Origin of the sequence: Pseudomonas sp. LW8, assembly GCF_041956865.1 — a bacterium.
GTDB classification, from domain to species: Bacteria; Pseudomonadota; Gammaproteobacteria; order Pseudomonadales; family Pseudomonadaceae; genus Aquipseudomonas; species Aquipseudomonas siliginis.
Map to the genome: position 1 here is coordinate 2,219,564 of NZ_CP168138.1, position 453,090 is coordinate 2,672,653.

The 453,090-nt window shown below is 59.4% G+C and carries 437 protein-coding genes, 4 tRNA genes, 4 pseudogenes and 2 riboswitches (2 of these 447 only partly in view); of the genes and pseudogenes, 228 read left to right on the plus strand and 217 right to left on the minus strand.

Annotation, left to right across the window (positions count from 1 at the left end; translation table 11 throughout):
* The 3 genes from AB9L16_RS10000 to AB9L16_RS10010 form a co-directional block, all read left to right on the plus strand.
* Positions 1-309: the 3' end of a phospholipase effector Tle1 domain-containing protein gene (locus tag AB9L16_RS10000; protein ID WP_375123469.1), read on the plus strand. Its footprint begins 1,233 nt before the window's first position; only the last 309 of its 1,542 coding nucleotides appear in the window; the start codon falls outside the window, past its left edge; it ends in the stop codon at positions 307-309.
* Complete coding sequence (locus tag AB9L16_RS10005) at positions 309-965, plus strand: DUF2931 family protein (protein WP_150635657.1); 657 nt, start codon at positions 309-311, stop codon at positions 963-965. Before AB9L16_RS10000 ends, AB9L16_RS10005 begins: the two co-directional genes overlap by 1 nt.
* Positions 966-1,045: 80 nt before the next feature.
* Positions 1,046-1,336 (plus strand): hypothetical protein, encoded by a 291-nt coding sequence (locus AB9L16_RS10010; RefSeq protein ID WP_236169171.1) that lies wholly within the window; start codon positions 1,046-1,048, stop codon positions 1,334-1,336.
* 64 nt (positions 1,337-1,400) lie between these two features.
* On the opposite strand, the gene AB9L16_RS10015 is transcribed toward AB9L16_RS10010, so the two are convergent.
* Together AB9L16_RS10015 and AB9L16_RS10020 are read right to left on the minus strand one after the other, a co-directional pair.
* A complete protein-coding gene (locus AB9L16_RS10015; protein WP_375123470.1) occupies positions 1,401-2,360 on the minus strand; it encodes a DMT family transporter in 960 nt (319 codons plus the stop codon).
* Between the two features lie 168 nt (positions 2,361-2,528).
* Positions 2,529-3,455, minus strand: a complete 927-nt coding sequence (locus AB9L16_RS10020) for a LysR family transcriptional regulator (protein ID WP_258707971.1) — start codon at positions 3,453-3,455, stop codon at positions 2,529-2,531.
* 112 nt (positions 3,456-3,567) lie between these two features.
* Between AB9L16_RS10020 and AB9L16_RS10025 the strand changes: the two genes are divergently transcribed.
* The 9 genes from AB9L16_RS10025 to AB9L16_RS10065 all read left to right on the plus strand — a co-directional run bounded on the left by AB9L16_RS10025 (position 3,568) and on the right by AB9L16_RS10065 (position 9,848).
* Positions 3,568-4,320, plus strand: coding sequence for a 3-oxoacyl-ACP reductase family protein (locus tag AB9L16_RS10025; protein WP_375123471.1), 753 nt, complete (start codon positions 3,568-3,570; stop codon positions 4,318-4,320).
* Between the two features lie 7 nt (positions 4,321-4,327).
* Positions 4,328-4,924, plus strand: coding sequence for an NADPH-dependent F420 reductase (locus AB9L16_RS10030; protein WP_206663340.1), 597 nt, complete (start codon positions 4,328-4,330; stop codon positions 4,922-4,924).
* A 49-nt stretch (positions 4,925-4,973) separates the two neighbouring features.
* Entirely contained in the window at positions 4,974-5,372 is a 399-nt protein-coding gene (locus AB9L16_RS10035; protein WP_252883597.1) for a nuclear transport factor 2 family protein, read from the plus strand.
* 107 nt (positions 5,373-5,479) lie between these two features.
* Positions 5,480-5,782 (plus strand): helix-turn-helix transcriptional regulator, encoded by a 303-nt coding sequence (locus AB9L16_RS10040; RefSeq protein ID WP_024012559.1) that lies wholly within the window; start codon positions 5,480-5,482, stop codon positions 5,780-5,782.
* A gap of 63 nt (positions 5,783-5,845) precedes the next feature.
* The gene (locus AB9L16_RS10045; RefSeq protein WP_095179625.1) at positions 5,846-6,820 is read left to right on the plus strand and encodes a zinc-dependent alcohol dehydrogenase family protein; all 975 of its coding nucleotides are present in this window, start codon (positions 5,846-5,848) and stop codon (positions 6,818-6,820) included.
* A gap of 28 nt (positions 6,821-6,848) precedes the next feature.
* Positions 6,849-7,190 (plus strand): antibiotic biosynthesis monooxygenase family protein, encoded by a 342-nt coding sequence (locus tag AB9L16_RS10050; protein WP_375123472.1) that lies wholly within the window; start codon positions 6,849-6,851, stop codon positions 7,188-7,190.
* A 164-nt stretch (positions 7,191-7,354) separates the two neighbouring features.
* Positions 7,355-8,056 (plus strand): DUF695 domain-containing protein, encoded by a 702-nt coding sequence (locus tag AB9L16_RS10055; RefSeq protein ID WP_056784847.1) that lies wholly within the window; start codon positions 7,355-7,357, stop codon positions 8,054-8,056.
* 42 nt (positions 8,057-8,098) lie between these two features.
* The gene (locus AB9L16_RS10060) at positions 8,099-8,533 is read left to right on the plus strand and encodes a VOC family protein (protein WP_041480563.1); all 435 of its coding nucleotides are present in this window, start codon (positions 8,099-8,101) and stop codon (positions 8,531-8,533) included.
* A gap of 169 nt (positions 8,534-8,702) precedes the next feature.
* Positions 8,703-9,848 carry a sensor histidine kinase gene (locus AB9L16_RS10065; protein ID WP_252869247.1) on the plus strand — a complete coding sequence of 382 codons (1,146 nt, stop codon included), beginning with the start codon at positions 8,703-8,705 and terminating at the stop codon, positions 9,846-9,848.
* A 39-nt stretch (positions 9,849-9,887) separates the two neighbouring features.
* Here the strand turns inward: AB9L16_RS10065 and AB9L16_RS10070 are convergent, their stop codons facing one another.
* Complete coding sequence (locus AB9L16_RS10070; RefSeq protein WP_256808792.1) at positions 9,888-11,744, minus strand: ABC transporter ATP-binding protein; 1,857 nt, start codon at positions 11,742-11,744, stop codon at positions 9,888-9,890.
* A 298-nt stretch (positions 11,745-12,042) separates the two neighbouring features.
* Between AB9L16_RS10070 and AB9L16_RS10075 the strand changes: the two genes are divergently transcribed.
* The 3 genes from AB9L16_RS10075 to AB9L16_RS10085 are packed head-to-tail and all read left to right on the plus strand — an operon-like array spanning position 12,043 to position 13,930.
* Positions 12,043-12,693 carry a hypothetical protein gene (locus AB9L16_RS10075; RefSeq protein WP_236169183.1) on the plus strand — a complete coding sequence of 217 codons (651 nt, stop codon included), beginning with the start codon at positions 12,043-12,045 and terminating at the stop codon, positions 12,691-12,693.
* Complete coding sequence (locus tag AB9L16_RS10080; protein ID WP_052392217.1) at positions 12,693-13,121, plus strand: phage holin family protein; 429 nt, start codon at positions 12,693-12,695, stop codon at positions 13,119-13,121. Before AB9L16_RS10075 ends, AB9L16_RS10080 begins: the two co-directional genes overlap by 1 nt.
* Positions 13,118-13,930: a DUF3618 domain-containing protein gene (locus AB9L16_RS10085; protein WP_150635647.1), complete on the plus strand. Its 813-nt coding sequence runs from the start codon at positions 13,118-13,120 to the stop codon at positions 13,928-13,930. The genes AB9L16_RS10080 and AB9L16_RS10085 overlap by 4 nt, the downstream gene beginning before the upstream one ends.
* A gap of 330 nt (positions 13,931-14,260) precedes the next feature.
* Here the strand turns inward: AB9L16_RS10085 and AB9L16_RS10090 are convergent, their stop codons facing one another.
* Positions 14,261-15,163 (minus strand): LysR family transcriptional regulator, encoded by a 903-nt coding sequence (locus AB9L16_RS10090; protein WP_375123473.1) that lies wholly within the window; start codon positions 15,161-15,163, stop codon positions 14,261-14,263.
* Positions 15,164-15,294: 131 nt separating this feature from the next.
* Here AB9L16_RS10090 and AB9L16_RS10095 point away from each other — a divergent pair, with 131 nt between their 5' ends.
* The gene (locus tag AB9L16_RS10095) at positions 15,295-16,506 is read left to right on the plus strand and encodes an MFS transporter (RefSeq protein WP_375123474.1); all 1,212 of its coding nucleotides are present in this window, start codon (positions 15,295-15,297) and stop codon (positions 16,504-16,506) included.
* A 1-nt stretch (position 16,507) separates the two neighbouring features.
* Here the strand turns inward: AB9L16_RS10095 and AB9L16_RS10100 are convergent, their stop codons facing one another.
* Complete coding sequence (locus AB9L16_RS10100; protein ID WP_081932631.1) at positions 16,508-16,666, minus strand: DUF2986 domain-containing protein; 159 nt, start codon at positions 16,664-16,666, stop codon at positions 16,508-16,510.
* Between the two features lie 127 nt (positions 16,667-16,793).
* On the opposite strand from AB9L16_RS10100, the gene AB9L16_RS10105 reads away from it, so the two are divergent.
* From AB9L16_RS10105 to AB9L16_RS10115, 3 genes are all read left to right on the plus strand, one after another.
* Positions 16,794-17,285 carry an anti-virulence regulator CigR family protein gene (locus tag AB9L16_RS10105; RefSeq protein ID WP_375123475.1) on the plus strand — a complete coding sequence of 164 codons (492 nt, stop codon included), beginning with the start codon at positions 16,794-16,796 and terminating at the stop codon, positions 17,283-17,285.
* A 152-nt stretch (positions 17,286-17,437) separates the two neighbouring features.
* Positions 17,438-18,412: a quinone oxidoreductase gene (locus tag AB9L16_RS10110; protein WP_375123476.1), complete on the plus strand. Its 975-nt coding sequence runs from the start codon at positions 17,438-17,440 to the stop codon at positions 18,410-18,412.
* Positions 18,409-19,335, plus strand: a complete 927-nt coding sequence (locus tag AB9L16_RS10115; protein ID WP_375123477.1) for a LysR family transcriptional regulator — start codon at positions 18,409-18,411, stop codon at positions 19,333-19,335. The genes AB9L16_RS10110 and AB9L16_RS10115 overlap by 4 nt, the downstream gene beginning before the upstream one ends.
* Positions 19,336-19,842: 507 nt before the next feature.
* Here AB9L16_RS10115 and AB9L16_RS10120 read toward each other — a convergent pair.
* Positions 19,843-20,319, minus strand: coding sequence for a hemerythrin domain-containing protein (locus AB9L16_RS10120; RefSeq protein WP_016774305.1), 477 nt, complete (start codon positions 20,317-20,319; stop codon positions 19,843-19,845).
* 254 nt (positions 20,320-20,573) lie between these two features.
* Positions 20,574-20,789 carry a PLD nuclease N-terminal domain-containing protein gene (locus AB9L16_RS10125; RefSeq protein WP_041480553.1) on the minus strand — a complete coding sequence of 72 codons (216 nt, stop codon included), beginning with the start codon at positions 20,787-20,789 and terminating at the stop codon, positions 20,574-20,576.
* A gap of 169 nt (positions 20,790-20,958) precedes the next feature.
* Here AB9L16_RS10125 and AB9L16_RS10130 point away from each other — a divergent pair, with 169 nt between their 5' ends.
* Positions 20,959-22,086, plus strand: a complete 1,128-nt coding sequence (locus tag AB9L16_RS10130; protein WP_310220454.1) for a saccharopine dehydrogenase — start codon at positions 20,959-20,961, stop codon at positions 22,084-22,086.
* A gap of 1 nt (position 22,087) precedes the next feature.
* Entirely contained in the window at positions 22,088-22,585 is a 498-nt protein-coding gene (locus AB9L16_RS10135; protein ID WP_252877912.1) for a DUF2269 domain-containing protein, read from the plus strand.
* Here the strand turns inward: AB9L16_RS10135 and AB9L16_RS10140 are convergent.
* Both AB9L16_RS10140 and AB9L16_RS10145 read right to left on the minus strand, forming a co-directional pair.
* The gene (locus AB9L16_RS10140) at positions 22,568-23,020 is read right to left on the minus strand and encodes a thiol-disulfide oxidoreductase DCC family protein (RefSeq protein WP_310220457.1); all 453 of its coding nucleotides are present in this window, start codon (positions 23,018-23,020) and stop codon (positions 22,568-22,570) included. The two genes, AB9L16_RS10135 and AB9L16_RS10140, sit on opposite strands and share 18 nt — an antisense overlap.
* A gap of 51 nt (positions 23,021-23,071) precedes the next feature.
* Entirely contained in the window at positions 23,072-23,992 is a 921-nt protein-coding gene (locus AB9L16_RS10145; protein ID WP_375123478.1) for an AraC family transcriptional regulator, read from the minus strand.
* An 88-nt stretch (positions 23,993-24,080) separates the two neighbouring features.
* On the opposite strand from AB9L16_RS10145, the gene AB9L16_RS10150 reads away from it, so the two are divergent.
* Positions 24,081-25,049, plus strand: a complete 969-nt coding sequence (locus AB9L16_RS10150; protein ID WP_375123479.1) for an oxidoreductase — start codon at positions 24,081-24,083, stop codon at positions 25,047-25,049.
* 182 nt (positions 25,050-25,231) lie between these two features.
* On the opposite strand, the gene AB9L16_RS10155 is transcribed toward AB9L16_RS10150, so the two are convergent.
* The gene (locus tag AB9L16_RS10155) at positions 25,232-26,107 is read right to left on the minus strand and encodes a LysR family transcriptional regulator (protein WP_323621023.1); all 876 of its coding nucleotides are present in this window, start codon (positions 26,105-26,107) and stop codon (positions 25,232-25,234) included.
* 98 nt (positions 26,108-26,205) lie between these two features.
* Between AB9L16_RS10155 and AB9L16_RS10160 the strand changes: the two genes are divergently transcribed.
* Together AB9L16_RS10160 and dctA are read left to right on the plus strand one after the other, a co-directional pair.
* Entirely contained in the window at positions 26,206-27,375 is a 1,170-nt protein-coding gene (locus AB9L16_RS10160; RefSeq protein WP_256808774.1) for a mandelate racemase/muconate lactonizing enzyme family protein, read from the plus strand.
* A gap of 102 nt (positions 27,376-27,477) precedes the next feature.
* Complete coding sequence (dctA, locus tag AB9L16_RS10165; RefSeq protein ID WP_375123480.1) at positions 27,478-28,785, plus strand: C4-dicarboxylate transporter DctA; 1,308 nt, start codon at positions 27,478-27,480, stop codon at positions 28,783-28,785.
* Positions 28,786-29,123: 338 nt separating this feature from the next.
* Here dctA and AB9L16_RS10170 read toward each other — a convergent pair whose 3' ends face one another.
* Positions 29,124-30,068, minus strand: coding sequence for a LysR family transcriptional regulator (locus AB9L16_RS10170; RefSeq protein WP_375123481.1), 945 nt, complete (start codon positions 30,066-30,068; stop codon positions 29,124-29,126).
* Between the two features lie 119 nt (positions 30,069-30,187).
* Between AB9L16_RS10170 and AB9L16_RS10175 the strand changes: the two genes are divergently transcribed.
* Together AB9L16_RS10175 and AB9L16_RS10180 are read left to right on the plus strand one after the other, a co-directional pair.
* Complete coding sequence (locus tag AB9L16_RS10175) at positions 30,188-30,928, plus strand: SDR family oxidoreductase (RefSeq protein WP_056784894.1); 741 nt, start codon at positions 30,188-30,190, stop codon at positions 30,926-30,928.
* A gap of 28 nt (positions 30,929-30,956) precedes the next feature.
* On the plus strand, positions 30,957-32,039 hold the full coding sequence (locus AB9L16_RS10180) for an alkene reductase (RefSeq protein WP_150635635.1): 1,083 nt from the start codon (positions 30,957-30,959) through the stop codon (positions 32,037-32,039).
* A gap of 168 nt (positions 32,040-32,207) precedes the next feature.
* Here AB9L16_RS10180 and AB9L16_RS10185 read toward each other — a convergent pair whose 3' ends face one another.
* The 4 genes from AB9L16_RS10185 to xylA all read right to left on the minus strand — a co-directional run bounded on the left by AB9L16_RS10185 (position 32,208) and on the right by xylA (position 37,525).
* A complete protein-coding gene (locus AB9L16_RS10185; RefSeq protein ID WP_076563313.1) occupies positions 32,208-33,344 on the minus strand; it encodes a sugar ABC transporter permease in 1,137 nt (378 codons plus the stop codon).
* Entirely contained in the window at positions 33,345-34,901 is a 1,557-nt protein-coding gene (xylG, locus tag AB9L16_RS10190; protein WP_110599153.1) for a D-xylose ABC transporter ATP-binding protein, read from the minus strand. It lies immediately after the preceding gene.
* 157 nt (positions 34,902-35,058) lie between these two features.
* Positions 35,059-36,060 (minus strand): D-xylose ABC transporter substrate-binding protein, encoded by a 1,002-nt coding sequence (gene xylF / locus AB9L16_RS10195; RefSeq protein ID WP_016774327.1) that lies wholly within the window; start codon positions 36,058-36,060, stop codon positions 35,059-35,061.
* A gap of 148 nt (positions 36,061-36,208) precedes the next feature.
* Positions 36,209-37,525, minus strand: a complete 1,317-nt coding sequence (gene xylA / locus AB9L16_RS10200; RefSeq protein WP_110599155.1) for a xylose isomerase — start codon at positions 37,523-37,525, stop codon at positions 36,209-36,211.
* A gap of 283 nt (positions 37,526-37,808) precedes the next feature.
* Here xylA and AB9L16_RS10205 point away from each other — a divergent pair, with 283 nt between their 5' ends.
* Entirely contained in the window at positions 37,809-38,984 is a 1,176-nt protein-coding gene (locus AB9L16_RS10205; protein WP_016774329.1) for a DNA-binding transcriptional regulator, read from the plus strand.
* Between the two features lie 12 nt (positions 38,985-38,996).
* On the opposite strand, the gene AB9L16_RS10210 is transcribed toward AB9L16_RS10205, so the two are convergent.
* Positions 38,997-40,163 carry an MFS transporter gene (locus AB9L16_RS10210; protein WP_041480537.1) on the minus strand — a complete coding sequence of 389 codons (1,167 nt, stop codon included), beginning with the start codon at positions 40,161-40,163 and terminating at the stop codon, positions 38,997-38,999.
* Positions 40,164-40,258: 95 nt separating this feature from the next.
* Here AB9L16_RS10210 and AB9L16_RS10215 point away from each other — a divergent pair, with 95 nt between their 5' ends.
* Positions 40,259-41,152 carry a LysR family transcriptional regulator gene (locus AB9L16_RS10215; protein WP_375123482.1) on the plus strand — a complete coding sequence of 298 codons (894 nt, stop codon included), beginning with the start codon at positions 40,259-40,261 and terminating at the stop codon, positions 41,150-41,152.
* A gap of 48 nt (positions 41,153-41,200) precedes the next feature.
* Here the strand turns inward: AB9L16_RS10215 and AB9L16_RS10220 are convergent, their stop codons facing one another.
* Complete coding sequence (locus tag AB9L16_RS10220; RefSeq protein WP_375123483.1) at positions 41,201-41,977, minus strand: SDR family oxidoreductase; 777 nt, start codon at positions 41,975-41,977, stop codon at positions 41,201-41,203.
* A 208-nt stretch (positions 41,978-42,185) separates the two neighbouring features.
* Here AB9L16_RS10220 and AB9L16_RS10225 point away from each other — a divergent pair, with 208 nt between their 5' ends.
* Entirely contained in the window at positions 42,186-43,085 is a 900-nt protein-coding gene (locus AB9L16_RS10225; protein WP_076563309.1) for a LysR family transcriptional regulator, read from the plus strand.
* A gap of 14 nt (positions 43,086-43,099) precedes the next feature.
* On the opposite strand, the gene AB9L16_RS10230 is transcribed toward AB9L16_RS10225, so the two are convergent.
* Positions 43,100-44,539: an HD domain-containing phosphohydrolase gene (locus AB9L16_RS10230; protein WP_375123484.1), complete on the minus strand. Its 1,440-nt coding sequence runs from the start codon at positions 44,537-44,539 to the stop codon at positions 43,100-43,102.
* Positions 44,540-44,627: 88 nt separating this feature from the next.
* On the opposite strand from AB9L16_RS10230, the gene AB9L16_RS10235 reads away from it, so the two are divergent.
* On the plus strand, positions 44,628-45,401 hold the full coding sequence (locus AB9L16_RS10235; protein WP_076563308.1) for an alpha/beta fold hydrolase: 774 nt from the start codon (positions 44,628-44,630) through the stop codon (positions 45,399-45,401).
* Positions 45,402-45,427: 26 nt separating this feature from the next.
* Positions 45,428-46,999, plus strand: coding sequence for a GMC family oxidoreductase (locus AB9L16_RS10240; RefSeq protein ID WP_252887736.1), 1,572 nt, complete (start codon positions 45,428-45,430; stop codon positions 46,997-46,999).
* A gap of 76 nt (positions 47,000-47,075) precedes the next feature.
* Here AB9L16_RS10240 and AB9L16_RS10245 read toward each other — a convergent pair whose 3' ends face one another.
* The 8 genes from AB9L16_RS10245 to AB9L16_RS10280 all read right to left on the minus strand — a co-directional run bounded on the left by AB9L16_RS10245 (position 47,076) and on the right by AB9L16_RS10280 (position 53,133).
* Positions 47,076-47,489, minus strand: a complete 414-nt coding sequence (locus AB9L16_RS10245; protein WP_056784917.1) for a PaaI family thioesterase — start codon at positions 47,487-47,489, stop codon at positions 47,076-47,078.
* 119 nt (positions 47,490-47,608) lie between these two features.
* Positions 47,609-48,550 carry an AraC family transcriptional regulator N-terminal domain-containing protein gene (locus AB9L16_RS10250; RefSeq protein ID WP_375123485.1) on the minus strand — a complete coding sequence of 314 codons (942 nt, stop codon included), beginning with the start codon at positions 48,548-48,550 and terminating at the stop codon, positions 47,609-47,611.
* 230 nt (positions 48,551-48,780) lie between these two features.
* On the minus strand, positions 48,781-49,605 hold the full coding sequence (locus tag AB9L16_RS10255) for an oxidoreductase (RefSeq protein WP_150635626.1): 825 nt from the start codon (positions 49,603-49,605) through the stop codon (positions 48,781-48,783).
* Positions 49,606-49,794: 189 nt separating this feature from the next.
* Positions 49,795-50,127 (minus strand): hypothetical protein, encoded by a 333-nt coding sequence (locus AB9L16_RS10260; RefSeq protein WP_150742660.1) that lies wholly within the window; start codon positions 50,125-50,127, stop codon positions 49,795-49,797.
* A gap of 211 nt (positions 50,128-50,338) precedes the next feature.
* Positions 50,339-51,412, minus strand: coding sequence for an ArsO family NAD(P)H-dependent flavin-containing monooxygenase (locus AB9L16_RS10265; RefSeq protein ID WP_375123486.1), 1,074 nt, complete (start codon positions 51,410-51,412; stop codon positions 50,339-50,341).
* 68 nt (positions 51,413-51,480) lie between these two features.
* Positions 51,481-52,194: an arsenical resistance protein ArsH gene (arsH, locus tag AB9L16_RS10270; RefSeq protein ID WP_375123487.1), complete on the minus strand. Its 714-nt coding sequence runs from the start codon at positions 52,192-52,194 to the stop codon at positions 51,481-51,483.
* A 47-nt stretch (positions 52,195-52,241) separates the two neighbouring features.
* Complete coding sequence (locus AB9L16_RS10275; protein ID WP_095179654.1) at positions 52,242-52,712, minus strand: arsenate reductase ArsC; 471 nt, start codon at positions 52,710-52,712, stop codon at positions 52,242-52,244.
* 64 nt (positions 52,713-52,776) lie between these two features.
* Positions 52,777-53,133 (minus strand): metalloregulator ArsR/SmtB family transcription factor, encoded by a 357-nt coding sequence (locus tag AB9L16_RS10280; RefSeq protein ID WP_056784934.1) that lies wholly within the window; start codon positions 53,131-53,133, stop codon positions 52,777-52,779.
* 281 nt (positions 53,134-53,414) lie between these two features.
* Between AB9L16_RS10280 and AB9L16_RS10285 the strand changes: the two genes are divergently transcribed.
* Entirely contained in the window at positions 53,415-53,801 is a 387-nt protein-coding gene (locus tag AB9L16_RS10285; RefSeq protein WP_056784936.1) for a MerR family transcriptional regulator, read from the plus strand.
* Between the two features lie 70 nt (positions 53,802-53,871).
* On the plus strand, positions 53,872-54,264 hold the full coding sequence (locus tag AB9L16_RS10290; protein WP_370593534.1) for a carboxymuconolactone decarboxylase family protein: 393 nt from the start codon (positions 53,872-53,874) through the stop codon (positions 54,262-54,264).
* Positions 54,265-54,301: 37 nt separating this feature from the next.
* Here the strand turns inward: AB9L16_RS10290 and AB9L16_RS10295 are convergent, their stop codons facing one another.
* Positions 54,302-55,216: a LysR family transcriptional regulator gene (locus AB9L16_RS10295; RefSeq protein WP_056784938.1), complete on the minus strand. Its 915-nt coding sequence runs from the start codon at positions 55,214-55,216 to the stop codon at positions 54,302-54,304.
* Positions 55,217-55,373: 157 nt separating this feature from the next.
* On the opposite strand from AB9L16_RS10295, the gene AB9L16_RS10300 reads away from it, so the two are divergent.
* Positions 55,374-56,384: an NAD(P)-dependent alcohol dehydrogenase gene (locus tag AB9L16_RS10300; RefSeq protein ID WP_056784940.1), complete on the plus strand. Its 1,011-nt coding sequence runs from the start codon at positions 55,374-55,376 to the stop codon at positions 56,382-56,384.
* A 48-nt stretch (positions 56,385-56,432) separates the two neighbouring features.
* On the opposite strand, the gene AB9L16_RS10305 is transcribed toward AB9L16_RS10300, so the two are convergent.
* The gene (locus AB9L16_RS10305) at positions 56,433-57,128 is read right to left on the minus strand and encodes a glutathione S-transferase (RefSeq protein WP_252887741.1); all 696 of its coding nucleotides are present in this window, start codon (positions 57,126-57,128) and stop codon (positions 56,433-56,435) included.
* A 141-nt stretch (positions 57,129-57,269) separates the two neighbouring features.
* Here AB9L16_RS10305 and AB9L16_RS10310 point away from each other — a divergent pair, with 141 nt between their 5' ends.
* Positions 57,270-57,845: a TetR/AcrR family transcriptional regulator gene (locus tag AB9L16_RS10310; protein ID WP_375123488.1), complete on the plus strand. Its 576-nt coding sequence runs from the start codon at positions 57,270-57,272 to the stop codon at positions 57,843-57,845.
* On the opposite strand, the gene AB9L16_RS10315 is transcribed toward AB9L16_RS10310, so the two are convergent.
* Both AB9L16_RS10315 and AB9L16_RS10320 read right to left on the minus strand, forming a co-directional pair.
* Entirely contained in the window at positions 57,803-58,786 is a 984-nt protein-coding gene (locus tag AB9L16_RS10315; RefSeq protein WP_375123489.1) for an alpha/beta hydrolase, read from the minus strand. The genes AB9L16_RS10310 and AB9L16_RS10315 overlap by 43 nt on opposite strands.
* Positions 58,783-59,226: a TspO/MBR family protein gene (locus tag AB9L16_RS10320; protein ID WP_041480509.1), complete on the minus strand. Its 444-nt coding sequence runs from the start codon at positions 59,224-59,226 to the stop codon at positions 58,783-58,785. The genes AB9L16_RS10315 and AB9L16_RS10320 overlap by 4 nt, the downstream gene beginning before the upstream one ends.
* A gap of 133 nt (positions 59,227-59,359) precedes the next feature.
* Between AB9L16_RS10320 and AB9L16_RS10325 the strand changes: the two genes are divergently transcribed.
* A complete protein-coding gene (locus AB9L16_RS10325) occupies positions 59,360-59,626 on the plus strand; it encodes a hypothetical protein (RefSeq protein WP_041480507.1) in 267 nt (88 codons plus the stop codon).
* A 42-nt stretch (positions 59,627-59,668) separates the two neighbouring features.
* On the opposite strand, the gene AB9L16_RS10330 is transcribed toward AB9L16_RS10325, so the two are convergent.
* Both AB9L16_RS10330 and AB9L16_RS10335 read right to left on the minus strand, forming a co-directional pair.
* The gene (locus tag AB9L16_RS10330) at positions 59,669-60,580 is read right to left on the minus strand and encodes a magnesium transporter CorA family protein (protein WP_150742655.1); all 912 of its coding nucleotides are present in this window, start codon (positions 60,578-60,580) and stop codon (positions 59,669-59,671) included.
* A 3-nt stretch (positions 60,581-60,583) separates the two neighbouring features.
* A complete protein-coding gene (locus AB9L16_RS10335) occupies positions 60,584-62,164 on the minus strand; it encodes a RimK family protein (protein ID WP_323621000.1) in 1,581 nt (526 codons plus the stop codon).
* A 94-nt stretch (positions 62,165-62,258) separates the two neighbouring features.
* Between AB9L16_RS10335 and AB9L16_RS10340 the strand changes: the two genes are divergently transcribed.
* Positions 62,259-63,353: a GNAT family N-acetyltransferase/peptidase C39 family protein gene (locus tag AB9L16_RS10340; RefSeq protein WP_375123490.1), complete on the plus strand. Its 1,095-nt coding sequence runs from the start codon at positions 62,259-62,261 to the stop codon at positions 63,351-63,353.
* A 10-nt stretch (positions 63,354-63,363) separates the two neighbouring features.
* Here the strand turns inward: AB9L16_RS10340 and AB9L16_RS10345 are convergent, their stop codons facing one another.
* Positions 63,364-64,935 (minus strand): diguanylate cyclase, encoded by a 1,572-nt coding sequence (locus AB9L16_RS10345; protein ID WP_375123491.1) that lies wholly within the window; start codon positions 64,933-64,935, stop codon positions 63,364-63,366.
* A gap of 160 nt (positions 64,936-65,095) precedes the next feature.
* Here AB9L16_RS10345 and AB9L16_RS10350 point away from each other — a divergent pair, with 160 nt between their 5' ends.
* Complete coding sequence (locus AB9L16_RS10350) at positions 65,096-65,527, plus strand: DNA methylase (RefSeq protein ID WP_375123492.1); 432 nt, start codon at positions 65,096-65,098, stop codon at positions 65,525-65,527.
* A gap of 73 nt (positions 65,528-65,600) precedes the next feature.
* On the opposite strand, the gene AB9L16_RS10355 is transcribed toward AB9L16_RS10350, so the two are convergent.
* The 3 genes from AB9L16_RS10355 to AB9L16_RS10365 all read right to left on the minus strand — a co-directional run bounded on the left by AB9L16_RS10355 (position 65,601) and on the right by AB9L16_RS10365 (position 68,564).
* Positions 65,601-65,813 (minus strand): hypothetical protein, encoded by a 213-nt coding sequence (locus tag AB9L16_RS10355; RefSeq protein ID WP_095179668.1) that lies wholly within the window; start codon positions 65,811-65,813, stop codon positions 65,601-65,603.
* Between the two features lie 50 nt (positions 65,814-65,863).
* Positions 65,864-66,745, minus strand: a complete 882-nt coding sequence (locus AB9L16_RS10360) for a manganese catalase family protein (protein WP_041480494.1) — start codon at positions 66,743-66,745, stop codon at positions 65,864-65,866.
* Between the two features lie 280 nt (positions 66,746-67,025).
* Positions 67,026-68,564 (minus strand): methyltransferase regulatory domain-containing protein, encoded by a 1,539-nt coding sequence (locus AB9L16_RS10365; RefSeq protein WP_375123493.1) that lies wholly within the window; start codon positions 68,562-68,564, stop codon positions 67,026-67,028.
* Between the two features lie 338 nt (positions 68,565-68,902).
* Between AB9L16_RS10365 and AB9L16_RS10370 the strand changes: the two genes are divergently transcribed.
* On the plus strand, positions 68,903-70,822 hold the full coding sequence (locus tag AB9L16_RS10370; RefSeq protein WP_375123494.1) for a tyrosine-protein phosphatase: 1,920 nt from the start codon (positions 68,903-68,905) through the stop codon (positions 70,820-70,822).
* Positions 70,823-70,858: 36 nt separating this feature from the next.
* On the opposite strand, the gene AB9L16_RS10375 is transcribed toward AB9L16_RS10370, so the two are convergent.
* From AB9L16_RS10375 to AB9L16_RS10385, 3 genes and pseudogenes are all read right to left on the minus strand, one after another.
* A complete protein-coding gene (locus tag AB9L16_RS10375; protein WP_051600421.1) occupies positions 70,859-71,986 on the minus strand; it encodes a mechanosensitive ion channel family protein in 1,128 nt (375 codons plus the stop codon).
* A 166-nt stretch (positions 71,987-72,152) separates the two neighbouring features.
* Positions 72,153-73,136, minus strand: a complete 984-nt coding sequence (locus AB9L16_RS10380) for a helix-turn-helix transcriptional regulator (protein ID WP_375123495.1) — start codon at positions 73,134-73,136, stop codon at positions 72,153-72,155.
* A 148-nt stretch (positions 73,137-73,284) separates the two neighbouring features.
* A pseudogene (locus AB9L16_RS10385) lies at positions 73,285-73,701 on the minus strand (GNAT family acetyltransferase); the annotation flags it as partial.
* 182 nt (positions 73,702-73,883) lie between these two features.
* Between AB9L16_RS10385 and AB9L16_RS10390 the strand changes: the two are divergent.
* From AB9L16_RS10390 to AB9L16_RS10410, 5 genes are all read left to right on the plus strand, one after another.
* Positions 73,884-74,627, plus strand: a complete 744-nt coding sequence (locus AB9L16_RS10390) for a methyltransferase domain-containing protein (RefSeq protein ID WP_122601571.1) — start codon at positions 73,884-73,886, stop codon at positions 74,625-74,627.
* 327 nt (positions 74,628-74,954) lie between these two features.
* Positions 74,955-78,473 carry an AAA domain-containing protein gene (locus tag AB9L16_RS10395; protein WP_375123496.1) on the plus strand — a complete coding sequence of 1,173 codons (3,519 nt, stop codon included), beginning with the start codon at positions 74,955-74,957 and terminating at the stop codon, positions 78,471-78,473.
* Positions 78,474-78,663: 190 nt separating this feature from the next.
* Positions 78,664-78,957, plus strand: coding sequence for a hypothetical protein (locus AB9L16_RS10400; protein ID WP_122601573.1), 294 nt, complete (start codon positions 78,664-78,666; stop codon positions 78,955-78,957).
* 160 nt (positions 78,958-79,117) lie between these two features.
* Complete coding sequence (locus AB9L16_RS10405; RefSeq protein WP_122601574.1) at positions 79,118-80,221, plus strand: tetratricopeptide repeat protein; 1,104 nt, start codon at positions 79,118-79,120, stop codon at positions 80,219-80,221.
* Positions 80,222-80,334: 113 nt separating this feature from the next.
* On the plus strand, positions 80,335-80,790 hold the full coding sequence (locus tag AB9L16_RS10410) for a hypothetical protein (RefSeq protein ID WP_375123497.1): 456 nt from the start codon (positions 80,335-80,337) through the stop codon (positions 80,788-80,790).
* Positions 80,791-80,908: 118 nt separating this feature from the next.
* Here the strand turns inward: AB9L16_RS10410 and AB9L16_RS10415 are convergent, their stop codons facing one another.
* Entirely contained in the window at positions 80,909-81,520 is a 612-nt protein-coding gene (locus AB9L16_RS10415) for a transferase (protein WP_252887751.1), read from the minus strand.
* Positions 81,521-81,630: 110 nt separating this feature from the next.
* On the opposite strand from AB9L16_RS10415, the gene AB9L16_RS10420 reads away from it, so the two are divergent.
* On the plus strand, positions 81,631-81,930 hold the full coding sequence (locus AB9L16_RS10420; RefSeq protein WP_016774369.1) for a hypothetical protein: 300 nt from the start codon (positions 81,631-81,633) through the stop codon (positions 81,928-81,930).
* A 43-nt stretch (positions 81,931-81,973) separates the two neighbouring features.
* Here the strand turns inward: AB9L16_RS10420 and AB9L16_RS10425 are convergent, their stop codons facing one another.
* The 4 genes and pseudogenes from AB9L16_RS10425 to AB9L16_RS10440 form a co-directional block, all read right to left on the minus strand.
* Entirely contained in the window at positions 81,974-82,876 is a 903-nt protein-coding gene (locus AB9L16_RS10425; RefSeq protein WP_024012629.1) for a bestrophin family protein, read from the minus strand.
* A gap of 88 nt (positions 82,877-82,964) precedes the next feature.
* Positions 82,965-83,507: an AAA family ATPase gene (locus tag AB9L16_RS10430; protein WP_375123498.1), complete on the minus strand. Its 543-nt coding sequence runs from the start codon at positions 83,505-83,507 to the stop codon at positions 82,965-82,967.
* Positions 83,508-83,591: 84 nt separating this feature from the next.
* Positions 83,592-84,900, minus strand: a pseudogene (locus AB9L16_RS10435) (NTP/NDP exchange transporter).
* Between the two features lie 58 nt (positions 84,901-84,958).
* Positions 84,959-86,005 (minus strand): SDR family oxidoreductase, encoded by a 1,047-nt coding sequence (locus AB9L16_RS10440; protein WP_252877939.1) that lies wholly within the window; start codon positions 86,003-86,005, stop codon positions 84,959-84,961.
* Positions 86,006-86,150: 145 nt separating this feature from the next.
* Here AB9L16_RS10440 and AB9L16_RS10445 point away from each other — a divergent pair, with 145 nt between their 5' ends.
* Positions 86,151-87,083: a LysR family transcriptional regulator gene (locus tag AB9L16_RS10445; RefSeq protein ID WP_375123499.1), complete on the plus strand. Its 933-nt coding sequence runs from the start codon at positions 86,151-86,153 to the stop codon at positions 87,081-87,083.
* A gap of 257 nt (positions 87,084-87,340) precedes the next feature.
* Positions 87,341-91,114, plus strand: a complete 3,774-nt coding sequence (locus AB9L16_RS10450) for a hypothetical protein (protein WP_375123500.1) — start codon at positions 87,341-87,343, stop codon at positions 91,112-91,114.
* A 355-nt stretch (positions 91,115-91,469) separates the two neighbouring features.
* On the opposite strand, the gene AB9L16_RS10455 is transcribed toward AB9L16_RS10450, so the two are convergent.
* Positions 91,470-91,982 carry a nuclear transport factor 2 family protein gene (locus tag AB9L16_RS10455; RefSeq protein ID WP_375123501.1) on the minus strand — a complete coding sequence of 171 codons (513 nt, stop codon included), beginning with the start codon at positions 91,980-91,982 and terminating at the stop codon, positions 91,470-91,472.
* A gap of 272 nt (positions 91,983-92,254) precedes the next feature.
* Between AB9L16_RS10455 and AB9L16_RS10460 the strand changes: the two genes are divergently transcribed.
* Positions 92,255-93,148: an AraC family transcriptional regulator N-terminal domain-containing protein gene (locus tag AB9L16_RS10460; RefSeq protein WP_375123502.1), complete on the plus strand. Its 894-nt coding sequence runs from the start codon at positions 92,255-92,257 to the stop codon at positions 93,146-93,148.
* Between the two features lie 70 nt (positions 93,149-93,218).
* Here AB9L16_RS10460 and AB9L16_RS10465 read toward each other — a convergent pair whose 3' ends face one another.
* Positions 93,219-93,884, minus strand: coding sequence for a transmembrane anchor protein (locus AB9L16_RS10465; RefSeq protein WP_375123503.1), 666 nt, complete (start codon positions 93,882-93,884; stop codon positions 93,219-93,221).
* Between the two features lie 12 nt (positions 93,885-93,896).
* Positions 93,897-94,634, minus strand: a complete 738-nt coding sequence (locus AB9L16_RS10470; protein ID WP_056785030.1) for a HupE/UreJ family protein — start codon at positions 94,632-94,634, stop codon at positions 93,897-93,899.
* A 511-nt stretch (positions 94,635-95,145) separates the two neighbouring features.
* Here AB9L16_RS10470 and AB9L16_RS10475 point away from each other — a divergent pair.
* The 3 genes from AB9L16_RS10475 to AB9L16_RS10485 are packed head-to-tail and all read left to right on the plus strand — an operon-like array spanning position 95,146 to position 96,669.
* Complete coding sequence (locus AB9L16_RS10475; protein WP_016774379.1) at positions 95,146-95,445, plus strand: metal-sensing transcriptional repressor; 300 nt, start codon at positions 95,146-95,148, stop codon at positions 95,443-95,445.
* 7 nt (positions 95,446-95,452) lie between these two features.
* Positions 95,453-96,589: a nickel/cobalt efflux protein RcnA gene (locus tag AB9L16_RS10480; protein ID WP_375123504.1), complete on the plus strand. Its 1,137-nt coding sequence runs from the start codon at positions 95,453-95,455 to the stop codon at positions 96,587-96,589.
* On the plus strand, positions 96,586-96,669 hold the full coding sequence (locus AB9L16_RS10485) for a YHYH domain-containing protein (protein ID WP_375123762.1): 84 nt from the start codon (positions 96,586-96,588) through the stop codon (positions 96,667-96,669). Before AB9L16_RS10480 ends, AB9L16_RS10485 begins: the two co-directional genes overlap by 4 nt.
* 85 nt (positions 96,670-96,754) lie before the next feature.
* Here the strand turns inward: AB9L16_RS10485 and AB9L16_RS10490 are convergent, their stop codons facing one another.
* Entirely contained in the window at positions 96,755-97,117 is a 363-nt protein-coding gene (locus AB9L16_RS10490) for a DUF6124 family protein (protein WP_375123505.1), read from the minus strand.
* A gap of 549 nt (positions 97,118-97,666) precedes the next feature.
* Here AB9L16_RS10490 and AB9L16_RS10495 point away from each other — a divergent pair.
* The 5 genes from AB9L16_RS10495 (at position 97,667) to AB9L16_RS10515 (ending at position 105,472) form a co-directional block, all read left to right on the plus strand.
* Positions 97,667-98,989, plus strand: a complete 1,323-nt coding sequence (locus tag AB9L16_RS10495) for an APC family permease (RefSeq protein WP_375123506.1) — start codon at positions 97,667-97,669, stop codon at positions 98,987-98,989.
* A gap of 150 nt (positions 98,990-99,139) precedes the next feature.
* Entirely contained in the window at positions 99,140-99,766 is a 627-nt protein-coding gene (locus AB9L16_RS10500) for a TetR/AcrR family transcriptional regulator (protein WP_375123507.1), read from the plus strand.
* A gap of 168 nt (positions 99,767-99,934) precedes the next feature.
* A complete protein-coding gene (locus AB9L16_RS10505; protein WP_375123508.1) occupies positions 99,935-101,206 on the plus strand; it encodes an OmpP1/FadL family transporter in 1,272 nt (423 codons plus the stop codon).
* A 100-nt stretch (positions 101,207-101,306) separates the two neighbouring features.
* Positions 101,307-102,416, plus strand: coding sequence for an efflux RND transporter periplasmic adaptor subunit (locus AB9L16_RS10510; RefSeq protein ID WP_375123509.1), 1,110 nt, complete (start codon positions 101,307-101,309; stop codon positions 102,414-102,416).
* Positions 102,413-105,472, plus strand: coding sequence for an efflux RND transporter permease subunit (locus AB9L16_RS10515; protein WP_375123510.1), 3,060 nt, complete (start codon positions 102,413-102,415; stop codon positions 105,470-105,472). Before AB9L16_RS10510 ends, AB9L16_RS10515 begins: the two co-directional genes overlap by 4 nt.
* On the opposite strand, the gene AB9L16_RS10520 is transcribed toward AB9L16_RS10515, so the two are convergent.
* Positions 105,450-106,385, minus strand: coding sequence for an NADP-dependent oxidoreductase (locus AB9L16_RS10520; protein ID WP_056785049.1), 936 nt, complete (start codon positions 106,383-106,385; stop codon positions 105,450-105,452). The genes AB9L16_RS10515 and AB9L16_RS10520 overlap by 23 nt on opposite strands.
* A gap of 60 nt (positions 106,386-106,445) precedes the next feature.
* A complete protein-coding gene (locus tag AB9L16_RS10525) occupies positions 106,446-106,877 on the minus strand; it encodes a DoxX family protein (protein WP_082228565.1) in 432 nt (143 codons plus the stop codon).
* A 295-nt stretch (positions 106,878-107,172) separates the two neighbouring features.
* Between AB9L16_RS10525 and AB9L16_RS10530 the strand changes: the two genes are divergently transcribed.
* Positions 107,173-108,006: an oxidoreductase gene (locus AB9L16_RS10530; RefSeq protein WP_375123511.1), complete on the plus strand. Its 834-nt coding sequence runs from the start codon at positions 107,173-107,175 to the stop codon at positions 108,004-108,006.
* Between the two features lie 180 nt (positions 108,007-108,186).
* Positions 108,187-109,347 carry an MFS transporter gene (locus AB9L16_RS10535; protein WP_375123763.1) on the plus strand — a complete coding sequence of 387 codons (1,161 nt, stop codon included), beginning with the start codon at positions 108,187-108,189 and terminating at the stop codon, positions 109,345-109,347.
* Here AB9L16_RS10535 and AB9L16_RS10540 read toward each other — a convergent pair.
* Entirely contained in the window at positions 109,341-110,249 is a 909-nt protein-coding gene (locus AB9L16_RS10540; protein WP_056785056.1) for a LysR family transcriptional regulator, read from the minus strand. The two genes, AB9L16_RS10535 and AB9L16_RS10540, sit on opposite strands and share 7 nt — an antisense overlap.
* 204 nt (positions 110,250-110,453) lie before the next feature.
* Here AB9L16_RS10540 and AB9L16_RS10545 point away from each other — a divergent pair, with 204 nt between their 5' ends.
* Together AB9L16_RS10545 and AB9L16_RS10550 are read left to right on the plus strand one after the other, a co-directional pair.
* Positions 110,454-111,023: an NAD(P)H-dependent oxidoreductase gene (locus AB9L16_RS10545; RefSeq protein WP_016774391.1), complete on the plus strand. Its 570-nt coding sequence runs from the start codon at positions 110,454-110,456 to the stop codon at positions 111,021-111,023.
* A 235-nt stretch (positions 111,024-111,258) separates the two neighbouring features.
* A complete protein-coding gene (locus AB9L16_RS10550) occupies positions 111,259-111,474 on the plus strand; it encodes an Atu4866 domain-containing protein (protein WP_056786820.1) in 216 nt (71 codons plus the stop codon).
* A gap of 45 nt (positions 111,475-111,519) precedes the next feature.
* On the opposite strand, the gene AB9L16_RS10555 is transcribed toward AB9L16_RS10550, so the two are convergent.
* The 5 genes from AB9L16_RS10555 to AB9L16_RS10575 form a co-directional block, all read right to left on the minus strand.
* Positions 111,520-112,077: a flavin reductase family protein gene (locus tag AB9L16_RS10555; RefSeq protein WP_056785061.1), complete on the minus strand. Its 558-nt coding sequence runs from the start codon at positions 112,075-112,077 to the stop codon at positions 111,520-111,522.
* A gap of 137 nt (positions 112,078-112,214) precedes the next feature.
* Positions 112,215-113,120: a LysR family transcriptional regulator gene (locus tag AB9L16_RS10560; RefSeq protein WP_024012654.1), complete on the minus strand. Its 906-nt coding sequence runs from the start codon at positions 113,118-113,120 to the stop codon at positions 112,215-112,217.
* A gap of 84 nt (positions 113,121-113,204) precedes the next feature.
* Positions 113,205-113,771 carry a GNAT family N-acetyltransferase gene (locus AB9L16_RS10565; RefSeq protein WP_252877954.1) on the minus strand — a complete coding sequence of 189 codons (567 nt, stop codon included), beginning with the start codon at positions 113,769-113,771 and terminating at the stop codon, positions 113,205-113,207.
* Positions 113,772-113,857: 86 nt separating this feature from the next.
* Positions 113,858-114,862 carry an NAD(P)-dependent oxidoreductase gene (locus tag AB9L16_RS10570; protein WP_375123512.1) on the minus strand — a complete coding sequence of 335 codons (1,005 nt, stop codon included), beginning with the start codon at positions 114,860-114,862 and terminating at the stop codon, positions 113,858-113,860.
* A 115-nt stretch (positions 114,863-114,977) separates the two neighbouring features.
* Positions 114,978-116,801, minus strand: coding sequence for an NAD(P)-binding domain-containing protein (locus AB9L16_RS10575; protein ID WP_375123513.1), 1,824 nt, complete (start codon positions 116,799-116,801; stop codon positions 114,978-114,980).
* 246 nt (positions 116,802-117,047) lie between these two features.
* Between AB9L16_RS10575 and AB9L16_RS10580 the strand changes: the two genes are divergently transcribed.
* Together AB9L16_RS10580 and AB9L16_RS10585 are read left to right on the plus strand one after the other, a co-directional pair.
* Positions 117,048-118,937: a sigma-54-dependent Fis family transcriptional regulator gene (locus AB9L16_RS10580; RefSeq protein ID WP_056785066.1), complete on the plus strand. Its 1,890-nt coding sequence runs from the start codon at positions 117,048-117,050 to the stop codon at positions 118,935-118,937.
* A 238-nt stretch (positions 118,938-119,175) separates the two neighbouring features.
* On the plus strand, positions 119,176-119,772 hold the full coding sequence (locus AB9L16_RS10585; protein WP_375123514.1) for a trypsin-like peptidase domain-containing protein: 597 nt from the start codon (positions 119,176-119,178) through the stop codon (positions 119,770-119,772).
* Here AB9L16_RS10585 and AB9L16_RS10590 read toward each other — a convergent pair whose 3' ends face one another.
* From AB9L16_RS10590 to AB9L16_RS10630, 9 genes are all read right to left on the minus strand, one after another.
* Positions 119,773-120,960 (minus strand): HlyD family type I secretion periplasmic adaptor subunit, encoded by a 1,188-nt coding sequence (locus tag AB9L16_RS10590; protein ID WP_370593533.1) that lies wholly within the window; start codon positions 120,958-120,960, stop codon positions 119,773-119,775.
* 5 nt (positions 120,961-120,965) lie between these two features.
* Positions 120,966-123,128 (minus strand): type I secretion system permease/ATPase, encoded by a 2,163-nt coding sequence (locus tag AB9L16_RS10595; protein ID WP_039758810.1) that lies wholly within the window; start codon positions 123,126-123,128, stop codon positions 120,966-120,968.
* A complete protein-coding gene (locus AB9L16_RS10600) occupies positions 123,125-124,561 on the minus strand; it encodes a TolC family outer membrane protein (protein ID WP_110645707.1) in 1,437 nt (478 codons plus the stop codon). Before AB9L16_RS10600 ends, AB9L16_RS10595 begins: the two co-directional genes overlap by 4 nt.
* A 43-nt stretch (positions 124,562-124,604) precedes the next feature.
* On the minus strand, positions 124,605-136,325 hold the full coding sequence (locus tag AB9L16_RS10605; RefSeq protein WP_375123515.1) for a BapA/Bap/LapF family large adhesin: 11,721 nt from the start codon (positions 136,323-136,325) through the stop codon (positions 124,605-124,607).
* Positions 136,326-136,732: 407 nt separating this feature from the next.
* Positions 136,733-137,692 (minus strand): alpha/beta hydrolase, encoded by a 960-nt coding sequence (locus tag AB9L16_RS10610; RefSeq protein ID WP_375123516.1) that lies wholly within the window; start codon positions 137,690-137,692, stop codon positions 136,733-136,735.
* Positions 137,693-137,753: 61 nt separating this feature from the next.
* A complete protein-coding gene (locus AB9L16_RS10615) occupies positions 137,754-138,782 on the minus strand; it encodes a transketolase family protein (RefSeq protein WP_150742626.1) in 1,029 nt (342 codons plus the stop codon).
* Positions 138,779-139,627 (minus strand): transketolase, encoded by an 849-nt coding sequence (locus tag AB9L16_RS10620; RefSeq protein WP_150635577.1) that lies wholly within the window; start codon positions 139,625-139,627, stop codon positions 138,779-138,781. Before AB9L16_RS10620 ends, AB9L16_RS10615 begins: the two co-directional genes overlap by 4 nt.
* 17 nt (positions 139,628-139,644) lie before the next feature.
* Complete coding sequence (locus AB9L16_RS10625) at positions 139,645-140,943, minus strand: MFS transporter (protein WP_041480451.1); 1,299 nt, start codon at positions 140,941-140,943, stop codon at positions 139,645-139,647.
* A 100-nt stretch (positions 140,944-141,043) separates the two neighbouring features.
* A complete protein-coding gene (locus tag AB9L16_RS10630; RefSeq protein WP_024012667.1) occupies positions 141,044-141,793 on the minus strand; it encodes an SDR family NAD(P)-dependent oxidoreductase in 750 nt (249 codons plus the stop codon).
* A 194-nt stretch (positions 141,794-141,987) separates the two neighbouring features.
* Between AB9L16_RS10630 and AB9L16_RS10635 the strand changes: the two genes are divergently transcribed.
* Both AB9L16_RS10635 and AB9L16_RS10640 read left to right on the plus strand, forming a co-directional pair.
* Positions 141,988-142,905, plus strand: a complete 918-nt coding sequence (locus tag AB9L16_RS10635) for a LysR substrate-binding domain-containing protein (protein ID WP_252869308.1) — start codon at positions 141,988-141,990, stop codon at positions 142,903-142,905.
* Positions 142,906-143,128: 223 nt separating this feature from the next.
* Positions 143,129-143,371, plus strand: coding sequence for a hypothetical protein (locus AB9L16_RS10640; RefSeq protein ID WP_110645864.1), 243 nt, complete (start codon positions 143,129-143,131; stop codon positions 143,369-143,371).
* A gap of 201 nt (positions 143,372-143,572) precedes the next feature.
* On the opposite strand, the gene AB9L16_RS10645 is transcribed toward AB9L16_RS10640, so the two are convergent.
* Positions 143,573-144,481 (minus strand): LysR family transcriptional regulator, encoded by a 909-nt coding sequence (locus tag AB9L16_RS10645; RefSeq protein ID WP_252869309.1) that lies wholly within the window; start codon positions 144,479-144,481, stop codon positions 143,573-143,575.
* 134 nt (positions 144,482-144,615) lie between these two features.
* Between AB9L16_RS10645 and AB9L16_RS10650 the strand changes: the two genes are divergently transcribed.
* The 3 genes from AB9L16_RS10650 to AB9L16_RS10660 are packed head-to-tail and all read left to right on the plus strand — an operon-like array spanning position 144,616 to position 146,877.
* A complete protein-coding gene (locus AB9L16_RS10650) occupies positions 144,616-145,644 on the plus strand; it encodes an alpha/beta hydrolase (RefSeq protein WP_252883661.1) in 1,029 nt (342 codons plus the stop codon).
* 24 nt (positions 145,645-145,668) lie between these two features.
* On the plus strand, positions 145,669-146,103 hold the full coding sequence (locus AB9L16_RS10655; protein ID WP_375123517.1) for a cyclophilin-like fold protein: 435 nt from the start codon (positions 145,669-145,671) through the stop codon (positions 146,101-146,103).
* A gap of 9 nt (positions 146,104-146,112) precedes the next feature.
* On the plus strand, positions 146,113-146,877 hold the full coding sequence (locus AB9L16_RS10660) for a carboxymuconolactone decarboxylase family protein (RefSeq protein WP_375123518.1): 765 nt from the start codon (positions 146,113-146,115) through the stop codon (positions 146,875-146,877).
* Positions 146,878-146,916: 39 nt separating this feature from the next.
* Here the strand turns inward: AB9L16_RS10660 and AB9L16_RS10665 are convergent, their stop codons facing one another.
* On the minus strand, positions 146,917-147,918 hold the full coding sequence (locus AB9L16_RS10665; RefSeq protein ID WP_375123519.1) for a cupin domain-containing protein: 1,002 nt from the start codon (positions 147,916-147,918) through the stop codon (positions 146,917-146,919).
* Positions 147,919-147,977: 59 nt separating this feature from the next.
* On the opposite strand from AB9L16_RS10665, the gene AB9L16_RS10670 reads away from it, so the two are divergent.
* Positions 147,978-149,204, plus strand: a complete 1,227-nt coding sequence (locus tag AB9L16_RS10670) for an MFS transporter (RefSeq protein WP_375123520.1) — start codon at positions 147,978-147,980, stop codon at positions 149,202-149,204.
* A gap of 5 nt (positions 149,205-149,209) precedes the next feature.
* On the opposite strand, the gene AB9L16_RS10675 is transcribed toward AB9L16_RS10670, so the two are convergent.
* Complete coding sequence (locus AB9L16_RS10675) at positions 149,210-149,833, minus strand: TetR/AcrR family transcriptional regulator (RefSeq protein WP_056785092.1); 624 nt, start codon at positions 149,831-149,833, stop codon at positions 149,210-149,212.
* A gap of 130 nt (positions 149,834-149,963) precedes the next feature.
* Between AB9L16_RS10675 and AB9L16_RS10680 the strand changes: the two genes are divergently transcribed.
* A complete protein-coding gene (locus AB9L16_RS10680) occupies positions 149,964-151,181 on the plus strand; it encodes an MFS transporter (protein ID WP_076563247.1) in 1,218 nt (405 codons plus the stop codon).
* A gap of 18 nt (positions 151,182-151,199) precedes the next feature.
* On the opposite strand, the gene msrA is transcribed toward AB9L16_RS10680, so the two are convergent.
* The 3 genes from msrA to AB9L16_RS10695 form a co-directional block, all read right to left on the minus strand.
* Positions 151,200-151,706, minus strand: coding sequence for a peptide-methionine (S)-S-oxide reductase MsrA (msrA, locus tag AB9L16_RS10685; RefSeq protein WP_375123521.1), 507 nt, complete (start codon positions 151,704-151,706; stop codon positions 151,200-151,202).
* A 146-nt stretch (positions 151,707-151,852) separates the two neighbouring features.
* Positions 151,853-152,638, minus strand: coding sequence for an enhanced serine sensitivity protein SseB (gene sseB, locus AB9L16_RS10690; protein WP_375123522.1), 786 nt, complete (start codon positions 152,636-152,638; stop codon positions 151,853-151,855).
* A 238-nt stretch (positions 152,639-152,876) separates the two neighbouring features.
* Positions 152,877-155,003 carry a TonB-dependent receptor family protein gene (locus tag AB9L16_RS10695; protein ID WP_375123523.1) on the minus strand — a complete coding sequence of 709 codons (2,127 nt, stop codon included), beginning with the start codon at positions 155,001-155,003 and terminating at the stop codon, positions 152,877-152,879.
* 190 nt (positions 155,004-155,193) lie between these two features.
* Here AB9L16_RS10695 and ppk2 point away from each other — a divergent pair, with 190 nt between their 5' ends.
* From ppk2 to cydB, 5 genes are all read left to right on the plus strand, one after another.
* The gene (ppk2, locus tag AB9L16_RS10700; protein ID WP_056785103.1) at positions 155,194-156,009 is read left to right on the plus strand and encodes a polyphosphate kinase 2; all 816 of its coding nucleotides are present in this window, start codon (positions 155,194-155,196) and stop codon (positions 156,007-156,009) included.
* Between the two features lie 821 nt (positions 156,010-156,830).
* On the plus strand, positions 156,831-157,046 hold the full coding sequence (locus AB9L16_RS10705) for a hypothetical protein (protein ID WP_041480440.1): 216 nt from the start codon (positions 156,831-156,833) through the stop codon (positions 157,044-157,046).
* 23 nt (positions 157,047-157,069) lie between these two features.
* Positions 157,070-157,459, plus strand: a complete 390-nt coding sequence (locus AB9L16_RS10710; protein ID WP_150635567.1) for a VOC family protein — start codon at positions 157,070-157,072, stop codon at positions 157,457-157,459.
* Positions 157,460-157,462: 3 nt separating this feature from the next.
* Positions 157,463-158,836 carry a cytochrome ubiquinol oxidase subunit I gene (locus tag AB9L16_RS10715; protein ID WP_375123524.1) on the plus strand — a complete coding sequence of 458 codons (1,374 nt, stop codon included), beginning with the start codon at positions 157,463-157,465 and terminating at the stop codon, positions 158,834-158,836.
* 12 nt (positions 158,837-158,848) lie between these two features.
* Positions 158,849-159,850, plus strand: a complete 1,002-nt coding sequence (gene cydB, locus AB9L16_RS10720) for a cytochrome d ubiquinol oxidase subunit II (protein WP_375123525.1) — start codon at positions 158,849-158,851, stop codon at positions 159,848-159,850.
* A gap of 3 nt (positions 159,851-159,853) precedes the next feature.
* On the opposite strand, the gene AB9L16_RS10725 is transcribed toward cydB, so the two are convergent.
* Entirely contained in the window at positions 159,854-162,463 is a 2,610-nt protein-coding gene (locus tag AB9L16_RS10725) for an EAL domain-containing protein (RefSeq protein ID WP_375123526.1), read from the minus strand.
* A 220-nt stretch (positions 162,464-162,683) separates the two neighbouring features.
* On the opposite strand from AB9L16_RS10725, the gene AB9L16_RS10730 reads away from it, so the two are divergent.
* Positions 162,684-164,888, plus strand: coding sequence for an OsmC domain/YcaO domain-containing protein (locus AB9L16_RS10730; RefSeq protein WP_110599287.1), 2,205 nt, complete (start codon positions 162,684-162,686; stop codon positions 164,886-164,888).
* Here the strand turns inward: AB9L16_RS10730 and AB9L16_RS10735 are convergent.
* The 4 genes from AB9L16_RS10735 to AB9L16_RS10750 form a co-directional block, all read right to left on the minus strand.
* Entirely contained in the window at positions 164,837-165,358 is a 522-nt protein-coding gene (locus tag AB9L16_RS10735) for a hypothetical protein (protein WP_375123527.1), read from the minus strand. The genes AB9L16_RS10730 and AB9L16_RS10735 overlap by 52 nt on opposite strands.
* A 32-nt stretch (positions 165,359-165,390) precedes the next feature.
* Positions 165,391-165,906, minus strand: a complete 516-nt coding sequence (locus tag AB9L16_RS10740; protein WP_375123528.1) for a PaaI family thioesterase — start codon at positions 165,904-165,906, stop codon at positions 165,391-165,393.
* An 8-nt stretch (positions 165,907-165,914) separates the two neighbouring features.
* A complete protein-coding gene (locus AB9L16_RS10745) occupies positions 165,915-167,072 on the minus strand; it encodes a GGDEF domain-containing protein (protein ID WP_375123529.1) in 1,158 nt (385 codons plus the stop codon).
* A 105-nt stretch (positions 167,073-167,177) separates the two neighbouring features.
* The gene (locus tag AB9L16_RS10750; RefSeq protein ID WP_041480432.1) at positions 167,178-167,426 is read right to left on the minus strand and encodes a hypothetical protein; all 249 of its coding nucleotides are present in this window, start codon (positions 167,424-167,426) and stop codon (positions 167,178-167,180) included.
* 167 nt (positions 167,427-167,593) lie between these two features.
* Between AB9L16_RS10750 and AB9L16_RS10755 the strand changes: the two genes are divergently transcribed.
* Together AB9L16_RS10755 and AB9L16_RS10760 are read left to right on the plus strand one after the other, a co-directional pair.
* Positions 167,594-168,235 carry a class II glutamine amidotransferase gene (locus AB9L16_RS10755; protein WP_310219609.1) on the plus strand — a complete coding sequence of 214 codons (642 nt, stop codon included), beginning with the start codon at positions 167,594-167,596 and terminating at the stop codon, positions 168,233-168,235.
* 85 nt (positions 168,236-168,320) lie between these two features.
* Entirely contained in the window at positions 168,321-168,662 is a 342-nt protein-coding gene (locus AB9L16_RS10760; protein ID WP_122601616.1) for a hypothetical protein, read from the plus strand.
* Positions 168,663-169,552: 890 nt separating this feature from the next.
* Here the strand turns inward: AB9L16_RS10760 and AB9L16_RS10765 are convergent.
* The 4 genes from AB9L16_RS10765 to AB9L16_RS10780 form a co-directional block, all read right to left on the minus strand.
* Positions 169,553-170,509, minus strand: coding sequence for a 2-hydroxyacid dehydrogenase (locus AB9L16_RS10765; protein WP_375123530.1), 957 nt, complete (start codon positions 170,507-170,509; stop codon positions 169,553-169,555).
* Between the two features lie 31 nt (positions 170,510-170,540).
* Entirely contained in the window at positions 170,541-171,299 is a 759-nt protein-coding gene (locus AB9L16_RS10770; RefSeq protein WP_375123531.1) for an SDR family oxidoreductase, read from the minus strand.
* Positions 171,300-171,331: 32 nt separating this feature from the next.
* Positions 171,332-172,024 carry a fumarylacetoacetate hydrolase family protein gene (locus AB9L16_RS10775; RefSeq protein ID WP_095179706.1) on the minus strand — a complete coding sequence of 231 codons (693 nt, stop codon included), beginning with the start codon at positions 172,022-172,024 and terminating at the stop codon, positions 171,332-171,334.
* Between the two features lie 99 nt (positions 172,025-172,123).
* A complete protein-coding gene (locus AB9L16_RS10780; RefSeq protein WP_056785134.1) occupies positions 172,124-173,473 on the minus strand; it encodes an MFS transporter in 1,350 nt (449 codons plus the stop codon).
* 541 nt (positions 173,474-174,014) lie between these two features.
* On the opposite strand from AB9L16_RS10780, the gene AB9L16_RS10785 reads away from it, so the two are divergent.
* Positions 174,015-174,947 (plus strand): AraC family transcriptional regulator, encoded by a 933-nt coding sequence (locus AB9L16_RS10785; RefSeq protein ID WP_041478660.1) that lies wholly within the window; start codon positions 174,015-174,017, stop codon positions 174,945-174,947.
* 8 nt (positions 174,948-174,955) lie between these two features.
* On the opposite strand, the gene AB9L16_RS10790 is transcribed toward AB9L16_RS10785, so the two are convergent.
* From AB9L16_RS10790 to AB9L16_RS10805, 4 genes are all read right to left on the minus strand, one after another.
* On the minus strand, positions 174,956-176,149 hold the full coding sequence (locus AB9L16_RS10790) for a GAF domain-containing sensor histidine kinase (protein WP_150742601.1): 1,194 nt from the start codon (positions 176,147-176,149) through the stop codon (positions 174,956-174,958).
* A gap of 127 nt (positions 176,150-176,276) precedes the next feature.
* A complete protein-coding gene (locus tag AB9L16_RS10795) occupies positions 176,277-178,445 on the minus strand; it encodes a TonB-dependent siderophore receptor (RefSeq protein ID WP_375123532.1) in 2,169 nt (722 codons plus the stop codon).
* Positions 178,446-178,713: 268 nt separating this feature from the next.
* A complete protein-coding gene (gene yghU / locus AB9L16_RS10800) occupies positions 178,714-179,553 on the minus strand; it encodes a glutathione-dependent disulfide-bond oxidoreductase (protein WP_236169021.1) in 840 nt (279 codons plus the stop codon).
* A gap of 229 nt (positions 179,554-179,782) precedes the next feature.
* Entirely contained in the window at positions 179,783-180,286 is a 504-nt protein-coding gene (locus AB9L16_RS10805) for a cupin (protein WP_252877977.1), read from the minus strand.
* A gap of 180 nt (positions 180,287-180,466) precedes the next feature.
* Here AB9L16_RS10805 and AB9L16_RS10810 point away from each other — a divergent pair, with 180 nt between their 5' ends.
* The 16 genes from AB9L16_RS10810 to AB9L16_RS10885 all read left to right on the plus strand — a co-directional run bounded on the left by AB9L16_RS10810 (position 180,467) and on the right by AB9L16_RS10885 (position 198,773).
* A complete protein-coding gene (locus tag AB9L16_RS10810; protein ID WP_041478664.1) occupies positions 180,467-182,254 on the plus strand; it encodes a thiamine pyrophosphate-requiring protein in 1,788 nt (595 codons plus the stop codon).
* Between the two features lie 10 nt (positions 182,255-182,264).
* Positions 182,265-183,002, plus strand: coding sequence for a DUF72 domain-containing protein (locus AB9L16_RS10815; RefSeq protein WP_375123533.1), 738 nt, complete (start codon positions 182,265-182,267; stop codon positions 183,000-183,002).
* A 74-nt stretch (positions 183,003-183,076) separates the two neighbouring features.
* Positions 183,077-183,964 (plus strand): Dyp-type peroxidase, encoded by an 888-nt coding sequence (locus AB9L16_RS10820; protein WP_310219625.1) that lies wholly within the window; start codon positions 183,077-183,079, stop codon positions 183,962-183,964.
* Positions 183,965-183,973: 9 nt separating this feature from the next.
* Positions 183,974-184,939: a Gfo/Idh/MocA family oxidoreductase gene (locus AB9L16_RS10825; protein WP_310219626.1), complete on the plus strand. Its 966-nt coding sequence runs from the start codon at positions 183,974-183,976 to the stop codon at positions 184,937-184,939.
* Positions 184,940-185,155: 216 nt separating this feature from the next.
* Positions 185,156-185,908 (plus strand): GntR family transcriptional regulator, encoded by a 753-nt coding sequence (locus tag AB9L16_RS10830; RefSeq protein ID WP_252885886.1) that lies wholly within the window; start codon positions 185,156-185,158, stop codon positions 185,906-185,908.
* A complete protein-coding gene (locus AB9L16_RS10835) occupies positions 185,905-187,635 on the plus strand; it encodes a fumarate reductase/succinate dehydrogenase flavoprotein subunit (RefSeq protein WP_310219628.1) in 1,731 nt (576 codons plus the stop codon). The genes AB9L16_RS10830 and AB9L16_RS10835 overlap by 4 nt, the downstream gene beginning before the upstream one ends.
* 27 nt (positions 187,636-187,662) lie before the next feature.
* Positions 187,663-187,908, plus strand: coding sequence for a ferredoxin family protein (locus AB9L16_RS10840; protein ID WP_003225615.1), 246 nt, complete (start codon positions 187,663-187,665; stop codon positions 187,906-187,908).
* A gap of 211 nt (positions 187,909-188,119) precedes the next feature.
* Positions 188,120-189,544 carry an ABC transporter substrate-binding protein gene (locus tag AB9L16_RS10845; RefSeq protein WP_375123534.1) on the plus strand — a complete coding sequence of 475 codons (1,425 nt, stop codon included), beginning with the start codon at positions 188,120-188,122 and terminating at the stop codon, positions 189,542-189,544.
* A gap of 444 nt (positions 189,545-189,988) precedes the next feature.
* Positions 189,989-190,768, plus strand: coding sequence for an ABC transporter permease (locus AB9L16_RS10850; RefSeq protein WP_375123535.1), 780 nt, complete (start codon positions 189,989-189,991; stop codon positions 190,766-190,768).
* Positions 190,768-191,616, plus strand: a complete 849-nt coding sequence (locus AB9L16_RS10855; RefSeq protein ID WP_375123536.1) for an ABC transporter ATP-binding protein — start codon at positions 190,768-190,770, stop codon at positions 191,614-191,616. The genes AB9L16_RS10850 and AB9L16_RS10855 overlap by 1 nt, the downstream gene beginning before the upstream one ends.
* Complete coding sequence (locus tag AB9L16_RS10860) at positions 191,613-192,575, plus strand: HEAT repeat domain-containing protein (RefSeq protein WP_323620700.1); 963 nt, start codon at positions 191,613-191,615, stop codon at positions 192,573-192,575. The genes AB9L16_RS10855 and AB9L16_RS10860 overlap by 4 nt, the downstream gene beginning before the upstream one ends.
* Positions 192,572-192,850, plus strand: coding sequence for a DUF971 domain-containing protein (locus AB9L16_RS10865; RefSeq protein ID WP_095179719.1), 279 nt, complete (start codon positions 192,572-192,574; stop codon positions 192,848-192,850). The genes AB9L16_RS10860 and AB9L16_RS10865 overlap by 4 nt, the downstream gene beginning before the upstream one ends.
* 193 nt (positions 192,851-193,043) lie before the next feature.
* Positions 193,044-193,661 (plus strand): transcriptional repressor LexA, encoded by a 618-nt coding sequence (lexA, locus tag AB9L16_RS10870; protein ID WP_041478675.1) that lies wholly within the window; start codon positions 193,044-193,046, stop codon positions 193,659-193,661.
* Positions 193,661-194,278, plus strand: coding sequence for a translesion DNA synthesis-associated protein ImuA (imuA, locus tag AB9L16_RS10875; RefSeq protein WP_041478676.1), 618 nt, complete (start codon positions 193,661-193,663; stop codon positions 194,276-194,278). Before lexA ends, imuA begins: the two co-directional genes overlap by 1 nt.
* 5 nt (positions 194,279-194,283) lie before the next feature.
* Complete coding sequence (locus tag AB9L16_RS10880; protein WP_095179720.1) at positions 194,284-195,699, plus strand: DNA polymerase Y family protein; 1,416 nt, start codon at positions 194,284-194,286, stop codon at positions 195,697-195,699.
* Positions 195,696-198,773, plus strand: a complete 3,078-nt coding sequence (locus tag AB9L16_RS10885; RefSeq protein ID WP_375123537.1) for an error-prone DNA polymerase — start codon at positions 195,696-195,698, stop codon at positions 198,771-198,773. The genes AB9L16_RS10880 and AB9L16_RS10885 overlap by 4 nt, the downstream gene beginning before the upstream one ends.
* Before the next feature lie 138 nt (positions 198,774-198,911).
* Here AB9L16_RS10885 and AB9L16_RS10890 read toward each other — a convergent pair whose 3' ends face one another.
* A complete protein-coding gene (locus tag AB9L16_RS10890; protein ID WP_041478679.1) occupies positions 198,912-199,391 on the minus strand; it encodes a hypothetical protein in 480 nt (159 codons plus the stop codon).
* Between the two features lie 707 nt (positions 199,392-200,098).
* On the opposite strand from AB9L16_RS10890, the gene AB9L16_RS10895 reads away from it, so the two are divergent.
* The 3 genes from AB9L16_RS10895 to AB9L16_RS10905 all read left to right on the plus strand — a co-directional run bounded on the left by AB9L16_RS10895 (position 200,099) and on the right by AB9L16_RS10905 (position 205,707).
* Positions 200,099-200,788 carry a GntR family transcriptional regulator gene (locus tag AB9L16_RS10895; protein WP_076563214.1) on the plus strand — a complete coding sequence of 230 codons (690 nt, stop codon included), beginning with the start codon at positions 200,099-200,101 and terminating at the stop codon, positions 200,786-200,788.
* A gap of 135 nt (positions 200,789-200,923) precedes the next feature.
* Positions 200,924-203,035, plus strand: coding sequence for an ATP-binding protein (locus AB9L16_RS10900; protein WP_375123538.1), 2,112 nt, complete (start codon positions 200,924-200,926; stop codon positions 203,033-203,035).
* A gap of 38 nt (positions 203,036-203,073) precedes the next feature.
* The gene (locus AB9L16_RS10905) at positions 203,074-205,707 is read left to right on the plus strand and encodes an excinuclease ABC subunit A (RefSeq protein ID WP_375123539.1); all 2,634 of its coding nucleotides are present in this window, start codon (positions 203,074-203,076) and stop codon (positions 205,705-205,707) included.
* Positions 205,708-205,830: 123 nt separating this feature from the next.
* Here AB9L16_RS10905 and AB9L16_RS10910 read toward each other — a convergent pair whose 3' ends face one another.
* From AB9L16_RS10910 to AB9L16_RS10935, 6 genes are read right to left on the minus strand one after another with little or no spacing between them, the layout of a single operon-like run.
* Positions 205,831-207,774 (minus strand): response regulator, encoded by a 1,944-nt coding sequence (locus tag AB9L16_RS10910; protein ID WP_236169005.1) that lies wholly within the window; start codon positions 207,772-207,774, stop codon positions 205,831-205,833.
* Positions 207,764-208,639, minus strand: a complete 876-nt coding sequence (locus AB9L16_RS10915; protein WP_375123540.1) for a sensor histidine kinase — start codon at positions 208,637-208,639, stop codon at positions 207,764-207,766. The genes AB9L16_RS10910 and AB9L16_RS10915 overlap by 11 nt, the downstream gene beginning before the upstream one ends.
* Positions 208,632-209,645: an ATP-binding protein gene (locus AB9L16_RS10920; RefSeq protein WP_375123541.1), complete on the minus strand. Its 1,014-nt coding sequence runs from the start codon at positions 209,643-209,645 to the stop codon at positions 208,632-208,634. The genes AB9L16_RS10915 and AB9L16_RS10920 overlap by 8 nt, the downstream gene beginning before the upstream one ends.
* Positions 209,642-210,046: an anti-sigma regulatory factor gene (locus AB9L16_RS10925; RefSeq protein WP_016774465.1), complete on the minus strand. Its 405-nt coding sequence runs from the start codon at positions 210,044-210,046 to the stop codon at positions 209,642-209,644. Before AB9L16_RS10925 ends, AB9L16_RS10920 begins: the two co-directional genes overlap by 4 nt.
* On the minus strand, positions 210,043-210,405 hold the full coding sequence (locus AB9L16_RS10930) for an STAS domain-containing protein (protein WP_056785183.1): 363 nt from the start codon (positions 210,403-210,405) through the stop codon (positions 210,043-210,045). Before AB9L16_RS10930 ends, AB9L16_RS10925 begins: the two co-directional genes overlap by 4 nt.
* A gap of 2 nt (positions 210,406-210,407) precedes the next feature.
* On the minus strand, positions 210,408-211,259 hold the full coding sequence (locus AB9L16_RS10935) for an STAS domain-containing protein (protein WP_150741992.1): 852 nt from the start codon (positions 211,257-211,259) through the stop codon (positions 210,408-210,410).
* Positions 211,260-211,519: 260 nt separating this feature from the next.
* On the opposite strand from AB9L16_RS10935, the gene AB9L16_RS10940 reads away from it, so the two are divergent.
* The gene (locus AB9L16_RS10940) at positions 211,520-211,783 is read left to right on the plus strand and encodes a hypothetical protein (RefSeq protein ID WP_110647015.1); all 264 of its coding nucleotides are present in this window, start codon (positions 211,520-211,522) and stop codon (positions 211,781-211,783) included.
* A gap of 56 nt (positions 211,784-211,839) precedes the next feature.
* Here AB9L16_RS10940 and AB9L16_RS10945 read toward each other — a convergent pair whose 3' ends face one another.
* Positions 211,840-212,361, minus strand: coding sequence for a DUF4142 domain-containing protein (locus AB9L16_RS10945; protein ID WP_056785185.1), 522 nt, complete (start codon positions 212,359-212,361; stop codon positions 211,840-211,842).
* 204 nt (positions 212,362-212,565) lie between these two features.
* On the opposite strand from AB9L16_RS10945, the gene AB9L16_RS10950 reads away from it, so the two are divergent.
* Positions 212,566-212,820, plus strand: coding sequence for a DUF465 domain-containing protein (locus AB9L16_RS10950; protein ID WP_041478686.1), 255 nt, complete (start codon positions 212,566-212,568; stop codon positions 212,818-212,820).
* Between the two features lie 99 nt (positions 212,821-212,919).
* Positions 212,920-213,084: a hypothetical protein gene (locus AB9L16_RS10955; protein ID WP_167351301.1), complete on the plus strand. Its 165-nt coding sequence runs from the start codon at positions 212,920-212,922 to the stop codon at positions 213,082-213,084.
* 131 nt (positions 213,085-213,215) lie between these two features.
* Here the strand turns inward: AB9L16_RS10955 and AB9L16_RS10960 are convergent, their stop codons facing one another.
* The 3 genes from AB9L16_RS10960 to AB9L16_RS10970 all read right to left on the minus strand — a co-directional run bounded on the left by AB9L16_RS10960 (position 213,216) and on the right by AB9L16_RS10970 (position 216,409).
* A complete protein-coding gene (locus AB9L16_RS10960; RefSeq protein WP_150635537.1) occupies positions 213,216-214,292 on the minus strand; it encodes an SMP-30/gluconolactonase/LRE family protein in 1,077 nt (358 codons plus the stop codon).
* The gene (locus AB9L16_RS10965; protein WP_375123542.1) at positions 214,289-215,434 is read right to left on the minus strand and encodes an SRPBCC family protein; all 1,146 of its coding nucleotides are present in this window, start codon (positions 215,432-215,434) and stop codon (positions 214,289-214,291) included. Before AB9L16_RS10965 ends, AB9L16_RS10960 begins: the two co-directional genes overlap by 4 nt.
* Before the next feature lie 111 nt (positions 215,435-215,545).
* Positions 215,546-216,409 (minus strand): LysR family transcriptional regulator, encoded by an 864-nt coding sequence (locus tag AB9L16_RS10970; protein WP_375123543.1) that lies wholly within the window; start codon positions 216,407-216,409, stop codon positions 215,546-215,548.
* Between the two features lie 350 nt (positions 216,410-216,759).
* Between AB9L16_RS10970 and AB9L16_RS10975 the strand changes: the two genes are divergently transcribed.
* From AB9L16_RS10975 to AB9L16_RS10995, 5 genes are all read left to right on the plus strand, one after another.
* Entirely contained in the window at positions 216,760-217,236 is a 477-nt protein-coding gene (locus tag AB9L16_RS10975; protein WP_252869548.1) for an MbcA/ParS/Xre antitoxin family protein, read from the plus strand.
* Positions 217,233-217,727: an RES family NAD+ phosphorylase gene (locus tag AB9L16_RS10980; RefSeq protein ID WP_016774476.1), complete on the plus strand. Its 495-nt coding sequence runs from the start codon at positions 217,233-217,235 to the stop codon at positions 217,725-217,727. Before AB9L16_RS10975 ends, AB9L16_RS10980 begins: the two co-directional genes overlap by 4 nt.
* Positions 217,728-217,910: 183 nt before the next feature.
* The gene (locus AB9L16_RS10985; RefSeq protein WP_041478692.1) at positions 217,911-218,438 is read left to right on the plus strand and encodes a PAAR domain-containing protein; all 528 of its coding nucleotides are present in this window, start codon (positions 217,911-217,913) and stop codon (positions 218,436-218,438) included.
* 12 nt (positions 218,439-218,450) lie between these two features.
* Positions 218,451-219,488 carry a hypothetical protein gene (locus AB9L16_RS10990; protein ID WP_375123544.1) on the plus strand — a complete coding sequence of 346 codons (1,038 nt, stop codon included), beginning with the start codon at positions 218,451-218,453 and terminating at the stop codon, positions 219,486-219,488.
* A 95-nt stretch (positions 219,489-219,583) separates the two neighbouring features.
* Positions 219,584-220,090 carry a hypothetical protein gene (locus AB9L16_RS10995; RefSeq protein WP_130929838.1) on the plus strand — a complete coding sequence of 169 codons (507 nt, stop codon included), beginning with the start codon at positions 219,584-219,586 and terminating at the stop codon, positions 220,088-220,090.
* Between the two features lie 78 nt (positions 220,091-220,168).
* Here the strand turns inward: AB9L16_RS10995 and AB9L16_RS11000 are convergent, their stop codons facing one another.
* Together AB9L16_RS11000 and AB9L16_RS11005 are read right to left on the minus strand one after the other, a co-directional pair.
* Positions 220,169-220,486, minus strand: coding sequence for an SCP2 sterol-binding domain-containing protein (locus AB9L16_RS11000; protein WP_095179730.1), 318 nt, complete (start codon positions 220,484-220,486; stop codon positions 220,169-220,171).
* Positions 220,487-220,549: 63 nt separating this feature from the next.
* Positions 220,550-221,260, minus strand: coding sequence for a histidine phosphatase family protein (locus tag AB9L16_RS11005; protein WP_252869341.1), 711 nt, complete (start codon positions 221,258-221,260; stop codon positions 220,550-220,552).
* A 204-nt stretch (positions 221,261-221,464) separates the two neighbouring features.
* Here AB9L16_RS11005 and sohB point away from each other — a divergent pair, with 204 nt between their 5' ends.
* Complete coding sequence (sohB, locus tag AB9L16_RS11010; protein WP_016774479.1) at positions 221,465-222,496, plus strand: protease SohB; 1,032 nt, start codon at positions 221,465-221,467, stop codon at positions 222,494-222,496.
* A 65-nt stretch (positions 222,497-222,561) separates the two neighbouring features.
* On the opposite strand, the gene AB9L16_RS11015 is transcribed toward sohB, so the two are convergent.
* The 3 genes from AB9L16_RS11015 to AB9L16_RS11025 all read right to left on the minus strand — a co-directional run bounded on the left by AB9L16_RS11015 (position 222,562) and on the right by AB9L16_RS11025 (position 225,389).
* Complete coding sequence (locus AB9L16_RS11015) at positions 222,562-223,056, minus strand: DUF934 domain-containing protein (RefSeq protein ID WP_041478697.1); 495 nt, start codon at positions 223,054-223,056, stop codon at positions 222,562-222,564.
* Positions 223,040-224,698, minus strand: a complete 1,659-nt coding sequence (locus tag AB9L16_RS11020; RefSeq protein WP_236168998.1) for a nitrite/sulfite reductase — start codon at positions 224,696-224,698, stop codon at positions 223,040-223,042. The genes AB9L16_RS11015 and AB9L16_RS11020 overlap by 17 nt, the downstream gene beginning before the upstream one ends.
* A 472-nt stretch (positions 224,699-225,170) precedes the next feature.
* Complete coding sequence (locus AB9L16_RS11025) at positions 225,171-225,389, minus strand: DUF2970 domain-containing protein (protein WP_041478699.1); 219 nt, start codon at positions 225,387-225,389, stop codon at positions 225,171-225,173.
* A gap of 181 nt (positions 225,390-225,570) precedes the next feature.
* On the opposite strand from AB9L16_RS11025, the gene AB9L16_RS11030 reads away from it, so the two are divergent.
* Positions 225,571-232,944: an NEL-type E3 ubiquitin ligase domain-containing protein gene (locus tag AB9L16_RS11030; protein ID WP_375123545.1), complete on the plus strand. Its 7,374-nt coding sequence runs from the start codon at positions 225,571-225,573 to the stop codon at positions 232,942-232,944.
* A 48-nt stretch (positions 232,945-232,992) separates the two neighbouring features.
* On the opposite strand, the gene metH is transcribed toward AB9L16_RS11030, so the two are convergent.
* Positions 232,993-236,703 carry a methionine synthase gene (gene metH, locus AB9L16_RS11035; protein ID WP_041478700.1) on the minus strand — a complete coding sequence of 1,237 codons (3,711 nt, stop codon included), beginning with the start codon at positions 236,701-236,703 and terminating at the stop codon, positions 232,993-232,995.
* 155 nt (positions 236,704-236,858) lie between these two features.
* Here metH and AB9L16_RS11040 point away from each other — a divergent pair, with 155 nt between their 5' ends.
* Positions 236,859-239,153 (plus strand): fatty acid cis/trans isomerase, encoded by a 2,295-nt coding sequence (locus AB9L16_RS11040; RefSeq protein ID WP_056786837.1) that lies wholly within the window; start codon positions 236,859-236,861, stop codon positions 239,151-239,153.
* Between the two features lie 103 nt (positions 239,154-239,256).
* Entirely contained in the window at positions 239,257-239,841 is a 585-nt protein-coding gene (gene nfuA, locus AB9L16_RS11045; RefSeq protein ID WP_003225494.1) for a Fe-S biogenesis protein NfuA, read from the plus strand.
* A 144-nt stretch (positions 239,842-239,985) separates the two neighbouring features.
* Here nfuA and cobM read toward each other — a convergent pair whose 3' ends face one another.
* From cobM to AB9L16_RS11065, 4 genes are all read right to left on the minus strand, one after another.
* On the minus strand, positions 239,986-240,732 hold the full coding sequence (gene cobM, locus AB9L16_RS11050; protein ID WP_375123546.1) for a precorrin-4 C(11)-methyltransferase: 747 nt from the start codon (positions 240,730-240,732) through the stop codon (positions 239,986-239,988).
* Positions 240,733-240,810: 78 nt separating this feature from the next.
* Entirely contained in the window at positions 240,811-241,224 is a 414-nt protein-coding gene (locus AB9L16_RS11055; protein ID WP_122507089.1) for a cobalamin biosynthesis protein, read from the minus strand.
* Entirely contained in the window at positions 241,221-241,922 is a 702-nt protein-coding gene (locus tag AB9L16_RS11060) for a CbtA family protein (RefSeq protein ID WP_056785224.1), read from the minus strand. Before AB9L16_RS11060 ends, AB9L16_RS11055 begins: the two co-directional genes overlap by 4 nt.
* A gap of 11 nt (positions 241,923-241,933) precedes the next feature.
* Entirely contained in the window at positions 241,934-242,131 is a 198-nt protein-coding gene (locus AB9L16_RS11065) for a CbtB domain-containing protein (protein WP_016774486.1), read from the minus strand.
* A gap of 122 nt (positions 242,132-242,253) precedes the next feature.
* Positions 242,254-242,473: riboswitch (cobalamin riboswitch) on the minus strand.
* Between the two features lie 897 nt (positions 242,474-243,370).
* Positions 243,371-243,583, plus strand: a riboswitch (cobalamin riboswitch).
* Between the two features lie 98 nt (positions 243,584-243,681).
* On the opposite strand from AB9L16_RS11065, the gene cobW reads away from it, so the two are divergent.
* The 5 genes from cobW (at position 243,682) to AB9L16_RS11090 (ending at position 252,407) form a co-directional block, all read left to right on the plus strand.
* Entirely contained in the window at positions 243,682-244,746 is a 1,065-nt protein-coding gene (gene cobW / locus AB9L16_RS11070; protein ID WP_150635527.1) for a cobalamin biosynthesis protein CobW, read from the plus strand.
* A gap of 3 nt (positions 244,747-244,749) precedes the next feature.
* A complete protein-coding gene (gene cobN, locus AB9L16_RS11075) occupies positions 244,750-248,598 on the plus strand; it encodes a cobaltochelatase subunit CobN (RefSeq protein WP_375123547.1) in 3,849 nt (1,282 codons plus the stop codon).
* A gap of 216 nt (positions 248,599-248,814) precedes the next feature.
* On the plus strand, positions 248,815-249,825 hold the full coding sequence (locus AB9L16_RS11080; protein WP_252883707.1) for an ATP-binding protein: 1,011 nt from the start codon (positions 248,815-248,817) through the stop codon (positions 249,823-249,825).
* Positions 249,798-250,490 (plus strand): VWA domain-containing protein, encoded by a 693-nt coding sequence (locus AB9L16_RS11085; protein WP_375123764.1) that lies wholly within the window; start codon positions 249,798-249,800, stop codon positions 250,488-250,490. The genes AB9L16_RS11080 and AB9L16_RS11085 overlap by 28 nt, the downstream gene beginning before the upstream one ends.
* 357 nt (positions 250,491-250,847) lie before the next feature.
* Positions 250,848-252,407 carry a TerC family protein gene (locus AB9L16_RS11090; protein ID WP_375123548.1) on the plus strand — a complete coding sequence of 520 codons (1,560 nt, stop codon included), beginning with the start codon at positions 250,848-250,850 and terminating at the stop codon, positions 252,405-252,407.
* 136 nt (positions 252,408-252,543) lie between these two features.
* Here the strand turns inward: AB9L16_RS11090 and AB9L16_RS11095 are convergent, their stop codons facing one another.
* A complete protein-coding gene (locus tag AB9L16_RS11095) occupies positions 252,544-252,975 on the minus strand; it encodes a co-chaperone YbbN (RefSeq protein ID WP_095179748.1) in 432 nt (143 codons plus the stop codon).
* 458 nt (positions 252,976-253,433) lie between these two features.
* Here AB9L16_RS11095 and AB9L16_RS11100 point away from each other — a divergent pair, with 458 nt between their 5' ends.
* The 8 genes from AB9L16_RS11100 (at position 253,434) to AB9L16_RS11135 (ending at position 260,096) form a co-directional block, all read left to right on the plus strand.
* A complete protein-coding gene (locus AB9L16_RS11100) occupies positions 253,434-254,282 on the plus strand; it encodes a transporter substrate-binding domain-containing protein (RefSeq protein ID WP_252878001.1) in 849 nt (282 codons plus the stop codon).
* Positions 254,283-254,333: 51 nt separating this feature from the next.
* Positions 254,334-254,996 (plus strand): amino acid ABC transporter permease, encoded by a 663-nt coding sequence (locus tag AB9L16_RS11105; RefSeq protein WP_024012746.1) that lies wholly within the window; start codon positions 254,334-254,336, stop codon positions 254,994-254,996.
* Positions 254,997-255,005: 9 nt separating this feature from the next.
* Positions 255,006-255,668: an amino acid ABC transporter permease gene (locus tag AB9L16_RS11110; RefSeq protein WP_041478712.1), complete on the plus strand. Its 663-nt coding sequence runs from the start codon at positions 255,006-255,008 to the stop codon at positions 255,666-255,668.
* Positions 255,665-256,456 (plus strand): amino acid ABC transporter ATP-binding protein, encoded by a 792-nt coding sequence (locus AB9L16_RS11115; RefSeq protein WP_375123549.1) that lies wholly within the window; start codon positions 255,665-255,667, stop codon positions 256,454-256,456. Before AB9L16_RS11110 ends, AB9L16_RS11115 begins: the two co-directional genes overlap by 4 nt.
* Before the next feature lie 31 nt (positions 256,457-256,487).
* On the plus strand, positions 256,488-256,877 hold the full coding sequence (locus tag AB9L16_RS11120) for a RidA family protein (protein ID WP_016774497.1): 390 nt from the start codon (positions 256,488-256,490) through the stop codon (positions 256,875-256,877).
* A 147-nt stretch (positions 256,878-257,024) separates the two neighbouring features.
* Complete coding sequence (locus AB9L16_RS11125) at positions 257,025-257,789, plus strand: IclR family transcriptional regulator (RefSeq protein WP_150635937.1); 765 nt, start codon at positions 257,025-257,027, stop codon at positions 257,787-257,789.
* Positions 257,790-257,827: 38 nt separating this feature from the next.
* Positions 257,828-259,042 (plus strand): amino acid deaminase, encoded by a 1,215-nt coding sequence (locus AB9L16_RS11130; RefSeq protein ID WP_375123550.1) that lies wholly within the window; start codon positions 257,828-257,830, stop codon positions 259,040-259,042.
* Positions 259,043-259,175: 133 nt separating this feature from the next.
* Positions 259,176-260,096, plus strand: a complete 921-nt coding sequence (locus tag AB9L16_RS11135) for a sugar kinase (RefSeq protein WP_310219691.1) — start codon at positions 259,176-259,178, stop codon at positions 260,094-260,096.
* Between the two features lie 116 nt (positions 260,097-260,212).
* Here the strand turns inward: AB9L16_RS11135 and AB9L16_RS11140 are convergent, their stop codons facing one another.
* Both AB9L16_RS11140 and AB9L16_RS11145 read right to left on the minus strand, forming a co-directional pair.
* Positions 260,213-260,488, minus strand: a complete 276-nt coding sequence (locus tag AB9L16_RS11140; RefSeq protein WP_007912322.1) for a peptidylprolyl isomerase — start codon at positions 260,486-260,488, stop codon at positions 260,213-260,215.
* Positions 260,489-260,540: 52 nt separating this feature from the next.
* Positions 260,541-263,078, minus strand: a complete 2,538-nt coding sequence (locus AB9L16_RS11145) for a PAS domain-containing sensor histidine kinase (RefSeq protein WP_041478717.1) — start codon at positions 263,076-263,078, stop codon at positions 260,541-260,543.
* Positions 263,079-263,187: 109 nt separating this feature from the next.
* Here AB9L16_RS11145 and AB9L16_RS11150 point away from each other — a divergent pair, with 109 nt between their 5' ends.
* On the plus strand, positions 263,188-264,297 hold the full coding sequence (locus AB9L16_RS11150) for a PilT/PilU family type 4a pilus ATPase (protein WP_095179759.1): 1,110 nt from the start codon (positions 263,188-263,190) through the stop codon (positions 264,295-264,297).
* 142 nt (positions 264,298-264,439) lie between these two features.
* Entirely contained in the window at positions 264,440-268,129 is a 3,690-nt protein-coding gene (locus tag AB9L16_RS11155) for a hypothetical protein (RefSeq protein WP_375123551.1), read from the plus strand.
* Positions 268,130-268,147: 18 nt separating this feature from the next.
* Here the strand turns inward: AB9L16_RS11155 and AB9L16_RS11160 are convergent, their stop codons facing one another.
* The 10 genes from AB9L16_RS11160 to AB9L16_RS11205 all read right to left on the minus strand — a co-directional run bounded on the left by AB9L16_RS11160 (position 268,148) and on the right by AB9L16_RS11205 (position 281,181).
* Entirely contained in the window at positions 268,148-270,121 is a 1,974-nt protein-coding gene (locus AB9L16_RS11160) for an acetoacetate--CoA ligase (protein WP_375123552.1), read from the minus strand.
* A gap of 150 nt (positions 270,122-270,271) precedes the next feature.
* Positions 270,272-271,045, minus strand: coding sequence for a 3-hydroxybutyrate dehydrogenase (gene hbdH / locus AB9L16_RS11165; RefSeq protein WP_375123553.1), 774 nt, complete (start codon positions 271,043-271,045; stop codon positions 270,272-270,274).
* A gap of 7 nt (positions 271,046-271,052) precedes the next feature.
* Positions 271,053-272,444 (minus strand): GntP family permease, encoded by a 1,392-nt coding sequence (locus tag AB9L16_RS11170; RefSeq protein ID WP_016774505.1) that lies wholly within the window; start codon positions 272,442-272,444, stop codon positions 271,053-271,055.
* Positions 272,445-272,718: 274 nt separating this feature from the next.
* The gene (locus AB9L16_RS11175; RefSeq protein ID WP_375123554.1) at positions 272,719-274,134 is read right to left on the minus strand and encodes a sigma-54 interaction domain-containing protein; all 1,416 of its coding nucleotides are present in this window, start codon (positions 274,132-274,134) and stop codon (positions 272,719-272,721) included.
* 133 nt (positions 274,135-274,267) lie between these two features.
* Positions 274,268-275,842 (minus strand): ABC transporter ATP-binding protein, encoded by a 1,575-nt coding sequence (locus AB9L16_RS11180; protein ID WP_073474724.1) that lies wholly within the window; start codon positions 275,840-275,842, stop codon positions 274,268-274,270.
* Positions 275,843-275,851: 9 nt separating this feature from the next.
* Positions 275,852-276,874 (minus strand): ABC transporter permease, encoded by a 1,023-nt coding sequence (locus AB9L16_RS11185; protein WP_041478730.1) that lies wholly within the window; start codon positions 276,872-276,874, stop codon positions 275,852-275,854.
* Positions 276,874-277,935, minus strand: coding sequence for a microcin C ABC transporter permease YejB (locus tag AB9L16_RS11190; protein WP_056785267.1), 1,062 nt, complete (start codon positions 277,933-277,935; stop codon positions 276,874-276,876). Before AB9L16_RS11190 ends, AB9L16_RS11185 begins: the two co-directional genes overlap by 1 nt.
* On the minus strand, positions 277,935-279,803 hold the full coding sequence (locus AB9L16_RS11195) for an extracellular solute-binding protein (protein WP_150635512.1): 1,869 nt from the start codon (positions 279,801-279,803) through the stop codon (positions 277,935-277,937). The genes AB9L16_RS11190 and AB9L16_RS11195 overlap by 1 nt, the downstream gene beginning before the upstream one ends.
* A gap of 131 nt (positions 279,804-279,934) precedes the next feature.
* Positions 279,935-280,216: a peptidylprolyl isomerase gene (locus AB9L16_RS11200; protein WP_041478733.1), complete on the minus strand. Its 282-nt coding sequence runs from the start codon at positions 280,214-280,216 to the stop codon at positions 279,935-279,937.
* A gap of 95 nt (positions 280,217-280,311) precedes the next feature.
* Complete coding sequence (locus AB9L16_RS11205; RefSeq protein ID WP_056786840.1) at positions 280,312-281,181, minus strand: triacylglycerol lipase; 870 nt, start codon at positions 281,179-281,181, stop codon at positions 280,312-280,314.
* A 334-nt stretch (positions 281,182-281,515) separates the two neighbouring features.
* Here AB9L16_RS11205 and AB9L16_RS11210 point away from each other — a divergent pair, with 334 nt between their 5' ends.
* Positions 281,516-282,595 (plus strand): hypothetical protein, encoded by a 1,080-nt coding sequence (locus AB9L16_RS11210; RefSeq protein ID WP_353187433.1) that lies wholly within the window; start codon positions 281,516-281,518, stop codon positions 282,593-282,595.
* Positions 282,596-282,649: 54 nt separating this feature from the next.
* On the opposite strand, the gene AB9L16_RS11215 is transcribed toward AB9L16_RS11210, so the two are convergent.
* Positions 282,650-283,723 (minus strand): 3-deoxy-7-phosphoheptulonate synthase, encoded by a 1,074-nt coding sequence (locus AB9L16_RS11215; protein ID WP_375123555.1) that lies wholly within the window; start codon positions 283,721-283,723, stop codon positions 282,650-282,652.
* A 605-nt stretch (positions 283,724-284,328) separates the two neighbouring features.
* Here AB9L16_RS11215 and AB9L16_RS11220 point away from each other — a divergent pair.
* The 6 genes from AB9L16_RS11220 to AB9L16_RS11245 all read left to right on the plus strand — a co-directional run bounded on the left by AB9L16_RS11220 (position 284,329) and on the right by AB9L16_RS11245 (position 288,216).
* Positions 284,329-284,772, plus strand: coding sequence for an N-acetyltransferase (locus tag AB9L16_RS11220; RefSeq protein ID WP_056785278.1), 444 nt, complete (start codon positions 284,329-284,331; stop codon positions 284,770-284,772).
* 127 nt (positions 284,773-284,899) lie between these two features.
* Positions 284,900-285,541: a UvrY/SirA/GacA family response regulator transcription factor gene (gene uvrY, locus AB9L16_RS11225; RefSeq protein ID WP_024012761.1), complete on the plus strand. Its 642-nt coding sequence runs from the start codon at positions 284,900-284,902 to the stop codon at positions 285,539-285,541.
* 2 nt (positions 285,542-285,543) lie between these two features.
* Positions 285,544-287,367 carry an excinuclease ABC subunit UvrC gene (gene uvrC, locus AB9L16_RS11230; protein WP_150635509.1) on the plus strand — a complete coding sequence of 608 codons (1,824 nt, stop codon included), beginning with the start codon at positions 285,544-285,546 and terminating at the stop codon, positions 287,365-287,367.
* A 32-nt stretch (positions 287,368-287,399) separates the two neighbouring features.
* Positions 287,400-287,960 carry a CDP-diacylglycerol--glycerol-3-phosphate 3-phosphatidyltransferase gene (gene pgsA, locus AB9L16_RS11235; RefSeq protein WP_041478738.1) on the plus strand — a complete coding sequence of 187 codons (561 nt, stop codon included), beginning with the start codon at positions 287,400-287,402 and terminating at the stop codon, positions 287,958-287,960.
* A 60-nt stretch (positions 287,961-288,020) separates the two neighbouring features.
* Positions 288,021-288,096, plus strand: a tRNA-Gly gene (locus AB9L16_RS11240).
* Positions 288,097-288,142: 46 nt separating this feature from the next.
* Positions 288,143-288,216: transfer RNA gene (locus tag AB9L16_RS11245), tRNA-Cys, on the plus strand.
* 86 nt (positions 288,217-288,302) lie between these two features.
* Here the strand turns inward: AB9L16_RS11245 and AB9L16_RS11250 are convergent.
* On the minus strand, positions 288,303-288,836 hold the full coding sequence (locus tag AB9L16_RS11250) for a GAF domain-containing protein (RefSeq protein WP_164488345.1): 534 nt from the start codon (positions 288,834-288,836) through the stop codon (positions 288,303-288,305).
* A gap of 490 nt (positions 288,837-289,326) precedes the next feature.
* Between AB9L16_RS11250 and AB9L16_RS11255 the strand changes: the two genes are divergently transcribed.
* Positions 289,327-289,413: transfer RNA gene (locus tag AB9L16_RS11255), tRNA-Leu, on the plus strand.
* A gap of 82 nt (positions 289,414-289,495) precedes the next feature.
* Here the strand turns inward: AB9L16_RS11255 and xerC (AB9L16_RS11260) are convergent.
* From xerC (AB9L16_RS11260) to AB9L16_RS11290, 7 genes are all read right to left on the minus strand, one after another.
* Positions 289,496-290,527: a tyrosine recombinase XerC gene (gene xerC / locus AB9L16_RS11260; protein WP_158958858.1), complete on the minus strand. Its 1,032-nt coding sequence runs from the start codon at positions 290,525-290,527 to the stop codon at positions 289,496-289,498.
* Position 290,528: 1 nt separating this feature from the next.
* Positions 290,529-290,735 carry a DUF4224 domain-containing protein gene (locus tag AB9L16_RS11265; RefSeq protein ID WP_056785291.1) on the minus strand — a complete coding sequence of 69 codons (207 nt, stop codon included), beginning with the start codon at positions 290,733-290,735 and terminating at the stop codon, positions 290,529-290,531.
* A 140-nt stretch (positions 290,736-290,875) separates the two neighbouring features.
* A complete protein-coding gene (locus AB9L16_RS11270) occupies positions 290,876-291,028 on the minus strand; it encodes a hypothetical protein (protein ID WP_375123556.1) in 153 nt (50 codons plus the stop codon).
* A gap of 48 nt (positions 291,029-291,076) precedes the next feature.
* The gene (locus tag AB9L16_RS11275; RefSeq protein ID WP_375123557.1) at positions 291,077-291,385 is read right to left on the minus strand and encodes a hypothetical protein; all 309 of its coding nucleotides are present in this window, start codon (positions 291,383-291,385) and stop codon (positions 291,077-291,079) included.
* A 5-nt stretch (positions 291,386-291,390) separates the two neighbouring features.
* Entirely contained in the window at positions 291,391-291,753 is a 363-nt protein-coding gene (locus AB9L16_RS11280; protein ID WP_375123558.1) for a hypothetical protein, read from the minus strand.
* Positions 291,754-291,802: 49 nt separating this feature from the next.
* Positions 291,803-291,994 (minus strand): Lar family restriction alleviation protein, encoded by a 192-nt coding sequence (locus tag AB9L16_RS11285; protein WP_375123559.1) that lies wholly within the window; start codon positions 291,992-291,994, stop codon positions 291,803-291,805.
* Positions 291,995-292,067: 73 nt separating this feature from the next.
* On the minus strand, positions 292,068-292,805 hold the full coding sequence (locus AB9L16_RS11290; protein ID WP_375123560.1) for a hypothetical protein: 738 nt from the start codon (positions 292,803-292,805) through the stop codon (positions 292,068-292,070).
* A gap of 169 nt (positions 292,806-292,974) precedes the next feature.
* On the opposite strand from AB9L16_RS11290, the gene AB9L16_RS11295 reads away from it, so the two are divergent.
* Positions 292,975-293,271 carry a hypothetical protein gene (locus AB9L16_RS11295; RefSeq protein ID WP_083386928.1) on the plus strand — a complete coding sequence of 99 codons (297 nt, stop codon included), beginning with the start codon at positions 292,975-292,977 and terminating at the stop codon, positions 293,269-293,271.
* 28 nt (positions 293,272-293,299) lie between these two features.
* Here the strand turns inward: AB9L16_RS11295 and AB9L16_RS11300 are convergent, their stop codons facing one another.
* From AB9L16_RS11300 to AB9L16_RS11320, 5 genes are all read right to left on the minus strand, one after another.
* On the minus strand, positions 293,300-293,860 hold the full coding sequence (locus tag AB9L16_RS11300; RefSeq protein ID WP_252877531.1) for a hypothetical protein: 561 nt from the start codon (positions 293,858-293,860) through the stop codon (positions 293,300-293,302).
* Positions 293,857-294,114, minus strand: coding sequence for a hypothetical protein (locus AB9L16_RS11305; RefSeq protein WP_236169742.1), 258 nt, complete (start codon positions 294,112-294,114; stop codon positions 293,857-293,859). The genes AB9L16_RS11300 and AB9L16_RS11305 overlap by 4 nt, the downstream gene beginning before the upstream one ends.
* Complete coding sequence (locus AB9L16_RS11310) at positions 294,114-294,425, minus strand: DUF4406 domain-containing protein (protein ID WP_375123561.1); 312 nt, start codon at positions 294,423-294,425, stop codon at positions 294,114-294,116. Before AB9L16_RS11310 ends, AB9L16_RS11305 begins: the two co-directional genes overlap by 1 nt.
* Complete coding sequence (locus AB9L16_RS11315; protein WP_375123562.1) at positions 294,422-295,066, minus strand: hypothetical protein; 645 nt, start codon at positions 295,064-295,066, stop codon at positions 294,422-294,424. The genes AB9L16_RS11310 and AB9L16_RS11315 overlap by 4 nt, the downstream gene beginning before the upstream one ends.
* Before the next feature lie 208 nt (positions 295,067-295,274).
* Positions 295,275-296,957: a DNA cytosine methyltransferase gene (locus AB9L16_RS11320; protein ID WP_375123563.1), complete on the minus strand. Its 1,683-nt coding sequence runs from the start codon at positions 296,955-296,957 to the stop codon at positions 295,275-295,277.
* 154 nt (positions 296,958-297,111) lie between these two features.
* Here AB9L16_RS11320 and AB9L16_RS11325 point away from each other — a divergent pair, with 154 nt between their 5' ends.
* Together AB9L16_RS11325 and AB9L16_RS11330 are read left to right on the plus strand one after the other, a co-directional pair.
* Positions 297,112-297,456, plus strand: a complete 345-nt coding sequence (locus AB9L16_RS11325; protein WP_375123564.1) for a DUF6864 domain-containing function — start codon at positions 297,112-297,114, stop codon at positions 297,454-297,456.
* Entirely contained in the window at positions 297,453-297,761 is a 309-nt protein-coding gene (locus AB9L16_RS11330) for a hypothetical protein (protein WP_375123565.1), read from the plus strand. Before AB9L16_RS11325 ends, AB9L16_RS11330 begins: the two co-directional genes overlap by 4 nt.
* Before the next feature lie 22 nt (positions 297,762-297,783).
* Here AB9L16_RS11330 and AB9L16_RS11335 read toward each other — a convergent pair whose 3' ends face one another.
* The 13 genes from AB9L16_RS11335 to AB9L16_RS11395 all read right to left on the minus strand — a co-directional run bounded on the left by AB9L16_RS11335 (position 297,784) and on the right by AB9L16_RS11395 (position 304,092).
* Complete coding sequence (locus tag AB9L16_RS11335; RefSeq protein WP_375123566.1) at positions 297,784-298,098, minus strand: hypothetical protein; 315 nt, start codon at positions 298,096-298,098, stop codon at positions 297,784-297,786.
* A 69-nt stretch (positions 298,099-298,167) separates the two neighbouring features.
* Positions 298,168-298,761, minus strand: a complete 594-nt coding sequence (locus AB9L16_RS11340) for a hypothetical protein (protein ID WP_375123567.1) — start codon at positions 298,759-298,761, stop codon at positions 298,168-298,170.
* The gene (locus tag AB9L16_RS11345; protein WP_375123568.1) at positions 298,758-299,525 is read right to left on the minus strand and encodes a lambda exonuclease family protein; all 768 of its coding nucleotides are present in this window, start codon (positions 299,523-299,525) and stop codon (positions 298,758-298,760) included. The genes AB9L16_RS11340 and AB9L16_RS11345 overlap by 4 nt, the downstream gene beginning before the upstream one ends.
* A complete protein-coding gene (locus AB9L16_RS11350; RefSeq protein WP_375123569.1) occupies positions 299,522-300,280 on the minus strand; it encodes an ERF family protein in 759 nt (252 codons plus the stop codon). The genes AB9L16_RS11345 and AB9L16_RS11350 overlap by 4 nt, the downstream gene beginning before the upstream one ends.
* 7 nt (positions 300,281-300,287) lie before the next feature.
* The gene (locus tag AB9L16_RS11355; RefSeq protein ID WP_375123570.1) at positions 300,288-301,427 is read right to left on the minus strand and encodes a hypothetical protein; all 1,140 of its coding nucleotides are present in this window, start codon (positions 301,425-301,427) and stop codon (positions 300,288-300,290) included.
* A 157-nt stretch (positions 301,428-301,584) separates the two neighbouring features.
* Positions 301,585-301,710: a hypothetical protein gene (locus AB9L16_RS11360; RefSeq protein ID WP_256674831.1), complete on the minus strand. Its 126-nt coding sequence runs from the start codon at positions 301,708-301,710 to the stop codon at positions 301,585-301,587.
* On the minus strand, positions 301,707-301,901 hold the full coding sequence (locus AB9L16_RS11365; RefSeq protein WP_252869377.1) for a hypothetical protein: 195 nt from the start codon (positions 301,899-301,901) through the stop codon (positions 301,707-301,709). The genes AB9L16_RS11360 and AB9L16_RS11365 overlap by 4 nt, the downstream gene beginning before the upstream one ends.
* Complete coding sequence (locus AB9L16_RS11370) at positions 301,898-302,113, minus strand: hypothetical protein (protein ID WP_024013561.1); 216 nt, start codon at positions 302,111-302,113, stop codon at positions 301,898-301,900. The genes AB9L16_RS11365 and AB9L16_RS11370 overlap by 4 nt, the downstream gene beginning before the upstream one ends.
* Positions 302,110-302,538 (minus strand): hypothetical protein, encoded by a 429-nt coding sequence (locus AB9L16_RS11375; RefSeq protein WP_375123571.1) that lies wholly within the window; start codon positions 302,536-302,538, stop codon positions 302,110-302,112. Before AB9L16_RS11375 ends, AB9L16_RS11370 begins: the two co-directional genes overlap by 4 nt.
* Complete coding sequence (locus AB9L16_RS11380; protein WP_375123572.1) at positions 302,535-302,813, minus strand: hypothetical protein; 279 nt, start codon at positions 302,811-302,813, stop codon at positions 302,535-302,537. The genes AB9L16_RS11375 and AB9L16_RS11380 overlap by 4 nt, the downstream gene beginning before the upstream one ends.
* 21 nt (positions 302,814-302,834) lie before the next feature.
* On the minus strand, positions 302,835-303,149 hold the full coding sequence (locus AB9L16_RS11385) for a hypothetical protein (RefSeq protein WP_375123573.1): 315 nt from the start codon (positions 303,147-303,149) through the stop codon (positions 302,835-302,837).
* Between the two features lie 508 nt (positions 303,150-303,657).
* The gene (locus tag AB9L16_RS11390) at positions 303,658-303,855 is read right to left on the minus strand and encodes a hypothetical protein (RefSeq protein ID WP_375123574.1); all 198 of its coding nucleotides are present in this window, start codon (positions 303,853-303,855) and stop codon (positions 303,658-303,660) included.
* Between the two features lie 57 nt (positions 303,856-303,912).
* Positions 303,913-304,092, minus strand: coding sequence for a hypothetical protein (locus tag AB9L16_RS11395; protein WP_375123575.1), 180 nt, complete (start codon positions 304,090-304,092; stop codon positions 303,913-303,915).
* 482 nt (positions 304,093-304,574) lie between these two features.
* On the opposite strand from AB9L16_RS11395, the gene AB9L16_RS11400 reads away from it, so the two are divergent.
* Entirely contained in the window at positions 304,575-305,165 is a 591-nt protein-coding gene (locus AB9L16_RS11400; protein WP_375123576.1) for an SPOR domain-containing protein, read from the plus strand.
* A 58-nt stretch (positions 305,166-305,223) separates the two neighbouring features.
* Here AB9L16_RS11400 and AB9L16_RS11405 read toward each other — a convergent pair whose 3' ends face one another.
* Entirely contained in the window at positions 305,224-306,168 is a 945-nt protein-coding gene (locus AB9L16_RS11405; protein ID WP_264365099.1) for a hypothetical protein, read from the minus strand.
* Positions 306,169-306,731: 563 nt separating this feature from the next.
* Positions 306,732-307,463: a helix-turn-helix transcriptional regulator gene (locus AB9L16_RS11410; RefSeq protein WP_264365100.1), complete on the minus strand. Its 732-nt coding sequence runs from the start codon at positions 307,461-307,463 to the stop codon at positions 306,732-306,734.
* 87 nt (positions 307,464-307,550) lie between these two features.
* Between AB9L16_RS11410 and AB9L16_RS11415 the strand changes: the two genes are divergently transcribed.
* The 10 genes from AB9L16_RS11415 to AB9L16_RS11460 all read left to right on the plus strand — a co-directional run bounded on the left by AB9L16_RS11415 (position 307,551) and on the right by AB9L16_RS11460 (position 313,402).
* On the plus strand, positions 307,551-307,766 hold the full coding sequence (locus AB9L16_RS11415; RefSeq protein WP_016773984.1) for a YdaS family helix-turn-helix protein: 216 nt from the start codon (positions 307,551-307,553) through the stop codon (positions 307,764-307,766).
* Between the two features lie 54 nt (positions 307,767-307,820).
* Complete coding sequence (locus AB9L16_RS11420; RefSeq protein ID WP_280074941.1) at positions 307,821-308,438, plus strand: hypothetical protein; 618 nt, start codon at positions 307,821-307,823, stop codon at positions 308,436-308,438.
* A gap of 65 nt (positions 308,439-308,503) precedes the next feature.
* Positions 308,504-309,355, plus strand: coding sequence for a Bro-N domain-containing protein (locus tag AB9L16_RS11425; RefSeq protein WP_375123577.1), 852 nt, complete (start codon positions 308,504-308,506; stop codon positions 309,353-309,355).
* A 1-nt stretch (position 309,356) separates the two neighbouring features.
* On the plus strand, positions 309,357-310,328 hold the full coding sequence (locus AB9L16_RS11430) for a phage replication protein (protein ID WP_336341226.1): 972 nt from the start codon (positions 309,357-309,359) through the stop codon (positions 310,326-310,328).
* Complete coding sequence (locus AB9L16_RS11435) at positions 310,315-311,112, plus strand: hypothetical protein (RefSeq protein ID WP_336341227.1); 798 nt, start codon at positions 310,315-310,317, stop codon at positions 311,110-311,112. The genes AB9L16_RS11430 and AB9L16_RS11435 overlap by 14 nt, the downstream gene beginning before the upstream one ends.
* Positions 311,109-311,516, plus strand: a complete 408-nt coding sequence (locus tag AB9L16_RS11440) for a hypothetical protein (protein WP_336341228.1) — start codon at positions 311,109-311,111, stop codon at positions 311,514-311,516. The genes AB9L16_RS11435 and AB9L16_RS11440 overlap by 4 nt, the downstream gene beginning before the upstream one ends.
* A complete protein-coding gene (locus AB9L16_RS11445) occupies positions 311,513-311,911 on the plus strand; it encodes a recombination protein NinB (RefSeq protein WP_375123578.1) in 399 nt (132 codons plus the stop codon). Before AB9L16_RS11440 ends, AB9L16_RS11445 begins: the two co-directional genes overlap by 4 nt.
* Positions 311,911-312,141 (plus strand): hypothetical protein, encoded by a 231-nt coding sequence (locus AB9L16_RS11450; RefSeq protein ID WP_339100230.1) that lies wholly within the window; start codon positions 311,911-311,913, stop codon positions 312,139-312,141. The genes AB9L16_RS11445 and AB9L16_RS11450 overlap by 1 nt, the downstream gene beginning before the upstream one ends.
* Entirely contained in the window at positions 312,132-312,725 is a 594-nt protein-coding gene (locus tag AB9L16_RS11455; protein WP_375123579.1) for a recombination protein NinG, read from the plus strand. Before AB9L16_RS11450 ends, AB9L16_RS11455 begins: the two co-directional genes overlap by 10 nt.
* Positions 312,722-313,402: a hypothetical protein gene (locus AB9L16_RS11460; protein ID WP_375123580.1), complete on the plus strand. Its 681-nt coding sequence runs from the start codon at positions 312,722-312,724 to the stop codon at positions 313,400-313,402. The genes AB9L16_RS11455 and AB9L16_RS11460 overlap by 4 nt, the downstream gene beginning before the upstream one ends.
* Positions 313,403-313,577: 175 nt before the next feature.
* Here the strand turns inward: AB9L16_RS11460 and AB9L16_RS11465 are convergent, their stop codons facing one another.
* Both AB9L16_RS11465 and AB9L16_RS11470 read right to left on the minus strand, forming a co-directional pair.
* Positions 313,578-313,820, minus strand: a complete 243-nt coding sequence (locus AB9L16_RS11465) for a DUF6555 family protein (RefSeq protein WP_310219756.1) — start codon at positions 313,818-313,820, stop codon at positions 313,578-313,580.
* A gap of 150 nt (positions 313,821-313,970) precedes the next feature.
* On the minus strand, positions 313,971-314,207 hold the full coding sequence (locus AB9L16_RS11470; RefSeq protein WP_375123581.1) for a hypothetical protein: 237 nt from the start codon (positions 314,205-314,207) through the stop codon (positions 313,971-313,973).
* Between the two features lie 407 nt (positions 314,208-314,614).
* On the opposite strand from AB9L16_RS11470, the gene AB9L16_RS11475 reads away from it, so the two are divergent.
* From AB9L16_RS11475 to AB9L16_RS11485, 3 genes are read left to right on the plus strand one after another with little or no spacing between them, the layout of a single operon-like run.
* Complete coding sequence (locus AB9L16_RS11475; protein WP_056785377.1) at positions 314,615-314,986, plus strand: hypothetical protein; 372 nt, start codon at positions 314,615-314,617, stop codon at positions 314,984-314,986.
* Positions 314,986-315,324, plus strand: a complete 339-nt coding sequence (locus AB9L16_RS11480) for a hypothetical protein (RefSeq protein WP_310219762.1) — start codon at positions 314,986-314,988, stop codon at positions 315,322-315,324. The genes AB9L16_RS11475 and AB9L16_RS11480 overlap by 1 nt, the downstream gene beginning before the upstream one ends.
* Positions 315,321-315,821, plus strand: coding sequence for a DUF2514 family protein (locus AB9L16_RS11485; RefSeq protein WP_375123582.1), 501 nt, complete (start codon positions 315,321-315,323; stop codon positions 315,819-315,821). Before AB9L16_RS11480 ends, AB9L16_RS11485 begins: the two co-directional genes overlap by 4 nt.
* A gap of 51 nt (positions 315,822-315,872) precedes the next feature.
* Here AB9L16_RS11485 and AB9L16_RS11490 read toward each other — a convergent pair whose 3' ends face one another.
* Positions 315,873-316,208, minus strand: a complete 336-nt coding sequence (locus tag AB9L16_RS11490; protein ID WP_375123583.1) for a hypothetical protein — start codon at positions 316,206-316,208, stop codon at positions 315,873-315,875.
* Between the two features lie 73 nt (positions 316,209-316,281).
* On the opposite strand from AB9L16_RS11490, the gene AB9L16_RS11495 reads away from it, so the two are divergent.
* The 31 genes from AB9L16_RS11495 (at position 316,282) to AB9L16_RS11645 (ending at position 341,545) form a co-directional block, all read left to right on the plus strand.
* The gene (locus AB9L16_RS11495; protein WP_375123584.1) at positions 316,282-316,905 is read left to right on the plus strand and encodes a putative metallopeptidase; all 624 of its coding nucleotides are present in this window, start codon (positions 316,282-316,284) and stop codon (positions 316,903-316,905) included.
* A gap of 32 nt (positions 316,906-316,937) precedes the next feature.
* Positions 316,938-317,414 carry a DUF2280 domain-containing protein gene (locus AB9L16_RS11500; protein ID WP_339100224.1) on the plus strand — a complete coding sequence of 159 codons (477 nt, stop codon included), beginning with the start codon at positions 316,938-316,940 and terminating at the stop codon, positions 317,412-317,414.
* Complete coding sequence (locus AB9L16_RS11505) at positions 317,389-318,708, plus strand: terminase (protein ID WP_095118671.1); 1,320 nt, start codon at positions 317,389-317,391, stop codon at positions 318,706-318,708. The genes AB9L16_RS11500 and AB9L16_RS11505 overlap by 26 nt, the downstream gene beginning before the upstream one ends.
* Entirely contained in the window at positions 318,708-320,168 is a 1,461-nt protein-coding gene (locus tag AB9L16_RS11510; RefSeq protein WP_375123585.1) for a DUF4055 domain-containing protein, read from the plus strand. Before AB9L16_RS11505 ends, AB9L16_RS11510 begins: the two co-directional genes overlap by 1 nt.
* Positions 320,086-321,198, plus strand: a complete 1,113-nt coding sequence (locus AB9L16_RS11515; protein WP_375123586.1) for a minor capsid protein — start codon at positions 320,086-320,088, stop codon at positions 321,196-321,198. The genes AB9L16_RS11510 and AB9L16_RS11515 overlap by 83 nt, the downstream gene beginning before the upstream one ends.
* Positions 321,199-321,206: 8 nt before the next feature.
* Complete coding sequence (locus tag AB9L16_RS11520) at positions 321,207-321,692, plus strand: DnaT-like ssDNA-binding protein (RefSeq protein WP_375123587.1); 486 nt, start codon at positions 321,207-321,209, stop codon at positions 321,690-321,692.
* A gap of 80 nt (positions 321,693-321,772) precedes the next feature.
* Positions 321,773-321,913 carry a hypothetical protein gene (locus AB9L16_RS11525; RefSeq protein ID WP_375123588.1) on the plus strand — a complete coding sequence of 47 codons (141 nt, stop codon included), beginning with the start codon at positions 321,773-321,775 and terminating at the stop codon, positions 321,911-321,913.
* Positions 321,914-322,052: 139 nt separating this feature from the next.
* Complete coding sequence (locus AB9L16_RS11530) at positions 322,053-322,790, plus strand: hypothetical protein (RefSeq protein WP_038861998.1); 738 nt, start codon at positions 322,053-322,055, stop codon at positions 322,788-322,790.
* 3 nt (positions 322,791-322,793) lie between these two features.
* Complete coding sequence (locus AB9L16_RS11535) at positions 322,794-323,771, plus strand: major capsid protein (RefSeq protein WP_056785404.1); 978 nt, start codon at positions 322,794-322,796, stop codon at positions 323,769-323,771.
* Between the two features lie 58 nt (positions 323,772-323,829).
* Positions 323,830-324,135, plus strand: a complete 306-nt coding sequence (locus AB9L16_RS11540) for a HeH/LEM domain-containing protein (protein WP_375123589.1) — start codon at positions 323,830-323,832, stop codon at positions 324,133-324,135.
* A gap of 10 nt (positions 324,136-324,145) precedes the next feature.
* The gene (locus tag AB9L16_RS11545) at positions 324,146-324,523 is read left to right on the plus strand and encodes a hypothetical protein (protein WP_375123590.1); all 378 of its coding nucleotides are present in this window, start codon (positions 324,146-324,148) and stop codon (positions 324,521-324,523) included.
* A gap of 2 nt (positions 324,524-324,525) precedes the next feature.
* A complete protein-coding gene (locus AB9L16_RS11550) occupies positions 324,526-324,918 on the plus strand; it encodes a hypothetical protein (protein WP_375123765.1) in 393 nt (130 codons plus the stop codon).
* A gap of 1 nt (position 324,919) precedes the next feature.
* Positions 324,920-325,504, plus strand: a complete 585-nt coding sequence (locus tag AB9L16_RS11555; protein ID WP_375123591.1) for a hypothetical protein — start codon at positions 324,920-324,922, stop codon at positions 325,502-325,504.
* Positions 325,501-325,920: a phage tail terminator-like protein gene (locus tag AB9L16_RS11560; protein WP_375123592.1), complete on the plus strand. Its 420-nt coding sequence runs from the start codon at positions 325,501-325,503 to the stop codon at positions 325,918-325,920. Before AB9L16_RS11555 ends, AB9L16_RS11560 begins: the two co-directional genes overlap by 4 nt.
* 69 nt (positions 325,921-325,989) lie before the next feature.
* Complete coding sequence (locus AB9L16_RS11565; RefSeq protein ID WP_375123593.1) at positions 325,990-326,637, plus strand: phage tail protein; 648 nt, start codon at positions 325,990-325,992, stop codon at positions 326,635-326,637.
* 9 nt (positions 326,638-326,646) lie between these two features.
* Complete coding sequence (locus AB9L16_RS11570) at positions 326,647-327,030, plus strand: phage tail assembly chaperone (protein ID WP_280074966.1); 384 nt, start codon at positions 326,647-326,649, stop codon at positions 327,028-327,030.
* A 47-nt stretch (positions 327,031-327,077) separates the two neighbouring features.
* Positions 327,078-327,350: a DUF1799 domain-containing protein gene (locus AB9L16_RS11575; protein ID WP_375123594.1), complete on the plus strand. Its 273-nt coding sequence runs from the start codon at positions 327,078-327,080 to the stop codon at positions 327,348-327,350.
* Positions 327,351-327,377: 27 nt separating this feature from the next.
* Complete coding sequence (locus AB9L16_RS11580; protein WP_375123595.1) at positions 327,378-330,437, plus strand: phage tail tape measure protein; 3,060 nt, start codon at positions 327,378-327,380, stop codon at positions 330,435-330,437.
* Positions 330,437-330,775: a phage tail protein gene (locus AB9L16_RS11585; protein ID WP_375123596.1), complete on the plus strand. Its 339-nt coding sequence runs from the start codon at positions 330,437-330,439 to the stop codon at positions 330,773-330,775. Before AB9L16_RS11580 ends, AB9L16_RS11585 begins: the two co-directional genes overlap by 1 nt.
* 9 nt (positions 330,776-330,784) lie before the next feature.
* Positions 330,785-331,534 carry a phage minor tail protein L gene (locus tag AB9L16_RS11590; protein WP_375123597.1) on the plus strand — a complete coding sequence of 250 codons (750 nt, stop codon included), beginning with the start codon at positions 330,785-330,787 and terminating at the stop codon, positions 331,532-331,534.
* A 1-nt stretch (position 331,535) separates the two neighbouring features.
* A complete protein-coding gene (locus AB9L16_RS11595; RefSeq protein ID WP_375123598.1) occupies positions 331,536-332,324 on the plus strand; it encodes a C40 family peptidase in 789 nt (262 codons plus the stop codon).
* A 69-nt stretch (positions 332,325-332,393) separates the two neighbouring features.
* A complete protein-coding gene (locus tag AB9L16_RS11600) occupies positions 332,394-332,726 on the plus strand; it encodes a superinfection immunity protein (RefSeq protein WP_375123599.1) in 333 nt (110 codons plus the stop codon).
* Positions 332,727-332,777: 51 nt separating this feature from the next.
* A complete protein-coding gene (locus AB9L16_RS11605; protein WP_375123600.1) occupies positions 332,778-333,122 on the plus strand; it encodes a hypothetical protein in 345 nt (114 codons plus the stop codon).
* 78 nt (positions 333,123-333,200) lie between these two features.
* Positions 333,201-333,764: a tail assembly protein gene (locus AB9L16_RS11610; protein ID WP_375123601.1), complete on the plus strand. Its 564-nt coding sequence runs from the start codon at positions 333,201-333,203 to the stop codon at positions 333,762-333,764.
* Positions 333,765-333,822: 58 nt separating this feature from the next.
* Entirely contained in the window at positions 333,823-337,389 is a 3,567-nt protein-coding gene (locus AB9L16_RS11615; protein WP_375123602.1) for a phage tail protein, read from the plus strand.
* Positions 337,390-337,397: 8 nt separating this feature from the next.
* Positions 337,398-337,709: a hypothetical protein gene (locus AB9L16_RS11620; protein ID WP_056786843.1), complete on the plus strand. Its 312-nt coding sequence runs from the start codon at positions 337,398-337,400 to the stop codon at positions 337,707-337,709.
* Positions 337,709-338,389, plus strand: a complete 681-nt coding sequence (locus tag AB9L16_RS11625) for a hypothetical protein (RefSeq protein WP_375123603.1) — start codon at positions 337,709-337,711, stop codon at positions 338,387-338,389. The genes AB9L16_RS11620 and AB9L16_RS11625 overlap by 1 nt, the downstream gene beginning before the upstream one ends.
* Positions 338,390-338,409: 20 nt before the next feature.
* Positions 338,410-339,603, plus strand: a complete 1,194-nt coding sequence (locus AB9L16_RS11630; protein WP_375123604.1) for a hypothetical protein — start codon at positions 338,410-338,412, stop codon at positions 339,601-339,603.
* Entirely contained in the window at positions 339,593-339,940 is a 348-nt protein-coding gene (locus AB9L16_RS11635; protein ID WP_375123605.1) for a hypothetical protein, read from the plus strand. Before AB9L16_RS11630 ends, AB9L16_RS11635 begins: the two co-directional genes overlap by 11 nt.
* A 60-nt stretch (positions 339,941-340,000) precedes the next feature.
* Positions 340,001-341,056: an acyltransferase family protein gene (locus tag AB9L16_RS11640; RefSeq protein WP_375123606.1), complete on the plus strand. Its 1,056-nt coding sequence runs from the start codon at positions 340,001-340,003 to the stop codon at positions 341,054-341,056.
* 66 nt (positions 341,057-341,122) lie between these two features.
* Positions 341,123-341,545, plus strand: a complete 423-nt coding sequence (locus AB9L16_RS11645; protein ID WP_375123607.1) for a cell wall hydrolase — start codon at positions 341,123-341,125, stop codon at positions 341,543-341,545.
* A gap of 136 nt (positions 341,546-341,681) precedes the next feature.
* On the opposite strand, the gene AB9L16_RS11650 is transcribed toward AB9L16_RS11645, so the two are convergent.
* A complete protein-coding gene (locus AB9L16_RS11650) occupies positions 341,682-342,818 on the minus strand; it encodes an acyltransferase family protein (RefSeq protein ID WP_375123608.1) in 1,137 nt (378 codons plus the stop codon).
* A gap of 111 nt (positions 342,819-342,929) precedes the next feature.
* Between AB9L16_RS11650 and AB9L16_RS11655 the strand changes: the two genes are divergently transcribed.
* Together AB9L16_RS11655 and AB9L16_RS11660 are read left to right on the plus strand one after the other, a co-directional pair.
* The gene (locus AB9L16_RS11655) at positions 342,930-343,463 is read left to right on the plus strand and encodes a glycoside hydrolase family 19 protein (RefSeq protein WP_375123609.1); all 534 of its coding nucleotides are present in this window, start codon (positions 342,930-342,932) and stop codon (positions 343,461-343,463) included.
* A 215-nt stretch (positions 343,464-343,678) separates the two neighbouring features.
* Complete coding sequence (locus AB9L16_RS11660) at positions 343,679-343,894, plus strand: hypothetical protein (RefSeq protein ID WP_189691314.1); 216 nt, start codon at positions 343,679-343,681, stop codon at positions 343,892-343,894.
* 1 nt (position 343,895) lies between these two features.
* On the opposite strand, the gene AB9L16_RS11665 is transcribed toward AB9L16_RS11660, so the two are convergent.
* The 3 genes from AB9L16_RS11665 to AB9L16_RS11675 form a co-directional block, all read right to left on the minus strand.
* Positions 343,896-344,576, minus strand: coding sequence for an SOS response-associated peptidase family protein (locus AB9L16_RS11665; protein ID WP_375123610.1), 681 nt, complete (start codon positions 344,574-344,576; stop codon positions 343,896-343,898).
* Between the two features lie 25 nt (positions 344,577-344,601).
* On the minus strand, positions 344,602-345,327 hold the full coding sequence (locus tag AB9L16_RS11670; RefSeq protein ID WP_375123611.1) for a hypothetical protein: 726 nt from the start codon (positions 345,325-345,327) through the stop codon (positions 344,602-344,604).
* Positions 345,328-345,409: 82 nt separating this feature from the next.
* Positions 345,410-345,619, minus strand: a complete 210-nt coding sequence (locus AB9L16_RS11675) for a hypothetical protein (RefSeq protein ID WP_375123612.1) — start codon at positions 345,617-345,619, stop codon at positions 345,410-345,412.
* Positions 345,620-345,813: 194 nt separating this feature from the next.
* Between AB9L16_RS11675 and AB9L16_RS11680 the strand changes: the two genes are divergently transcribed.
* Positions 345,814-345,949, plus strand: a tRNA-Leu gene (locus tag AB9L16_RS11680).
* A gap of 93 nt (positions 345,950-346,042) precedes the next feature.
* Here the strand turns inward: AB9L16_RS11680 and xerC (AB9L16_RS11685) are convergent.
* The 7 genes from xerC (AB9L16_RS11685) to AB9L16_RS11715 form a co-directional block, all read right to left on the minus strand.
* Positions 346,043-347,074 carry a tyrosine recombinase XerC gene (gene xerC / locus AB9L16_RS11685; protein WP_056785472.1) on the minus strand — a complete coding sequence of 344 codons (1,032 nt, stop codon included), beginning with the start codon at positions 347,072-347,074 and terminating at the stop codon, positions 346,043-346,045.
* Positions 347,075-347,281 (minus strand): DUF4224 domain-containing protein, encoded by a 207-nt coding sequence (locus tag AB9L16_RS11690; protein WP_093101817.1) that lies wholly within the window; start codon positions 347,279-347,281, stop codon positions 347,075-347,077.
* Positions 347,278-347,751: a hypothetical protein gene (locus tag AB9L16_RS11695; RefSeq protein WP_375123613.1), complete on the minus strand. Its 474-nt coding sequence runs from the start codon at positions 347,749-347,751 to the stop codon at positions 347,278-347,280. Before AB9L16_RS11695 ends, AB9L16_RS11690 begins: the two co-directional genes overlap by 4 nt.
* An 11-nt stretch (positions 347,752-347,762) precedes the next feature.
* Complete coding sequence (locus tag AB9L16_RS11700; RefSeq protein WP_093101815.1) at positions 347,763-348,128, minus strand: pyocin activator PrtN family protein; 366 nt, start codon at positions 348,126-348,128, stop codon at positions 347,763-347,765.
* 158 nt (positions 348,129-348,286) lie between these two features.
* A complete protein-coding gene (locus AB9L16_RS11705; protein WP_375123614.1) occupies positions 348,287-348,568 on the minus strand; it encodes a phage antirepressor KilAC domain-containing protein in 282 nt (93 codons plus the stop codon).
* 10 nt (positions 348,569-348,578) lie between these two features.
* Positions 348,579-349,169: a hypothetical protein gene (locus tag AB9L16_RS11710; RefSeq protein WP_375123615.1), complete on the minus strand. Its 591-nt coding sequence runs from the start codon at positions 349,167-349,169 to the stop codon at positions 348,579-348,581.
* 253 nt (positions 349,170-349,422) lie between these two features.
* The gene (locus tag AB9L16_RS11715) at positions 349,423-350,184 is read right to left on the minus strand and encodes a S24 family peptidase (RefSeq protein ID WP_116255016.1); all 762 of its coding nucleotides are present in this window, start codon (positions 350,182-350,184) and stop codon (positions 349,423-349,425) included.
* Between the two features lie 101 nt (positions 350,185-350,285).
* Between AB9L16_RS11715 and AB9L16_RS11720 the strand changes: the two genes are divergently transcribed.
* The 7 genes and pseudogenes from AB9L16_RS11720 to AB9L16_RS11750 all read left to right on the plus strand — a co-directional run bounded on the left by AB9L16_RS11720 (position 350,286) and on the right by AB9L16_RS11750 (position 355,934).
* Positions 350,286-350,537 carry a YdaS family helix-turn-helix protein gene (locus tag AB9L16_RS11720; protein WP_081500541.1) on the plus strand — a complete coding sequence of 84 codons (252 nt, stop codon included), beginning with the start codon at positions 350,286-350,288 and terminating at the stop codon, positions 350,535-350,537.
* 319 nt (positions 350,538-350,856) lie between these two features.
* On the plus strand, positions 350,857-351,375 hold the full coding sequence (locus tag AB9L16_RS11725; RefSeq protein WP_375123616.1) for a phage regulatory CII family protein: 519 nt from the start codon (positions 350,857-350,859) through the stop codon (positions 351,373-351,375).
* Positions 351,368-351,592: a TraR/DksA family transcriptional regulator gene (locus tag AB9L16_RS11730; protein ID WP_116254822.1), complete on the plus strand. Its 225-nt coding sequence runs from the start codon at positions 351,368-351,370 to the stop codon at positions 351,590-351,592. Before AB9L16_RS11725 ends, AB9L16_RS11730 begins: the two co-directional genes overlap by 8 nt.
* Entirely contained in the window at positions 351,582-353,801 is a 2,220-nt protein-coding gene (locus AB9L16_RS11735) for a VapE domain-containing protein (protein ID WP_375123617.1), read from the plus strand. Before AB9L16_RS11730 ends, AB9L16_RS11735 begins: the two co-directional genes overlap by 11 nt.
* Positions 353,794-354,153: a hypothetical protein gene (locus AB9L16_RS11740; RefSeq protein WP_047301475.1), complete on the plus strand. Its 360-nt coding sequence runs from the start codon at positions 353,794-353,796 to the stop codon at positions 354,151-354,153. Before AB9L16_RS11735 ends, AB9L16_RS11740 begins: the two co-directional genes overlap by 8 nt.
* A 529-nt stretch (positions 354,154-354,682) precedes the next feature.
* Complete coding sequence (locus tag AB9L16_RS11745) at positions 354,683-355,015, plus strand: phage holin family protein (RefSeq protein ID WP_110599393.1); 333 nt, start codon at positions 354,683-354,685, stop codon at positions 355,013-355,015.
* Between the two features lie 317 nt (positions 355,016-355,332).
* Positions 355,333-355,934: pseudogene (locus tag AB9L16_RS11750) on the plus strand (terminase small subunit).
* Positions 355,935-356,125: 191 nt separating this feature from the next.
* Here AB9L16_RS11750 and AB9L16_RS11755 read toward each other — a convergent pair.
* The 4 genes from AB9L16_RS11755 to AB9L16_RS11770 form a co-directional block, all read right to left on the minus strand.
* A complete protein-coding gene (locus tag AB9L16_RS11755; RefSeq protein ID WP_009049394.1) occupies positions 356,126-356,518 on the minus strand; it encodes a RidA family protein in 393 nt (130 codons plus the stop codon).
* 232 nt (positions 356,519-356,750) lie between these two features.
* Positions 356,751-357,404 (minus strand): hypothetical protein, encoded by a 654-nt coding sequence (locus tag AB9L16_RS11760; protein ID WP_110599395.1) that lies wholly within the window; start codon positions 357,402-357,404, stop codon positions 356,751-356,753.
* 46 nt (positions 357,405-357,450) lie between these two features.
* The gene (locus AB9L16_RS11765) at positions 357,451-357,783 is read right to left on the minus strand and encodes a chorismate mutase (protein WP_042609810.1); all 333 of its coding nucleotides are present in this window, start codon (positions 357,781-357,783) and stop codon (positions 357,451-357,453) included.
* Between the two features lie 34 nt (positions 357,784-357,817).
* A complete protein-coding gene (locus AB9L16_RS11770; RefSeq protein WP_042609811.1) occupies positions 357,818-358,669 on the minus strand; it encodes an NAD(P)-dependent oxidoreductase in 852 nt (283 codons plus the stop codon).
* A 118-nt stretch (positions 358,670-358,787) separates the two neighbouring features.
* Between AB9L16_RS11770 and AB9L16_RS11775 the strand changes: the two genes are divergently transcribed.
* Entirely contained in the window at positions 358,788-359,648 is an 861-nt protein-coding gene (locus tag AB9L16_RS11775; protein ID WP_122704478.1) for a LysR family transcriptional regulator, read from the plus strand.
* Between the two features lies 1 nt (position 359,649).
* On the opposite strand, the gene AB9L16_RS11780 is transcribed toward AB9L16_RS11775, so the two are convergent.
* A complete protein-coding gene (locus AB9L16_RS11780; RefSeq protein ID WP_223631549.1) occupies positions 359,650-361,161 on the minus strand; it encodes an MFS transporter in 1,512 nt (503 codons plus the stop codon).
* Between the two features lie 168 nt (positions 361,162-361,329).
* On the opposite strand from AB9L16_RS11780, the gene AB9L16_RS11785 reads away from it, so the two are divergent.
* Together AB9L16_RS11785 and AB9L16_RS11790 are read left to right on the plus strand one after the other, a co-directional pair.
* Positions 361,330-362,088, plus strand: coding sequence for an SDR family oxidoreductase (locus AB9L16_RS11785; RefSeq protein WP_039760604.1), 759 nt, complete (start codon positions 361,330-361,332; stop codon positions 362,086-362,088).
* Positions 362,089-362,167: 79 nt separating this feature from the next.
* Positions 362,168-362,674: a nuclear transport factor 2 family protein gene (locus AB9L16_RS11790; protein ID WP_042609814.1), complete on the plus strand. Its 507-nt coding sequence runs from the start codon at positions 362,168-362,170 to the stop codon at positions 362,672-362,674.
* Here AB9L16_RS11790 and AB9L16_RS11795 read toward each other — a convergent pair.
* Together AB9L16_RS11795 and AB9L16_RS11800 are read right to left on the minus strand one after the other, a co-directional pair.
* Complete coding sequence (locus tag AB9L16_RS11795) at positions 362,646-364,034, minus strand: heavy metal sensor histidine kinase (protein ID WP_375123618.1); 1,389 nt, start codon at positions 364,032-364,034, stop codon at positions 362,646-362,648. The two genes, AB9L16_RS11790 and AB9L16_RS11795, sit on opposite strands and share 29 nt — an antisense overlap.
* Positions 364,007-364,702, minus strand: coding sequence for a heavy metal response regulator transcription factor (locus AB9L16_RS11800; protein ID WP_039760267.1), 696 nt, complete (start codon positions 364,700-364,702; stop codon positions 364,007-364,009). The genes AB9L16_RS11795 and AB9L16_RS11800 overlap by 28 nt, the downstream gene beginning before the upstream one ends.
* Positions 364,703-364,917: 215 nt before the next feature.
* Here AB9L16_RS11800 and AB9L16_RS11805 point away from each other — a divergent pair, with 215 nt between their 5' ends.
* Genes AB9L16_RS11805 through AB9L16_RS11815 form a run of 3 tightly spaced genes read left to right on the plus strand, consistent with a single transcriptional unit; the run spans position 364,918 to position 366,989 of the window.
* Complete coding sequence (locus AB9L16_RS11805) at positions 364,918-365,529, plus strand: hypothetical protein (RefSeq protein ID WP_160769021.1); 612 nt, start codon at positions 364,918-364,920, stop codon at positions 365,527-365,529.
* 51 nt (positions 365,530-365,580) lie between these two features.
* A complete protein-coding gene (locus AB9L16_RS11810) occupies positions 365,581-366,222 on the plus strand; it encodes a cytochrome b/b6 domain-containing protein (protein WP_375123619.1) in 642 nt (213 codons plus the stop codon).
* Positions 366,219-366,989: a molybdopterin-dependent oxidoreductase gene (locus tag AB9L16_RS11815; RefSeq protein ID WP_281895107.1), complete on the plus strand. Its 771-nt coding sequence runs from the start codon at positions 366,219-366,221 to the stop codon at positions 366,987-366,989. The genes AB9L16_RS11810 and AB9L16_RS11815 overlap by 4 nt, the downstream gene beginning before the upstream one ends.
* 1,173 nt (positions 366,990-368,162) lie before the next feature.
* Here AB9L16_RS11815 and AB9L16_RS11820 read toward each other — a convergent pair.
* The 3 genes from AB9L16_RS11820 to AB9L16_RS11830 form a co-directional block, all read right to left on the minus strand.
* Positions 368,163-368,612: a carboxymuconolactone decarboxylase family protein gene (locus tag AB9L16_RS11820; protein ID WP_122506013.1), complete on the minus strand. Its 450-nt coding sequence runs from the start codon at positions 368,610-368,612 to the stop codon at positions 368,163-368,165.
* Between the two features lie 153 nt (positions 368,613-368,765).
* Positions 368,766-369,440 carry an FMN-dependent NADH-azoreductase gene (locus AB9L16_RS11825; protein WP_123442617.1) on the minus strand — a complete coding sequence of 225 codons (675 nt, stop codon included), beginning with the start codon at positions 369,438-369,440 and terminating at the stop codon, positions 368,766-368,768.
* 28 nt (positions 369,441-369,468) lie between these two features.
* Positions 369,469-369,951: a GNAT family N-acetyltransferase gene (locus AB9L16_RS11830; protein ID WP_122506015.1), complete on the minus strand. Its 483-nt coding sequence runs from the start codon at positions 369,949-369,951 to the stop codon at positions 369,469-369,471.
* Between the two features lie 89 nt (positions 369,952-370,040).
* Here AB9L16_RS11830 and AB9L16_RS11835 point away from each other — a divergent pair, with 89 nt between their 5' ends.
* On the plus strand, positions 370,041-371,477 hold the full coding sequence (locus AB9L16_RS11835) for a PLP-dependent aminotransferase family protein (RefSeq protein ID WP_375123620.1): 1,437 nt from the start codon (positions 370,041-370,043) through the stop codon (positions 371,475-371,477).
* Here AB9L16_RS11835 and AB9L16_RS11840 read toward each other — a convergent pair.
* Positions 371,470-371,949: a carboxymuconolactone decarboxylase family protein gene (locus AB9L16_RS11840; RefSeq protein ID WP_122506017.1), complete on the minus strand. Its 480-nt coding sequence runs from the start codon at positions 371,947-371,949 to the stop codon at positions 371,470-371,472. The genes AB9L16_RS11835 and AB9L16_RS11840 overlap by 8 nt on opposite strands.
* A 612-nt stretch (positions 371,950-372,561) precedes the next feature.
* Here AB9L16_RS11840 and AB9L16_RS11845 point away from each other — a divergent pair.
* Positions 372,562-373,305, plus strand: coding sequence for an SDR family NAD(P)-dependent oxidoreductase (locus AB9L16_RS11845; RefSeq protein ID WP_123442615.1), 744 nt, complete (start codon positions 372,562-372,564; stop codon positions 373,303-373,305).
* A 444-nt stretch (positions 373,306-373,749) separates the two neighbouring features.
* Here the strand turns inward: AB9L16_RS11845 and AB9L16_RS11850 are convergent, their stop codons facing one another.
* From AB9L16_RS11850 to AB9L16_RS11860, 3 genes are read right to left on the minus strand one after another with little or no spacing between them, the layout of a single operon-like run.
* Positions 373,750-374,751 (minus strand): NAD(P)H-quinone oxidoreductase, encoded by a 1,002-nt coding sequence (locus AB9L16_RS11850; RefSeq protein ID WP_375123621.1) that lies wholly within the window; start codon positions 374,749-374,751, stop codon positions 373,750-373,752.
* Positions 374,752-375,084, minus strand: coding sequence for a carboxymuconolactone decarboxylase family protein (locus tag AB9L16_RS11855; RefSeq protein WP_375123622.1), 333 nt, complete (start codon positions 375,082-375,084; stop codon positions 374,752-374,754). It abuts the gene before it with no gap.
* A gap of 11 nt (positions 375,085-375,095) precedes the next feature.
* Positions 375,096-376,532 (minus strand): NAD-dependent succinate-semialdehyde dehydrogenase, encoded by a 1,437-nt coding sequence (locus tag AB9L16_RS11860; RefSeq protein ID WP_375123623.1) that lies wholly within the window; start codon positions 376,530-376,532, stop codon positions 375,096-375,098.
* Positions 376,533-376,752: 220 nt separating this feature from the next.
* Between AB9L16_RS11860 and AB9L16_RS11865 the strand changes: the two genes are divergently transcribed.
* Entirely contained in the window at positions 376,753-377,679 is a 927-nt protein-coding gene (locus AB9L16_RS11865; RefSeq protein ID WP_375123624.1) for a LysR family transcriptional regulator, read from the plus strand.
* A gap of 76 nt (positions 377,680-377,755) precedes the next feature.
* On the opposite strand, the gene AB9L16_RS11870 is transcribed toward AB9L16_RS11865, so the two are convergent.
* The 6 genes from AB9L16_RS11870 to AB9L16_RS11895 form a co-directional block, all read right to left on the minus strand.
* Positions 377,756-378,007, minus strand: coding sequence for a DUF2790 domain-containing protein (locus AB9L16_RS11870; protein WP_375123625.1), 252 nt, complete (start codon positions 378,005-378,007; stop codon positions 377,756-377,758).
* 730 nt (positions 378,008-378,737) lie between these two features.
* Entirely contained in the window at positions 378,738-381,845 is a 3,108-nt protein-coding gene (locus tag AB9L16_RS11875) for a metallophosphoesterase (RefSeq protein ID WP_375123626.1), read from the minus strand.
* An 869-nt stretch (positions 381,846-382,714) separates the two neighbouring features.
* A complete protein-coding gene (locus AB9L16_RS11880) occupies positions 382,715-383,608 on the minus strand; it encodes a hypothetical protein (RefSeq protein WP_375123627.1) in 894 nt (297 codons plus the stop codon).
* 221 nt (positions 383,609-383,829) lie between these two features.
* Positions 383,830-384,033 carry a hypothetical protein gene (locus AB9L16_RS11885; RefSeq protein WP_375123628.1) on the minus strand — a complete coding sequence of 68 codons (204 nt, stop codon included), beginning with the start codon at positions 384,031-384,033 and terminating at the stop codon, positions 383,830-383,832.
* A 15-nt stretch (positions 384,034-384,048) separates the two neighbouring features.
* Entirely contained in the window at positions 384,049-384,873 is an 825-nt protein-coding gene (locus AB9L16_RS11890; protein ID WP_375123629.1) for an HNH endonuclease, read from the minus strand.
* Positions 384,866-385,255, minus strand: a complete 390-nt coding sequence (locus AB9L16_RS11895; protein ID WP_375123630.1) for a (deoxy)nucleoside triphosphate pyrophosphohydrolase — start codon at positions 385,253-385,255, stop codon at positions 384,866-384,868. The genes AB9L16_RS11890 and AB9L16_RS11895 overlap by 8 nt, the downstream gene beginning before the upstream one ends.
* 436 nt (positions 385,256-385,691) lie before the next feature.
* Between AB9L16_RS11895 and AB9L16_RS11900 the strand changes: the two genes are divergently transcribed.
* The 5 genes from AB9L16_RS11900 (at position 385,692) to AB9L16_RS11920 (ending at position 387,776) form a co-directional block, all read left to right on the plus strand.
* Positions 385,692-385,910 (plus strand): hypothetical protein, encoded by a 219-nt coding sequence (locus AB9L16_RS11900; protein ID WP_150638705.1) that lies wholly within the window; start codon positions 385,692-385,694, stop codon positions 385,908-385,910.
* A gap of 129 nt (positions 385,911-386,039) precedes the next feature.
* Complete coding sequence (locus AB9L16_RS11905) at positions 386,040-386,351, plus strand: hypothetical protein (protein ID WP_125916036.1); 312 nt, start codon at positions 386,040-386,042, stop codon at positions 386,349-386,351.
* A gap of 611 nt (positions 386,352-386,962) precedes the next feature.
* Positions 386,963-387,289 (plus strand): hypothetical protein, encoded by a 327-nt coding sequence (locus AB9L16_RS11910; RefSeq protein WP_375123631.1) that lies wholly within the window; start codon positions 386,963-386,965, stop codon positions 387,287-387,289.
* The gene (locus tag AB9L16_RS11915; RefSeq protein WP_375123632.1) at positions 387,286-387,459 is read left to right on the plus strand and encodes a hypothetical protein; all 174 of its coding nucleotides are present in this window, start codon (positions 387,286-387,288) and stop codon (positions 387,457-387,459) included. The genes AB9L16_RS11910 and AB9L16_RS11915 overlap by 4 nt, the downstream gene beginning before the upstream one ends.
* 68 nt (positions 387,460-387,527) lie before the next feature.
* Complete coding sequence (locus AB9L16_RS11920; RefSeq protein WP_375123633.1) at positions 387,528-387,776, plus strand: hypothetical protein; 249 nt, start codon at positions 387,528-387,530, stop codon at positions 387,774-387,776.
* A 398-nt stretch (positions 387,777-388,174) separates the two neighbouring features.
* Here the strand turns inward: AB9L16_RS11920 and AB9L16_RS11925 are convergent, their stop codons facing one another.
* Complete coding sequence (locus tag AB9L16_RS11925) at positions 388,175-389,101, minus strand: universal stress protein (protein WP_252878069.1); 927 nt, start codon at positions 389,099-389,101, stop codon at positions 388,175-388,177.
* A 255-nt stretch (positions 389,102-389,356) separates the two neighbouring features.
* Here AB9L16_RS11925 and AB9L16_RS11930 point away from each other — a divergent pair, with 255 nt between their 5' ends.
* From AB9L16_RS11930 to AB9L16_RS11945, 4 genes are all read left to right on the plus strand, one after another.
* Positions 389,357-390,430 (plus strand): NAD(P)-dependent alcohol dehydrogenase, encoded by a 1,074-nt coding sequence (locus AB9L16_RS11930; protein WP_375123634.1) that lies wholly within the window; start codon positions 389,357-389,359, stop codon positions 390,428-390,430.
* A gap of 35 nt (positions 390,431-390,465) precedes the next feature.
* Entirely contained in the window at positions 390,466-390,690 is a 225-nt protein-coding gene (locus tag AB9L16_RS11935) for a hypothetical protein (protein ID WP_095179810.1), read from the plus strand.
* 47 nt (positions 390,691-390,737) lie between these two features.
* A complete protein-coding gene (locus tag AB9L16_RS11940; protein WP_375123635.1) occupies positions 390,738-391,979 on the plus strand; it encodes an MgtC/SapB family protein in 1,242 nt (413 codons plus the stop codon).
* Between the two features lie 100 nt (positions 391,980-392,079).
* A complete protein-coding gene (locus tag AB9L16_RS11945) occupies positions 392,080-393,003 on the plus strand; it encodes a universal stress protein (protein WP_095179814.1) in 924 nt (307 codons plus the stop codon).
* A 53-nt stretch (positions 393,004-393,056) separates the two neighbouring features.
* Here the strand turns inward: AB9L16_RS11945 and AB9L16_RS11950 are convergent, their stop codons facing one another.
* On the minus strand, positions 393,057-393,620 hold the full coding sequence (locus AB9L16_RS11950) for a GNAT family N-acetyltransferase (RefSeq protein ID WP_315434987.1): 564 nt from the start codon (positions 393,618-393,620) through the stop codon (positions 393,057-393,059).
* Positions 393,621-393,844: 224 nt separating this feature from the next.
* On the opposite strand from AB9L16_RS11950, the gene AB9L16_RS11955 reads away from it, so the two are divergent.
* Entirely contained in the window at positions 393,845-394,756 is a 912-nt protein-coding gene (locus AB9L16_RS11955; protein ID WP_236168974.1) for a universal stress protein, read from the plus strand.
* Positions 394,757-394,797: 41 nt separating this feature from the next.
* Here AB9L16_RS11955 and AB9L16_RS11960 read toward each other — a convergent pair whose 3' ends face one another.
* The 3 genes from AB9L16_RS11960 to fnr all read right to left on the minus strand — a co-directional run bounded on the left by AB9L16_RS11960 (position 394,798) and on the right by fnr (position 398,036).
* Positions 394,798-395,703: an amino acid ABC transporter substrate-binding protein gene (locus tag AB9L16_RS11960; protein WP_375123636.1), complete on the minus strand. Its 906-nt coding sequence runs from the start codon at positions 395,701-395,703 to the stop codon at positions 394,798-394,800.
* A 49-nt stretch (positions 395,704-395,752) separates the two neighbouring features.
* Positions 395,753-397,093: a putrescine-ornithine antiporter gene (gene potE, locus AB9L16_RS11965; protein ID WP_375123637.1), complete on the minus strand. Its 1,341-nt coding sequence runs from the start codon at positions 397,091-397,093 to the stop codon at positions 395,753-395,755.
* A gap of 202 nt (positions 397,094-397,295) precedes the next feature.
* Positions 397,296-398,036, minus strand: coding sequence for a fumarate/nitrate reduction transcriptional regulator Fnr (fnr, locus tag AB9L16_RS11970; protein WP_095179822.1), 741 nt, complete (start codon positions 398,034-398,036; stop codon positions 397,296-397,298).
* A 233-nt stretch (positions 398,037-398,269) separates the two neighbouring features.
* Between fnr and AB9L16_RS11975 the strand changes: the two genes are divergently transcribed.
* The gene (locus tag AB9L16_RS11975; RefSeq protein WP_375123638.1) at positions 398,270-399,190 is read left to right on the plus strand and encodes a universal stress protein; all 921 of its coding nucleotides are present in this window, start codon (positions 398,270-398,272) and stop codon (positions 399,188-399,190) included.
* Between the two features lie 44 nt (positions 399,191-399,234).
* Here the strand turns inward: AB9L16_RS11975 and AB9L16_RS11980 are convergent, their stop codons facing one another.
* The 9 genes from AB9L16_RS11980 to AB9L16_RS12020 all read right to left on the minus strand — a co-directional run bounded on the left by AB9L16_RS11980 (position 399,235) and on the right by AB9L16_RS12020 (position 406,299).
* Positions 399,235-399,447 (minus strand): hypothetical protein, encoded by a 213-nt coding sequence (locus AB9L16_RS11980; RefSeq protein ID WP_252869429.1) that lies wholly within the window; start codon positions 399,445-399,447, stop codon positions 399,235-399,237.
* A 342-nt stretch (positions 399,448-399,789) separates the two neighbouring features.
* Positions 399,790-399,993 carry a hypothetical protein gene (locus AB9L16_RS11985; protein WP_056785583.1) on the minus strand — a complete coding sequence of 68 codons (204 nt, stop codon included), beginning with the start codon at positions 399,991-399,993 and terminating at the stop codon, positions 399,790-399,792.
* Between the two features lie 8 nt (positions 399,994-400,001).
* A complete protein-coding gene (locus AB9L16_RS11990) occupies positions 400,002-401,372 on the minus strand; it encodes an ATP-binding protein (protein ID WP_375123639.1) in 1,371 nt (456 codons plus the stop codon).
* Positions 401,369-402,031: a response regulator gene (locus AB9L16_RS11995; protein WP_016774538.1), complete on the minus strand. Its 663-nt coding sequence runs from the start codon at positions 402,029-402,031 to the stop codon at positions 401,369-401,371. Before AB9L16_RS11995 ends, AB9L16_RS11990 begins: the two co-directional genes overlap by 4 nt.
* Before the next feature lie 11 nt (positions 402,032-402,042).
* Entirely contained in the window at positions 402,043-402,687 is a 645-nt protein-coding gene (locus AB9L16_RS12000) for a tetratricopeptide repeat protein (RefSeq protein WP_041478760.1), read from the minus strand.
* The gene (locus AB9L16_RS12005) at positions 402,684-403,493 is read right to left on the minus strand and encodes an SDR family oxidoreductase (protein ID WP_095179828.1); all 810 of its coding nucleotides are present in this window, start codon (positions 403,491-403,493) and stop codon (positions 402,684-402,686) included. The genes AB9L16_RS12000 and AB9L16_RS12005 overlap by 4 nt, the downstream gene beginning before the upstream one ends.
* Positions 403,480-404,154, minus strand: a complete 675-nt coding sequence (locus AB9L16_RS12010; RefSeq protein ID WP_041478762.1) for a TenA family transcriptional regulator — start codon at positions 404,152-404,154, stop codon at positions 403,480-403,482. Before AB9L16_RS12010 ends, AB9L16_RS12005 begins: the two co-directional genes overlap by 14 nt.
* Positions 404,154-405,632 (minus strand): AMP-binding protein, encoded by a 1,479-nt coding sequence (locus AB9L16_RS12015; RefSeq protein ID WP_375123640.1) that lies wholly within the window; start codon positions 405,630-405,632, stop codon positions 404,154-404,156. Before AB9L16_RS12015 ends, AB9L16_RS12010 begins: the two co-directional genes overlap by 1 nt.
* Positions 405,622-406,299: a thermostable hemolysin gene (locus AB9L16_RS12020; protein WP_056785596.1), complete on the minus strand. Its 678-nt coding sequence runs from the start codon at positions 406,297-406,299 to the stop codon at positions 405,622-405,624. Before AB9L16_RS12020 ends, AB9L16_RS12015 begins: the two co-directional genes overlap by 11 nt.
* 206 nt (positions 406,300-406,505) lie before the next feature.
* Between AB9L16_RS12020 and AB9L16_RS12025 the strand changes: the two genes are divergently transcribed.
* Both AB9L16_RS12025 and AB9L16_RS12030 read left to right on the plus strand, forming a co-directional pair.
* Positions 406,506-407,057: a cytochrome b gene (locus tag AB9L16_RS12025; RefSeq protein ID WP_252869434.1), complete on the plus strand. Its 552-nt coding sequence runs from the start codon at positions 406,506-406,508 to the stop codon at positions 407,055-407,057.
* A gap of 132 nt (positions 407,058-407,189) precedes the next feature.
* Complete coding sequence (locus tag AB9L16_RS12030) at positions 407,190-407,318, plus strand: hypothetical protein (protein WP_095179833.1); 129 nt, start codon at positions 407,190-407,192, stop codon at positions 407,316-407,318.
* A gap of 7 nt (positions 407,319-407,325) precedes the next feature.
* Here AB9L16_RS12030 and AB9L16_RS12035 read toward each other — a convergent pair whose 3' ends face one another.
* The 17 genes from AB9L16_RS12035 to rfaH form a co-directional block, all read right to left on the minus strand.
* Positions 407,326-408,642: an MFS transporter gene (locus AB9L16_RS12035; RefSeq protein WP_323620709.1), complete on the minus strand. Its 1,317-nt coding sequence runs from the start codon at positions 408,640-408,642 to the stop codon at positions 407,326-407,328.
* Between the two features lie 309 nt (positions 408,643-408,951).
* Positions 408,952-409,626 carry a polysaccharide lyase family 7 protein gene (locus tag AB9L16_RS12040; RefSeq protein ID WP_056785602.1) on the minus strand — a complete coding sequence of 225 codons (675 nt, stop codon included), beginning with the start codon at positions 409,624-409,626 and terminating at the stop codon, positions 408,952-408,954.
* Positions 409,627-409,653: 27 nt separating this feature from the next.
* Positions 409,654-410,838, minus strand: a complete 1,185-nt coding sequence (locus tag AB9L16_RS12045) for an MFS transporter (RefSeq protein ID WP_375123641.1) — start codon at positions 410,836-410,838, stop codon at positions 409,654-409,656.
* 408 nt (positions 410,839-411,246) lie between these two features.
* Positions 411,247-412,725: a family 16 glycosylhydrolase gene (locus AB9L16_RS12050; protein WP_375123642.1), complete on the minus strand. Its 1,479-nt coding sequence runs from the start codon at positions 412,723-412,725 to the stop codon at positions 411,247-411,249.
* 30 nt (positions 412,726-412,755) lie between these two features.
* The gene (gene galE / locus AB9L16_RS12055; protein ID WP_375123643.1) at positions 412,756-413,811 is read right to left on the minus strand and encodes a UDP-glucose 4-epimerase GalE; all 1,056 of its coding nucleotides are present in this window, start codon (positions 413,809-413,811) and stop codon (positions 412,756-412,758) included.
* Positions 413,812-413,842: 31 nt separating this feature from the next.
* On the minus strand, positions 413,843-415,261 hold the full coding sequence (locus tag AB9L16_RS12060; RefSeq protein WP_375123644.1) for an oligosaccharide flippase family protein: 1,419 nt from the start codon (positions 415,259-415,261) through the stop codon (positions 413,843-413,845).
* Between the two features lie 17 nt (positions 415,262-415,278).
* Positions 415,279-416,208 carry a glycosyltransferase family 2 protein gene (locus AB9L16_RS12065; RefSeq protein WP_252869440.1) on the minus strand — a complete coding sequence of 310 codons (930 nt, stop codon included), beginning with the start codon at positions 416,206-416,208 and terminating at the stop codon, positions 415,279-415,281.
* A complete protein-coding gene (locus AB9L16_RS12070) occupies positions 416,202-417,509 on the minus strand; it encodes an O-antigen ligase (protein WP_056785621.1) in 1,308 nt (435 codons plus the stop codon). The genes AB9L16_RS12065 and AB9L16_RS12070 overlap by 7 nt, the downstream gene beginning before the upstream one ends.
* A gap of 1 nt (position 417,510) precedes the next feature.
* On the minus strand, positions 417,511-418,617 hold the full coding sequence (locus AB9L16_RS12075; protein WP_375123645.1) for a glycosyltransferase: 1,107 nt from the start codon (positions 418,615-418,617) through the stop codon (positions 417,511-417,513).
* Positions 418,614-419,693, minus strand: coding sequence for a glycosyltransferase (locus AB9L16_RS12080; protein ID WP_095179850.1), 1,080 nt, complete (start codon positions 419,691-419,693; stop codon positions 418,614-418,616). Before AB9L16_RS12080 ends, AB9L16_RS12075 begins: the two co-directional genes overlap by 4 nt.
* Positions 419,694-419,704: 11 nt before the next feature.
* On the minus strand, positions 419,705-420,412 hold the full coding sequence (locus AB9L16_RS12085; protein WP_375123646.1) for a WecB/TagA/CpsF family glycosyltransferase: 708 nt from the start codon (positions 420,410-420,412) through the stop codon (positions 419,705-419,707).
* Entirely contained in the window at positions 420,409-421,767 is a 1,359-nt protein-coding gene (locus AB9L16_RS12090; RefSeq protein ID WP_375123647.1) for a UDP-glucose dehydrogenase family protein, read from the minus strand. The genes AB9L16_RS12085 and AB9L16_RS12090 overlap by 4 nt, the downstream gene beginning before the upstream one ends.
* A 46-nt stretch (positions 421,768-421,813) precedes the next feature.
* On the minus strand, positions 421,814-423,205 hold the full coding sequence (locus AB9L16_RS12095; protein ID WP_375123648.1) for an undecaprenyl-phosphate glucose phosphotransferase: 1,392 nt from the start codon (positions 423,203-423,205) through the stop codon (positions 421,814-421,816).
* A 66-nt stretch (positions 423,206-423,271) separates the two neighbouring features.
* Positions 423,272-425,581 (minus strand): GumC family protein, encoded by a 2,310-nt coding sequence (locus AB9L16_RS12100; RefSeq protein ID WP_375123649.1) that lies wholly within the window; start codon positions 425,579-425,581, stop codon positions 423,272-423,274.
* A gap of 2 nt (positions 425,582-425,583) precedes the next feature.
* Positions 425,584-426,117 (minus strand): polysaccharide biosynthesis/export family protein, encoded by a 534-nt coding sequence (locus AB9L16_RS12105; protein WP_375123650.1) that lies wholly within the window; start codon positions 426,115-426,117, stop codon positions 425,584-425,586.
* Between the two features lie 12 nt (positions 426,118-426,129).
* Positions 426,130-427,290, minus strand: a complete 1,161-nt coding sequence (locus tag AB9L16_RS12110; RefSeq protein ID WP_375123651.1) for an outer membrane beta-barrel protein — start codon at positions 427,288-427,290, stop codon at positions 426,130-426,132.
* A 51-nt stretch (positions 427,291-427,341) separates the two neighbouring features.
* Positions 427,342-427,860 (minus strand): transcription/translation regulatory transformer protein RfaH, encoded by a 519-nt coding sequence (gene rfaH / locus AB9L16_RS12115; protein ID WP_150742041.1) that lies wholly within the window; start codon positions 427,858-427,860, stop codon positions 427,342-427,344.
* Between the two features lie 685 nt (positions 427,861-428,545).
* Between rfaH and AB9L16_RS12120 the strand changes: the two genes are divergently transcribed.
* Positions 428,546-429,520, plus strand: coding sequence for an NAD-dependent epimerase (locus tag AB9L16_RS12120; RefSeq protein ID WP_056785646.1), 975 nt, complete (start codon positions 428,546-428,548; stop codon positions 429,518-429,520).
* 1 nt (position 429,521) lies between these two features.
* On the opposite strand, the gene AB9L16_RS12125 is transcribed toward AB9L16_RS12120, so the two are convergent.
* Positions 429,522-429,731: a hypothetical protein gene (locus AB9L16_RS12125; RefSeq protein WP_056785649.1), complete on the minus strand. Its 210-nt coding sequence runs from the start codon at positions 429,729-429,731 to the stop codon at positions 429,522-429,524.
* 94 nt (positions 429,732-429,825) lie between these two features.
* A complete protein-coding gene (locus AB9L16_RS12130; RefSeq protein WP_375123652.1) occupies positions 429,826-430,752 on the minus strand; it encodes an alpha/beta hydrolase in 927 nt (308 codons plus the stop codon).
* Between the two features lie 118 nt (positions 430,753-430,870).
* Here AB9L16_RS12130 and AB9L16_RS12135 point away from each other — a divergent pair, with 118 nt between their 5' ends.
* The 9 genes and pseudogenes from AB9L16_RS12135 to AB9L16_RS12175 all read left to right on the plus strand — a co-directional run bounded on the left by AB9L16_RS12135 (position 430,871) and on the right by AB9L16_RS12175 (position 440,279).
* On the plus strand, positions 430,871-431,776 hold the full coding sequence (locus tag AB9L16_RS12135; RefSeq protein ID WP_256809917.1) for a LysR family transcriptional regulator: 906 nt from the start codon (positions 430,871-430,873) through the stop codon (positions 431,774-431,776).
* 202 nt (positions 431,777-431,978) lie between these two features.
* Positions 431,979-433,226, plus strand: coding sequence for an ABC transporter substrate-binding protein (locus AB9L16_RS12140; protein ID WP_056785656.1), 1,248 nt, complete (start codon positions 431,979-431,981; stop codon positions 433,224-433,226).
* A 76-nt stretch (positions 433,227-433,302) separates the two neighbouring features.
* Positions 433,303-434,178, plus strand: a complete 876-nt coding sequence (locus AB9L16_RS12145; protein WP_024012825.1) for a branched-chain amino acid ABC transporter permease — start codon at positions 433,303-433,305, stop codon at positions 434,176-434,178.
* Between the two features lie 11 nt (positions 434,179-434,189).
* Positions 434,190-435,971, plus strand: a complete 1,782-nt coding sequence (locus AB9L16_RS12150; RefSeq protein ID WP_236168954.1) for an ATP-binding cassette domain-containing protein — start codon at positions 434,190-434,192, stop codon at positions 435,969-435,971.
* Positions 435,964-436,667: pseudogene (locus AB9L16_RS12155) on the plus strand (ABC transporter ATP-binding protein). Before AB9L16_RS12150 ends, AB9L16_RS12155 begins: the two are co-directional and overlap by 8 nt.
* Before the next feature lie 33 nt (positions 436,668-436,700).
* Complete coding sequence (locus tag AB9L16_RS12160) at positions 436,701-437,471, plus strand: SDR family oxidoreductase (RefSeq protein ID WP_375123653.1); 771 nt, start codon at positions 436,701-436,703, stop codon at positions 437,469-437,471.
* 24 nt (positions 437,472-437,495) lie between these two features.
* Entirely contained in the window at positions 437,496-438,641 is a 1,146-nt protein-coding gene (locus AB9L16_RS12165; RefSeq protein WP_375123654.1) for a glycerol dehydrogenase, read from the plus strand.
* A 108-nt stretch (positions 438,642-438,749) separates the two neighbouring features.
* Positions 438,750-439,286, plus strand: a complete 537-nt coding sequence (locus tag AB9L16_RS12170) for a 2,4'-dihydroxyacetophenone dioxygenase family protein (RefSeq protein ID WP_024012829.1) — start codon at positions 438,750-438,752, stop codon at positions 439,284-439,286.
* Between the two features lie 87 nt (positions 439,287-439,373).
* Entirely contained in the window at positions 439,374-440,279 is a 906-nt protein-coding gene (locus AB9L16_RS12175) for a LysR family transcriptional regulator (protein ID WP_016774575.1), read from the plus strand.
* A gap of 121 nt (positions 440,280-440,400) precedes the next feature.
* Here the strand turns inward: AB9L16_RS12175 and AB9L16_RS12180 are convergent, their stop codons facing one another.
* The 3 genes from AB9L16_RS12180 to AB9L16_RS12190 form a co-directional block, all read right to left on the minus strand.
* Positions 440,401-442,860, minus strand: coding sequence for a fimbria/pilus outer membrane usher protein (locus AB9L16_RS12180; RefSeq protein WP_375123655.1), 2,460 nt, complete (start codon positions 442,858-442,860; stop codon positions 440,401-440,403).
* Positions 442,861-443,057: 197 nt separating this feature from the next.
* Complete coding sequence (locus AB9L16_RS12185) at positions 443,058-443,807, minus strand: molecular chaperone (RefSeq protein WP_041478776.1); 750 nt, start codon at positions 443,805-443,807, stop codon at positions 443,058-443,060.
* A 68-nt stretch (positions 443,808-443,875) separates the two neighbouring features.
* Positions 443,876-444,481, minus strand: coding sequence for a fimbrial protein (locus tag AB9L16_RS12190; protein ID WP_016774577.1), 606 nt, complete (start codon positions 444,479-444,481; stop codon positions 443,876-443,878).
* A 320-nt stretch (positions 444,482-444,801) separates the two neighbouring features.
* Here AB9L16_RS12190 and AB9L16_RS12195 point away from each other — a divergent pair, with 320 nt between their 5' ends.
* From AB9L16_RS12195 to AB9L16_RS12220, 6 genes are all read left to right on the plus strand, one after another.
* Positions 444,802-446,022: an EAL domain-containing protein gene (locus tag AB9L16_RS12195; RefSeq protein ID WP_024012832.1), complete on the plus strand. Its 1,221-nt coding sequence runs from the start codon at positions 444,802-444,804 to the stop codon at positions 446,020-446,022.
* Positions 446,023-446,195: 173 nt separating this feature from the next.
* Positions 446,196-446,903 (plus strand): response regulator transcription factor, encoded by a 708-nt coding sequence (locus tag AB9L16_RS12200; protein WP_041478777.1) that lies wholly within the window; start codon positions 446,196-446,198, stop codon positions 446,901-446,903.
* 52 nt (positions 446,904-446,955) lie between these two features.
* Positions 446,956-450,543 (plus strand): transporter substrate-binding domain-containing protein, encoded by a 3,588-nt coding sequence (locus AB9L16_RS12205; RefSeq protein ID WP_315435014.1) that lies wholly within the window; start codon positions 446,956-446,958, stop codon positions 450,541-450,543.
* A gap of 102 nt (positions 450,544-450,645) precedes the next feature.
* Complete coding sequence (locus tag AB9L16_RS12210) at positions 450,646-451,023, plus strand: type 1 fimbrial protein (protein ID WP_016774580.1); 378 nt, start codon at positions 450,646-450,648, stop codon at positions 451,021-451,023.
* A 308-nt stretch (positions 451,024-451,331) separates the two neighbouring features.
* A complete protein-coding gene (locus tag AB9L16_RS12215; RefSeq protein WP_056785680.1) occupies positions 451,332-451,793 on the plus strand; it encodes a hypothetical protein in 462 nt (153 codons plus the stop codon).
* Between the two features lie 115 nt (positions 451,794-451,908).
* Positions 451,909-453,090, plus strand: the 5' portion of a protein-coding gene (locus AB9L16_RS12220; RefSeq protein ID WP_056785681.1) for a methyl-accepting chemotaxis protein. It continues 447 nt past the right edge of the window; 1,182 of the gene's 1,629 nt are visible here — the first part of the coding sequence; it begins with the start codon at positions 451,909-451,911; the stop codon falls past the right edge of the window.

Consider the following 453,090-nt stretch of genomic DNA (forward strand, 5'->3'; position numbering starts at 1 on the left):
TATTTGAGAGTCATGTATCAATTGGCCAAAGAAAAAGGTGTTCCTCTCCACGATATTCCCGAACGACCCGAGTACGCCGTTCCCCAGGAGCTGCAACCGCTTTGTGAAAGATTCATCGCCGGTGACTTCAGCACCACAGCTGAAGAGGAGAAATTGCTGCAATTGAAATACATCCACACATCTGCCAACTGGAATCACCCGCAAGGAAGGCGGGACGGCAGCGGCCTGAAAGCTGTTTATATCAATTCACCAACGGAAAATGGCATTCGCATGCAGCATCCTCATGTAGCTGACTGGAAGCTTTGGTAATGAGAATATTCTTGGCTCTACTGGGCGTTTTGGCCTTTACCGGCTGTCACGCGACAGGCTCCAATTCAGGTGAAAACGATCCCAAATATCCTTGGTGGGAACTGGCGTTTATCAAGCCCAATTTCATGAACGTTTGGGTCGAAGACAGCTCAGTGGAAGACATCAACGGTCGAACGTTTCTGCGAGCCGGGGGAGGAAACGCCAGCGGCGCTGAACCAAATGACGACAAAGAATCCGCGCGCGGTTGGGTAGGTGTGGGAGGTACGGGGAAACCGGTTATTGGCGCAGATCTGCCCAAGCGAATTTTCGTCCGTTGGCAGTCTATACCCGAGCAAAAAACCTACCGGGCTTGGGTGGATTTTCCTGAGGAAGCCAGACGAGTAATGGTGACATCTACCCATCAGCGCTGCGCCGAAACTCCCGACAGGACAGCGCGCTTCATGGCTTCTGTGTATTTGGGACTCGCACCAGGTGGCATAGTCCAGGTCTGGGTCAGAGATCAGTGTCGACGCCCGATCAAAGTCGCCCGCACCCAAGCAGAGTTGGAACCGCTGGGGCCGGAGTTGGGCAAGAACGGTGGTCAGTATGCCTATCCCGTGAGTGAAAAGGCCAAGCGATACATTGATAAGTTCGGCATCCCGTACGGTAGCTGGTAAACGACGTGGATGGAGCGCCATCTACTTTTCAGGCGCCAGACCGTTTCAATTTCGCTGAGTCGAATTAGCGGGGCGGCGTCTTGAGAATAGAAAAGGTCGACCGTTTCGATGATGTCGACTACGGCGCAGGCTATGAGTATCGAGGTTTCAATTACCTGATTCTGGATGGTGTCGATCAGTTTTTCGTCAGAACTTACGATGACCAACCCGGTGGCGCGACGGTTGTACGCCCTGCCATGACCACAAGCACCAGACTCAGAACGCTGGCGGAATTCTTACGAACGGAGCTGGAGGTAACTGCGATTTATCTCTACAAGGGTGAAATAGGAAGCTATGCCAAGGTAGACCTCGAGAGCCTGCAATTTTGCTGATCCGGTATCGAGCCGGGGGCGATAAGCAGGACTCGCCAACCAAGAGTCCCGCCACCACACCCCCTCAAACCTCAGCCTTCACCCCAACCTTCACCGCCGCTTTGCGATACGTCAGCAAAACAATCCCGCTCACTACAATTACTCCACCCACGATCTGCCCTCTGCTGAGCATTTGATCCAGCACAATCCAGCCCATCAACAACGTCGCCAATGGCTCAATGTTCATAACCGGTGCGTTGCGTGGCATGTCCAGCCTGGGCACGGAAATGAACAACACAATGAAGCCGGTCCCATAGAGCACGACAAGCGTGGCAAGGGCCAGCCAGCCGGTTGAGGTGGCGGGGAGGTTGAGTCCGCCGGGGAGGGCGCCGGTCAGGCCGGCCAGGTTGACGCTACTGAAGACGATGAAGATGGTCAGCAGGCTGCGCACCGAGCCGCGCACTTGCGACAGTTTGTGATCGGTGATCCACAGCGCGCAGGCGAATACGCTGGCGGCGCAGAAGGCGAGTGCGACGCCCAGCAGCCATTCCGGACCGACGCTGGCGCTGTCTGACAGACGTCCGGGGACGTCCAGTACGAACACCAATCCCACGAGAATCAAGCCCATCAACATCGCGGTGCGCGCGCTTGGTCGTGGGCCGCCCATCGCCCAGGTCAGCAAGGCGAGCAGGATCGGAAACACGTTGGCCACCAGCAGCGCCAAAGCAACCGGCACCCGTGCTACGGCGGAATACAGACATAGGCTCTGCGCGGTGATCAACAGCCCCAACAGTAACTGCCAACGCCACGCGCCCGCCGGCAGACGCAGACTTTGCCGCTGCCACAGAACGAGAATGGCAAGCACCAGCAAGGTCCCGCCCGAGCGCATCAGAATCGCCAGCAACACGCCCGCGCCATCATCAAAAGCGACCCGTGCCGCGACGTGGTTGCCGGCGAACGCACAACCCATGCACAACAGAATGATCACGGCGAGATAACGGGGGAAGGGCGGCGGTACGGTTGGCGCAAACTCAGGACGGGACATGGCAGATCTCAAAAATGATAGCCACTCGGGGTGGCTCAGGTTTTTATTATGTTGTCGTACAACTGCCAGATTTGTACCGTAATTGAGCAGGGGCGGCAAGCTTGAAAGTCTTGATAAACCGCTTGGGCGTGATGCTGTTTGAGTTTCAGAGATCGTATAACTTGCTTGCTAGGCACGAGCATCGAGTCGAGTCGCCCACCCATCCTCTCGAGCCAGACCGACCAGGAAATCCACAAAAGCCCGGGTTTTTGCTGGCAATAGTTTCTGGCTGGAAAAGTACAAGTAGATCTGCCCTGCATCGACATACCAATCGGGCAAAACCCTTTCCAGCGTACCGTCCTGCAGATAAGGCAAAACATCCGGAACTGCCAACAGCGCAACCCCCAACCCCAGTCGGGCGCACTGACACAGCGCTTGCGGATCGTTGACCAACAGGCGCGGCGTCAACTCGAGGGGCGCTCGTTGCCCGTCGGGCCCTTGCAACATCCAGCTGCGCACCTTGCCGGTCTGCACCGAACGCATGGCCAGGTGATTCAGCGTCGACAGCTCTTCGATGTGCCGGATGCGCTTGTGTGCCGAGAGGTATTCCTTCGATGCCACCAGAATCAGATGCGCCGGGGCGATGGCTCTGGCGACCACACCTTGCGCGAGTTCAATGCCGCCACCGATGGCCGCATCAAATCCATCCGCGATGAGATCGACCTGGCGATTGTCGACATGCCATTCGGGGATCACGGCGGGATATCGATTGAGAAATTCCGGCATCAGCGGCAGCAGGAAATCCCTTGCAAAACCCGGTGCCGCACTTAGACGCAGGGTGCCGGAAGGCTCTCCGGCATTGCCGGCCACATCGGCGATCGCCGCCTGAACACTTTCCAATCCCGAACCGACGTTGGCCAGAAAACGTTCTCCCGCTTCGGTCAGCGTGAGTTTGCGCGTGCTGCGCTGAAACAAGCGTACGCCGAGGTTGGCCTCCAGTTGCGCGACATTGCGACTGACCGCCGCGGGTGTCAGGCCCAGGCGCCGCGCCGCTGCAGAGAAGCTTCCCGCCTCGGCGCTGCGCACGAATGAGAGCAAATTGCCTAACGTTTCCATCCGTGCACCTTCAACTAATGATTGAAAGTGATTCTAGGTGTCTTCCACTACTGGTGGAAGATCGAAAAGCGTCTCATAGCCTCATCAACTTCAACCACCCAGAGGCTCGACCATGAACACTTCCACGCTTCCACTGACCGGCAAAATCGCCATCGTTACCGGTGGCTCACGCAGCATCGGCGCAGCAATCGCCAAACGGCTCGCGGCAGATGGCGCAACCGTCGCTATCACCTACAACGCATCGCCAGATCGCGCCGCAGCGGTCGTGCAGGAAATCGTTGCGGCGGGCGGCCAGGCTGTGGCGCTGGCGGCCGATGCGGGCAATCCCGAGGCTGTTCGTGCAGCGATTGCCGATGTTGCACAGCGTTTTGGCAAGATCGACATTCTGGTCAACAACGCTGGTATCAGCCTGCTTGGCGCCCCGGAGGACATCGCCTTCGAGGACTTTGAACGCATCCTTGCGGTGAACGTGACCGGCGTCTTCGTCGCCACTCAGCAAGCGCTCAAACACATGGGGCAGGGCGGCCGCATCATTCACATCGGCAGCTCGATGGTGCAATACGCGGCGTTCGCTACCGCCTCCGTCTACACCCTGAGCAAAGGTGCGCTGACCGGTTTCAGTCGTGGACTGGTGCGCGATCTGGGGCCGCGCGGCATCACTGTGAACACCGTCCATCCCGGCCCGACCGACAGCGACATGAACCCGGCCGACGGGCCTATTGCGGACTTCCTACGCCCGAACATCGCCATGGGGCGGTACGGAGAGGGCAAGGATGTCGCCAGTGCGGTGGCGTACCTGGCCAGTGCGGACGCCGGGTTTGTCACCGGTGCAGAATTAATCGTCGACGGCGGCTTCACAGCGTAAGGAGAGCATCATGACTATCAGCATCATTGGTACAGGCTCCATCGGCACCGCCATCGCTCGGTTGCTCGTCAACGCAGGCCTGCCGGTCAGTCTGGCCAACAGCCGTGGGCCGCAGAGCCTTGCCGGTTTGGTCGACGAATTGGGTCCACTCGCACAAGCGGTGACGGCTCAGCAAGCCAGTCAGGCGGACATTGTTTTTCTGGCGGTGAACTGGTCGAAGATCCCCGACGCGGTACGCGATCTCGGGCCTTGGGATGGACGTATCGTGATCGATGCCAACAACCCCATTGAAGCGCCGCTGTTCAAGCCTTTCGATCTGGGCGGCCAGCCGTCTTCGCAAGTGGTGGCGCAGATGCTGCCCGGTGCGCACGTGGTCAAGGCCTTCAACCATTTGCTCGCGGCTCTGCTGAGCGATCCCTCCGCCGAGGGCGGCAAGCGGGTGCTGTTTTATTCCGGTGAAGATGCCACGAGCAAAACCAAGGTTGCAGAGCTGATTACTCAACTGGGTTTTTACGGCATCGATCTGGGCGGTGTGCAGCAAGGAATGCTTGCGCAGTTTCCGGGCGGACCGCTGCCAGCCTTGAACCTGGTCAAACATGGTTAACCGCTGAGCCCGGGCAACCGGGCTTCACACACAAATCGAGGAATCAAAAATGGCTGGCTCAGATTCGCGAAATACTGATGAAGTTGAAAACTACGACGCCTTGCTACGGGCCAATCTGCAGCGGGTGTTCAACCAACGCGATGCACAAAGGCGCTTGGCGGCGGTGCAGGAGCTTTTTGCAGACGCACCGACGATGTATGAACCGGCTGGCATCGTCACCGGGCAAGCGGCGATTTCGGCAGTGGCCGGTGCGTTGCTGGATCAGTTCGGGCCGGACTTCGCTTTTGTTGCGGAGGGCACTGCAGTTGGGCATCACGGCTTGGGTTATCTGCGCTGGCACGCAGGCCCGGGCGATGGGCCGGTCATCGTCAGCGGCGTCGATGTGGCAGAAATCAGCGAAGGGAAAATCGTGCGACTGTGGGTGTTGCTGGATGCGCCCCAAGGCTGAGCCGCACGGCAGGGTGGCAAATCGGATCCCGTTGCCGCCTGTCGCCGACTGCCGATCAGATTAATATCGCGCATTGACATATCGAAAAATCTCGATATCCTCGGCGCATGGAACTGATCGAAATCTTCAAAGCCCTCTCGAACCCGACGCGCCTCAAGATCCTTGAAGGCCTGAAGGATCCCGTGAAGAACTTCCCCCCGCAGGATGAGGGTGACGTTCTTGTTGAGGGTGTCTGCGTCAGCAGTATCCAGGAAGGTATCGGCCTGTCGCAGTCGACGGTGTCGAGTTATCTGGCCACGTTGCAGCGGGTGGGGCTGGTGGAAGTGCGGCGCATCGGTCAATGGACCTACTACAAACGCAATGAGGCAGCAATCAGCGCGCTTGCAGAGATCATAGGGAAAGAGCTGTAAATTTTTTTACTACAGGATATCGAGAATTCTCGATATCCCTCTTTATCGATACGAGGTTTTGCCATGAAAGCGATGATTCTGAAATCCTTCGGCGGTCCTGATTCGTTCGAACTCAGCGACGTGTCCAAACCGGTTCCGCAAGCGGGCCAAGTGCTGGTCCGAGTGCACGCCACTTCCATCAATCCGCTGGATTACCAGGTTCGGCGCGGTGACTATCCCGACCTGGTGCCGCTGCCAGCCATTACCGGTCACGACGTGTCGGGCGTGGTTGAATCCATCGGGCCGGGCGTCAGCGCTTTCGCGCCGGGCGACGAGGTCTGGTACACCCCGCAGATATTCGACGGGCAGGGCAGTTATGCCGAGTACCACGTCGCAGCCGAAAGCATCATCGCCAGGAAGCCTGCTTCTCTGAGCCACCTCGAGGCGGCCAGTCTGAGTCTGGTCGGCGGTACGGTTTGGGAAGCGCTGACCGTGCGCGCCGTGCTCCGCGTTGGCGAAAGCATTCTGATCCACGGCGGCGCCGGCGGGGTCGGCCATGTGGCGATTCAGGTGGCCAAAGCCATGGGCGCCAGGGTCTTTACGACCGTGCGCGAGGCCAACGCCGAGTTCGTCCGCAGCCTGGGTGCCGACGTGGTGATCGATTACACCCAAGAGGACTACGTCGAAGCGATCATGCGCGAAACCGCCGGGCATGGCGTTGATGTGGTGTTCGACACCATCGGCGGCGATACCCTGTCCCGCAGCGCCGACGTGCTCGCTCAGCTTGGCCGCGTGGTCTCGATCGTCGACATCGCGCAGCCACAAAACCTCGTCCAGGCCTGGGGCAAGAACGCCAGTTACCACTTCGTCTTCACCCGGCAGAATCGCGGCAAGCTCGATGAATTGAGCGCGTTGGTCGAGCGCGGCCAGTTGCGGCCACATGTGGGCGCCGTCTATTCGCTCGCCGACATCCCGCTCGCCCACGCTCGACTGGAGAGCGCCAACAACGGTCTGCTGGGAAAAATCGCCATCGCCGTCGAGCCTACGCTCATCGTCTGAATCCGCTCACTGATTTTGGAGAAGCATCATGGTTTATGAAATCGCAGTCCTGCCCGTTCACCCGCAACAGACTGAAGCCTTTCGACGGGCATTTGCCGAAGTCGAACCGTTGCTGACCCGCGCCAAGGGATACGGCGGCCACTTGCTGGCGCAAGGTATTGAAACCCCCGAGCAGTTCAATCTGATCGTGCGCTGGCAGTCACTTGAGGACCACTCGCCGGGGTTTGAGCAGAGTGAAGACCACCAGCGGTTCATGCTGGGGTTGGAGGATTATTTTTCGGCGGAACCGATGGTGTACCACATTGAGGGTGGTGCTTTTCCGGGTGGCGACTTTGGCGTATCGGACAGCGGAGCCAGCGTAGGCCTCTGAGTGAGTATGTGGCTGTTCGTCAGAAGCGGCTGTGGCTGGTCGAGCACTGCTTGTGATGAATTGCCACATTAATTCCGCCTCGGCCTGTTCATGGAGCAGGGGTGGCAGGCAAAATGCGCCGTTTTCCATATGTCTCGTACTGCAACTCATCCAAGGAAGGCCACTTGAAAGTCATTCCCCACGCTTCCCTGCGCCCTGAAATCTGGCCAGCCGTTGTTTTATTGGTGCTGGCAAGCCTGATCACGTCCGGCTGCACGCGCTCCCATTCTCCAAAATTGGTGGAGCGCGATCCGTGTCTGGATTCCGGTCCAGCGCATACAACGGCCTACAACAAATGCGTGAGCGAGCGGGAAGAGCGCCGCGCTGAAGCGCTCAGAATACTGCTCAGTGATGATCCTGCTGACAATCCGCAACGGCAAGTGGCCGTGACAGGCGACAGCGATTTCCAACCGTCTGATTTTCCTGACGACCCAATGCCAGCGAGTTTTCGCATGCCTTCCGACCTGAATCTCAAGGATACCCGGGCATTTCCTTACAAGGCTCGCATCAGCTGGAAATACGTGTCGGATCGCTTCCTGCCGAGTTCAAAGGAATCCGCGCGGATGATGCGGGTAGACCGCCTGATTAAGGCGGCCGTAACGGCGGATGGGTTCGCAAAGTGGGGGTGCACGGTCACCGGCGGAAAGCGTCAGGTGTGGGTTTTCTACACCCTGGACGACGCGGCCTTTGTCAGCCGTGTGCAGGCAGCTCTGGCGCAGACCGGGCCTTATCCGATCGAGTTCAGCAGCCGTAAACAGACGGATGTGAATGCTGAGGTGCCGAACACCGAGCAAACTCGACTTACGCCCAAGCGATGCCTGGAGTGAAACAACCCTCGCTGCATAAGCTTCTGAAACGGATTTATCGCCATGCTTGAACGAAACAAACTGGTTCCTGAACTGATGGTCACCGAGCTGTCGAAGAGCTTGGCGTTCTGGGTGAACTGTCTGGGCTTCAAAGTCGCCTATCAACGCCTTGAAGACGGTTTCGCCTACCTCGATCTGAACGGCGCGCAAGTGATGCTGGAGCAATTCGATCCGCAGGCCGGCCAGTGGCTCACCGCGCCTCTGAGCAAGCCTTTTGGGCGCGGCATCAACCTGCAAATAGATGTAGTCGCGGTCGCACCTGTCCTCGAACGACTCGAACAAGCTGGTTTTCCACTCTTTCGAAACTGCCAGGACACCTGGTATCGCGCAGAAAGTGTTGAAACAGGGCAGCGGGAATTCATTGTGCAGGATCCGGACGGTTATCTCGTCAGGCTGGTTGAGCGATTAGGTGAGCGGCCGGTCTGGGCCGCGGAGTAGGTGAGGTCCGCGACACTTCAGCCCTGGATTTTCCTTCCGCGTTAGCCCAGCGCTTTGATGGTAGGCTGCATAACGTCAGCCGTACCTTCTGTACTCCTGAGTTTGCTTTTTTAGCTGTCTGCGCCGGTTCGCCTCATAGCGTTGATGGATTGCCTTTAGGACCACAGCCATGCGCCTGCCAGATTTCATTCTCGAAAACCTAGAGCCAATCCTGCAGGCCTGGGAAGATTTCGCCCGCACCATCGAGACACCAGGTGCGGAACTCGATAACGTCGCACTGCGCGATCACGCCGAGCAGATGTTGCGCGCCATCGTTATCGATCTGCGTAGCAAGCAGACCATCAGCGAGCAAATCGCCAAGGCCCAGGGTCATGCGCCGCGCGACGATGAAGAAACGGCTGCGGAAACCCACGCGGTGACGCGGCTGATGGCCGGTTTCACCATCGATCAGATGGTTTCCGAATACCGCGCGCTGCGCACCAGTGTGCTGAGCCAGTGGCTGCGTCAGGTCAAGGATGGCAAATCGGTGAATGTCGACGACATGACGCGCTTCCACGAAGCCATCGATCAGGCGCTCGCCGAGTCGATTGCCAGCTACTCGCGCGCCGTCGAGGCGTCGCGCAACGTGTTTCTGGGGATTCTCGGCCATGACTTGCGCACGCCACTGGGGGCGATTCTGCTTGGTGCGGATATGTTGCGTCGTACCGAAGCCACCGACCCGCGCACCAGCAAAGTGGCCAGGCAGATCTACGCCAGCGTGCAGCGCGCCAGCCAGATCGTTGGCGACCTGCTGGATCTGACGCGCTGCCAGATGGGGCCGGGTATTCCGGTGAAAAAATCCCTGATCGATCTCAGCCCTGTGTGCGAACGGGTGATCGAGGAAATCCGCGCCTTTCATCCGCAGGCCAACGTGCGGTTCGATGCAAAGGAAGCGGTGATGGGAGCCTTCGATGGCGCGAGGATGGAACAGGTCTTTTCCAACATCATCAGCAATGCGGTGACCCACGGCGACAATAAGTTTCCGGTCTCGGTCGAGTTGCAGGTCCGCGAGGATTGCGCGGTGTTCACCGTACATAACGGCGGTGAACCGATCCCGGAGGATGTATTGCCGTTCATCTTCAACCCGATGGGGCGGTTCTCGCAGCGCTCCGTGGTTGATCACGGGCCGGTTGCCGGGCTCGGTCTGGGCCTGTTCATCGCCTCGGAAATCGTCGCCTCGCATGCCGGCTCGATCGAGGTCAGCTCTGACCTGGAAGGCGGAACCGTGTTTCGCGTAAAGCTTCCGGTTAATGCAGAAAGCCCCGTCACCATCTAGGCCAATCGATGGAGGGCCGGCCCCGGCCCTCCAGCCTGATCACTCCTCCATCACCTCAACCAAACCGCGATCCTCACCGAGGAACCCGCCGCTCTGGTGTTGCCACAGCCGCGCATAGGTGCCGTTCTTCTCGAGCAATTGCGCGTGGGTGCCTTGCTCGATGATGCGGCCTTCGTCCATGACGATCAGCCGGTCCATCGCCGCAATGGTCGACAAGCGGTGGGCGATGGCGATCACGGTTTTGCCCTGCATCATTTCATCGAGGCTTTCCTGGATCGCGACTTCGACTTCCGAGTCCAGTGCGCTGGTGGCTTCGTCGAGCAGCAGGATCGGCGCGTTCTTCAGCATTACCCGGGCGATGGCGATGCGCTGGCGCTGGCCGCCGGAGAGCTTGATGCCGCGTTCGCCGACCAGCGTGTCGTAACCGCTGTGGCCCTGCTTGTCGCTCAACTGGCTGATGAAATCATCGGCTTGGGCGTTCACCGCAGCGCGGTGGATGTCTTCGTCGGTGGCGTCCGGGCGTCCGTAGGCGATGTTGTCGCGGATCGAGCGGTGCAGCAGTGACGTGTCCTGGGTGACCATGCCGATCACGCTGCGCAAGCTGTCCTGGGTGACCTCGGCGATGTTCTGCCCATCGATGCGGATCTCGCCGCGATCAACGTCGTAGAAGCGCAGCAGCAGGTTGATCAGCGTCGATTTACCTGCACCGGAGCGGCCGACCAGGCCGATTTTCTCGCCGGGGCGAATGTGCAGGGTCAAGCCGTCGAGCACCTGGCGTTCGCCGTTGTAGTTGAAGCTGACATTGTCGAAGACCACTTCGCCGCCGGCAGGCTCCAGCACCTTGGCATCCGGTGCGTCCTGGACTTTCGGGCCGCTGGTCAGGGTGGCCATGCCGTCCTGCACGGTGCCGATGTTTTCGAACAGCGAAGTCATCTGCCACATGATCCAGTGCGACATGCCGTTGATGCGCAACGCCATGGCGGTGATCGCCGCGACGGCGCCGGTGCCGACTTCGCCTTGATGCCACAGCCACAACGCATAACCGCCGGCACCGAGAATCAGCGCGACCACCAGCGCCTGATTGACGATTTCGAACTGGCTGACCAGCCGCATCTGGCGGAACCCGGTGAGCTTGAAATCTTCCATCGCCGCACGGGCAAAATGCGCTTCACGCTTGGAGTGCGAGAACAGTTTGACCGTGGTGATGTTGGTGTAGGCATCGGCAATCCGCCCGGTCATCGACGAGCGCGCATCGGCCTGTTCCTGGCCGACCTTGCCCAGACGCGGCACGAAATACACCATCGCCAGCCCGAACAAAACGATCCACGCCAGGAACGGCAGCATCAACTTCAACGCAAAGCCACCAGCCAGCGCAATGATCGCGATGAAGTACACGCCAATGCCGGGGAGAATTTCGATCAGGGTGAACAACACCTCGCGCACCGACAACGCAGTCTGCATGACCTTGGTCGTGACCCGGCCGGAGAACTCGTCGGAGAAGAACGACAGACTTTGCCGCAGCATCAACCGGTGAAAGTCCCAGCGCAGGCGCAGCGGCAGATTGATCGCGAGGATCTGGTGCTGGACCATCGTGCGTAGCGCCACCAGCCCGATGCTGACTACCAGCACAATGCCGATGCCCCACAACACGCGGCTTTCCTCGTCACCAGCAGCGCCGCCAGATTGCCAGGTCGAGAGCAGATCCACCACTTGCCCGAGGAACGAAAACAGCCATGCCTCGTAGATCGACACGCTGGCGCTGAGCAGGGCGAAGGCCAGGATGTAACCGCGCGCGCCCCGGGTGCAGGCCCACAGAAATCGCATCAGGCCGACTGGCGGTGGCGGCGCCTCGTCGGGCGGGAAGGGGTCGAGCCTTTCTTCAAACAGGCGAAGCATTGCGGTCTCCGAAGTGATCAGGGTGTGGGGATTCTGCCATCTATCGGCGGCGTTGAGGGTTTCACTGCCATCATCTGGATGAACCCCCGTGCCTTGTCTTGACCGCAGACCGGCGCAGAAGCTCAACACAATCCTGCCAAGCGCAACCTTTCGTCGCTGATCCAGACCTGATGCTGAACGCTCATCAACCTGTTTGAACTCTCGCGCAAGCTGCTCCGTCATCTCCTATGTGGGGGCTCGAGGCAATGTTGCCGTGTAGCTCCGTTTTTACGTTTTCAGTGAGAAGGCGAGGGGCGACATGAATACTTCAGACAGCAGGTCAGGGTATGAATCAGGTGATCCCAACGGCAAGCCTGAGCAAAGTTTTGATCATTTGAAGGACAACGTCAGCGAAGCACTGGGCGGTGCGCGGCAGCAGGCCGATGCGCAATTCGGCCAGTATCGCGACACGGCGGCCGAGCAGATCGAAGCCTTGGCGCAAGGGGCGAAAAGCTTTGTCTCGGAACTGCAGGACAAGGACACGCTGGGTATGTCCGACTACCTGACCGACATGGCGGACTCCATGACCGGGCTGGCAGGCAATCTGCGTGGCAAGAGTGCCGAACAGTTGCTGCACGATGCAGCGGATCTGGCGCGCAGCAATCCGGGATTGTTCATCGCCGGCAGCATTGCCATCGGTTTCGGCCTGTCGCGGTTTCTCAAGGCAGGCACCTCTGCAGCAGCGACGGTCAGTGCCGAACACGATCCAGCGGCGGGCTCCACCTCTACGCCACCGCCAGCCGATTACGGCGCGCAGCGACCCTATGAATCGTCGATGCCGTCGTCGACCCACGCCAATCCGGGACTGGCCACCGGCATCACCCCGACCTCGCCCAGTGACAGCGATCACCCCGCTGATTTTGCCGCGGCTTCCGTACCGCACGCACCCGACGCCAAAGGAGAACTGTGATGAACAGAGATGAATCTGATCTGAGCGGGGCAAGGCCCCTCGGCCAAACAGATGACGCTTCGGTGGTCGGCCTGTTGCGACAACTGTCCCGCGAGGTACCGGCCTTGTTCACCAAGGAACTGGCACTGGCAAAAGCCGAACTGCACAACAGCCTCAGCACGCTGAAGGCGGGCATCGCTGCGGTGGCCGGCGGCGCGATCGTGTTCCTCGCCGGCTTCATCATTCTGCTGATGTCGGCTGTGTACGGCCTGAGCATGTTCATGGCGCCATGGCTGGCCGCGCTGATCGTCGGCGTGGTGGTAATGATCATCGGCTTCGCCATGCTGCAATCCGGGAAAAAGCAATTCGAGCCATCTCACTTCAAACCTGATCGCACCCTCGACGCCTTGAACAAGGATCAGGAAGCGCTGCGGAGGAAAGTCTCATGAAAAGCGAACTGGATATCGAAGCGGAAAAAAGCCCGGAGCAGATCGAGCGCGAAATCGATGCGCAGCGCGCGAGCATCGGCAACATCGTCGATCAACTGGAGAGCAAGTTCACCCCCGGGCAGATGATCGATCAGGCCTGGGGGATGATGCAGAGCAACGGCTCGACATTCTTCACCAATCTCGGCACCAGCGTGCGCAATAATCCGGTGCCAGCGGTGCTGACTTCCGTGGGCCTGCTCTGGCTGATGATCAGCCAGAATCGCCCACCGGTGCCGCAGCCGACCTATCGCAGCGGGCCGGACCAAGACAAGGCCGGCGAATGGGCCGATGGTTTGGCCGACGGCATCGACAGTGCGCGCGCGCATTTGCATTCGACCACTGACTCGCTGAAGGACGGCTACCAGTCGCTGAAAGGCAAGGCCAGCCACCTCGGGGAAAACGTCGGTGCGGCGAAGGAAAATCTGAGCCATGCGATGCATGACGCCAGTGATCGACTGTCGCGTAATTCGCAAGTGCTTGGCCAGCAGTTCAGTCACCTGCTCAAGGAGCAACCGCTGATGGTGGCTGCCGCTGGGGTCGCTTTGGGTGCCTTGCTCGGCGCGGCGTTGCCGACCACCTCCACTGAACAGCGCTACATGGGCCGCACCAGCGCTGGCATGGTCGACAAAGCCAAGCAAAAAGCTCAGGAAGGTTATGAAGCCGTGCGTGACACGGTGACCCGAACCACTGAACAAACCGAAGTCGAGACCAAACCGGATCCGGCGCGGCCGTCTTCTTCGGATCTGTCGCAGGGTCTGGGTACATCCTGACGGGGAGAAACGAGGGAGGCCTGCAATGGGCCTCCCTTCGTCGTTGTACGGCGGTGATTCGGTGCGCCGCTGTGGTGAGCCAGCCTGTGAAAACGTAGCCTTGACCCGGATCATTGTGGGAGCGAGCCTGCTCGCGAAAGCGGTGTGTCATTCAATGTGGATGTATCTGATCTGGCGCCTTCGCGAGCAGGCTCGCTCCCACAGGGATTTTGGTTGCGCTGAAGATTTTGGTCTTGACCCGGACCATTGTGGGAGCGAGCCTGCTCGCGAAGCGGTGTGTCATTCAACGTGGATGTATCTGATCTGGCGCCTTCGCGAGCAGGCTCACTCTTACAGGGGCGCGGTGTTCAGCTTCAGTGCTTCGACAAACGCTGCAAACGCTGCCGAGCCTTGGCGCCGGTTCGGGTAGTACAGGTGATAGCCCTGAAACGTCGGGCACCACTCTTCCAGCACTTCTACCAGTCGCCCGTCGGCCAGATACGGCGCGACCAATTGCTCGGGCACGTACGCCACGCCGATGCCATCCACGGCGGCATTGAGCACGTGCATGATGCTGTTGAACACCAACTGCCCGTCGACCTTCACGCTGAAATCCTGACCCTTGTGCGCAAACTCCCAGGCGTATATCGCGCCGGCCGGTTGGTGGCGAATGTTGATGCAGGCGTGCTCCGTCAACTGATGTGGCGTGGCGGGTTTCGGGTGGCGAGCGAAGTAATCCGGCGAGGCCACCACGGCCAGGCGCCAGTCCGGGCCGATGCGCACGGCGATCATGTCTTTGCTGATCGACTCACCGAGACGGATACCAGCGTCGAAGCGCTCCTTGACCACATTGGTGAAACCATAATCGACGTAAAACTCCAAGGTGATGTCCGGATAGTCCTGCAAAAACTTTGTAAGCATCGGCCGAATGCACAACTCAATCTGATCGTCCGTGCAGGAAATCCGGATCGTACCGCTGGGCTTGTCGCGCAATTCGCCAAGGGCTTCGAGCTCGGCGCTGATCTGCTCGAACAGCGGCGCAATCGAACGCATCAAGCGTTCGCCAGCCTCGGTCGGCGAGACATTGCGCGTTGTGCGAGCCAGCAAGCGGATACCCAGACGCTGCTCCAGCGCGCGGACCGTATGACTCAACGCAGAAGGCGTGACGCCGAGGCGAGCAGCGGCTTTGGTGAAGCTTTGATCCTGGGCCACCGCCAGAAAGGCCTGCAGGTCATTGACTTTGGCGTTGCTCATTGCTGAATTTTTCTCAAAAGCACATGAAGATTACCGCTACTAATCAAGTTAAGCCCGATCCGTCAAGCTTTGCAGCCTGAGTAACGGGGCAGAAGTGCCTCGACCATTGGTTCCTCCAAACAGGTTTTTGCATGACGGCCCAAGCAATCGACAACCCGACAAACCAGCCCATGGGCGTGTCCACTGCCGGCGAGCAACCGGCGTACTGGAGCGGCGTGTTCGCCATGACCCTGTGTGTCTTCGCGCTGATCGCCTCCGAGTTCATGCCGGTCAGTCTGCTCACGCCCATGGCCACGGACTTGCACATCAGCGAAGGCCTGGCCGGCTACGGCATCGCCATCTCCGGCGCGTTCGCGGTGCTGACCAGCCTGACGATCACCAGGCTTGCCGGTTCGATGGATCGCAAGCGCCTGTTGCTGCTGTTGACGGCGCTGATGTGCGCGTCCGGGCTGGTGGTGGGCCTGGCGCCCAACTACACGGTTTACATGATCGGTCGCGCATTGATCGGCGTGGTGATTGGCGGCTTCTGGTCGATGTCGGCAGCGTTGGCCATGCGTCTGGTGCCCTCCGCCAGCGTGCCCAAGGCATTGGCAATTTTTAACGGCGGCAATGCTTTGGCTACGGTGGTCGCGGCGCCGCTGGGCAGTTATCTCGGCAGTGTGATTGGCTGGCGCGGGGCGTTTTTCTGCCTGATACCGGTGGCGTTGATTGCGCTGCTGTGGCAATGGATCAGCTTGCCCGCGCTCCCCGCCGCGCCACGCAAAGCCAGCGCAGCCAACGGCTTTGCGTTGTTCAAAAGCCGCCGGGTGGCATTCGGCATGCTCGGCGCCGGCCTGTTCTTCATGGGCCAGTTTGTGCTGTTCACTTACCTGCGACCGTTTCTGGAAACCGTGACCCGGGTCGATGTTTCGGTGCTGTCGATGATTTTACTGGTCATTGGTGTGGCGGGGTTTATCGGCACCGTGGTCATCGGTTCCGTGTTGAAGAAGGGGCTGTATCGCGTGGTGATCGCCATCCCGCTGTTGATGGCGATGATCGCAGTGGCGCTCATTGGGATGGGCAGTTCAGTGGTCGCGACGTTCGTGTTGCTCGGCTTGTGGGGATTGATCGCCACGGCGGCGCCGGTAGGCTGGTGGTCGTGGCTGGCGCGCACGCTGCCTGACGATGCCGAAGCGGGCGGTGGGCTGATGGTGGCGGTGGTGCAGTTGTCGATTGCCTCGGGTTCTACCATCGGTGGTCTGCTGTTCGACGGCAGCGGTTATCGGCTGACGTTTTTCGCCAGCGCGGCATTGCTGGTGCTGGCGGCGCTGATGACCTGGCTGACGTCGCGGCAGACGGCCTGACTCAGCTCTCGGTATTTTCCACTGAAGCCTGCGCGGCTTCGGCTTCCAGCTTCAGGCGGTCGGCCTTGCAGATGTACTTGGGCTTTTTCGGCGCCAGTTTGGCGTTGGCCTTTTTGGCTTTTTCCTTGAACAACTGCTGCAGCTTCTTTTGACGATTCATGTTTTTTCGATCGCGGGTGGAGAGGGTGGGAATCCTGACGCAAGGCCGAGTGGTCAGCAAGGAGAAATCCACTAAGCTGAGCACATTCCCCCCAACTCAAGCCCCCCCCAAACCGAAGGAATCGCACATGAGAAAAGCTCGCAGATTGATTGTCGCGTTGTCTTGCCTCGCGCTTGTAGTCGGCAGCACGACGGCACTGGCCGACCCCGGCAATGGCAAGGGCCAGGGCGGCCAGGGCAACGGCAAGGGCAAACCGCAGAACATGCAGGATCATGGTAAACCGGGTGGGGGCGGTCAGGGCAATGGCAACAAAGGCCAGCAACACTCTGGCAATGGCGGCGGTGCTCCGAGCATTGATCGCAGCAATATTCTCGGCATCGTCGACGGCTATCGCGGCGAATACTGGAATCCGGGGCCAGCGCTGCCGCCTGGCGCTCAGAAGAATCTGGCGCGGGGCAAACCGCTGCCACCAGGCATCGCCAAGAAGCTGGACGGACGTCTGCTCGGCCATTTGCCTCATTACGACGGCTACGAATGGCGGCAGGTAGGTACTGACCTTATCCTCGTCGTGCTGGCTACCGGGCTGGTTTACGAAATTCTCAATGGCGCGTTCGATTGATTCTGCAAAGAGGAGTGGCAGCACCTGCCGCTCCTTTTTATTCATGCATAGCTGCATCAGATGCAGCAATGAACTGCATTCAGGCTGGGTTGTTCGTTGAATGTTGAGCTTTCAGACTGAGCTCAACGGCTAACGAATGAATGGAGATGACCATGGCCAATGCAATCCGCTTCACCGCAACCGGCGCACCGGACGTCCTGCAACTGCACACTGTCAGCGAGCAAACGCCTGGGCCTGGCGAGGTCTGGCTGGAGCAAGCGGCGGTGGGCGTCAATTACCTCGATGTCAGCCAGCGCAAAGGTGCGGTGCCGGTGGCGTTGCCCTCGGGGCTGGGGCTGGAAGGCGCGGGTCGGGTGGCGGCGGTCGGTGCCGGTGTGAGCAATGTGCGCGTCGGTGATCGGGTCGCTTACGCCACTGGCCCCTTGGGCGGTTACGCCTCGGCGCGACTGTTTCCGGCAGAGCGCCTGGTGAAGATCCCCGATGAGTTGTCGTTCGAAGATGCGGCGGCGGTGTTGTTCAAAGGCATCACCGCGCAGTATCTGCTGAAGGCGACTTATCCGGTCGGGCCGGGCACGACGATGCTGCTTTACGGTGTCGCGGGAGGTCTGGGGGAAATCATGGTGCCATGGGCCAAACACCTTGGCGCAACGGTGATCGGTGTGGTGTCGAAGCAGGCCAGTGTCGACAAGGCTCGCGCGTCCGGTTGTGACGAAGTACTGGTGTTCGATGCCGAAACCCTCGCAGCCGACGTGTTGCGTATCACCGAGGGGCGCAAGGTCGATGTGGTGTATGACCCGATTGGTCGGGTGTCTTTTCAGGCCTCGCTGGACAGCTTGCGCCCACGCGGGCTGATGGTCTCGTTCGGCGCGCAGACCGGCGCGCCGGCAGCGGTGGAAATAGCCACGCTGAACGCCAAGGGCTCGCTGTTCCTGACCCGTCCGTCGCTGGCCGCGCACACCGCCACGACAGCCGAATATCAGGAGCGCGCACAAGATGTACTGGCCGCTGTTACCGCCGGTATCATCACCCCGCAAATTCGCGCGCGGTATTCATTGGCCGACGCGGCACAAGCGCATGCCGATCTTGAATCGGGGCGATCATCAGGGGCGATCATTCTAAAACCATGAATCTGGATGTTCTGAGCAACCCGCACAGCGATGAAATCGCTGCTTTCCTGGCCGTCGCCGCGCAAGGCTCGTTTGTCGCGGCGGGGCGTTTGTTGCAGCGCCATCCGACCATTGTTTCCAAGCGCCTGGCGGCGATGGAGAAGCGACTGGGCGTGCGGTTGGTGGAACGCTCGACGCGACACGTGCGTATCACCGAGGCCGGCCTGCAACTTGAACAACGCTTGCGCGCGGCCGTCGAGTTGATGAACGAAGCGCAGCAACAAGCGGTGCAGGGCGCCAGCGAAGTACGCGGCACCTTGCGCCTGGCGTTGCCGGCGGCGATGGGGCGCTTGTGGCTGGGGCCGCTGCTGCCGGAATTTCTCAAGGCCCATCCGCAGGTTTCGCTGGTGGCCGATTACAGCGAAGGCCTGGTCGACATCATCGAGCAGGGCTTCGACGCGGCTATCCGCATCGGCGAGCTTGAGGACAATCGGCTGATTGCAAAAAAGCTCAGTGACCATCGGCGGATTCTTTGCGCATCACCGACGTACATCGAGGCCCATGGCATGCCGCAGACACCACAGGATCTGCTGCAGCACAATTGCCTGCGCTTCAGTGGGCTGGCCTCGTTCCCGCTGTGGCGCCTGCATCGCCGCAACGAAGTGCAGACCATCACGCCCCACGGCAACCTGACTGCCAGCGACAGCGAATCCCTGCTCGCCGCCGCGCGCGCCGACGCCGGCATACTCGGTGCTGGCGACTGGCTGATGAGCCGCGATCTGGCGGCAGGTCGGTTGATTCACGTGCTGCCCGACTGGCATCTGGATTCGGCGGGCGGCGTTTATCTGGTCAGGCCGTCATCGCGGTTTCCAGCGGCGGCGGTGGTGGCGTTCAAGGAGTGGATTGAATCCAAATTCGATCCGGCGCCACCTTGGGCGGTTTGATCACAACCTGCATCAAGACCGACACTGACCCTGTGGGAGCGAGCCTGCTCGCGAAAGCGCAGTGTCAGTCATAGATGATGTGGCTGACCTGACGCCTTCGCGAGCAGGCTCGCTCCCACAGGTTTCGTGGCTTGTTCAGGAATTGCCGGACATACGTATATCCATTGTGGGAGCGAGCCTGCTCGCGAAAGCGGAGTGTCAGTCATGGATGATCTGGCTGACCTGACGCCTTCGCGAGCAGGCTCGCTCCCACAGGTTTCGTGGCTTGTTCAGGAATTGCCGAACATACGTATATCCAATGTGGGAGCGAGCCTGCTCGCGAAAGCGCAGTGTCAGTCATGGATGATCTGGCTGACCTGACGCCTTCGCGAGCAGGCTCGCTCCCACAGCTTTCGTGGCTTGCTCAGGAATTGCCGAACATACGTATATCCAATGTGGGAGCGTGGGCCAGTTTGGGAGCACAAAAAAAGCCCGGCATTGCCGCCGGGCTTCGGTGTCTTCAACACTTCAAGCGGCGATCTTGTTGGCCGCCATTTCCTTTTTGTGGCTCGCCTTCATGGCTTCCATTTGCGCGCCCAGCTCCTCGAGCTTCGCCTTACCCAGCAGCTTCTGCGCTTTCGGGAACATTTCCTCTTCTTCCTCTTCGATGTGGTGCTCCAGCAGCTCCTTGACCACTTTGACCCGGCCGGCAAATTCCGGGCTGCCCGGATCGGTTTCTTTCAGATCAGGCAGTACCAGTGAGTCCACGGTGCGGTGCTCTTCCTTGGCTTCGTAGTACATGATGTCTTCTTCCTTGCTGCCGGCTTCCTTGAACGCAGGGTAGAGAATCTCTTCTTCGAGGCGGGTGTGGATGGTGATTTCCATTTCCAGTTTGCCCAGTAACTCGACGCGTTTTTTCAGCGCGCGGTCGGTGGATTCACTCAGTTGGCTGAGGATGGCTTTTACTTTTTCATGGTCGGCTTTGAGAAGGTCGATGGCATTCATTTTTTGAGGCCTCTGCTTTTCACGGATTGAACACAGCGTTCTTTTTCGCGCTGCTGTGTATTCAGGAAGAGGCTATCGCAGGACTCATGCCAACTCGCCGATCAAGCGCAACCCTTCTAAATCAAGGGCTGGCATCGAAGCAGGCACAATGCTTTCGTGCAGCCTGCAAGAAATCCGCGTGGCGGGCATTGCATATAACAAGCCCGGCAAAAGCCGGGCTGTGGTGATACTTGAGACGGGCCTGCGCCCGTGGGTCACCGGTTAGCCTGGGAAGGCGAAATGCGACCGACATGCTTGGGTCCCGCCAGTGCCCAGGCGATCAGGCCGAACAGCGGCACGAACACGATCAGCACGATCCACACGCCTTTACTACTGGATTTCCCTTCGCTTTTACGCACCCGATTGATGGCCCAAAGCTCGATCAGCACAAGAATGACCGCCAATACGATCCACACGGTTTCGATTTGCATAGGCTTAGCTCCTGATGGTCTGTGCGTTAGGCGACGATAGGGGCGTTGGGTTCATTCTTTTTGCCTTGGACAAGCGGGCGGGGTGATACCCGGTTGCAAAATAAATGTCTGATCGCCGCTGCGGCCTATATCCTCTGCGCCACGTTTGGGCTGAAACAGGGACAGGGCAATGGCATTCAGGGTGATGGTTGTCGGTGGTTACGGCAATTTCGGCAGTATCGTGTGTCGGCATCTGGCGCTCATGCCAGAGATTGAACTGCTGTTGTCGGGCCGCGATGCACGCAAGTTGCAAATCAAGGTCGCTGAGCTGCAAGCGCAATCAGGCCGTCCGTGCGGAGGGTGGTGCGGCGATGCAATGGGCGCAGGTTTTCAAGCGGCGTTGCGAGAGTTGAATGTTCAGTTGGTGGTGCACACCGGCGGGCCGTTTCAGGGGCAATCCTACGCAGTTGCTGAAAGCTGCATCGGCGCCGGTGTGAATTATTGCGATCTGGCTGACTGCCGCACCTTCGTCAACGGCATTGATGTGCTCGACGCCCGCGCCAGGGAGGCTGGTGTGGCCGTGCTCAGCGGTTGCAGTTCGGTGCCGACCTTGTCTTCGGCGATCATCGATCAGCAGCGCTCACGTTTTGCGCGAATCGACTCGATCGAGCATGGCATTTCTTCCTCGGCAAAAATGCCGGGGCTGTCCACGGTCGAAGGCGTGCTCGCTTATGCCGGCAAACCGATCAGGCAGTTGAAAAACGGCCAGGATCACGAAGTATTGGGTTGGCTCGATCTGACCCTGCGCAGCATGCCGCAACTGGGCACGCGGGTGCTGGCCAATGTCGATGTGCCTGACATGGATATTTTCGCACGCCGCTATGGCGCACAGACGCTGCGCTTCAAGGCTGGCGCCGGCCTGAAGCTCGGCGGCGTCGCCAATGCCTTGCTGGCGAAAGCCTTGCGCTTCGGGCTGGTGCGCGATCATGTGCGCTGGGCGGCGCGTCTGCATCGACTGGGCACGTGGTTCGAACGCTTCGGTGATGGCAAAAGCGCGATGTACATCGATGTTCAAGGCATCGGGGTTGACGATCAGCCGCTGAGCCTGACCGCGCAACTCACCGCGCTGAATGACAAAGGCCCGGAAATCCCCAGCTGCGCCGCCGTCGCCCTGGCAATCAAAATGGCGCGGGGTTATGCACCGCAACCTGGCGCGAGGCCGTGTGTTGGCGAAATCAGCGTCGATGAATATCTGGCGGCGATCAACGATCCGGCCAACTTGAGCCTGTCGGTTCAATTCTCCGATGGACAGCGTTGAGATGCTCTATCTCTGCCTGAAGTACCTGCATGTAATCGCGGCGATTTTCCTCTTCGGTTTCGGCATGGGCTCCTACCTCTACCTGATCGCCGCCAGCCGCAGCGGCAACCCGCAAGTGATCGCCCATGTCGCAAGGATGGTGGTGCGTTTCGATACGTGGATCACCACGCCGGCAGGGATTGTGCAGGTCATCACCGGCTATCTGCTGATGCGGCTTTCCGGGCTTTCGATGAGCAGTGAGTGGCTGCTGACGTCGCTGATCATTTTCTTCTGCGTAGGCGCACTGTGGCTGCCTGTACTGGTATTGCAAAAGCGTCTGCAGAAGATGGCGCTGAGCGCGGGCGAGGGCGGCCTGCCTCTGGATGATCGCTTTGCAAGCACTTACCGCTGGTGGTTCTGGATGGGCATCGCCGGGTTCGCCGGGATGTTTGTCATCGTGCTGATGATGGTGACGAAGATGACACCGGTGCAACTGGTCGGGTTAACCGTGGGCTTTTAGAAAGCGGCTTTCATGATCCGCTGTTGGCAGCAGGCAAGTGTCGTACTTGCCGAACAGCCGATAGCGGTTCAGCGCGATTCGATCGTAAGCCCAGTCACGCAGGCGGCGCGGGAAAATCCGCAGCAGTTTCAGCGGCTGCCAGCGCATCGGCAGTTGCCCGACCACTGCAAGGAATGCATCTGATCGCTCCCAATAATTGCGGTCGCGGATCACCGCCATGGTGTCGAACTCATCCAGGGGCAAGCCGGCCCACGCCAGCAAGGCCTGGCCTTCGGGCGATTGCACGGTCGCCAGACGCACATGGCGCTGATGGTCATGGCGAATCAGGAAGCGCGCCCAGCCGTTGCACAGTTTGCACACGCCGTCGAACAGCACCACGGTTTCGCCTGGCTTGAGCAATGGCGCGGGGGTGGGGCGGGTTTTCATGGCAGGCATCGGCGGATGTCCTTGGCGGCGGTTGTCGCGATCATAACCTCGATCATTGGCCTACAGGAGTGGATCGCGGCGGTATTGGCCCGGCGATATGCCGTGCACGCGGCGGAAGGCAGCGCCAAACGCCGCGTCGGACAGGTAGCCCAGTGACGCGGCGACAGTGGCCACATTGTCCCGACCATTGCGCAAGCGAAACGCGGCCACGCGCATCCGCCAGCGCGTGGCATATTCGACCGGCGCTACACCCATGCAAGTTTTGAATAACGCGGCGAAACCGGAGCGCGACATGCAGGCAATCTCGGCCATTTGCGTCAGTCGCCAAGGTTTTTCCGGGGCAGCGTGAACGGCGCGCAAGACGCCGGCAATCGCCGGTTCCCGCAGTCCGCCCAGCCAAGACAATTGTTCGGCATCCGCGCTGTTGATGTGATGGCGCAGCGCATGGATGAAGATCAGTCGCAGCAAGTCGTTGCACATCGCCTGCGAGCCGGCCTGGTGTGATGGCCACTCGCGCTCCAGTTCATCCAGCAGCCAACCAAACGACGAGGCACCTGTGGCCTCGGCGCGAATGATCAGCGAGGTCGGCAGCACGTCGAGCAGTTCGGTTGCGCCGGGTCCCGATAGCGACACGCTGCCGCCCAGCAGCTCGACTTCCTCGCCGACGCCAAAGGTCGCCGAGGCGCCGTCATGGGCAAAAACATCCGCGGCATTCACCGCCTCGACGTCGGCGCCGCTGGCCAGAATGAACGGCGTGCGCGACACCACAAAACAGTCGCCGGCCCGCAGCAACTGCGCCGGCAAGCCCTGCATGCGCAACCAGCATTCGCCTCGTCGCACCACGTTGAATTTCAGTTCGATGGGGTGAAATCGCAGCGCCCAGACGCCTCCCGCTTGCAAGCGAACCGAGCAGGCTGCTTGCAACTCGGAGAGTGCCAATACGGCAGAAAGCGGATCGCCAGCAGGATTTTGGATGATCACGACAGAAACCTGGATTTATCAGACTGGTTCGTCCCGAGAGCTTAGCCAAGAATGAAGGCCTTCGATAGCTCACTCAGGATTAAGGCTCATGGCTACGTTCCAACAACCTGTGCAATCACCGTTCAACGCCGCCAGCACAGCGGCTGAAGTCATGGCCGGCATCGATCTGCGCGGGCAGCTCGCAGTGGTCACCGGCGGCTATTCCGGCCTGGGTCTGCTGACGGTGAAAAGCCTCGCGGCGGCGGGCGCGCAAGTCCTCGTGCCGGCCAGAGATACGGCGCGGGCAGAGGTGGCATTGGCCGGTGTTGAAGGTGTCCGCGTGACGCCCATGGACCTGATGCAGGCTGAATCGGTGGCGGCGTTCAGCCACAGCGTGGTCAGCGCGGGTCAGCCGGTGTCTTTGCTGATCAACTGCGCCGGAGTCATGGCCGCGCCGTTGCTGCGCGATGCCGATGGCCATGAAAGCCAGTTCGCGACCAATCACTTGGGCCACTATCGCCTGACCTGCGGCCTTTGGCCGGCGCTGGTCAAAGCTGGACAGGCGCGGGTGCTGTCAGTGTCATCGCGCGGGCACCAGATTGCCGGGATCGACTTTGACGACATTGATTTCCTGCAACGGCCGTATGACAAATGGGTCGCGTATGGTCAGTCGAAAACGGCCAATGCCTTGTTCGCCATGGCGCTCGATCGTCGCGGGCGCAGTCATGGCGTTCGTGCGTTCTCATTGCATCCGGGGCAGATTCTGACGGATCTGGCACGGCACCTCAGCACAGCGGAACTTGCCGCATTCGATGCGCTGGATGAGCAGGGCCGGCCACGGCTGGATGCCCACAACGGTCTGAAAACGCTGGAGCAGGGCGCCGCGACGGGATTGTGGTGTGCGACCAGTGCATTGCTTGCGGATTTGGGTGGCGTGTATTGCGAAGACTGCAATGTTGCGCCGATCAATCAACCTGAAGCGGGCCGCAAGGGCGTTGCGCAATGGGCGGCGGATGCTGAGCTGGCTGAGCGACTTTGGGCGGTTTCGGAGCAATGGACGGGGCTCACGGTGGCATAAATCGAGTCAAAGGACAAAAGCCCCTCACCCTAACCCTCTCCCGAAGGGAGAGGGGACTGACCGAGGTGTTTAGTAGAAATTCGCCGACCTGAAATACCGGGTCGAACTCAGTTCTTGAACAGCACCCAAATCGGCTCCCTCTCCCTCGGGAGAGGGCTGGGGTGAGGGGCTGCTCGATAGAGTTACTCTCCCAGCTTCGCCCAGAATTCCTCCGCCGAAGGGCTGATCGGCGCGGTCGGGCGAGTCAGGTGTATTTCCAGCGGAATATCCCAACTTTCATCCAGTGCCCTGACCAGACGCCCGTCGGCCATTTCCTGTTCGGTCAGGCTTTTCGGCAGCCAGGCGACGCCTTTGCTTTCCAGCGCCATCGACATCAGCACTGCCGCCAGATGGCTGCTGAACAGCGGTTTCAAATGCAGATAATCGGCCTTGCCGTGTAGCCTGTGGGCGACGATTCGGCCCAGGCCGGATTCGTGGGTGTAGGCCAGATAGGGCAGGGTTTCAGGCGATGTGTCGAACTGGGCTGAAGCACTCGCCAGCGGCACAAGTACGTCCTCGCCGACCTTCTTGCCAATGAACTGATCAGGCGCCAGTAATGGCGGAACGTCGGGGTGGCGATGGCATAGCAGGAACTGCACCTGGCCATGAATCAGCATCTGTTCGCACACGGCCATGCTGTCGGAATGCAGGCGAACCGCATCGATCGGCGCGCCACTTTCGGCACTGCGCAACCAGCGCGGGAAGAAGGTGAATGACAGCGAGTGAGTGGCAGCGAACTGCAAGGTTTTCGCCGCCATGCCGGCCACTTCCTGAGCCTCGGAGCGCATGCGGTACAGGCGTCTGGCCGCTTCCTGAGCGCTGGGCAAAATCTGCCTGCCGGCCTCGGTCAGCGTCGCGCCCTGCGGAGTGCGCACGAACAATTCCACGCCCATCCAGTTCTCCAGCGAGCGCACTCGGCGACTGAACGCCGGCTGCGTCACATGGCGCGCTTCGGCGGCCCGGACAAAGCTGCCGTATTCGGCCAGCGCTGAAAAATCCTCAAGCCAAACCAGTTCCAAGGGCAATGCCTCCTGTGCATAGGGCGCGGCATTAATAGCATTGGGCGGGTGTCGTCGCAACGCATAACGTTGGCCCACCACAACAAGAGGAACCCGTCATGCGTATCGTCGATATCCGTGAAAAAACCGTCTCCATCGCTTCCCCGATCGCCAATGCCTACATCGACTTTTCGAAGATGACCTGCTCGGTCGTCGCGGTCATTACCGACGTGATTCGCGATGGTAAGCCGGTCATCGGTTACGGTTTCAACTCTAACGGTCGCTACGGTCAGGGCGCGTTGATGCGCGATCGTTTTCTGGCGCGGATCACCGAGGCCGACCCGCAAACCCTGATCGATCACGAGAACAATAACCTCGATCCGTTCGCCATCTGGAAAACCCTGATGACCAACGAAAAACCGGGCGGGCATGGCGAGCGTTCGGTAGCGGTCGGCACCATCGATATGGCGGTGTGGGACGCGGTGGCGAAGATCGAAGGCAAGCCGCTGTATCGCCTGCTTGCCGATCGTTATCGCAACGGTGTGGCCGATGACAAAGTCTGGGTGTACGCGGCGGGTGGCTATTACTACCCGGGCAAGGACCAGAGCAAGCTCAAGGCCGAAATGCAGAGCTATCTGGATCGTGGCTATGACGTGGTCAAGATGAAGATTGGCGCGGTGCCGCTGGACGAAGATATCCGCCGCATTGAGGCGGTGCTCGAAGTGGTGGGCGACGGCCAGCGCCTGGCGGTCGATGCCAACGGCCGCTTCGATCTGCAGACCGGTATCGCGTACGCCGAAGCGATCAAGAAGTACAACCTGTTCTGGTACGAAGAAGTCGGCGACCCGCTGGATTATGCGCTCCAGGCCGAGCTGGCCAATCACTACGAACTGCCGATGGCCACCGGCGAAAACCTGTTCTCTCACCAGGACGCCCGCAACCTGTTGCGCCACGGCGGCATGCGTCCTGACCGCGATTACCTGCAATTCGACTGTGCGCTGTCCTACGGTCTCGTCGAGTACATGCGCACCCTGAAAGTGATGGAAGAGCTGGGTTGGTCTTCGCGCCGCGTGGTGCCACATGGCGGTCACCAGATGTCGCTGAACATCGCCGCTGGTCTGCACCTGGGCGGCAACGAATCGTACCCGGACGTGTTCCAGCCATTCGGCGGTTTTGCCGATGGCATCCGCGTGGAAAACGGCTACGTCGGGCTGCCGGATATCCCGGGCGTCGGCTTCGAAGCCAAATCTGCGCTGTATGCCGTCATGCGCGAACTGGGCGAGGGCTGATTCGGTTTTATCTGCGGCCTCGATTTCCGAGGCCGCACCTTCAGGCGTCATCCTCGACGCCAAAGCCACATGCCCACCACAACAATAAAATGAGGTGCTTCCGTGGAAACTTCAAAATCACGCTGGTACAGCCAGCTCTATGTGCAAGTGCTGATCGGCATCGTCATTGGCGCTGCCATCGGGTACGTCGTGCCGGACATCGGCGCCAAGCTGCAGCCGTTTGCCGACGGTTTCATCAAGCTGATCAAGATGCTTCTGGCGCCGATCATTTTCGGCACGGTGGTGGTCGGTATCGCCAAGATGGGCAGTATCAAGGAGGTCGGTCGCATCGGTGTGAAAGCGCTGATCTACTTCGAGATTCTTTCCACCATCGCTCTGGTGGTCGGCCTGATCGTAGTCAACGTGGTCAAGCCCGGTGCCGGCATGAACATCAACGCCGGTACCCTCGATGGCAGCGCTGTCAACAAATACAGCCAGGCGGCGAGCGAGCAGGGCGGTCTGGTCGAATTCTTCCTCAATATCATCCCGCACACCTTCCTCGGCGCTTTTTCCAATGGCGTCATGCTGCAAGTGATTCTGTTATCGGTGCTGATGGGCGTCGCCTTGGTGCAAATGGGCGAAACCAGCAAACCGCTGATCAACACCATCGACCTGTTCCTGCAAGGTCTGTTCAAAATCGTCGCGATGGTCATGCGTCTGGCGCCGCTGGGCGCGGGGGCTGGCATGGCATTCACCATCGGCAAATACGGCATCGGCACTCTGCTTTCGCTGGGGCAGTTGCTGGTCGCGCTGTACATCACCACGCTGATTTTCATCGTCGTTGTATTGGGCGCGGTGGCGCGATGGTCGGGCATGCCGCTGATGCAGTTTCTGCGGTATTTCAAAGATGAAATCCTGATCACCCTGGGCACCTGTTCGACCGAAGCGGTGCTGCCGCGAATGATGGTCAAACTGGAAAAGCTCGGCTGCAAGAAGTCCGTGGTCGGCATGGTCCTGCCGACGGGCTACACCTTCAACGCGGACGGCACCTGCATCTACCTGACCATGGCAGCGATCTTCATCGCCCAGGCGACCAACACGCCGCTGACCTTCATGGATCAGATGATTCTGCTCGGCGTGTTCCTGCTGACCTCCAAGGGCTCGGCCGGCGTGGCGGGAGCAGGGTTCGTGACCCTGGCGGCCACGCTCACCACCATTCACTCCATACCTCTGGTGGGCCTGGTGTTGCTGTTGGGCATCGACCGCTTCCTCAACGAGGCGCGAGCCGTGACCAACCTGATCGGTAACGGCATCGGCACCATCGCCATCGCCAAATGGGACAAGTCGTTCGATGTCGAAGCGTGCGAGCGGGAAATCGCCGCCATGAAGCAGGACAAGGCAGCGCGCAAGTCGCTGCTTGTGCATAAGTGATTCGGGCAACGTGAGCGCTTGATTGGCCTGCCGACGCGTACAGGTTTCAAGTCAGTTCAAAGGTTATGGACTGGGGGCGGGACGATGAGAATTGGCGCACTGACGAAAACCAGTCGGTGCTGGCACGCCACCAATCCCCAGCCATGCCAAAAAACCTGTGGGAGCGAGCTTGCTCGCGAAGGGGCCAGAACGGTCAACACGGATGGCGACCGGCAGAGCGCTTTCGCGAGCAAGCCCGTTTCCACAGTAGGTTGCGCGATTGCTGTCACAACAGTTGGCGATGTTCTTTCGCACCGGACAGTACAAGCAGTGGATTGCAAAACGTTCGCTATGAACCGTCAGGCCGGACCTGAACCCTCTACGTACGTCTGGATGACCTCATCCCAAGGCGGCGTTGCAGGGAACAACTCAAGCAAAAACGCCGTGAACGCTTTGACATTCGGGCTACCGCGACGGCTCTCCGGCCACAACGCGGTAATGGCGAAGCGTTCGACGGTGAACTGTGGCAGCACCGGGACCAGTTCGCCCCGACGAACATACGCCGCCGCTACGTAGTGCGGCGAAATACCGATGCCGCCGCCGGCAGCCAGCACCGCCGCGACCGCATCGCTGGCATCAACGGTGAAGGCCGCGTCGGGTGCCAGTTCCAACTGTCTGTCACCGGCTAGATACGGCCAGCGCAAACTCTGCCCGGTGCTTTGATAGCGGAAATTCACGCACTCATGCTCGGCGAGATCCTCGGCCGTAAGCGGAGTACCCTTGCGCTGCAGATAGTCCGGTGATGCGAACGCACCGATTCGATGCGGGCCCAGCGGGCGAGAAATCAGTCGCGAATCCGCAAGATTGCCAACCCGAACCGCGACGTCGATGCCTTGTTCGATGAGGTCGGCATACTGATCGCCGAGTCGTAGATCGATCGTCACCTTTGGATATTGCTCGCGAAATCTCGGCAGGTCCGGCGCGAGGATATTCAGTCCAATCGGCAACGGCGCGGTGACCTTCAATACGCCCGATGGCTCAGCGCGTGAAGCAACGGCGGCCTGATCGATGTCTTCGACTTCGCGCAGAATCCGCAGCGCCCGTTCGTATAGATCACGGCCCTCCGGGGTGAGTACCAGCGAGCGCGTGGTGCGAGTAAACAGCATCAGGCCGAAATGCTCTTCGAGCCGTTGCACGCTTTTGCTGATGGCCGACGGCGACACCGACAGTGCCCGAGCGGCAGCCGTGTAGCTGCCCAGCGAAGCCGCTCGTGCAAAGGCGATGAGCCCGGTTAAACGATCCAATCCAATTTGTGCCTTCATGGCACTAGTAAAGCGACTTATGGCCCAATTATCAATGTGGCTTCCAAAACGTAGTCTTTGCCCATCGAACGCCATTCAGGTGTTCCAGACGGAGACTCAGCATGAACATCAGCCAAACCCTGCCTTCCACACTCACCGACAAAACCGTGGTCATTTTCGGCGGCACCTCCGGCATCGGCCTGGCCGCTGCGGTGCAAGCGAAAGCCGCTGGCGCCAAGGTCATCGTCATCGGCTCGAACGCTGCACGTGCCGAGCAGGCCGCCAGCGAGCACGGGCTCGATGGCTGGCGCGCGGCCGACGTGACCGATAGCCAGGCTCTCGATACTGCACTGGCCGATATCCTTCAGGTCGATCACCTCGTTCTGCTCGCCGGCACGTTTGTCGCTGGCACCGTGCGCGCGGCTGATCTCGATTATCTGCACCGCGCGTTCGACGAACGCATCTGGGCATCGATCAATGCGATTCGGGTCCTTGGCGACAGGCTGGCAAAAGACGGCTCGATCACGTTTATCTCCGGTTCTCTCGCTGATCGCCCGAATGCCTACGGCACCGCCGTACTCGCCGCCGCCTCGGCAGCCATGGAAGCACTGGCTCGCGGTCTGGCCCTTGAGTTGGCACCGGTGCGAGTCAACACGCTTTCGCCCGGCCCGATCAACACCCCGATTCTGGGCAAGGCACTGGGCGAGGGGCGGGATGCATTTGTCGCTTCTCTTGAGCAGGTGCTGCCCCTGCATCGCCTCGGCACAGCTGCAGAAGCGGGCGCGGCAGTGGTTTTCCTGATGAGCAACACCTTCATGAACGGCGCCGTGCTCAACATCGACGGCGGCGCACGCCTGGTTTGATCCTGCCCACCTTTTTGAGAGCCTGAACATGACATCGTTATTTGATTCCGTGCGCCTCGGCGCGCTCGATTTGCCCAACCGCATCCTGATGGCACCGATGACCCGCGCGCGCGGCACTCGCGAGCACGTCCCGACCGAGATGATGGTCGAGTATTACCGCCAGCGCGCCAGTGCCGGCCTGATCATTTCCGAAGCGATCGGCATCAGCCAGCAAGGTCTGGGCTGGCCGTATGCGACAGGCATTTGGTCGGCCGAACAGGTCGCCGGCTGGCGCAAGGTCACCGATGCCGTGCATGGCGCTGGCGGCCGGATCATCGCGCAGCTCTGGCACATGGGCCGGGTCGTGCACCCGAGTTTCCTTGGCGGCGGCCAGCCGGTTTCCGCATCGGTCACCACCGCGCCGGGACAGGCGCATACGTACGCCGGCAAGCAGCCGTATACACCGGCGCGTGCGTTGCCGCTGGAAGAAATTCCCGCACTGCTGGAAGACTTTCGTCAGGCCACTCGCAACGCAATCGAGGCGGGTTTCGATGGCGTGCAGATCCACGCCGCCAACGGCTATCTGCTCGACCAGTTCCTGCGCGACAGCGACAATTTTCGCACCGATGCGTACGGCGGCTCGATCAACAACCGTATCCGCTTGCTCAAGGAAGTGACCGAGGCGGTGGCCGAAGTCATCGGCGCCGACCGCACTGGCGTGCGCTTGACTCCAAGCAGCTACGAGCAGGGCATCCGCGACAGCGATCCCGAAGCGCTGTTCATCCGCGCCGCCGAAGTGCTGTCAGCGATTGGCATCGCTCATCTGGAAGTCCGCGAACCACCGCTGGACGGCACCTTCGGCAAGTCCGAACGCCCGCCACTGGCCGGGATGATTCGCGACGTGTTCAAAGGCGTGCTGATCCTCAATTCGGACTACGGTTTCGCCAGGGCACAAGCGCAACTGGATGCCGGGCTCGCCGATGCGATTGCGTTTGGACGGCCGTTTATAGCCAATCCGGATCTGCCGCTGAGATTCGCTCGGCAGTTGCCATTGGCGGAAAGCGAAATGAGCACTTGGTTCAGCCAGGGTTGGGAAGGGTATGGGGATTATCCGGCGGTGGATGGCGTTTGAATGTAGCGTCGGTGCCAGCCGCCGTGGCAGTGGATGCCCTGACGGGCTGGCCAGAACCCGGAAAAGCACGCTTAAGCCAGTCGCAAGAGACGGTTCACGCCGTTGATAGGAAAAAGTGAGGCCTGTGATCAGGCCTCATTTGCGTTTTACCAACTCACCTGCAACGTTTCAACGCCGCGCCGTGCGCGTGCTCACATCCACCCAGACCGCCAGCACCAGAATGCTGCCCTTGACGATCATCTGCCAGTAACTGTCGACGTCGAGCATGGACATGCCGTTATCCAGGCTGGTGATCACCAGTGCGCCGAGGAGGGCGCCGTAGACGGTGCCGGAGCCGCCGCGCATGGAGGTGCCGCCGATGAAGCAGGCGGCGATGGCGTCGAGTTCGCCCATGCTGCCGGCGGACGGTGAGCCGGCGGCGAGGCGTGCGGTGTTGACCACGCCGGCGAGGGCGCACATCACGCCCATGATGCCGAAGATCCACAGCTTGACCGCTTGCACATTGATGCCCGACAGGCGCGTCGCTTCCATGTTGCTGCCGACCGAATAGACCCGGCGGCCGAACACAGTCTGGCTGGTGACGTAACTGAACACGCCGAGCAGAATCAGCAACAGCAGCACCGGCACGGGAATGCCGTCATAGCTGTTGAGGGTCTGGACGAAACCGGCCAGCACCGCGCCGATCACCAGCACGCGCACAACATCACGCACCAGCGAATGCGCCGCCAGGCCATGCAGGGCGCGGTTGCGTCGTTGTTTCCAGGTCAGAAAAACCGTCAGCACAAACAGCAGCACACCCAGGCCGGTGCCGATCGCGTGAGGCAGATATCCTTGGCCGACGTAGACCAGCTCCGGCGAAACCGGGGCGATGGTGGTGCCGCCGGTGATCCCCAGCAAAATCCCGCGAAACGCCAACATGCCGCCCAGGCCGACAATGAATGAGGGGATGCGCAAGTACGCCGCCATGTAGCCGTTGGCAAGCCCGATGACCAGACCGCACAGGGCAACCAGACTGAGATTCGCCAGCAGCGGAATGTGATAGACCACGTCGAGTATCGCCGCGAGGCCGCCGAGCAGACCGAGTAATGAACCCACCGACAAATCGATCTCGCCGCTGATGATCACCAGCACCATGCCGCAGGCGAGGATTCCGGTAATCGACATCTGCCGCAGCAGGTTGGACAGGTTGCGCGGGGTGAGGAAGCCGCCCTCGGTCTGCCAGCTGAAGAACAGCCAGATCAGCACCACGGCAAATACCAGCGCGAGCATCTTGTAGCGGGTGAACAGTTGTTTGACCTGATTCATTTACGCGGTTTTCCGATCATTATTGTTATGGCTGCCCGGCTGACTGAGGGCGGCGGCGAGTACCTGTTCCTGGGTCAGCTCATGGTTGACGAAATCGCCGCGCAACTGGCCTTCGCCGATCACCAGCACGCGGTCGGAGACGCCGAGCACTTCGGCCAGTTCCGATGAAACCATGATGATCGACACGCCTTCGGCGGCCAGCGCGCCCATCAATTTGTAGATCTCGTACTTGGCGCCGACGTCCACGCCTCGGGTCGGCTCGTCGAGAATCAGTACGCGCGGTTTGGCCAGCAGCATTTTCGCCAGCACGGCTTTCTGCTGGTTACCGCCCGACAGGCTGGTGATCGGCAGGGATGGACTTGCGGTCTTCAGATGCAGACGGGAGATTTCCCGGTCGATGCAGCCCAGTTCGGCTTCGGCATCGATGCGGGTCATTTTCGAATAGCTCTCGAGCACGGCGAGGGTGATGTTCTGACCGACACCGAGATCCGGAATGATGCCCTGGCGCTTGCGATCTTCGGGCACCAGGCACAGGCCGGCGCGGATCGCTTTCAGCGGCGTGCGCGTGTCGATCGGTCGGCCGTCCAGCCAGACTTCGCCCTCGTGGCGTCCGGGGTAGGCGCCGAACAGTGCGGTGACCAGTTCGGTGCGGCCGGCCCCGACCAGCCCGGCAATGCCGAGAATCTCGCCGCGCTTGAGGCTGAAGGAAATGTCGTCGACCCGTTTGCGCTTGGGGTTGTCGACGTCGTAGCAAGTGATGTGGCGCGCTTCGAAAATCACCTCGCCAATCTCGTGCGGCTCGCTGGGATAAAGGTTGCTCATTTCGCGCCCGACCATCTGCGTGATGATCTGTGGAATGTCCATGTCGGCCATGGCGGTGGTGGCGATGTGTTTGCCGTCGCGGATCACCGAAATGGTGTCGCACACGGCGGCGACTTCATCGAGTTTGTGCGAGATGTAGACGCAGGCGACGCCCTTGGCTTTGAGGTCGCGGATGATGTCCAGCAGCACTTCGATTTCCGAACGGCTCAGGGCCGAGGAGGGTTCGTCGAGAATCAGCAGACGCGCCTGTTTGTTCAAGGCCTTGGCGATTTCCACCAGTTGCTGATAGCCGCCGCCATACTGCGAAACCGGCAGCGACACGTTCATGTCCGGCACTTTCAATTCACGCATCAACGCTTCGGCACGGTGGATCATCGCCGGGTAGTTCATGCGCCCGCCGGGCAGCGTCAGCTCATGGCCCATGAAGATGTTTTCCGCCACCGACAGGTCGGGAACCAGGGTCAGTTCCTGATGGATGATGACGATGCCGGCGGCTTCGGTTTCGCTGATCGATTGCGCCCTGAGCGGTTGCCCGTCCCAGAGGATTTCACCGTCCCAGGTGCCATGGGGATAGACCGCCGAGAGGATCTTCATCAGCGTCGACTTGCCGGCACCATTCTCGCCGCACAGGCCCACGCATTCACCGGGCCGGACCTTGATGTCGATGCCGTTGAGCGCTTTGACACCGCCGAAGGTTTTGACGATGCCGTTCATTTGCAGCAGATAGTCGGACATGGAAAAGGCTCGTATACCAGGGACTCAAACACCACTGAACCTGTGTGGGAGCGAGCCTGCTCGCGAAGGGGCCTTTTCAGCCAGAGCTTGACTGACTGACACTCCGCTTTCGCGAGCAGGCTCGCTCCCACAGGTCTGATCAAGATTTACGACCGGATCACTGCCCGGCAATCTGCGCCTTGGTGTAGAAGCCGTCCTGTTCGAGCAAGTCGATGTTGTCCTTGGTCAACGGCGTTGGCGTGAGCAGGATGGTGTCGACCTTTTTGCTGCCGTTGTCGTACTGCGAGGTGTAGGCCGGTTTTTCGTTGCGTGCCAGTTGCACCGAGAGCTTCGCCGCTTCGGACGCAATGAGTTTCAGCGGTTTGTACACGGTCATGGTTTGCGTGCCGGCGATTACGCGTTTGACCGCTGCGAGGTCAGCGTCCTGGCCGGAAATCGGCACCTTGCCGGCCAGCTGCTGCGCGGCCAGTGCCTGGATGGCGCCGCCAGCGGTGGCGTCGTTGGAGGCGACGATGCCGTCGATTTTGTTGTTGTTACGGGTCAGGGCATTTTCGACGATGCTCAGCGCTTCGGTCGGGTTCCATTCCTTGACCCACTGCTGGCCGACGATCTTGATATCGCCCTTGTCGATGGCGGGTTGCAGCACCTTCATCTGGCCTTCACGGAGGATCTTGGCGTTGTTGTCGGTGGGCGCGCCACCCAGCAAGAAGTAATTGCCCTTGGGCGCCGCTTTCAGCACGCCGCCGGCCTGCATCTCGCCGACCTTTTCGTTATCGAAGGAGATATAGGCGTCGACATCGGCGTTGAGAATCAGCCGGTCGTAAGACACCACTTTGATCCCGGCTTTCTTCGCCTCGGCCACGGCGTTGGTCAGCACTGTCGCGTTGAACGGCACGATGACAATCACATCGACGCCGCGAGAGATAAGGTTTTCGATCTGCGAAATCTGCTTCTGCTCGTTGGCGTCCGCCGATTGCACGAAGACTTTGGCGTCCATTTTTTCCGCCGCCGCGACGAAATAATCGCGATCGCGCGACCAGCGTTCCAGACGCAGGTCATCAATGGAAAAGCCGATTTTCGGGTGGGTAGCGTCAGCCATTACCGGCAGGGCCAACAACGCCAGGGCACTGGCCAACAGCGTACGTTTCAAGTTCTTCATGGTGGTGCGTCCTTTTATTTTTGTTGGAAAGACACGGCCTGACGATGAATCGGGCTGGGTAGAACTGTAGAGAATCTGCCGACGCAGCAGGTACAGAATTGTCGTGCAATTGTCACAGCGTCGTTGCGTCGGCAGAGGGTCTCGGCGATCAGCGATAGAGATAGCGGTTGACGATGTTTTCGAGCATTTCCTGACGGCCGCTGACGGCTTGCGGGTTCAGCTCGTTGGTGAACGCGTGCTCGGCCAGCGACTCGAGATTGAAGTCGCCCGCCATCACCGCTTGCCCGAACGGCTGACGCCAGCCGGCGTAGCGTTGATCCTTGAGCACTTGCAGTTGATCGTTCTCGACCATCGCGGCGGCACGTTCCAGCGACAAGGCCAGAACGTCCATGGCGCCAACGTGACCGTGGAAAAGGTCGATCTCGTCGAGGCTCTGCCGGCGCACCTTGGAGTCGAAATTGAAGCCGCCATTCTTGAAGCCGCCGGCCTTGAGGATTTCATAGGTCGCCAGGGTCATTTCTTCGACGCTGTTGGGGAACTGGTCGGTGTCCCAGCCGTTCTGCGGATCGCCACGGTTGGCGTCGATGCTGCCGAAAATCCCCAGCGAGGCGGCGGTGGCGATTTCGTGATGAAAGCTGTGGCCGGCCAAGGTCGCGTGGTTAGCCTCGATGTTGACCTTGATTTCCTTCTCCAGGCCGTACTGCTGGAGAAAGCCGAATACCGTAGCGCTGTCGTAATCGTACTGGTGCTTGGTCGGCTCCTGCGGCTTGGGTTCGATCAGCAGGTCGCCGGTGAAACCGATCTTGTGCTTGTGCTCGACCACCATGCGCATGAAGCGCCCGAGTTGTTCGCGCTCACGTTTCAGGTCGGTATTGAGCAGGGTTTCGTAGCCTTCGCGACCGCCCCACAGCACGTAGTTGGAGCCCTTGAGGCGATGGGTTGCGTTCATCGCGCTGAACACTTGCGCGGCGGCGCAGGCGAACACTTCCGGATCGGGATTGCTCGCAGCGCCGGCGGCAAAACGAGGATTGCTGAAGCAGTTGGCGGTGCCCCAGAGCAACTTGATGCCGCTTTGTTCCTGATGCTGTTCGAGGCGGTCGACCATTTGCGCGAAGTGTTCGCGGTACTCCTTCAGCGAGTTGCCTTCGGGGGCGACGTCCGTGTCGTGAAAGCAGTAGTAATCGATGCCCAGTTTGCTGAAGAACTCGAATGCGGCTTGAGCCTTGCCGATGGCCAGTTCCATCGGTTCGCCACTGCGTTGCCAGGGGCGTTTGAAGGTGCCGGCACCGAACACATCGGAGCCCGGCCAGACAAAGGTGTGCCAGTAGCAGGCGGCCATGCGCAGGTGTTCGCGCATGGGTTTGCCGAGGATCAGTTTGTCGGCGTCGTAGTGGCGGAAAGCGAGGGGCGAATCACTGTTCGGGCCTTCGTAGCGAACCGGCTCGATATTGGGGAAATACTGCATGGACCTTGTCCTTGTTGTTCTTGGCGGTGTCTCGATACTAGCAACGCCCCCGTGCCCGCTGATTATGAAAAGCCTCAACCGTGAGTGCGATTTTGCGTATTGAGCTTCAGCGCTCGCAGGCCTAGTCTGTGTCCATCGTCGCCGTGACATGGCGCCCGGAACAAAAACAATTTGAGGCCGCTTTCGCGAGCAGGCTCGCTCCCACATTTGATTCGTGTCGTTCACAAAACCGTGTGGGAGCGAGCTTGCTCGCGAATGGCTTTACGCAAAATCCGGATACTGAATGAAAAGCCTACCGCCCGTGCACCGCATCGCCCTGTTGTTCAACGGCAGCAAGATCTACGACCGTGGAATCATCAGCGGCATCGGCAACTACCTGAGCAGCACCCGCGCTTCCTGGGACCTGTTTCTGGAAGAGGACTTTCTTTGCCGCTTGAAGGGCATCGAGCGTTGGCAGGGTGACGGCATCATTGCCGACTTCGACGATCCGCTGATTGGCGAGGCGCTGGCCGACATTCATTTGCCGGTGGTGGCGGTCGGCGGTTCCTACGAGGATGCACGCGCTTATCCAAAAGCGATTCCCTACGTAGCCACTGACAACAACGCACTGATCACTCTGGCTTATTCGCATCTGGTCGAGGCGGGGTTGCAGCGCTTTGCCTGTTTCAGCCTGCCGGAAGCGCAGGCCAATCGCTGGGCGCAGGAGCGGGAGAAAGCCTTTCGCAAACTGATGCAGCGCGACGGCCTGCACGCCGAGATCTATCGCGGCATGGGCACCAGCGCGCCGCTGTGGGACAGTGCCGTCGAGCAACTGATCGCCTGGCTGCACAGCCTGCCGAAACCGATCGGCATCATCGCCGTCAGCGACGCGCGCGCCCGGCAGTTGCTGCAAGCCTGCCTGACCGCCGGCATTGCCGTGCCCGAGCAGGTCGCGCTGATCGGCATCGACAACGACCCGCTGACCCGCAGCCTGACCCGCGTGCCCCTGAGTTCGGTGATCCAAGGCACCGAAACCATGGGCCGCACCGCTGCGCAATTGCTGCACCAGATGCTCCACGGCATGCCGTCCACCGGCACGCAGATTCTGATTCCGCCGGACGCGGTCAATGTGCAGGTGTCGAGCCTGCACCAACCACTGGGCAATCCCTACGTCATGCAAGCGCTGCTGTTCATCCGCCAATATGCCTGTCAGGGCATCAAGACCGCGCAAGTGGCGGCGTATGTCGGCGTGTCGCGCTCATCGCTGGAAGCGCATTTCCGCGCCGAGCGCGGTTGCAGCGTGCATGACGAGATTCTGCGTTTCAAACTGGCGGCGGCTACCAGCGGTTTGAAGAACACCGATGCTGCGATTGCCGACATTGCCCAGGCCTGCGGCTTCAAATCGGCGCAGTACCTGCACACGGTGTTCCGTCGCGAGTTCGGCTGCACGCCGCGTGAGTATCAGCAGGGCGGGGCGTAGCGCTGCGAAGACTTACGCCAGCGCAGCGGCACTGGCTCTGGAGCGCCAGGCGAATGTCAGCACCATCAGCAGGCCCAGACCAGCCATCGCCGCGCCGGCCAGGGAAATCGCCGGATAACCCAGCCCGGCATTGATCACCGCGCCACCCAGCGCCGCGCCGATCGCGTTGCCGAAATTGAAGGCACCGATGTTCACCGCCGAAGCCAGGTTGGGCGCATCCTTGGCCGCTTCCATCACGCGCATTTGCAGCGGTGGCACCAGGGCGAAACTGGCGATACCCCAGATCAGAATGGCGACGGCGGCCGGCAGCGGCCAGCGCATCAGCACAGTGAACGCCAGCAACACCACAATCAATGCGCTCAGCGACACGATCAGGGTGCGGTCAATCGAACGGTCGGCAGCCTTGCCACCCCACATGTTGCCCAGCGTCAAACCGATTCCGAACAATACCAGCATGGCGGTGATGAACGCGGCGGAGGCATGGGTCTCGCTGCTGAGGATCGGCGCGATGTAGGTGAATACGGTGAACATCGCACTTGAGCCGACCACGGTCAGGGCCAGCGCGGCCAACACCGGACCGCGGCCCAATACACGTATTTCCGCCAGCGCCCCCGCGCCTTGCTCTGCTTTCAGGTTGGGCAGGGCGAACCACAAGGCGATCATGGTCAGCACACCGAGGCCGGTAATGCCCCAGAACGCCGTGCGCCAGCCAAACAGCTCACCAAACCACGCTGCCAGCGGCACACCGCCAATGGTCGCCAGGGTCAGGCCCATGAACATCGCTGCGACAGCGCCGGCGCGTTTTTCCGGCGCGACCACGCTGGCGGCGACCACAGAGCCCACTCCGAAGAATGCGCCGTGATTGAGCGAGGTGATCACTCGGGCGACCATCAGGCTGGAGTAATCGGTGGCCAGCGCCGACATCAGGTTACCCAGGGTGAAAATCGCCATCAGCCCGATCAGCAGATAGCGCCGGGGGATCTTGCCAGTGGTCAGGGTCATCAGCGGCGCGCCGAGCAGCACGCCCAAAGCGTAGGCACTGACCAGCAACCCCGCAGCGGGAATGGAAACGCCGAGATCGGCGGCAATGCCGGGCAACATGCCCATCGGCGCGAACTCGGTGACGCCGATGCCAAAGGCGCCGACAGCGAGTGCAACAAGTGGTGGATTGATACGCATGGAAAGTCTCCTCATCTATGCCGCCAATGCTACGATCCATGGTTTTCCGGCGGTAGATGGCGATTTTGGCAATCACCTTTGCGTAAGAGGCACGAATGGACTTCAACGGCAGGTCAGGGGAAATGAGCGTGTTCGTCACCGTGGCGCAGGAGGGCAGCCTCTCAGCAGCTGCGCGCGCGTTGGGGCTGACGCCTTCGGCGGTCAGTCGGATCATCGCCCGCGCCGAACAGCGACTCGGCACTCGTCTGTTGCTGCGCACCACCCGCGCGCTGACGTTTACCACCGAGGGCGAGGCCTTCCTGCGCGGTGCCCGGCGGATTCTGTCCGACATGGACGAAGTGGAAGGGGCCATCACCGATCAGGGCGTACCCAAGGGCCGCTTGCGTGTCAGTGCCGCCCTTGGCCATGGACGGCTGACCATTGTGCCGCTGGTCGCAGCCTTCACCGCCCGTTACCCGAACATCGTCGTCGACCTCAGCCTCGGCGACGAAGTCGTTGACATCCTCGCCGGCCAGGCGGACGTCGCCATACGCTTCGGCCATCTGCCCGACAGCCCGTTGACCGCACGCCGGCTCGGCCACACCGGCCAGGTCGTGGTCGCATCGTCCGATTACCTGAAACGCCACGGCACACCTCTCGAACCCGAAGACCTGCTCAAGCACAACTGCCTGCGCTTCAACTTCCGCCGCGCCGAAGCCAACTGGCCGTTCATCCGCGACGGCAAGGAGTTCTCGCTGAAAGTCAGCGGCAACATCGAATGCAGCAGCGGCGAAGCACTGGCTCAGTTCGCCAGACTCGGCGCCGGAATTGCGCGGATTGGCGAGTTCACCGTCAGGGAAGACTTGCAGCGCGGCGCGCTGATCCCGCTGCTGCAAGCGTTCAACCCGGGCGATGAGGAACCGATTCATGCGGTGTTCGTCGGCGGCGCGGCGATGCCGGTGCGGGTGCGCTTGTTTGTGGATTTTTTGCTGGAGCAGCATCGGATGTAGACGTGCTGTGCGGATTCTGCGGGTCGTCCATGACCCGCAGACTGGCGGCTAAATGGTCGGGATGGTGCCGCCGTCGATCACAAATTCACTCCCGGTGATCGACGCTGCTCGCGGCGATGCCAGGAACCCGATCAGCTCAGCCACTTCAACTGGCGTCGACGGGCGGCCGAGCGGGATACCGCCCAGGGCCTGCATGATGATGTCCTTGCCACCTTGATAGTCAGTGCCTGCCTCCTGCGCGAGTCGCTCGGCGAATGCCACCGACGCTTCGGTTTCAACCCAGCCCGGCGATACCCGCACGACGCGAACCCCCTTGGGTGACACTTCTTTCGACAGGCTTTTGCTGTAGGTCGACAGCGCAGCCTTGGCCGCCGCGTACGCCGTCGTTGATTCCGGCAGTGGCAGCCTACTCTGGATGGATGTGACATGGATCACCACGCCATTACGACGCTCGAGCATGCCCGGCAGCACGGCACGATCTAGGCGCACCGCTGGCAGCAAATTCAGATTGAGTTCGCGTTGCCACTGCTCCTCGTCCAGCGCTGCAAAACCACCACCGGGGGCCGACGAGCCACCCAGAACATGGATCACTATGTCGACGCCGCCCAGTTGCTGTTCGACCGCAGCGATGAGTGCGTCACAACCTTCCCGTGTCGAAAGATCAGCCGCAACCAGCAGTGCGCCCGGCATTTCGACCTCCACTTGCCGAGCCGAGGTGATGACCTTTGCGTCCTCGGCCAGGAACCACTCGACCACTGCTTTGCCGATTCCCTTGGTGCCGCCGGTGACGAGCACCCGCTTGCCAGTCAATCCTGAATTCAGCATGGCGAGATCTCCAGCGCGAGGAATTGATGGATTGCGTCGGAGATTTTTTTCTCGTCGGTGACCGTGAGATACGTTTGCACGACGTTGGAAAGTTGAAGGTTCATTGCCTGACTCCTGATTGATGGTCTGGAGTCATCTTGCTGCGCCACAGATAGTTTGTTCAACTGGGACAAACCTTAATGACCCATCCCGAAAATGAGGACAATCCATGGCCCAGGATCGCTTAGCCCTTAATGAACTGGATGCCGTTATAGCGGTGGCACGCAGGGGGTCGTTCCGCCAGGCTGCCATTGATCTCGACGTTTCGACCACCGCGCTGAGCAACACCATTGCGCAACTCGAAGCGCGCCTCGAATCGCGCCTGTTCAACCGCACCACCCGCAGCGTCGCCATCACCGAAGCGGGCAGGGTGTTTCTCGAGCAAGTGGGGCCAGCCTTGCACGACTTGCGCGCGGCACTGGATGCAGTGCGATCGCAGAATGCCGGACCCTCGGGAACGCTGCGCATCAATGCCTTCGCCAGCGCTGCGCGTTCGGCGCTGCTGCCACTGGTGATCGAGTTTTTGCAGCAGCATCCGAAAGTCCACATTGACCTTGTGACCGAAGGGCGCCTGGTGGATATCGTGGCTGACGGCTTCGATTTCGGCGTGCGCTCGGCAGGCCTTGTGCCCAACGATGTGATTGTGGTGCCTGTCGGCCCGCCGCAACGTTACGCGGTGGTCGGTTCGCCGGGGTATTTTGCACAACACGGCAAACCGCGCTCGCCGTCCGATCTGCCCGGGCATCGATGCATCCGCGTACGACTGCCGAACGGGGCGATTTTCCCTTGGTATTTCGAGCGCGACGGCGAAGTCATTCGTCTGGATGTGAACGGGCCGCTGACCCTGGATGAATCGAGCGTGGTCAAGGTGGCGGTGCAGGCGGATATGGGGCTGGGCTTTTTCATGGAGCAGGACGTTCGTGACGAAATCCGCAGCGGCGAGTTCGTGCAGGTACTCAAGGACTGGACCCCGCCCCGAGACAGGTTGTGCCTGTACTACCCGAACCGCCGCAATCCCTCTGCGGCCGCCAGGGCATTCATTGAGTTGGCGCGCGCCAGTCAGGCTTGACCCCGGCACGGTATTCAGGCGATCAAGCCCATCGTCAGCCCCTTCAAGGTGGCGGCTGCCCGGGTCGAGCATTGCAATTTGCGAAAGATGCTTTCCATGTGCGTGCGTACCGTGCTCGGACTGATATCCAACAGTTGCGCGACTTGTTTGTTGCTGGCGCCACGGCTGATCTCCAGAAGAATGCGGCACTCACGGGCTGTCAGCAGCGAAGGTTTGGGTTGCCGCAGGCGGCGCTCGCCACTGGCGGCGGCAATGACCGCTTCGCAGACATCGTTGTCGAACAGACCACGGCCAGCATCCTGTTTGAGTAGCGTGGCTGCTGCGGCTTCGTCGTGGGTTGTTCGCCATGGCCGGGCTTGCCTCAACGCTACCCAGGCGACCGAGGTGGCGAACAGCCGATGTTCGGCATTCAGTGCATCACCGGCCACGCCGCGAAAATAGCCGCTGCCATCGAGCCGTTCATACGCGTGGGTGGCTATCTCGGCGGGCGCGGCCAGTTCAGGAACCGGTCGGAGCGCCTGTTGTGTCCAGTAAGGCACCAGGCGAATTCGCTCCGCCGCCCCATAGGGCAGCGGCCCTGGGCTATTCCATAGGTGATTGGAAACGGCTGCGCGGCCGAGACCGTAAATGAGTGCAGACTTGCCAATGTTTGCCAAAGCCGGCTCACCCAGCCCCCACAGGCGTGCCGCTTCCACGGCAACATGCGCGACCTGACGCGAATGCCCGGCCAGCCATGGCAGCTTCAAGTCAATGACGTCTCCGACCAAAGTCAGCGAGACACGACGCTGCTCAGGCGCGGGTTCAACTTTGGTGGAAAGCGTTTCGAGATCCGCCAGCCAGGCCTTGGCATTAGCCACCAGCAACGACACCAGCGACGCTGGATAGCGCCGATCCGACTGCTCGTTGATCCAGCGCAACGCCGCGTCCAGGCCGTGAGCGCGAGTGAGAATATCCAGATCACCGGCCATGACCACCTGATAGGCCACCTCCGGGATATGTTCATGCGCCACGCCGAGCGGTCGGCCAGTGCCGTCGTAGGTTTCGAACACCCGACACAGGCCCGCTTCGACGGCGGTTCCGAGCTGGAGGGTTTTGGCGATTGCACCGGACACTTCACAGTGCACCACGGCCAGCGGGGTTGCCTGATGCACCGCGTTCATCTGCTCATTGCCCAAGGTCAGATCAAGCATTGCGCGGCGACCATCGACGTCGTCGCCCAGCAGATCGGCAAAGCCTTCGGCGTTGGCCGTGCACCCAGACCAGCGCAGCAAGGCAATCTGCTCTGCAACCTGCAGATGCTCACCGGCGCCGTGGCATGCCTGCGCGAGCATCCGCGCCAAAGCGGCAACGCGCCGGGAGTGACCGAGCGGTTGCCCCATGCTGAGGTCGCCGACCTGGGCGATGGTTGCCAGTGCGCCGTCCAGTGAGATGTCCAGTTGCAAGCCACTATCCATGAAAAATGCCCCGGGGTCGGATAATTGACCGATGCCCACATCGCAGGCCGGCCAGCACACTCTGAACTCCCGAACAGGAGCTCATCCAATGAAAACAATCAAATCGAAATTCGCCACCGTCGCCTTTGCCCTGGCCAGTACGTTCATGGCTGGCGCCAGCCACGCGCAGGATACAACGCCTTCGGTGGTGATCGTACACGGCGCCTTCGCCGACGGTTCCGACTGGGCCAAAGTGGTGCCACTGCTGCAAGCCAAAGGCGTGGCCGTTACCGTTGTGCAAAATCCGCTCACCTCGCTGGCCGATGACGTTGCCGCCACGCGCCGCGCGCTGAACAACCAGCAGGGCAAGGTGGTGCTGGTCGGTCACTCCTGGGGCGGCACGGTGATCACCGAAGCCGGTAACGACCAGAAAGTCAGCGCGCTGGTGTATGTCGCCGCCTTCGCGCCAGACGCCGGGCAAACCAGCGGCGAGCAGGGTAAAGGCGCGCCGACGCCGCCGGGCATCAGTCAGATCAAGGCCGACGGTAACGGCTTCCTCTATCTCACCGCTGAAGGCATGGCCAAGGATTTCGCTCAGGATCTGCCGGCCGCGCAGACCGCCGTCATGACCGCCACACAGGGGCCGATCAAGGCCTCGGCTTTCGAAGATAAAACCACCGCTTCGGCCTGGAAAACCAAGCCGTCCTGGTACCTGCTCGCTACCGAAGACCGGATGATTCATCCCGACGTCCAGCGGTCTGCCGCCAAGCGCATCAGTGCGACCCTCGCCGAGGTGAAGTCCAGCCATGTCCCGCAGCAGTCGCAGCCGGCGCAAGTCGCGGCGGTGATTCTCAAGGCCGTGCACGGCGTTGCTGAGCAGTGATCGCGGCATCGAAGGAGAGTGGGCGTATGAACCCTCGAAGCGCTCACGACTACGATTTCATTGTCTGTGGTGCCGGCACGTCGGGCTGCGTGGTCGCTGCGCGGCTTGCCGATCAGTCAGGCGCACGGGTTCTGCTGATTGAAGCCGGCGAAGGTTACTCAGGCCCCGAGGTGACCGAACCGGCGCAATGGCCGCTGAACCTCGGCTCCGCGCGCGACTGGGCATTCGAGGGGCAATCCGATCCACGCCTCAACGGTCGACGGCTCCCGCTGAGCATGGGCAAGGGGCTCGGTGGAGGTTCGAGCATCAACGTGATGGTCTGGTCGCGCGGCCATCGCGCCGATTGGGAGCATTTTGCTGCCGAGTCTGGCGACCCGGCCTGGGGCTACGCATCGGTTCTCGATTACTACCGCAGGATCGAAAACTGGCAAGGCAGCCCGGACGCCACTCGGCGTGGTTCAGGTGGGCCGGTACATGTCGAACAGCCGGCCACGCCTCAACCCCTTGCGTGGGCAACGCTGGAGGCGGCCAGCGATCTGGGCATCCCCCGATTCGACAGTCCCAATGGCGAGATGATGGAAGGCGCAGGTGGGATCGCTGTCACCGACCTGCGCATCAAACAGGGCAAGCGCGAATCGGTTTACGACGCTTACATCCAGCCACGCTTGCAATGTCCAAATCTGACGGTGCTGACCGGAGCCTTAGTGACCCGCGTGTTGCTGGTCGGCACCCGGGCCGTCGGTGTCGAAGTGTTGATCGCCGGCGAGCGGCGCTGCTTTCATGCCGCAGCTGAAGTCATCCTGTCCATGGGCGCGGTGCAATCACCGAAAGTGCTCATGCAGTCGGGCATCGGCCCGGCGGATGAACTGCGAAAACACGGCATCGCACCGGTCGTTCATCTACCCGGTGTGGGCGAGAATTTGCAGGATCATCTGGCGTTCGCTTGCACGTGGGAGTATCGACAACCCCAGGCCGTCGCTGGCAGCGGATGCGAAACCACCTTGTACTGGAAAAGCGACAGCCGCCTGGAAGCCCCGGACCTGTTGCAGTGCCAGTTGGCATTCGCGGTACCGTCTCCGCCTGAGGTCGCCATCGAGCCGCCGGAGCATGGCTGGACCATGTTCGCCGGGCTTGCCAGACCTGCCAGTCGCGGACGCTTGCGGTTGTCGGGTGCTGGGCCGCTGGATGCACCGATCATTGAGCCGAACTCCCTGAGCGAGCCCGAGGACATGGCCGCAGCCCATGCGTCGATCGAACTGTGCCGCGCACTCGGCAACAGCCAGGCCTTCAATGCGCTGATCAAGCGCGAAGTCGTGCCCGGTCCCAGAGAGCGTCGCGCTATGGAACAGTTCATCCGCAATTCGGCCGTGACCTACTGGCACCTGTCGTGCACGGCAAAAATGGGCCGCGATGCGCTGTCGGTGGTTGACCACCAATTACGCGTGTACGGGATCGACGGGCTGCGCGTTGCAGATGCCTCGATCATGCCGCGCATTACCGTTGGCAACACGATGGCGCCGTGTGTCGTTATTGGTGAGCGGGCGGCGGATATGCTTCTGGCTGCGTATGGGGTGACGATGGCGAACACCATGCCTTGAAGGTAATGGCCGTGCGGGCGGGGCGGCAAATCCCGGCCTGCCGTCCAGGGTGGGACGATGAGTCGAGTCAGTCGATTCAATTCATCGGCACGGCGAACACGGCACTGGCGCGCGCAACCGTTCGCTCACCGACGTGCAGACTGACGCCAGCAAACGCCAATTGGCGGCCCTTTCTGGAGTGCTCAAGACGCACTTCGAGCCACTCGTTGATTTGCACCGCGCCGAGATAATCCAGGGTCATGCTCGCGGTGATCAACGGCTGCGGCGGATCGCTGGAAAAGGCCATGGCGTAACCCATGCCCACGTCCGCCAGTGTCGCCAATACACCGCCATGCAAAGTGCCACGGCCATTGGCGTGGCGGGAGTCGGTCAGTAAACCCAGTTCCAAGTGCAGCCCCTGACCCCTGGCGTAGATCGGGCCGAGCAGATCCAGCAACGGACTGCTGCGGGTGAACGGAGTAAAACCTTCGGGAATGGCTGTGGTGTTCATGATCCCATCCTGATGCAGGTGGCTGACCTGCATGATTGGGCGAGGAAACGCAGGAGGGGGCAAGCACTATGCGAACGGGGAATTTGCTGCAATAAGTGCGCGGAGCGTGGCACTGAAAATCAGTGCGACGACACAAACGGCGAAGCACTCGTCGGTGCCGGCAGCGCATAGGCCGTTTTCATCCACGCCACTTCCGCTAGCGGTGTGCGGCCGAAGAGGCGTTTGAAGTCGCGGCTGAATTGCGAGGCGCTTTCGTAACCGACCAGAAACGCAGATTTTGCCGCGGTCAGGTCGTTACGCAGCATCAGCAATCGCGCCTGGTGCAAACGCGTCGACTTCAGATACTGCATCGGCGAGGAATCGGTAACCTTGCGAAAGTGCAGATGAAAATTGGGCACACTCATCTGCGCTTCTTCGGCCAGGGTTTCTACGTCGAGATGTTGGTGATAGCAACTGTGGATCTTGTGGATGGCGCGGGTCACTTTGCCGAACTGGCCCTGTTGGGCGATGGCGGCGCGCAGGGTGCCACCTTGTTCGCCGGTGAGGATACGGTAGTAGAGCTCGCGCAGCATCGCCGGGCCGAGGATTTGCGCGTCGGCATCGTCGCTCATCACTTCAAGAAAACGCAGGGTTGACCGGCGCAGCGGTTCGTCGAGAGGCGAGGCGTACATGCCCATCGGTTGCGCTGTGGGGAAATCCCACCGCTCATCCACTTGCTGAATCAGTTCGCCAGCCAGGGCGAAATCCAGACGCACGTACACCGCGAGCATTGGCTCGGCTTCGCTGGCGTCGGTTTCCATGGTGAAGGGTACCGGCACCGACACCACCAGATAGTGCTGAGCGTCGTAGACGTAGATTTCATTGCCGAGGTAACCGCGTTTACGCCCCTGACAGAGGATGACGATGCCCGGTTCATACAGCACCGGCGTGCGGGTCAGCGGTCGGTTGGAACGCAGGAAACGTACATCGTCCAGCGGGCTCAGGTTGTAGCCCTCCAGCGGGGCGAGCTGGCTCATTAACTGGACCATGCGCGCTGTGATTGGGTCTTTCGGTTTCGGCATGGGCTGTGGGTTTCCTTGTGAAAAGGCGCGTTTGAACCTGTCTGGCTGATTGGCGGGGTGTCAGACAGAGCCCTCACCCTAGCCCTCTCCCAGAGGGAGAGGGGACTGACCGTGGTGCTTTCTGGTACTACGCCGACCTGTAATATTGTGCCGAACGCGGGGGTTGAATCCACCCGGATCGGCTCCCTCTCCCTCCGGGAGAGGGCTGGGGTGAGGGTGCTTTTGATCTTTCAGCCATCCGTCGAACGACTAAGCGCTGCCCATTGCTCAATACTCTCCGCCGTCTGCTGCAACTTGTCACGCACCAGCGCCAGCGCATCACTGCCCAATAGCAGGTGAGCCGGCGGATCTGGACTGTCGATGATGGTCAGCATGGCCCGTGCAGCTTTCAGCGGATCGCCCAGCTGCTGGCCGCTTTTCTCCTCCCGGGCCTTGCGCACCGGATCGAAGCTTGCGTCGTAGTCACTGATGCTACGCGGCGTGCGTTGCATCGAGCGGCCTGCCCAGTCGGTGCGAAATGACCCCGGCGCCACAGCGGTGACAAAAATATTGAAGGGTGCAAGCTCCTTGCTCAAGGTGTCGGAGATGCCCTCAAGCGCAAACTTGCTGCCGCAGTAATACGCGATCCCGGGCATGGTGATATGGCCCCCCATCGACGTGATATTAAGAACATGCCCCGCGCGGCGCTGGCGAAAATACGGGACGAACGCCTTGGCCACCGCCACCGCGCCGAACACGTTGACGTCGAACTGGCGGCGCATTTCCTGCAGCGACGACTCTTCAAAAATCCCCTCGTGGCCATAACCTGCGTTGTTGACCAGCACGTCCACCGGGCCGTGGCGATCCTCCACTGCCGCAACCACCCCATCGATGGCATCGAAATCGGTAACGTCCAGCACCACCCCATGAGCGCGTTCGGGCGACAGCGCTTCGAAGGCTGCCAGCGCTGATTCGCTGCGCACTGTGCCGATGATCTTATGGCCCTGGGCAAGTGCTTCCTTGGCCAGCGCTTGGCCAAAGCCGCTGCTGACACCGGTGATGAAAAGGGTCTTCATGGATCTGTACTCCAGCAGGCAATTGGAGAGGCCATGCTAGGGCGGATAACGCTGGCGGACGATGCCGAATCGGATCGGAGTATTGCCTGTTCCTATCAATAGGGTTTTCGATCAGGTCTTGCCTCAAAAAACGGAAAAGTCCTGCAGGTTTCAAACCTGCAGGACTTTTCTTGTTTCAGCGACACGCGCTTATGCTGCGCGACGACCTAGGGTCCGGTCTGATCCATCAGCGGCGAGGGCCTGGCCCATTGAGGTGCGGTCTGAGCCGTCGGCAGCGATGGCCTGGCCTTGTGGGGTCTTGTCATAACCGTCTTCAACCAGGCCTTGTTCCTCGAGGCGGTTGCGGCCGTTTTCAGCCAGAGCCTGACCCTGCGGCGTACGTTCCGAGCCATCGGCAGCAACAGTCTGCTGTGGTTCGTTGACCTGGGTGAAGAAACGATCTTCCTGATTGCTCGGTACGGCGAATGCGCTGGCGCTGAGGGCGAAAGTGGCGACGGCGATCAGTTGGCTTACAGTTTTCATGGCGGTGACTCCGGTCAAGTTGAGATTGAGGTCCGGGTCGTTCAGATCCGTATCTGGTTAACCCGTTGCAGTGGTGTGTTCTGCATGGGTTCAGATTAGGGGGCAGGGCGGTGTCGGCGTTAGGCGGATACTGTTGGCGACTTGCCTGATTCTGCTCGCTGAAGATGATTTACAGGCTAGCGACCTTATGGCTTCACGGCGCCGCGAGCAATCAGGTTCCGCCAGTGAGATAGCTTTGCACTTGCCTGACTACATCGCGAGCGCTGCGGGTTACGCCGATCAATGTTGCAGAAGCGAGCCCCGTCCAGTCGCCATAACCCACCAGCCACAGTTCGGGCATCGCAACGCTTCGGCTTTCGTCCACAATCACTTTGCCATCCCGGCCGACAACGCCCAGGTTGTTCAGGTGGTCGAGCGCTGGAGAAAAGCCCGTGCACCAGATGACAACGTCCACCTTTGTCTCGATCCCCGATGACCACACAACCCCTGTCGAAGTAAAACGCGTGAACGGCCGTACTGCGTTCAGTACACCGCGTTCGCGAGCTTCCTTCACCGGTGGCACCATGACGATGTCTCCCAGCCCTCCAACGGGCTGTTGAGGCTCGACGCCATCCTGCTGCGCCTTCAGTCGAGCAGTAGCGCGTTCGAACAGGACGCGTCCATCCACCTCATCAGGTAGAAACGTTGGGGCCTGTTGCGTGACCCAGGTTGCCTGCGCCACTTTGGAGACCTCGGCGTAAATCTGGGCGCCGGAGTTGCCGCCACCGACGACAAGGACGGTTTTACCCGCAAACCCGTTCGGCCCGACGTAATGAGCGGAATGAAGCTGCCTGCCTGCAAACAACGCCTGGCCGGGATAGTCCGGCACGAACGGGCAGCTCCAGGTGCCTGTTGCACTGATAACCGCTTTGGCGTCCCAGTGTTTGTCCTTTGAGATAACGCGCAACCCGCCTTCGATCTTCTCGACACCGGTCACCCGCGTGGAGCGGATGATGGGGAAGTCATACCGTCGCTCGTATTGGGCCAGGTATTCGACAACATCGTCCCGCCCGGGCGTCCCCTCGGATATGGCCGGCATCGGCCAGCCTGCAATCGAGCTCCATGCCGACGGCGAGAAGAGCCGCAGCGAATCCCAGCCATGCCGCCATGCGCCTCCCGGTCCCGGCTCGGCATCGAGCAGCACGTAAGACAAGCCTGTGCGCTTCAAAAAATAGGCGACTGTCAGCGCGGATTGGCCACCACCAATGATCACGACATCAAGTTTCGAATTCTGACTCACCAGCATCCTCCCGGCGCAAAGGCCTCAACGTGTGAAAGATCGTGGTGAGCTCATACCGTTTCCGCACACAGGTATCAAATTGAACGCTGGTTGACTCGTCTGGACAGCTCTTCGGCGGATTCCTTGCGCTCGGAATAACGGTCGACCAGGTAATCCTGACGATCGCGCAAGAGCAGCGTGAACTTCATCAATTCTTCCATCACGTCCACCAAGCGGTCGTAGTACGAAGAAGGCTTCATGCGACCCGCTTCATCGAACTCGGTGAACGCCTTGGCCACGGAAGACTGGTTCGGGATGGTGAACATCCGCATCCAGCGGCCAAGTACCCGCAACTGATTGACCACGTTGAAGGACTGCGAGCCGCCGCAGACCTGCATCACAGCGAGGGTTTTGCCTTGCGTAGGTCGTACAGCGCCCAGCGCCAGCGGAACCCAGTCGATCTGCGCTTTGAACACGGCACTCATGGAACCGTGACGCTCAGGAGAGCACCACACCTGACCCTCTGACCATTGCATCAGCTCGCGCAGTTCCACGACTTTGGGATGCGTGTCGGGTGCGTCATCAGGCAGCGGCAGACCCGCAGGGTCAAAAATCCTGGTTTCGGCGCCAAACTCATTCAGCAGGCGTGCCGCTTCTTGCGTGACCAGACGACTGAATGAGCGCTCTCGCGTCGATCCGTATAGCAGCAAAATGCGAGGTTTGTGGGGCGAAGGATTACGAGGAGACAGCTGCTCCAGCGTAGGAATGTCGATCAGGTCGGCGTGTACGTTTGGCAATGTCTCTTGCATATGAACTCCTGCGGCGGCACCTGGAGGGGGGGCGCCTCGGTTGATCTTCAAAGCGAACCGATGCGGTTCAGTTCAGCTTGCAGTTGGTCAGGGCTCATGGTCTTGAGCGGCAGTGCGAGAAACGCACTCACGCGTTCCTGGATTTTGGCCAGTGTGGTTGCAAACGCTGCGGTGATCTCGGCTTCCGACCCGCTAGCCTCAGACGGGTCGGCCAGCCCCCAATGCGCCTTCAAGGCTGGGCCGAAAAAGATCGGGCATGCTTCTCCCGCAGCCCGATCACAGACGGTGATCACGATGTCCGGAGGCGAGCCCTCAAAAGCATCCGAAGCCTTGCTGCTCAAGCCCACTGTGGAAATACCCGCCGCCTCCAGCGTTTGCAGTGCCCGTTGATTCACCCGGCCACTGGGAAAGCTGCCTGAGCTGACAGCGTCTACGCCCTCGGGCGCCAAATGGTTGAAAAGCGCCTCGGACAGAATGCTGCGGCAGCTGTTGTGGGTGCACATGAACAAGATTTTCATCAGACGATTCCTTGATTCAGAAACTGAGGCGCAGTGCCAGGGTGGTTGATCCGGTGGGCATGAATCAGCTGCACATGGCCTGATTGATCGGTCGGTCGCTCATGCAGCACAGGCGCTTGGCCTCGGTTTCCAGCCATGGCTGATTGGCGTCTGCCACTTCCTTCAGAACTGCTGCCACCCACGCGGGCACATCAGGATTCAGCCGGTAGTACACCCATTGACCCTGGCGACGATCCAGCAGCAAACCGGCGGAGCGCAGCAGCGCCAAGTGGCGAGAAATCTTCGGCTGACTGAGGTCGAGTGCTGCCGTCAGCTCGCATACACACAACTCGCCTTCGCGCACGACAAGCAGGGAAATTTTGGCCCGGGTGTCATCGGCCAGACACTTGAACAAAGTGGTGGGGGTCATGGGTTCTGTCATACATCCTCCAGAAGCTTGTGTCTTGACCAAAACGAAGAGCCTGATGCGCTTGCGGATGTCGTGACGCGTAGGGTGAAAGGCGGCGGGATGATTGCCGAGCAATGGATACGGATAACCGAATATACGCATAGTCATATATCTGGTAAAGCGAATATAACAGGGGTTGAACCGTCGAGACTGATAGCGACGGACCGCGCGGATAGTGCCCGCGATTTGTCTGATTCCAACTGATTGAAAATAGCCATTGACTTAGAGCACGCTCAAACCTTTACGGTGATGACATGAATCCAGAACTGACAATTTCACAGTTGGCCAAGCGCCTTGATTTGAGCGCTCACACGATCCGCTATTACGAGCGCATCGGGCTGTTCGACCCGGTTGGGCGCGGTGGCAATGGCCACCGGGTGTACGCCGAGAAGGATGTGCTGTGGGCCGAGTTTCTGCTCCGGTTGAAGGCGACCGGAATGCCGATCCAGCAAATGCTGCGGTATGCCGAACTGCGCCGATCAGGCGACTCGACCCTGGCAGAACGCCGCGAGCTTCTCGAGCAGCATCGCCGGGACGTGCAAGCGCAGATCAGCCAGTTGAGCCAGTCCCTGGAGGTTCTGGATAACAAGATTCAGATCTATCACCAACTCGAGCAAAAGGAGCATCACCATGATCCGTAAACTTCCCGGTTTCAACCGCTTGCTGTCCGCCACATTGATTGGCGCAAGCGTGACCAGTGTGGCAGCGCCCGTGGACATGACTGATCGTCGAGCGCGCGGAGAAGCCGCTCTGACGCAGATTACTGGCGGACCTGGTCAGGCAGTGGTTGATTCATTGAAGGATACTGCTCCAGAGCTTGCGGACTGGATTCTGAGTTTTGCCTACGGCGATGTCTTCGCCCGCCCCGGGCTCGATCACTGCACTCGTGAGCTGGCAACCGTTGCGGCACTGACCGCACTGGGCAATGCACAGCCACAACTGAAAGTGCATATCGGCGGCGCCCTGAACGTCGGGTGCACACCGGAGGCGGTGGTCGATGTGATCTTGCAAATGACCGTATACGCAGGATTTCCCAGCGCCTTGAACGGTATAACGGCTGCGCGTGAAGTCTTTGCTGCTCGCGGGATCAGTGTTAAATCCTAGGTGCGCACGCTGCAGAAACTGCGGGATAAAGCCAGATTCAACCTACCACCCACCCCCCATGCAACTGCACAAACCGCACCTGCAGCCATTCGATAAACACCTGCACCTGCGCCGGCAAATGCGTGCGGCTCGGGTACAAAAGCGTCACTGGCCGAGGCAGCGGGCGCAGCGGTTGCAGAATTTCCACCAGAGCACCGTTAGCCAGATGCTCTGCCACCGCGATACCCGGTGCCTGAATAATGCCGAAGCCCGACACGCCACACTGCACGTAGGCGTTCGACTCGGTGACGGTAATACCTTGGCGGCTGACGTAGGATTTCTGTTTGCCCTCAACTGAAAACTGCCAGGGCAAGGTGCGGTTGTTCTGGCCCGAGAGAAAGTTCACGCCTTGATGGTTCGCCAGATCTCCAAGCGTTTCCGGTGTGCCGTGCTCGCGCAGGTATTCGGGCGCGGCGCAGGTGACCATGGTCGCCAAGGCGATAGGGCGGGCGATCAGGGTTGAGTCGGGCAGCTCGCCGATGCGCAGCGCGCAGTCGATGCCTTCGCCGACCAGATCAACCGCACGATCGGTGACGCCCAGCACCATATCGATGCCGGGGTAGGTGTCGGTGAATTCGCGCAGGCTTTTGATGAATTCCAGCTGCGCGAACGCCGTGGGAATGTCGATGCGCAGGCGGCCGGACAGCGTGGCTCCGGTGCGATCGAACATTGTGGTGGCGGCGGTGATCTCGGCCAGAATTTCCTGGACCCGCTGATAGAAAAGTTCACCCTCGGCGGTGAGTGCGACTTTCCTCGTAGTGCGCTGGAACAGGCGCACGCCCAGCGATGTTTCCAGTTCCTGAATATAGCGAGTGACCTGCGGCCGGCCGATGTCCAGCGACTCAGCGGCTTTGGTGAAACTGCCCAGCTCCGCCAGTCGGGCGAACAGGCGCATTGATTGCAGTAATTCCATGACTTTTCCGGTGAGCTTCAGTATCTGGATTTGTTGCCTGAGAATAGAACAATCATGTCTGTTTCCAGGCATTTATTGCGCTGATGTAAAAGCCAATCATGGCCCCAAGGCAAGCCCGCTGAGGGATTGCGGCCAATAATGCATTTGGAGACACATCATGAAAGCGTGGTTACTGAAAGATTTCGGGCTCGACAATCTGCAACTGGGCGAGACGCAAACCCCGCAGCCCAAGGCTGGCGAGCTGCTGGTCAAGGTCGGCGCGGTCTCGCTGAATTTTCGCGACAAGGCCATCGTTGACGGTATCTACGAGCCGCACCTGGTGCCGAAACCGCTGATTCCGGTGAGCGATGCCGCCGGTACCGTAGTTGCAATCGGCGCCGGTGTTACTCGTTTCAAGGTTGGCGACCGCGTCAATTCACATCTGTACTCGCGCTGGTTGGATGGCGAGCCGGGGCCGAGCGAGCCGGATTATTGCTTCGGTTCGCCGCTGCCCGGTGGCCTCGCCGAGTACATGATCATTCATCAGGACAGCGCCGTCGGCGCGCCGGCCAACATGAGCGATGAAGAGGCGGCGACACTGCCGATCGCCGCACTGACTGCGTGGTATGCGCTGGTGGATTTCGGCGCTATTCAACCGGGCCAGACTGTGTTGGTGCAGGGTACCGGCGGCGTATCGATTTTCGCCGTGCAGATCGCCACCGCGCTGGGCGCCAAAGTCATCGCTACCTCAAGCAGCGATGAAAACCTGCACGCGGTAAAACGTCTGGGCGCGGTCGCCGGTATCAACTACCGCAGCACGCCGAACTGGGCGGACGAGGTGCTGAAACTCACCGAGGGCAAGGGTGTGGACCTGCTGCTCGATGTGGCGGGAGGCAATGGCATCAATCAGTCGGTAGCAGCGACCAAGGCCTCGGGGCGGATAGCGCAGATTGGCTTTCTGACAGGGCAGACCGTCGAGCTGAACCTGATGCCGCTGATCTTCCGCCAGACCACCATTCGCGGCATCGCGGTGGCACCGCGTTCATCGTTCGACCGGATGAACGTGTTCCTCGCCGAGCACGATATTCGGCCGGTGATCGACCATGTGTATCCATTCGAAAAGGCGCGCGATGCCTATGAGCATCTGGCGAAGGGGGCGTTTGGCAAGGTTGTGATCAAGGTAGGCTGACAACGAAAAAGGCGCCGATCAAGGCGCCTTTTTTGCTGGTCTGGTTTTTTACGGCTCGCCTCGCTCAACCATCGCGCGCCATTGCTGCACACTCGGACGTTGCTGCATGCGCGCGTGCCATTCGCGCAGTGCCGTGCAGTCTTCCGGGACTTCCAGCTCAACCAGCGCCGAGAAGATCATCCCGCCCAACACGGCGATGTCCGCCATGGAAAAACTGGTGCCGGCCACGAACGGCTGCTGACGCAGCAAGTTGTCGAAATAGCGCATGCCGCGCACAGCCTTGTCCCGCATGCGCATGCCCCATTCAGCGTTCTGGTACAGCTCCACTTTCGGGCCGAGTCCCGGGGTTGCATGGTGGAAATACACGCTGACGGCATCGAGAAATTCGATCTCGGCACGTTTGGTCAGCATGTGTATTCGTCCTTGCTCAATCGGTGTGCGGCCGGTGAGGACAGGGTTGCCATCGAGAACGTCCAGGTATTGCGTGATGGCCGTGCATTCGGCGAGCAGCGTGCCGTCTTCCAGCTCCAGCACTGGCAGCGTTCCGGAGTAGTTCAAGCGCAAGAACTCGGGGTTCTTGTGTTCGCCTTTCCACAGATTTACCGAGACGAATTCGGTGCGGGCCAATAGCGATTTTTCCGCCAGGGCGATGCGCACGCGCGCCGGGTAGGGGCCGTTGTACCAGTCGTAGATTTTCAATGCGGAAATGGAGTGAGCGTCGTTTTGAGTCGAGTTAGCGGTCATTTCAGTTGCCCTGCCTGTCAGTTGGTAGGCAAAGACTGCGACCAGAATTTATTCCTGTCAATCCCCTACCTGCCAATTGGCAGGTAAATCTTTCGCGGGTACACTCCGCCCCATTGACCGATAGTCAGCGAGGACACAGACATGAGCGTGAACGCACGCGAAGCTATTCTGGACGCCGCCAAAACAGCGGCGCAGACCCACGGCTACAACGGCATCAACTTCCGTAGCATCGGTGAAGTGGTGGGTATCAAGAACGCCAGCATCTACTATCACTTTCCCAGCAAGGCCGACCTCGGCGCGGCAGTTGCCGAGCGTTACTGGCAAGACGCGGCCAAGGCGCTGGACGGTATTCGTGAGGCCAATCCCGAGCCGCATCAATCCCTGAAGCTGTACCCGTCGATATTCCGCACTTCGCTGGAGAACGGTAATCGGCTGTGCCTGGTCAGCTTCATGGCTGCCGAATACCAGGATCTGCCAGACCCGGTGAAGGACCAGGTGAAGAAGTTCGCAGAGGTCAACATCGAGTGGCTGACCCAGGTGTTGATCGCTGCAGGAGCTGCCGACGAAGACAGCTGCGAGGCGCGGGCGCGGGCGATTTACGCGGCGGTGGCCGGTGCGCAGTTGATTGCACGCAGCCGAGGGGATATTGCGTTGTTTGATGAGTTGATCGGCAGCTACGAAAACGCCGGGCTGATTTCGGCGGATTTCGCTGAGTAGCTTGCCACTTGTGCCGAAATCCACTGCCTGCTGTAAGCCAGCACATGGTCAGCAGTGGCGGTCGGGAAGTGAATGAAGCCATGCGGACACTCTGGCAGCACGTACATCTCCACCGGCGCCGCTTGCTGCCAGCGCTCAGCGATGAGTCGCGAGTCATCCAGCAGCGGATCGATGTCGCCGGCAAACAGCAGTGCTGGTGGCAGTCCGCTGAAATCGCCGTACAGCGGCGACAGCGGTGGCTGGCGTCGTTGTTCGTCGCTGATATCCGGCGTGAGCAGGCGCAACGCTTCGACCATGCCGGGGCCGTCGAGCACCAAGGTATCGGCTGGCGCGGCGCGCACGCTGGGCGTGCCGGTCAGGTCGTAGACGCCGTAATACAGCAGCGCGCCGCAGATCCGTTGCAGCAGTTGCGGCGAATATTTGAGGGCGAGCAGGGTGGCCGCCGCCAGATGCCCACCGGCCGATTCACCGACGACGACCACGGGCAGTCCGGCAAATTCGCCATCGTTCAAGATGCCTCGAGTGGCCCGCAGACAGTCTTCCAGCAAGCCCTCGATTGGCGCCGACACCGCCAGCCGATAATCCACCGACAGCACCGCCACGTCGCAAGTGTTGACGATGGCGATGTTGAAGTTGTCGTTCATCTGCGCATTGCCGATCACCCAGCCGCCGCCATGGAAATCCAGCACTACGCCTCTGGCTTTGCCCTTGGGACGGATGATGCGTACCGGCACCGTGTCGATGATCTTGCATTCGGCGCTCAGCCCATGCTGGCGCAGCTTGCCAGCGCCGCCGATCTGACCCGCCCGCAGCAACGCCTGAATCAGCCGTGGGGTGAGGCGATTGCGGATCTTGAAACGCGGCAGCCAGGCGAGCTTTTTGTTAAACGCGCGAACCTGTGCCAGCTCACGCTCGCCTTGCGGCCATGGAAAATCGCTCACAGGCGATTCTTCATCAGGATCGAGCAGTTCAGCGCCGCCGCGACGCACAGCCACGCCAGATAAGGGAACAGAATCAGCCCGGTGACCACGTCCAGTTGCAGGGCGAGCACGACCATCACCGCAACCACCACCCACAGCACCGCCAGAATCACCAGCGCCGCCAGCACCTGATGCGCGCCGAAGAACACCGGCGTCCACAGCGTGTTCAGGGCGATTTGCGCGGCCCACAAGGCCAGCACCGTTTGGCTGCCGGGGATCAGGCTCAGGCGATAACCGGCCCAGGCCAGCAGCAGGTAGATGATCGTCCACGCTACCGGAAAGGCCCAGTTGGGCGGGGTGAAGGAGGGTTTGGTCAGCGATTCGTACCACGGGCCGGGTTTGAACATCACGCCAGTGGTTGCCGCCGCCGCGCAGGCCAAGAGGAAGATGAAAAAGGTCATTGCCAGTCCTTAGCTGTGATCAGCTGTTGTGGAGAGTTAAGAAGAGGACGCTTCGCTGCGCAAAAAGTTTGTTCGCAAATGCAATTTGGCAGTCAGGTTGAACTAAAAGCTGACCGCTGCGTCAGGATAAACAGTGCCTTTTCCCACCGACGCGGACGACAACATGTACACCTATCACATCGAATACCGTTTCAACGGCGAGCCTCGTACTTATCTGCTCGAACTCAAGGAAGCGCAACTGGCCGAGCACGACGCGGCGATGCATCTGCTGGAACTGCATCTGGGCGATGCCGAAAACAGCCTGGTCATGCCCACGGCGGATTCGACGCCAGAGCAGATTCTCGAGCAGGCTGAGCGGGTAGGGATTACGCATATCCGGGTGGTCAGCCGCACCAATTGACGCCCGCATGCGGCGCAGGCGTTAGCAGAATGTGCTCTGAATTCAGGCCATGCGCCGCAATACCAGCACCATCCCCGCGCCCACGAGGCCCATGCAGGCGATCAGCACGGGAAAGGACATCCACCATGGGACGCCGGACGTCATCATGCTGAACTCCGACATGCCACCGATGCCGGCGATCAGGTTCAAAGGAAGGAATACGACGTTGATCAGTGTCAGCTTGCGCAGGGCCCGGTTCATGCTGTTGTTGGCAAGGTTGCCATGGGATTCGATGAGGTTGGCGAACACCTTGGCGTGAATTCTGGCCTGCTGAAAGCTTTGTTCGTTTTCCACGATCAGATCGTTCAGCGCAGCCAGTTGACTGTCGCTGAAGCCCTGACGCTGGCCGTGGTTGCGCAGCAGCGTCAGCACCGCACCGTTACTTTGAATCGCATTGACGTAGTACACGAGGCTTTCGCTCAGGTTGTACATCTGCGCCAATTGCTGATTGTCCATTGCCCGCGTGAATTGCTGTTGAATCTCCCGGGCGATCTGTTTGACCACGCGCAAATGCCCGAGATAGTGATGAACGCTTTCAGCGAGTAACGCCATCAGCACGTCCAGCGGCCCGGTCATTTGCGCATCGTGCTCAAGACCCGAAAGCAGCGAGTTGCTCGCGCAAATGACCACCAGGCGTTTTTCGCTCAGCACCACTCCGAAGGACGAAACGTTGAATGCGCGCCCGTCGAAGCTTTCCGGACGCTTCCAGATCAGGAACAGGTGATCTGGCTTGACCTCGATGCGGGCCACTTCATCTGGGTCCAGCGACGACTCTATCGCTTGTGCGCCAATGCCCAGGCGTCTGTGCAAATCCAGTTGCTCGGCTGCGTCCGGGGCGACACACAGCCAGACAGTCGCCTGGTCCTCCGATGTCCTGTGCAGGGCGCCGCAATCAATGCAATAGCCTTCAATCATTGCTCACCACGCTTGGCCACGGTGTTTGAGCTCAAGCCTTTGGGTAAAAGCCTGTAATACGCGCCGGTACAATTCGTCGCCCAGCACCGCATCTTCGATGCCGGCGTCGAGGTTGGGGTTGTCGTTCACTTCGATCACCAGTACCCGATCGCCCGCCTGCTTGAGGTCGACGCCGTAGAGGCCGTCGCCGATCAGCCGCGCCGTCTGTACGGCGAGCTGCACGACTGCGGGCGGGGCTTGCTCGACCGGCACCGCCTCGCACATTCCGTTGATCTCGCCGGGCAGCGCCTTGTGGTTGTAAATCTGCCAATGCCCCTTGGACATGAAATACCTGCAGGCATACAGCGCTTCGCCATTGAGCACCCCGACGCGCCAATCGTATTCGGTGTAGCAATACTCCTGCGCCAGCAGCAGCACCGAGTGTTCGAATAACTCCTGCGCGGCCGTGGCCAGCGCTTGTGCATCGGCGACCTTGATCACACCCCGTGAAAAACAGCCATCGGGGATTTTCAATACCAAGGGAAAACCGAGGCGACGCCCTGCGTTTTCGAGTTCCTGCGGACGATCCTTGTAGAGTATTTCCGTTGCCGGCATGCCCAGCCCGCGACGCTTCAGCAAATCGGCCAGATAAACCTTGTTGGTGCAGCGCAGGATGGACGACGGATCGTCAATCACCACAAGGCCTTCGCTTTCAGCCTTTTTCGCGAACCGATAGGTGTGATCATCCACTCGCGTTGTTTCGCGGATGAACAGCGCGTCGAATTCGGCGAGACGTGCGTAGTCCTTTTTCTCGATCAGCTCGACATCGATACCCAGCTGTTCGCCCGCAGCGATGAAACGCTGCAATGCCTCGGGGTTAGACGGCGGCAGGGCTTCGTCAGGATCATGCAGGATGGCCAGGTCGTAGCGGGCCACACGTTTGGAGGCGGGCTGACGCCACGTTCTGCGATTGAACGCGTCCAGTGCGTCGGCGAAAACATGCTGCTGTTCATCGCGAAGTTTGTGCAGTGCACCGGCTTTGATGCCTGCGATCTGCCAGGTCTCACCACGGCGGAATTCCACCAGCAGGATAGGGCAGGGGAACGCCTCGAACAGCTGACGGCCGATCTCTTGCAGCGGCTCGATCGAGGCCTTGCCGAAGTACAGCGACAGCGTGAAGGCTTCGGTTTCGCCGTATGGATGGTTGGCCAGCGCCCGCTCCAGGGTGCGCTCCAGATCATTCAGCCCGACCCCGTAAAGCGCTTTGCGCGCCAGCTCGCTGACGGTGCGTACCGAGGGGAAAACCTTGTGTCCGCGCGCTTCGGCCAGCAATGAGCAGTAATAGCCCTGACCGAGGTATTTGTAATTGCGGCAGAGGTTTATGACCTGGGTGCGATGAGGAAAATCATCGCTGTGTTCAAGGTAATCCTGAGCCAGCATCAGGCTCTCGCTGGGCAGGTAATCAGCCCAGTCATCCTTGCGTTCGACCAGTATGAGCAATCGACTTCCCGAGGGCTTGATACTGGGAGGTTCCTCGCTGAGGGAGATTGTCGAATGCTCGGTTTTGTCTAATACTTCGTTCACGTTGGCTTGCACCGCTGACATGAGTAATGAATCCCTGTTGAAGAAGACGCCGCTTCAATAAATCACGGGCCTTTCGGTCTGTCCCGGTTCGTTACTCAAACTTTACGGTGCGGTCATGTCTTTTGATTTTCGCTTTGCATCCACTGACGATATCGACGATCTGGTCGAATTGGAGCGGATGTGTTTTACCCTCGACCGGTTGAACCAGCGCAACTTCAGCTGGATGCTCAGTAGAGCCAATGCCGCGTTGATTGTCGTTACCTCAGGCGCAATCCTTTGCGGTTACGCACTGGTGCTTTTTCACCGTGGCACCTCACTTGGACGCCTGTATTCGATTGCGGTCAGCCCTGCGTGGCGCGGACATCAACTTGGCCAGCGTTTGCTGGAACAGGCCCAGGCCTGCGCATTGGCGCGCAACTGCGCATGGCTGCGGTTGGAGGTGCGCGCTGACAATACCGCTGCCATCCGCCTCTACGAAGCCAATGGCTATCAGCGCTTTGCCAGCGTCGAGGACTACTACGAAGACCACTGCGAGGCGTTGCGCTACGAGAAACGCATCCTGCGCGAAACACCTGCCCCCGCCCGGCAAGTGCCGTATTACCAGCAGACCACCGAGTTCACCTGCGGCGCCGCGTGCCTGCTGATGGCCATGTCTGCCATCGACGCGAGCCGTGCCATGACCCGAGCGGAGGAAATCCAGCTGTGGCGCGAGGCAACCACCATTTTCATGACGGCGGGGCACGGTGGCTGCAGTCCTCAGGGCCTCGCACTGGCGGCCTGGCGGCGCGGTTTCGATGTGCGCCTTGAGGTCAGTCACGCGGGCTCGCTTTTTCTTCACGGCGTACGCAGCACGGAGAAGAAGTCGATCATGAAACTGGTCGAGGATGGGTTTGCCCAGGAACTGGCTGCCACGCAAGTCGAGCAGGTGCTGGGTGATTATCTGCAGATCGGCGCTGCGTTGGCGGCCGGATACAAACCGCTGGTGCTGATCAGCAGCTACCGATTCACCCGCTTGAAAGCGCCGCATTGGGTCATCATCACCGGGTGTGACGAGGACTTCGTCTACTTGCATGATCCTGATGTTGACCACAGCAAACTCAAGCGCGGCCTGGACTGCCAGCACTTGCCGGTCAGTCACCAGGAATTCCTGCGCATGACGGTGTTTGGCGTACAGCGGGTTCGCGCAGCCGTGATGCTGCGCTCCCGTTGAAGAGCGGTGGCTAGGCGCCGAGCACTTCCTCGCCGATACAGTAGCGGTCCCTGCCTTTCTGCTTCGCGGCATACAGCATTTTGTCAGCCGACTCGATAAGAGTGGCGGGGCTCACTTCATGTTCGGCGGGTTTGCCAACCGCAATACCTGCACTGGCGGTGACGTGACCCAGCGGATGGGCTCTGTGCTCCAACTGCAAGGATCGAATGGCCTCAAGAATTTCCTCAGCCACAAGCGCCGCCCCGCGAATATCGGTGTTGGGCAGCAACACGGAAAACTCCTCGCCGCCATAGCGCACGGCGAGATCACCCGGCCGTTTTACCGCCTGCGCAATGGCCTGGCCGACGGCGCTCAGGCAATCATCACCTGCCGCGTGCCCATAGCTGTCGTTGTAGAGTTTGAAGTGATCGACGTCGATCATGATCAGTGAGATCGACGAACCCTGGCGTCTGGCCAGACGAATTTCGTCAATCAAGGCAGTGTCCAGTCGCCGACGGTTGGCCAGCCCGGTCAGGCTGTCGGTCAAGGCCATGTCCTTCATGGCCTGGTGTGCCTTGCGCAAATCCTTTTCCATCACCATCCGTTGGCGCAGTTGCCTCAAGACGATCAGTCCGAAGACCGTGAACGCGGTGATCACCGACATCAACACAAAGCCGGTTTTGATCAGGTCCCAGCGCCACGGCGCAATGATCGATTCGCGGGACAGGCCGGTTTCGACCACCAGCGGATAGGTGCTCAAAGCTCTGTAACCGTACAGACGCTGGGTGCCGTCGACGACGGCTCGGACCTCGGCGATCCCTTGATTGGAAAAGGGCAGGTAGTTCTTGAACACCTCACTGTCGGCGAGGCTCTGACCGATTACCGAAGCGATGAAAGGACGACGCACGAGAATGGTTCCGTTGCGCAATGCCAGCACCAGCGCACCCTTGTCGTCGATCTTGAAATCACCGTAATAGTCGACGAAGTAACTGACCTTGATCGTCCCCAGCAGCACGCCGGCGAAGGAGCCGTCCGGGTTATTCAAGCGGCGGGAAATCGGGATGATCAGGTCGTCTGTGGATTTGCTTTTGACGACATCACCGATACGCACGTTTCGATCAGTGTTGGCGCGGTGATACTGGAAGTAGTCGCGGTCGGCGTTGTTCGCCGGGTCCGGGATCATTTCCTTGTCGGTGACGATCCATTTGCCGTCCGGGCCGTAGATAAACAGTCCATGCAACTGCGGCATCAACTTGGCTTGCTGGACCAGCAGGTTGTGGATGCGCGGTACGTCGATGTTCTGCAGACCGTCGCCTTCGACGCGCTCGCCCAGGGCGGCGGTCAGCACATCGACCTGGCGGATGGCGTCTTCGGCATGTTGCGCGGTTGCCCGCGCGAGGTTGGTGACCGAATCACGCGCCGACGAGAAGGCTGCATGATAGTCACGCCAGGTTCGCCATCCCTCCACGCCGAGAAACGCCAGAATGACCGTCAGCATGAAGATGACTGTCAGGCGGAAAGCGGCTATCTCGCTGGCAGCTTTGATGGGAGCGGTTTCTGCGGCGTCATGCCCCTTGGTTTTGGGCATCTTACGACCGAGCATCTGAGGGTCCTTATGCTTGTCATCTCTCATCTCTTGAAAGATGACCATCCTTTTCCACCTGGAATTCAATTTACTGCCTTGGCCAGGCGGTCGCGATTGGATCGTTCAAAGCCGTGCCGGGTCAACATCTGTAATTGAAGCGCGCCTTGAGGTGAGACTTGTGAGCGATATCATCACGGCCGGTGAATTGAACATCGACCTGCGCAATGCCAACGAAACCGGCCTGTTCAAATGGCTGCTGGCGAGTTTTCTGATGGGCAAGAGGATTCAGGGCGCCATCGCCGCCAAGGCGTATCAGGTCATAGTAGAGCAGCATCACAACGACACCCCGCAAAAGCTCGCGCAGTGTACGCACCGTCAACTGGTGTCGATGCTGGGGCAGGCGCGTTACGTTCGTTACGATGAAAGCACGGCGTCGCGACTGCTCGCGCTGGCCAACAAGCTCAACAGCGAGTACGCCGGTAAGGTGAGTAACATCGTGGCGGCGAGCGCGGATCGTAAGGCGCTGGAGAAGCGCCTGTCCGAGTTCGAGGGGATAGGGCCGAAGACCGTCGAGATCTTCATGAGGGAAGCTGCGTCGGTACTTTTCTGAACGCCCGGTTCTGCATTGAAGACGGTGGCAACACTCGGCTCACAGAGCAGCAAGTCTTCCCGCCAGTTCGCGGTCAATGGATGGCTGCCACCTCCGATTGCTGGACTGTGGCTTGATCGGCAAAATTATTCGGCAGCAGGGTGCCCAAGCCGAATACATTCACCGCCATGCTGACTTTCAATCCTCGACAGGCCTGTTTGCAGTCCAGCTCAAAACCGGCGTATGCGTGCTCCATCAAACGTTGAAAATGTTCAGAGGTCAGTGCCAGGACTTTGCTGCTTTTCATGTGTTTTCCTTGAGCAAGTGGCGACCCCGGTCCGGGGCCGCCGGACGGGTTCAGACATCTTTGCCTTGTACATAACCGGAGCCCAGATCAGCACCGGTCACCGGCTCGCTGAGTGGGTCAGAGGCTGTACGAGTCTTCATCGCTTCCAGCACCTGTTCGTCTTCGGCCGGAAGGCTGACGGTCGCCAGACCATCGCCGCCGTCGACCGCAGGCTCTGGGTTTTCCACGTACTCCCACGCACCGCCCTCGTTCCAGGGGCCGCGCACATTAGGCTCGCCAGACATGTTGAAGTACTTGTTGGTGAACTCCGGCATGCCAGGCAATTTGCCCTGCGGGAAGTTCGGCTGGATCGAATGCAGGGCTTTTTCGAAGGACTGCTGATGGGCGATTTCCCGCGTCATCAAGAAGCCAAGCGCCTCTTTCACGCCCGGATCATCGGTGATGTTGATCAAGCGTTCGTAGAGGATTTTCGCCCGCGCTTCGGCTGCGATGTTCGAACGGAAGTCGGCAGTAGGTTCGGTGATCGAATCTACATACGCCGCTGTCCACGGTACGCCAGCGGAATTGACCAGAGGCGCGCCTGCGCCGTACAGCAGGCTGGTGATGTGCGAGTCATTACCGGCGCCATTCAGCGCACGGTACAGCTCACCTTCCTCTTGCACGCCCTCGGCGAGTTGACCCTTGGCACCTCTGTTGAGCATGACGATGATCGAGCCGACCACCTCCAGATGGCTCAATTCTTCGGTGGCAATGTCCAGCAGAAGGTCTTTGCGTCCCGGATCTTCCTCGGCCAAGGCTTGGGTGAAATAGCGCGCTGCTGCGGCCAGTTCGCCATTGGCGCCCCCGAATTGTTCCAACAGCAGATTGGCCAGACCAGGGTTGGGCTCGGCCACGCGAACGGTGTACTGAAGTCGCTTGTTATGTATGAACATTCAAATTTTCCTCAGACCAGGCTATCGCGCTTTTGCCCTGGTGGGCGTTAGCGCATGCATAGTTGTGAGGAGTGGGTGGAGCGGAAATTTCGTTTATTGCAGGCCGGCTGGACGGACGGCAGAGGGCGGAAAGTTCCGGAAACAGGACGGTTGGCTTGACCCTGTTCCACGACCAATGTGGGAGCGAGCCTGCTCGCGAATGCGGTACGTCAGTCACCGATTTGGCGGCTGATCCAGCGCTTTCGCGAGCAGGCTCGCTCCCACAATGGTTCGTTGGCAATCAAGCGATCTTCAACGCCCTCAGCACCACCAGCGTCTGCTCGGCGAAGACCTGCGCCTGTGCGGTCAGGGCCGCAATGTTGGCTTCGGCAGTGAGCAGCGGCTGGCCGTTCTCTACCAGCACTTCACCTTGTTCGCTGATCACACTCCACGCCAGTTGCGCCCACTCGGCTGGCTGCTGTTTGCCTTGCTTGATCGAAATCAGGAACAACTGCTGGAAGCGGCTGACCGTCACGCCACCGCCAGTGACCGGGCTGGCCAGGGTCTGGATGTTGGCGCCGTACAGCGAGCGTTTGCACAGTTGCAGATTGAGCGCGGCGCAGCGACCGCTGACCTGCGACTCGGCGGCCTCGCTCTGGCACGGAGCGACAGCGCCCATACCGATCAGCACGGCCAGGGCTTGTTCGAGGTCGTCGTAAGCCAGCGCAGCCTCGGACAGCAATTGGCGCATCGATTTGGCCGCATAGTTCTGTGCCGCCAGTGCATCGAGCACCGGGCCGTAAATCTCCGGTTGCAGCGTCGCTTCGCCGGCGGGACCACTGACCGAGCCCGCCACGGTTTCCCAGGGTTGCAGCAGCACGAAACGGCTGTGCAGCATCCTCGCGCGGCGTTCGGCAGCGGACAGGCGCGTCGCGCCACGCACGTACAGGTCGCGGCGGAAGTGCTGGTTGACGAAGTAGTCCCGCGCTTGCTCGCGCATGATCGGGTGTTCGATGGTTTCCAGAAAGTCCATGCCTTCGGCGCTCAGGTTGAGCGGGTCGACCGAGTCCAGCGGCACTGCCGTGGTGGCGTAGTCGAGTTTGGCCGGGGCCAGCGCGTCGACCATGTCGGCGAAGTACATGCAATTCCAGTCACGGTTGAAATACTCGTGGGCGACGTAGTGACGATCCTGGCCCTTGATGCTCTGCAGCCGCGCGCCGAGACTCGGCGCCGCAGCGGCATACTTCGGATTGGCCGCGAGCAACGCTTCGGAAAACTCCAGTGCGGCGTCAATACGCTCATCGGAGCGCGCCGAGGCATTGGCGAAACGGTCATGCAGGCTGAACAGATTGCGCAGCGGCGCCGACGGCGACCAGCCGGGGAAGCAGTTGTAGCTGACGTAGAGCATGCCGCCCGGTTTCAGGTGACGGCGGGCGAATTCGACGATCAGCTTCTGGTTGTCGCGGCTGACCCAGGTCCAGATACCGTGCAGGCTGATGCTGTCGAACTGCGGCAGGTCATTGCGCGCCATCAACTGTTCGAAACTGTCGTCGTACAGGCGGGCGCCATTGTTGGCGGCAGTCGCGAGGTCGATGGCATGGGCTGCCATACCCGGGTGAAAGTCCGTACCGACAAACGAACCCGGGTTGGCGGTGGCGTGGATGTTGATCGACACGCCCTGACCGAAGCCCAGTTCGCAGTGCACGCCGTCGTTGCTTTCCAGTGTGGCGAACCCACGCAACAACAGGCAGTAACGCAGGAACACCGGATTGATCTCCCGGCTATAGCTGTAGGTGTAGCCTTCGTCGGTGAAATAACCTTCGTTCCAGGCGTTGCTCATGGGTACAGCCTCTTGTTCTTGAAAGTGATGGCAGTCTTATAAGGGGTTGGCATTGCGCGCGACAAATTGAAAAAACGGATACTTCCCCAAACCCTGTGGGAGCGAGCCTGCTCGCGAAAGCTTTTTTTCAGTTTGAATATAATCGGCTGACACGCCGCTTTCATGAGCAGGCTCGCTGCCACAGGGATCTTCAACACATTCAAGCAGGATTGATGGACCGATCACGCACCCCACGGCCCATTCGCGCAGGCATTTTGTCGCCTGCCGAAACTGTCATATTCCTTCCCTCTCGCCTGCCCATAGTGACCAGCCCAACGCTGATTTCATGAGGCTGCACTGTGTTCCAACGTCTTCTGTGTTCGCTGTCCGTTCTGAGTCTGTCCATTGCCGCTGCCCACGCGGCCGAGCCTGTCACCCTCGACACGCCGCGCTTGTCCGGCATCGACAACTTTCGCGACATCGCCGGCATCACCACTGCGTACTCCACCGCCCACGACGGCGTTATGCGCAGCGGCGTGTTCTACCGCTCCAACGCATTGACGCCGTCGGCGGCGGATCTGGCGACGCTCAATGGGCTCGGCATCAAAGCCATTTACGACTTGCGCACGCCCAGCGAAATTGCCGCCACGCCTGACACGATGATCACGGGCGCGGCATACCGCAATATCGACATCATCGGCAGCACCACCTCGGGTGCGGACATCACCAATATCTCCTTCCACAGCGCCGCCGAGGCCGTTGCGATGATGGAGGAAACCAACCGCGCCTTCGTCAGCGATGCCGGCATGCGCGGGCAGTTCGGCCAGTTGTTCAATGAGTTGGCCAGTGTCGACGCTGCGCAGTTGTTTCACTGCACCGCCGGCAAGGACCGCACCGGCTGGACCGCCGCCGTGTTGCAGAGCATCGCTGGCGTCGATGAGGCGACGATCATGGCCAACTACCTGGCGACCAACGACTACACCGCCGCCCGAGTTGCCGCGACCTTGAAAGCCTTGCCGCCGAGCATGGCCGCTGTCTACGAGCCGCTGCTCGGCGTGCAGGCCAGTTATTTGCAGGCCGGTCTCGACCAGGTCGCCGCCGAGTACGGCAGCATGGACAACTACCTCAAGCAGGGCCTCGGTCTGTCCCAGGAAACCATTTACGTATTGCGCGGCAAACTGGTCGAGTACAGCAGCTTGCCGGGGCAGGCCGGGCTGATCGGCAATGCCGCCGCTGGTGCCGAATTGCTGCGGCAGTTGCAGAACTCCGAGCTGTCCGGCACCTACAGCGCCTACAACTACTACCTGCAATCGGCGATCGACGCCGGCAGTCTGGGCGGTGTCGAATCTCAAGTCGGCGGACAGGTCCACGCTGATGCAGCCAGCTATCTCTTGCGGCAGAACGCGATGATCGAACAAGCCGCCGCGCCGTTCGCCAGTGGCAGCGATTTGAAGGTCGGCCAATACCGCCTCTGGAGTACCGCGCTTGCCGGCTACCTCGGCACTGACGGCTCGACCCATGCCGAGAGCAGCAACGAACACAGCCAGGGCCTGATGCTCGGCATTACCCAGCGCTTCAGCGAACAACTCAGCGCACGCGGCGGCTTTGGCTACAGCAAGGGCAGCGTGGGCGGCGCGGGTGGCGAGGCCGATACTGACTTCACCTTCCTCAACCTCGGTGCGCGTTACGGCCTCACCAGCCTTGAGCGCGGCATGTTTGTCGATGCCAACGCCAGCGCCGGTTACGTCGACTACGACAGCAAACGCGAGCTCGGCGGTGGTCTCGGCACTGCCAAGGGCGACACTCACGGCAATCTCACCGGCGCGACCGTGGCGTTGGGTTATCGCCTGCCGTTGAGCAGCGTGATTGTCGAACCGAGCCTGGGCTTTCGCCTCAGTCATCTCGACTTGCAGGGTTTCAAAGAGAAGGGCAGTGAGCTGGCGCTCGACGTCGATGGCATCAAGCAGACCCGCCGCAGCGCGGTGGCTAATCTCGACGTGTCATTTGCCCCAGTGACCATGGGTGCGTGGCAGTTGGTCCCGGGTGTTCGCGTGGGCTATGAACGTGCGCTCGGCGATCAGCAAGTCGACAGCGAAGGTCACCTGCTGGGGTTGGATATCGAGCAGCGCGCGGCGTTCGACAATCGCGACCAGTTCAGCGGCGGCGTTAATCTGATGGCCAACCTCGGCGCCCTGAGTGTGGGCGCTGAGGTCGGGGCCAACGGTGGCGGTGACAGTCATGGTTTCAATGGCGGACTCAAGGCCAGTTACGCATTTTGAACACAGCGAGCCCGGCAAATTGCCGGGCTCTTGCGCTCAAGCATGCTGCGCACGCGAAGGTTGCGGTGTGCGTGCCGGCTGCGCGCTGGGTTCGGGCAGCGAGGCGACATGCACGGTGCGCGCCGGGAAGGCGAACGTCGCGTCCAGCTCGGCCACCGCTTCCATGATTGCTAGGTTGATGCGTTGCTGCACGTCCATGTAGACGTTGTAGCTGGCGTCCAGAACGATGTACACCGTCTCGAATTCCAGCGCGCTCTCACCAAAACTGCGGAAATGGCAGCGGTCGAAGCGTGCCTGTTTTTCGTTCTTGATGATGCTTTCAACGCGTTGGGTGATCTGGCGGATCTGTTCGCTGGTGCACTCGTATGTCAGACGAAACTCGAACACCACTCGACGCTCCTGCAAGCGTTTGTAGTTCTGAATGGTGCTGCCGATCATGTCGGCGTTGGCCATGACAATCTGCTCACCGCCGAGACTGCGGATGCGCGTGGTCTTCAGGCCGACGTGCTCGACCGTACCGGCCAGCGTGCCGACGACGATGAAATCGCCCACCTCAAACGGCTTGTCGACGGCAATCGACAGCGAGGCGAACACGTCGCCGAGAATGTTCTGCACCGCCAGCGCCACCGCGATACCGCCGACACCGAGGCTGGCGACGAATGCAGTGATGTTCACGCCCAGGTTCGACAGCATCGCCAGCAGAATCACCGCCCACAGCAATACCTTGACGCCCCACAGGCTCAGGGTCGCCAATGCGCTCGCCTGAAAAGTGCCGGTCGCGTTATGCCGCGAGAAATAACGATGCAACCCCAGCGCCAGCGCGCGGTTGGTCCACAGGCCGACCTGCAACGCCGCCACCACGAACCATAAACTGCTGACCCGCCCGAGCCAGCGCTCCGGCAAATCCAGCAAGCCGATGCCGACCAGAATCGATGCCAACAGCAGCAACGTGGTGCTGGTCGCCGCCAGCACTTCGCTGGCCATGTAGGTCAGATGCCCGTTGCCGGCGCTGGCCCGCGCCTGCACCTTGCGGAAAACGAAACGGATCGCCGTGGTGGTCAGCAGATAACTGAGTGTCGCGGCGAGGAACGCCAGCACCCAGTTCGCCAGTGAAATGCCTAAAATCGTGTGAGCCGTGAAAAAGCCGATGAAATCCTCGGTCATGGAAACCCCCTTGCGAAGCCTGCACCGACGCGCGCAGAAAGGCACCGTCGGTCGCAGCCAGGTAAACGCCGCTTGAATCGGTGGTGCCGTCAAACGACCTGTCTGGGGTTAGTCGCCCTGAGATTCCTGCTGTTCAATCAAATGCAGGTTTCGCCGGACCGAATGGTCAACACCTGGCCTTCAACTCCGCTGGGCTTACGCCGTAAGCGCTTTGAAAATACTGACAAAAGCGCCCGACATTGCTGAAGCCAAAACGCAACGCCACCTCCGTCACAGAGCTTGCATGCCCGCGCGCCAACGCCTCATACGCCCGCTGCAAACGCACTTGCCGCTGATACGCCACGATCGACATCCCGACAAAACGCCGAAAGCCTTCCTGCAACGCGCGCTGGCTGACATGGCTCAACCGCGCCAGATCCACGCCACTGACCAACTGCTGCGGATGCGCCTGAATAAACTCCATCGCCACCTTCACATGTCGCGGCGCCACGCACGGCGCCGGCCCCCGTAATGCGTCGGTGAAATTGTGCGGCCACGCCTCCAGCACCGCATCGATCAACATCTCGCGCAACCGTGACGGCATCAGCGTGCCGCTGTTGATCAAGGCATCGAACTCAGTGCCTGTGGCCAGATCGATCAACGCCTTGAGGCCCTGAAATGCCGGGGTATTCAGATCCACGCTTGGCTCAAACACGATCTTCTGCACGACCGGTTTCTCCAGCAGCGCCGACAACCGCTCGGTGAGCTGCTGACGATTGATCGAAATCCCGTGGTGCGCGTGATCATCAACAAAGCGCATCGAACGGATATCCGCCTTGTCGATTGCCAGACCGACATGCTCCATGCCGATGGACTCGGTGGCGTGGTTGAAAACTATCTTGCCGGCGGTGGGGATGACGAAGGTGATTTCGTTCTGCGGGTCGGGGAGGGCGACGCTGAAATCGCCGTGGTAATGCATACGCCGAAAACTCACCCCGTCGTGCCGCCCGTAGACCCCGCCGATGATGATGTTGGAAGGTGGCGGCGGAGTATCGGCGTAGCGGTTGCCGAAGAGCCTGGAGAACAGGGCGCCGAAGTCGGAAGAGGTGAGGTTGTCGGAGCGCAGGATGATTTTTTGGCGGGGTGGGGAGGTGGCGGTGATGGGCGGCATTTTGGAATGCGGGCTCTTGGGGCGACGGGAGGGATGAAGATTAGGAAATTGGCATGACTTTCTGGTGACAGGGCTTTGGAGCATCTTCCGCTTTCGGCCAAAAGCACACCTTCATCAATGGTCGCTTCCTACCCGAAACGGACGTTGATCAAACCTGCTCTCCCGGAATCTCGATATTTGACTCGATCTTTTTGCCCATACTGATTCGCGGCTCGATCAAGTAGCCCAGAGACTCGTAGAAGGTTTTGACATTTTCATTTGAGCTGAAGATTTGCAGGTTGATTTTCATACAGCCGCGCGCGGTCAGCGCGCCCTCTGCATGACGGACCAGATTCATCCCTATGCCTTTTCTGCGGTGCGAAGGGTGCACCGTCACCGAGTACAACCATCCGCGATGGCCGTCATATCCGGCGAGAACGGTGCCAACGACTTCTTGTCCTGACAGGGCCACATAGAAAAGGCCATCGGCTGCGGCCAGTTTTTTATCGATAGCCAGGCTGGGGGTGTTATGCGGGGTTTCGTAACCGAACACTGTTTCCCAGAGCTCCACGACGTAGCGGCGATGGTTTTCATTTTAGTAGTCGGCGATAGCATTCATGGTGTCGTCCTCGAATTGAAAGGGTCTGACGCTAGCTTCTTGGCGTAGATAATGTCCACTGTCTCTTTTTGGCCAAAAGCGGTCATCCTATGCGGCAAGAGACAGCAGTCCATAAATGATTTTTTTTGGAAAACTCAGGGAATTTGATAATGCCGCTCAACCGACTCGACTTCACCACACGCTTGCTGATCGATGCGGGCATTGGAGAAGGGATGCGAATCCTGGACGTAGGTTGCGGTTCGGGTGATGTTTCGTTTTTGCTGTGTGATCTCGTGGGAAGAGACGGGGAGATCATCGGCGTTGATCACGATGCCGCTGCCATTGCCTTTGCACGCCAGCGCACCGCAGGACATGCGCTGACCTTTCTCGAGGGAGACCTGCAGGAGTTGCCAGACTCTATCGGCACTTTTGACGCCATCGTCGGCAGGCGCGTCCTGATGTATCAACCGGATGCGGTGGCGACAATCCGAGCGCTGTCGCAGTGTCTGCGTCCCGGTGGGATCATGATCTTCCAGGAACACGATACGACGATGGCGCCCGCCAGCGTCGAGCCTTTCCCTTTGCATGAAAAAGCGCAACGTTGGTTACAGCAAATGCTTGCTCACGAAGGAGCGGATTTGCACATCGGGTTCAACCTGCACGGCATTTTCACTCAGGCCGGCTTGACCGTTGAAAGCGTGCGCGCTGAGTGCCTGATACAAACGCCTGATGCGCCGTACAGCCTTGGCGCCATCGTTCGAGCATGCTTGCCACGAATCATTGCATTAGGAGTAGCCAATGCAGAAGAGGTGGACATTGAAACGTTGCAGGCGCGTCTGGATCAGGAGCGTTCAGCTTCTTCGGGTATCTACGTCGGTGATGTGATGTTTGGGAGTTGGGCTCGGAAAAATTGACGTTTTGAGAGGCGGATACGAAGGGGAGGCGCCATTCATCGATACTAACCTGACGTCTAATGTCGCGGTCATTACGGGCCGGTCTACCGCACTTGGGTCTAATTCATGAACTAACAGGCAGTCTCAAGATGCGATCCTCGATGGAATTGGACTTGTGTGGCGTGAGTATTCTGGTTGGTCCTCCACATTTACGCCGATGTCAGTTCTGGAGCATCGCGGTGCGCAGCATGTCCTGGTTGGCCATTCCTCACCCAACACGCTACCCTCGCCCTAATTACCCATCCATCGACCGTCACAGTGAGTCACGGTCCGCATTGAATCAGGACGATGAACGACAACTCCTTCAAACTCGCGAACTACTGGCGAAATTGCCTGGCCGACGCCGAAAATGGCAACGGCGCCTTGTCCACCAGCCAAGCCCGAAAGCTCACCGCTTTACCCATCGAGGCCTTATTCTCAGGGTGTGTGCCGGCAGAGCAGGTGAGTCTCTTATTCGCCAACGAAACCGCTGAATCAGCCTGTGTAGAGATCACCCTGCGGCCCTTGGTTTACAAGTCTCGCCTGGAGCACCGCAAAGCCCGAAACGGACTTCCGGCGTTCATCACTCCAGTTGTATGTCGAGTGTTGGTCGCCCGCGATGGTCGTCTTTATCCGACATCGCAAACCCTGATGCCCCGCGATATTCTCGAACCGCTGGACCGCGATAATTTCGTCATCGGTGCCCAAGTCGACGTGGATGCGTTTTTGTCCACCGAAGATGTGCCGCTGTTCGCTCCATCCGCCGAGGGTGAAGAGCTGACCGCAGACCAGCACCGGGACAAGTGGAATGCCTATGTCCATTTCTGCATGGAAATGTTCCGCAAGGTCACCAGCGGTTGGGAGGGGGCAGAGGATGGCTTCGACCTGGTGAACTTCTGCTATTTGTTCAAGGAAGAGAAAGCTGACGGCTTCAGTCGCAATATCGTCGGCCTCTACGACCACTTGCGCGACAGCAAGCCCGACGCACCATTATTCGACCGCTTCGCTCAGCGCGATTCCAGCCCTGACGAAGTTTGCTTGCCCGCCAACAGCCAGTTTGCCGTGCGATTGGGCCATGCTGGAGACGAATATGCCCTGACGCCCGCCCAACGTGATGGCTTGGCTCATGTTCTCGTCGCGGATGTGGGGGATGTGCTGGCCGTCAACGGGCCGCCGGGTACCGGTAAAACCACCTTGCTGCTTTCGGTCGTCGCCTCGCTCTGGGCCAAGGCCGCATTGGCCGGTGGCGAGCCTCCGGTGATTGTGGCAAGTTCCACCAACAACCAAGCCGTGACCAACATCATCAAAGCGTTCGGCAAGGACTTCTCAGAGGGGAGCGGTCCTTTTGCGGGGCGCTGGCTGCCCGATATCAACAGCTTCGGCGCTTACTTTCCCAAGTCTTCGACCGAGGCGGAAATGGCCCGCACCTACCAGACCAAAAGCTTTTTTACCGAGCTTGAGTCGCAGTCCTATCTGTACAAGGCGCAACAGGCCTACCTGGCCCGCGCCACCATCGCCTTCCCCCATGATCGGAGCCTGAGCGTCCAGGGCGCGGTCAAGCAGCTCCAGGTCGCGATCCGTTCGCGCCAGCAGCAACTCACCGATATCGAGTACGCCTGGGCCGAACTGGTCGGCGCCCGCGAAGCCATCCGGACACTGCTGGGCGATGATCCACATGCAGGCATTGCGCGTCTTGAGGCACAACGCCTCAACCACGCCGAAGAGCTTGCGAACGCGCAAGCACGTCTGAAGGTTTTCAAACACTACCTGGCCCATGAGCCGTGGATCTACACACTGTTCGGCTGGTTTGGCCCGGTCGCTGGCAAACGTCTGCGTTTGGCGAAATTACATTTCGATGAGGCTAGCACCGAGCTGCAAAACGCCGCCAGTATCAGCGAAATCGAGACCCGGTTGACGGCCTCCGTGGCTCAAGCCAGCAAGGCCCAGGAAGTCGTCGTGGCCCGATTGCAGCAGGCCCGGCAATTGCTGCAAGCGGAGCAACGTCACGTATTGAATTGGCAGGCCGTGATTGCTGTTCTGCCTACCCTTACCGACAGGCCTGCTGCCCAAGTGACTCTCAACGACTGCGACAGGTGGGCGGACACTTCCCTGCGTTTCGAAATCTTCCTGCTGACTACCCATTATTGGGAAGGTCGTTGGCTTATGGAAGTCGCCGAAAGCCTGCCAGAGATCCTCAAGAGCCGCGGCAAAAACGGCCGCAAGACCCTGGAGAAAAACTGGCGGCGGTGGATGAAGCTCACGCCCTGCGTTGTGGCCACCTTTTTCAGGCTGCCCAAGGAGCTGCACTGCAAGCGGCACGATGGTAACGGCTTCGTCGACGACTACGCGCTGAACTTCATTGATCTACTGATCGTCGACGAAGCTGGCCAAGTCCTTCCCGAAGTCGCCGCGCCGTCGTTCGCGCTCGCCAAGCAAGCGTTGGTAATCGGCGATACTCAGCAGATCGAACCGATCTGGTCGATTCCGGCCGCGGTCGATATCGGCAACCTGATGGGCGCCGGTCTGCTATCGCGCGACAAGGTCGATGATGACTATGCCGCCTTTTGCGATAGCGGCCGTAGCGCGGCCAACGGCAGCGTCATGGCTATCGCCCAGGCGACCAGTCGGTACCACTACGATCACGACCTCGCCCGAGGCATGTATCTGTATGAGCACCGTCGCTGCTACGACTCGATAATCGAATACTGCAATGCCCTTTGCTACAAGGGCAAGCTACAGCCGCGGCGCGGGCGAAAACTGGAAGATGGTTTGCCGGGGCTGGGCTACCTGCATATTGATGGAGTGTGCCAGAAGAGCAATGGCGGTAGCCGTCATAACCTCTTGGAAGCGCAGACGATCGCTGCGTGGATTCAAGCGAATGGAGCCGAGCTGACAAAGCGCTACAAGAAGGAACTGTGGGAAATTCTCGGCGTGATCACGCCGTTCGGCGCGCAGACGCAGGCGATCGTCAAGGCCTGCACAGCACTGGGCATCAAGACCGGTAAAGGCGATGGCGAGATGACTGTCGGTACGGTTCATTCCTTTCAGGGCGCGGAGCGGCCGGTGGTGATTTTCTCTGCGGTCTATTCCAAACATGCCGATGGCGAATTTATCGATCGCAAGGACAGCATGCTGAACGTTGCCGTTTCTCGGGCCAAGGACAGTTTCCTGGTGTTTGGCGACATGGACCTGTTCAGCCAGGTGCCGATAAGCAAGCCGCGCGGACTTTTAACCAAGTTTCTGTTTACAGATTCGACGAACGAGCTGATTTTCGAGTATCAACCCAGAGATGACTTACAAACAGCGCGTACAGGATTGAGCCACCTGCATGAAGTTGAAGAGCATGATCGGTTTCTGATGCAGACGCTTGAAGCGGCTCGCCAGCAGGTTCAGATCGTAACGCCTTGGGTCAGACTGCGATGGATGCTGGAAAGCGGCGCGATGGAAATCATGGGTAACGCCGTTCAGCGCGGCGTCCAAGTGGTGGTGTATACCGACCTTGGGTTCAACACTGGCATCAAGCGCGCCAAGCCGGAGGGCGATCCTGAGAAAGTCGTCGAATTCGAAGGCGCGATTGCAGCGCTGAGAATGCGGGATGTTCAGGTGTGCGTGGTTAACAAGGTGCACAGCAAGATAGTTATGGCCGATGAGGAGTTACTGTGTATCGGCTCGTTCAATTGGCTGAGTGCGCAGCGCTATGGCGACTATGTGCACCATGAAACTTCCATGGTCTATCGCGGCCCTGATGTAAGCGGCGAACTTGCAATCAACCGCGCTAGTTTAGCGCAACGGGTGACCTCCATTCCGAAGAGAGCAACGTCAGCTTAGCGCTCGACATAGGCGTCCGCTACTGGCCGAAATCTGCCATCCGTGAAGGGCAGCTTTCGGCCGGAAGCTGTCGCTCGCAAACCACTTCAGCCCCGACGTGCCCCGTTATAGAAGTTGACTCTTTTTCCTTTCGCGGAACAAAATCGCGGCGAATCTCTCATTCGATTATGCCGCAGCGGAATGTCTTTATATGTCGATTGATCTCGATGAGCTACTGGAGCGTGTGAACGACGAGCAATCGTTCATCGCATTCATCGATGCTCTGGGTTCGGATTTTGCCAGTCAACCCTTGCTAGATAATGTGACGCTATTAAAGCGCGATGAGTTGGGCGTTTCGCAGTGGGAAAATGGTTCTGTTGATACTTTTCTCGAAGCAGCAGCTGCTTGGGCAACCGACAGTGCTCGGAATTCTCCGAGCATTTCAGAAACAAATATATGGCAGCGGTGTGCATCCATTCTGTTAGCTGGCAAATTCTATGAGTGAGCCTTGGCAGGCGAATCTGCGAATCTGCGAACCTGCGGTAACCCACTGTGTGCACGAGCTCTTTTGTAGATTTGCCCTTCAGCGAGCATGAAACCTGGCGATAACCTGTCGGGCGACTCGGCCCCAAGCGTTGTCCTCCCATTCATGAACGGATTCAAAATTGCGCAAGTTCTCGATTCCTCTATGCCTCAGCCTCTTGGCCTTTCTTCTTGTTACCTTCGTGATCGCACTATGGCGGAGCCCTTATAGCCTTCCTGTCTTGATCGCCTCAGCTTATGAGGAGGGGCTGATAGTCAGCCGCAACCCTGGCAAAGCCGCAGACTGGTACTTGAGCGCTGCAGAAAAAGGCGACCCTGTCGCGCAATACAAGATTGGCATCATTCAATACTACGGTCGAGGCGTCGAAGTTGATCGACCCAAAGGTATGCATTGGATAACTGAGTCGGCCGATCAGGGATACGCCGACGCACAATATTACATGGGGGTTGCAAGCGTCGCGGGTGGAGAGGTGGCCAGTGATTTTGTCCAAGGCACGCAATGGTTCAGCAAGGCAGCAGAACAAGGTCATACCAAAGCTCAACGACAACTCGCTATCTTTTATGACAAAGGTTACGGCGTTGAGGCAAACGACCAACAGGCGTTCAAATGGGCTAGCAAGGCAGCCGATCATGGAGATGCCGAGGCTCTGACTCTATTAGGCACACTCTATTTTTCCGGTAAAGGAATTCCAGCCGACCCTCAACACGCCGTGACATTGTTCACCCAAGCGGCCAATGCTGGCGATAGCCTTGCATTTGAATTATTGGGAGCGGTCACTTTAGAAGGCACCGGTATCCCGAAAGACGTACCCACCGCATTGCGTTGGTATACCCGTGCCGCCGATCAGGGCCGGGTCAACGCCCAGTATGTCCTCGGCTATCTCTACAGCAGTGGCGGTGATGTACCCGTGAACTATCCACTTGCCAATCACTGGCTGTTGCAGGCGGCCATTCAAGGAAACGCTATGGCGCAGATTGCCCTCGCCGTTCATCTGGATAATGGGCAGGGCGTCCAGCGTAACAAGCTCAAGGCTTGCGGATTGTTGCGTGTGGCGCTTAAACAGTCGCTGCCGAGCGATATTGCAGACCCCATGCGCGAGCAGCTTGAGAAAGAAGAGAAAACACTTTCGCCGCAGCAACTGGCTGAGATATCGGCTCTGGAGAACCTCTATTCAAGCCCGCCGGGTCTCATGGGACTCAAAGGTGATCTGACAAGCGAACAGTAAGCTGCAGGGGTGGGCCTAGTATCGCGTTTTTCATTTATCATGCACGCCGCCCGGCCCGGCGGTTTCAGCCAGACGGCTGCATTGCGAATTTCAAATGGAAGGATTCCCGCGTCATGTCCAATACGTTGTTCCGCACACTGGCTTTGTCCAGCCTGTTCGTGCTCGCCAGCTGCACCACCGCAACGCCATCCGCACCGACACCTGTCACCTCCAAAGCCATTGAAGCTTTTATCGACATTTGTCTGAAAACCGCCCCGTCGTTCGCCGGCTCGGCTGAAGCGGCCAAGAGGAACGGCATTACCGAGCTTGTGGACATGGGCTTCACGCGCATCGGCTTCACCGCAGACAAAAATCTTTCCGTGCAACTCTCCGAAAAGGAATGCGTCGTCGCCACTGCCAGTCAGTCGGATGACAGCCTGACCCGTCAATTGCTGAGTGCCGCGCAGATTTACTCGCAAACGCCGGTCGCTGATCGTGTGCCGTCGAAGGTGCGTATTCAGGACAACAACTTCATTCTTCAGCATGACCGCAAGGGCGGTGAGACTTATGTGTTGTCGAGGAACAAGTAAGCGGCATGCTTGGTCGATGCCTGAAGAAGCCCGCTTTGCGGGCTTTTTCGTATGGGAGATTTGCTGAGTTGGGCAGCCCTGCGCGACGGCGATTCGATTCCGGAGTACACATTTCGTTTTAATCGTAAGCAAACTGATCAATCAATCCCAAGCGAGGAACACGCGTATCGGGCCGCAACAAAGCGCCAGGAGCAATCACAGCGTTTGCGCCAATCTTGCAGCCATCACCCACTAGCGCTCCGAATTTGCTGACGCCTGTTTCGATCACCCGATTTTCGTGGCGGATCTTGATATCGGCTCCGTCCAGTTCGTTACGGTAGTTGGCGATGATCGCGCCGGCTTCAATATTGACCGCTTCGCCAATCAATGAGTCGCCGACGAAGTTGAAGTGGGCAAGCTTGCTGCCATCGAGCATGAAGGTGCTTTTCAGCTCACAGCTGGGGCCAACGATGCAGTTTCTGCCCAGGTAAACGCCTCCACGGAGGTAAGCGCCCGCTGCTACGAAACAGCCCGCGCCGATGATGATTGCGCCTTTGAGAACGGCGCCTTGCTCAACGATGGCGGTTTCATGAATCGCACAATAGTCGTGGCGCCGGTATCCCGGGCCGAGCGTTTCAAGCAATTTCAGAATCCGGCTCTCGCAACCCTGAACCACTGACCAAGGGGCAGCGGAGTCCACGCCCAGTAATGGCCATTGAGCGATGTAATCTTCGATTTTTGGCGATTTCATAAGAATCTTCCGCACAAGTGAGAGTGGGGCGTGGGTGGACTGTCGACGACTTGAACGACTCGCTATGCCTGCCAGTCGTACCTGTACAAGCATTTTCAAGGTACGGCGCAATGGATAAGACAATCACCGTGGATCAACTGGCAACCACTGATCTTGGCTCAATCAACGAGATATGGCTCGGCGGGACCCATACCCAGTTATGCCTATGGCGTGCTGAACAAGTCTTCACCCACGAAATGCTCAGCGAGGGAACCCATGATCAGAATGTCCGACGCCTGTGCTTGCAGTTGGTTGACCCTGACGATCGAGACGCAGTGGCACGTGTTGAGGCGGTAGCGCGCGAACGACTCGAAGAAATGGGCAAGCAGGGCGAGTTTTACCCGGCCGAGGCGGCGGACACGCGTCAATAGTCACTGCGCATCTGATGAAAAGCGCTGCTGCTTAAGCAGCGCCTCAAGCGGGCTCCTCAACCCTGCGTACATCCCCCAAGGAATCACGCTGCATCGATTGCAAATTCTTTTCGATGGTTTCGCACAGCGCTTCCATTTGAATCTGGTGTTCGCTGTGGCGGAACGGACTCTGCAGATCGGTGCCGATGCGTTCGATGGCCAGCAGCATGAACCCGACCACGGTCGACGCCAGCGGCGTGAACCAACCGAGGGATTCCACCAGACCTATCGGGACGATCAGGCAGAACAGCGAAATGAACAACCGTGGGAAATACACATAAGGGTAGGGCAGCGGGGTATTGGCGATCCGCTCCATGCCGCCTTGGCTGTTGGACAGATCCACCAGCGTCGACTCGAGCCGCGCCAGGCGAATACTGTCCAGGTGCCCGGCCTTGTATTCGCGAGCGAGCAAAGTCGCCGAGCCGGTGAGAATATCGTTCGCAAAGTTATTGGTTGTGCCACTGCGGGCGAATTCTTCGGCGGGAATAAACGCCCGCACCTCGTCGGGACATGGCTGGCCCTGTAGGTGCGCCGCGAGGCAATTCACGTAAGCGACGTGGCGGCGCAACAGCGTGGATTTGACCGGATTCACCTCGCCACCAGCGTCGTCCAGCAGCGTCAGCACCTGCCTGGCAAAGCTGCGGGAATTGTTGATCATCGATCCCCACAGCGTCCGCGCTTCCCACCAGCGGTTGTAAGCGCTGCTGTTGCGAAAACTGATCAACACGATCAACGCCGAACCGAGCAACGTCAGCGGCATCAGCGGCAGGTTCAGCTTGGCGTTGAGAAACAGCATGAAGTCGACGGTGACGGCGATGTCCCAGAGCAGCAACCAGAACAAAGACCAGCCCACGTAACCCAAGGTCTTGATGATCAGACGGTATTTTTTGACGATGGCAGCTTTCAAACGGAAACCTCGTGGCGAGCAGTTTGCTTAAACGCTTAAGCTCGGACGATACCTGGCACCGGCAGTTCCCTGGTGGAGCGGTCAGCCGTCAGTCAGTCTGTAAAGTCTGGCCCTGTGCATGGCGAATGCTTTCGAGAAAAATCCTCGTCTCTCGATTCGACCGCAGATGAACCACCCGGCAAACCGATGGCGCCGTTGACACGAATTGGCGCATTTTGGCTCGCGAGGTTTTTCTCGTCCGCCACATGAACTTCAGAAACTCCGGCAGATTCGCCAGCTGTTCGGGGCAGTTTTCCGGCAAGTCGGGCCGAGACTGACCGTGGTTGAGCAGCGTTCTACGCAGGACGCGCAAGAATCGAAGCGGTGGCGAACGATCGATCCAGATCAGCAGATCTGCTCGTGCAGCGCGGTTTTCCCAAGTGGTTGAATGGCCACCTTCGAATATCCAGCGATCACGCGCCTCGACCTCCAGGCAAAGTCGGGTCTTCTCATCCGGGCTTCGCTCGATCCAGCCTGGCTGCCAATGGATCGTGTCGATATGCACGACCGGCAACCCCGTGCGCTCACCAAGCCTGCGCGCCAACGTACTTTTGCCAGACCCAGGCTGACCAACAATCATCACCCGTTGCATCGAAGCTCCTTCTCGCTCTGCAAGCTGATTTTTTGGGCGGGCGATTCTACGGCAATGCCTGTCTCAGTCAATGACCGTTGAACGCTAGGCGGGGTTTTGCCGCGCTCCCGCCACACTGGCTCGGCGGTCCGCCCGTTCGCCGAGCCGCCACCCCAGCAGCCCCCACAGCAGTGCACACAACGCGCCGACCAGCGCTGCCATGCCTGCACCCTGGCCGAGGGCGTCCAGCGCGCTTTTTGCCCAGGCACTGATGGCGTCGCCGGCGCGGTAGACCACGGTGTCGATGAAGTTCTTTGCCTTGTACTTGCTTTCGGCATCGAGCGGGGCGAACAGCATCTCGGCCTGGGCGCACGAAGGCGTACTCACCGATGCGGCGCACGATCATCAGCGCGGCGATCAGGCCAAAACTGGGCGCGAAGATCAGTCCGATAAACCCCGCGCACATGACCAGCGGCACCATGGCCAACAGCACGCCGACGCCGAGCCTTTGCGCGAGGCGTCCAGTGATGAACAGCTGACAGAGCAGGGCGCCTGCCTGCACGACAAAGTCGATGATGCCGAACACGCGCACCTGCGCCTCGCGGTCCGGGAAGTGTTCGGCGACGACGCGTGCCTGCTCGAAGTAAAGGAAGGTGGAGACTGTCGCCAGCAGCACCACAAAGCCGCAGATGCCGAGCAGATAAGGTGATTTCACAACGGCCGTCATACCGCTGAACGGATTGCCGGGCAACGGTCTGCGGGGGCTTTCGGTCGGCGCGGCATCGGGGCGTCCTGCGCCACCCCGTTCACGCCAGCGCATCAGCTGGCGCTTGAACCACATCGCAGCGCCGAGCAGAACAGCGGCCAGCAGCATCAGGCCGGACTCGCCCAGCGGACCGATCAGCAAGGCGCTCAGCGCAGGGCCGCTCAGGCCGCCGACGCTGGCGCCCGCCGCGATGAACGCGAACAGGCGTTTGGCCTGGGCACTGTCGAATACATCGGCCATCAGGCTCCAGGCGACCGATACGACAAACAGGTTGTAGACCGATATCCACACGTAAAACACGCGCGCCAGCCACGGGCTTTCCTCGCCCAGGAACAAGGCGGCGAACAACAGCAGATTGGAGCAGAAGAATCCGTACACCCAGTCCACGAAATGCAGGCGCGGCACGCGTGCGCTGAGCCAGGCGAACAGCGGAACGGCCGCCAGCATGACCAGGAAGGTCGCGGTGAACAGCCACTGCAAGTTCTCGACGCCGGCAGTGATGCCCATCGATTCGCGGATCGGACGGAGCATGAAATAGCCGGCGAACAGGCAAACGAACAGCAGAAAGCCATTGAGCGCAGGGCGCAGCTCGTGAGCCTCGGCATTGATGATGGCGCCGGCGCGGTGGGCGAGAAGAGACGTATCCATGTTGCGCTCCTGTGGGAGTGGCGGGGCAATGGCACGGAGCCTGCCCGTGCCAGCGGGCTCAGCGGTAGGTGACGCCGGTCAGTCGCTCGGAGAGTTGCCACAGTGTGGCCGAATTCGAGCGATCGGCAGCGGCCGGCGGCATCTTGGCGAAGCCCAGCGGCCCGCGCTTCTCGTTATCACCGGTAGGCCCGTAGTAGGCACCGCCCACCGCCTCCAGCGCCGTCGCCGCATACAGCGTGGGCAGCGCGCCCTGCGCTGCGGAATGATACAGGTCCCGCTCTACTGCCCATTGTTTGCCGAATTCACTGTCCAGGCCAGGCCCACGGGCGATCAGTTCGGTCACGGCAACGCCGGGGTGAGCGGCGATGCTGCGTATTCCCCAACCGGCGGCATCGCTGCGCTGCTGCAGCTCAATGCTCCACTTCAGAACCGCCAGTTTCGATTGGCTGTAGCTGGCAAAAGGGTCGTAACTGCGCTCAGCCTGCAGGTCATCAAAATTAACGGTTGCGCGCCCTGCGGCGATGCTCGACAGGCTGACCACCCGACCATCGTCGCTTTTGCGTAGCAGGGGCATCAGCAGGCCGGTCAAGGCGAAATGCCCCAGGTAATTGGTCGCCAATTGCATCTCGTAGCCATCAGCGGAAACGCCTCGAACAGGCGGCGACATGATCGCGGCATTGTTGATCAGCACGTCGAGCCTCGGCAGGCGCCCTTGCAGACGGTTGGCGAGGTCGCGCACCGATTGCAGATTGGCAAGGTCCAGCGTTTCGAATTGCACGCGCGCCTCGGGCACGGCTTGCTTGATCTTCGTGATCGCTTCGCGGCCGCGCTCGGCGTTGCGTGCGGCGATGATCACCTCGGCACCGGCTCGGGTCAGGGCCAGCGCGTCTTCATAGCCCATGCCGCTGGTGCCCCCGGTCACCAGCACGATGCGGCCTTTCTGGCTGGGCATATCGTGGGTTGACCAGTCCGGCTTCGGCTCCGTTCGGGGAGTCGCCTGCGCAGCCAGTGTGCCGGCCATCGCGGAAATGGCGAACAGCGTTCGGGCGGCCTTGAGGAGGCGTTGGGTCGCAGTATTGCTCGGCGTAGCGGGTGAATGGCTCATTGGGGAAATCTCATTCGCGGTACAGGTTCCCGGTTGGCGGGGCGAGTGAGCAGTATCGGTGTACGAATGCCCGAGGATAAGTCGGTCATTTGTGGATGGCCCGTACGGTATGGCGTACAGTCAGCCGCTTGCGGAGGAAGCGTCCATGCGTAAACCAAACCTTACCGATGTGTCGATATTTGCTGCGGTGGTCGAGGCCGGAGGATTTCGTGCTGCCGCGCAAAAGCGCGGGCTGTCCGCCTCGTCGTTGAGCGACTGCATGCGTCGGCTGGAAAGCGACCTGGGCGTGCGCCTGCTCAATCGAACCACGCGCAGCGTCACGCCGACGGCCGCCGGCGAGCGACTGCTCGAGCGCCTGCGCCCGGCCTTGCAAGAAATCGACGCCGCTTTCAACGATCTGGACGACGACGCTCAGCGCCCGGTCGGCACGCTCAAACTCAATGTGCCAGTGCCGGTGGCACGCTTTCTGTTGCCCGACCTGCTGGCGCGTTTTCTGCGCCTTTATCCAGGGGTCAGTGTCGAAGTCGTCATGGACAACACCTTTGTCGACGTCAACGCTGGCGGGTATGACGCCGGCGTGCGCTATGAAGAGAGCCTGGCCAAGGACATGATCGCCGTGCCCATCGGCCCGCGTCGCCAACGCTTCGTTGCAGCCGCCGCCCCGGGCTATCTGGCTGAACGTGGGACACCCACTCACCCCGAAGAACTGCCGAGCCATGACCTGCTTGGCCATCGGTTCGAGAGTGGGAAAGTCGGCGTATTCGAGTTCCATCGAGACGGCCGTATCGTACGTATCCCGCCTCAGGGGCAACTGCTGACGTCGTCGCACGATCTGAAAATTCGCTCTGCCATCAACGGGCTGGGCATCGTCTATACCTTCGAGGACTTCCTGCGCGAGCCACTCTCCGATGGTCGACTGGTGCCGATTCTCGAGGACTGGTGGCAAGCCTTCGACGGCCCGTTTCTTTACTACCACGGCCGCCGTCACATGCCTTCGCCGCTGAGGGCGTTTGTGGATTTTTTGCGGGCTGAGGGGGAGATTGCGGAGAGTTCAGGTGTATTCGGCGCTGTTTCGTGAGGCTAATGCATGGTCTGCCAGCAGGGCGCGCATGGCGACGGGCAGCAATCGGCCAATAGCGGCCGTTCACCGTAGACACTTCGATTCAAAGCGGTCAGGGTCGGTGAAAGCTAAGGAGACTGAGGCTTTCAGCCATGGAGCACCAACGAAAAAATACAGGAACACTGAACCGCAAGAACACCAATGGTGTTCCAAGATGAGCTGGCGGAGGGGTAAGCTTGGGGTTGCACTGACGCCCCTTTTATCTGGAATGGATTATGCGAATCACAGCCTCCCACATCGTCAATTGGGCCAATACGCATGCCAAGGAAGCGCAAACCGATTTGCCGCGCTGGGTCAGGCGCCTTTGCTTTGAACCCGGAGCAACGCGCCAGCTTTCATTTCCAGCGGGTGATTCAACCTATGTTCCAGGTTGGGACGGCGTTCTGTTCAGTGACCTTGGTAATGCCTGGGTTCCAGCTGGTGCGTCTTGCTGGGAAGTTGGCTGTGATCAAGATGTGCCCGGCAAAGCTAACCGCGATTATCGGAAGCGCACAGAAACGACAAGCAAGGAAGAGCGATCGAACTGCACGTATGTATTTGTTACCCCTCGCCGCTGGACAAAAAAGTCTGAATGGATTGAGGAGCAGACCCGCCAGGGGGAATGGGCTGATGTGCGGGTCTACGATGCGGACGATCTGGAGCAATGGTTGGAGCAAAGCCCGGCAGTCGCTTTGCAGTTCGCCGAAGCGTTGGGTTTGAGTGGCGGGGGTGTAGTCAGCCTTTCCCGCTACTGGGATACGTGGGCGCGACAATGTAGCCCGGCCATCACTCCCGAAGCACTATTCCAGGATCGGGCATCGATGTTCGACGCTTTGGATGAAAAGCTTCAGGCGAGCACTACTCCTATACAGCCTCTTGTGATACGTGCCGACAGTGTGGAAGAAGCCGTAGCATTCACAGTTGCGGTGGTGATGGCATCGGGCGACCTTCAACATCATGCCCTTGTGGTGACAGAACCTCATGGTTGGCGGTATGTGGAAGCAAACCCTCAATTGCGGGTTGCAATCGCGGCTCGCACTGAAACAGCAAGCAATCTAGTTTTACGTGAAGACTTGCGAGTGATCATCCCTCACGCCACAGGCGATTTGGCCGGCAGGCCAAATGGTAATGAGCTGATCTTGGAGCGGCCGAACATATACGAGTTCGAGAAAGCTCTGATTGCTACAGGAATGGAAGAGTCTGATGCCAAGCGCTATGCATTATCCACTGGCCGCTCATGGACTGTATTTCGCCGACAAAGAGCGACTAACCCGGCAATTCAATGCCCTGCCTGGCTAGAAGCACCGCAAGCAGCAAGTCTCCCTCTGCTTTGCCTACTTGGAGCTTGGCATTCAGACAAAGCAGCGGATCGACAAGCAGTTGAAGAACTGTCGGGCCGCTCCTATGAAACGATTGAGCAAGATTTGCGGAAACTTGTACGACTTGACGATGCTCCACTGCTGAAGATAGGCGCAGTCTGGAAAGCCAAATCGCCTTTGGAGCTGCTCAGTCAATGTGCAGACCGAATTACTAGTAGCCAACTGGACCGTTTCTTTGCCCTTGCTCAGAAAATGTTATCGGCACCTGACCCCCAGTTGGAACTGCCGGATAACGAGCGCTGGATGGCCCAGCTTCATGGAAAAGTGCATCCGTATTCAGACTTACTATTTGAATCGATTTGCGATTCGCTCATAAAGCTGGCAGTGCGTGCCCCAGATCAAGTTGGCCTACAGGCACTGGACATCGAAGAGAGAGTGGCGGGGTTAGTTGGCGAGCTGCTTGACGGTGCTGATGGAGGGCGCTGGCTGTCTTTATCCTCCTATCTACCAAACTTGGCAGAAGCAGCGCCGGATAGATTTCTTCGTGCTGTTCAGAACGGCTTACGCATGGCGGATGCTCCAATAACGAGGCTTTTTACCGAAACTAGTGACTCTATACTTGGAGGCCGCTGCTGGCACGCAGGTTTGCTTTGGGCATTGGAAACTCTTGCCTGGGCTCCGCGTCGCTTGGCCCCAGTGACGCTAATTCTCGCCGAGTTAAGCCATGTACCTATGAAGGGAAATTGGGGCAACAAACCGAGTCGGAGCCTTCTAAACTTTTTCCGCTCGTGGTTTCCGCAAACTGCTGCCAGCTTACCGGAGCGGATCAAAGTACTCAGTCTGTTAATCGAAAGGGATCCCGAGGCTGCCTTTCGTCTTTTGGTGGGTATCGCGGAGCGTGGTCACCAAACTGCCGACCATATTCACAGGCCCAAATGGCGTGAAGACGACGCAGGTGCAGGCCGTGGTGTTACCCATGCTGAAATGTATGAAATGCTTGATTTCGTCCATGAAAAGCTACTTCAACTCAGCGATGGGAATGCACCTAGAATTGTCTCGCTATTGCAAAAGACCGGCTTCAGGGATCGAGAGGATTTGCCCAGATTATTGGAAGTGATTGAACCCTTCATCCAAGCGACAGATAGGGATGCGGATCGGGAAATTATACGTTCAGCTCTGAGGGCAATTATTAATTGGCACCGTAATTACGATGAGGCATCCGTCACGGAGCTTAACGAGTGGCTCCAGTCGGTGGAGACATGCTATGAACGATTGGCCCCCCTCAACTTGGTCATGCGAGACCATTGGTTGTTCGATAGCCATTGGCTGGAGCTTCCTACGGAGGATGAAAAAAAAGATCTCAATGACAAAGCCAAAATTGTTTCCGAGCTCAGAGCCTCCTCGTTATCGGCGATATATCAGGCTGAAAGAATCACAGGAATAGAATGCCTTATTGAAGTATGCACCGAACCCAGCATCGTCGGAGCCACATTGGCAGGGGTTCCCTGGGGTGAGAGCTACTGGATGGAATGGATTCAGGAAAAGCTTGAGAGCTTTGATAACGGCACGCACATGAGTGCGTGTATAGCAGGCTTTCTACGTACGGCTGCGTCACCAGCACCTGATGCGCTACTTAAAAAAGTAGTTGAGTTAGGCAAACAACGTGGATGGCCATCTGTGAGGCTCGCCAGTTTCTTAACTCTGGCTATCCCAAACCGAGAAACCTGGCAGTTGGTTGAGTCCTGTGATCATGAGGTCAATGCCGAGTATTGGCACAGGGTTCAACCATACCATCAAACAAATGATGAGGATTTAGACTTTGTGTTAGAGCAGCTCTTGAAGGCTAAGCGCCCAATGAGTGCTCTTTATTGCTGCCAATTCAAACTTCAAGAAACTGCTCCTGGTAAGATTTATTTAGCTCTTCAACAGTTACTCAGCTGTCGAGAGATAGATGGGCCGAAAATTCAGTCTTGGCATCTAGAGAAAATGCTGGAGCGGCTAGAGAGCTCTGGTGAATTTGAGCGGTTAGCTCTGGCTCAACTTGAATTTGGGCTATTTCCATTTCTTCAGCATGGGCTAGGAGACAATGCTAGTGCGCTGTATGAAGCTATCACATCAGAGCCAGAACTCTTCAAGGAGTTAATTTGTGCGATCTACAAGCCGGAACATGGGGAAAGGCAGGAGGTGACTGAGGCCAGTCGGGCAACTGCCGGGAGGGCTTGGGATGTCTTACATCACTGCAAGCGACTACCTGGCACTCAATCAGATGGGGGTATTGATGCAGATAAATTTATTCACTTTATTCAGGAAACACGTGAGTTATGTAGTGATGCAGATCGGCCAACAATGTGTGATCAGACTTTAGGACAAATTCTCTCCCATTCCCCAGCAGATGAGGATGGTACATGGCCATTCACGCCGGCTAGGGAGATTTTAGAGTCTCCTGAATTAGAACATATGCGTACCGGCTTCATCACTGGAACCATTAATAAGCGTGGGGTCACTAGCCGGTCTCCTTGGGATGGCGGCGACCAAGAGCGTGATCTGGCAGCACATTACAGAAACCAGGCAGAGCGGGTGCAGCACTCCCATCCAAATGTTGCAGCCATGCTGGATCAACTTGCTCAAGGCTACGAGCGCCATGGAAAACGCGAAGACGTTGAGGCCAATCTAAGAAAAGAAGGCTTCTAATACAATAATAATTTAAGAATGCATAAAGTGGCGCCCGCATAGATGAGGCAAGCTGGTGACACTGTGAAATTCATGCAGCAGCGGCAAAAATTTTGGGTTTATCCTCAATTAATGCTCGCCCGCTAACGACTGTGCGTTCTGGCCGGCCGCTGGCGTTTGCAAGAAACACACGGCTAGCTGACCGTAATCGGTCTGCAACTTAATAGAGCTATTTTGCTACTAGGCTGGCCGGCAAATGTGGGCACTGACGAATGACTGCTTCTGGCCGAAAGCAGACATTCGCTGACATGTCCACCTGCGTAATATCTCGCAGCTTCCTACAAGCAGAACCTTCAGCCGATTGTGGCGGGCTTATCTATTCAACATCGCCAGCTTCAAGCGGAATTCGCCTGATAACGTCGTCATAAGGCACCAGATCGAGAAAGGCAGTGACCTCAACTGCCTGCAGATTTTGCATGCGCATGATCCATACGTAGCTGTTGCGATAAGGCGCGCCGTCGGCTGCGGTGGCGGTGCCGTCCCAGTGCACAACGACGTCATCGCCTTCAGCCCAGATATCCGTCACCGTCGGGCGAACGGGCGAGGCGAGCCGTTTTGCGAAGGGTTGGACTGCGCGTTTCAGGAAGTCATCTCGGCCGCGATAAGTACCCGCCGACGGGCTCGTCCCCTTGATTGTCCAGATCACATCGGGAGCCAGGACATCTGTGAAGAACGTCCGGCCGCCTTGAGCCCACTGGTTGAACGCTTGCGCAATGAATTGGCGGTTGCGTTCCGTAGTCGGTTCGCTGGCCACGGCGGGCGCCGGCCCTGCAATGAGTGTGGTGAAGACCAGTGCTAGCGCTGTAGAGAGGCGTTGAACAAGCGTCATTTCCTGTGCTCCTTAATCTGTCGGATGAGCCCCGTCGAGTTGGCTGGGCCGTTGTTGTTATATGTAAGCCGCTAGTTGCGTTCCCCGACGCCGTTGTTCTATATGGGGCATTGGCAAAGAATCGGCGCGGGTGTGGACGGCAGTATCTCTGGGCCTCATCTGAAGTGTGACTTACGAGCGGAGGAGGGCTGTTGCAGGATCGTCCTGATTTCTTACTTGATCATCCGATACCAGATGTTTAACCGCCGCATCCCCACGTGATGGAGTTGTGTTTGAATTCCCTTTCCAAGCTTGTCGATATCGTTGGTCGTCACGCCCAGAATGACGGCATTCACAGCACCGCGATTCCGGGTGTCAGCCTGATTCGTTCGGCTACGCCCACGATGCCTATGCCGGTGGTGTACGAGCCGACACTCTGCCTTGTCGCTCAGGGACGTAAACAAGCGATGCTGGGTACTACCGTCTATGTTTACGATCCGGCCAAGTACCTGATTGCATCGGTAGACCTTCCGGTGATGGGCTCGGTCATCGAGGCGAGTGAGGCTGTTCCCTATCTGTGCCTGGCGCTGGATCTCGATACCGCTGTGTTGAGTGAACTTGCGCTGCGCCATCCGCTTAGAGAAGAGAGCGTCAGTGCACCGCCAGCAGGCATTACGCTCAACGATACGACTCCAGAACTGCTGGATGCAGCGGTTCGGTTAGCCGGGCTGCTCGACAGGCCACGGGATATCGAAGCGCTCGCTCCGCTGGTGATTCGCGAAATGCTTTATCGCCTTCTCACCGAAAACGGCAACAGCATCATCAGGCAGATGGCACAAGCAGACAGCCGCTTGAACCAGATCGCCAAGGCTATTGCCTGGCTGCGCAGCCACTACAACGAAGCGTGTCGAATAGATGAACTCGTCGAAATCGCCGGCATGAGCCGTTCTTCGTTTCACACGCATTTCAAGGCGATCACCTCGATGAGCCCGCTGGAGTTTCGCAACCAGTTGCGTCTACAGAAAGCACGCCGGCTGATGGTCACCGAAGCGGTCGACGCCGCAGAGGCGGGATATGCAGTCGGTTATGAAAGTCCCTCGCAGTTCAGTCGGGACTACGCCCGACTGTTCGGCATGCCACCAGCGAAAGACGCCTGGCGGCTGCGCACGGACATTTGCGGGATTTGAATCCAGCGCTTTTCGTCGCGCAGAAAAAAACGAGGCCGCATTTGCGGCCTCGTTTTCAATGTGTTCCGGACTACTGTTTGACGCTCAGGTAATCGCCGGTCGTATTCAGCGAGATGGTCACGTCCTTGTTGCTGCGGTTACGCCAGAACCAGCCATGGGTGCCGTCGAATAACGCGGTGAATTCGCCTTTATTGCTTTTGACCTGCTTGCCCTTGTTGTAGCTGTGGAAGTAACCCTTTTCGCCGTTGTAGGGCTCGCCGTGCGTGTCGTAGTTCACGAGCCCGCCCGTGGCCGTCCATTCGTAACTGACAGTCTTGCCCTTCAGCATTTCCAGTTTGATTTCCGTAGCTTCGCCAGGTTTGAGCGTTACGCTCATCTGATTGGTTTTCAGCGCCGGGGCGGGTGCGGTTACTGGCTTGGTAACAGGCTTCTCAATGGCTTGGACTTGTGCAACTTGCTGCGCAGGAACTGGAGCAGAAGTTGGAGTCGTAGCTGGAGCGGCTGCTTGAGGCGGCGCGGCTTCCGCCAATGCTTCTTGAGCAAGGATGATTTTCAGCTCGCCCATCTGGGTAAGCCCCAGTGTTCGGCCCACGCCTGTCGGATCGATCGCGTATTCGGAAGGCATGACAACGGTCACCAAAAGGCCGGTAGCGACCAGTATCGCGATGACGGTCGAGCGCAGCAGTTTGCGGGTGCTGGGCAGTTCATTAACAGTTGGAAGCGGAGTATTGAACATCGTCGGAATTCCTTAGGCGGAGACAAACAGGCCGGTGATCTGGTAACCCATCAAGAGGAAACCGGCACTCATCATGGCGACGTTGGCGGTATACGCGTGGCGCCAGAAACTGCCGGTGCGCCGCCAATACCCCATCAAAATGAGAATCGCGCTGAGGGCCAGCAATTGGCCGATCTCGACACCAACGTTGAAGGCGATCAGGTTCGGAATCAGGCCGTCTGGTGAGATCTCGTATTCCTGAATCTTGGTCGCCAAACCAAAACCGTGGAGCAAGCCGAAGATCAGCGTGGCCACTTTGGTATTGGGTTGGTAACCGAACCAGCGCTGGAATGCGCCGAGGTTATCGAGGGCTTTGTACACCACCGAAAAGCCGATAATGGCGTCGATGATGTAGGAGCTGATGCTGATCTCGGCCAGCACGCCAAGCAGCAGCGTGACCGAGTGGCCTACGGCGAACAGCGTGACGTAAAGGCCAACATCCTTCAGGCGGTAGAGGAAGAAGATCACCCCGAACAGAAACAGCAGGTGGTCGTAGCCGGTCATCATGTGCTTGGCGCCCATATAGATGAAGGGCAGCAACATGACGCCTGAGCTTTCCTGGATGAAACCTTTGTCGCCTTCCGCAACAGCGTGAGCCATCGCCTCGGGTGTTCCGAGGAAAAGTGCAGCGACAAGTAAAAACAACAGCAGTAGCGGGCGGTGCGAAGGCGCAGTAAATACGCCTGTGCCGCTCATCGAGTGCGAATGCATGGGGCAATCCTACGTTGCAATGATCGTGGGCCGCATTGCGGCCGTGGTCAGGATGCGAACGAAGGGCGAGGTGGACGCTCGATCAAAAATATCGGCGGCAGAGGAACCGAGTGTCGAAGTGCATCGACCCGGATCGATGGCATCGGCGATGTCGCCAACATCAACGCGGCTGTGAGTTGCGGCGTTTCGTGCTGATGATCAGGGGTCAATGGCGAGTGATAGTGTTCTGAAAAGCTTGAGTGGCTGGATGACGACTCTTCGCCGTGAGAATGATGGACGTCCTGAGCGATCTCCCAGGCTGGCTGCCCCGAGGTGACTGACAACGAATAGGTATGCCCGACCCAGGCCATGAACATGGCGAGAGCAAGCGCGATTACTACCGTCGTTGTCAGTGTTTTGCTGAACATGGCGTTAAAGGTTTCAACTCGTTGACAGGGCGTTCAAGCGATTTGCCTAATCCCCCCTGGGGGGATAGGATGCCAGCGATTCATCGAGCCCTGAGACTCAACTCATGAGTGAACACGAACACGACCACAGCCATCCCCACACCCACCAAAGCCATGAGGCGATCATCAAACGCCTCAAGCGGGCGGACGGGCATTTGCGCGGCATCATCACCATGATCGAAGAAGGGCGTCAGTGCGTGGATATCGCCCAGCAGCTTCATGCGGTAGAGAAAGCGATCTGCCAGGCCAAACGCACGCTCATCCAGGATCACATCGACCACTGCCTCGAAGATACCGTTTCGGCGCTAGGCAATGGCGAGCGCGCACCGCTGGAAGCCTTCAAACAAATCACCAAGTACCTTTAGGTCTGACATGCCCGATTTCGCTGAACTGTTGCAGCAAGGCGGGGCTCACGCCTGGCTGTATTTCCCGAGCGCGATTCTGCTCGGTGCCTTGCATGGCCTGGAGCCAGGTCATTCGAAAACCATGATGGCGGCCTTCATCGTGGCCATCCGTGGCTCGGTCAAACAGGCTGTTTTGTTGGGGTTGGCCGCAACGCTTTCGCACACCGCCGTGGTGTGGCTGGTCGCCATCGGCGGCATGTACCTGGGCAAAGGCCTGGATGCTCAAACCACTGAGCCGTACTTCCAGCTTGCGTCTGCTGCACTGATCATCATGATTGCCCTGTGGATGCTGTGGCGTACCTGGCGCGGTGAGCAGATGTTCAAGTTCGAGCAAAGCGATGATCACCATCACGGCGAACACGACCATGGTCATCATGATGAAACGCACCGAATAGATACCGGCCATGGCCGTGTTGAACTGTCGATCTTCGAGGAAGGCATGCCACCGCACTGGCGCCTGAAGATCTTGAGCGGACACGCCTGGACAGCCTCGGATGTTCGCCTGACCACGACGCGTCCCGACGGCAGCAGCCAATCGTTCGCGTTCGTCGAGCGCGAAGGCTTTCTGCAGTCGACGGTGGATATTCCGGAACCGCACGAGTTCAGCGCCCGCTTGAGCCTTGGACACGCGGGGCATTCGCATGATTACGACCTGACGTTCCAGGAGCATGATCACGGGCATGCGCATTCCGAACTCGAAGGTCTGGAGCTGTCGATTGATGGCTATCAGGATGCGCACGAACGTGCTCATGCCAACGACATCCGTAAGCGCTTCACCAACCGCGAAGTGACCACGGGTCAGATCGTCATGTTCGGGCTGACTGGCGGCCTGATTCCCTGTCCGGCTGCCATCACTGTCCTGTTGCTGTGCCTGCAAGTCAAAGAGGTCGCGCTCGGCGGCATGCTCGTTCTGTGTTTCAGCATCGGCCTGGCGCTGACTTTGGTCACCGTCGGTGCCGCAGCAGCCATTGGCGCCAGACAGGCTTCCAATCGCTGGCCGTGGCTGGGAACCGTGGCGCGCCGCGCTCCTTATCTGTCCAGCGTGCTGATCATTGGCGTTGGCCTGTATGTCGGCTTCCATGGCTGGATTGGCCTGAGCGCATAAGACCCTTTGCGCACAGCGGTGGCATTGATGCAAAGGGTTGCCATCGCAACCATAAAACCAACTACTACCACTGCCACTGACGAGCAAAAAGCCCAGCGCAAGGCTGGGCTATCGAGGAGCGCGCGATGAGGGCGAGGCAATTAGCGAACGCCTGCATCCGCAGAATTACTCCACCGGCACGACGTTATCCAACGCCTGATTAACCGCGAGCTCGCCGAGCATGACGACCTGCGCGATACCTTGCAGTGTCTTGCGCGCAGATCCTTCAACCATCCCGATCACATCACTCAGCATTACCGAGGCAGAGCCTAGCGATTCGCTTGCGTTGACCAGCAATTCTTCGGTGGCGATTTTCGGGTTGGCGAGGAACATGCTGCTGGTCTGGTAGGGCGTGGTTTTGAGGGTGTCGGTGGGTTTGAGGTGGTGGTCGAGGGCGCGGTCGGCGGCTTTGTGGAGTTTTTTTGAGTCGAGGGATTCGTAGGGAGAGGTTGCGTCTGACTGTGGCGGGTTTGGCGTGACTTTGAACATGATCTTTCTCCTCGTGCCGCTTTAAAAGGAGCCATCACCCGTTCGCTACCAAACGAAGGGTGGCGGCCATGCACAGGTTGGTAGACCGGGACACGAGGCAAAACCGGCGCGCTCGAAAGCGCCCTGCGCATAGCCACCATAGAAGCCAGGCGACGACTTCGCCAAACGGTGTCATTGCGCACCTCGTATACCCGGGCTACCAAACCCGATCACTGTTTTCAGTGACCGGCCAACGATAGAACCACGGCCCGAGGCGCACAAGCCGGCGGATTCTGGCGTAGTCGTAGGCAATGGCGCAAGGCGTTGTAGCTTGCTGGAACAGTCTGGATGTCGGTTTTAAACGGGGTGTTTAGGGAATTGGTCTTGGCTGAGGTTTCGTGTTGATCGGGCTGGGGTCTTCGCGAGCAGGCTCGCTCCCACAGGTGTCGAGTTGGCAACGTTTACAGCGTCGTGCCAGTCGGGCGGTCACACATTTTGAACTTTGCTTTCGGCGCCATTTCCATTGTTTGAGGTGACAACCCTCCAGCTCCTACCCACCTGAATCAAGGAATGACCGTGAGGGCTCCCACTGATAAAACTTCTCTGCGCCGGGCTATCACTTTCCCGATGCTGTTTCTGTTTATTCTCGGCGATGTTCTGGGGGCGGGCGTTTACGCACTCGCCGGAACGATCGCGGGGGAGGTGGGCGGCGCGATTTGGGTGCCGCTGCTGATCGCATTGTTCTTCGCCATGTTGACGGCGGGTTCCTACGCAGAACTGGTGACCAAATATCCCCACGCCGGCGCGGCTTCGGTATTCGCGGAAAAGGCCTTCAAGTCACCGCTCATTTCCTTCCTGGTCGGTTTTTGCATGCTGGCGGCTGCGGTCACCAGTGCAGCGGGTTTGTCGCTGGCGTTTGCCGGTGATTACTTGAACGCCTTCGTCGACGTATCGCCGCAGATTGCAGCCCTGGTGTTTCTTCTGGCTATCGGCCTGCTCAATGCGCGGGGGATCAAGGAGTCGCTTGGGGCGAATCTGGTGATGACCGTGATTGAACTGTCCGGGCTGATTCTGGTGATCGTGGCTGCGGTCTGGTATTTCCGCACAGGCGAGGCGGATCTGGGGCGGACGCTCACGTTCAAACCGGGCGTCAGTCCCATGCTGGCGGTGTTGGGGGCGGCGTTGCTCGCGTTCTATTCTTTCGTCGGTTTCGAAACTTCGGCCAATCTGGCCGAGGAAATCAAGGACGTGCGCAAGGTCTATCCGCGCGCCTTGTTCGCGGCTTTGATTACGGCTGGCGTGGTTTACATGGCGGTGGGTGTGGCGGCTTCTTCGGTGTTGCCTACCGAGAAACTGGTCGCCACGTCGGCGCCTTTGCTCGAAGTTGTCCGCGCATCGACCCTCGCAATCCCGCCGGCGCTGTTCTCTTTTATTGCGCTGATCGCTGTGGCCAACGGTGCGCTGTTAACCATGATCATGGCCAGTCGATTGACTTATGGCATGGCCAACCTGGGGCTGTTGCCGGGTGTTTTGGGTGCGGTGCTGCCTGAACGAAAAACTCCGTGGGCTGCCATTGTCGCAACTACCGTGGTCGCTATTGCCCTGACACTCACAGGCACGCTGGCAACGCTGGCAGAGACGGTGGTCTTGCTGTTGCTGTTCGTTTTTCTGAGTACCAATGTGGCGGTGCTGGTTCTTCGGCGGGACAGGGTAGAGGAGGATCACTTTCGCGTGCCGACCTTCGTTCCGGTGCTTGCGATCGTTTCGTGTCTGTTGCTGCTCAGTCAGCAGGGGTGGGAAACGTGGTTGCGCGCGGGGGCGTTGATCATTGTCGGGATGTTGCTGCACGGCTGTTCTCGTATCAAGTTGTCTGCGATCAGTAAGGCTGGTTAGCGTCACGTTTCCTGGCAGGTGATGGGCGGGAGATTTGTGTTGTTTGGGCGGGCGTATTTGCGAGCAGGCTCGCTCCCACAGTGGATGGGTGGTGTTTTTCAGGATGAGTCACACGTTGTCAGTCGGCGGGCGGGTGAGTAAGCTGCCGACATGAATCAGTCCTCAGTTTCCCCATCCTTCCCCGGCCCGCGTGGGCCAGTCGATCACGACATTCGTGATCAGATTGTCGCGGCTGCCAACGAGCATTTCAGCCAGTACGGCTACGCCAAGACCACGGTGTCCGATCTGGCCAAGGCCATCGGTTTCTCCAAGGCGTACATCTACAAATTCTTTGATTCCAAGCAGGCGATTGGCGAAGCCATCTGCGCTAACTGTCTGGGACAAATCGTTGCGGCGGTCGAGCAGGCAATCAACGAGGAAGACCTGACGCCTACCGAGCGTTTCCGCCGTTTGGTGAAAACCGTGATCGCCACGGGCGTGAACCTGTTTTTCAACGACCGCAAGCTCTACGACATTGCTGCGTTTGCAGCGGGTGAGAACTGGCCGAGTGCGCAGCGTTACGATGCGCAGATCAAGCGTTTCATCACCGACATTGTCCGTGAAGGGCGCGAGGCCGGTGAGTTCGAGCGCAGGACGCCGCTGGACGAGACGGTCGAATCGATCCACCTGGCGTTGCGGCCCTTCGTCAATCCACTGATGCTGCAACACAATCTGGATTTCATCGAAGTGGCGCCCTTGCTGACTTCGAACCTCATCTTGCGCAGCTTGATGCCTTGACCCTCTGCTGATCCGAATACTCGGATCAGTCGCCCCCTGATCTCGCCTCGCCTGTACAGGGCGGACGATGAATAATTGCCCAAAGCGTGACTGTTGACTGATATGGTCACTCGGATAACATGGCCGCCGCAGTTCATCCAATTCCGAGTCACCCATAGAGTCCACACAATGAAAAAAACAATGCTCAAGCGCCCGGTGGGGCTGGCTGTCGTTCTTGCCTCGTCGAATGTTCTTGCGGGTGGTTTTGCGCTCAATGAGCAAAGCGTCAGCGGCATGGGATCGGGCTTTGCCGGTCGCTCTTCCTCGGCGGAAGACGCCAGCACCGTTTTTGGCAACCCGGCGGGCATGGCGCGGCTCAAGCGCGAGCAGGCCAGCGTCGGGCAGGCGACGCTGTTTGCGAAGTCCGATATCAGCCAGACCCGCAGCACGTTCGGCGGCAAGGAAGACGGCGACATGGTGCCGACCACCACGGTACCGATGGGTTATTACGTCAAACCGATCGACGAGCAGTGGGCGTTCGGCGTGGGGTTCTACGTGCCGTTTGGCCTGATCACCGACTACGGCAGTGGTTTCGCTGGCCGCTATTACGCCAACAAAAGCGAAGTCACCACGCTGACGTTCCAGCCGACCATCAGTTATGCCTTCAATGACAAGGTGTCGATCGGCTTCGGCCCGACCATCAACCGCATCAGCGGCGAGCTGTCGGGGATGGTCGCCAATCCGCTGAGCCCCGGGCGCAATGACGGCAAAGTCAAAAGCACGGGCGACGATACCGCGCTGGGCTTCAACGCCGGGGTCATGGTGCAGGCGACCGAGCAGATCCGCCTGGGCCTGACCTATCACTCAAAAGTCAGTTACCACCTCGACGCGAAAAGTAAACTCAGCGATGGCATCTTCAACGTGCTCGGCGTCAGCGGCCGCAGCTTTGACGCGTCGCTGGACGTCGACACCCCGGAATCGGTGGACTTCTCGGTCACCCATCAACTGAACAACAACTGGACGCTGTATGCCGGCAGCACCTGGACGCGCTGGAGCCGTTTTAAAGAGCTGACCATCGAAAACAGCGGATTGCCGCCACTGCTCGCCGGTCAGTTGGGCACGATCAGCGAAGAACAGAACTGGCATGACACCTGGGCTCACGCCATCGGCGCGGCGTACCGGTTGAACAACCAATGGGTGCTGCGCACCGGGTTCTCGGTTGATCAATCGCCGGCGAACAACACCAATCGCGGGCCGCGTATTCCAACGGGCGATCGCAAGGTGTTCAGCGTCGGCGCCGGTTGGACGCCTGCGGAAAATGTCACCATCGACGTCGCCTATTCCTATCTCTGGGAAGAGAGCGTGGAGATCAACGACACCTCGGCTGGCAAGGGTTCGTACAGCGCGAAATACAAGAACAGCGCCAGCGGCCTCGGCACTTCCGTCAGTTACCGCTTCTGATTCAGCGCGGAAAATCGGGTCGGCGATCTAGTGACTGTTGACGATATTGGTCACAAGGCTGAGAATATGATGGTCATCCTATTTTCAGTGAAGGAATTCCATGCGCCGGCTCCGACCTTTTCCCCTCGCGGTATGTTTATTGCCCCTGGCCCTGACGGCGTGCGGTGATTCTTCCACCGCGCAGGATCCGCGTACCTTGGCGCCCTTTGTCAGGTCGGCGGCGGTGCAGCCTGCAGAAGACGGCTCCCGATCGTTCACCGGTGTCGTGGCGGCGCGAGTGCAGGGCGACCTGGGTTTTCGCGTCTCGGGCAAGGTGCTTGAGCGTCTGGTTGATACCGGCCAGACGGTCAAGCGCGGCCAGCCGCTGATGCGCCTGGACCCGATCGACCTCGGCCTGCAGGCGCGAGCCCAGCAAGAAGCGGTGAGCGCCGCTCGCGCCCGAGCCATACAGACTGCCGGTGACGAAGCGCGCAATCGCAAACTCGTCGCCGCCGGCGCTATTTCGGCATCGGCCTACGATCAGTTCAAAGCCGCAGCCGACACCGCCAGGGCGCAACTCAATGCCGCTGTCGCGCAAGCGGACGTTGCGCGCAACGCTTCCGGTTATGCGGTGCTGGTGGCGGACGCTGACGGCGTGGTGGTGGAAACCCTCGCCGAACCGGGGCAAGTCGTCAGCCCGGGACAACCGGTGGTGCGGCTGGCGCGGGCCGGTCAGCGGGAGGCCATCGTCCATCTGCCCGAGACCTTGCGGCCCGCACCGGGCTCGACCGCTCAGGCAAAACTGTATGGCGATACGTCAGCTGCCGTGAGCGCAAAACTGCGTCTGCTGTCCGATTCGGCCGACAGCACAACTCGTACCTTCGAGGCGCGCTATGTGCTCGAAGGCAGTTTGGCCAATGCGCCAATCGGCTCGACGGTCACCGTCGAAATTGCCCAGGGTTCTTCGCCAGATCAGGCGCTCAAGGTGCCCGTCGCCGCGATCTACGACCCGGGCAAAGGCCCCGGCGTGTGGGTCATCGCCGGCACACCGGCGACAGTGAGCTGGCGCCCGGTGGAGGTCCTGGGCTTGAGCGATGACTCGGCCCGTGTCGCTGGCGAGCTCAACGTCGGTGAACCGATTGTCGCGCTGGGCGCGCATCTGCTGCGCGATGGCGAAGAAGTACGCTTGCTTGCCCGCGACGATGGCCAGATTGCCGGGAGTCGTCCATGAGCGAGGGCCGGTTCAACCTTTCTGCTATCGCCGTGCGCCAGCGCGCAATCACGGTGTTTCTGATTTTTCTCATCGCCGTTGCCGGCGTCCTGTCGTTCTTCAAATTGGGCCGGGCGGAAGACCCACCGTTCACGGTCAAGCAGCTAACGGTGATTACTGCGTGGCCGGGGGCGACCGCGCAGGAGATGCAGGATCAGGTTGCCGAACCCCTGGAGAAACGTTTGCAGGAACTGAAGTGGTACGACCGCTCGGAAACCTACACGCGTCCGGGACTGGCATTCACCATGGTCTCGTTGCTCGACAGCACACCGCCATCGCAAGTGCAGGAAGAGTTCTACCAGGCACGCAAGAAGCTCGATGATGAAGCGATCAGGCTGCCGGCGGGTGTCATCGGGCCGATGGTCAACGACGAGTTCTCCGACGTGACCTTCGCGCTGTTCGCCTTGAAAGCCAAGGGCGAGCCGCAGCGCTTGCTGGTACGCGATGCGGAGACGTTACGCCAGCGCCTGTTGCACGTGCCGGGGGTGAAAAAGGTCAACATCATCGGTGAGCAGGCCGAGCGGATATTCGTCTCGTTTTCCCATGATCGGCTGGCGACGCTGGGCTTGGCGCCACAGGACATCTTCGCCGCGCTGAACAATCAGAACGTGCTGACCCCCGCCGGATCGGTCGAAACCAAAGGGCCGGAGGTATTTTTGCGCGTCGATGGCGCGTTCGACACGCTGCAGAAAATCCGTGACACGCCTGTGGTGGCGCAGGGACGAACACTCAAACTGTCTGACGTGGCCACGGTCGAACGCGGCTACGAAGACCCGGCGACCTTCCTCGTGCGCAACAACGGCGAAGAAGCCTTATTGCTCGGCGTGATCATGCGCGAGGGCTGGAACGGTCTCGATCTGGGCAAGGCGCTGGATGCCGAGACAGTCAGGATCAACGAAGAAATGCCCTTGGGCATGACGCTCTCGAAAGTTACCGATCAGGCAGTGAATATCGACTCGGCCGTTGGCGAGTTCATGGTCAAGTTCTTTGTCGCGCTGCTGGTGGTCATGCTGGTGTGCTTTCTCAGCATGGGCTGGCGCGTCGGCGTGGTGGTCGCAGCGGCGGTGCCCTTGACCTTGGCGATCGTGTTTGTGGTGATGGCGGCCACCGGCAAGAACTTTGACCGGATCACCTTGGGTTCGCTGATTCTGGCGCTCGGCTTGCTGGTCGATGACGCGATCATCGCCATTGAAATGATGGTGGTGAAAATGGAGGAGGGCTACGACCGCATCAAGGCCTCGGCCTATGCCTGGAGTCATACGGCAGCGCCGATGCTGGCCGGCACACTGGTCACGGCGATTGGCTTTCTGCCCAACGGATTCGCGCAATCAACGGCGGGCGAATACACCAGCAACATGTTCTGGATTGTCGGCATCGCGCTCATTGCTTCGTGGGTCGTCGCCGTGGCTTTCACGCCGTACCTGGGCGTAAAGCTGTTGCCGGACATCAAGAAAGTCGAAGGCGGGCACGCGGCAATCTACGACACGCCGCGCTACAACCGCTTCCGGCGGATCCTGACGTGGGTGATCACGCGCAAATGGCTGGTGGCCGGTGCGGTGGTCGCGCTGTTTGCTGTTGCGATCCCAGGCATGGGGCTGGTGAAGAAGCAGTTCTTTCCAACCTCGGACCGCCCCGAAGTGATGATCGAAGTGCAGATGCCCTACGGCACTTCCATCGAGCAGACCAGCGCCGCTGCGGCCAAAGTCGAAGCCTGGCTGCACAAGCAGGAAGAGGCCAAAATCGTCACCGCCTATATCGGTCAGGGTGCGCCTCGGTTTTTCCTGGCAATGGCGCCGGAGTTGCCGGATCCATCGTTCGCCAAAATCGTTGTGCTGACCGACAACCAGGACGCTCGCGAAACCCTCAAGTTGCGTTTGCGCGAAGCGGTCGCCGAAGGGCTTGCTACAGAGGCGCGGGTTCGGGCGACGCAGATCGTGTTCGGTCCGTATTCGCCATTCCCGGTGGCCTATCGGGTGATGGGGCCTGATCCGGCGAAGCTGCGCGACATCGCCGAGCAGGTCAGGGGGGTGATGCAGGACAGCCCGATGATGAGAACCGTCAACACTGACTGGGGGCCGCTGACGCCGACGCTGCACTTCAACCTGAATCAGGATCGCTTGCAGGCAGTGGGGCTGACGTCCAGCGCAGTCGCCCAGCAGTTGCAATTTCTGCTCAGCGGCGTGCCAATCACGGCGGTGCGCGAAGACATCCGTTCCGTGCAGGTCGTCGGCCGTGCGGCGGGCAATATCCGCCTGGACCCGGCGCAGATCGAAGGCTTCACCCTGGTCGGTGCGGCGGGGCAGCGCATCCCGTTGTCGCAGATCGGCGAGGTGGAAGTGCGCATGGAGGACCCGATCCTGCGCCGCCGCGATCGCACGCCGACCATCATCGTCCGTGGCGACATCTCCGAAGGTTTGCAGCCACCGGACGTTTCCGGCGCGATCATCCAGCAGTTGCAGCCGATCATCGAAAACCTGCCTTCCGGCTACCGGATTGAACAGGCGGGCGCCATCGAAGAATCCGGCAAGGCCGGCAAAGCGATTCTGCCGTTGCTGCCGATCATGATCGCCATGACGCTGCTCATCATCATCGTCCAGGTACGCTCGATCTCAGCGATGATCATGGTCTTCCTTACCTCGCCGTTAGGCTTGATCGGTGTGGTGCCGACGCTGCTGATCTTCAACCAGCCGTTCGGCATCAATGCGCTGGTCGGGCTGATTGCGCTGTCCGGGATTCTGATGCGCAACACGCTGATCCTGATCGGGCAAATTCATCACAACGAGCAAGAAGGGCTGGCGCCGTTCCATGCCGTGGTCGAAGCGACAGTGCAACGAGCGCGACCAGTGTTGTTGACCGCGCTGGCGGCAATTCTCGCATTCATTCCGCTGACCCACTCGGTGTTCTGGGGCACGCTGGCGTACACGCTGATCGGCGGCACGTTTGTTGGCACCATCATCACGCTGGTGTTTCTGCCGGCGATGTATGCGATCTGGTTCAGGATTCGGCCTGAGCGCTGACATCGAGCACGATTTTTCCCCGGGTGTGTCCGGCCCAGCTTTGTTTAACCGCGTCGACAACTTCTGTCAGCGGTACCACTTGAGCCTCAAGGCTGAGCTTGCCGGATGTGAACAGCGCGGCAATCTCGGCCAATTGGCTGCCATCGGAGCGGGTGGCGAAATTTTTGCCACTCACACCGTGCTCGCTTGCCTTCTGTGCAGAGGGTGCGCTTACGGGGGAAACCAGAACGCCCCCGCGCTTGATCACACTCCATGAACGGTTCTGAGTTTCGCCGCCGACCAGATCAATGACCGCATCGAGGTCAGCAACGCTGTCTTCGAATTTAGCCGTGGTGTAGTCAATCACCTCATCGGCGCCAAGTGAACGCAGATAGTCGTGGTTCTTCGCAGAGCTGGTCGCGATCACATAAGCACCGGCAAGGCGGGCGAGCTGGATTGCGAAGCTGCCCACGCCACCTGAGCCGCCGTGAATGAGGACTTTTTGACCTGCCTGAATTCCGGCGTGTTCATGCAGAGCTTGCCAAGCGGTCAGCGCTGCCGCCGGCACGCCGCCGGCTTCTTGCAACGATAGTGTTGTCGGCGTGTGGGCCAGACGATCTGGCGTTGAGAGGGCCTGGGTCGCATATCCGCCGGTAATCCCGATAAACCCGAACACCTTGTCGCCAACGACAAAGTCTCTGACATTCCTGCCCACCGCGGCGACTGTGCCTGAGACTTCCACGCCAGGCGTGTAGGGCAGTGGCAGAGGAATGAATTGCTGCATGGCACCGGAGAGGATTTTCCAATCGATTGGATTGATCCCACTACCGGCAACATTGATTAACACCTGATCGTCATTGGGTTTCAGATCCGCAAGTTCTTTGAGCTCCAGCGCTTCTGCCTGGCCGTACTGCGCGACTTGGATCGCTTTCATGATTCTCTCCGTTGTGATGGTCAAGGCTCGTCGGAAGGAATGGACGTGCCGGCGATTCGATTAGTGGCGACGTGCGTCGAGGCTGAAACGCCCTGCGCCGAAAGAAACGATCTGCAAGAGCCCACCGGCCATGGCGATATTCTTGAAGAAGTGAATGAACTGATTCTGGTCCGCCAGGGCGTTATGGAAAATCAGTGCGGTCAGTACGCTGAAAATCGCCAACAGCGCTGCGGTGGTACGTGTGCGATAACCGGCGATCAACGCTACGCCGCCGAGAACCTCGACAGCAATCGCCACGCCCAACGCCAGTTCGGGAAAAGGCAACCCGACAGAGCCGATGTAGCCAATCATCATGGCCGGTGCCGCGATTTTCGACAGGCCCGAAAGAATGAAGATCGCGCTCAGAAGAATCCGCCCGATCAAGGAAACGGTGCTGTTGAGGTTGGAAGACGTTGAAGCAGTGACGCTGGAAATTGTGGCTGCGTGGGACATGACGTGGATTCCGCTGATTTCAGCGCTTCACCATGAAGCGCCGTTGTGGAGCAGATGATGTCATCGCGAGGCTTTGCGCAATAGCCGACAAGTTTCGATGATCAGGTTCGAAAAACTAGAAATGCAGCAGAAATCGAAGTGGACCTTCCACTGTGGTCAGCGACGTGTGTTGGGGAGCAGGATCAGGCAAATGTCGCGGATTGATCGGATAACAGTGGCGGGGCGGATTCGGTACGTTGGTCTCGAACGCGGTTCAGCCGAATCCTGAACCGCCGCTATCTAGAGGAGTACTGCAATGAACGAGACTAAGGTTTGGTTGGTTACAGGCTGTTCCACCGGGTTCGGTCGCCACATCGCCACGGCGCTGCTGAATGAGGGTGAGCGTGTGGTGGTCACGGCGCGCAACACACGGCAGATCGAGGATCTGGCCGCCCTCGGCGACGCTTTGATTCTGCCTCTGGACGTGACCGATCCGGCGCAGGCGATGCAGGTCGTACAGGCGGCCGAGCATCGCTTCGGGCGAGTGGACGTGCTGATCAATAACGCCGGCGTCGGCTATTTCTCATCGATAGAAGACAGCGACGATGGGGCTGTTCGGCGGATGTTCGAGGTCAACTACTTCGGCACGGCCCATATGATTCGCGCGGTACTGCCTGGCATGCGCAAGCGGCGCACCGGCATGATCGTCAACCTCACATCGGTAGGCGGTCTGGTCGGGTTCGAAGCGGTCGGCCACTACTGCGCGACGAAGTTCGCCGTTGAGGGCCTGTCGGAAAGTCTGCGCGCCGAAGTTGCGCCACTGGGTATCGGCGTGATGACCGTTCAGCCCAGCGCCTTCAGAACCCAATGGGCGGGGTCTTCGGGCGCTGCGCAAACGGTGGCCGAGGATTATCAGGCAACCGCCGGCGCTGCGATGCGCGCGTACCGGCAATCTGTTGGCAATCAAGCTGGCGACCCAGACAGGGCGGCAGCGGCGATCTACGCCGCGGTTACCTGCGCAGCGCCGCCGGCGCGCCTGCTGTTGGGCAATGAAGCCTATGAGGCAGCGCAGGCGAAGCTTGCCGCCATGGGCCGCGAGTTCAGCGCATGGGAGTCTACCGCCCGTGGCGCGGACTTCCCGACGGCCTGACAGGCGAAGCCCGCACTGATGGCATGGACGCTACAGAATCAGGCAAACACCTGAGAGGAGTGAGTTAACGGGGACGACGCGGTGCGGGAAAAACTGGGCGAGTGAGTTGACTCGCCCAATTTTGAACGGCATTTACCGAGGAGTATTTGTATGAATTCGTCGTCCCCGTCCCGACCTTTCATGTGGCTCTGCGCATTCGCAGCGGGGGCCATGATCGCTAATCTCTATTATCTGCAGCCGATCCTGTCGTTGGTAACGGGGGCATTTGGTATTCCGCTTGCCACGTCCGGCCTGCTGGTGAGTTGCGCTCAACTTGGCTACACGCTGGGCATTGTGCTGGTCGTCCCGCTCGGTGACGTCCTCGAAAGAAGAGCGCTTCTGAGCCGGATGTTTACCATCAACGCATTAGCGCTGCTTGTGGCTGCGGCCAGCCCGAATTTCTTGCTGTTCCGCGCCGCAGTGTTGATCAGTGGAGTCACGGCATCCGCTGCCATGTTGATTGTGCCGTATGTAGCGTCCATCGCAGCCGAGCATCGGCGCGGTCAAGTGATCGGCGTGGTGATGACCGGGGCCTTGCTCGCGATACCGCTGTCGTGGCTGGTCTCCGGCGGTATCGGCAACGCGGCAGGTTGGCGCTTGGTGTACGCCAGCGCCGGGTGCGCGGCGCTGATCCTGCTCATGCTGCTTAGAATCACCTTGCCAACCGAGCCCGAGCGCCGAGGCCAGCCCGTGCGTTATGAGCAGTTGATGCGCTCGTTGTGGCAACTCATCCTCGAGTACCCAGCGCTTGCTCGCCGGGCGCTTTACGGTGCGCTGGGAATGGCCAGCTTCAGCATGTTGTGGACTGGATTACCAATACTGTTGTCGCAACCGCCGTTCAATTTTTCGACTTCGAGCATCGGACTGATCGGGCTCACGGGAGTGACTGGCGCGTTGATTCCCGGTGTGGTTGGCCGGCTCTGTGATCATGGCTACCGGCACGCGCTGGCATTCGGGTTGGCCTCGTTGATGATACTGGCCTGGGCAGTGCTGAGCTTTGCGGCGACAGGGCTCTGGATAATTATCGCTGCCGCAATGGCCTTGAACGTTGGCGTAATGGGCTTGCAGATCACCCATCAATCGGTCATCTACAAACTGGCCCCCGCAGCCAACTCACGGATTACCGCGGTGTTTATCAGTATCAACTTTGTTGGCGGCGCTATTGGCTCCGCAGTTGCAAGTTTCGGTATTCGGTATGTCGGCTGGGAAGGGCTGTGCCTACTGGGCGCTGCTTTGCCCGCGGCTCTTGTGCTGGCCTATGCATTGAAGGAACGGCCCTTTGCCCGCGTTGCGGTTCAATGAACATGCAAATGGGCGGCGAGGAAATCCATCAGGGCTCTTACGCGTGCGGGCAGATGTCCGCCTTGGCCGACGTAAATCGCATGAATCTCCGTGACGCTTGCAGGCACGAATGGTTGCAGGACGCAAACCAACCTTCCGGCAGCCAGGTCATCTGCAACCTGGCAGAACCCCAGCCTGGCTAGCCCTGCGCCCAGCACCGTCAATTCACGCAAGGCGTCGCCATCGCTGACGCGCAGATTGCCTTTTACCGGGTACATACGTTGCTCGCCGCTCTCGTCGAGCAAGGCCCACTCCATGGCGGGAGGCGAAAAGGTGAAACCCAGACAGTTGTGATCGGCAAGGTCTTGAGGCACCAGCGGAGTGCCCTTGGCCGCCAGGTAGTCAGGAGATCCTACGATCAGCCCTCTGGATTGCCCGAGTCGTTTCGCCACAAGGTTGGAGTTCTTGAGCGCTCCGGTGCGTATGGCGATATCCGCACGTGCTTCGATGAGATCGACCACCTCATCGGTGAGGAAAAGTTCGACGCTGACCCCAGGATGTTGATTCATGAACAAGTTGATGATGGGAAGAAAAAGCTGGCGGCCGATACCCACATTAGAGCTGATTCTGACCACTCCCTGCGGTGCAGAACTGGCAGATGCTTCGCGTTCCGCTTCGTCAAGATCGGCCAGTATGGCAACGCTGCGTTCGTAAAAAGCCATTCCTTCTGGCGTCAGCAGTTGCTTGCGCGTGGACCTGTTCAGCAAACGTGCGCCAAGACGGCTTTCCAGGCGCGTCATGAGCTTGCTCACGGCAGAGGGGGTTATCGCGCAAGCCCTTGCGGCCGCTGAATAACCTCCGCGTTCCACCACTTTAACGAACACGCTCATCTCGGCGAAGCAATTGATATCCAGTCGTCGCATGTGAACTCACGTCATAAATCGTGTGCCTGGGCACGGGCTGTTTATCTACCATTTCGCGCGCCTAATATTTTGCCAACGCGATATGGAACGGTTGCCGACTTTGCAAGCAAAGAAGTGGCCACTTCCAACCATCGCGCTCTTGCTGTCACGTTGTTTTCTCTAACCGTAGAACATTGCCAAGTTGATAGCTGCTCGGAGGCTGAAATGACTCACACACTGCAATTAGTACTGATCCATAACAGCAACCAGTCCAACGGCGTAGACACGGCGTTGGTGCAATGGATTACCGCCGTGGTGCAAGACCGCAGCGAATTTGCGTTGAGCGTGGTAGAGCCGTTTGACCTGAGATTTATAGACGATTTTTCGGAACAACCCGGTCGTCGAGTGTGCTTGAGAGCGCTAGCGGCAGCAGATGCCTATATCGTCTTGGTGCCCGCACGTCACCTTGGTTACCAGCATGGATTGAAAGTCTTGATGGCGCGCTGGCCTGAACACCTCCAGGGACGACCTTGTTCATTTGTTGGTTATGGCACCACGACCGGCGGGGAGGATGAGGTCGACGAGCTTGGATGCGAGTTGTTGAAGCTGCAGGCCATGCCTGTTGGTGGCTATGTGAAGTTCGCTGAGATTGCCGAGCGTCTCGAACAAGGCCTCGGACTGGAGCACTTTGCGCAAGCACGGGTTTCGATGGCGCAGTTGTTGATCCAGCTGGCCTGGTGGGCACGGGCGCTGAAAGATGCGCGGGCCTTCTCTCCTTTGCAGAAGTTCGCGTAGTCCTTCGCTTAGACGTTCTGCGAGCGCCTGGAGCATTGGGCAAAACCTGCGCAGGAATTGCATAACGGCACCGCGCCGCGACTTTTTACTCTTGCTTCAAATCCTGCTGAACGGCAGGAAACTATGATCTGAAAACAGGAGTTCTAAAATGTCCGATGTCGAAATTCGCGTAACCCCTGATGCGCAAGAAAACGCCACGGCAAATCCAGCCGGCGATCAGGGCAAGTACGTTGGCATGTGGGTGACAGCCGACGGTCATATTCGCCATGAGTTGCTGCCAGGAGGGCGATATGACGAGGCTCGCGGTCGGCAAAAAAGCGCTTATCAAGGGCGCTACTGGCTGGAAGGCGACCACATCGAGTATGTGGACGATACTGGCTTTACCGCAGACGGAGAGTTTCGAGATAACGTGCTGTACCACGCGGGCATGGTGTTATATCCCGAGCGCTGACGCATAAGCCGGAATGAACATTCCGGCTTTTTTATTAGTGTCGTATTACAGATTCTGTGGGCGGAATTGATCGCGCAAATCCAGGGTTTCGCCCGCCACCATAAATTTCCCCTGCCCGCGGTAATGCAGGGTTTTGGGGTTTTTCACCGACGTAGCCACATGCGCCTTGACCACTTCCCACACGAACAGACCGTACTCGCCGATAAGATTGGAGTCGAACAGCTTGCACTCGAAATTGGCGTAGCACTCTTTGATCAACGGGGCCTTTACCCGTTCTGCGGGGGCGGCTGTGAGGTCAAATTGGGCAAACTTGTCGATGGCGCCACCGCTGCTGTTGCCGACGGCAACAACCTGGTCCACCAATTCGACGGTGGGCACGTTGATGACGCACTGCTGGCTGTTGTGGATCAGCTCGTAGCTGTGGTTTGCACTCCAGATGTAGCAGCCAAACAGGGCGGGGGAGAACTGCATCATCATGTGCCAACCCATGGTCATTATGTTGGTTTCACCTTGCCAGGCGGAGGTCACCAGGACGATGGGGCCGGTTTCCAGATGCTGGCGAACCTCGCTCAAAGGGAAGTCGGATTTTCGAAATGCGGTCATGGCGCCTCCGGGGATCAAAAGAGGATAAACAGTTGTTGTCAGTCGCTTTCGACAATTCAACTTTCCTGCTTTTTGACATGCATCTCTCCGGCAGCCTTGCTCAGGCTGTCGGATTTTTGCTCTTTTCCCTGAATTGCTTACGTCGGCAAGAGCTGTTCGCCGAACCGCTTGATCAGCCACTGCCCAGCCGGACCGGGCGGCGAGTCGGTTCGATAAATCGCATCGAAGGCATAGGTGCCGCCTTTACAGTCGGGCATATCAAGCTCGACCAGGCGTCCTTCGTCCAGGTCAGACTGAACCATGGGCACCGGCATATTCCCCCATCCGATGCCCTCTTTGAGAAGCATGTGTTTGGCGCCCAGATCCGCCAGTCGCCAAGTGCGAGTGCTCACGACGGCAAAGTCCTTGTCACCCGTAAGCGTTGAACGATCCGATAGCACCAATTGAACAAACTCTCTGGCAGCGCCAGGGGATTTGGAACACTCGGTTGCAAGCGGGTGTGCAGGCGCGGCGACCGGTATCAATTGAACACTGCCCACGCCGATGCGCTCGATGCCGTCCAGGCCAATGTCCAGCGGACCGCTGATGCCGACTCCAGCTTTCTTCTCCATCACCAGTTGGGTCACTGCCCCCAAGGCTTCCATGTGCAAGTGCAGAGTGACTGTGGGAAATTCTTCCCTGAAGGTCCTCAACGCATCGACTACTCGCTCGGCAGGGAGCATTACATCGAGCGCGAGGTGAACTTCTGCTTCAAGCCCATGCAGCAAACCGGAGACTTTTGCGCGCAGCCCATTTACGCCGTTGGTAATAGTGCGTGCTTCAGCCAGGACGGTTCGACCTGCCTCCGTCAGTTGCGGTTTGCGCGTGGTTTTGCGGTCAAACAGTGAAACCCCGAGCTGCATCTCCAGATTGGAAATGGAGTAACTCACCACCGATGTCGCGCGATGCAGTTTTCTGGCCGCAGCGGCAAAACTGCCCACTTCTACAACCGTCAGAAATACTTTCAGTTGATCAAGCGTTGGTGTTCCTGGATCGGAGATCATTTCTACTGTCTCGAACGTTTGGGGAGTACTTGTCCTGATTTTGCAGACAGCAGCATATACGCAAGATTGAGCACTTGATCGGCTCTAACAATCAATTGACCGGTTTGTTTCTTCGGCAAGCCATTCGCTGCGCGTGATCTCCCACACCTCCACCGGCATCGGCCCCGACACAAACTGGCCGTCCCGTGTTTCAGCCATCCGCATGCCTTCATCTTCGGAAATCTTGCGCGAAGCGCGGTTGGCGGCGGCCTTGGGCACCTGCATCAATGGGCGCATCAACGTATCGAACCAGTAGGCATTGATCACCTTGCAGGCCTCGCGCATGTAGCCGTTGCCCTGAAACTGTGGGGCGAGCCAGAAGCCTCGATGGTTACCCGGTTGATCAAACAGGCTGATACTGCCGATGCAGCTCTCGGGCTGAACGCGGGTGCGGATCATCCAGTGCCATTCCTTTGCGGCAGCCATCGCGGGCAGCGCGACATCGCGGACGTAAACAAGCGCGCCGTCGTCCGGATACGGCCACGGAACGCGGCTGTCGAGATAGCGCACGACCTCCCATTGCGGAAACAATTGTTGCACCGCCGCTGCATCACTCAGTTGCAGCGGCGTGAGGATCAAGCGGCGGGTGTAAAGCGTGGGGATGCAATCCATGGCAATCAATCCTTGCGAGCAGTGGCGGGCAGCACCGGTACTCTCTCAAACGAGCAGTTCAAGTGTCGAGTGACCTGTGCGCCGTCTCACTCAAGTAGTTCGATCAACTCCCCACCGTCCTCTCTCAACCGCTGCAAAAACACCTGTGCCTCCAGCAACTGATACGGGAAATACAGCCCCGGCCTTACCGGCGCTTGCCCATCCAGCCCAACCAGTCGCTCCAGCAGCATGGCCACGCTGAGCCCGGTCAACGCCGCTGCACCTGATCGGTGAACCACGGCGTGGCGGGTGCGCAACGGCTGGCCATCGTGATCCGTGCCTTCAAGTTCGATGAGTATTTCCGTCGACATCGGCTGGCCCTGACGCCGGGTCGAGCTGATGCCGCTGGCGAGGTTGAACTCGACGTTCGGGGCGTCGGTGGCGGCGGCCAGGCCGGTGACGTCGATCGAGGAGAAGCCGGTGCCCTGCAGGGTCGTGCCGTCGACGGCGCGGAAGCTGACCTTGGCATCGTCGCCTTCACGCCAGATGAATTCGCCGTCACGGCGGGTCAGCGCGGCGGGCAGCATTTTGTTCAGGTGCTCGAAATCGACGGCCACGGTCGGGCCGCCGCCGTCCTGTTCGTCGACCAGTGCATGGATGTGGATGTCGTGCACGCGGGCGAATGCCTTGGCGAGGTGCAGCGTTGCCACGGTGGTGGCACCGACCATCCATTCGTAGCCGAGGACAATGGGCGACGCGTCAGGCGTGTGCATGAAACTGGCGATCTGCGGGGCGATTTCGAACACGCCGGAAGAGATGCTCAAGTGCGGCACCTTGCGCTTTTGCGCAAAGCGCAGCCCGGCGAGGGCGTGGTCCATGTAGAACAAGGCGATGGCGCTGACCGGGCGATCACCCAGTCCCAGATCTTCTGCGCCAGCATCGATGACCACACCCTGGGCATTGCCGATTTGCTCGGCGGTTTGCTCAGCCCTGGCGAGGTCGCGTCCGCCGATCAGCAACGGAACGTCGGGATGCGCCGCGCGCAATGCGCGGGCTGTCTGGTGGCCAATGGCGCCGGAACCGCCCATGAACAGAATGGGATGAAGTGGCATGAATCCTCCTCATTTTTCCTGGATTGAAACGTGCTTGGGCTAGACACCCTAGCACGCACTTTGCCAGTTCGCCGGTGCGCTTGGTCTGCGCACCGACGAACGACCACTTGAGGAATCAGCCCAGATGATGGCGCTCTGCAAGGCGATAAACATCGGTGTCGAGGCCTTCGAAACGGGCTTTCAACTGCAACGCCAGATACAGTGAATAGTGCCGTGACTGATGCAGGTTGCCGCCGTGGAACCAGAGGTTTTGCTGCTGGGTCGGCTTCCACATGTTGCGCAGTTCACCTTCATACGGGCCGGGGTCGTTGGTGGTGCCGGAACCCAGGCCCCAGCAGCGCCCGACCTTGTCGGCGACTTGCTGGGAAATCAGCTTCGCGGCCCAGCCGTTCATCGAGCCATAACCTGTCGCATAAACGATGAGATCGGCCGGCAAGCGGCTGCCATCGGTGAGCACCACCGCATCCGCTTCGATGCGTTCGACACCGAGGCCCGGCGCGCTCTTGAGCTTGATCGTGCCGTTGGCGATCAGTTCCGAGGCGCCGACGTCGATGTAGTAACCCGAGCCACGGCGTACGTATTTCATGAACAAACCCGATTCGTCATCGCCGAAATCGAGCATGAAACCCGCCCGGCTCAGGCGTTCATAGAAGTCCTTGTCGCGCTCCTTGATCGCGTCGAAGATCGGCCGATGAAACTGTGGCATGACCTTGTACGGAATCGAGGCGAACAGCAGGTCGGCCTTGTCCGTGGTCAGCCCCGACTCGAGCGCCTCTTCGGAATAAAGCCCGCCGAAAACCAGTTCCATCAGGCTGTCCGAACGCACGATGTGCGTGCTCGAACGTTGCACCATGGTCACCTCGGTGCCGTTTTCCACCAGATCGGCGCAGATGTCGTGGGCTGAATTGTTCGCGCCGATGACCACTGCGCGCTTGCCTTTCCACGCATCGCCGCCGGGGTGACGGCTGGAGTGATGTTGCTGGCCCTGGAAGTTTTCGGCGCCTGGATACACCGGCACATTCGGTACGCCAGACATGCCGGTGGCGAGGATCAGTTGCGTCGGTTGCAGGGTGACGGGCTCGCCGTTGCGCAGGACCTCCACGGTCCAGCAGCCAGTCTCTTCGTCAAACGTAGCCCCGAGGCACTCAGTGCGGGGCCAGTAGTTGAGTTCCATGACCTTGGTGTACATCTCCAGCCAGTCGCCGATCTGGTCTTTCGGGGTGAACACCGGCCAGTGGTCGGGGAAGGGCAGGTAGGGCATGTGGTCGTACCAGACCGGGTCGTGCAGGCACAGCGACTTGTAGCGGCCGCGCCATTGATCGCCGGGGCGTTCGGCTTTGTCGATGATCAGCGTCGGTACGCCCATGCGTTTGAGCCTTGCGCCGAGGCCGAGCCCGCCCTGACCGCCGCCGACGATCAGGCAGTACGGTTGCGTGGTGATGCCCAGCGCCGCTTCTTCATCGCGGCGGCGCTCCAGCCAGTTGCGCTTGTCAGCGTGGGCATGGCCGTGGCTCGCGCCCATCGGCCGGCGGCGGCCGCTGGGTTCTTCGAAGCCTTTGAGTTCGCGCATGGTGGTCAGCAGCGTCCAGCACAAACCTTCTTTCAGGCGCACATAGCCTTTGCCGCGCGCCGAGTCGGTTTCCAGGCTCATCCAGCCTTCAAGCACGCCATCGCTAAGCGTGGCTTCACCTTCGAGTTGCCAGCGTTCGGGCCGGGTCTGCTCAAGGCGTGTTTCGAGCATGTCGCGAATCGCCGGTTTGCCTTCCAGGGTGACGAGGTTCCAACTGAACAGCAGCAAGTCACGCCAGTGGCATTCTTCGGCAAACAGCTCCAGCGTGCCGTCCACATCTCGTTGCGCCAGACGTCCGCCGAGGCGTTCGACCCAAGCGGCGAGTTGCGCTGTTGGCGATTGCAAAGGGGTTTCAATAGCGATGTTCATGGGGCCACTCCCGATCTTGTTGTTTTGGTAAGCCATGGCATCAGAGCAAGGCTTGGGCCATCTCCTTGAAAGGCGCGGGCCAGAGCGTTTGATGCAAAGGCCGACAAGGCTTGGCACAGGCGACATGTCACAAATTCGAGAATCGCGGATGACACTGTGTCACTCGGCGCGAAATTCCCCCGCAACGAGCTTTTCATCTAAGCTGCGGACACACCCGTGTCTTCACCGAAGCGGAGAACAACAACAATGAAACCGGCCTCGATCAACGCCCACGCGCGCCAGGTACTGCAAGCCGTGCAGGGCTCTGTTGCCAGCCACAGCGCGGCGGCAGACCTGGCGATCACCCGTTCGTGGCGGCGTTGCCTGGATCAATACCAGCTCGATCCGGCCAGCCGCCGCGCGCCGGATGTGCTCGAACAGGCGCGTTTGCGCGAACACCGTGCGCCGCTGGAACACATCATTTCCGTTGCGCACTGGCAGATGAACAGCCTGCACCAGCAACTGGGACGTGACGGCCATGTCGTGCTGCTCACCGATGCGCGCGGCGTGGCGATCGACAGCGTGTTCAACGAAGCCGAACGCGGCGAGTTCCAGCGCTCCGGGCTGTGGCTCGGCTCGGTCTGGAGCGAGGAGCACGAGGGCACCAACGGCGTCGGCACCTGCCTGGTCGAGCGCCAGCACGTGACCATTCGCCGCGACGAGCATTTCCGTGGCCAGCACGTCGGCCTGACCTGTTCGGCCAGCCCGATATTCGACGCCAGCGGTGAGTTGCTCGCGGTGCTCAACCTGTCCTCCGTGCGCGAGGAAAGCAGCCTTGAGCAACGCTTCAAGGCCATGGCCCTGACCAATCTGTCGGCCAGGTTGATCGAGAGCTGTTTTTTCCTTGGCCACGATCCGCAGCGCTATTTGCTGCGGTTTCATCCCGACGCCGGGTTTGTCGGGCTGCTGGGTGAAGGCCTGCTCAGCTTCGATGAGAGTGCGCGGATCTGTTCGGTGAATGCGGCGGCGCTCGATCTGTTGGGCCTGAGCCGCGAGCAGATGGTCGGGCAGTCGTTGACGATGCTGCTGGAAACGCCGATGGAGCAGTTGCTCGAGCAGGCCAGTGCTCAGGCGCACGTCTGCTGGCCGATGCGCCTGGCCGACGGGCGCTTGTTCTACGGCCAGTTGCGCGAACCGATCCGCTCCGCGCCGTTGACCCTTGCGCCTGTCCCGCCAATCAAGGATGAGCGCGTGTGCCTGGAAGACCCGCGCCTGCAACGCGGATTCGCTCGCGCGTTGCGTGTACTGGAGCGTGACGTGCCGGTGTTTCTGCAGGGTGAAACCGGCACCGGCAAGGAGGCCTTTGCGGCAGCGCTGCATCGCGCCAGCTCGCGCGCCGGCCAGCCGTTTGTTGCGATCAACTGCGCGGCGATCCCCGAGACGCTGATTGAAAGCGAGCTGTTCGGCTATCGCGGCGGCAGCTTCACCGGCGCGCGCAAGGACGGCATGGTCGGCAAGCTTGAGCAGGCCCATGGCGGCATTCTGTTTCTCGACGAAATCGGCGACATGCCCCTCGCGCTACAGACCCGTCTGCTGCGCGTGCTCGAAGAGCGCCAGGTTGTGCCGCTGGGCAGCGCAACGCCGCGACCGCTTGATGTACGCCTGATCAGCGCCAGTCACCAGAATCTGCCAGCCTGCGTGGCCGACGGACGCCTGCGCGAGGACCTGTTCTATCGCATTGGCGGTTTCGCCGTGGAACTGCCGCCGCTGCGCGAGCGTTCCGACAAGGGCCGTCTGCTCGACCTCCTGCTGCGCGAAGAAGCGGCGGGCGCCACTGTGCGGCTGCAATCGGGAGTTCGAGAGCGCTTGCTGGCGCAGCCCTGGCCGGGCAACGTCCGGCAACTGCGCACCTGTTTGCGTACGTTGGTGGCGTTGGCAGTGGAAGGCCGGGTCACGCTGGAGGACGTGCATGAGTTACTGCCCGCAAGTGACGACCAACCTGTTGACGATCCACTGGGCGTATCCGAACGGCAAACTCTGCTGAGCTTGATTGAAGCTGAACACTGGCATATCGCGCGAGTTGCCCGTCGTCTGGGGATTAGCCGCAATACCCTGTACCGCAAGCTTCGTCAGCATGGGATCACTCGACCTGGTTGAAGACAATCGCGATCATTTGCGTTCATTCGCTGTTGATTGCGTGCATTGCCGGGAAATTGCTTGGATCCAATCATTGACTCACTATATCGCTCGCCGACAAGCGGTAGGCTCAGGCTATTGCTAGAAGTGATGGCGCAATGACATATTGCAGCACCTTTCCTCACTTCAAGATGTACCGAAAATGCGCCCCCTCAAGTCACTTGTTGCAGCGTCGTTGCTGCTCAGCGGGTGCAATGGAATGCCAGTCGCTTTTGTTCAGGATCCTGTTTTAGACCAAGCCTTTATCGTTCACTCCGGCGCACCTTTGCCTTACCTGCTGATGGGGTCGGCTGTGCAATGGAACGAAGACTTCGCCGTGACGGTGAAGCACATTCCTTACTTGTCGGGCACGGTTTTCCAAGGGCAGGCAGACGTACAGTTCTTCCGCCACAAGGCCAATAGCGTGCCGGCGTGGCGCGGCTACAAGCCGGGCGAGGAGCTGACTTCGGTGGGCTTCAATTCGCTGTACATGTCGGTCAAGGGTACCGGCCAGGCGTTGCCGGCCATGGTTCGCCTCGACATCAAAGAGGGCAACGTGCTTTACGGCACCCACAATGGCGCACTGGCCAAAGGCATGTCCGGCGGGCCGGTGTTTTCTGCCGATGGCAAAGTGGTTGGCATCAACGTGGCGTTCCTCACCCGTGATGACGTCAGCCGCCTCAAGCGCAAGGACCTGCTCGATCAACCGCGCGTAAGCATCTTTTTGCCGTACGCGGAGATCAATCGCGAGTGGTCGCGCTATCAGGCCAGCATCACCCCGACAGCGCCACCGGCGACCAAACTGGCCAGTCGCTGATCAGCGTTCGCGCAACGCTTCGCGGGCGCGGTTGAGTGGTTTGATCAGGTAGTCGAGCACGGTTTTCTCGCCGGTACGAATGTCCACCGTGGCGATCATCCCGGGGACGATGGCGAAGCGTTTGCCGGCCTTGTTGCGCAGTTCATCCGAAGCGGTACGGATGAACACGCGGTAGTAGAAGATCTCCGGCTTGGCTTCGTCCTGGATGGTGTCCGGCGAGATCGTCACCACCTCGCCGTCGAGGCTGCCGTAGATCGAATAGTCATAGGCGGTGATTTTCACTTTCGCCGCCTGGCCTGGGTGAATGAAGGCGATGTCGCGCGGCGAGATACGCGTCTCGATCAGCAGTTGTTCATCGAGCGGCACGATCTGCATGACCTGGCCGTTGGGCGCAATGACGCCGCCAATCGTGCTGACCTCGATGTCCTTGACGATGCCGCGCACCGGCGAGCGCAGGGTCAGGCGCGACAGTGAGTCGGTGCGCCCACGGATCACCGCTTCGAGCATCTGCGCCTCGGCGTTGGCTTTGGCCAGGTCTTCGCGGGCGCGGACCATGTAATCGGAGCGGGCTTCGGTGGCTTTCAATTCCAGCTCCGAACGCTGACGGGTCAGGCGCAGCACTTCAACCCTACTCGAGGCGCCGATCTTCGCCAGATTTTCAGTAATCGCCAGTTCGCTGCGCACCAGTTTCAGCGAGCTCTGAATGCCGTCGAGGGTTTCCGCCAGACCTTTGCGCCGGGTCTGGTAGAGCTCGGTTTCGGCGCGGATCAGATCAGGAAACTCTTGTAGCGAGGCGTCAAAGGTCAGCGGCTTTTCGCTGACCTCTGCCTGCAAGCGGTTGACGCTGGCCAGCGCCGCGCGGTACTTGGCCGCGCTTTCGCCGACGTTGGACTGGTTCTTCACTGGGTCCAGTTGCGCGAGGATCTGCCCGCGCTCGACCAAAGCGCCTTCGCTGACATTGAGCTGCTCGAGAATGCCGCCCTCCATCGACTGAATGACTTGCTCGCGCGAGCTGGGCACCACTTTGCCGGTGCCGGTCGAGACCTCGACGATTTCAAACCACGCCGCCCAGGCAATGAAGCAGGCGAGCATCAGCGCGCAACCCCAGATCACCTTTGCGCCACCGGCAAGTGCGCGCTCATCGCGGCCGTCGAGGTAGGACATCGGGTCCGGCACGTCGGTCATCATCGGCTTCATACCGCCACTCCTTTGCCCGGTGCGCGCAACCGCGCAAGTGCCGCGTCGCGGTGGTCGTCAATGACGATGCGTCCATTGTCGAGAACGATGATCCGCTCGACCAGTTGCAACACACTGACCCGATGCGTGGCAACCACCAGCGTTCGGCCCTGGGTCCAGGTCGCGAGTTTTTCCAGCAGCAGCCGCTCGGTGACGTCATCCAGCGCGGCTGTCGGTTCGTCGAGCAGCAGCACTTGTGGCTGGCGGATCAACAAGCGCGACAGCAACAGGCTTTGACGCTGACCGCCCGACAGGCCCAAGCCACCTTCAAGTACCAGATGATCCATGCCTTTGGGCAGCTGCCGAACGAAGTCCAGCGCACCGGTGACAGTCAACGCGGCGATGATTTCCTGATCGCTGGCCTGACCGGCGCCGAGGGTGATGTTGTCGCGCAAGGTGCCGTGAAACAGTCGCGCCTGTTGCGAGAGCAGGCCGACATCGCGGCGCAGATCGGCCGGATCCAGATGCGCAAGGGCAATGCCGTCCAGGGTGGTCTCACCGCTGCTCAGATCCATCGCGCCGCCCAGTGCTTGCAGCAACGTCGACTTGCCGGCGCCGTTGCGGCCGAGCAGGGCGATGCGCTCGCCGGGGCGGATGCTCAGGTCGATGTTGTTGAGCGCCGGGGTCGATTCCTCGCTGTAGCGAAAACTGGCCTGACGCAGGCGGTAGTCGCCACGAATCGCCGGCAGGTGCACGCGCTGACTGCCCTCGGGGTGATCCACCGGCATCTGCATGATCCGGTTCAAGCCTTCGAGCGCGACCTTGGCCTGCTGCCATCGGGTGAGCACGTGGGTCAGTTGCGCCATCGGCCCCATCATCCGCGACGACAGAATCGACGCCGCGACCAGACTGCCGGTGGTCAGGTCGCCGGCAATCACCATCGGCGCGCCGAACACGATGACCACCGCGAACACTCCGCCTTGCACGTTTTGCGTCCACGCCACCAGGCTGTTGGTCAAGGTGCGCAGGCGCAGGCTGCTGTCCGCCGAGGCGGCGTTGTACTGGTTCCACTGTTGCTGGAAACGCTGCTCGGCCTGCAATGCCTTGATGTCGTCGAGGCCCTGAATACTCTCCACCAGCATGGCGTTGCGCAACGCCGCCTCACGCATTGATGCATTGGCCAGTCGCGCCAGACGCGGTTGCGCGATGATCCCGGGCAGCAACATGAACACCAGCGCTACTAACGGGATCAGCACCAGTGGCCCGCCGATCAAATAGAACACCAGCAGGAACAGCAGGAAAAACGGCATGTCCGCCAGTGCCGTGGCAGTGCTGGAGGTGATCAGGTCGCGGATCTGCTCCAGCTCGCGCAACTGCGAAATGAACGAACCGGTGGATTTCGGCCGCGCGGAATTGCGCAGACGCAAGGCGTGGCCAAAGACCAGATCGGAGACGCGCAAGTCGGCGCGTTTGCCCAGCACATCGGTGATGCGCAGACGCAGAATGCGCATGACGAAATCGAACAGCAGCGCCAGCATCACCCCGCCGAACAACACGTACAGGGTCGGCAGCGACTCGGCCGGAATCACCCGGTCGTACACCTGCATGGAAAACAGTACCCCGGCCATGCCCAGCAGGTTCGCGACCAGTGAGGCGATCATCACTTGGCTGTAGGGCCGCAGATCGGTGAGGACGATGCGCCGGAACCAGTGCTCGTCGTAGGGCTTGATGTAATCGTTGGTGCGCACGTCCGCCACTGGTTGCGTCGGACGCAGAATCACCGTGCGCAGGGCCTGCTCGGCGAGCGCGCCAGCCTCCATGCGACTCTGCAAACCTTGATCGCCACTGAAGCAGATGCCCAGCTCGCCGGTTTCGCCGATGCTTTCGAGCACGCCGACCTGACCATCACGCAGTTGCACCACCAGCGGCGTGCGCCAGCGGCTCAGGCTCTTGTTGTCGAATACCGCGAATTTCACGCTCAAACCGGCCTGACGCGCCATGTGTCGAACCACTTCTTCGACGCGGCCTTCGCTGTGCACCGAGGCCAGACGCACGCTTTCCGGCGAGACGTCGAGTCGGTAGTGGCGGGCGACCTTCAACACCGCTTCCAGCCATGGCGAATAATCTTCGCGAGCTTCGGCAGCAGCGGGTTCGGGAACAGTGATGCTGGCATCGGTCATGGCAGGATCTCGACATTCTGGATGGCGCTGTGGTCGATGCCGAAGACCCGGCGAATCGCACCGCTGTTGTAGAAGCAATCGATCTGCAGGCGTTGCAGATCAGCCTGGGTGTTGACCAGATCGAAGCGCGACTGATGGATTTCCTGCTCGGCGTTGAGCAGGTCGAGCAGCGGTCGCGTGCCAAGTTCCAGGTACTGACGGCCATACAACATGCGTGCCTCGGTGATGCTGGTCTGGCGAAATTCCAGCGAGCGCAGCCGCCGGTTCAGGCCCGAAGTTTGCGCCTGGGCTTCGGCCAGACCCTGGCGCGCTTGCAGACGGGCGAAGTCTTCGGCCGAATCCGCTGCGGTCAGCGCATGCCCGGCGGCGCGGCTGCGCGCACTGATCGCGCCGCCCTGGTAGATCGGCACTTCGAGGTTGAGGAAGATCCCCACCTGGGTGCGATCAGCGCGCGAGTTCTGATCGTCGTAGTGGTCGTCCAGGTATTGGTTGACCGACGGTTGCAGCGACAGGGTCGGGTAGGCCTCGGCTTTGGCCTGGGCCAGCTCGGCCTGGGCCTGAGTGCGTTGCGCGGCGGCCTGGAGGACGGCGGGCAGGGTGTCGGAGATCTGCGAGGCGTCGCAGGCCTGGGTTAGCGTAGGCGCGGCGGCGTCGCTGACCGCCGGCGGCGTGCGCCGTCCGAGCAGACTGGTCAGGGTCGCTTGCCAGCGTGCGTATTGCGCCTTGAATTCCTGCAACGTCGCCGTCGCGCCTTCTGCGCGGGACTGCGCCTGGACCATATCGGAACGGGTGCTGGCGCCCATGTCGCTGCGCTGTCTGGCCAGGTCAACGATGCCGCCGATGCCCTGAATCTGTTCACGGGCAACCTCGAGCAGACGCTGATAACGCTGCACTTCGATGTAGGCTCTGGCGGTGTCGCGGGCGATGTCGTCGATCGCCAGCAGAATCCCGGCCTGACTGCGCGCCACCCGGGCGCGGGCGGCGTCGACCGAGCTGGAAACCTTGCCGAAGTCATACAGCATCTGTTTGAGGGAAATGTTCACCGACTGGCTGCCGGCATCGCTGCCGTAACCGCTGGTGTAGCCACCCTTGATGCCGCCGGTGACCTGCGGGTAATAACCGGACTCGGCGACGTTGACCCCTTCGCCTTGCTGGAACAGGGTGCCGATGGCCTCACCGATGCGTGGGTGCCAGTCCACGGCGAGCCTGACCGCTTGTTCCAGCCCCAAAGTATCCGCGTTGGCGGCCGTTTTTGAAGCAGGGGCAGGGCGCTGACGATTGTCATTGCCTGCCGGTTGTTGCAGTTGCGACGGGCTGATGCTGCGCAAGCTACTGTCGAGGTTGTCGTCGGCGCGAACGCCGACGGTGAAAGCGGGGTAGAGGCCGATGGTCAACAGGACCACCGGCCATTTCTGGCGAAAAACTGACTCCACAGACTTCCCTTACTGTTGAGAGACCGACGTTTGATGTCTTGTTTCAAACCACTTGAATGCCGTTCTGCACCCACAAGTGGTGGCTCGGATCCTCCTGTGCCGTGTATTGAACATAGTCGATGCCGTCGGCCTGTTGCGTGCCATCGGCGACCCAGCCATCGGTCATGTGCACGCTGTCCCTGTCGTCACCCTTGATCAGCAAAGTGTTGTTGTCCGAAGAGGTAATCGCCAGCAGATCGCCGAGATTCAATGTCAGCGCAACCGCACTGGAATGGTTGAGGTCGAGGATTTCGACGTTGTGGATCTTGCTCTGCAGATCGCCGAGGTTGATCGACACATCGCCACCGGCCCAGAGCAGGGTGTCGGTGCCGCTGCCGCCGTCCACCGAGGTGAACTGCTGATCGGCGATGATCAGCGTGTCGTCGCCACCGCCACCTTGCAGCGTGACGGCGCCACCGTGCGAGCCGTCGAGGGTGTCGTTGCCTTCGGTGCCCTGGATCAGTTCGCTGCCAGCGACATGGGCCAGACCGAGGTCATCGCTGGCCAGTGCCGAGAACGCGGTGCTGGCGAATGCGCCGGCATTGTTCAGGTCGATGGTCAGCGTCGCGGTATCCACGGTGCCGTTGGGGTGGGTGAGTTGGTAGGTGAAGGTGTCTTCCTGGCCGATCACCGCATCGGTCAGCCCGGCCTTGAGCGTGTAGGTGTAGTTGCCGTTGGCCTGGACCACCAGGGTGCCGTAGTTACCGACCAGCGAGACGCCGTTGTAACCCGGCGCGACGTAACTGCCGGCGACCAGCACGCTGAGCAAGGTGTAGACCGAGCCCAACACATCGGCGCCGCCGCCCGCGGTGTCAGTGAGCAGGTTGCCCGATACCGGTGTGTAGCTGCCGACCACGAACTGATTGTTGTAGGTCGCGACGTTGATCAGGCTGGTGTTGACGCTGGTCAGCAGGCCGAGGCCGCCCACTGCCACCCGCACCTGATAACTGCCGGCGGTCTGGTCGTCGAACTTGATCCCGTAGTTGCCGCCGCCGAGATTGACCAGCGCGTTGCCGCCGTAACTCTTGACCAGCACGTACTGGTTGGTCGCCGTGTTGAGCTTGTACAGGCCCACCGTCATCGAACCGAGCAGCGCCAGCAGGTTGCTCGAATTGACCACCACGGTCAGGTCACTGACGGTATCGGCCGCGACCACGGTGTTGTAGTTACCACTGCCGCCGCCCAGCAGCACATTGAACGTGCCGAGGGCAGAGTTGGTGGTGACTTCGCGGTTGACCAGGGTGACGTCAGTCGAGGCGACGTCTGGCGTGGCATCCACCACCAGCGCCGGGCTGCCAAGGTTGGCGTCGTTCCACACTTCGCTGGCTTGCGGGCTGTCGATGCGCACGTACAGATTGGCGGTATCGCTCAAGCCGTTCGGGTGCACCAGTTGGTAGTTGAATACGTCGACCTTGCCGACGCTGCCAACACTGCCGTTCGGTTTGTAGCTGTAGTTGCCGTTGGCGTCGATGGTCAGCGTGCCGTACAACCCTTGCACCGTGGTGCCGGCCCCGGCGCTGACCCAGGCGCCGTTCTTGAAGATCTGCAACTGCGCGCCGTTGTCCGGGCCGGTCTGATCGGCCGTGCCATCGACGCCGACGTTGGTGATGACGTTGCCGGTCACCGCTGGCCCGGCAATGCCGTTGAACTGGGTCAGGCTGCTGACGTCCAGTTGCAGCTGGGTATTGACCGTGGTCAGCACGCCGATACCGGTGCTCGAAACTGTCAGTCGATAATCGCCTGACAGCAGGTTACCGATGTCGACCCGCACGCCTTGGCCGGCGAGCGCGATCAGGTCGAGCAGGCCGCCGCTGCCGTTGACATCCAGAGTGACCCAGTTGCCGCTGGCATCCTTCACTTGCAGGGTGTAGACCACGCCATCGATCAGCGAAATCAGGCTACTGGTGGTCAGCGTCAGGGTCGGATCAAGACGCGTGCCGCCGGCGACGGTGAAAGTGAAGGTTTTCGAGAATCCGGCCAGCAGCGTGGTGAACGAGTCGTTGAAGGTCTGCGAGGCGGTGACCGGGGCCAGCGTGACGGTGCCGACGGCGAGGTTATCGCTGGCGATCACTGGCGCGTTGACGTCGACGTCCGGCGCAATGACGTTGGCGGCCACCGAAACGTTGCCGCGTGCGTCGCTGAGGTTGACGGTGAGGTTTTCACCGTTGATCTGCGCACTGCTCAGGGTGACGGTAAACACGCCGAGGTTGTTGACCGTAGCGGTGCCCAGGACGGTGCCGCTGGCCGACTTGATGGTCACGGTTGCGCCGGCTTCGCCGGTACCGGTGACGGTCAGGCCGTCGGCGCCGACCAGCAGCGCGGTGGCCGCCGCTGGAGGCGTCAGGTCTGGCGCCGTCGCGTTCGCCGCAGCCGATACGTTGCCGCTCGGATCGGCCTGGGTGACGCTGAGCACCTGGCTGTTGATCTGCGCCGATGCCAGTACTACCGAAAAGCTGCCGTTGGCGGCAACGGTCGCGGTGCCGAGCACCACACCGCCGACGCCGCGTACGCTGATGGTCGAACCGGGCACACCGACGCCAGTGAGCACGGTGCCGCTGCCATTGACGCTGACGCCGGTCGGCGCGCCGGGCGCGGTAATGTCCGGCGCTGTCAGGCTGGCGTTGGGCGACAGATTGCCGGCCGGGTCGACCAGACGCACGGTCAACAGCTGCCCGTCGAGTTGTGCGGTGTTCAGGTTGAAGCTGAACGTGCCGCCACTGCCCACGGTGGTAGTGCCAATCAGCGCGCCGCCCGGGCCGTAGACGTTGACCGTCGCACCGGCTTCGCCCGTACCGCTCAAAGTCAGACCGTTGGCAGCGAGCGTCAGACCGCTGGCTGCAATCGGCGCCTGCACGTCAGGGGCCGTCAGGTTGAAGACCTGCGACAGATTGCCCGTCGGGTCGGCCTGTTGGACGTTGAGCTGTTGGCCGTTAAGTTGCGCGCTGGACAGTTGCACGGTGAAGGTGCCGCCAGCATTGACCACGGCGGTGCCGAGGACGGTACCGGCTGCGTTGGTCACGCTGACGGTCGCGCCGGCCTCACCCGTGCCGCTGACCGCCAGGCCGGTGCCGTTCAAGCTGACATTGCTCAGCGGCGCTGGCGCGGTGGTATCGGCGACGCTGAGGTTGGTAACCGGCGAAACGTTGCCCGCCGCATCACTCTGCGTGACGCTCAGTTGCTGGCCGTTGAGTTGCGCCGATGACAAGGTCACCGAGAACGAGCCATTGCCCGCCACCGTCGCCGTGCCCAGCACCGCGCCTCCCGCACCGCGAACAGTGACGGTCGCGCCGGCTTCACCGAGCCCGCCGAGCACCAGACCGGCACCGCTGAGGACCAGTGCTGTCGGAGCGGCCGGGGGAGTGATATCGGGCGCAGTTACGTTAAGACCGGATGAGGTGTTGTTGGCCGCATCGGTCTGTGTCGCATTGAGCACCTGACCGTTGACCTGCTGCGTATTGAGCTGTGCGCTGAAAGTGCCATTGGCGCCAACCGTCGCATTGCCCAGCACCACGCCGCCAGCGCCGGTGATGGTCACCGACGCGCCGACTTCGCCGCGACCGGTAACCAAAGTGCCGTTGGCGTTGACCGCCAGATCGCTGAGTGGCGCCGGCGCCGAGGTGTCACCAGCGGTGATTTCAGTCGGCAGCGAGGCGCCACCCAACGCAGTGTTGGCGGTGACTTCGAGGCTTTGGCCGTTGGTTTGCGCAGGCGTCAGCACCACGCTGAACGTGCCATCCGCGCCGGTGACGCCGGTGCCGATCAGACTGTTGTCAGGCCCATAAACATTAATGGTGGTGCCGAGCGCCGCCGTGCCGGTCAGCGTCAGACCATCGGCCGTAAGCGCCAGATTGGCTGGAGCGTCCGGTGCCGGAACCGCCGGGACAGTCAGGTTAGCGTCTGCCGAAACGTTGGTTGCGACGTCGATCTGATTCACCGTCAGCACCTGGCCGGCAGTGATGCCCGGCGCCAGATCGATCAGGAACGTACCGTTGGCGGCCACTGTGCCGGTGCCGACGATATTGCCCAGCGCATCGGTCACTTCGACACTCGCGCCGGCTTCGCCACGACCGGCGAGCTGGCTCAGATCGCCGCTGATGGTCAGACCGGTGACGGCATCTGGAGCGGTAGTATCAGCCGCCGGGTAGAGCAGCACTGGCGATGCGTTTTGCGCCTCATCCGTCGCGATCACTGACAACAACTGACCATTGGCCTGGGCCGGATTCAGCGTAACGGTATAGGTGCCGTCGCCCAATGCCACCGCCGTGCCGAGCACGGTGCCGGTGGCGGACAGCACAGTCACGGTGCTGCCGGCTTCGGCGGTTCCGGCGAGCAAGGTGCCGGCGCCGGTCAGCGATGTCACCGTTGGTGCGATCGGTGCAGTGCTGTCCGGCGCGTCGACCAGTACGGGCTCGGACTGGTTGTTTTGCGCGTCGGCTTGCACGACCGACAGTGCGCGGCCATCGATTTGCGCAGCCGACAACGTGACGCTGAAATTGCCATCTGCGGCCACGGTCGCCGTGCCGAGCACCACCGTGCCGTCGCGCACGGTGACGGTCGCTCCGGGCTCGCCGGTGCCGGTCACGGTCAAGCCGTCCTGGCTGACATTGAGGTCGGCCACCTCCAGTGGATCGGTGATATCGCCCGCTTGCACGGGCGCTGTCGGCGATGTGTTGGATGCCAGATCGGTCTGATTGACGCTCAACAGCTCGCCGTTCACTTGCGGCGGGTTGAGGGTCACGCTGAACGAGCCATTGCCGGCCACGGTTGCCGAGCCCAACACAGTGCCAGTCGCGCTGAGTACACGCACCGTGGCGCCGGCTTCACCGCTGCCGGTCAGTGTCACGCCATTGGGCGTGAGAACGAGGTCGGTGGGCGCAGCGGGCAGGGTGATGTCCGGCGCAGTGACGGGCACGATCGGCGAAGGGTTGCCCGCCGCATCACGCTGGATCACCGACAAGGCTTCACCATTGAGCAGCGGCTGGTCGAGGGTGACGCTGAAACTGCCATCGGCCGCGACGGTGCCGGTGCCGACGATGGTGCCCACCGCGTTGGTGACGACTACCTGCGAGCCAGCCGCACCGGAGCCGGTGATGAGGCTGCCGCTGGCGTCGATCTCGACATCCGTCAGTGCGGCAGGAGGCGTGCTGTCAGGCGCCGTCAGGGTGCCGGCAGGCGAGGCATTGCCGGCTGCATCCGCCAACACCACGAACAGCGCTTGGCCATTGGTCTGTGTTGGGGTCACCGTGACCTCGAAACGGCCATCGCTGCCCACGGTGCCGGTGCCCAATTCGGTACCATCGGCCGACGTCACGCGGACAATGGCGCCGACTTCGCCGGTACCGGTGAGCAGACCGCCATCGGCATTCAGTTGCAGATCGGCCGGCGTCGCTGGCGGGGTCAGATCCGGGGCGGTGACCGTGACCGGGGCGCTGACGTTGCCGGGTGGATCGGCCTGCTGCACGCTGAGAATCTGTTCGTTGATCTGCGGCGGATTGAGGGTGACGCTGAAGGTGCCGTCGCCGAGTACCACGCTGGTGCCGAGCAAAGTGCCGTTGGCATCGCGCACGGTCACGGTCGCGCCGGGTTCGCCAGTACCAATGACCAGCGCGCCGGACGAGTTGATATCGACGTTGTCCAGTGGATCAGGCGGAGTGAAGTCCGGCGTGGTCAGGTTCACCGCAGGCGAGTCGTTGCCCGCTGCGTCGGCCTGAACCACGGTGATCACTTCGGCATTGGTCAACGCCGGGTTCAGTGGCAGGGTGAAGGTACCGGTCGCGCTGACCACGGCGGTGCCAAGCACGTTGCCGTCACTGTCGATGACCCGCACCTGCGCGCCGGGTTCGCCGCGCCCGGTCAGGCTTGCGCCGTCGCCGCCGATGCTCAGTTGCGAAACGGCCGCTGGCGGTGTGCTGTCGACCGAAGTGAACGGCGTGGCTGCCGAGGTGTTGCCCGCTGCATCCGTCAGTGACACGGTCAGCGCCTGACCGTTGGCTTGTGGCGTAGTCAGGGTTATCGCAAACGTGCCGTCGATGCTCACGGTGCCGGTCCCGACCAGCGCTCCGGCAGCGTTGTACACGTTGACCGTGGTGCCGGCCTCACCGGTACCCGAGAGCAAGGTGCCGTCAGTGCTTGCCACCAGCGCAGCCGGCGCATTGGGCGCGAGCAGATCCGGGGCGATCAGGTTGACGCTGTTCGATTCGTTGCCGGCGGTGTCGGCCTGGCTCAGGCTCAAAGTCTGACCAGAGGTCTGTGCCGGGCTGAGGGTGACGCTGAACGTGCCATTGGCCGCCACCACGGCGCTGCCGAGAACCACTCCGCCGGTGCCGAGCACGGTCACCGTGGCGCCGGCTTCACCGCGCCCGGTCAGGGCCGTGCCGTTCGGTGCCAGGCTCAGTTCGCTGAGCGGCGTTGGCGCGGCGATATCGGCAGCGGTGTAGTCGGTCGGGGATGAATTGATACCGGTGCTCGACGTCGCCACGGCAGACAGCTGTTCGCCGTTGAGTTGCGCGGCGTTGAGGGTGACGCTGAAAGTGCCATTGGCCGCCACCAGCGCGCTGCCGAGCAACACGCCCGAGGCATTGCGAATGCTCACGGTGCTGCCGGCGGTGGCCGAGCCGGTCAGGGTCAGGCCGTCAGCGCTGAGGGCCAGATTGGTCGGTGCACTTTCCGCCAGATTGCCCGGTGCAGTCACCGGCGCCGCCGGTCCGGTGTTGCCGGCAGCATCGATCTGCACCACGGAAAGATTCGATCCAGCCACCGCCGCCGGGGACAACGTGACGCTGAAATTGCCATTGCTGGCAACGGTCGCAGTACCCAGCAAAACACCGCCGGCATCGCGAACTTCCACGCTGGCGCCGACCTCACCAATGCCGGTCAGGGTGGCACCATTGGCGCTCACCGCCAGATCGCTCGCTACCAACGGCGCCGTGCTATCGACCGCATTGACGATTGCCGGGGCCGACGGATTGCCTGCCGCGTCGGTGGCCGTCACGTTCAGTGCCTGGCCATTGGTTTGCGGGCTGTTGAGGGTAATCTGGAAAGTGCCGTTTGCGGCCGCCGTGGTGGTGCCGAGAAGATTGCCCTGACTGTCGCGCACGGTCACCGTGCTGCCGGCCTCGGCGTTGCCCGACAGTTGCACGCCGGCAGCATTGAGCGTCAATGCGCTCGGAATCGCCGGGGCGGTCAGATCCGCGGCGATGACTTCAACCGCCGTCGAAACGTTGCCCGGCGGATCTTCCTGAGTGACGGTCAGCACTTCGGCATTCAGTTGTGCTGCGTTGAGGGTGACAGTGAACGCGCCGCCGCTGCCGACCTGTGCGGTGCCGAGCAAGGTGCCGTCGGCGCTGCGCACAGACACGGTGGCGCCGGGCTCGCCGTGGCCGGTGACGGTGACACCGTCAGCATTCACCGCAACCTGGGTCAGTGCCGCCGGCGGGCTGATGTCGGGGGCGTTGACACTGGCCGACGGTGAAACATTGCCGGCAGGGTCGGTCTGGCTGATCGCGAGCGCTTCACCATTGGTCGGCGCTGGCGCCAAGGTCACGCTGAACGAGCCGTCCGCGCCAACTACGGCGCTACCCAGCAGGGTGCCGTTGGCGGTGGTGACATTGACGGTTGCGCCAGCCTCACCCGTGCCGCTGAGGGTGCTGCCATCGGCGCTGATCAGTGGATTCTGCACGGCGGCCGGCGGGGTGCCGTCGACGGTGACCACGCCAGTGGAAATCGAGGCGTTGCCGTTGGCGTCGGTCAGGGTGACCTGCAGGGTTTCGCCGGTGTTCTGCGCGTTGGGCAAGGTGACCTGGAAGTTGCCGCTCTGATCGACTACGCCGGTGGCCAGAACATTGCCGGCGGCATCGCGCACGGTCACGGTGCTGCCGGCTTCGCCCTGGCCTTTGACCACGGTGCCGACGTCATTGATCGTAACGCCAGTCGCTGCGGCTGGCGGTTGCAGATCGGTGGCGATGATGCCGGCGGGTTGCGACAGGTTGCCGGCGGCATCGCTCTGGATCGCGGTAAGTGCCTGGCCATTAAGTTGTGCCGGCGTCAGCGTCAGGCTGAACGTGCCATTGCTGGCGACCAGTGCAGTACCGAGCACGGTACCTGTGGCGTCGGTGACAGTGACCGTCGCCCCGGCCTCTCCGCGTCCTGTGAGTGTCGTGCCGTTGGCATTAAGCGCCAGATTGGTCACCGCGTCCGGCGCCGTGCCATCGATCGCCGTCACCGTGCCCGGAATCGACACGTCACCGTCGGGACTGGTGGCCGTCACTTGGAGAACTTGTGCGTTGATCTGTTTGCTGCTGAGCAACAGGGTGAAGCGGCCGAAGCTGTTGATCAGCCCGGAGCCGAGCACAGCGCCGCTGCTGCTGGTCACCGTCACGGTGCAACCGGGCGTACCGGCGCCGGTCAGGGTGAAACCGTCGGCACTCAAGGCCAGATCGGTCGGGGTCGCGACCTGGCTACCGTCCAGTCCTGCCAGCGGCACGACGGGCGAATCATTGCCGCCACTGTCAGTGCTGATGACTTCCAGATTGCCGCCAGGCTCGGCCGGTGGACTGAGGGTCACGACGAAGCGGCCGTCCGCATCGGCCGTCGCGGTGCCCAGCACAGCGCCACCGCCGGCAATGCTGACGGTGACCGTGGTGCCCGGTTCGGCAAGTCCCGACACTTGCGTACCGGCGGGATTGAGCGCGAGATCGCTGACTGGCGCCGGCGGGGTGCTGTCCGGCGCAGTGACGCTGCCGGGAAGCGAACTGTTGGCGCCGTCCGACGCCACGACTTGCAAGGCTTCGCCATTGGTTTGTGCAGTATCGAGGTTGACCGTGAAGGCGCCCGTGCCGTCAGCGGTTGCGGTGCCGATGACGTTGCCGTCGGCATCCAGCACCTGCACCGTGTTATTGGGCTGAGTGGTGCCGGTGACCGTGGCACCCGCCGGATCGATGAGCAGACCGCTCGGTGCAGGTGGGGCGGTGATGTCCGGTGCCGTAACCGGCGTGGCCGGCGAGGGCAGGGCGCTCGCATCGGTCTGGATCACACTCAACACCTGACCGTCGAGCTGAGCCGGGCTCAGATTGACGCTGAAACTGCCGTCGCTGGCGACCACCGTCGTACCGATTACCGTGCCGTCCGCTGCGCTGACCGTTACGGTGCTGCCGGCTTGTCCTGTGCCGGTCAACGTCACGCCATTGTTGGCCAGAACGACGTTGTCTGGTGCCAGAGGCGCGGTGGTGTCCGCTGCCGTCAGCGGCGTGTTGGGGGAGACGTTCACGCCATCCGATTGGCTCACTTGCAGTTGTTGGCCATCGATCTGCGGGCTGTTCAGCGGCACTGTAAAGGCGCCGCTGCCGTCGACGATCGCAGTGCCCAAGGTATTGCCGGCCGAATCCTTGACCGTCACCGTGGCGCCGGGTTCGCCGGTGCCGCTCAGTTCAGTGCCGCCTGCGTTCAGCGTCAGATCCGAAGGGGCAGTGGGAGCCTGGATATCCGGCGCTTCAACTGGAACTGCCGGGGAGCCAGTGGGCGAGCCATCGCTCTGCACCACGCTGAGGTTCTGGCCATTGGTTTGTGGCGAGGACAGGGTGACTTCGAACCGGCCGTTGCTGCCGACCAAAGCTGTTCCCAGCACGGTCCCGTTGGTGTCAGTGACAGTAACGGTGGCGCCGATCTGACCCGCGCCTGAGACCACGGCGCCATTAGCGGAAATGCTTACATCGGTCACGGCTACCGGTGTGGTCAGATCGGGTGCGGTGACGTTGACCGGCGCCGATGGATTGCCTTCCGCGTCGGTCTGGATCACTTGCAGTTGTTGCGCATCGGTCTGTGGTGTGGAAAGTGGAACGGTAAAATTGCCATCGGCATCCACCGTGCCCGTGCCGATGATGTTGCCGGCCGGATCGCGCACAGTGACCGACGCACCCAACTCACCCTTACCGGTGAGCGTCTGCCCCTGAGCGTCGAGCGCAAGATCGGAGACGGCCGTCGGCCCTTGGGTGTCAGGCGTCACGTAGTTCAGTGGTGCGGAAGTGTTGCCAGCGGCGTCGCTGGCACTGATCTGCAGTGTTTCGCCGTTGTTCTGCGGACTGCTCAGTTGCAGGCTGAACGTGCCGTCCGCCGCCACCACGGCCGTGCCGAGCACATTGCCGTTGGCGTCGCGCACCGTTACGGTCCAACCGACCTGGCCGCGTCCACTCAATTGCGTGCCATCGATGCTCACTGCGATGTCACTTGGTTGGGTCAGCCCGTCGAGGTCAACCGCGATGATAGTCACTGCTGGCGAAGGGTTGCCGGCGGCGTCGGTGACCAGCACGCTCAGCGCTTCACCATCGATTTGCGCGGCATTGAGTTGCACAGTGAACGAGCCATCGGAGGCGACCAGAGCCGTGCCGAGCAGCGTGCCTTGTGCATTGGTGACGCTGACTGTGCTGCCGGGTTCGCCACGGCCGGTCACCGAAAGGCCATCGCTGCTCACGGCCAGATCCGTTGCAGCAGCGGGGCCGGTGATGTCTGGTGCATTGAAGGTCACGGCCGGCGATTGCGCACCGGCGCTGTTGACTGCCACGACACTGAAGGTTTCACCGTTGGCCTGCGCACGAACCAGCGTCAGCAGGAAAGTGCCATCAGCGGCCACCGCCGCGCGCCCGAGCAATTCGCCGTTGGCGGCACGGACTTCAATCGTGGTGCCGGCTCGGGCGGTGCCGGTGAGTTGACTGCCGTCGCTGCTCAAATCGAGATTGCCTGGCGTCGTCGGTTCGACGATCTCCGGCGCGCTGACCGTTGCGCCGGTCGAGATATTGCCTGCCGCATCGGTGGCATTCACGGTCAGCGACTGGCCGCCGGTTTGCGCGGGGCTGAGGGCGACGCTGAAAGTGCCATCCGCCGCCACCACAGCGCTACCGAGCAGAGTGCCATCGGCGGCGCGCACCTGGATGGTCGAGCCGGCTTCACCGGTGCCGCCGAGTTGCGTGCCATCAGGGCTCACGCTGAGATTGCCTGGTGCGGTCGGCGCGGTGGTATCCGGCGCAGTGACCGTACCCGGTGTCGAAACGTTGCCCGCAGGGTCGGTGAGCGTGACGTCGAGCGGCTGGCCATTGTTCTGTGGCGTACCCAGGTCGACCTGGAAACTGCCATCGGCGCCAACGGTTCCGGAACCCAAAAGGTTGCCGGCTGCATCGCGTACCTGAACGACACTGCCAGCTTCGCCAAAACCACTCAGCACCCGGCCATCGGCCGACAAGGTTAATCCGGTCGCGGGCGCAGGAGGCGTTGCGTCTCCACCGCCACCACCGCCGCCGCCACCACCACTTCCGCCCGCAGCGGCCGCCGCACCACCCGCGCCCAACAGGCCCAGCCCGGCAATCGCCCAGGCCGGCGTCGCGCCATCCACCACACCGACGCCAGCGATCAGCTCATCCAGCGAATTTATTTCGTCAAAGGTAAAGCCGTTGAACGGCTCGGCGCTGTAGCGCGCCTGCCACAGCGTCGCGTCGTCACCCTGAAAGACAATGTCATTAGGCACGCCGTCAGGGCTGGTGACGAAGAAATTGGAGATTTTGATTTGCTCGCCGGACTTCAAATTGACAATCAAATCCTGACCGCTGCGACTGGTTGACGCCAGTTGGTCGGGACGGACCGGCATTTGTACAACTGAAGGCTGATTGAGCTGAACATTGCCCCAGTTCTGGGCAGTGAGCTGAGAATTGGCTTTGTCGGCAATGACGATGTTGTCCATTACTACTCCCTGTAAATGGGTGGGGCGGACGTCCACGGATGGTTTTAAAACCATAGATAGGGAGTGTCAGATGGGGCTGCCTGATTTTTGACGAGCGTATGGATGGGCCATTTGCCCACGTTTATCTCTTTGAAAATCTGTTCTATTTGAGTCGTTACCGTTTGTCGGGACGTTGGATCCAAGCGGCTTTTGGGTGCAACAAAATGTGTCGGTTTCGACATTATCCAAAGAGAGGCTGGAAAATATCCGGGCGGAATCGAGGAGAGCGATGGCTAAGCGATATTGAATTTCTCAAAGCGCAGGCCAACCTCCTTAGCTGCCGGTCTGCGAAGGTATTAATCAATAAGCGTGGGAGGGGGGGAAGGCTTTGTATAAGAAATCCAGTCGTACCGTTTCAGCTGTTCTTTCTATCCCTCAGCAGTTAATGCGCTAGCTATCGATCGCCGAAGTGATAGGACGATATCCAGCGCAGACTGATCGCTAACACTGCCGGGGCACTGATCAAACATATGTGGCGCCCCAGGGTAGACATGCAGTTCGACGGCAACCCCGGCGCGCGACAGACGCATGGCAAATGCAACGTCTTCTTCCAGGAACAGATCCAGCGCCCCGACGGCCAGAAACGTCGGTGGCAAGTCACGCAGATCGTCTTGCAGGGCCGGCGAAAACCAGCCGATTGGCAGATCATCCAGCGCTTGGTCAGCGCGCAGGCAATCCCAACAGAACTGGTTGGCTTGCGCCGGCCAGCCAATCACTCCGGTCGTGCTGTTCTGGTGAGGCGAGGCCGGGCTGCCCGAACGGTAATCGAGCATCGGATAAACCAGCACCTGGCTGGCGATGGAATATTCGCCGCGATCCCGCGCCACGATGGCCAGCGCTGCTGCCAGACCTGCACCGGCACTGTGACCCATGACGATCACGTTGTCGGCGTCCATGTTGAGCGTTTGCCGGTGTGCGAAAACCCAGCCGAGGGCGGTGTAGCAATCTTCCAGGGGAATAGGGAAGGGGTGCTCTGGCGCGAGACGGTAATCGACAGCGACGATGATCGCCTGAAGTTCTTCGGCGAGGTTAGCCAGATAGTCATCGGCCATTTCGGGGCAACCAAGGACGAAACCTCCACCGTGGATGTACAGGATCACCGCAAAATTACCGCCCGGTGCCCCGGCGGCGGGCCGGTAAAGACACAGGCGCAAATCCTCACCGTCGTGGGCCTTGGTCCATAGGCTTTCACCGCGCGCTTGTTCTCGGGATTTGAATGTCGCATGGACACGCTCCCTGATCGCGGGCAGCGTCTCCAACGTCCAGGCTTGTGCGCCGGGGGTTAAAAAGCTTTTGAAGTCGGGATCCAGCAGTTCATGTGCTTTCACGTTCTGCCTCCTGTTCTCGAATGAGCGAGCGCCTCTGATCGAAGCGCCGCCCACGGTGGAGTTACAGCCAGGCTTTGATCTGCGCGCAGACAGCCGGCGTCGAAATGCCGTAGCGATCATGCAGCGTCGGCAGGGCACCGGCGTCGAGGAAGGCGTCGGGCAACGCGATCTGTCTGAAGGTGGGCGTCACGCCATTGCGCAACAACAACCCAGCAACCGCCTCGCCCAAACCGCCGATGATCGAGCTGTTCTCGGCTGTGACCACCAGACGCCCGGATTTACGCGCTTCGGCGAGAATGGTGTGTTCATCCAGCGGCTTGATGGTCGGCACGTGCAGCACGGCCACATCAATGCCGTCGGCCTGCAATTGCTTGGCCGCTTCCAGCGAGCGCATGGTCATCAGCCCGGTGGAGATGATCAGCACATCATTGCCCGTGCGCAGAGTCTTGGCCTTGCCGATCTCGAATTTATAACCGTACTCGTCCAGCACCAACGGCACATTGCCGCGCAGCAAACGCATGTAGACCGGGCCTTGGTGAGCGGCGATGGCCGGCACGGCCTGTTCGATTTCCAGTGCATCGCACGGGTCGACAATCATCAGATTGGGCATGGCGCGAAAAATAGCCAGATCATCGGTGGCCTGGTGGCTCGGCCCGTAACCCGTGGTGAGGCCGGGCAAACCGCAGACGATTTTGACGTTAAGGTTTTCCTCGGCGATGGCCATGCAGATGAAATCGTAAGCACGGCGCGAAGCGAACACCGCGTAGGTGGTGGCGAAGGGTACGAAACCCTCACGCGCCATGCCCGCCGCAGCGCTCATCAGCAACTGTTCGGCCATGCCCATTTGATAGAAACGCTCCGGATGCGCCTTGGCGAAAATGTGCAGGTCGGTGTACTTGGACAGGTCCGCAGAGAGACCGACGATGTCCGCGCGCTGATCTGCCAGCGCCGCGAGCGCATGGCCGAACGGTGCCGAGCGGGTCGCCTGGCCCTCGGAGGCAATCGAGGCAATCATCGCCGAGGTGGTCAGGCGCTTTTTCACCGGCGCGCCAGTAGCAGTCGAAGGCGCAGTGTTGGCGGCATTGCTCATTGGTCTTTTCCTTCTTCAAGGTTGCTCAGTGCCAGGTCCCATTCGTGCTCTTCGACGCGAATGAAGTGGGTCTTTTCCCGGTTCTCCAGAAACGGCACGCCTTTGCCCATTTTCGTGTCGCAGATGATCACGCGCGGTTGCCCGCCGGGGTGATTGCGGGCGGCATCGAATGCAGCGACCAGGGCGTCGAGGTCATTGCCGTCGACGCGCTGGGTAAACCAGCCGAAGGCTTGCCAGCGATCGACAATGGGTTCGAACGAAAGAATCTCGCTGGAGTAACCGTCGGCCTGCTGGTTGTTGACGTCGACGATGGCGATCAGGTTGTCGAGCTTCCAGTGCGAAGCCGACATCACCGCTTCCCAGGTCGAGCCTTCATTGAGTTCGCCATCGGACAGCAGGTTGTAGACGAACGAGGCCGAGCCTTTGCGCTTGAGGCCCAGGCAGGCACCGACCGCGATACCCAGGCCCTGACCCAGCGAACCGCCGGTGATTTCCATCCCCGGGGTGTAGGCGGCCATGCCCGACATCGGCAGGCGGCTGTCATCCGAACCGTAGGTTTCCAGCTCGTCGAGCGGAATGATCTCGGCTTCGATCAGCGCTGCGTACAGCGCAATGGCGTAGTGGCCGATGGAGAGATAGAAGCGATCGCGCTGCTCCCATTCGGGATCTGCGGGGCGATGATTCATCGCATGAAAGTAAGACACCGCCAGCAGGTCAGCCGCGCCGAGGGCCTGGCCCACATAGCCCTGGCCCTGAACTTGGCCCATGCGCAATGCATGGCGGCGAATGTTGTGCGCGCGCTGGGTCAGGCTCAGCGATGCAGCGTGTGCAAGATTAGTCGTCATGATGAAACTCCGTTGACTCAACGATTGACCAAAGCGGCAGGAATACGCAGGACCAGGCTGGCGCCGAGGAACAGCACGCCGGTGATGAGGTACATGCCGATGGCGCTGGAACCGGTCAGGGTGGTGATCCAGCCGATCAGATAGGGCGAGCAGAACCCGGCGAGGTTGGCGAAGCTGTTGACCGCCGCGATGCCGGCCGCCGCAGACACCCCGCCAAGCAGCGTGGTGGGCAGCATCCAGAACAACGAGGTGGCGGAGAGAATGCCGGAGGCGGCCAGGCACAGGCTGAGGATCGACAAGGTCGGGTTGCCGCCCATCATTGCTGCCAGGCTCAAGCCGATCGCACCGGCGATCATGGGCACGATCAGGTGCCAGCGGCGCTCGCGATGTTTGTCGCCACTGCGGCCGACCAGGAGCATGGCGGCGATGGCGCACAGGTAAGGCAGGCTGGTCAGGAAACCGATGTGCAGCGGGTCGGAAACCCCTGCGTTACGCACCAGTGTCGGCAGCCAAAAGGTGATCGCGTATTGGCCCATCACCACACAGAAGTAGATCGCCGCCAGCAGCCACAAGCGCCGGTCGCGGATGAACTCGCCGACCGAGGCATGGGTGACCTTTTGCTGGTCGTCTTCGGCCAGCTCGCGAGTGATCAAGGCTTTTTCCTCGTCATTGAGCCAGGTTGCCTGATGCACGCCGTCCTTCAGATAACTCAGCACCAGCAGGCCGACGAGCACGGTGGGCACCGCTTCCAAAACGAACATCCACTGCCAGCCGGCCCAGCCGTGCACACCGGCAAAGTGGTTCATGATCCAGCCGGAGAGCGGGCCACCGACCATGCCTGACAGCGGAATGGCGATGAACCACAACACCGTCATGCGCGCCCGCCGATAGGACGGAAACCAATACGTCAGGTAGAGCAACAGGCCCGGCGCCAGCCCGGCTTCGGCAATCCCCAGCAGAAAGCGCAGGGCATAGAACTGCCAGGCGGTTTCGACGAAGGCGAACAGCGCCGAGACGATGCCCCAGGTGATCATGATCCGCGCAATCCACACTCGCGCGCCGACCTTGTGCAGGATGATGTTGCTGGGCACTTCGCAAAGGAAATAGCCGATGAAAAACACCCCGGCGCCCAGTCCGTAGACTGTTTCGCTGAGGGCCAGATCGTTCATCATTTGCAGCTTGGCGAAACCGACGTTGACCCGGTCCAGATAGGCGCACAGGTAGCACAGCATCAGGAACGGCATCAGGCGCCACGCCGTTTTGCGATAGGCAGAAGAACGCACGGTCGAAACCGCTTCGAGCGACAGGGTAGTCATGATGGTCTGATCTCTTGTTTTTATTGACCGCCAGGCCATCAGGCCCGGCTGCGTCATCGATCCAGAACCGCACGGGCCACGCAGGCCCGCCCAGAGTTACTCAGTGAATCAGCATGCCGCCGTTCACATCGAGGGTGATGCCGGTCAGATAAGCGGACAGGTCGCTGGCCAGAAACAGCGCGGCGTTGGCGACGTCCTGCGCTTGACCCAGGCGCCCCAGCGGAATGCCTTCGATGATGGCGTGGCGGCGTTCATCCTGCATCAGGCCGCCGGTGATGTCGGTGTGAATCAGGCCCGGGGCGATGGAGTTGACGCGGATGTTGTCCGGCCCCAATTCCCGCGCCATGGCCTTGCCCAGCCCCAGCACACCGGCCTTGGCCGCGCTGTAATGCGGGCCACCGAAGATGCCGCCGCCGCGCTGGGCAGACACCGACGACATGCAGACGATGCTGCCGGAAGACTGTTGGCGCATCAGCGGAATCACCGCCTGGGACATGAGCAAAGTACCGCGCAGGCTGACGTCCAGCACTTTGTCGTAGTCCGAAGGACGAATATCCAGAGTCTTCAGTGGCTGGGTGATACCGGCGTTGTTGACGAGGATATCGATGCGCCCGAAGTGCTCGATGATGGCGGCGACAGCTTGCTGAACCTGCGCTTCGTCGGCCACGTTGGCCGCCAGGCCCAGGTGACCTTCGCCCAGTGCTGCGGCGGCGTCACGTGCTGCGGATGCATCCAGATCGAGGATGACCACGCGAGCGCCGTGTTGCGCAAATGTACTGGCGGTAGCGCGGCCAATGCCACGGGCAGATGCGGCACCGGTAATGATTGCGACTTTGCCTTGAAGAAGCATGGAGGATTCCCTCGAATTGTTTTTATTGGGTCGGTGTGTAAGTAACCGATGACTCAGCTTGTCCTCCGGGGCGAGTGTGAGCAATAACGCGGAAGTCACTCAATGCTGAAAAAAATTCAGCACTCGTCAGGCCGTTTCGCAAATGCTTGAATGAAACCGGTCCGTACATCACAAGAAATCACCACGGAGTCCCCATGCGCTCAGACACTGAGGCATCGATCATCCTGCCACCGCTGAAAGCAATTCAGGCCTTCGAACAAACCGCGCGCTTCGGCAACGTCGCCAGAGCGGCGGAAGTGCTGGACCTGACACCCTCGGCAGTCAGCCATCAACTGGCGAAACTGGAAGGGATGATCGGCCGGCAATTATTCGTCCGTGCTGCCCGTGGCGTCTCGCTGACGCCGGTCGGCGAGCAATACCTCAAGGAAGTTTCCGGGATTTTGCACAGTCTCGCCGTTGCCACCGAACGTGCTGCCAGCGATGTCAGCCTCGATTGCCTGCGCTTGCACTCGTCGCCAAGCTTCGGCCTGCTCTGGCTGATGCCGCGCCTGGAAGCGTTTCGCGCCAGTCACCCGGACATACAGATCAATCTGTCGTGCTCCTATGAATCGCTGCACTTCAGTCGCGACAAGATCGACGTCGATATCCGCCATGGTCTGCCGAACTGGCCAAGCTATGAGGTGCGCACGGTCAGGAACGAGACGTTCGCGGTGCTGACCTCACCGAAACTGCTCGCGCAACGCCCGATACGCGGCGCGGCGGATCTGCTGGAGTGCGATCTGATTCTGTCGGAAGCCACCCTGCTCAAATGGCCGCAATGGTTTGCCCAGCACGGCTTGGCGCGTCCGGAACGGCCTTATGCATTGAGCTTCGATCGTTCCTACATGTCGCTGGAAGCGGCGAGTCATGGCTTGGGTTTCGCGCTGGAAAGCACATTGCTGGCGCAGAAGTATCTGGCCGCGGGCACGCTGGTTGAAGTCGCGCCTGAATCACTGAGTGCTGCGGTGGCGGCGCACCATTTGGTATTCCCCAAGGCGCATTCGAGCTTTCCACGGGTCAGGCGTTTTCTGGCGTGGATGGAGAGCGAGTTGGGGCACGAGTTCGCGTATTGAGTGGGGATCAATTCTTTCAAACTCTCTGAACCGCTCAAGGTCAATCCATTATCGGTCTTGATCATTCACGCAAGAACGCACTTTACCGCGCGCTGCCGATCCGCGAAAAACCAAAGGCTGAGCAGGCTGTTGTTTTCTGTGTTCATCGTTTCTTTAGAAGGGGCTGATTTATGGTCATCACATGTCTGGGATGGGGATCACTGATCTGTAAGCCGGGGAAGCGATGAGCACCCGCAGCCAGGCGCAGATTGCCGCGATCTTTGATCAGCTGTTGGCACTGCGAGAAAGCGTGGACATTCTTCAGCACGTGGAGAGCGCTAGCGTCGAGTCGCTGCGTGGCCATCAGACCGTGGACGCTCCCGAGTCGCTGGATCTGGTGTTTCAAAAGCTGCATGAAGACATCGCCAGCATGGAGGAAACCTTGGCGACGATTGCCGAGGCTACCGGGGATGTGTCGAAGTTGTGAGGCGCGCGCGGGGTGGCATGCAGAGATGATTTGCCTGGTCTGGCGTCTTCGCGAGCAGGCTCGCTCCCACAATGGATTTGTGAATCGACTGATTTCCGGGATCTGACGCAAAACCCTGTGGGAGCGAGCCTGCTCGCGAAAGCGCTGGGTCAGGCACTTACTCTGTTGGATGTGCCGACGCTATCGCGAGCAGGCTCGCTCCTACAACGGGGCTGGATCTCTCACCACGCGCAACGCATCCACCACCAGTGAAAACGCCGGCGACGGTTGGCGACGGCTGGGGTAGTAGAGGTGGAAGCCACCGAACGGTTCGCACCAGTCTTCCAGCACTCTGACCAAACGCCCTTCAGCCAGATGCGTACCGAACTCGTCTTCAGGCAGGTAGGCAATCCCTAACCCGTTCACAGCCGCGTCGGCGATGTGCACGGTGGAGTTGAACACCAGTTGGCCGTCGACCCGTACTTTCAGCTTTTTGCCCTCGCGCTCGAATTCCCACGCATCGACACCGTCGTAGGTCGGAAAGCGGATGTCAATGCAACGGTGCGCCGCCAGATCGCGCGGATGTTGCGGGGCGGGGTGCTGGGCGAAGTAGCTGGGCGAAGCGACCACGGCCATGCGCAGTGGCGGGCCGATCGGTACGGCGATCATGTCTTGGGCGACGGTATCGCTGAAACGCACGCCGGCATCGAAGCGGTCGGCCACGATGTCGCGGAAACCGTAGTTGATATCGAACTCGAGCTTGATGTCCGGATATTGCAGCAATAGTGGCGTCAGCTTGGGCAGCAGGGTGGTCTTGATGATGTTGTCGCCGCAGGTGATGCGCACCGTGCCAGCGGGCTTGTCGCGCAACTCGGTCAGGGCGTCCAGCTCGGCTTCAATTTCATCGAAACGGTGCCCGACGGTGTGCAACAGGCGTTCGCCGGCCGCGGTCAGTGACACGCTGCGCGTAGTGCGGGTCAGCAAGCGAATTTTCAGACGTGCCTCCAGCGCCGAGACTACCTGGCTCACCGCCGATTGCGTCACGCCCAGTTGCACCGCCGCGCGGGTGAAGCTGCCGCTGCGGGCAACCGTGACGAAGGCGAGCAGGTCGTTGAAATTGGGTTTGGCCATGGGCGCGCGCTCGGGTTTATTGATTAGCAGAGTTTATAACCGCATTAAGCACTCATTAGCTAATCAAAGTCTCGAGCGTGCGCAACAATACCTTCATCCCGGCCACGACTGGCTTCTCGATCAAGGACGCCCCCATGAAACGACTGTTCATACTGCTCGGGTTTCTCCTGAGTTCATTCACTGCATTCGGAGCTGACATGTCCCACGGTGCCGACAATTTCTTCAAAAGCGACAAGGTGACCGCGCAGAAGGTCAGCTTCAAAAATCAATATCAACTCACCGTGGTCGGCAACCTGTTTGTCCCTAAAGGACTCGACCCGGCAGCCCGCAGCGCGGCGATTATCGTTGGTCATCCGATGGGCGCGGTAAAGGAGCAGAGCGCCAATCTGTACGCACAGAAACTGGCGGAGCAGGGCTTTGTCACCTTGTCGCTGGATCTGTCGTTCTGGGGCGAAAGCGAGGGCGCGCCGCGCAATGCCGTGCTGCCGGACATGTATGCCGAAGACTTCAGCGCGGCCGTCGATTACCTCGGCACACGGCCATTCATCGACCGCGAGCGCATCGGCGTGTTGGGCATTTGCGGTAGTGGCAGCTTCGTGATCAGCGCGGCGAAAATCGACCCGCGCATGAAAGCCATCGCCACGGTCAGCATGTACGACATGGGCGCCGCCAACCGTGACGGCCTAAAGCATTCGCAAAGCCTTGAGCAGCGCAAGCAGATCATTGCGCAAGCGGCCGAGCAGCGTTACGCCGAGTTTACTGGCGGCAAGGTCGAATACACCGGCGGCACGGTGCTGGAACTGAAGGCCGACACCCATCCGATCCAGCGTGAATTCTTCGATTTCTACCGCACCCCGCGCGGCGAATTCACCCCGGCCAGCTCGACGCCGCAACAGACCACGCGCCCGACGCTGAGCAGCAACACCAAGTTCATGAACTTCTATCCATTCGTCGATATCGAGAGCATCTCGCCGCGCCCGATGTTGTTTATTGCCGGTGCCGATGCGCACTCCCGTGAGTTCAGCGAAGAGGCGTTCCGGTTGGCGGGGCAGCCGAAAGAACTGGTGATTGTGCCGAATGCCGGTCATGTCGATCTGTACGACCGGGCCGAGCTGATTCCTTTTGCCAAGCTGACGCAGTTCTTCAAGAGCAACCTGAAGTAACTTTCAACGCGACGGAGCAAAGCGATGCGGATTTTTGCCAACGGCTGGAAGGGATTCGTACTGATGGCATGGCTGCCCTTTGCTCTGTCTGCTGCTAACCCGGAGGAGATCACGATGTGGATGACCGTCGGAGAACACCGTTTTGCCATTGCTCTTGAGGACAACCCGAGTACGCGGCAATTGCTCACGCGATTGCCGCTGAGCCTGAACATGAGCGAGCTGCACAGCAACGAAAAATACGCCACCGTGCAGCCGCCCTTGCCCACGCAGCCCTATCGGCCGGGCACGATCCACAACGGCGATTTCCTTTTGTATGGCGACGATACGCTGGTGGTCTTCTATAAAACCTTCGATTCGTCTTACCGCTATTCGCGTCTTGGTCGCATCGACCGGCCGCAGGACTTGGCCGAGGCCTTGGGGCGCGGCGATGTGCGGTTGACGTTCACGCTGGATGAGTGAGGAGATTCATTGATGAACCAGAGATCGTTAAAGCAAGGGCGTCTTCTGCGCATCGTGGCCCTCGGCTGCGCGGTCCTCGCCAGTGCAGCCTGCGTTAATCCTCTCTGCGCCAATCCTTCCCGATCACCGGAGAAACCGATCATGCAAGAACAGCCTCTGACGCTTAAGCAACTGGCGATCGCCCCGATTGCCGCCAACGCTGCAATCGGCGACATGCCGCGTTTGCACGACGCACTCAATCGTGGTCTCGATGCCGGGCTGAGCATCAGCGAGACCAAGGAAATTCTGGTGCAGCTGTACGCCTACTCCGGGTTCCCGCGCAGCCTCAACGCCTTGTCGGTGCTGATGAAGGTTTTGCAGGAACGCGCTGCTCGGGGCATCGAAGACGTGCCGGGACGCGAGCCGGGTCCGGTTCCATCGGGATATGCGCTCACCGAGCTCGGCACCGACAATCAGACTCGTCTGGTCGGTGCGCCAGTGTCCGGCCCACTGTTCGAATTCGCCCCGGCGATCGATCAGTTCCTGAAAGTGCACTTGTTCGGCGACATCTTCGCCCGCGACAACCTGGCATGGACGGATCGGGAACTGGCGACGGTTGGCGCGCTGGCGGCAATGGCTGGGGTGGAATCGCAGCTGGAGTCACATTTGAAGATCAGTCTGAATGTGGGATTGACGGTTGAGCAGTTGCGGCAAGTGGCGCAGGAGTTGGAGGCGCGCGGGGATTTGCAGGCTGCTGAGCGGGTGGGCGCGGGGCTGGGGAAAATCCAGCGGTGAGGGCGGCTCGGATTCATTGCCGCCCTGTTAACGCAATTTCTACAGTGCGCGCTGGCGCCGACTCGCTCCCGGTGAGCTTCCCGTTATCCGCTTGAACGCACGACTGAACGCCGCTTGGGAGGTGTAGCCCAAGCGCTGCGCCACTTCTTCGATCGGCAGTCTTTCCAGTGTCAGCCACTGACTGGCCAAGCGCATGCGCAGTTCGGTGGCGTAGCGCAGCGGCGGGGTGCCGAGGGTGGTCTGGAAGCGTTCGGCGAAGACCGAGCGTGAGGTGTTGCACAGCGTTGCCAGCTCGGCGACGCTCCAGTCGCGCCCCGGTTGTTGGTGCAGGGCCAGCAAAGCTTTCGACAGACGAGGGTCGCGCAGGGCGGCGACGAGACCGGAGGCATTGCCGCAAGCGCATTCGACCCAGCCACGAACAATCATTGCCGCCACTACGTCGGCAAGGCGAGCGAGAATGCCGGCGAAGCCGATGCGCGCTGCGCTGACTTCGCGTTCCATGGTCGCAAGAATTGGCATAAGCCCCGGATAACGCTGGCCGCCGGCGTCGATCAGCATCAGTCCCGGCATCAGCCGACCGAGGCCCTGCAGGCTGCCGAGCTCGAACTCCATACAGCCACTGAAGAGCAGGGCGCTATCGGGCGAAACGGCGCTGTGACCGACCTGCACCGCGCAGACCGTATCGCCGAGTGGCGCGGCGACGGCGCTGTCAATGTCCTGCACTTCGGCGTTTGGGTGTGACAGCAACTGGTGCGCTGCACCATGGGCAATGAATACCGCATTGCCCGCCGCCAACTCGTAAAGGCTGCCGTCCTCCAGTCGCAACACCGTCGATCCAGCGGCAACGAAGTGGAAATACGCATGGCCCGATTTGTCGCTGAAACCCAGACCATACGGCGGACCGGCGTGGATCCGCCGATACTGCACGCCACGCAGACGCATGCTGCGCAGCAATTCAGTGATCAGGTCTGATGACAGTGAAAAGGAATCAGTGCTGCTCATGTTCGGGGTTTCGATCAAAAATTCAAGACTGCGCATCATAGATCATCCGGTTTGCCGCTAATAGACTGCCCTTTTGAAATGTCCGAGGGAGTCTTGAAATGAATGAACGTGTAGGTGATGGGCGAGCTGAAGTGGAGCCGATGGTTCCTGCGTGGATGGCGGTTTTCTCACTGGCGATGGGAGTGTTCGGTTTACTCACCGCAGAATATCTGCCGGCCAGCCTGCTGACGCCGATGGCGCTCGACCTTGGCGTCAGCGAAGCCCTGGCCGGGCAAGCAGTGACGGTGACCGCAGTGGTGGCGCTCTTTGCCGGATTGCTCGTACCTGGATTGACGCGCAGTCTTGATCGGCGGCTGGTCTTGCTCGGTTTCTCGGTACTGATGATCGCGTCGAATCTGCTGGTGGCGCTGTCGTCGAGCCTCGCAGTTTTGCTGATCATGCGCATCCTTTTGGGCATAGCTTTGGGCGGATTCTGGAGCATGGCGGCGGCCGTGGCGATGCGCCTGGTGCCGGCGGCGCTGCTGCCACGGGCGCTGTCGATTATCTTCAGCGGGATCGCCGTCGGGACCGTGGTCGCGGTGCCATTGGGCAGCTATCTCGGCGGCCAGTTTGGCTGGCGCAGTGCGTTTTTCGCAGCTGCGGCGGTGGGCGTGGTGACGCTGGTCTTTCAAATGTTCACGTTACCGAGTCTGGCGCCGCATCGTCCGTCACGCCTGCGTACGGTGCTTGAGGTGTTGCTGCGACCGGGCATTGCCATTGGCATGTTCGGCTGTGTATTGGTGCACACCGGCCACTTCGCGTTGTTCACCTATATCAGGCCATTTCTGGAAAGCACCACCGGAGTCGGCGCGCAGACGCTGGCGCTGATGCTGCTCGGTTTCGGCGTGGCGAACTTTGCCGGCACGCTGTTCGCTGGCTGGCTGTTGCAGCGCAATCCACGCGCAACACTGGTGCTAATGCCGGTGTTGGTGGGCGTTGCTGCTCTGGCGTTGGTCGGGTTACCGGCGTCGCTCACCGGGCAGGCGTTGCTTCTGGCTCTGTGGGGGATGGCCTTCGGTGGCGTGCCGGTGGCATGGTCGAACTGGGTGGCGCGATCGATACCCGATCAGGCCGAAAGCGCAGGCGGCATGGTCGTCGCATCGGTGCAGTCGGCGATTGCCGCAGGCGCCGCCGCCGGCGGTTCGGTGTTCAGTTTCAGCGGCATCAATGGCGTGTTTGTAGCAGCTGGAATTCTGATGTTGCTGGCCGCGCTGCTGATTGCCCTGAAGGTCAATGTCGATGTGCCGGAGCCGGGTTCGGCGCCGGTGGCACCGGTGCATTTGTGATTTGATCAATCCGCCTTACGCGTGGCGGCAATTTCCCAGATTTGCATGATCTGAGTGATAGCAGCATCAATGTTATCCAGCGCGGTGTTGTCTCTGGCGAGGATGGATATGCCCTGCAGGAAACTGTCGAATACCGTCGCCATCGCCGCCGCACTTGTGCCGCTGGCCAGCTCGTCGGCATTCACAGCGCGTTCGACGCAGGCTTGAATGCCGGCACGGGTGCGCTGCCTTGAGTGGGTCAGGGCTTGCGCCACATGGGCGGTTTCCGGGCTCGGTGCGCTCATGACGCCGAGGGTAACCATGCAGCCCTTGGGGTGTGTGTCGTCGCACTGCATGCGTGCCGACTGGCGCAAAGCGGTCTCGATCGCCTGGCGTGGTGGCAGGCTGTCGTCCCACAGGCACTCGGTGACTTGCGCATAGGTGGTTAAATAACGCTGCACGCATTCATCGAACAACGCTTCCTTGGAACCGAACGCGGCGTAGAAGCTAGGTGCAGAGATACCGCCACCCAGGCCTGCCTTCAATTGGGCCAGCGATGTCGCGTCGTAGCCGTGTTGCCAGAACAGTTGCAAAGCCTGATCGACGGCGTCGTCGCGATCAAACTGACGGGGGCGACCGGTTCTCGCCATGACCTGACTCCTCATTGATTTAATATAAAGACTAGTCGATACAGAAATTGTTGACAACGCTGCGCATGCACCCTCAGGATCTAGATCGATCGGTATTTAAATCTGAGTCGGTTTTTTCGAGGAGCTTCCAGTGACACCTTCAATCACGTTAACGGCTACGCCAAAAGGTCTGCCCATCGGCGCTTTGCTGGCGCTGGCCATGACTGGCTTCATCTGCATCGTCACCGAAACCCTGCCGGCGGGCCTGTTGCCGTTGATCAGTGAAGGCCTGGCGATTTCGCCGTCCATGGCCGGGCAAATGGTTACCGCGTACGCATTGGGTTCCGTACTGGCGGTGATCCCGATGACCATCGCCACCCGGGGCTGGCGGCGCCGCAACGTGCTGCTGCTGACGATTGTCGGTTTCCTGCTGTTCAATTCGATTACCGCGCTGTCGTCGCATTACGGCGTGACGCTGGTCGCGCGGTTCTTCGCCGGGGTTGCGGCGGGTCTGGCATGGAGTCTGCTGGCCGGCTATGCGCGACGCATGGTTGAGCCCGAACAGCAGGGCAAGGCGTTGGCGCTGGCGATGGTCGGCACACCGATTGCGCTGTCGCTGGGCGTGCCTCTGGGTACGTGGCTCGGTGGGCTGGTCGGTTGGCGCACTACATTCGGTCTGATGTCGGCGCTGACCTTGGTACTGATCGTCTGGGTACTGGTGAAAGTGCCCGACTACCCGCCGCAGCCGGCCCATCAACGCCTATCGCTGAGCAAAGTCCTGACTACCCCGGGCGTGCGTCCTGTGCTAGCAGTGGTGATCAGTTGGATGCTGGCGCACAACATTCTCTACACCTATATCGCTCCGTTCGTGGCGCCGGCGGGCATGGCCGAGCGGGTGGATGTGGTGTTGTTGAGCTTCGGCATCGCCGCTCTGGTCGGGATATGGCTGACGGCGAAGCTGGTCGAGCCGCTGCTGCGTTCGACGGTTCTGCTGAGTTTGGCGACCTTTGCCGCCGTCTGCGTGGCGCTGGGATTTGGCGGAGGCAGCCCAGAGGTGATTTATCTCGGCGTGGCGGCATGGGGTTTAACCTTTGGCGGCGCGGCGACGCTGTTGCAAACGGCGCTGGCTGATGCGGCGGGCGACGGAGCGGATGTCGCCTTGTCGTTGAACGTAGTGGCGTGGAACAGCGCGATCGCTGGCAGCGGTGTCGTCGGCGGCGTGCTGCTCGATCAGTGGGGCGTTACCTCATTTCCGTGGGCCATGCTGGCACTGGTCGCTATCGCCTTCGCCATTGCCTGGGGTGCCCGGGCCCACGGTTTCAAGTCGGGCCCGCGCTCTGTAGAAGCTTCGGTGGTGGCGGGGCATTGAACCCCGCCAGCAGTTTCTTCAACCGCGCTTCGGCAGTTTCCAGTTAGGCCGGATGAAATGGCAGGTGTAGCCGTTCGGAATCCGCTCCAGGTAATCCTGATGCTCGGGTTCCGCTTCCCAGAACGGGTCGGCCGGTTCTATTTCCGTAACCACTCGGCCCGGCCACAACTTCGATGCGTCTACATCGGCGGCGGTGTCTTCAGCGACGGCACGCTGCTCGTCGTTGAGGTAGTAGATCGCCGAGCGGTAGCTCGGGCCAAGATCGTTGCCCTGACGGTTAGGCGTGCTCGGGTCGTGGATCTGGAAGAAGAACTCAAGGATCTGCCGGTAGCTGATCACGGCCGGATCAAACTCGATTTCGATGGCTTCGGCGTGGTTGCCTTGGTTGCGATAGGTCGCATTCGGCACATCGCCGCCGGTATAGCCGACGCGGGTTTTCAGCACACCCGGATAGCGGCGCAACAGATCCTGCATGCCCCAGAAGCAGCCGCCGGCGAGAATGGCAGTTTCGGTTTGAGTGGTCATGGTGTGTGCTTCCTCTCGAGACGATGGGGGGATACCCACTGTTATGAGGGCGGGTTGAGAGAATCCAAGGTCACGCTCATGAGAATCGACCACTGGCCTGCTGATCAAGCGACATGCAGGCGACTGCGATTTTCATCAGATCGTATTCAACCAAAGCCAAAGAACGAACGCAGCTTGCTCGGTGACTTGCGCTCGTAGAACGGTTTGGTCTCCCTGAGGAAGTAATCACTCAGCCCGGCTTGTCCCGTCAGCACGCGGCAAAAATCAACCGGCCCGCCATCAGGGGCTGTGTCCGCAGCGACATTGCCGGCTTCGCGCATGACCTGTTCGATATCGCCATCCGCTTCGATGCCGACGATCAAGTGCGGTTTTTCATCAACCGAGGGGTCGTGCATCAGCGCCAGGAACGCGCGTTTCACATTGGCGTGTTTGGCCAGCAGTTGCGAGAGCGAATGGACCATCGTCGATGGGTAGTCCGAAGGCTGTCCAAGCAAGACGTTGGTTTCTTTTTCAACGGTACGCTGCGTGGCGGGCCGGCCGATTTCGCCTGAGAGCAGCCGTTGCACTTCATCCGGAAGGAATTCCTTGCCGTACGGCGACTTCGGATTCAGAAAGAGCAGCGCGCCCAGCGTGATTTCGAACAATGATCGTGCCGGTATCTCCACATAGCTCTGTTCGCTGTCGATGGATTGTTGCAGCGTCGGCAGCGAGGAGAAGAACGGAATGACAGGCGTGCCATCGGGCTTCTGCCAATGGGCGATGCTGATGTTGCTGCCGGCTTCGAGATTGACATGACCTTGCGCCGCACCGGCGGTGCCGAGGATGTAGACGGTCGATTCCAGGAGGGTGCGATAGAACTCAGGGCGATGCGCGGGTTCGTCCGCGGCCAGTCGGAGCGATGTTTCCAGAGGGTTTTCTTGGGAAGTATCCATGAGGTCAGTCCGTTATTTTCAATGGAGAGCGATGATTATCTGGTCGGTCCGAGGAGACGTGCTGTCACGATGATACTCGTCCAGAGATTCGAATCCTGCGTCGTTCTAACCAACACCACAAAGCCAACTGTGGGAGCGAGCCTGCTCGCGAAGGCGTCGTGTCAGTTGAAATAACTCACGGCTGATACACCGCTTTCGCGAGCAGGCTCGCTCCCACATTTGAATTTCGCGTTGGGTCTTATAGCAAACTCCACGAAACCCCAACATAAACCCCCATCCCTTCACCCGGGGTCGACCGCGCGGCGTCCACTCCCTTGTCGTCATACCCCGGCGTGACCGTTGCCGCATAACGCTTGCCGGTCAGGTTGCGCATGTCGACCCAGCCTTGCCAGTCGCCCTTCGGCGCGTTGTAGCCCAGGGTGGCGCCGAACAGGGCGTAAGGGTCGGCGTAGTAGCTGTTGGCGTAGTCCACGGCAACTTTGGAGACCAGTTGCGTGTTCACGGCGGCGAAGAAGCCCTGCGGCCAGTCGTAACGCAGTTCGCCCTGGTAATAATGCATCGGCAGGCCCGGCAAGCGGTTGTCGCCGAAGCGTTCGTCGTCGCGGTAGTGGAAGTCGCTGAAGGTGTAGGCCTGGCGCAAGCTCAACTGGCGGCCGTCGGCGGCGGTCCAGAGTTTGCTGTTGAGGCTGGCCTCGATGCCCTGGTGCACGGTCGGGCTGGCGTTGAGTTCGTAGGGCGTGACGGCGTTGGCGTCCGGCAGTACCGAGAGCAGTTCGTGACGAACTTGCGCGTAGTACCAGGCCAGGCTCCATTCGCCCAGTTTGCTGTCGCCACGGCCACCGAGTTCCAGAGTGGTTGCGGTCTGGTTTTGCAGTTCGACTGGGTCGCGCTGGGTGCCGGTGGCGGCGCCGTTGCCGGCAGGGAAGCGCACGTTGGAGCTGTAGATCAGCGACCACGGGTGCGGTGCTTCGACGGAGCGGCTGAGGTTGCCGAACACTTGCACGTCCGGGGTGATCTGATAGCGCAGGCCGATGCGCGGTGCATAGTCCCAGTCGCTGAGACTGGTTTTGCCGCCGCCCTGCGGATAGGTCACGGCGCTTTCGCGGCGGGTGTAGATCGCGGCGAGGCCGGAGGTCAGCCACAGGTCGTCGGCAATTTCCAGGTCATTGCCGAAATGCAGAACGGTGTCCGAACCCTGATAAGTGAAGTTGCGCATCCGCGTGCCCGGGGCGTAGCTGGCGGTGTTGCCACTCGGGATGCGCACGAACTCGCTGGCGCCATCGTTGGGCAGGTGCTTGGTCACGCGCAGGCCGACGTTGCTGCGGCTTTCCATCCCGAACAAAGTGTCGCGGCGTTTGTAGTCGAAGGTGCCGCTGACGTCGGTATAAGCCACCTTCAGCCGGTTCGGGCCTTCGCGCAGATCCATCGGGTAGTCGTGGTAGGCGAGGCCGGTCTGGATGCTCGAATCGTCATCGAGGTAGAACGTGGTCTTGTTGCCGATGAACGTACTGCCGGGCTGCTTGCGGCTGTCATCGCGGGCCACATACGCCGGGTTGGCTGCCCGTGGGCTGTGTTCGATGGAATGCTTGGTCACGCGACCGGCGAGGTCGTTGTCGGTTTCGCGATAGCGGAAGTAGAAGCGGGTTTCCAGATTCGGGTTGAAGCGATAGCCGAAGTTGGCGACCAGGCCTTTGCTCTCGCTGGCGGTGTGGTCCTGATAGCCGTCGGCGTTGGCATCGGTCAGGGACACGTAGTAATCGAAATCTCCCAGCACTTGCCCGGAGCTGACCTGGCGCTGCTGATAGCCATGGCTGCCGGTGGCGTAGCGCACGTGCAGCTTTGGCGCGGCGTAACCGGTGTGGCTGACGTAATCGATAGCGCCGCCCAGTGCCAGCGCGCCGCGATCGAAGCCGTTGGCGCCGCGCAGCACTTCGACATGGTCGACCCAAAACGGCTCGAGCAATTCATACGGTGTGCCGCCGGGGCCGGTCAGGGGCAAGCCATCCAGCATCGTGTAGAGCCCCGAAGCGTGGGCGCCGGGTGCGCGGTTGATGCCTGAACCACGGATGGAAATCTTCACGCCTTCGTTGCCCGCCGACTGTGCATACACCCCCGGCTGATAGGCCAGCACATCCTGATTGCTGGCAACGCGGCCCTGCAACGGCTGGCGCATGTCGACCACGTTGGTGCCGCCGGGAATCTGCTCAAGGCGTTCCCGCGCTTCTTCGACCGCTGCATCGCTGCCACTGCGCTCATCTGCCGAAATCAGCACTTGCCCCAGCTCCAGACCTTGGGTCTCGGCCATCGCCGGGCAGGCCAGGGCCAGACCGAGCAGGGCAGTGGGCAATGATTTGGACGACGGCATCGAAAAAACTCCAGCAAACAGGGGATCGGGCAATGAACAGTGCGACGTCGGAACAACCTCAGGAAACACATGGCGACAGGGCTTTTTTGCCCGGCAATGGCAAACAACCGGGCGTGAACTAACCTCACGGATCAGGCCCTTCGGGTCAATAAACAAATTCAGCGGGCTGTTGAAGCGCGAGGACAGGTTCATGGCGAAAGACAAGAAGAAACCTGCAAAGGCAATCGAACGTCCGCGCTTGAAAAACAAGGACTATCTCGAACAGCTGCGCAAGCTCCACGTTGAGCTGGTCAAGCTGCAGGAGTGGGTCATCGCCAAAGGTGTCAAGGTTTGTATTGTTTTCGAAGGGCGCGACGGTGCGGGCAAGGGCGGGGTGATCAAGGCGATCACGGAGCGCGTCAGCCCACGGGTGTTCCGCGTGATGGCATTACCGGCGCCAACCGATCGAGAAAAAAGTCAGATGCATGTACAGCGCTATCTGCCGCATCTGCCGGCGGGCGGCGAGGTGGTGATTTTCGACCGCAGTTGGTACAACCGCGCCGGTGTCGAACGGGTCATGGGTTTTTGTACGGAGGAGCAGGCCGACAAGTTTCTCAAGTCGATTCCTTGGGTGGAGAACGCCATCGTTGATTCGGGGGTGATCCTGCTCAAGTACTGGCTTGAGGTCAGTCCGGAGGAACAGACCCGCCGGCTCGAAGCGCGAATCAATGACGGGCGCAAGATCTGGAAACTGACACCCATGGATCTGAAGTCCTACAGCCGCTGGTATGACTACTCACGGGCGCGGGACGAGATGTTCAAGCACACCGACACCGATTGGGCGCCGTGGAGGGTTGCCGACTCGAATGACAAACGTCGTGCGCGGCTGAACATCATCACTGATCTGCTCAGTCGCATCCCCTATGAAGAGGTGAAGCGCGACAAGGTCGAGTTGCCGAAACGGCAGAAGCCGGGCAAGTATCGGGAGCCGGATTATGCGTACAAGCGGGTGGCGGAGCGGTTTTGACATTTGCGGTTTTTTTTGGGCGTGGCGGCCTTTGGGCCGACCAGGCTCTTGGGGTTTTGGGTGTATATCCGTTTTTTCGGGTGTTGCGGCTGGCGGTTCCGCTCTTACAGCGGGTCACTTTTGCAGACGCCCAAAAGTAACCAAAACGCTTTGCTCCTGCGTTCGGCCCTCGCAGGCTCGGGTTCCTTCGCTGCGGGATCGATCCTGGCGCAGCGGCTCCGGTTTGCTTCGCTGCACCTACACTCGCTGTGTACGACTGCGTCGTACGGTCGCTGCGCTCCCACGCCCGGATCAATCCCTCCACTCAGCCTTCCGACGTCGCTGGTGGATCAAGATCAAAAGCGGTACTCGAGCTTGCGCTCATTGTTGAGTGGTGCGGCTTCGCCGCGGGCAGCTGCGCTGCTTTGCGTTTGCTTTGTAGGCGAGCCTGCTCGCGAAGGCGGCCTGACAGCCGACCTGTTCTTGAGGTGGTACGCGATCCAACTGTAGGAGCTGCCGAAGGCTGCGATCTTTTGATTTTGCTTTTCTGTGGGAGTGAGCCTGCTCGCGAAGGCGGCCTGACAGCCGACCTGTTCTTGAGGTGGTACGCGATCCAACTGTAGGAGCTGCCGAAGGCTGCGATCTTTTGATTTTGCTTTTCTATGGGAGTGAGCCTGCTCGCGATGACGGAGGAACATTCAAATTTAATTTGACAGATATACCGCTATCGCGAGCAGGCTCACTCCCACAAGGTTTTGCGCATCAACCGTCCATCCGTCGTCTGCCCTGAACCTCTCTCGCGCTGATTTTTCTACCGGGTAAGTCCCTCAGGAGATACCGGTATGTTCGATCAGCAAAAGAAGGCATCACTGGCGGCATGGCGCAAGATGGCAGAGCAGGCCGAGGGCGATCTGGATCCGGAACAGCAATATGACGAGCTGCTCAAGGCTGCGGATCAGATGGAGGAGCAAGGCCTGATCACCAGTGCCGAATGGCGCCAGTTGGTGCGTGACGCCGGCAACGTTTTCACCTTGAACCAAGAACAGCCACAGCGCTGACAGCTGTCATCGGAGGACGTCCCATGCTCAGTTATCTGTTTATCGGCGCCAACGACGTCGAGCGTTCGGCAGCTTTTTACAAGGCGATCCTGACGCCGCTGGGCTACCGGCATGATCGCGAAGAACACTACTGTTTTTACCTGCCCGATTGCATCGACAAGTCCAACGGCCCCGGCAGTGTGCACATCTCGCAACCGTTCAATGGTGAGCCGGCGACACCCGGCAACGGCATGATGCCGGCATTTCGCGCCGACTCGCGGCACCAGGTCGATCAGGTGCACAAGGCCGGGCTCGACAGTGGCGGCAGCAATGAAGGACCGCCGGGCACGCGCGAAGCCTATACGCCGGACTTTTACGTGGCCTATCTGCGCGACCCCGAAGGCAACAAGCTGGCTGTGTTCTACAGCGGCTGATGGATGGAGCCTGTTGATTCGGCCCTGATGGCCGCCCGCGCCCAGTTCGCGATCACGATCAGCTTTCATATCGTGCTGGCGGCGTTCAGCATCGGTCTGGCGAATTTCCTCATGGTGCTGGAAGCGTTGTGGTTGAAAACCGGGCGCCAGGTTTATCTGGATGTTTATCGTTACTGGCTCAAGGTATTCGCGCTCAACGTTGCAGTGGGCACGGCGTCGGGATTGATTCTGGAGTATCAGTTCGGCCTCAACTGGTCGCGGCTGTCGGTGCAGGCCGGTGATGTCCTCGGTCCGCTGATGTTCTATGAAGTGATGGCGGCGTTTTTCATCGAAGCGGGTTTCCTTGGCATCATGCTGTTCGGCTTGAAGAAAGTCGGCCCGCATCTGCACTTTTTTGCCACCTGCGCTGTGGCGGTGGGCTCGCTGATCAGCGCGTTCTGGATTCTTTCCGCCAATTCGTGGATGCAGACTCCGGCCGGCTATTCGATTGGCGCTGAAGGGCGGTTCCTTGCCGAGGACTGGTGGGCAATCATCTTCAATCCTTCGTTTCCCTATCGCCTGGCGCATATGCTACTTGCCGTGCTCATCGGCAGCGCGACGCTGATTGCCGGGATCAGTGCCTGGCAATTGCGCAAGGCCCCGGAAAACCCGCGTGCTCGCCTGCAATTCTCCATGGGGCTATGGGTGATTGCGCTGCTGATGCCGGTGCAGATTGTCGTCGGGGACCTGCATGGCCGGCACAGTTTGCACGCCCAGCCGCAGAAAGTGGCGGCCATCGAAGGCTCATGGACGCGCCCGGCCCAAGGGGCAGGGGAGCCACTGCGGCTGTTCGCATGGCCGGATATGCAAGAGCGCCGCAACCACTGGGAGGTGGCGATTCCGCGCATTGGTTCCCTCTACCTGCAGCATGACCTGACCAGCACAATCGCTGCGCTTGATGAGTTCCCGGCTGAGGACATCCCGCCCGTGGCGCCGGTGTTTTTCGCGTTCCGGCTGATGGTCGGGCTGGGGCTGCTGATGCTTGGGCAGGGTGTGGTCAGCCTGATCCTGCGCCGACGTAATCGCCTGTACACGGCGCGGCTCTGGCTGGGCGCGTGCGTGCTGCTGGCACCGGCCGGGTTTCTGGCAATGCTCAGCGGCTGGGTTGTCACCGAAGTGGGGCGACAGCCGTTTACGGTTTACGGATTGATGCGCACGGCGGACAGTCTGTCATCGGTGTCCAGGGCTCAAGTCGTCGGGTCGACGTGGCTGATTCTGCTGTTTTATCTGCTGATCTTCGGCATCGGTCTGTGGGTGTTGCTGCGCCTGTTGCGCGAGCCGCCGCAGCAGGATCAACCCGGGCCGCAGCCCACCCTTGCCGACGAAACCGGGCACTGAGGAATCGCAGACATGGACACGGACTGGCTGACCCTGTTGTGCGCCGCCGCACTGGCGTTCTCGGTCATGAACTACGTGGTGCTCGACGGCACCGATCTGGGCGTCGGCATGCTCATGGGCCTCACGGCTTGCAGCAAGCAGCGCAGGGTGATGGCGGTGTCGATTCTGCCGGTATGGGACGCCAACGAAACCTGGCTAGTGCTCGGCGGCGGCGGGCTGCTGGCGTTGTTTCCGCTGGCGTATGCGATCTTGCTGCCGGCCTTGTACGTGCCTTTTATCGTGATGTTCCTCGCCTTGATCGCGCGGTCCATGGCGCTGGAGTTTCGCGATTACGCACCGAACGAACGACGCAAGCGCATCGTCGACGGCGTGCTGGCGCTGGCTTCCCTGCTGACCGGATTGGTCCAAGGCATGGTGCTCGGCACTCTCGTGCAAGGCGTTGCGCATCAGGGCGGTCAGTACATTGGCGATGGCCGCGACTGGCTGAATCCTTTCCCGGTATTTTGCGGTTTGGTGCTGGTGCTCGGTTACGTCTGGCTGGGGACGTGCTGGTTGTACTGGCGGACCCTGGATGAATTGCAGCAGCACTCGGCCCGCCAGGCCCGCGTCTTGGCGCTGGTCGTCGTGGCGTTATTGCTGGTGCTGATCGCATGGACGGCGACGTTGCAGCCGCAATATGCCCGGCGGCTTGCCGAAATTCGGCTGTGGCTGGCGGCAGGGCTGATCCTCAGCGCTCTAGGATGGGTGTTCAGCAAAGGTTTTCACGGGCGCTTTGACTGCGTGCCGTTGTTCGCCGCATTGGGCGTTTTCGTGCTGGCTTTCGCGGTGATGCTGGTCGCGCTATTTCCCTTCATCATTCCGCCGTATCTGACCTTGAGCGAAGCAGCCTCAAGCCCGAACAGCCAGATCTTCATGCTGGTCGGATTCGCCGTGCTGATCCCCATCACCCTGGCCTACAACACGTTTGGTTTCCGCGTGTTCAGCGGCAAAGTGCGCGTTGCCAGCGATGGCTGATATTCACGTCACCCGACCTTTTTTGCTCACCAGCGACAGTCGCGAAGCCCGTAGCAGATCAGCAAAAGCCGCCTTGTCGATCGGTCGACTCATGAAATAACCCTGCACCTCGTTGCATTGATCCTTGCCGAGAATCGCCAGTTGCTCCTCGGTCTCGACGCCTTCGGCCGTCACCGTCAGCCCCATGGCTTTGCCCAGACCGATGATCGCCTGCACCACGGCACGGTCGTTGGCGCCGCTGCTGATCGAGGCGATAAAGCGTTTGTCGATCTTGATCCCGTCGAATGGATAGGCGCGTAGGTAACCGAGCGACGAATAACCGGTGCCGAAGTCGTCCATATTAAGGCGTACGCCGAGCTCCTTGAGCTGATTCATGGTGGTCAGCGCGCCGTCGGTGTCATTGAGCATCACGTTCTCGGTGATCTCCAGCTCCAGACGGCTGGCCGGGAAACGCGTATCCACCAGCACTTCACGAACATCCTCGACGACATCGCTGAGGGCGAACTGCGCAGGCGAGAGGTTGACCGACAGCAGAATGTCATGGGGCCATTCCAGCGCGGTTTCGCAGGCTTCGCGCAGCACCCAGCGGCCCAGCGGGACGATCAGGTCGGTCTGCTCGGCCAGCGGAATGAACACGTCCGGTCCGAGCAACCCTTGGGTCGGATGCTGCCAGCGCACCAGCGCTTCGACTGAAACGATGTGTTTGCCGTCGACCTTGTAGCGCGGCTGATAGTGCAGGACAAATTCGTTGTGCTTGAGCGCATGGCGCAAGTCATCTTCCATTTGCCGGCGCGTCTGGATCTGGTCGCTCATGTGCGCTTCGAAGAAGCACCAGGTGTTCTTGCCGTCGGATTTGGCCTGATATAGCGCGATGTCGGCGTAGCGGATCAGATCGCTGGCGGCAAAACCGTGTCGACGACTCAGGGCGATGCCGATGCTGGCGCCGATGTGCAGCGGATGTTGTTCGTAATTGATCGGTTGATGCAGGCTGCCGATCAGCCGTGTGCAGAATTTGTCGATCTCGTTATGGCTGTCCATGCCGTTGAGCACCACGACGAATTCATCACCACCGAGACGGGCGACGATGTCGTGCTCGCGGGTGCATTCGCGCAGGCGCGTGGCGACTTCCTGGAGAACCGCGTCACCGGCAGGATGGCCGAGGGAATCGTTGATCGGCTTGAAGTTGTCCAGATCGATCATCAGCAGCGACAGCGGTGGCGCGTGTTCCTTCAATACCAGGACGTCGTCGAGATAACGCGCCAGTTTGTTGCGGTTGGGCAGGCCGGTCAGGGCGTCATGCATCGACAGGTGCTGGATCTGCGCATGGGCGGCGACTTCGTCGGTGATATCGCTGGCAGTACCGCGATAGCCGACGACGCTGTTCTTGTCGAAAATCGGCCGCGCCGAGAGCCGACAGTGGCGTGGCTGCCCGGAGTGATCGCGATAAGTGCAGCGCAAATCGCTGGCGCTGTTTTCTTCGCTGAGTTTGCGCAGCCACAGCTCCAGTGGTGTGGTGTCGCAAGACAGTAATTCGCCGATGTCCTGGCCCAGCCACAGGGCTTGCGGGTAACCGGTGACTTCGCTGAAGCGCGCCGACAGATAGGTCAGCGCCAACTGATCATCAACTTCCCAGATCCAGTCCGACGCCGCTTCGGCCACGGCGCGAAAGCGTTCTTCACTGGCTTCGAGGGCATGATTGGCTTTCTCGAGTGCCTGATTCGAGGCCTGCATGGCATGAATGCTGTTGTCGACGTATTGCGATGAGCGCAATGCATGGCGGAAAAAATAGGCGGTGAGCAGCATCAGCACCAGAAACGTCGCGCCGAGCGGCGGCACCAGCGTCCACAGCAATTGCTGACCGGGTCGCTGCAGGTCGGCGACCAGACTGTAGCCGGTGCTGTCGAGGGGCACGCTTGGATGGCCTTTCTCAATGGTTTCATCCGGGACCAGGGTCAGGTTCGTCAGGCCATAACCGCTGCCGATCTTGCGCAGTTTGGTCGGGGTCAGCTTGTCGACGAACACCAGCACCGAGGTGTTTCTCAATTCATCCAGCGGGCGCTCGTCATTGGGAATGATCGCGGCAGCGGTGATCAGCGCCGGCCAGCCTTCGAACAATGAATAACTGCTGATCGGCTTGGTCAGATCAGGCTGGCTCAGCACCTGCTCGACCAGCGCCGAGGCGGACGCTTGCAGTACGCTGGATACGTCGGTTTCAACCATCTGCCCGCGAATCACCGCGTACTTGGTGCGATTGCGATCAAGGACGAACACGCCGTCGTAGCCGTCGCTGGTGAACAGCGTCTTGCCCATGTTCTGTTCGGTGTAGGCCCAATTGACGTCGATCGGCCCGCTCAAGGCCTCATAGGCGCGGGTCCAGTAGGCATAACTGGTGATGTAGTTTTTCGACGCGGTGATGCGGTTTTCCACGGCGCGCACGGAATAGAACTGGTTCTGTTCCAGATCTTTCGCATCCAGGGTATTGGCGATGCCAAGCAAGGTGCTGATCGCGGCGATGACACCCGCAACAAACAGTGCGCCAACGGCGATGGCCAGGCGCCGGGTCACGGCGCGTTGCGGGGTGGGGATTGGCTGCGCAGGGAGAATAACGGCCATGTGCTCGTCCTTGATCCGGTGTCTTCTGAATCTAGAACAATGGCGAGCGCACAATGTTCAGATTGTTGTTATTGGTATCGCCTGGATTTTTTCAAAGTGTAGCGAATCCGTTGGAATTTCCAGAACCGCCGGCCAGCGGCGAATCCCGAAAGGGCGAGACTTCCCGCACAAAAACCGGATAATGGCCGCCATTCGTTTAGCCGTATTCTGGTAATCCCGCATGGAAATCAAGGTCAACTTTCTCGACAACCTTCGACTTGAAGCCAAGTTCGACGACTTCACGGTGATCGCCGATCAGCCCATCCGCTACAAGGGCGATGGCTCGGCACCGGGGCCGTTCGACTACTTCCTGGCGTCGTCGGCCTTGTGCGCGGCTTACTTCGTCAAGCTGTACTGCGACACGCGCAACATCCCGACAGAGAACATTCGCCTGTCGCAGAACAACATCGTCGACCCGGAAAACCGCTACAACCAGATCTTCAAGATTCAGGTCGAATTGCCCGCCGACATCTCGGACAAGGATCGCCAGGGCATCCTCCGTTCCATCGACCGTTGCACCGTGAAGAAAGTGGTGCAGACCGGCCCCGAGTTCATCATCGAAGAAGTCGACAACCTCGACGCCGATGCCCAGGCCTTGTTGATGCCGCAGTCCGATTCCCAGGCAGGCACCTACATCGCCGGCAAGGACCTGCCGCTGGAACAGACCATTGCCAACATGTCGAAGATCCTCGCCGACCTCGGCATGAAGATCGAAATCGCCTCGTGGCGCAACATCGTGCCCAACGTCTGGTCGCTGCACATTCGCGATGCGCATTCGCCGATGTGCTTCACCAACGGCAAGGGCGCGACCAAGGAAGGCGCACTGGCGTCGGCGCTGGGCGAGTTCATCGAGCGCCTCAATTGCAACTTCTTCTATAACGACCAGTTCTGGGGCGAAGACATCGCCAATGCCGAATTCGTCCATTATCCGGACGAGAAGTGGTTCAAGCCGGGTCCGAAAGACGAATTGCCAAGCGAGATTCTCGACGACTACACCCTTGGCATTTACAACCGCGACGGCGAACTGCGCGGCTCGCACCTGTACGACACCAACTCCGGCAACACGCAGCGCGGCATCTGCTCGCTGCCGTTCGTGCGCCAGTCGGACGGTGAAGTGGTGTACTTCCCGTCGAACCTGATCGAAAACCTCTACCTGAGCAACGGCATGAGCGCCGGCAACACCTTGGCCGAAGCGCAGGTGCAGTGCCTTTCGGAAATTTTCGAGCGCGCAGTCAAACGCGAAATTCTCGAAGGCGAAATGGCCCTGCCGGATGTACCGCAAGAGGTACTGGAAAAATACCCGAGCATCCTCGCCGGCATCAAAGGCCTTGAAGAGCAGGGCTTCCCTGTGCTGGTCAAGGACGCCTCGCTGGGCGGTGAATTCCCGGTGATGTGCGTGACCCTGATGAATCCGCGCACTGGCGGCGTCTTCGCTTCCTTCGGCGCGCACCCGAGCCTGGAAGTCGCGCTGGAACGCAGCCTGACCGAACTGCTCCAGGGCCGCAGCTTCGAAGGCCTCAATGACTTGCCGCAGCCGACGTTCTCGGGGCAGGCAGTGACCGAACCGAACAACTTTGTGGAGCACTTCATCGATTCCAGCGGTGTGGTGTCGTGGCGCTTCTTCAGCGCCAAACCAGATTTCGAATTCGTCGAATGGGACTTCTCAGGCCAAGGCGAAAACTCCAACGCCGAAGAAGCCGCGACCCTGTTCGGCATCCTCGAAGACATGGGCAAGGAAGTCTACATGGCGGTCTACGAGCACATCGGCGCCAAGGCCTGCCGCATCCTCGTGCCGGATTACTCGGAGATCTACCCGATCGAAGACCTGATCTGGGACAACACCAACAAAGCCCTGCAATTCCGTGCCGACATCCTCAATCTGCACAACCTCAGCAAGGTTGGCCTGCGCAATCTGGTCCAAGGCCTGGAACGCAGCGAGCAGGATGACTACACCGATATCACCACGCTGATCGGCATTGAGTTCGATGACAACACGCCGTGGGGCAAGCTGACGATTCTGGAACTGCGCCTGCTGATCTACCTCGCGCTGCAGAAGTTTGACGAGGCGAAGGATCTGGTTGAGGCGTTCCTGCAATACAACGACAACACCGTAGAGCGCGGCTTGTTCTATCAGGCAGTGAATGTGGTGCTGGAGATGGAGCTGGACGAGGATCTCGAGCTGGAAGACTACGAGGCCAACTTCCGTCGGATGTTTGGTGACGAGCGTATGGATGCTGCGATTGGTTCGGTGAATGGCAGTGTGCGTTTTTACGGTTTGACGCCAACGAGCATGAAGCTGGAAGGGCTGGATCGGCATTTGCGCTTGATCGAAAGCTATAAAAAGCTGCATGCGGCGCGGGCTGGTGTGGCGGCTTTGTCGCGTTGAAGAGCTGGCTCAGAACGTTTCGCTTTCGGCTTGAGTGTGGCTGCGTGGCTTGAACCGCAGCCCCTCACCCCAGCCCTCTCCCGAGGGAGAGGGAGCCGATTTTCAAGCTTTTCAGAATTTGTGTTCGACTCGGTTTCCCAGGTCGGCCTATTTCCACCAGACACCTCGGTCAATCCCCTCTCCCTCTGGGAGAGGGCTAGGGTGAGGGTTTTTTCAAGATTTGAGTTCGGCTCGGTTTCCCAGGTCGGCGTATCTGCACCAAGCACCTCGGTCAGTTCCCTCTCCCTCTGGGAGAGGGCTAGGGTGAGGGTTTTTTCAAGATTTGAGTTCGGCTCGATTTCCCAGGTCGGCGTATTTCCACCAAGCACCTCGGTCAGTTCCCTCTCCCTCTGGGAGAGGGCTAGGGTGGGGGTTTTTTCAAGATTTGAGTTCGGCTCGGTTTCCCAGGTCGGCGTATCTGCACCAAGCACCTCGGTCAGTTCCCTCTCCCTTTGGGAGAGGGCTAGGGTGAGGGGCTTTGGCTTTCGCGGCCATGCGCTGCATCCGCCAACTGCCCCGTATCCACCCGCACAAACACCGAATCACCCACCGCCGTCAGCACTTCCCCGGCATACACTTCGCAAATCACCCGGGTCTTGCGCCCGACTTCACCTTCGACTCGCGCGCGCAAGAGCAGCGGCACGCCCATCGGTGTGGGTTTGATGAATTTGATCCCGAGGTTGCCAGTCACGCAGTCGATGCGCGGCAGGCTGCCGGCTTCGCGGTTCTCCGCGCGGTAGTGCCAGGCCATGGCGGTCCAGTTGGAGTGACAGTCGACGAGCATGGCAATCAGCCCGCCGTAAACCAGATCCGGCCAGCCGCAGTATTGAGCTTCGGGCAGATGCTCGGCGATGACGTGGTGGCCATCCTCATCCCACCGACTTTTCACGTGCAGGCCTTGCGGATTGCGGCCGCCGCAGCCGTAACAAACGCCTTCGGGGGCGGCGAGGTCTTGCAGCGGGGTGTCGTGGCTGGACATGGCGGGTTTCATCCTGGAGTGGCGAGGCCGGACAGGCGCAAGCGGTTGCGTCCGCCGCGTTTGGACTCGTAGAGCGCGGCGTCGCCAAGTTCGATCAGCGCCGCCAGACTGGCCGGCGGTTTGTCGAACAGGGTGGCGCCGATGCTCAAAGTCACCGCAGCGGACGTGGGATAGGTGTGCGACGCGAGGGCCAGAAACTGTTCGCGCAAGGCGTTGCCCAGTTCAAGGATAGCTTCCGCTGACGCGTTGTTGAGCAGCATCAAAAACTCATCGCCACCCAGCCGCGCCGTCAGCGCATGGGGCGGCAGCTGGGCGCGGATCATCTCGCTCAGAGCAATCAGCAAGCGATCACCGGCGATATGCCCGTACTGGTCGTTGACCAGTTTGAAGTTGTCGATATCGATCAACAGCAACGCACCCGGTCTTTGCGCGGATACGCCGGCCAGCAGGCGTGGCGTGCGCTTTTCCAGGGCGCGGCGGTTGTAGAGGGCCGTGAGCGGATCGCGCTCGGCGAGGCGGGCGATCTGCTTTTCCCGGCGATAACGCTCGGTGCCGGTCATCGACAGGGCGATCAACATGATCGCCATCGCACCTTCGACCAGCGAGATCTGAATGATCTCGCCACGAAACGCCGCCAGATCGATCAGCGTGCCGGGGATCACCACGGTCAGGGCCTTGGCCACATAAAAGATGCCATGGCCGAGCAGCACATAACGCAATTGCACCGCGCCCACGCTCAACGACTTGCCGTGCGGGCGCAACAGCGAACTGGCCTTGAGGGTCGGGATCGCCACCAGCATTGAGTTGGCCACCAGCATGGCCTTGGACCACAGCGGCCTGTCCGGCAACATCAACATGATCAGCCAGGTTGCGAAAATCAGGTACCACGCCGGCGACAGTCGGGTCTGGGTGAAGCGCGCCACACCGAGCAGGAAAAAGAAATGCGCGGTCACCAGCAGGCCGTTGGCGAACCAGATGCCCAGCAGCAGAAAACCGCTGCTGCGCAGCAGCGCGAGGGTGGAACCGATGGTGATGGTGGCGAAACCGGCGCTCCAGAACAGTAGCGAAGGCTCACGGATGCTGCGCCACTCGACCGCCAGGTACAGCGCGGCAGCGGCTGCGAGGGCGATCGTGATGGTCAGCATCGTTGGCGGGTCGAGCGGCATTTCCGGGCAGGCCTGTCTGTATGGCAATAGGCCTGCGATTGTAAGCGTTTGGTCAGGTTTTTCGCAGGGGGCGTGTTGCCGGGCAGACCACTGGCGCTCCAGCGGTCACTCTTGCGGGCTTAGCCAGGTGTCTACCACGCGGCGATCGAGCTCTTCCCAATAGGCCATGCCCAGCACCCGCGTGGTGTTGAGCCCGCGCAGGTAACCGCGCAGTTGCTGGGCAGTGTCGCGGATCAATTGCGCATCGCGGGTGGTTTTGTCCAGCAGGACGCTTTCGTACTGCACCAGGTATTCGGCTACGCGGTCGCGATATTCGGGCAGCACGGCGTCACGGATCAGATCAAACGTTCTCAAGGCGAGACCCTCATCATTTTTCTTGAATGTGCTCAGTGTGCATCAGTCTGCGCGACGCGCAACTATTGCTGGAAGTAATAGTGACCATCAAGAAACGCAAGTTCTGCTTTGCCGGCGATCGGCGGAAAATCACCTCCATCGAAGACGCAGCTCAAGGAAATTGCGCGATGAACATTCTGACTCGACTGGCAATGATCGCCCTGCTGATGGGCGGGGTAGTTATCGCACCGGCTTACGCAGACGACGCCCGGTCGTGTCACCTGCAACCCATCGCCGCCAGCGCCTCGGCCCTGCAGCACACGCAGACCGTCGGGGTGTTGTTGAGCGAAAACACACTGCAGAACCTGCAATATCTGGAGCGCTACCACGACATGGCGCTCAACGGTGCGAAAGACGCACTGGATTCGCGAATCCGCGACGCCTTTGTCGGCAGTTCCGACCCGGAACTGGCCCTCGACTGGCTGATGAGTTCGCTGCAGCAACAGTTCGTCTCGGTGACCGTTTACGACAATCTGGATGAGCTGCTTCAGGCCCATCCGGATGTGGTGGTCAAGCTCGATACCTTCAATCGCTTGCTGACCCAGCGCAACAGTCTGGTCGAGGCGCGCTTCTCTGCACGGTTCTACGACGCCGACCTGCAATACATCGGCAAGGCCGAGGGGGCAATCGAGCAGGAGCTGCCTTCGGTCTGGGTGCATGACCGGGCGGCGCCGCAGATCGCGGCACAGATCAATCAGCAGCGTGATCTGCAACTCAATGCGCTGAAGCAATTCGATGTGTCGCTCAAGGCCCTGGTGGCGTCGAGCTGATTCTCAAAACGTAAATGGCAACGGCGGCGCCGTGAAGTCGAACCGTTGCCGGTTGAACCGAACCTTTATTTTCAGGATTTACCCCATGCGTCCTTTATTCGTGCCAGCCATGGCTTTTGTTTCCCTGTTGCTCGCCGGTTGCGCTTCGGCGCCGAACGATCCGACTCTGACGTTGCAGACCAGCAAGACGCCGGCGCAGTACGCCGATTGCGTGGTGCCGAAGTTGCAGGGCAGTGCGTTGAATCCGACGGTTTCGCAGAGTCAGCGCAGTTATCGGATTGTGGTGCCGAGCAAGGTGGCGGCGGACAACGTGCTGGAGGCGTACAAGGCGGGGAAGGGCGGCAAGGTGTTCATTTATGAGCGGCATTTGCTGGCGTCGAATTTGTTGCCTTCGAGTTTTGAGCGGGCGGCTCAGGAGTGCATTTGATCTGAGTGCTTGAATGGTTTTGACAGAGCTCCTTTGGTTGGCCGCAACCAACCAATTTTATCGCCCCACACTGGTTTTCGGTTGTGGGGCTTTTTTTTGGACTTGGCGGCCTTTGGGCCGACCATGCTCTTCGGGTTTTGGGTGTATATCCGTTTCTGCGGGTGTGGCTGATTACGGTTCCGCTCTTACAGCGGGTCACTTTTTCAAACGCCGGAATGCCGGCCCAGCAAAAAGTAACCAAAAGGCTGCGCCCTGACGTTCGGCCCGCTCGCTGAGGCTCGGGGTACCTTCGCTCCGGAATCGATCCGGGCGCAGCGGCTACGGTTTGCTTCGCTGCACCTCCTTCCGCTGTGTACGACTGCGTCGTACGGTCGCTGCGCTCCCACGCCCGGATCAATCCCTCCGCTCAGCCTGCCGACGGGCTCCAGGATCAAGAGCCACTCGAGCTTGCGCTCATTGTATTGAGTGGTGAAAAGCAGGAGGCGGATTGCTTTTGCTTTTTGCTTTTCTGTGGGAGCGAGCTTGCTCGCGAAGGCGGCCTGACAGCCGACCGTTTTCTCACTGAATGCATCCGATCAAAACTGTAGGAGTGAGCCTGCTCGCGATGGCTGTGTATCTGGCAACACGATGATGATTGGGGAGTGTTCTTTTGTCTTGCGATCCGGTTTCTCCAGGGACGGCCCTCACCCTAACCCTCTCCCAGAGGGAGAGGGGACTTGGTCGAGGTGTTTGTTGAAGATGCGCCGACCTGAGACTCTGCGTCGAGCTCGTTCTTGAATTCAACGAAGATCGGCTCCCTTTCCCCCTCGCCCCCTGGGGGGAGAGGGCTGGGGTGAGGGGGCTGGGTTTCACTGACTCAACGCAATCTGCAGCCTATCCCAAACAACCATTCACCCCGTCACACACCCAACCGGCACTTTCCCCGCAAACGTATCTACCAGACTCGCCACAACCATTTCCCCCATCCGCGTGCGTGTCTGAAGCGTGGCGCTGGCCCGATGCGGTTGCAGCACCACCTGTTCATTACCAAACAACGCTTCCGGCACATTCGGTTCATCGACAAACACATCCAGCCCAGCCCCGGCAATCTCGCCAGCCGCAAGCGCGGCAACCAGAGCCGTCTCATTCACCAGTTTGCCCCGGGCGACGTTGATCAAATAACCGTCCTTGCCCAGCGCTTGCAGCACTTGCGCGTCGATGATCGCTTCGCCCTTGTCCGCCGCGGCGGCGAGGATCAGGGCGTCGCTGTCGCGGGCGAGTTGTTTGAGGTCGGCGACGAAGGTGTGGGGGACGTCGCTCATCGGTTGCAGGTCGGTGTAGCTGATCGGGCAGCCGAAGGCGGCGGCGCGGGTGGCGATGGCGCGGCCGACGCGGCCCATGCCGACGATGCCGATGCGCATGCCGGAGACTTGTCGGGCCAAGGGCAGCGGGGCGAGTGGGGTTGGGCTTTGCGGCCATTGGCCGGAGCGTACGTAGCGGTCGCTGGTGCACAAGCCGCGACAGACCGAGATGAGCAGGCCGATGGCGAGATCGGCGACGTCTTCGGTGAGGGCGCCAATGGTGGCGGTCACGCGGATGCCACGGTCGCGGGCGTAGGCGAGGTCAACGGCATCGGTGCCGACGCCGTTGACCGCGACGACTTCCAGGTTCGGCAGTTGCGCCATCAGCGCCTGGCTGATGCCGGTGTGGCCGCCGGTGATGACGCCGCGAATGTTGGCGCCGTGTTCCTTTATGTAGGCGGGTTTGTCCGCTTGCTGGAAGTAGCGGCGTACGGTGAACAGTTCGTCCAGACGCGCGTTGATTGCCGGGATCAGGATCGGGCTCAGTTGCAGGATTTCTGGCTTCATGGCTACCTCGTTACGCAATAAAAAGGCCGGCTCAACCGCGGCCGGCAAACGGCATGGCGCTGGCCATGACGGTCATGTTCAGGACGTTGGCCGACAGCGGCAGGCCGGCGATGTAGCGCACTGCATCGGCGACGTGTTTGACGTCGACCATCGGCTCGACGGCGATGCTGCCGTTGGCCTGGCGTACGCCTTTGGTCATGCGCACCGACATTTCCGTCAGGGCATTGCCGATGTCGATCTGGCTGCAGGCAATGTTGAATTCGCGGCCGTCCAGCGCCAGGGATTTGGTCAGGCCGAGCACGGCGTGTTTGCTCGCGGTGTAGGCGCTGCTGAAGGGGCGCGGTGTGTGTGCGGAAATCGAGCCGTTGTTGATGATTCGTCCGCCCTGCGGCTGTTGTTTGCGCATCAGCCCAAACGCGCCGCGAGCGCAGAGAAAGACACCGTTGAGGTTGGTGTCGATCACGTTGCGCCATTGCTCGAAGGTCAGCTCGTCCAGCGGCACGGCGGGGGCGTTGACGCCGGCGTTGTTAAAGACCACATCGAGGCGCCCGTAGACCTCGGCAATGGTCGCGAACAGCACGTCGACACTGGCCGGATCACGCACGTCGGTGGGCACCGCCAAGGCTTGATGACCCTGGCTCTGCGCCAGTTCGACCAGCGTTTGCAAGGGCTCGGGCCGGCGACCGGCGAGCACGAGGGTGAAGCCGTCGGCCATCAGGCCCAGCGCCACGGCGCGGCCGATGCCACTGCCGGCGCCGGTCACCAGCGCGACTTTCAAAGAGGTCGTCATATTGTTGTTCTCCTTTTTCTTAATCCGCAGGATCAGGGCCGTGGGCCGACGCGCATTTCCAGGTGGCCGATGCCGTCGATGCCAGCGCTGATCACATCGCCGGGTTGCAGACTGTCAACGCCGGCGGGGCTGCCGGTCATGATCAGGTCGCCGGCGCGCAGGGCCACGGATTGCGAGATGCGCGCGATCACTTCGCTGACCGACCAGATCTGGCTGTCGAGGTTGTCGCGCTGGCGTTCTTCGCCGTTGACGTTCAGCCACAACTCACCCTCGGGATGGCCGCAGCGGCTCACCGGGACAACGGCAGTCATCGGCGCGGCGCCGTCGAACACCTTGGCGCCTTCCCACGGCAAGCCGTTGCTCTTGGCTGCGCGTTGAACATCGCGGCGGGTCAGGTCGAGGCCGGCAGCGTAGCCCCAGACGTAGGCCAGAGCCTGATCTTCAGGGATATGGGCGCCGCCTTCACCGATGGCAACGACCAGTTCGATTTCGTGAACGAAGTCCTCGCACACTGAGGGGAAGGCGACGTCGCCGACGGCATCGACCACGCAGCTTGCCGGTTTCATGAAAAACACCGGCGGCTGGCGCGACTGGCCTTGAGAGTCCGGCCATGGGTAGTTGCGGCCGACACAGAACACCCGGCCGACGGGGAAGCGCTGCTCGGTGCCGAGGACCGGCAAGGTCACGGGCAGATCCGGGGTAAAGACGTATTCGGTCATGTTCATCCTGCGGGTCATCCTGTTTGAAAGGGCAGCGTACGGCGGCTGGCGTCGGCGAAGTTGGACGAAAGCCGCCTGTGTTTGGACAAATCCGGGCTTTTCGCCTCAGCGCACCTTCAGCTCGATGCGGTACAGACGTCCGAGCAACAACGAATAGGAGAGGGTGCCGATCAGCGCCACGCCGCCAATAAACCAGAAGGCATAGGCGAAGGTGCCGGTGGCGTGAACGATGGCGCCGATCACGATCGGTGTGACAATGCCGCCGATATTCGCCGCCAGGCTGGTAATGCCGCCGGTGAGGCCGATCAGCTCTTTCGGCGCCACTTCCGACACCGCCGCCCACGACGAGGACGCGATGCCTTGGGCGAAGAAGGCGATGGTCAGCACGGCGATGCAGATCAGGTTGGAATCGGTGAAATTCACCAGCACGATCGACATGCCCAGCATTGAACCGACCACCAGCGGCAACTTGCGCGCAAACGACATCGAGTAGCCGCGACGGATCAGCAGGTCGGAAACGATGCCGGCCAGCAGAATCCCCACCGTCGCCCCCACGAACGGCAGCACGGCAAAGATCCCGGCCTTGATCATGGTCAGTTTGCGTTCTTCGATCAGGTAGGTCGGGAACCAGGTGAGGAAGAAGTACAGCGCCGAGGTGCTGGCGAATTTGCCGATGCAGATCGCCCAGATCTGCCGATAGCTGAACAGCTCGGCGATCTGCCGCCAGTTGAAACGGGTGCGCTCCTGGCTGCTCTTGACCAGGCCGCCGCCGGTTTCGATGTACTTCAATTCTTCCTGGCTGACTTTTTTGCAGTTCAGCGGATCGCGATACAGGTACAGCCACAGCACACCGAAGACGATGCCGAGTGCGCCGGTGCTGTAGAACACGTGGCGCCAGTCAAAAGTGGTCGCCAGCCACAGCAGCGCGCCGGTGAACAGCGCCGTGCCGAGGTACTGACCGCACACGTAAATGCTGCTGGCCATCCCGCGTTCCCGCGCCGGGAACCACACCGTCACGGCGCGGCTGTTGGCCGGAAAAGCCGGGGCTTCCATGGCGCCGACCGCCAGGCGCAGGCCGAACAGCGAGGCAAATCCCGTGGCGAAACCTTGGCAAACGGTGACGGTCGACCAACTGATCAGCGATACGCCGTAGGTGAAGCGCGAGCCAAACCGATCAGCGATGAAGCCGGCCGGCACCAGTGCCAGCGCATAGGTCCAGGCGAAGGCGGAAAAGATCAGGCCCATTTCGATCTTGTCCAGGCCCAGGTCCTTGGCCATGAACGGCGCGGCAATCGAAATGTTCACCCGGTCGATGTAATTGATGATCGTCGCAATCAGCAGCAACGACAGCATGAACCAGCGCCGCCGGGTAGGCAGACGCTGCGCCGAAACGGCATCGCGTGCGCCGGCTATCACCGGCGGCACCGTGGCACTGGAAGAATGGGAGTTGGACATGCGGAGACCTCGTTATTGTTAGAAGAGTCGAGATTTTTCGAGCAGCCGATGCCGTTGCCCGCAACGTGTGGGGCAAGGCAATCGAACGGGTTGCAGCGCGGTTTTCAGACGTTTAGGAACGTCTTTCTGCGACTGATTTCAAGGGGAGGTCGGGCGGGGCGGCGAGGGGAAATAGCAGGATCATGACGTGCGCACCTTTGATTGTTTTTGAAAGAGGTTGGGCTGCGTTGGTCATTACAGTGGTCGTACAACGGTTCTAAATCAACCGATGGGTTAGAACGTTTTTTCTTGAAAAAAGTGGATTTGGCGAACGTGTCCAAAAAGATAAATACGCTTTGTCTTGAGAATAAAGATCAGGTTTAAAGCATAAATAACTGAAAAATAACGACTATCTCTACTTTTACGATAATGCGGTTTTTGGACAGGCTCATCGTGAGGCTTCTTTCAAAAAAGACAACGTCATCGTATGACTCGTTGCCGCCCACCGCACAACCCTGCAAGATGACGGGCGCCACCTCACTGCCCGGAGGACCTCCCGCCCATGTCTTCACCCAGCCGTATCCCGACCTACGTCATGCAGCAACGCAGCGAATTGACCGATTTCTACATTCGCGACAAAAAGGGTCGGCGCGCCGAAACCGCGCCTCACCGGCATGAGTATTTTCAAATCCAGATCAACCTCGGTGGCGACACCGTGCAGCACATCGGCAGCGTGCAACGGCCGTTCCCGCGCAACACTCTGGCGTTCATCCTGCCGCACCGCGTGCATGTGATTCCGCATCCCGCAGACAGCAATTTCATCGTCATCAATTTTTCCCAGACGTTCCTCTTGCCGCATCTACAGTGCGACCCGATGGATCTGGAAGAGGTGTCAATCCTGCTCGCGCCTGAACTGTCGCCGTTCCGCTTTCAGGAGCATCTGGATTTCATTTTGGGCGATGAGGATTTCGCTCAGGTCTGCGGCCTGATCGAGCAGATGCGCAGCCTTGATGAGAACCGTCAGTTCGGCACACGGGAAATGCTCAAGGGCTTGTTGCTGCAGATGATCGGCAGCGTGTGTTTTCTTTACGCCGAGCCGCTCAAGCGCCTGGCGGAAGAGAATGCCGCCGAGAACAGCCGTCGCGACGCCTTGAGCCGAATGTTCGAGTACTTGCGGAAGAACATCGCCGATCCTGATCTCAACCTGATCAAAGTCGCCGCTGCGACCTATCTGTCACCGACCTACCTGACGCACTGGCTGCGCAAGGAGATCGGCAAGACCTTCACCGAGCTGGTGCTGGAGCGGCGCATGCACGCGGCGCGCAATTTCCTGCTCAACAGCACGCGCTCGGTGGGCGAGGTCGCGCGGCTGTGTGGATTTGCTGATGAGGCCTATTTCTCTCGACGTTTTCGCCAGATTCATGGCCAGCCACCGGGGCAGTTTCGTCGCCGCCAGCTCAATCCGGATACGCCGCAGACACCACTGAATACTTAGAACGGCGCTCAGACCCATTTGAAGCGGGCAGGGAAGCGCGCCACGAAACAGGTGCCTGCCTCGCTGTCGGACGTCACGGTCAAGGTGCCGTTGTGCGCATTGGCAATTTGCCCGGCAATGTACAAGCCCAGCCCCAGCCCTTCGTTGCGCTGACCGGCTTCGGAACGTGAGAACGGTTCAAACAGCAGCGGCATCAGCGCGGGTGGAATCGGCGCGCCCTGGTTGGTCAGCGAAATCACCATCTCATCGCCCTCGGCAAACGCCTTGAGCACGATCGGTTCGGCCGTAGAACCGTGGGTCACGGCGTTGCCCAGCAGATTCGACAACAACTGGCTGATGCGCAACGGGTCGCAATAGACCCCGGTCGGCACCTCAAGCGAATCAATAAAATTCGCCTGCGGGTACGCCACCTGGATTTCTTCCAGGGTCTGGCGCAGCGTCTGCTGCAAGTCATCGACAAGTTTGCGCTGCACCGGGATGCCACTGCCGAGCCGACCCCGGGCGAAGTCGAGGATGTTTTCGATCAGCACGCCCATGCGCACCGAGCTGGTACGGATCGCCGATAGCAGCGTGCGCGAGCGCTTGTCTTCGGCTTTGCTTTGCAGCAGGTCGGCACTCATGCGAATGGCACTGAGTGGCGTGCGCAAGTCATGGCCCAGTACGGCGATGAACTGCTCGCGCAGACGGCCCAATTCGTTGGCATCGGCCAGTGCGGTTTTGGTCGCGTGCAAATGGCCCTGGGTATCCAGGCTCATTGCAATCAGCTGGGCGAAGAGGGTGAGGGTCTTTTCGATGGCCGGGTCGTCGAGGTTCGCCGGAACCGAATCAATGGCGCAGAGTGTGCCGAAAAACTCGCCATTGGCCTTGATGATCGGAATCGAAATGTAGCTTTCCAGACCATAGGTTTTCGGCGTGTGGTGCGTGGAGAAAACCGGGTGCTGGCTGGCATGGCCGAAGATCACCGGCTGATGGTGCTGACGGATCTCATGACAAATCGTCGATTCCAGTACCAGTTCGCCGCCGGGCAACAGGCCGAAGTCTATCGAGTCATCCACGGCGCAAGCGATCCACTTGCTCTCGGTGACCCGCGCTACAGCGGCGAACCGCATGCCGGTCGTATGCTTGACCATGCTCAGGATCACCGGCACAGCGTCGATGCTGCCGATGGCCTGGAGGTCGGAGGAGAAATCTGTCTGGGGCATGGCCGGCGCTTCGCGAAAGTGTCGCCAGAGACTATCGGTAATTGCCGGCCATGCCTAATGAACCTGCAAAAAAGGGCGCCGGGAAAACTCCCGACGCCCTGTGCGGTGCTTGCTGAGCGCTATCGCCTCAGAACTTGTACTTGGCGGTCATCATGTAGCTGCGCGGGGTGCCGTAGTTATCGGTCGAGCCCCAGGTCACGTCGGTGCCGATGGAGGAATAGTACTTGCGGTCAAAGATGTTGTTGGCGTTGACCTGCAGGTCGAGGTGCTTGTTGACCTCGTAACCGGCCATCAGGTCGGTGACCGCGTAGCCGCCCTGTTCGAGGCGATAGCTGCCGCCGTTGGCCAGAGCGATGTCGTTGTACATGCGGCTCTGCCAGTAGACGTTGCCGCCCACGCGCAGTTTTTCCAGCGGGCCTTTGAAGCGGTACACGGTGGAGACCTTGAACAGGTGCTCGGGCATGTCGGTGTCGAATTTCTGGTTATCGTTGGCCGGGTTTTCGTCCTTGATGTAGTGGGCGCGGGTGTAGGTGTAGCCGGCGCCGACTTGCCATTGCTCGGTCAGCGCACCTTGCAGTTCCATGTCCACGCCTTGGGCGCGAACCTTGCCGGAGGTTTCGTAGCAGGTCAGTTCCGGGCAGCCGAGCTGGGTCGCCGCCTGGGTGGCGCGGTTGGTCTGGTCCATCTGGAACACCGCCACGCTGCCGTTCAGCGCGCCGTCGAAATATTCGCCCTTGATACCGACTTCGTAGTTTTCACCGACGATCGGCTCGAGCACTTTGCCGCCGAGGTCCTTCTGGGTTTGCGGGGTGAAGATGTCGGTGTAGCTCGCGTAGACCGAGTGATGGTCGTCGAGTTTGTAGATCAGGCCGGCGTAACGGGTCAGGTTGCGCGTGACCTTGAAGTCACCGTCGGCACTGCGATCGTCGTAGTCATACCAGTCCAGACGACTGCCGAGGATCAGCGTCAGCGGGTCGGCCAGGCTCAAGCGCGTGGTCAGGTAAACCGCGTCCTGGGTGGTGACGTTGCGCGACTTGCCGCTACGGACGAAGTCCGGCTTGGGCGCGGCGATCGGCAGGCCGGTGTCGTAGGGCGCGTATTCCTTGGTGGTGGCGTCGTACACGCGATTGCTGGCGCCGACTACCAATTCGTGGGTGCGGCCGAAGGCTTCGAACGGGCCGCTGGCGAAACCATCAAAGGCGCGTTGCTTGTCGGTGTGGTGCGATTGGTAGGCGGTGGTTTCCAGCGGGCCGTCGTAGCGCGACAGGTACGTGCCGGAGAATTCGCCTTCGGTTGTCGAAGTCGAGCCGCCGAGGTGCAGTTTCCAGTCATTGGCGAAACGGTGTTCGACTTCACCGAACACGGTGTCGACCTGCAGCTTGCGGTTTTCCCAATCGGTGCCCGGGTAGGTGGAGCGGGGCAGGTCGAGGTGGTGGCCGTTTTCGCCGATCGGCAGGCCGCCCCAGAAATAGTTGGTCTGGTCGTTCTGCCGGGAGAAACCGAGGGTCGCGGTGGTGCTGTCACTCAGGTCGGCTTCACCGATGGCGTAGAACAGGCCGTGATCGTTTTCTTCCTTGTCGCGAAAACTGTCCGCGCCCTGATACGACGTCACCACCCGGCCACGCAGGGTGCCGCTGTCGTTCAGCGGGCTGGAGGCATCGACTTCGCCACGGTAGTCATCCCAGCTGCCGGCGGCGCCGGTGAGGGTTACGCGCTGATCGGCGGTTGGACGCTTGCGCACCATGTTGATCGCCGCCGACGGGTTGCCGGCACCGGTCACCAGGCCGGTCGCGCCACGGACGATTTCCACCCGGTCGAACATCGCCAGGTTCGGTTGCACCGCCAGGGTGTACGGCGAATACGAGCTGGGCAGGCCGTCGTACATGATGTTGTCGATGTCGAAACCGCGCGCCTTGTAAGTCTGCCGGCCCGGGCCGCTGGCCTCGCTGAGGAACAGCCCCGGCGTACCGCGCACCACGTCGTTGACGCTGGTCATGTTCTGGTCGTCCATGCGCTGACGAGTGATTACCGTCACCGCCTGCGGCGTTTCGCGCATGGTCAGCGACAGCTTGGTCGCGGTCTGCATCGGGCCGGTGGTGTAGGACTGCGTGTCTTCGGTGGTGCTGCTCATCTGCGTAGCGCCGATTTCGGTCGCTTGCAGTTCCAGCGGGCCATTGGCTGGCGCAGTGGCTGCGGTTTCTTCAGCCAACGCAGGAGCGATGCTGGCCATGCCGATGGCGAGTGCGAGGAGGTTAGGTGAAAGGTTCGAGCGGCGGTGAATGGTGTGAAACGACATCTATCTGCTTCCCCAAGATTTACCCAAACGAAACTAATGCGAGTGAATGTAAGAATTATTCGCATTAGTATGTCGGAAGTTTCCGGGGGAATAAACCCGTACGAGTCAGTTAGTTAATGATTTTTTCACAATTGGATTTGATGGCCTCCGCAGGCAAATGTGGGAGCGGGCCTGCTCGCGAAGGCGGTGTGTCATTCAACAGATGCGTTGTCTGATACGACGCTTTCGCGAGCAGGCACTCCCACAGGGTTATGCGGTTTTTTTGAAATCAGTCCAGATCCTTCGCCTCATGCCGCTCCGGTACCTGACTGTCTTCATCACCCCAGGTGCGATTCACTCGCTGCCCACGGATGACCGCTGGCCGCTTGGCGATTTCTTCCGCCCAGCGCTGCACATGGGTGTACTCGTGCGCGGCGAGAAATTCCGCCGCCGAGTAAACGTTGTTGCGTACCAGTTGCCCGTACCAGGGCCACACGGCAATGTCGGCGATGGTGTAATCGTCGCCGGCCAGATAGGCGTTGTCGGCGAGACGGCGGTTGAGCACATCCAGCTGCCGTTTGGCTTCCATGGTGAAGCGGTTGATCGGATATTCGAGCTTCTCCGGCGCATACGCGTAGAAGTGCCCGAAACCGCCGCCCAGGTACGGCGCCGAGCCCATTTGCCAGAACAGCCAGTTGAGGGTTTCGGTGCGACCGGCCGGATCCTTGGGCAGCAAGGCGCCGAACTTTTCCGCGAGATACAGCAGGATCGAACCGGACTCGAACACCCGGATCGGCGGCTCGACGCTGCGATCCAGCAGCGCCGGGATTTTCGAGTTCGGGTTGACCTCGACAAAACCGCTGGAGAACTGATCGCCCTCGCCAATGCGGATCAGCCACGCATCGTATTCGGCCTCGCTGTGGCCAAGTGCGAGCAACTCTTCGAGCATGATGGTGACCTTGACGCCGTTGGGCGTGGCCAGCGAATACAGCTGCAACGGATGCTTGCCGACCGGCAGTTCCTTGTCGTGGGTCGGCCCGGCGATCGGCCGGTTGATGCTGGCGAAGTGGCCGCCGGACGGGGCTTCGTGTTTCCAGACCTTGGGCGGAACGTAAGACGCATTGCTCATGAAACGGACCTCGTCGATGCTGGGAGAGAACAGGTAGACACCGTAGGGAAAATTTCCGGCGGGTGCCAGCGGTGAGTGCGGTTATTCATATTGAATGATGTAAACCGATCTGCCGCCTTCGCGAGCAGGCTCGCTCCCACAGGGTATGTATTGGACAGAGAAACAGGGTTCACCCGTATTCATTGTGGGAGCGAGCCTGCTCGCGAAAGCGTCGGCAGGGTCGCCGCGCCTAATGGCTCCAATACCGCCCAACGGCACCCCCGACTCCCTGCACCGGATCTGTCTCAGGAAACGCCAGCCCCGCGATCTGCGCCAACTGCGCATCACTCGGCGCGGCCCGGCAAATGTCCGCCTGCTGCCCCGGCGGATAAGCACCCACCACCAGAAGATCCTCACTCGATCCCAGATTGCAGTGCCCGGTTCCGGCCGGCAGCAACAACACATCCCCGGCGCTGACGTCGACGACTTGGCCGTCAGGCCCGCCCAACATCAACCGCGCCTGACCGGCCGCCACGCCAAGCACTTCGTGGCCTTCAGTGTGATAGTGGTGATAGTCATAAATGCCGTAGCGCCATTGCGCCGGCCAGCCATTGGCGCCGAAGGTCTGCTCGAAGCGCGCCGCCGGATCGTCGCCTTCAACGGCAATCGCGCTGCGGTAGATCAGCACTGGCAGACGCGGATTGTTCGGCACCCAGTCATTGCGTTGAAGCAGCAGGGTTTGTACTTCAGTCATGGCCCATCCTCCTTCGATCATTTCTCAATCGACCACAGAGCAGGGCGCACGCCTCAAAAAATCATTGCCGCGCAAACACGGCGCCTAAGTTCATGCCCGGACAATCCAGCGAAACTTCATCGCGCACCGGGCTGTCCAGACCCTTACATGTCCATGCAGCGGTAAATGGCGAGGGTCGAGATGACGATGACAGTAGGTGATTTTCTGGTTGAGCGGCTCAGCGAATGGGGCGTCACGCGGATTTTTGGTTATCCGGGGGATGGCATCAACGGCGTGTTCGGCGCCATGAGCCGGGCCAAAGGCAAGATCGAATTCGTTCAGGCACGGCACGAGGAAATGGCTGCGTTCATGGCCTCGGCCCACGCCAAGTTCACCGGCGAGCTGGGCGTCTGCATCGCCACCTCCGGTCCCGGCGCTTCGCACCTGATCACCGGCCTCTACGATGCGCGCATGGACCACATGCCGGTGCTGGCCATTGTCGGTCAGCAGGCGCGTACGGCGCTGGGCAGTCACTACCAGCAGGAGCTGGATCTGGTGTCGATGTTCAAAGACGTCGCCGGGGCTTTTGTGCAGCAGGCTTCGGCACCATCGCAAGTGCGTCATCTGCTTGATCGCGCCGTGCGTACCGCCGTCGGCGAGCGCCGCGTCACCGCGCTGATTCTGCCCAATGACTTGCAGGATCTGCCTTACGAACAACCGGCGCGCGCCCATGGCACCGCGCATTCCGGCGTCGGATACAGCAAGCCGAAAGTCGTTCCTTATGCAGCCGATCTGCAACGCGCCGCCGAGGTGCTGAACAGCGGCGAGAAAGTCGCGATTCTGGTCGGTGCCGGCGCGCTGGAGGCGACCGATCTGGTCATCGCCGTGGCGGAAAAACTTGGCGCCGGTGTCGCCAAGGCTCTGCTCGGCAAAGCGGCACTCCCCGATGACTTGCAGTGGGTGACCGGCAGCATCGGCCTGCTTGGCACCGAGCCCAGCTACAAGCTGATGAGCGAATGCGACACCTTGCTGATGATCGGTTCGGGCTTCCCGTATTCCGAGTTTCTGCCCAAGGAAGGCCAGGCGCGCGGGGTTCAAATCGATCTGCAGCCGGACATGCTCAGCCTGCGTTATCCGATGGAGGTCAATCTGGTCGGTGATTCAGCGGAAACTCTTGCCGCGTTGCTGCCATTGCTGGAACAGAAAACCTCGAACAAATGGCGCAAGAAGATCGAAGGCTGGCGCAGCAGCTGGGAGAAAACCCTGGAAAAACGCGCCATGGCCAAAGCCGATCCGGTCAACCCGCAACGAGTGGTCTACGAGTTGTCACCGCGCTTGCCTGAGCAGGCAATCATCACCAGCGATTCCGGCTCTTGCGCCAACTGGTTCGCCCGTGACCTGAAAATCCGTCGCGGCATGAAATGCTCGTTGTCCGGTGGTCTGGCCTCGATGGGCGCGGCGGTGCCGTATGCGATCGCGGCGAAATTTGCCTACCCGGAACGCCCGGTCATTGCCCTGGTCGGCGATGGCGCGATGCAGATGAACAACATGGCCGAGCTGATCACCGTCGCCAAATACTGGCGGCAATGGCAGAGCCCGAAATGGATCTGCGCGGTGTTCAACAACGAGGATCTCAACCAGGTTACCTGGGAGCAGCGGGTGATGGAGGGCGATCCGAAGTTCGAAGCGTCGCAGAGCATTCCCGATGTGCCGTATCACCTGTTCGCGATCTCCATTGGCCTCAAGGGCATTTTTGTTGATCGTGAAGAAGAGGTCGCCGCTGCGTGGGAACAGGCACTCGCCTCGGAAGTGCCGGTGCTGATCGAGTTCAAAACCGACCCGAACGTGCCGCCGCTGCCGCCGCACATCAAGCTTGAGCAAGCGAAGAAGTTCGCCACGACACTGCTCAAGGGTGATCCGGATGAAGCCGGGGTGATTGTGCAGACCGCCAAGCAGGTGCTCGGCGCCGTGTTGCCCGGGAAAAAATGACGGTGGGCGCTTGAACGAGCCAGCGATCTTTATCGGTTGCGCCGGCTGGAGTCTCGGCCGCGAGCACTGGCCGGCATTCCCCGCCGAAGGCACGCACCTGCAACGCTACGCCGCGCGCTTCAACTGTGTGGAAATCAACAGCTCGTTCTACCGCCCGCATCGCCGTCAGACCTACGAGCGCTGGGCCGACTCGGTAGCGCCGGACTTTCGCTTCGCCGTGAAAGTGCCGAAGCTCATTACCCATGAACAGCGACTGGCGGACAGCGCGGCCGCGCTCGATGAGTTTCTCGGACAGTGCCAGGGCTTGGGAGATCGACTCGGTTGCCTGCTGGTGCAACTGCCACCGAAACTTGCGTTCGATGCGCCGGTCGCCGAGGCGTTTTTTCGTGCCCTGCGCGAGCGGTTCAAAGGCAGTGTGGTGCTGGAACCGCGACACGAATCGTGGACTGGCGCTGAGGCGATGCTGGTCGATCTGCAAATCGCCCAAGCGGTGGTCGATCCATCGCGGATCAGCAGCGACACCGCGCCGGGTGGCTGGCAAGGCCTGCAGTATTGGCGCCTGCACGGCTCGCCACGGATTTATCACAGCGCTTATGAAGCGGCTTATCTGCAACAGCTTGCTCAGAACCTGCAGCGCGCGAAGGCCGACGGCAGAGACATCTGGTGCATCTTCGACAACACCGCCAGCGGTGCCGCCACCGCCGATGCGCTGGCTTTGAAGGCGTTGATCGAAGGCGGTGAACGCTGAACGACGACGCTCTCGCCACCCACACAAAAGATCCGGCTACAGGTAAACTCCGCGCACTTTTTCAAGGAGTTCACATGAGTTACTACCAGCCGGGCATTCTCGCTACCCCTGTTCCTGCGCAAGCACGTCATCTGTTTTTCGCCCTGGCGTCGGTTGAAGCCTTGCCGCAAGCGATCGACAACCTGCTGATGCTGGTGGATGGCAAGTCGGCGGTGGTTGGCTTTGGTGAGTCGTTGACCAAGGCGCTGAATGTCGAAATCGCTGGCCTGCGCAGCTTCCCGGCGCTGACCGGAGTTGGCGTGAATAACCCGTCGACCCAGCATGCCCTGTGGATCTGGCTGCACGGTGTCGACCGGGGTGAACTGCTCAACCGCTGCAACGCTATCGAAGCCGCGCTGGCCCCGGCCTTGCGTCTGGTCGAGATGCAGGAAGCCTTCCGCCACATGGAGGGCCACGACCTCACCGGTTACGAAGACGGCACGGAAAACCCCCACGATGACGCCGCTGTCGCCGCCGCGCTGCTGAGCAGTGGCGCGGACGGGCTGGTCGGTGGCAGCTTCGCCGCGATCCAGCAGTGGCAGCACGATCTCAAGGGTTTTCACCGCCTCTCTGCTGGGGCCAAGGACGACATCATGGGGCGTCGCTTGAGCGATAACGAAGAAATCGACGACGCGCCGATCTCCGCCCACGTGAAACGCACCGCGCAGGAAAGCTTTGCGCCGGAAGCGTTCGTCGTGCGCCGCTCGATGCCGTGGATCGAAGGCGATCGTGCCGGTTTGATGTTCCTCGCTTTCGGTTTCTCCCTCGATGCCTTCGAAGCGCAGCTGCGCCGTATGAGCGGTCTGGAAGACGGTATTGCCGATGGCTTGTACCAGATCAGCCGGCCAATCACCGGCGGCTACTACTGGTGCCCGCCGCTCAAGGACGGACGCCTTGATCTGCGCGCGTTGCGCATCGGCTGAGGACTGCATATGAACGTGGTGCGCTGGGGCATGATCGGTTGCGGCAGTGTCGCTGAACGCAAGAGCGGGCCGGCCTTTTACAAGGCGCCCGGTTCGGCACTGGTCGCGGTGATGGGCCGACGCCTCGAAGCGGTGACCGACTACGCCGCGCGCCACAGCATCAGCCGCGTTTATACCGACGTCGACGCGCTGATCAACGATCCCGAAGTCGACGCGGTGTACATCGCCACGCCGCCCGACAGCCACCACGCCTACAGCCTGAAAGTCGCCGCTGCCGGCAAGCATTGCTGCGTGGAAAAGCCCATGGCACTCAACGCCGGGCAAAGCCGCGAGATGCAGCAAGCGTTTGCCGCTGCCGGTCTGCACTTGTTCGTCTCCTATTACCGCCGCTCGCTGCCGCGCTTCGCTCAGGTGCGGCAATGGCTGGAGGAGGGGCGCATCGGCGATGTCCGCCATCTGAGCTGGACACTGACCAAAGCGCCGTCGCCGGCTGATCTTGAGGGTCGCGATAATTGGCGCACCGACCCTGCGGTGGCTGGCGGCGGCTACTTTGCCGACCTGGCCAGCCATGGCCTGGACCTGTTCCAGTATCTGCTTGGCGACATCGTTGAAGTCGCCGGTTTCACTGCGCGTCAGGCAGGTTTGTACGCGGCTGAAGATGCGGTCAGCGCCACTTGGCGATTCGCCTCCGGGGCGTTGGGCACGGGCTGCTGGAACTTTGTTGCGGATCGCCGTGAGGATCGCGTCGAGATTATCGGCAGCAAAGGGCGGATCGGTTTTTCGGTGTTTGACGAGCATCCGGTGCAGCTGTTTGCCGATGAGCAGATCAGCCTGGAAATCGCCCATCACGAGCATATCCAGTGGCATCACGTGCTGGGGATGAATGCGCATATTCGTGGTGATTCACAGCATCCCGCCGTGGCCGAGCAAGCCGTCAAGACCGACTGGGTCATGGACCGGATACTCAAACGCTGAATAGCTTACGATCCCCTGTGGGAGCGAGCCTGCTCGCGAAAGCATTCTGTCAGTCAGTATCTTGGGTGACTGACACACCGCTTTCGCGAGCAGGCTCGCTCCCACAGGTTTTGCCGGCGCAACACGCATCTAAGGTTATGCCCAAACAGTATTTCTCAACCTCGTCATAACGTCTCTAAGATCACGTCATAACTCGTTATAACAAGTGATCCGACGATGACCGATAACGTTCTCTCCCTCAGTAGCGTTCCGCTGCACACCCAACTGCGCGACGTCCTGCGTGCGCGGATTCTCGACGGTGAATACCCGCAAGACAGTCAAATGCCTTCCGAAAGCGAGCTGGGTGCGCTGTTCAAAGTCAGCCGCATCACCGTGCGCCAGGCCTTGGGCGATCTGCAGAAAGAAGGGCTGATCTTCAAAATCCATGGCAAGGGCACCTTCGTCGCCAAGCCGAAAACCTTTCAGAACGTCAGCAGCCTGCAAGGCCTCGCCGAGTCGATGACCGGGCGCGGTTATGAAGTGATCAACCGCCTGCGCAGTTTCAAATTCATTCCGGCCGACAAGCGTGTGGCCGAGCGGCTGCAGCTCGCCGAGGGTGAAATCGTCGCGCAGATCAAACGCGTGCGCCTGATCAACCGGGAGCCGATCTCGTTGGAAATCACCTACCTGCCCAAAGCCGTCGGCGAGCGGCTGGAGAAGGCCGATCTGGTCACCCGCGACATCTTTCTGATTCTGGAAAACGACTGCGGCATCGCCCTCGGCCACGCCGATCTGGCCATCGATGCGGTGCTGGCCGACAGCGACCTGACCCAGGCACTCAGCGTCGAAGCGGGCTCGCCGATCATGCGCATCGAGCGCCTGACCCACGATGCCCACGGCCAGCCGCTGGACTTCGAACACCTTTATTACCGTGGCGATGCGTTCCAGTACCGCCTGCGGATCGACCGGCAAAAAGGGGAGCAGGCATGACCCGCAACGTTCTAGAACAGGAATACGACATCGTCGTGATTGGCGGCGGCACGGCCGGGCCGATGGCGGCGATCAAGGCCAAAGAGAAGAACCGCGATTTGCGCGTTTTGCTGGTCGACAAGGCCAACGTCAAGCGCAGCGGCGCGATCAGCATGGGCATGGACGGCCTGAACAACGCGATCATTCCCGGCCACTCGACACCGGAGCAGTACACCAAGGAAATCACCATCGCCAATGACGGCATCGTCAATCAGGCGGCGGTCTACGCCTATGCGACGCACAGTTTTGAAACCATCGAACAACTCGACCGCTGGGGCGTGAAGTTCGAGAAGGACGAGACCGGTGACTACGCGGTAAAAAAGGTCCACCACATGGGCGCCTATGTGCTGCCGATGCCGGAAGGGCACGACATCAAGAAAGTCCTGTATCGGCAGTTGAAACGTGCGCGGGTGAGCATCACCAATCGCCTGGTCTGCACGCGTTTGTTGACCGACGAGGAGGGCGCGGTCAACGGAGTGATGGGCTTCGATTGCCGCACCGCCGACTTCCATGTGATCAAGGCCAAAGCAGTGGTTCTCGCCTGCGGCGCGGCCGGGCGCCTCGGCCTGCCGTCGTCGGGCTACCTGATGGGCACCTACGAAAACCCGACCAATGCGGGCGACGGCTACGCGATGGCCTATCACGCCGGCGCCGAACTGGCCAATCTCGAGTGCTTTCAGATCAACCCGTTGATCAAGGACTACAACGGCCCGGCCTGCGCCTACGTCACCGGCCCGCTGGGTGGCTACACCGCCAACAACAAGGGCGAACGCTTCATCGAGTGTGACTACTGGAGCGGGCAGATGATGTGGGAATTCCATCAGGAACTGGAGAGCGGCAACGGTCCGGTGTTCCTCAAACTCGATCACCTGGCCGAAGAAACCATCCAGAACATCGAGGAAATCCTGCACAGCAATGAGCGCCCGAGCCGTGGCCAGTTCCACGCCAACCGTGGCACCGACTACCGCACGCAGATGGTTGAAATGCACATTTCGGAAATCGGCTTTTGTAGCGGCCACTCGGCGTCCGGTGTGTGGGTCAATGAGCGTGCCGAGACTTCAGTGAAAGGCTTGTATTCGGCCGGCGACATGGCTGCGGTGCCGCACAATTACATGCTTGGCGCGTTCACTTACGGCTGGTTCGCCGGGCACAACGCGGCGGAGTTCGTCGCCGGCCGCGAGTTTTCCGCACTGGACAGCGAGCAGATCGCCAAGGAAAAAGCCCGGGTCTACGCGCCGCTCGACCGCGAACACGGCCTGCCACCGGCGCAGGTGGAATACAAGCTGCGCCGCTTCGTCAACGACTACCTGCAACCGCCGAAAGTGACCAAGAAGATGCAGATCGGCCTGCAGCGTTTCAGCGACATCGAGCACGATCTCGAGCAGATGAAAGCCAACAACGCTCACGAACTGATGCGAGCGATGGAAACCAGCGTGATCCGCGATTGCGCCGAAATGGCCGCCCGCGCTTCGTTGTTCCGCGCCGAAAGCCGCTGGGGCCTGTACCACTATCGCGTCGATCATCCGCAACGCAACGACGCCGAGTGGTTCTGCCATTGCCATCTGAAGAAGGGCGAGGACGGGCGCATGACCAGTTTCAAGAAAGCCGTCGAGCCTTACATCATCCCGCTCGATGCCGAAGAAATGCAGGCCTATGACCGCCTGCGGGTCGGCGCCTTCGCCGCTTGATGCATCACTAGAAAGAGAGTCCGAACCATGGCTTATCAAGCTCAGGAAATCTTCTTCCGCTCCAACGCCCCGGTCACCGTGGACGAGGACAAATGCATCGCCGAAAAGGGCTGCACCGTGTGCGTCGACGTCTGCCCGATGGACCTGCTGGCGATCAACCCGGCCACGCAAAAGGCCTACATGGCGTTCGATGAATGCTGGTACTGCATGCCGTGCGAGAAGGATTGCCCGACGGGGGCCGTCAAAGTCGACATCCCCTATTTATTGCGTTGACCCCAAATCCACTGTGGGAGCGAGCCTGCTCGCGAAAGCAATCGTTCATTCAACAATGATGGTGCTGACCCGCCGCCTTCGCGAGCAGGCTCGCTCCCACATTGCAAGTGTGATTATCCAATAGCCATCCGGTGAACCCCGGACGCTGAAGTGCAAAACACCCCTCGTTTCCCACCGCGCCCCGATCGCGGCGGAGACGAACTTCAAACAAATGATTCGAGGGGAAACACTCATGTTGCGTGCAGCACTTGCCGGTCTGGTACTGGCTTCATTCACCTTGTCGGCCTCGGCCGAAACCATCCGCATCGCCATCGGCACTCAGGACACCACCATCAACTGCGCCGCCGGTGGCCTGTTGATCCGTGAACTCGGTCTGCTGGAAAAATACCTGCCCCACGATGGCGCCTACAAAGACGCGAAGTACGACGTGCAGTGGAAGAATTTCACCAGTGGCGCGCCGCTGACCAACGAGATGGTCGCCGGCAAACTCGACTTTGGCGCCATGGCCGATTTCCCCGGTGCGTTCAATGGTGTGGCGTTCGAAACGGCGGGCAAGCACAGCCTGTTCATCAGCGTGCTGTCGGGCAGTATCAAGGGCAGCGGCAATGGCATCGTCGTGCCCAGCGCTTCTTCGGTGCAGAGCCTCAGCGAACTCAAGGGCAAGACCATTTCGGTGCCGTTCGCCTCGACGGCTCACGGCATGTTGCTGCGTGCCGTGGCAGAGCAGGGCTGGGACCCCCTCAAGGATGTCAACATCATCGCCCAGCCACCGGAAGTCGCCGGCTCGGCATTGCAGGCCGGGAAGATCGAAGCCCACGCCGATTTCGTGCCGTTCGCCGAGCTGTTCCCGAGCCGTGGTTTCGCCCGCAAGATCTATGACGGCGCCCAGGCCAACGCGCCGACTTTCCATGGCGCACTGGTGGATCAGGCCTACGCCAGGAAGTACCCGGAAATCGTCGTCGCCTATTTGCGCGCGAGCATCGAAGCCAACCAACTGCTCGCCGCCGAACCCGAGAAGTACAGCGAACTGATCGCCAAAGTCACCGGCGTCGATGCCGAGGTCAACTACCTGTTTCACGGCCCGCTCGGCGTACAGACCCGCGACCTGAGCTGGAAACCTGAATACCGCCAGGCTGTCGGTACCGCCATCGATACCTTGAAGCTGCTGAAGAAAGCCGATCGCGGGCTCGACCTGAACAGCTTCATCGACGACCAGTACATCCGCGCCGCCTTCAAGGCTGCGAACCTCGATTACACCGCGCAACTGGCCAACTACGCGCAGACGCCATTGCCGGGTGTGGATGCGGCGACGGGCAAAGCCATCACCGACGTCAGCCATGTCGCGGAAATCTGGGTGCGCGGTGAGGAAAAAGTCCGCCGTTACGGCTCGGCTGAAGCGGCGTTCACCGCGCTGGCGGGGTTGAAGCAGGAGGGCAAGAACATTCGTGCGGTGTATGCGCAGGCCAGTGACAGCGGGATCAAGTTGCTCGCCGAACAAGCGTGGTTTGCCAGCGATGCCAAGGGTCGCCTCAGCGCATTTCTGCTCAAGGGCCAGGCCCAGCAATACGCTGCGGCGCAGGGTGGCAAGGTGTTCGACTTCAGCGATGCGACTGCGCAGGTTGTTGCTGCGCGCTGAAGATCAAAAGCCCCTCACCCTAACCCTCTCCCAAAGGGAGAGGGGACTGACCGAGTTGTTGGTGAGAGATACGCCGACATGAAGTACCGAGTCGAACTGAGGTCTGCAAGCGCTGAGATCAAAAGCCCCTCACCCTAACCCTCTCCCGGAGGGAGAGGGGACTGACCGAGTTGTTGGTGAGAGATACGCCGACGTGAAGTACCGAGTCGAACTCAGGTCTGCAAGCGCTGAAGATCAAAAGCCCCTCACCCTAACCCTCTCCCGGAGGGAGAGGGGACTGACCGAGTTGTTGGTGAGATACGCCGACGTTTAGTACCGAGTCGAACTCAGGTCGTGAAAAGCACGCAAATCGGCTCCCTTTCCCCCTCGCCCCCCTGGGGGAGAGGGCTGGGGTGAGGGGGTAAATCTCAGCCATCACACAGAACCCGAACTGGAAACCGGACTATGAAAACACCGTTGCGCTGGACATCAAGAGCCGCCTCACTGCTGCTCTGCCTGCTCTTCTGGCAACTCGCCGCCAGCCACCACTGGAACCTCGGCCTGGTGACCTTTGCCAACGTGCCGACGCCACTGGCGGTGATCGAAGCCGCGCTGGGCCTGGGCGACTCCGGCAAACTCTGGCAGCACCTGAGCAGCAGCCTCGGCCGGGTCTTCGCCGGTTACGTGGCGGCGTTGATCCTCGGCATCGCCCTGGGCCTGGCCATCGGCCGTTCGAAATGGGCTGAAGACATTCTGCTGCCACCACTGGAGGTCCTGCGCCCGATCCCCGCCGTGGCGTGGATTCCGCTGGCGATCCTGATGTTTCCGTCCTCGGAGTTGTCGATGGTTTTCATCACCTTCACTGGCGCGCTGTTCCCGATCCTGCTCAACACCGTGCACGGCGTTGAAGCTGTAGACCCGCGCCTGATCGCTTCGGCAAAGAGCCTCGGGGCAGGGCGTCGGGCGATTCTGCTGGAAGTAATCCTGCCGGGCGCTGCGCCGAGCATCATCACTGGCCTGGCGATCGGCATGGGCACGTCGTGGTTCTGTCTGGTGACGGCGGAAATGATCTCCGGGCAGTTCGGCATCGGTTACTACACCTGGGAGTCCTACACCATTCAGAACTACGCCGACATTGTCGTCGGCATGCTCCTGATCGGCGTGTTGGGCATGGGCAGCAGTTGGCTGATCAAACGCCTGGGCGGCTTGTTCACGCCTTGGCATCGACCGCGAGGCAAAGCCTGATGAGCGTGATGCAAACCCCGGCAGGGCGGATCGACATTCGCCAGTTGTCCATCGTCCTCGGCCAGGGCCGCGAAGCCTTCGAAGCGGTGCAGGGCCTCGATTGCCAGATCGAATCCGGCCAGTTCGTGTGCATTCTCGGCCCCTCCGGTTGCGGCAAGTCGACCTTGCTCGGCGCCCTGGCCGGACACTTGAATGCCAGTACCGGCAGCTTGAAAGTCGACGGCAGCGCGGTGACCGGCCCGTCGCCGCAGCGCGGCATGGTGTTTCAGCACCACACGCTGTTCCCGTGGCGCACGGTGCGCGACAACGTCGCCTTCGGCTTGAAAATGCGCGGGGTCGGCAAGGCTGAGCGCCATCGAGCCGCTGACGACATCCTCAAACTGGTCGGCCTCGAAGGCTTCGCCGAGCGCTGGCCCGATCAGCTCTCTGGGGGCATGCAGCAACGGGTAGAAATCGCCCGGGTGCTGGTCAATCGCCCGCGACTGTTGCTGATGGACGAACCGTTCGGCGCGCTGGATGCGCTGACCCGTCTGAGCATGCAGGAACTGCTGCTGGACATCTGGACGCGCATCCGCACCACGGTGGTTTTCGTCACTCACGACATCGACGAGGCGTTGTTTCTCGCCGACCGCTTGCTGGTAATGAGCGCGCGACCGGGGCGAATCATCGAAGACTTGCCTCTGGACTTTCCGCGTCCGCGCACCAGCGAACTGGTCACCAGCCCGGAATTCGCTCGCCTCAAGCGCCACTGCCTCGACCTGCTGCGCCACGACAACGACCGACCGCTGCCGCGCCTCAATCCGCTCGGCCTGCCTCCTGAAAACCCTTTGCCGCGATTTGCCTTATGACCTCTATTTTTGCTGTGACCGACAACGAAGACATCCTCGCCCTGCATCCGCGCCTGACGGCTGAAGACGCCGGCGTGCGGCGCATTGCCCTGATCGATCTGGCCGATCTCGAAGAACCGGATGGCTTGCTCTGGCTGGTTGATCGACTTCGTCAGGATCCTGCCAAGGATGTTCGCGCTGAAGCTGCGCGATTGCTTGAAGCGTGGGAGGACGATGCGGTCGTGCAAGCCTTGTGCGAAGCGCTGACGGATACGTCGCCCGCTGTGCAATCGGCAGCGGCGCAAAGCCTGAGCCTGCTCAAGACTGCAGCGGCGGGGCGCGTGATTCTGCCGTGGACCGAACATGCCGATGTCAGTGTGCGCATAGCCGCATTTCGGGCGTTGCGAGAATTGCGCTTTGCCGAGGCCGCGCCGGCTGCTGTCGCGGCATTGGAAGATGCCGATGCTCATGTTCGGCGCGAAGCGGTTGGCGTGCTCGGCTGGCTCAAACAGCTCGACGCGCTGCCAGCCCTGGCGCAACTGGCCAGCGACGACCCGGACACCGAAGTGCGCCGCGCCGCGACAGGTGCGCTGGGTCTGGCCAGTGGCGCCGAAGTATTGCCGGCGTTGCGCCAGGCTTTGCACGACCCCGCCTGGCAAGTGCGCGAAGAAGCCGCGACGACACTGGGCAAGGTTGGCCACAGCGACGCCGGCCCGACCTTGGTCGAAGCGCTGAGCGATGATTACTGGCAAGTGCGCCTGCGCGCCGCTCGCAGCCTTGGCCGCTTGCGTTTCGTCCCGGCGCTGGACGCGCTGATCGACACTCTCGGCCACCGCATCAGCAACCTGCGCAAGGAGGCCGCGCTGGCGCTTGGAGAGTTGAACGATCGCGGCGCCGTGGCCGCGTTGCAGGCAGCGCAGGACGACGGCGACCCGGAAGTGCGCAAAGCCGTGCGCATCGCGTTGAGTCAGCTGCAATGAATCCGCTGTCGGTGGGCAACTCGCAGAGTGAGCGCACGTTACACCTGAGCTGGCCGGACGGGCGCGAATCGCTGCTCAAGCATGCCGATCTGCGCCGGCAATGCCCTTGCTCGCAATGCCGCGCATTTCGCCTGCGCGGTGTCACGCCGCTGGTTGATGATCGCGTGCGCCTGATCGAACTCAACCCGCAGGGTTATGGTGTGCAACTGGTGTTCAGCGACGGGCATCAACGCGGGATTTATCCGTGGGAGTACCTGGCGCAACTGGCTTCCTGACCTTATCCGATGATCGTTCCCATGCTCCGCGTGGGAATGCAGCCCGTGACGCTCCGCGTCACTGGACGCGGAGCGTCCCTTGAGGCATTCCCACGCAGAGCGTGGGAACGATCAGATCGCAGCCTTCGGCAGCTCCCTGCGTCGGCATGCGCCGACTGGCGGTTCTTGTCAGGCATTTCCCACAGGAGTACAAATGTACTCCATGACCAATCTGACTCCCCGCCGTACCGCCATTCTGACCTTTATCCGCGATCGCATCGCCGAGCACGGTCAGCCCCCAAGCCTCGCTGAAATCAGCGAGGCTTTTGGTTTTGCCTCGCGCAGCGTGGCGCGCAAGCATGTGCTGGCGCTCACGGAAGCCGGTTTCATCGAGGTCAACCCGCATCAGGCCAGGGGCATTCGTTTGCTCGGCCAGCCATCGCGTCCGGAGCTGCTGGAGATCCCCGTACTCGGTCGTGTGGCCGCCGGCGCGCCGATTGGCGCCGATGCCGATATCCATAACCGTTTGCTGCTCGACCCGGCGCTGTTCTCCCGCACCCCGGATTACATGCTGCGGGTGCAGGGCGACTCGATGATCGAGGACGGCATCCTCGACGGCGATCTGGTCGGTGTACGGCGCAATCCCGAGGCGCTGAACGGCCAGATCGTCGTTGCGCGTCTGGACGGTGAAGTCACCATCAAACGCTTCGAACGGGTCGGGGATGAAGTGCGCCTGCTGCCGCGCAACCCGGCGTACAAGCCGATTGTCGTGCGTGATGATCAGGATCTGGCCATTGAAGGCGTGTTCTGTGGTCTGGTGAGGCAAGGCTGATGGGCGCCGTCGTTGCGTTGGATACGCTGTTCAATGGCGGCCAGGTCTGGCGCGGCAGGCCTGCGCCACCGGCGGCGAGTCCGCAGCCGACCGGGCATGCGGGACTGGACGCAGCTCTGCCCAGCGGCGGCTGGCCGGAAGCGGCGCTGAGCGAAATCCTTCTCGCCGGCCCTGGTGTCGGCGAGCTGCAACTGGTCTGGCCAACCCTGGCGCGATTGTCCGCGGCCGGTGAGCGCATCGTGCTGGTGGCGCCGCCGTTCGTGCCGTACCCGCAGGCCTGGGCCAATGCCGGGGTCGATTTGCGCCAGTTGTCGGTGATTCAGGCCAGCGAACGCGATGCCTTGTGGGCGGCGGAGCAGTGTCTGCGCTCGGGCAGTTGCGGCGCGGTGCTGTGCTGGCCGAACAAGGCCGATGACCGAGCCTTGCGGCGTTTGCAGGTAGCGGCGGAAACCGGCCAGACCCTGGCCTTTGCCTGGCGCCCGTTGAGCGAGGCGGTCAACCCGTCACCGGCAGCGTTGCGCATAGCCATCGATGCCAAACCGGCGCAACTCCGCGTACTCAAATGCCGTGGCGGGCTGGCGCGTGCGGCGCCGATTGCCTTTGCCGTGGGGCACTGATCGTCATGCGCTGGGTATGTATTCTCTTTCCGCAACTGGCCCTCGACGCTGTGCTGCGTCAGCGGCCCGACCCTGAAGAGCCGCTGGTGCTGCTCAGCGGTCCGGCCCAACGCCGAGTGCTGCAAGCGGTAAATCCGGCGGCGCGCAAACTCGGCCTGCGCCCCGGCATGTCGATGACCGCCGCGCAAGCCATGAGCAAAGGCTTTGCCACCGCCGATTACGAGGTGGCCGAGGTCGAGCACTGGCAGCAGTTTCTCGCCGCGTGGGCCTATCGCTTCAGCGCGCAGGTCAGCGTGCATTACCCGCGTACCGTGGTGTTCGAGATCGAATCGAGCCTCGGACTGTTCGGTACCTGGCCGCAATTTGAAGCTCGCCTGCGCCAGGAATTGAAAGATCTGGGCTTTCGCCATCGCATCGTCGCCGCGCCGAACCCGGTGGCGGCACGAGTGCTGGCCAATGCCTACGATGGCCTGGTGGTGCCGGACAGCGAAGCCTTGCAGCATCATCTCGGGCAATTGCCGGTTGATCGTGTGGGGCTGGAGCCGAATGTCGCCACGGCGTTGTCGCGCATGGGCCTGCGCAATCTCAGTCAGGTGCAAAGCCTGCCACGCCAGGCACTGGCCCGGCGTTTCGAAGCGCAGATGCTCAAGCACCTCGACACGCTGTTCGGCGCACGCCCGCTGGCGCTGGCGTTCTATCTGCCGCCAGACCGTTTCGATATCCGCATCGAACTGAATTTCGACGTGCAATCCCATCAGGCATTGCTGTTCCCGTTACGGCGCTTGACCGGCGACCTGTCGGCGTTCCTCTGTGGGCGCGACAGTGGCGTGCAGCGTTTTGATCTGCATCTGGAACACGCAGGGCTGCCGGACACGGTGATCAAGGTCGGCCTGCTCAGTGCCGAGCGTGACGCGGCGATGCTGTTTGAACTGGCCCGTGGCCGGCTGGAGCAAGTCCAGGTCGAGGCGCCGGTGCGTGGTTTTCGCTTGCGCGCCGAAGACCTGCCGAGTTTCGTTCCGCAGTATCAGGAACTGTTCGACGACCGCCCGCAGCAGACCTTGCCCTGGGAGCAATTGCGCGAACGTCTGCGCGCACGGCTGGGTGATGACGCGGTGCAGGGCTTGCGCTTTCAGGCCGATCATCGCCCCGAGTGCGCGTGGCAGAATGGCGTCGACAAACAGCCTTGCACAGGTTTGCCCAGCGTGCAGCGCCCGGGCTGGCTGCTCAACGAACCGCAGAGCGTGCCGGAAGGTTCGGCGCGGATTCTCATGGGGCCGGAGCGCATCGAATCCGGTTGGTGGGACGGTGGCGACGTGCGGCGTGATTACTACCTGATCCAGAACCGCGCCGGTCAGCAGGGCTGGGCCTGGCGCGCTGTGGGTGAGGGCGGCCCGCTGTGGCTGCAAGGCTGGTTCGCATGAGTGCCGATTACGCCGAACTGCATTGCCTGTCGAATTTCAGTTTCCAGCGCGGTGCCTCCAGCGCGCTGGAGCTGTTTCAGCGGGCGAAAAAGCACGGCTATCATGCGCTGGCGATCACCGACGAGTGCACCCTCGCCGGGATCGTTCGTGCATGGCAAGCGGCGAAGTCCGTGGAGTTGCCGCTGATCATCGGCAGCGAGGTGCGCATCGACAACGGCCCGAAACTGGTACTGCTGGTGGAAAACCTTGCTGGTTATCAGGCCCTGTGCGGCTTGATCACCCAGGCCCGGCGGCGTACGCAGAAAGGGCAGTATCAGGTGCTGCGCGAAGACTTCGCCGAAGCGCTGCCGGGTTTGCTGGTGTTGTGGGTGCCGGATTCAGTGGATGACCGGGAAGAAGGGCGCTGGCTGAAACAAACCTTCGGCGACCGCCTGTGGCTCACGGTGCAACTGCATCGCGGGCAGAACGATCAGCAGCGGCTCGCGGCATTGTTGGCTCTGGCGGCTGAGCTGCAGACTCCAGCCGTGGCCAGCGGCGATGTGCACATGCATGCCCGGGGGCGCCGTGCCTTGCAGGACACCATGACCGCGATCCGTCATCACGTCCCCGTGGCCGAAGCGGGTCTGCGCCTGCATCCCAATGGCGAGCGGCATTTGCGTTGCCTTGATGTGCTGCGCGAATTGTATCCGCCGGCCTTGCTCGAGGAATCGGTCAACCTGGCCCAGCGCTGCACCTTCGATCTGAGCGAGCTGCGCTATCAATATCCGAAAGAGCTGGTGCCCAAGGGCCACAATGCCAGTTCCTGGTTGCGTCATCTGACCGAGGAGGGCATTGCCTGGCGCTGGCCGAAAGGGCCTCAGGCCAAGGTGCTCAAGCAGATCGATGACGAGCTGCAATTGATCGCTGAACTCGGCTACGAAAGCTACTTCCTCACCGTGCACGACGTGGTGCGCTTTGCCCGCACGCAGAACATCCTCTGTCAGGGCCGTGGTTCGGCCGCCAACTCGGCGGTGTGTTTTGCCCTGGGCATCACCGAGATCGATCCGGATCGTACTACGCTGCTGTTCGAACGCTTCATGTCCAAAGAGCGCAACGAGCCGCCGGACATCGATGTCGATTTCGAGCACGAGCGCCGCGAGGAAGTCCTGCAATACGTGTTCAACCGTTATGGCCGGCGACGTGCGGCGCTGACCGCGGTGGTCAGCACCTATCACGCCACCGGTGCCGTGAGCGATGTGGCCAAGGCCCTCGGCCTGCCACCGGATCAGATCAACGCGCTGGCCGATTGCTGCGGGCGCTGGAGCGATGAAACGCCGCCGCTGGAACGTTTGCGTGAAGGTGGCTTCGACCCGGACAGTCCGGTGCTGCGCCGGGTGCTGAGCCTGACCGGGCAACTGATCGGCTTCCCCCGGCACCTGTCGCAGCATCCCGGTGGTTTCGTGATTTCCGAGCAGCCGCTGGACACCTTGGTGCCGGTCGAAAACGCGGCAATGGCCGACCGCACCATCATTCAATGGGACAAGGACGACCTCGATGCGGTCGGCCTGCTCAAGGTGGATATTCTCGCCTTGGGTATGCTCAGTGCGATTCGCCGCTGCTTCGACCTGCTGCGCCGGCATCGTGATCTGAACCTGACGCTCGCGACGATCCCCGCCGAAGACAAACCGACCTACGCAATGATCAGCCGCGCCGATACCGTCGGTGTGTTTCAGATCGAGTCGCGGGCGCAGATGTCGATGCTGCCGCGCCTGAAACCGCAGACGTTCTACGATCTGGTGATTGAAGTGGCGATCGTCCGCCCGGGGCCGATTCAGGGCGGCATGGTTCATCCCTACCTGCGCCGACGTAACAAGGAAGAGGCGGAAACCTATCCGTCGCCAGCGCTCGAAGTCGTACTCAAAAGAACCCTGGGCGTGCCGCTGTTTCAGGAACAGGTCATGCAGATCGCCATCGTCGCTGCCGACTACAGCCCCGGCGAGGCCGATCAGTTGCGCCGTTCGATGGCGGCGTGGAAGCGCCATGGCGGACTGGAGCCGCACAAGGAGCGCCTCGCCGCCGGCATGAAAAAGAACGGCTACACACCGGAATTCGCTGCGCAGATCTTCGAGCAGATAAAAGGCTTCGGCAGTTATGGCTTCCCCGAATCCCACGCCGCCAGTTTCGCCTTGCTGACCTACGCCAGTTGCTGGCTGAAATGCCACGAGCCGGCGGCGTTCGCCTGTGCATTGATCAACAGTTGGCCGATGGGCTTTTACAGTCCGGATCAGATTCTGCAGGACGCGCGGCGGCACCAATTGCAGATCCGTCCGGTGGACGTGCGCGCCAGTGACTGGGATTGCAGCCTCGAGCCGCTGAGTGCCGGGCAACCGGCGATTCGCATGGGCCTGCGCATGATCAAGGGATTTCGCGAAGAGGACGCACGGCGCATCGAAGCCGCGCGCCGACACGGGGCGTTTGCCGATGTCGCTGACCTGGGTGAGCGCGCCGCCCTCGACAGTCGTGCGCAGGCCTTGCTGGCAGACTCCGGCGCCTTGCGCGGTCTGGCCGGGCATCGTCATCGTGCGCGTTGGGAAGTGGCCGGGGTGCAGAAACAGCTCGGCCTGTTCGCCGGCCTGCCCAACGAGGAAGAAGTCAAAATCGTCTTGCCTAAACCCAGCGTTGGCGAAGACCTGCATGCTGATTACTCGACCGTGGGGACGACGCTGGGGCCGCATCCACTGGCGTTGTTGCGTGGCGAGTTGCAGGCCCGGCGTTGCCGCAGCTCGCGGGAATTGATGGATATCGAACATGGCCGGCCGGTCAGCGTGGCCGGTCTGGTCACCGGCCGACAGCGCCCCGGTACGGCCAGCGGCGTGACGTTCGTGACCCTGGAAGACGAGTTCGGCAACGTCAACGTGGTGGTCTGGCGTGACCTGGCCGAGCGGCAGCGCCAAGTGCTGGTGGGGTCGCAATTGCTCAAGGTCGACGGCCGCTGGGAACGCGAAGGCGATGTGCGCCACCTGATCGCCGGGCGCATGAGCGACCTGAGCCCGCTGCTCAACGGCATTCATGTGCAGAGCCGGGATTTCCACTGATCAAACACCCACGCTTGCGTCAGCGATCAATCCGTCAAGACGAGTGTCGAGCGACTCACTACAACCGGGCGCAATCTCGCATCTGCATCGGTTTGGGTGGCTCACCAACTTGAGCGCTTCCTAACGGATCATCAGCGGTCACAGGGTGAAATTGTCCCGCCCTTTGATAGAAAAGCTGCCCGACTTGATGATTGCACTGGCGGAACCGGGCCCATTGGATTCAAAGGAGAAGCTACCTTCATAGAGTTCCCGTTCGTGATCAAAGGACAGACTAACCGAGCCACTGTCCGCGTTGTACGTCTGAAATAAGGTTTCAGCGCCATCGGCCCGCATTTTCCACCATGTGGCAGAGTACTTCCCATCCTTGATGGCATGGGTGCCACTGTCCATGTCGGGATTGAACACCATCTCAATGCCTCTGATGACGGTGTTTCCTTGTTCATCTTCAATTGTCTGAACGGCGCTGAGGGTCAGGCGCAGTTTTTTATCGGTGGTGTAATAGTCATAAGCGAAGTTGAGTCCATCGGCAGTGAACGCCGGTTCACCTATTACATCAGTGGAAACCGTACCGGAGGAAGGATTGGTTCTGGTTTGTGGGAGAACGTGTTCCGTCAGCATGTGCAGCTCCTTGGCAACGGGTGCCGTTTATACGAATCGGTCCAGCAACATATCTCCAACCTATGCTGACAGTAGCCGGTCGTAAACTGTCAAACCTGACAGTTGACAACCCCTTGCTGATCGTTTGAGCAAAGTGTGGTTTAGCCGAATGACGAAGCAGGAAATAGATGTAGAGTCATCAGTGACTGACCCTTGCAGGAGCGAGCCTGCTCGCGAAAGCGGACTGTCAGGCAATGACGATGTCGAACGTGCCGCCGCCTTCGCGAGCAAGCTCGCTCCCACAGGGATTTTGGTTGCAATGAAGATGGTCGATCTGCCTCGTATCAGAGTGTGAGCGAGCCTGCTCGCGAAAGCGGACTGTCAGGCAATGACGATATTGACTGTGCCGCCGCCTTCGCGAGCAAGCTCACTCCCACAGGGAATTTGGTTGCGATGAAGATGGTGGATTTACCCCGTATCAGTGTGGGAGCGAGCCTGCTCGCGAAAGCGCAGTGTCAGGCAATGACAATGTCGAACGTGCCGCCGCCTTCGCGAGCAGGCTCGCTCCCACAGGTTTTGGCTATTTATCCAAAATCGAGATAAATCAAAAGGCTGCACCTTTGGGCCGAAGGCAGATATTCTGCGCTTCACACCGGTACGGGAACCCGATCAATCTCCATGGCCAGCCACTGCCAGGATGAATTGCCCGACGCCAAAGGAGTGTTCGAATGAGCGAAAAGAAACTGGAAACCACGGTCGATCGCGTCTACCAAGGGGTTTACGCGGCGATCAGCAAGCGTTCGTTGCGCCCAGGCATGAAGCTGGGTGAGGCCTCGCTGGCCGAGTTGTTCAATGTCAGCCGCACGTCGGTGCGTGCTGCGCTCAAGCAATTGGAAGCCGATGGTCTGGTCACCACTGAGCCCAACAAAGGTGCATCGGTGTCGCTGCCCAGTGACGCAGAGCTGCGTTCGCTGTTCGAAACCCGGCGGTTGATCGAAATCGGCATCGTCACCGAACTGTGCCGGCGCAAAGACACCGTTGCGATGCAGGATCTGCGTGAGCACTTGTTGCTGGAGGATGCCGCCCATGCGGCCGGCGACCATGAACGGCTGATCCATCTGCTCGGCGAATTCCACCTCAAACTGGCGCGCAGCCTGAACAATCCGGTGCTGCTTGACTGGTTCCAGAAGCTGATCTCGCGCGCTTCGCTGTATGCCGCCGCGCTCGATGACGACAGTCATCAAGCCTGCCGCGACGATGAACACCTGCGTTTGCTTGAGTACATCGAGGCCGGTAATCAGAGCGCCGCGATCGAGCTGACCTGCACGCACCTCAACGGAATCGAGAAGGCGATTCTCGACGTTGCTGCAAAAATGAAAACCGGCTATCACCCACTCAAACACTTGATTGGCGTCTGAATGGCTCTGTGTCGCAAATCGGCTATACCTCCAATGAAACCAATGCGTTTTCAGGGCCTCGAAACACACGGGCGTCGCGTCGTTGTAGCGTTGCGATAGATCGGAAAACCGCAAAAAAGGACACTGAGTCAGGCGATGCAGTTTTTATCCGAAAGCCACGGCTGTGAGGGCTGGAAAGGCGAAATGGCCGGACGCATCCGTGCGTTCGACTGGAGCCTCACCGAACTGGGTCCGCTCGCCGACTGGCCGGCCAGTCTGTGTAACACCGTGCAGCTGATGCTGGCTTCGCCGCTGCCGATGGTGATGCTCTGGGGCCATGCCGGCTACATGATCTACAACGACGCCTACTCCGAATTCGCCGGTGGCCGCCATCCCTATCTGCTTGGCGTGCCGGTAGAGCTTGGCTGGCCGGAAGTCGCCGAATTCAACCGCCACGTCGTTGACACTTGCCTGGCCGGCGGCACCTTGTCCTATCGCAACAAAGAGCTGGTATTGCTGCGCGACGGCGTGCCCGAAGACGTCTGGATGGACTTGTATTACAGCCCGGTGGCCAACGACGAAGGCGTGCCCGGCGGCGTCATGGCGATGGTGGTCGAAACCACCGAACTGGTGCATTCCGAGCGCCTGCGTCAGGCGGCCGAAGATGCCTATCGCGCCGACAACGAGCGCGTGCGTCTGGCGCTGAATGCCGGCGCACTGCTTGGCTCGTTTGTCTGGGACATCAAGAACAATCGCTTCTCTGCTGACGAACGTTTCGCCCGCACCTTTTCCTATCCGCCGGATCAGGACTTGAGCGATCTGCAACAAGAGATCGCTGAATCGCGCATTCATCCCGAAGATCATCGGTGGGTGCAGGAGCGAGTTGCCCATAGCGTGCGCACTGGCGAGCCGTACAACGCTGAATACCGCGTGCAGCGGGCCGACGGCCAGTACCTGTGGGTGTTGGCCAGTGGTGCCTGCGAGTTCGATGAGCAAGGCAAGCCGTTTCGCTTTCCCGGTGTGCTGATCGACATCCATGAGCGCAAAAACGCCGAAGAATCACTGCTCAAATTCACCCGCAATCTCGAACAGCGCGTGGCCACCGAAGTGAATGCGCGGCTCGCGGCCGAGGAACAACTTCGCCAATCGCAGAAGCTCGAATCCATCGGCGGCCTGACCGGTGGCGTTGCCCACGACTTCAACAATCTGCTGCAAGTCATCGCTGGCAACCTGCATCTGCTCGCCCGGCATGAGCCCAACAATGCCAACGTACAACGCCGGGTCGTGGCTTCGCTGGCGGCGGTCGAACGCGGTGCCAAACTGTCTTCGCAACTGCTGGCCTTTGCCCGGCGGCAACCGCTGTCACCGGCCGTGTGCAATCCAGAGCAAATTTTCGAAGGCGTGGGCGAATTACTCCAACGTGCATTGGGCGAAACCATTCAGATCGACGTGCAGTTGCCGCCGCAGCCCTGGCACATCAACGTCGACCGCAACCAACTGGAAAACGCGATTCTCAACCTGGCCATCAACGCCCGCGACGCGATGAAGGGCGAGGGCGTTATCGGCCTCAGTGCCGCCAATGTCTGTCTGGACAGCGAATACTGCGTCGGCAAGGGCATCGCGTCCGGTGAGTATGTGCGCGTGGCGATCACCGACACCGGCGTGGGCATTGCCCCACAAATGCTGGAACAGGTTTTCGAACCGTTCTTCACCACCAAGGCCGACGGGCAGGGCACTGGCCTCGGTCTGAGCATGGTCTTCGGCTTCGTCAAACAGAGTGGCGGCCACGTCGAGATCGACAGCAAGCTCGGCGAAGGCACGCGGGTGCAGCTGTATTTCCCGCGCAGTCTGCGTCCGGTTCGCGAAGAGACCGCCAGTGTCGGCGAACGCAAGAGCGGCGGCCACGAAACCATTCTGGTGGTGGAAGACAATGACGCGGTGCGCGCTTCGGCGGTCGAGTTGCTGCGCGAAGAAGGCTATCGGGTGATGACCGCCGGCAATGGCGACGTGGCCATGCAGATGCTGCTGGAAGGCATCGAGATCGATCTGATTTTCACCGACGTGGTCATGCCCGGCCTGATCAAGAGTTCCGATCTAGCTGCCTGGGCCAAGGTGCAGACGCCGCCAGTGCCGGTGCTGTTCACTTCCGGGCATACCCGCGACATCATTTCCCGCGACCACCAGCTCAGCCCCGATACGCATCTGCTCGGCAAACCCTACAGCCCGCAAGCCTTACTGCAGATGATTTGCGAGGTGCTCGGCACCTGATGCCGAGCGCTGCCCAGTTTTTCAATCAAGGCAGGCCGATGATTTCCAAGCGCAATTCCAAAGCACCCGCCGGCATGGTTCGCGTGCGCGGCGCCCGCGAACATAACCTGAAGAACGTTGATGTCGATATTCCGCGCGATGCGCTGGTGGTGTTCACCGGTGTCTCCGGTTCGGGCAAGTCGTCGCTGGCGTTTTCCACGCTGTATGCCGAGGCCCAGCGGCGGTATTTCGAATCGGTGGCGCCGTACGCGCGGCGGCTGATCGATCAGGTCGGCGTGCCGGATGTCGATTCCATCGAAGGACTGCCGCCCGCCGTCGCTTTGCAACAGCAGCGCGGCACGCCGAGCGCGCGTTCGTCGGTGGGCAGCGTGACGACGTTGTCGAGCCTGATCCGCATGCTCTATTCCCGCGCCGGGAGTTACCCGCCGGGGCAGCCAATGCTGTATGCCGAGGATTTTTCACCGAACACGCCGCAGGGCGCCTGTCCGGAGTGTCATGGACTTGGTCGCGTCTATGAAGTCACCGAAGCGCTGATGGTGCCGGACCCGAACCTGACCATCCGCCAGCGTGCAGTGGCGTCCTGGCCCTTGGCGTGGCAGGGGCAGAACCTGCGCGACATCCTCGTGACCATGGGCATTGATGTCGATATTCCCTGGAAGAAGCTGCCGAAAAAGCAGCGCGACTGGATTCTCTTCACTGAAGAGACGCCGACGGTGCCGGTGTACGCCGGGCTGACCCCGGAAGAAACCCGCGTCGCCCTCAAACGCAAAATGGAACCGAGTTATCAGGGCACCTTCACCGGCGCCCGGCGCTACATCCTGCACACCTTCACTCACTCGCAAAGTGCGCTGATGAAGAAGCGTGTTTCGCAGTTCATGCGCGGTAGCCCATGCCCATTGTGCGAGGGCAAACGGCTCAAGCGCGAGGCGTTGTCGGTAACCTTCGCCGGCTACGACATTGGCGAGTTGTCGCAGATGCCGTTGCTGCAAGTGGCCGAAGTGCTGCGGCCTGTAGCGGCGGCGAATTATCTGGAACAGGCCGAGGAGAGCGGCGACACCCTCAGCCATGCGCAAACCCGCGAGGCGCGTCAGCAGCGGGTTGCCCATGGCGCCAGCGGTCATGCCAGCGCACCGGACGTGCGCCACACGCCGAATCTGTCGCTGGAGAAACGCTTGGCGGCGCAGCGCATCGCTGAGGATTTGCTGGAGCGGGTCAGCACCCTGACCGATCTCGGCCTGGGTTATCTGGCGCTGGAACGCAGTACGCCGACGTTGTCGTCGGGCGAGTTGCAGCGTTTGCGCCTGGCCACGCAATTGGGTTCGCAGCTGTTCGGGGTGATTTATGTCCTGGACGAACCGTCTGCCGGTCTGCATCCGGCGGATGGCGAGGCGTTGTTCGAGGCATTGCAGCGCTTGAAGGCCGACGGCAACACGCTGTTTGTGGTCGAACACGATGTCGAAACCATGCGCCGTGCCGACTGGCTGATTGACGTCGGCCCGGCGGCGGGCGAAAAGGGCGGGCGCGTGCTGTACAGCGGTCCGCCTGCGGGACTTGCTGATATTGCAGATTCGCAGACCCGCGCTTATCTGTTTGCCGAAAACCAACGCCCTGAGCGCGCCGCGCGCAAGCCGAGCGGCTGGCTGAAGCTCGACGGCGTGACGCGCAATAACCTGAATAATCTTAGCGCCGAATTCCCCTTGGGCTGTTTCACCTCGGTGACCGGCGTATCGGGATCTGGCAAATCGAGTCTGGTCAGTCAGGCCTTGCTGGAACTGGTCGGCGCGCAGTTGGGCCGTCCAGTGGCCGAGGCCGAGTCGGAAGAACCGAGCCTGGAAGATGACACGCCGCCGCCCAGCACCGGGCAGATCAGCGCCGGCCTGGAGTCGATCAAACGGCTGGTGCAGGTTGATCAGAGACCCATCGGACGCACGCCGCGCTCCAATCTGGCGACTTACACCGGCTTGTTCGACAACGTGCGCAAGCTGTTCGCCGCGACACCTGAGGCACAAGCGGCGGGCTATGATGCCGGGCAGTTTTCTTTCAACGTCGCCAAGGGCCGTTGCGCCACGTGTGAGGGCGAAGGTTTTGTCAGTGTGGAATTGCTGTTCATGCCCAGCGTGTATGCGCCATGCCCGACCTGCCACGGAGCGCGGTATAACCCGCAGACATTGGCGATTCTCTGGCAGGGCTTGAGCATCGCCCAGGTGCTGCAACTGACCGTCGATGAGGCGGTGGCGGTGTTTGCCGAGCAGGCGGGGATTCGTCGTTCGCTGGAAGTGCTGCGCGATATCGGCCTGGGTTATCTGCGCCTGGGGCAACCGGCCACGGAACTGTCCGGTGGTGAAGCGCAGCGGATCAAACTGGCGACCGAGTTGCAGCGCAGCCAGCGTGGCGCGACCTTGTATGTACTGGATGAACCGACCACGGGATTGCACCCGAGAGATGTCGATCGGTTGCTGGAACAACTCGATACGCTGGTAACGGCGGGGCACACGGTGATTGTGGTCGAACACGAAATGCGCGTGGTCGCGCAGAGTGACTGGGTGATCGACATCGGCCCCGGGGCCGGCGATCAGGGCGGCAGGATTGTCGCCGCCGGCACACCGCAGAAAGTCGCGGCGAGCAAGAAGAGCAAGACTGCGCCGTTTCTGGCTCGGGCTTTGAGCCGATAACTGCAGCGCCTTGCTGGCCGCCATCGCTGGCAAGCCAGCTCCCACAGGAATTCAAGTTGTTGCCGAAAATCTGCGCACACTGATGCCCCCTGTGGGAGCTGGCTTGCCAGCGATGGCGCCAGTTCAGGCGCCATCCAGCGTACGGCGGACCTTGTCGAGCAGTTCGCTGATCTGGAACGGTTTGACCAGCATGTCCATGCCGGTGCCGAGGAAGACCTGGCGGTTGAGCGCGGTTTCGGCGTAGCCGGTCATGAACAGGATCGGCAGCCCTTCGTGCCAGCCACGGGCAACATCCGCCAACTCCCGCCCGCTCATGCGCGGCAGGCCGACGTCGGTCAGCAGCAGGTCGATCGACGGGTCGTTCTGCAAGCGCTCCAGCGCCGATTCGATATCCGCCGCTTGCGTGCAGCGATAGCCGGCATCCTCCAGCACTTCGGTGACGAACAAGCGCACCGTGGCCATGTCCTCGACGATCAGCACATGCTCGCCACTGCCTTTCGCGTCAGGCACGGGCACAGGTGCGTCGGCCCCGGTCGGGTCGTTGGTGCCGGGCAGCATGATGGTCACTTCGGTGCCACGTCGGGCGACGCTGCGGATGTGCGCGTCACCGCCCGACTGACGGGCAAAACCGTAGATCGTCGACAGACCGAGCCCGGTGCCCTGGCCCAAAGGCTTGGTGGTGAAAAACGGTTCGAACACCTTGTCGATCACGTTGTGTTCAATGCCGGTGCCGTCGTCGCGTACCGACAGCGCCACGTACGCGCCATCGGCCAGATTCGGATCGCCATGGGAATAAGCGGCGTAAGTATTGACCCAGATATTGCCGCCCGAGGGCAGGGCATCACGGGCGTTGATCACCAGATTGAGCACCGCGCTTTCCAGCTGCACCGGGTCGACCAGCGCAATCGCCGGTTTGTTGGTCAGTTCCAGCTTGAGGGTGATGCGCTCACCGATGGTGCGCACCAGCAATTCTTCCAGCGAGCGGACATGCTCGTTGATGTCCACCGGCCGTGTATCGAGCGGCTGCTGGCGGGCAAATGCCAGCAGACGATGGGTCAATGAGGCCGCGCTCATGGCTGAGTTCAGCGCTGCTTCGGTATAGAACTGCACCTTGTCCAGACGCTCATCGGCCACGCGTTTTTGGATTAGTTCCAGGCTGGTGATGATCCCGGTCAGCAGGTTGTTGAAGTCGTGGGCGATACCGCCGGTGAGCTTGCCCAGCGCATCCATTTTCTGCACTTGCAGCAATTGCGCTTCGGCATGCACGCGTTCGGCGACTTCCTTGGCCAGCTGCGTGGTGGTGTCATCCAGCCGCGCCAGATGCGAGCGCTCGCGATGGCGGTGTTCGGTGACGTCCTCGACGAACACCAGACTCAGTTCCGGGGTGCGATACGGCGAAATCTGCCATTGCGTCTCGCGAATCTCGCCCTGCACACGCATGTTCAGCGTGCCTTTCCAGCGCTCGCCGTCGACCAGACGCAGACGCAGTTCGTCGAGGATCGAGCATTGATCTTCGGCAAAGCATTCACGCAGCGCCTGCGCGTCGCGGTTGTCGACGATCAACTGGGCAAAGGCGTGGTTGCATTCATGCACTTTCAGATTGGCATCGAGCACGGCGATCGGTGCCGAGACGTTGGCGAAAATCTCGCGGAAACGTGCCTCGCTCTCGCGCAGGGCATTTTCCGTGTCGCGCACCCGCAGCAGGGTACGCAGGGTCGCCAAGAGCACATCGGGGTCGACCGGGTGAATCAGATAGGCATCGGCACCCGCGTTGAGACCAGTGATGATATCGCCGGTCTGGATCGACGCCGCTGACACATGAATCACTGGCAGCAGCGCGGTGCCCGGGTCGGCGCGCAGCAGGCGGACGATGTCGAAACCGCTCATGTCCGGCAGGTTGACGTCGAGGATCAACGCATCGAGGGCTTCGCTCTCGATCAGGGCCAGTCCGTCGCTGCCGGTGCCGGCTTCGAGCACCGTGTAGCCATGGTTCTCCAGGCGCCGGCGCAGGGCGTAACGGGTGGCGACGTTGTCATCGACGATCAACAGGCGGATGTCACGATTCATCGACGTTCTCCAGAGCGATTGCCAGCGGGATGATGACAAAGAACGTCGAGCCGACGCCCGGCCTACTGTCTACCCCGACTTCACCGCCGAGCAGGGCGGCGAAACGCTTGCACAGTGACAGACCCAGACCGGTGCCGCGCAGACGTTTCTGCAATGGCGAATCGACTTGGGAGAAGTCTTCGAACAGCGTGTCATGCAGTTCGGCCGCGATGCCGATGCCGGTGTCGCTGACGGCAAAGCGCACTTTGTCTTCACCTTCCATTCGCGCCGATACCCGCACTTCGCCACGGGTGGTGAATTTCAACGAGTTGGAAATGAAGTTGCGCAGGATCTGCCCGAGCTTCTTGTCATCGGTATACAGGCGCGGCAGGCCCAGCGGCTCTTCGAAGATCAGATCCACCGCCGAGGCGTCGACGATAGGCCGGAACATCCCGCGCAGGGCGGAGAACAGGTCGAACATGTCGAACCAGGCCGGCGAGATGCTGATGCGCCCGGCTTCGATCTTCGCCAGATCGAGCAGGTCATCAACCATGTCGCTGAGCTCGCGGGCAGCGGTGCTGACGAAGGCTACCTGCTTGTGCTGTTCAGGGCTGAGCGGACCGTCGAGTTCGTCAGCGAGCAGACTGTTGATGCTCAGTATCGAGCCCAGCGGCGTGCGGAATTCATGGCTCATGTACGACAGGAAACGGCTCTTGAGATCCGATGCCTGACGCAGTTCTTCGGCCTGATTGTCGAGCTCGGCGTACAGCGCCAGAACACCTTGGTTGGTTTCATCGAGTTCTTCGCGCAGGGCAGTGGTTTCGCGCTGCAACTGAGCGATGAGCGCCGCCTGTTCGGCGTGGCTCAAGTGAGTCGATTCAGCCATGGTCGGCCTCCAGAGCCACGACCAGCACCGTCACGTCATCGCGACCACGGCAAAAGTCGCGGTGCAGGACGCTGGCTATCACGGCAGGATGGCGATGCACCAGGCCGGGGTAGTCTGCAAGATTCCAACGGGACTGTAGGCCGTCGCTGTACATGATCAATAAATGTCCGTTCACGTGAGCATAGTCAAAGGGTTTGGCTTTACGGTACTGGCCGCCAACGATACCGGGGTGTGAGGCCAGACCGCGGGATTTGCCAGGCTCCAGCAGACTGGCGCCGATGTTACCGACACCGGCGAACGTCAGGCCGTCGCGCTGGCTGTCAAACTGGGCGAACGCCACGGCGCCACCGCGCGTGCCGAGCATTTCCTGATGCAGGTCTTCCATCAATACCACAGGATCGGCGAACGGTGCCCGGGCGAATGCCCGGGCACCGGCCAGGCCAGCACGTTCGGCGTCTTCGCCATGGCCGAGGCCATCGACCACCAGCGCGCTGATCCGCGAACCTTCATATTTCAGATGCCAGACATCGCCGCAGGCCGGATCGGCATGCAGCGAATGCTGGCTGACCCCGAAGCGGATATCGGCCTGCCGATCGCTGCGGGCAAAGATCCGCGCCAGCAACACCGCGCCACGGTGGTCGGCGTAGACATCGAAGACATTGGTCTGCCGCGATACGGCGCCGAGGCCGATGCCCTGCGTACCGCCAGTGGAAAAGCCATCCGCCAGACAGGCATCCAGATCAAAGCCCTGCGCCCGATCCACGGTCTGCATTTCGATGCCGAAGCCGTTATCCGGCCGAGCCAGTACACGCAGGTGAAATTCACCACGCTGGGCATGCTTGAGCACGTTGCTCGCCAGTTCGGTCGCGACCAGCGCCACGCGGCCGGCATCGTTTTCGTCGAAGCCATGCTGCTCGGCGAGTTTCTGCGCGGTGCGCCGCGCGTGGCCGATCTGGCTGCTGTCCTCGATCGGCAGAACCTGGGTCAACGACCCGGTGATATTCATGTCCATCGTGTGATCGTAATGCGCGTGCCTTTGCCGGGCTCAGTGTCGAGTTCGAATTCATTGACCAGGCGCTTGGCGCCAGTCAGGCCAAGGCCCAACCCGCTGCCGGAGGTCCAGCCGTCGGTCATCGCCAGTTTGATGTCGGGGATGCCAGGGCCTTCGTCGCGGAAGGTGATGCGCAAACCGACCCGGCCGTTTTCCTCGAGAATCTGCCAGTCCATGTCGCCGCCGCCGCCGTAGACCATGGTGTTACGCGCCAGCTCACTGACAGCGGTCACCAGTTTGGTCAGGTCGATCAGGCGCATGCCACATTCGGTGGCGAGTTTGCGCGTGGTCTGGCGGGCCAGCACTACGTCCTGTTCAATGAGAATGGGTTGCGTACCGCTACTGCGCACGGTCATTGTGCAAGTACTCGTTCCCGCAGCAGTTTCATCCCGCGTTCGACGTTCAGGGCGGTGCTCACGTCTGGCAAAGTCATGCCCAGCTCAACGAGCGTGATCGCCACTGCCGGCTGCATGCCGACCAGCACGGTTTTGGCGTCCATGATTTTCGACAGCCCGGAAATGTCGCCGATCATGCGCCCGATGAACGAATCGACCATATCCAGCGCCGTGATGTCGATCAGCACGCCCCGGGCGGATGTCCGGCTGATGCGCTCGGACAGATCGTCCTGCAGGGTCAGGGCGAGTTGGTCATGCATGTCGACCTGAATGGTCACCAGCAAGATATCGCCCATTTGAAGAATCGGAATACGTTCCATGGTCAAGCCGTCTTGACGAGGCTGACACCCAAGCGGGTCAGGGCCAGTTTCAATGCATCGGCCAGGTTGGCCTTGGTCACTACGCCTTGCAGATCCAGACCCAGGTGAACGATGGTTTGCGCAATCTGTGGACGCACGCCGCTGATGATGCAATCAGCGCCCATCAGGCGAATTGCGGTCACGGTTTTCAGCAAGTGCTGGGCGACCAGAGTGTCGACGGTTGGCACGCCGGTGATGTCGATGATGGCGATTTCCGAACCGGTGTCGACGATGCGTTGCAGCAGCGATTCCATGACTACTTGGGTGCGCTGCGAATCGAGGGTGCCGATCATTGGCAGGGCGAGGACGCCATCCCACAGCTTGACCACCGGAGTCGACAGTTCCAGCAGCTCTTCCTGTTGACGCTTGATCACCGCTTCGCGGGATTTCTGGAAGGTGCCGATGGTGTGCATACCGACGGTGTCGAGCAATTCGGAGATTTCCAGCAATTGCTCGGCAAGCAGTGCTGGCTGGTCCTGATAATGGTTTTGCAGCAGGGCGAACAACGGGCCTTTCAGGGCAAAGATGAAATTGGCGGTTTGCTGGGAATCCTGGCCGAGCAGGGCGCGGCTCTGCGACAGCTTTTCAAGGAACTGACGGGTATCCTCCCAACCCGCAGCGGCAATCTTGCTGCCGTTGCCGTTTTCCAGACCCGCCAGGAGCAGGCCCAGCAAGTCGCGGGTTTGCTGAGCGAGGTCGTGTTCCTTGAGGTTGCGTGTGGCGCCGCTGGCTTCGAGGCGTTTGGTCCACTCGCTCAACAGCTGAGTCTGGTTGTTCTTGATTGCTTCAACTGTGCTGTTCTGCAGTGCTGCCATGTGCGTGTCGCTCCGTTACGTATATGGGCCGGCTCGGCGAAATGACCGGCGCGATTTGACTGACATTTACCGCTTGAAATAGTTGTTCAGCTAGCGATGAATTTTTCTGCCTGCCGCGTCGAACGCCCCGGTAACTCTAGTCGGCGTGGCGGCAGGCAACGATCTTTTGAACGAATCTACGGCGTCAGGCTTCGAATCTGCATGCCCGACGTTTTCCAGTCGTGCTGGAAGAAGGAGGCAGGACTATGAATGAGGTGGATATGAACGAGCAAGCGCCGCAACAGCAAAATCAGTCCTCAGAGTCAATTAACCGCAACGACCCGGCCATCGACCCGCAAACGCCGGGGCAAAATACTCCCGCGCCGGTTGAAGAAGGGCAGGCGGACAGCGCGGCTGCCGAGGTCGATCAAAAGCAGCATCACAACGACAACAGCAACGATTTCAGCCCCGGCTTCAAGCCTGACCCGGACCGTCCTGAACCGGGCGAAAGCACTGACGCCGATATCGACACCGATGGTGGTTGATCGCTGAAACGCAAAAAGGCCGCATCGAAGGATGCGGCCTTTTTATTGCCGGCCGGTTACTTGCTCGGATGTTTGGCTTGCAGCTCTTTGGCGTGGGCCAGGTGTTTTTCCAGCGCTGGCAGCATCTTCTGCGCGAACGCTTTCAGCTCAGTAGCGCCCTTGGCCTTGTCATCGGTCACGGTGTTCGCCTGCTTCTTGAACAGCTCGATGGTCTCTTCGTGAGCCTTGACCTGGTTGTTGGCGTAGGCCGCATCGAAGGATTCATCGCGCATGTCGAGAATTTTTTCCTTGGCTTGTTTGACCAGGGTGGTGTCGTCAGGGACTTCGATGTCATTGGTGGTCGCGATCTTCTTCAGCTCTTCATTGGCCTTGGTGTGATCAGCGATCATTTGGTTAGCGAAGGCTTTGATGTCGGCTGACTGGCTTTTTTCCAGTGCCAGCTTGCTGGTTTCGATTTCGGCGATGCCACCAGCGGCGGCATTGTCGACAAAGTCGTTGTCGGTTGCGGCAAAGGCGCTGCCCATGCCGGCAGACAGTGCAACAGCCAGAGCGAGATGACGCAGGTTGAATCCGTCCATTGGGTATCTCCACGCAGGTTTTTGTGAGCGTTATCCAATGGAGCGAGCGCAGACGCCAAAGGTTTTATCGCATTTACGACAGGGCGACGAACGGCAACCGCTGGTCTGACAGGGAGTCGACAGAAGTCATCGGGCAAGGCCATGCTGATAATGAGTCAGCGCATCGGTCGCGCTGGTTGTCGATCAAATTGATGGAGGTGTTTCATGCCGGTTTCACATGATCTGTATCAGGACCTGGGCTGCAAGAAGGAAGAGATCGAGCAAAAACGCTCCGAGGATCCGAAGCTGGATTCGCTGCTCAACAAGTATTTCGACGTGGATAAAGCCGTGGTCGAAGCCGAGAACGCCCAGTCAGACGCCCCCACTGACGACGAATTGAAAAAGCTCAAAGAGAAGCGCGTGATCGTCAAGGAACAGATCGTTGCTCAACTCGCCGGGCAGCCGCTGACGGGACAGTAGTCCCCCGACCCGTGGTCATTTTCTGAAGGGAACGGCTACGGCCAATGGCACCTCCAATGTGCAGAGTCTGCAAACCATCGACTCTTTGCGAGGTGCCTTATGAACGACCCCAAATTCCCCAGTGAAGAGCAGGGTGGTTTCGACCCGATTCCTACCCGTCCTGAACCGAACAGCCCGGCGCATACCACTGCGCATCCGGAAAAAACCGTGAAGGAACTGCCGGAGGATGAAGATCCGGACAAGTTCGACCGGTCCGGCAACTGACAGACCGCTATCGCTGGCAAGCCAGCTCCCACAGGTTCATCTGGTGAACACATATTTGGAGTTCACACGGACACTGTGGGAGCTGGCTTGCCAGCGATATCGTCGGTCCATACGGTGAAAATTTTTCTGTTTTACTTAAGCGCCGCATCCAACCCCATTCGCCCCATATGCATGGCCTTCAACGAGCCGAAATACAACCACTGCCCATACTCGCGCACCGTGGTAATCGGCGAATAATTGCCTTCGCTCGCGTCCTGCAGATTGGCAATCACCTTGCCGTCCAGATCCAGTCCCAGCACAAACCCACGCTTTTCGACAGGCTTGGGTAAAACCGTCAAAGCCCGCACGATCATCTTACGCACGAACGGGTGTTCAGCGGTGCCATCGAGCAAGGCATTGCGCGGCGCATACAGCGCTACCCAAAAGCGATTGCTGCCATTGAACGAGAGGTTGTCCGGAAGCCCCGGCAAGTTGTCGATGAACACATCATGGGTACCGGCCTTCGGCCCGCTCAGCCAGTAGCGACTGATGCGGTAAGCACCGGTCTCGTTGACCAGCACATAGGCCTCGTCCGGACCAAGAGTGACGCCATTGGCAAACTGCAACTTGTCGAGCAAGACGCTGGTCTTGCCGGTTTGAAAGTCGTAGCGAAGCAGACGTCCGTCGGCGCCGTGCTCAATGATCGCCTCGCCGTCATGACCATAGCCCCAACGGCTCGAGGCATCGCTGAAGTAGGCGTAGTGGCCTGACTTGTCGACCGCTACATCATCGGTAAATCCAAATGGCACGCCGTTGGCCTCGGTGGTCAACGGAATCACGCGGCCCTGCGCATCCAGCGACAGCAAGCCTTTGACCGCATCGGCAACTACCAGCATGCCATTCGGATGACGGGCCAGGCCCAGTGGACGGCCACCGGTGTCGGCCAGGACCTTGCGCTGCGTACCGTCGAGGCTGCTACGGATGAGCCTGCCGTCATGCAATCCGGTGATGAGGAATTCGTCTTCCAGTAGCAACGCCTCAGGCCCTTCAATGTCGCTCGGCCCGACCTTCGCCACAGCTTTGAGGCGCTGGTTGTCCGCGTAGATCCCGTCTTTCAATGACGGCGCCAGTGGCGGCGTCCAGGCGACCGGTTCGACCTTGGTCGGCAGCAACAACAAGAAGGCGATGACGAGAACGATCAGCAGGCACAGCACATAACGTAATTTCACGCGCTGGCCCTCGCCGCGCCGATAAACTGCGCAGCCATGTCGCGCAGGGCGAGCATGGATGCGGCAGATTCGCGCTCGATGCGCCGCTTGAGCAGCAGGCGATTGGCAAGACGCATGAGCAAACCGTCAAAGCGATATTCCAGCGTGCGCACGAAACGCGTGCCGCCAGCCTCCGCTGAGCACTCGTAAGTCAACCGCAGGGACAAGCCCTGATCACTTTGCGCGCGTGCGCACCAGCGCCGGCCCGGCAGATATTCAGTAACCTCCCAACGCAAGTGACCGGCACGTCCGCCGGCATGGATGTCCTCTTCGAAACGTGCACCGGCATGCAGTGGACCTTGCGCACCGGCAATCTTCAATGAGGAGGGATGCCAGTCCGGCCAGTGACTGACGCTGGCGGCATAAGCCAGCACGGCGACCGGTTCGCCGGCGATATCGATCTGGTGCTGCATGCGCGTCGTGGGCATTTGCGAATCACTCAAAGGGGCGGGTTCCGGCTCGCGGTACAGCGTGCCGAACAGGTAGTCCATCAAGGGCAGAACGATGTTGAAATTGCGCTCCTGCATGCGCTCGCGGCGGTGATGCAGTTCGTGCAGACCGCGCATCTGGCGAATCCACGGCAAACGAGTCAACGGATTCTGCGGTGGCAGATGTTCACAGGCATGGAATACCTCATAGAGCAGATAACCGAGCACCATGCACCCGGCAAACAGCCCGGCGACATTGGCGTTGACCTGCGCGAGCAGCCACCAGAGGGGCAGGGTGATCAATAGCGTATGAATGACGATCAGCCAGGCTGGAAACAGAATCACTCGCCAGTCCCGCGCGCTGTCGTAGGTCATATGGCCGGGGGTGAAAAAGCTGTGATGGTCGCCGGCATGTCGTGCGTAGAACATCTTTGCGAAAGCTTTTTTGTGATGGCCTAAATGACGATGGACCATGTACACGCCGAAGTTGAACAACAACAGGCTCAGCGGCACTGTCAGCCATTCCAGCCAGCTCACTGAATGCACCGTGCGCCAGAACGCAGCGACGGCGAAAATGCCGAACAGCAACACGAACGCGCCATGCAACCACGGGTTGTATAAAGGATGAATGGCCGCACGGTAGCGGCTGCGGAATGCCTCGGTGGTCTGCCTCAACGCTTTCACCTGCGGGTATTGTTGTTATACCCGGCAGATTAGCCGATCCGCTGACTTGTGCAGGGCGAACCTTGCGGCCTTAAGCGCCATGCTCTGGACTGAAGCTGCCCGTCAGCTCAACGGGTTCCAGCGCTGCGACCAGTCGTCATCGGTGCGGATCACCTCGCGCAACAGATCGAAGGCCTGTTGCAGCACTGCCGAGTCGCGATCGCGGGAATACACCAGATAGGTCGGATAACCGAATTCCGGGGCTTTGGTGACGGCTTCCAGCGCGCCGGTCTCCAGATAAGTGCGCACGACCCGGGTACGGAAATAACCGCTGCCACCATGTTCGAGGATGTATTGCAGGGCCAGCGGGCCAAGGTTGAAGCTCAGCGCGGCTTTGGCTTTTTCCGGCAGGGCGGCGTCGTGCTGACGACGAAAGTCCGGTCCCCAATCGATGTAGACGTAAGGCTCCGGACGCTCGGGCGCGCGCACCAGAATCAGTTTTTCCTCCAGCACTTGCTCGACCTGCAATCCCGGCCAGTATTCCGGTTGATAAACCAGCGCCGCATCGAGCACACCGAGTTCGAGCTGACGCAAAAGATTTTCGCCGTCGCGAATTTCCATGCGCAGTGCGTGGCCGGGGATTTTCTCCCGCAGTCCCGCCGCCCAACTGAGCATCAGCGGGTTGCACAGGCTGACCTCACCGCCAATGTGCAGAACGTTGTGATAACCCTCGGGCAGCGGCAAGTCGCGGCGCGCGGCTTCCCAGGTCTGCACCAGTTGATTGGCGTAGACCACGAACGCTTCGCCATTGGCCGTCAACTTCGCCCCGGCGCGATTGCGCACGAACAGCGTACTGCCCAGCTGGCCTTCGAGTTTCTGCACCCGTGCGGTGATCGCCGTTTGTGTGACGAACAGCTTCTGCGCGGCGGCGGCAAGACTGCCGTGGCGGACGATTTCGAGGAAAGTGCGGGCGAGGTCGATGTCCATGGGGCGGGGCCGATATCTGAAGGTGGAGCGCATTGTAAGTCAAAAGTCCCTCTCCCCAACTTGAAAGCCACAACGGATTAAACCGCTGAAAATTCCGTTTAAGTCCTACGGAAACAGGAGCGTTTTGATCAGATGAGGGGATATTTCTGACGACTTTTTCAGGTTGGTCGTCGGACGCCGGATCTATAGGATCAGTCCTGACATTGAAGTCATCGAGCGCACAGATCGCTCTGGACCTGGACAAAGGATGGACTATGCGAATCCCACTGATTGAAAGCCATACGCCTGCTTACTCGCCTCGTCATTACTGGCGCGACGACCGCGCGAGATGCCCCTCGGAGGACGTTGCCATGCCGAGCGCCAAAGTGCCCCGGCTCACGGGCTTGAAGAAGCTTGAGGGCAAACCTCTGGAATTGCTGTTGCGAGGGCAGGACACCGGCGACGATCCGATGCTCATTCTGCGCTGCACAGCCGAAGGATTTGCGCTGCTCGATGTGGTCAACATGATCGCAACCTCCGAACTGTACCAACAGGGAGAGATGGTCAAACGTATCACCGGCAAATCTGTGAGAACCGTGCGACGTCTGCTCAAGGAAGGCGCGTCGGTGCGCCTGGACACGCCGCAGAGCATCATCGCCTACCAATATGCGGCAGCGCTGGAGCTGGCCATCGAGGTGTTCGGGCGACAGGCCAAGGCCGAATCATGGCTGGAGCAACGCGCCACTTACTTCTACGGTTATGTGCCGCTCGATCTGGTTGGAAATGCGTTGGGCTTCAGGATGGTGGAGGAGTATCTGAACCAGATCAAATACGGGGTTTATCAATGAATCCCTTGCCCTGGGATGATCGCTGGTACGCGTGGCGGCTGGATCGCGAGGTGTACAGCGAGACCTGGGACAGCGGCCTGGGGTCGAAACGGGACGGCGGTCGCTGGAATACCCCTGGCCGCAGAGTCGTTTATGCGTCGGTCGACCCATCCACGGCAATTCTGGAGGTAGCCGCCCACGGCAGCTTCGATGCACTTGATCAGGAGCCCTATGTATTGACCTGTTTTGAAATCACCCACGACGCCAGCGTCAGAATCGTGCAACCGGAAGATGTGCCCAATCCGCATTGGCTCACGCCGATCAAAACCTCGCCCAACCAGCGAAAGTTTGCCGACGCACTGCTGGCTGAACATCCATTTGTTCTGGTGCCTTCGGTGGCCACCCGACACTCGTGGAATTTGCTGGTGAGTTGCGATCTGGCGGAAGGTCAGTTCAGGATGGTTTCGCAAGAGCGGTTTGGGCTGGATACGCGGTTGTTGCAGGAGGGTTGATCGGATTTGTGTGGGCCTGCGAATCCGACACGACAATTTCCAGGTTCCGGGAGCGATCAAGGGCCGATGAGTCGCTGCCAGCTACATTCGCGGCGGCTCGCATTCTACGTCTGGATTGAAGCTTTCAACCAATATAAAGATCCGGTACATTTCGCGCCCACGCTTACTACAAGGAAGTTAAAGATGGCAAAGCCTGCCGCTCGACTCAGCGATCTTAATGCATGCCCGATCACAGGCCATGGCACCAATCCCAGTAACAGCGGTTCCGGTGATGTAAACATCAATGGAATGCCAGTTTTGCGTGTCGGAGACACCACAGCGTGCGGAGATACTGTCACCGAAGGCATCAGCAATATTTTGATCAATGGCAAGCCTATTGCTTTCTTGGGCAGTGCAACGGCCCACGGAGGCATGATAATCACGGGCTCTGGCGACGTTTTTGTCGGCACCCAGGTCGGTTCCGCACCTTTCTCCCCGATTATCACTGTTCCTAAACACAGCGAGCGCTTCCAACTGGTTGATGAGGCCACTGGCGAAGCTATTCCCGACATGCTCTATTGCATCGAAACGGGTGACGGGCAGCGTCTCGTCGGCCATACCGATAGTCATGGTAACGCCGCGCGAGTGTTTACGGCCAACCCGACTTCGATAGTTGTGCAGTGGGGTAAGGAAGCCGCCGCCCATCTCGATGCGCTCGGCCTAGATTACTAAGGGAGGTGGCAGGTGGCAGCCCCCAAAAAGAATCAAGCTCGAACAAGCGATCAACATACAACGACCCAAGTGAAAGGTACGCTGGCACAGGATTACGTAACGGTTGTGGGTGCGTCTTACATGTCCCTTTATGAAAAGGTTCGTGGCCAGAAGGGCAACAAGATGCGCTTTATCAATCAGGGTATCCGCCAACTCACAAAGTATCCAATCGGCACTCCAAACTTCACAATCCAGCGTGTATTTCTGATTTTCAAAAATGACTATCCGGAGAACTTGCTGACGGCTTTGAAGGACGTTGTCGAAAATCAGCACGGGGCCCAGTACCGAGAGATGGACTCGATATCCGGTCTTGTGGATTTCATCGCAGCTCGGCAACGCCGCGGGCGCGAGATCAAACAGCTCGACTTTTTTTCCCATGGTGTGGTGGGCAGTATCGAGTTGGGCTACGAGCTGGATAAAAACGATAGCTACCGTCTGCGTGATGCACAAGCGAGTATGTTCAAGCCCGAAGCGTTTGCCTATGGTGCGAAAATTCACTCCTACGCTTGTCGCACAGGTTTGGGTATCGATGCCGACTTCAAGGTCAATGAAACAGAAGATCCTCATTACGAGCGCAGCCTGGCGCAGATTCTTGCTAATGCTACCCGGACCACCGTGTGGGCATTTCCAAGACGCAGCAACTACGACACGACTTATGGTACTGCCGCGGAACGGGGATCTGTGCCGGGAATTCGTGAAAGAGAAGCAGCTGATGGGCGAGCGATGCGGAATTATTTGAGTCGAAAAACCGCTTATGAACGAAAGCTGATCGAACATCGCAAGACCCTCAAAGACCCAACGGCGCAATTACCTGATGAACAGGCGCCGCAGGCGCCGACGCCAACAGTCTCTGAAGAAGAGCGCAATTTGCTGGCGCACGATGACAGCCGAGCATTGTATGAACGAAAGATTGGATTTCCGCTGGATGCCTTAGGCGCACATCGTGACGTTCGATCAGGTGATACACCGGACGGCGTACCCAAACACCTGCTTGCCTATAAACCGCTATGACGCTCCTGAAGTTTATAGGCAAACGTCACGTCTTATGTGTCTTGTTGATTGCTGTCAGCTTTGCAGGACTATTTATTTACGCCAAGGAAGCCCAGATGCCAGCCAAAGTAATGATGTATTACGGCCCGTGGAGTCCGGAAGAAAACCGTTTCGACGCCAGCCGGTGGTTCAGTTCAGGTATGTATCGCCCGCGTCTCATGGGTACTCCGCCTGAAGAGAGCCCAGTGACCATGCTGCGCAATAGGCCTGAAAGTTTGCGACATATTGAGAATGATGTTCTCTTGACAGAAGCGTTATTCGCTGTAGGGCGGCAGTTTCCGAAGTTGGACACCGAAGACCTCATTCTGAATACGCCGGACCTGCACCGCCAGATACGGTATGCCTATAGTTCATTTGCCGAGCCTGACAGGCCGGTGGATTCCTATTGGCTTTTCATCACGTTTGCAAACAAGACCGTGGTCGTTACGATCGATTGGGACGTGACAGAAAAGAAACTCCTGCCCCGCTCGATGGCTTCGAATCTGATCGAAAAAAGTGATGAAGAGGCGGCATACCTCCAGGTAAAAAAAGAGCTTGATGGGACGGCTTCAGCCAAGCGTTAACTCACGTTGCCATGTCTTCAATGGTTGAAACGACAAATCCCGCCAATAAGCGGGATTTGTGTTTTACCAAGAAGCTTCTTACGAAGGGAACAGCTCGGACAGTTTCATCGACAGCATCATGTCGCCTTCAACGCGCAGCTTGCCGCTCATGAAGGCCTGCATGCCGTCGGTCTCGCCGCTGACGATACCTTTCAGGGTTTCGCTATCCAGCACCAGCGTGCAGTTGGCGTCCGGGTTTTCGCCTTCCTGAATGTTGCAGGTGCCGTCTTTGACGATCAGTGCGTATTGCTTGTCTTCGTCGGTGATTTTGAAACCGAAGACCAGATCCAGACCGGCAGCGGCGGCTGGGTTGAACTTGGCTTGCATTGCTTTTACGGCATCAGCTACGGAGGTCATGGTTCGATCCTTTCTTGGTCATGGGAGCTGGGTGGTTACAGCCAGGGTCACAGTAAGCCGGACTCAGCGAAAAGTGATGAGTTCCGGGGCCTTCAGCAGTTGCAGGTGTGCGTGACTGTTGAAGGAAGCCAGAGCCACCTCGCGACCACGAAACTTCAGTTGGTTGAGCGAGGTGTTGACGATTTGCCAGTTCAATTCAAAGGCCTGCCTGGCAGGCATTTGCGTAATCAGATGGAGCAGGGCAGTGATGGTGCCGCCGGAGGTAAACACGGCGATTTTCTGGTTCTTTTCTGCCAGATCGAGGATGCGGTGCAGCCCGGCCTGAACCCGTTCGACGAAACCCAGCCAGCTTTCCAGTCCGGGTGTGTCGTAGGTGCCGGCAAGCCAGCGCTCGACGATCAGGGCGAAGATGCGCTGGAATTCACCGCGGTTCTGCGCGGCGTTGCGCAGGATGTCGAGGGCTTCCGGCTCTTCCGGCAGCATGGCCGGGAGCAGGGCGCGGATCACCGCGTCGGCGTCAAATTCGTTGAAGGCGGAATCGGTTTCGAGGACTGGAACCGGCAGGCCTCTGGCGCTGAATTGCTCCAGTGCACTGGTGGCCGTGTGCTGTTGGCGACGCAGGTCACCGGCAAGGCAACGATCGAAGCTGATATCAAGGTCGGCGAGGTGCTGGCCGAGAATTTCTGCCTGACGCACACCGGTCGGCGACAGGACATCGTAATCGTCTGCACCAAAGGAGGCCTGGCCATGTCGTATCAAGTAGATGCTGCCCACGTCCGCGTCGTCCCGGTACGTTGAAGGTCAGGCGAGGTTATGAGGATGGCGTAAGGCTGTCAATGAAAAAACATACGCTTGTTTGAAATGCCCGTTACAGGCGTGTTGCCAGAGGTTTCACGGCTGGCCGACGAGCCGACGCATGGGTATGCTGGAGCCATTCCGCGTGTGATACACCGTCACGCATTGCTTTGAGGAGTCTCTGTGGATTTTTTCACCGAATACGCCAGCTTCCTGGCCAAGACCGTCACACTGGTGATCGCCATTCTGGTGGTGCTCGCCAGTTTCGCCGCGTTGCGCAGCAAAGGCCGGCGCAAATCGGCAGGGCAGTTGCAGGTCAGCAAGCTCAACGATTTCTACAAGGGGCTGCGTGAACGCCTTGAGCAGACCTTGCTCGACAAGGATCAGCTCAAGGCATTGCGCAAGGGCGAAGCGAAAACGGAAAAAAGCGCGAAAAAACAGAAGAACAAGCCTGAGACCAAATCCCGGGTGTTCGTGCTCGACTTCGACGGCGATATCAAGGCTTCCGCCACCGAGAGCCTGCGCCACGAGATCACCGCACTGCTGACCCTGGCCACGCCGAAGGACGAAGTAGTCCTGCGTCTGGAAAGTGGCGGCGGCATGGTGCACAGCTACGGTCTGGCGTCGTCTCAACTGGCGCGAATCCGTGATGCGGGCGTGCCACTGACCGTTTGTATCGACAAGGTCGCAGCCAGTGGCGGTTACATGATGGCCTGCATCGGCGACAAGATCATCAGTGCACCGTTCGCCATCCTCGGTTCGATCGGCGTGGTCGCGCAATTGCCTAACGTCAATCGCCTTTTGAAGAAGCATGACATCGACTTTGAAGTGCTGACCGCAGGTGAATACAAACGCACCCTGACCGTGTTTGGCGAAAACACCGAAAAGGGCCGCGAGAAGTTCCAGGAAGACCTCGACATCACTCATCGCTTGTTCAAAAACTTCGTGGCGCGGTACCGCCCGCAACTGGCGATCGATGAGGTGGCGACCGGTGAAGTGTGGCTCGGTATCGCTGCGCTGGAAAACCAACTGGTGGATGAGCTCAAGACCAGCGATGAATACCTGGCGCAGAAAGCCAAACAGGCTGAGGTTTATCACCTGCACTACGCCGAGCGTAAAAGCCTGCAGGAACGCATCGGCATGGCCGCCAGCGGTTCGGTAGACCGCGTGCTGTTGAGCTGGTGGAGTCGTCTTACTCAGCAACGTTTCTGGTAAACACCAGGCATAAAAAAACGCCGGTCAATGACCGGCGTTTTTGTGTCCGCAATAAACCCGCTGGCTTAGCGCCGACGGAACAGCGGCAGCGGTTCGTCACTGGCGGCCTGGTAGGTCACCGAGAAGTCCTTGAGACCTTCCAGTGCTTCGTACGGGTCTTTATCCGCGCGAATGGCAAAGGCGTCGAAGCCACAGCGGTGCATGTAGAACAGCTGGTCCCGCAGCACGTCGCCAATCGCGCGCAGCTCGCCTTTGAAACCATAACGGTCACGCAGCAGACGGGCATTGGAGTAACTGCGGCCATCGGTGAACGCCGGGAAATTCAGCGCGATTACCTGGAACTCACCGACGTCTTCACCGATTTCTTCGGCTTCCTCGTCAGCATCCAGCCACACGCCCAGACCGCCGTCGCGGGCCTTGAGCATGCGGCTGTGCTCGCGCCACAACTGCAGAGGAACGATCAGATCGTCGCAGTTGCTGATCTCATCGATGTTGAAATCCTTCGGCAACAGGTGCCAGGTTTCGTCGACGACTTCGTTGTTCTTAATGATTCGCTGCATAGACGCGTTCCTTGAAGAGGTCGATGCCAATACGCTGATAAGTGTCGATGAAGCGCTCGTCTTCGGTACGTTGTTCAACGTACACGTCGATCAGCTTCGAGATCACGTCAGGCATGGCTTCCTGTGCGAAGGACGGGCCGAGGATCTTGCCCAGGCTCGCATCACGGCTGGCGCTGCCGCCGAGGGAAACCTGGTAGAACTCTTCGCCTTTCTTGTCCACACCGAGGATGCCGATGTGGCCAACGTGGTGGTGACCGCAGGCGTTCATGCAGCCGGAGATGTTCAGGTCCAGTTCGCCAATGTCGAACAGGTAATCCAGGTCATCGAAACGGCGCTGGATCGATTCGGCAATCGGGATCGATTTGGCGTTGGCCAGCGAGCAGAAGTCACCACCGGGGCAGCAGATGATGTCAGTCAGCAGGCCGATGTTCGGCGTGGCGAAACCGCTTTCACGCAACTCGCCCCAGAGGGTGAACAACTGGCTCTGCTCGACATCGGCGAGAATGATGTTCTGCTCGTGGGAGGTGCGCAGTTGACCGAAGCTGTAGCGCTCGGCCAGATCGGCGACGGCGTCGAGCTGCTTGTCGGTAATGTCGCCCGGGGCAACGCCGGTCGGCTTCAACGACAGCGTCACAGCGACATAGCCCGGTTTTTTGTGCGCCAGGGTGTTGCGGCTGCGCCAGCGGGCGAAACCCGGATGCTCTTTGTCCAGATCGGCCAGTTGCGCGGTCTGGTTGTCGAGGGTCTTGTAGTCCGGATCGACGAAGTGCTTGGCGACGCGATGCAGTTCAGCCTCGGTCAGCGTGGTCTGGCCACCGCGCAGGTGCTCCATTTCCGCGTCGACTTTCTGCGCGAACACCTCAGGGGTGAGCGCCTTGACGAGGATCTTGATCCGCGCCTTGTATTTGTTGTCGCGACGGCCGTAGCGGTTGTACACCCGCAGGATGGCGTCGAGATAGCTCAGCAGGTCTTGCCACGGCAGGAATTCATTGATGAATGCGCCAACCACCGGCGTACGACCGAGGCCGCCGCCAACCAGCACGCGGAAGCCCAGCTCGCCAGCAGCGTTATGGACAGGTTCCAGACCGATATCGTGGACTTCAATGGCTGCGCGGTCACTGGTCGAACCGTTGACGGCGATTTTGAATTTGCGCGGCAGGTAGGCGAATTCCGGGTGGAACGTGGTCCACTGACGGACGATTTCGCACCATGGACGCGGGTCGATCACTTCATCGGCGGCGACGCCGGCAAACTGGTCGGTGGTGACGTTGCGCAGGCAGTTGCCGCTGGTCTGGATGGCGTGCATCTGCACGGTCGCGAGTTCAGCAAGGATGTCCGGGATGTCTTCAACCGCCGGCCAGTTGAACTGCACGTTCTGCCGCGTACTGATGTGGGCATAGCCCTTGTCGTAGTCGCGGGCGATCTTCGCCATCATGCGCACCTGGCGCGAAGTCAGCTGGCCGTAAGGCACGGCCACGCGCAACATCGGCGCGAAACGCTGGATATACAGGCCATTTTGCAGGCGCAGGGGGCGGAATTCTTCTTCGCTCAGCTCACCTGCCAGATAGCGTCGGGTCTGATCACGGAACTGCTTGACGCGGTCCTCGATGATCCGCTGATCGTACTCGTCGTATACGTACATATAAGTCCTGTTCTCAGGCTTGGGCTTCTCGGAAAACGCTGCGTTTTCGCTTGCTGGAGTCCGATGTTGCCTCTGCAATTCTGCGCGCACGGCCGCGCACTCCGTCACGGAGCCGGGGCAATATACCCGTTTGCAGTTATGCGCAAAAGTGATGTTTGAGTATATGTAAAGAACCAAATCGCCTAACGCGAATGCCGGTCATCTAATCCACATTTGTCGTGCGGACAATCATCGTCTTAACTGTGATCGAGTCTTTGTGCAATCACCGATAAAACCGACAAGAGGCGATGCAATGAGCAACCCGACCAAAGCCAGAAAAAGCGACAGCAGTGTCGACGCGTGGGCCATTTTGTTCCTGATCATTCTCGTAGTAGGAACAGCGGTCTTCTGGGTCAGTCACCAGTAACATCCGCGCTTCCGGGCCGTTCTCCCAAGGCCCGGATAACCTGTGGCAGATGCCTGTTCAGTGCCATCACACCCCGGCCAGATACAGCACCAGCTTGACGATGGCAAACAGCGTCAGGCCGAACACCGCCGTGAACAAAACTCCCAGAATCACAAAGTGACTGGGTTTGCCGTGGGTAAAATCCCTTTCCCGGTTCTTGCCGCTCTGCACCCCGAACGCCGCCGCCATGACGCTGTGCAGCATCTGCCAGAAACTCGGCGGTTTGTTGTCGATTGGATCGTCCATAAATCCCTCTGCGAAAAGTCATCCTCCTGAAGCATAGCCAATCCGCTGGGTCCGGGATGCCATCGAAGCAGCCCGGACAACTCTGAGCGACACCCGGCCGTCTGCTCTGAGCGATACCCGGATAACGCAGAAGCACTAACGCGACATGGTTTGCTGATCGCTCCATGAAAAAGGAGTGACCATGAACGTTATCCCGCCCAAACCAGTGTCGGCGCTGCCTGCGTCGACCGCTCAGCCGGCAGACCCCGGTCGGTCAGTAAAGCTCATTGCAACGCAAAGCCTGCACGGCGAGTTTCTCGAGACATCGATCCCGCAGTGGTTGACCAACGCTTTGCCGCATCGGCGCGAGGCGCTCAAGGCGGTTCCGACCGCGTTACCGGCCTGGTATCAGAATGCGACGCCGGCCCAGCGCAAAACCCTCGATGACACTTTCAAGGCCAGTGTCATTGCCCAGAACAGTCTCGACAAAAGCATGGCGAAATTCGTGGATGTCGAAACATTCGCCAGGCCGTTATTGATCAAAGCCTTGAAGGGCCAATACGCGCTGGAAATCGATGTAGACAAAACTCTGTTATGTCTGCGGCGCCCGGTCGAAATGGGTATTCAGAGAACCGTATTGGCCTCGTTCGAGGTTCTCAAGATCACGCTGCTGGAAGCCTCGCTGCACAACTTCGAAGCTGACGAATGCGAGGGGACCTATCATTCGAGCTCCGGTTTTGTTGTGGCGACGCCTGCTGTGGACACATTCAAGCACGTCGACACAGGCCTCACGGTCAGCCAGTTTTTGCACCTTTGCCGCAATCTGGATATCGGCCAGCAATACCAGACATACCTGGAGGGTTTTTTTCATCCGGGGGACGCGGTGGCAGAGGCGGTGCTCAGCGAACGCTTCATCGCCAGCCAGAAGGCAGCGATGCGCGCCGCAGCCGAACAGGCGCTATTGCGCAATGACATCGAGGCGGCAGATCACGCGATGATCCTCTCGGTCATCGACGGCGAAATGCACCCGTGGATGGGGCGCAAGCAAGTCTGGTTCCAGGACCTCGGCCTGATGAAAAAAAGGCTGACCGGGTGCGTGGCTTTCGTCATCTGCGAAAAATATCGTTACACCGATGAACTGATCCTTTACATCCCCAACGACCCGGAACATCCGCTCAAGCGCTACACGTTCGAGCAAATGCGCGAAGAGCTCAAGCGCTTGCTCACTGCACGTGATGCGTCGCAACAGACCAGCGCAGAGCCCACCGCATACCAGCGTTTTTTAAGTCAGTTCCTGCCCTATGATCAGCGCCCGTACTATTTCAGCCAGTTCAGGCAAAAGGCAGCCGACTCAGCGGGCGATGCTTGGGATCTGCTGCGCTCGCCCTGGCTGTCGGTGCTTCAGGGCTTGGCCGGCGGTTCAGCCTTTACCCGGATTCAGCAGGTACCATCCGAACGCCAGGTCAAATGGGAGCCAGTGGCGGATCCTTACATCGCGCCGTCAACCGTTGGACGCAAGGGGCGAGGGCTTTGGGCGGCGAACGAGGACTTGTGGCAATACCTTTATGCGCAGAATCGCGCCAAGGTGTTGGCCGACGCGCGAAGCCACGCGGTACCCACTGCCGATGTCGATGCGAACGCACGAGATGCCAAACTGGCCCATCTGATGCAGATCGGCATGCTGGGCTTGAATCTGGTGTCTATGTTCGTGCCTGTGTTGGGTGAAGTGATGATGGTGGTGATGGCCGGGCAATTGCTCTCTGAAACGCTCGAGGGCGCAATTGAATGGGCCGAGGGCGACCGTCGTGCGGCCAAGGATCATTTGATCGATGTGGCAGAAAACCTCGCGCAGATTGCGCTGATGGCAGGTGTGGGCGCGGGAGTGCGGAAAATCGCCAGCGCCCAAGCCGTGCCGGTCATTGAAAGGCTGCATCCGGTGAAGTTGGCCAACGGCGAAACCCGACTGTGGAAACCCGACCTGAATGCTTACGAGTCCGCTGTCGCGCTGCCAGTCAGTCCCGGCCCGAACAGTGCCGGCCAGCATGTGCTTGACGGCAAAACCTATATTCGCCAGAGCGGCAAGGTCTACGAGCAGTTTTTCGATGAATCGATCGGCAAATGGCGGCTCAGGCATCCGACCGACATCAACGCCTGGCAGCCGGTGCTCGACAGCAATGGACGCGGTGCCTGGCGTCATTCGCTGGAGCGTCCGCAGGATTGGGATCGTCTGACCCTGCTGCGACGTATCGGCCATGCAACCGATGCCTTCTCCGATGAACAGCTGATCAAGGCTGCCGATATCAGCGGTGTCAGTGACGCCGCCCTGCGCAAGATGCACATCGATTCTGCGCTACCGCCACCGGAACTGACCCAGGCCATGCGCATGATGCAAGCAGGCGGCAACGCGGCACTGGTTGTCGAGCAGTTGCGCGGGACAAAACCGATCGATGAACTGTACCTCTATGCATTGCCGCTGATCACCGAAATGCCGCGATGGCCGGAGAACCGGGTGCTGGAAGTCTTCGACGGCGAGCAATTGTCCGGCAAGTCCGTCAGGTATGGCTCCGCGCGGCGGTTTCGCGACGTCGGCGTCAAGCCACCCATTCAGATATCGCGGGCCGATATCTTCAGCGGTGAACTGCCAGCACGTATTCTCGCAGCGCTGGACGAGGCAGAAATCACTCGGCTTCTCGGCGAGCAGGGAGCACGCGTGGGCGATGCCCGACCTGCAGAGTTTGGCAAGCAGATCGCCGAATACGCAGACACCCGCCAGCCGGCGATTTACGACAGCATTTATCTGGGGACCGACCCCGTTGATCCGCAGGTTGTGCGTTTGCAGAAGGCCTGCCCCGGACTCAGTGAGCCGGCGGCGCAAACGGTGCTGGCCCATGGTCGCCCCGATGATCTTGAGCGGCTCGGCTCAGGGCAACGAGTACCTTTGCGCCTGCTGGAGGAAGCCCGCTGGTACGCGCATCAGAGTCGACAGGTAGCGGCATATGCCGGTCTGCGTAGCGAAAACGTCGCTTCTGCGGACAGCCGGCGTCTGGCGTTGCACACGCTCGAGCAATTGGCGGGGTGGCCCGACAGTATTCGCATTGAGGTTCGCGAAGGCCATGGCGCCGGCATGCTGCTTGACAGCATCGGCAGTGAAACAGCCGGCGAGAAAAAATACCTGATCAAAAAAGGCGTTCAGTTTCAAGCATTCAACGAACGCGGCGAGGCACTCAACAGCCTGCCTCGCAACGGCGACAACTTTTACTCGTCGATCATGCATGCCCTGCCTGATCACGCGCGCCGCAGCCTCGGTGTGCCTGAGGTCGGGCAGTCTGCCGGGTTGCAAGCAAAGATCATCGATTACGCCGACCAGCACCAGGCGGACGCACCCGCGCTGCTGGCGCCGCAGGTCAAGTGGATAAAGCCGCCGGTGCGGGTGAACGCTACCTTGATCGGTTATCCCGCCAGTGGACGCGGCGCGGGATCGGCACCGAACCTGCTGGCTCATGTGCAGGATCTCTACCCGCAACTGAGCGACGAACTGGCGCACGGCTTCCTACTTGACCAATACCGGGCAGGAAAAGACAACCGCGCCATTTTCGAGCTGTTGCAATCACGTCGGCGTGAGTGGGAACAACTGAAGGCGACGCTGGATGAATGGGCAGGCGCAGCGGCTGCGGCGCCCTGGGAACGCTCCGGAACAAATTACAGGTTTCTCGCCGCGCAAGCGCTGAAAGCCTGCTGGCGCAACGCTTTGTCCACTGGGCTCGCGGGTGCCGATCAGCTGTCGATTCTCACCTACGATCCTCTGCCAGAGCTGACCGCCGACTTTGCTCATGTGCGTGAACTTTCGATTGGTGGTGGGGGCCTGACCGACGCCAATGCTGACGCCTTCCTGGCGCGATTTGCCAACGTCGAAAAGTTATCGCTGGGAGAGCGAGGCAGTCTGTTTGGCGCGTACATGGAGCAGGAGCAGTCATTGACGACCTTGCCCCTGAGCGTGACGCGCATGTCTGGGTTGAAGAAGCTCAAGTTACGAACCCCAGCCAGGGTGATGGCTGCCGATCTGGCGACAAGATTGCGCAGCTTGACCGCCGTTGAGGAGCTTCATCTTGATTTTCCCGGCGGCGCAGGCAGCCCGCTTGACCTGGATCTGGCTCCCCTTGAACGACTGAAGAAACTCAAGATTGAAGCGCCGGGCCTGACGCAGTGGACGGCTTATGTGGAACGACTGCCTGAGCTGGAACGTCTGGATCTGACGCAGACCGCCATCGCGTCCCTTCCACAGACCCTCTATGTCGGGCACGAGAAACTCTGGGCCGGTTTGTCCCTGGATTGGTCGAAGTTTTCCCATGAAGCGTTCAAACCTGCTTACGACTACGTGAAAAGCTACATGGGGGAGTGGGGGCATCTGGTTGATCTGGACTCGATGGTCCGCCGCTACTGCGCCGGGGAACTGCAGTTCCTCACAGGCGAGGCCGGCCGTCTCAATCCATTACCTCAGCGCATCATGAGCCTGTGGAACACCCCGGAAACCCGGCTCAAGGCCGTGGAGATTCTGCGAGTGGAGCACAGCGCAATTTTCCGCCAGTTCTACGAGGCCACCGCATCCGGAGGATTGCGTAATGCGACGCCGGCAGCACGCTGGCAGACGCCACCCAATGCCCGGGTGGTTCGTGCCCTGGAAAAAAACTGGCGCGCCGCCATACGCAGGCGTTATCGCTTGAATGACGATGTTCGTCCGTTCAATGCGATGGACTGGACATCCGGCAGCGATCTCGACGACGCAAGTGTGTTTGAGCTGGTCGACACCGCTTGGGCGCAGGGCGCGGAGTCGGTCAGTGAGCTGCCGCAATTGCCGGCCGGTACGTTTGCTCATGTGCAAAACGTTCGGCTGGACCGGTTGACTGTGCCGATCGAACAGATTCGCGGTTTTCTCCAGGCATTCAGTGGCGTCACAAGCCTGGAAATCACCTCCTGCGGATTGAGCGAAGTGCCGGTCCGGCCAGCCGATTTGCCGCAGCTCGCACAGCTGGACCTGTCTTTCAACCGTATTGTCGTGACCCCTGAGGTTCAAGACCAATTCGACGCGCTGAGCAGTCTGGAACATCTCAATGCCCGGCTCAATCGGCTCGACACACTGGACGTTTCTCGCCTGACCGGGCTGAAGACACTGAATCTTAGCTCAAGCGGGCTCAATGAATGGCCCAAGGGGGCGGAGAACCTGGCGCATTTGCAGGCCCTGGATTTGCGTCATAACACCATCGGTTCGCTCCCCGAACACGTGCTGGCCAACGACGCGGTGCTGCTCAAGACCCGCCTGTTGAACAACCTCTTCAGTGGCAACGGCGAAGCGAGCTTAAGGGCGGCGCAGAAACGTATTGAAAAGGCCCTGGGTTTGCCCGACAGCGCTTTGCAACGGTTCGAATCGCAATCGGCATCGTTACTCGCCAGTTCCAGCAGTGCGACGCCTGACACGGCACTGAATCGCGCCGCTCATCTATTGCCGCTGCCATCTGCCACGGCCATTACGCAAGGCGCCGACATGAGCCGTACCGTGGTGGAAATCTTTCCGTCACTTTCACTTGAAAATGCCCAGGCCAGCGTTGAGCGTTTACGCAATGAGGGTCTGTCCAATGAGCAGATGGTGGGCAGACTGACCCAGTGGCGAGCGAGTAACGAGACGTTGACGCGTGAGTTGAACGGCTGGATCTTCAATCCGGCGCAAGGGTCTGGTGAAAGGGCATCGCCATCTGCAAGGTTCTTCGACGCGACCAGGATCCGCGCTTGCTGGCGGGACGGGCTTACTGGCCATACCGAATCCGCCGGGCGGACGCTGAGCCTTTCTGCGAGCGGCATGGGTGATTTACCCGTGTTGTCAAACGTGTTTTCCCATGTGCGAACGCTGGACCTGACCGGGGCAAAATTTTCCGTCGAGAGTTTCAACCTCTTCTGCCCGGCGTTTCCGGAGTTGACCACTCTGATGCTCAATGGCAATGGACTGGTACATCTGCCGGAAGCTGTCGGCAGTCTGAACCGGCTCGAGCGGCTGGAATTGAGTGGTAACCGCCTGGCCGTGGCGCAAAGCGTGTATCAGCACGCGAGCGGGGCGCGGCTGCGCTGGCTCGACCTCAGCCACAATCAGCTGGAAGAGTTCAGCGCCAGAACCTTCAGCCGTCTGGAAACCCTCAACCTCGCCCAGAACGGTCTGGATTTCTGGCCTGAAGGTGTACTTGAATTGGCCCCTCTGCAAAGGCTGGACCTGTCGGGCAACAACATCATGGTCTTCCCGGACCGGCTGTTGGGCGGCAATCACGAGGCGCTTGTGGCGGGCACCGATCTGTCGGAAAACTCGCTGTCACTTAACGCATTTGAGCAGATCAGGGACTACAGCTTCGCGCATGGCGCAGGTGATGTGCTCGGCTACACGCCCGAGTCATTGCAGCGTTTGATCGCCGAGCGTATGAGCGACTCGGAAAGCGATACCAGTTCCGAATCGGATTCGGATTCGGACTCGGGCTCGGGCTCAAGCTCGGGCTCAGGGTCCGATAGCGACGACGGCGATGATCCGCGTGGCGGAGGTGGTGGGGCTAGCAGGTCCGTGGATGCGCATGCCGCTGTGGAAGCAGCGGAGGTGATTGCCAATCCGGCGCAGGATGTGGCGGCGCCGGCGATGGAAACCTGGATGACCTATACCCATGCAGATGCGCGTGCAGCGCGGCAAGCGCTATGGCTGCAATTGGCTCGACAGGCCAACCATGAGGCGTTCTTTCATTTGCTCTCGACTCTGCCCGACACCCTGGAATTCAGGTTTGCCGGCGCCGAACTGACCCATCGGGTCTGGCAGGTGATCCAGGCTGCCACGCAAAACGCTGAACTGCGCGAGCTGTTGTTCCTCAACGCCGAAACCCACGGCACGTGCCCCGATGGCCGGATCCTGTCTTTCAGCGAACTGGAAACCCGCGTCTATGAGTTCAACGCCCTGCGCGACATTCCGCGGCATCGTCCGCTGCAACGCGGCAGAGCGTTGCTAGACCTGACTCGACGGCTGTTCCGCCTGGAAAGGGTGGATCGATTGGCCGAAGCCGCCGCCAGGAACAAGGATCGCGCGGAAGTCCGCCTGCAATACCGCATCGGCCTGACACGCGGCTGGCCGGACGACCTTGAGTTGCCGGCGCAACCCGAACACATGTTGTACGCCTCACCGATTCGCGGGCAGCGATTGCTCGACGCGCGAGCCTCGGTTCTCGCGGACGAGGCATCACCGCTGTTTCTGGAAGATCTGATTGCGCGGGACTACTGGATCCGCTATCTGCAGGATCGCCACGTCGCGGCGTTCGAGGCACTCGAGCGCGACGCCACCCAGCGGCACGAAGCGGTCGAGGATGCCTACCCCGATAAAGAAAACAGCAATTATCTGGACGCGATGAGAGTGCTTGAAATCGAAAGGGCGGAGGCGCGTATCGAGAAGCTCAAGGCTTTGACTCGCACAGAACTGGAGAGCCTGGCGTCGCAGGATGCGGGAGCGTCGCCATCGGCCCCGTCTTCACCGAAACCCGGGCCTTCGTGGCGCCGCGACTGAGTGATCGAGCAGACCTGGGAGCAGGGCGCTCCCAGGTCCGCGGCCCGATCAGCTGTCGTAACCCAGATTCGGCGCCAGCCAACGCTCGGTCACGCTCAGATCCTGTCCCTTGCGTGCGGTGTAGCTTTGCACCTGATCCTTGTCGATCTTGCCCACCGCAAAGTATTGCGCTTGCGGATGGGCGAAGTACCAGCCGCTGACCGCAGCGGCGGGGAACATTGCGTAGTGTTCGGTGAGGAACACGCCACTGCGCCCGGCGCGCATTTCCGCAGCCTCTGGATCGAGCAGGGTGAACAGTGCCGCTTTCTCGGTGTGATCCGGGCAGGCCGGGTAGCCGGGAGCGGGGCGGATGCCACGGTATTGCTCTTTGATCAGTGCATCGTTGTCGAGGGTTTCATCCTTGGCGTAACCCCAATGTTCTTTACGCACTTGCTGGTGCAGCCATTCGGCGCAGGCCTCGGCCAAGCGGTCGGCGAGGGCCTTGACCATGATCGAGTTGTAGTCGTCGCCAGCGTCCTGATAAGCCTTGGCCACTTCTTCGGCGCCGATGCCGGCGGTGGTAATGAAGCCGCCGACGTAGTCGGTGACTTCGCTGTCTTTGGGCGCAACGAAGTCGGCGAGGCAGAAGTTCGGCTTGCCGTCGGTCTTGATGATCTGCTGGCGCAAGTGATGCAGCTTGGCCAGCGGCTTGCCGTTGTCGTCGTACAGCTCGATGTCGTCTTCGTTGACCTGATTGGCTGGCCAGAAACCGAACACCGCACGGGCGCTGATCAGCTTTTCGTCGATCAGTTTGGTGAGCATTTCCCGGGCGTCCTTGTACAGCGCAGTGGCGGCCTCACCGACCACTTCATCTTCAAGGATGCGCGGGAACTTGCCGGCCAGGTCCCAGGAAATGAAGAAAGGCGTCCAGTCGATGTACTCGGCCAGCACGTTCAAATCGATATTGTCGAGCACCTTGCTGCCGGTGAAGGTCGGTACCACTGGCTGATAATTGGCCCAGTCGAATTGCGGCTTCTTGGCGATGGCGGCGGCATAGCTCAGGCGTTCGGTGCGTGCGCTGCGATTGGAAGTGCGCTCGCGCACGTCGATGTATTCCAGGCGGGTCTTCTCGACGAAACCGGCCTTGAGCTCCTTGGACAACAACTGTGTCGCCACGCCGACGGCGCGCGAGGCGTCGGTCACGTAGACCACGGCATCGTTGCTGTACTTCGGCTCGATCTTCACCGCAGTGTGCGCCTTGGAGGTGGTCGCGCCACCGATCATCAGTGGCAGATGGAAGTCCTGACGCTGCATTTCGCGGGCAACGTGAACCATCTCGTCCAGCGACGGGGTGATCAGGCCGGAAAGGCCGATGATGTCGCACTTTTCTTCTTTGGCGACCTGCAGAATCTTCTCGGCCGGGACCATCACGCCGAGGTCGACGATGTCATAGCCGTTGCAACCGAGCACCACGCCGACAATGTTCTTGCCGATGTCGTGCACGTCGCCCTTGACTGTGGCCATGAGGATCTTGCCCTTGGCTTCCGGCTTGTCGCCTTTCTCCAGTTCGATGAACGGGATCAAGTGCGCCACGGCCTGCTTCATCACGCGCGCGGATTTCACCACTTGCGGGAGGAACATTTTGCCGGCGCCGAACAGGTCGCCGACGATGTTCATGCCGGACATCAACGGGCCTTCGATCACTTCGATCGGCCGCGCAAACGACTGGCGGGATTCTTCGGTGTCTTCAACGATGTGCGTGGTGATGCCCTTGACCAGCGCGTGCTCCAGACGTTTGTTGACGTCCCAGTTGCGCCATTCTTCGGTCTCGGCTTCCTTGACGCTGCCGTCGCCCTTGTACTTGTCAGCGATGGCGAGGAGGGCGTCGGTGCCGTCCGGGGTGCGATTGAGGATCACGTCTTCGACCGCGTCGCGCAGCTCCACCGGGATCTGATCGTAGATCTCCAGTTGACCCGCGTTGACGATGCCCATGGTCAGCCCGGCGCGGATCGCGTAGAGCAGGAACACCGAGTGAATCGCCTCACGCACCGGGTTGTTGCCACGGAACGAGAACGACACGTTGGACACGCCGCCGGAGCTCAACGCATACGGCAGTTCGTCGCGGATGTAGGCGCAGGCGTTGATGAAATCGACTGCGTAGTTGTTGTGTTCTTCGATGCCGGTGGCGACGGCGAAGATGTTCGGGTCGAAGATGATGTCTTCCGGCGGGAAGCCGACTTCGTTGACCAGAATGTCGTAGGAGCGTTTGCAGATCTCTTTCTTGCGCGCTTCGGTGTCGGCCTGGCCGGCTTCGTCGAAGGCCATCACCACCACCGCAGCGCCGTAGCGCTTGCACAGCTTGGCGTGGTGGATGAACTGCTCGACGCCTTCTTTCATGCTGATCGAGTTGACGATGCCCTTGCCCTGGATGCACTTGAGGCCGGCTTCGATGACTTCCCATTTCGACGAGTCGATCATGATCGGCACGCGCGAGATATCCGGTTCGCCGGCGATCAGATTGAGGAAGGTCACCATGGCCTTCTTCGAATCGAGCATGCCCTCGTCCATGTTGATGTCGATGATCTGCGCGCCGGCCTCGACCTGCTGCAGCGCGACTTCGAGGGCTTCGGTGTAGTTGTCTTCACGGATCAGGCGGGCGAATTTTGCCGAGCCGGTGATGTTGGTGCGCTCGCCGACGTTGACGAACAGCGAGCTGCGATCAATGGTGAACGGCTCCAGACCCGAAAGGCGGCAGGCCTTGGGGATGTCCGGAATCTGCCGCGGCGCATAACCGGCCACAGCTTTGGCAATCGCTTCGATGTGCCCCGGGGTGGTGCCGCAGCAGCCGCCGACGATGTTGAGGAAACCGCTCTGGGCGAACTCTTCGATGACTTTCGCGGTTTGCGAGGGCAGTTCATCGTACTCGCCGAATTCATTGGGCAGGCCGGCGTTCGGGTGCGCCGAAACGTGGGTGCTGGCCTTGTTCGACAGCTCTTCCAGGTACGGGCGCAGTTCGCTGGCGCCGAGGGCACAGTTCAGGCCTACGGAAATCGGCTTGGCGTGCGCTACCGAGTTCCAGAACGCTTCGGTAGTCTGCCCCGACAGGGTTCGGCCGGAGGCGTCGGTGATGGTCCCGGAAATCATGATCGGCAATTCGAGGTGCAGCTCTTCGAACACACCTTGAACGGCGAAGATCGCCGCTTTGGCGTTGAGGGTGTCGAAAATGGTTTCGATCAGGATCAGATCGGCGCCGCCCTCGATCAGGCCTTTGGTGGCTTCGGTGTAGTTTTCCACCAGCTCATCGAAGGTGACGTTGCGGTAGCCGGGGTTGTTGACGTCGGGCGACAGTGAGCAGGTGCGGCTGGTCGGGCCGAGCACGCCGGCCACGAAGCGCGGCTTGGCCGGGTTTTCGGCGGTCTTGGCGTCGGCAATCTTGCGCGCCAGACGTGCGCCTTCTACGTTTAACTCGTACGCCAGCTCTTCCATACCGTAATCGGCCATGGAAATGCGCGTGGCGTTGAAGGTGTTGGTTTCGAGAATGTCGGCGCCGGCGTCCAGATAGGCTTTTTCGATACCGCCGATCACGTCCGGACGGGTGATCACCAGCAGGTCGTTGTTGCCCTTGACGTCACTCGGCCAGTCCGCGAAGCGCTTGCCGCGATAATCCTGTTCTTCGAGCTTGTAGCTCTGGATCATCGTGCCCATCCCGCCGTCGAGAATCAGGATGCGCTCTTTGAGGGCTTGCTTGAGAGCTTGAAGGCGGACGCTGCGATCGGACATGTGGACTACTCGGAAAGACCATTACGAAGGAGCGCGATCATAGCAAACCTGTGCGCTTTTGGAGCATGTGCAGCTTTTGCATGAATATCGCTCATGTTGGTACGAGCGTCATAACGGTAGAATCGCAGCCTTTTTTTATCATCGAGATCAGCAGCATGCCGCACCGCTTCATCAGTTTATGGTTGCTGGTCCTGAGCGGGAGCGTTGCGGCGCAAGATCCCGCCATTTCTTCTTCCATCTCCTACAGCCGAGACATCCAACCGATCTTCACCGAGAAGTGCGTAGCCTGCCATGCGTGCTATGACTCGGCCTGTCAGCTCAATCTCGGCAGCGGCGAAGGCGCCGCCCGTGGCGCGAGCAAGATGCCGGTATATGACGGCGAACGTACCCAGGCGGCACCGACCACGCGATTGTTTTACGACGCCTTCGGCAAGCGCGCCTGGCAGCAGAAAGACTTCTATTCGGTACTCGACGCCCAGGGCAGTCAGGCCGCGCTGATGGCGCGGATGCTTGAACTCGGCCACAAGACGCCGCTGACGCCGAACGCCAAGCTGCCAGAAGAGATTGTTCTTGGGCTCAATCGCAACAATCTATGCGCAATGCCTGCGGAGTTCGACGGATATGCCGGCGCGCACCCGAAAGAGGGTATGCCGCTGGCCGTCACCGGTCTGACCGACCAGCAATACCAGACCTTGCAGCGCTGGCTGGCGTCTGGCGCGCCGATCGACGAACAGAGTCTGGCGCCGAGTGCCAAAGAGGCCATGCAGATCCAGCAGTGGGAGAACCTGCTCAATGCTCCCGGTGCTCGGCAAAGTCTGGTCGGGCGCTGGCTGTTCGAGCACTGGTATCTGGCGCACATCTATTTCAAGGACGGCGAGCCGGGGCATTATTTCCAGTGGGTGCGTTCGCGCACGCCGAGCGGCCAGCCGATTGATCTGATCGCCACTCGCCGCCCCAACGACGACCCGGGCACGCAGGTGTATTACCGCTTGTGGCCGGTGCAAGGGGTGATCGTGCACAAGACGCACATCACTTATCCGCTGAGCGCGGCGAAAATGGCCCGGATCAAGAGCCTGTTCTACAGCGGCAACTGGCAGGTCAACGCGTTACCGGGTTACGGGCCGCAAAGCCGCGCCAATCCGTTTGCCACCTTCGAGGCGATTCCGGCACAGGCGCGCTATCAGTTCATGCTCGATAACGCTGAATACTTCGTCCGCACCTTCATTCGCGGCCCGGTGTGCCGTGGGCAGATCGCGACCGACGTGATCCGCGACAATTTCTGGGCGCTGTTCCAGGCGCCGGAACATGATCTCTATATCACCGACCCGAACTACCGCGGCCAGGCCACGCCGCTGCTGGCGATGCCGGGGCAGAACGACGATGTCGGCAGCGTGCTGAGTCTGTGGCGCAACTATCGCGACAAGCGCAACGAATACGAGGCACTGCGCCGTGACAGCTATGCCGATCTGCCGGCGCCGAGCTGGTCGACGCTGTGGGCCGGCAACGACAACGCCTTGCTGAGCATTTTCCGCCATTTCGACAGCGCTTCGGTGACCAAGGGGCTTATCGGTGAGGTGCCGCAAACCATGTGGCTGTTCGACTATCCGCTGCTGGAGCGCACCTATTACCAGCTCGCGGTCAATTTCGACGTGTTCGGCAACGTTTCCCATCAGGCGCAGACCCGTCTGTATTTCGATCTGATCCGTAACGGCGCGGAGCAGAACTTCCTGCGCCTGATGCCCGCCGACTCGCGCGAGGACTACCTCAACGATTGGTACCAGGATGGCGGCCAATTCAAGATGTGGCTCGATTACGAGGCCATCGATGACGACAAACCGACCGCGCTGAAACTCGACGAAAAAGACCCGAAACACGATTTCGCCATGCAGTTGCTGGCGCGCTACGGTGATCTGAACGCGCGGCCAGACCCGATCAATCGCTGCGACGGCGCTTATTGCTCGCGACCGAATATCGATCCGGCGTTGCAGAATGCCGAGCAGGCCCTGAGCCGTCTGGCCTCGCGCCCGGCCGCAGGGCTGAAAGTCATTGACCAGTTGCCCGAAGCGACCTTGCTGCGCGTTGAAACCGCCAGCGGCAAGCGCGAGGTCTACAGCCTGCTGCGCAACCGCGCCCACAGCAACGTGGCGTTTTTGCTCGGTGAGTCGCGGCGCTATCAGCCAGGGCTCGACACCCTGACGATCTATCCGGGCGTGCTCAGCAGTTACCCGAACTTCATGTTCAACGTACCGGCCGAGCAGGTGCCGGCGTTTGTCGATGCGATGGAAAACGCCAGGGATGCCAGTCGGTTCGAAAAGATCGTCGAACGCTGGGGCATTCGGCGCAGTCATCCGCAGTTCTGGCTGTATTTCCACGATCTGAGCCAATACATCCACGAAACCGACCCGGTGGAAGAGGGCGTGCTGGATATGAATCGGTACGAGAACCTTTGATGATTCGCAGGCGTGTTACGAGATTCTTTCCCGACAAAAATACTAGGACTTTGTCAGCCGCGCCGATTGGCGTAAACTGCGCCCACGCCTGCGAGGAGTTTTTATGACCGCTATTACCATTACCGACGCCGCCCATGATTACCTGGCCGATCTGCTCTCCAAGCAGAACACCCCGGGCATCGGCATCCGTGTCTTCATCACCCAGCCTGGTACCCAGTACGCCGAAACCTGCATTGCCTACTGCAAGCCGGGCGAAGAGAAACCTGAAGATACCGCGCTGGGGCTGAAAAGCTTCACCGCCTACATCGATTCGTTCAGCGAAGCGTTTCTCGATGACGCGGTTGTTGATTACGCCACCGACCGCATGGGCGGCCAGCTGACCATCAAGGCACCGAATGCCAAAGTGCCGATGGTCAATGCCGACAGCCCGGTCAACGAGCGCATCAACTACTACCTGCAAACCGAGATCAACCCGGGGCTGGCCAGCCACGGCGGTCAGGTCAGCCTGATCGACGTTGTCGAGGACGGCATCGCTGTGTTGCAGTTTGGTGGCGGTTGCCAGGGCTGCGGCCAGGCCGACGTAACCTTGAAGGAAGGCATTGAGCGCACCTTGCTCGAGCGCATTCCTGAGCTCAAGGGCGTTCGCGACGTGACCGACCACACGCAGAAAGAAAACGCCTACTACTAAGGTGTTCGCTGCGAACATGAAAAACGGCGCCCCGTGAGCGCCGTTTTTTTATGGGTAACTTTTGCCGCCCCCATTCGCGAGCAGGCTCGCTCCCACATTGAAATGCAATCACCTGTGGGAGCGAGCCTGCTCGCGAAAGCGTCTTCAAGGGCGATAAAGATGCGCATGCCCGGCCCGATACAACGAAGACTCGCTGAACACCTCGCTGCCCAGCACCCTGCCAACCAAGATCAGCGCCGTACGCCGAAAGCCTTTGGCCTCGACCTTTGCGGCAATGTCCGCCAATGTACCTACCACCCAGTCCTGATCCGGCCATGTCGCGCGGTGAATAACGGCAATCGGGCAGTCCGCGCCGTAATGCGGCAGCAGTTCAACCAGTATCTTTTCCAGATGATTGACCCCCAGATGAATGGCCATGGTCGCGCCGTGCTGCGCCAGGCTCGCCAGTTCTTCGCCGGCGGGCATCGCGGTCTTGTCGGCGTAACGGGTCAGGATCACGCTTTGCGAAATGTCCGGCAGGGTCAACTCGGCGCCCAGCAGCGCTGCGCATGCCGCCGTCGCGGTTACGCCCGGAATGATCTCGAAAGGAATGTTCAGCTCACGCAAGTAGCGGATCTGCTCACCAATCGCGCCGTACAGACTTGGGTCTCCGGAATGCACACGGGCCACATCCTGGCCTTGGGCATGGGCAGTCCTGATCAGATCGATGATCTGTTCCAGATGCAGTTCAGCGCTATTGGCCACGATTTCGGCCTGATGACCTTCCAGCACCGCTGCGGGTACCAGCGAACCGGCGTAGATAATCACCGGGCAGATGCGAATCAGCCGTTGGCCTTTGACGGTGATGAGTTCCGGGTCGCCGGGGCCGGCGCCGATGAAGTAGACGGTCATCGTTGAATCCTTGTGAAGAGGCGCAGGCACACTGCAGATGAAGCGTGCTCATGATCGATGGCGGGGATTATCGGGATTTTATGCAGCGCCGGCCAATGCCAGCGTGGCCTGCGCATATTTCTGCCGGTGGATCAGCAGTTTCGCCGGCGCCTGAATCAGTTGCTCGGCGAGCGCCAGCGCGGCGCTTTCCGCCACGCCGTAGCAGCCGGTGCGCTCAAAGGCGATCTGCGATTGATGGCTGAGGCGCTGCTGATAGGGCGCCAGTTCGGCACTGTTGAAATACTGCAGCGGCAGGTTCAATTGTGTGGCCAGTTCCAGCAACCCCGGTTCGTCGCGCTTGAGGTCGATACTCGCCAAAGCCTTGACCGCTCGCAGCTCGATGCGGTGCGCCTGCAACGCTTGATCGAGTAACGCACGCAACGTACTGGCCGGGCAGCCCCGCTGGCAGCCGAGGCCGACCACGAGGGTCGGCGCTGCGCGGTCATCCGTCATGCCTGATATGGGCCTGCGCTTTTGCGGCGGAACAACCATGCACTGATCAGGCCCAAGGCCAGCCAGAACGCGACGTTGGTCAGCTGCGAAGCGATTTTGAACTGGGTTTCCAGTGCCTCTGGAGCGAGCATCGAATGCACCTGCGGTTGCGGCGCGCCGATCACATGCGGCACGGCGAGAATCGCTACACCAAGAAGCTTCATCAGCCAGTGACGGCTGAAAGCGATCAGTGCCAGGCCGACAGCGGTCGAAGCGGCAGTGCCGATCCACCAGATCTGCCGCGAAGCCAGATCGGCGGCGGCTGTGCCCGGCAACTCAGGTGGCAGGCCCAAGGTCGGCGCGAGAACGAACGTGGCGTAACCGGCCAGACCCCAGAGCAGCCCTTGCGAGGTCTTGGTCGGCGCGCGCAAGGTGTACAGGCCGGCGAGCATCAAGGCGAAACCCACTGCCACCACCAGATTACCGCCAGTGGTCGAGACCACACGCTGCCAGCCGTCTTCCGGCTCCCAGGCTTCGCCATCATGGCTGTGGGCGGCGGTGCCGGCGGCGTGTTCGTGGACTTGCGCGACCGGTTCGGATTTCTCGAAGGTTTCGGCCTGCAGAATCAGTGGCGATACCCAGAAACTCTGCAGCAGGGTCAGCAGCAGGGCGGCCAGCAAGCCGGTGAAGCCTGCGGTTTGCGCGATACGCTTGATCATTTCGGCAGGCCTCAGTGGCACGGGAACGCGGCGCTGTGGCGGGTATCGTGGGCGGCGTTGTGCACCGCTTCGATGTGCGAGAAACCGGCGAACCAGACCAGGCTGGCACCGAGGATCGAGGCGAAGAGGGCGGCGGCGACGCGTTGGCCGAGTGTGGTGCTGCTGGAGATGTGGTCAGTGTGGCTGACGGTGTTACTGATGATCGACATAGCGCTTCCCTCTGAAATGTCAGCGGGTAAACAGAGCGCATGAAAATCCCTGCGGGCCGGGCACGCAGGAATTTCGAACAGCGCCCGCCCACCGCGGGTTTGTTTGTGTTCAGCGGCGCTTGCGCGCGCTGGGTGTTGCGGGCCGGTCTCCGGGCTCGCGAGGGGTTGGCTGGTCGCCGACCTGCAAGCATCACCTTCCCATGCCGGGGCACAGTGGATCTGACGCTTCGCTCGCTTACCGTTGCGGGGGCAGCACCGGACTGACGTGGCTTTGAGTAAAGCACATGATTCACCGGTTTCCCGTTTCACCCTGTGAAGGGCACCCGTAACAAGGTGTGCAGGAGAACATGGGTTTGGGTTTTTAGTCAATTTCCGGGGGCGGATCCGTTGCTGCGGGGGGGCTTTTTTTCGGGTGTTTTTGTGTGTATATCCGTTGCTGCGGGTGTTGCTGATTACGGTTTCGCCTTTACGGCGAGGCACTTTTTCCAAACGCCGAAAAAGTACCCAAAAAGGCTTGCTCCTACGTTCGGCCCTCGCAGGCTCGGGTTCCTTCGCTCCGGGACTGATCCGGGCGCAGCGGCTCCGGTTTGCTTCGCTGCACCTCCTTCCGCTGTGTTCGACTTCGTCGAACGGTCGCTGCGCTCCCACGCCCGGATCAATCCCTCCACTCAGCCTTCCGAAGTCGCCGGTGGATCAAGATCAAGAGCACTCGAGCTTGCGCTCATTGTTGAGTGGTGCGGCTTCGCCGCGGGCAGCTGCGCTGCTTTGCTTTTGCTTTTGTGGGAGCGAGCCTGCTCGCGAAGGCGGCCTGACAGCCGACCTGTTCTTGAGCTGGTGCGCGATCCAACTGTAGGAGCTGCCGAAGGCTGCGATCTTTTGCTTTTGCCTTTGCCTTTGCCTTTGCTTTTGCTCTGGCTTTTGATCTTTTGCCCCTTCGGCAGGCTTCGTTACGGGATCGATCCGGGGGTGGGAGCGCAGCGACCGTACGACGCAGTCGTACACAGCGGAAGGAGGTGCAGCGAAGCAAACCGTAGCCGCTGCGCCCGGATCGGTCCCGTAACGAAGGTACCCCGAGCCCCAGCGAGCGGGCCGTACGCCGGGGCAAAGCCTTTTGGTTCCTTTTTGGCGTTTGAAAAAGGGACTCGCTGTAAGAGCGAAACCATAAGAAGCCGTTACCGCAGCAACGGATATACCCCCAGTTTCAGACTCACCGACCATTGACCCACGACGGACCCATGCGTAGCCTTGCGCTTTCGAGGTTCTTCGGCACTCGCCGAAGCTAAGAAGGGAACGCGGTCAAAGCCGCGGCTGCCCCCGCAACTGTGAACGGTGATGTTCGTTGCCACGCCACTGCCAGCTCAACCGATGAGCCAGCGGGAAGGCGCAATGGACGCCAGGCCCAACGCCTGAACGCCGTCAGCCAGGAGACCTGCCTCGTCACAGATTCTCACTACAACCGGGCGGGGTGATCCGGTGGCGAATGCTTCCGGCGTGCACGCGCGCTGCCGGTTCTCGTCCCGTATGCCCGCCGCTTGCCAAAGGGCATACCGATGAAAACACTGGCCAAACTCCCCGTCACCATCGTCACCGGTTTCCTCGGTTCGGGCAAAACCACGCTGCTGCGGCACATGCTCGACAACGCTCAGGGCCGGCGCATCGCGGTGATCGTCAACGAGTTTGGCGAGCTGGGCATCGACGGTGAAATCCTCAAGCAATGCACCATCGGCTGCACCGAAGAAGAGGCCAGCGGCCGCGTTTATGAGCTGGCCAACGGCTGCCTGTGCTGCACGGTGCAGGAAGAATTCTTCCCGGTGATGCGCGAACTGGTCGCCCGTCGCGGCGATCTCGACCACATTCTTATTGAAACCTCGGGCCTGGCCCTGCCCAAGCCGTTGGTGCAAGCCTTCCAGTGGCCGGAAATTCGCAGTGCCTGCACCGTCGACGCAGTCATCACCGTGGTCGATAGCCCGGCGGTCGCCGCAGGCACATTCGCTGCGTTCCCGGATCAGGTCGATGCCCAGCGCAAGCTCGATCCGAACCTTGATCACGAGTCGCCGCTGCATGAACTGTTCGCCGATCAACTGGCCAGCGCTGACCTGGTGATCCTCAACAAAGCCGACCAGACCAGCCCGGAAGATCTGGCTCGCGTACGCGCTGAAGTCGCCGAAGAGCTGCCGCCAGCAGTGAAAATCATCGAAGCCAGCAACGGCCGCCTGCCGCTCGACGTGTTGATCGGTCTCGGTGCCGGGTCTGAAGAGCATATCGACGGCCGCCACAGCCACCACGATCAACACCATGACGGTGATGACGACGACCACGATCACGACGCCTTCGATTCGATCTCCATCGAATTGCCGCAAGCCGACGAAAGCTTGCTGCTCGATGCGCTGACGCAACTGGTGGTGCAGCACGGCATCCTGCGCGTCAAAGGTTTCGCGGCCATCCCGAACAAACCAATGCGTCTGCTGATCCAGGGCGTGGGCACGCGTTTCGATAAGCATTTCGACCGTCAGTGGGGCGCCGACGAAGCGCGCGTCACGCGTCTGGTGCTGATCGGTCAGGAGCTTGATGCGGCACAACTCGAAGCGCAGTTGCGCGCTGCGCTCAGCGTTTAAGTCATGCACCTGCTCAGGACCCAGCCCGGCGGATTCGTCTCGGATGACAACATTGCCGATCTCGGACAAACCCCCGCCGAGTTGGTGATCCTGTGCAGCGGCGATTCCAGCCTGGCGCTGCTCGCCGAGGCTGCGCAGCAACTGCCCGATGACTATCCGAGCCTGCGTCTGGCCAACCCGATGCAGGTGCAGAATCATGCCTCGGTCGATCTGTATGTCGACGAAGTGCTGCGCCACGCCAAGGTCATTCTGATTTCGCTGCACGGCGGCATCGCCTATTGGCGCTACGGCGTCGAGCGGCTGGTCGAGTTGTCCGAACGCGGCGTGCAACTGATTCTGGTGCCTGGCGATGACCGCCCGGACCCCGAGCTCAGTGACTTGAGCACGGTCAGCGCCGACGTGCGCGATCGACTCTGGCAATTCCTGCGTCAGGGCGGCATGGGCAATGCGCTGGATTTCTTCCGTTGTCTGGGCGACCAATGGTTCGCCCGCGATTACCCGTGGAACGAGCCGCAAACCCTGCCGCGCACGGCGATTTATCACCCACAGAAAAACAGCGCTGCCCTGAGTGACTGGCAAGCCGAATGGCTGCCCGGTCAACCGGTGGCGGCGCTGTTGTTTTATCGCTCGCATTTGCAGGCGGCGAACACGGCGTTCATCGATGTGTTCTGTCAGCGTTTGCAGGCAGCCGGACTCAATCCGCTGCCGATCGCGGTGGCCAGTCTGAAAGAACCCGGTTGCTTGTCGGTGGTCGAGGACTGGCTGGATGAAGTCGAGGCGGGGGTGATTCTCAACACCACCGGTTTTGCCCAATCGAGTCCCGAGGCGCCGCATCTACGCCCGTTTCGCCGCAACATCCCGGTGATTCAAGCGATCTGCGCCCAGGACAACGAGCCCGGCTGGCGCGACAGCGAGCAGGGCCTCGGACCACGTGATCTGGCGATGCACATTGCGTTGCCGGAACTCGATGGACGCATCATCAGCCGACCGATCAGCTTCAAGGATCTGGCCTGGCGCAGCGAGCGCAGCCAGTCCGATGTGGTCTGCTATCGCGCTCAGCCCGAACGTATGGATTTCGTCGCCGAACTGGCGCGGCGCTGGGTCGCTTTGGCACGCGTGCCGAACGGCGAAAAACGTATCGCGCTGATCCTCGCCAACTACCCGACCCGCGACGGCCGCATTGGCAACGGTGTCGGCCTCGATACGCCAGCGGCGGCGCTGAACATCCTGCGCGCGTTGCGCGAAGAGGGTTATCCGGTCACGGCCGAGTTGCCCGACAGCGGCACCGAACTGATCCAGCAACTGCTCGGTGGTGTCAGCAACGACCTCGACAGTCTCGATCTGCGCCCGTGCCAGCAGAGCCTGGCGATGGACGATTACCTGGCAATGTTCAATGCGTTGCCGGAGGCGAATCGCGCCGCGGTACTCGAGCGCTGGGGATCGCCACACAACGATCCGATGTGTCGCGACGGTCGGCTGATGATTGCCGGTCTGCGTTTCGGTCTGACCTTTGTCGGCATCCAGCCGGCCCGCGGTTATCAGGTCGATCCGAGCGCGGTGTATCACGACCCGGATCTGGTCCCGCCGCACGGCTATCTGGCCTTCTATTTCTGGTTGCGCAACACCTACGGCGCCCACGGCGTGATCCACGTCGGTAAGCACGGCAATCTCGAATGGCTGCCGGGCAAGGGCGTTGGGCTATCGGAAAACTGCTGGCCGGATGCGCTGCTCGGGCCGCTGCCAAATATCTATCCGTTTATCGTCAACGATCCGGGCGAGGGCGCCCAGGCCAAGCGGCGCACGCAAGCGGTGATCATCGACCACCTGATGCCACCGCTGACCCGCGCCGAAACCTATGGGCCGCTACGCAATCTGGAGTTGCTGGCCGACGAATATTACGAGGCGCAACTGCTCGATCCGCGCCGTGCCCGCGAGTTGCAGCGCGACATTCTGCAATTGGTAAGAGACACGCAGATCGACAGGGAACTGCAACTGGATGCCGCGCTGGACAGCGATGCCGATGCGGCGATCTGGTTGCCGCGTCTGGACACTTATCTGTGCGATCTGAAGGAATCGCAGATTCGTGATGGGTTGCACATCTTTGGCGAGTCGCCGAGCGGGCGTTTGCGTATCGACACGTTGCTGGCGTTGCTGCGCATCCCGCGCGGTGACGGTAAAGGCGCGCAGTCGAGCTTGTTGCGAGCGTTGGCCAAGGCGTTTGAGTTGGGCTTCGACCCCTTGGATTGTGCATTGGCCGATCCTTGGAATGGCCCGTGTCCGATCGAGTTGCAGGCCATCAGCGAAGAAGTCTGGCGCACCGCCGGCGACACCCGCGAACGCCTCGAACTCTTCGCCGCAGACCTGATCTTCCAAGCACTGAATGTCCCCTGTGGGAGCGAGCCTGCTCGCGAAAGCGGTGCGTCAGGTAAATCATTGTTGAATGACACACCGAGTTCGCGAGCAGGCTCGCTCCCACAAGGGGCGGGTTGGGCTGAGGTTGATTCGATACTCGACCATCTGCGCGAAGTCGTCGCCCCGCGCCTCGACGCTTGCGGCCCCGCCGAAATGCGCGGTCTGCTCGACGCCCTCAGCGGTCGTTTCGTCCCGGCCGGCCCCAGCGGTGCGCCCAGCCGTGGCCGCCTCGACGTGCTGCCGACCGGGCGCAACTTCTATTCGGTGGACGTGCGCAATCTGCCGACCACCACCGCGTGGCGCATCGGATTCCAGTCGGCAACGCTGATTCTCGAACGACACTTGCAGGATCACGGCGATCACTTGCGCCACCTCGGCTTGTCCGTGTGGGGCACCGCAACAATGCGCACCGGCGGCGACGACATCGCTCAGGCCATGGCTTTGATGGGCGTGCGTCCGGTCTGGGCCACGGGCAGTCAGCGCGTGGATGATTTCGAGATTCTGCCGCTGAGCCTGCTCGATCGTCCTCGGGTCGACGTGACGCTGCGGGTTTCGGGGTTTTTCCGTGATGCGTTTGCCAATCTCATCCGCCTGTTCGACGCCGCCGTGCAAGCAGTGGCCGCACTGGACGAGCCGGATGACTTGAATCCACTCGCCGCCAAGGTGCGCGCCGAACGCGAGGCGCTGTTGCAGTCGGGCGTCGATGAGGATACCGCGCGGCGTCAAGCCGGGTGGCGCATCTTCGGCGCGAAACCGGGGGCGTATGGCGCCGGGGTGCAAGGCGCTATCGATGGACGTCTGTGGCAGTCGCGCGAAGACCTCGCCGAGGTCTACCTGAACTGGGGCGCCTATGCTTACGGCGGTGCCGACGAGGGCACGGCCGCCCGCGCGCAATTCAGCCAGCGCCTGAGCCAGGTGCAAGCGGTGCTGCAAAACCAGGACAACCGCGAGCATGACCTGCTCGATTCCAACGATTACTACCAGTTCCAGGGCGGCATGCTCGCGGCGGTGGAGACTCTGAGCGGCGAAGCGGCGGCCAGTTATCACGGCGATCACAGCCAGCCGGATCTGCCGAAGATTCGTACATTAAAGGAAGAATTGAACCGCGTGGTGCGCTCGCGCGCGGCGAATCCGAAGTGGATCGACGGGGTCAAGCGTCACGGCTACAAAGGCGCGTTCGAACTGGCGGCGACGGTTGATAATCTGTTCGCCTTCGATGCGACTACGCAGTTGATCGACGACCATCAGTACGCGTTGCTGGCGGAGGCATATTTGCTCGATCCGGCGACCCGGGATTTTGTTCGTGAGCATAATCCCCATGCGCTGCGCGACATGACCGAACGCATGCTCGAAGCGCAGCAGCGCGGGATGTGGCAGGAGCCGGGGGCTTATAAAGAAGCGCTGGAGAATTTGCTGTTGGATATCGAGGAAGATATGTAGCCGCTAAAAAGCTACCCTCACCCCAGCCCTCTCCCGGAGGAAGAGGGGGCCGATCTTTAGCGCTGTCGAAGTTTGCGTCGACCCGATGCATCACGTCGACAGAACTCGAGAGGCCATCACGGTCTGTTCCCTCTCCTTCTGGGAGAGGGCTAGGGTGAGGGCAACAACTGACACACCACAACGTCACGACCATCCACGACCACGAAAGAGAAACCCATGACCGACACCCCGCATTTCCCGCTCTCCGCCGTGGTCGGCGCCGATGACTTGAAACTCGCCCTTTGTCTGACCGCCATCGACCCGAAAATCGGCGGCGTACTTATAGAAGGCCCGCGCGGCATGGCCAAGTCGACCCTGGCCCGGGGCCTGGCGGACCTGCTCGCCAGCGGCCAATTTGTCACGTTGCCATTGGGCGCAACTGAAGAGCGCCTGGTCGGCACCCTCGATCTCGACGCTGCCCTGAGCGGCGCTCGCGCGCAGTTTTCGCCCGGTGTCCTGGCTAAGGCTGACGGTGGCGTGCTGTACGTCGATGAAGTCAATCTGCTGCCCGATCATCTGGTCGACCTGCTGCTCGATGTCGCCGCCAGCGGTACCAACCTGATCGAACGTGACGGCATTTCCCATCGACATTCGGCGAAATTCGTCCTGATCGGCACCATGAACCCGGAAGAGGGCGAACTGCGGCCACAACTGCTTGACCGCTTCGGCTTGAACGTTGCCCTCAGTGGCCACACCGCGCCCGCCGAACGTGGACAGATCATTCGCCGGCGGCTGGATTTCGACAGCGATCCGCAAGGGTTCTGCGCGCAGTGGGCGAGCGAGCAACACATCCTGCGTTCGCGCTGTGAAAGCGCCCGCGAGCGCTTGGCAGCCATCCCGCTGGATGATGCGGCATTGGCGTTGATTACCGAGCGTTGTTTCGCCGCCGGCGTCGATGGCTTGCGCGCTGATCTGGTCTGGTTGCGCGCGGCTCGCGCCCATGCGGCGTGGCGTGGGGCCGATGCGATTGCTGAAGAGGATATCGACGCGGTGGCCGAATTTGCCCTGCGCCATCGCCGTCGCGAACAACCTTCATCCAGCGCCCAATCACAAGCGCAATCTCCGTCAGGCACAGACAGCAAATCCGGCGAAGGCCAGGGCCAGTGGGGCGAGATGCCGGCAACGGCGCAAGCTACCGGTGCCCGCCGCGAAGTTCCGAGCTGGCCGCCACAGGCAAAAAAACCCTAGGCATTCGCCCCCGATCCGACGCGGGGGCGAATGCCAGACCCCGTGCCGGACAACTCGACAATGGCCGCCAGGGCCAACGGCACGCTGCCAGCAGCGGTTCGGTGAACTGGCCGGGCACGCTGCTCAATGGCCGCCCGCAGCGCCGCGCCGATTTGTTGTTTCAACAGCGCACCCGCTCATCCCATGAAATCTGGCTGGTGATCGTCGACGCGTCGGCTTCGACCCGTCGCCATCAGGCCTTGAGCGATGCCAAGGGCCTGCTCGCGCAGTTGTTCGACGATGCTTACCACCAGCGGGCGCGGCTGGCGTTGCTGACCGCCAGTGGTTCTGCGCCGAAATGGCAGGTGCAAGGCTTGAAGGCCTCAAGCGGCCTGAGCACCTGGCTTGATGGTCTGGGCGCTGGTGGCGGCACGCCGTTGCTCGCGGCGCTGGAGCAGGCGCAGCAATGGCTGACGGTTAGACGCAAGCGCTTTCCCGCCGAACAGCAACGCTGCCTGATCGTGACCGATGGTCGCGTGAAAGAACTGTCGGCGTTGCCAGTGCTGGCGTGTCCGGGATTGCTGATCGACATCGAGCGCGGGCCGATTCGACTGGGCCGGGCGAAGGATCTGGCGACCGCGCTGCAAGCGCAGTATCAGCATATCGATGAGCTGGGTCCACGCTGAAATCCGCCGCACCGCTCGCACCCTGTGGGAGCGAGCCTGCTCGCGAAGGCTTTTTCGGCAACGCTGAAAATCTTCGGTTACATTGATTCATACAGATCTTGAAATGATTTACCGCTGTGGAGCGGACCAGTCGACCCTGTACGCTCGAAGGCCATTTTTCATTCAGGATCTACATGAACACCCTCTCGGAGCCTCCCAGTCAGCATTCTCCAGCGCAATATTGCGCGGTCTTGATCCATTCGCAGCATCCCGTCTTCCGACTCCCGACTATGGTTGATAACGCGGCCCTTGAGCCTTCGCGTTGCACTTCGCCGTGTCCGGCCGCCTGAATTCACTGTAGAGAGATCGAGACGTTTTATGGAATGGTTAGCGGATCCCACGGCCTGGTTAGGCCTGTTGACTCTGATCGTGCTGGAATTGGTGCTGGGTATCGACAACCTGGTGTTCATCGCAATTCTTGCCGACAAACTGCCGCCGCATCAGCGTGATCGCGCGCGCATCATCGGCTTGTCGCTGGCGTTGATCATGCGCCTGGGCCTGTTGGCGAGCATTTCCTGGCTGGTTACGCTCACGCAACCGTTGTTCGAGGTGTTCGACAAGAGCTTCTCCGGCCGCGACCTGATCATGCTGTTCGGTGGCGTGTTCCTGTTGTTCAAGGCGACGATGGAGTTGCATGAACGCCTCGAAGGCCATGTCGGCGAGCGCTCGGCCAACACGACCTACGCGCTGTTCTGGCCGATCGTGGCGCAGATCGTGGTGCTCGACGCCGTGTTCTCGCTCGACGCGGTGATTACCGCCGTGGGCATGGTCGATGAACTGGCGGTGATGATGATCGCCGTGATCATTTCCATCGGCCTGATGATCGTCGCCAGCAAACCGCTGACCCGCTTCGTCAACGCGCACCCGACCGTGATCATGCTGTGCCTGGGCTTCCTGATGATGATCGGTTTTGCCCTGACCGCCGAAGGTCTGGGCTTCCATATCCCGAAAGGTTATCTGTACGCGGCCATCGGTTTTTCGATCCTGATCGAAGTCTTCAACCAGATCGCCCGGGCGCGGCGCAAACGTTCGATGCAGGGCGTGCGGCCGATGCGTGAGCGCACGGCCCATGCGGTGATGCGTCTGCTCGGCGGGCGCAAACTGGCGGCGGAGGAGGTTGGCGAGGAAATCTCCGACCTGCTGGACGACGGTGAAGCGCCGGTGGCCGAGCTGTTTGATCGTCGTGAGCGGGTGATGATCAGCGGTGTGCTGCAACTGGCGGAACGGCCGATTCGCAACCTGATGACGGTGCGCGCCGACGTTGACCTGATTGATCTTGCGGATGACGCCGAAACCATTCGCACGAAGTTGATGCATTCGTCCTACTCGCGCTTGCCGCTGATTCGCGATGGCGCGGTGGACGAGCCGCTGGGCTTCGTACACAAGAAGGAACTGCTCAAGGAATATCTGGCGGGCAACGAGCCGAACCTGGAGCATCTGGCTCGCAAGACCGTCAATCTGCTCGACAGTTACTCAATCCTCAATGCCCTGGAGCAGATGCGCGCGGCCTCGACCCACATCGCTTTCGTGGTCAACGAGTTTGGCGATTTCGTCGGCGTATTGACCATGACCGACATCCTCGAATCGATCGCTGGCGAACTACCCGATGCCAGCGAAATCGAAGGCCCGGACGTGGTCGAAGAGCGTGGCGGGTTTCTGGTCAGCGGCGCGCTGCCCTTGGCTCGCGTTCGCCAGCGTACCGGCTTCGATGCCGAGCCGACGGAGGACTATCAGACCATGGCCGGGTTGGTGATGAGTCTGCTGGATCGCTTGCCGATGACCGGCGATCAACTGGAATACGAGGGCTGGCAATTGACTGTCAAAGCGGTGGAAGAGCGGAGGGTGACGCGGGTGTTGCTGGAGCGCGCTGCCGCGTAATACTTGCGTTTTCTAAAAGCTGTGCCGGCCTTTTTGCGAGCGGGCTCGCTGCCACATTGCAATGCGGTTCAATGTGGCAGCTAGCCTGCTCGCGAAGGCAATTTGGCAGGCACTCCATACCTCTGAGGAGGCTCGTTCAGTACATCCTCCGTAGGCGCCCATGTGGGACGGTACGCAAAGTACGAAGTGTCTGACGCAGCCAAGGCAGATCATGCTTCCGTTTACGCGCGGCAAAGGGGGCTTTGGTCTTGCCGATGTGCACGGCGAAATCCCGTGCGAGGGTTTCTTCAGTGCCGATACCTTTGAGCTTTTTCATCAGCCTGCCGTTTTTATAGAACAGCACGGTTGGCGTGCCCGTGACATTCGGGTGCTTGGGCGATTGGCTGGTGTTGAGCATATAGATGTTGGCGCGCAGTCGGTAAGGCTCGGCAATCTGCCGAAAGATCGGCCCGGACCATTCGCAGGCGGGGCAATGTTCATTGGCGAAATAAAGAATGACCGGACGCCAGGTTTTCAGGGCTTTGCGGTAAACCGGGGCCAGCGCGGAAGTTGTGTTGGTGACGTTCATCGAAGGGTCCTTTTCAACGAGCGGATAGGTTCCTTGACGTTAAAGGAGTAGGCACGTCTGGGTCTACTGTCAGAAATTACAGGTGGACTGCGTAACCACGAGAAGTGCTGTCGTCACGGTGATAGCCGTCGCGAGACGGCAGGGTGGTGATGTCTACGGGCAGGCGCTAAAGCGCTGATACCGGGTTTTGCTCAACTGTCACCCTGATTCGCACCACAACGGCGCGATCTGACCCAAGTTGGGAACGCATTACCCCTTTCCTGGCTTTGTCAGGTGTTTCCTTCGCTCCTGGTCGGGCCAAACCCTTTGGTCCACGAAACATATCTTGTTGATTCCAAAAGCGTTCAACGCAGTTACAGATTTCGCGAGATTCCTGTGGCACACTTTCTGCTGTCTATTCCGTAGTAACAAACCGTGTTCCGGTATAGCGGAATAAACACAATTCTGGAGTGCTTGCCATGCGTCGCCATCCTTCGTTGTTCAAAGCGTGTGTTTTTGTCCTTGCGGCTTCTTCCTCGGTCATGGGTCTGGCCCAGGCGGCCGACAGCAAGCTCGACAGTGTTCTCGCCCGTGGCAAGTTGATCGTGGGCACCGGCAGCACCAACGCGCCGTGGCACTTTCAGGGCGCGGACGGCAAGTTGCAGGGTTTTGATATCGACATCGCCAGGATGGTGGCCAAGGGACTGTTCAACGACCCGAGTAAAGTCGAGTTCGTGGTGCAGTCGTCCGATGCGCGGATCCCCAACCTGCTGACCGACAAGGTCGACATGAGCTGCCAGTTCATCACCGTCACCGCCAGCCGTGCCCAGCAAGTGGCATTCACTCTGCCGTACTACCGTGAAGGCGTCGGCCTGCTGTTGCCGAATAACAGCAAGTACAAGGAAATCGAAGACCTGCAAGGGGCAGGCGATGACGTTACCGTTGCGGTGCTGCAAAACGTCTACGCCGAAGAATTGGTGCATCAGGCATTGCCCAAGGCCAAGGTCGATCAGTACGACAGCGTCGACCTGATGTATCAGGCAGTGAACTCTGGCCGTGCCGATGCCGCCGCAACCGATCAGTCGTCGGTCAAATACCTGATGGTGCAGAACCCGGGCCGCTACCGCAGCCCAAGCTACGCCTGGAGCCCGCAAACCTACGCGTGTGCGGTGAAACGCGGCGATCAGGACTGGCTGAACTTCGTCAACACCGCGCTGCATGAGGCCATGACCGGGGTTGAGTTCCCGACCTACGCCGCCTCCTTCAAGCAATGGTTCGGTGTCGATCTGCCGTCGCCCGCGATCGGTTTCCCAGTCGAATTCAAATGATCCCGTGAGAGTGGGGCGATTTCAGTCGCCCCGCTCAAGGTACTGCTGACCATGAATTATCAGTTGAACTTTGCCGCCGTGTGGCGCGATTTCGACACCTTGCTGGCAGGGCTCGGGCTGGGCTTGCAGCTGGCGCTGGTGTCGATCGCCATCGGCTGCGTGATCGGCCTGCTGATGGCGTTTGCCTTGCTCTCCAAACATCGCGCCTTGCGGGTGCTGGCCTCGGTGTACGTCACGGTGGTGCGCAACACGCCGATCCTGGTGTTGATTCTGTTGATCTACTTCGCACTGCCCAGCCTTGGCATTCGTCTGGACAAGATTCCTTCGTTCATCATCACGCTGTCGCTGTATGCCGGCGCGTACCTGACCGAAGTCTTCCGTGGCGGCTTGTTGAGCATTCCCAAAGGTCAGCGCGAAGCCGGGCTGGCAATCGGTCTCGGTGAATGGCAGGTCAAGGCTTACGTCACCGTGCCGGTGATGCTGCGCAATGTGCTGCCGGCGCTGTCGAACAACTTCATTTCGCTGTTCAAGGACACCTCGCTGGCGGCTGCGATTGCGGTGCCGGAGCTGACCTATTACGCGCGCAAGATCAACGTCGAGAGCTACCGGGTGATCGAAACCTGGCTGGTGACCACGGCGTTGTATGTCGCGGCCTGTTACCTCATTGCCATGCTGCTGCGTTACCTCGAGCAGCGTCTGGCGATCCGCCGATAGGAGGCTGCGATGTACCAATCCCCCAGTTGGTTGCATGAATTGTGGCTCGCGCGCGAGCCTTTGTGGCAGGGCTTTCTGACCAGTGTGCAGGTCTCGGCGCTGGCCATTGTGTTGGGCACCATGCTCGGCGTGGTTGCCGGCCTGGTCCTGACTTACGGCAGATTCTGGATGCGCGCGCCGTTTCGGCTTTACGTCGATCTGATTCGCGGCACGCCGGTGTTTGTATTGGTGCTGGCCTGCTTTTATATGGCGCCGGCGCTCGGTTGGCAGATCAGCGCGTTTCAGGCCGGAGCCCTGGGCCTGACGCTGTTCTGCGGCTCGCACGTTGCCGAAATCGTTCGTGGCGCGCTGCAAGCCTTGCCGCGCGGGCAGATGGAGGCGGGGAAAGCCATCGGCCTGACGTTCTACCAATCCCTCGGCTATGTACTGTTGCCTCAGGCGCTGCGGCAGATTTTGCCGACCTGGGTCAACTCGTCCACCGAAATCGTCAAGGCTTCGACCTTGCTCTCGGTGATCGGCGTCGCCGAATTGCTGCTCAGCACGCAACAGATCATCGCCCGGAACTTCATGACCCTGGAGTTCTACCTGTTCGCCGGTTTTCTGTTCTTCGTCATCAACTACGGCATCGAATTACTCGGCCGGCACATTGAAAAGCGGGTGGCCCTGCCATGACTCAAACTCAAGTTGCTTCACAGGATCAGGCATTGCTGGACATTCGCGGCCTGCACAAACAGTACGGCGCGGTGGAAGTGCTCAAGGGTGTCGACCTGAGCATGCAGCGCGGCAACGTCGTTACGCTGATCGGCTCCAGTGGCTCGGGCAAGACCACGCTGCTGCGTTGCGTGAACATGCTTGAAGAGTTTCAGGGCGGGCAGATTCTGCTCGACGGCGAATCCATCGGCTATGACGAGGTCAACGGCAAACGCGTTCGCCATGCGGAAAAGGTCATTGCCCGTCATCGTGCGATGACCGGCATGGCGTTCCAGCAATTCAACCTGTTTCCGCACCTGACCGCGTTGCAGAACGTCACCTTGGGCCTGCTCAAGGTGAAGAAGATGCACAAGGACGAAGCCGTGGTGCTTGCCGAAAAATGGTTGGAGCGTGTCGGCCTGCTGGAGCGGCGCAATCACTTTCCCGGTCAGTTGTCCGGCGGTCAGCAACAGCGCGTAGCGATTGCGCGGGCGATTGCGATGAACCCGAGCCTGATGCTCTTTGACGAAGTCACCTCGGCCCTCGACCCGGAACTGGTTGGCGAGGTGCTCAACGTGATCAAGGGGCTGGCCGAGGACGGCATGACCATGTTGCTGGTGACCCACGAAATGCGTTTCGCTTTCGAGGTCTCGGACAAGATCGTTTTCATGAATCAAGGGCGAATCGAAGAGCAGGGGCCTCCCAAGGAACTGTTCGAACGCCCGCAATCGCCGCGTCTGGCGGAATTTCTCAAAAGCACGCGGTTTTGAATCTGCACTTTAGCAATCAGGAGAAACACCCATGAGCATTACGCGTTACGGCACCGGCAGCACCGCCGCCGGCGGCCAGCCTCGTCCATTCGCCCGCGCAGTCGAAGCGGATGGCTGGCTGCATGTGTCCGGCCAGGTACCGGCGGTGGATGGCGAGATCATCGTCGGCGGCATTGTCGAACAGACCCACCAGACCATGAAGAACCTGATCGCCATTCTCGAAGAGGCTGGTTATGGCCTTGAAGATGTGGTCCGCGCTGGCGTCTGGCTGGACGATCCACGTGATTTCAGCAGTTTCAACAAGGTCTTCGCCGAGTATTTCAAACCCGAACACGCCCCGGCGCGGGCCTGCGTGCAGGCGAGCATGATGGTTGATTGCAAGGTTGAGATCGACTGCATTGCCTACAAGAAGAAGGCCTGAAACAAGTGCAGCCCTCTTCGCGAGCAGGCTCGCTCCCACATTTGGAATGCGTTTTCCTGTGGGAGCGAGCCTGCTCGCGAAAGCGATGTAACAGGCGACACTGGACTCTCGGTAAACTCCCGGCGACTTTGAATGGAAACCACTGACATGACCGAAGACACCATCAAGCGCCGGGCACGTGGTCTGGACCGGGCGTTCGATATCCTCGATTTTCTCAAGGAAATCGGCCAGCCCCTGCGCCCCAATGACATCGCCAACGGCATCGGCGGCCCGAAATCCACGGTCTACGAGCTGGTCGCATCCTTGCTGGAGCGGCGGATTCTCGAGCCGGTGGGCAAGGACGGCCACGTCTATCTCGGCCGCCAGTTGTACTTCCTCGGCCAAGCGCATCTGCGCCATTTCGACCTCAGCCGCGAGGCCGATCACGCCTTGCAGGAGATCGTCAGCCAGACCCGCGAAACTGCGCAGATGTGCCTGCTCAACGGGCGCAAATACACGGTGGCGTTGATGAAGGAGGGCGAGCGGCATTTCCGCATTTCCTCCGATATTGGCGAAAACGCGCCGATCCCGTGGACCGCCTCCGGGCGCCTGCTGCTCGCGCACTTGAGCGATCAGCAGATCATCGACCTGATCGACGAGGACGACTACATCCTGCCCGACGGCGAACGCCTGCCGCTGGAACGCTTTCTGGCGGAGATTCGTCAGGCTGGCCTCGATGGCTTCTTCTCCTTCGACAGCGTCGCCGACACGTTCACCCATTGCTTCGCCGCGCCGGTGAAAGACCCGCAAGGCGTGGCCATTTGCACGTTGTGCATCGTCGCCCCACGGGCCGATGCAAAAAACAATTACAACGACTATCGCCGGGTGCTGATCGAGAGCGCCAACAGCCTCGCCCGGCGGATCAACGAATAACCGCGGCTGCCTGCGGCCGCGACTGTGAGGACTGGACCATGACCACTGCCATCAACTCTGCCGTAGAAAAAGGCGACGCCGCCATCGGCGCGCAACTGACCCGCGACGTCAGCCTGCCGGCGTTGGTGCTGCACCGCGAGGCGCTGGAGCACAACATTCGCTGGATGCAGAAATTTGTCAGCGACAGCGGCGCCGAACTCGCGCCCCACGGCAAAACCAGCATGACCCCGGCACTGTTCAAGCGACAGCTCGACGCCGGCGCCTGGGGCATCACCCTCGCCAGCGCCACCCAGACCCGCGCCGCTTATGCTCACGGCGTACGTCGGGTGTTGATGGCCAATCAATTGGTCGGCACGCCTAACATGGCGTTGATTGCCGATCTGCTCGCCGATCCGACGTTCGATTTCTATTGCATGGTCGATCACCCGGACAACGTCGCCGACCTCGGGGCTTACTTCGCTTCCCGTGGGGTCAAGCTCAACGTGATGATCGAATACGGCGTGGTCGGCGGGCGTTGCGGTTGCCGCAGCGAGCAGGAAGTCATCGAGCTGGCCAAGGCCATCGATGCGCAACCGGCGCTGGCACTGACCGGCATTGAAGGTTACGAAGGCGTGATTCATGGCGATCACGCGGTCAGTGGCATTCGCCAGTTCGCCGCATCGCTGGTGCGCCTGGCGGTGCAGCTGCAGGACAGCGGCGCTTTCGCCATTGCCAAACCGATCATCACCGCATCGGGTTCAGCCTGGTATGACCTGATCGCCGAATCCTTCGAAACCCAGAACGCCGCTGGCCGCTTCCTCAGTGTGTTGCGTCCGGGCAGTTATGTCGCGCACGACCACGGCATCTACAAAGAGGCGCAGTGCTGCGTGCTCGACCGTCGCAGCGATCTGCACGAAGGCCTGCGCCCAGCGCTGGAAGTCTGGGCTCATGTGCAGTCGCTGCCGGAACCGGGTTTCGCAGTGATCGCTCTGGGCAAGCGCGACGTCGCATTCGACGCCGGTTTGCCGGTGCCGTTGTTGCGCTACAAGGCCGGTGTGGTGCCGGCGACAGGTGATGATATCGGTGCGTGCAAGGTCACGGCGGTGATGGATCAGCATGCGTTCATGACTGTGGCGCCGGGTGTCGAGTTGCGGATCGGCGACATCATTTCCTTTGGTACTTCGCATCCGTGCCTGACGTTTGACAAATGGCGTGTTGGGTTGCTGGTGGATGAGCAGTTGGCGGTCATCGAGACCATGGAGACTTGTTTCTAAGGCTTGAGATTGCGTTGCGGCGGCTATTTCGCGAGCAGGCTCGCTCCCACAGAGGACGCATTTGAATGTGGGAGCGAGCCTGCTCGCGAAGACGCCCGCTTAGCCACCACTGAACCATCCGAGATCCCACCCGATGAAAATCCTCCGCAACACCCCGCGCATCGCCCTGATCGGCGAATGCATGATCGAACTGCAACAACGTGCCGACGGCAGTCTGCAGCAAAGCTTCGGTGGCGATACCCTCAATACGGCCGTGTACCTGTCCCGCGCCCTGGGCGACAAGGCGCAAGTCGATTACGTTACCGCGCTGGGCGATGACAGTTTCAGTGACGCAATGTGCCAGATCTGGCGCAGCGAAGGCATCGGCCTCGATCTGGTGCAGCGCTTGCCCGGTCGGCTTCCCGGTTTGTATTGCATACAGACCGACGCCAACGGCGAGCGGCGCTTTCTGTACTGGCGCAACGAAGCGGCGGTACGCGATTGCTTCACTACCCCTGCGGCCGAGCCGATTCTCGCGGCCTTGCCGGACTACGACGTGCTGTATTTCAGCGGGATCACCCTCGCCGTACTTGGCATGCAAGGCCGTGCCCGCCTGATCAAGACGTTGAGCGAAGCCCGGCAGCGCGATGCGCGCATCGTTTTCGACAACAACTACCGCCCACGCTTGTGGGCTTCTGTGGAAGAGGCCCGCGCGGCATATCGCAGCGTCTTGCCTTATGTCGATCTGGCGTTGCTCACCGTGGATGACGAACAGGCGTTGTTCGGGTTTGCCGATTGCGCTGAGGTGTTTGCGACGTATGCGCAGATTGGCACGCCAGAAGTGGTGCTCAAGCGTGGCGCGGAGGCGTGCCTGATTCGTTGTCAGGGGGAGGCGTTTGAGGTGCCGGCGCAAAAGGTCGACAAGGTTGTCGACACCACGGCGGCGGGGGATTCGTTCAGTGCGGCATATCTGGCCCGGCGCTTGCTCGGCGGCAGCCCGGCAGAGGCGGCCCAAGCGGGACATGAATTGGCCAGTCGGGTGATACAGGTGCCAGGGGCGCTGATCCCCAGGTAGTCAGAGAATGGCCGCTTGCTGCGCAATCGGTTCGCGAGCAGGCTCGCTCCCACAATGAAAACCCGGTCGAAATGTGGGAGCGAGCCTGCTCGCGAAGAAGCCCGGCAGCCAGCCGATCAATCCCGATAAAACACCTGCACCAGGTGATAACCAAACTTGCTCTTGATCGGTCCATGCACGGTGCGCAGTGGTTTCTTGAAAATCACCGCATCAATCGCGCCGACCATCTGTCCTGGACGTACTTCGCCCAGATCACCGCCGCGTTTGCCGGACGGGCAGGTGGAAAACTTCTTCGCCAGCACATCGAATGCTTCGCCCTTGGCGATGCGCTGTTTGAGTTGTTCGGCCTCTTCGGCGGTTTTCACCAGAATGTGGCGGGCTTGGGCTTTCATCGTGCAATACCTGATAACGGGGTGACAGCGGGGCGCGCGATTATGCCTCAAGTCACGGGGTCGGGTTGCTCAACTTGCGAATCTTGCTCGCCAACACTTCCAGGACAAAAGGCTTGGCGACCATGTCCATGCCCTCTTCAAGAAAGCCCTGGCGCTCGGCAGCAATCTGCGCGTAACCGGTCATGAACAGCACTTTAAGGCCGGGACGATGCTGGCGCGCAATTTCCGCCAACTGGCGACCGTTCATGCCGGGCAGCCCGACATCGGTGACCAGCAGATCGACACGTTGCGCGGACTCGAACAAGGGCAGGGCGATTTTGGCGTTTGCCGCTTCGAAGGTTTTATAGCCCAGCTCCCTCAGCAGATCGAGCACCAGCATGCGCACCGCCGCGTCATCCTCGACCACGATTGCGGTTTCGCCAGAAGATGAAGCAGCAATCGGTTCGGCTTTCTTCACAGATGAGGTTTCCGGCGTCGGCTCAAGCAAGCGCGGCAAGTACAGGCGCACGCAAGTACCTTGCCCCGGCACGCTGTCGAGGCTGACGTGACCACCGGATTGCTGGGCGAAACCGTAGATCATCGACAGCCCGAGCCCGGTGCCCTGGCCGATCGGCTTGGTGGTGAAGAACGGATCGAACGCTTTGGAGCGAATTGACGGAGTCATGCCGGTGCCGTTATCGCTGACCGCGAGCATGACGTATTCCCCGGCCTTGACCGGTTCGAGAATGGTGATGTCGCTGCTGTCGAGGTAAACGTTGGCAGTCTGGATCAGCAACGTGCCGCCTTCGGGCATCGCGTCGCGGGCGTTGATCACCAGATTGAGCAAGGCATTTTCCAGCTGGCTGACGTCGGTGCTCACCGGCCAAACGTCTTCGGGCAGGCGCAGTTGCAGATCGATCGGATCGCCTTTGGTGCGGCGGATCAGATCTTCCAGCGAGTGCACCAGCTCATTGACGTTCAGTTGCTTGCGGTCCAGCGACTGGCGCCGCGAGAACGCCAGCAAGCGATGCGTGAGCGCCGCCGCGCGATTGGCCGATGACACGGCCGCTTCGGTAAAACGGCCGATCTCGTCGGCACGACCATTGGCGATGTAGCGCTGCATCAAGTCCAGACTGCCGATAATGCCGGTGAGCATGTTGTTGAAGTCGTGGGCGATGCCACCCGTGAGCTGGCCGACGGCTTCCATCTTCTGCGCGTGGCGCAAGGCATCTTCGGCGCGCTCGCGTTCGAACATCTCGTTCTGCAAACGCTCGTTGGCCTGAGCCAGTTGCTCGGTGCGCGCGCTGACCCGCTCTTCGAGGGTCTCGTTGAGATTACGCAGGGCTTCTTCGGTTTTCTTGCGCTCGGTCTCGTCGATGACAAAGATGTAGAAGCCGTTCACTGCACCGTCCGCACCATGTCGCGGCAGATAATTCATGAGGGCATGACGGGTGCTGCCATCGCGGTGCGGTGTGTAGAAACTGAAGGAACAGGCGCGCCCGGCCAGCGCTTCGGCGATGTACGGTGCACGCAGGAAATACGCCTCTTCGCCGATGACTTCGCGAATCTTGCGCCCGTACAACTCTTGCGGTGTAAGGCCGTACCAGTCGAGATACGCTGCGTTGTTCAAGCGAAAACGTTCTTCGGCGTCGACATAGCTGATCAGGATCGGCATGGCGTTGATGATCAACTGCAATTCGGTCTGGCTCTGACGCAGCGCTTGTTCGGTGTGTTTGCGTTCGGTCAGGTCCAGCGCCGCGCCGAGAAAGCGCATCGGCCGACCATGATGATCCTTGTAGCAACGCCCCCGCGCGAACACCCAGCGCAGCGTGCCATCGGCCTGCAACAAGCGATATTCCTCAGCGTACTCGGTGCCGTGGGTAATGCAGTGCTTGATGCCGCGCGCAACCATTGCGCGGTCTTCGGGGTGCACCCCGTGCATATATTCGCTGATCGGCAATTGCCCGGCCTTGCTCGGATCAACGCCATGCAGTTCGGCAAAATGCGCATCGGCAATGAATCGGTCTTCGCCAATGTCCCAGTCCCACGTTCCGACGGCGTCGGCGGCGGCGAGGGCCAGTTGCAGACGCTCTTCGGACTGGCGCTGAGCCTTGAGGCTTTCCTCGGAACGGCGCTGCAATTCCAGGGCAATACGGCGGCGTTCGTTGGTCTCAATGGCAGTGATCAGAATGCCGGCGACCTGTGCGGTTTCATCGCGAATCGGGCTGTAGGTCAGGTCCAGCCAGAAATCGGTTTTTTTGCCGTCCCGCTGCACGCTGAAACGCTGCTCGCTGAAGCTGCGCACCTGACCCTGCAGCACCGCTTGGTAGATCGGCTCGGCAAAATCCCGCACTTCCGGCCAGATCTCATGCGTTGGCTGGCCGAAGGCTTCGGGATGCTTGCTGCCGGCGAGCAGGGCGAAGCCATTGTTGTAGATCTGCGTGAGTTGCGGCCCCCACAACAGCAGCATCGGCATCGGCGAATGAATCACGATGTCCACCGCTGTGCGCAGGCTCTGCGGCCAGGTGCCGGCGGCGCCCAGCGGACTGCGGCTCCAGTCGGTGCGGGCGATCAGGGCCTGGGCGTCATCGGTGGTGGGTACAGCATTCATGTTTCAATCCTGAGCGTGGTTCGGTGAGACGGGGTCTATCATTGTTGCAGGAGCCGCGCCAAGCGTAGGCCAAATCTGCTCATTCAATGCTTCGCGGGTGCTTTCAGCCATGGAAATCGATGCACTGTTGTCAACATTGTCGCAAAAAAACGGTTCGGATCTCTTCCTTTCCACCGGCGCACCACCGAGCGCTCGCATTGATGGTGTGCTGACGGCGCTCAGCGATCAGCCATTCAAACCTGGCGAAACCGCGGCCATCGCCACCTCCCTGATGGACGCCGAGCAGCGCCGGGAGTTCGACCGGGATCTGGAAATGAACCTGGCAATCTCCCGAACGGGCGTCGGCCGGTTCCGGGTGAACATTTTCAAGCAGCGCAACGACGTTTCGATCGTTATCCGCAACGTCAAGCTCGACATCCCGCGGTTCGAAGACTTGAAACTGCCGCCGGTGTTGCTGGAAACGGTGATGCTCAAACGTGGCCTGATTCTTTTTGTCGGCGCTACCAGTTCGGGCAAGTCGACCTCCCTGGCGGCGCTGATCGATCATCGCAACCGCCACAGTGCCGGACACATTGTTACCATCGAAGACCCGATCGAATATATCCATCGGCACAAGCGCTCGATCATCAATCAGCGTGAGGTTGGCGTCGATACGCGCAGCTTTCATGCCGCGCTGAAGAACACTTTACGCCAGGCACCGGACGTCGTCCTGATTGGTGAGATCCGTGACCGCGAAACCATGGAGCACGCGCTCTCGTTTGCCGATACAGGGCATCTGGTGTTGTCCACGTTACATGCGACCAATGCCAATCAGGCGCTGGATCGCATCATCAATATGTTTCCCGAGGAGAAGCGCGAGCAGCTGTTGCAGACATTGGGCAACAACCTGAAAGCCTTTATCTCGCAGCGCTTGGTACGCACTGTCGACGGCCAGCGCAGGGCGGCCGTGGAAGTGTTATTAGGTACGCCGACTGTTGCTGATGCGCTCCGTCGCAATGAGTTGGCTGAGTTGAAAAGTATCATGGAGAAATCCGAAGACTCAGGCATGCAGACATTCGATGCTGCACTGTTACAGTTAGTCCTTGCGCGTGTTATTACAGTAGAAGAAGCTTTGAAAAACGCGGATTCGACAAACAACTTACGGTTAGGCATCAAGCTTAAACTTGATTCTCCAATCAACGAAAAAGCATCGACAGGGGATTGGGGGTTGGTGGAGTAAGTTGTCGTGTCTGTAGGCGGCTGAGCGGTCAGGTGATAGATGTTTGAAATCTAGACTAATACTTGGTTAGTTGTGGTTTCGCCTGTTTTTATTAGATTTGCGATCTCGATAGCAAGTCCATGTAAATAAACAGGTCAATAAAATGAAAAATCGATGTGGTGCAGGTGCTCTTTCCAAGTTGAGCGCTGTCGACAATGTGCGTTGTTCTGCCGCAGATGAATTAGAGCGAATGGCACTTCTAGGCCAGTTGAAAAGATTTCTTGTTGAAGCTCCGGAAGACGTTGCACGGGATATTTCAAACGACGACCAAAAGATCATCTGGCTCTCGCCTGAATCCTCTTTTGGACGTTTACAGAAACCGGCCAGCGAGATGCTTCAGGATCTGATGAGCTTACTCGGCTCCGGCACCTACAGTAGGGTTACGTCTTCGGGTGAAATTCACATATACGTTACTCATGAAGGGTGGATGGATGTATCGGATAACGTCAAGAGTAATCCCGACGCGAATGAGAAGTTCGAGAAGTTAGTTGCTATTGCAGCAGGTCTTGGTGGATTCGTTCACCTTGATAACGCAGTGCTGTTGTCGCAGTGGTTGCGTTTTCACGGGTTCAACGTGCCGGATGACAGAGAAAAACTAGAAAGCTTGATTGGCTTTTTGGAGTGGAAGTGGCCTGAAGGAGATAATTTTGGTAATTACTGGGGGCAGATAACTGGGCTAAATGATACGTCGATCACCTTGACACCACAGCAGTGTGCAGAGATTCGCGCGGTGACGAGTAAACTTTTCCCTGCGAATGAGAATCTACTTAACACAATCTTCAGAAGCGTCAGACCGTATAACGTTACTACAGTTAATTGGGACAGCGCTAACGAGGTCGTTGCAATGCTGGTTCGTCATCCAGCGTCGCAGAAAATTGCCAAGGAATACGTCATTGCACTGGACTGGTGGGGGGCGAAGGATTCCGAGGAAATCAGTAGTGACGATCTAGCTCAGGTATTGCTCACCGCAATAATTTTGCAGTTGGATTCATCCATAGGCGTTACTGGCAAGCGCAACTGCATCGGAACCTTTGATATATACGATTCGAGCACCATGGCTGATAGGCCGTTATATGCCATACGTGAAAATTTTGAGGCTTACCTTGTAGCAAAGGGCCATTCGCACTCGATTATTCCTCTCGCTTCCCACCTGCTCCTGGCTCATGTAGCGCCTTGTCTCTTGGTTAAAAATCTGCCCCAAGAGCTTCACGCTGGCTCGATCGGCTGGGTGACGTTTTGCCAGGCGGTGAGCTTTATCGAGATCAATTGTCGAGGCGTCTCTCGCTTCATGACATATGAACAAGTCATGAAGTTTGCAAGCATGGAAACGGTCAGCCCGGTACTGGGGGAGCTGCAAGGTATTACTGCGATCGACCCTATCATTGACTGGGCATTGATGAATGAAGTCATCACTCATGAGCAACTGAGCACGTCTGCTCTTACAGCAGCTCAAGACGCTTTGAATGCGTATAAAACGCACGTGGATGATATTGTTTTGGGAATCAAGGCATTTGGGGCGGCTCCGCCCAATCGGAAACGACTGGCGATGACTGCATTGAAGCAGGCGGTTGCTGATTTTGATGTTATTGAACAACCTCTTTTGCGTCCTGAGACTTATTCTGCAATGAGAGTGTCGATGCTTGATCTTCATATCGAAGGGTTGCTGGCGTCCGGAACATGGGATTGGAATAAAGAGCCCGGCATTTTCGATAAGTATCCGCAGCTTTTGGCCTTGCCTGCCATCAAACCAGCATTCGAAGCTGAGCTCGTTAGCTATCACTGCAATATTCATAAGGCGATGGCTTCAAACATAAAGCTGGCGATAGCAGGAATGCCTCGAGCCGATCGAGATGTCTTTGCCTCAAGCAAGATCACGTTTTTTACTGTACGTCCTTCGGTTGCAGAGATTTACTATCCGTCATCGGCTAATTATAACTTGGTCGGCGCGGGTAATCAGCCACCCAAAAATATCGAAGTTCAGCTCAAGAAAGACCAGGCGGTGGGGCGGTTCGGTGTAATTATGATAGCTTCCTTCGGGAATAATCAGACTTTATGCTATGAAATGTTTACCTTGCTGGGAGAGTGCAGAAGAAACGATGAGCTAGGCAAATTGATTATTTATACCCAAAAAATGAACATGCCTGGAAGGGTTGAATATACAGGGAAGCCCAATGATGCATTTTTCCCTTTGCCCCCCACGCATAACGTTCCAACTGATTTCGATAGCTACATTGTCGGAAAAAAGCCGTCGCCGAATGCCTCTGGGATTATGGTTATAGAGAAACTTGGCACTGTTATGGCTCCGACTTCTGCGTCGCGGGTCGTTCGTAATCATTATCAGTTTTTCGTAAATGAGCATATCGAAAATATTGCCCAATTTGTTGTGAAGAACAGACCATTGGGCAGCCTCCAGGATTTCAGGGAAGTCTTCACCGAATACACTGATAAAGAGCGTGCGGAGAACACTTATAACGAGGTGCTGACGTATATTATTGACCTGTGTGTCCCGTTCAAGAAATGTATCGAAGACTTGGCTTCCGGAAATAGAAATCAGGTGGTTGACGGAATTTACGCGTGCACGATGGATGCTATCGGTATTTTCTTCACTGTACTGGGTGCCCCGGCTAAAATTCTGCATATCGCAGCCAAAACAGTTTCGTTAACGGCAAAAATCGGCAGCCTCGTCAGGTTTGGCATTTCTCTGACAGTCTCGACTTTCAATCCGATTGATGGATTGCCAACTGCTGGATACCAAGCGTCAAAAGCATTGTTCAAAAGCGTCATGCATTTGGGCGCGTCGGGCGCAAAAGTCGTGGAATCTGCCGTTGTCCAGATGAGCAGACTGACCGGTACGGCGCGGGAATTTCACAAGCTGGCGAATGCTACCGATGTTGGTTTCGGGAGGTGGCGCCCGCTTGGAAGCACCGCGTCTTCTTTCAATGTCTGTGCCATCAAGAAAAGCAGTGAGTGGTACGCGGCCAATCGGCTAGGTAAGCCGTGGGGAAAACGACTCGTCAATTTCGACCTGCAAGAGAAGTTTAGTCTGCCATTACTGCAGAAACCGGTTCCGGGTGTTTTTACAGCTCACATTCTCGAGCGCAGTCTGCCACTGGCCCGTTTCAAAATAGACAGCGCAATTGAAATGCTGGGCTCGCCGGCGCTGAATTTCAAAACCGACCCCGCGATTGGATTGTTTTTTGGCAGTACCGCGGCGGCGCGTGACGAATTGTCCAATCTGCTAAGCGCCATCAGGCTGGATTTCGGCGGAACGTCCGCCAGTAATTTCCTGTTGGATAGCCTGAAACTAGATGATGGCGTCATTGAGGTAAATCCATTCGATTACAGTAAATGGAAGAGCGCAGGAGCTACAGATAAAAAGCGTGTTCAGTACATGACGGTCAATACACGTAACTTCAACCAGCGATTCAGCCTGACAGGTTACGGCGAAATCGCTGATGACCTCATCCACGAAATGATTCGGGTCAACCCCGCCAAGACCAGTCTGATCACTGCCGAGGGGGCGACCCGAGATGGTAAGGTCGGTTTGGATGTGGCGCCTTTACTAAACTTGGCAAAGGGACGCTTGCCCCGATCTGAGCCTATCACTGGCAGTTTTCACGAAAGTGCTCAAGCGCTCCTCAATGCAGACTCGCTGATGCTCGTTATTGCCTTGCTCAGTTTGTTGAAAACAAACGAAGCGTTGTTTTCGCTGAATCTCAGCATCATGCGCGCAGCGATCGAAGCCAGTGGAGATCAGCCCCTCACCGGTGAAGTTGTAATACAGCTGAATTGAGGCTGCGCCAGACGAAATTCAGTGTTGAATAACTTCGGTCATGGCCAGTTCGCGCCGATCCCGAAACTGCTCCAGCGCTTCGGGATTGGCCAGTGCATCGGTATTTTTCACTGGCCTCCCATGCACGACATCGCGCACCGCCAGCTCTACGATTTTGCCGCTGATGGTGCGCGGTATATCGGTTACTGCGACGATGCGTGCGGGAACATGCCTGGGTGTGGTATTGGCGCGGATCACTTCGCGGATTCGCTGTTCAAGCCCTTCATCCAGCTCGACGCCGTCGCGCAAACGCACGAACAACACGACGCGCACATCCTCCTGCCATTGCTGGCCGATGGCGACGCTGTCCAGCACTTCACTGATTTTCTCGACCTGCCGATAAATCTCCGCCGTGCCGATGCGCACGCCGCCCGGATTCAACACCGCATCCGAACGGCCATGGATCATCATTGCGCCATCGGACAATTGCTCGGCGTAATCACCCTGCGCCCATACACCGGGGAACTGGCTGAAATAAGACTGGTGCAGTTTTGAGCCGTCGGGGTCATTCCACAAGCCGATCGGCATCGCCGGGAAGTGCCGCGTGCAGACCAGTTCACCTTTCTCACCGATCACCGGCTGGCCAGCGTCGTTCCACACCTCGACGGCCATGCCCAGGCTCTTGCCCATGATTTCTCCGCGACGTACCGCTGACAGCGGATTGCCATTGACGAAGCACGAAACGATGTCGGTGCCACCGGACATCGAGGCCAGACACACCTCGGTTTTGAAGTCGCGATAAACGAAATCGTAGCTTTGCGGTGACAAAGCCGAGCCTGTGCACAGCAGGGTTTTCAAACTGCTCAAATCATGGCTTTCCCGTGGCCTGGCGCCGCTGCTTTCCAGCGTCGCGAGGAATTTCGGACTGGTGCCAAACACGCTGATGCGTTCATCGTCGATCAGGTCGAGCAGGCGCTGGTGATTCGGGTGGAACGGCGAGCCGTCGTAGAGCACCACGGCGCTGCCCACTGCGAGTGCCGAGACCAGCCAGTTCCACATCATCCAGCCGCAGGTCGTGTAGTAGAACAAACGGTCACCGGGACTGAGATCGCAGTGCAGGCCGTGCTCTTTGACGTGTTGCAGCAGCACGCCGCCGGTGCTGTGGACGATGCATTTCGGCACGCCAGTGGTGCCGCTGGAGTACAGCACGTAGAGCGGATGATTGAACGGCACCGGGGTGAAATCCGGTTCACCGCCGGGTTGATAGAAGTCTTCCCAGAAGCAGACATCAGCGTGGGTTTGGTAATCCTCGATGCGCGCTTGCGGACGGGCGTACGGGACGATGATCAACTGCTGCAGTGACGGCAGTTGTGCAAGGATTTCGTTGAGCTTGGCGGTCTGATCCAGGGTTTTTCCGGCGTATTGATAACCGGCACAGGTGAGCAGCACTTTCGGTTCGATCTGGCCAAAGCGATCGATCACGCCGTGTGTGCCGAAGTCGGGCGACGAGCAGGACCAGATCGCGCCGAGGCTGGTAGTGGCCAGCATCGCCACCAGGGTTTGCCAGGTGTTGGGCATGCACGCCGCCACGCGATCACCCCGGCCAACGCCCGCCGCGCGCAGGCTCGCCTGAAACCCGGCGACCTGTTCGGCCAGCTCGGCCCAGGTCAGTTGTTCGCGCTGACCATTCTCTGCAACTGCGATCACGGCCACGGCATCGTCGCGGCGGCGCAACAGGTGTTCAGCGAAGTTCAGGGTCGCGCCGGGGAACCACTCGGCGCTGGGCATTTCTGCACCTTCACGCAAGACGGCGTCGGGCTGAGTGTGGAAGCGGATGTCGAAGAAATCGACGATCGCCTGCCAGAACGCCGGGCGCTGATCGATGCTCCATTGGTGCAGGGCAGGGTAGCCGTCGAGCTCGAGCGAATTCCGCTGATTGATATCGCGCCGGAAGGCATCCATACGCGAACCGGCGATACGCTGGGTGTCGGGTTGCCAGAGGATGTCGGACATGGGTTTGCCTCTTCTTATCGGATTCGTACAGGCCAGGGAGATCATTCCCTGTGGGAGCGAGCCTGCTCGCGAAAGCGTTGTCTCAGTATCCCGAACTGTGTCTGATAAACCGCATTCGCGAGCGGGCTCGCTCCCACAATGGCCAAGTGTTTATTGCGCCAGCCAGCCACCATCAATGTTCCACGCCGCGCCGCGCACCTGGCTGCCGGCTTCGCTGCACAAGAACAGCACCAGCTCACCCAGATGCTGCGGTGTGACGAACTCCAGCGAGGGCTGTTTTTCCGCCAGCAGATCATGCTGCGCCTGCTGCGGATCGACCCCCTTGGCCGCGCGATCGTCGATCTGCTTCTGCACCAGCGGCGTCAACACCCAGCCCGGACAGATCGCATTGCAAGTGACATTGGTGGTCGCGGTTTCCAGCCCGACCACTTTGGTCAGGCCGATCACGCCATGCTTGGCGGCGACGTACGCGGCTTTGCCGATGGAGCCGACCTGGCCGTGCACCGAGGCGATATTGATGATGCGCCCCCAGTTCTTGCGGCGCATGCCCGGCAGACTCAAACGGGTGCTGTGGAACACCGATGACAGGTTGATCGCAATGATCGAATCCCAGCGCTCAACGGGAAACTCTTCTACCGCCGCAACGTGCTGAATGCCGGCGTTGTTGACCAGAATGTCGACGCCGCCAAACTCGCGCTCGGCGTAGGCGACCATGTCGGCAATCTGCGCCGGGTCGCTGACATCGGCGGGATGATGGCCGACCTTGCCGCCGAACTGAGCGACTTCGGCGATCACCTTCGAAGCATCGCCGAAGCCATTGAGAATCAGGTTGGCGCCAGCTTTCGCGAGAGTCAGCGCGATGCCCAGGCCGATACCGCTGGTGGAGCCGGTCACCAAAGCTGTCTTGCCGGAAAGAGTGGTCATGAATACCTCACACAATACCAGTGGCGTAGAAAGTGCCGATCACCACGAAAACCGCGAGGGTCTTGATCAGCGTAATACAGAAAATGTCTTTGTAGGCTTCGCGGTGGGTCAATCCGGTCACCGCCAGCAGGGTGATCACCGCGCCGTTGTGCGGCAGGGTGTCCATGCCGCCACTGGCCATCGCGGCCACGCGGTGTAGCACTTCCAGCGGGATATTCGCCGCGTGCGCCGCGCTGATGAACTGCTCGGACATCGCCGCCAGCGCAATGCTCATGCCGCCCGAGGCCGAACCGGTGATGCCGGCGAGCAGCGTCACGGTGATGGCTTCGTTGACCAACGGATTGGGAATCTGCTTGAGCCAGTCGGCCAGCACCAGAAAGCCCGGCAGCGAAGCGATTACCGCACCAAAGCCGTATTCAGACGCCGTATTCATGGCTGCGAGCAACGCACCGCTGACCGCGCTTTTGCTGCCTTCGGCGAGCTTGCTTTTAATCGCCTTAAAGCCGAACGCCAGCACCATGAGGATGCCGACCAGCAACGCCGCCTGCACCGCCCAGATCGCCGTGAGCTTGGCGATTTCGGTAGTGACCGGCGCGGCCATGCCCGGCAGTGCGAGGCTGTGGGTCTTGCCATACCACTGCGGAATCCATTGGGTGAACAGCAGGTTCATGATGCCCACGGCCAGCAATGGCGACAGGGCAATCCACGGGTTGGGCAGTTTCAGGTCTTCGGCAGTTTCCGGTTCGTTGCGCAGTTCAGTGCCGTAGCCTTCGCCGGCACGTTGCGCCTTGTTGCGTTGGCGTTGCAGAAACAGCATGCCGGCGCAGAACACGAAAATCGTGCCGATCACCCCCAGCCACGGCGCCGCCCATGCGGTGGTGTTGAAGAAGGTGCTGGGGATGATGTTCTGGATTTGCGGCGTGCCGGGCAGGGCGTCCATGGTGAACGAGAATGCACCGAGGGCAATGGTCGCCGGAATCAAACGCTTGGGGATATTGCTCTGGCGGAACATCTCCGCTGCAAACGGATAAACGGCGAAGACAACGACGAACAACGACACGCCGCCATAAGTGAGCAGGGCGCACACGAGCACGATCACCAGCATCGCTTGTTTGGTGCCAAGCAGGCGAATCGCAGCGGCGACGATCGAGCGCGAGAAACCGGACAGTTCGATGAGCTTGCCGAACACCGCGCCGAGCAGGAATACCGGGAAGTAGAGCTTGATGAAACCGACCATCTTGTCCATGAACACCCCGGTGAACGCGGGGGCAACGGCGGACGGATCGGTGAGCAGCACCGCGCCGAGGGCGGCGATCGGGGCGAAGAGGATGACGCTGTAGCCACGGTAAGCGGCGAGCATCAGCAGCGTCAGGGCTGCCAAGGCAATGATCACACTCATGGTGTGTCTCTCCAGATTGTTATTTTTGTGGGTGAAACGGGTGTGGAGAGGTGTTAGCGAGATTTGTGCCAATCTTCTAACTGTTTGAAATATAAGGAAATTAGATCTCGGTCGAGTTCTCGAAGCTGTTTTTGTCTCTTAGTTGAGATTTTCTTTGAATGGGCCGGAGCCTTCGCGAGCAGGCTCGCTCCCACATATGACATGCATTCCCCTGTGGGAGCGAGCCTGCTCGCGAAGCTTTTGTTTTGTCTTCATACAGAGATTCGATATCTCTTTATGTAGACTCGACAATCCCCAGCGCAGCCATTTTCTTGTACAGCGTCGACCGCCCCAGACCCAGCCGAACCGCAGCCTCCGGTACCTTCCCCGCGCATTGCGCCAGGGTCGATTCGATCAACTGCCGATCAAAGCGCGCCCGCGCCTGCGCGAATGTCTCCCGAGCCGATGCGTGCGTGCTCGGCTCGGACGTCCGCGCAACGGGAGTAAACGTGCCAATCGCCCCGCGAATATCCTGCTCGGTCAGCATGAGGTCATCACTGAGCAACGCCGCCCGCTCCAACACATTGCGCAACTCACGGATGTTGCCCGGCCAGGCATGCTGGCCCAACAGCGCCAGCGCATCGCGGTGCAGTTCATGCTGGCTGCGCAGTTCTTCGAGAATCGCCTCGCTCAGCGCCGGCAGATCATCGAGACGTTCGCGCAGCGGCGGCACCTGGATCGGCAGCACATTGAGGCGGTAGTACAAATCGGCGCGAAATTCGCCGCGCTTGATCGCTGCCTGCAAATCCGTCGACGTCGCGGCGATTACCCGCACATCGCTCTGAATCACTTCATTGGAGCCGACCGGCTCGAACTCCTTTTCCTGCAACACGCGCAACAGTTTGCTTTGCAGCGGTAGCGGCATATCGCCGATCTCGTCGAGAAACAGTGTGCCACCCTGAGCGATTTGTAATTTACCGATGCGGCCCTTGCGGTCAGCGCCGGTGAAGGCGCCGGGTGCCGTGCCGAAAAATTCGGCTTCCAGCAGCGCCTCTGGAATTGCCGCGCTGTTGATGCTGACGAAGGCTTTGTGCGCGCGCGGCGAAGCGCTGTGAATGGCTTGTGCGAGTAACTCTTTGCCAGTGCCGGTTTCTCCCAACAGCAACACGGGCGAATCAGCGCTGGCGCTTCGTCGCGCACGTCGTTTGACTTCAAGGCTGGCGGCGCTGGTACCGATGAAATGGGCGAAGTTGTATTTGGTCTGCCGCGCACGCAGCAGTGAGCGGGTCGAGGCGAGTTCTTCCTGCATGCTCAGGTAACGCTTGAGCATCGGCGACAGCGTGCGCAACTCGTCGAACAGGGCAAAACCGATGGCGCCGATCACGCTGCCGGCATCGTCGTGGATCGGCAGGCGCATCACCACCAGCGGCTCCTTTGGCGTGTCCTGCATGTCCAGCAGAATCGGCCGACCGGTGCGCACCACCTCGCGCAGCAGGCTGCCGGGGATCACGCTTTCGCAGGGTTTGCCGATAGCGCCTGCCGCTGAATCGAGACCAAAGCGCCGGGCATAGCGTTCGTTCATCCAGACGATGTTCGCATCGCGATCGACAATCACCGTGCCCTCACTGGATTGCTCGATGATCTCGAACAGCGAACGGATCGCCAGAGTGCGCACCCGTTGGTAGTCCTTGAGGCTTTCGGTGGTGTTCATGGAGGCTGATCCTGATTGTTTGTTGCCGGTACCGATCCCTTCGCGAGCAGGCTCGCTCTCACAGGGGCCTGCATTCCAAATGTGGGAGCGAGCCTGCTCGCGAATGCCGCGCCGCGAATTAGCAGAAAAAAACCTACCCCGGATGCGCCGCCGCCAACAGCTCTTTGGTGTAGGGATGCTGCGGGTTGTCAAATACGTCGTGACTGGCACCACGCTCGACCACCTGACCGTCCTTGATCACGATCATGTCGTGTGCCAAAGCGCGCACCACCGCCAGATCATGGCTGATAAACAGGTAGGTCAAACCGTATTTCTCCTGGAGATCACGGAGCAGGGCGACCACTTGTTTCTGCACGGTGCGGTCAAGTGCGGAGGTTGGCTCATCGAGCAGGATCAGCGCGGGTTTGAGCACCAGAGCCCGGGCGATGGCGATGCGTTGGCGTTGGCCGCCGGAAAATTCATGCGGGTAGCGATGGCGGCTTTCCGGGTCGAGGCCGACTTCCTTGAGCACGCGAATCACTTGCTCATCACATTCATTAGCGGTCGACTCGCAATGCACTTCCAGACCTTCGCTGATGATCTGTGCCACCGACATGCGCGGGCTCAGGCTGCCAAACGGGTCCTGAAACACCACCTGCATCTGCCGCCGCCACGGCCGCAGCTGCTTTTGATTGAGGCCGTCCAGCGCTTCGCCCTGAAAGCGAATGCTGCCCTCGGAATCCAGCAAGCGCAGGATCGCCTGACCCAGCGTCGACTTGCCCGAACCGGATTCGCCAACAATGCCCAAGGTCTTGCCGCGCTGAATATTCAGACTGATGCCATCGACTGCGCGCAGATACTGCTTGCGCCTGAACAGCCCGCCGCCGACCTGGAAATCGACGCGCAGGTCAGCGACTTCCAGCACATTTTCACGTTCGTCACGGGGCAGGGCTTCACCTTCCGGCTCAGCGTTCAACAGCACGCAGCTGTAAGGGTGTTTGGGTTCGGTGAACAGGGTTTCGCAGGGTGCCTGCTCGACGATCTCGCCAGCCTTCATCACACACACCCGCTGCGCGATGCTGCGCACCAGATTGAGATCGTGACTGATCAGCAGCAGCGACATGCCCAGGCGCTGTTGCAGGGACTTGAGCAGCAAGAGAATCTTGCGTTGCACGGTGACATCCAGTGCCGTTGTCGGCTCGTCGGCAATCAACAACTCCGGTTCGCAGGCCAGGGCCATGGCGATCATCACCCGTTGCCGTTGCCCGCCAGAGAGTTGGTGCGGATAGGCTTTCAAGCGTTCCTTGGGTTTCTGGATGCCGACCAGCCCGAGCAATTCGAGAATGCGCTGCTGCGCTTGCTTGCCGCCGAGGCCGCGGTGCAATAACAGGGTTTCACCGATCTGCTTTTCGATGGTGTGCAGCGGATTGAGCGACGTCATCGGCTCCTGAAAGATCATGGCGATGCGATTGCCGCGCAGTTCTCGCAAGACCTTCGGATCAGCACCGAGCAACTCCTGCCCGCGATAGCGGATGCTGCCACGGGTTTGCGCCTCGCTCTCAGGCAGCAGTTGCAGGATCGAATGCGCGGTCACCGATTTCCCCGAGCCCGATTCGCCGACCAGCGCAAGGCACTCACCGGGGCGGATATCCAGGCACAGGTCACGCACCACAGTCTGACCATGGAAGGCGACATTGAGGTTGCGGATTTCAATCAGGTTTTCAGTCATGGTCACGCTTCAGGATCGAGGGTCAAAAGCGTCACGTAGCGCTTCGCCGATGAATACCAACAAGGAGAGGATCAGCGCCAGAGTGAAGAACGCGGTCAACCCGAGCCACGGTGCTTGCAGGTTCTGCTTGCCCTGACCGATCAGTTCGCCCAGCGAGGCACTGCCGGCCGGCATGCCAAAGCCAAGGAAATCCAGCGCGGTCAGCGTCGAAATGGCCCCGGTCAGAATGAACGGCAGGTAGCTGAGCGTCGCGTTCATTGCGTTGGGAAGAATGTGCCGGAAGATCACCTTGCGGTCAGTCAGGCCCAGGGCGCGTGCGGCTTTGACGTACTCCAGATTGCGCCCGCGCAGGAACTCGGCGCGCACCACATCGACCAGCGCCAACCAGGAAAACAGCGCCATGATCCCCAGCAGCCACCAGAAATTCGGCTCGACGAAACCGGAGAGGATGATCAGCAGATACAGCACCGGCAGCCCCGACCATACCTCCAGCACGCGTTGTCCGAGCAGGTCGACCCAGCCACCGTAATACCCCTGCAATGCGCCGGCGGCGATACCGATCAGCGCACTGACAAATGTCAGCATCAAGGCAAACAGAATCGACACCCGAGCGCCAAAGATGACCCGCGCCAGCACATCGCGTGCCTGATCGTCGGTGCCCAGCCAGTTCACCGAAGTCGGGGGACTTGGCGCCGGTTTGTTCAGGTCATAGTTGGGGGTGTCGTCGCTGAACGGAATCGGCGGGAACAGCAACCAGCCACCGTCCTTGCGTATCAGATTCTGCACGTACTCGCTGCGATAATCGGCCTGAAACGGCAGTTGCCCGCCGAACTCCTGTTCGGTATGGCGCTTGAACACCGGGAAGTACCACTGGCCCTGATAACTGACCATCAACGGTTTGTCGTTGGCGATCAACTCGCCACCCAGCGTCAGGATGAACAGGCCGATGAACAGCCACAGCGACCACCAGCCACGACGGTTTTTCTTGAAACGTTCGAAACGGCGACGACCCAAAGGCGAGAGCTTGAACATCAGGCATTCCTCGCGGCGAAGTCGATACGCGGGTCGACCAGGGTGTAGCACAGGTCGCCGATCAGTTTTATCAGCAGGCCGAACAGGGTGAAGATGAACAGTGAACCGAACACCACTGGATAATCCCGCGATACCGCTGCTTCGTAACTCATGCGCCCAAGGCCATCGAGGGAGAAGATCACTTCGATCAGCAGTGAGCCGGCGAAGAACACACTGATGAACGCCTGAGGTATCCCCGAGACCACCAACAGCATGGCGTTGCGAAACACGTGTCCGTACAGCACGCGGCGTTCGCTCAAGCCTTTGGCGCGGGCCGTTACTACGTACTGTCGGGTGATTTCATTGAGGAACGAGTTTTTTGTAAGGATCGTCAGCGTCGCGAATCCACCGATCACCAGCGCGGTGACCGGGAGCACCAGATGCCAGAAGTAATCGGCGATCTTGCCCAGTGTCGACAGCGATTCGAAGTTGTCCGACACCAGCCCGCGCACCGGAAACCAGTTCAGCGAAGTGCCGCCGGCGAATACGACGATCAGGAACATCGCGAACAGAAACGCCGGCATGGCGTAACCGATGATGATCGCCGTGCTGCTCCAGATATCGAAATGGCTGCCGTGGTGCACAGCCTTGCGGATGCCCAGCGGGATCGACACGAGATAGGTGATCAGCGTCGCCCACAGCCCGAGCGAAATGGTCACCGGCATTTTTTCCAGAATCAGGTCGGTGACTGTCGCGCCACGGAAGAAGCTCTTGCCGAAGTCCAGTTGCGCGTAATTCTTCAGCATCAGCCACAGACGCTCGTGGGCCGGTTTGTCGAAGCCGTACTGCTTTTCGATGTCCTTGATCAGCTGCGGATCAAGGCCACGGCTGGCGCGCGAGGCAGAGCTCGAGGTCTCGCTGGCACCGCCGCCGACACTGGCACCGCCAATGCCTTGCAGGTGGGCGATGGCTTGTTCCACCGGTCCGCCGGGCGCGGCCTGAATGATCACGAAATTAACCAGCAGGATGATCACCAGCGTCGGAATGATCAGCAGCAGGCGCCGCAGTATGTAACCCCACATCAGTGCGGTCCTCCGGGTCTGCCGCGACTGATTTTCTCAGCGGTCATCTGTTGATTGGTCAGTGGCGTGCGGCTGATTTCCCACCAGCTCTCGATGGCTTCGTCATTGCTCGCCTGCACCGTGGGAATGCCGAAGCGGTTCCACCAGACGGTCGAGGTGCCTGGCGGGTAGTAATTGGGAATCCAGTAGTAGTTCCATTGCAGCACCCGGTCCAGCGCATGGGCGTAATGCAGCATGTCTGATTGGGTCGAGGCGCGGATCAGGCCGTTGATCAAAGTGTCGACTGCCGGATTTTTCAGCACCATGTAATTGTTCGCGCCCGGATCGTTGGCCGCTGCCGAGCCGAAGTAGTTGAGCAACTCGCCGCCCGGAGAAGTGGTAACGGGGTAGCCGGTGACGATCATGTCGTAGTCGCGACTCATCAGGCGATTGACGTATTGCGAGGCGTCGATGCGGCGAATATTGAGCTCGATGCCGATCTGTTTCAGCGTGCGCTTGTAAGGCAACAGCAGGCGGTCCATTCCATTCTGGCTGACCAGAAAAGTGAAGCTCAGCGGTTCGCCGGCGCTGTTGACCAACTGGTCGCCATCCGGTTTCCAGCCGGCCTGCTCGAGCAGTTCCAGGGCTTGCAACTGCTTGTCACGGATGATGCCGCTGCCATCGGTCTTCGGTGCTTCGAAGACTTTGCTGAACACTTCCTCAGGCACCTGACCGCGCAGCGGTTCAAGGATTTTCAACTCCTGCGTATCGGGCAACTGCCGGGCGGCGAGATCGGTGTTGGAGAAGTAACTCTGCTGGCGGATATAGACGTTACGCATCATCTGCCGGTTGCTCCATTCGAAATCCCAGAGCATCGCCAGTGCCTGGCGCACGCGGCGGTCCTGGAACATCGGCTTTTGCAGGTTGAACACGAAACCCTGGGCCGATTGCGGCGCTTCAGTGGCGAGGTGGGCTTTCTGCAAACGGCCATCGCTGAGGGCAGGGCTGTCGTAGCCGATCGAATAGCCGGTCGCGGAAAACTCGCGGTTGTAGTCATAGGCGCCACCACGCAGCACCTGGCGGGCGACATCGGTGTCGCCGAAATACTCGATGCTGAAATGGTCGAAGTTGTACAGGCCGCGGCTGACCGGCAGGTCCTTGCCCCACCAGTCGCCATTGCGTTCGAACGTGATACTGCGCCCGGAGTCGACCTTGCCAACCCGGTACGGCCCGCTGCCCAGCGGCGGTTCATAACCACCGCCGCCGGCGAAATCGCGGCTCTTCCACCAGTGTTCGGGGAATACCGGCAAGGTCGCGATGTCCAGCGGCAAAGTTCGGTTTTCGTTGCTTTTGAAGTCGAAGCGCACGGTCAGCGGTGCCTCGATTTCGACGCCTTTGACGTCGGCAAACTGGGTGCGATAACGCAGGCTGCCCTGGGTCATCAGCAGGTTGTAGGTGTAGCGCACGTCTTCGGCGGTAATCGGTTTGCCATCGGCAAAGCGCGCCTTCGGGTTGATGAAGAAACGTAGCGAAAGACCGTCGTCCGAACGTTCCATCTTCTGCGCAACCAGACCATAGACGGTGTAAGGCTCGTCCAGCGAGCGTTGGGCCAGCGGCGAGTACAGCAGGCCGTCGATCTGCGTCACGCCGATGCCTTTGTCTATATAAGGCAGCAAATGGTCGAAGTGGCCGATCTCGATGGCCGAGCGCCGCATCGTCCCGCCCTTCGGCGCTTGCGGATTGGTGTAGTCGAAATGGCTGAAACCGGCGGGGTATTTGGCCGGTTCGCCGTAAACGGTCAGTGCGTGTTGCGGGGCAGCGTTCACGCCAGCGGCGCCAATGAGAAAGGCGAGGGCGGTGAGCATCAGTGTGGGAAAAACCAGTCGCATCGTCAGCCTTGGAACGCAAAATCGATAAGCGCAAGTTGTACGCGACCCGCGCGCCACTCGCCAGCCGTATGTGTAACTGAAACACAACGGCCCACCAGAAGGCGGGCCGTTGTCAGCAATCGGACGACGAATCAGTCCTGACGGCTGGTGACTTCCAGCAGGTGATAACCGAACTGGGTTTTTACCGGGCCTTGCACGACGTTGATCGGCGCGCTGAATACCACGGTGTCGAATTCCTTGACCATCTGGCCTGGACCGAACGAGCCCAGATCGCCGCCCTGACGGCTGGACGGGCAGGTGGAGTTGGCTTTGGCGACTTCAGCGAAATCGGCGCCGGCTTCGATCTGAGCCTTGAGTTCGTTGCACTTGTCTTCGCTGGAAACCAGGATGTGGCGGGCAGTGGCTTTGGCCATGGGGAATTCTCCGAACTGTTTCAATAAAAGGTGGAGCGTACCGGAATCAGTCGGCGAATTCTCGGCAAAGTTCCATTCTGCGTTCCTTGCCCGATTCATAGATCCGCCGCTTGCAGACGCTGGGCATGTTCGACGTACAGGTCGATCGGATCCGGCGAGGGCGCTTTTGTGCCCGCGCTCCGCCGCAGGCTGGCCAAATGATCCATTGGGTAATCGGAGCGGATCACTTGGCCGAGATGGCTACTGAAGCGTCCGACGAAACCATCATTCTGCTGGGGTTCGGTGGTGAAATATTGCGACAGGACCCGGCAGGTTGCTTGAACCGGATCCAGCACTGGCAACGTGGATTGCGCAACAACCCCGCTCCACGAGTAGTAGCGCACGCCGTTGACTTGCTCAGGACCATGCCCGCCCCAGGTTTGCGGCAGTCCCTGGGGAAATTTGTCATTGAATTGACCGACGCCGACCGTGGTCAATGCGTTGAGTGCGGCTAACGCATTCTGCGGCAATGTCGCGCTGCCGCTCAGTAGCGACAGTAAGTCGGCGAAGTGCGTTGCGACATTCTGTGCGACGGCTTCGGGAAGCTTGCCCGGAATCAGTGCCCTGCGCAGGAAGTCGGCGAGCTCCGAGCCATGGTTCGGGCCACTGACGGAGGTGACCGAAGCGACGACGTCTGGTGCAAGCGCCGCGGCATAGCGTGCAGCGAGTGCGCCTTGACTGTGTCCTATGAGGTTGACTTTCTTCGCGCCTGTGCCTCGTAGCACGCAAGCAATCTGTGACAGCAATTGCTCACCCCGCTTTTCATTGTCGTGGGTGGCCGAAAGGTGTGGAACAAACAATCGACATCCGGCGGTTTTCAGCGCGGACTTGACGTCATGGAACAGCTCGAAATGACCGATATGCTCGAACCCGAACAGACCGTGGACCAACAGGATGGGATAACGAGTTGTAGCATTCCGTTGCATGTTCTTACCTTTTTCGTAGAAGTTCATCGGGAAATCACCGGGCCACTCTAAAACACTCATCCCGTTGAAGAAGTACGAAGAGGCTTCACATTGCGTTTGAAAATGGACTACGAGGCGTACGAAATTTCGGAGAGCTGTGAAATCCGAATCGGAAGTTCAGTGGGTCGTTTGTCGGCATAACCGCGTGACCTCTGCTGTTGCCTACTTTGCGAGTAGCGGTTACGCCGTTGTCGCGGTGGATTCGGCTGACATCCGGAACGTTCAAAGAGGTCCTCAATGTAGATGTCAGTGTCGTCATTCGGGGCGGCACGTTTTCCAGGGAGTGGAAGCGAAAATGAATAGCCATGAAATCGAGTTTTGCTGGCGGATGCGCCAGCCGATGGTTGCCGAAGTGTCTATCGAACCTCTGGTCGCGCCAACGATTGACGGGCTCCAAGGGAGCGTGTTGGATCCTTCGCTGGCCAAGGCCATCGTTCGCATTTCCCCTTATGCCAACATGAGCTGCGGCGATCAGATCGTGCTGTCTTGGGAGGGGCTGGATATCGAAGGCTTTGCCTATCAATACGAGAGTGTTCGATTCATCAGCCAGGTCCAGGTTGGCAAAGACGTCATCTTCGTCATCAAGGCAATGCATGTCGCTGCGCTGGACGGGGGCTCGCTTGAGGTTTACTGGGCACTTCAAAGTGCGTCCGCGCCCAAGGCAGTGGAATCTGCTCGCCTGCAACTGTCTGTCGGGGACGTTGGACCGCATCTGTTGGCGCCGCAAATAGAAGGGTCGGTAAACGGAGCGCTGGAGCCGTCGCGAGTGGTCGAAGGCACCCTGGTGACCCTGCAGCCTTACGCTCGGATGTCAGCGGGCGACCGGATCATGCTGTCGTGGCATGGAGATGCTTCGCCTGAAATATTCACCGACTCGTTGAAGGTCGAGGCCTGCGCCGTCGCGCAAAGCCTGTCCTTCTGGGTGCCGGCCAGCTACGTCGAAGCGCATCGTGGTGGCGAGGTGGTGGTCGCCTACCGTGTTGAACAACGCTGTGGAGCCATCCGAACCTCGGAGCCTGCGACGGTTTTCATTGGGCCGGCAGTGCGTGCTGAACTGGCCGCGCCGGATATTGTTGGGACGATCGATGATGTGCTGTCGGTGAAGGACTCGATAGAGGGGGTTTCCATTCTGATTGAAGACCCGCTGGTGCAGGAAGACGAGTTGGTCTATCTCAAGTGCGATGGTGATTTTTTCAGTCATCGCGATGATCTTGAAATCACTCGGGAGGCGGCCGGGCAACCGGTGAGTTTCATTGTTCCCCATCGGTTCTGGCGCGAGCACCACGGCACGACGGTGGAGATTGCCTACACCATCGAACGTCTGGACGATACCAGTCAGCAATCTGCCGTGAGGCGGATCAGCATAGTGGCATAACCTGGGGAAGGTCAGCCCTCCGCGCTTCGTATGGAACGGGAGGGCGATCTGCGATCAGGCCCTGGCGTTAGCGAGGCGCCGTGCGGCGTCGGTCAGCAACTGTTCCGTTGCGTCAAAGCCGAGGCAGCCATCAGTTATCGATACGCCGTAGCGTAGAGAGGTGCTCAGCGGCTGGCAGCCTTCGAACAGATGAGATTCCAGCATCGCGCCGATCAGCGAGTGGTTGCCACGCAGGCGTTGTTCAAGCACCTCGTTGAAGACGGCTGGCTGGCGCAGGGGATCCTTGCCGCTGTTGGCATGGCTGCAATCGACCATGATCCGGCTGGGAATCTTCAGTCGGCTGAGTTCGGCGCTGATGTTGGCTACGCTGGTTGCGTCGTAGTTTGGCCCTTGATGGCCACCGCGCAGCACAATGTGGGTGTCAGCGTTGCCGGCTGTCTGCACGATCGCCGGATGCCCTTGGCTGTCGACGCCGAAGTGTCGATGCGGATGGCCTGCCGAGCGCATGGCGTCGACAGCAATGGCGGCGCCGCCGTCGGTGCCGTTCTTGAAGCCCACCGGCATGTTCAAGCCACTGGCCATTTCGCGGTGGATCTGCGACTCGGTGGTGCGGGCTCCAATGGCCACCCAGCTCAGCAGGTCATCAAAGTAGTTGGCGGCCATGGGTTGCAGGAGTTCGGTAGCGACCGGTAGTCCGAGCTGGATCATTTCCAGCATCAGTTCGCGCGACAGCGTCAGGCCGGTAGCCATGTCGTCAGTGCCGTTCAGATGCGGATCGTAGGCCAGACCTTTCCAGCCAACTGTCGTACGCGGCTTTTCGACGTAGGCGCGCATCACCAGCAGCATTTCACTGCTGACATCCTCGGCCAGGCGAGCGAGTTTGCTGGCGTATTCGATTGCTGATTGCGGATCATGGATAGAGCAGGGGCCAACGATGACCAGCAGGCGTGGGTCTTCACCGTCAAGGATGGCGCGCACCGCCTGGCGATGAGTGTTGACCTGTTGATGCAGGGAATGGCTGAGCGGCAATTGCTGTTTGAGCTGCAACGAGCTGGGCAGACGCAGGGTCAGCGCTTCGTTGGCAGAATCGATTGTGGACAGCGGCAAAGCGGAAACTGAAGAGTTCATGTTCGGTCTTCCTGGGCGGATGGCGGGTCTTTCCCGCGCAATCGGCCCTACTGGGGTGTTCGACAAATGGCCGTACTGGCTAGGCATGTGTGTTTGCCACCTGTGGGTGACCGATCGGAGGCGGCAGGCTGTCCCGAGCGGAGGCTGGTAAATCGCCAGGCGCTAAAGCTGTCGTAACGGTAATAAGTGGCGTGGTTCATGGTGTAATCCTCGAAATGTGGTGTGTCGCTGAAAGTGATGGGCCTGAAAAAACAAAACCCCCGGTCGGGAGGCCGACCGGGGGTTGAGAAATCTCTGGTAGGCGACCCGTTATCATGGGCGCCGTTTGGGTATCAGGCGCGCCAGTGGCTAAACCAATACCCAAAATAAAAATTGTCAGGAGCGCAAGTGTGATTCACCCGGGCAGCCGCGACCGAGCGCAGGGCGCTGGTGGTGCAAGACTGTGGAAGGGTGTTGAACATGTGCTGTCTCCGTTGAATGCGCCGAGCTTACTCGACGCTGATACGCATCAGCAATCAGAAAATGCTATTGCCCGCCGCTCGAAACGCCTATCACTGGCAAACCATGCGGGTGAAGGGCAACTTTGCAGTCATGGAGAAAGCTGAATGAGTTATCGAATCCGGCATGCCACCCGTGATGATCTTGCTCTTGCGCGGGATCTGACCTGTCGCAACATGCTGCGCTATTACATTGACCACGACCTGTTGTGGCAGGACGAGGCGTTCGACGCAGGCTGGCAGTATCGTGACAACTGGATGATCCTCCAGGATGAACTGGCGATCGGTTTTTTCAGTCTGAGCCAGGATGCGCGGGCGCTGTACATACGCGAATTGCAGATTGATCATCTCTGGCAAGGGCAGGGCGCCGGTTCCTGGGCCATTGGTCAAGTTACCGAAATGGCTCGTCAGGCAAGACGACCGGCACTGCGACTGACAGTGTTTGACAATAACCGGGCGCAAGAACTGTATGCACGCAAAGGACTGCGCATCGTGGGCAGGGATGAGTGTTTCCTCAGGATGCAGCTCGATTTGAGTACAGCTGTGCTCTGAAACCCACAGCCGGCAAGCCCTGAATGATGAATTGAAACTTTTTAAATGCGGCTTTCCGCTAGGTCTGTCTGGCACTTTTTGCTAAGGTGTCCGGCATCCCAATAAGACCATATCGCGAGGTGTCTGCTTGATTAGGGTGCTAGTGGTCGACGACCATGATCTCGTTCGCACAGGCATTACACGAATGCTGGCCGATATCGATGGCCTGCAGGTGGTGGGTCAGGCCGAGTCAGGTGAAGAGTCCCTGATCAAGGCCCGTGAATTGAAGCCTGACGTAGTGCTCATGGACGTCAAGATGCCCGGCATTGGCGGCCTCGAAGCCACGCGGAAGCTGCTGCGCAGCCACCCGGACATCAAGGTGGTTGCCGTTACGGTGTGCGAGGAAGACCCTTTCCCGACGCGTTTGCTGCAGGCCGGGGCGGCTGGTTACCTGACCAAGGGCGCGGGTCTGCCGGAAATGGTTCAGGCCATTCGTCTGGTCTTCGCCGGGCAGCGTTACATCAGTCCGCAGATCGCTCAGCAGTTGGCAATCAAATCATTCCAGCCCACCAATGATTCGCCGTTCGATGCGTTGTCCGAGCGGGAAATCCAGATTGCGTTGATGATTGTCGGTTGCCAGAAGGTCCAGATCATTTCCGACAAGTTGTGCCTGTCGCCGAAAACCGTGAATACCTACCGCTATCGCATTTTCGAGAAGCTTTCGATCAGCAGCGACGTCGAGTTGACACTGCTCGCGGTGCGTCACGGCATGGTGGATGCCAGCGCCTGACCATGACCGAGAAATTTGATTCCAGTGCTTTCCTGTCGACCGTCAGCGGTCGGCCCGGCGTCTATCGCATGTTCGACAGCGAAGCGCGCCTGCTCTATGTCGGCAAAGCGAAAAACCTGAAGAAACGTCTGGCGAGCTACTTTCGCAAGACCGGGCTGGCGCCGAAGACGGCCGCACTGGTCGGCCGTATCGCTCAGGTCGAGACGACCATCACCGCCAACGAAACCGAAGCGCTGCTGCTGGAACAGACGCTGATCAAGGAGTGGCGCCCGCCGTACAACATCCTGCTGCGCGACGATAAATCCTATCCGTACGTGTTTCTCTCCGACGGGCAGTTTCCGCGCCTGAGCATCCATCGCGGGGCAAAAAAGGCCAAGGGCAAGTATTTCGGCCCATATCCGAGTGCCGGTGCCATACGCGAAAGCCTGAGCATCCTGCAAAAAACCTTTTTCGTTCGCCAGTGCGAAGACAGCTATTACAGGAACCGCACCCGTCCGTGCCTGCAATACCAGATCAAACGCTGCAAGGCGCCGTGCGTGGGGTTGGTCGAGCCTGACGTCTACGCCGAAGACGTGCGCCACTCGGTGATGTTCCTCGAAGGTCGCAGCCATGCGCTGACCAACGAGCTGTCCACGGCGATGGAAGAGGCAGCGATCAATCTCGAGTTCGAGCGCGCGGCCGAATTGCGTGACCAGATCGGATTGCTGCGCCGGGTACAGGACCAGCAGAGCATGGAAGGCGGAACCGGCGATATCGACGTGATTGCCGCATTCGTCAACCCCGGCGGCGCCTGTGTTCACCTGATCAGCGTGCGCGGCGGGCGAGTGCTGGGCAGCAAGAATTTTTTCCCGCAGGTCGGCATCGAGGAAAACGTTTCCGAAGTCATGGCGGCGTTTCTCGGCCAGTACTACATCAGCAGCCCCGAGCGGGATTTGCCGAGCGAGTTGATCGTGAATGTGGTTCACGAAGATTTTCCAGCGCTGATCGAAGGGATTCATACCTTGCGCGGCCGCGAATTGGCCATCAGTCACCGGGTGCGCGGTACCCGTGCGCGCTGGCAGCAACTGGCCGTGACCAACGCTGAGCAAGCGTTGGGCGCGCGTCTGGCCAACCGTCAGCACACCGCCGCGCGATTCGACGCGCTGGCCGAAGTGCTGAATCTGGATGAGCCGCCGCAACGTTTGGAATGCTACGACATCAGTCATTCCAGCGGCGAAGCGACGGTTGCCTCCTGCGTGGTGTTCGGGCCGGAAGGCGCGATCAAGTCGGATTACCGCCGCTACAACATCGAAGGCGTCACTGCCGGCGACGATTATGCGGCCATGCACCAGGCGCTGACCCGCAGGTTCAGCAAACTCAAGGACGGAGAGGGCAAGTTGCCGGACATCCTGCTGGTTGACGGTGGCAAGGGCCAATTGTCGATGGCCCGCGATGTGCTCAACGAACTGGCCGTGCCGGATCTGATCCTGTTGGGCGTCGCCAAAGGCGCCACGCGCAAGGCCGGTTTCGAAACGTTGTATCTGAATGATGCAGCGCACGAGTTCACCTTGCGCGGCGATTCGCCCGCGTTGCACCTGATTCAGCAGATCCGCGATGAGGCACACCGCTTTGCAATTACGGGGCATCGCGCCCGTCGCGGCAAGACCCGCCGAACCTCGACGCTTGAGGGTGTCGCAGGGGTAGGGCCGACGCGCCGCCGTGACCTGTTGAAACATTTTGGTGGATTGCAGGAGCTGTCTCGTGCAAGCATCGAAGAGATCGCCAAAGCCCCGGGGATCAGTAAAAAGCTCGCTGAGTCGATTTATGCGAACCTGCATAGTGAGTAGAATGCCCCTTCACCTCGTAGCCAGTTGTGCCGATGAATATCCCTAATCTGATTACCGTTCTACGCGTCCTGCTCATCCCGATCTTCATATTGCTGTTCTATCTGCCTTACCAATGGAGTTACATGGCCTCCGCTTCGGTTTTTGCCTTTGCGGCTGCAACCGACTGGCTCGATGGTTATCTGGCGCGCCGACTGGAGCAAAGCACACCGTTCGGGGCGTTTCTCGATCCGGTCGCCGACAAGCTGATGGTCGCTGTTGCCCTGGTCTTGCTGGTGCAGGAACACGGCAATCTCTGGCTTACGCTGCCCGCAGCAGTCATCATCGGTCGCGAGATCGTGATTTCGGCGCTGCGCGAATGGATGGCCGAACTCGGCGCCCGGGCACAGGTGGCCGTTTCCAATCTCGGCAAATGGAAAACAGCGGCGCAAATGCTCGCGTTGGTGATTCTGCTGGCTCATCCAAAGGCATTGAGCTTCTGGGTCGTGCTCGGTTATACGCTGCTGATCGTCTCGGCAGGGCTGACCCTGTGGTCGATGGTTCAATACCTTCGCGCCGCCTGGCCGCACCTGAAGACTGATGTAGAAAAGAAATAAAAGTTTTTTGAATCAAGGGGTTGACGGGGCTTCTTAATTCTATAGAATGCGCCACACCAAGCGGGAATAGCTCAGTTGGTAGAGCACGACCTTGCCAAGGTCGGGGTCGCGAGTTCGAGTCTCGTTTCCCGCTCCAATTTGTACAGTGTTTGTTGTTGCGCTACTGACAGCAAATACTTTGAGGCCGAGTAGCAAAATGGTTATGCAGTGGATTGCAAATCCACCTACGCCGGTTCGATTCCGACCTCGGCCTCCACTATCAAAAACCCCGTAGATCAATGATCTACGGGGTTTTTTGTTGCTTGCGGGAAAAGTGTGGTGTTCCGCATCGTTTGAGTAGGGTCACTCAGTCAGACACGCCCCGGTCTTGATATGGCTGGCACCTTCCACCGTCAGATTCGAGAAAAAGATGCAGCCAATAAGGCGTGCGAATAACGTCAGTGTGTCCGCAAGATCCGGGTTATCAAACAGAACGGCCCTTGAATCCAGAGCACATAGGGCACCCCAGAGTCTTCCGTCCGGCAGGAAAACAGGCGCGCCTGCGTAGCTTTCAATTGAATACTGCTTCACCACAGGACGTGACGACAGTCGTCCATCCTTGCTGATTTGTGGAAGGAAGAGGGCTTGAGGATTTCGTCGAAACTCACTGCAGAGCGTAGTTTCCAGATCCAGCGTATCGCCTACGTTTATTCCCAGTTCAATCGGATCGTATGCCGAACAGACGATCCATTCCGTTTCCGTGAATTTTGCGATTCCGGCAAAGCGTGTACCGGTCAGGCGGGTGACAAGCTGCAGGATATTGGTGGTCGCTTCGATCTCGGCGATCGCCGAGCGCTCCTCTTGGCTTAAAGACGCTTTTAGAACGGTGTCACTCATTTGCATGGAATCAAATCTCCTGATTGCTTGTACATCCCTGAGCTCTGCTCTGGTGACGTTCTGTGAGGCGTGATCGTGGTTGAAGGGGGGCGTGCTGATACCCTTTGATTATTGATTTCGGCGCCAACCTTTAGCGTAGACATCCCGTCCAGACTTGGGTTGCCTGCTCATAATCTCAATCGATGAAACATCTGTCACCCGTGCAGCCAAGGTGATGGTGAGCATCTGAATCTTTTGAGTTTATCGCCACAATTTCCAGTCTGGTTGCTGCGATTTGCCAGTTACCTCGGCCTCTACTTCAAGCAAACTTCGTAGCTCCCTGATTTCTGGGGCTTTTTAATTTTCCGCGGTCAGCGATATTTAGTTCTCAAATCGCGCACTCCAAACTTGCTTCACCGGGACGTGATGTATATATTCCCCGCTCGGCTTTTCAAGCGGTCATCCTGTGAGGATCCAACCGCAAGGCTGAACAGAGCAATACCGCGCTACCGCCCGAATGGCGAAACTGGTAGACGCATGGGACTTAAAATCCCCCGCTCGTAAGGGCGTGCCGGTTCGATTCCGGCTTCGGGCACCATCTTAAATCAAGGGTTTGCGAGCGAAAGCAGATGCAAACCCTTGTTTGTTTCTGGTCCGCTATTTTGATGTTGGTCCGCAATTCACTTGGTGGGAGTAACTTTCTTGCCCATGCGATTGCGTATGTATTGCTCAGTCATCACCACGGTAGTATGCCCGAGTTGATCTCTGGCCTGCATGATGTCACCGCTGGATTCGGCCTTGTCAGTACCTGCCTTGGCGCGTAAATCCCGCATCTGAAATTCAGATTTCTCAACCCCGGCCGCTTCCCTGGCCAAGTCAAACCTCCTGCGCAACATCGCCACCGTCATTGGTGTGCCGTCCTCTGTAACGATCAGCCGCGTCGAGCGGACCTTGTGTTCTGACTTTCGGGACATGATTCGATCAATCAAAACCTTAAGCTCGCCAGTGATCTCGATCCGACGCTTTGCCTTGGTCTTTCCCTGCAACACCCAAATCTGCCCGTCGCGCACATCGCGCTCGTCCATCAACCGGGTATCGGTCACTCTTTGACCGGTCAAATAAGCGAGGTCCATTGCGTCTTGTAGGCCCGCGTCCGCCTTGTCGTGCACGCGCTTGAACAGCGCATCTTCGACATATGTGTCCCGGCCGGTCTCTTTGTTGCCCTTGATGCCCGCGCATGGATTGGCAAGCGATGTGTAGCCCTTATCCCGTGCGTAATTCCAGATCGCGCTGAGCAGAGCCTTTTCGCGGTTCGCGCGCACTGGCGCGGACTTTCGCCAAGTGAGGTATTGGCGAACGTGCAATGGCTCGATCGTTTCCAGCGGTGCCGGTGGATCGTCAAAGAAAGCGATCAGGTTTTTCAGCTCGCGCTTGTTGTCAGCCTGGGTGGCTGTTCCTTTGGTTGGGACGATGTCGACCATGTATTTTTCGGCGACGTAGCGGAACGTGATGACCTTGGCGACCAGATCGGTTGCGGTGCGATCACGCTCTAGCTTCGCGTATTCCATGATCGCCAAGCCGTAGTCGCTGCCCAGGGGAATTTCCTTTCGGTCTTTTCCGCCCGTGTCGTAGTAGTAGAACACCCGGCCGCTGGCTTTCTTGCGTTCCCGCAGCCTGGCGATCGAGCCGGGTTTACTTGGTCGTCTTCCCATGTCAGCTGGCCTTACGTGATTTCCAGACGGGCTTTTCTGATTCAAATGCGCCGACGGCGGTGACCGCCATCGCGGTGACACTCGGCCAGCCGTTCACTTTAATCGTATGGCGAACGCCATTCTTTTTCAGGTTGAGGATCTGACCTGCCTTGGTCCGCGCGCCGGTGAGCTCGCAAACCTCCTCGTGTGACAGAAACTGGATGGTCATTGTGATGCTCCATGCCGCGCGTGGCGGCAGAAGGTGGTGATGGGTTATGCAGGCAGCAAGCCTTTCGCTTTTGCTTCTGCCCGGCACTGTTCGCGAAACTCTCGAGCTTTTTCGATTGCTTGCTGTTTGCTGGCGGCCTTCTAGGTGGGGCCGACTTGGATGAACTTGCCGCGCAGCTTGCCGCACCAGTGCTTCACGAAGTCGCCGTTCTCGATCTGGCAGATGGTGCCGGCCGATGCTTTCGGCGCCGTCGCGTAATCCACCAGCTTCTGGTCGTACGTTAATTCGGGCATGCGAATACCTCGCCCGCCGTACGCCGGCAGGCTGTTGAGTGGTTGGAGTTATTGCTGGACCAGTTCGGCGGGGACCTTCACGGCGGCGCCGCGCTTGGCGAATACCACGGCGCGGAACACTGCGATGGTTCGGGTTTCGCCGGGCTGGCGGTTGAATGGATCGTTTGTCGCGTCGGCCAGCCAATTGTGCCGGTGGCCAACATCGACCCAGACGCCGTACTTCGTGGTCAGATGCTCGGCGTCGGGCGCGGCGAAGAGATCCAGCTGGCCAGTGTCGGGCTGCTGACCACCCTCGATCGCGTTGATTGCCCAGTCCAGCGCCGGGCCGGTCAGTTTCTCGGTGCGGACGCTGACCATGCGGTTCATCGTGCCCTCGCCTTGGCTCGCTCTGACAGTTCGCAATTGGCAGCCAGCTTCAGCAGGTTCCGCGTTGTTGGCCTGAAATTGCTTGTGTCCGGATAACATTCGAACTGATGGCCTTCCGGGTAAGCGTTGAATGGCCCGTGCCAGGGCCAATTCATTTTCCAATCAGCCCACACGGTGTAAGCGTCCACGCCATCGCCCCAATAATCAGTGCCGCCTCCAACACTGAGGCAGTGCCTGACACTCGAACGCTGCTCATACGCCAGTTCAGAATGCTCGTCATCACGCCAAGCCTTTCGGTACAGGGATGGATGCAATTCAACCAGTCGCTTGCTCAGTTTCTTTTCGATGCGCGCTTTCATCACCGCGGCCCCTTGTAGCAGTACACGTATCCGAACCAGGCGAGGGCGATCATGGCGTCACCACTTTGGCTTTGCGTTCGAGTTTGTTCCAGCGGCGGATCACCGCCTCTTCGGAGCAAGCGTGCTGGAGTCTGAATTCACAGCCGCGGCATTCAACCCAGCTCGCGGCATTCGCGGCGCTGTCGATCTCCAGATCATCGTCGCCGCATTCAGGACAAGGTTTCGGTTTTGGATCGCTCACGAGATCACCGCCTTTATGGTCAGTACCAATGGAAGCCAGAAGAAGAGGGTGCAGCCGAGTAAGCGCTTGGTGATCATGGGGCAGCCTTCCTTACGTCCTCGACGGTGACGGTGTGGGGGATGACGTCCTTGATGGTGAAGAATTCAGGTTGGCAGTGCTTCCGCGCCCATGCCATGAGCGGCCGCATCGCCTGCACCAAGTCAGCCTTCGCGGCGGCGTCGAGCGTTGGGTAATTGTCGACCCACTCGCCGGCGTCGCTTTCGTAGGCGCGGTCGCACATGTGTTCGAGCAAATCGTCTTGGTCTGGCAGAAAGCTCGCCGGGTCGTCTTTACACTCGGTGCCGCGATAGACCGTATCGCCCTCGTATAGGCCGGGCCTGAAGCTGGCCGGGTGCCCGTCGCCGCAGCTGTCATGGCCGTAGTTGTCTTTGAGCAAGTCGGTCAGGCTGTCGTAATCCCACGAACCGTTCTCGCCCGTGAGCGACCACTTCTCGCCAGTTGCCGGAGCTTCATAGTCTGGAATCGAGTTCGCCGCAGCGATCGGTAGGGCCGCCCTGAACTGTTCGAGATATTCGGCTGGCTTCGATCCCCAGCGATTAAGCAGGCACTCGTCATCAACCGGCGCGCCTTCGTCTTCTGGCTCTCCTGACGGTTCGCCCGGCACCATGAAGAACTCACGCTCGACAGCCTGGAGAAGGTCGGAGAAGTGTTTGGTGTTTTCGATGTTGACCAACAGCGTCGACAGTTCGTGGTTGGAGCTGAGGCCGAACAGGTTGTAGATCCGGGCCAGCTCTGGCTTATGCTTGGGCATGACTTCGTCCTTGCCGCTATAGCGGCTAAAATATGTACAAGGGAATTGGAGCTGTAGAGGTATTGAAACCAGCCGTCCGTAACCGCTTCGGCGCCGTTGCGCTTCGTTCGATCAGGTCTATCTTTGGAGGAGTTTTAAGCCCCTATCAAGGAACAGGCAGGAGGGCGGTATGAGGCTTCGCGGCGACATTTTCTGGGCTTGGGCAGATCCCGAGATCCACAACCGAACACATGATGAAACTCTCAGTAATGGAACTCACATCGACGTGCAGGTCAGGCTATCTCGTACCGGCGAAACTCAAATGTTCATCGGTGTTTATGCTTCCGGTGGCATGGCGTTGCATGAAGAAACCGTTAACCCAAGTCCGGGTGAATCAATGACCAGAGCTATGGCTTGGGGCGTAAGCCGAGCTCGTCAGTTGGCTGCTGCTGGAAGTGCGAGTCCTAAGTCAGCGTCCTCGAAATAGCGGCTGACTTTGAAGGGGGAGGGATTTACTACAGACCGGTCAGATATTCTTTGATCAGGTCGGCGACGCACTCGACGGTGAGCAGGGTGTCGGAGTCGGGGAATTCCTCGGCCAGCCTGGTCACAAGTTTTTCTGCCACCAGCGTGGGGTGCTCGGCGCGTGGGTCAGGCTTGCACCAGAATGCGATGATCTTCCGGCCGTCCCCTTTGAAATCAGACAGGAACCGACCTTCTACCCGTTCATATGACATGCTCAGGTGAACGGCGGCGACTTGTTTCCCGTCCTTGAAGTCCGGGATTCGGTGCATCGCCCATGGCTCAAGATCCTGATCGAGCATCAATAGTTGATGTACGAGCTGGCGCACCGTCTTCGGTGATCCCCATGTCACGGGTTCATCCGGGATCGGCGCGGTCATCTCATCAATCCGCTGATCCGCTGCGTTCAGGCGCTGCTGCAGGGCGTCACGCTCGGCGGTGACCCGGTCGAACTCGGTGGCCATCACCACATCAGGCCCGTGCGGGTCATATCCAATGGTCGCGCCGGCCGCTGAAATCATTGTCACGGCTTTGTATCGATGGACTTCAGTCATGGCAGTTCGTCTCCGGCGACCATCTTGCAGGGGCCAAGCCGAACAGTTGCCAGCTCTTCCTTAAGTTCGTTGATCCGGTCTTGGGCCTGATCAACAACCTTCTGTGCTTCGTGCACATCGATCCAGTTGCCCATGGCCTGGTCTTCGAATTTCTGCACCGAGTTGCCGGAGGGCGAAAGCAGGAAGGCGTAGCGGGGCAGCGCGTTCAGCTTGTCCCAGAATTCGAAACCTTCACGCGTTTGTATGTTGCGCATCATGCAATCTCCATCGATACCAGATCATGGGCATTCACAACCTTCATGCCGAGCTCCTTGCCGATGTGGACTTCGAGGCTGGCGCCGCGAGAGTCCTGCCAGCCGGGCAGGGTGGCCACGGTGTCGCATTCCATCAGGGCGGCGATGTCTCGGCGCATGCATTCGCTCCAGGTGCCGGCGTCTGGGTTGAGCTCGGCGGGGTTGATGACGCTGTGCCCGGCGGCGCGGAGGGTGGCGGCCGTGGAATGGAACAGCGGGAAGTTGAGGTCCAGCATGTTGGTCATGGGACCGCTGAGGTAGATGCGCTTCATGCTGCCACCTGCTGCGGTTGTTCTTGGCGCAACGCGCCCTGTACCGCTTCCACCACCTGGCGCAGGTAGTTGAATTCGTGATTCTCCTCGACCGCCTTGTCGCCAACCGGGTAGTGCCACTCATCACCTAACAGTTCAGTCAGCAGCCTGTCGTGATGCCAACACTCGTTTGGCGACTCGACGCTTCGTAGAGCGTCGATGTCGTGCCAGAGCTCACGCGCCTCATCCTTGCTCAGCTCATGCAGCTCCCAGTCATGTCGTCCGGTCTGTTGCCGGCGCCGCTGGACGATGCACTTTTTCGCGAAGGTGTGAAGGGCATTCCCGCTGAACCGCGTACTGCTGATACCGCGATCGAGGCAGTTCAGGACGTAGTGCCAATCACAGTCGGCCACGAACTCGGCCACCGTGCGCGGACCCATGCCGCCCCAGTAGGCGCTCCAGCTGTGGTCCCAGCAATTGACCGTGATTTTGCCCTGGGCGGTCTGATAGCTCGGGTCGGATTCAGTAGGGCAGTCGCGGCGGCCGAAGTCCTCGAGGAACACGGTAATCGCGTCGAGACGCGGCGCGCCGGTGATCACCAGCTTGGTCACAGTCGAGCGCTCGACCTTCAGCGGCTCGGCCGGTTTGTTTTCTGTGGGCATGGGGCGTCCTATGCCGGGGCATGCCCGGGCGGTGGAGGGTGGTGTTTGGAAAAACCCCAAGTGGAACGCTTGGGGTAAGCGGCAGACCATCGAGCACTACCGTCAGCGCATCGTGCGATAGCTGACCAATTGCCGAGGCGCCGCCGAATGAAGAAACTGACTGAGCTGATAAACCTGATCGCTGCCGTGATTCGGCTGATCGACGCGATCATCCGTACGGGCTGGGTGTGATCTGCTTGAGGATGCGCCGGCCGATCCAGCGCACGCACGGCACGGCCTTGCTGTTGCCGATCGCCTTGTAGCGGGGACCGTCCGGGCACTCGCTGGCAGGCCTGCCGCGCCATGGGATCAGCGTGTAGTCGTCAGTCATTCCCTGGAGACGTTCGCACTCGCGTGGGATGAGGCGCCGAACCGAACTTGATCCCGAAACAAAGTTGGGGCCCAGGGCTGAGTCAGTGTTGTCGACTTGCTTGCCGTAGTTGCTTGTAAGCGTTTGGTCGACCTCTCGACATGCAACGATTGGCTGGCCGCGCCCTGTGCCGTCCTCGCTGCCGTCGAAGCCGTCGGCCTTGAGCGTGTGAGTGATATCGCCGGTGATGCAGACTGCGTTTTCCTGCCCGTTGTTTCGGCCGAGAGCGAAAGCTGTTGTGCTGCTGACGCCCGGGTCCTGAGTGCCATGAACGACCAGCAAGCCGGATTCTGCGTCCTGCTGCGTGGCGCTGCCGGCCGTCTTACCGTTGGCGTTGAGTGTGCCAGCCACAATGAACGCCTCAGAGTCGGCACGGTGGCTGCTCTGTGCTTGGGCGCGCAGCGCTGGCGCTGTGAGCGGGATATCGTCGAGCGAGTATCCGCCAGACTTTCGTCCACCGCCGGCGAGGGTCGGCGCGACAACGAAGTGGCCTGCTGCCGCACCATCTGGGCGCCGGCCGGAACCTCCACTAAATGCATGGATGGTGAGAGCTCCTGCTACCTCCGGATGGAGAAAGAAAGTCTCGCTTTCCATATCAAGCCGGGTGTCCTTCGCGGTGAGTGTTGCCGACCGCTCGACCGATCCGCCAAGGCTGTGACCGCCGAACGCCGGCACGCCGCAGAACACACCAACCGCTGGGCCTTCGTCGCCCTCGCAGTTCGGGCAGCCGTACTGCCCTAGTGACTCTTCGAAGGTGTATCCACATCCGCACTGGAGCGCAGGGCCGAAAGGAGCTGATCCGGTAACGTCTTGCCCCTCGCCTCGGCGCGGCGCAGTATCCCGGCGCACGCCTTCTCGCTCAAAAAGTACCTCGGTGGGATCGAATCCGTCTCGAGCACCTGCGACAACGAACACACGGCGGCGTCGTTGGGCCAGGCCGAAATATTGGGCGTCTAGGATCCGCCACGCGATTGTTCTTTTGGGTCCATACACACAACCAGCGTCCGGCCATTTCTTCCCTGAAGGCTGCAGTTCGCAGTCTTCCCCAGCAAGCGCGCCAAGAAAGCATCCGAAGGCGTTGCCTTTGTCGCTGAGGACGCCGGGGACGTTTTCCCAGACGATAACGCAGGCGGGCTTTCGCTGGCCGGCGCGAACATAGTCAACTGCATCTGCAAGCTCCACGTATTTGATGGTGAGCGCGCCGCGCGGGTCGGTGAGTCCTTCGCGCATCCCGGCCACGCTGAAGGCTTGGCACGGTGTTCCGCCTACGAGGACGTCCGGTGCGGCGATCTTGCCGGCCAGCACCTGGGCGCCGAGTTTGGTCATGTCGCCGAGGTTCGGCGTGTTCGGGTAGTGGTGGGCCAGCACCGCGCTGGGGAACGCTTCGATCTCGGCGAACCAAGTGGCGCGCATGCCGAGCGGCTTCCATGCAAGCGTTGCCGCCTCGATGCCCGAGCAGACCGAGCCGTAAGTGATTTCCATGTGGGATCCTCGCCGGCTGGCGTGATTCGTAGAAGTGGGGTATTTGTGTTTACAGCACTGGCTCAAACTCAGGGGCACGCAGCTATAAGCCCGAGAGCATATGTTAATATTGCTATTCAATAGCTCAATCTTTCCGCCCGGAACCGAGATAAAAATGGACGTAACCGCTTCGATTGATGGTCTAACGCTGATAGATAGTGGTACAGCGCTCCTTGCAAATTCCGAGCTTAAACTGGAGGTGGAGAGCCTTCCGATTTCGATATCTTTTAAGTCTGATTCGGGAACTACAAGATGGGAAACCCAAGGGAGTGAAGCGACGGGCGTGATTTTCACGCTTTTTAATATGGACAGTCCTCAGGGTGGCGGCATATTCACCCCGGTTTCAATTGCAAAGTCTCCAGAAGTGGAGTTTTTCCTTTCGCTGTATGTAACTACGCTCAATAAAGGCGCACAACGGATTGTAGTTTATAACTTGTTCGCGAAAGGGGATGATGTGTGATCGAACCTATTGTAGCGAAAGGCGAGCTTAATCATCATGAAGCTCCCACGCGAATTGCAAAGCCAGTCGAAGGTGCAGGAAGAATCGCTGCTAACATCGGTACTGGGGAAAACGCTCGTAACGCAATCGTCTGGATGACTATAACCTGGAGCTTCATAATCGCCTCCGGATTAAGTGTTCTTTTATTCTCGCTGGTTGTGGCGGACAAGGATTTTAAGTATCTAGAACAGATAAAATCAGTTTGGACGATTTTCATTCCGCTGATCACATTGGCTCTAGGGTACTCGTTTGGTAAGAGTCAATAGTTGTAGGCTGCAATCAAACTGACTACTCATCACTACTGATGCGAAGTGCTTCTCGGTCGAAGGAAAGCTTCAATTTCCGCGACACGTTTTCAGGTATCACGTATTCGTGTCGCGGTGGCGGCTCCAGCAAAGGAAGGGCACCTCCCGGTCCAAGTCCGTGCAGGTGATGGATCATCAGCGTAATGGCCTCGCCCTGTTCCTTGATGCCGCTCCAAACCATCAGCTCAGCAAGTGCTTGGCGCGTACCGGGCAGGCAGTGGAGCCTGATTTCCTCTTCGCCGCGCTCCTTCCTCTTCGCCGCGGCTTTCGCTGAGCGATCTGCATTGCTCTTGGCCATGGCCTACCTCTTCAATTCCGCTGGCCGGCAAGTCCAGCCAGGTCTGTCGTTTGCGTTGTTTGGTACGAGCTATGCGGCGCATGAAGTACAGCCGCGCCGCGCCTTCGGATAATCGATGCCGTGGTTGGCGAGAATCCGCTCGAGTGTTTTATTGGCAATGCCGAGGCGTCCACAAACTTGCCGGCGAGTGATGCCCAGTTCAAGGAATGCCCTGATCCGCTCGGCGAACTTCGCGTCGCGGGCTTCCAGATGCTCCTCCCGGTCTTTACCGGTCAGGCGGCCGCGAGCCGCACCCTTGAACGTCAGGTCGTGGGTCTGGGCGATGTTGTATAGCGTGCGGCGACTGATGCCGAGCGCTTCAACAATCTCAGCCTGCGTGTGCATCGGAGCCATTTCGCGAATCCGTTCGAGCTGCTGCATGCGCTCCTGATGGCGAATGTCTTGAGCTGACAGCGGTTGAGGCGGGGCAGGCGCACGACGCCGAACGAATGGCTTCGGCGCTGGCGGCATCTGGGTGCTGTAGCTGATCGGCTTGGGCTTGTAGCCGATGGGTTCAGCCTCTTGGATCTTTCCGCCAGCGGCCAGGAATTCTTCAACCTGCGCTGCCAGCTCGCTGGATTTTGGCCGAAGAGTTTCGACCATGCTGAGGTGGTTGCTGATCATGCTGCTTTACTCCGGAGCTTCGCCTCGTAGCCGTCCACCAGCAGCTTAAACTGCCAGAGGTCTTCTTCGAGCTGCTCAATGTAGTCGTCGTCACGTTTGAATTCTTGCAGCCAGAGCTGCCGCCCAACAGGCTTGAGTAGGGGGCAGTACATCCCGATATGCCACCACTTGCGGCCGGTGATCCACATGCAGCCCTGTACCTGGTCGATAACCTCGCTGGCATCGTTGTCGATGTGGAACGCGCGAAGCTTGTCAGGCGAGAGGAAGCACTTGTACTCCGACCCGCCGTCCTCACCGATGAACCCGTCTGCACTGGCGCCGAACACGCCGTCATCAGTTTTCACCAGACCGACTTGCGTAACGATCAGGCCTGTCTGAATCTCGTGTTCCATGCGGGCTTCGGGTTCGAGTTCGTGTCCACGTCGCATCTGCCACGTTTCGAAGCCACCATCCAGCGGCGCACCGCCGATCCGTTCAACGGCCAGTTCGAAGGCGTAGGTGAGTGCGGCGTTCGATGGTTCGCCGACCTTCTCGCCATCGAGAGCTCGCTGCACGACTTCGGCCTTCGGCCCGGCCTTGTAGCCAGCCACGTCGCGGGCCTTGCTTTCGCTATGGCCGGCCAGGATCGCGTCGACATACTTCCGCTGCTGGGCGGTGAGCCCGTTCACCTTGGATCGGGCGGTGCTGAACATGCTGGCGGTGATGACTCCGGCGCGGCCTTGCAGCCATTCAGCGGAGCCCTGAGTGCAGTTGAGGACGATCATTGAGGCGCCTCCAGCTTGGCTTTGTGAACGGTGACGGCGGTCTTCACTGTGGAATAACCGTTTGTGTCACCTGATGCTTGCAGGACTTTCAGGCTCGCCTGCCAGACGTCTTTCAGTTCGTCCGGTGTAGTGGTTTGCCCAACACGCTCGAGGATGTCGGCGACGACCTGGGCGCGCATGTCATCTGTATCCGAACCATCGGCCGACTGCCCGTCATCGTCACGGGCTTCCCCGGTGGTGATGTTGAGCAGGGCGCACATGACGTAGCGCTTGCCGTACGTGGTGGAGGAGCCGACCGCCTGAACTTCGTTTCGGCCTTTGCCGATATCGACCGGCAAAGTCATGGTTGTTTGCTCGCGGTGACCGCCTCGGTGCATGAGGATGCCGGTGACCTTGATCACCTTGTCTTCGGTTTCAACCTTGAAGGTGATGGCGAAGCCGTGCTCTTGCATGATCGGCTTCAACGTGTGAGTGATGTGGTCAAGCGTGGCGTAGGAGTTGCCGGTGTGCAGGTTCACCGCGCCCTCGAACACAGTCGGGATATTGCACTGCATCTCGGCCATGGCCGCGTTGAATTCCTGCTCGGCGGTCTTGGCCTGCATGCGCTCATGCATGGCGAGCAGCCGCTCCATCTTTTCGATATCGCAGGTTGGATCGGCGGCGGCGCGGCTGATGACCGCCATGATGCTGTTGTCCGTCGAGATCGGCACGACGGCTTGCCGGCGCTGCTCCGGCATGATGATTTCGGTAGACATGGCGACCTCAGTAGCTGATTGAAATGGCGGGGATCTTGCGCTGGGCGATCAAGGTGATTGCCTGCTTGGCGCATTCCTCAGTCATGCCGCCTTCAATGAAGGCTTCCAGAGCGGCACGGTTGATCTGCTTTTTGTGTTCCAGATCGGCCTCGCGCGCCTGCTGCTGGCGGACGATTTCGGCAGCCGCTGCATCGGCGCGGCGGCGCTCGTCGGCACGCGCTTGCTCTGCGGCCTGTTCGGCGCGTTTTGCTGCGGCTTGGCGCTCCTGCTCGGCACGTTGCTCGGCAGCAATGCGATTCGCTTCCGCCTGCTCGGCCTGCTGCTCAAGCTGGAGGAGCTGACGCTCGGCCTGTGCCTCAGCATCGCGGGCCGCTTGCTCGGCGGCGCGCAGCGCAGCGGCAGCCTGGTCAAGCAACTCCTGCTCGCGGCGGGTGGCGGCGTCTCGTTCGGTCTGTGCGCGCTGCTCAGCTTCACGACGGGTACGCTCTTCAGCTTCCCGGGCGATCTGTGCATCACGATCACGCTGCGCCTGTGCTTCGGCTTCGGCGCGCAGCCGGATCAGCTCGGCTTGTTCGGCTTCGTACTGCTCGCGCTTTTCTAGCGCGATGCGCAGAACTGACAAAGTTTCAGATTTCAATCGAAGCGCTTCCGCCTCATGATCGCCGAGCCACTCGCCGTCAATCGCGATTCCTTCAAACGCTCCGATGCTGATTCTCAAATATTCAGAGTCGGCGGTACTAATGATTAGCGGATCCAGGCGCAACTCGTTGATCCACGCTTCGATCTCGCGTTTTTTGGCCTCCTCCGCCTCTTCCCAATCCGTCAGAGGCTGGCGAGTTGCGTCACGCAGCGCATCCATCTTGTTCACGAACTCGCGCAGCTCGGCCTCGACCACTTTAGGCATTTCCTTCAAGCGCTTCAGGTAGTCACGACCCGGCTTCTCGACCGCAGTCTTGGACTTGCTGACAGTCGCGGCCAAACTGGCAATGCGCGCACGGCCCTTGGCGGTCTTCAGGTCAGGGACCTCTCCGGTAACTTCGGCCTTCACTGCTTCGAAGAACTGGCTCAGGCCGCCGGCGACGTAGATGGCCGGCGCGTTGTCGGCGCTGATGTCGTCGATGGTGATGACTTGCTGTTGTGCGGACACGTGGGAATCCTTGCCGCGACGTGCGCAGCGCTTGAAGTTGAAAGTTAGGAGGTGATGCGATCGGCGAGGGCGCTGAGCAGCATCAGGAAGGTGTAAATCGAGAGGACTCGGAACGATCCGCGCCGAATCAGGATGCGGCGCGCCCGCTGAAGACTGGTCATCGGAACACGTTGTAGGTGGTGGAGCGCGGCACCTGGCAAGTGCCCGAGCCGTCTTTCACGATGCCGTAGGCACCTGCACCGGCAACCAGAAGCACGACGAGAATCCAATAGACGAGGTTCATGGCCGAGCCCTCACAGCGATACGCCCGCCTTTCATGGTCACCGACAGGCGCTGCGGGAGGCTGTCGACCAGATCCTCGCGCTTGCGACCGATCACCTCATTGAAGGGCAGGCCGAAGCCGAGTATCGCGATGCGGCGCTCGATATCCTCGAGCTGCTCATCGGCCAGCGTTTTCACCAGAGGGGTTGTCATGCCGAAACTCCTTTCAGATGCGTGTTGCGCTCGACGAACTTGGCGTCCAGCGCATCCCGATAACGATTGGCGGTGCGGGTGTCGATGATCTCGGCGAACTCCGCCATTTCAATCATGCCCATGACGAAGGTGCGATCCGGCACCGGGGTGCAGGACTTGCGCATCTTCGCGATCTCGAGGCCCAGCCGGGCCAGTGCTACCTGATTGCTCATAGCTCCCTGTCCTCGGCCTGGGCGATCAGCGCGTCATCGACAAGGGGTCGAAGTAGGCCCTCTGCGATTTCGCCAAGCTTTCCCAGTGGGTGATCGCTTGGACCGAGCAGTTCGGCGGCAGCGACCTTGTCAGCGTGTCCGCGCTCGGCGGCGATCAGCAGGTAGCCCAGCGAAGCCGTGGTGACCTCGCAGTCTGCGAGCCGTCCGTTTGCATGCTCATCAACTGCCAGAGCGAACTGTGCCAGCGTGACGCCCTGAGTCGGCCGCATGCGGCGCTGGAACGAGACATCGCAGCCGAACCGCACCAATTGCTCGGTCGCGTTGTAAAGCCACTCAGCCCGAGCCACTTCCTGCACGCTCTCGCTCACCATCGGAGGCAACTGCGCGTCGTGCATGGCCTGACAAATCTTCAGTGCTGCGTTCATGCTGCCTCCGGCCAATGGCGCTTAATGCTCTCTTTTGCGTAAATGGACAGTCGCTCGTAACTGTTCACGCCACCGCAGCCGGGCATGGTCCCTTCCAGCTCGACGCAGGCGCGGATGTCGCAGCGGCGCGAGCACACCCAGCCGCCGTAATGGCAGCAGTGGACTTCGCCTTTCGGATCGGGGTGATAGGCGAGGCCGCCTTTCCACGATGGCGAGCCGCGCAGCTTCAGCCCGCAAGCTCGGCAAACTGCTTGTGTGTCGGTGCAGTTGTGCATGACGACCTCCAGTGTTTTGGGTTATGCGATAACAATTGATGCCAGATGCGCGCGGCAACTCCGAACGCGGTCTGCCGCTGCTTGGAGTTCGGCGCCGAGAGCCTTTAGCGCACCGAGGTGAATCATTTCCCGACCACGGATCAAGGTGCCTTGGTAGTTGTTGCGGTTGTCGCAGGTCGAGACTGCGACGGTCACGCCGTTTACGGTGACCGAGTAACCAGACTGGCCTGCATGGCCACGAACAGTAGCGAGTCGCTCGGCTGCGGCTTGGTGGGATTTCTCGGCCGACTCCAGAGCCTTTACCGCTTCCGTGATCGCCTCCGTGTATTTGCTCATCGCTTTCTCCATTCGTTGATTGACCCAACAAAACTCGGATGCACTCATCCGCTCCGCTGGTTGCCGTTGGGCGCGGAGGGGAGTGCATTCGGGTGGTGTCGGTGAGGGTGGCCCGGTCTCGCTGCTGGCGACAGACCGGGCTTGCAGCGTCAAATTGTCTTCGTGCGCAGGGGTGGCCTACCGCATTCGGCCGATGCGCGGTGACATCGACGGCCTACTGTCCGCTGCCTGTATGAGTGATGGGCGCCGGCCTTCAGGCTTGCCGCGCCGCGCAGGTGAATCGCTCAGTTTTACATGGCTGCCATTCCTCTGATTGAAGACAACTGCCGAGCATCCCTCGGTAGTTGGTGGAGATGCAGGTGGGCGGTTATAGGCCGCAGTTTCGTCCGCATCGGGGTGTGATCTGGCCGGGGCTCAACCGGCATTCGGCGGAAGGGGTAGCCCAATGGCGACCGGTTGGCACATCCGCTGCCCGAGACTTAGCCTCAGATCACACCCCGATGCGCTCTCATAGAGAGGATCGGGCAGCAGCCTTGCAATCAGCCGCCGTCATTCGATGGCCGTCTTCGCATTCAACGACACGCACGCCGCTGGTGTATCCACGCTCAGCGTTGAGCCTGTTCGCCTCTCGGATGCAGGCATTCAGGTCAGCGTCGGCGAAGACCTGCAGCTCTCCGCGCAGCGTGATGTGGAATACCTTGTTCATCGTCTTGCCCTCAGTTGATTTCCCGTCTGGCCCTGCTGCCAAGGCCAGCCAGTGAAATCAGTCGTTGAAACCCGGCTTCTCGCCGAGACGCTTTTTGCGCTCACTAACCATCGCCTCGGCGTAATCAAATGCGTCACTAGCGACCTCTTCTGGACGTCGTGGCGTCTGCCCGGCAAGCATCCCCAGCATCGCGGCGATTGCGATGCCTTCTTTGTCTTCAAATTCAGCACGAGTCATGGTGTTGCTCCGTTCGGTTGTTTTCCCAATGCACCCGTCACCAGGTGCATCAGTGAAAAATTCCGTGTTGCTATCCGCCCCATACGCGTCGCCGCGGTTTCCCCACCTGGCCGACGTCACACATTTCGTGTTCGGTGTTCTTCGCCGGCTGGCTTGTATGGTTTGGCGTCCTCCCATATGGGGAGTCCGGCAGGTTCCAGAGCCTGCATGGAGATCGAAGTTTGTGTTTCGCGCTATGCCCGTTTCCGGGGATCGATCCGCGAAGATTCCATATTGTGAAAGAGCGGCGGGTCTGTTGAGGCCCTTCGCAGTGGCTGTGTCGCTGCGATGGGTTGAAATATAGGTACTCCCATATTTTATGTCAACGGGTATTCCCATAATCTTTGGTCCTGCTATATTTTCATTTGCAAAAATCCTGCGTGCTGTCCTTCTCAGGGCCTAGCTGGCTGGTAGAATCGCGCGACTTGACCATGGAGGTATGGATGCGCGGATTACTGGTGATGGGCCTGGCGTTCGCCGTGGCGGGATGCGGAGGCAGCGATATTGATAGAGCTCGAACTGCAGTCGCTGATCGCTTGAAAGATCCTGACTCTGCAAAGTTCAGAAATGAGCGACAGGTCGCCGATGGCGGCGTTTGCGGAGAGGTGAACGGAAAAAATGGTTTTGGCGCCTATTCTGGATTCGCTCCGTTCTTTGCCATGAAAGCGCCCGATGGTTTCGATGTGGTGATCGACTCCTCTCTATCAGATCCATTCGTCAGTAAGATTTGCGGCTACACGATAGCCAGCCCACAAATAGAAGAGCCGGTGCAGACGAAGGAGATTCCTGGCGTCCAGTGGGCCGTCCAAGTGGCCTCTGTTAGCAGCGAGCAGACAGCAGAGAAACTAAGCCAAGAGCTTATCGCCTCTGGCTGGAAACCCTATACGACGAGGCGGGAAGGCAAGAGCCGAGTTTTGCTTGGGCCATTCTCAACCCGGTCAGAGGCCAACGCCTCGATGGATGAGTTGGCGAGCAAAAAGGCCTTGAAAGGATTCGTGCTGCGATACAGCAAGCCGGAGACGTCGAGCAAGTAATCGCAGGTAGAGCAAGAGCAGAAATGAAAAAGCCCGGCGCTGGGCCGGGCTTAGAGTCTCAGTCATCTCCACGCTGGAAATTCATTGGGAGCTGAGCCATTGCCTTTCGGTGCTCGAGAACCTTGGTGACTGTGTAATCAGTTTTGAATTGCTCGCCGGACAAAGCCTGTACCCTGCGGAGGCGAACTTTCAAAATGTCGCCCTTAGTGAAGCTTGTCGCGCTGGCGGCGACTTGAGAAATGAACGATTCATCCAGCATGTCGGCGTAGAAAACGCTCGCACCATCGTTAAATCGCCACTTGTTACCCTCCTGGAAAGAAATGCTCACAATCTGCAAATTCACATCGAACTCATCTTCAGAAAGCGTCTCAGATTCCGGCTCAGGCGTTTTGAAATAAGGCCTCTCGGCCTTGGAAATTTCTATAAAACGGTCGGTTTGCTTCAGATTGGTCACTGCGAATGTATCTATTCCATCAGCCTCCAGAGGTTTGAGCACGTTCTCAAGCGCCTGGCGAACACGGAATTGTCGGTATAGCGCGAGAACCTTCTCCTCGGTGACAAGAGCGTCATCATCCATTACAACGCGCACTCTGCCACGGTCTAGAAGCACTACCTGATTGATTCGACGGCCACGAATTCTTTTAATAAGCCAGAGCAGCCCTGCACCGCCAGCGATCGCGTTACCAGCGTTGTCCTGAATGAGGCCAATCCACTCAAGAAGCTCCTTGGCACTTGCAACTGATTCGTTCGAGAAAAGGTTGTGTGCGTGCTGGAGTAGGGACTGAATGACCTCCAGTTCGATACCAAAGCATCCGGTTTTGAATGTCGCTTTCACCTGCACGGCTACCTGAGCTCGACCGTCATTTATGACCGAGTTTGCCTCCTCTAAAAGGGAGCCTAGAGCTAATAATGCGGGCGCAAGTTCGCGCACGTCCATCTCGCTATTGGCGAGGGCAGGGCCGTCGTAAAGTACGTTGAAGGATGCTTTGCTCATGTCGTCCATTGTTGCTTCCGTGCGTGATGCTGTCTATTTATGTCTACGGTTGCCTGTCTGAAAACGAACAAGGCTCGCCCGAGAGAGCTTCAGCAGCGCGCAGCGTGCCCCTAATCCTACAGGTTCGCCTAGCCTGCCCTTTGAACTGTTAGACGCCGCTATGAGTCATGGTACAGAAACATCCCTTTCTCGCCGGATTCGTTTGCAGCTCTCATCGCCCGAGCTGCGAGCGCCGTGGTTTCACTGTGTTTGTATTCGTAGCGAGGTGGCATGACTAATACACTGGTCCACCAAGGCTCTCCGTCGATCAGCAGGGGAAGCTCGTGACACTGCAGATCATCCTCATCAGATCTGGGGCCGAGCGCAATTCGAAGTGAGCTTGTGAGGATTGAAGCACCAGGGCGATTGTGATGGTTAGCCACCACACATCCATAAGCCTTCAAAGCGCTGACAATCCGATCTAGATCTGACTCATCATTCAAAACGGCCACAACCGGCATATCGCCATCCTTTGCAATGCTGATAAAAGTTCCTCTCCCGACGTCGCAGCGGCTCTAATAGAGGAGTTCAGCCTATCTGGAATACATCGCCCACCAGAACACATGCCCCAGAATCGATATCTGCTGCTCCTGGATCTGCTGGAACGTGTAGTCCTCGTCCGGATGCTCGTCACGGTTGAAGCTGCGCAGGCGAAGCCCGGTCGGAATGCGGTAAACCTGCTTCACGCGAAGCTGGCCATTGTGATTGATGGCGTACATCTCGCCGTCGACGATATCGCTCAGTGAGTTTTTCCCCACGTTCACGCCGACCGTCGCGCCGTCGCGCAGCACAGGCATCATGCTGTTGCCGCCGACCTTCACGCACTTCGCGTTGCTGAACTGAACGCCGTTGTGGCGCAGGTCTTTCTTGTTGAAGCGCAGGCGCGAGTTGGCGCTTTCCTCGATCGCAAACTTGCCAGATCCGGCCGCCAGTTCAACTTCATGTAGGAAGGGGACATAAACCTCATCGTCATCGAGCGGGGTTTCGTCGTCCCAAGTTTCAATGTTGCCAAGTTTCACGCTGGGCTGGATGCGTTCAGCCTGATGATCAGGCACACCCTTAAGCATTTCACCGACACCTTCAGCCAGCCACATCGGGGACACGCCACATACAGAGGCGATCTGGGCTGCGAAGGCTGTAGCCTTCGATTTTCCCCTCTCCAAATCGGAGATCGAGGTCTGCGTGAGTCCGGCGCGCTCTGCGAGCTCAGTCTGATTGAGCTTGGCGTGGCGGCGGGCTGCTTTGAGGCGGTCTTTAAATTCCATACGTGAAGTATTACGGGCGCTCCCATACCCTTGCAAATCGGTATTCCCATAACCTACTATATGGGTATTCCCGTATGGAGGGGCATCATGAACGCAATTTACAAGGGCCTCGTTGACTACTTCGGCACCCAGGAGGCCACCGCCGAAAAGCTCAAGGTTGATCAAAGCACCGTTTCCGGCTGGGTTCGGGGGAAGCACGGCATGTCTCCGGTTATTGCCAAACGAGCGGAGGCGCTGACCGAAGGTGCTTTCAAAAAAGAAAACCTGTGCCCGTCGTTTCCTTGGGCCGAGATGGCCGCCTAAGCGACATCCCTGTCCGCCAATCCGTTGAAGCCAGATTAGAAGAGAGCAGTCCCCATGGAAACGTCCAGTCCAAGACATAGCGCCCAAACCCGCGACCAAGTGCTTGTAGCCCACGCTCAAAACCAGATCGCCCGAACCAGCTTGAGCCAGGACGATTTCGCCCAAGCGTTGAGCCGGGAGATCTGCCTGCGAGTTCCCGCCGCCAAGATCGTTCAGGCAAAGGTCCCTGACTTCAATGAGTTGGCGCGCCTGAACGATGTGGGCGAATTCGTGAAGGCGACAGGCCGCTGGTTAAAACGCGTGCAGCGCTGGCTCTCGGGTGATCAGGAAATGCCGTCTTGGCTGGAAGAGTCCTGGGTGAATGCGCTGGAGCCTGAGTTTCGCGACAACTGCATCAATGAGCTGGCCGGCCGTCATGGCTTGACCGGTGCGCGCCAAATGCAGAGCGACCAATGCGCCAACAAAAGCTTCGGTGCACTGATCCGCGCGCTGGGCGACGTGATCGATACCGGCAGCGAAGTCTTTGACGACCAGGTGATGTGCGAAGAGGACCTTCCGCACCTGCCGGCGTTCGCTGAGCAATGCCGTCAGGTCGAGGCTCGGGCGGGGGAGTTAGGACGGAAGGCCGAGACCCTGCTTGCGAAACACAAACCGAATTTGAAGCTTGCCTGAATCGCAGGCACAAAAAAGCCGGGATTGCGCCCCGGCTAATTCATTAACACTTGATGAGGCCGATTATGCATAGCCAACCTACTTCAAGCAATACCCCTAACAGTGTCGCGACACGTTTTAACAAATCGCAAAACGTGTCGCGTACCACCTCAGTAATTCCTTTCGACTTCGATGGTGGCGCCATCCGCGTCATAACCGACGAGCTCGGTGATCCGTGGTTCGTTGCACGTGACGTAGCCGACGCCCTGGGTTATGCAAAGCCAGAGAACGCTATCTCCCGTCACTGCAAGGCCGCGACCACTACCCCGAAACAGGGTGGTGGATTCATGACGGTTATTCCTGAGCGCGATGTCTACCGGCTGGTGATGCGCTCCAAGCTGGTTGGTGCGGAACGCTTCGAAGAATGGGTGGTTGGCGAGGTACTGCCGAGCATTCGCAAAACCGGGAAGTTCGAAGCTGCCAGCCCGAGCAGTTCAAAAGTTGTAGGTGAACTTGCACTCATGGAGTGCTACACGCGCTTGCTGAAGCCGTCGCCGTCCAGCCAGGTGATGATGCTGGCGAAGATCGCCACCAATAACGGTCTGGAGTCTAGTTTCCTTCCGGGTTACGCCGTGGATGCTGCGCCGGATGCCACAGGCGGCAGTTCGATGCCGACCAAGGCCATAACTGCGCTGATCAAAGATCACAGCATCCCCAGTACCGCACGCACTTTCAACATTGCACTGGAAGCTCACGGCTTCCTCAAAGTCCTTCAGCGCAAAAACTCCAAACAAGAGACGGTCGACTTCTGGTCGGTGACTGACAAGGGGCTGGCCTACGGCAAGAACCTCACCAGCCCTCAATGCCCCCGCGAAACACAGCCTCACTGGTACGTGGATCGCTTCCTCGAACTGGCCAAATTGGTCGGGAAGGCCTGATATGCAATTCACCGTCACGATCAATCAGGTGAAGGCGTTGGAGTGGGGGCTGAACTCTCAGCAGGCCCTGCTGTTTGCCTTCGTCTATGGTTGTCCGAGTTGGACAAAGCCAATCAAGACTGACGACGGGATCTTCTTCGCGCTGAGCAAGGCCAAGATCATCGAGGAGCTGCCGCTGCTCACTGACAAACCAGACACTGCTTACCGCATGTTGAAGGCCCTGGAAGAAGCCGGCCTTATTGAGCTTTCCAGTACATCGAACATCACTCTGTTTCGCCTCACCGATAAGGCGATTGAGTGGAACCAGAAACTGGATGGGTCGGAAAAATATCCGACCCCACCAAAGAACGAAGGTCGGAAAAAAATCCGATCTACCTCGGAAAAAAATCCGAGCAAGGTCGGAGAAAAATCCGAGCAAGGGTCGGAAAAATCTCCGACAAATCAGGATACCAATCATCAGGGTACCAATCAGGATACCAGTCAGGACTTGCAAGGCAGCCCGGACAAGCCGGCCCGCAACCTGGTGCTGGTGGTCGATCGCACCGATACGCCACGGGTTGAGATCCCCGCCGATATGCCAGGTCCAAAAGACCAGTCGTGCAAAACCTTCAAGGTCTGGGCGAATTACGCCATGGCCTACCGCAGGCGTTACAGCACCTGGCCGGTGTGGAACGCCAAGGTCGGTGGCCAGCTCGGTCAATTGGTCGACCGCCTCGGCGCCGATGTCGCCCATCACGTCGCAGCTCACTTCCTGAAAACCAGCGATGCCGCCGTTCTGCGCAAATGCCACAGCCTCAACGAGCTGCTGGCCAATGCCGAGAGCTACCACACCCAGTGGGTGACCGGGCAGCGCATCAACGGAACGACCGCGCGCCAGATGGAACGCACCGAAGCGAACGTCTCCGCCGCCGAGCAGGCCGCGCAAATGGTCTTGGCCAAGCGCCAAGCAGGGGAGCGCAATGAGTACCTTTGAAATGAATGACCAGCAGGTTGCCGGGCTCGCTGCTGCGATCTGCGCCACCGCCGAGGCCATGGGTCAGGAAATGAACCCAGGCACTGCGGCGATCATGGCCGAAGACCTTTGCGCTTATCCGGTACCGGTCGTGAAAGCCGCGCTGAAGGCCTGCCGCTTTGAGGTGAAGGGCAAGTTGGCAATGGCTGACATTCTTCAGCGCGTTCAGATTGCTGACGGCCGGCCGGGCAAGGACGAGGCCTGGGCGATCGCGATGACCACCAACGATGAATTCGAAACTGTGGTGCTGACCGACGAGATCCAGCTCGCACTCGCAGCGGCGAAACCTGTCCTCGATGCCGGCGACAAGGTCGGTGCGCGCATGGCGTTCAACAGTGCTTACGAGCGTCTGGTTGGGCAGGCCCGGGAGGACAGCAAGGAAGTGAACTGGCATGTGTCGGTCGGCTTCGACGCCAACCGCCGCACACAGGCGATCACCAAGGCCGTGCAGATGCAGCGAATCCCTCAGGAGCGCGCTCAGCAGTACCTGGCCGACTTGAGTGTCGTGCCGGTCACTGAAGACGGTCGGGCCGTCGTCGCGCTGCTCACCGGTAAGGTTGCGCGGCCTTCGCCAAAGCTGCGCGAGAGGCTCGCAGCGGTGAAGGATTCGATGCTTTCCATGCGCCAAGCATCAGCCGAAGAAAAAACAGAAATTCGAATTCAGGCAGCCAATGAGCTGGCGGATCGCCGGGCGCTGCTCATTCAGCAGGCCGAACAATTGGAAGCAAGGAGTGCGGCTCAATGAGCATTGATAAACAAAAACTCCAGAAGCTGCTGTGGGCCGAAGCCGCGTCCTACCGTGCCGACTGCGCAGACTGGAAGCGCAACACCGAGGCGCTGCAGGAATTCCTTGGCGAGAAGACCGTGGAGGAGGTGGCGCTGGAGCTGCTGGCTGACACCGAGGTGATTCGCAAGGATCTCGAATCGCACAAACGCATGCTTCTGGCGGCCGTTTGCGACCTTGGCGCGATTGGCGAAGCACTCAAGTCCGACATGGACGCGGACGGCGATGAGTTGCTTGGAATGGTCATCGAACTGAAAGCACAGAACACCCGAATGCTGGGGTGGCTCAAGGACATTAGCCGCACATCCGGCGACAAAGGTGCCGTCATGGGGGCGCGTCAATTGCTCAAGGAGTTCGGGCGATGACCGAGTTCGCAATCCGCAGCCAACGCGATATCAGCCGTCTCATGGGCGTTCTGCATGCAACCGACTTCACCAAACCCAAGATCGTGGTCATCAAGGACGAGAAGCGCCCGGACATCTGCAACCGCAAGATGTGGGCAATGCTCAAGGACGTATCAGAGCAGGTGGTCTGGCACGGCAAGAAGCTGACCAGTGAGGACTGGAAGTGCCTCTTCAGTGCCTCGCTGGAGAAGCAGCGCGCGGAGCCAGGTCTCGACGGTGGCTTCGTGGTGATGGCCGTATCGACCCGCAAGCAATCGCAGAAGTGGTTCAGCGATCTGTTCGAGCTGATGCATGCCTTCGGCGCCGAGCATGACGTGAAGTGGACTGAGCAGGACAAGTGGGGAGGGCGTTACTGATGCGAGAGGCCAAAACCTTCACCATTGCCGACGCGACCTCCAAGTGCATCACCACCTGGTATCTGCAAGGCACTGCGGTCATCAAAACTGCCGAAGAAACGCCGCCCGAGTGTGGCGACACGTTCCGCCTGGGCCTCAAGGACTACACAGTGATCGCGGTGTGCGGCGATTACAGCTATCGGTCTGCTTGCGCGACGATTGTTCCCAAGGAGGCCGAGCCATGCGCGTAGCCCTCAAGGAGAAGAAGGCGCCCAAGCCGAAGAAGTGCAAGAACCCAGCGTGCGGAATCAGCTTTCCGCCGCAACGCCTGGGTCAGGCGGTGTGCAGTCCGAAGTGCGCGCTGGCCATGGCGCCGGCGAACAGCGAGAGAGCCCGCAAGGCCATCGCCCAGCGCGATCGCCGCGAGATCCAGGTGCGCAAGGAGAAGCTGAAGAGCAGGGCTGACCACCTGCGCGAGGCCCAGGCGGCATTCAACGAGTGGGTTCGCCTGCGTGACGCCGATCGCCCTTGTATCAGTTGCGGTCGGCACCACGAAGGCCAATACCACGCAGGGCACTACCGATCCGTAGGAGCGAACCCTGAGTTGCGATTCGAGCCGCTCAATGTCTGGAAGCAGTGCGCGCCATGCAACACGCACCTGTCAGGCAATTTGGTGAATTACCGAATCTCACTCCTACAGGGAATGGGCGCCGAAAAAGTCGAATGGCTTGAAGGGCCTCATGAGCCCCGCAAGTACACCGTCGAAGAAATCAAAACCATCAAGGCCGAATACCGGGCCAAGACCCGAGAACTGAAAAAGGGGCAGGCAGCATGAATTACCACAACGTGATCTCAGCAGTAGTCCGGGCCTTGGCCGCCGAGACGATCAACAGTTCAGGCGGATGCAACGTCGAGCCCCGGGTGCAGGCCAGCAAGCTCAAGGGCGAGATATCCGGGAAGGATGCCGCGCTGTTGGCTGACTGCATCGTGCACAAGCTCTTGCACGCCCAGCTTTCTCCGCGTCACTGGAACGCCTTGGTGGCGAAGTACAGTACGCACCGTGGCCGCAAGATCGACTCCATCGGCCGGCTGGTCGCCGTGGTGAAGACCCCGGCACCGCAGCGTTTCACGCAGCAGGCCGTTCTCGTTTGGGCGGTACCGCAGCAGGTGAAGGGCATTCAGCGAGCGGTGACCCAGATCAAGGCGCCGAAGCACCGGGAGAACAAGGTGGAGGGGCAGTGGGATTGGCGCAACGCGGCAGCAGACGCTGATGTCGCTCGGGCCAACAAACATGCGCGTGCGGTAGCAGAGGAAAAGCCAGGCGAGATGATCGTGCTGGCCGACTCGAACTACGACATGACGAATTGGGATTCCCAAGGGCTTACAGAGCGCACCTACCAGCGCTGGAACAAGGCCATCAAGGACGGCTTGGAGTCGCTTGTGAACGAGGCTCTGGTCGAGGCGCAACACATGCTTGAAGCAGTCGGAGTGCTGGAAGGCGAGGCGGCATAAAATAGTCCCTCAAAAGGGCTTGCAATGTCATGTCGCCATGTCGCATGATTCACCCATCCTGTCATTCCTGCGTGTTTCAGGATTGGATAGCAGCCCGGCCATTGCGTCGGGCTTTTTTGTGGTTTAAGCATTGCCTATTTCAAGCGAGATGTTTCGGCTGCTGAATGACGGGCGTTTAATCCTCGTCCCAAGTGACTACAGCCGATTCGCGCCATTTCACATCAGTGAGGCCGAACCTTTCTGCCATTGGTTTTGAGACCCGTTTTAGTGGCGGTCGACCAGGCTTAGGTATCGGAACAAGTCCCGCGTCGCAGCTAGCCCATTGCCATGCTTCTGCGTTATTCATCGTACTCGTGCGAATAACAAAAGTTCTTGACTCTCCGCGGAGTAAGTACTCGACGTAATATGTGGTGCTCATGGGTATGTCTCCGTTTGCTCATTGGTAAGTGAGTTCACGGGATCACGGAAATTCAAGTTATTATCAAATTTTTTAAATACGACGCAGTAGCACATTTATTCGTAAATACCTTGGCGCATCGATCCGCGAGAGGATATTTACAGCCGCGGATTAATGGTTTTTCTTGAAGATAGAGCGAGCCTCATCCCACGCTTTTTTGCCTTCAAGCGTTTTAGCATCGGCTGCGGCCCTTGCGTTCTGAAATTCAATCATTGCTTCGGGTGAGTCCGCTGCATGAGTTAGAAGCTCGTAAGCAATAGCGTTCAGCCGATCCGCCTCTTTGAAAAGCGCGCTGCTGCGGTCGGTGGCTATATGCCACGCTGATGTCGTGCTCGGATTATTTTTCATCTTTTCTTCGCTCTTCTGACCGGCATCCCTGATTGCCTGCCGGCACCCAAATTTTCCTATTCGCTCCATTTTATGAACTTTATTAGTGGGTATCGCAAATGATGACTGATGATCGGAAAGGGAAACCTAGCGTGATATTCCGAGATACTCCCCAATTGTCGTAGTGCATCGACAATCGCCTACGAAACAATGTTTAACTTCCGGCACAATTTATTTCTAATAATGTGAACTGTTCGTGCCGATTAATACATAAAACCTCTACAAACTTAGATCCCTTGTATCGTTTGTCATGAGTGGACAGAAGTTTTTTATTCGGCTCCCACGCCCATTGCTCCCAGCTGGGAGTGCAGCGGACGCCGACCTATTTGCGCTGGCCTGACGGGTCAGCTTTTCATGTTGGAGTTGCGATGGATCCTACTGACCTCGGCCCAGGCACAGCTACCTGGCTGGGCGGTACCGGAACCGTGTTGCTGGCCGGCTTCCTTTGGCTGCGTAAATTCCTCTCGAAGGATGCTGCGGACAGGGCGATGGATAACGCCGACATTTTCACGCTTCGCCGGCTGAATGAGCTTCTGGACTCCGAGCGTGTTGCGCGAAAAGAGGCCGAAGCCCGCGCTGACCAGTTCGCCAAAGAGCGCAACGAGCTCGCCGCAGCAGTAGGGCGGATGGAGGGGAAGATCGAAGCCCTCACCAGCCAAGTCGCACAGCTCACCGCCACGGTTACCTCGCAGAGCGAAGAGATCGCCCGCCTGCGTACCAAGCTGGGAGGCATCAACTGATGGACAGATGCGCTATGGAATTCATCGCTCGCCGCTGGTGGCGTCGGGCAGAGGTATGGTTGATAGCTGCGCTGTTGCTGGCCGGCGGCCTGATCCTCGGTTTCCAAGCTGGTGTGTGGTCAGCCAGTAGTGAACAGACGAAGCAGCTCGCCGAAGTTCGCGCAGCCTACGACGCAGCGCTGGGCAAACGAGACGTTCGCCTCAACAGCCTGGCCGAGAAGACGCAGGACGCGGCAGTAAAGGTGCAAGAGGCATCGAACTCAGCAGTCCAGGCAGCCGATACCGCGAGCAAGGCAGCGGAGAAGGTCAACGAAGCCGTAGAGCGGCAGACCCCGTGAACGCGTTGCTGAAGCTGGTTCCTGCGTGGGTGTGGGTAGTGCTGGCGTCGCTCGCAGCTGTCGGTTATCTATCGCTGCGTCTCGATAGCGTGAAGGACGATCGAGCAGCCATCGCCGCCGAGCTCGACACCGCGACCGCCCGCGTGGATTCGCTCACCCACACACTCCGCATCCAGCGTGAGATCACCAATGACATCAATCGAGTCTCCGACGATGCGAAAGCCAAAACTGAGCATGTGTCGGCTGCCGTTGTTACTGCTGATAACCGGGCTCGCAGCCTGCAGCAGCAAATCACCGACCTCATCGCCAAGCGAGAGTCTTGTGCTGCCGAGGTTGCCAGCGGAAGCAAGGCAACAGCCGACCTTACCGTTCTGCTCGCCGACCTGCGTAGAAGCGCTGACGAGGAAGCGGGAAGACTGGCAGAAGCGCTTGATCGAAGCCGAATAGCTGGATTGGCGTGTGAGGCTGCATACACCGCCGCACAGAAGAACAGGTAGGTCGCGACACGTTTCGCGAGAGTGCGAATTGTGTCGCGACACTTGAGCTCATTAATCTGTGTGCGGAGTTGCTCGCATCGGCATCGCAGGGAACCAGAGCCATTCGCCGTCTTGGAGTGGGGTGTGAAAGTTGCGTTTCACTTCGAATAGGTGATGGCTGTTCCGGCCGTTCGCATAGCTCAGCTCGAAGCTGTGTGCGCTCTGCCAGCCTTGGAACGGTTCGGTTTTCAATCCTAGCCATCCCGCTCGTAGGACGATCCCGCCGGTGTTATCGGCACCCACATACAGCGACCGCTCGCCCGGACTGAAGTGGAAGGGGATGCCTGAGAGAAGCACGGGGTCTGCATGACCGGTTTGGGCCGTTACTTCCGCTACTTTGAAATCCATTAGCCTGCTCCTTGCGCTGATTGAATCACACCAATACCGGCAACCAGCCATCAATACAAGCTTGAGGTGATTCGTGAGCAGACCGATGCCTCCGGAGTCGCTGCTCTACTTGTCTGAGCTGTCCAGCCTCGGTATTCGCCTGATCCCAGCGCCAGAAGTGTGGGAGTGGCTCCAAGCAGAAATCCTCGCCGACACCGGAAGCATCCACAACGAAGACCATGCCCATCTGATCGATGCGGACGTGAGAGTCATGTGGGCGTCTGCCGCCTTCACGAAGAAGGGGCGCACGGTGGTCGGTCAGGCCGAACAGGTAGCGTTCCGCGCCGGTGGCTGGCAGAAAGCCCGAATTGAACAGCAGATGCTGGATTGGTTCGGCGACGTGCCGGCCTACATCATCACACTGGCTGCCGATTACTGCGCCGACTGTTCCGACGCTGACTTCTGCGCACTGGTCGAACATGAGCTGTATCACATCGCTCAGGCGACCGATCAGTACGGCGCACCCAAGTTCACCCAGGAAGGATTGCCCAAGCTTGAGATGCGCGGACACGACGTTGAAGAGTTCGTCGGTGTTGTGCGTCGGTATGGGGCGAGTCCTCAAGTGCAAGAGCTGGTGGACGCTGCAAACACTCCTGCTGAGGTGGGGAAATTGAACATATCGAGGGCCTGCGGAACCTGTCTGCTCAAGTCGGCCTGAACTTCTGACAGGTTTTGACGGATGACAACCATATGGCAGCACTACGAAGCGAGGTCAAAGCCTTCATCGTTCAGGCTCTAGCCTGCTTTGATACGCCATCCCAGGTAGTCGAGTCGGTCAAGAAAGAGTTCGGCATCGAGCTCAGTCGGCAGCAGTGTGAATCCCACGACCCAACAAAATTCGCTGGCCGGGGGCTTGGGGCGAAGTGGGTCGAGTTGTTCCACGCAGCCCGCAAGAGATTCCGCGAAGAGACCACAGACATTCCGATCGCGAACCGTGCGTATCGACTTCGCACCCTGGGACGCATGGCCGAGAAGGCCGAGAGCCTGAAAAACATGGCGCTGACTGCCCAGTTGCTGGAGCAGGCAGCCAAAGAAGTGGGCGACGTTTACGTGAATCGTCGCCTCGAACCTGAAAAACCTCTGGGCTCCCAAGCGGACCAGCAGCACGCCGTTGCTGAGTACACCCTGGAGCCTGATGAGAATGTCCCCGCTACCCCGTACCTATGACCCGCCGGTAAAGCTGACGCCGAAGCAGGCGAACATTTACTGCTGGGGCTTCCAGCCTCAGGCGCGCTTCCGCGATGCGGTGTGTGGTCGCCGGTTCGGCAAGACGTTCTTGGGCAAAGCTGAGATGCGTCGAGCTGCTCGCCTGGCTGCTGAGTGGGGCGTGAGCGTCGAGGACGAGATCTGGTACGGCGCGCCGACCTTCAAGCAGGCCAAGCGCGTATTCTGGCGCCGGCTGAAGCAGGCGATCCCTGAAGCGTGGCGTGCACACCGCCCGAACGAAACGGAATGTTCGATCACGCTCAAGTCTGGCCACGTCATGCGCGTGGTAGGGCTCGACAACTACGACAACTTGCGCGGCTCCGGTCTGTTCTTCGTTCTGGTGGATGAATGGGCGGATTGCCCGTGGGAAGCATGGGAAGAAGTCCTCCGCCCGATGCTCTCGACCTGCCAATACTCGATACCGGGCATTGGCATGCGGAAGGGCGGTCATGCGCTACGCATCGGCACACCCAAGGGATTCAATCACTGCTACGACACTTTCCAAGACGGCCGGCCGGGGCATGAGCCTGATCACAAGAGCTGGCTCTACACATCGCTCGATGGCGGCAACGTTCCGGCTGAAGAGCTTGAGGCTGCCCGCCGCAAGATGGACCCTCGAACCTTTCGACAGGAATACGAGGCCAGCTTTGAGAACTACGCAGGTGTTGTCTACTACACGTTCAATCGTGAGGCGAACCGCACCAGCGAAACCATTAAGCGCGGCGAGGCCCTGCACATCGGTATGGACTTCAACGTCATGAAGATGGCGGCAGTCGTGCACGTCATTCGCGATGACCTGCCACTGGCGCTCAGTGAGTTTTCAGATGTGCGGGACACTCCTGAGATGATCGAGAAGATCAAGCTCCGCTTTCCAGACCACAGCATTGCGATCTACCCGGACGCCAGCGGCCAGAACACCAGCAGTAAGAGCGCGAGCGAATCTGACCTGTCACTGCTGAAAAAGGCTGGATTTACCGTAGTGGTGGATTCAACCAACCCCGCTGTGAAGGACCGGGTCAACGCCATGTGCGCGATGTTCGCCAATACCTACGGCGAGCATCGATATCTGGTCAACGTTGACCAGTGTCCGAAATACACGCAGTGCCTAGAGCGCCAGATTTACACGGACAAGGGCGAGCCCGATAAGAAGGCCGGCTATGACCACCTGGTGGATGCCCCTGGCTACTTCATTGCCAAGCGGTACCCGATCAAAACACGCACAGGCGGAACACGCCGAATTGGAGGCTTGGCCTGATGCCAGTGCAATCGACAAACCCCGACTACGACGCGCACATCGCCGAATGGGAAATGATGGACGACGCGCTCGAGGGTGAGTGCGCCGTGAAGCGTAACGAGCGCAACCTGCCCAAGCCGAGCGGCATGGTCGAAGCTGAGAAGCTCGACGGTGCGGGCAACAAGTACCTTTACGAGAACTACACGAACCGGGCTCAGTACGAGCATTGGGTGCGCGACTCGTTGCGCTCAATGATGGGGTTGGTTTCCCGACTGATCCCGGAGATTGAGCTGCCCACCGGCCTGAAGGGGATCGAGGACAATGCCACTTCTGACGGCTTCGGCCTGAAGCAACTGTTTTTCCGCATGGTGCGCCAGGCTATTTCACACGGCCGCGTCCCTCTGGTGGTGAACATCGATGAGCGCGGCGAGCCGTACTTCTCGACATACGCCACTCGCAACGCGATCAACTGGGACACGGCTGATCAAGGCGGTCGCCAAGACCTGGTCCTTTCGGTGTTCCGGGAATTCCGCAAGAAGGGCGGCGATCGCTACAGCCACGACTGCGACACGGTGTTTCGCGAGTTCTTCATGCAGGGCGAGACCTGTTACACCGCTGTACGGAACGAAGGTGGTGAGATCGTCGAGGAGGAGAAGCCCCTAGGCACCACTGGCACCGACAACCGACTGGTCAAAGGCCTGTCATACCTGCCGGTGATCTATTGCGGCTCGACCGACAACTCGCCGGAAGTGGACGAGGTGCCGCTGCTCACAATGGCGCGCGCCGCGCTGAAGTCCTATCAACTGAGCGCTGACTACTTCACTGCGCTACACCAGACCAGCCACCCGCAACCTTGGGTATCTGGCCTGGATGACTCGGTGGAGCTGAGCGTGACCGGGCCATCTGCTGCTTGGGATCTAGGCCCGAATGGCGAGTGCGGTTACCTGGAGTTCCAAGGTGCCGGCATTGAAGCAGTCCGCAAGGCCATGGACGACCAGAAAAACGCCGCCCTTGAAGCCGGCGCCAAGGTCATGGACGTGGGCGGCACCGAGTCGGGCGAGGCGCGCAAAACACGTCAGAACGACCAGCACGCCACGTTGCACAGCATTGTCGTCACGGTGGCAGAGGCAGTGGAGCAGGCACTGCGCTACGCCGCTGAGTGGAAGGGCTACGACCCCCAGCAGGTCAAGTTCAAGGTGAGCCCTGAATTTGTGACCCCAGTGGTCGACGCCCAGGTGCTGGCTGAGCTGCTCAAGGGTGTGATGGCTGGCACGATCAGCGCCGACACTTACTGGCAGTACCTCACCACCGGCAAGTTGCCGGATCGCCCATACGAAGACGAAGCCGACCTGATCAGCGATGAGCGCGAGTCGGCCGGCATCAACCTGGATAAAGACGATGCCATCGACAAACCTGGCGCAGGCAGACAGCCAACTGCTGGAGCAGACGACGCGCCACTCGGTGATGCTGGAGCGGCTTAAGGCCGGCGAGGTCAAGAAGTTCGAGAAGTACCTTCGCCAGATCGACACGCTTGTGCGGGTGCAGTTGACCCGCAGGGAGCTGACCACCTACAGCCGGGACCGCCTTGAGCAGTTCCTGGCTCGTGTGGACGGTAAGCTGCTGGAGATCTACAAGGCCTACGGCGACCTGGTGCAGGCCGATCTGGTCGATATCGCTCTGTACGAGTCGACCTTTGAGGCCAACAGCCTGAGCAATGCGCTGTCCATCGACGCGGTTGTGCCGACCAACACGGTTATCCGCGCGGCGGTGTTCTCCTATCCGCTTCAGGTGAAGGGCATCGACGGCGGAAAGCTGCTGAAGAGCTTCTTCAGCGGCTGGACGCGGACCGAGACGATGCGCGTCACGAACACGATCCGGCTCGGCTTCGGCCAGGGCCAGACCAACGCCGAGATCATTCAGGCGATTCGCGGAACTGCGGCGCAGAACTTCACGGACGGCATACTCGCGGTGAGCAATCGCAACGCTGCTGCTGTGGTGCAGACGGCAATCCAGCACGTGGCCACGACGGCGCGAATGGAGACGCTGAAAGCCAACAGCGACGTGGTACTCGGCTATCGCTGGGTTTCGACGCTCGACCGCAAGACCTCGCAGCAGTGCAAGGGGCTGGATGGCATGCGTTTCGACCTAGGCAAAGGACCGCTGCCGCCGACGCACATTAACTGCCGGTCAACCACGGTGCCGACAACCCGCCTTTCCGAGATGTTCGCCAAGGACGCGACGCGCGCTGCGGTAGGCGAAAACGGCGGAGCACAGGTAGATGCGAGCCTGAACTATTACGAGTGGCTGGCAACGCAGCCGGCGAGCTTTCAGGATCATGCGCTCGGGCCTGTGCGCGCCAAATTGTTTCGCGATGGGGGGCTGACGCCGGAGAAGTTCGCCAAGCTGCAGCTCGACAAGTCGTTCAAGCCGCTGACCCTTGCTCAACTCAAGGATCTTGAGCCTGACATGTTCAGCCGGGCAGGCGTTACACTCGGCGCTCAATCAGGCTGAGCACACCTATGCTTGTCATTGTCGAGGATGGAACAGTGAGACCAGACGCCAACAGCTTTGTGCCGTTGGAGAAACTGGTCTTCTACCGAAATTATTACGGCTTCCCGCTCCCTGCTACCGAGAACGAGCAAAGGGCTCTGCTGTTGCGCGCTGCCGCCACCATGAACTCCATGGAATGGAAGGGCCGCAAGGCGCGAGATACGCAGGCGTTGGCTTGGCCAAGGCGCCAGTGCAAGGTCGGAATGGAAATTCTGTCGGAAACGTTCGTCCCGTTCGAAATTGAATGGGGTCAGCTCAGGTTGGCGGTAGAGCTGTACGCTGCGGATAACGGGTTCGGCATCCCGGAGCCTGCCTTCGGCACCGAGAAAGACGGAGAGCGCGTGAGGTTGCTCCGGAGCAATCCCGGCGCAATGCTTCGGCCGCCTCCCTACGCACCGAGTAGGACGCAGTTCGCCGATTATCTAGTGATGCGTGGGTTGACGGTCATAACTTGACACGGCAGGTCTATTGCCGAAGGCCGTTAAAATGTATATAAAACCGCGCCGCTGTACCATTTCAATCAGAGGCGATCAATATGCCAGTAGAAATCGACAACACAGAAATTGACGACGAGATCGAAGAGGAAGAAGAGCACGAAGAAGAGGGGCCGGAAGAGCTTGATCCGATGGATCAGGAAGGCTGGGAACACAACATTGAACGCTTGAACGACCTCTAACGCTTCCTCATCGATTTAACCGAATCAAAGAAACCGCCCTAGTGGCGGTTTTTTATTACCAGAATTCACACCAAACCGCCCAATGGGCGGTTTTTTATTGCCTGCAAAGCGGGCCGACCAAACCCAAGGGGTGCACCAAGTGGCAGACGAAAACCAGATTGATCTTGAGGACCCGGCAGTTCAGACCGCCATTGCTGCAGCTGTAGAGGCGGCGACCCTGGGTCTCAAGAACAAAAACACCGAGCTGCTTGGCTCGCTCCGGACCACCAAAACTGAACTGGAAGGATTCAAGTCCCAGTTCGAAGGCTTGGATATCGCCGCCGTGAAAGGGCTGCTGACCAAGGTCGGCCAGGACGAAGAAACCAAGCTGATTGCCGAAGGCAAGCTGGACGAGGTCATCACCCGTCGTACTGAGCGCCTGCGCACCGATTACGACACCAAGCTTGCCGCCGAGAAAGCGCGCGCCGACAAGGCCGAGCAATTCGCTGCCAAATACAGCGACAAGGTGCTGGCCGATTCCATCCGCGCTGCTGCCATCAAGGCCGGCGCGCTCCCTGAGGCTGCGGAGGACATCATCCTGCGCGCCCGGGGCACTTTCAAACTCAGTGAAGACGGCGAGGCGATTGCCACCGACCGTGACGGCGAGGTCGTTTACGGGAAGGACGGGAAAACCCCGCTGTCGCCGCTCGAATGGGCGGAATCGCTGCGTGAAACAGCAACACACCTGTGGCCAAGGGCTCAGGGTGCCGGCCCGACCGGCGACCAAGGTGGCAAGGCCACGAAAAAATGGGGCGAGTACACGGAAACCGAGCGCGCTGCGATCGCCCGTGACAATCCCGAGCTGTTCAAGAAAATCCAGGCCACCAAAGGAACCTAATTCATGGCAACTACCCAACTGACCGACATCTTCGTCGGTGACTACTACGCCTCGCTGGAGCCGGTAAATAGCCCGGAGAAAACCGCTGTCTACGAGTCGGGCATTGTGACCCGCTCGCCCGTTCTGGACGCTATCGCTTCCGGCAGCCAAGGCACCGCCGAGATCAGCTACTGGCAGGATCTCAACGCTGATGAAGCCCCCAACATCAGCAACGATGATCCGAACGACCAGGGCGAAGTCGGCAAAGTCACTCAGGACAGCATGCGTGCTCGCGTCCTGTACCTCAACAAAGGTTATGGCGTGGCCGACCTGACCGCCGAACTCGCGAACAGCGAGCCTCAGCAGCAGATTCGCAACCGCTTCGGCACCTACTGGACTCGCCAGTGGCAGCGTTACGCTCTCGGCGCAGCGCGCGGCATCATCGCGTCGAACATCGCCAACAACGGCGGTGACATGGTGATCGACGCAGGCGCGGCCATCAGCGCGAACGCGTTTCAGGATGCCGCGTTCACCGCTGGCGATGCGGCCGATCAGTTCGGCGCGATCGGCGTGCACTCGGTGGTGATGAACCAGATGGTCAAGCAGGATCTCATCGAGTATCTGCGCGACTCCGACGGCAAAATCATCCTGGCCACCTACCTGGGCAAGCCAGTGTTCATGGACGATGGCCTGGTGTACGGCGCCGGCAAATATCTGTCGGTGTTCTTCGGCCAAGGCGCGTTCGGCTACGGCGAAGGCACGCCGAAGGTGCCGGTGGAGATCGAGCGCAAACCGGGCGGCGGTAATGGCGGCGGTGCTGAGGTGCTGTGGGAACGGAAGACCTACATTCTCCAGCCTGCCGGCTTCAGCTGGAAAGGCTCCGAAGCTCAGAACCTCAGCCCGACCGCGACCCAGTATGCCGCTGCTGCGAACTGGGAGCGCGTGTTCAGCCGCAAGCAGGTCCCATTCGCCGCCGTCATCAGCGGTACCACAACGCCGTAATCCGGCCTCCACTTACCCTGGCGCCAGCAAGGGCGCCGGGCTGCATTTGAGGTGACTCATGAAAGTTATCTACACGGACAAACCGGGCAAAGAGCGCGGCGTGTGCTACCGCCTGCTGAGCGAATTCTTCGGCGTCATTGGCACTGCCACTGAGGTGGTCATCGAGGGTGATGCGCCTGAAATTTACGATGCATACGAAGCGGCGGGCATCAAAGTTTCGGACGGCAAGGAGACAGAAAATGCCGAAACCGACCCTCTGAAAATGAAGGTCCCCGAGCTGAAAGATTGGCTGACGGCGAAGGGCATCGCCTTTGACCCAGCCGCCAAGAAAGAAGACCTGCAGGCCCTGGTGCCAGCGCAATAAGGACAAGCACATGACCGACTTCATCACCGTTGCCGATGTTGACGCTTCGCTGGGTCCTGGCTGGGCCGGCGCCGGTGATCCGGTCCTTGCTGTGACCATGGCCAACGCCTGGCTCACGGCCAAGATCAAGCGGGTTGTTCCAGATCCGGTTCCGATCGAGATCAAAACAGCCGGCGCCCAGGTCGCCAAAGAGGCGGCGGAGGGCAAGTTGTACGCGGCAACTCAGAAGGAAGTGCAGAGCAAGACGGTTTCGGCTCAGTCCGGCACGTCTGTGAGCAAGACCTACCTGGCCGGATCTACTGATCAATCGGCGGGTGTGAACTTCGCTCTGGCGCTCCTGGAGCCTTGGATCAAGCGTTCCGGCGTGATGTTGCTGAAAAGGATCTGATGATGGGCATGCGCGAAGAGATTCAGGCTGAAATGGCTGAGGCGTTCGATGACCCCGACGGCTTGGCCGACGCGGTAAAGCCAGTGGAGGGCGTACGCAAGGTTGCGGGCGAGTATGACCCTGACCTGGGTGGCGAGACGCCGGAGACCACCATCACTTACATGGGGCGCGGCGTTTTGGGTAGCTACCTGTCCAACGAAATCGATGGGTCTCTCATCCAGACCACCGACAAGAAGCTACTGGTGCTGCAAAACGAGCTGTTCGTTTCGGAGGCGGGCTCGCCAACAGCTGCACCCGCCGAGCCCGCCATCGGCGATATCGTCAACGGGTTGCGGGTGATGAACGTGTCTGCGGACCCTGCTGATGCAACGTGGACGGCGCAACTGAGGAAATGACATGGCCGCTCAATCCGGCAGCTTCGCCCTGAGCCTGGCCAAGTTCGCCGCTCAGACCGGCGAAGCCATCGACGCCAGTGTGCGCGAGATAATCATCGAGGTCGGTAGCAGCCTGATCCGCATGTCTCCCGTGGGCAACCCGGAGATCTGGGCGCAGAACGCAGTTGCCTCCGAGTACAACAAGGCTGTCGACGAACACAACACTGCGCTGCGCAGCGACCCAGCGAACCTGACCAAGGGTGGCAGGCTCAAGAAAGGCCGCAAGCTCAACGACGGCATGGACGTCAAGGCGCCAGAAGGCTACGTCGGCGGCCGGTTCCGTGCGAACTGGCACATCTCACTCGGCGTAGTCGAAAGCGTCACCTTTGACGAGATAGACCCGAGCGGCGCCGAAACCACCGCCGCGCTGGTCGCCGCAATGAGTGACTTCACCGCCGGCCAGATGGCTTACATCATCAACAATTTGCCCTATGCGATTCCGCTGGAGTTCGGCCATTCAACCCAGGCCCCCGGCGGTATGGTTCGGGTAACCGTGGCTCGCTTCCAGCAAATCGTGTTGGAGGCCATCAGGAACAACCAGGTATGAGTCATGCAATCATCGCCTCGATCTACGAGGCAAAGCTGATCGCCTGGAACGCTGCCAGGTCGGAAAAGCTCAAGATCGTTTTTGAGAACATGGCGTATACGCCCGCAGCGGGCGAGACTTACCTACGGGCATTCACCATTCCGGGCGACACGGCCAGCAACACGCTCAGCGGTGATCACCGGCTGTATACCGGTGTGTTTCAGGTAAGCATCATTTCCCCGGCCGGTACTGGCAAAGCGACAACCAATCCCATTGCCGCCGAGATCATCGCGTTATTTCCCCTTTATGTGCGCGCTGTGAAAAATGGTTTTGTAGTCACACCTATGACCCCTGTAGATGTCGGCCCAGGTATCACAGGCGATTCAACCTATACCGTCCCGCTGTCGTTCTCATATCGGTCCGACACCACGCCATAACGCGCCCGTTGGGCGAATCCTGAACCCGCCACCGAGCGGGTTTTGTCATTTCTGCAAAGAGGAAAACCCATGAGCGTCAAAATCCCCAACGGCACCACATTCGAAATCGCCGCCACTCTGAGCGCGCCGAAAGCATTCACTGCGATCAGCAACGCCAAACCAGCAGTGCTTACTGCAGCGGCCCACGGCCTGACCGATGGCGACGTGATCGTGATCGATTCTGCCTGGGCAAAGTTGAATGGCCGCCCGGCTCGCGTTATCGATTCGGATACTGGCGAATTCTCCGCCGAGGGCGTGGACACCACCAGCGTGAAAAGCTACCCGGTTGGCTCTGGCGCGGGGACTATTCGCGAGGCGACCGGCTGGACGCAAATCGCTCAGATCACCGAGCCAACTGCGAACGGTGGTGAGCAACAGTTTCTGACCTACGGCTTCCTCGAAGACGATGATGACCGCCAACTCCCAACCAACAAGTCTGCCAGCAGCATGACGCTGCCGGTGGCTGACGACCCAGCGCAGGCCTATGTCTCGATTGTCGAAACGGCTGACGAAGACAAGGAGCCGCGCCTCATTCGCGCAAACCTGCCCGGCGGCGCGACGATTTACTACTACGCGTACGTGTCGATCACCGCGACCCCGACACTGAGCCGAAACAACATCATGACGCGGACTATCACTCTGTCGTTCGCATCTCGTCCAACTCGCTACAACGCCTAAGGGGGTCCAATGGCAAAGTTTTCCATCGCGCCGAAACCGACCTTCACGGTCGACGTGGCAATCCCGCAAGTCGGCGAAAAGCCGGTCATGGTGCCGTTTACCTTTAAGTATCGTGATCGAACCGCGCTTGCCGAGTTGTTCGACTCCTGGAAGGCCAAGGCAGAGGCTATCGGCGAACGTTTCAAAGGCACAGAGCCGACGCTTGCCGAAATCACTGCTGCGGAAGTCGAACAGGGCGTCGATCAGATCAAAGATCTGGTTGTGTCATGGGGGTTCGGCGACAAGCTCAACGATGAATCGATAACGGCGCTGGTGAAAAGCTGCATCGGCGTTTCAGATGCCGTCGTGAAAGCCTATAGCGAGGCCTTCGGCAAGGCCCGTTTGGGAAACTAACCGCCGCTGCCCGTGCGCTTTACGAGGTTGAGAGTGATGCCGAGCAGATGGCGATGTTCGGCTTTTCTCCTGACGACTACGACGAAACCTTCGAAGTCTGGCCGGACAACTGGAAATCATTCCTTGTTATGGACTCGATGTGGACCCAGTGGCGCACTGGTGCATGCGGCGCAACCGGTCTCGATTACGGCGTTCTCACTGACGTGATGAAGCTTCTCGGTATTCCTGACGAGGAACGTTCACGCGTGTTCCAAGACATTCGCGTCATGGAATCGGAGGCGATCGCAGTCATGGCTGCGGCCCGCGACAACAGCCCGTAGAAACGGGCATTTATTCAAGGTGAGTCGATGAACATTGCAGAGCTCGGCGTCAAGATCGACTCGGCCGATGCGATTCAGGCTAAAACCAGTCTGGATGAAATGGCGAAGGCCGGCGGCCGTGCAGAGCAGTCCGCCGTTTCGTTGATGAACGAAATGCAGGCGCTGGAGAAATCGCTATCTACCAACGCCAAGACCACTCAGGAGATCGCAAAGCAGCGGGAAGCACTGGCAAAGCTGACAAAAACCGGCGCCTATGGCGAGGCTGAGGCAGCGAAGATATCAGCGCAGCTCGACAAGCAGCAGGTGGCGCTGGCCAAGTCGGCCATGGATGAGCAAAAGGCTCTGAACAGCCTGCTGGGCGCAATTGACCCGGCCCGCGCTGCGCTGTCCAAACTGGACACGCAGGTTGAGCAACTCGGCAAGCATTTAGACGCCGGTCGCATCAGCCAGGACCAATACAACTCAGCGCTGAGTAAGATCGACAAGGACTACGACAAGCTCGAAAAAACCACCACCGGCTTCGACAAACTTCGCCTCGGCACCCGCCAGGCCCAAGAGAACGTCGTGCAGCTGGGTAATGCCCTGTCATCTGGAGACTGGGGAAGTGGGGTTCGCGCCGTTGCTCAGCTGGGAGCCGGGGCCGGCGCCGGTGCTGCTGGCTTGCTCGCTATTCTCGCGCCACTCGCACTGGCTACAGCAGCTGTTGGCGCGCTGGCCGCCGCCTATTACAAGGGCAGCGAAGAACAGGACGCCTATAGCAAATCCTTGATCCTCACCGGCAACTACGCAGGTGTGAGTGCCGGTCAGTTGGGCGAAATGGCTCGTCAGGTGAGTGCCACTGTAGGCACTACCGGTCAAGCGGCGGAAGTGCTCGCGCTGCTGGCGGGAAACGGAAAAATTGCGGGAGAGAGTTTTGCCGGGATCACCCAGGCTGCTGTGTCAATGCAGGAGGCTACCGGCAAGGCAGTCAGCGAGACGGTTACCGAATTTGCCAAGCTCGCCGATGACCCGGTAAAAGCGTCCGCCGCGCTCAATGAGCAGTACCACTATCTGACCGCTTCGGTTTATTCGCAGATTGCAGCGCTGGAACAGCAAGGCGACCACGCTGGCGCGGTAAAGCTTGCGACTGAGCAGTACGCCGATGCGATCAACGAGCGCACGCCGCGCATTCTGGAGAACCTGAGCTTTTGGGAGAAGGGATATAACGCGGTTGCGCGCGCGGCAGACAATCTGAAGAACATCGGCCGTCCCGATATCGACGCTGATATTGAGCAGGCCCGGCGCAATCTCGCTTCCGCACAAAAGGGCGACGTCGGGGCGTTTCAAAACCAGAAGGAGATGGTCGAGCTCTACTCCAATCAGCTGAACATGCTGGAGGACCAGAAGGCAGCCCAGGCCGATATCGCAAAATGGGAAGGCGAGCAGGCGAAAGCGCAGGGCGATGCAGTGTCGTCGATGTTGAAGATCGACGCGTTGGCCAAGTCCTCTTGGACGAACGAGCAGAAGCGCACCGAGGCTATAAAGGAGTACAGGCGCCAACTCGATGACATACGCAAGGTCGCTCCGAACGATCCGCGCCTGAGCCAGGCAGCTATCGACAAGAACATTGCGAACATCAACGACAAGTTCAAGGATCCAAAAACACCAGCCGGTAGCGTCGACACTACAGGCTTCAATAACGCGAAAAACGCTTTGGCCGAGACACTGGCCTACTACAAAAGTGCTGACAAGGAACTTGAGGCGTCTCAGCGCGCCGGTGTCATCTCCCAAGCAGATTACACCGAGCAGCGCGTGAGCCTACTCAACCAGCAGGCCAACGAAGTTTCCCTAAGCTACCAGGCTGAAATTGATGCCCTCGAAGCGGTCAAGGCAAAGAAGGGCACGAACAGCGCTCAGATCATTCAGATTGACCAGAAAATTGCCGACGCCCGCAGCGCCATGGTTAAGGCGCAGCAGGACAGCGACAGCGAGCTGGCCCTGATCGCGACCAACGAAGAGGGCCGTCTTCGTAAGCAAACTCTGGCGGTCAACTCTTACACGAGTGCTTTGCAACAGCAGGTCGACACCCTTCGTCAGCAGGGGCTGCGGGCCGCGTCCGGCCTCGGACAGGGAGACCGGCAGCGCGGACTGACCGAGCAGCAGAACGGAATCGACGACCGATTCAATCAGCAGCGTCTGGAGTTGGCCAACCAGTACGGCGATGGCTCACGCGGTATGAGCCTCGAGGAGTACACCCAGAAGCTCGCCGCGCTGAAAGCCACGCAGCAAGATCTGCACGACACGGTGCAGGCGAACTACGACGACATGACAGCCGCCCAAGGCAGTTGGAGTGCCGGTGCTTCCTCAGCTTGGCAGAACTACTTGGAATCAGCCCGTGATGTCGCGGGACAGACGAAAAGCCTGTTCACCAATGCCTTCAGTTCCATGGAAGACGCAGTCGTCAACTTCGCCATGACCGGGAAGCTGTCGTTCGCTGACTTCACCAAGTCGATTCTGGCGGACATGGCGCGGATTGCTACCCGGCAGGCCAGTTCGACGCTGCTGAGCAGTCTGGTTGGTGCGGCCACCAGTTACTTCACTGGCGGAGGTGGTGGTAACGGGCTGGCGGCTGGATCTGCCGGTGCGACATCTTCGAATCTGGGCGCTTCTTCGGCAGGGTACTCCGGCAGCTACGTTCCTCAGGCGCTCGGCGGTGCCTGGTCGTCGGGTGTGCAGATGTTCGCCAATGGAGCAGCGTTCACCAATTCCGTCGTGAGCAAGCCGACAGCGTTCGGGATGGCTGGAGGGCAGACGGGCGTCATGGGCGAGGCAGGGCCGGAGGCGATCATGCCACTGACCCGTACTGCCGGCGGTCAACTTGGCGTTCGGGCAATTGGCGGCGGTGGGAGTGGGGGCGGCAACGTTTACAACTTCCCCGTCGCGGTATCGGTGCAAACCCAAGGCGCTGGCGGCGCGGCCAGCACGGAAGACACCTCGCAGCTTGGCAAGGGCATTCAGCAAGCGGCGAAAGCCGAAGCTGAAACCGCCATCGCGCGAGCGCTGCAGCCCGGCGGCTCAATCTGGAAACTCACCAACGGGAGGGCCTGATGGCCATCGAGAAGTTCATCTGGCCGACCCAGCACGGCGACTCGCCAGAGATTTCCTATCGGGTGCGCACCTCGCAGTTTGGCGGCGGCTACAAACAGGAAGTTGGCGACGGGCCGAACAACAAGGAAGACGCGTATCCGGTCACCTACAGCGGCCCTCAAGCCAAGGTGCTGGAGATCATGGCGTTCCTTGATCGGCACGCGGGCGCGAAAGCCTTCCTTTGGACCACGCCCTTGGGCCAGCTTGGCCTGTTCACCTGCAAGAACCCCGTGCCCACTCCGGTGGGCGGCGGCGTTTTCAAACTCACCGCCACGTTCGAGCGTGCATTCCATCCATAAGGGGCAAACATGCCGCTGATCAGTGACATCCAGGTGCTTGAGCCTGGCAGCGAAGTGCTGCTCTTTGAATTGGACGGCACGGACTATGGCGCGGACGTTCTGCGCTTCCACGGGCACGCTATACCGCACACGCCGGCAGAGTTGATTGCCGCCGGCGCTGGTGCTGACCAGCTGCCGGCGAAGGCGATCTACTGGCAGGGCAACGAATACAGCGCCTGGCCGATGCAGATCGACGGTATCGAGGCGAACGGCGACGGCACGGCGGTCCGGCCGACATTGTCGGTGGGCAACGTCAACGGGCGCATCACCGCGCTCTGTCTGGCTTTCGAGGATCTGCTCGAGTTCAAGCTGACGATGCGGCACACGCTCGGCTCCTACCTCGACGCGGCGAACTTCCCGGCCGGCAACCCAACTGCCGATCCTACCCAAGAGACGATCGAGGTCTGGTACATCGACCAGAAGACGAACGAGGACGGGGAGACCGTCAGCTGGGAACTGGCCAGCCCGGGCGACGTCGGCAATGAATCAATCGGCCGGCAGGCCACGACGCTTTGCCATTGGTGCCTCACCGGCGGATATCGCGGGCCGAACTGCGGTTACACCGGGCCGTACGTCACGAGGGATGGCGTCATCACCGATAACCCTGAACTGGACCAATGTGACGCCACGCTAGGCAAAGGCTGCATCCCACGCTTCGGCGAGGGTAACCCGCTGCCGTTCGGTGGCTTCCCGGCCGTTTCCCTGATCGCACGGAGCTGACATGCGAAAGCACATCTTGAACGCGATCCAGGCGCACGCAGCGGCCGAGTACCCGAAAGAGTGCTGCGGTCTGCTGCTGGCGATCGGACGCAGGCAGCAATACTTCCCCTGCATCAATGTCTCGACGGAGCCGAATGAAGAGTTCCGAATCGACCCCGAGCAGTACGCCGCGGCCGAAGACGAAGGCGAAGTAATCGGCATAATTCATTCGCATCCGGACGCAACCAGCAGGCCGTCACCGCGCGACCTCGCCATGTGCGAAGCGACCGCTATGCCTTGGCATATCCTGAGCTGGCCGGAAGGAGATCTGCGCACCATTGTGCCGACCGGCGAGGTGCCGCTGTTGAAACGGCCATTTGTGCACGGCGCCTGGGACTGCTGGCAGGTCTGCGCCGATTGGTACAAGCGCGAGTGGGGCTTGGAGTTCGAGCCCTTCAAGCGCGCCGATGGCTGGTGGGAAAGCAATGAAAACACCAGTCTGTACGAGGCGAACTACGAGGCCGCCGGCTTTTACCGTGTCGACCAGCCGCAGCGCGGCGACATGATCGTGATGGAAGTGGGGCGCACGGTTTATCCGAACCATGCTGGGATCTTTCTCGGCACCGAACCGGCGCTGCCTGGCGAGGATGGCGCCACGTTCGGCCCCGGCCCGTTCCTACTGCACCACCTGTACGGCAGGCCGTCAGAGGTCATCGTTTTTGGTGGTCCGTGGCTTGATCGCACACGCCTTATTCTCAGGCACAAAGACGCTAACGAATCGCGTAATACTGAGTATTTCAGACGGTGTTAATTTTATTGGCTGCTTTGGCGCTGCTTGTTAATGGTGGTAAATTACTCTGATCAATTTAAGGATATGAATATGCAGGAACTAGGGCTGGGGATAGTTTTTCTCTTCTTGATAATGGCAACTTACTTTTTGCCCTCGTTCAATGCTTTCAGTCGAAAGCACCCGGACAGATGGCCTATTTTCATGCTAGACCTTTTTCTCGGCTGGACCATCGTTGGATGGGTTGTCTCTCTCGTTTGGTCCGTCTCCCAAATAACGTCTCCTGAAATGACCCGCGTTCCGTCTCAATCTCAGCCTGAAGCCGATAAGTACCAGAAGCTTGAGAGAATCGGTAGCCTGAAGGAAAAGGGCCTCCTCACGGAAAGTGAGTTTGAGGCTGAAAAAGCCAAACTTCTGCAAAGCTAAAAAACTCGATCCATTTGTTATCTTCGGCGAGTTAGATAGCGGGGAATAAACATGCGAATTGCGATAGGAGCGCTGGCGGTAGTGCTGTTGGCGGGGTGTGTATCGCCCGGAGATCTGCAGAAAAATGACCCGAGCTTCAAGGCAACAACTGCAAAAGATCCAAAGCGCTTTGCGCTGTGCGTTTTTCCGAAATGGCAGGACGCCAGAAGTGATGCCTCAATGTCCGAGTCAGAAAACGGATACAGATTGCTGGTCGCGAGCAACAATATGACCGACGAGCTGCTGGATATACGCAAAGCACCGAAGGGCAGTACCGTAACGCTGTATCAGCGCATGGCATGGTCGCCGGGCAATGGCCGCGGAGATATGAAGCAGGCGATAAAAGATTGCCTTTGAACACCCAAAAAACAGCCGCCGAAAGGCGGTTTTTTATGTCTGGAGAAAACCGTGACAGCAACTGCAGATTGCCGGCCAATGATGACGACCATTCTTCTATCGGGTCCGCTGATTAAACTGTTCGGCCGAGTTCACTACCGCGAACTGGGCAGTCGTTCCGTAGGGGAGGCGTTCAAGGCGCTGAAGTGCACGCTGGAGGGGTTCGACGCAGCGATCAAAGACTTGGAGCGGCGCGGTCTGCGCTTCGCCATTTTCCGGAACAGAAAGAACGTGCCTGAGAAGGATTTCGCGCTGGGCGGCGCTCAGGAAATCCGCATCGTGCCGGTGGTTGGCGGCAGCAAGCGTGCTGGCCTGCTTCAAACGATCATCGGCGCAGTCCTGATTGCTGCATCGTTCATTCCGGGGTTTCAGGCTTTGGCCCCGGTGGGCATTGCACTCGTTGCCGGCGGTGTCATCCAAATGCTCAGTCCGCAGGCATCGGGCCTAAAGCAGAGCGCTTCCCCCGAAAACTCCCCGTCCTACGCCTTCGGCAGCGCCAAGAACACCACTGCCAGCGGCAGCCCGGTACCGATCTGCATCGGCGAACGCCGGTGGGGCGGCATGATCATCTCGGCCTCGATCCTGGCTGAAGACAAAGTGTAATCAGGACAGCAGCACACCGACCGCCCGCGAGGCGGTTTTTTTATGCCTGGAGGAAAGCATGGGCGCAGCAGCACAGATCGATATCCACGGCGAAAAGGGCGGCAGCAGCAAGCCGAAGTCGCCGACCGAAGCCAGCGACAGCCTGCGCTCGACCAACCTGGCCAAGCTGCTGATCGCCGTGGGCGAGGGTGAGTTCGACAGCGTCCCGACCGATTACGATATTTACCTGGACAACACGCCGATCCGCGATGCCAGCGGCAACTACAACTTCCCGAACGTGAAGTGGGACTGGCGCCCGGGCTCGGTGGATCAGACCTACATCCCGGGCATTCCGTCTGTGGAGAACGAGACGTCGCTGAACATTGAATTGCGTAGCGATTCGCCGTGGGTGCGCTCGATCACCAACACCCAGCTTTCCGCCGTGCGCATGCGGTTGGCCTGGCCGGCGCTGCAACGCTCGGATGATCAGGGCAACGTCGGCGGCTACCGCATCGAGTACGCAATCGATGTCGCCACCGATGGCGGCGCCTATCAGCAGGTACTGGTGGACGCTGTCGACGGCAAGACCACCACGCGCTACGAGCGCTCGCGCCGCATCGATCTGCCGGACGCCACCACCGGGTGGCAGATCCGCGTGCGCCGCCTGACGCCGAACCAGAACACCAACAAGATCGCCGACACCATGCTGGTGGCCGGATATACCGAAGTCATCGACGCCAAGCTGCGCTACCCGAATACCGCGTTGCTCTACATCGAGTTCGACGCCGAGCAGTTCACCAACATTCCGGCCGTGACCGTGAAGTGCAAGGCCCGCCGCTGGATGGTGCCGAGCAACTACGACCCTATCCTGCGCACCTACACCGGGACATGGGACGGCTCGATGAAATCGGCCTGGACCAATAACCCGGCGTGGATCACCTACGGCATCTGCACCGAAGACAGGTTCGGCCTGGGCAAGCGCATCAAGCCGTTCATGGTCGATAAGTGGGAGCTGTACCGCATCGCCCAGTATTGCGATCAGTTGGTGCCGAACGGACTGGGCGGCCAGGAACCGCGCTTTCTCTGCGACATGAACCTGCAGGGCAAAGCGGATGCCTGGTCGCTGCTGCGCGACATTTCGGCAATTTACCGGGGCATGACGTACTGGGCTCAGGGTCAACTGGTGATGCAGGCTGACATGCCGCGCGCGCAGGACTTCGACTATGTGTTCACCCGGTCGAACGTGATCGACGGTAAGTTCTCCTACGGCAGTGCCTCTGCGAAGACGCGGTACACCCGGGCGCTGGTCAGCTACGACAACCCGGCGAACAACTACGACACCGACGTCATTCCCTTCGCTGACCTTGATCTTCAACGCCGCTATGGCGATCGTCCGACCGAGCTGAGCGCCATTGGCTGCACTCGTGCCTCCGAGGCCCAGCGCCGTGGCAAGTGGGCGATCCTCAGCAACAACCAAGACCGCACGGTTTCGTTCAAGACTGGCATGGAGGGTGTAATCCCGCTGCCCGGTCACATCATCCCGGTGGCTGATTCTCTGCTGGCTGGCCGTGAAGTTGGCGGCCGGATCTCGGCGGTGGCGGGGCGGGTTATCACGCTCGATCGCGACACCCAAGCCAAGGCCGGCGACCGGCTGATTATCAACCTCCCGGGCGGCCGCGCCGAAGGCCGCACAGTGCAGAGCGTCAGCGGCCGCGCCGTGACCGTCACGGTCGCCTACAGCGAGCCGCCGGTTGCGCAGTTGCAATGGGCGCTCGACGCCGGTGACTTGGCAATCCCGCTGTATCGCGTACTGCGCACCAAGCGCACCACCGAAGGCGACTACGAAATCAGCGCGCTCCAGTTCGAGCCGAGCAAATTCGCTTTCATCGACACCGGTGCACGCTTGGAAGAACGCCCGATCAGCGTGATTCCAATCACCGTTGTTCCGGCGCCTGCGAGTGTTTCGCTCTCGTCGACTTCATCGGTTGTGCAGGGGCTGGCCGTGGCTACCATGACCATCACTTGGCCGGCCGTGGATGGCGCGGTCGGCTACGACGTCGAATGGCGCAAGGACAGCGGCAACTGGATCAAGCTACAGCGCACCGGCATGACCAACGTGGACGTCGTCGGCATCTACGCTGGCGCATATGTGGCACGGGTGCGCGCGGTGAGCGCGTTCGATATCACGTCGCCGTGGCGCAACTCAATCCTGACCAACCTCAGCGGAAAGCAGGGGCTTCCGCCGGCGCTGGCGTTCCTTACCGCAACACCGTTGCTGTTCGGCATCTATCTCAAGTGGGGTTTCCCTGCTGGCGCCGAGGACAGCCAGCGCACTGAGATCTGGTACGGGCCGACGACCGATCTTGAGGCCGCGACCAAGCTGACAGACCTGGCCTATCCGCAGAGCGATTTCTCCATGCTCGGCCTGCGCGCGGGCGTGACCTTCTACTTCTGGGGCCGCATCGTCGACAAGATCGGCAACATCGGGCCGTGGTATCCGATTGGGCTTGGCGTGCAGGGGCAATCCAGTTCGGATGCCGCCGCCATTCTGGAAATGATCGCCGGCCAGATTACGGAAACGGAGCTCGGTCAGGATCTGCGAGACGAGATCGACAAGATCCCAGGCTTGCAGGCGCAGATCGACGCGCTCGACGGCCTGAAAGGCTACGACCCGGAAGCCACCTACGAAGAGTACGACCTGGTGGTGCAGGGCAAGCGGATCTACCAAGCCAATGGCCCGGTACCGGTCGGAACTCCTCCGCCGAACCCGCTCTACTGGCTCGATGTTGGGCAGGCTGTGGAAACGGCGAACGGCCTTGCGCAGCAGGTCGCGACCAACACCGCCGAGATCATCGAACTCGACGGAGAGGTGACGGCTCAAGCTACGGCCTTCGAAGCCCTTCGCGCCTCATATCGCGACGATGACGGTGCTGGCGATCTCGCGGACGCGATAAAAAGTTATACCAACACGGCGGCGATCGCGTCCGAATCGAAGGTTCGAGCCTCTCAAAACGAGGCAATGGCAAGGCGTGTGACGACCTTCGACGCCAAAATCGCAGAGAACGCGGCGAATATCACTGAGCTTGAAGAGGTGGTGACCACCAACGAATCGGCGACAGCGACGAAGATCGAGCAGTTGAATGTGTCGGTGGGGGATAACTCGGCGGCCATTCAGCAGACATCGACGGCATACGCGGATACGGCCGGCAAGCTGAGCACGATGTGGTCGGTGAAGATGCAGGTCACGGCGAATGGGCAGTACGTCGCCGCCGGCATCGGCCTCGGCATCGAGAACACCGGTGCCGGGCTGCAAAGTCAGTTCTTGGTAAGCGCTGACCGCTTCGCCATCGTCAACACCATTGCCGGCGGCGCGATCGCGGTGCCGTTTGCGGTGCAGGGCGGGCAGGTGTTCATGAACTCGGCGTTCATCCAGGACGCTTCGATCGGGAACGCCAAGATCGGCTTCTTCATCCAGTCGGATAATTACATCGCCGGCGTCCAAGGCTGGCGCATCGACAAGGCTGGCAACTTCGAGTTGAACAGCCCGCTGGGCGGTGGCGCTCGCCAAGTCATCAACAACAACGGCGGCAAAGTGTTCGACGAGAACGGCGTGAAGCGCTATCAGTGGGGGAACTTGAACGCATGAGCTTCGGCATAAGGATATGGGGCGCCGATGGGGCGCTCCAGCTGGACGAGAACTCATTCACTATTCGCGTCGTGCTTTCAGTGCAAGTGACCTTCGCGCTTGGAGCCAGCAAAGGAACGCAGGATTTCGCCGTTCCCGGCGTAGGCCCTGGCAACGGAACGGCGATCGTGATCCCGATCGGCACCTATTCGCAGAACCAGATGCAGTTCGAAACCGAGATGCTCGACGGAGTCGTCCGCGTCTACAACTACACCCGGACTTACGCGGCGAGTACCACGTCTTCCGGAACCATGCGCTTGATAGTAATGAGGTGGAGCTGATGAGCTACGGCGTTCAGTTCACAAACAACAATAACGTCGTCACTTTGGATTCAGAGTATGCACGGCTGATGGTCATTGCTTCAGGGCGATATGCACCAAACCAAGAGTCTGGGCTTGGCTCGGTTACCACGTTTGCACGCCCCGTCACCTCGCAAGAGCCTCCGCTCGTATTCGTGCGACCTGACACTATCAACGGGGTAGCAGGACTTTGCCGGATGAGCCTTCTCGGCTCTGCGGGTAACTGGACTGGCTTTTATGTCAGGGCGTACGACGTCAGCGTTGCCGGCCTGAATGGGCGTTATTTCGTCGCCGCCTTTGGTGCCCAGCCTGTTGCTCAATACGGGATGCGTTTGTGGGACGGCGCCGGAAAGCTGCTATTTGACTCCGGCACTCCGAACGCAACGTTTACTCGCGCGTTTCAGAGCTGGACGTATGTTCGCTATGACACCACCCCTCAGGGCCTGACGCGAATCTTCTACAGCGTTCCGTTCAACTTCCCTGAGAACGAGTACATGTTGGTGAACACATTCGGCATGCCGATGACTTCCGGAAGCGGTATCCCTCGCGATCTTTATTGCTGGTGGGATTTCCCAAACAACACGCTCTACGCCATCACCATTGCGGCATCGAACCCCTTCGCTTTCTTCCTGCCGGCCGTGTTCGCCAAACAAGCCGCATAACTCTTTTATAGGATGCACCCATGCCCTGGTACAAAACGGGAACGGTCTCTGTCACCCAAAATTCCAATGCGGTGATCGGCACAGGCACTGCATTTATCGCAAACAGCCGGGTAGGCGACGGGTTTCGCGGGCCTGACGGTCGCTGGTACGAAGTGACCAACATTGCCAGCAATACTGCATTGTCGATCTCGCCGAACTACGAAGGTCCGACAGCGACTGGCGGGCTCTACGCAATCATGCCGGTGCAGGGCTACCAGAAGGATCTTTCCGACCAGGTGCGGGTGATCCTCAACAACTACGGCGATAAGCTGGCGGCGCTGGGCACCACAGGCAACTACGAGATATTGCCGCTGGAGAAGGGTGGGACTGGGGGCAGCAATCCGGGAGAAGCACTTACGGGGTTCGGCTTCTCGGATTTCATGAAAACGATGGTTGATGACGTCAATGAATCAGCAGCAAGGGGTACGCTTATTGCCGCCAAGAGCGGGGCGAATTCAGATATCACAGAAATCAACGGGCTGACCAAGCCCCTCAGTGCCGTTCAAGGTGGTGCAGCGCCTTGCTTCATTGAGGGGCTGTACCTCACCTGGCTAAGCGCCACGTCCATTTCGCTTGGCACCGGCGCCGCATCCATCCCGGGCACCGGCAAGATAATCCAAGTATCCAGCTCGATTATAGTTTCTGGTTTGTCACTCGCTGCGAACGCTTGGTATTACGTGTATCTATATGACAATGCAGGCGTGCCGGCGGTGGAGGTCGTCACAACGCAGCCGTCCGCGACTTATTTTGGCATCGCCCGTACAAAAACTGCCGATCAATCCAGGCGCTACATAGGCGCAATAAAAACCAATGCTTCGGGTCAAGTATTGCAGTTTCAGCATGAACCGACCGGTTTTATCTATTGGATTGCCGCCACCAATGGAGCGCCCTTTCGTGTCCTGAACGGCGGAGTGCAGACTGCCCCGGTAGCGTTTTCTTTGGGTCCCGTCGTCCCCCCCGTGAGCTTCACCGCGCTCATCAACGTCAGCCCAAGCACAACGCCGGCCCTGCTTTATCACGCTTCAGCATTAGGTCAGATGATCCGGCAACAGACAGCGACGGCGGTATTGGGTGGCTTGCCATTCCCGCTCGATGCAACCCAGCGCATGGGTTACGCCGTTCTTAGCGGCGGATCCGTGATTATTGATGTTTGTGGATTTTTGAATGAAAGGTGATCGCATGTGGGCAGTTAAGTCTGATGGCTCTTGGCGGTGTGTGGATTCGTCCATCCCGGTTGAGCCGGGCGAATCTGTTTTTGAAGAAATACCCGAATGGGCATTTAGAGCCGCTGAGCAAAAACTTGAATCGCAGGAGGCGGAGAGGGTTGGTGCGGTTTGGCGTGATGAGGAGCTTTCCATAATCGCTGACCAACTCATGGCTATTGAAGAGAGTGAGGCAGGAGTAGAAGTCGCGGATCTCCTGCCTGGTTCAAGGTTTTCTTGGCTTAGCTATCGGTCGGCAGTGCGCAAATGGGCTGGCGCCGTGGAGCGCAAACCTGACCGCCCAGTTTGATTGTTGCAACAAATACCTCAGCCTCCTGCTAAAATGTCATTTTCGGTACGTTCGGTCGACATGAATAATAAGCACATGCCAGCCCTTGACGGGCTTCGAGGGATTGCGGCTCTTATAGTGGTTGTCAGTCACTACAGCAACGAAACAAATCTATGGGGTGGTTCCCTTGGGTCAGGTGCTGGCCAAGCAGGCGTCATATTATTTTTCATTCTATCGGGCTTCCTGATAACCAAGCTTCATATTGATCAGCAGTTCAATTTAACAAACTGCGGAACGTACGCTATCCGAAGAATTGCCAGGGTCTACCCTTACTTTGTGATTGTCGCTGCGCTTCCAGCCTTCTTAGTTTGGGTTGGCTTTCCAGGCAAGATAGGAATGGTTGAAATCGATTCGTTTCCTAAATATTTACGACAGATTCTTCTAGTAGAGCGAGGCGCTAACGTATTTTGGACTATTCAGGTTGAGATATTATTCTATGCAAGCTTTATCGGTATTTGGATTTTTGCTAGAGCGGTAAGAAACTCGATAATCGTTTTTGTGATGGTTGCCCTTGTCATGGTTTGTAGCCTATTACTCAAGCCTAAGACAGGGTTTCTGTTCTTCGACTCAGCGCACATCTTTTTGATTGGCGTTCTTTCAGCGATTGCTTACAAATGGATGCCGAATAGACTTACTGGCTTAGCATGGTCTGTTGCAGGCTTGTCTCTGCTTTTGTCTGTACCTTTGACGTTTCCGGTGATTTATAAGTCATTGACTGGGGTTGAGATTGATCCATGGCTTAGTATTCTTGTTCTAGCACAGTTAGCTGCGCTCTTTAATCTCTCTCTAAGAGGGTCAGGTCTATTGGGTGGTTTCCTTTCTAGCAAAGTGCTTGTTTGGTTAGGTAAGATTTCCTACTCAATTTACTTACTGCATTACTTTGTATTGGTTGGTTTTCTTTCCTTGGCTGGGCCTGTAACAAATCATGCTATATATTTCACCTGTGTCATGAGCTTGGTTATACCGATTTCATGGGTTGGATATAAATATGTAGAGATGCCGGTCCAGAGGCTTGTGTTAAACATGCCGACTGCCGCCAGTCGGCTTTTTTCAATACGAGCAAGTAAGGTGATTTAGGTGGCATAGCGTTTCTATAAATAATCGGCCCGCATTCGCGGGCTTTTTTTCGTCTGGAGAAAAGTGATGCCTGTAACCGAGAAAGACCGCGACATCCTCGCCCGCACAATTTGGGGTGAGGCGAGAGGCGAGGGAACCGCTGGCCAGATCGCCGTGGCCTGGACGATCCGCAACCGCGTGTTCGATGGAAAGGAAAAGTCGTGGTGGGGGGAGGGCTATGCCGGCGTCTGTCAGAAGCCGTGGCAGTTCAGCTGCTGGAACAAGACCGATCCAAATTATCAGTTCCTGATCGGCGTGAAACAGATCCCGTTCCGCGAGCTGGCGCAGTGCCGTATCGCTGCTGACCAGGTCATCGATGGCAAGGTGCAGGACCCAACAGGCGGGGCCACCCACTATTACGCCACCAGCATCAAGGCGCCTGCATGGGCGGCAAAGGCAAAGCAGACATTCAGGCTCGGTCACCACATCTTCTTCAAGGATGTGCCGTGAGGCAGCCGCTATCCTGTTGCTGAACCCAAAGGCAGGAGGCGGCATGGAAAGTGTAGAACTAAGTAGGTGGCGTTCTCTCTAAAGAAAATTACGATATTTGAGATGGGCTGAGTATAGGCTGTCCTCACATCCACGCCTAAGAATTCTTGAGTTCCTCTTTGCTATCTTTAATTTTATATTCATGTTGGTCTGCCCAGTATAACAGTCTGGCCCTGATGTGACCCGATAGCCGGCTCTCAAGATAATGATGAGAGATAGTAGCAAGAAGCAATGCAACTGATGTGGTGAGAAATACATGCGACCATGTATGCGTCAAATCTGGTCGTCCCAAAGCTGTTATCAATTTGGACAATACTTGCTGCGCTATCGGGTGGCAAAGATAAAGCGAGAAGGATATCTTGCCTAGCCATAATAGTACTGGTGGGGCTTTGATTGCATCAACGGAGCCGGATATTGACAGCAGGATGAAAGCAAGAGCAAGTGGTCCGCCCCACTGGTCCATTCCATGAAATTTGTAAAGGCCCGAGTAGGCGCACCAAATTGCGAATGCCACGGCTATTAGCGTGATTGAATAATCGACATGGCCACGCGGTAGTCTCAACTTTGTGCTGAATGCGACGCCCGCGATAACTCCGGCTGGGAATGTCCAGAGCATTGGATTGGTTATCAGATTTAAGTATCGCGACTCGAAGCCATAGTTGTTCATTGCACTCGTTGAAACATAGCCCGTAGTGATAAGTGGTAAAATAATAAGAGATGCTACTAGCCAAAGCATCGCCACAGTCCAGCGATGCTTGCCAGCCATAAGGCAGAGCCCAAATACTAGATAGAAATACATCTCGAAATTGAGCGTCCAGCCTACGCTCCAAGGCATGTCGAAAAAAGGAGGATTATTAGAGTTGATTGGTATGAAAATAAAGCTAAGAAGTATTTCTTTAAGGTGTATCGGAGCGCTTAAATACTCTCCATTTTTAACTAGCAATAAGCCTGTAATTGCTACTACTAGATAGACTGGCAGTATTCTCGATCCGCGCTTGATTAAAAACTTGATAGTGTACTTCAACGTTCCATCAGCGTCCCTAGTCGTGTAGGCCATGATGAAGCCGCTGATTAAGAAAAAAAGATCCACTCCCATCGCACCTGGAAAGAAAACGGCTTCAGCTGGCCCTTCACTCGGTGTTCCCAGTAGAAAGTATCGGGCATGCGTGAAGACCACCAATATAGCTGCGACGCCACGCAGGCATTGAAGCCACTCCAAATTCCTCGTTTCCATGTTGTTCCTTTTTAAATATATATCGGCGTTGATTATACGTAGCCAACTCTGAGTGGCCACTGGGTACGGGCCATTTGTAGTGAGTTGCGGTCTATCACCAGTGGAGAAACTATGTCTATCACTACGCAAAATTTGCTGCTGATTCTACCGAACGCCCGCACCCAAGCGGGCGTTTTTGTTTCCGCCCTGAACACTGCCATGCAGCACTACCAGATCGTCGGCCCAAAGCGCGTTGCCGCGTTCATCGCTCAGATCGGCCATGAGTCTGGCCAACTGCGCTATGTCCGTGAGATCTGGGGGCCGACCGCTGCCCAGCGCGGGTACGAAGGCCGTGAAGACCTGGGCAATACCGTGCCGGGCGATGGCCGGAAGTACTGCGGTCGTGGCCTGATCCAGATCACCGGCCGGACGAACTACGCCAAGTGCGGCGAGGCGCTGGGGCTCGATCTGATCAGCCACCCGGAACTGCTTGAGCTGCCGCAGCATGCCGCTATGTCGGCGGCGTGGTACTGGAAGCAGAAGGGCCTGAACGATTTGGCCGATCAGGATCAATTCAACATCATCACTCGGCGGATCAACGGCGGGCTGAACGGTCTGGCCGATCGGCTGGAGCTGTGGGAGAAGGCGCGCGAAGTGCTGGCGTGACCGCACCGCGCTGATGTTGATGGCTCTGAGCCACGCTTGCGGCGCCATCGGCCTTGAACCATCATTCCTTTTTGATGATGGCGTTATGTTCGTGGACAAGCGACTCGCAGGGCTTTCGTTTTTGATGACCCTCGTTTGGGTTACGGTCGTCCTGGCAGTGATGTATTGGATGTCGCGCTGAATATAAAGGGTAAATAGTTGTGGAAGGCGTAGTGATGGGCGACAAAATGCAGCGAGAGGCCGATCGCCTGCTGGCGCAGATCGTCCGGACAGATTCGATGATCACTGCAGTGAAGGCGGGAGCACGGGCTGAAGGTTTCGTGCTTGGGCTGGAAACCGCCGGCGCATTGCGCTCCGGCGATGCTGAAAGGCTCTACATCATTTTCGAAGCTGCTCTGGTGGAGCACCTGAAAACCTTGTCGCAACGATGAATCATTCGGCCGGATTGATCAGTTCCGGCCTCTGATTGCGTACGTTACCCACGGCGCGGTCAACCTTGAACCACTCGAAAGCCTCGGATGGTTCGCCCTCATGCAGCACCATCTGCTCGGCCCGTTCTTTCGGTGTCGCTGGGTCCAGCCATTCGCGGGCAAGCTCTGGCGAGAGAACCACCGGCCGCCTGTCGTGAATGTCGACCATCCCGCCGGCGCTATCGGCAGTAATGATCACAAATCCGTCGTGCTCGCCAGGTTCGTGCTCCTCTTGCGGGTATTGGCCGATTGCGGCGCAAAGGATTGGGGATTGGTCGCGGTGCCGGATCAGGTAGGGCTGCTTCTTCGGCCCGCCTTCGTCTACCCACTCGAACCAGTTGTTGATCGCGATGATTGCCCGGTGCGGCCAGATCGCGCGGAAGAACGGGCCGTGGGCGACTTTCTCCACGCGGGCGTTGATTGGCGCGGCGGGGTCTTTCGCCCAATGCGGGCGCCATCCCCAGCGAACCATGTCCGCGTGCAGAAACTCACCTTCCTGGTGGAAGAGGGCCAATTGAGTGGTCGGCGCGGCGTTGTACCGCTCGAGCGGTTGCTCACCCACCGAGTTGATCAGCGCGTTCTGCATGCTGAGCGCCGCTACGAAGTCGTGAATGCCGCTGTATTGGGTGAGTCGTCCGCACATTGCCGTGCCCTCGGGGGGATCTGATTCAGCGTAGACCCGCTGGCGCTGGCTTCGTCACAAAACCTTTTCCGGCGCATGTCGTGCAGTCGTCCCTGGCACCGAAGCGATCGAGGCACTCAGGACAAATGCAGAACGCCGCCGACTCGATGTGAGGGCGTAACTTTTCAAATGCCCGAAGATCCCGCTCCTCTTGAGCGACCTGCGCCGCATCGACGAGCGCCCGGTAGACGTCAGCATCCGCGAGAGCGCGGTGGGTAACGCCGTCAATCATTCGCTCGGTTTCAATCAGCCGGTACAGGCAGCCGTTCATCTCCATCGCCAACCCGGCAATCTTTCCGACCCTACGAGAGATTCCAAGCGACAACCAAACTCCGTTGGGTTCGGAGTACACCTTTCCGTCATAGCCAGAGTAAGCGCCGCGCGGCTCACTCTTTGCGAAGTTGAATATTGACCGACTGATGGTGCCAAGCAACTCCCCGTTGTCGATGTGCACCACGTCATAGCTCGATGCGCCCCGATACTGGCCAGGCAAGCTCTGCAGTTCTTCCACTGCGTGCCAATAAGCTGCGTCGGCCATTTCGTTCATGTCGAACTGCTCGAGCTCGTCGATCAGGCCTTCACTCAGCAAATCCATCGCCATTTCTCGCAAGGTCGCCCGGTGCGCTCCGGGGCTTTGCATACGGAAGTCGTGATCATCGAGAGTGGCTCGCCAGCGATCGAGGCGAAGGGATTTTGCTTGGTTGAAATTCATGAAATGGGTTCGCTGTACGAGTGCTGTATGTATGTACAGTAATCGAGGCGAAGCCCGTGGGCGAGAGTGAGGCGACGAGCTGTCAGTCGGGCGTCATCAAAACAGCCAAGGTCATTTTGATGAATTCTTCATTTCGATCGAGCGCGGCCAGAGAGCTGCGGACGTTTTCCGCGATGTCGGCGGATCCGCGCTGCTCGACCCAGAGGGTGAGCTCCATGATGGCGGCTTCAAGGGCGAGCTGGTTTTCATTGATTTTGAAGAGTAGGGAAGGGAGCAGATCAGAGTTTGGCATTGGTTTCCTCCTTGGACGAAACCAGAGTAGCAGGGGGATTGAATGTCGGCAGAACGCCGGAGAAGGGCAAAGCGCTGGATTATGCAGAGTCGGCATAATGCCAGCTTCTCAGTGCCCGATAGGATTTCAATCTTTACGTGAAATTTGAGGTATTTTTTCGGGCCGCAATCATTCTGCGGTATGCGAAAACATTGGGCCGAATGGCAGTCTTTCGAATCGAATTGCGGCCCAAAAAATCGCATCCAAGCCGCAGCCCGCTTGATTCTGGCGCGGGACTTAAAATCCCCCGCTCGTAAGGGCGTGCCGGTTCGATTCCGGCTTCGGGCACCATGAATATCAAGGGCTTGCATGACATACCTCTTGCAAGCCCTTAGTTCTTTTTTCCGCAATCAAAAAATCTTTTCCGCAATTCGTGACTGTCAGTCACTTCGTAGGGGTAACCTTCATCCCCTTGCGCATTCGGATGTACTGTTCTGTCATCCCAACGGTTGTATGTCCTAGCTGGTCCCTAGCTTCTCGGATGCTCCCTGTTGACTCCTCCTTATCCGTCGCCGCTTTTGCTCTTAGGTCGCGCATCTGAAATTCTGCTTTTGGAATTCCGGCTGCTTCCCTGGCGTCATCAAACCGCTTTCTGAGCATGCTGGTCGTCATTGGCTGCCCAGAGTCGATTACTACCAGACGTGTTGATCTGATTTTGTGTCCAGCCTTTCGTGTCATGATTCGATCGATTACGACTTTGAGCTCACCAATGATCTCGATCCTTCGTTTAGCCCCTGTCTTGCCTTGCTGAACGGAGAGCTTTCCGTCTTTTATGTCTCGCTCATCCATCTTCAATGTGTCTGCGATCCTCTGGCCTGTTAGGTAGAACAGGTCCAAGGCGTCCCTCAATGGCTGATCGGCATGCCGGTAGGCTCTGGCAAGTACGTCGTCTTCAACATATATGTCGCGACCGGTTTCTTTATTGCCTTTCACGCCTGAGCAAGGATTTGCCAAGGATGTATAGCCATTCTCGCGAGCAAAGTTCCAGATAGAGCTGAGTAATGCCTTCTCCCGATTCGCGCGAATAGGTGCTGTCTTGCCACGATGACGAAGGTACTGGCTGACATGTTTCGGTTCGATAGCTTCTAGAGGGGCGGGCGGGTCGTTGAAGAACAGAAGAAGGTTTTTGAGTTCGCGCGCGTTGTCTTTTTGGGTGGCGTGGGCTTTTGTGGGTACCACCTCATTCATATAAAGCTCGGCCACGTATGCAAAGGTAAGTACGGTTTGTGTCAGAGCTTGAGAAACGCGGCTTTTTTCGAGCTTTGCGTACTCCAAGATGGCTAGGCCGTAATCTGTACCCAGCGGGATTTCCTTGCGTGGTTTCCCGCCAGTGTCATAAAGGTAGTAGGTGGTGTTGCCGCGTTTTCTCTCGCGTAGGCGAGGAATGCTTCCCGGCTTTGTTGGTCTTCGTCCCATTTATCCCACCAAGCGTGGCTGCCACGTCGGAACTTCTGGTGCGTTTGTAGTTACCCCTGTTAGCGCCGAGGCAATCACGCAGGGCCAGCCATTGCGCTTGATGGTGTGACGAATGCCATTACGCTTCAGTACAGTAATCTGACCGGCTTTAGTTTTGGCTCCAGTCAACTCGCAGACCTGCTCATGGCTAAGAAATTGAATGTTCATGCTGCCTCCTTGCTAGGAAATACAGAGCGCTTCGAATGCGCTTGCTGTGCGACTTTGCTGCCCTCGATTCCTGGTTGCAGCTGCGCAGCCATTGCAAGTGCCTGTTCGCGCATCGATCGGGCATCACGCTCGAGCTTCTTGCCGGTACGAAAGGCGCTGAAGGTTTCGGCGGCGATCCGCAGCAACTCGCCGATGGCGACCAGCGTCTGATGCTCGGCCGGGCAGAAGAGGGGGGCTACTTCAAGTCGTTTGCAGGTTTGTGCCAAGCGAGTGTGATCGGCCCGGATGAGCTGCAGGGAGGCTCGAAGCTCGCGGATGGTTTTGGCGCTTGCGGCGCGCTGGAAGTCTTCACCCTCGCGCAGGCCGGTCTCCAGGCCATCGCTGCGGCCTATGATGTAACCGCCCCAGAGCAGCAGGGCGGCCAGAGCTATCAGGATGAGCAGTGCACCGATTTGTATTGGGGTCATCATGTGGTGTGCTCCTAGGGTTGTCGTTGGCTGGTGGTGACAGCCGTCAGTGGTGTGGGGGCCGTTTGGCGTTGGCCGTCCTGCTGTCGCTGCATATCTTCATCAGCCTTGTAGGCGCGGATGTCGATCAGCGAGGCAACATGGCGGATGTGCGCGTACTTCAACGCCTTGCGGCTTGTGTCCAGCGTGGTTATGGGAAGCTGGATCCGGCCGCTGTTGATCTCCGTCACGAACGACTGCTCGTTGAGATTGCGAAAGTACTGCTCGCGGACTTTTTCTAGCGGGATCAGGACGTCACCGAAGATTCGATAGAGCAGTTCGACGGTGGCCGATTCGGGCGCCGGATGCAGGCGAAGCGGATTCTGTGCAGCGTTACTCATGGCCTTGTCTAGCCTCCTTGCGTTGTTGTCGTGCCGGGTGATTCCAGGCATTCAGGCAGTGGCGTCTGGTCAGCTCGCGCAGATGTTCGGGCACTTCGAGGAGCGCGGCGTTGCGCTCCTCGCGTGTGCGCATGGCAACGATCTGGCGGGCGTACTCCCTAGGCCACGTCACGGCGATCTGCCGGGATGGCGGGTAGATCGATGCCCAACTGGTCGGCTAGCCAGCGGATACCGGCTTGCATGACGCGGGTCGACTGGCTGTACTGCATTCCGCATTTTTCGTCATACCAGGGGCTGTCCTTGACCCGCAGGTACGCTTTGTCGCGCTTCGGGTACGCCGGCAGGTTTCCCTTGAGCAAACCTTTTTCCCGCATGAGAGCGATCAGGTTGGGGCGAGTGAGGCCGAGTTGAGCGGCTGCTTGGGCGAGAGTGCGTTCCATAGCGTCCTCCTCATGCTGCGTGCGCAGCTGGAGTGGCCGCTGCAGCAAGGTGGTTGATGGACTCAATGACCTTTGCGTAGATCTCGGCATCGGAGTCGTACAAGGTGAAGCAGCGTGTGTGCGGGCTCTTGCTGCCGATGCTCAAGATGACGGTAACGCCGCTGCGCGAATGGGTGCGATGCAGCGCCACATGCAAGGGAAGTTCGAATCCCATGTCGAGGCTCAGCGTGCCACCGGTGTGCACCAGCTCGAACACGCGCTGCTTTTCCCGGACCTCAAAACGGCCGTATTGGCGACCGGCGTGCGGGAGAGGCACCAGGTCGCTGGAGTTGCTCGCGTCGAACGGACCGTTGGCAATCTCTTCAATGAAATCGGCCAGTTTGAGGTGCATCTTCTTGTCGTTTGGCAGGGTTAGCGTGTGGCGTTCGCTGCCCAGTTCGACGACAAAAGTGCTTTCCACGGTGCCGCGTTCAGCCTTCAGGCGGAATGCCAGGCATTCACGCTTCGGTGCTGTGCGCAGGACATGGTTGAAGGTCTCGGTCAGGTTGACCTGGGCGTTGAGCAGCTGCAGGGTACGGTTGTCGATCTTGTACTTGATCATGCCGCGTGCCCCCCACCGTTTGGGTCGAAACACTTGGCAGGAGGGCGACGTTTTTTGGAGGTTTTGATGCCAATAAAAGCGCAGCCACATTCTCGGGCCAGACGACGAACCTCGAAAATGCGGCAGGGGTCAGCGATGGTTGGGTGCAGATGAATCGTAGCTTTGGTATGCATGAATTTGCCTCGCTCTGTGGTTAGAGAGTGAGTGCAAATTAGCAACAGCTAATTCATTTCGCAATAGCAAATGCTAAATTTCAGATCTCAAGATACTTTGACGGCTTTAAGATAGCCCCTACGTAATGGATTTTCTCGACGAGCTTTTCCTCCAGGAAGATAGGAGGGTAGCTGTCGTTAATGCTATCGAACCGGAGTTGACCGTCCCGGCGATAAATGAACTCTTTCACCATTGCCCTACCATCGGTGGTCCGCACGAGGACCTCATCGCCAGTCTGATAAGCATGATTCGGTTCAATGAGCACAAACTCTCCGTTTTTGATACGTGGATGCATGCTGCTTCCCACGACTTTCAAGCCATATGCATCGGGATCGGAACTGATAATTTCCAAGTATCCATCGCCATGACCTGGAGGATATTCAAGTGCGTCGAAGTAGCCATCAGTACCCAACATAGCCTTTCCCACTACGGGTACTGGAGCAGGGCGCCGGTGCTCGCTTGCTTCCCGCTCTTCAGCTGTTCTAAGGGCGGTCTCGTTGATGGTTGCATTGAAGAACGCAGGGTGGGGCAAAACTGGAGGCTTGAGGCCTAGAGCGATCCAAGCGGCGGTGATTTGATGCTGGTCTTCGGCGGAGTAGGTTCCCGTCGTAAGCAAATCAGCAGGAACTGCGAGCTTTTTTGCAAGGTTCGTGGCAGCTCGGTCACCCAATGTCCGGTGCCCGTTCAGGATCTGAGAAATGTACGAAGCGTCCACATCTGCATGCGCTCCGGCAAAGTCCTTGAGTTGGTTTTCACCAATCAGGGCTTTAAGAATCGTGAGGCGTTTTTCGTAGATATTCATATAGGGAATCATCCGTGCTCCGTTAGCAAAATGTAAATTACGTTTTGCTATTGCGGACCGGATTAGCAGTTGCTAATCTTGTGTTGAATAGGGGGTTAGCAATGACGCTTCTCGAATACATAAAGATCCTAGACGACGTACAGCTCAAGACCTTTGCCTCTCGATGTAATACCTCAGTCGGCCAATTAAAGCAGGTTGCTTATGGCAATCGTCGAGCGAACGCAGCTTTATCCATTTCGATTGATCGGCATAGCGGCAGTCGTGTGACGTGTGAGTCGTTAAGGCCAGACATTGATTGGCAATATCTGCGAACGCAGGCACCAGCTAATCACAGAGTAGAAAACGCTGCATAGAAAAAAGGCGACCCAAGGGTCGCCCAGTTTCTCCCGACAGCATCACCACAATGCGGTCGGGTCGCGATGTCGGAAGGCGAGCACACCACATGCCGCCGACCTTCATCGCGTTTCCAAGGCTCGGAAGCCTTGGTGTTGCTGCCGTTCTTACCACAGAGCTGGCAGCTGTTGCGCCAGGGGTGAACAACGGATTGTTCGCCCCGGCACGGTGCCGGTTATCCCCTGCAAGGGTTCCCGGCGTTTGGGCCATACCAAGCCACGCGGCAAATGTATCACCAACTTCTGTCGCGCGGCACTGGCAACTTTTAGGATTAATGCCATGAGCCGAATTGTTCTCAGTTCTCTGGAACGGGCGCAGCGGGAAATCCTGCCGCTCGATTTAGCGCTGTACCACGCCGCTCGCGATTACCCGGGCGGCGCTGCTGCCATCGCTGCCACGACAGGTCGTAACCCGACCACGCTGCAGCACAAACTGTCGCCGACTCATCCGAGCCACTCCATCAACATTCAGGAATTCGGCGAGATCCTCGAACTGACCAAGGATCGCCGCATTCTCGATGCGGTGCATGCGCTGGTCGGCGACACGATCTGGCAGGAGCTGGCGGACACCTACACCAACGACATGCCCGAGACTCTCACAACGGGTATCGCCGAATACTTCCGCCAGGTCGCCGATCTGGCCGAGACCTGGGCCAAGAGCATCGGCGACGGTGTGGTGACTGATCAGGAACTGGCAGCGATTCGCCTGCAGGTGTTCCGGGGCATTCAAGGGCTGCTGGGTTTGTTCAACCGCGCCACCTACGTCAACCAGACGACGCGAGGTGCCGACCGTGGCTGACATCGCCGATTTCGCCAACGATCTGGTGCAGGAACGCATCGATCAGGCCATGGCGGCGCGCAGCGCTGCCAAGGCCGAAAGTGCTGCCCATTCCTTGCTGTTCTGTGAAGCCTGTGACGATCCGATTCCGGAAGCCCGTCGCCTGGCCTCACCGGGTTGCTCGCAGTGCATCAGCTGCCAATCCCTCTCTGAGCGGGGGATTCAGCATGCTCGATGAAGTGTTGGGGCAATTCGCCGATTACGGTCTGGAGCCAGCGCAACCGCTGGTGTTCGGCAAGCTGACGCGCTGCAAGACTTCGCAGGACAAGGGCAAGGAAAAGAACGGCTGGTACGTGGTGCACGAGCAGCGCACGGAGAAGGGCGATACGCTGATCTTCGGCGCTTTCGGTGACTGGCGTTCGGGCGAGACGCAGAAGATCAAGGTCAAGGCCGGTCGCATGTCGCCGGAAGAGCGCGAAGTGATGCGCGCCCGCCAGGAAGAAGCCAAGCGCCGCGCTGCCGAAATCGCGAGTAACGCTGCGCGGCGGGCCGCGAAAAGGGCGCAGGGTTTGTTCGAGCGCATGCCGACCACCGGGCGCAGCGACTACCTGGACCGCAAACAGATCGTCGGCATCAACGTGCGTTACGCGCCACGCACCGGCGCCGTGTTGGTCCCAATGAAGAACGCCCGCGATCAGTTCATGGGTCTGCAGGTGATCTTCCCAAACAAGCAGGAAGACACCGGCCGCGACAAATCCTATTGGCCTTACGGGATGGCGAAGGAGGGCACCTTCCACCTACTCGGCCCGCACCCGGTACCGGGCGAACCGGTGCTGGTCTGTGAGGGCTACGCCACCGGCGCCAGCCTGCACATGGCGACGTCGCTCGCTGTGGCCGTGGCCTTCGATGCGGGCAACCTGTTGGCCGTGTGCAAGGTCATGCGCGAGCGCTTCGCCGGCTGCCCACTGATCATCTGCCGCGATGACGACTGGAAGACCACCAAGCCCAACGGCGATGCCTGGAACCCAGGTGAGGAGAAGGCGAGCAACGCCGCGTTGATCGTCGGTGCCCAGACCGTGGCGCCGATCTTCTCGGTCGAGCGTCACGGGAAGTGGACCGACTTCAACGATCTGCACGTCGCCGAAGGCCTCGACGCGGTTCGCCGACAAGTGCTCGCAGTAGTCCGTCCACCGGCGGCCGGTGGCTGGAAGGATCAACTCGCCCGCAGCGAGAGCGGTGCTTTGATCGCGCACATGCAGAACGTCGAACTGATCCTCGCCCATGATGAACGCTGGGCCGGGGTAATCAGCTACTGCGCCTTCAGCTCGAAGATCGTCAAGCTGCGGGCCGCTCCTTATGGCGGCGGTACCGGCGAATGGGCCGACATCGATGATGTGCGCGTGATGAAGTGGCTCGCGCAGCAGTACAACCTGCGTGTGAAGTCCTCGCACGTGATCGAGGCGGTCAGTGTCGTGGCTCACGACCACGCGTTTCACCCGGTGCGCGAATACTTGAAAAAACTTGAGTGGGATCGTGTGCCGCGCCTAGAGCGCTGGTTGACGGATGTCATGGGCGTGAAGGCAACGGACTACACATCGAAGGTCGGCAAACGCTGGATGATCTCGGCCGTGGCGCGGGTGATGAAGCCCGGCTGCAAGGCCGACTCGGTGATGATCCTCGAAGGCGTACAAGGCGCCGGTAAGTCGACCGCCATGAGCGTGCTCGGCGGTGAGTGGTTCATGGATACGCCGTTTGCTCTCGGTGACAAGGACGGCTTTCAGGCGATCCGCGGCAAGTGGATCGTCGAGCTGGGCGAACTGGACAGCTTCAACAAGGCCGAGAGCACCAAGGCCAAGCAGTTCTTCTCGGCGTCGACCGACACCTACCGCGAAAGCTATGGCCGCAGAACGTTGGACGTGCCACGCCAGTGTGTTTTCGTCGGTACCACCAACCAGGACGAGTACCTCAAGGACGCTACCGGCAACCGCCGGTATTGGCCGGTTGCCTGTACCAAGGTCGACGTGGCGTTGCTGCGCGAGATCCGCGACCAGCTCTGGGCCGAAGCGATGTTCTGTTTTGAGGTCGGGGACCTCTGGTGGGTCACGCGAGAGGAAGCACCAATGTTCAGCGAGGAACAGGACGAACGCTTCGTGGTGGACGAATGGGAGACGCCCATCCTGACCTGGCTCGAAGAGTCGCAGATCGGCGAGACCACCACCGGCAGTGAGGTGATGAGTCAGGCGCTCAAGCTCGATCCCGGTCATTGGGGCAAACCCGAGCAGATGCGCGTTGGTGCGATTCTGCATCGACTGGGCTGGCGACGGTTCCGTTTGGGCGCTTTGAGCAAAAGCGGTCAGCGGCCATGGGCGTACAAGAAACCTGAGGGTTGGGGCAGGGCGCCTGCGCTGGAACAACCTGAGTTCGAGGAGCCGTGCTTCGATGATTAAGGCAATTGATATGGCCCTCAAGCAATGGGCGCAGGAGCTGCACAGCGATGAGGTCGCCGCCGGTTACTCGGGCGGCAACATGGTCGCGATGATGATGGAAAGCGGTGGCCAGCTTGTGCGCGGAAGGCGGGGGAGCAGGGTGCCGCTGGAGGCCTCCCTGGACATCGAGCGCATCGTCAAGAAGCGTCTTGATCCCGAGTTGATGACGGTGGTCCAGGTGCATTACTTCCAGCCTGATGCACCTCTGACTGCGCGTCTGGCTGAGAGTGGCTGCACACGCAACCTCTATTACCAGCGCCTGCATGACGCTCACATCGTGGTTGAGCACTTCCTCCTGGGGGAAGCGGCTTGATCGTGGGCATTACTCTGGCTCACGCCGTCCCACTGGCCTGCCTCCGTCCCACTGCTTTTTGCGGTGGTGGGACGGGCGCAGGCCCCGTCGTTGTTGGGCTGTCCCACCGTCCCACCTTTTTCATGCCACCCGCCCGTGTATGCGTAGCGGGCATCAATGCGCGTGTTCACGCGCACGCGTGTTTTTAAATATTCTCTCTATACACGAGAAAGGAGAGTTAAAAGTAGGACGGTGGGGCAAAGCCCCAATCTGCGGGGCTTTCGGACGTCCCACCTAGTTTTAGAGAGGTGGGACGCGTGGGACGCCAGAAAAGCAAAAGATAGCCGGGATAGATATTCACCGACATTCGCCAGCCGTTCACCGGGCGTAAGCCACACATTCACCGGGTGGCATTAAAACGGTCTTGCTGCCACCAGAATCTACCTGTAAAAAGGGGCCATCTTCGATGGGTGCGACCGCAAAGCGCGGCAGACCACCCACCACCTGACCCGGCCAATGCGCCGGGTCTTTTTGTTTAAGGGGTAGGGCAATGACGAACGAGCAACAGGCACTGGCAGAGATGCCGATCTGGATGGTGATTGCCCTGTCATTGGTTGGCGGTGTATCCGGTGAGATGTGGCGCGCTGACAAGGATGGGGCGCGAGGCTGCGCGTTATTGCGCCGGCTAGCACTTCGGTCCGGTGCCTGCATCGTTTGCGGGGTGTCGGCGATGATGTTGTTGTTCGGCGCGGGCCTGTCGATCTGGACGGCGGGCGCCCTGGGTTGCCTAACAGCGATGGCCGGCGCGGACGTCGCCATCGGGTTGTACGAACGCTGGGTCGCCAAGCGGCTCGACCTGAGCGAGGCCGAGCCGAAGGCATGAGCCGGGCAGGCCGGGTAGGGCGCAGATTTCACGGGTCCTCCCCGAGGGCCGCCCCCTACACGGGTTATCGAACTCGCGAGATCTCTCTAGCTGAAACCTTTGCAGGGATGTCCGTCTTTCCAAAGGGATGGGGGCAGGGCATGGCAGTCGAGCGACCGGACCGGGCGGAAAACCGCCGGGGACCCTGGGGACTTCCAAAGGACACGGGGCCGGAAACCCGCGGGATCTTGTTAGTGGGAGGCCCACCAGCTTACTGAAATTTCAATCCACTGAAATCTTGAAAGCATTCATTGAAAAGCCGCTGAAAAGGAGGGCTTATGACCGCAGCCACGTACCTATCCAAGAGCGCCTTCGCCGCACACATCGGCCGCTCACCGAGTTACATCACCTGGCTGAAGGAAAATGGTCGACTGGTCCTGTCCCCAATGGCAAGCAGGTCGACGTTCTGGCCACCGAAGCATTGATCCGCGATACCGCTGACCCGAGCAAGGCTGCCGTCGCTGCTCGCCACCAACAGGAGCGGCTTCAGCGTAATGTGTACAGCCACGTCGCTACACAATCCGAACCGACCAACATGGCTGCGCCGCCGCCCGTTGATCCCGCGCAAGGGCAGTCCCCGGACTTTCAGAAAGCGCGTGCACATCGCGAGCACTACTTGGCGCGGATGGCTGAGATGGAGTTTCGCAAGGCGCAGGGGGAGCTGGTGGAAATCAGCTTTGTGCAGAAAGCCGCTTTTGAAACGGCGCGATCGCTTAATCATTCGCTAATGAGCCTGTCGCCGCAATTGGCGCCACAACTCGCCGCGCTGTCGGATTCGTGGGTGGTGGAGAGGCAGCTAACGGCTGCGCTGCGCCAACGACTTAACGAAGCGGCACAAGTGTCAAGCGATGACTTTGGATTTGCGTTTAGCGAGTGCTAAGGATATCCGCTGATAGGCATTTTTCTGCTCGCATCGGAATTGATTGGCGCCTGCTTCCAGTCAGTATTAGCCGTCGGCGTAAAGTGTTATCACGCGCCTACCGATGCAGCAGGCAAGTGTAATTTTGAATCTACCACCGCATGCGTAGTCACCCATTTTAAGACCTGGATATGCAGGTTCTTGTCAGAGGGTTATCGCTCTACTGCGACGCACTTGATCTCCACGAGAAGGCCAGGTCGAGCTAATTCACTGACACCAATGCAGGTCCATGCACAAGTGCTTCTCGGAAATACTTTATCCTTTACGCGTCTGAAAATTGGCATGTGACGGTGCATGTCGACGTGGTAAGTTGTCATTTCTACGACATCTTCAAATTTACAGCCACCTGCCTCCAAGACGATCCGGAGATTGTCCCATGCAGCTAAAAACTGCTGCTCAGGTTCTTCAATGACGGATAATTCCGGCGTCCTGCCTACCTGACCCGCGCAGTAGAGAGTTTTTCCTACCTTTACTGCTGGTGCATAACCCGCGCGCTCGTAGATCAATCTCATGCCATCTGGAACAATGATCTGACGGTCAGTCATGATTGCGGAGCCCCAAGTTAGAACGGTTACGAAAGCTAACTCAGGGGCCAGAGCCGCGTCCACTCAGTTCACTTCTCATCTATTAATCAACCCCACAGGTGCTTTTAGCCGCTGCTGAGTCTTTTTGAACTCATTACCTAATGTGGCTACCTCGATCGATGCAAAAGGCGCGAGCCGGTAGCGTTACTGATCAGAAGCATTTCGATGGTTGGTTCGCTGCTAGGCTGGCTCGTCAGTTCGTGTCGTCATCACCTTGAAATATATCTGCGTAAAGTCGCGCGACTGTAGGGGTAAGGTTATGACCGGCAGGAATGAGAAAGTCGGCGTGTGGTGCGAGCCGTTTTACGTAGATGACTTCGTAAACCCTGCGCACGATTCCAGGTGCTGTTTCTTCCCGGTCCAAGCCAGGCATTATCCCTACCGCTTTGTAACCGGCTTGCTCCAGTGCTTGTTGCATATACGGCGTGCGGGTTGTTGCCATGCCATAGATCAGCCCCGCGCCCATGAACGTGCCGATTTTTTCTCCCAGGTCCTGGGCCGCAACGGCCAGTCTGGCTTGTCTGTGCGGTTTGGCTACCGCGCCGACCCGCCCGAAAATAACGTCAGCACCGTCAATTTTTTCCCACGTGGCGATAGCGACAATCTCATCGTTCTGGCGGACGACGGTAGCGAATATGCCTCGATCCGGATCGTCTTCGAGCACCACGTTGTCTGCGTAGAACTGCTGGTCCAGAAACGGGCTTGCCAACCCCACCGAAATGGAGGGAAACCATGTCCGGAAAAAATCTGTCGCGACATTGATCTCCTCACGTTTCAGGTAATCCCAACTGTAGCCATAGGGTAAATCGGTGAAGCTGCGAATTTGCTCGATCGTTGGCCATTTCATGCGGTTCTGCTCGTTTGTCTGATTGCTTCGATAAGTGGCGCCAGGGTCAGGCCCGAGGGTCAGGGTTATTGGCGGGTGCCGGGGCATGCCTGGCGGCGATCTGCCTGTGGCGCTCGACCACTTCGCCAATGACCAACTGCATCAGCCTCTGCACGATGGCCGTATCCAGCTCGGCCTCCTGAGCAAGTGCTGCCAGACGCTGGTATTGCTGCTGCTCTCTGGCCTCGTCTACCGCAGGCAACTGATATCGGGCCTTGAGCAATCCGACCTCATCGGTACAGCGAAACCGTTCCGCGAGCAGGTGGATGAGGGCGGCGTCTATATTGTCGATGGTTTTCCTGAATGTTGAGAGTTGACGCGCGATGTCGGAGTTTTCCATGAATGACCTCGTGACAGGTGTTCGAAAGAGCTTCTCAATGATTCGTCTGCTGAGCAAAAACCGACCAGTCCTTGTCGCCATCTCCCCTGGCTACCGCCGACGTCATTTTCAATCGCACGGCATCCGCCGCTGGCAACTCTAGCCCCTTGAGACGACCCGCATCGATCGCCAGATTCATATCCTTGAGGCCAAGCGACAGTTTGAATCCCGGTTCAAAATTGCTGCTGACGATGTTCTGCCCATAACGTTGATAACTGGGGCAGGCGAACAGGGTCTGGGTCATGAGCTTGATGAAAATCGAAGGGCTCAGTCCGTGGCGTTGAACGAGTCCGCTGGCTTCGCCCAGCGACTGGATGGCTTGGGTGATCATCATGTTGCCGGCGATTTTCGCGATACAGGCCTGTTCAGGTTGGTCGCCCAGATACCAGGTTTTTTTCCCGAGCAGGTCGAACAGCGGTTGGACGGTCGAGACAGCGGCCTGCGATCCGGCCGCCAGGATATTCAACTCGCCCTTGGCCGCCACGGCGGGCACGCCGAAGACCGGCGCCGCGATCAATGGCATGCCGACGGCTTCATGTTCGCGCTGCAACTCCAACATCAGCGAAGGCGACAAGGTCGACATCACGACATGCACGCAAGCTTTGTCTGCAGTTTCCAGAACAGCGCTGGAGAGCAGCACTTGCCTGACGGCGGCATCATCGGCCAGAAGAGTGATGACTACCTCTTGCTGGAACGCCGAGGCCGGCGTTTCGATAACGCTGATGCCTTCGAGATCCTTGATCGCCGCCTGACTGCGGTTCCATGCCGAGACGTGATGGCCAGCGCGGACGAGCAGTGGAATGATGGCTCTGCCCATGCATCCCACTCCGATAAAACCAATCTTCATTTGCAGTCTCCGGTTGGTATTCGACGACGGTGAATGCAGACAAGTATGTCGGGCACGGGATTGCTACGGCACTGCCATTGCTGCACTCTCACTGTTCATTTTTGTACGGGGGCGGAGCATGGACTGGAGTGATGTGCGGGTCTTTCTCGCGATTGCCCGCAGCGGGTCATTAGGGGCTGCCGCCAAGCTGTTGGGGGTCAGCCATCCGACCGTGGGGCGGCGCTTGCAGGTGCTGGAACAGTTCAGTGGCCAACCCGTTTTCCTGCGTACCAACCAAGGTCTCGTGTTGACCGACAGCGGCGAGAAGCTCCTCAGCCTCGCGCAGGAAATGGAGCAAAGTGCGTTGGCCATCGAAAGGCGCCTCGCGGGGGACAGCGCACAGCCCGAAGGTGTGCTGCGCATTTCCTGCGCTGACTGGTTCGCCTGTTATGTGCTGGCCCCGGTGCTGAGTGAACTGGGCCGGCGTTATCCATTGATCGTGCCCGAGGTCATTGCCGGGCATCGATTGTTTGATCTGGCTCGCCGCGACGCCGACATCGCGTTTCGAATCGTTCCGTTCACCGAACCCGATATCGTGCACCGCAAGCTGATCTCCCTGACTTACGGGTTATACGCAGCCGTTGGATCTGCTGACCCTGAGCCACAGGGCGCCGGGCTGGGTCTGATCACCATGAGTGTTGCCCAGTCTCATTATCCCGATGTGCAGTGGCTGCAGCAGCGTTACCCTCTGGCGCGTACCGTGTTTACCAGTAGCAGCCGCACAGTCCAGGCGCAAATGTGTGCGCAGGGGCAGGGCGTCGCGGTATTGCCCCGCGCTTTGGGCGACCAGTTGACGGCGCTGCGTCTGATCGATTCAGATGAACCGCCACCAGGCCGCGACATTTGGATGGGCTACCACCAGGACATGCGCCAGATGGACAGTCTGCGCGCGCTTGCCGACCTGGCCTCCGTCATGATTGGCACTCAGGCAGGCGGTTGATTCACTCTGCCGGCTGCATGGCCGCCGTTTGCAGCTCTGCAGCAGATTGGCGCGCCAGACTCAGACTCAGTCCTGCGCCTACCACCAGACACGCAGCGATGCACAGTATGGCGACGGTGAAGGCGTGGGTGATGGCCGCCGCGTCCGTGTCCTTGCCCAGAAGCGTGTAAAAAATGCCACCGATGATCGCTACGCTCAGTGCCGTGCTGATTTGCAGTGTGGAACTGGTGATGCCCGCAATCATGCCGGAATACGCCGGTGCCACGCGTCCAGTGATCATGCGCATCAATGTCGGAAGGGCCAGTCCTTGTCCGAAACCGATCAGAAAGAGAATCACGGCAAGGGACAGCGCAGAGGGCGTGACGGCGGTTGGCGTGTGCGCCACGAGCCAGGCCAATAGCACGAACCCCAGCACTTCGAGTGCCATTCCGAAGGGATTCACATAAGACCCCAGCAAACGCCGGAATAGATGGGTGGCGAGCGGCCCCAGCAAGAAACCAGCGCCGAATGGCAGAAAGACCAGACCTGCACTGAGCGGGCTCGTATGCAGCGCTCCCTGTAAATAGATGGAAAACAGCAGGAAGAACACGCCGATCGCGTAAAAAGTCAGCGCCACCAGCAATGCCCGGCCCAGCCCGGGCGCACGCAGTGCAGCAGGGTTCAGCAACGGCGCGCCTTGCGCTTGATACAAGCGGGCTTCGTAGCGCCAGAACAGCCAGGCCAGCAGTGGCACCGCCGCCAGCGACAGCCAGGCCCACCACGGCCAGCCCGCTTCACGTCCCTCGATCAGTGGAACGATCAGCGCCGCAAGCGTCACCATCGACAACAGCGTTCCACCCAGATCCAGCTTGCTGGTCTGGGGTGCGCGGGTTTCCTTGACCACGGGGATGGCGATCAGAATGACCAGCAACGCAATCGGTAGATTCACCAGAAATATCGACCGCCAGCCCAGGTTCATCAGGTTGAGCGAGATCAGAATCCCGCCAAGTGCCTGGCCGACTACCGACGCCAAACCAAACACCGCACCGTACAGGCTCAACGCCAAGGGTTTTTCCGACTCAGGGAATATCGCCTGCACTGAAGCGAGTGCCTGCGGCGCCATGACAGCGGCCGTCACGCCTTGCAGTGAGCGTCCGGCGATCAACACCCAGGGTGACTCGGCGACACCGCAGATCAGTGAGGCGACGGCAAAGCCAATCAGGCCAACGAAGAACATTCTCATGCGGCCAAAGATGTCGCCAAGCCTTCCGCCGGTGATCAGTGTCACGGCATACAGCGCCGCGTAAGAAGAGATGATCAACTGTTCGGCAGAGGAGGCCGTGCCCAGCGATTGCTGAATCGAAGGCAGCGCTACGTTCACGATGAAGAAATCCAGCGGCGGCAAGAATGCACCGACCAACAGGATGGCGAACATCAGCCAGCGCCGCTGTTCCGGAAGGGCTACTATTTTCTCAGGCATAAGGTCTCCTTTCTGAAACCCTTCGGCTCCAGAATATTTTCGATTGCGAGTCATGCTTTGAATAAGCTGACTTCAATCTAAACGATCAAACCCTGGCTGACGCCTCACATAAATGAACGGCCAATGTTCATTTATGGCAGTGCCGCTGCGCCCCTGCCTCCTCGCAAAATGGCCGCACTGTGGTTCCAGTCGAGCCACACAACCGAAATCGAGGAGTCAGTTATGTCAGGTAAATTCGCTGATCAGGTCGCAGTCGTCACCGGCGCGTCCACCGGGATCGGATTTGCGATTGCACAGGGTTTGATTGCCGAGGGCGCCAGGCGCGTTTACATCACCGGGCGTTCTGCAGCCACGCTGGAGGCTGCGGTGGCCAAGCTTGGCGACAGGGCGGTCGCGGTCATTTCCGATGTCGCGCGCCAGGTTGATCTGGACGAGCTCAAGGCGACGATTGAGGCGCACGGCGATCAACTGGACTCAGTGTTTGCCAATGCGGGTATTTGTGAAAAGAACCCGCTGGGCGAGACCACCGAGGCCGCCTATTTCAACATGTTCGACATCAACGTAAAGGGAGTCTTTTTTACTGTACAGACGTTGATGCCATTGTTGAAAAATGGCGCTTCGATCGTGCTGACGGCCTCTATCTGTTCCAGCAATGGCATGGAAGGACTGAGCCTCTACAACGCCTCCAAAGCCGCGGTACGTTCCTTTGCCAGGACGTGGGCCAACGAACTCAAAGGTCGCAAGATCAGAGCGAATGTCCTGAGCCCTGGCTTCACCCGCACACCGCTGATGGATAACGGCTTGAAGATGAGCGAAACCGACGTCGCCGCGCTGCGTCAGCACGTCGAGCAGATCACGCCATTGGGGTACATGGCCGAGCCTGAGGAAATCGCCTCGTCGGCGCTGTTTCTTGCGTCTGCCGATGCGAAATATGTCAACGGTGTGGAGTTGATGGTCGACGGCGGCCTGTCGCAGATCTGACCACGTGCTCAACCGTAGCGCAGCCCTCGCGCAGGGCTGCCTTCCTCGCTTATGCGCAGCCCCTGCAGGAAACCTCATCATGAACAATGAACAACTGACAGCCCGACTGGACGCCCTGGAAAGTCGCGCCGCCATCGAGTCGCTGATCAGCGCCTACGCCAATGCTTTCGACCGCATCGACGCCTCGCTTCTTAGCTCAATCTGGCACGAAGAGTCGACACTGGATCTACCGGGTTTTGGCCAGGCTGGAAACCGTGACGAAATCCTGGCGATGGCGCAAAACAGCTGGCGCCAGATGCCCCATATGCACCACTGGATGGCCAACCCGCTGATTGAAATCGAGGGTGACAGCGCAGTGGGCACGGTAGCTGCGGATTGCCTGTTTCATGACATTGAAAAAGGCCCGGTGCAAGTCAGCGGTCTTTACCACGACAGGTTTGAACGTCGGGACGGAAAGTGGGCGTTCCTGTCACGTCGTTTTGAAATGCATTTCCTGACGCCGTTAAAAGATTGGGTACCCGCAGCGGGCGAAGAACAGTTTGCACCGTTCGAGCAGCTCAAGGGAACGACAGCGAAAAACGAATAGTCCCGGCCATTGGCTGTTCGACACCCACGTGGCCGTCATGCAGTTGCATGATGGCCACGACAATGGCGAGGCCAAGCCCGTAGGAGTCGGAATTCTGGTGCCGAGACGCATCGCCACGGTAAAAGCGGTCGAAGAGTTTGCCCAGGGTTTCGTCGCCCAGCACCGGCCCTTGGTTCTCCACCTCAATCCGGGCACCTCCGTGGGTTTCCAATACCCGTATCAGAATCTCGGTGCCCTCGTAAGCGTAGCGAACAGCGTTCGCCACCAGGTTGCTCAACGCTCTGCGCAGCAGCAAGGGGTCAGCGAGCACGATACCATCGCCCGTTATTTGGAAGCTCATTCGCCGCTCTTCAGCCAAACCCTCAAAATACTCAGCGATGCGCTGTGATTCGTCATGCAGCGACAGTTGCTGGCGCTCCACTACGGCTTGCGCTTCATCGGCGCGCGCCAGAAATAGAATGCTTTCGACGATGCGCGAGATCCGTTCGAGTTCTTCAAGGTTCGAAGCGATCAGCGCCTGATATTCGTCCTCGCTACGGCGTTGGCGAAGGGCAACCTGACAATGTCCCATCAACGACCCGACCGGCGTGCGGATTTCATGGGCAAGGTCGGCGGAAAATTGCGTCAGTCGCTGATAACCCTGAGCAAGACGATCAAGCATCGCGTTATAGGCGTCACTCAGCTGTTGCAATTCAACCGGCGTATCGGCGCTGTCCATACGGCTGTGCAGACGCTCAGGCGTTATGGCTGCGGCATGGGCGGCCATTTTGCGCAGCGGACGCAGCCCGCGACGCAATAACAGATAACCCAGCAACGCGGTTGCCAGAAAGGCCAGGGCCACGGCCAGGTAGATGCGCTCGCGATACGCTGCAAGCATCGCCATTTCCTTGCCCATAAGGTGGGCGGCCGTCAATCGGACTACACGGCCACCCGACGTCGTGACTACGGAGGCGGCGCGCAGCCTTGTTCCCGAGTCGGTCACGCCGCTGCGCAGATCACTGACGCTCAGCTTTGTGTCCTGGCCGATCACCGGCAGTTCAGGCAACGTGACGTTGAGTGGATTGACCTGGATGACCGGTGGCTGCCCCGGCTCTTCAATGATGAAGATGTCGTCTTCGCTGTCGAGCATGTTCTTGAAAATCTGCGGGCTGTCGCGCAGCTTTTCGATGGCGAGTTCGTAATGCAGGAGCTTGCGAAAATGCTCCAGACGGCCCATCACCGCGTGATCGCTGTAGACCAATACCGAGGCCTTCATCGTCTGATACAGATAGAAGCCCGCGCCGGCCACGGCCAGCATCGCGACCATGGCAAACGCCACGGTCGATCGCAGCGTCAGCGAGGGTTGGCGTCGGGACCGCATGGCCTCACCTCGCAGACATAGCCGATACCGCGAATGGTATGGATCAGCTTGATCGGGTAGGGCTGGTCGACCTTGTTGCGCAGGCGCTTGACAGCGACGTCCACCACGTTGGTATCGCTGTCGAAATTCATGTCCCAGACTTCCGAAGCGATTTGTGTCCTGGACAACACATCGCCGGCTCGACGGAGAAACAGATGGAGCAGGGCGAACTCCTTGTTGGTCAGCACGATCACCTGTTGTTGGCGGGTCACGCGGCGCCGGACCAGATCCAGTTCGAGATCGGCAAGGTGGAAATGGTCGGCTTCGCGCACGACACCGCGGCGCAGAATAGTGCGGATGCGCAACAGCAGTTCGGTAAACGAAAAAGGTTTGATCAGGTAATCATCGGCGCCCAGTTCCAGACCGCGAATGCGGTCTTGCAACTGGTCGCGCGCGGTAAGGAACAGCACGGGTACGTCTTGTCTGGCGCGCAACAGCTCGATGATCTGAAAGCCGTCAATCCCGGGCAACATCACGTCCAGCACGATCAGGTCATAGGTCGTATGCAAGGCCATGTGCAGGCCGTCAGCGCCATGCTGGGTCCAGTCGACGTTGTAACCGGACTCACCGAGCCCCTTTTTCAGGTACTCACCTGTTTTGGTGTCATCTTCGATCAGCAGGATATGCATCGTCAGGCGCGCTCGGGTTTCTTCATGACGGGATTCAGTCCGCGACATCGGTATCTCGGCTGTGCAGTGTAACGGGATGAGCGGGCGCAGTCGGTTACATTTCTGTCATACATGGTCAGGGTTGGCGAATGACAAAAATGTCATTCGACGGTCATCGTGACGTCCCGGTCTGCGGTCGAGGATGGCGACACATCAACCCATGAGGAATCGTCGCCATGCAACTCAAAAACGCCCTGTCTACCACGTTCGGTTTGGTGATGCTCAGCGCTGCCGTCATTGCCACCGCCGCCGACATGCCGGTCATCAAACCACTGCGCGGTACGGTGGAAAGCGTCAGCAACAACACGCTGACCTTCACTGTCCGCTCTGGCGCCCAGCAGACGATCGGACTGACTGACAAGACCGGTATCAGCCGGGTATCGAAAGCCAGTCTCGACTCGATCAAGTCCGACAGTTTCATCGGCTCGGCGGCCATCCCGCAGGCCAATGGAACACTGAAGGCGCTGGAGGTCACGGTATTCGACGCCAGGCTCAAGGGCAGCGGCGAAGGTCATTACGGTTGGCAGAACGCAGACGGCAGCACTGGCACCATGACCAACGGCACCGTTGGCAAACTGTCCAAAACCGACGGCCGAACATTGACCGTCAACTACAAGGGCGGCGAGAAGCAGATTGTAGTACCGGATGATGTGCCCATCGCCTATGTCGAGCCCGGCAAGACCGATGAACTGGTCAAAGGCACCAAAATTGTCGTGTTCCCCGCTGCAGATGGCACCTCCGCACGCGGCATTGCGGTGGGCAAGGATGGCTTCCAGCCACCGATGTAATCACCTGAAAAAGGTTAGGGCGCTGCTGTCTGGCGGCGCCCAGCTACATGGATGGTTTGCAAGGGGAACCACGTGAGACAGAAGAAGCTGCATCCCTGGCCGGTTCGCTTCACCCATTGGATCAATGCGGCCTGCATGGTCTGCATGTTCATGAGCGGTTGGGCTATCTACAACGCCTCGCCACTGTTCAGTTTCAGGTTTCCGGTTTCATTGACCGTGGGCGGTTGGCTGGGCGGGGCACTTGCCTGGCATTTTGCGTTCATGTGGTTGCTGCTGATCAACGGTGCGATCTATGTGCTGTACGGGTTCGTCAGTCGTCATTTCAAACGAGACCTGCTACCCATCGGGATCGCCGCGTTGAAGCATGATCTGACGGCTGTCTTGCGCTTTCGGCTGGTGCATGAAAAGGGTGTCTACAACGCAGTGCAACGCTTGATGTATTGGATGGTGCTGGCGGCAGGCGTACTGATCGTTATCTCGGGCGTAGCGATCTGGAAACCGGTTCAACTTCAGGAGCTGGTCGCGTTACTGGGCGGCTATGACGTTGCTCGTTACGTACATTTCGCGGCCATGACGATGATTGCAGCGTTTGTGGTGATTCATCTGGTCTTGGTGATTTTGGTACCGAAAACCCTGTTGCCAATGATCACGGGTGGAGTGCGGACGCCTGATAACGGGAAAAACGGGTCATGACTGAATCCACAAAAACAACGCGTCAGCGCGTCAGGCTTGAACCTGCGCAACAGCTTGAACTGGAAAACATTCAGCGCCGGCATTTTCTTCGGGCCGGCCTGACGGTGGGCGCGATGTCGATGCTGACGGGTTGCAACCTGCAGGACGGCGATCAGGTCGACAAAGTGCTTTGGGCCATGTCGCGTTGGAACGACCGGGTCCAGGCGTGGCTGTTCAGTGGACGGAAACTGGCGCCGACCTTCGCCCGCGCGCAGATCACCAAGCCGTTTCCGTTCAACGCTTTCTATGGTCAGGACGATATCCCTGAAGTAGACCTGACCAGTTACTCGCTCGCCGTCTCCGGCCGGATCAGGGACAAGGCGCCGTGGACACTCGAAAGCTTGCGCAAGCTGCCGCAACGCAGCGATATTACTCGGCTGATCTGTGTTGAGGGCTGGAGCGCGATCGGGGAATGGGGAGGTGTACCGCTGAAAACCTTCCTGGAACACATCGGCGCCGACACCACAGCGAAATTTGTCGGTTTCAAATGTGCCGATCGTTACTACTCCAGTCTGGACATGCCGACTGCCTTGCACCCGCAGACGCTGTTGGCACTGGATTACGCTAACGTGGCGCTGCCGCCCGAGTACGGCTATCCGCTGAGGGTTCGGGTCCCCACCAAACTGGGCTTCAAAAACCCCAAGCATGTTGTCGAGATTTTCGTCAGCAACGACAACCCGGGCGGGTATTGGGAAGACCAGGGCTACAACTGGTTCAGCGGGATCTGATGAAGCAAAGAACGGAACTGTCACGCCAGGAACACTGGCGAGATTCATGACACCAAGCGTGATATGAGGCATGCCGATGACCGGTATTTCTGCAGTACCGCCAGCACCATCCGTCTTGCCGACATCAGAAACCAGGATGGAGGCAGCGAGTGATGGCGCAGATTTCCAATCCCTCTTGCAGGCTCAGTCCAGGCCCCCTGTACAACAGCCGGATAGAGCTCGCGGTCGGGTGCTCTTTGATAATCTTGCCGCATGTACCTTCAATGGCGAAAAAAGAGCTATCTGCTCTGACGTTCTCGGCACAGGGGGACTGAATGCGTTTGCCATTGCAGTGGCTCTCTCGCCTATAACCGTCACCTGGGTACCGACCGAGATTGTTCGAGCGCCACTGCGTTCGCCTAGAATACGGACATTTCGCCGTCGCAGTCCCTCTTCAGACGAGAGCACCTTCCTCAACCGGTCAAATTCGGAGGATAGGGGTTACGATTAGACGGGTCTCGAAAGCTTGCTCGCCGTAGGCCAGTATTATTAAGGGAGAAGCAGCTACCGCCAATTCTCATCTGTAGCGTTGAATGGTCTTTCGTTCGCCTGAAGTAGAAAGCCCGATGGCTTCTCTATCGTGGCGAGGGTGGTGATATGAGGCAGGGTCGACTTACAGCCTATTTCCCCCCCGCTGTCATCCCCCGTTGATTCTGAGCATCAGAGAGTTATAGCCCGCCTTCAGAGCTACTTTTGGCCGAAGGTAGTCATTCGTGAACGGCCGCTTTCGGCCAGCAGCAGCCCTGATGGGCGTCCATTTTCGGCTATAAGCGGCAGATCAACCTGAGATTACCTTCGATGAAAAACCGCTAGACGCGAACTCGTGGATGTTTCCGAAAACGTCCAGGCTATAGCTGCCAACAGTATTGGCATAAACGCATGAGGAAGGCTAAGAGAAGGCTGTTAACTAAAATTGCCGCCTCTAACTGATGCGCGGAGATAGCCCTTCAAAGATGTTGAATTCAATCGGACAAATGAGGCGGGGCGAAGACACAGGCCCAGTACGGATACCGGGCCTTTAGCGTCCGCCGCAACCCACAGCGGGCATCAGTTGTGGTGGGCGTACACTAGCCTTTACGCAGGGTCAGCAGAGGGATGCTGAAGTGCTGTCTTCGGACTCATAGGCCTTCGCCATCAAGCCTTGGCAGCAGGCTTCAATCTAAAGCTGACACCCATACGATTGAAAGCGTTCATCGCAGCAATCGCTACTGTCAGGTCAACCAGATCCTTTTCCGCAAACATCGCCAAGGCGGCTGCGTACGCTTCGTCCGATACGTGGGTCTCGCTTACCCGCGTGACCTCTTCTGCCCAGGCTAATGCCGAGCGCTCCTGATCCGAGAATAGGTGCTGCGCTTCATGCCATACCGGTACTAATACCAGCTTGTCCACCGACATGCCTTCTTTGATCAGATCCCGTGAATGCAGATCAATACAGTGTGCGCAGCCGTTGATCTGCGACACTCTGAGAAACACCAAATGGATCAGTTGGGCTGGCAGGTTGGTTGCAGTGGTCGCAAAGTGATGCAAACCTCCAAGCGCCTTGGCTGCACTAGGTGAAATTTGAAACCAATCGAGGCGACTCATGATTAATTCCTCTCTGTAGGGCGATATTAAGCGTGGGACTTGCGGCTCATGGCTGCCGAGCCGGGCGAACGGCTCTCCCGAAATCAAAAAGCAAGGCTCAGCTTCAGGCATCGCTGCCGACCTTTGTACTTCGACCGTCTGGGGGCACCGGCTTCAGGCAACTGTTTCATGAGTCCTAGCTTCGATTTCCTCATGAAAGAACGTGTGCACATCGTCGTACCCTATTTTCTGCGCCGTTTTTAGCGCGTCCGTCCCTTTTGCTGTCCCTTCAACGGTGAAGTAATGCACCTGATTGAGACCGATGGTTTTCAGCACTGCGGATAGGTAGGGACGAAGAAAGTCGGGTTGCCGGGCCCTCTCACCGCTAATGTAGCCGCCGGTGGCTACGGCAACGTAGACGGGGCGATCCAATAACGTTCCAACCTTACCTTTTGATGTGCTCAGGAAAGTTTTTCCGACGCGTACAACGTGGTCAATCCAGGCCTTGAGCGGAGAGGGCACGCTGTAGTTGTGCATGGGAGTAGCGATTACCAGTACATCGCAGGCATTCAACAGGATGATCATTTGGTCGGAGCGACTCAATGTACCTTTCTGATCCTCGGTAGCTATTTCGCTCGGATGGGCCAAGGCATGGGCATAAGTCGCATCGACTGGCGATAACGTGTTCAGGTCTATATCCGTCAGTTCAATCCCGCGTATACCAGCGCGTACTGTCAGAGCGTGCAGAATCCGCTCAGACAGTTTCAAGCTTTCAGATGCATTACCGTTGGGACTGGCAATCAGGCGAAGGATTCGCAAAGGAGCGAGTGGCTTCTGAGACGGGTTCATGATATTGCCTCCTGTACGGGTGATGCGGTCATGGGGTATCGAACTGTTTTTGAAAACGCAGCGCGCCGGTATAAAGGCCTTCGCGGAAGTAGAAGCGTTGGGCGCGCGCGTTGGCCAAACCCGTGTCAAGCACAAGGCGAGCACAACCGCTGGCACGAGCCAGTCGTTCCAGAGCTCGCAATAATCGGGAGCCCCACTGGCCGCCGCGCTGGGCTTCATCGGTGATGAGGTCATCGACATACAAGAATGGGCCATAAATCAGATTCTCCTGAAGGCGGTAACCTGTAAGCGCCACGAGAGCCGATGACTCGAAGGCTCCAACCAGGCGATAGCCGCCGGCTCGCATTCGTTCGATACGACTCATAAAATCGGCCTCGCTTGTTAGGTGGGGGCGCAATTGCTGCATTACCGGGAAAGCGATTTTCAAGTCATGGCGGCTGTCTAGAGGACGCAGGGCAGTGTCGGCCAAGTCGAGCACGCTGGGCACGTAGTCTTGAAGATTGAACGTCATGGGAGAGGCCTTAGTGGGTTGTGATGGTCAAATCTTGAACTAACATTGCCTCAATTTATTGAACCAAGAAGTGAGATATGAACTAGGCCATGATGACTTCCTGTTCGCACCCTTTCGCCTCCTTGGATGGGCAACCCGGCTCGCCTCTGTACCGTCAGTTATATGACCGAGTACTCGCCGCCATCGCCGCTGGCACGCTTTCCCCTGGTGACCGATTGCCTTCGGTGCGAGCTCTCGCCAAGGATCTCGGCGTTGCTCGTGGCACCATCGAGCTGGCCTATTCGCTGCTCACGAGCGAGGGCTACCTCTTGGCCCTGGGGCAGAAGGGCACCGTGGTCAATCCCGAATTGCAGAAGCCGCTACTGTCTGCCCCCGCTTTATCCGTCAGCAGCGAGGTGATTGAAAACTCCCCAGACGCACTATGGCGTCCACCGCAACTTTTGCCGTTTCAGATGGGAGTGCCTGCAATGGATGAGTTCCCACGCAAGATCTGGGCGCGCTTGGGTGCCCGTTATCTGCGAGGCATGCGTTCAGGCGATCTGGACTATCCGCCGCCGCACGGCCTGCCTGCCTTACGCAGCGCCATAGCCTCATATCTGCAGGTGTCTCGAGGTATCGATTGCGGCGCCCATCAGGTATTTATCACCAGCGGCTGGCGCAGTAGCCTGTCGCTGATCGCACATACTTTACTGCGCGCAGGGGAGCGAGCCTGGGTCGAAGATCCTGGCTACCCAACCACGCGCCAAGTGCTTCGTCAATTCGGTATTGAGCTTGAGGCAGTGCCAGTTGATGCCGAAGGTATGGATGTGGAGCACGCCATTGCCAGGCATCAGGCTGCACAGGTCGTCATGGTGACGCCGGGGCATCAAAGCCCATTGTGTATGGCGCTGTCTTTGCCTCGGAGACAGTTGTTACTCGATTGGGTGGCCCGGAGCGATGCCTGGGTTGTCGAGGATGATTACGACGGCGAGTATCGCTATGTCAGTCGCCCCTTGCCGGCGTTGGCGAGCTTGGATCGCAACGGGCGCGTGCTGTACGCCGGAACTTTCAGCAAGGTGCTTTTCCCCGGTATCCGCCTTGCCTACCTAGTGGTGCCTCAGGGGCAAGTGGCAGCGTTTGAGCGTGTAAGTCGGGCGTTATTCTCCGCAGGCTCGCCAGCGATTACTCAAGCGCTGGTCGCAGAGTTCATTGTCGAGGGGCATTTCACTCGGCACATTCAGCGCATGCGAAGGCTCTACAGCGAACGACGCGCTTTGACTATTGAAGCGTTGGAGCGGAGTTTACCCAATGGACTGCTGGTGGAGCGCTCGCCAGGAGGGATGCACCTGGTACTCCGTTTGCCGGAGGGAGTAGTCGACACTGCCCTGACTGAGCAACTGCTGGCCAAAGGCATCGCCGTGCAACCCTTGTCGCGATGGAGTGTTTCGTCGCGGCGTCAATCTGGGCTGCTGCTGAGCTTCACCAACTGCGCCTGCGCTGCTCAGGGCGAGCAGCTTGGCGCGTTTATAAACCGTGCGCTCAGTTGAGGTTGGCTTTGGTCAGGCCGAACACCTCATCCGACGAACCAGGGACTGCCTGAAAGGCCACATTGAGGCGATTCCAACCGTTGATGGCGACAATCAGGAACGACAAATCCGACAGATCCTGTTCGGAAAACTGCTCACGCACATCCGCGTAGAGGCTTTCAGGTACACCATGGGATGGCAGTTGGGTCAGGGCTTCTGTCCAGGCGAGCGCCGCGCGCTCTATTGGCGAGAACAGTTGCGATTCACGCCAGACCGCAATGTGATGGAGGCGCAATTCGCGCTCGCCATGGATCTTGGCTTCCTTCACGTGCATATCCACGCAGAACGCGCAGCCATTCAATTGAGACGCCCGCAGCATTATGAGGTGGGCCAGGTCAGCCAGTAGCGGCTTCTTACTCAGTTGCATCGTCAGCTCCACCAGCTTATTGGAAGCCTGAGGCGACTGTTTGAAGTAATCAAGACGGTTGTTCATGGCGGTCACTCGCAGCGGGTTTAGGGTTGTTGGAGCCCACAGTAGCCACGCGTGGTCTAGTCAGACAGGGCCAAGAAAAGACCTTTCAACTAAGCCATACAGTTCTGATTCGCGATTTGCCGTTCGCCGATGTTGCCAAGCCGGTTGTCCGTGAACCCGGCGGAAGGCGACCCAAAGCCGGTGTATAAACTGGCACAGTAAGCGGCAACTGAGTTGCGATGCGCGATAGTTCTGGGGTGGATAACAGGTGCAGCGCCTTTGTGAAGACTGATTCCTCTCGCCGGTCGACAACGCCGAAACAGATCGCAAGAGAGTGGGGCGGTGGGCGGTCAATCCGCAGTTCGCAGAGCAACTCGGGCGTGTTTACGAAGAGTGGAGTGGCATTTTCCTCTCAAAGAAATTCGATGCGACCGGATTTTCAGTCCTATAACGCACTTGAGAACACAGCCATTGGTGCGTGTCAAAAAAACCTTTTTGTCGTCATTTCGACAAAAACGAATAATGGTCAAATTGACTCGGTATAGCTTCAGCACCCTGATTTTTATGACGTTTGAGGTTGGCATGAAATGTGTCAGTGATGGGTAAATGGTTTAATACCCAAGGAGCTGAAACATGAAAAGTGAGTTCGACAATCGTGTCGCTGTGGTAACCGGAGCAAGTTCAGGCATCGGACTGGCAGTCGTTCAACGATTACTAAGCTATGAAGCGACGGTAGTGGCGATGTCCCGTGGCCGGGGCGGCCTGGCTGCACTCAAAGACGTTCATGGTGATCGCCTCCATATTGTCAGTGGCGATGTTACGGTAAGTTCGGATCTTGAGAAGCTTGCACACTGCGTCTCCAGAATCGGGCCTGTAGATTTTCTAGTACCGAATGCAGGAGTCGCTGTATTTGAAGACAGCTTGGCGAGTGAGGGATTCGAGCGAAATTGGGCCATCAACGGAGCAGGTGCGCTTAACACGCTTTCAGCTTTGCGAGCCCAATTGGCGAGACCCGCTTCGGTTGTATTTGTGGGGACTTTTCTTTCCGCTTTGGCCTTCCCAGGCTTGGCTGGCTACATTGCGTCGAAAACAGCACTGACAGCGCATGCTCGAACCTTAGCCGTCGAACAGGCTGAGGCCGGAGTTAGAGTGAACGTCGTATCGCCAGGGCCAACAGCTACGCCGATCTGGCGATCACTAGGGTTGGATAATGCGACGTTGTCCTCAGTCGCGGAAACGGTCAACCAGCGCTTACTAGAGGGTAAGTTCCTTGAGCCGGAAGCGGTGGCAGATGTGATTCTGTTCCTTCTATCAGAGCGAGCACGTGGCATTTACGGCCAAGATGTTGTGGTAGATGGGGGGTATACCTTGCGGTAGGCGTTAGAAACGCATTGAGGTCGAGGAGACACCTATCCGGTGCGGATCGTGCTCTCGGCCTCTATTTTCTGCGCTAACTTTACCTCTAATTGACGTGATCAACTCGGGCCCTTGATTAAGTACATTCTCCACATAGTTGCCCACCTTTTATCAATGAAATTCTCAGCTGGCCAGTGCCGTCACGCCCAGCTTGCCTTGAAGGAAAGACGAACATGGCAAGCCTGCAGCGGTGACCACTTTGCCATATGCATGGCTCATCTAGGTCCGCTTTTGGCTGTTAGCTGCCGCTAACGCACGACCACTTTCGGCCAATCACCTGTCACGATTATCCTAGTTGTCGCGATCAGCCTATTAAGAGTGCACTGCTCAGAGGTGTTCCCCTCTCCCGTTGAAGGTGTCCACTAAGGGCACCATTTTTCAGCTCTATGCCTCATGTGGCCGTACTTAAAGCAGATCTTCAGGTCGCATCGTCAAAATGATTTTCCCGACGTTTTCGGAAGACTCCATCCGCCGATGCGCGTCGGCAGCCCGTGCTAGCGCAAAGGTGCTATCGACAACCGGCTCAAGGCTTCCGGCACCCTCGAAGCGATCAAGCCAATGTTCGCGGAAGCGCTTGATCATGGCGTGTTTCTCCGGTTGCGTGCGCGACTTCATGACCGTACCGATGATTTGCAAGTGGCGATAAAGAATGTCCTCCAGCGCCACCGTGACTTTGCCACCACCGCCGAGAATCCCCACCTGAATGAGGCGGCCGCCGCGTGCAAGGGACGCGACGTTGCGCGCGAAGTAGGGCTCACCGATAAAGTCAATGATCACATCGACGCCGCGACCCTGGGTTTTGTCGGCGATCACTTCAGCGAAGTCCTGCGTCTTATAATCGATCGCCACGTCAGCGCCCAAATGCTCGACACGCGCCAACTTGCTGTCTTCGGTTGTCGCATACACCGTGGCGCCGGTGGCGTAAGCCAACTGCACAGCGGCAGACCCGACGCCGCCGGCGGCCGCGTGAATCAGCACGGAATCGCCAGCCTTGAGCCGAGCCAGATGCATCATCGCTTCATGGGCCGTGACGAAGACCTCGGGAATGGCTGCCGCGTGTACATAGTCAAGCTGCGCGGGGATGTGCATGGCCATGCGGTAATCGATGCGTGCCAGCTCGGCGTATGCACCGCCACCGACCACGCCCATGACTCGATCTCCGACCTCGAACTCCGTCACCGCGCTACCTTTGCCGATCACTTCGCCGGCGATTTCCAGGCCGATGATCAGCGAGTCGCCGAAGTTCGGATGGCCGTAGCCACCGGTCCGGTGAGTCAGATCCGCACGGTTCACCCCGGCGGCATAGACACGCACCAACAGGTCGTCAGGACGGACTTCAGGATTGGCGAACTCTTCGAGTTCCAGGACGTCTGGCGCACCAAATTCTGTGATGGTGATGGCTTTCATTCAGTTGTTCTCCATTTCGCTGAACGTGGTATTGGCGATAGCCGATGCGGTGATGGCGCCAGGGAAGCCCACGTAGAACGCCAGGTGCGTGATCGCTGCCGCTAGTTCGTCGTGGGTTACACCATTGTCAGCTGCCCGGCGTAAGTGGGCAGGCAACTCTTCCGAGTGACCAGCGGCTATCAATGCCGCCACGGTGATCAGGCTACGGTCGCGCGGGGACAGCGCCGGGTCACTCCATATCTGCGGATAAAGCGTTGAGTCGACGAATTGCGCCAGCTTCGGCGTGAACGCGCGCGCCGCTTCGCGAGGACTGTTGAAGTTGAGCTTGGACATTGGCGAGTTCCTTAAACCTGGCTGATGAATTTGTGGGTGAGATAGTGCTCGATGCCTTCAATACCGCCTTCGGAGCCGTGACCGCTTTCTTTCATGCCGCCGAACGGGAGCTCGGTCGCGATGATGCGGTATTGGTTGATGCCGATCATGCCGGCCTCCAATCCGTCGGCCACATCAATGGCCGTGCGCGCGCTGGAGGTGAACGCGTAGGCCGAGAGGCCGTACGGCAGGCGGTTGGCTTCTTGCAGTCCATCGGCCAGTTCGTCGAATGGCATCAGTACGGCGATGGGGCCGAAGGGTTCTTCGTGCATGACGCGAGCGTTCATCGGCACATCCGCCAGAACCGTGGGTTGGAAGAAGTAGCCTTCGCCTGACAAGGCTTCACCACCGACCAATACCCGTGCACCTTTCTCAACGGCATCGGCGACCAGGTCTTCCATTTTTGCCAATTGCCTTGGGTTGGCCAAAGGTCCGACCTGTGTATCCGGATGCAGGCCGTCACCGATTCTCAGGGCTTGGGTCGCAGCGACAAACCGATCGACAAAGGCTTGATAGGCGCCACGCTGGATTAGAAACCGAGTGGATGAAATGCACACCTGTCCGGTGCCGCGAAAGCGGTTGGCGACGCCTTCTATAGCCGCTTTTTCGATGTCGGCATCCTCAAACACCAGCACCGGTCCGTGCCCACCGAGTTCGAGGGTGATGGGCTTCACACCTTCGGCAGCGCGTGCAGACAGCAGGCGACCGATAGGAACTGAGCCGGTGAAGGTCACTTTGCGAATGATCGGCGAAGCGATCAGATGGCTGGACACTTGATCCGGTACGCCAAACACCACTTGCAGCACACCCTTGGGCAATCCTGCATCGTCGAGTGCACGCGCCAGGGCCAGCGCTGTGGAGGGGCTTTCTTCACCGGGTTTGAGAATGACGCTGCAACCGGCGGCCAGCGCAGCCGATAGCTTGCGTGATGGGGTGATGGCCGGGAAATTCCACGGTGTGAATGCGGCCACTGGGCCGATGGCTTGGCGTTTGACCAGTTGCAGCACGCCTGGCCGATTGGCCGGGACCACACGGCCATCGATACGCCGTGCGCTTTCGGCAAACCATTCGAAATACTCCGCCGCACGGGTCACTTCATCCAGGCTTTCATTCAGCGGCTTGCCTTCCTCCAGGGTCATCTGCGCGGCGATCTGCGGTGCGCGCTGGAGGATCAGGTCGGCGGCACGCTTGAGGATCTTGGCGCGTTGGTCAGGCACGGTCTGGCGCCATTTCTCGAAGCTCAGGTGAGTCACTTCAAGGGCGTGATCAAGGTCGCTCGCGGTGGCGAGTGGGACGCGGCCGATTTCCCGGCCGGTTGCCGGGTTGACGACGGCGGCAGTATCGCGCCCTTCGGCACTGATCCATTCACCACCGATGAAAAGATAAAGCGGGTCGTAGGAGGTTTTCATGATGCGCCCTTCAGTTGGTTGTCAGAGATTCGGATGAAACCTGGCGCCTGTTCAGGCGGCCTGTGCAACCAAGTCTATGGAAGGAGTGCGCATTGATTTAGACGCGCCAAAGGGAATCATTGTTGTCGCCAGAGGTAATATCGAGCCGCAGGCCGAACGTGTAGCATCCGGAAAAATGCGCGTTATCACGGGTGAGCGTCAGATATACAGGAAGGTCGCGATGGATAAGCTTTCGAACATGTCGGTGTACATAAAGGTTGTCGAGATGGGTAGTTTCACGGCCGTGGCCAATCATCTGGACTCCACGGTCGGGAACGTCTCGCGTGCTGTCTCTGCGCTGGAAAACGTGCTCGATGCGCGCCTGTTGCAACGCTCGACCCGACGCCTGTCGGTCACCGATGCGGGGCGACGGTTCTATGAGCGTTGCACGAGAATTCTGGCTGATCTGGAGAGTGCCGAAGCAGAAGCCAGCAATGCCGCACTGGAGCCTAGGGGAACACTGAGGGTGCATTGCGTTCCCGGACTAGCCCGGCATCTGGTCACCGGGGCCGTGCTGGAATACCGCCAGCAATTCCCGGAAGTGACCGTGGATTTACTACTCTCGCAACGCATGCCTAACCTGTTGGAAGACCAACTGGATGTCTCGATTCTGATCGCCCGCGCGCTCCCCGATTCGGCGTATGTCAGCCAAAAGATCGGTGTCAGCCATTGTGTGCTGGTGGCGTCGCCAGACTACCTGGCGCGGCATGCGGCCCCGGAGACACCTGAAGACCTGCGTGATCATCAGTGTCTGCTATTGGGCACCGTGGACTATGTGCGGGATGAGTGGCAGCTGAAGAGCAAGGCGGGGGAAGCGACATTTGTCCCGACAGGGCCAAGTTTCAGCGTCAACGATATGGATGCAATGGCGCTGGCCATTCGAGAGGGCGCGGGGATTGGCTTGCTGGCCGGGTTCACGGCCATCGATGATTTGCGTTCCGGCAAGCTAGTGCGGGTTTTGCCTGAGTACCATACCTATGAGCGCAACGTGTACGCCGTCTATACCTCTCGGCAGTTTGTCGATGCGAAAATCACCCGCTTTATCGACACGTTGAAAGATCGGGTTGGCAGTCAGCTGGCAGCCACGGCCCAAGCACTGATCGATTGAAACGCCGAGGAGCAAAAAGGTTTTTGCGCCTCGATGAGACTACTCTCCGAGGCGCAATGATCGGCGAACAGTTGACTTAGCCCTGGCTGCAACGGCCCATGACGTTATAGGCCAGTACGTGGCGTTTGCCTTGCGAATCCTGGTAGGTCATATGCGTCGGTACCACTGCGCAAACATCCGGTACCGGGTCTTCAGAAATGACCTTGGCGACATCAAGGTGGGTGCCATAACCGTATTGCTCGACAGGTTGAGTATTTGCAGTGCCGTCCTGTGCCGCTACCACAGAGCTGAAGCCCAAGAGTGCGACGATGATCATTGCCGTTTTCATAATGATATTTCCGATAGTCAGTGTGATGTTGCTGGCAGGACGAACTTTAGGCTTGAGGGTTTTGCGGAAACAGGCGCGGATCAGGGAAAGACTTTTCTCAATTCCGAACACAATCGTGAGGTGTCTGACGTTAGCGCTTTTTTATTTGTGGCCATCCACTTTTGGGCGAAAACTGCTATCAAAGGCAGCCACATGCCACTGAGGTCCGAGGTCGAATCAACAAAATTTGAGGGGGGACGCAGTAGTGTCAGAAGGGCATAGTTGCGGAAATGCCCGAAAAGATGCGGAAACGATCTCGTAGTGTGGGGCAAATTTTTCCGAATGCCGGAAACGACAAAGCCCTGAATAATCAGGGCTTTGTCGTACTTAAGATGGCGGAGGCGATGGGATTCGAACTCATGAACCTGTTACAGTCGACGGTTTTCAAGTCCATGACTAAAACGAGTAATTTCAATGGATTATGACCAGAGTATTCCGCTTTGATTGTGCGCAAATGTCACTCGGTATGGCCGCTAACGGCCAGAAGCGGACGGTTGAAATCGGCACCTTCCGGCCAAGAACGGACGCTCAAGACGCATAAGCACGAAGAAGGACTAACTTGTTAGAAGTTAGGCGCCCTATAATCAGCTTGGTAGCAGATAGCGAGAATAGCCACTAAAACTAACGACAAAATCTATAGTTCTAAGACGACAAGCAAATCTCGCTTTTACAGGCTATTTTTTAAATGGCGTCATCCATGATGAGGTAGTGACCATTTGAATATTTTCTTTCCAGCTACATAGCTATGATTTTTTTGGCTTTGCATTGTAAGTATCTTCCGCCGAAGACGCTCAATCCATGATTGACTTCCACCTTTCGCCTCAAAAAGATTTAATAACTCAATCGACTTCGGTAAGTCTTCGGCTTTTTCTAACTGATAATAAATCTCGTCGCAAAAAATCACATCATCAACTGTGCCTTCGAGAATTAAGTTCATACGCAACTGTGAAGCCTCGGGACCACGACCTAATTGCTCTAAAATTTTTCCCAAAATGGAGTCTGTATACACATCTGTAGCGCCGAAGGACTGAGCTTTTTCTAATATCTTTAGTGACTTATCTGGGTTTTGCTGCTGCTCCAGTTGATATAAGGCCTCTTCATTATAAAGAGCCGAATTCATACTTCCTTCTTCAATGGCCAATCGGCGCTGACGGGAAGCCTCCGCTGCATCCACGACTAATTGAATACAGCGATTTTGGATCGATTGAACATAATTATTGACAGAGTCTGGATAATCTTTTTGATGAGTTTCTAGTCGTTCTAAAAAAAATTCAGCGCCAGCTTTACCCTGTGCCAAAAGTGCTTGTCCAAGGTTGGCAACACCTGGCGGAAAGTTGGGATTCAACTGCAACGCTTTTTCAAATGCGTAGATCGCTTCATCGCAACCCAAACTCTGAGTTTTTTGCAAGCTTTCACCATAAAAGCGCCAAGCCTTGGAGTCTCGAGGATAAATATTTACTATTATCTGCAAAACTTCCTGTTGCCGAATAACACTTTCTCCTGCATCCCGCCGTCGATGATATATTCCCCAGAGGGCACTCTCGCTCCAGCCTATTTCCTTTCCTTCCAAATGAGCAATCCAAATATCTATATCAGCGAGGGAATCCGCACAAAGCAGATGATAAAAAGCCTCGTTTGCTCTCTGTAGGTTAATCTGCTCTATCTGCCTGCCAATTTGATGTTGCCAACATTGAGCAATTAGCAAGTGCTTACTGGAGATTTCTTCAGGTATGCTGCTAGCGTAGTCTGGAGAAAACTCTGCGTCACCGAGAGCCATTTTTTGGCGAATCCAGCCGGTAATAAATCCGTGTAAATAATGATCTTTGTTATTGTCAATCGGCAAAAGACCAAGTCTTCTTAATTTTTGCCATGCATGACTTACACCAATGCCATCCTCTAGCTTGTCAGCATGGTCTTGTGGGATTGCATTTCTATAAAGTGCCAGAACCCTCAAAAGACTGCGTTCGCTATCCCCGATTATTTCATCATGTAATATGGAAAGTAATTTTTCGTCTAATCGATCAATAACGTCTTGGCGTATTGTTTGATAAACATCCCATGGTGTAGAGCGTTTTTCCCGCGCGATAGACGCAAGTAATTCTGCGGCTAACGTGTGAGCGGTTCCCCCGTGCCCACCTCCTAACCATTGGAATAGAGCTTTCAGACTATTGCCTGAATAGGTCCATTCCTCTTCCTGTCCCAGAGGAGCACTTTCAACAAGTAGTTGAGCGAACCCCGACTTATCCAAGCCTGGAACCTCATAAAGTAGACAGTTAACGCCGAAACTGCCGTCATCGACCTTTTCATTAAGTTCAAAAACAAATTTCCAATCGGGAAAAGCAATTGAGAGGCTTTCTAGCAAAATACGTACTTCCGCATTTCGCCATTTACTATTGTGCATAAGTAAGTGTGCGTTGTTTACCCAGATATAGGCTGTGTGGGGGTCGGGATAGGATTTCAGCAACCCCGCTGCCATTTCTCTTGAAGTTACTCCGCTCGGCGGCTGCGGATCTTCTCGGCGATTATTTAGAACATCCAGCAACCTGCGAAATATCTCTCCTGCGGTTATTTGCTTGCTACAATTTATATCGAGAAACTTTAAGGAGTTAAAGTTCACTTGGTCATGAAGTTTTTTGATTAGCGCCGTTTTCCCATTCCCACTCATTCCGTACAAAGCAATCGATGAGTTATGCTCTAGATAATCAGTTAGCACATTGAGAAGTTTTTCGCGCCCACAAAATGGTGGCACATAAGGCAATGAAGGGTGATTCACAGCCTGAGTATTTGCATCTGACCCTGCGCTATATTTCTGCGGCCTCTTAAGTCTAAGGGAAGAGTTGAAACTCCATTGCCCTTCATCAGCGTGGTCGGCAACTGGCTGTATTGTCCAACCTTTGTTATACCCGAATAAATGGGCAGTGGTTGCTCCAGTGAGCGGGTCGGTCCTCACTAAGTTAACACCAAATTGATCTATGGTATCTGCTCCTACGGCGCCCGCGGCTAACTGAATGCAGTTTTCAGTAGGGCGGACCCAAGATGTATGAGTATGACCATGTAGAAGAAAGTGTAGACTCCTACTTGCACGACTTTCTGCGTCATGTTGCTCAGCTTCACTAAGCCAATCGAACGGATGATGAATTAAGCCAATCCGAATATCCGCACCATTGATTATTTCCGACATATAATTAAACTGCCACTCGCTTGCAAGCCATACATGACGATCATCTTCTGGTCCCGCGCAACTCCACGCAGAGTTAAATCCAGCTACGCCTACGATAAAATCGTTAATTTCTAAAGTATGGGCGTATAAATGATAGTGTTCTTTGTATAACTCCGGACGATATTCTTTAACAAAATCTCCATATTCGACTAGTCTTCCCATTGCGGATTTGTGATCAAAAGTACAATCTGCAAACCGCTCATTAATCTCTCCAACATGATTTCGCGATTTTTCCGCCATCTCGACCAGTCTCGCCTGCTGGTCACCTGAAATGTTTTTTCTATTAACATCATGATTTCCAGGGACTAGGAATAATCTATCTTTGGTAAGATCGCAACACTGAAGCAAATCATCGAAGAACTTTGCTGCCTCCTTATACTGCTCTTTGAGTGGGGCACCGCTGGTTTCTCCAAATGCAATATCCCCCGTGCAGAATATGATGTCCGGCTTCTGCAGGCCGCTGGCGAATCTACGGCTCAAAAAAGTCAACAATTCACGGCGGATTACATTATCGCGCCAAGCGGTCTTTGGATGGAAGTGGATATCTGATAAGTGTAGCCAGACTAATTCTTTTTTCATGTATTTACCAATGTTGTGGCGATCTTACCTAGATCGAAATTATTTTGTGAGAACTTGGCCGGCTACAACACCTAAAACTAATTGCTTTATATATAGCAAGTTGACAGGTATCTTTCGAACTTAAGCGTCGATACGAGACTGCGTAGCCTGCACAACGCCCGGCTTCCATTTATTTGACTTTGCATCAAACATGGCGCAAAAGCGCTTAAGGAGGTCAAATTAAGATTGGTCATTATAATCGATTCCTTTCGACAGTTACTACAATTTAAAGGAGGTGCATGAAACCCTGGGTCATAATATTAGTTTTATCAATATATCCAGATCGTGCAAGCCAGGTCAAGCGCGCTATTTCATGCGTCTCAATTGATGCCATCCTCGGCTCGGTAGACGTGACTTCAGACTGAATCAAGATGATTACCCAGATGATCGACTGCGTACGTGCAAAACATCCTATCCTTATGTGAATGTTTAAATACAATCAGTAGCTAATAACTTCAATCGCTTGCTCAGTCCCCGCATGAAAACTCTGGACATACCGCGAATGCGATCAATGGTAAAATTAGAAGAGCGGAAGTCCTTGACAATCGCATCTTTTTACACTTCACAGCTTGCAGCTGTAATACGTAAGTGTCTCGAGGAAAGCGTGCTTTGGCCCGAACTCTACCAACCGCGAGAGGCAACCTTGAACGTCTGCTTATGGTCGAAAGCCGTCTCTCATAAGCAGCCGCGTTCGGCTAAAAGCTGACGGTGGCGACCGCAAGCATTGTTATCAGTGTGTTGGTTGGCATTCATTTAATTCGCACCGGACGCCGCCAGAGTTCAGGAAATCATGTGCAGAAATTAAAAACCTAAGTCAATGACATACAACCTCAATCTTCTGGCCTATCAATAAAACACTGCTTGGATGCATCAATCAGCTTTCCACAGCCATCATGCTCGAACTCTATGTCATCCCGAGGAGTCCAAAAAATAAATGACAACCCTCCAAACAAGATTACCTGAGTGTACATCATATCCTCCTTTATGCTTGTCATGAACATATGATGCTTAGCAGTAAGTTTAACAATAGGCTCGTAATGGTCGGCAGGCAGCTGCTGCCAATACAGCCCTGACGCTCTGAGTTTTTCTTCAGTACGAGCCTCAAAGGCGGCTCTAAACACATGCCCGCTCTTAGAAGTTATTGCAATATCCCCATAAGTCTTGACAGTAAATAGGTAAGCCGCCTTGATTGCCTCGCGTACAATCAACATAAAATCACTGTAAAAGCTCATATCCAAGCGCTCTTTGCTGTGGATAAGCATGGTTATATCGCCTTGTCCACTTCTCCCCTTGTCAGCCATATTCTTGGCAATTTTAGCCGCTTCCTCAAAAACCTCTTCGCTAAAGCCTTTTACCAAAAAATCCCCAGTGAGCTTGTTCTTTTCAATAGGTTTTCGATATTTGAAATCAATACTTTCCTTGCTAACATTCGCAGTAAATCGACCTCCCACCTCGGTCTCTCCATGCATGGTTGCAGTCTTCCCACCAGAGCGTCCGTGGATGTCGGCCATCATGCAAAGCATTTTAATAAGTTGGTCATTTACCATTGGAGCGTCAATCAGCTCATTAAGCCGACTATTCTCAGACAATGCTGCCTCTACAAAAAATGACTCCGGAGCGCCTATTCCTACTGGTAGTACATGCTCCCTATTAATCTGCCCAACCTCTATCAGAGGTCTGACCAGATAGGGGCAAAGAGTGTTTTTAATCTCAGTGCTTGCCATCTAAAAACTCCCGGATCCGTTAATTTTGCGCTAATTACTTAAACTTGCATGCAAGCAAATCAAACTCATCTGTAAGCCGGAGTGAGCGCGCTCTGTAGGCGGCGCTGTGCGTGCTCAAGGTAAAGTATGGATTCAAAAAAAATGTCCGCCTCTAGCCGGGAACAGCCACTCATGACGACCTACCGATGGGTTTTCTGATCACGGCATAACGATGCTGACTGTCAGTTACCAGTCCGATCAACGTTTTTCGAGGGCAGTACAAACCCACGTAGATGAGTTAAGGCAGTCACTTCAGGGTCAAGGCCACGCAACGTGGTTGCCCGCTGGCTACCGTCAGGTAGATAAACTATGAGCTCATCTCCGTGAACCGAGTAGGTGCCGCTGTACTTTGTCTCTTCATCTTCAAAACTGATTTCCTCGTCCACACATAGCTCCTTTAATTAGTGGGAATTGATCCGTGCGACCAAAAATATTTTGTCAGCCTGGTCGTCAAGCACATGCATTTTTCTATGGCAGTTGGGGCAGAGAGCAACTGTGTTTTCCACCGTATCTGCTCCACCATGTACAAGCCACTCGATATGGTGTGTCTCCAGATATGGCGTCCCATCCTTCCTGTTGAACGGAGAGGCTTCCTGGCACAAATCACATCGCCCCTTGGATCTACGCTTAGCGTGCTCTGCTACCCATGGTGAGCGCTGGTGTTGCGTGACTCTGGCGCTGCGCTTCCCAACATTGACCCGTCCTTGACGCCGGGCTAACGCTTCTACCTCAGCGTCACTCAATTTCCGGGCCTGTTTTTCCTTGACCCGATTGAGTTGCTGCAGCGTGACATCAGAAATTGCCGGCGGAGTGCCCGATTTCAAACGCAAAGGGAAAACCCAAACAAAGCGGTCCTGCCCTTCTACATCCGGTTGTCTCTCTTGGTATGGCTCATCAGCCAGCATTACCTCACCGATGTAGGTATAGGTCTTGGCGGTAAAGACTTCGAATAGATGTACGGCCACTCCATTAATGCGCGATTCGTTCAGTGTTCTGTTTTGGTTGAACGCAAGAGATTGATCACCGACCTGACCCATACCGGTGTAATGCAATACATCTTCGACCCAGCGATCGTCGTAAATTGACGCCACGTGATTAGAAACAATGACGAGAGTGTTGGTTCGATTTGACCGGCGCATTCCACCTTGAGGACTGCACAAAAAATGAAGAATTAGGTCTTCGTTTTTAAGGTTTGATCCGGGGACAGGAGAAATGAAATTAGCCATATTTCCGGATGATCTCTTGGGCAATGGGAATGTCGGCAGGAGCCAAGTTGTATTGAAGGAGTTCTTGAGGTAGCACCCACTGAAACCGGTCGTGGACCTGCAAGGTGAACTGAGTGGATTGCAGCTGAACCGAAATGGCGATCAGTTCGATCTCACCGCCGGGATAGGTGTAAGTCGTGGTGGTGAGTATTTCGCCGGCGACAGACTCAACACCAAGCTCCTCACGTAACTCACGGGTAATGCACTCCAGGGCAGATTCTTCGTGTTCAAGCTTGCCGCCTGGAAACTCCCACAGGCCCTCGAGTTTTTGACCTGGAGCCCTACGAGTGATGAGAATTTTCCCATCAAGATGAACGACTGCAGCGGCCACCGGTTTTTTCATGTCGCGAGTCCTTATCGCCGGGGCCAAAAGCACCATATTAACAAATGGCCATCATCATAGCCGATTCCCTCATCCGTTTTGAATCTAGACCAAGGTCGATCAATTTGTGAACCGCCCTAAGTTTTATAGACGCTCTTGATGTCCATTTTTGGCCGAAAGCTGCCGTTGTCAGGGTCGCGATGAATGTTGATGGTCGTTAGGGATTTGGAGTTCGAATCTCTCCTTCACCGCCACATTCAGTAAACGCAAGCCCCTGATTTTCCTAGAGAAAGTCGGGGGTTTGTGGTTTTTGATGTCTGAAAAAAGGCCATATGGGACTGAGATGGGACTGGCGCACTATATCGGTGCGTAAATAGTGCCTGCTGAATGGATCACTGCCTTCATCATCCATCTGATGAACTAGGCTTCTCCAAACTTAGGTACAAGGACGACTTCCATGCCATATGACTCAGACTCCAACATTGCTACGGCAGATGCTCTGACATTGCTCCTGCATAACCAGCATGCCCTGGCGGCGGCGATTGAAGAGATTAGCCATTGGATTTCAGGGGCTGGCGCAGACGTTGTTGCCGATAATGCCGTTGCAGCTTTGGAAACACTGGATATAAACGCAACGGCGATTACAGGTGCGATCATGCGGCTACGGCAGCGCTAGGGGCGTCCTGGTTGGCTGCAATCGACCAAAAGCGGACGCTCAACGCACTTTTTTCCAACCCAAAGCGGTCGTCATCATGTTCAAGTATTATTGCGCCGATGCGCGGACTGTTCATAGGTAGGTTGATGCATGGCCAGAAGCGTTAGGCTTCAACAGAAACTTCATTCAAAGTATCTGATTGAGGTAGCGGGAGAGGTGGTGCTTGATGACTGCCTTGTTGAAAAGCTATGGGCGCTCAACAGAGGTGACAGGTTTGAGTTGAATTCACGATCCTTCGGTTTTGGACCTGTTCAAAAATACCGCTTGGAATACGCGATAACGAGAGGCCCCATTCCTGGGCATTGGCTCTACAAAGAATTTGACCCAAAGGAACTGACATTATTTTTTACGGCAAAAGACTTTGCCGGCATTTGTCATGGCTGGACCTTGTTTGACGAGTGACCATTCACGGTTCGCTGCCTGGGAGGCAGCTTCTGGCCAATAGCCGTGATTAAGCGACCAGCGTAATCTTTCGGCCTTCTCGCACAATTGAGGCAAGCAACAGATGACGGAACAGCTTTGCGTTGTATTCATTCCGGCGCTTTCGGTGGCTTTGCAAAGCGCCGAAACGAACAAAGGCTCCCCACTTACAGAGTCCGAGGCACTCAAAATTCGTGATCACGCGACGTGTGTTGCAGTTCCATTCGACGTCGCCCTGGATATGGAGAACGAACGTGGGTTCCGGGACTTAGTCGCCGAGGACTGCTGGAATGAATGGCAACGACTACGGCTCTCAATGAAGAAATGCCCCCTCTGAATTGCACCCGTACTCAGTCATAAGATGCAGTCTTCACCTGCCCATTGCTGCTGAAATGAGAGGCAGCTATTGGCCGATAGCGGCCTTAATGACCTGTTCATTGAATTCCAGCCTATGTTCAATTGGTCCCCACACCCGACCCCGGTGTGGGGGCCTTTTTTTGTGGCCGTGGAAACCACCCTGGCCGGGGCTGGTCTACCATTCCCTAACGCTCTGGCAAACGTCCAGGCCGATCCCACGGATCAGGAACAGGCTTATGTCTTACGCCTATGAAGGCTCGGCCAGCGTCGGCGTGCTGGCCCTCTACCGGGGGCAGCCACCGAACCAGCTGACCACCTACGAATTGAACGTCCGTATCCTCAAGGTCGGGCAGCAGCGCTTTCGCCTTGAGTTTGACCACTATCTGCAAGGCCCCCCTGAAGCCAATGCCATACAGGTGATCATGCCCGGCGGTCTGGTGCTGCAAGGCCCGATTGTCGATGGCAGCAACGAACCGGGCGGCGGCTGGCTGCTGATCAATGTCGAGCAGTACGAACTGCCGCTTGAGCCGCCTGCCAACCTCCAAGGATGGAAATGGCAATGAACCAGGTCGAGGCGCTGGACGCGCTGAACCTGCCGGCGTCCGTTTACATGCAGACCGGCAATTTCCTGGCCCGGATCGAGACCTGTCTCAGCCTTGAGGAGCTGCAGCGCGTGGCGGATCGCGCCGAGGGGTTTGTCTTCGGCATCGAAACCGTGCGTGCTCTGAACTAAGGCGCCATCGAAGGTTTGTACCGGTTGCTCGACAACGCCGTCCAGGCCCAGCGCGAGGCGTTGCAAGCATGATCTGCGACGGCATTCACGAAGAGGTGTTGCGCGCCCTGGTCGAACAACACGCGGTTCGCGAATGCCTGGTGGCCAGGATCGACGGCGGTTCCGACTGGGGCCTGTCGATTCGCCTGGGCGGCAGCGGCGCCCGCTGGGTGCCGGTGCGCTCGCGACGTGAACCGCTGCGCACCTGGGCCAGCCTGACCGCCGTGGGGCGTTTTGCCGAAGGCGTGGGCCTCAGCGGATTCAATGTAGAGCTGTAACCGGTGACAGCTTCAAGGCCATTTCTACAGACCTACATCCGACTGCCTTTGCTTGAAATACGGGCTTCTGGCGGCCCGAATTCTTTCCGCAATTTGTTTTGAGCTCCTGGTTTCACTACCCTAAAACGAACAGAGAATTTGTGTGATGCGGAAAAAATCATCACCATAAGGTTATGATTTATAAGGAAAAAATAATGGACTTAAAATCCCCCGCTCGTAAGGGCGTGCCGGTTCGATTCCGGCTTCGGGCACCATAAATATCAAGGGCTTGCATGACATATGTCATGCAAGCCCTTATTTTTTGTGCCGTGGAAATGTTTTCCACGCTCCTGACTGGCCATTCCGTCGCCGTCTGGTGCCTGAAGTTCCACTCCTTTCTTCAGCGTCGACTGCATCCATCAGCGAGTAAGTGTTTCCGGCGCTACCACCCATACGCTACAGGGCATTTTGTACAACAGATGCTCGACCGTGCTGCCAACCAGTCGGCCTATTCCTCGATGAGTGACGCGGCCCATTACGATCACATCGATGTCGTAAGCATCGGCATAGCTGGAAAGCACCTTGGCGGGATCGCCCACAATCATGTGCTGGTTTTCTGCCGGAATGTTGTTGCGTGCAGCCAGCGCCTGGAAAGCTTCGCCTTGGGCGTCGAACAGTTTCTTGGCTGCGCTGGAAGAAAAGATCGCGGACGCGTTATTGAAGCCGAATTCGGCAGCGCTGATCGATGACAGGTCATGAGCATAAATTACGTCCAGGCTGCCATTGCAGATACCGGCCAGTCTTGCTGCTTCGCGCAGGATCCGGTCGTTGAGGCCCTGGTATTGGCCATCACGATGGAAGGGGTCGACCGCCGCGACGATTCGGCGTGGCAGTGCGTTTTGAGCGTGGCTGACAAAATGCAGCGGCACCGGGCATTCGCGCAACAGGTGGATGTCCAGCGGGGTGAACATCAGTCGCGACAGAACTGATTCGTGCTCCAGAGCCTTTACAAGGGCGGCCATCGGCTGTTCCTTCAAATGGATGAGGATCTCCTTCAAAGGATTGTCCACCCAGACGACCTCGGTGGTGACGGTCACTCCGATCTTGCGCAGCGGCCGGGCCTGGTCTTCGAGCCATTGATGATGGCGTTCGACATAGCCCAGACGCATCTGCTCCAGGGCTTGCTCGTTGACCATTCCTGCGGTCGCCAGGCCCTCCAGATAATCAAACGCGACAATATGCAGTGCGGCATCCGACGCTTTGGCCAGTGCGGCGGCGCGGTCGAATGCGGGACTGTTTTTCATCAGCGGCGACACGACCAGCATGAAACGCGATTGCTCAGACATGACAGAACTCCCGAGGTAGTCACCCAAGCATTGCGCTGCATGCCAGGAGTGAGTAGTGGCGCATGCGCTTATCCTGGAGCGAGCCAGCAGGGCGGGGTTGATATTTATCAACCAGACATCAGCGCGTGGTCGTGAGCGGATGTACGGTCGAGCAAGACCACTGATCCTCGGATAGTTGACCATTATCAACTACGACCCTGTCGCCGCGGCTCAAGCTCTGCTCTGCACTCACCTGTCGGCGGAGGGAAAGTCATCATGGCCACCATGAAAGCCGCAATATTCGTTGAAAAAAACCGCATCGTGCTCGATGACAAGCCGATTCCCGAGGTCGGGCCGCTGGATGCGTTGATCCGCGTGACCACCACCACCATTTGCGGCACCGACGTACATATCCTGCGCGGCGAATATCCAGTGGCCAAAGGGCTGACCATCGGGCACGAACCGGTCGGCATCATTGAGCGATTGGGCTCGCAAGTACGCGGTTTTATCGAAGGGCAGCGAGTGATCGCCGGTGCCATCACCCCAAGCGGGCACAGTTACGCGTGCCTGTGTGGCTGCGGCTCGCAGGACGGCCCCGACACCCGGCACGGCTTCAAGGCCATTGGCGGCTGGAAGTTTGGCAACACGATCGACGGTTGCCAGGCCGAGTACGTATTGGTGCCGGATGCACAGGCCAACCTGTGCCCGATCCCCGATGAGTTGAGCGATGAGCAGGTCCTGATGTGCCCGGACATCATGTCCACCGGGTTCTCGGGGGCGGAGCGGGGCGAGATCGCCATCGGCGACGCTGTCGCAGTATTTGCATTGGGTCCCATCGGCCTCTGCGCCGTGGCCGGAGCGTGCCTGAAGGGCGCCACCACGATTATCGGTGTCGACGCGGTGCCCGAACGCATGGCCATGGCGCGCCAACTGGGCGCGACCCATACCGTCAATTTCAAGGACGGCAATGTGGTGGAGCAGATCATGGCGTTGACCGATGGCCGTGGCGTGGATGTGTCCATCGAAGCGCTGGGCACCCAAGGCACGTTCGAGTCGGCATTGCGGGTGCTGCGCCCGGGTGGGCGCTTGTCCAGCCTCGGGGTGTATTCCAGCGATCTGCACATCCCGCTCGGCGCGTTTGCCGCCGGATTGGGCGATTACAGCATCGTTTCCACCCTGTGCCCCGGCGGCAAGGAGCGCATGCGGCGCCTGATGGCGGTGGTGCAGAGCGGCGCCGTCGATCTGTCACCGCTGGTGACTCACCGTTTCAGGCTGGACGACATCGAGCAGGCGTATGAGTTGTTCGCTCATCAACGCGACGGGGTCATGAAAGTCGCAATCACTCCTTGAAAGCACCTTGGCGTGCCGCTGAAACCGGGGTTTGCATGAACATCAAGATCGCTGAAAAACACGCTCCCCATGGCTGGGTCGTGCACATGGATGACTGGGATGTGGGCTTCAGGAGCCTTAAGGCTGCGCAGGAATTTGTCGAGGTGCTTGAGGCCCGTATCAACGCCCCTCACGAGTGGCCGAATGCGTTTGCCCAGCCGTTGCCAGCGAGGCCGGCAACGGCTCGCCGCATCAGCGCAAGTGCTGAATGCTCGCCATAAGCCAAGTGCAGAGCAGGGTGCGCAAACCCTGCGGGACGCTACCCATCATGAATGAGGTTTTTGATCTGTCCGGCGCCGCTGCGGCGTTGGGGATCGGCATGCTCATCGGTCTTGAGCGTGAACGGCACAAGGGCACCGGCGATGCGCGACACTGCGCCGGTTTGCGCACGTTCGCCATTACCGCGCTGTTGGGGTATGTCGCGCTACAGGTCGGCGGTGGCCTGCTGCTGGGGATCGTCGCCGGCTGTGTCACATTGCTGACCAGTGTCGCCTACTGGCGCAGTCAGAGCGACGATCCCGGGGTGACCAGCGAGGTGGCGTTGATCGCGGTGCTGATCCTGGGCGCGTTGTGCGCAACTGCGCCGGCGCTGGCCATTGCCCTTGGCGTGGTGATTGCGGGCCTTTTGGCGTATCGCCAGACGCTGCATCACTTTGCCAACAGCCAGTTGTCCGACACGGAAATGCGTGATGGCCTGATCTTGCTGATCGCCGCGCTGGTAATACTGCCATTGGCACCGGACCGATATATCGGCCCGTACGCCGCGATCAATCTGCGCACCATTTGTACCGTGACGGTGTTGCTGATGCTGGTCGGCGCGTTCGGCCACGTTGCCGTGCGCGCTTTGGGCTCGCGCTATGGCTACGTCATCAGCGCGATTGCATCCGGCTTCGCCTCCAGTACCGTGACGATCGCGACCATGGGCCAACGCCTTGCCCATGAGCCGGGCAATATCCGCATCCTCAGCGCGGCCGCGATTTTCTCCAATCTGGCAACGGTGATACAGGTCGGACTGATCCTCATGATGGTTGATCCGAATCTGCTGAACAGTATATGGACGCCTCTGCTTTTCGGCCTGATCGCTACGTTGTTGTACGGCGCCTGCCTGATGTTTCCCGACCCCACGCGAGGGAGCCGCAGCAAACCGGTCGATACGGCAGGGGCGTTCAATCTGAAACTCGCGGTCATCGTGACATTGACGCTTACCGGCATCACATTCGTCTCCTCGGCCATGCTCAGCCACTTTGGTCAGGCAGGCTTGTGGCTTACCGCAATGCTTTCGGGCTTTGCCGATGCGCACTCTGCCACAGCGTCCATCGCAAGCCTGGCCAAGGCGGGCCAGGTGCCTTATGACTCGATAGTCGTGCCAGCGCTGATTGCCGTCAGCAGTAACTCGTTGAGCAAATGCGTGGTGGCGTGGGTCAGCGGCGGCAGGCGTTTCGCTGCCTGCGTGATCCCGGGCCAGGTATTGCTGACCTTGGCCATGTGGGCGGGCACTGTGCTGTTTTGAGCGCAATCGGTGCTCTTGCTGACAAAGATCAAGCTGCCAATGGACACAGCATTCACCCTGAAGACTGTTTGTTCTGGCTGGCCGCATGCCGAGGTATCCCATGTCACAGACTCCGCGTTTACTGTTGATCACTCCTTCAGCCATGGAGCACACGCCAGCGTTCGAGCGGGCGGCTGCGCTGGCCCAGGCCATGCAGTTGCCGCTGCACATCGTGGCCTTCGATTACTTGCAGGCGCTGGCAGTGGCAGGGCTGTTTGCCCCCGAGCAGATCCGCCTCGCCCGCGATGGTTATCTGCGCACTCACCGGCAGTGGCTCACAGAGCAGGCGTCGTTGCTGGCAAGGCATCAGATCATGGTCACCAGCGAGGTGATGTGGGTTCAGGATCCCTTCGCCGAGATCCTGCAGTTCATCAACGAGATGCCGTTGCTATTGATCATCAAGGATGTGCAGCACGAGTCCGTGCTGGAGCGTATTTTCTACACCCCGCTGGACTGGCAACTGTTACGCGATTGCCCGGTGCCGGTGCATCTGGTGACCGACGACACCCATCCGCGCCCACGCCGTGTGCTGGCCATCGTCGATGTCTTGCGCAGCGAAGAGCAGGACTGCGTGTTCAACGATCAGATCATCGATGCCGCCGCCCAACTGGCCGCGCAGTGCGATGCCAGTCTTGATGTGGTGCATGTTTACGACTGGACGGCGGTTTACGCCACGGACATGGGGTTCGGCGCATTGCCGTTGGCCACCGGGATTCATGAAGCGCTGGGCACTGCGCAGCATGAGGCATTTACGGCCCTGGCCGAGCGCCACGGCGTGCCGGTCTCACGCCGGCACTTCATCGAGGGCGCACCGGTGCGCAGTATCTGCGAGTTCGCCATCAACAAGCAGATCGACGTCATTGTCATGGGCACAGTGCAGCACCACGGCTTGAGCAAGTTGTTAGGCACCACCGCCGAACAGCTGCTGCATCGGGCACCTTGCAGTGTGCTGGCGATCAAGCCGCAACCCACACTGCAATCCTGAAACACGAACGCCCCGAGGTGAATCGTTGGCCGACTCACCTCGGGGCGATTCATTTACAGGTCAAGACGATGAATGACCTGGCGTGCGTCGTCCGGATCATTGTGGGTCTCGAAGCCCAGGCTTTTGGCCAGATCGCGCATCGCCGAGTTACTGGCGGCATCGACCGAGTACATCTGGCGGAATCCGTTGTGGCGGGCGGCCTTGATCAAGTGTTCCATCAGCAACGTGCCCAAGCCCAAGTGCTGCCATTCATCGGCGACCGTCACCGCGCACTCGCATTGATGTCCGCCTGTGCCGGCATAGCGGCTGATGCCGATTTCGATCAACTTGCCGTTCTCGTGAACCAGTGCAATGAAGGCGGTGCGCTGTTTGTTATCGGTGTCCATCAACTGGTCGAGCAGAGCAGTGCCGGGTTCGCCGATCTGGGCGAGAAAACGCATGTGCCTGGATTCGGGGGACAGGCGCTTGATGAAGTCGTATTCGCGCAAGCGATCCTTCTCCGTGAGCGGCCGGATCAATACATGGCGACCGTCCTTGAGCGCCTCAATCCAGTATTGACCGGAAACCGCCGCGTAAGCGGCCACGGCCTGATCGTTGTGGTCTTTGACGGTGAGCATGGTCATTCTCCATCCGGTTCGAAAGGCTGGCGGGCGGTTGGAAAACCGTCCGCTTGCCTCCCTTCTACGCGGTTGCCCACGGCGACATCTGATCTACATCAGACAGCTGCCATGCGCCTCGCTCATTGACCCGGGCTTGATGTAAATCAAAGCCCGGCCAGGGCGAGCGGGCGCAGTCTTGAAGCCTGCCGGCCCACCGCGCCGGTGCCGAGCGGAGGTGTGTGATGGGCCAATATGAACGTCTGTTGCTGGTCGCCGACCAGACGCTGCATCAATCGGCGGCGATGCTGCGTGCCATCGCGCTGGCCAAGGCGAGCGGGGCGGCGCTGGATGTGCGGGCCTTCGTCGAGCCGGTGCCGATCACCCATCTGTGGGAGGAAAAAATCGATGACGTGGATGCTCAGCGCTATCAGCGGCGCTACCGTCGCTGGGTGGCCGATGAGCTCGAGCAGCTCAGCAACCAGGGGCTGGACGGCACCGTTGATGTGGTCTTCTCCAGCCATCCGCTGCTGGACATCCTCAAGACCGTCCATGTGCTCAAGCCCGACCTGTTAATCAAGGATGTGCGACTGGAACCGGCGCTCAAGCGCGTGTTCATCACGCCGCTCGATTGTCACCTGCTGCGTGAGTGTCCGATCCCCGTGCATCTGGTCAATCAGATTCGCTATGCGTTGCCGCATCGTGTCGTCGCGGCCGTTGACCCGTTTGATCCAGATACCCAAATCAATGGCTTGAACGACGTCATCATACGATCGGCGAACGCTTTGGCGTTGCAATGCGACGTGCCGTTGCACCTGCTATGCGCCTACGATTTGTCCGCCGCTTTCAACGGCGATGCACCAATGATCAACGGTGGCTGGAACGAAGATCTGGCGAACGAGCTGCGTCAGACACTGCATCAGGCTTTTGTCGCGCTAGCCGATCGTCACGGTGTGCCACCTGAGCGTCGACACTTCGTCATGGGCCATCCAGTGCAGGTCATCAATGAGTTTGTCGAGCAGTACCTGGCCGACGTGGTGGTGATGGGCACGGTTCATCGCGTGGGCATCGAACGCGTGATCGGCAGCACCACCGAGCGCGCATTGTATTCGCTGCCGGGGAGCATTCTGGCGGTGAGGAAAGAGCCTGTGCGGTGAGCATGATCGCAGCGTAGCGAGCCAGCCTGTTCGCTGGCTCGCTAGGGGATTGCATAGATCTTGAACAGCTTCCTGGCCGCATCGCCGGCGCCGCCCAGATGTTTGTCGAATGCCTGTTCAATTTCGCCGGATCGGTACATTTCACTCAGCGCCGTGTCGACCAGCAGACGAAAGTCCTCATCCTCTCGATCCACTGCCATCGCCGTCGGTGCGGACTCGAAAATCCGTTCCAGCAGCACCAGGTTGCCCGATGGATAATTTCTGGTCAGCAGATGCTTGAGCAGCATGCGTTCAGCGAAAAACGCATCGGCTTTGCCATTGGCAACCAGATTCAGACCGGCTTCTGCGTTCTCTACGGTGACCAGCGTGGCGACCACACCCAGCAATCGCATCTGCTGTTGTATCCACGTCTCGGTGACACCACCAGCGATGGCGGCATACGTCTGGTTGGCCAGGCCACGGTTCACCGTGGCTCGCCACGTTGGCCCGGTATGGGCCACTTTGCCATTCAGCACATTGAGCAAGGTTTCGGAAGCATCCTGGCGCACCACGGCCGAGAGCCCGGCGGTGTAAATCGGCACCGAGTAGCTGACGACCCTGCGCCGCGCCAGCGTGGGTGGGGTCGGCGTACAAAGAATGTCGATCTTGCCGGAACTGACGGCGCTCATCTCGTCGTTGAGCGAGACCGGTTGGTACTGGATTTTCAACGTCGGCACATTCAGATCGATCCTGACCTTCTCGGCTATTTTCAGGCAGAGATCGATGGCATAGCCGCTGGCTTTATCGGCGGCCTGATCACTGAAAGGCATGAAGTCAGGCACGTAGCCAAGGGTGATCGCTTGACTGGCACGGATGCGCTCCAGCGTATTGCCATGGGTCACTAGCGGTAGCAGCGCAAGGACGCAGACGAGCAGCAGGTGGTGGGCTCTGATCAGTTTCACGTTCATGCGCGCGGTTCCTCGAACTCAGATTTCTGTGCTGTACCGAAGACTTCGATCAAGGGTTATCAGGCCGGGGGCCGACAGGCGCAGGGGCAGCGACAAAACGTTTGGCGAGGAAACCGTAAAGCAGGTAGCCGAACACCAGGACCAGGATGCCGCCGAATACCGCGTCCTTGCCGCAGGCATACAGCGCATACAACGAATAGGCCACGGCAACCACTAACAGCAGGGTATTGCGCGTGTATACGGCGGCGCTGACTCTGGCTTTGTACATCATGACCAGCAGCCCGGTGGCTGCCGTCACGTAGGGAATCAGGTTGGTCACCGCGGCGAGGCTGACGAGTTTTCCAAACTGCGCGCTTGCGTTCGGCGAAATGGTCGACAGCGCCATCAAGGTCTGCAGTACGCCGCAGACCAGCATCCCGACGATGGGGGCGTTGCGTGCGCTGACCTTGCTGAACAGTTTCGGGAACATGCCCTGATCAGCGGTCACCTTGGCCGTTTGCGCCAACGTGAACTGCCAGCCCAGCAGCGAGCCAACACAGGCCATTACCGCGAGCGCCATGATGATGTTGCCGACCAGGGGATTGAACATATGTGCATAAACGAGCGCGAAAGGAGCAGATGAGTTGGCCAGTTCGGCGTTGGGAATAATGCCCTGAATGACCGTCGTCGATAGCACATAGACCACCGCTGCGCCCAATGTCCCGAACAGACAGGCCAGCGGTACGGTGCGCTTGGGATTTTCGACCGCATCTGAGGCCTGGGCTGCCGACTCCATGCCGAGAAACGCCCAGAGTGTCAGGGGAATCGCTTTGCTGATGGCCTCGGATATCGGCAGTTGATTCGGGTTCCAGGCGGCGATGATCAGATCGGGTTTGAACCAGAACCAACCGATGATGCTCAAGCCCGCTACAGGAATGATCACCCCCCACACCGTAACCGCACCAATCCTGCCGGTGATGCCTGGGCCGCCGAAATTCGCCACGGTGGTCAGCCAGAGCAGGCCGACTGTCCCAACGAATAAAGGAATGGCGCCGCTTCCCAGCCAGGGCATGAACGATGTCATGTATCCCACCGCAGAGATCGCCACCGCCACGTTGGCAATGGCCAGCGACAGGAAGTACAGGTAAGAGCACAGAAAAAAGCCTGACTTTGCATGCGCCTCTTCGGTGTAGGCGGATAGCCCGCCAGAGCGCAGGCAGAAGATGCCGCACTGGGAAAAGCAATACGCGATGGCCATCGAGCCGACAGCGGTGACGATCCATGACAGCAATGAAACAGCCCCGAGTTGGGCCATGCTCGTCGGCAACATGATGATGCCTGAGCCCATCATGTTCACCGTCACCAGTGTGGTGAGCCCCATGAGGCTCATTTTCTTGCTTGAGTCGGCCATCGGAGTTCCCTCGATTTGCGCAACGCATCACCGCTCAGCCGACGCACGAGGTTTTGCCGGCATCGGCAGTACGCAGCTTTTCAAGCGACGTTCAACGGTTAGAAAGACAGGTGATTTCAAGTGCATCGAAACAGCGCGCCCATCGCTTCGATATGGCTTGCCCGAGGGATGGCGAAGGCATGGCAGGAACTCATGGACGGGCTCAATGCTGCTGGCGGTTGCAGCCCGACACCATCTGCTTGAGGCCGTCCATGTTGCGGATTTTTACGTCGCGTGCGGTGATTTCCACCAAACCCTGATCGCGCAAGTGGGCAATGCCGCGGCAAATGGTTTCGAGACGCAGCCCAAGGTAGGAGCCGATTTCTTCACGGCGCATTTTCAGCACGAACTCTTTCGAGGAATAGCCACGGGAGCTGAGGCGTTGTGAAAGGTTGACCAGGAAAGCCGCGAGGCGCTCATCTGAGTTCATGTTGCCCATGAGCATCAACATGCTGTGATCGCGCACAATTTCCCGGCTCAGCAGTTTATTCAGATTGTGCTGCAGCGATGGCAGGCTTTGCGCGAGTTTTTCCAGCTGTGCGAAGTGAATCGGACAGACCTCGCTGTCCTCCAGCGCATACGCAGTACACGCGTGTTGATCGATACTGATGGCGTCGAGCCCGAGCATTTCGCCGGGAATATGAAAACCGGTCACTTGCTCGCGGCCGTCGACGGAGACCACGCTGGTCTTGAACGAGCCTATTCGCACGGCGTACAGCGAGCGTAGCGGGTCCCCCGTCCTGTAGAGAGCAGCGCCTTTCTTCACCTTGTATCGCTGCACGATCAGTGTGTCGAGTCGATCAACCTCCGGGCCAGTCAGACCGAGCGGCAGGCATAACTCCACCACACTGCAATTGGAACAGGCAGTTTTAAGAATCGGCGGGGGCGAGTGGGCTTCAAGCATGGATAAGCAGCCTCCAGTGAGTGTGATAAGCATAGAAGTCTTCGCAGCGCACGTGCCTTTCGTTTGGCGTGCCAGCGTGATTACGGACGAACGGCGGGGAGGGGAATCACAAAGGCAACGGCCTCTGCGCCGCTCTTGTGTCGCAGGCTTGATGGGGAGACTTGATGCATATCAAGCGTGGCGGTTGGCAGAGTTGCAGAATCGTCCAATGGCGCTGACTGGAAATACACGTGATGTTCAGGCTCAAACGCATTCTGTTGATCGCACCCGCCGAAATGACCCGCACCCCGGCGTTTGATCGCGCCCGGGCGCTCGCTCGGGCCAGTGGCGCGTTGTTGCACATCGTAGCGTTCGATCATGTCCAGTCCCTGGCGTTGGCCGGCCTGATCGACCACGACGCCATGGCGCAAGCGCGTGAAGGCTATTTGCAGATGCATCGCCAGTGGCTGGAGCAGCAGGCCCGGTTTCAACGTGGCGCCGGCGTGCAAGTCAGCACCGAAGTGGTCTGGGCCAGGGCCACCCCGGCGCATGTGCTTGAGTACATCAATGACATTCATGTCGATCTGGTGATCAAGGATGCTCACCATGTTTCAGCGCTCAATCAAACGTTTCACCAGCCGTTGGACTGGCTATTGGTACGAGATTGTCCCGCCTGCCTGCATCTGGTCACCGAGGCCGCACATCCGAAACCCTTGAAGATACTGGCGGCCATTGACCTGTCGCATCTCGAGGATCTGACCCAAGGCCTCAACGACCGGATACTCGGCGTTGCATCGACATTGGCAGCGAAATGCGATGCGTCGCTGCACTTGTTGAATGTGAGCAACTGGTCGGTGGTGGGTGATGCGGCGATGAGTGTGCCGAACTTGAGTCTGGATCACAGTTTGCGCGATGCGATCAACGACACTCAGCAGGAAGCCTTCGATACGCTGGCCGAGCGCTATGGTCTCGATGAACAGCACAGCCACATGTTTGCAGGTGTCCCGTACCGGGTGATCGAAGACTTCGCCCGGCAGAACGCGTTCGACCTGCTGGTGCTCGGCATCTGTCACCATCAGGCGCTGGACGGCTTCATCGGCGGCACGGCCGAATGCCTGATGAACCGGGCTCCTTGCAGCTTGTTGATGGTCAAGGCAATGCCTGCCACAGCCTGACCGGTCATCGCAGCAGTTGATGGTAATCGGTTGAGGGTAATCAATCAGTGACTGCGCCCACCATGTGCGTATTGCCATTGTTGCCAGGCGTGCCGATATTTCTCATCGGCGCGTTTCCTCGCTTCGCTGAACTTGTGCATGGTGTCTGGAGAAAACGGCTCTTCAAGGACGGCATAGGCCTGTTCGCTGAGCCGATCGGCTTCGTGAAACAGTGCGCCACTGTCATCGATTGCGTCGCGGACATTGGCGGTTGTCATGGCTGGATCATTGATGACCATATCGTGAACCTCGCAAAGCAAGAATGAGGGTGGGTTGCGGACCTGTCACCCTGTGGCCGCATCTGTAACTTTCACGTGTTCGAGCAGCTTGTGACTGTCGCTGATCCGAAACGCGGGCGCCGCCGAATCATGACCCTATTTCGATCCAGTTTGTCGTCGCAGCGATTGATCCAGATCAATGTCGCTCGCCAGTTTCATCGCCGCTTTGTCGGTTTTCCAGGCGCTTGCGCAAGGGGGGTGGACAAGCCTCGATATTCAGGTTTTTCACTGTACCAGGTCCCCTGCAGCGTACTGGCGGTCTAGCGAAAACGCTGGTGCACCTTACAAAGTCAGCGTTCCGGCCCACAACATCCGGCCAGCGTAAATCGCGGCGGCCCAGATGATGATCAACACACCCGTTTCCGGACCGCTGAGCGGCTGACCCTGACGTGTTTTCAGCGTGCCCAGGTAAATCAACGAGCCAAGCGCGTAGAGCAGAGCGCTGAGCAGCAGGTATTTGGGGCCGGCGGCATACAGCTGAATCAATCGGATGATTATTCCCCTGCCGGAATCGATAACGTCGCCCTCAAACCTCCCTCTGCGCGGTTTGTCAGTTCAATCCGTCCGTTCAGTCGCATCGCGATGGTGTTGACAATGGTCAACCCCAACCCGGCTCCATGCGCCGTGCCACGGCTGTAGAAACGCTCGAACAATCGCTCTCTGTCCGATTCATCGATTCCCGGCCCTTGATCGTCGACCGTCAAATGACAGAAGCCATCGGACTCGCTCAGGTGCACGGTGATCGCACCGTGTTCGGGGGAGAAATTCGCCGCGTTGGTGATCAGGTTATTCAGCGCAATGTCGATGGCGGCGGGGTCGGCGAGGACATGAAACGGTTGGTCGCTGACCTCGAAGATCAATTCAAGGTGTTTGCTCAGCAACCATGGTGTCAATTGCACCAGGCTGTTGCGTACGGTTTCGCTGAGATCAATGCGTTGCAGTGGCGGCGGGTTGGGTTTGGGTTCAAGACGCGCCATGGTCAGCAGCTGATTGACCAGTCGGCTCGTGCGGTCGACTCCGGAGATCAGAAACTCAAGTGACTCACGACGCTCCTCTTCGGTACCGGCCTCCTGCAGATTTTGTGCATGCACCCGCAGCACCGCCAGCGGCGTGCGCATTTCGTGCGCGGCATCGGCGATAAAGCGACGCTCCCGGCCGAGCACTTCCTGAATCTGCGCGAGCATGCGATTGAGCGCTGCCTGCATGGGCTCCAGCTCACTGGGCAGGGGCGTCAGTTGAAGCGGCTCAAGTGAACCACTGTGACGGGCGCGCAGAGTCGCCGCCATGTCTGCCAGGGGCTTGAGTCCCCAGCCTATGGCCAGCCAGATCATCGCGGCGAGGATCAGGCTGCCAAGCATGTTCGGCCACAGCGTGTGGCGCACGATGCGGTCGACCAGGTCGGTGCGCACATCGTCGCGCTCGCCGACCCAGATGCGCAGGCCGTTCTGCTTGTCTTCCAGCATGAACGCTCGCCATTGCCGACCTTTCAGATCGACGACGTCGCTGAAGCCCGTTCTCGTCGGCGGCGCAGTAAAGGAGGGCGCACTGGCGGTATGTACCAGCACCTCGCCTTGCGGGTTCCACACCTGGAAGGCGATTTTGCTTTCGTAAGGATGTCCGTCAACCCGTGGCTTGGCTTCCCCGAGAGCCTGATTGAACGCCTGATACAACTGCGCGTGCTCGGTACTCGCCATCGGCATACGCATCACGCCTTGCAGCAGGCGCGCGTTCTGCGCCAATTGCGCGTCGTACACCTCGGCGATTTCGTGGTTGCTGTCATGCACATTGAAGGTGCTGAGTATCGCCAGACCGGCCAGTAACAGGCCGATGATCAGGGTCAGCGTGCGCCGGCGGATCGAGGTCATCGACGCTCCTCCACCAGATAACCCACGCCGCGGATGGTACGGATCAGGTCGGTGGAGAACTTCTTGCGCAGGTGATGAATGTGCACTTCCAGGGTGTTGCTTTCCGCTTCTTCGTTCCAGCCGTAGAGCAACTGGATCAATTGATCGCGAGTCATCACCCGCCCCGGCGGCGACAGCAGTTCGTGCAGCAACTGATATTCCTTGGGGGTGAGCGCGACCGGTTGGCCTTGATAACTGACCTGCTGGGTGCCGGGGTTGAGGCTGATGCCGGCGTGTTCGATCAGCGCCTGGGCGCGCCCGGCACTGCGGCGCAATAAGGCGCGCAGGCGGGCTTTGAGTTCGGCGAGGTCGAACGGCTTGACCAGGTAATCGTCAGCACCGGCGTCGAGTCCGGCAATGCGGTCTTCGGTGGCATCGCGAGCGGTGAGAATCAACACCGGCAGGTTCGAACCGCTGTCGCGCAGGCGGCGCAACACTTCGAGGCCATCCATGCGTGGCAGGCCGAGGTCCAGCACGGCGACGTCAAACGTTTCGCTGAGCAGCGCGTGCAAGGCGCTGCTGCCGTCCTTGAGCCAGTCGACGGTGTATCCCTCACGGCCCAGCGCCTGATAGATGCCTTCACCCAGCGCCACGTCATCCTCGATCAGTAATAAACGCACGCGCACTCCTTTCAGTCGAGTTTCTTGTTCACGTCCACCAGCAAGGCGTCGATCTCTTTACGACGCCCGGCGTCGGCACTTTCGCGGCCCGCACGGGGTGCGGCTTGTCTGGCCTTGATCAGCGCTGCCTTGGCTTCAGCGTAGCGCTTCTGACGGTAGAGATGGTCGCCCCAGAAGTACAGACTGTCGATGCCATCGGGGTTGAGCTGCAGGGCTTGTTTGAGCAATTGCTCGGCCTTGTCGCTGTCGCCGAAGCCGATCGGCCAGCCCGGTACCCGATCGTACAATGCAGCGAGGCTGGTATAGGCCGAGCCCTGCAAGGCTTTAGGGTCAAGCGTCAGGGATTTTTCCAGGTCCGCTTTGGCGTCCTTGGCTTTGCCCAGGGCACCGAGCCCGCCCTCGGCACCGGCCCAACTGCTGGTGACGATGCCTTTCCAGATCCAGGCTTCGGCCACATTCGGACGTTGCGTGGTGAACGCGTTGGCTTCGCTGGCCAATTGCTCGAACGCCGCGGCGCGCTGCTTTTCCGCGACCTCGTATTGAATGTGCGCCCAGTTCTGCTGGATGCCGGTGAGACGTTGCTGATCAGCCGGCTCAAGCGCCCAGACACTTTGACTGAGGGCGGCAAACAGCAGGCATGTGGAGAGTTTTTTCATGGCTTTGAAGCCTCGTTGTCAGGTTTTTCACTGAGACGGCGGATCAGTGGCAATTGCTTGCGCAGACCGCGATCCACCAGATGCGGAAGTAAGCTGTTCAAACGGACGAAAAATCGCTCCGGCCAGCCTAGGTAGAGATCACGACGGTCGCCGGCAATCGCATGCATCACTGCCGACGCCACGGTCTGCGGATCGTCAACGCTGGCCTTGAGGGCATCGTTCAAGGCTTGCGCAGCGGCGCTGTTCATCGAGGTGCGGGTGGCCCGGGGCGCGACATACAACACGCTGACCCGCGTGTCGGCCAGCTCGCGGCGCAACGCCTCGGAGAATCCGCGCAGGGCGAATTTGCTCGCGCAATAGCTGGCGTAACCGGGGTAGCCGATCGAGCCATAGGTCGAGCCGACGTTGACCACCATCGCACTGTCAGCCTGCTTGAGCAGCGGCAACAGCATTTTGGTCAGGCAGATTGGCGCGCTGATGTTCACCGCCAGCATCGCGTTGATGTCACTGTCATCGAGCTGTTCGAGCATGGCGAAGTGATTGACCCCGGCGGCGTTGATCAGCAGGTTGATGCCGCCGATGGCGTCGGCGGCGGCCAACACTTTGCGCCGATCGCTAAGGAAGGTCAGATCGGCGGCGACCCAGCACAGGTTCTGCGGATACCGCTCAAGCAGCGGCAACAGCGCCTCCTGATGCCGCGCCACGGCCAATACCCTGGCACCGGCGGCGCACAAGGCACTGGCGATGGCCAGGCCGATGCCGCCACTGGCACCTGTCAGCACCACGCGGGCTTCATGCAGCTGCATGTTGAGCCTCAGCGTCGCGGGGCAGATCACGGAACATGTCGGTGTAGAGGCGATAGACGACTTTCGATGCGTGGATGACCGCCGCTTGATCGTCAGGGTCTTCCAGCTGATTCATCAACCGCCGATAGGTCTGCATGTGCTCGATGTCGAGCGCGCCGTGGGAGCTCAGATAGCTGAATGCCGTTTCCGGCAGCGCCAGGCGATCGCGAATGCTCCCCGCCGCGTGGGTCGCCAGGGCAATGCTGGTGCCTTCGAGCACGTTCACCATGCCGAACAGACCCACCGGATTGCCCCGGGCGATCAGATCGTAAAGAAAGCTGACCATCAGCTCGATCGATAACGAGGGCTGACCATCGCGCACGGCGTCGCGATCACCGCCACAGGCGGCAATGTCGTTGAGCACCCATTGTTCGTGGCCGTATTCATCCTCAATGTACTCGCACACCGCTTTGCGGAGCCATTCCAGGCGCGTCGGCAGGCGTGCACCGCAGGCCATCATCAGTGGCACGGTGTGGCGCACGTGGTAGTAAGCCTGGGCAAGAAAGGCCCGATAGCTGTCGAGGCTTACCTTGCCTTGCAACGCATCGACGATGATCGGCAGATTGAACAGCTCGTGGCGTTCGCGCTGCGTGGCTTCTTGCAGGGTGTCGAAAAAACTCATTATGCGGATTCCTCGGAAGTGGCGGATTCGGTCAATTGCGTGTGGTACTGCGCGATGATGGCGTCGCGGCGCGGCCGGCCATTGGCGGTGAGCAGGCCGTTGGCGGCGGTGAAGGGGTGCGCCAGGCGCGTCCACTGATGCACCTGGGCGTAATCGGGCAACGCCTCGTTCGCTTCGGCGACGGCGGCGGTCAGCTCGGCATCGGTGCAGTCCGGACGATGCGGCCAGAGCAGGGCGTGGTTGTGCGGCATCGCCTCGCCATAGACGAACGCTTGAGCGATGTGGCGGCGCTGGGTCAGTTCCGACTCGACCCATTCCGGGTTGACGTTTCGCCCGTAGCTGGTGACGAATTGGTGTTTTTTGCGGCCCTTGAGATAGAGAAAACCTTCCGGATCGAACTCGCCCAGATCGCCACTCGGCCACCATTGATCGGTATACGCCGGCTCCCCTAGATAACCGAGCAACACCGAACCCTTGATCAGCACTTCGCCGTCCTCGGCCAACCGCACCTCGATATGAGGCAGAGGGCGCCCGACGCTGCCCGGACGGCGCGCGCCGGGGCGATTGAGGCATACGACCGAGGCGCACTCGGACAAGCCGTATCCCTCGTAAACCGCTAACCCGACCCGTTGCGCGCGGTGCAGCAGATCCGCTGACACCCGCGCGCCACCGACCGCGGCGAAGAGCAAGGTTTGCGGATCGAAAGCCTTCTGTTCAGCGGCGCTGACCAGAACTTGCAGCAGCTGTGGCACGAGTATCAGACTCTCCGGCGCACGCTTGCCCAGATAACCGAGCAGGCGCGCAACATCGATGCCGCTGGCACCTTGAATGCCGAGGGTTGTCTGGCTTGGCAGGCTCAACACCGCACCGGCGTATAGCGCGGCATAACAGCCCAGGTTCTCCAGCAGGATCGCCAAAGGCAACAGCGCCAGATGGTGCTCCGGTCCAGCGGTTGCGCTTGCCTGATCAAGCTCCCGGGCAACTCGCAGGAAGCTGTCGGCGCTCAGGCACACCCCTTTCGGCGTGCCGGTGGTCCCGGAGGTAAACGTGAGTTTCGCGGTGCCCGCCGGCATGCGACTCGGGCCATTGAACGAGCGACACCAGAATTCACCTCGTAATTCATAGCCCGCCGCCAGCAGCTCGGCTTGCAGTTCCGGCTCGGCGATCACCCGTTCGGCCTGGCTCTGCTCCAGACAATGGGCGCGCTGCGCGGCACTGAAAAACGGTGGCAGCGTTACGCAGGTCAAGCCTTCGAACAACACAGCCAGATCCCAAAGCATCGCGTCGACGCCGTTGTCCAGCGCCAGCGCAATCACCTGCACCTGCTCATCGCGCAGGCGCTCCTGGCGATACAACACCTCGGCATACAGCGTGGCGTAATCTATTCTCAGCGTGTCGCCCCACAGGGCTGAGGCGTTGTCATTGCGTCGGGCATGGTCGCGCAGGGTTTCCTGGAAGCGCTGCAATTCAAGCGACATGGCAGGCTCCTTCAACGGAAGTCGGCAAACCCAGGCGAGTGAACAGGCCAATATTGCGCAGATGAACAAATCCCGCGCGAATGTTGCCGACGTGCACCCAGGGTTTGCTTTCGTAATAACTGCCCCAGTGTTGACGCTCGTCACCCAGTCGCTGTGGATCAGCGGCGCACAATGTCACGGGCTTCAAACCGAGGCGATGGAAGCTGTTGACCAGTCCGATGTTACCGGTGAAGGTCACCCATTCTAGGCCGCCCATGGCCAGCAGATAGGTGATGGCGATGATGCTCAGGCGCGCACTGCCGGTATCGCTGGCGGCGAGGTTGCCGACTTCGACAATGACCTTGCGATCCACTGCACGACCGGCGGCGGCGCTGATCAACGGCTCGATCGGTTCATCCAGATAGCGCTCGAGAAACAGTGCCTCCAGATGCGCTCGACGGACCCCGGCCACTGCGCACAACTGGCCATCGCTGTTGTGCATGCCGAACAGCTCGGGCATGAAATGGCGGATTTCGGCACCGTGAGCCGTGCGAAAACGCTGCTGGATAAAGGCTTCGAAGGGCGCGCGCAGCTCGTCCTCCGGCAACGCGTTTCTCAGCGTCATCGGCAACGATTCGGCCTGGCCGAAGTGCAAGGGCAGCGGGATGTTCCAGTCGAATTCGGGCATGGGCAGAACGCCTCCCTCAATGGGTTTGAGCGCAGTATCCAAGCCATTTCTTAACGAAGTCTGAAGATGAAAAACCGTTAACCGCAGCGCCGATCTTCAGACTCCCTTAAGGCTGGGCAAGCATGGTTAGCCTTGATTCAGGGCAACCGGATCGATAATTTCGAGCGAGATGATCGTCGCTCCACAACAATCACGAGGCGTTTCCTATGATTCGCGACACCGCTGTAACCCGTTATGGAAAACTCTCAATCATCCTGCATTGGCTGATGCTGGCGTTGTTCGTCGGTGTGTATGCGTGCGTCGAAATCAAAGGCTATATGCCCAAAGGCAGCGAAGCACGCGGCCTGCTGATGGGTATGCATGGGCTGTTTGGCGCAAGCATCTTCGCGTTGGTGTGGATTCGTCTGATCGGCCGATTGACCCCGCGTCCACCGATCACCCCCAAACCGCCGGCGTGGCAGACCGCAGTTGCGCACCTGACGCACCTGGCGCTGTATGGATTGATGATTGTCACGCCTGTCCTGGCCTGGCTCATGCTCGCGGCGGGCGATAAACCGTTTCCGTACTTCGGCTTCCATGTGCCGGCGCCGGTGGCTATTGATCCGGACCTGGCCAAACAACTCAAGTACTGGCACGAATGGATTGGCAGTGCCGGCTACTGGCTGATCGGCCTGCACGCGCTGGCGGGGCTGTTCCATCATTACTGGGTGAAGGACAACACGTTGCAGAGGATGCTGATTGAGCGTACCCGCTCTTGAGGCAAGCATCTGGCGCTGTTCGCTGAAGGTAATGCTCGCCGTAACTGAAGCGCATGGCTGCGGTGGAGCTGAAAATCCGGAACTGCCAGCCCTCGCCGATGCCGAAATAGCATCGACAACGAGGGCAAAGCCATGACTGAAGAAAATACCGAAGTGCCGCAAGAGGTACCGGATCAAACCACCCCGGCGCATTCCACCGAAGAAGAGCGCGAGCGCTTGAAGGACTTCAACAAGGACGGCATCCCGCCGGGCAGTTGCTGATCAGCGGTCACCGTGGCTGCGTCACCAGTTCCCCGCTGATCGCATCCATCATCGCCGGATGCTCCTCAGCGGCCACACGCAAATCCTCGGTGACCCGCAACTCCGCACCTGTCGGTGAATAGGTGGCTGCTGCCGTGAACGGTGCGGGGTTGGCCGGCACCGGGCGTTTGCCGCGGCGCCAAAAGAAAAAGCTGACCATGCTCAGGTTGACCACCGCAAATACCCAGAACAGGCCGTTGGCGCCGAACGAGTTCATCACCGGCGAGATCATCATCGGACTGATGGCCGAGCCCAGCGAGTTGATCAGCAGCAAACCCTGAATCATCGGCACCAACGCTTCGGCCGGCGCGCGGTCGGCCGCGTGGCTGACGGCCACCGGGTACAGCGCGAAGACGCCGCCACCGAGCAGAAACAGCATCGCCGCGAGCATTGTCGAAGACAGCGGCAGCAGCACAATCACCAGTGATAACGCGGTGCACGCCACCGTCAGAAGCGTCAGCACCTGCAAGCGATCCGTGCGGTCGGACCAGCGTCCGACCGGATACTGCAGCAGCATCGCGCCGAGAATCGTCCAGGCCATCATGCTGCCGACTTCTCCGACGTCCAGACCTCTGCGTTGCAGATACAGCGGCAACAAGGTGTAGATCGCCGCGATGGTCACCCCCGAGCCGAAACAGCCGACCAGCCCGGTCGGCGTCACGCCCAACAGTTGCCGGGGCTTGAGCGGCTCGACCTGGTCGAGCAGCGGCGACACACGCGGCAGGATCACGATCGGCAGCACCGACAACGCAGCGAGCATGCCGGCGACCATGAACGGCGCGCTGTCGCTCATGCCGGTGATGGTCCCGAGCGTCGCCTGGCCCAAAACGCCAGCGCCATAAAGGACGATCATGTACAGCGCGAGCAGGCGCCCGCGAATCTTCTCGTCACCGGCCAGTAGCAGCCAGCTTTCGATCACCAGAAACACACCGACCGTGGCCCAGCCGTTGATCAGCCGCAGGACGAGCCAGCCCCAGGTGTCGTAGAACAGACCCTGCAACAGAATCGTCACGGCGATCAGCGAGGCGAAGCTGCCGTAGGCACGAATATGGCCGATGCGCAGAATCAGCCGGTCGTTGAACACCGCGCCCAGCGTCAGGCCGATGAAGTAGGCCGACGAAACAACTCCGATCATCGTCGCCGAGGCACCGGCGGCGTCCAGGCGAAGGGTGGTCAGGGAAGACAGAAAACCATTGCCCAGAGCAATAATGAACAGCCCGAGCAGGGGCGCCAGCGCCATGGCCAGCAAACGCGGAGACATAAAAACCTCAAGAAAATCGAACAGCGCAACGTGCGCCACTGCGCGTGCGGTTGCCAGGCTGGAACAGGTGTTGTGCAGGGGGTCTGCCGATCGGGCAGGGTGGTGACGTCGGACGACATGGCCAGCCCTGCAAGTTCGCGTCTGTGACCAGACGCGCGATGCGAGAGCGCGGGATTCTACGGCTTGCGCAGGATTTGCCAATAGCTGACGGCTGCGACGTTAGGACGCAGGCTGTTTTGAGGTTCGAGAGGAGGCTGAAAACCAATCATCGGGCTGAGCTCCGACAAGGGCCATGCATGCAAAAACTACGCAGGCCCTTGCTCGTTTCAGCGCCTAGGTATGCGATATCAACAAATCACTGATGATGCAGATCGATCCATCCTCTGGCGGCGTGGCGTCGGTGTAGTCGATCTGGTTGTAGACCCCGCCGTGGAAATTGAACACCTGCGAATTCCAGGTTGAGTCGAGCTGCAAATCACCTGATGTTCCGACAACGCCGTTGTAGTCGACGGTGACGCGGGCCACGCCGGCAGAGTTGGCGCGAATGGTCACCTTGAATTTCGCGCCCAGCGGTACGCCCTTGAGCACCGTGGTGTTGACCGGGGTGGGCTGGTTGAAACTCTGGCGGAAGCCCATGGTGATGTTGCCTTTCTGCCAGAACACCTTGATGGCGGGGCTGTCGTCGTTTTTCACATGCATCTGCGAAATAACGACTTTCTGCGCAGAGTTGACCTTGGTCACGGTCATCTCCTGATAGTTGAGGTGGTCAGCGGCGCTGGCCAGCGACCAATAGAAGGATTCTTTCCATTCGCAGCGGGTGCGGTGGGTGCTCTTGCTTGAGGCGCCTTTGGTCGGCGCGGACAGTTGCAGCGATCCGTCCGGCAGCACGGTGACGATGCTGGGAAATTGCGCAATGGCTTCGGCGCCGTTGAGCTCCAGTGCGACCGGATTGGTCGCCGAGACGGGTACCGGGGTGGAGAGGGTGAGATTGCTGATGTTTACGGCCATGGTTTGTACTCCTGACGATAAAAATCATTAGCGACCCAAGCCTTCGGTGGATTGGCACATCTGTCTGCGCGGACTTTCACCATCTCTTGGGCACAGCACCATGGCGGCGCAAGCGGCCGCCGCGAAAACACAAAGGGCAACGATTACGCCGGCAGCCTCCAGCACCGCGCCGAAAACCGGCGTGCCAGCGGTCTGACCGAGCGCCAGAAGCAGAAACGGAATGCCCAGTCCCAGGTCCGGGCGGTCCGGCAACAAACGAATGCCTTGCAGCAGATAAACGCCTGAAGAAACGATGTAGGCCGCGCCAAACAGGCACATCGCGGCGAGGCCCGATCCGGCGGAAACTGATGCGGCAGAAAGGCCCAATGTCCCGAGGGCGATCCCGGCAAGCGCCAGATGCTGCATCCGTGCGACACCGAAGCGGCCGGTGAGCACACCGGTCATGCAGCCGCTGATTCCCGCAGCGCCCAATACCATCCACGCCCACGCAATGGCCTGATCGGAGAAACCAGCCTCACTGCGCAAAATATCGGCGCCGAATGTCCAGATCGCCGTGCTCGCCAGGCCCATCAGGAAAGCACTGGCGCACAAAGGCAGTACGCCGGGTCGACGCAGCATTGCCAGCGAGAAGCTCTGCGCGACGTCACGCTCGACCCGGCGCGGTACCGCAAACCAGAGCCAGATCGTGACGCCGATGCCGATCAAGGCAAACAGGGCATACAGCTGGCGCCATTGCCCGGCCGCCAATATCGCCGCAAAACCGGAAAAAACGATTCCCGCCGCTGTCCCGGCATTGATAAAACCATTGGCCCGCGGGCGATCCGCATCATCAAGACGCGCTGCCACCGCACTGGCCAATGGCGGCGAGGTCAGACCCGTGCTCAATCCCGCCAGCGCGACCCCGCAGCCCAACGCCAAGCCCGACCAAGCCATCACCACCAGCCCCATGCCCAGCGTCGCGGCGGCGCCGGCCATCACCGTCAACCCGCGCGGACTGATTTTGCCATTGCAGACAAACGTCGCAACGATGCCCACACAGTAAGCGGCGAACGCACTGCCACCAATCCATCCCGCAGCGGTCACGCTGAGCGTCAGATCCTGACGAATCTGCGGCAGCAGCAATCCGTAAGCGAAGCGCGCGAGGCCATAGGACAACGCCGTCAGCGCGAACGCTGCCGCGACAAGATTGAGGCTGCGCCGGTCAAGACTCACGGTGAAATCGGATTGCTGGCAGGAAAGGTTGTCTCGACCGCATGCTCCGGCCTGGAACAGATGCGATCGGAGTTGGAGGGATCATTAGCCATGAGTGTCCCTGAGGATGTCTGTTGCTGGAGTGGTTACCGATTCTGATAACGGACTTGCACTGGGGTTTGATGATTTTCCAACACAGCCGATGGATGGTAGAGCAAAGGGCGAGGGCAGCTCTCGGTTGGCTTGGCGCACGTCAACCTTTGCGAGCAGGATCGAGGGGTTTTTGCGGGTATCGAGGGGCGGGGGATGGCGCTTGGAGAGAGGCGAGTTAGTGCAGGACGGCACGCCGGAAGAACTGCGCGAGCGTCAGGGAGTTTTCCGCGCGCGGTGGCGGATGCAAGCGAGGGTACAAAACCGTTGAACACAGCACTACTGCGCTGAGCGCGTCCAGACCCGCACGTAATCGATGCGAAACACCGACGGCAGGTCAGCATCGTCGACCACCCCGAACCAGTCCCACATCGCTTCGCTGTCGAAGACGATTTGCATCGGGAAATGCCAGTAGCTGTTCTTCGCCTCCCGGACCAATACGCCGTCGACGTACCAGCGCAAGGTCTCGGGTTGCCAGTCAAAGCCGTAGACATGAAAAGTATTGGCCAGCCGCCACGGTGCGATCCAGGTGCTGCCGGAGCTCAGGTGTTGATCGTTCTGCGGTCTGGTCCAGACATGCGCGTTCATGTTGTACAGGCGATCAAAGGCTTCGTTGCGGGTCTTGCCGCCGATTTCGAAGATATCGATTTCCGTGGCATTGTCCGGCAGCCCGGTCCACGCCAGCCAGAAGGCACTGGAGCCGGCAGAGTTCATCGGCTTCGCCCGGGCTTCGTAATAGCCGTACATGCCCCGTTCGTTGGTGCGCACCATCGCCGAGCTGTAGTCCTTGTAGCCCAGGGCGACGTATTTTTCCGGGAGGGTCTGTTTGCGGAAGGTGATGTTCAGATTACCGCTGCCGACCTTGGCGTTCTCCGGCAAAAACAGCGCCGGTTTGCGCCCGAGGGAATCGGTACCGGTGGCGTTGTTGACGTGCCAGCGTTCGGCATCGAGCGCGCTGCCGTTGAATTCGTCGGACAGCCGTGTATCGAGTTTCCAGCCGCCGGCATTGGCCTGATCCGACAGCGGCAGATCGGGCGTAACCGGCGTCGGAGCCGGCCCTAACGGGCCAACGCGGGTCCAGGCATCGGCCTGCTGCGGAATGGCGACCGCCCACTTTTGCGCCAGATACTCGAACACATTGCGGCGTTCGTCCTGGCTGCTGAATGGGCGGTCATAAACCAGCACCTCGGCGATGTCGCCTCGCAGAATCTCCGAGGTGCCCACCACATTGCGCGCCACCGCGAACGGGCCGATCGGCACGTCACTGGTTTCCAGCAAGGCCAGGGCTGGCTCGTAGGCGGTGGTCTGCTGCACACTGATGCCGAAATTCGGTGCGACGTTATCGTTGTCCGCCAGTTGCGGCCGCGAGCTGAACAGGCGCTGCCAGGCCTTGCCGCCGGACTGCTCGGGCAGACGCCGCGAGACGATAAAGACTGTCACCGGGCCTTTGCTTGTGCGGATCGCCTGGCCCATGAACGCCGCCGTGCCGCTGAAACGCACCACGCCGTGGCCGTTGAGGGCGTTGTCGACGCGCGTGGGCAATGTCGTCGCCGCGCGATTGTCGACGACGACGTCATTGCCCTTGCCGGATTTATCCAGCCAGCGCACGACCTGGTTTTGCCCCTCCAGAGTCATCGAGGCGGGATCATTGCCGTCCAGCCACAGCACCAGTCCATCGGTGACCGGTCGTGGAATATTGGCGCTGACGCCAGCACTCAGCAGCAGCAAAACCAACAGCAAGCATGGCGATCTGTTCATGAGTCGTCCCTAACATGGATGTGCGCCGGTTCAGCTACCCACCGCCAGCAGCGGCGCCGGTTTCGGGCGGTAGCCCCATGGGTTGCTGGTCTGCCAGCGCCAGCTGTCGATGAGCATTTGCGTCAGCTCGCGTTGCGCGCGCCAGCTCAGTTCGCGCCCGGCCTTGCTCGCATCGGCGCGGCATTCGGCGACATCACCGGCGCGGCGCGGGGCGAAGCGGTAGGGAATGCGCAGGCCGGTGACGTCTTCGAAGGCGCTGATGATCTGCAACACGCTGTAGCCGTTGCCGCTGCCGAGATTCCACACGTGCAGGCCATGCTCGTCGCCCTGCAAAACCTGTAGCGCCTTGAGATGACCTTCGGCCAGATCCAGCACATGGATGTAATCGCGAACGCAGGTGCCGTCGACGGTTGGATAGTCGTTGCCATACACGGTCAACGCAGCGCGCTGGCCGCTGGCAACCTCGGTCAGGCACGGCAGCAGATTGTTCGGCCGTCCATTGGGCGCTTCACCGATCAATCCGCTTTGGTGCGCGCCGATCGGGTTGAAGTACCGCAGCACGGCGATGTTCCAGCGCGCATCCGCGAGGGCAAGGTCGCTGAGCAATTCTTCGATCATCAACTTCGAGCGCCCGTAGGGATTAACCGGTTTGCCGGTGCCGTGCTCTTCGACGATGGGCATGCGGGCCGGCTCGCCGTACACCGTCGCCGAGGAACTGAACACCAGATTGAACACGTGGGCGCGGGCCATCACCTGACACAGGTTCAGCGTGCCGAACACATTGTTGGCGTAGTAATCCATCGGCCGGCGCACGCTCTGCGCAACGGCTTTGAGGCCGGCGAAATGCAGCACGGCGTCGATCGCGTAGGTGCTGAAAATCTCGTCCAGCAGTGCGGCGTCGCGGATATCGCCCTCGATGAAATCGACGTGCGAATGACTCAACAGCTCCAGCCGTGCGACTGCTTCGCGGCTGCTGTTGCACAGATTGTCGAGGATCAGCACCGAGTGTCCGGCTTCGATCAGTTGCAATGCCGTGTGCGAACCGAGGTAGCCGGCACCGCCCGTGATCAACGTGGTTTTGCGCATGACGACGTGCTCCATTGCGAGGAAATCCGGCTCAGCGGGCGGTGAACACCAACTTGAATTCTTGCGGCCAGCGCGGGTGCAGCAGGCTGTAGGCCAAGGCATAGGTCAGCGTGCCGATGGCAATGTCGCCGGCCAGGTGCGCATAACCGGACAGGCCGGTCTGCCGCGACAGCCACATCACCACGACGACCATCACGAAAGAGGCAAGCAGGCTGCGGTAACTGGACTGAAAGAAGCTGCGCCAGTCGTAACCGATCGCGGCGTGCAGGCCGCGTACCTGCAGCGGCGTGATCAGCAGCATGCGCAGCAGCAAAGCCAGCGCCGCCGCCATGCCGCCGTAGGTCGCGCCGAGCAGATACACCAGCGCCAGCGCGAGCAGGGTGGTGGCAACTTCGGCCTTGAGCGTCAGGTGCGTGCGATTGACCGCCACCAGCGCAGTGGTTGCATACAGCGCCAGATTGCCCAGCGCCGCCGTGCAGGCGAGCACTTGCAGCAAGGGAATCGCGTCGGCCCATTTCGCGCCGAAGATCAGCAGGATGATGTCTTCGGCGGTCAGGGCGATGCCGAAGAACAGCGGCGTGAGCACGAAGCCGCTGATCGCCGTGGAATCGCCAATCATCCCGATCAGCCGCGCCGGTTCGGCACTGCGCCGGGCGAACACCGGCAAGGCGTAACTCATCAAGCCGTTGTAGATCGCCGAGCGCGGCAGATCGATGATGCGCATGGCCAGATTGAACATGCCCACCGCGTGCGCCCCGGCAGTCAGGCCAAGAATCAGATTGACGCCGCGTTGCAGGGTTTGCGAACTCATGACATTGACGCAGACCGGCAGACCGGCGCGCAGCAGTTCGCTCAGCACCTGGCGGTCGATCAGCAAGGGAATGCGCCGACGTTCGCTGCGCATCAGTACCAGTGTGGAAACGCCGTCCATGATCAGCGCTTGGGCAACCACCGCCCACGGGCCGAAACCCAGCAGCGCAACAGCCACGCCGCCAACCCCGCCAGCCACTTTGCCGAGCAAGGTGCGCGAGGCCAGCAGCTTGAAATTGCCGCTGCGGCGCATCTGTGCCACATACACCCGCGCCATCAGGGTGAAAAGGATTTTCACCGAGGCCACAGCGGTCATCCAGCGCAGCGCGGTGGACGGCGTATAGAGCACGACCGCCAGCGAAATCAACGCGATCGATAGCAGGCTGACCAGCACGGCAAACCAGAACACGCTGCTGATGTGTTTGTCTTCCATCCGCTGCAGGCGCACCAGCGGGTCTTCCAGCATCGACGAGAACAGAATGCCGACCACTTCGACCACGGCGATGATCAACGTGCCGATGCCCAACTCCGTCGGCGTCAACAAATGCGCGTACACGACAAAGGTGATCATCGACAGGAAAATCAGGCCGAACTTCTCGGTGAAAATCCATGCGAGGGTCATCAGGCGACGGTTGGCCATGGCGCGATCCCTGAAATTCAGCGGCTGTTGCCCAGACTTTTGAAGCAGGCGTAGAGGTAGCGAAGGGTCGGTTTGCCCCGGGAGAACAACAGCGTCTGCCACGAATGCCCGAGCATCTGTCGGAACACCTCGATGACCCGGCGATGATCGCCGCGCCGGGAGAAGGCATTGAGAAATTCCGCGTGATTGGCGAGGACGAAATAGATCCGCTGCTGCTGGTTCAGCCGGGTGCCGTAACGCGCCAGGTACAGCTGGATGAAGCGCAGCTTGTGCGGGTAATACTTGTGCGGTTGCGCGGTGATGTTGGCGGCGTTGACGGCGCGCCAGTGGAGAATCTGCGGCACGCTGTGGATCTCGCTGATTTCCGCGATGCGCGTCCACAACAGGCGATCTTCAGCGAAGCGCAGGCTCTGATCGAAGCCGCCAATGGCGACGATGATCTCGCGCAGGGCGAGTACGCCGGAGGTGCCGTTGATGATGTTTTCGCGCATGAAATCGACAAAGTGATCGCCGTGTTTGCAGCGATCTTCCAATTGGCGTTTGCCATCACTGAATTCGCTCATCTGAAAGCAATCGATCAAACCGACTTTGCGTCCCTGTCGGGTCAATTCCGCGTGCAGTGCCAGTTGTTTTTGCAGCTTCTCCGGATGCCAGCGGTCGTCGGCATCAAGGAAAGCGATAAAGGTTTCTTCGGCGCTGAACACGCCGCGATTGCGTGCACTGGCCGGGCCTTGGTTGGGCTGCTGCAACAGGACGATGGGGAAGGGCGCGGCGTACTGCCTGACGATCTCTGGCCCGGCATCGCTGGAACCGTCATCAACGACAATGACTTTGTCCGGCGGGCGGGTCTGTGCGCACACCGAGTCCAGTGTGCGTTGAATGCTGGCGGCGGCGTTGTACAGCGGAACCACCACGCACACGGTGACGGCCGAGGGATCATTCAGCATGGGCGTTGCTCCCGAAAAGTGCCGCGCATTGGCCGAGCATTCGCCGCTGGCAGCGGCTGCGGACGGGCGACGAGGTGATGGCGGAAGGTCAGGCTGAGCACGCAGAAAATCAGGAACTCACCCGAGCGGTAGTTGGGAATCACATAGGCGACGTAATTGGTAACGACGAACAGGCCGATGATCACCAGCGCACAGGCCTGATAGCGCACCGACTGATCCGCCGTGATTGCCCGGTAGCGCTTGCTCAGGGTCTGGGCAAACATCAGCAGCAGGGCGATCAACTGGATCAAACCGCCGTTGAGCAGGGTTTCGACGTAGCCGCTGTGCGCGTTGCCGATGTAGCCCCAGCGCGTGATAAACGCATCGGCATCGGCACTGGCCCAGAACGCGCCGAAGCCATAGCCCTTGAGAAATTGCGCATCGATCAGCGGCTGCAACAGCTCCCAGATCAACGTGCGGTCAGTGAGTGACGGGTCGCGGCCGACCAGTTCCAGCAGCATGGCGTAGTTGGCGTAAAGCACCCCACACAAGAGGAAGAACACCAACGTGGCGGCGGTGAAGGCCAGCAGTGAGCGGTTGATGCGCAGCCGGATCAGTGTGATGAAGTAGGCGTAACTGGCGGTGCCGGCGACGATCAGCGCAATCGCCGTGGCTGACTGCGCCAGACCGATGGCGATCAGCGCGAACAGCCCATACAGCATGGCCAGCGGATTGCGCTGGCGGATCATCGGCAGCAGCAACAGGATCGCAATGGCGTTTAGGCGTGCACCGGCATTCTTTTCCGCGAACACCCCGCGAAAGGCCCCGTCACGAATGCCGCCGGAAATAAAGGCGATGTCCGGGCGAATCACGGCGAAGATCAACCCGACCAGCGCCGCCGCACCGATCACGCAACCGAACAGAAAAGCGATCCGCTCGATGCTGTAGCGCCAAGCGATAAAACCGGCAAAAAACACCACGCTGAGCAGCGCAACGAAACGCTTGAAACTGAGCATCGGCTCGCTCGACCAACTGATCGAAGCCGCCACGCAGCCGAGAAACAACAGCAAAAACAGGTTCTGCCGGTAGAAACTCTTGCTGAGGAACACTTTGTGGCGAATGAAGAAGAACAGCGGCACCAGCAACGTCAGCAAGCCGCAGACCTGATTGGCCAGATTGCCTTCCAGATCCTGCTGGGCATCGTCCAGCGTGCTCACATTCCCCAGGCGCAGAAAGAAGCCGATCACTTGCGTATAGAACAGCACGCCAAACAAGGTGAAGGCATCGGCCAGTGTCGAATAACGCACTTGCAGGCGGTTCATCTCAGTGCCTCCCGAGTAACGCCTTGAGGTAGGTCTGCACCGCGCGGCCGCTGACGAAGCGCGCGGCGGCATCAATCCGCCGCTGGCGATGCAGGGCTCGTGGTGCGGCCATTTGTGCGCTGATTGCGCTGGCGAGCGCGGCCGGATCGTCAACATCGACCAAGGGGGCGACGGCGCCATCGCCGAGGATTTCCTGCGGGCCGTACGGGCAGCGGGTCGCCACGACCGGCGTGCCGGTCGACAGGGCTTCGACCAACGCGTTGGGGCTGCCCTCGAAACGCGACGACAGGACGAAACAGTCCGCTCGGGCAATCTCGGCGATAGGGTCACTGGCGTATCCCGGTAGATCGCAACGCTCTGCGACGCCGAGCGCTGTCGCTTGGGCCAGCAGTTCGCCGCGCAGGGCGCCTTCGCCGAAGATGATCAGCCGCGCATCGCGTTGCGGCAGACGGGCGAAGGCGTCGATCAGAGTGTCGAAGCCCTTTTGTTGCGCCAGTCGACCCACGGCGACGATCACCGGGGTGGTTTTGTCCTTCAGCCAGGGATGGCTGGGCGCGGCGGCGGGTTTGTCACGAAAATCGTTGTCGAGCACCGGGTTGTCAGCGGTCGTCACATCGCGCGCGCGGGCGATGGTGGTGTCGACCAGATCCTCGGCGACGCCTTGTGACACGCAGATCACCGGGTTGGGAATCAGCCGGTACAACCACGGCGCCAGCCAGTAGGCGAGCTTGACCGACAATGCCGGGTTGACGTGTTTGTCCCGCGAAAAGGCATTGCGCTCGCTGACATGCAGCCGCGCCAGCGTCCCGGACAGCGCGGCGGCGGCAATCGCCACGACGTTGACGTGGGTGAGGGCGGCCAGTTGCGCGTCGTACTGATTGCTGCGTAAAAACCGTGTCAGTGCCGGCACAGCCGCCGCGCTGCGCGGACTGTCGAGCAGCACTTGCCTGACCCGCGGATCGAGCGCCGGCTGATTGATGCCGGCACCGGTGAGCATCAGCAGCGTGACTTCGTTGCCGGCCTCAACCAAGGCACCGGCGAGGCGCACCATCATTTTCTCCGCGCCGCCGGCGCCGAGGTCCTGGAGAATGATCAGCAGCTTTTTCATCGGTTCCACACCTGGTAATAAGCCTGCGCGGCGTACTGGCTGGTATAGGGCAGGATCGCGTCGCTGACTGAGCGTCGGGGCGGCGGCTCGGGTTCGCGGCTGGCCAGACTGTCGAGCAGCGCCTCGGCCAGGGCTGGCACATCGTTGACGACGACCAAACGCCCGAGGCGTCCATCGTCGAGCAACTCGCGCGGCCCGCTGCCGCAATCGGTGGACATCACCGGCGTACCCAGCGCCAGCGCCTCGACCAACACCGTCGGCAAACCTTCGTGCAATGAGCTGAGCACCAGCAACTGCGCATGGCGGATCAGCGGATAGGGATTGCGCAGATGCCCGGTGAAATGCACCAGGCGTTCGATGCCCAGCCGTTGTGTCTGCGCTTCAAGCGCTGCGCGTAACGGCCCGTCGCCGGCAATTACCAGATAGGGCAGCGGGCGTTGTTGCGCCGCCAGCGCGTAGGCGTCGAGCAGCAGCGCGAAGCCCTTGGTTTCCACTAGCCGGCCGACACCCAGCCAATAATGATGGGGCACGCCACCGGGCAACGGCGCCTGAGCCGCACGCAACAGTTGCTCGCTGATCACCGCGTTCGGGCAATAACGGATGCGCGGCTGGCCCCACGGCATCAACCCGGCAAGCGACTGGCGCAGACCGTGGGACACCGCGACTACCTTGCCGCTGCCGCACAGGTACAGCGCGTACAACAGGCGCAGGCTGGCGCGCCCGGTGTTCTGCTCGGCGCAATCCAGCGCGGCGTGGCGGGTGTAGATGACTTTGCAGGCACTGCCCAGGGTGGCGAACCAGGTGCAGAGGTTGGCCTGCTCCTTGGCGCCAATCAGATGCGTCACGCTTTCGCGGCGAATCAGCCGGCGCAACAGCACGATCGACTTCAGCCAGCCCGCGAGCCCACTGCCGCCACCGGCCATGCTCGGCGCGCCGTCGACGTTGGGCGAGTCGCCGTTCATGACGAAAAAACTCACCCGCCGGCCGTCCGCCAGAAACTGCTCGGCGAGGCGCTGCTGCACGCACTCGACGCCGCCGCCAGTCTGGTAATCCTTGAGCGTGAACAGAATATGCATCGGCACAATCCTCATGGGGCGGTGACATTGATCGCCACTTGCTGGCGCAGAATCAGTTCGGTCAGGCGCAGGGCATTGCTCGGGTAGTCGAGCAGGTAGCGCTTGATCGTGTGCGGCTCGCGATACATGCGGTAAAAGGCGCGCAGGTGCAGGCGATTGATCGCGTCGGGGTAGTAACGCTCGCCGGCATTGGCTTCCTGACGAATGAAACCGCCGCAGGTGAACGCCACGCCGCTGAAGCCACCGCGCAGCGCATCGAGGACAAAGCGCTCCTGCAGGCCGGCGCCGAGGCCGACCAGCAACAGGTTGGTCCGCTGCCGACGGATATCAGCCTGAAGCGCGGCGCCTTGCTCGGCATCGAAGTACCCGTTGTGCGCGCCGACCAGTTGCAGGCGCGGGTACTGCGTGCCGAGCTTTTCCACGAAACGATCAAGCTCCGCCTGCCGCGCACCGACCACGTAGACGCGTTTGCCGCGCTGCTCGGATTGACGCAACACAGGATCGGCAATCGAGGTGAAATCGAAACTGACCCGCTGCACCGCGCGCCCGGTGATGCGCGACATGAACCCGGACATCAGCATGCCGTCGCAAAAATACGCCAGCGACGACGGCGGCTGGCGGATGAAACTGCCGATCGAGGCGAAGTTGAGAAAGGAGAAGGCCCGGTTGGATTCCAGCAGGGCCGGCGAATAACGGTCGAGCAATTCCAGGCGGATCATGACGCGAGATCCTGTGCTTCAGCGGCGCAGGTTGGCCGGCCGACGCTGATGTAGGTGAAACCGCGTGCGCTGAGGCGTTGCGGATCGAACAAATTGCGGCCATCGAAGATCAGCGGATTTTTAAGCTGGCGGGCGAGCAGTTCGAAGTCCGGCGCGCGAAACGCTTGCCACTCGGTGACGATCACCAGCGCGTCGGCATTTTTCAGCGCCGCCTCTTTGGTGCCGGCCAGCGTCAGGTCATCGCGCGGGCCGTAAAGCTGCTGCGCCTGTTCCATGGCTTTCGGGTCGAACGCCTGCACGCTGGCGCCGGCTCGCCACAACGCTTCCATCAACACGCGGCTGGGGGCCTCGCGCATGTCGTCGGTATTGGGCTTGAAGCTCAGGCCCCACAGCGCGAAGGTTTTGCCTTCCAGCGCGCCGTTGAAGTGCTCGGTGATCTTGTGGAACAGCGTGCTTTTCTGCTCGTTGTTGCGCGACTCGACTGCGCGAAGCAGGCGCGCATCGATGTCGACGCCGTGGGCGGCGTGGATCAGCGCGCGCACATCCTTGGGAAAACACGAACCGCCGTAACCGATACCGGGGTAGATGAACTGGTAGCCGATGCGCGGATCCGAGCCGATGCCATGGCGAACCATTTCGATGTCGGCGCCAAGCTTTTCGGCAAGCCCGGCCATCTCGTTCATGAAGCTGATCTTGGTTGCCAGCATGCAGTTGGCGGCGTACTTGGTCAGCTCGGCGCTGCGCACATCCATGACGATGATTTTTTCGCGGTTGCGATTGAACGGTTCGTACAGCTCGCGCATCACAGCTTCGGCACGCGGGCTGTCGGTGCCGATGATGATCCGGTCGGGGCGCATGCAGTCGTCGACCGCGCAACCTTCCTTGAGAAATTCCGGGTTGGAAACCACATCGAAGGTCAGTGCACCACGCCCGCTTTCGCCGAGGATGGCGCTGATGCATTCGCGCACCCGGTCCGCCGTGCCCACCGGCACCGTGGATTTGTCGACGATGATCTGCTCGCCGCGCAGGTGTTCGCCGATGGTACGGGCGACGCTGAGGACATGTTTGAGATCCGCCGAGCCGTCCTCGTCCGGCGGCGTGCCGACCGCGATCAGCAACACATCGCCGTGCTTTACCGCAGCGGCCAGATCACTGCCGAATTGCAGACGGCCGCTGTGATGATTGTCCCGCACCAGGCTTTTCAGACCCGGCTCGTAGATGGGCAGAGTGCCGTCATTCAAGGCCTGCACCTTGGCCGCGTCGACATCCACACACAGCACGTTGTGGCCGACCTCGGCCAGCGCGGCGCCCTGGACCAGTCCGACATAACCGATACCGAATACACTCACATTCATGGGAAAACCTCATGCGTGGCGGGGTGGGCCAGAGCGCTGGCCGCTGTCAGTAGATGTTTTTCGAGAACAGGGTGAAGGGCGTCTTCAGCAGGATCTTGATGTCCAGCCACAGCGACCATTGATTGATGTAATTGAGGTCTTGAGCGACCCGGCGCTGCATCTTTTCCACGGTCTCGGTTTCGCCGCGATGCCCGGTGATCTGCGCCAGACCAGTGATGCCAGGCTTGAGCCGATGCCGTGCCATGTAGGCGCGCACCTTGCCGGTGTAATAGATGTTGTGGGTGACCGCGTGCGGACGCGGCCCGACCAGCGCCATGTGGCCGAACAGCACGTTGAACAGTTGCGGCAATTCGTCGATGGAGCTGCGTCGCAGAAAGCGTCCCAGCGGTGTGACGCGGTCGTCGTCGCGGGTGGCCTGACGCACTTGCTGATCGTTGTGCACGCGCATCGAGCGAAACTTCCACACGCGAATCACTTCGCCGTCGCAGCCATGGCGGTTCTGCTTGAACAGCACCGGCCCCGGCGACGTCAGCTTGACCGCAATGGCCACGCCGAGCAGCAGCGGGCTGAGCAGAATCAGCGCCACCGCTGCGACGCTGCGTTCGAACAGTTCCTTGCAGAACAGGCTGCCGGGGTGCGAGGTAAGCAGGCTTTCGTTGAGATAGATCGCCGGCATCCGCTCGATTTCGGAGATCGAATGATTGAGCAGGACCATGCTGCCCAGGTCCGGAATCCACACCACGTCGACGTTCATGTCGAGGAGGTTGATGTACAGCGCTTCGATCGTCGCCGCCTCGGCCATCGGCAGCACGATGTACACCCGCCGCGCCTGCAAACGCATGATGATTTCGCGAATGTCCTCGACCTCGCCGAGCAGCGGCAGGATGCTCGGCGCCGGGCCGCTGTCGGCTTTCGCAGCGACAAACCCGAGCAGTAACGCGCGATCCGGGTCGAGGAGTTTGCGCGCCAGTTCATGGGCGGTCGGGCAGGTGCCGATGATCACCGCGCGGCGCTCGTTGCAAATCATTTTGGTGTACATGCGCACGAACAGATGCAGCGGCAGAAACGTCGCCGCCTGGGCGAGAAAACCGACCACCGCCCAGACAATCACCACCTGCCGGGAGAACAACGCGCTGGTCTGGGTGACGAAGGCGATGCTCATCAGCAGTCCGAGCAGAATCAGCCAGCCGGCCAGCAAACGGCCGAGCCCGACCAGCAGGCCATGACGTTTGTGGTAGACCTGAACGAGGCTGTAGACCGGCATCGAGCCGAGCACCGTGAGGATGATCAGTAGCCGGTATTCACTGGGCAAGGCGCCGATGCGCCAGTGCACCAGAACAATCAGCAACAGATTGACCAGGGTCATTGCGCACAACCATTGCCCCCAGAAGGTGAGGCCGCGACGGTGTGCCATTTGCGCGGAATATTGCGAGGTCATCGGCGCGATCTCCGATTCGTCGAACAGGGAAGGACAGGCTGCGGCCGGGCGGCACGGCCCGAAGGATCAGCGCGGGGCGAAGTCGTAGTCGTAGAAGGAACGGGAATGGCCATGGCCGTACTTGCGCGCCTTGCGCAGATCGACCTGATTGAGCACCACGCCGAACACCGGCGCTTGGCTCTGCTGCAACACGGCAATGCTCTTGCGCACCTGGCCGACCGGCGTGCTCTGCGCCTTGACCACGTAGATCACCGCATCGGAATGCTGCGCCAGCAACAGCGCGTCACTGACGATTTCCGCTGGCGGCGAATCGATGATGATGTGCCGGTAGCGCGACTTGAGAATCTGCAACAGCCGACCGAGGCGCGGTGAGCTGAGCAAGTCCTGCGCGGGGGCCACGGCGTTGCTCGAACTGCTCGAGGCTTTCAAGCGTGGTGCCTCGAACGGGTCCAGCGCTGCGGGCGTCAGGCAGCCGGCCGGGAGCATGTCCAGATTACCGACACTGCGAATGCAGTCTTCCAGCCGCGCGCTGCCGGCCATGAGGTTGGCGAGGCCGGGGCTCTGCGGCGGGAAATCGAAGTTCAGCGACAGCGTCGGCTGACGCATGTCGGCATCGATCAGCAGCACCCGTTCCAGTGGCGCCAGTGACGAGGCAAGGTTGTTGGCGATGGTACTTTTGCCTTCGCCCGACACCGAGGAAGTGACGAGCACCACCTGCGCCGGGCGTTCGTTGTTCTGCAGCATCAGCCAGGTGCGCAGGTTGCGGATGGTTTCGCAGAAGCGCGGGTGGTCGTTGTCTTCGAACAACCGCGCCAACTGCCGCCGGCTCTTCTTCATCACCAGCGGCACGACGCTGAGCAACGGCACATTGAGCAGACTCTCGACGGTGTCGTCGGTCTTGAAGGTATTGCTGAGCGTATCGAAGAGGAAGGCGAGGGCAACGCCGACGATCGCTGCGACCAGCGCGACAATCGCGAGAATCAGATTCTTGCGCGGTTTGCTCGCTTCCAGCGGTGCGATCGCCGGGTCGACGATGCGCGCCTTGGCCGAATCCATGTCCGAAGTGGCGGCGGTTTCCTTGAGGCGGGTGACGAAGGTTTCGTACAGCGCCCGGGTGCTGTCGACTTCACGCTGGAATTCGCGCAGCTGGAATTCCTTGCGCGAAATGTCCTGAATCTGCGCTTTGTTGCTGTTGAAGGATTTGCGCAGGGCGTCTTCGCTGGCCACCGCCAATTGGTATTGACGCTCGATGCCGGCGACCACTTGCTGCACTTGCAGACGCAGACTGTTGGCGGCGGTGCGCTGTTCGGAGCGGGCGGATATCAGCGCCGGGTGTTTCGGCCCGTAGCGGCCCGACAACTCTTCGACTTTGGCCTGAGCTTTGGCCAGATCAGCCTGGAACTGCTGAATCAGCGGATTGCTCAGCACTGCCGGCACGCTGGACAAACGACTGATGTCGCCGTTGCTCAAGGCTTGCGCCTGACGGAACTGGCTCTCCGCTTCAGCACGGTCGCGGCGCGCGTCGATCATGCGATTGCCGGTCATTTGCAGCTCGTTGGCACTGATGGTGGCGACGCCGTCGACATCGACCAGACCCTGTTCCTCGCGATAGGCCTGCAACTTGTTTTCGGCCACGCGCAGGTTGTCACGCAGTTCGACCAGGCGGGTGTTCATCCAGCTGGTGTTGTTTTGCGAGGACTTCAGGCTGGTGTCCTGCTGGCTGTCGATAAAGCCTTGGGCGAGGGCGTTGGCCACCGCCGCAGCGAGTGCCGGGTCGGGCAGTTCGACGTCGATCTCCAGCAACTGACTCTTGCCGACAAACTTGACGCTGGTGTGCAGCATCAGGTTTTGCGTGACGTCATTGAACACTTGCTCTTCGGTCGCTGGCGGCTTCGGCGGCGGCAACAGGTCCAGCCATGGCAGCCACTGGTCGCGATTGAGCTCCGCCAGCCATTGGCGCGGGGTGAACCAGCTCTGCGCCTGCTGGCGTGGATCGGTGATCGGGTTAGTAGTCAGGCCAAGTTTGCGCACGGCGCGCTCGGCCAGTTCCCTCGATTGCAGCAGGGCTTGCTGGGTCTGCAAGTAATCGGTGGTGGTCGCGCCACCGGCTTCGGCGGCTTGCTGAAAACTCATCACGGGCGGCGTCTTGTCCTTGATCAGCAACGTCGCACTGCCGACGTATTGCGGGGTGATGAACGACAGCGCCGCCACGGCCAGCGCGCAACTGAGCAGCACCAGCCAGGCGATGTTCCACTTCGCCGACCAGACCACGCGCCACAGGTGCAGCAGATCAAGGGTGTCCGACTCATCAGCCGCTTGCGTTTGCGAGTGGCCCTGGAGCGGACGTTCGAGGTAGGTGCTTGGGCTGTTGTCCATGATCAGAAAAAGCCTTGTGCAATGGAAATGGTGTCGCCGGGGGCGATGACGGTGGTGCGCGAGATGTTTTCAGTGACCGGCGGGCCGCCACTGCCGCGCAAAATCGTCACGCGTTTCATTGAGGCGCGTTCGGTCAGGCCGCCACCCAGGGCGATGGCTTTTTCCAGGGTCAGGCCGGGCTGAAACGGATAGCTGCCGGGCTTCTGCACCTCGCCGTTGATGTAGAACGGGCGGTACTCGATCTGGCTGAGGCTGACTTTCGGATCGACCAGATAGCCTTGCTTGAGGCCATCGACAATTTTCTGTTCGACCTGATTGGGCGTCAGGCCCTTGGCGACGATTTCGCCGAGAAACGGGTAGGAGAACGTGCCGGCATCATTGAGGCGAATCTTCTTGAAGCTCAGTTCCGGCTCGCCGAACACGATGATGCGCAAGACATCGCCAGCGGCCAGGCGGTAATGGGTGTCGGTGTCCGCCGCCTCGACCGTGGGCACTGTCCAGAGCAGCAACAACAATAAAATCAGGCGCGTGTGCATGGCCCAACCCTCCTAAAGACTGACGTCGAACGTGATCTGGAAAACATTGCGGGTGAAGCTTTCGTTGTCGGCATCGGAGTCGTTGTCGCGGTGGCGGTAGGCGACTTCGATGTCCAGCCAGCGGCGCATTGCGTAATTCACGCCGAGTTTGTAGTCCTGCAAATCGTCGCTGCGGTCCTGGCCTTCGTAGACGTAATGACCCATGCCGGCTTCAGCAATCGTGGTGATGCGCTCGGTCCAGCCGTGACGCCAACCTATCTGGGTGAAGGTGGCTTTCACCGCGTCGGAGCCGTCATCGCCTTCGGCCATGGCCTGGCGCGCGAGAAAGGTGAAGGTCGAGTAGGTGCGCGGTTTCCACGCCAGATCCACTTGCCAGGTCGGGTTGCTCAGATCGTCGGAACCGCTCTGGTCGAAATTCTTTCGCTCGTAACCGACGCGCAGCTTGCCGGTGGTTTTCGCTGTCATGTCCCATTCGGCTCCGGCCAGCACTGCATCGGAGCGACTGCTGCGCGGGCTGTTCGATTGCAGGTAGTCAAAGCGGGTGTGGTCGTATTCGAGCAAACCACGGGTTTTGCTGCCGAGGCGGTGATACCAGGTGCTGGTCAGGTTGCTGGTGTTGCGCTCCTTGTCATCGTTGATGCCGTCGGCGTTGTCATAGCGAAGCTGTGCGTAACTGGCGCCGAGGTCGATCTGGTTCAGCGCACTGCGCGCGCCGAAGGTGTAGACGCCGCCGACGCGCTGGCTCTCGATCTTGTCGTTGATACCGTCGACGGCGGTCGAGGTGGTGCGCTCGTATTTGCGCGCCTCGGCTTCGAGTTTCAGCCGATGCCGATCGGTGAATTCCATGATGCTGTCGGCGCGCAGCCGCTGGGCAGTGTTCGAAGCGTCCGAGGCGCTGTGATAGATGTAGCGGGTCGGCTCCCAGATCACCCGCGTGGCGCTGTTGCGATCTTCAGCCTTGAGCTCGAAGGCCGGCGCCAGGCGGGTGACCATGGTCGATTCGACATCGTGTTCGACTTCACGAAAGTTGTCGTCGTAGCTTTCCGACAAGGCAAAGGTCGGGGTGAAATCGAAGCCGTACACATTGATCGCTTGCGGCTCAACGCTCCAGGCAGCTTCGGGGGCACAGCAGGCGACGACTAAAACCAAGGAACAGCGAGGCTTCAGAGCCATGGATCACGCTCCTGATTAAGGGGGTCGGGGTCAGGGCGAAGCGGATCCGGACTATTGTCGCTGGCGTTCGAGGTAACTCAGCGGGACGCTGACGTGCTGTTGGCGGTTGAGGAAATTGAGCAGGATCATTACTCGCTCATCGCCCTGCATGGACAGGAACACGCCTTCGAGCGGGGACAGTGGACCCTGGACGATTTGCAGAGGTTCGCCGGGTTTGAGTGTCGGTTCCGCAGGAAAGCCGATCGACTCCTGACTGCGCTCGCGCAGTTGCGCAATCACGTCCTCGTCGACCCGGGCGGGGACATGGTTGAATTCGACGATGCGGCTGACACCACGGGTCGAGCGAATCGGTGCCCAGTTGTCGTCGCGGCTCAGTTCAATGAATACGTAGCCGGGGAACAGCGATTCCAGTGTTCGTTGGCGTTTGCCACGAATACTTCGCTCGCTCATCAGCTGCGGCCGAAAGGTCGAATAGTTCTGTTGCTGCAGATTGAGTTGTGCCCGTTCATCCTGGCGGGGCTTGCACTGCAATAAATACCAGTTAGAGCCGTTGCGGCAAACCGTTAGCATGCTGGAGTACTCCATACATAGCGATCGTGTAAGCAGGGCGGCCGATAACGTGGGACTAGCCGCCAAGCTTGCTAGTAGGTAGTAGGCTGATCAAGGCAAAGTGCCGAGCCAGATGCATCAATGTTTATTGGCAGAAGAAGTGTTTCAAAAATGAATCAACTTGGTTGGTTATTGTTATATCCGTGGCCGTCTTGGCTATAACGAATCGGCGCGCTTTCATTCAGGCAAAGCTACCGCACGGTTCGCAGTTGCGACCTTCAGGATCCAATTACATAAGTAGCCGGAGAGCAGAAAAGTGCGCGGCGGCGCGAGCTCTTCGGGCAGTGCTAAGTTATCGACCAGTCTTTGCAAGCTGTCAATTAATAACAGTCAAAAAGACTGCCTTTCATCCGCTGATAATGGCCGTGTTCCGTAAGTCATTGTTTGTGAATGGTGAAATTTATTCGTCGGATTTTTTAAACTTTTCGAAGTTATTGAAGTCGCGGGTGTTAGATGGCGTCCGTGATAGCAAATTAGTTTCAATCTTACATCTTTCGATTCATCGGCAGTTCGGCTTTTAAATACCTCGCGTCGGATGCTGCTGGCCAGGGTAACTAGCGTCGTCTATCAATAGTTGCCGTTGTTGGCCGGTAAATGTTCGGTGCTGTGTATCTCCTTAAAGTCCAACCGGTGAGCCGAGGTAATCATGAGTGTTCTGGTAACAGGTGCCGCAGGTTTTATCGGTTATCACACGGTCATGCGTTTGTGTCGCGAGGGCCTCGAGGTTGTGGGTATCGACAATCTCAATCCTTATTACGACGTCAAACTCAAACAGGCGCGTTTGCACAGATTGCAGACGCTGGCCAATTTCACTTTCCATCGGCTGGACATTGTTGATCAGGCGGCGTTGAACGCGCTGTTACAGCACGGCCACTTCAAACAGGTCATTCACTTGGCCGCCCAGGCCGGGGTGCGCTACTCGCTGGACAATCCCGATGCCTATGCGCAATCGAATCTGGTCGGGTTTCTCAACGTTCTGCAGGCATGCCGTCGTCATCCGCCGGAGCACTTTATCTACGCATCGAGCAGCTCGGTGTATGGCGCCAATACCAAGATGCCGTTTGCAGAAGACGACCCGGTCGACCAACCGGTTTCGTTGTACGCCGCGACCAAGCGTGCCAACGAATTGCTCGCGCACAGTTACTGCCATCTCTACGGCTTGCAAGCCACCGGCCTGCGTTTTTTTACCGTCTACGGTCCCTGGGGTCGACCGGACATGGCGCTGTTCAAGTTCACCGAAGCGATGCTGCAGGGGCGCGCCATCGACCTTTACAACCAAGGCGAAATGGCGCGGGATTTCACCTACATCGATGACATCGTCGAAGGGATTTTCCGACTGCTCGACAAACCGCCCGCACTCAGCGCCGAGCGTGGTACTAACCGGCTGTTCAATATCGGTCGCGGCAGTCCAGTAGCGCTATTGATCTTCGTCGAATGCCTGGAGCAGGCATTGGGCATGAAGGCCCAGCGCCGTTATCTACCGATGCAGGAGGGCGATGTATTGAAGACCTGGGCCGACGTGTCGGCGCTGGCACGCTGCATCGACTTCAGCCCGCAGGTGCCGATCGAGCAGGGCGTGCAAGCGTTCGTGCAGTGGTATCGCGAGTTCTATCAGGTCTGATTCAGTGCAGGGTGACGGCCCTGCGACTTTCCCCGATGCGGATCCGGTCGAGGGCGCGATTCAGCGCATCCAGTGCATCGAGCAGCGCCTTGGCCTCGGCCTCACGACCGTCACCCCACAGGCGTTCGGCCATTTTGTTCAAGGCCAGAATGGCGCGTTCGATGTCGGCTGCGCTGGCGGTGCTGTCAGGGGCTGGTGGTTTTTTCGGCATTCAGGGTTCCTCGGCGGTCGGCAAATCACCATACCGCCAAGGCGCCGAGCAATACAGCGACAAGTGTCCCCGATCAGCAGCGGACGCAGTTTGGTCAGCGATTAGCCTCAGTCAATCCCGCCTCGATAAACCGCACCGAACTCTCCAGCGCCTGCTGCCCCTCGGCCAATATGCCCGCGTAGAAATGCCAGGCGTGAAACATGCCGGGCCACACTTCAAGATTGACCCGGACGCGGTTGTCCGCCAGGTGATTGGCCAGACGCATCGCGTCACTGAGCATCAGTTCGTTTTCGCCGATCTGCACCAGAATCGGTGGCAGTCCGGTGACGTCGGCGAACACCGGCGACGCCAGCGGATGGTTGGCCAAGGTGTCGCCGAGAAAGGCTCGCGCGAGGATGTCCAGCACGGGCTTGGAGTTCAGCGGATCAAGGCCTTCACGATTGCTCATGGAGGCGCCGGTGTGTTCGAGGTTGGCCCATGGCGAAATTGACGAGCCCACCGCAGGCAATGGCAAACCTTTGGATTTTGCCGCGACCATCACGCTGACCACCATCGCGCCACCCGCCGACTCGCCTGCGAAGGCAATCTTGCTGGCGACGATGCTCTGCTCAAGCAACCACTCATAGGCGCGCAAAGTGTCATTGATAGGGGTGGGGAACTGATGCTCGGGTGCGAGGCGGTAATCCGGCATGTACACCCGCGCGCCAAGCATTTTTGCGTAGTTGCCGCCGATGCCGTGGTAGCCGTCAGGTCGACCGACGATGTAGGCGCCACCGTGGATGTACATCAGCACCGCGTCGGTCTTGAGCTCATCCGGAGTCACCAGCGTAGCGGGCACGCCGCCCATGTCGACTGTTTCAAACCTCACGCCAGCCGGCGGCTGATTCTGCCCGAGCATTTTTGCGTAGGCATCGCGGATGTCGCTCATCTTTGTGGTGGTATCGGTGCCCTTGAGCACGGGTACCAGATCGCTGAGGCTGTTGGCCCAGGTTTGCACGGCTGCTTTTACTTCAGTGTTCATATGACCTCAATCAGGCGTTGGTGATGGATTAACTAATCGAGATGTTATGCTCATGATTGGGGAATAGGGTTCCCCATAACCGGTGCCAAGCCGCTTGAATGCCAAATCCGGAGGCCACATGGAACTGCATAACCTGAACGACATCGCCGCCTTCGTCGCCTCGGTGGATGCCGGAAGTTTTACGGCGGCGGCCAGGCAACTCGGGCTGACTCGCTCGGCCGTCGGTAAATCGATCGTGCGGCTCGAATCGCGTCTGCAGGTCCGTCTGCTCAACCGCACCACCCGCAGCCTGAGCCTGACCGACGATGGTCGGGTGCTGTATGAGCGATGCGTGGGCATCCTGCAGGATCTGGACGAGGTCGAAGAAGCTTTGGCGTTCCGCCGTTCGACGCCCAGCGGCCGCTTGCGCATGAGCCTGCCGGTAGCACTGGGCCGGCTGCACGTTGTGCAGCACATCGAGCGCTGCCTGAGAGACTGGCCGTCGCTCGCCATCGACGCGACGTTTTCCGATCGGCTGGTCGACCTGATCGACGAGGGTTTCGATCTGGCGATTCGCATCGGTCCGCCCAAGGAAGACTCCGGACTACTCACGCGCACGGTGGCTTACCAGCAAATGATCACCTGTGCCTCGCCCGATTATCTGAAAGAACATCCGGCACCGCAGACACCCGAAGATCTCGCCGGGCATGCGTGCCTGCACTTCGTCAGCGGCGGCCGATTGCTGCCGTGGAATTTTCGCGTCAATGGTCAGCCTGTGTCGGTCATTCATGCCGGGCGGCTGCAGATGGACAGCGCTGAGGCCTTGCATCAGGCGACTGCCGCAGGCCTCGGTATCGCGACGTTGCCATCCTATGTGGTCAACGATGACTTGCGCAGTGGCAAGCTCGTGCAGTTGCTCGCAGATTACGCCGAGGCTGCCGAGCCGATCCGGGTGATTTACCCGAGCAAGCGGCACCTGTCGCCGAAGATTCGGCTGTTCATCGACAGGCTGGTGGAAGCGTGGTCGCCGGCGCCTTGGGACTGATCAGCCCGCCATAGGAGCTGTGCCGCAAATTCACAGCAGGTGTGCTTTTTCAGCTATATCCAGCCAATCTTGGCGAGCCGTACTCTTGCAAACAGTGGCGCAGAAACTTGCGTGTCATCGCCACTGTAATCCGATGATGTCTGTGCTCGGCACGGATCATTTGAAGGAACAATAAAAACAATATCTGCGGGAGATGAATCCAATGAGACTCGCTCAAGAGGAAGCCGTGGCCGTGGCGGCTACCGCGAAAAGCTGGCTGAAAGCTGCCGGCATCCTGCTTTGCCTGTCCACTCCGGTTGCCGCGCTCGCGGACATCAGGATCGGTGCGCTTTATCCCCTGAGTGGATCCCTGGCGTTACTGGGCGACGAGAGCTTCCGTGGCCTCGAACTGGCCGTCGCCGAACGAAATGCCTCGGGCGGTTTGAAGGGCGAGCCGATCAAATTGCTCAAGGCCGACGCAGTCGATGCGGGACAAGCGGTCGGTGCCGCGCGCCGGCTCACCTCTGTTGAGAACGTCACTGCTGTATTTGGCAGCTATTCCTCGGCGCTGTCATTTGCGGCCACGCAGGTGACGGAGATGGCGGGGGTGCCCTTTTTCGAATTGGGTGCGGTGTCCGACCACATCACTGAGCGTGATCTGAGCTACGTGATGCGCAGCAACCCGACCGCCAGGAATTTTGCCGAAGGCACCATCACCGCCATCACGGAGATTGTCAGCCCATCGCTCAAGGTCGATCCGAAACAATTGAAGGTCGCGATCATCCACGAGGATGCGCTGTACGGTACGACCATCGCCGGGTTTCAGAAAAAAATCGCTCAGGAGCAAGGTCTGAACGTGGTCGAGGTACTACCGTATTCGGCCAAAGCGGTCGATCTCTCATCGCTGATCCTGCGTTTGAAAGGCGCCCAGGCGGATGTGGTATTGCAGACCAGTTATCAGAACGACACGACGCTGTTTTTCCGCCAGATCCGCGAAGCCGGTTTCAGGCCCAAAGCCGTTATCGGCGCCGGCGGCGGCTATTCCATGCAGGACACGGTCAAGGTCGTCGGCGCAGCCAATATGGAAGGCGTGCTCGATGTCGATTTCCCACAGTTCCAGACCAATGAAAACGGCGCTCCCGGTATCGGGGCGTTCGCCAAGGCATACAAGGATCGCTACGGCAGCGAACCGCGCTCGGGCCACAGCCTGATCAACTATGTCGGGGCGAAGATATTCCTCGATGCCATGGAAAACAGTACTTCGCTGGACGCCGATGCGATCCGTGCCTCGGTGGCAACCATCGATATTCCTCTCGGTGGCACGGCTGCCGGCATCGGTGCCAGGTTTGGCAAGAACGGCCAGAACCAGCGCGCCAATACGGCAATCATGCAGTGGCAGAACGGACTGCTGAAAACCGTTTACCCCCAGGCAGCCGCCGTTGCCCAAGCGCGTTTTTCCGACCAACCCTGATACCTGAACCCGCAATCTGCTGAAGCTTGATCATTGAGCTTCACGGGTTCGTTCGCTCGCAAAGAGGGCGCCAACCGTGGAAATTTTCATCCAGCTCCTGTTGAACGGCTTATTGCTCGGTGGCACGTTGGCCATCATCAGCATCGGCCTGACTCTGATTTTCGGCATCGTGCGAGTGGTCAACTTCGCCCATGGCGAGTTTCTGATGATCGGCCTATATGCCGTGTATTTGCTGAATTCGCACTTCGGCATCCACCCGTATATGGCGATCATTCCTGCGACGATCCTGTTGTTTGCCGCTGGTGCGGCAATGCAGCGTTTCATCATTCAGCCGTTGCTTGGCGCTGAGGGACATATCCAGATTTTCGCCACCGTGGGCGTCTCGATTGCCCTGATGAACGGCGCGTTGCTGATCTTCGGTGCCGACGTCATGACGGTGAAGAACATCAGCGTCGGTACCACAACCGTCAGCTTTGGCGCCTTTCGCGTCAGCAGCGGTCAGTTGATCACTTTTGTCGCGTCGCTCGCACTGGTCGCGGGGCTGCACTGGTTTTTGCAGAACACGTTTCTCGGCCGGGCTGTCCGCGCTACTGCACAGCATCGCAACGCGGCGCAACTGATGGGTGTCAACGTCAAGAACATCTATGTGTTTGCCTTCGGCCTGGGTTGCGCCTGCCTGGGCGTCGCCTCGGGACTGATCGCCCCGCAATATCCGGTCTTTCCAACCGTTGGCACTTTCTTCGTGCTGACGGCGTTTGTGATTGTGGTGCTGGGCGGCCTGGGTAGCCTGTCCGGCGCACTGATCGGTTCAATGCTGATCGGCATCGTCGACAGTCTCGCCGGCTACTACATCGCGCCGGACCTCAAGGAGGTCGTCTACTTCACGATTTTCCTGGGCATCCTGGTGTTTCGTCCGACAGGTCTTTTCGGCGCCGGTCGCGGGTCTGAGTGAGGAAGATGTTCATGAATATTTTGCACCCGCGTGTCTATGTCAGTGCACTGGCCCTGGCGCTGTTACTGATCATTCCATTGAGCGTTGGCTCGCCGTTCGTTTATCACCTGTTCATCCTCATATGCAGTTATGCGGCACTGGCCAGTGCCTGGAACATCGTCGGCGGGTTTGCCGGCCAGCTGTCGTTGGGGCATGCCGTGTTCTACGGGGTGGGCGCTTACACGACGACGCTGCTGATGATGAAACTGGGCATCAGTCCATGGATCGGCATGTTCGCTGGTGCAATCCTGTCGTCGATTGTCGCGGTGCTGATCAGTTGGCCGTGCTTCAGATTGCGCGGGCCGTTTTTTGCCTTGGCGACCATTGCGGTGCTGGAGGTCGTGCGTCTGGTGGCGATCAATCAGCATGACGTGACCGGTGGTGCGGCAGGGCTGGGCGTACCGCTGAAGCTCGGTTTCGAGTGGATGTTGTTCCGCCCGCGCTGGCCATACCTGCTGATTGCCTTCGCCTTTCTGCTCATCACATTGGCAGTGTCGTGGAAGATCAAGAATTCCCGACTGGGTTATTACCTGATCGCCGTGCGTGAGCGTGAAGACGCCGCCCATGCGGTGGGCGTGAACTCGGTCAAGGTCAAGCTGATCGCCGTGGTGTTGTCCGCATTTATCACCAGCCTGGTCGGCAGCTTTCATGCGATGTACCTGACCTTCATCGAACCCGGCTCGATGTTTTCTCTCGAGATGTCGATTCAGATCGCCATGTTCGCGTTGATTGGTGGACTCGGCACGGTATCGGGACCGCTGATCGGCACTTTGCTGGTGCTGCCGCTGGCTGAACTGGCACGCGGCTGGCTTGGCGATCTGGGCAGCGGGGTGCACGGTCTGGTCTATGGCATCGTGCTGGTCGCGGTGGTGCTGACTATTCCGCAAGGCGTGGTGGGGCGTTTTGGGGCTCGGATATTTGCCTGGATCGACTCATTGCCCGGCGGCCGTCGTTCGATGGCAAATACAAAAGCACCGATCGGGCCGACCTTGGCGCAAGCCCACTCGGCCACGCACGGTGAGCCGGTTCTGGTCGCAGAAAACCTGCACAAGTTCTTTGGCGGACTGCACGCCACCAACGATGTTTCGCTGAGCTTGGCCGAAGGCGAAATCGTGGGTGTGATCGGCCCGAACGGCGCCGGCAAAACTACGGTGTTCAACCAGCTCTCCGGGTTTCTTCTGCCATCCAAAGGCCAAGTGAAAGTGCGCCTGCTCAATGGCGACTGGGTCACCCCGAACAGCCCGGCCGAGTTCGCCCGGGCAGGCATTGGCCGGACCTTTCAGATCGTCCAGCCATTCGCTGATTTGAGTGTCTGCGAGAACATCATGCTCGGTGCATTCATGCACACCGCTGACGCGAAGGAGGCCAGGGCGATCGCCGAGCAAGTCGCCGAGCTGACCGAACTCACCGCGCTGCTCGACACCCGGGCGCGCAACTTGACGGTCGGCGGCATGAAGCGCCTGGAAATGGCCCGCGCTCTGGCGACCCGCCCGCGCATCCTGTTACTCGACGAAGTCATGGCCGGCCTCAACCCGACGGATGTTGCCAAGGCCATCGCAGTGATTCGCCGGGTGCGTGATTCGGGCGTCAGCGTGTTGATGATCGAGCACCTGATGCAAGCCACCATGAGCCTTTCTGACCGCATCGTCGTGATCAGTTCCGGCACGCTGCTGATGCAGGGCGCGCCTCACGATGTGATCAACGATCCTCAGGTTATCGAAGCCTACCTCGGTAAGGAGTACAGCCATGCTTAAACTCGACAACGTCCACAGCGGCTATGGCGGTACGGAGATCCTTCGTGGCGTGTCGTTCGAGGTCAATGCCGGTGAGGTGGTGACTATCGTCGGCGCCAACGGCGCCGGCAAAACCACGACCCTGCGCAGCTTGTGCGGCATCGTCACACCGTCCCAAGGCACGATCGAATTCGAAGGCCAGCGCATCGATGGCAATCGCCCCGATCAGATTGTCGACGCGGGCCTGACGCTGATACCGGAGGGGCGCCAGTTGTTTCCCTTCATCAGCGTGCGCGACAACCTCTTGATGGGAGCCTACAAACGCAGTGCACGAGCGGGCTACAGGCAGCGTCTGGACAATATTCTCGATCTGTTTCCGAGGGTGCGCGAACGTCTGATCAGAACGCCGGGACACTGTCGGGCGGCGAACAACAAATGGTTGCCATCGCCCGGGGCCTGATGGCCGAGCCGAAATTGTTGATGTTTGATGAGCCGTCGCTGGGCCTGTCACCGCTGCTGGTGTCGCAGGTCTTCGAGATCATCAACAGGATTCTCCAGCTGGGCACCACCGTGTTGATCGTCGAGCAGAACATCGTTCATACGCTGCGCATTGCTCATCGAGGTTACGTGCTGGAGAACGGCGAAGTGGTGCTCAGCGGCACCGGCCAGGAACTGCTGGAAAACCCGCACGTCAAGCGTGCTTATCTGGGGCTCTGACCCAGTCCATTCATCTGCAAGTGAGAACAGCTCATGACTCATTCCAGACACGCCGGGCGCACCGTATTGGTCACCGGTGCCGGTGGCGGCATCGGTGCGGCGATCGCGCGGTTGTATTGCGAAGAAGGTGCAGCCGTGGCGCTGCTCGACGCTGATGCCGACAAGGTGCAACAGCAGGCCGAGGCGTTGCGTGATGCCGGTTTTGCGGTCGCGTGGGCGCAGGCTGATGTCGCGAGTTTTCAAGACTGCGCTGCTGCATGCGAGCGCGTGCAAGGTGAGCTCGGCCCCATCGATACCCTGATCAACAACGCCGGCATTTCGCCCAAACACCACGGCGCACCCGCGCCGATCTGGACCATGGCGCCGGAGGAGTGGCAGCGGGTGGTCGATATTAACCTCAGTGGCTCCTTCAACCTGGTGCGAGTGCTCGCGCCCGGCATGGTCGAGCGCCGGTTCGGGCGCATCGTCAATATGTCTTCGGTGGCGGGCAGCGCGTTCTTGCCGATTGTCGCAGCGCACTACAGTGCGACCAAAGCCGCAATCATCGGCTTTACCCGCCACCTGGCCGGCGAACTCGGGCCGTTCGGTGTCACCGCCAATGCGCTGGCACCGGGACGAATCGAAACGCCATTGCTCAAGACCGTATCAGCCCAGGCCAATCAAGCCGTGGTCGACGAGACACCGCTGCGCAGGCTGGGCACACCGCTTGAGGTGGCAAGGGCGGCGTGTTTTCTCACGTCGAGTGAAAGCGACTTCATTACCGGCCAGGTGGTTGATGTCGCGGGCGGCTGGTTGATGCGCTGATGACTTCTTGCGAGGACGTTTGTCATGGTTAAAACAATGGGATTTCCCGGACGCTACGAGCAGGGTCCGAATGCATTGCAACAATTGGGCAGAGTGCTGAGCGACATGGGTCGATCACGGCCGCTGGTGCTTTGCGATGAGTTTGTCGCCCGGCATCTATGGCCGCAGGTTGGCGCCGCGTTGCAGGACCAGGGATTGGAGCCATTGCACATCGAGTTTCCCGGCGAGTGCACGCGCGCTGCGATTGCGCAGTTATCCGAGCAGGCATTGCTGCACGCCCCCGACACCATCATTGCGCTGGGCGGTGGCAAGACCATCGATACGGCGAAGGGGCTGGCGGCCAATCTCGACGTACCGATCATTGTCTGCCCCACGATCGCTTCAAGTGACGCGCCAACGAGTCGGCTGATCGTGCTTTACGACGAAGAGCACAAAGTGGTGGGCGTGGAGTTCCTGAAGATGAATCCCGCTGCGGTGATTGTCGATACAGAGGTCATCGTTCAGGCGCCGGCACGGTTCTTCGCGGCCGGGATCGGCGATGCCATCAGCAAGAAATTCGAAGCCCGACAGTGCTACGCCGCCGGCGGCCACAACTCTTTCGGCACACCGCCGCTGCACACGGCATTGATGCTCACCAACCTGGTTTTCGACACGCTGATGCAGTACGGCGTCCCGGCTTATCAGGCGGTGTGTCGTCATGAACTCACCGATGATGTTGAGCGGGTCGTCGAAGGCACCGTGCTGATTAGCGGTGTCGGTTTCGAGAGCGGTGGTTTGTCACTGTCCCATGCCCTGGTTCGGGGGCTGACCGCGATACCGGCGATGGCGTCGATGCTGCATGGCGAACTGGTGGCGTTCGGCACGCTGGTGCAGATGGCGGTGGAGGCGCGACCGGCCGAAGAGATTGAACAGGTCGCGCGTCTGCTGCACGCGGTGAAGCTGCCCGTGACGTTCGCTGAACTGGGTCAGCGCACGCCGTTGACGACGGCGCAGATCAATATTCTCGTGGACGCAACCTTATCGGTGGCTTACGCCAGAAACATGCAACCGCCCTTGAACTACCAGCGCCTGGTGGAAGGATTGGCGGCGGCTGACAGCCTTGGTTCACGGCTGGTCAGAGTCTGCGCGAACCCGCCCCGACACTGTGATCCTGCGTCACAACAGGTGTGACCAAGTAGCTGTTTTCTCCCGTACAGCGACGCCATAACCTTTCCCTCAAGCGAAATCCTGGCGCAATCAAGTGCTGTGAATTCGTCAAAAAAACCGAGAGGCCTGACTATGAATACTCCTGTTAAACCTGATGAACTCGCCATTGCGTATCAGTTGCCGCAAGTTCCATTCATGACGCCCGACATGGTGCATCCGGGCGTCATGACGCAGTGGCTCGAAGACGATGCGCTGTGGGTGCCGGTAACAAAATCTGTCTCCTTCAAGCCATTGCTGCTCAACACCAGCGGCGGCTATTACATCAACCTGTTGCGGGTGCGTCAGGCCGGCGTGCTGTCGCGTCACCGCCATACCGGCGGCGTGCATGCGATCGTGCTCAAGGGTCGCTGGTACTACCTGGAGCATGACTGGGTCGCGGAGGAGGGGTCTTTTGCCTATGAGCCGCCCGGTGAAACGCATACCCTGTTCGTCCCCGAGGATGTGAGTGAAATGATCACCTGGTTCCACGTGCAGGGTGGCTACACTTACGTCGATCCGCAGGGCGTTGCCGTGGGTTACGAAGATGTGTTCACCAAGCTTGAAGCCGCCCGAGCGCATTACAAGACGCTGGGTTTGCCGGACGACTACATCGAACAGTTCATTCGCTGACCCGGCCCCCAGGAAAAAGCGCGCTTCGGCGCGCTTTTTCATAAGCGTTGAGACAACATGCCTTCAAGCTTTTCGCCAGGACCGGCCATGGACAATTATTCGCAGCTGCTCGCTTTTATATGGTCTACCGAATGTGGAAGTTTTTCTGCTGCCGCGCGCGCCCATCACCTGACGCCATCAGCGGTCAGCAAACTGATCACCCGCCTGGAAGATCGCTTGCAGGTCCGGCTGTTCCAGCGCGGCTCACGCGTGCTGACGCTGACCGAGGAGGGCGCCGCTTACCTGCGCAGCGCCAAAGCCGTCGTTGAAGCCATGAACGAGGCGGACTCGCTGGCCGAGGCGTTGCCCTCCAGGGTCAGTGGCACCCTGCGCATCCACACCATGACCTCTTTCGCCAAACACCAGATCGTGCCGTGGCTACCGGAATTTCTGGATTTGTATCCCTCACTGGACGTTGAGATCCAACTCGGCGCGCAATTCGTCGATCACTTCGAGCAAGGGCTCGATATCGCCATCCACAGCGGCGTATTGCCCAGCTCATCACGCATTGCCAGACGCATCGGCGAATGTGAATGGCTGATCTGTGCCTCGCCGCAGTACCTGGCTGAACACGGCACACCAACCACACCCGCAGATTTGCTGAATCATCGTTGCTTCAATTTCAGCTTCGTCAGCCCGTGGAACAAATGGTCATTTTTGCAGGATGGAGACGGCGTCTCGGTACCGGTGACCGCCAGCGCGTCGTTTACTCAAGGCGATCTGTTGCGCGACATGGCGCTGTCAGGCGCTGGCGTGGTGAAGCTTGCGGACTTTCATATCGGGCTTGATGTAAAAGCGGGAACGCTAGTGCCGTTGCTTGAGGATTTCAAAACGGGTGTGGTCGAGCCGATCTACCTGCTTTATTCGGATCGCAAGCATTTGAGTCCACGGATACGAGTATTCATCGAGTTTTTTCAGAACAAGTGGCGTGAGCATCCGTGGAAGGTCTCCTGACGTTCAGCTCTGGGGGCAGCGTATTGATCAACGCGATGCTCAAACTGCGCATTAAAAAGCCCTGAATCATCAGGGCTGAGTTTTGGTTGAGGGGGCGTAGAGTGACAAGCTCGCGGTCGGTCTACTTCGCGCTCGAAGAGCAGGCCAACCGGTATTGCTCATAGTTCAAGCCTTCGACCTTTTCCGGCAGCTTGTACGGCACGGGGCAGCTTTTGCCCTGCCACTTGATGGTGATGACACCGTGATCTTTGGTCACCAGCGCCAGGGCCTTACCCGTCGGATCTGACAATGCCAGTTGTTTGCCGTCGCTATCCAACAGCACCGCGCCGAATGGAATCGGCTGGCCGTTGGCATCGTACAGTTCAAACTGGACGCGTCTGCCTTTGCTGCCTTCGAAGCGTGCAAGAACTATCGAACCTCGTCTTGGCACCAGTTGCTGGGTGGCATTGTCCAGCTCGATCTCACCGCCCAGGTTACGCGTGTCCAGCGTTACCCAGTTCACGCGGTACGGTTGCGCGTTAGGCAGAACCGCATAGCCGTTCAGGCCGGTTTTCACACCCGAATAGCTGCTGACTTCGACGCCCGACATGCCGGGCACTTCCACCAGACCGAACGTTTCACCGACGGTCTGGCCCATATTGATGCCGCCTGCATGGGCCACCAGCGATCCGGCGGCACTCAGGTTCTGTGATTCATAACCGTTGCCTCGGTTGTAGCCAAAGCTCAGGTCGCCCATCGATGTGCGGGTACTCAGGCTCAGCGAGCCAGATCGATCGCCTTGGACACTGCGCCCGGTCTGCACGGAATAGTAGGTGTCGCTGTCCTCGGTCAGATAACCGTTGATCCCGGCTTGGGTGCTGGTACCGGTGTTCTGATGGTTACTGGAAATGTAGGCGCGCGGTGCGCGGGGTGTCGAACCGAGCGGAAACGAAATCGAGACGCTCAGTTGTGTGTCGTTGCTGGTGTCACCGCGCGCGCCGAACTCCTGGGTTTTGCTCAGGCTGATGTTGTAGTTCAGGTCGCGCCAATTGTTGTTGTAGCCGGCGGAAAAGCTCCGCGAGCCACCGCGATCCCAATAGCGCTGGTCACTGGCGTTCAGGTACAGCGAGCCGAACTGGCGTGCTTCGCCCAAAGTCTGGTTGACCGTGAGGTCGGTGCGGGTTTTGGAATTACCCAGGCGCCGGGTGGCCCCGGAGCTGGTGTCCTGGACATGGTCGGTCAGCGTGCGATAACCCTCGGTCGAATAACGATAAGCGGCGAGGGTGAAGCTGGTATCGGTGCCGGTGAAGGTCTTTGCATAGAGCGCGCGTATGCTGCTGCCTTGGGTGGTTTTGCCGAATGCCTTGCTGGACGATTGCGTCACGTCCAGGGACATTGCGCCAATCGAGGTGTTCTTCGCCGCACCGACTGAAATCGCCTTGAAACCATTGCTGGCCTGAAGGCCGGCAATGCCTGTCAGGTTGCTGGTCAAGCCGTAGGCGAACGTGCCGCTGAGGAAGGCGGGCTTGTCATAGCCCTCGCTGTTGTTGTTGAATTTGCCGCTCGACAGGCTGTATTTCAGTTGCCCCTCACGCACCATCGTCGGCAGGGCGGAGAATGCCTGTCGGGTGACCTTGCGCCGTCCATCTGCTTCAACAATGGTGATCTCCAGATCGCCGTTGGAGCCCGATGGATAGATGTCACTGATCTCGAACGGACCCGGCGGCACGTTGGTGGTGTAGAGAATGTAGTTATCCTGGCGGACCTCGATCGTGGCGTTGGTTTCAGCAACGCCACGTATGATCGGCGCATAGCCGCGCTCGCTGTCTGCGCGCATGCCCTCATCAGAGGCCACCTTGACGCCTTGATAGCGCACGCTGTCGAACAGATCCGAATCGGAAAAGATTTCCCCCGCACTCAGTTGCCCCTTGATCACCGTGAGGTCGCGCTGGATGAAGGTGCGGTTGCTGACGAACCGATTGGGCCGGCCGGTGGAGCTGCTCAGGTTGGACTCGTTGCGCAGCCGCCAGGCGCCCAGGTTCAGGCCGTTGCGAAGCCCGAGGTTGTTGGAAATTTGCGTCGAGTAATCGGTTTTGCTGCGGGTGCTGCTCAGCTGGTAGTTGATGAAACCGGCGGCCACACCTTGGTCCCAAAGCTCTGGATCTACATAGCCGCGCATGCCACGCGCCATGGCGACCTGCGGCACACTGATATTGAGGCGCAGGCGGTTGGCATCGAAGCTGAGACTGGCTTGCTCGATCATTGCAGGCAGGTCGTAGTGATCGGCAGGGTGTTGCTCGTCAACCAGACCCTGCTCACGAAGTTTGCGCATGTCCACACCCAGCTGCTGCAACAGTTCCAGAGTGATGCGTGGCTCGACTTTGCCGTTGACCGGGTTGGCCGCGAAATCGATATCGCGACGCCCGACCAGCGTGCCATTGCTGAACACGTCGACGCGGTATTGGCCTGGCAAGACGCTGTTGGCATTCAGCAACGGTTGCAGATCGACCGCCGATGAACCTTCAAGGAACAGCGTATTGAAAGATTCACTCGCCACTGCGGCCGGGGCTTCGGCGCCCACGGCGAAGCCGCAAATGGCCATGTTGATAGCAAAGCACAATGGATGCAGGCAGCCCAACGCCGCTTTGTTTTTCTGGCGCGCAACATGATGCTTAACACAACTTTCAGATGTGTGGTGTTGGGAGGGAAACATGCAATTTGCCTTATCAGTCCGTGTTGCTTCAACCGGAGTCCGGAACTTGTGAATAGCTTGTAAGTTGGCAGGGTGGGGTGGGGGATTTACTGGGCGGAGGCATCTTTCACGCGCTCGGCATGGCTTTCGGCAACGCTTAGTGGTGCATCGAATCGTTGTTGTGCGCCGTAATCGTTAATTGCTGAAAAACTCAAATGCGAAGTACCAGCTGGCAGATCTTTCAGATTGAATGAGCGAACTTCCCCTGGAACGATCATTGTCGAATCAATTACCAATTCCGCTTTTTTCCCTGCAACGACTTTCAGATCGGCCAGCGACACGTGGTAGTTGCTTTGGTTTTTTACTTTCAGCACCGACTTGCCAGCCTGAGTGACCAATTGCCATGCAAGTTGCTCCGGTGCCTTTGCGGCATCACCGGTGAGTCCGTCCGGGCGGAAGAAGACCTTGATACGCTGACGTACCGCCAATTGCAGCGTGTTGACATCGGCAGCACTGGCCTGGGGGATTTCCTGCACGTTCAGCCATACCACCGACTCCTTGTCCGCAGGCATGCCGCGGCCTTCATAAAGAATCCTCAGTAATTGCTGTTGATTGGGCTCAAGTTTGGCCAGTGGTGGAGTAACTGCGAAAGGCGGTGCGCTGCCAGCGGTGTCGCCGGCATCCAGCCACGATTGCGCCAGAATGGTTTGTCCGCCGTTGCGCACGGTGACATTCGCCTCTTTGTGCGCGCCATCGAAGATAATCCGGGTGGAGCTCAAGGAGATGCTGGCGAATGCCGAGTGCGTCATCAACACCCCGGCAAGCCCCAGGCAAAGCGGAAAGTAGCGACTTAACATAGATTTCACCGATTAATCTGTTCGGGAAGGACGAGGCACAGCGGCCCCGTCCAGGTATTGCGGGCTGCTTATTCGTATTCGAGAACGAACGGCAGAGTGGCGTTACCGGTACCGGCAGTAGCGGTGGTCTTGTCGCCGGTGGTGACGTAAGCGGCTGCGAACGACAGGGTGCCATCACCACCTGTGGTTGCGTCGCCAGTCAGGTTGGTCTGCACTTTGGCAGTGGCTTCGGAGCTCAGGTCGATCAACTGGCCATTGCTGTCCAGCAGTGCGATACCAACGCCCTTGGCCGCGTCTGCACCCTGCAGCTTGAGAACTTTCTTGCCATCAACCAGGCCCGAACCGCCGTTTACGGTTGGTTTGAACAGCATCGAAACCTTGGTGCCAGCGTTGCAGTTCACTTTCAGGTTGAAATCGTTGGCGGCCACACGACCGGCGCCCGGAGCAGAGTCGGTGCCCATGTCTTTGATCGACACGCTGCCCATGTCCACGGCAATCATCTTGTCGTTACCCAAGGCGCCATCTACCGAGCAAGCGTCGTTATTGATAACGCCGGTGAAGCTGATTTGACCGCTGCCGCCCTTGACAGCTTTGGCCGCTTCTTCTTCAGCCACTGCGCCAGTGGAGGCAGCCAGTACGGAAAGAGTGAGTACTGCGAAAGCGAACTTTTTCATGTTTATATCCGAAGTTATTGTGAAGTGCTGCATTGAAATGCCAGGCCATATTAGGTGTGCGGTGGTGGCGGGTCTTTGGGATTTGTCTTAAAGCGATAAAGGTGCGAGCCGGTCAGTAATATGACAGTGGCGTATTCATATTTGCGGTAATGGTGCAGCGAACCAAATGAGACAATTCTCAAAGTCGTGCGGTCTTTGTCTGGCTAGTATTCGCGGATGCAGAAATTCTCAGTCAACGCAAAGTTTGTGAGCGGGCGTCCTGCTTGAAAGATTATTCAAACTTTCGCTATTAACGACTGATAGAAAGAGGTTCCAGGTTTGTGAACACGCTTCGTATATTGGTCTTGGAAGATCACGCCTTTCAGCGCACGGCGGCAGTCAGTGCGCTTAATAGTCTGGGGTACAAAAATATCTTTCAGGCGGCTGACGGCAAGGATGCGCTGGCTGTGATATCCCAGGCTGGAGGCGTGGACGTTGCATTGTGTGACTTGAGCATGGCCGGGATGGATGGTTTGACGTTCTTGCGCCTGGCGAGAGAGGCCGGTTTGATTCGTGCAGTGATCATCTGCAGTTCACTGCCTGAAGACTTGTTGCGCACGGTTGACCGGATTGTCACGTTGCAGGGGCTGGAATTGCTTGGCAGTGTCGGCAAGCCTCTGATGGTCGATGTGCTGGGGCCATTGTTGGCGCGTTATCGGCCGCACACTCCGGGCGATGCCAAAGTGGTGGAAAGTCATCTCGATCAGCCTTCGGAGAACGAAGTGCTCGAAGCGATACGCCGTCAGGAATTTCGCGCCTATTTCCAGCCCAAGTTTCATCTGCGCAGTGGTGAGGTGGATGGCGCCGAGGTGCTGGTGCGATGGCAGAGCCCCAGTCGCGGCTTGCTCTCGCCAGGCATGTTCTTGCCGACGATCGAGCGCTGCGGGCTGCTCGATGAGATGTTTTTCAGCCTGCTCACGCAAGGCTTGAGTCTGCAGCGCTTCGTCCAGTCTCACGGCAAGCCGTTCAAGCTGGCGTTCAATCTCGACGTGACGCAGATGGCCAATCCGAATCTTGTCGACCGGATCAAGGCGCTGTTGCGCATCCATGGCGCCTCGCCAGCTGGGCTCATTTTCGAGCTCACGGAAACCGGCCTGCTGCAGATGCCCGAGATCAGCATGGAAAACATGGTGCGTCTGCGCATGCTCGGCTTCAGTCTGGCAATCGATGATTTCGGTGTCGGCTATTCTTCACTTGAGCGGCTGTGCCAGATGCCGTTCAACGAAATCAAACTCGACGCCGGCTTCGTGCAGAATTTCCATCAGGCGCGCTACAGCGCGGTCATCCACGGGGCGTTGGCCTTGGCGCGGGAATTGGACATGCGCGTGGTGGCAGAGGGTATTGAAACCGCAGATCAGGTTCAGCATCTGGCGCGGCTTGGTTGTCAGTGGGGGCAGGGCTTCTTCTATGCTCGCCCGATGAATTGGGCGCATTTGGTCGACTGGCGTTTCGAAGGCCAGAAGTCGTCCTGGCGCCGCGCAATAGGCACATCCGATCGTTGATGCAAGCGGCATTCTGACTTTTGGGACAAAGCCCTATTTCGTCACGCCTTCAAAACACTCATCATGTGCCGAGAAATCAATCAGATGCACCTGAATGCTTCGGTGATGCCCGGGATTTGCTGCGGTTGCCAAGTGCTGATGGTCCTCCAACACTCTTCATCATGGAGCTGTTCATGCATTGGTCAGTCGTGAATCCGTTACGCGTTGCCATCCTTGATGATCACTCGCTCATACGTCTGGCGATGAAGTCGCGGCTGACGCGCGAAGCCGAGTTCAGTGTCGTAGGTGTGTATGGCAGCAGCGCGCAGTTGCTCACCGGATTGCGCGAAATCGACATCGACCTGCTGATACTCGATTACAAACTGCACGATGGGGAGCTGGACGGGCTCAATCTGATCCGCCTGCTGCGCAAGCAATATCCGGGCATGCGCATCCTTGTCTCATCTTCCGAAGAGCGCCCGGCGGTAGTGAATATGGCGATCGGGGCGGGCGTCAGCGGATTCTTCGGCAAGTCGCAGTCGGTCGATGACCTGATCACCGCCATCCGCAGTGCTGCGTCCGGCCAGTTGTATCTTTCGCCGGAAATGGCCTTCGAACTCGATGTGCTGCCTGCGTCGGTCGACGAACCTGCTGGTGCCAATGACGATGGCGCGGCGCACGGCGACGACTTCCTCAGTAATCCTCTTCTGTCACCGAAAGAAAAAGAAGTATTGCGCTGCTGCCTCGAGGGGATGGGAGTGACGCAGATCGCTTTGAAGTTCTCGCGCAGTCGCAAAACCATCAGCGGGCAAAAACAGGCCGCTTTCAAAAAGCTTGGCATTCGTGGTGATGCGGAGCTGTTCAAGTTGCAGCACAGCCTGACGGCGGACAACCAGGGATAACTCGCTTATGTTTCATCTGTTGCGCGGTGTTTTGCTAGTCAGTGTGCTTGTCATGTTCGGTAGCGGGTCGTTGTGGGCAGCAGAGCCGCGCACTCTGCAGGTGTTCGGTCGGTCTGACTGCAAGGAGCTACAGGTCGATCTGGCCAATGAAGACTGGAGTTGGCTGCGGCAGAAGCGCAGTCTGGTGCTGGGCTCGGCGCTTCCGGATTTCCCGCCTTATGTCATGACCGCCAGCGGTACGCGGTACGAGGGAATAGCCGCCGACATCGCCTGCATTATCGGTCAGGCCTTGCATGTCGAAGTTACCGTCAAGGCTTATCCCGACCGTCGCGACGCCATGGCGGCGCTCGAGCGTGGCGACATCGACATGCTGGGCAGTTCCAACAGTTTCGAGTTGATCGACGGCCTCGTCACGCTCAGTAAGCCTTATGTCGAAGACGTGCCGGCAATGTTCATGCGCGGTGATGATCGGCGCCCGATGCCGGCCAATCTGGCCGGTTTGCGTATTGCGGTTGCCGACGATTACCTGCCTTCCAGTCAATTACACGCGTTATACCCCAACGCCGAATTCGTGCTTTTTCCATCGAACGAGTTGGCACTGGCTGCGCTGGCTTTTGGCAAGGTCGACCTGTTTCTCGGCGATACGGTGTCGAGCAATTACCTGATCAACCTCAACTACTTCAACTATGTGCGGCTGCACTCTTTCGTCAAAACCCAAACCAGCGGTTTCAGCTTTGCCTTGCGCCGGGGCAACGACCAATTGCTGCGTCTGATCGATTCGACCCTCGAGTCGCTGGGTGATGCGAAGATTGCCGAAATTACCAAGCGCTGGTCGGGCGGCGGCGGGGCGCTGACGCCCAAACGCATTGACCTGACACCCGGCGAAGCACGTTGGCTTGAGCTGCATCCGGTCGCGCGGTTCGTGATCAATGACGATCAGGCACCGTTTGCATTCTTTGATGGTGACGGCAACTTTGGCGGGATCGGCGCTGATCTGCTCGAGCTCATCCAGCGGCGTACCGGCTTGCAGATCAATGTCGAGCGCACCGACAGCTTTTCCAGTCTGAGCACGCGTCTGCTGGATGGCAGCGCGGATATTTCTCTGCTGACACCAACGGTCTCGCGGGAAGTCGGCATGCGTTTCACTCATCCGTTCCTTGCCAGCCCCTTTGTGATCGTCACCACCAAGGACGCAGGCGCGCCTTCAAGCCTGCAGGAGCTGCGCGGCAAGCGCGTCGCAGTGCCCGAAAGTTCGGCTGAGCGTGAGCTGCTCAAGGACTACCCCGACATCGAGATCGTTGATAACGAAACAGTTCTGGGCGCCTTGGCTGACGTGAAGGACGGTCGAGCGGACGCGATGATTACCACGTTGCACAGTGCGCGCTACTACATCGCCCACATCTACAGCGACAGCTTGCGTATCTCCAACATCGTCGGCATGAACAAAGGCTTCCTCGCTTTCGCCGCGCGGCGTGCCGATACCGAACTGGTCAGCATTCTGAACAAGGCGCTGCTGAGCATTCCGCCGGATGAGCTGGACGTAATCCTCAACAGGTGGCGTCCCATTGCAGCGTTTTCGGGGTTGTCGTGGCGCGATTACAAGGCGCTGATCTACCAGATCAGCGCTGGCGCGTTCCTGATTATCCTGGGATCGCTGGCGTGGAATTTCTACATCCGTCGGCAGATTCGCGAACGCAGTCGTGCAGAGCGCTTGCTCGGCGATCAGCTGAAGTTCATGGGGGCGCTGATCAACGGCACGCCGCATCCCATTTACGTACGTGACCGGGAAGGTCGGCTGGTGACCTGCAATAATAATTATCTGCAAACATTTGGCCTGTCAGAAAAGGACGTGATCGGCAAGACCGTGCTCGAAAGCGGCAAGCGCAATCGTCAGGAGGCGTTGCAATTTCACGACGACTACCTGCGCGTCATCGAGCAGGACGAACCTTACGAGGTGGATCGCACGCTGCATGTGGGTGATACGCGGCTGATCATTTACCACTGGATCCAGCCGTATCACGACACGGCGGGTGAAGTCAGAGGCGTGATCTGCGGCTGGATCGATATCAGCGAACGCCGTGAACTGATCGAGGAGTTGCGTTCGGCGAAAGAGCTGGCTGACGAGTCGAGCCGCGCCAAAACCACGTTCCTGGCGACCATGAGCCACGAAATCCGTACGCCGATGAGCGCCGTGATCGGCATGCTCGAACTTACCCTCAAGCGTGCCGAGCAAGGTCACTTCGATCGGCCGGCGATTGAAGTGGCATACGACTCGGCAAAAGGTCTGCTGGAACTGATCGGCGATATCCTCGATGTGGTACGCATCGAATCGGGCCATGTCAGCCTTTCGCCGAAACGTGCCAACCTGCGCGAATTGGTCGAATCCGTGGCGCGGGTGTTCGACGGCTTGGCCAGGCAGAAGAGTCTGGTGCTTAAGCTCGACATCGACGCCACTGTCGGCTGTGACGTATTGGTTGATCCGATGCGCTTCCAGCAGGTGCTCTCGAACCTGGTGGGCAACGCGATCAAGTTTACCGACACCGGTCATGTCAGCGTCTCGATTCGCGGCCAACGTCTCGCTGACGAACGCTTACAGGTCGACCTCAAGGTCGAGGACACCGGCATCGGCATTTCCAGCGCCGATCTGCAGAATCTGTTCCAGCCGTTTTCCCAAGCCAATCATGGTCCCTCCAGCAGAGGCGGCACCGGTCTGGGACTGGCGATCTCCCGTTCATTGTGCGAATTGATGGGCGGGCGGCTGAACATTACCAGTACGCTTGGCAAAGGCACCTGCCTGGAAGTGTCGCTCTTCTTCAATATTCTCAGCCCGCTTGGCGGCAAAGTGCTGCCTGTTTCGGTTGTTCAGGACAAACCGGTACCGACACTCAGGATTCTCGTAGTCGATGACCAGAGCGCCAACCGCCTGCTGTTGACGCAGCAGCTGAGTTTCCTTGGCCAGGCGGTGCGTGATGCCGCCGACGGTGCCCAGGCATTGGCGCTGTGGCGCTCGGAGCCGTTCGACATTGTGATCACGGACTGCAACATGCCGGTCATGAACGGCTATGAGCTGGCCCGCACCATTCGCCAGGACGAACGCGAAAGTGGTGGATCGCCGTGCATCGTACTGGGCTTCACGGCCAACGCGCAGCCGGAAGAAAAAGTGAAATGCCGGGAGGCCGGGATGGATGATTGCCTGTTCAAACCGATCAGTCTCGGCACCTTGTCGATCATGCTTGCAGGCTGGGAAAAAAATGTTGAAACCCAGCCATTTGAAAGCCCGCCTGCGGCGACTATCAAGGAGCTGGGTTCGATTCGCGAGCGTCTTGACGAGCTCACCGGGGGCGATCTCGACATGATGAAAGAACTTCTGCGCGAGGCGCTGTCGAGTTGCGAAAAGGATCTGGAGGAGTTGCATTCGCTAATACCCGAAAGCGATCCCGGGCTGTTGGCTGACCTGGCGCACCGCATCAAGGGGGCGGCGCGCATTGTTGCCGAGCATCAGGTCATTGAGGCGTGTAACGAGCTTGAGGCCGAGTGCGAGGCGCCTGTTATCGATCCGCTGGACCTCAATCGCAGTGCATTGAAGCTGGAGCATGCACAGGCTGATCTGATCAAGAAAATCAAACGGATCGAGCTGTAAACGTATCGGCTCATGACCATCCGACTGGCCTTGCATTGAAGCTGACGTTAAAGATCATTTTGCAGCGGGCGATACCTTGGTTAATAACCATGGAGTTTCGCGATGATCATTCGACGTCCTTTATTGATTGCCTGCCTTTGCCTGCTCGGTTTTGACACCGTCAGCGCAGCCCAGTCTGCGCCGGTCAGCGGAGTGATTCGCTTCAGCGGTCGAATTGTCGAGGCAAGTTGCATTGCCAGTGGCGCCAGCCATTCTTCTGTCGAGTTGCTTGATTGCCCCCAGGCAAGCACCGGGCAGATTTTTACCGTGAACAACGTCAGTGCGGCAGGGCGAGGTGAGTCGCGCCAGCAGGTGTTTGTGAAGGTGATTGCCGATACTCATGAGCAGGACGATTATTACGACCAGCGCTTGCTGCTCACGGACAACAAGGGTCACCAGATAACGAGCGGTAATTACGTAGTGACGATGACGCTGCCTTGATGGCTTGGAAAGAATGAGTCTGCGCCCCTTGTTTCAAGGTTACTGACAAAAAGGGGCGTTAATAATGAGAATTGTCTGGTTCGCACAGAACCGTCCCGCGCTTCTGGCTTGTCGCCACTCCCCTGCGTTGCAAAATCCCTCCTTCAACACTTTCTGAGCCAGACCATGCGCCGATCGCTTGGGCTGTCGTCAAGGTGTGGCTTTTTATCATCTATCCCTGCGTTCATTTTTGAGACAAGTCTCATATCAGGCAGGTTGGCCCTTGGTTATTTTCTTGAAAGGAAGAATGGAGCTGCCAAAGGTGTCCGATGTTTCTTGAAAATAACCGCAGTCGATCCTTGCGGATCCTGATCGCCGATAGCGATGTGCGCAGAGGTCTGTCAATCGAACAGCAGTTCAACAAGCTGGGCTGTCTCAGCGTCTTGAACGTTTGCACTTATCGTGACCTGAAAATACTGACGTATTACTGCCCTCAACGGTTGAGCCTGGTCGTCGTCAATGCTGAGTTGCTCAGCGAAATGGCGATGGATCCGCTCGACTTTTTCGGGGAAAACCCGCTGATTCGTCATCTGCTGATTTTCAATCCCAACGATGATCACCAGTGGTCGAAGACCTTCTTCAACCCGCATCCGCAACGCTGGATGCGCCTGGTCTCGAAAATCAATCTGCCGCGCCTGGCAGATTTTCTGATGCTGGCCGACCCGGCGCTCAAGGAACTTGCGGAGCCGGCCTCGACCGACTCCACACTCTCTTCGTGCGCAAACCGCTAGCTGCTGCACCTTCCCGCGATGATCCACGTAGACGCTGAGGTGCTATTGCCCAGCGCCTGCTGTGCCGCCCACTCGTTTGCCCCATTGTCTTGAATACACTCTAAGGTAAGGCATCATGCTGCTTCGTAAACTCAATCTCGCGCCTCGTTCGGCGCTGTGTTTCGGCTTGTTCTGTCTCATGATTATCGCGATCGGATTGATCGCTCTGCAGCAAGTCGACTTGCTCAACAAGGCAGAAACGTACGTCGAGACGACGATCGTGCCGAGTATCAAGCTGCTCGGCCAACTCGATCGAGAGTTCGTCGAAATCAAGGGCAACAACGCTCGCTTGCGCAATCCCATCGAAACCCCTGAGCGCAAGGCGCAAGCCCTGATGGACATTCAGCAGTCGCGTCAGCTGATCAAAAAACATCAGCAAGCGCTCATTGATCTGCTGGCCACTGACGCTGGGCGCGAGGCGTTCGAGGAGTTTGCCAAAGCACAGAAGGTCAACGATCAGGCGCAGGACCAATACCTTCAAACCGTGGCGAACGGGCAGCTTGAGGCGGCCATTGCGTTGTCAAAGAATCAGATGCGTGCTGCCTCGGATGGTGTACAAGTCGCGCTCAAGAAGCTGATTGCACTCAACGAAATAGAAGCTTATGAGGCGGGCAAGCAGGCCGACAATGTCTATGAGCACACGCTGTTGATCGTCAGTGTGTTCATTCTCATCGCGATCGGTGCTTCGTTGGCCCTGGCCGTGTTGTATACCCGCAGCCTGACGGTACCCATTGCAGGCTCGCTAAGGGTGGCGGAATGCATCGCCGCCAATGATCTGAGCGAAACCATTGCGCTGGATGGCTCCGATGAGGCCGCGCAAATGCTGTCGTCATTGGCGGCGATGCAAACCAGTCTGCGAGATGCCTTGATCATGATCCGTGATTCGTCCACGCAGCTGGCCGAAACCTCGGAGGTCATGCACGGCGTCACTGAAGATATCTCGCGTATCACTCAACGTCAGAGCCATGAAATCGAAATGGCCGCCACCGCCGTCACTGAAATGAGTGCAGCGGTGGAGCAGGTTGCAGACAACGCCGCATCGACCTCGCAGCTGACGTCGGAATCAAGTGCGGCAGCCGTCGCCGGTCGAAGCCAGGTTAGCGACACGGTAGCCGCAATCAATCTGATGGTGTCCAGCGTGCACAGCACCTCGGCTGAGGTGCAGGCGCTATCGACCATGGCGAGCGATATCAGCAGCGTGCTGGACGTTATCCGAGAGGTTGCCGAACAAACCAATCTGCTTGCCTTGAACGCAGCG

Bases quoted from the DNA above. Each gene is read 5' to 3' on its own strand.
- AB9L16_RS10885 (WP_375123537.1), top strand. From the start codon at position 195,696: ATGAGTGCCGATTACGCCGAACTGCATTGCCTGTCGAATTTCAGTTTC.
- AB9L16_RS11825 (WP_123442617.1), bottom strand. From the start codon at position 369,440: ATGAACCCGTCTCAGAAGCCACTCGCTCCTTTGCGAATCCTTCGCCTG.
- AB9L16_RS11715 (WP_116255016.1), bottom strand. From the start codon at position 350,184: ATGAATATCTACGAAAAACGCCTCACGATTCTTAAAGCCCTGATTGGT.
- AB9L16_RS11380 (WP_375123572.1), bottom strand. From the start codon at position 302,813: ATGCACAACTGCACCGACACACAAGCAGTTTGCCGAGCTTGCGGGCTG.
- AB9L16_RS11635 (WP_375123605.1), top strand. From the start codon at position 339,593: ATGAAAGGTGATCGCATGTGGGCAGTTAAGTCTGATGGCTCTTGGCGG.
- AB9L16_RS12020 (WP_056785596.1), bottom strand. From the start codon at position 406,299: ATGCCCGAATTCGACTGGAACATCCCGCTGCCCTTGCACTTCGGCCAG.
- AB9L16_RS10560 (WP_024012654.1), bottom strand. From the start codon at position 113,120: ATGATCTCCGATCCAGGAACACCAACGCTTGATCAACTGAAAGTATTT.
- AB9L16_RS11210 (WP_353187433.1), top strand. From the start codon at position 281,516: ATGAATAGCCATGAAATCGAGTTTTGCTGGCGGATGCGCCAGCCGATG.
- AB9L16_RS11470 (WP_375123581.1), bottom strand. From the start codon at position 314,207: ATGAAAAATAATCCGAGCACGACATCAGCGTGGCATATAGCCACCGAC.
- AB9L16_RS11950 (WP_315434987.1), bottom strand. From the start codon at position 393,620: ATGCTCACCGTCAAAGACCACAACGATCAGGCCGTGGCCGCTTACGCG.
- AB9L16_RS10445 (WP_375123499.1), top strand. From the start codon at position 86,151: ATGCGTAAACCAAACCTTACCGATGTGTCGATATTTGCTGCGGTGGTC.
- AB9L16_RS11760 (WP_110599395.1), bottom strand. From the start codon at position 357,404: ATGAAATGGCCAACGATCGAGCAAATTCGCAGCTTCACCGATTTACCC.
- AB9L16_RS10515 (WP_375123510.1), top strand. From the start codon at position 102,413: ATGAGCGAGGGCCGGTTCAACCTTTCTGCTATCGCCGTGCGCCAGCGC.
- AB9L16_RS11890 (WP_375123629.1), bottom strand. From the start codon at position 384,873: ATGGCTAATTTCATTTCTCCTGTCCCCGGATCAAACCTTAAAAACGAA.
- AB9L16_RS11105 (WP_024012746.1), top strand. From the start codon at position 254,334: ATGAATTATCAGTTGAACTTTGCCGCCGTGTGGCGCGATTTCGACACC.
- AB9L16_RS11415 (WP_016773984.1), top strand. From the start codon at position 307,551: ATGAACGCAATTTACAAGGGCCTCGTTGACTACTTCGGCACCCAGGAG.
- AB9L16_RS10115 (WP_375123477.1), top strand. From the start codon at position 18,409: ATGAATCTGGATGTTCTGAGCAACCCGCACAGCGATGAAATCGCTGCT.
- AB9L16_RS10925 (WP_016774465.1), bottom strand. From the start codon at position 210,046: ATGACCGTGCGCAGTAGCGGTACGCAACCCATTCTCATTGAACAGGAC.
- AB9L16_RS11425 (WP_375123577.1), top strand. From the start codon at position 308,504: ATGCATAGCCAACCTACTTCAAGCAATACCCCTAACAGTGTCGCGACA.
- AB9L16_RS11590 (WP_375123597.1), top strand. From the start codon at position 330,785: ATGCCGCTGATCAGTGACATCCAGGTGCTTGAGCCTGGCAGCGAAGTG.
- AB9L16_RS11125 (WP_150635937.1), top strand. From the start codon at position 257,025: ATGACCGAAGACACCATCAAGCGCCGGGCACGTGGTCTGGACCGGGCG.
- AB9L16_RS10220 (WP_375123483.1), bottom strand. From the start codon at position 41,977: ATGCTGAATTCAGGATTGACTGGCAAGCGGGTGCTCGTCACCGGCGGC.
- AB9L16_RS10765 (WP_375123530.1), bottom strand. From the start codon at position 170,509: ATGAAGCCAGAAATCCTGCAACTGAGCCCGATCCTGATCCCGGCAATC.
- AB9L16_RS12120 (WP_056785646.1), top strand. From the start codon at position 428,546: ATGAGTGTTCTGGTAACAGGTGCCGCAGGTTTTATCGGTTATCACACG.
- AB9L16_RS12190 (WP_016774577.1), bottom strand. From the start codon at position 444,481: ATGAAAAAGTTCGCTTTCGCAGTACTCACTCTTTCCGTACTGGCTGCC.
- AB9L16_RS11545 (WP_375123590.1), top strand. From the start codon at position 324,146: ATGACCGACTTCATCACCGTTGCCGATGTTGACGCTTCGCTGGGTCCT.
- AB9L16_RS11040 (WP_056786837.1), top strand. From the start codon at position 236,859: ATGCCGCACCGCTTCATCAGTTTATGGTTGCTGGTCCTGAGCGGGAGC.
- AB9L16_RS11865 (WP_375123624.1), top strand. From the start codon at position 376,753: ATGGATAAGCTTTCGAACATGTCGGTGTACATAAAGGTTGTCGAGATG.
- AB9L16_RS10095 (WP_375123474.1), top strand. From the start codon at position 15,295: ATGACGGCCCAAGCAATCGACAACCCGACAAACCAGCCCATGGGCGTG.
- AB9L16_RS10065 (WP_252869247.1), top strand. From the start codon at position 8,703: ATGCGCCTGCCAGATTTCATTCTCGAAAACCTAGAGCCAATCCTGCAG.
- AB9L16_RS11130 (WP_375123550.1), top strand. From the start codon at position 257,828: ATGACCACTGCCATCAACTCTGCCGTAGAAAAAGGCGACGCCGCCATC.
- AB9L16_RS11440 (WP_336341228.1), top strand. From the start codon at position 311,109: ATGAGCATTGATAAACAAAAACTCCAGAAGCTGCTGTGGGCCGAAGCC.
- imuA (WP_041478676.1), top strand. From the start codon at position 193,661: ATGGGCGCCGTCGTTGCGTTGGATACGCTGTTCAATGGCGGCCAGGTC.
- AB9L16_RS10900 (WP_375123538.1), top strand. From the start codon at position 200,924: ATGCAGTTTTTATCCGAAAGCCACGGCTGTGAGGGCTGGAAAGGCGAA.
- AB9L16_RS10995 (WP_130929838.1), top strand. From the start codon at position 219,584: ATGCCAGCCAAAGTAATGATGTATTACGGCCCGTGGAGTCCGGAAGAA.
- AB9L16_RS10830 (WP_252885886.1), top strand. From the start codon at position 185,156: ATGACCGATAACGTTCTCTCCCTCAGTAGCGTTCCGCTGCACACCCAA.
- AB9L16_RS10625 (WP_041480451.1), bottom strand. From the start codon at position 140,943: ATGACTACCCTGTCGCTCGAAGCGGTTTCGACCGTGCGTTCTTCTGCC.
- AB9L16_RS11390 (WP_375123574.1), bottom strand. From the start codon at position 303,855: ATGAACAAGGTATTCCACATCACGCTGCGCGGAGAGCTGCAGGTCTTC.
- AB9L16_RS11935 (WP_095179810.1), top strand. From the start codon at position 390,466: ATGAACATCAAGATCGCTGAAAAACACGCTCCCCATGGCTGGGTCGTG.
- AB9L16_RS11630 (WP_375123604.1), top strand. From the start codon at position 338,410: ATGCCCTGGTACAAAACGGGAACGGTCTCTGTCACCCAAAATTCCAAT.
- AB9L16_RS11080 (WP_252883707.1), top strand. From the start codon at position 248,815: ATGACCGACACCCCGCATTTCCCGCTCTCCGCCGTGGTCGGCGCCGAT.
- AB9L16_RS10455 (WP_375123501.1), bottom strand. From the start codon at position 91,982: ATGACGCTTGTTCAACGCCTCTCTACAGCGCTAGCACTGGTCTTCACC.
- AB9L16_RS11265 (WP_056785291.1), bottom strand. From the start codon at position 290,735: ATGACCATCCAGTTTCTGTCACACGAGGAGGTTTGCGAGCTCACCGGC.
- AB9L16_RS10505 (WP_375123508.1), top strand. From the start codon at position 99,935: ATGAAAAAAACAATGCTCAAGCGCCCGGTGGGGCTGGCTGTCGTTCTT.
- AB9L16_RS10670 (WP_375123520.1), top strand. From the start codon at position 147,978: ATGAATGAACGTGTAGGTGATGGGCGAGCTGAAGTGGAGCCGATGGTT.
- AB9L16_RS11880 (WP_375123627.1), bottom strand. From the start codon at position 383,608: ATGGCAAGCACTGAGATTAAAAACACTCTTTGCCCCTATCTGGTCAGA.
- AB9L16_RS10595 (WP_039758810.1), bottom strand. From the start codon at position 123,128: ATGACCGATGCCAGCATCACTGTTCCCGAACCCGCTGCTGCCGAAGCT.
- AB9L16_RS10785 (WP_041478660.1), top strand. From the start codon at position 174,015: ATGTCTTCACCCAGCCGTATCCCGACCTACGTCATGCAGCAACGCAGC.
- AB9L16_RS10755 (WP_310219609.1), top strand. From the start codon at position 167,594: ATGAACATTCTGACTCGACTGGCAATGATCGCCCTGCTGATGGGCGGG.
- AB9L16_RS12050 (WP_375123642.1), bottom strand. From the start codon at position 412,725: ATGAACAGATCGCCATGCTTGCTGTTGGTTTTGCTGCTGCTGAGTGCT.
- metH (WP_041478700.1), bottom strand. From the start codon at position 236,703: ATGTCCGATCGCAGCGTCCGCCTTCAAGCTCTCAAGCAAGCCCTCAAA.
- AB9L16_RS11910 (WP_375123631.1), top strand. From the start codon at position 386,963: ATGTCTTACGCCTATGAAGGCTCGGCCAGCGTCGGCGTGCTGGCCCTC.
- AB9L16_RS10060 (WP_041480563.1), top strand. From the start codon at position 8,099: ATGCTTGAACGAAACAAACTGGTTCCTGAACTGATGGTCACCGAGCTG.
- AB9L16_RS11550 (WP_375123765.1), top strand. From the start codon at position 324,526: ATGGGCATGCGCGAAGAGATTCAGGCTGAAATGGCTGAGGCGTTCGAT.
- AB9L16_RS10840 (WP_003225615.1), top strand. From the start codon at position 187,663: ATGGCTTATCAAGCTCAGGAAATCTTCTTCCGCTCCAACGCCCCGGTC.
- AB9L16_RS11775 (WP_122704478.1), top strand. From the start codon at position 358,788: ATGGACTGGAGTGATGTGCGGGTCTTTCTCGCGATTGCCCGCAGCGGG.
- AB9L16_RS11610 (WP_375123601.1), top strand. From the start codon at position 333,201: ATGATGACGACCATTCTTCTATCGGGTCCGCTGATTAAACTGTTCGGC.
- AB9L16_RS11580 (WP_375123595.1), top strand. From the start codon at position 327,378: ATGAACATTGCAGAGCTCGGCGTCAAGATCGACTCGGCCGATGCGATT.
- AB9L16_RS10640 (WP_110645864.1), top strand. From the start codon at position 143,129: ATGAGCACCCGCAGCCAGGCGCAGATTGCCGCGATCTTTGATCAGCTG.
- AB9L16_RS11065 (WP_016774486.1), bottom strand. From the start codon at position 242,131: ATGTCGATCATCAGTAACACCGTCAGCCACACTGACCACATCTCCAGC.
- AB9L16_RS12090 (WP_375123647.1), bottom strand. From the start codon at position 421,767: ATGAATGTGAGTGTATTCGGTATCGGTTATGTCGGACTGGTCCAGGGC.
- AB9L16_RS10245 (WP_056784917.1), bottom strand. From the start codon at position 47,489: ATGAACACCACAGCCATTCCCGAAGGTTTTACTCCGTTCACCCGCAGC.
- AB9L16_RS11585 (WP_375123596.1), top strand. From the start codon at position 330,437: ATGGCCATCGAGAAGTTCATCTGGCCGACCCAGCACGGCGACTCGCCA.
- AB9L16_RS11490 (WP_375123583.1), bottom strand. From the start codon at position 316,208: ATGGATTTCAAAGTAGCGGAAGTAACGGCCCAAACCGGTCATGCAGAC.
- AB9L16_RS10180 (WP_150635635.1), top strand. From the start codon at position 30,957: ATGACATCGTTATTTGATTCCGTGCGCCTCGGCGCGCTCGATTTGCCC.
- AB9L16_RS10410 (WP_375123497.1), top strand. From the start codon at position 80,335: ATGTCCAATACGTTGTTCCGCACACTGGCTTTGTCCAGCCTGTTCGTG.
- AB9L16_RS10905 (WP_375123539.1), top strand. From the start codon at position 203,074: ATGATTTCCAAGCGCAATTCCAAAGCACCCGCCGGCATGGTTCGCGTG.
- AB9L16_RS11975 (WP_375123638.1), top strand. From the start codon at position 398,270: ATGTTCAGGCTCAAACGCATTCTGTTGATCGCACCCGCCGAAATGACC.
- AB9L16_RS10790 (WP_150742601.1), bottom strand. From the start codon at position 176,149: ATGCCCCAGACAGATTTCTCCTCCGACCTCCAGGCCATCGGCAGCATC.
- AB9L16_RS11315 (WP_375123562.1), bottom strand. From the start codon at position 295,066: ATGCCCACAGAAAACAAACCGGCCGAGCCGCTGAAGGTCGAGCGCTCG.
- AB9L16_RS10855 (WP_375123536.1), top strand. From the start codon at position 190,768: ATGAGCGTGATGCAAACCCCGGCAGGGCGGATCGACATTCGCCAGTTG.
- AB9L16_RS10025 (WP_375123471.1), top strand. From the start codon at position 3,568: ATGAACACTTCCACGCTTCCACTGACCGGCAAAATCGCCATCGTTACC.
- AB9L16_RS12100 (WP_375123649.1), bottom strand. From the start codon at position 425,581: ATGGACAACAGCCCAAGCACCTACCTCGAACGTCCGCTCCAGGGCCAC.
- AB9L16_RS12105 (WP_375123650.1), bottom strand. From the start codon at position 426,117: ATGCACACGCGCCTGATTTTATTGTTGTTGCTGCTCTGGACAGTGCCC.
- AB9L16_RS11275 (WP_375123557.1), bottom strand. From the start codon at position 291,385: ATGGTCAGCGTCCGCACCGAGAAACTGACCGGCCCGGCGCTGGACTGG.
- AB9L16_RS10535 (WP_375123763.1), top strand. From the start codon at position 108,187: ATGTGGCTCTGCGCATTCGCAGCGGGGGCCATGATCGCTAATCTCTAT.
- AB9L16_RS10865 (WP_095179719.1), top strand. From the start codon at position 192,572: ATGAATCCGCTGTCGGTGGGCAACTCGCAGAGTGAGCGCACGTTACAC.
- AB9L16_RS10285 (WP_056784936.1), top strand. From the start codon at position 53,415: ATGAATCCAGAACTGACAATTTCACAGTTGGCCAAGCGCCTTGATTTG.
- AB9L16_RS11250 (WP_164488345.1), bottom strand. From the start codon at position 288,836: ATGAGTGACACCGTTCTAAAAGCGTCTTTAAGCCAAGAGGAGCGCTCG.
- AB9L16_RS10820 (WP_310219625.1), top strand. From the start codon at position 183,077: ATGAGTTACTACCAGCCGGGCATTCTCGCTACCCCTGTTCCTGCGCAA.
- AB9L16_RS11310 (WP_375123561.1), bottom strand. From the start codon at position 294,425: ATGAAGCGCATCTACCTCAGCGGTCCCATGACCAACATGCTGGACCTC.
- AB9L16_RS11535 (WP_056785404.1), top strand. From the start codon at position 322,794: ATGGCAACTACCCAACTGACCGACATCTTCGTCGGTGACTACTACGCC.
- AB9L16_RS10310 (WP_375123488.1), top strand. From the start codon at position 57,270: ATGAGCGTGAACGCACGCGAAGCTATTCTGGACGCCGCCAAAACAGCG.
- AB9L16_RS10465 (WP_375123503.1), bottom strand. From the start codon at position 93,884: ATGTTCAATACTCCGCTTCCAACTGTTAATGAACTGCCCAGCACCCGC.
- AB9L16_RS10085 (WP_150635647.1), top strand. From the start codon at position 13,118: ATGAAAAGCGAACTGGATATCGAAGCGGAAAAAAGCCCGGAGCAGATC.
- AB9L16_RS10630 (WP_024012667.1), bottom strand. From the start codon at position 141,793: ATGCTTCTTCAAGGCAAAGTCGCAATCATTACCGGTGCCGCATCTGCC.
- AB9L16_RS10440 (WP_252877939.1), bottom strand. From the start codon at position 86,005: ATGAGCCATTCACCCGCTACGCCGAGCAATACTGCGACCCAACGCCTC.
- AB9L16_RS10975 (WP_252869548.1), top strand. From the start codon at position 216,760: ATGCCGAGCGCCAAAGTGCCCCGGCTCACGGGCTTGAAGAAGCTTGAG.
- AB9L16_RS10355 (WP_095179668.1), bottom strand. From the start codon at position 65,813: ATGAAAAGCAGCAAAGTCCTGGCACTGACCTCTGAACATTTTCAACGT.
- AB9L16_RS10280 (WP_056784934.1), bottom strand. From the start codon at position 53,133: ATGACAGAACCCATGACCCCCACCACTTTGTTCAAGTGTCTGGCCGAT.
- AB9L16_RS12070 (WP_056785621.1), bottom strand. From the start codon at position 417,509: ATGAACCGCCTGCAAGTGCGTTATTCGACACTGGCCGATGCCTTCACC.
- AB9L16_RS11560 (WP_375123592.1), top strand. From the start codon at position 325,501: ATGAGTCATGCAATCATCGCCTCGATCTACGAGGCAAAGCTGATCGCC.
- AB9L16_RS10985 (WP_041478692.1), top strand. From the start codon at position 217,911: ATGGCAAAGCCTGCCGCTCGACTCAGCGATCTTAATGCATGCCCGATC.
- AB9L16_RS11420 (WP_280074941.1), top strand. From the start codon at position 307,821: ATGGAAACGTCCAGTCCAAGACATAGCGCCCAAACCCGCGACCAAGTG.
- AB9L16_RS10150 (WP_375123479.1), top strand. From the start codon at position 24,081: ATGGCTACGTTCCAACAACCTGTGCAATCACCGTTCAACGCCGCCAGC.
- AB9L16_RS11605 (WP_375123600.1), top strand. From the start codon at position 332,778: ATGCGAATTGCGATAGGAGCGCTGGCGGTAGTGCTGTTGGCGGGGTGT.
- AB9L16_RS11835 (WP_375123620.1), top strand. From the start codon at position 370,041: ATGATGACTTCCTGTTCGCACCCTTTCGCCTCCTTGGATGGGCAACCC.
- AB9L16_RS12000 (WP_041478760.1), bottom strand. From the start codon at position 402,687: ATGAAAAAACTCTCCACATGCCTGCTGTTTGCCGCCCTCAGTCAAAGT.
- AB9L16_RS11360 (WP_256674831.1), bottom strand. From the start codon at position 301,710: ATGAACCTCGTCTATTGGATTCTCGTCGTGCTTCTGGTTGCCGGTGCA.
- AB9L16_RS11385 (WP_375123573.1), bottom strand. From the start codon at position 303,149: ATGAGCAAATACACGGAGGCGATCACGGAAGCGGTAAAGGCTCTGGAG.
- AB9L16_RS12170 (WP_024012829.1), top strand. From the start codon at position 438,750: ATGAATACTCCTGTTAAACCTGATGAACTCGCCATTGCGTATCAGTTG.
- AB9L16_RS10340 (WP_375123490.1), top strand. From the start codon at position 62,259: ATGTCTTTTGATTTTCGCTTTGCATCCACTGACGATATCGACGATCTG.
- AB9L16_RS10205 (WP_016774329.1), top strand. From the start codon at position 37,809: ATGAAAAGCCTACCGCCCGTGCACCGCATCGCCCTGTTGTTCAACGGC.
- AB9L16_RS10140 (WP_310220457.1), bottom strand. From the start codon at position 23,020: ATGCCTGCCATGAAAACCCGCCCCACCCCCGCGCCATTGCTCAAGCCA.
- AB9L16_RS10540 (WP_056785056.1), bottom strand. From the start codon at position 110,249: ATGCGACGACTGGATATCAATTGCTTCGCCGAGATGAGCGTGTTCGTT.
- AB9L16_RS11270 (WP_375123556.1), bottom strand. From the start codon at position 291,028: ATGCCCGAATTAACGTACGACCAGAAGCTGGTGGATTACGCGACGGCG.
- AB9L16_RS10615 (WP_150742626.1), bottom strand. From the start codon at position 138,782: ATGAGCAATGCCGCCAACACTGCGCCTTCGACTGCTACTGGCGCGCCG.
- AB9L16_RS10550 (WP_056786820.1), top strand. From the start codon at position 111,259: ATGTGGGTGACAGCCGACGGTCATATTCGCCATGAGTTGCTGCCAGGA.
- AB9L16_RS11430 (WP_336341226.1), top strand. From the start codon at position 309,357: ATGCAATTCACCGTCACGATCAATCAGGTGAAGGCGTTGGAGTGGGGG.
- AB9L16_RS10470 (WP_056785030.1), bottom strand. From the start codon at position 94,634: ATGCATTCGCACTCGATGAGCGGCACAGGCGTATTTACTGCGCCTTCG.
- AB9L16_RS12095 (WP_375123648.1), bottom strand. From the start codon at position 423,205: ATGACCTCGCAATATTCCGCGCAAATGGCACACCGTCGCGGCCTCACC.
- AB9L16_RS11830 (WP_122506015.1), bottom strand. From the start codon at position 369,951: ATGACGTTCAATCTTCAAGACTACGTGCCCAGCGTGCTCGACTTGGCC.
- AB9L16_RS12015 (WP_375123640.1), bottom strand. From the start codon at position 405,632: ATGTCGCTTGAATTGCAGCGCTTCCAGGAAACCCTGCGCGACCATGCC.
- AB9L16_RS12060 (WP_375123644.1), bottom strand. From the start codon at position 415,261: ATGGCCAACCGTCGCCTGATGACCCTCGCATGGATTTTCACCGAGAAG.
- AB9L16_RS11860 (WP_375123623.1), bottom strand. From the start codon at position 376,532: ATGAAAACCTCCTACGACCCGCTTTATCTTTTCATCGGTGGTGAATGG.
- AB9L16_RS11510 (WP_375123585.1), top strand. From the start codon at position 318,708: ATGCCAGTGCAATCGACAAACCCCGACTACGACGCGCACATCGCCGAA.
- AB9L16_RS10070 (WP_256808792.1), bottom strand. From the start codon at position 11,744: ATGCTTCGCCTGTTTGAAGAAAGGCTCGACCCCTTCCCGCCCGACGAG.
- xylF (WP_016774327.1), bottom strand. From the start codon at position 36,060: ATGAAGAACTTGAAACGTACGCTGTTGGCCAGTGCCCTGGCGTTGTTG.
- AB9L16_RS10500 (WP_375123507.1), top strand. From the start codon at position 99,140: ATGAATCAGTCCTCAGTTTCCCCATCCTTCCCCGGCCCGCGTGGGCCA.
- AB9L16_RS10920 (WP_375123541.1), bottom strand. From the start codon at position 209,645: ATGAATATCACCGGGTCGTTGACCCAGGTTCTGCCGATCGAGGACAGC.
- rfaH (WP_150742041.1), bottom strand. From the start codon at position 427,860: ATGCTAACGGTTTGCCGCAACGGCTCTAACTGGTATTTATTGCAGTGC.
- AB9L16_RS11735 (WP_375123617.1), top strand. From the start codon at position 351,582: ATGCTCGATGAAGTGTTGGGGCAATTCGCCGATTACGGTCTGGAGCCA.
- AB9L16_RS12205 (WP_315435014.1), top strand. From the start codon at position 446,956: ATGTTCGGTAGCGGGTCGTTGTGGGCAGCAGAGCCGCGCACTCTGCAG.
- AB9L16_RS11675 (WP_375123612.1), bottom strand. From the start codon at position 345,619: ATGCCAAACTCTGATCTGCTCCCTTCCCTACTCTTCAAAATCAATGAA.
- AB9L16_RS11990 (WP_375123639.1), bottom strand. From the start codon at position 401,372: ATGACCTCGATCCGCCGGCGCACGCTGACCCTGATCATCGGCCTGTTA.
- AB9L16_RS10265 (WP_375123486.1), bottom strand. From the start codon at position 51,412: ATGCTGGTGAGTCAGAATTCGAAACTTGATGTCGTGATCATTGGTGGT.
- AB9L16_RS10575 (WP_375123513.1), bottom strand. From the start codon at position 116,801: ATGAACATCGCTATTGAAACCCCTTTGCAATCGCCAACAGCGCAACTC.
- cobM (WP_375123546.1), bottom strand. From the start codon at position 240,732: ATGACCGTCTACTTCATCGGCGCCGGCCCCGGCGACCCGGAACTCATC.
- AB9L16_RS10895 (WP_076563214.1), top strand. From the start codon at position 200,099: ATGAGCGAAAAGAAACTGGAAACCACGGTCGATCGCGTCTACCAAGGG.
- AB9L16_RS11205 (WP_056786840.1), bottom strand. From the start codon at position 281,181: ATGCAACGGAATGCTACAACTCGTTATCCCATCCTGTTGGTCCACGGT.
- AB9L16_RS10880 (WP_095179720.1), top strand. From the start codon at position 194,284: ATGCGCTGGGTATGTATTCTCTTTCCGCAACTGGCCCTCGACGCTGTG.
- AB9L16_RS11140 (WP_007912322.1), bottom strand. From the start codon at position 260,488: ATGAAAGCCCAAGCCCGCCACATTCTGGTGAAAACCGCCGAAGAGGCC.
- AB9L16_RS10760 (WP_122601616.1), top strand. From the start codon at position 168,321: ATGCGTCCTTTATTCGTGCCAGCCATGGCTTTTGTTTCCCTGTTGCTC.
- AB9L16_RS10955 (WP_167351301.1), top strand. From the start codon at position 212,920: ATGAACGACCCCAAATTCCCCAGTGAAGAGCAGGGTGGTTTCGACCCG.
- AB9L16_RS10035 (WP_252883597.1), top strand. From the start codon at position 4,974: ATGGCTGGCTCAGATTCGCGAAATACTGATGAAGTTGAAAACTACGAC.
- AB9L16_RS11055 (WP_122507089.1), bottom strand. From the start codon at position 241,224: ATGACGGATGACCGCGCAGCGCCGACCCTCGTGGTCGGCCTCGGCTGC.
- AB9L16_RS11810 (WP_375123619.1), top strand. From the start codon at position 365,581: ATGGTTTGCAAGGGGAACCACGTGAGACAGAAGAAGCTGCATCCCTGG.
- AB9L16_RS11515 (WP_375123586.1), top strand. From the start codon at position 320,086: ATGCCATCGACAAACCTGGCGCAGGCAGACAGCCAACTGCTGGAGCAG.
- AB9L16_RS10415 (WP_252887751.1), bottom strand. From the start codon at position 81,520: ATGAAATCGCCAAAAATCGAAGATTACATCGCTCAATGGCCATTACTG.
- AB9L16_RS10805 (WP_252877977.1), bottom strand. From the start codon at position 180,286: ATGACTGAAGTACAAACCCTGCTGCTTCAACGCAATGACTGGGTGCCG.
- AB9L16_RS10125 (WP_041480553.1), bottom strand. From the start codon at position 20,789: ATGCAAATCGAAACCGTGTGGATCGTATTGGCGGTCATTCTTGTGCTG.
- AB9L16_RS10420 (WP_016774369.1), top strand. From the start codon at position 81,631: ATGGATAAGACAATCACCGTGGATCAACTGGCAACCACTGATCTTGGC.
- AB9L16_RS11645 (WP_375123607.1), top strand. From the start codon at position 341,123: ATGCCTGTAACCGAGAAAGACCGCGACATCCTCGCCCGCACAATTTGG.
- AB9L16_RS11110 (WP_041478712.1), top strand. From the start codon at position 255,006: ATGTACCAATCCCCCAGTTGGTTGCATGAATTGTGGCTCGCGCGCGAG.
- AB9L16_RS10850 (WP_375123535.1), top strand. From the start codon at position 189,989: ATGAAAACACCGTTGCGCTGGACATCAAGAGCCGCCTCACTGCTGCTC.
- AB9L16_RS12180 (WP_375123655.1), bottom strand. From the start codon at position 442,860: ATGGCCATTTGCGGCTTCGCCGTGGGCGCCGAAGCCCCGGCCGCAGTG.
- AB9L16_RS11295 (WP_083386928.1), top strand. From the start codon at position 292,975: ATGAGGCTTCGCGGCGACATTTTCTGGGCTTGGGCAGATCCCGAGATC.
- AB9L16_RS11845 (WP_123442615.1), top strand. From the start codon at position 372,562: ATGAAAAGTGAGTTCGACAATCGTGTCGCTGTGGTAACCGGAGCAAGT.
- AB9L16_RS11170 (WP_016774505.1), bottom strand. From the start codon at position 272,444: ATGAGTGTGATCATTGCCTTGGCAGCCCTGACGCTGCTGATGCTCGCC.
- AB9L16_RS11320 (WP_375123563.1), bottom strand. From the start codon at position 296,957: ATGGAAATCACTTACGGCTCGGTCTGCTCGGGCATCGAGGCGGCAACG.
- AB9L16_RS10100 (WP_081932631.1), bottom strand. From the start codon at position 16,666: ATGAATCGTCAAAAGAAGCTGCAGCAGTTGTTCAAGGAAAAAGCCAAA.
- xerC (WP_056785472.1), bottom strand. From the start codon at position 347,074: ATGGGACGAAGACCAACAAAGCCGGGAAGCATTCCTCGCCTACGCGAG.
- AB9L16_RS10015 (WP_375123470.1), bottom strand. From the start codon at position 2,360: ATGTCCCGTCCTGAGTTTGCGCCAACCGTACCGCCGCCCTTCCCCCGT.
- AB9L16_RS11465 (WP_310219756.1), bottom strand. From the start codon at position 313,820: ATGAGCACCACATATTACGTCGAGTACTTACTCCGCGGAGAGTCAAGA.
- AB9L16_RS11770 (WP_042609811.1), bottom strand. From the start codon at position 358,669: ATGAAGATTGGTTTTATCGGAGTGGGATGCATGGGCAGAGCCATCATT.
- AB9L16_RS11955 (WP_236168974.1), top strand. From the start codon at position 393,845: ATGGGCCAATATGAACGTCTGTTGCTGGTCGCCGACCAGACGCTGCAT.
- AB9L16_RS10795 (WP_375123532.1), bottom strand. From the start codon at position 178,445: ATGTCGTTTCACACCATTCACCGCCGCTCGAACCTTTCACCTAACCTC.
- AB9L16_RS11150 (WP_095179759.1), top strand. From the start codon at position 263,188: ATGGAAATCGATGCACTGTTGTCAACATTGTCGCAAAAAAACGGTTCG.
- AB9L16_RS10255 (WP_150635626.1), bottom strand. From the start codon at position 49,605: ATGAAGACCCTTTTCATCACCGGTGTCAGCAGCGGCTTTGGCCAAGCG.
- AB9L16_RS12125 (WP_056785649.1), bottom strand. From the start codon at position 429,731: ATGCCGAAAAAACCACCAGCCCCTGACAGCACCGCCAGCGCAGCCGAC.
- AB9L16_RS10080 (WP_052392217.1), top strand. From the start codon at position 12,693: ATGAACAGAGATGAATCTGATCTGAGCGGGGCAAGGCCCCTCGGCCAA.
- AB9L16_RS10945 (WP_056785185.1), bottom strand. From the start codon at position 212,361: ATGGACGGATTCAACCTGCGTCATCTCGCTCTGGCTGTTGCACTGTCT.
- uvrC (WP_150635509.1), top strand. From the start codon at position 285,544: ATGACCGAGAAATTTGATTCCAGTGCTTTCCTGTCGACCGTCAGCGGT.
- AB9L16_RS10695 (WP_375123523.1), bottom strand. From the start codon at position 155,003: ATGCCGTCGTCCAAATCATTGCCCACTGCCCTGCTCGGTCTGGCCCTG.
- AB9L16_RS10235 (WP_076563308.1), top strand. From the start codon at position 44,628: ATGAAAACAATCAAATCGAAATTCGCCACCGTCGCCTTTGCCCTGGCC.
- sseB (WP_375123522.1), bottom strand. From the start codon at position 152,638: ATGGATACTTCCCAAGAAAACCCTCTGGAAACATCGCTCCGACTGGCC.
- AB9L16_RS11460 (WP_375123580.1), top strand. From the start codon at position 312,722: ATGAATTACCACAACGTGATCTCAGCAGTAGTCCGGGCCTTGGCCGCC.
- AB9L16_RS11145 (WP_041478717.1), bottom strand. From the start codon at position 263,078: ATGAATGCTGTACCCACCACCGATGACGCCCAGGCCCTGATCGCCCGC.
- AB9L16_RS11915 (WP_375123632.1), top strand. From the start codon at position 387,286: ATGAACCAGGTCGAGGCGCTGGACGCGCTGAACCTGCCGGCGTCCGTT.
- AB9L16_RS10930 (WP_056785183.1), bottom strand. From the start codon at position 210,405: ATGGAACGTATTCCGATTCTTCAAATGGGCGATATCTTGCTGGTGACC.
- AB9L16_RS10565 (WP_252877954.1), bottom strand. From the start codon at position 113,771: ATGGATTGCATCCCCACGCTTTACACCCGCCGCTTGATCCTCACGCCG.
- AB9L16_RS11450 (WP_339100230.1), top strand. From the start codon at position 311,911: ATGCGAGAGGCCAAAACCTTCACCATTGCCGACGCGACCTCCAAGTGC.
- AB9L16_RS10050 (WP_375123472.1), top strand. From the start codon at position 6,849: ATGGTTTATGAAATCGCAGTCCTGCCCGTTCACCCGCAACAGACTGAA.
- AB9L16_RS10175 (WP_056784894.1), top strand. From the start codon at position 30,188: ATGAACATCAGCCAAACCCTGCCTTCCACACTCACCGACAAAACCGTG.
- AB9L16_RS10655 (WP_375123517.1), top strand. From the start codon at position 145,669: ATGCGGATTTTTGCCAACGGCTGGAAGGGATTCGTACTGATGGCATGG.
- AB9L16_RS11195 (WP_150635512.1), bottom strand. From the start codon at position 279,803: ATGCGACTGGTTTTTCCCACACTGATGCTCACCGCCCTCGCCTTTCTC.
- xylG (WP_110599153.1), bottom strand. From the start codon at position 34,901: ATGTCCGACTATCTGCTGCAAATGAACGGCATCGTCAAAACCTTCGGC.
- AB9L16_RS10295 (WP_056784938.1), bottom strand. From the start codon at position 55,216: ATGGAATTACTGCAATCAATGCGCCTGTTCGCCCGACTGGCGGAGCTG.
- AB9L16_RS10835 (WP_310219628.1), top strand. From the start codon at position 185,905: ATGACCCGCAACGTTCTAGAACAGGAATACGACATCGTCGTGATTGGC.
- AB9L16_RS11790 (WP_042609814.1), top strand. From the start codon at position 362,168: ATGAACAATGAACAACTGACAGCCCGACTGGACGCCCTGGAAAGTCGC.
- AB9L16_RS10320 (WP_041480509.1), bottom strand. From the start codon at position 59,226: ATGACCTTTTTCATCTTCCTCTTGGCCTGCGCGGCGGCGGCAACCACT.
- AB9L16_RS10570 (WP_375123512.1), bottom strand. From the start codon at position 114,862: ATGCCACTTCATCCCATTCTGTTCATGGGCGGTTCCGGCGCCATTGGC.
- AB9L16_RS10635 (WP_252869308.1), top strand. From the start codon at position 141,988: ATGCGCTCAGACACTGAGGCATCGATCATCCTGCCACCGCTGAAAGCA.
- AB9L16_RS11640 (WP_375123606.1), top strand. From the start codon at position 340,001: ATGAATAATAAGCACATGCCAGCCCTTGACGGGCTTCGAGGGATTGCG.
- AB9L16_RS10045 (WP_095179625.1), top strand. From the start codon at position 5,846: ATGAAAGCGATGATTCTGAAATCCTTCGGCGGTCCTGATTCGTTCGAA.
- AB9L16_RS12135 (WP_256809917.1), top strand. From the start codon at position 430,871: ATGGAACTGCATAACCTGAACGACATCGCCGCCTTCGTCGCCTCGGTG.
- AB9L16_RS11895 (WP_375123630.1), bottom strand. From the start codon at position 385,255: ATGAAAAAACCGGTGGCCGCTGCAGTCGTTCATCTTGATGGGAAAATT.
- AB9L16_RS10380 (WP_375123495.1), bottom strand. From the start codon at position 73,136: ATGCCGCCCATCACCGCCACCTCCCCACCCCGCCAAAAAATCATCCTG.
- AB9L16_RS10665 (WP_375123519.1), bottom strand. From the start codon at position 147,918: ATGATGCGCAGTCTTGAATTTTTGATCGAAACCCCGAACATGAGCAGC.
- AB9L16_RS10825 (WP_310219626.1), top strand. From the start codon at position 183,974: ATGAACGTGGTGCGCTGGGGCATGATCGGTTGCGGCAGTGTCGCTGAA.
- AB9L16_RS12010 (WP_041478762.1), bottom strand. From the start codon at position 404,154: ATGAGTTTTTTCGACACCCTGCAAGAAGCCACGCAGCGCGAACGCCAC.
- AB9L16_RS10725 (WP_375123526.1), bottom strand. From the start codon at position 162,463: ATGGCCGTTATTCTCCCTGCGCAGCCAATCCCCACCCCGCAACGCGCC.
- ppk2 (WP_056785103.1), top strand. From the start codon at position 155,194: ATGGCGAAAGACAAGAAGAAACCTGCAAAGGCAATCGAACGTCCGCGC.
- AB9L16_RS10305 (WP_252887741.1), bottom strand. From the start codon at position 57,128: ATGACCGCTAACTCGACTCAAAACGACGCTCACTCCATTTCCGCATTG.
- AB9L16_RS11120 (WP_016774497.1), top strand. From the start codon at position 256,488: ATGAGCATTACGCGTTACGGCACCGGCAGCACCGCCGCCGGCGGCCAG.
- xerC (WP_158958858.1), bottom strand. From the start codon at position 290,527: ATGGGAAGACGACCAAGTAAACCCGGCTCGATCGCCAGGCTGCGGGAA.
- AB9L16_RS11900 (WP_150638705.1), top strand. From the start codon at position 385,692: ATGCCATATGACTCAGACTCCAACATTGCTACGGCAGATGCTCTGACA.
- xylA (WP_110599155.1), bottom strand. From the start codon at position 37,525: ATGCAGTATTTCCCCAATATCGAGCCGGTTCGCTACGAAGGCCCGAAC.
- AB9L16_RS11410 (WP_264365100.1), bottom strand. From the start codon at position 307,463: ATGGAATTTAAAGACCGCCTCAAAGCAGCCCGCCGCCACGCCAAGCTC.
- AB9L16_RS10075 (WP_236169183.1), top strand. From the start codon at position 12,043: ATGAATACTTCAGACAGCAGGTCAGGGTATGAATCAGGTGATCCCAAC.
- AB9L16_RS10580 (WP_056785066.1), top strand. From the start codon at position 117,048: ATGAAACCGGCCTCGATCAACGCCCACGCGCGCCAGGTACTGCAAGCC.
- AB9L16_RS11780 (WP_223631549.1), bottom strand. From the start codon at position 361,161: ATGACTCGCAATCGAAAATATTCTGGAGCCGAAGGGTTTCAGAAAGGA.
- AB9L16_RS10365 (WP_375123493.1), bottom strand. From the start codon at position 68,564: ATGAGCAACGCCTGGAACGAAGGTTATTTCACCGACGAAGGCTACACC.
- AB9L16_RS12210 (WP_016774580.1), top strand. From the start codon at position 450,646: ATGATCATTCGACGTCCTTTATTGATTGCCTGCCTTTGCCTGCTCGGT.
- AB9L16_RS12040 (WP_056785602.1), bottom strand. From the start codon at position 409,626: ATGGCCGTAAACATCAGCAATCTCACCCTCTCCACCCCGGTACCCGTC.
- AB9L16_RS10525 (WP_082228565.1), bottom strand. From the start codon at position 106,877: ATGTCCCACGCAGCCACAATTTCCAGCGTCACTGCTTCAACGTCTTCC.
- AB9L16_RS11215 (WP_375123555.1), bottom strand. From the start codon at position 283,723: ATGAACTCTTCAGTTTCCGCTTTGCCGCTGTCCACAATCGATTCTGCC.
- nfuA (WP_003225494.1), top strand. From the start codon at position 239,257: ATGACCGCTATTACCATTACCGACGCCGCCCATGATTACCTGGCCGAT.
- AB9L16_RS12185 (WP_041478776.1), bottom strand. From the start codon at position 443,807: ATGTTAAGTCGCTACTTTCCGCTTTGCCTGGGGCTTGCCGGGGTGTTG.
- AB9L16_RS11175 (WP_375123554.1), bottom strand. From the start codon at position 274,134: ATGAACACCACCGAAAGCCTCAAGGACTACCAACGGGTGCGCACTCTG.
- AB9L16_RS10090 (WP_375123473.1), bottom strand. From the start codon at position 15,163: ATGAGCAACGCCAAAGTCAATGACCTGCAGGCCTTTCTGGCGGTGGCC.
- AB9L16_RS10620 (WP_150635577.1), bottom strand. From the start codon at position 139,627: ATGACGACTAATCTTGCACACGCTGCATCGCTGAGCCTGACCCAGCGC.
- AB9L16_RS10160 (WP_256808774.1), top strand. From the start codon at position 26,206: ATGCGTATCGTCGATATCCGTGAAAAAACCGTCTCCATCGCTTCCCCG.
- AB9L16_RS11520 (WP_375123587.1), top strand. From the start codon at position 321,207: ATGCTTGTCATTGTCGAGGATGGAACAGTGAGACCAGACGCCAACAGC.
- pgsA (WP_041478738.1), top strand. From the start codon at position 287,400: ATGAATATCCCTAATCTGATTACCGTTCTACGCGTCCTGCTCATCCCG.
- AB9L16_RS11660 (WP_189691314.1), top strand. From the start codon at position 343,679: ATGGGCGACAAAATGCAGCGAGAGGCCGATCGCCTGCTGGCGCAGATC.
- AB9L16_RS11190 (WP_056785267.1), bottom strand. From the start codon at position 277,935: ATGTGGGGTTACATACTGCGGCGCCTGCTGCTGATCATTCCGACGCTG.
- AB9L16_RS11480 (WP_310219762.1), top strand. From the start codon at position 314,986: ATGGACAGATGCGCTATGGAATTCATCGCTCGCCGCTGGTGGCGTCGG.
- AB9L16_RS11690 (WP_093101817.1), bottom strand. From the start codon at position 347,281: ATGAACATTCAATTTCTTAGCCATGAGCAGGTCTGCGAGTTGACTGGA.
- AB9L16_RS12165 (WP_375123654.1), top strand. From the start codon at position 437,496: ATGGTTAAAACAATGGGATTTCCCGGACGCTACGAGCAGGGTCCGAAT.
- AB9L16_RS10810 (WP_041478664.1), top strand. From the start codon at position 180,467: ATGACGATGACAGTAGGTGATTTTCTGGTTGAGCGGCTCAGCGAATGG.
- AB9L16_RS12160 (WP_375123653.1), top strand. From the start codon at position 436,701: ATGACTCATTCCAGACACGCCGGGCGCACCGTATTGGTCACCGGTGCC.
- yghU (WP_236169021.1), bottom strand. From the start codon at position 179,553: ATGAGCAATGCGTCTTACGTTCCGCCCAAGGTCTGGAAACACGAAGCC.
- AB9L16_RS10020 (WP_258707971.1), bottom strand. From the start codon at position 3,455: ATGGAAACGTTAGGCAATTTGCTCTCATTCGTGCGCAGCGCCGAGGCG.
- AB9L16_RS11980 (WP_252869429.1), bottom strand. From the start codon at position 399,447: ATGACAACCGCCAATGTCCGCGACGCAATCGATGACAGTGGCGCACTG.
- AB9L16_RS11200 (WP_041478733.1), bottom strand. From the start codon at position 280,216: ATGGCCAAAGCCACTGCCCGCCACATCCTGGTTTCCAGCGAAGACAAG.
- AB9L16_RS10745 (WP_375123529.1), bottom strand. From the start codon at position 167,072: ATGCCGCTCGACCCGCCAACGATGCTGACCATCACGATCGCCCTCGCA.
- AB9L16_RS10475 (WP_016774379.1), top strand. From the start codon at position 95,146: ATGAGTGAACACGAACACGACCACAGCCATCCCCACACCCACCAAAGC.
- AB9L16_RS10215 (WP_375123482.1), top strand. From the start codon at position 40,259: ATGGACTTCAACGGCAGGTCAGGGGAAATGAGCGTGTTCGTCACCGTG.
- AB9L16_RS10005 (WP_150635657.1), top strand. From the start codon at position 309: ATGAGAATATTCTTGGCTCTACTGGGCGTTTTGGCCTTTACCGGCTGT.
- AB9L16_RS11705 (WP_375123614.1), bottom strand. From the start codon at position 348,568: ATGGAACGCACTCTCGCCCAAGCAGCCGCTCAACTCGGCCTCACTCGC.
- AB9L16_RS11720 (WP_081500541.1), top strand. From the start codon at position 350,286: ATGACGCTTCTCGAATACATAAAGATCCTAGACGACGTACAGCTCAAG.
- hbdH (WP_375123553.1), bottom strand. From the start codon at position 271,045: ATGACCACTCTTTCCGGCAAGACAGCTTTGGTGACCGGCTCCACCAGC.
- AB9L16_RS10110 (WP_375123476.1), top strand. From the start codon at position 17,438: ATGGCCAATGCAATCCGCTTCACCGCAACCGGCGCACCGGACGTCCTG.
- AB9L16_RS11375 (WP_375123571.1), bottom strand. From the start codon at position 302,538: ATGAACGCAGCACTGAAGATTTGTCAGGCCATGCACGACGCGCAGTTG.
- AB9L16_RS10210 (WP_041480537.1), bottom strand. From the start codon at position 40,163: ATGCGTATCAATCCACCACTTGTTGCACTCGCTGTCGGCGCCTTTGGC.
- AB9L16_RS11700 (WP_093101815.1), bottom strand. From the start codon at position 348,128: ATGAGTAACGCTGCACAGAATCCGCTTCGCCTGCATCCGGCGCCCGAA.
- AB9L16_RS11155 (WP_375123551.1), top strand. From the start codon at position 264,440: ATGAAAAATCGATGTGGTGCAGGTGCTCTTTCCAAGTTGAGCGCTGTC.
- AB9L16_RS10890 (WP_041478679.1), bottom strand. From the start codon at position 199,391: ATGCTGACGGAACACGTTCTCCCACAAACCAGAACCAATCCTTCCTCC.
- AB9L16_RS11800 (WP_039760267.1), bottom strand. From the start codon at position 364,702: ATGCATATCCTGCTGATCGAAGATGACACCAAAACAGGTGAGTACCTG.
- AB9L16_RS10645 (WP_252869309.1), bottom strand. From the start codon at position 144,481: ATGGCCAAACCCAATTTCAACGACCTGCTCGCCTTCGTCACGGTTGCC.
- AB9L16_RS11670 (WP_375123611.1), bottom strand. From the start codon at position 345,327: ATGAATTTCAACCAAGCAAAATCCCTTCGCCTCGATCGCTGGCGAGCC.
- AB9L16_RS11475 (WP_056785377.1), top strand. From the start codon at position 314,615: ATGGATCCTACTGACCTCGGCCCAGGCACAGCTACCTGGCTGGGCGGT.
- AB9L16_RS11850 (WP_375123621.1), bottom strand. From the start codon at position 374,751: ATGAAAGCCATCACCATCACAGAATTTGGTGCGCCAGACGTCCTGGAA.
- AB9L16_RS11570 (WP_280074966.1), top strand. From the start codon at position 326,647: ATGGCAAAGTTTTCCATCGCGCCGAAACCGACCTTCACGGTCGACGTG.
- AB9L16_RS11555 (WP_375123591.1), top strand. From the start codon at position 324,920: ATGGCCGCTCAATCCGGCAGCTTCGCCCTGAGCCTGGCCAAGTTCGCC.
- AB9L16_RS12150 (WP_236168954.1), top strand. From the start codon at position 434,190: ATGAATATTTTGCACCCGCGTGTCTATGTCAGTGCACTGGCCCTGGCG.
- AB9L16_RS11855 (WP_375123622.1), bottom strand. From the start codon at position 375,084: ATGTCCAAGCTCAACTTCAACAGTCCTCGCGAAGCGGCGCGCGCGTTC.
- AB9L16_RS11785 (WP_039760604.1), top strand. From the start codon at position 361,330: ATGTCAGGTAAATTCGCTGATCAGGTCGCAGTCGTCACCGGCGCGTCC.
- AB9L16_RS11300 (WP_252877531.1), bottom strand. From the start codon at position 293,860: ATGACTGAAGTCCATCGATACAAAGCCGTGACAATGATTTCAGCGGCC.
- AB9L16_RS10650 (WP_252883661.1), top strand. From the start codon at position 144,616: ATGAAACGACTGTTCATACTGCTCGGGTTTCTCCTGAGTTCATTCACT.
- AB9L16_RS11335 (WP_375123566.1), bottom strand. From the start codon at position 298,098: ATGGCCAAGAGCAATGCAGATCGCTCAGCGAAAGCCGCGGCGAAGAGG.
- arsH (WP_375123487.1), bottom strand. From the start codon at position 52,194: ATGCAAGAGACATTGCCAAACGTACACGCCGACCTGATCGACATTCCT.
- AB9L16_RS10775 (WP_095179706.1), bottom strand. From the start codon at position 172,024: ATGAACATGACCGAATACGTCTTTACCCCGGATCTGCCCGTGACCTTG.
- AB9L16_RS12200 (WP_041478777.1), top strand. From the start codon at position 446,196: ATGCATTGGTCAGTCGTGAATCCGTTACGCGTTGCCATCCTTGATGAT.
- AB9L16_RS11180 (WP_073474724.1), bottom strand. From the start codon at position 275,842: ATGACTGAAAACCTGATTGAAATCCGCAACCTCAATGTCGCCTTCCAT.
- AB9L16_RS11325 (WP_375123564.1), top strand. From the start codon at position 297,112: ATGGACGTAACCGCTTCGATTGATGGTCTAACGCTGATAGATAGTGGT.
- potE (WP_375123637.1), bottom strand. From the start codon at position 397,093: ATGGCCGACTCAAGCAAGAAAATGAGCCTCATGGGGCTCACCACACTG.
- AB9L16_RS11940 (WP_375123635.1), top strand. From the start codon at position 390,738: ATGAATGAGGTTTTTGATCTGTCCGGCGCCGCTGCGGCGTTGGGGATC.
- galE (WP_375123643.1), bottom strand. From the start codon at position 413,811: ATGCGCAAAACCACGTTGATCACGGGCGGTGCCGGCTACCTCGGTTCG.
- AB9L16_RS11805 (WP_160769021.1), top strand. From the start codon at position 364,918: ATGCAACTCAAAAACGCCCTGTCTACCACGTTCGGTTTGGTGATGCTC.
- AB9L16_RS10335 (WP_323621000.1), bottom strand. From the start codon at position 62,164: ATGTCAGCGGTGCAAGCCAACGTGAACGAAGTATTAGACAAAACCGAG.
- AB9L16_RS11565 (WP_375123593.1), top strand. From the start codon at position 325,990: ATGAGCGTCAAAATCCCCAACGGCACCACATTCGAAATCGCCGCCACT.
- AB9L16_RS11840 (WP_122506017.1), bottom strand. From the start codon at position 371,949: ATGAACAACCGTCTTGATTACTTCAAACAGTCGCCTCAGGCTTCCAAT.
- AB9L16_RS10395 (WP_375123496.1), top strand. From the start codon at position 74,955: ATGAACGACAACTCCTTCAAACTCGCGAACTACTGGCGAAATTGCCTG.
- AB9L16_RS11595 (WP_375123598.1), top strand. From the start codon at position 331,536: ATGCGAAAGCACATCTTGAACGCGATCCAGGCGCACGCAGCGGCCGAG.
- AB9L16_RS11030 (WP_375123545.1), top strand. From the start codon at position 225,571: ATGAACGTTATCCCGCCCAAACCAGTGTCGGCGCTGCCTGCGTCGACC.
- AB9L16_RS11905 (WP_125916036.1), top strand. From the start codon at position 386,040: ATGGCCAGAAGCGTTAGGCTTCAACAGAAACTTCATTCAAAGTATCTG.
- AB9L16_RS10495 (WP_375123506.1), top strand. From the start codon at position 97,667: ATGACCGTGAGGGCTCCCACTGATAAAACTTCTCTGCGCCGGGCTATC.
- AB9L16_RS11695 (WP_375123613.1), bottom strand. From the start codon at position 347,751: ATGATGACCCCAATACAAATCGGTGCACTGCTCATCCTGATAGCTCTG.
- AB9L16_RS10950 (WP_041478686.1), top strand. From the start codon at position 212,566: ATGCCGGTTTCACATGATCTGTATCAGGACCTGGGCTGCAAGAAGGAA.
- AB9L16_RS11655 (WP_375123609.1), top strand. From the start codon at position 342,930: ATGTCTATCACTACGCAAAATTTGCTGCTGATTCTACCGAACGCCCGC.
- AB9L16_RS12110 (WP_375123651.1), bottom strand. From the start codon at position 427,290: ATGGCTCTGAAGCCTCGCTGTTCCTTGGTTTTAGTCGTCGCCTGCTGT.
- AB9L16_RS12175 (WP_016774575.1), top strand. From the start codon at position 439,374: ATGGACAATTATTCGCAGCTGCTCGCTTTTATATGGTCTACCGAATGT.
- AB9L16_RS11115 (WP_375123549.1), top strand. From the start codon at position 255,665: ATGACTCAAACTCAAGTTGCTTCACAGGATCAGGCATTGCTGGACATT.
- AB9L16_RS11740 (WP_047301475.1), top strand. From the start codon at position 353,794: ATGATTAAGGCAATTGATATGGCCCTCAAGCAATGGGCGCAGGAGCTG.
- AB9L16_RS10230 (WP_375123484.1), bottom strand. From the start codon at position 44,539: ATGGATAGTGGCTTGCAACTGGACATCTCACTGGACGGCGCACTGGCA.
- AB9L16_RS11755 (WP_009049394.1), bottom strand. From the start codon at position 356,518: ATGACTGACCGTCAGATCATTGTTCCAGATGGCATGAGATTGATCTAC.
- cobN (WP_375123547.1), top strand. From the start codon at position 244,750: ATGCACCTGCTCAGGACCCAGCCCGGCGGATTCGTCTCGGATGACAAC.
- AB9L16_RS10240 (WP_252887736.1), top strand. From the start codon at position 45,428: ATGAACCCTCGAAGCGCTCACGACTACGATTTCATTGTCTGTGGTGCC.
- AB9L16_RS10715 (WP_375123524.1), top strand. From the start codon at position 157,463: ATGGAGCCTGTTGATTCGGCCCTGATGGCCGCCCGCGCCCAGTTCGCG.
- AB9L16_RS11135 (WP_310219691.1), top strand. From the start codon at position 259,176: ATGAAAATCCTCCGCAACACCCCGCGCATCGCCCTGATCGGCGAATGC.
- AB9L16_RS11435 (WP_336341227.1), top strand. From the start codon at position 310,315: ATGAGTACCTTTGAAATGAATGACCAGCAGGTTGCCGGGCTCGCTGCT.
- AB9L16_RS11615 (WP_375123602.1), top strand. From the start codon at position 333,823: ATGGGCGCAGCAGCACAGATCGATATCCACGGCGAAAAGGGCGGCAGC.
- AB9L16_RS10260 (WP_150742660.1), bottom strand. From the start codon at position 50,127: ATGAAAACTGTAAGCCAACTGATCGCCGTCGCCACTTTCGCCCTCAGC.
- AB9L16_RS11920 (WP_375123633.1), top strand. From the start codon at position 387,528: ATGATCTGCGACGGCATTCACGAAGAGGTGTTGCGCGCCCTGGTCGAA.
- AB9L16_RS11525 (WP_375123588.1), top strand. From the start codon at position 321,773: ATGCCAGTAGAAATCGACAACACAGAAATTGACGACGAGATCGAAGAG.
- AB9L16_RS10935 (WP_150741992.1), bottom strand. From the start codon at position 211,259: ATGGCAGCACTGCAGAACAGCACAGTTGAAGCAATCAAGAACAACCAG.
- AB9L16_RS10510 (WP_375123509.1), top strand. From the start codon at position 101,307: ATGCGCCGGCTCCGACCTTTTCCCCTCGCGGTATGTTTATTGCCCCTG.
- AB9L16_RS11650 (WP_375123608.1), bottom strand. From the start codon at position 342,818: ATGGAAACGAGGAATTTGGAGTGGCTTCAATGCCTGCGTGGCGTCGCA.
- AB9L16_RS12005 (WP_095179828.1), bottom strand. From the start codon at position 403,493: ATGCAGCTGCATGAAGCCCGCGTGGTGCTGACAGGTGCCAGTGGCGGC.
- AB9L16_RS10605 (WP_375123515.1), bottom strand. From the start codon at position 136,325: ATGGACAACATCGTCATTGCCGACAAAGCCAATTCTCAGCTCACTGCC.
- AB9L16_RS11930 (WP_375123634.1), top strand. From the start codon at position 389,357: ATGGCCACCATGAAAGCCGCAATATTCGTTGAAAAAAACCGCATCGTG.
- AB9L16_RS11540 (WP_375123589.1), top strand. From the start codon at position 323,830: ATGAAAGTTATCTACACGGACAAACCGGGCAAAGAGCGCGGCGTGTGC.
- AB9L16_RS10770 (WP_375123531.1), bottom strand. From the start codon at position 171,299: ATGACGACCTCTTTGAAAGTCGCGCTGGTGACCGGCGCCGGCAGTGGC.
- AB9L16_RS10675 (WP_056785092.1), bottom strand. From the start codon at position 149,833: ATGGCGAGAACCGGTCGCCCCCGTCAGTTTGATCGCGACGACGCCGTC.
- AB9L16_RS12025 (WP_252869434.1), top strand. From the start codon at position 406,506: ATGATTCGCGACACCGCTGTAACCCGTTATGGAAAACTCTCAATCATC.
- msrA (WP_375123521.1), bottom strand. From the start codon at position 151,706: ATGACCACTCAAACCGAAACTGCCATTCTCGCCGGCGGCTGCTTCTGG.
- AB9L16_RS11185 (WP_041478730.1), bottom strand. From the start codon at position 276,874: ATGTTCAAGCTCTCGCCTTTGGGTCGTCGCCGTTTCGAACGTTTCAAG.
- AB9L16_RS10530 (WP_375123511.1), top strand. From the start codon at position 107,173: ATGAACGAGACTAAGGTTTGGTTGGTTACAGGCTGTTCCACCGGGTTC.
- AB9L16_RS10585 (WP_375123514.1), top strand. From the start codon at position 119,176: ATGCCAGTCGCTTTTGTTCAGGATCCTGTTTTAGACCAAGCCTTTATC.
- AB9L16_RS11340 (WP_375123567.1), bottom strand. From the start codon at position 298,761: ATGATCAGCAACCACCTCAGCATGGTCGAAACTCTTCGGCCAAAATCC.
- AB9L16_RS11025 (WP_041478699.1), bottom strand. From the start codon at position 225,389: ATGGACGATCCAATCGACAACAAACCGCCGAGTTTCTGGCAGATGCTG.
- AB9L16_RS10120 (WP_016774305.1), bottom strand. From the start codon at position 20,319: ATGAATGCCATCGACCTTCTCAAAGCCGACCATGAAAAAGTAAAAGCC.
- AB9L16_RS11000 (WP_095179730.1), bottom strand. From the start codon at position 220,486: ATGACCTCCGTAGCTGATGCCGTAAAAGCAATGCAAGCCAAGTTCAAC.
- AB9L16_RS12075 (WP_375123645.1), bottom strand. From the start codon at position 418,617: ATGAAAAAGCTGCTGATCATTCTCCAGGACCTCGGCGCCGGCGGCGCG.
- AB9L16_RS10520 (WP_056785049.1), bottom strand. From the start codon at position 106,385: ATGAAAGCGATCCAAGTCGCGCAGTACGGCCAGGCAGAAGCGCTGGAG.
- AB9L16_RS11710 (WP_375123615.1), bottom strand. From the start codon at position 349,169: ATGATCAAGTACAAGATCGACAACCGTACCCTGCAGCTGCTCAACGCC.
- AB9L16_RS11280 (WP_375123558.1), bottom strand. From the start codon at position 291,753: ATGAAAGCGCGCATCGAAAAGAAACTGAGCAAGCGACTGGTTGAATTG.
- AB9L16_RS10450 (WP_375123500.1), top strand. From the start codon at position 87,341: ATGCGAATCACAGCCTCCCACATCGTCAATTGGGCCAATACGCATGCC.
- AB9L16_RS11795 (WP_375123618.1), bottom strand. From the start codon at position 364,034: ATGCGGTCCCGACGCCAACCCTCGCTGACGCTGCGATCGACCGTGGCG.
- AB9L16_RS12065 (WP_252869440.1), bottom strand. From the start codon at position 416,208: ATGCTGAATGATCCCTCGGCCGTCACCGTGTGCGTGGTGGTTCCGCTG.
- AB9L16_RS11290 (WP_375123560.1), bottom strand. From the start codon at position 292,805: ATGCCCAAGCATAAGCCAGAGCTGGCCCGGATCTACAACCTGTTCGGC.
- AB9L16_RS12140 (WP_056785656.1), top strand. From the start codon at position 431,979: ATGAGACTCGCTCAAGAGGAAGCCGTGGCCGTGGCGGCTACCGCGAAA.
- AB9L16_RS11820 (WP_122506013.1), bottom strand. From the start codon at position 368,612: ATGAGTCGCCTCGATTGGTTTCAAATTTCACCTAGTGCAGCCAAGGCG.
- AB9L16_RS10545 (WP_016774391.1), top strand. From the start codon at position 110,454: ATGACTCACACACTGCAATTAGTACTGATCCATAACAGCAACCAGTCC.
- AB9L16_RS11945 (WP_095179814.1), top strand. From the start codon at position 392,080: ATGTCACAGACTCCGCGTTTACTGTTGATCACTCCTTCAGCCATGGAG.
- AB9L16_RS11350 (WP_375123569.1), bottom strand. From the start codon at position 300,280: ATGTCTACCGAAATCATCATGCCGGAGCAGCGCCGGCAAGCCGTCGTG.
- cydB (WP_375123525.1), top strand. From the start codon at position 158,849: ATGGACACGGACTGGCTGACCCTGTTGTGCGCCGCCGCACTGGCGTTC.
- AB9L16_RS10970 (WP_375123543.1), bottom strand. From the start codon at position 216,409: ATGGACATCGACCTCGCCCGCACTTTCCTCGAAATCGTCCGCCACGGC.
- AB9L16_RS11875 (WP_375123626.1), bottom strand. From the start codon at position 381,845: ATGAAAAAAGAATTAGTCTGGCTACACTTATCAGATATCCACTTCCAT.
- AB9L16_RS11870 (WP_375123625.1), bottom strand. From the start codon at position 378,007: ATGAAAACGGCAATGATCATCGTCGCACTCTTGGGCTTCAGCTCTGTG.
- AB9L16_RS10730 (WP_110599287.1), top strand. From the start codon at position 162,684: ATGGAAATCAAGGTCAACTTTCTCGACAACCTTCGACTTGAAGCCAAG.
- AB9L16_RS11395 (WP_375123575.1), bottom strand. From the start codon at position 304,092: ATGACTCGTGCTGAATTTGAAGACAAAGAAGGCATCGCAATCGCCGCG.
- AB9L16_RS11160 (WP_375123552.1), bottom strand. From the start codon at position 270,121: ATGTCCGACATCCTCTGGCAACCCGACACCCAGCGTATCGCCGGTTCG.
- AB9L16_RS10130 (WP_310220454.1), top strand. From the start codon at position 20,959: ATGGCATTCAGGGTGATGGTTGTCGGTGGTTACGGCAATTTCGGCAGT.
- AB9L16_RS11405 (WP_264365099.1), bottom strand. From the start codon at position 306,168: ATGGACGACATGAGCAAAGCATCCTTCAACGTACTTTACGACGGCCCT.
- AB9L16_RS10105 (WP_375123475.1), top strand. From the start codon at position 16,794: ATGAGAAAAGCTCGCAGATTGATTGTCGCGTTGTCTTGCCTCGCGCTT.
- AB9L16_RS10740 (WP_375123528.1), bottom strand. From the start codon at position 165,906: ATGTCCAGCCACGACACCCCGCTGCAAGACCTCGCCGCCCCCGAAGGC.
- AB9L16_RS12030 (WP_095179833.1), top strand. From the start codon at position 407,190: ATGACTGAAGAAAATACCGAAGTGCCGCAAGAGGTACCGGATCAAACC.
- AB9L16_RS11600 (WP_375123599.1), top strand. From the start codon at position 332,394: ATGCAGGAACTAGGGCTGGGGATAGTTTTTCTCTTCTTGATAATGGCA.
- AB9L16_RS12130 (WP_375123652.1), bottom strand. From the start codon at position 430,752: ATGAACACTGAAGTAAAAGCAGCCGTGCAAACCTGGGCCAACAGCCTC.
- AB9L16_RS10360 (WP_041480494.1), bottom strand. From the start codon at position 66,745: ATGTTCATACATAACAAGCGACTTCAGTACACCGTTCGCGTGGCCGAG.
- AB9L16_RS10300 (WP_056784940.1), top strand. From the start codon at position 55,374: ATGAAAGCGTGGTTACTGAAAGATTTCGGGCTCGACAATCTGCAACTG.
- AB9L16_RS11090 (WP_375123548.1), top strand. From the start codon at position 250,848: ATGGAATGGTTAGCGGATCCCACGGCCTGGTTAGGCCTGTTGACTCTG.
- AB9L16_RS10275 (WP_095179654.1), bottom strand. From the start codon at position 52,712: ATGAAAATCTTGTTCATGTGCACCCACAACAGCTGCCGCAGCATTCTG.
- AB9L16_RS10555 (WP_056785061.1), bottom strand. From the start codon at position 112,077: ATGACCGCATTTCGAAAATCCGACTTCCCTTTGAGCGAGGTTCGCCAG.
- AB9L16_RS11505 (WP_095118671.1), top strand. From the start codon at position 317,389: ATGTCCCCGCTACCCCGTACCTATGACCCGCCGGTAAAGCTGACGCCG.
- AB9L16_RS10135 (WP_252877912.1), top strand. From the start codon at position 22,088: ATGCTCTATCTCTGCCTGAAGTACCTGCATGTAATCGCGGCGATTTTC.
- AB9L16_RS10250 (WP_375123485.1), bottom strand. From the start codon at position 48,550: ATGCCGAAACCGAAAGACCCAATCACAGCGCGCATGGTCCAGTTAATG.
- AB9L16_RS10225 (WP_076563309.1), top strand. From the start codon at position 42,186: ATGGCCCAGGATCGCTTAGCCCTTAATGAACTGGATGCCGTTATAGCG.
- AB9L16_RS10940 (WP_110647015.1), top strand. From the start codon at position 211,520: ATGAACGAGCAAGCGCCGCAACAGCAAAATCAGTCCTCAGAGTCAATT.
- AB9L16_RS10430 (WP_375123498.1), bottom strand. From the start codon at position 83,507: ATGCAACGGGTGATGATTGTTGGTCAGCCTGGGTCTGGCAAAAGTACG.
- AB9L16_RS11305 (WP_236169742.1), bottom strand. From the start codon at position 294,114: ATGCGCAACATACAAACGCGTGAAGGTTTCGAATTCTGGGACAAGCTG.
- AB9L16_RS11020 (WP_236168998.1), bottom strand. From the start codon at position 224,698: ATGTACGTATACGACGAGTACGATCAGCGGATCATCGAGGACCGCGTC.
- AB9L16_RS11445 (WP_375123578.1), top strand. From the start codon at position 311,513: ATGACCGAGTTCGCAATCCGCAGCCAACGCGATATCAGCCGTCTCATG.
- AB9L16_RS11765 (WP_042609810.1), bottom strand. From the start codon at position 357,783: ATGGAAAACTCCGACATCGCGCGTCAACTCTCAACATTCAGGAAAACC.
- AB9L16_RS10390 (WP_122601571.1), top strand. From the start codon at position 73,884: ATGCCGCTCAACCGACTCGACTTCACCACACGCTTGCTGATCGATGCG.
- AB9L16_RS10345 (WP_375123491.1), bottom strand. From the start codon at position 64,935: ATGCTCGGTCGTAAGATGCCCAAAACCAAGGGGCATGACGCCGCAGAA.
- AB9L16_RS10860 (WP_323620700.1), top strand. From the start codon at position 191,613: ATGACCTCTATTTTTGCTGTGACCGACAACGAAGACATCCTCGCCCTG.
- AB9L16_RS11095 (WP_095179748.1), bottom strand. From the start codon at position 252,975: ATGAACGTCACCAACACAACTTCCGCGCTGGCCCCGGTTTACCGCAAA.
- AB9L16_RS10780 (WP_056785134.1), bottom strand. From the start codon at position 173,473: ATGTCCAACTCCCATTCTTCCAGTGCCACGGTGCCGCCGGTGATAGCC.
- lexA (WP_041478675.1), top strand. From the start codon at position 193,044: ATGTACTCCATGACCAATCTGACTCCCCGCCGTACCGCCATTCTGACC.
- AB9L16_RS12080 (WP_095179850.1), bottom strand. From the start codon at position 419,693: ATGCATATTCTGTTCACGCTCAAGGATTACCAGACTGGCGGCGGCGTC.
- AB9L16_RS11455 (WP_375123579.1), top strand. From the start codon at position 312,132: ATGCGCGTAGCCCTCAAGGAGAAGAAGGCGCCCAAGCCGAAGAAGTGC.
- AB9L16_RS10710 (WP_150635567.1), top strand. From the start codon at position 157,070: ATGCTCAGTTATCTGTTTATCGGCGCCAACGACGTCGAGCGTTCGGCA.
- AB9L16_RS11220 (WP_056785278.1), top strand. From the start codon at position 284,329: ATGAGTTATCGAATCCGGCATGCCACCCGTGATGATCTTGCTCTTGCG.
- AB9L16_RS11575 (WP_375123594.1), top strand. From the start codon at position 327,078: ATGGCGATGTTCGGCTTTTCTCCTGACGACTACGACGAAACCTTCGAA.
- AB9L16_RS11725 (WP_375123616.1), top strand. From the start codon at position 350,857: ATGAGCCGAATTGTTCTCAGTTCTCTGGAACGGGCGCAGCGGGAAATC.
- AB9L16_RS11815 (WP_281895107.1), top strand. From the start codon at position 366,219: ATGACTGAATCCACAAAAACAACGCGTCAGCGCGTCAGGCTTGAACCT.
- AB9L16_RS12085 (WP_375123646.1), bottom strand. From the start codon at position 420,412: ATGATCCGCCTGGAATTGCTCGACCGTTATTCGCCGGCCCTGCTGGAA.
- AB9L16_RS10490 (WP_375123505.1), bottom strand. From the start codon at position 97,117: ATGTTCAAAGTCACGCCAAACCCGCCACAGTCAGACGCAACCTCTCCC.
- AB9L16_RS11400 (WP_375123576.1), top strand. From the start codon at position 304,575: ATGCGCGGATTACTGGTGATGGGCCTGGCGTTCGCCGTGGCGGGATGC.
- AB9L16_RS10590 (WP_370593533.1), bottom strand. From the start codon at position 120,960: ATGATGACCGACGTGCCGGACCCGATGTCCTACCTCGACGGCCGCGAT.
- AB9L16_RS10330 (WP_150742655.1), bottom strand. From the start codon at position 60,580: ATGATTGAAGGCTATTGCATTGATTGCGGCGCCCTGCACAGGACATCG.
- AB9L16_RS10845 (WP_375123534.1), top strand. From the start codon at position 188,120: ATGATTCGAGGGGAAACACTCATGTTGCGTGCAGCACTTGCCGGTCTG.
- AB9L16_RS10915 (WP_375123540.1), bottom strand. From the start codon at position 208,639: ATGGCTGAATCGACTCACTTGAGCCACGCCGAACAGGCGGCGCTCATC.
- fnr (WP_095179822.1), bottom strand. From the start codon at position 398,036: ATGCTTGAAGCCCACTCGCCCCCGCCGATTCTTAAAACTGCCTGTTCC.
- AB9L16_RS11100 (WP_252878001.1), top strand. From the start codon at position 253,434: ATGCGTCGCCATCCTTCGTTGTTCAAAGCGTGTGTTTTTGTCCTTGCG.
- cobW (WP_150635527.1), top strand. From the start codon at position 243,682: ATGAAAACACTGGCCAAACTCCCCGTCACCATCGTCACCGGTTTCCTC.
- AB9L16_RS11345 (WP_375123568.1), bottom strand. From the start codon at position 299,525: ATGATCGTCCTCAACTGCACTCAGGGCTCCGCTGAATGGCTGCAAGGC.
- AB9L16_RS10185 (WP_076563313.1), bottom strand. From the start codon at position 33,344: ATGAATCAGGTCAAACAACTGTTCACCCGCTACAAGATGCTCGCGCTG.
- AB9L16_RS11625 (WP_375123603.1), top strand. From the start codon at position 337,709: ATGAGCTACGGCGTTCAGTTCACAAACAACAATAACGTCGTCACTTTG.
- AB9L16_RS11060 (WP_056785224.1), bottom strand. From the start codon at position 241,922: ATGATCAAGCGTATCGCGCAAACCGCAGGCTTCACCGGCTTGCTGGCC.
- AB9L16_RS11925 (WP_252878069.1), bottom strand. From the start codon at position 389,101: ATGTCTGAGCAATCGCGTTTCATGCTGGTCGTGTCGCCGCTGATGAAA.
- AB9L16_RS11500 (WP_339100224.1), top strand. From the start codon at position 316,938: ATGGCAGCACTACGAAGCGAGGTCAAAGCCTTCATCGTTCAGGCTCTA.
- AB9L16_RS10400 (WP_122601573.1), top strand. From the start codon at position 78,664: ATGTCGATTGATCTCGATGAGCTACTGGAGCGTGTGAACGACGAGCAA.
- AB9L16_RS10705 (WP_041480440.1), top strand. From the start codon at position 156,831: ATGTTCGATCAGCAAAAGAAGGCATCACTGGCGGCATGGCGCAAGATG.
- AB9L16_RS11370 (WP_024013561.1), bottom strand. From the start codon at position 302,113: ATGAGCAATCAGGTAGCACTGGCCCGGCTGGGCCTCGAGATCGCGAAG.
- AB9L16_RS11365 (WP_252869377.1), bottom strand. From the start codon at position 301,901: ATGACAACCCCTCTGGTGAAAACGCTGGCCGATGAGCAGCTCGAGGAT.
- AB9L16_RS11745 (WP_110599393.1), top strand. From the start codon at position 354,683: ATGACGAACGAGCAACAGGCACTGGCAGAGATGCCGATCTGGATGGTG.
- AB9L16_RS10040 (WP_024012559.1), top strand. From the start codon at position 5,480: ATGGAACTGATCGAAATCTTCAAAGCCCTCTCGAACCCGACGCGCCTC.
- AB9L16_RS10480 (WP_375123504.1), top strand. From the start codon at position 95,453: ATGCCCGATTTCGCTGAACTGTTGCAGCAAGGCGGGGCTCACGCCTGG.
- AB9L16_RS12215 (WP_056785680.1), top strand. From the start codon at position 451,332: ATGTTTCTTGAAAATAACCGCAGTCGATCCTTGCGGATCCTGATCGCC.
- AB9L16_RS11665 (WP_375123610.1), bottom strand. From the start codon at position 344,576: ATGTGCGGACGACTCACCCAATACAGCGGCATTCACGACTTCGTAGCG.
- AB9L16_RS11960 (WP_375123636.1), bottom strand. From the start codon at position 395,703: ATGAACGTGAAACTGATCAGAGCCCACCACCTGCTGCTCGTCTGCGTC.
- AB9L16_RS11015 (WP_041478697.1), bottom strand. From the start codon at position 223,056: ATGCAGCGAATCATTAAGAACAACGAAGTCGTCGACGAAACCTGGCAC.
- AB9L16_RS10375 (WP_051600421.1), bottom strand. From the start codon at position 71,986: ATGACCGAGGATTTCATCGGCTTTTTCACGGCTCACACGATTTTAGGC.
- AB9L16_RS10980 (WP_016774476.1), top strand. From the start codon at position 217,233: ATGAATCCCTTGCCCTGGGATGATCGCTGGTACGCGTGGCGGCTGGAT.
- AB9L16_RS10910 (WP_236169005.1), bottom strand. From the start codon at position 207,774: ATGAATCGTGACATCCGCCTGTTGATCGTCGATGACAACGTCGCCACC.